Consider the following 350,250-nt stretch of genomic DNA (forward strand, 5'->3'; position numbering starts at 1 on the left):
TTGCGCCGGCGGTTTGGGGCGACGGCGAGGCGGAAGGCGTGCGGCAACGTGCGGCCGAAACCATGAAGACCACAGCACGCGCCGCGGCAAGGCTGGGGGTCAAAACGGTCACGGGGTTCACGGGCTCGTCCATCTGGAAATGCGTGGCGATGTTTCCCCCGGCCTCTGAGGCCATGATTGAACGCGGCTACCAGGACTTCGCCGACCGCTGGAATCCCATCATGGATGTGTTCGATGAGGTTGGCGTCCGTTTCGCGTTGGAAGTCCACCCTTCCGAGATTGCCTATGACTACTGGACTGCGAAGCGCGCACTCGACGCGATCGGACACAGGGAAGGATTTGGACTGAACTTCGATCCCTCCCACTTCCTGTGGCAGGACCTGGACCCCGTGATGTTCCTCCAGGACTTTGCGGACAAGATCTTCCATGTCCATGTCAAGGAATCCGTCCGGCAACTCAACGGGCGCAACGGGCGCCTTGGATCCCACCTGCCGTGGGCTGATCCACGGCGCGGATGGGACTTCGTCACTGCCGGGCACGGGGACGTTAACTGGGAGCCGATCTTCCGGACGCTCAATGCCATTGGCTACGAAGGACCCACCAGCATCGAATGGGAGGACGCCGGAATGGACCGGCTGATCGGCGCTCCCCAGGCGCTGGACATGGTTCGTCGGCTGGCCGCCATACGGCCCCCGGCGGCAGCTTTCGATGCTGCGTTTGCTACGCGCTGACAGCACCACACCCGACTCAACGACACAACGCCCCGAAATCGAAGGAAACCATGACAAGCAACAACAAGACAGCGCTGGTGGTTCGCGGCGGCTGGGACGGACACCAGCCGGTGGAAGCCACAGAGCTGTTCATTCCCTACCTGCGGGAGAACGGCTACGACGTCCGGGTGGAGGAATCCCCCAAGATCTATGCTGATCCCGACTACATGGCGGGCGTCGACCTGATCGTCCAGTGCATGACCATGACCACCATTGAGAAGGATGAGTTCGAGGGGCTCCGCACGGCCGTCGAGAACGGCACGGGACTCGCGGGCTGGCACGGAGGCATCGCCGATTCCTACCGCAACAACTCGGATTACCTGCACCTGATCGGCGGCCAGTTTGCCTGCCACCCGGGTAAGCATCCTGACGAGCTGTCGGGCGAACAGTCCGACAACTACGTCCCCTACACGGTGAACATGCTTCCAGCGGCCGCCGAACACCCCATCACCAAGGGCATCGGGGATTTCGATCTCGTCACGGAGCAGTACTGGGTCCTGTCCGACGACTACATCGACGTCCTTGCTACCACCACCCAGAAAGTGCGGGAGTGGGATCCGTGGAACCGTGAAGTAACTTCGCCGGCAATCTGGACCCGTCAATGGGGCAAGGGCAGGATCTTTGTCTGCACCCCCGGCCACCGCGTGGAAATCCTCCAGGACAGCAACGTCCGCACCATTATTGAAAGGGGCATGCTGTGGGCAAGCCGCTAAACGTCGGAATCATTGGCTGCGGCGCCATCATCGCGCAGTACCTGAGCAACTTCCGCCGGCTCGACACCATCAATCTGGTAGCCGTTGCCGACCTCGATCCCGCCCGGGCGCAGGCCGTGGCAGACTCCTACGACGGCGTCAGGGCCCTCACTGTGGACGAGCTCCTGGCCGCCAATGACGTTGAGCTCGTCCTCAACCTGACCATTCCCGCTGCACACGCCGACATTGCGTTGAAGGCCATCGCCGCCGGCAAGTCCGTCTACGGCGAAAAGCCGTTGGCAGCCACCACCACGGAGGCCCGGGAAGTACTCGACGCGGCAGCCGCTGCCGGGGTGGTGCTTGGTTGCGCACCGGACACCGTGTTGGGCACTGGCATCCAGACTGCCCGCAAGGCGATCGACGACGGGCTGATCGGCGCACCCATCTCAGCCACGGCGACCATGGCGACTCCCGGGCACGAGCGGTGGCATCCCAACCCCGATTTCTATTACCAGCCCGGCGGTGGGCCCCTCCTTGACATGGGCCCGTACTACGTCTCGGCGCTGGTCACGCTGCTCGGACCCGTGGTTTCGGTGGTGGGCGCGGCCAGCCATACCCGCGACGAACGGACCATCGGCTCAGGGCCGCGTGAAGGCCAAAAAGTACCCGTAGCCATTGACTCGCACGTCACGGGTGTCCTGGTCCATGCGTCAGGGGCCCTTTCCACGCTGTTCATGAGCTTCGACGCGGTCAAGACCAAGAGCCCCAACATCGAAATCCACGGCGAAAAAGGTTCGTTGGTTGTGCCCGACCCCAACTACTTCGACGGCGACGTACAGCTTTTCGCGCTTGGCGCCGAGGACTGGGAGACGCTCCCGGTATCGGCAGGCTATGTGGACTCGGGACGGGGCTTTGGCATTGCCGACCTCGCGGCCACACCGGCGGGACAGGAACCACGTGCCGGTGGACAGTTGGCCTTCCATGCCTTGGAAGTCATGGAGTCGGTGCTGGAATCTGCCCGCAGTGGGCAGGCAGTAGCCATCAAGAGCACGGCCGCACGGCCCGCCACGGTGGAACTGGAGGAACTCTCGACGCCGGTACGCGCCTAGCGCGCTGCGGCGCCCTGCGATTCCGGTCCCCGGGAACGCGGAGCGCCCACGATTCCGGCCCTTGTTTGCTGTCCCCGCCGTTTAACGGTGTGTGCAGCGAACAAGGGCCGGACCCGTCGTTAGCGACCAGCCCTGCGAAGCGTCGCTTCGGCATGCTTGAGGATGGGACCGTCGATCATCTTCCCTTTGAACTGGAACACCCCTGTACCGGCTGCTGCGGCTGCGTCGAGCAACTCAGTGGCCGCCTCCACTGCTTCGGGTGCGGGGGCATACGCTTCCCGGACCACGGCGACCTGGTTCGGGTGGATGCAGGCCTTCGCACCGAACCCGCTGGCCACCGCATCCCGGGACTCCACGCCCAGGCCATCAAGGTCCGGGATGTTCACGTACACGGAGTCGATGGCTTCCTTGCCCGCAGCCTTGGCGGCAAGCAGCACAGCGGAACGGGAGTGCAGCGCGACAGCCCGGTACCCGCCGTCGTCGTTCCTGCTGGACAGGCCGCCCAGGGAGGCGAGCAGGTCTTCGGCACCCCACATCAAGCCGACGACGTTCGGTTGCGCCGCGATCGCGGCAGCGTTGACGATTCCGGCGGCCGTTTCACACAGCGCTATGACCTGGTAACCCGCCAACGCCGCGAGCTGCCCGGCGCTTTCCGCCTTGGCCAGCATCACAGTGCGGTACGGCGTTGCGGCCAAGGCTTCAAGGTCTGCCTCAAACTCGGGCGTGCCCACAGGGTTGACGCGGACGATGGTTCTGGCCGGATCCAGGCGCTCCCCGTCCGGCTGCCTGATGATCGCGTTGCGGGCGCCGGGCTTGTCGGCCGGAGCTACCGCGTCCTCCAGGTCCAGGATCACGGCATCGGACCTGTCGGCTGCCTTCCCGAAACGCTCGGGCCGGTCAGCCGGGCAGAACAAAAGGGCCGGGCCCATGGTGAAGGGAGAAGACATGCATTACCTCGCTGCTGGGGTGTGGGGGCGGTGGTGTCAAGCGGAGGTCAGGACTGTGCGGCGTGCGCTTCCTTGGTCCACATGAGGCAGGTACGGGTGGCCGATGCCACCACGGTCCCGTCCTGGTTGCGGCCGGTGTGCTGCATGGTCACCACGCCCTGTCCGGGGCGGGAGGACGACAACCTTTTTCCGAGGATCACCGTCTCCGTGTACAGCGTATCCCCGTGGTACAGCGGGTGCGGAAAGGTGACGTCGGTCAGCCCCAACTGCGCAATGATGGTGCCCTGCGTCAGCTGCGTGACGGACTGCCCCACCATGGTGGACAGCGTGAACATGGAATTCATGAGCCGCTGTCCGAAGGGCTGCCCTGCGCTCCACGCGGCGTCCAAATGCAGTGCCTGCGTGTTCATGGTCATGGTGGTGAAGAGGACATTGTCCGTTTCGGTGACCGTACGCCCGGGCTTATGCGCGTAGACAACTTCCTCTTCAAGCTCATCGAAGTAGAGCCCACGCTGCTCGACGATCCGCGTCATACGGTCAGCTCCTGGTCTTCCTCAAACAGCTCGGCCCCGGTAGCGGCAACGACGTCGTCGAGACTGACGTTCGGGGCCAGTTCGCGCAGCACCAAACGCGGATCGCCTTCGTCCTTGACGACGTCAATCACCGCGAGGTCCGTAATGATGCGGTCCACGCAGCCTTTGCCCGTCAGCGGAAGGGTGCAGCTTTGGACGATCTTCGGCCTGCCGCTCCGGTCCACGTGCTCCATCATCACGATGACCTTCTTGGCACCGAACACCAGGTCCATGGCGCCGCCCATCCCTTTAACCATCTTGCCCGGGACCATCCAGTTGGCGAGGTCGCCGTTCGCTGCCACTTCCATGGCGCCCAGGACAGCAACGTCCACATGCCCGCCGCGGATCATGCCGAAGGACGACGCCGAATCGAAAAACGCCGCGCCCGCGTTGGTGGTGACGGTCTCCTTGCCGGCGTTGATGAGGTCCGGGTCCACCCTGTCCTCTGCAGGGTAGGGACCGACACCGAGGATGCCGTTCTCCGAATGAAGGATGACTTCCACGCCGTCGGGGATGTAGTTGGGGATCAGGGTTGGCATCCCGATTCCCAGGTTCACGTATTGGCCGTTGACCAGTTCCTTGGCCACGCGGGCGGCCAGTTCGTTGCGGGTCCAGCCTTTGGCTTCGTGATGTTCGACGTCGGCCCGCCGGTACTCGTGACGCACGGCTTCGGGACGGGGCGGGATGTCCTGGAGACTGTTCGATTCCATGGCTAGGCTCCTGCCTGTTCTCTCGTGCCGTCGGACGCTGGTGCCCCCAAGGCGACAGTCCGCTTCTCGATCCGCTTTTCGGTAGACGGCGCCACCACCACGCGCTGCACGAAGATACCTGGCGTGTGGATGTGTTCCGGGTCCAGTTCACCGGGTTCGACGAGTTCCTCCACCTCGGCAATGGTGGTCCTGGCCGCCATCGCGCACAGGGGATTGAAGTTCATTGCCGTCGCGTGGAACACCAGATTGCCGTGCCGGTCGCCCTTCCAGGCATGGACAAGGCCGAAATCCGGGGTCAGCGATTCTTCCAGGACGTAATCGGCTCCATTGAAGGTGCGCACCTCCTTTGGCGAGGAAGCGATCGCAACGTTCCCGTCGGCGTCGTACTTTTGCGGAAGTCCGCCTTCGGACACCTGGGTTCCCACACCGGCTTTGGTGAAGAACGCCGGGATACCGGCACCGCCGGCGCGAAGCTTCTCAGCCAGCGTGCCCTGCGGGGTGAGGATTACCTCCAACTCCCCTGCCAGGTATTGCCGGGCGAACTCTTTGTTCTCGCCAACATATGAGCTGATGGTGCGTCGGATGCGGCCGTCCTTGAGGAGGATGCCCAAACCCCAGTCATCCACCCCGCAGTTGTTGCTCACGGTCTCCAGGGCCTTAGTGCCTTGGCTGTGGAGCGCATCGATCAAAGCCACGGGAATACCGCACAGGCCAAAACCGCCGACGGCGAGCGAGGCGCCGTCGGGGATGTCCCGCACCGCTTCAGCGGCGCTGGCAACAACCTTGTCAATCATCCTTGATCCTTCCCGTACGGTTACAGACCCAGCTCGCGGGCGATCAGCATCAACTGGACCTCGGTGGTGCCTTCCCCGATTTCAAGGATCTTGGAATCGCGGTAATGGCGTGCCACCGTGAATTCGTTGATGAAGCCATAGCCGCCGAACACCTGCGTGGCGTCCCGCGCGTTGTCCATGGCTGCCTCGCCTGCGACCATCTTAGCTATGGCCGCTTCGGTCTTGAACGGCTTGCCTGCCAGCATGCGTGAGGCCGCGTCGTAATACGCCAGGCGGGCTGTGTGGGCCCTGGCCTGCATCCGCGCGATCTTGAACTGGATGGCCTGGTACTTCCCGATGTTTTGCCCAAAAGCGCTGCGTTCTTTGGCATATTTCACGGACAGGTCCACGCAACCCTGGGCTGCGCCGGTGGCGAGGGCAGCAATGGCGATGCGTCCCTCGTCCAGGATGGAGAGGAAGTTCGCGTAGCCGCGGCCGCGCTCGCCCAGCAGGTTCGCTTCCGGGACGCGGACATTGTCCAGGGTGAGCGGGTGCGTGTCGGACGCGTTCCAGCCCACCTTGTTGTACGGCTTTTCGGCGGTGAAACCTGGCGTGTCGGTGGGCACAAGGATGGTGGAGATTTCCTTCTTGGTGCTGCCGTCCGCGTTCTCTTTTTGGCCGGTGACGGCGGTGACCGTGACCAGAGTGGTGATGTCCGTACCGGAGTTGGTGATGAACTCCTTGTTGCCGTTGATAACCCACTCGCCGTTCTCCGTGTGCGCGTGGGTTTTGGTGCCCCCGGCATCAGAACCAGCCTCGCGCTCCGTCAAGCCAAAACCAGCCAAGGAGCGCCCGGAAGCCAGCTCCGGGAGCCACTGTTCCTTTTGCGCATCCGTGCCGAAGCGGTAGACGGGCATGGCCCCTAAGGAAACACCCGCTTCGAGGGTGATGGCGACGGATTGGTCCACTCGGCCCAGCTGCTCCAAAGCCAGCGCCAGGGCGAAGTAGTCTCCGCCCATGCCACCGAACTCTTCCGGGAACGGCAGCCCGAAGAGCCCCATCTCCCCCATCTGCTTGACTACCTCATAGGGAAAGCTGTGCTCTTCGTCGTGCTTTGCCGAGACAGGGGCTACCACCTCGTCGGCGAACTCTCGGACGGAGTCGCTCAGGTCCTGGTATTCCTCGTTGAGTTCAAAGGTGCTCATGGCTGGACTTCCTTGTCTGTGCTGGTCTGGTCTGTGCCGGCCTCATCTGTGCCAGCAGCTATATGAATGGTGGCGAGCACCTGGTCTGCTTTGACCAAGTCCCCGGGCTTGCTGCCCAGATGCACGGTTCCGGCGACCGAGGCCACCAGTTGGTGTTCCATCTTCATGGCTTCGACGGCCAGGAGCACTTGGCCCTCTTCCACGGTGTCGCCGTCAGCCACGGACACGGACACCACGGTTCCGGGCATCGGCGAGCGCACCTCCGGGTCCGCGGCACCCTCTTCGCGCTGGATGCCGGCGAGTACCCGACGCAGCCGTTCGGCACGGTTAAGGACCTCAAAGCGGCAAGACCAGCCGTCGTTTCCCATGAAAAGCTCCGGGACGGCGCCCGGCGCCACGCCCACCGCGTAGGTGAGGACACCGCCGTCGAGCTCCAGGACGATGCTGTCGCCGCTGCGTTCCACCACCATCGCGTTGACGGGGTCGCCGCCGTCGATCCTTGCCGTGAGGGCACCGTCGTCCTCGGTGATGGACACCGTCGCCATGGCACCTCCCGAAACACCCAACGTCGCCGTCCAGGCGGCAGGGGCGCCTACCCGCCAAGCGTCAGGAACCTTCCAGGCGTTGCCTGCGAGCGCCGGCCCGGTGCGATCCAGCCACAGCGTGAGCGCGGCAGCGATCAGTTCGCTCGGCCCAGCGTGCCGGAACGCCATGGACGGGAGTTTCCGCTCGATCAGCCCCGTATCCAAATGCCCGGCGTGGACCTCGGAATCATTGATGAGCAGCCGCAGGTACTCGACGTTAGTATCCACACCCAGCAGCGTGTAACGCTCCAGGGCCGCATCGAGGGTGGCCAGCGCCGCCGCGCGGTCTTCGCCCCAGGCAATGACTTTGGCAAGCATGGGGTCGTAGTCGCCGGTGATCTCCAAGCCCTCACGCATGGCAGAGTCGATCCGGACGTTGGCATGCCCGTACTGCACTCCTGACACTGATGAATCGACCGCACCCTGCTCGGCCAGCGCCACGACACGCCCCATCGACGGCATGAAGTTCCGCTCGGGCACCTCGGCGTAGACACGCGCCTCAACGGCGTGGCCGTTAAGCACGACGTCGGATTGCGCGACGGTTAGCACCTCGCCGGCGGCGATCCGCACCTGCCATTCAACGAGGTCGACGCCGGTGACCATTTCCGTGACGGGGTGCTCCACTTGCAGCCGGGTGTTCATTTCCATGAAGAAAAACTCGTCCGGGTGCTCATCCGAGACCAGGAACTCCACCGTGCCTGCGCCGCTGTAGTTGACACTCCGCGCCGCCTGGCAGGCAGCCTCACCGATCCGCTCCCGCTGCGCCTGGCCGTCAGGCAGTGCGTCGAAAAGCGCCGACGGGGCTTCCTCGATGACCTTTTGATGCCGGCGTTGCAGCGAGCATTCGCGCTCGCCGAGGTGGATGACGTTGCCATGGTTGTCCGCCAGGACCTGCACTTCAATGTGCCTGGGAGCCCGGATGAGGCGTTCGAGGAAGAGGGTGTCGTCCCCAAAGGCAGCTGCAGCCACGCGCCTCGCCGTGAGGAGGGTGGCGGGCATGTCCTCCAACCGCTCCACCACGTGCATGCCCTTGCCGCCACCGCCCGCTGACGGCTTGATCAGGAGGGGAAACCCCACTTCCGGAGCAGCATTAATGAGTTCCTGGTCCGTGAGTCCGGGTTTGGCGATCCCGGGCACGCACGGGACGTCGTAGGCCATCACATGGTTCTTTGAGCGGATCTTGTCACCCATTACCTCGATGGCACCGATCCCCGGGCCGATGAACGTGATGCCCGCGGCGTCCAGCGCTTTGGCGAACTCCACGTTCTCTGACAGGAAGCCGTAACCAGGGTGGACGGCATCGGCCCCACTGCGACGGCACGCCTCGATGATGGCGTCGATCCGGAGGTAGCTCTCTGCGGGAGCCGTGCCGCCGATGGCGACGGCAGTGTCGGCGAGCGTGACGTGCTTTGCCTCTTTGTCGGCGTCCGAATACACGGCGACGGAGCGGATGCCCATCTCCTTCAGCGTACGGATGACCCGGCAGGCAATCTCGCCCCGGTTGGCGACCAAGACGGTATTGAAGGTGCGGGGTGCGGTTGGACTTGTGGTCGGGGCTTTGGTTGGCGTCGGGAAGGTCATGTTCACATCCTGAAGAGGCCGAAGGAGGTCTCGGGCAGTTGTTGGCGGGAGACGACGTCAAGCGCCAGGCCCAGGACCCGGCGTGTATCGGCGGGATCGATAATGCCGTCATCCCATAGCCGGGCGGTGGAGTAGTACGGACTCCCCTGGTCTTCGTATTGTTGCTTGATGGGCGCCTTGAACGCCTCTTCGTCTTCCGCGGACCATTCCTGGCCGGCAGCCTCATACTGGTCCCTCTTGACCGTCGCCAGGACGCTGGATGCCTGATTGCCGCCCATGACGGAGATACGGGCGGCGGGCCACATCCAGAGGAACCGCGGCGAGTACGCCCGGCCGCACATGGAGTAGTTGCCGGCACCAAAGGAACCGCCTATAACCACGGTCAGTTTTGGTACGCGGGCCGTTGCCACCGCCGTGACCATTTTGGCGCCATTCTTGGCGATGCCACCTTGCTCATAGTCCTTGCCCACCATGAAACCGGAGAGGTTCTGCAGGAAGATCAGTGGGATTCCCCGCTGGTCGCAGAGCTCAATGAAGTGGGCGCCCTTGAGTGAGGACTCGCTGAACAGGACACCATTGTTGGCGACGATGCCCACCGGATGCCCATGTAGATGCGCGAACCCGGTGACCAGGGTGGTCCCGTAGTTCTTCTTGAATTCATGGAACTCGGAGCCATCCACCAGCCGGGCAATGACTTCGCGGACGTCGTACTGGGCGTTGACGTCTGTGGGAACCACACCGTAAAGCTCCGCCTGTTCGGCCAAAGGCGGCAGGACGACGTCGAGCACGTCCCACGCCGGCTGTGCCGGCTTCGGCAACGTCGCCACGATGTCCCGGACGATTTCAAGTGCGTGCTGGTCGTTCTCCGCCAGGTGGTCCGTCACCCCGGAAATCCGGGAATGCACCTCACCGCCGCCCAGTTCTTCCGCCGTGACGATCTCGCCGATGGCTGCCTTAACCAAGGGCGGGCCGCCAAGGAAGATGGTCCCCTGGTTGCGGACAATCACGGTCTCGTCACTCATCGCCGGGACGTAGGCCCCACCCGCGGTGCACGAACCCATCACGGAGGCGATCTGTGGGATCTTGGCCGCGGACATCCGGGCCTGGTTGTAGAAGATCCGGCCGAAATGCTCCTTGTCGGGGAAGACCTCATCCTGCTTGGGCAGGAACGCCCCGCCTGAATCCACCAGGTAGATACACGGGAGCTTGTTCTCCAGCGCGATCTCCTGGGCCCGGAGATGCTTTTTCACAGTCATCGGGTAGTAGGTCCCGCCCTTGACCGTCGCGTCGTTGGAAATGACCAGGACGTGGCGGCCATGAACGAGTCCAATGCCTGCAATGACACCGGCTCCGGGCGAATCGTCGTTGTACATCCCGTTTGCGGCCAAGGGTGCGATCTCCAGGAATGGGCTTCCCTCGTCCAACAAGTAGTCGATGCGTTCCCTGGGGAGAAGCTTGCCCCTCTTGATATGGCGTTCGCGGGACGCTGCGGGCCCGCCCAATGCCGCTGTTGCCAAGCGGTTCTTCAACTCCTCAACCAGGGCGCGCTGCGCCTCGTGGTTGGCCTCGAAGGTGCCGCTGGCGGTTCCCGTCAAGCTGGCGATTGTCTCCATCGACCCCTGTTCCATTCCCGGCCACAGGCCATTTCGGTTAGTGCCACGTAACTGAAATTTAGGTTAGTCTTTATTAACTGTGATGTCCAGCACAGCAACGCCCGCTCTGCCGGCGTGGGCGCCAAGGAGGAGAACGTGACCGTAGGCCCGGAAACAAGCACCGACGGTAGCCGCACTGCCATGACGCAACGCAGCCACGCAAAGGAGCTACGCAGGTTGGCTTTGCTGTCCGCCGCCGCAGGGCTGTTCGCGGAAAACGGCTTCAGCCGGGTGTCCCTTGAGGACCTCGGCGCAGCAGCAGGCGTCAGTGGACCCGCCGTGTACCGCCATTTTCCCGGCAAACAGGCCGTGCTTGGCGAACTGCTCCTCAGCGTTAGCCGGGACCTCCTGGACGGCGGACTGCGAGTGGTCTCGGACGCTGGAACTCCCACGGAAGCCCTGCAGGGATTGATCCGGTTCCAAGTGGACTTTGCCCTGAGCAACCCCGACGTCATCCGTGTACAGGACCGGGATTTCAGCAGCCTCGGTGATGCCGACCAGGCCGAAGTACGGCAGTTGCAGCGCTCCTACGTTGAAACCTGGGTTGGAGTCCTCGCCCGCATTCACACGGATGCAGATGTTCCCGGCCTACGGGTGCGGGCCCACGCGGCCTTCGGCTTGATCAACTCCACCCCACATTCAGTGCGCCACCACGGGAGGAAGATCGCCGCGAAATCAGCCCGACCAATCCTGGAACAGATGGCATATGCCGCGCTAACAACGTAGGGAGGCGCCCTCACGCGAACCGCTGGGCACGGCGTTGGTTACGCCGGCACGTGGTTTTCCACATAGGCCGGTTGGGGGCTGATCTGTAGGGGGTTCGGGGTGACAGGGTTTTCCTATGGACAGCGACGGGCAGGTGATGGAGCGGCGGACGGATTCGTCGGGCGCCGATACGCTGCTTGTTGCCCCCGATGACGTCCCTGCAACGATGCGGCTCGAAGGTCGGCCCGGAAGAGCCACAGCCTCCCCTGGCAAAGGGATGTCTGACAGGCCAGGCACCATCGCTCCGCTTGGCTGCCTTCCAGAAGCGTTGGAGAACGGCGCCACGGCTTTGGAAGAGCTACGCGGCTCCGCGATGGCCGAGGCCGGGCTGCTGGGTTTCCAGGCGGCTGCGGATTTTGCTGGTCGGGTGGAGGAGCTTTCGCGGTCGTTGGAGTATTTGCAGGTGGTCGCGGCCCAGGCTGTGGAACGGACCCGGAATGAAGCTCGAGGCGCCCAGTCATCAGCCGCCCCCGGCTGGTCCACGGGATGGACCGAGACCTCGCCAGGCACCCAGGAGCACGCTGTTCCCAGCCAGGCCGGTGAGGCCAGCGACGCTCACGCGGTCATCCGGACCAGCGACGCGGCCCTGCTCGATGACGGGTACCGGAACGCCGCACAGTTCCTCCGCGCCCGGTTGCGGATCAGTATCAGCGAAGCCCGCCGCAGACTCGCCCTCGCCGCCGAGGTCCTCCCCCAGCCCGGAATAGCCGGACAACCCCTCCCCGCCCGACGGGAAACGCTCGCCGACGCGCTCGGATCAGCCCAAATACCCTCCCGCTCCGCCACGATCATCAGCACCGCCCTGGATAAAGTCCGGCACCTCACCGACGCCGAAACCACCACCCGCATGGAACACGCACTGACCAGAACCGCAACCGAAAGCGACCCCGACTTCCTCACCAAAATGGCCCAACGCTGGACCGACAGGATCGACCAAGACGGAACCGAACCCTCCGAAGAAGCCCTCCGCCAACTCCAAGGCACCTTCCTCCGCCGCCGACACCGCTACGGACTGCACCACCTCGAAATCTTCGCCACCACCGAACAATACGAAACCCTCACCACCGCCATGAACACCGCCACCAACCCCCGACACACCACCCAACCCACCGGACCGGACCTGGACCGGCGCTCCCGGCCACAAAAACTCCTCGACGGCCTCGTCGGCGCCTGCAACCTCGCGATGACCACCGGCAAACTCCCCACCAACGGCGGACTCCGACCCCAACTCACCGTCACCATCAGCCACCAAGACCTCCTGGACCAACTCACCCACAGCAACACACCCACCAACCCAGACACCAAGACCACCACCAGCACCAGCACCGGCACTGGCACTGGCACCGCGACGTTCACCGGCCCCCTCCACCCCACCACCATCCGCAAAATCGCCTGCGACGCCGACATCATCCCCGTCCTGCTCGGCACCGACTCCCGCGTCCTGGACATCGGCCGCACCACCCGGATCTTCCCACCCCACATCCGCAAAGCCATCACCGCCCGCGACGGCGGCTGCGCCTTCCCCGACTGCACCATGCCCGCACCCTGGTGCGAAGCCCACCACATCACCTACTGGTCCCACGGCGGAACCACAGGAACAGAAAACGGAACCCTCCTCTGCTCCCACCACCACCACCTCATCCACAAAGAACAATGGACCATCAACATCACAACCGGAGTCCCCTGGTTCATCCCCCCACCCCACATCGACCCCACACAAACACCCCGACGCAACCACCACCACACACCACTCAGAACCTGACGGATCCACTCAAACATGAGGGATCCGGTGTGCGGGGGGCAGCCGAGGACAGGTACTTCCGCGCGCCGAGCCACATGCCTTGGGTCGTACCGGCCTTCCTAGGACTCCCAGGACCTGCCTGAGGGGCTGTGTTCGGCCGTCATTCCACCTACGCTGAAAACCGAACCGCTACCGAACAAAGCAGATTTAGCCACTAAGAAGGAGCAGACCATGAAGATTGCCGTCACGGGCGGAAGCGGAAAGCTGGGCAGGAGCGTGGTCCGGCGGCTGACGCAGGATGGTCACGAAGTCCTTAATATGGACAGAGTTGGCGCTCGTGGCCGCGGCTATGTCAACGTAGACCTCCGCAATTATGGACAGGTCGTTGACGTCATCATGGGCTTGGACGATCAACACAGCGGCTTGGACGCAATCGTCCACTTGGCCGCTATCCCGGCACCGGGTTTGGCACCGGACGCCGCGATATTCGAGAACAACATGGTCTCGACGTACAACGTCTTCCAAGCCGCTCGGAGAGCTGGAATCAAGAAGGTGGTCTACGCCTCAAGCGAGACGGTACTTGGCCTGCCCTTTGACGTCGACCCACCCTACATTCCGGTCGATGAAGAGTATGCGGCGCGCCCCGAAAGCACGTACTCCTTGGTCAAGCACCTCGAGGAGCAAATGGCCATCCAGCTCACACGCTGGGACCCCGACTTGAGCATTACGGCCCTGCGCTTTTCGAACGTCATGGACCCGGAAGACTACGAGGCGTTCCCGTCTTTCGACTCCGATGCAACTCTGCGTAAATGGAACCTCTGGGGATACATCGATGCCCGGGATGGTGCCCTTGCCGTGGTCCGGGCCTTGGAACATGCGCAACCGGGTTTTGAGACCTTCATCATCGCCGCCTCAGACACTGTGATGAGCCGGAGCAGCGCTGAGCTTGCGGCGGAGGTCTTTCCCGGCGTCGAGGTTGTGAAGGAACTTGGCGAGCACGAGACGATGCTCTCCATCGACAAGGCCCGCAGACTGTTGGGATTCGAACCCGTGCACAGTTGGCGTGACGTGCACTCAAACCGGACCACACCCACCGAGGACTGAGGCGTCCCAGGACCGGACGCGCGACGGCCCACCCCTTGGCTGCAGTTTCCTGCAAGCACTCGTCAAGGGATGGGCCGGCGCAGCTTCAGGGGCTTTAGATCATGGTCATGACCATGGCCGGGTCGGACAGGATGGCACCGAGATCGGCAAGGAACCGTGAACCCTGTTCACCATCCACCAGACGATGGTCGAAGGAGAGGCTGAGCGACATGACTTGGCGGACCGCAAGTTCGTCGTTCACAACCCACGGAGCCTTCCGCACAGCGCCGAGGGCGACGATGGCGGCCTCACCTGGATTCAGAATGGGTGTTCCGGCATCGATCCCGAACACACCTATGTTGGTGATGGAAATAGTCCCTCCGGAGAGATCCGACGGAGACGTCTTGCCGGCTCGCGCAGTGTCCGTCAGTTCAGTCAGCGCAGTGGAGAGCTCACGCAGTGTCAACCGGTCTGCGTCCTTGATGTTCGGGACAGTCAGGCCGCGGGGTGTCGCGGCGGCGATCCCCAAGTTCACGTAGTTGAACTGCACAATCTCCTGGCTGGCCTCATCCCAGCGCGAGTTCAGCGTGGGATTGTTCCGGAGCGCCACAAGCACGGCCTTGGCAGCGATGGTCAGCGGCGTCAGCTTGTAGCCCTCGAACGCTCTGTTGCCCTTGAGCCGTGCCAGCAGGTCCATGGTCGCCGTGACATCAACCGTGAGGAACTCGGTCACATGCGGCGCGGTGAAGGCGCTTTGCACCATCGCAGCGGCAGTGAACTTGCGAACCCCCTTGATGGGCGTCCGGGTTTCCCGCTCGCCCTGTGCTGCGTGGGCGGGGATTGCTGCATTTCCGGCGATCTCTTGGGCCGTGCCAACAGCGCTGGTGACGTCACTGGTGAAGGCGTGGACATCGTCCCGCGTAATGAGTCCGCCCGGCCCCGTCCCGCTAACCGCCGACAAGTCCACTCCGAGGTCCCGCGCAAGCTTGCGGACAGGAGGAGTGGAGCGCGGACGTTCGCCAACCCCAGTGGCGGGGGCGGCTGGTGCTGGCGACGCCGTTGGGCTGGCTTGGGCCGCGCCGCGGGCGCGCCGGGTGGGGCGGCCCGTGTGTTCGACGACGGCTCCGTAACCCACCAGGTTCGGCTCGCGTTTCGCAGGGGCCGCCTCCGTGCCGGGAGTTTCCGTCGCGCTGCCATTACCGCTGGTGGCGCCGCCACCGTTGGAGGATCCGGCGTCGTCCACCTCGAAAGACACGATCGGCTTGCCGACTTCCACTACGGTGCCGGGCTGCTCGTGGAGGGCAGCCACGGTTCCAGCGAAGGGCGAAGGCAGCTCAACCACAGCCTTGGCGGTTTCCACCTCCGCGATGACCTGGTTGAGCGTGACCGTGTCCCCCACGGCCACCTTCCAGCTCAGGATTTCCGATTCGGTCAGGCCTTCGCCCAAGTCCGGCAGCTTGAATTCCTTGATCATTGTGGCGGTCATCCTTCCAGTCCGCTCAGGGAGTTGGGGCGGCCCAGGGCCCGGTCTACACCGTCGAGGATCCTGTCGAGGTCGGGCAAGTGGTGCATTTCGAGCTTCGAGTACGGGTACGGCACATCGAAACCGGTGATCCTCACCGGAGCTGACTCCAGGTAATGGAAGCAGCGCTCGGTGATGCTCGCAGCAATCTCTGCGCCGAGGCCACCGGACTGGCCGGCTTCATGCGTGATGACCAGGCGGCCCGTCTTGCGGACCGATGCCTCCACCACGGGATAGTCCACGGGAGCCAGGGAACGGAGGTCGATGACTTCCACGGAGATACCGTCGTCCGCGGCAGCCATGGCAGCGTCCTTGGCCGTCTTGACCAGAGGACCGTAAGCCACCAAGGTCACGTCCGATCCCGCGTTCACCACAGCCGCCTTGTCCAGGGGAAGCGCAGTGGAAAGGTCGATGGCCTCGTCCACGTCGCCCTTGTCGTGGTAGCGCCGCTTGGGCTCGAAGTAAAGGACTGGATCGTCCGAAGCGATGGCCTGCTGGATCATCGTGTAGGCGTCCTGCGGGTTGGACACTGCCACCACGCGCAGCCCGGAGGTGTGGGTGAAGTACGCCTCGGGCGATTCGGAGTGATGCTCCGGCGAGCCGATGCCACCGCCAAAGGGAACACGGATGGTGATGGGCATTTTCACCCGCCCCTGCGTGCGGTAGTGCATCTTTGCTACCTGGCTGACGATCTGGTCGAACGCGGGGTAGATGAAGCCGTCGAACTGGATCTCGCACACCGGGCGGTAGCCGCGGTAGGCCAAGCCAACCGCGGTGCCGATAATGCCTGACTCGGCTAGTGGGGAATCGATGACCCGGTGCTTTCCGAAGTCCTTCTGGAGCCCGTCGGTGACGCGGAAGACGCCACCAAGTGAGCCTATGTCCTCACCCATGAGGACCACTTTGGGGTCGTTTTCGAGTGACTTCCGGAGGCCGGCGTTGATGGCACGGGCAAAAGTGAGCTTGGACATCAGAGTGCACCTTCCTCGACGGACTCGTTGAAACTGTTCAGGTACCGCGAGTAGTGGTCTTTCTGGCGTTCTATCCAGGGATTGGGAGTGCTGTAGACGTGGTTGAAGACGTCCAGTGGTTGCGGATCGGCCATGCCGATGCAGCTGGAGCGAAGTTCCGCAGCTACAGCGTCAGCCTTCGCCTTGACGCGGGCCTCCACATCCTCGGTCAGCAGGCCCTTGGCTTCAAGGAGCTTTCGCAACCTGAGGATGGGGTCCTTGGCGGCCCAGTCCTCCAACTCGATGGGGTCGCGATAGCGGGTAGGGTCATCGGCCGTGGTGTGCGGCCCCATACGGTACGTCACTGCCTCGATGAAGGTGGGGCCGCCGCCCGAACGCGCCCTGTCCAAAGCGACGCGTGTTGCGGCCATGACAGCGAGGACGTCGTTGCCGTCGACCCGGATGCTCGGGATTCCGAACCCCGTGGGCCTGTCAGCCAACTGAACGTGCGACTGGAGCCGGACCGGCTCTGAAATGGCCCAGTGGTTGTTCTGGCAGAAGAACACCACGGGGGCTTGGTAGCTGGCAGCGAAGACCATGGCTTCGTTGACGTCGCCTTCGCTGGTGGCACCATCGCCGAAGTAGGCAAGGACGGCCGTGTTGGCCCCGTCCAGTTGGACTCCCATGGCGTAACCAGTGGCGTGCAGGCTCTGCGAACCGATGATGATCTGGGGTGTCGCCAGGTTGATGCGCTGGGGGTCCCACCCGTAGGAGGCGTTGCCCCGCCATACCCTGGCGATTTCGGAGAGGTGGGCTCCGCGCACGTAGGCCACACCGCTTTCACGGTAGCTCGGAAAAACGAAGTCGTCGTCGCGCAACGATCGGCTCGAACCTATCTGGGACGCTTCCTGCCCGAGGAGCGGGGGCCACAGTGCGAGCTCTCCTTGTCGCTGGAGCGCGGTTGCCTCGGCATCTATGCGGCGGATGACTGTCATGTCCTCATACAAGGAGCACAAAGCCTCATCACCAACGTCCTTGACCCAGACATCGAATTCCGGATGGCTGATCCGCTCGCCGTCCGGAGAAACCAGCTGGAGCAGATTGCCGCCAGTCCTCAGGGGATTTTGTGCACTTTGTCCCGGGCCTGGAGTGTCGTTGTGCACTCCCTTGCCCGCCTGATCCGTCAACACAGGTGATCGCAACCTTCCGGCTCGTTTTTGTCGGCGCTGGCTGGACTTGTGGTCCTGCCGCAGACCGGCCCTCCGGCACCTTCGCCGGAGTTAATTGTGACCCTACTCACAAGTTACAAGGGGTACAACTACCCTCGCAGAAATTGAGCAATGTGCTCTGTTTGGGCTTTCCTGCCCGTGCTAATCTTGCGCATTATGCACCCTTTGGATGGCACTGATACCCGGCTCCTTTCCGCCATGGCGAAAGATCCCCGCGGGACCGTGGTGGCCCTGGCACAGAAGTTGGGGCTCTCCCGAAACACGGTCCAGGCCCGCATGGCCCAGCTGGAGAAGAAGCATGCGTTCCTCTCCTTCGAGAGGCGCATCAATCCGGTCGCGCTCGGCTACCCATTGACGGCGTTCATCACCGTCCATGTGCAACAGCAGAAGCTCGCGTCCCTTGCCCAGGACCTTGCCGACATCCCGGAAATCCTTGAAGGCTTCGGCCTGACGGGATCAGCAGACCTCCTGCTTCGGGTCGTCGCCTTGGACGCGGAAGACCTCTACCGCATCAACGGCAAGATCCTTGGTTGCGACGGAGTGGACCGGACAGATACTGCGCTGGCGATGCGAGAGATGATCCCCTACCGCGTTCAACCATTACTCGGGCGCCGTTCCGAGTCCTGACGGGCGGGTTGGCTGTACACCAAGTGCCGGATGCGCTTTGATTCAAGTGGACGAACCGGGGGCCGTCCAGAGGTCCCCGGTCAGGTGGTGGCGTTGAAGAGGCTGCCGAAAGGGGCACTACCGTGAGCAACCCGCAAGAACCGAACCCGAACCAGCCTGGCCCCGCGCAGCCGCCGGTTCCCCCGAACCCGGGCTACCCACCGCAGACCGGCGCTTCGCCGCAGTGGCAACAGCCGCCGTCGTCCGCCCAACCGCCGCAGTGGCAACAACCGCAGTCCTCAAGCCAGCCGCCGCAGTGGCAACAGCCGCCGTCGTCCGCCCAGCCGCCGTCGTCCGCCCAACCGCCAGGCAGCGTCCCACCGTACGCAGCGCCCGGCCAACAGTATGGCCAAAACCCGTACCCACCGTACGCAGCACCCGGCCAGAACCATGGCCCGGTCCCGCCCGGTCAGTACCCCGGCCAATACCCCGGCGGCCCATACGGCCAGTTGCCGCCCAAAAAGAGCCGAAAGGTCCTGTGGATCGTCCTTGGCATCGTCGCCGGCGTCATCGTCCTGGCCGTTGCTGGCATCCTGGTTCTCGTCAACCTAGTGGGCGACTCTACGTCCAAGGCACGGTCCCTCGCGGACGAGTTCACCACTCTCGTTGTGTCCGGCCAAACGGAGCAGGCCTACGACAACTACCTCAGCCAACCGCTGAAGGACGAGCTGGACAAGCAATCCTTCATTGACGGAATTGAAGGCCTGCGGTTGGACAGTTCCTGCAAGCCGGTCTACAACTCCGTTAACGTGAAATCCAACAACGGCAACAACACCGCCGACCTCGCAGGCAAGCTGCAATGCGACGGGAAGACCATCGACCTCCAGTACGTTTTCGAGGGCACCAAAGACCTCAAAATGAGCAGTATCCGGCTACGCCCTTAACTGCACAAAGTTTTTTCTTCCCGCCACCCATCCGACGCTGCGCATGGTCCGAATCACTGCTTGAGAACCCCACTTGGGATTCAGCAGGACGGCCGGAGTTCTCCGGCCATCATCGGAAGGTTCGGACCAATGCGTACTTCGCCCAATCGCTTGATCGCCACCATCTTCGGAGCCGTCTACCTCCTGGTAGGCGTGCTCGGATTCTTTGTCACCTCGGGAATCGGCTTCTTCGCCACCGAGGGTGCCAACCTGATCATCTTCGCCGTGAACCCGCTTCACAACATCATCCACCTGGCCATCGGTGCCGCCCTGCTTTACTCAGGCATGAACAGTGTCACCCTGTCCAAGACGGTCAACACCACGGTTGGTGGGGTCTACCTGCTGGTAGGTATCGTCGGGCTCTTCCTCGTCGGCAGCTCGCTGAACATCATCGCCCTCAACGGCGCTGACAACGTGCTGCACCTCGCGAGCGCCGTGGTCCTGCTCGGCGTTGCCCTCTCGCAGGACAAGGCCGTCGTAGCCTCCGCCCGCGCCTAAGCACAGCGCCACGTCACCCACGGGCTGATGACCGAACAGTTGATCACCGACTCCGGACAGCGAGGAGCTACGACCATGGAGAACAAAAACCACCCCACGCTAAGCGCAGCGACGTTGTTGTTCGTTTATTTCGCCGCCATGGCAGCGGGAATGGTCGAGCTCTCCGTGGCCGCCGGCTATATCGCCGGAGCTGGAGCCACGGCACCGGGACTCATGGTCCCGGGCGCCGTGACCCTGCTGGCCGGACTTGCCTTCCTCGCGTGGTCGCTGTGGGGACTGCACCGCAACTCCCTGGTCTTCGCCCGCTATGCGCTTCCGGCCTTGGCCGTAGCCGGTGTAGCCCACCTCGCCGTCGTGGCGAGCGGAATCAGCATCCAACGCTCGTTGGATGTGAGCCACTTTGCCGCCCTCGGCCTGACCCTGATGGCGCTCGCCGGAGCGGGCTGGCTGAGGCGGCAGCGCAAGACCAACGACGGCGGCGCCCACGGCCAGCCAAGGACCGGGCGGCTTCTGGCAGCCGCGTTCGGAGCCGCCGTCGTTGTTGCAACAGTTGCAACTCCGGGACTGGCGGCGTCGATGGCGGGACAGCACGCCGTGCCACACGGAGAGCACAGCCAGGGCTCCAATCCCGCCCTGGAGCAGGGTCACCACCACTAGGTAGTGACCGGACCGGCGCACCATCGACACTGCCCACTGTTGATGGTGCGCTTGGTTCGTGGATCATGGAGCCATGGATCCCATCGAGGCGCTCGACGAAATTTCCTTTTGGCTCGAACGCAGCCAAGCACCCACCTTCAAGGTCCAGGCCTTCCGTAAAGCGGCCGACGCCGTCCGGCAGCTGGCGCCCGACGACCTCGCAAAGCTGGTCGGTGTCGGCAGGATCACCAGCCTCAAGGGCGTCGGCAACCGGAGCGCGGAAGTCATAACCCAGGCGCTGGAGGACAGGGTGCCGGAGTATTTGGCCGACCTGCGGGAGCGTGGCACCGAAGCCCTGGCCGCCGGCGGCGAAACACTTCGGGCCGCGTTGCGCGGCGATCTTCACAGTCACAGCAACTGGTCCGACGGCGGATCTCCCATCGAAGCCATGGTGGCGGCAGCACGCACTCTCGGCCGCGAATACCTGGCACTCACGGACCACTCCCCCAACCTCACCATTGCCAACGGCCTGAGCATCGAACGTCTCGAGGACCAGTTGGGCCTGGTGGAAGACATCAATGACTCACAGGACGGATTCTGCTTACTCAAGGGCATTGAGGTGGACATCCTGGAGGACGGAACCCTGGACCAGGCACCGCACATGCTGGACCGGCTGGACGTGGTGGTGGCAAGCGTCCATTCAAAGCTTCGCTCAGACAAGAAGACCATGACCGAAAGGATGCTTGGCGGCATCAGCGACCCGCACACCAATGTGCTGGGCCACTGCACGGGACGGCTCGTCCAGGGATCCCGCGGCACCCGGCCCGAGTCCGAGTTCGATGCCGCCAAGGTATTCAGCGAGTGTGCAGAGTGGGGCGTCGCAGTGGAAATCAATTCCCGCCCCGAACGGCAGGACCCACCGGACAACCTCATCAAAATGGCCCTCGACGCCGGATGCCTGTTCAGCATCGACAGCGACGCGCACGCTCCCGGCCAGCTCGACTTCCTGCAGTATGGGGCCGCGCGAGCGGAAGCCCTGGGTGTACCGAAGGAACGGATCGTCACCACATGGCCGTTGGAACAACTGACTGAATGGCTCAGCCTCAAGAAGTGACCCAGCACGAAAGGGCCCCTCCTGTTACGCCAGGAGGGGCCCTTCATGGTTACCGCGGGAATGGACTTAGTGGTCCACCGCCTTCTCGGCTCCGATTCCGGTCAGCGAGCGCACCTCCATCTCTGCCTGCTTGGCTGGGTCTTCGCGCCGCTTGTCCAGGACCGTTCCGAGCCAGCCCAGGAAGAAGGCCAACGGGATGGAGACGATGCCCGGGTTGCTGAGCGGGAAAATCGCAAAGTTGGCGCCCTGGATCATGGAGGTCTTGGCACCCGAAACCACGGGTGAGAACGCGATGAGCAGGATCGCCGCGGCGAGCCCGCCATACATGCTCCATACCGCGCCTTGGGTGGTGAACTTCTTCCAGAACAGCGAGTAGACAATGGTGGGGAGGTTGGCCGATGCCGCGACCGCGAAGGCCAGTGCCACCAGGAAGGCCACGTTCTGGCCGTTGGCGAAGATGCCACCGAGGATGGCGAGGACGCCGATCACCACAACTGTGCGCCGGGCAACCTTCACCTCTGCAGTAGCGTCGGCTTTGCCCTTCGAGATGACGTTCGCGTAGATGTCGTGGGCGAAGGACGCAGCTGCGGTGATGGTCAGGCCGGCGACGACGGCGAGGATCGTGGCGAACGCGACAGCTGAGATGAAGCCCAGAAGCAGCGGACCGCCCAGGTGGAAGGCCAGCAGCGGTGCTGCGGAGTTGACGCCGCCGGGTGCCGACTTGATGGTTTCCGCGCCCACCAGGGCTGCTGCTCCGTAACCCAGCACCAGGGTGAAGAGGTAGAACAGGCCGATCAGCCAGATGGCCCACACCACGGACTTGCGGGCTTCTTTTGCGGTGGGAACCGTGTAGAAACGCATGAGGACGTGCGGCAGGGCTGCCGTTCCGAGGACCAAAGCCAGCCCCAATGACATGAAGTCCAACTTGGACGTTTCGGTCTTGCCGTACTGCAGGCCGGGGTTGAGGACGGCCGGGTTGTTGGCGGCCTCTGCGGCCGATCCCAGCAGGCTGGAGAGGTTGAATCCGTAGATCGCCAGCACCATGGCTGTCATGACTGCGGCGCCGGCGATCAGCAGGATCGCCTTGATGATCTGCACCCAGGTGGTGCCCTTCATGCCGCCGATGAGCACATACATGATCATCAACGCGCCGACGACGATAATCACCAGCGCTTGCCCGCCCCAGTCGCTGATCCCCAGCAGGAGCGATATCAGGCTGCCCGCGCCGGCCATTTGGGCCAGGAGGTAGAAGAAGCAGACCGCGAGGGTGGATAGCGCAGCCGCGATCCGGACAGGACGTTGACGCAACCGGAAGGAAAGGACATCTGCCATGGTGAACTTGCCCGTGTTTCGGAGCAGTTCGGCCACCAGCAGCAGGGCCACGAGCCAAGCGACCAGGAAGCCGATGGAGTACAGGAAGCCGTCGTACCCGTTGATGGCGATTGCGCCGGTGATGCCAAGGAACGACGCCGCCGACAGGTAGTCGCCTGCGATGGCCGTTCCGTTTTGCGAGCCCGTGAACGAGCGGCCCGCAGCGTAGTAGTCGGCGGCCGTCTTGTTGTTCCGGCTCGCCCGGAACACGATGACCATGGTGACCGCGACGAACAAGGCAAAGATTCCCATGTTCAACAGCGTGGTGTCTTTCAGGGCAGCGACCTCGACTGCCGGGACCATGGTGGCGTTCACTTGGCCTCCCCTTGGATCATGTTTCCATCATTATCGAAGTGGTGGCCTTCGATCCCGGTGCGGATCTCCGCAGCGATCGGGTCGAGCTTCCTGTTGGAGTAGCTCACGTACCAGGCCGTGATGCCGAACGTGGTGACGAACTGGAGCAGCCCCAGAATCAGGCCGATGTTGATGTTGCCCCAGACCTTTGTGGACATGAACTCGACGGCGTAGGCGGCCAGCAGGACATACGCGAAGTACCACAGCAGGAATATGACGGCCATGGGGAAGACAAAGCTGCGATGCCGCTTGCGCAGTGTCCTGAACTGTTCCGTTTGTTGGACTTCCTGGAAGTCCACGGACGCCGCAGCGTCGTGGGGGTGGGCCTCATTACCCATTGGTTCCTCCTGGTTGTGATGTGCCCACATCAGCTTCACCCTCGGCGCTGATGTGACTGCAATCACTATCGAATGCGGCATGTGGTCTATTCCAGTGGTGTGCCCTGCGGCGTCGCTCAACGGTCGCGCCGCTGCGCCGAACGGCAGGATGCTGGCAAATTCATTGACTACGCTGGCTGTATGCCCGACTCTCCGCTTTTCAGCCTCGCTGCCATCGCCGTGATCGTGCTGGCCGTCGCCGTCGTCGTGGGTGTTGGCTTGAAAGTGATCCGATCGTTCCGCGACCTTGGCACCGACGCCGAGCGTGCCACGTACAACACGCTGCACGCCGCATCGAGGGCCGGGCAGCACCTTCGGGGCGGCCTCCAACCCGCCGGGGCAGCCAAGGCCAGCAAGCAATTGCGGGTACTGCTGGGTTGCGATGCCCTGGCCATCACGGATACTGACTCCGTCCTTGCCTGGGACGGTGCCGGGGAAGAGCTCCGGCCGTCGCTGATGCGCCTCGCGGCTGACGTGCTGAGCACGGGCAGAACGGTGGTGGTCCCCCACGCACGCGATGCCGGCATTGAAAAACCGGGGCAGGACTTCAGCGCTGTCATTGCGCCTATCCGGGCCGGGTCCAGGGTGGTCGGAGCGGTGGCCGCCCTGGCACCCGCCGCAGGAGCAGGGCTGGTCCGCGCCACGAGCGAAGTGGCTGATTGGATTGCCGCCCAACTGGAACTCGCGGAACTCGAAGCGTCCCGGACCCTCCTTATGGAAGCAGAGGTCAGGGCGTTGAGGGCACAGATCAGCCCACACTTCATCTACAACTCACTGAACGCCATTGCCTCGTTCATCAATACCGATCCCGCCAGGGCCAGGGAGTTGGTGGTGGAGTTCGCCGACTTCACCCGGTATTCGTTCCGGCGGCACGGCGATTTCACCACGGTAGCGGAGGAACTGCGCTGCATCGACCGCTACTTGCTCCTGGAAAGGGCCCGGTTCGGCGAGCGAGTCCAGGTCAGCCTGCGGATTGCGCCGGAGGTACTGAGCACGGTCATCCCGTTCCTCAGCCTGCAACCCCTGGTGGAAAATGCAGTGCGGCATGGCTTGGAAGCAAAGGAGGGCCCAGGCCACATCACCATCTGCGCCAATGACTCCGGAGCATTCGCCGAAGTTACCATCGAGGACGACGGCGTTGGCATGGACCCCGAACACCTCAGGTCGGTACTGGCCGGGCACGCGGATGGCGATCACGTGGGTTTGCGCAACGTGGACGCCCGGCTTCGGCAGGTTTACGGGGACGAGCACGGCCTGGTGATCGAGACAGCACCCGGCGAAGGGACCCTGATCACCCTGCGTGTGCCCAAGTCGCAACCCGGGCACGACGCCTGAACCACGGACTAATCTAGAAGGATGATCAACGTGCTCGTCGCCGACGACGAACTGCCCGCCGTCGAAGAACTCGCCTTCCTCCTGGGACGGGACGAGCGGATTGGGGTTATCCACCGGGCGTCATCGGGGGCCGAGGCCCTGAGGGCTCTTGAAACGGAACTCGTTGACGCAGTTTTCCTCGACATCCATATGCCCGCCTTGTCGGGCCTGGACATCGCGCGGGCCATTTCGCGCACCAGTAACCCGCCCGCCGTCGTGTTCGTCACCGCGGACGAGGATTGTGCCCTTGAGGCCTTCGACCTGGCCGCCGTCGACTACCTGCTGAAGCCGTTGCGGGCCGAAAGGCTGACCCGATCCGTGGACCGGATCAGCGAGCTCATCAAGGACGGCACACCGGCGCCGGAAATGATCACGGTGGATCTTGGCAGCACCACACGCATGATCCGGCGCGACGACGTTACCTACGTCCAGGCCCAAGGCGACTACGCCCGGCTGCACACCACCGAGGCAAGCTACCTCATCCGGGTGCCCCTGAGCGACCTGGAGCAGAAATGGGCGGAAGCCGGCTTCATCCGCATCCATCGTTCGTACCTCATCGCCCTCAGCCACGTACAGCACTTGAGGCTTTCGGCCACCGGCCCCAGTGTGGCTGTGTCCGGCGCGGAGCTGCCCATCAGCCGGCGCCACCTTCCCGCTGTCAGGGACAAACTGCACTCCACACGTATCCGGCCGCAAGGATGACCAGGGTCCGCGTCACGGCGCCGCGGCAGTCCGCTCCCCTGGCTCCCGGCCGGGTGACGAGTCCCCGTGAAATAGCGGAGGACTCCGACTCCGGCCGCCTGTTTGTCCGCTCGCTGATCCGCTCGCAGCTGCGCCTCGCGTTGGTGGTGGCCTGTGGGTTCCTGGTCATCCTGGCCGTGTTCGCATTGATCCTTGTGTACGGTCCGGGCGTGGCTGAAACCCGGATTGCGGGAGTTCCCCTGGATTGGCTGGCCCTCGGAGTGGGCGTCTACCCGGTGATTGGACTCAGTGCGTGGCTCTATAACCGCGCCGCGGCCCGGAACGAGGCCCGCTACCGGGACCTTGTGGAGGACAAGTGAACCCCGTTGTCAGCCTCGTCGCATTCCTCGCCGTTTCCCTCACGACGGCGGTCATCGGCTTCTACGGTTTACGCATCTCCCGGACGACAGGCGACTTCTACGTCGCCTCGCGCACTGTCCCACCATGGTGGAACGCGTCGGCGATCGGGGGCGAGTATCTCTCCGCGGCAAGCTTTTTGGGAGTTGCCGGACTGATCCTGCTCTCAGGCACCGACGCACTGTGGTTCCCCGTGGGGTACACGGCCGGCTACCTGATGCTGTTGCTCTTCGTGGCCGCTCCCCTACGGCGTTCCGGCGCCTACACCATTCCGGACTTCACCCAAGCCCGGCTGGACTCGGCGCTGGTCCGGCGCGTGACGAGCCTGGTGGTGGTTGCCGTCGGGTGGTTGTACATCGTCCCGCAACTCCACGGGGCTGCCCTCACCATCAGGATCACCACGGGCCTGCCGTCGTGGGTTGGTTCGACGGCGGTGGTTGTGGTGGTGTGCCTGACGGTGGTGGCAGGCGGGATGCGCTCCATCACCTTTGTCCAGGCGTTCCAGTATTGGCTGAAGCTAACGGCCCTGGCCGTGCCGGTCGTGTTCGTCCTCTTGGTACTGGCCGGTAATGGGTCGGCTCCACAAGCACCCCTCACAGTCAACCCGACCAGCCAGGCTGCCGCAGGCGCCTACCAACACATCTCCCTGCTGGTCGCCCTGCTCTTCGGGACCCTCGGGTTACCGCACGTGCTGGTCAGGTTCTATACCAACCCGGACGGCCAGTCAGCGCGGCGGACCACGTTGATCGTGCTGGGACTACTCTCCGTTTTCTATCTGTTCCCTACGCTGTCCGGCGCACTCGGGCGAATGTTCGCGCCCGAGCTGGCACAGTCCGGGCAAGCTGACGCCCTGGTCCTGCTGCTCCCAGGCAGGCTGATCGGTGGAACGGCGGGTGATGTCCTCTCGGCCCTGGTCGTCGCAGGAGCCTTCGCCGCCTTCCTGTCCACGACGTCGGGCCTGGTGGTTTCCTTGTCCGGCGTCATCAGCCAGGACCTCTTCGGTGGAAGCGTCAAAGGGTTCCGGCTCGCGGCAGTACTCGCCGCCGTCGTGCCTTTGGGTTTTGCCTTCACGACCGACAGCCTTGCCCTGGCCGGAAGCGTTGGCCTGGTGTTTGCCTTCACGGCCTCCACCATTTGTCCGGTGCTTTTGCTGGGAATCTGGTGGCGTGGCCTCACCGATGCCGGGGCTATCGCGGGCATGCTGACCGGCGCGCTGCTCTGCGGCGGCGCCATGGTGGCCGGCACGTTGATGGGCGGTGGAAGCGCTCCGGCCTGGCTGGCCCAACCGGCAGCATGGACTGTCCCGGCGGCCTTCGCCGTGACCGTGGCTGTGTCCGTCATGACCAAGGGCCGTGTTCCGTCCTCGGTAGACCGCATCATGTCACGGCTGCACGTGCCCGAACGCCCGGTCGTGACTGAGCGGTAAGGCGGCATCACCCTGTTGTTCGAGGATCGTTCAAGGTGGACAATGACGCCATGTCCGAGGAACCACGGCCGGTCAGCTACGATCCACCGGCTACAGCGACCGAGTTTCCGCCCGCTGTCCGGGCGCAGTTGTTGGCCACCGAGCATTGGAGCCTGCTCGCTTCCAGGAGCACCACCCAAGGCGAGGTCCTCACCCGCATCAGCATGTTCCTCACCTTCACCTCAGCCAGCCTGCTCAGCGTGGCGCTGGTGGGAAACGCCACCCAGTTTTCGGATGCGTTCAGGGCCTTTGCGCTGACCATACTCAGCATCGACGTAGTGGTTGGACTGCTCACGCACGTACGCGTGATGAGCGTGGGCATGGAAGACCTGATGTACGTCATCGCCATGAATCGGCTCCGCGCCGCTTACGTGGACCTGGATCCCGGCGTTGCGCCGTACCTCATGGCCAGCTTTCACGACGACGAAGAAGGGGCCAAGCGGACCTACTACTTTTTTGGCGGCCGCCGTGACTTCAGCCAAGTGGCCGGGAGCAGCATGGTGTTCATGGGGACGGTCAACTCCGCCCTCATCGCACTGCTGCTGGGGTCCGCGATGTTGGTGGGAGGCTTGCCCGTGGCCCTGTCCGTTGGCATTGCAGTAGTAGCCGCCCTGGCCTTCTTCGTGACTTCACTGGCCAGGGGACATCGCAGGTACCTTGAGGTCTGGAAAAACAACCCGCCGGTCTCGCGATCTACCGAAAAAAGGGCCTAGTCGATCGCAGCCATAAGTTCAACGACGCGTGCCAGGAACGCGTCGACCTGGGCTTCTTCGTAGCCTTCGTCGCCCTTGGCTGCACGGAAGACAGCCCGGCGGACAGTGTCCACGCTGAGGGTCTGGTCGTGCTCGAGGTAACCGATGAGTTCCGCGCACAGGGCGTCGACGTCCTGGACGTTGTAGCTGCGGACACGCTTTTTGGACGGGCGGCGGAACCGCTCGCCGTCAGGCCGGTGCAGCCTGCCCCGGAGGATGCCGGAGAGCTTGCCGATCTGGCGGAGCCACGCTTCCTCGCCCTGCTGGTTGATGAGGTCGTCACGCTCGCGGCGAGCGAAAGCGTCCTCCAGGCGATCCAGCGCGGCGTCGACGCTGTGCGCGTCGTATCCGCCCTTGACGGGGTCGAAAGCCACATCACGGACGTCGCCACTGGCTATCTGGTCAGCAGCTCCTACAGGACTCTCGAACGACTTCTTGGCGCGCTGGAGGAACTCATCCACCTGCTTGGCGTTGTAGCCGTACTTGCTGCGCTCCACACGGTCGAACGTGGCGGGAATCTGGCGTCGAATATCCACTGACACTACTTTTCCTTCATTGGTTTGTCAGACGCCGCTCAGCAGCGCGAACAGAACATAGGCTACAGGGGCCGCGAACACGATGGAGTCCAAACGGTCCATAACGCCGCCGTGGCCGGGCAGGATGCTGCTCATATCCTTGACGCCAAGCTCACGCTTGACCATGGACTCGGCGAGGTCTCCGGCGGTGGCTGCGGCCACCATGCCGAGAGCCAGGATGAGCCCCATCCACCACGGCCTGTCAAGGATGAAGATGCAGGCCAGGACACCGATCACCATGGCCCCACCAACCGATCCGGCGAAACCCTCCCAGGATTTCTTTGGGCTGATTTTCGGGGCCATGGGGTGCTTGCCGAAGGATGCCCCAACGATGTAACCGAAGGTGTCGTTGGAAACGACCAAAAGCAGCATCGAAGCGATCTGCCACGCCCCGTCCGGGATGCCGTTGGGCCAGAAACCCACCGGAGTTGCCCCGCCTGTTGCGTGCAACGGCAACGCAGCGAAGCTGATCAGGAACGGAATCCAGGCGAGGGTGAAAACTCCAGCGAACACGCTGCGCGGCGCCCCCGCTGCGCTTTCGATGGAACGCCACAACAGGACGGCCACGGAGCTCGCCGTCATGGTGAACAGCAGCCCTTCAAGGCCACCGAAATAAGCAGAGACCGGCATCACCAGGCTGCCGACCATCACTGGGATGATCGGCATCCGGGTGCCCTGTGCTTCGAGCGCCCGGAAAACTTCCCAGACACCCAGGACCGCAAACGCCGTGGTCAGGAGGACGAACCCCAGCGGAAGGAACAGCAGGCCGCCCAGGACGGCCAACAGCATGGCAAGCCCGACGCCGATGGCCGCCGGAAGGTTGCGTCCCGCCTTGGGGGTGGGATTTGCCCGTATACGCCTGGCGCGTTTGGGGGTGTCGCGTGTCGGGACCCGCTCAGCGGGCGCCGGCTCTGCCTGGTTCATCAGACCTCGAGCAGCTCGGCTTCCTTGCGCTTGAGCAGTTCGTCGATGCTGTCGACGTGCTGCTTGGTCAGGGCGTCGAGCTCCTTCTCAGCGCGGGCGCCCTCGTCTTCGCCGGCTTCGCCGTCCTTGACGAGCTTGTCCAGGCTGTCCTTCGCCTTGCGGCGGATGCTGCGGATGGAGACCTTGGCGTCCTCACCCTTGCCCTTGACGATCTTCACGTATTCCTTGCGGCGCTCCTTGGTGAGCTCCGGGATGGTCACGCGGATAACGTTGCCGTCGTTGGAGGGGTTGGCGCCCACCTCGGAGTCGCTCAGTGCCTTTTCGATGTCCCGCAGTGCGGTCTTGTCGTAGGGCGTGATGAGGATGGTGCGGGCGTCGGGCACACCGAAGGAAGCCAACTGCTGGAGCGGAGTGGGTGTGCCGTAGTACTCGACGATCACCTTGTTGTACAGGCCGGGGTTGGCCCGGCCCGTGCGGATCGTGGCGAAATCGTCCTTGGCTACCTCAACCGCCTTGTCCATCTTCTCGCCGGCTTCGAGCAAGGTCTCTTCGATCACGGGTTTCTCCTCAGAAAGTAGTTGCTGCCCAACGTCAGGCGGCACTGCACGGTAAAGAAATGCATAGTAAAGATCCGCCACGTGGGGCGGACGGTCCTAGAAATATCCTAGCCCTTGCTAGGGAGTAACCAGGGTTCCCAGCGTTTCGCCGAGGATGGCACGGGTAACGTTGCCTTCGCCTTCCATGCCGAAGACCACCATGGAGAGCTGGTTGTCCTTGCACATGGTCATGGCTGTCTGGTCCATGACCCGGATGTCGCGGCGCAGGGCATCGTCATAGCTGAGGACGTCAAGCTTTTCTGCTGTCGGGTCCTTCTTGGGGTCGGCGGTGTAGACGCCGTCCACGCCGCTCTTGGCCATGAGGACCACGTCTGCGTGAACCTCCAGGGCACGCTGGGCAGCGACTGTATCAGTGGAGAAGTACGGCAGGCCTGCGCCGGCACCGAAGATGACCACACGACCCTTTTCCATGTGTCGGATGGCCCGGCGCGGGATGTAGGCCTCCGCTACCTGGCCCATGGTGATGGCGCTCTGGACGCGGGTCTCCACGCCGGCCTGTTCCAGGAAGTCCTGGAGGGCGAGGCAGTTCATGACCGTGCCCAGCATGCCCATGTAGTCGGCGCGGGAACGGTCCATGCCGCTCTGGGACAGTTCGGCGCCCCGGAAGAAGTTGCCACCGCCCACGACGATCGCAACTTCGACGTCGGATACGGCTGCCGCGATCTGCTTGGCGATAGCCCGGACGGTTTCAGGATCGACGCCGAGCTTGCCTCCGCCGATGACCTCGCCGGAAAGCTTCAGAAGTACACGTCGGCGGGTCTTCTCGGGCTGGATTGCAGTGTTGACGGTTTCCATGGTGCCTTCCCGTTGGTGGACTCTGGCTAGATTATCGTGCTGTGGGTCCGCGCAGATACTACCCGGACGGGTGCATGAAAAAGGGGCGGCCACCGAAGTGACCACCCCTTTTCATGAATTACTAGTTTCCTACGCGGAAACGGGTTACTGCGGTTGCCTTGACGCCGGCTTCTTCGAGGACCTGCGCAACGGTCTTCTTGGAATCCTTGGCGAATGCCTGGTCAACCAGAACTTCACCCTTGTAGAAGCCCGTCACGCGACCTTCAACGATCTTCGAAAGAGCAGCTTCGGGCTTGCCTTCAGCCTTTGCGGTCTCTTCGGCGATACGGCGCTCGGACTCGACCAGTTCGGCCGGGACGTCTTCGCGGGTCAGGTAGTTCGGAGCCATGGCTGCAACGTGGACAGCGATGTCGTGTGCTGCGGTTGCAGCGGCTTCGCCTTCACCGTCAACAGCGAACAGGACGCCGACCTGGGCTGGGAGGTCCTTGGAGGTCTTGTGCAGGTAGGCGTCAACCGTGGTTCCCTCAACGCGGGAGATGCGGCGGACAACAACCTTTTCGCCGAGGACAGCGCCCTCTTCGACGACAACCTCGGACAACGGCTTGCCGTCGACCTCGGTGGCCAGCAGGGTTTCGAGGTCGGCTGCGCCGGACTCGACTGCAACGTTGAGGACCTTGTCGGCCAGCTGGATGAACTTGTCAGACTTGGCTACGAAGTCGGTCTCGCAGTTGACCTCGATCATTACGCCAACGCCACCGTTGACCTTGGCAGCAACCAGGCCTTCAGCGGTGGAGCGGCCTTCGCGCTTGGTAGCGCCCTTGAGGCCCTTGATGCGGATGATCTCGATGGCCTTTTCGGCGTCACCGTTGGCTTCGTCAAGAGCCTTCTTGACGTCCATCATGCCGGCGCCGGTGCGCTCGCGCAGGGCCTTGATGTCAGCAGCAGTGTAGTTCGCCATGTGAACCCCTCTGTCTAGAAATTTGTGTGTTTACGGACTGACAGGACGGCAGCCCACCGCGTGAGCTGCCATCCTGTCAGTTGCCCCCGAGGCTGTTTCCAACATCAGGGAAGGTCCAGATTTACTTGGCTGCTTCGGCTTCGCCGTCTGCAGCTTCAGTTGCTGCGGGAGCCTCGGCTGCCGGAGCTTCTTCAGCGGGAGCCTCTGCTGCTGCGGCTTCTTCGGCCTTGCTGCCTTCGAGGAGCTCGCGCTCCCACTCGGCCAGCGGCTCTTCCGGAGCTTCGGTGGTGCCCGTTGCGCGCTGGTTACGGGCGATGAGGCCCTCAGCTACGGCATCGGCAACAACGCGGGTGAGCAAGTTGACGGAGCGGATGGCGTCGTCGTTACCCGGGATCGGGAAGTCGACTTCGTCGGGATCGCAGTTGGTGTCCAGGATGGCAACAACGGGGATGTTCAGCTTCTTGGCTTCGTCAACAGCAAGGTGTTCCTTCTTGGTGTCAACAACCCACAGGACCGAGGGAGCCTTGGTCAGGTTGCGGATACCGCCGAGGTTGGACTCGAGCTTGGTGAGTTCACGCTTGAGGAGCAGGAGCTCCTTCTTGGTGTAGGCCGAGCCTGCGACGTCGTCGAAGTTAATCTCTTCGAGTTCCTTCATGCGCTGGATACGCTTGGCGACGGTCTGGAAGTTGGTGAGCATACCGCCCAACCAACGCTGGTTGACGTACGGCTGGCCAACACGGGTAGCCTGCTCGGCAATTGCTTCCTGAGCCTGCTTCTTGGTGCCGACGAACAGGACGGTGCCGCCGTGGGCGACAGTAGCCTTGACGAACTCGTAGGCGCGGTCGATGTAGGACAGCGACTGCTGGAGGTCAATGATGTAGATGCCGTTGCGCTCCGTGAAGATGAAGCGCTTCATCTTCGGGTTCCAACGACGGGTCTGGTGTCCAAAGTGGACGCCGCTGTCAAGCAGCTGGCGCATGGTTACGACGGGCATGCCGACGCTCCTTCCGGCAGGTCATTCATGAGAGAGCCCATGGGGCTGCTCTTACCCTGCCAATAGTTGACGGTTGTTTAGCCTGTGGCCCGGACGGGCCTGGCTCCTGGCATCCATTGCACTTCTCATCCGACTCAAGCCGACAGGCTTCAGCGGACCGCAAGAGGCACAATCCTCCACAGACTAAAGCCGAACGGCTTCGCTGGTGGTGGGCTGGATACGCGTAGTCAGCCTGGGACCCCCACATATCTGAATGAGACATGCTCCTGAACAAGCTTGAGGGCACAGCAAACTGCTCCACCAAGTGTACTACAGGGACCCCGCAACTTTGACCGCGGATCACATCGCTTGTCCACATAGGCCACCCCGGGGATCGACCCGCCCACGTCGCCACGGAAGGCTTGATCCATGACCCTTTTGAAGCTCGCACTGTCCGCAATCCTGGCTATCGCCCTTTCGGGCGGAACCAGCGCCGCCGCACCCACGGTCAAGGGACAGTGGAGTTGGCCACTCTCCCCCAAGCCGTCCGTCCTGCGGACGTTCGACCCGCCTGACAAACCATGGATGAGCGGGCACCGTGGCGTTGATTTGGGCCCAGCGCCCGACGGCGGCAACGTCACCGCGCCGGCGGACGGCGTGGTGACCTTTGCCGGCACCGTGGTCGACAGGCCCGTCCTGACGATCGATCACGGCGACGGATTGCGGAGCAGCTTCGAGCCACTGACCAGCGGACTGAAACCTGGCGATGCCGTGCGCAAGGGGCAGGCCCTTGGCGCCGTTGAGCCGGGCCATTGCGGCAGCGTCACTTGCCTGCACTGGGGAGTGCGGCGCGGCGAGGACTACGTCAATCCGCTGGACTTCGTGCAGGACATGCGGCCATCCGTCCTGCTGCCACTGGAATGAGCCCCCGCCGCATCGTCGGGGTCGCTAGACGATGGCCGATACTCCGGTGATTGCCCTGCCGGTCACCAGGGTGTTGATTTCGTGAGTGCCCTCGTAGGAGTAGATGGCCTCCGCGTCAGAGAAGATCTTGGCCATGCCGTAGTCAGTGACGATGCCGTTGCCGCCCAGGATGCTCCGCCCCAAAGCAACGCTTTCGCGCATGCGTGCGGTGGCGAAGGCCTTGGCCAAAGCGGATTGTTCATCCTTGGCCGCCCCGGCGTCCTCAAGCTGCGCCAGGCGAACCATCATGCCCATGGAGGCCACGGTGTTGCCGAGAATTTGGACCAGTTGATTCTGCACAAGCTGGAACGCAGCCAACGGGCGTCCGAACTGCTGGCGCTCCACGGCGTAGCTGCGCGCGACATCGAATGCTGCCATCTGGAGTCCCACTGCCTGCCACGCGACAGCCAACCGGGTGACCTTCAGGACCTTGTTGGTGTCGCGGAAGCTGTTGCCGTTGGCCAGCTTGAAGAAGTCCGGAACCACAACGTTGTCCAGGGTGATATCCGCATTCTGCACAGTGCGGAGGGAGATTTTGTTCTCGATCTTGCTGGCTGAGTAGCCGGGCAGGGTGGTGTCCACCAGGAAAGCCTTGACCTGGTTGTCTGCCACATCCTTGGCGTAGATGACCACCCAATCAGAGAATGTGGCGTTGCCAATCCAGCGCTTGGCACCGTTGAGGATCCAGTGATCACCGTCGCGCCGGGCGGTGGTGCGGGTGCCACCGGCCACATCCGAACCACCCAGGGGCTCAGTCAGCCCGAAGGCGCCGATCTTCTTCAGGGAGTAGATATCCGGCAGCCAAGCGTCTTTCTGCTCCTGCGAGGCCAGCGCCTCGATGGACCCGGTGAAGAGCCCGTCGTGGACACCCATGAACGTGGCAATGGAGGCGTCGGCACGAGTCACTTCAGCATGGAGCATGCCGGCGAACAGGTTGGAGTAGCCCTGGCGTCGAACCGGGCTCACCAAGTCGAGCTCACCAAGCTTCGGAATCAGGTCCATGGGGAATTCACCGCGGTTCCAGCAGTCAACCGCGATGGGCTTGACCTCGCGGGCCAGGAAATCGCGGACCTCAGCGAGACGGTCCTGCTCCTTGCCGGTCAGCATCTGCTCAAAGGCGTAGAAGTCACCATCGGCATACGGAAGGGTGGTGGCGTCGAATGCAGCGTTGGACATGTGCGCTCCTTCAAGGTGGTCACCTGCGACCACGTCTGGATTCCGGCGAGGCCGTGGGCTCCAGAGCCAGGCTGGGCGGCCATGTTACCGGCGGGTAATAAGTTACTGATCAGTAACTTACCCCACGGACCTGGATATCTGCAACGGCCGCCAGTCACGCCAACGCCAAGGAGGGCGTTAAAAAGCCGTGGCCCACAATCCAGGATTGTGGGCCACGGCTTCAGTGCAAATGTAGGGCTACTCGGACTTGAACCGAGGACCTTAGGATTATGAGTCCCGCGCTCTAACCAGCTGAGCTATAGCCCCGTGAAACCCGGAGAGCCCGTCAATAAACGGCCGTTCCGGGCAAAGCACTCCAGCAATTCTAATAGGTGCCAGGGTGTGCTTTGGTCACACCACCATGTCCTCGTACGAAGCACCCCGGTAGAGGTCCTCGAAGGTCTGGAGGGTGCCGTTGATGCTGTGGGGCTCCACCATCTCGCGGCTGAGCTTGCCCATGGCCTTCAGTTGGTCCTCGGGCAGTTGCAGGAGCTTGGTGATCTTGGCTGCGAGTTCACCGCTGTCGTTGGGCGTGAACAGGTACCCGTTTTCGCCGTCGCGGACCAGGTGCGGCAGCGCCATGGCGTTGGCCAGCAGCACAGGCGTGGATGCGGACATTGCCTCGAGCGTCACCAGCGACTGGAGTTCGGCCGTTCCCGGCATGCAGAAGATGTCGGCCTTGATGTAGGCCTCGCGCAGGTCTTCGTCGCTGGCCAGCCCGAGGAACTTCACCCGGTCCCCCAGCCCAAGCCTGGCCACCTGCGCTTCGAGCGCCGGACGGACCTCACCGCCGCCGACGATCTCCAAGTGCACATTGAGCTCACGGGGCGTCTTTGCTACGGCGTCAATCAGTACATCAACGTGCTTTTCCTCAGCCAGTCGACCCGCGAAAAGGACCGTGGGGTAGCTGTTCGGTTCAATCGATTCGCCCGGCTGGAGTTCGTAGGCGGCCGAGTCAATGCCGTTGGACAGGGGCAGGACCTTGCGCAGGAAGGCGTGCTGGTGCATGGCCTTGGCAGCAAGCGGCGTGGGCGTGGTGACGACATCGGCCTGGCCCATGACCTTGCCCATGTCCTTCCAGGAAATGCGGCCCACGATGTCCTTGAACCACTGCGGGAACGGCAGGAAAGGGTTCAGGTTTTCGGGCATGAAGTGGTTGGTTGCCACGATGCGGATGCCACGCTTCACGGCCTCGTACAGGACGTGCTCGCCAATCATGTAGTGGCTTTGGATGTGGACCACGTCCGGCTGCACCTTATCGAACAGCAGGCTGATTTCCTTCTTGATTTCCCACGGGAAGCAGATACGGAAGTACTCGTGGGTGAAGACGCCGTGGGAGCGAAGCCGGTGCACCGTTGCCTCATCACGGAACTCCGTGAAGCTCTTGCCCTTGTCCTGCCGGCAGGCCAGCACGTGTACGTTGTGTCCTCGTGCCGTCATACCCTTGGCCAGGCGGTAGCCGAATTGGGCGGCGCCGTTGACGTGCGGCGGATAGGTGTCTGCCGCGATCAAGATCGTAAGGGGTTTGCTGGTGTCGGGAATGGTCACGTGGAGAACTCCTGATGGTCACGGTGCGGACAGCTTTGCTTGTGGCAATGCTGCGGTGTCGCCGGGTTGCCGCCCGCAAAAGCGGTGGCGCAAGGGTAAGACGTTGCCCTAAGCCTTCCGGTTGCCAGCCGCCTTCGCGTCCTTCTTGCGTTTGGTGACTTCCGGATGGTGCCTGCTCAGGGCAATAACCCCAACGATAGCAAGCGTTGCCGCTGCAGCCATGGCTATCGCCATTACGGCGTGCACATCGGGACGAAGCTCACCAAGGATCACAATGCCAATGGCGATGCCCACCATGGGGTCAATGACAGTCAGCCCTGCGATCACCAGGTCCGGCGGTCCTCCGGAGTATGCGCTTTGGACGAACCATGAGCCCAGGCCACCGGCCGCAGCGATAGCGATCAGCGTGTACCACTGGACGTTGAGCAGGAAGAGTCCGTTCGGATCCAGCAGGTGCTTGCCGATGATGCGGGTCAGCACGGCCACGAACCCGAAGAGCACACCGGCGCCCAGGATGTAGACGAAGGCGTTCATACGGTGCCTGAACAGCACGGCGAGCGTTCCGAAGATGCCCACAGCCAGGGCAAGCAGCAAGACGATGGTGAGCTCGTCCTCGGAGTTCACGTGATGGTTTTCCTGGGTGACGTTAACCGCAAGCAACACGAAGAGGGCGGAACCGGTGACGCATGCGCTGATGGCAACCACCGTGGCCCGGTTGATGGAGAGGCCCTGGTCTTTCGCATTGACCACCGTGGTAATGACCAGCGCGATGGCACCGATCGGCTGGACCACCGTCAGCGGCGCGGATACCAGCGCTATCGCATTCATCACCATGCCCAAGGCAAGGAACAGCAGGCCCAGAATCCAGCGCGGGTTTCGCAGGAGCCTCAGGAAGCCGTTGGAACTAAGGGCCAAGCCGCCAGTATCGGCCTTGACCGCGCTGCCCTGCCTCTGGGCACCAATGGCCAGGAAGAATGCGCCGAGTACCGCCAGGAAAACGGCAAGCCACACCATCAGCCGTGTCCGCCGTCGTTGGTTTTCAGTTCTTTACCCTTACGCAAGATGGCCCAAAAGTAGTTGTAAGCAGCAATCCAGTGACCTGCCAGTCCGAGGCCCAGGAACGTCCACGCCCCCACGAGGTAGACCTCCGTGTACGGGACAGGCAGCTTGGACAGGACCAGCAGCGGCGTTCCAACCAACAACAGTGCCGTTCGGATCTTCCCGATGATGCTGACTGGCAGGTCGGGGTGGCTGCGGAAATAGATCAGCGACACAGTAGCCAATATCGCGTCGGGAATCAGCAACGCCGCGAGGTACCACCACTGCACGACGCCCGCGATTACCAAAGTCAAAGCGACGGCCAGGAGCGCGGCCCGGTCCGCCATGGGATCGAGGATCCTGCCCAGCTTTGACGTTTGGTCGAAGCGCCGGGCAATGTAGCCGTCCACCCAGTCCGTGCTGCCCATGATCACCAGCACGAGGACAGCGAAGCCGTATTCCTGTTCGGAGAGGACAAGCCACACGAACAGGGGCACACCCATGAAACGCAGGACAGTGACGATGTTGGGGACGGTGAGGATGGAATCGTGGTCGACCTGGGGTCGATCCGGGTGCGAGCCAGCACCGATCAATTTCATCCTGTCCCCCTTTCCTCATGTCCAGTGTTCAGCGCTGCCGGCTGCTGCTATTTCTGCCGCAACTTTCGCAGTGCAACGACGAACACCACGGCAGCCGCTGCGAACGCTGCGAGGTCCTTCCAGCGTGCGGCGAACCGTTCGCCCAGGCTCTCCGGTACTGAGGCGTTGATGTCCGCGAACTTGGCAGCAGCGAATTCTCTGCCCTCCTGGAATTTGCCGTTGGCACTTTCCAGCAAGGCTTGAGCCTGCTTCTTGACGTCCAACTGCTCGCCCAGCTCGTCGCGTACACCCGTCAGGTGCTGACGGCGCTTGTTCAGGCGGGAACGAAGTTCGGCCTCCGTGGGAGCCTTGACGGCGTCGGCTTCCTTGGCAGCTTCCTTGGCCGCCTTTTCTGCCTTGGCCTTCTGCGCGGCGGCTTCCTTCTCGGCCTTGGCAGCCTTTGCTGCCGGGGAGTTCGGGTCCAGGATGGACTCGTCGAAATCCGAGCCCTCCTTGGCGATACCGAGATCATGCTTGATGCCGCGGATGGTGTCTTCAGGCACCAACGGCATGGCCTTCTTGAACTTGGCGATGCCGATCAAGGATGCAATGGCAATGACCACCAGGAAGAACGCAGCGACGATCAGGGCGGCGAGCCAACCGGGCATGATGGTGGCCAGGCCCAGAATGGCAGCGACCACCAGCGCGATCACCAACAGGGCCAGGAAAACCAGCGCTACACCAAAGAAGGCACCTGCGACGCCGACCTGCGTGGCCTTGCGCTTGAGTTCCACCTTGGCCAAGGCAATTTCGTCGTTTATTTGCCGTGGGGCCAACCGCGCAACGAGCTTGAGGGTCTTCGGCAAAGTACGAATGGCTGGTCCTTGACTGGTCCGGCCGGTGTGACGTCCACTCATGGGTTCCGCCTAACTGCTTCCTCTGGGCATCGTGAGGGCGAACGCGGCCGGATAAGGATCGCCGCGCGCACCTGTCCACAAAACTATCATTCAGGTTCCTGCTCAACTTTCGGAGCACGCTACGGCGCGCCTGGGATAGGCCCAATAAATATGATCTTGGCCATAGGATTGATGATCGTGACCCCTCCAACAGCTCCGGGCGATTCTCTGAGCCGACGCGAAAAACTCGTCTACATTCTCCTGCTGGGTGCCCTGACCGCCTTGGGCCCTTTTACGATCGATCTCTATCTCCCGGCTTTCCCCGCCCTCGAAAAGAGCTTTGACGTCTCAGCAGCTGCCATCCAGCTCACCCTGACCGGAACCACTGTGGGTTTTGGCCTTGGCCAGTTGGTGGTGGGCCCTTTCAGCGACAAGGTGGGACGCCGCCTGCCGCTGATCCTGGCAACGGCCGTCCATATTGGTTCATCCCTGGGTGCTGCCTTGTCGACGGACATCGGGATGCTGTCACTGTTCCGCGTCCTGATGGGTATAGGTGCCGCCGGCGGTGGCGTCGTGGCCATGGCCATGGTCCGCGACCTTTTCCACGGCTATTCAATGGTGAAGATGTTTTCGCGGATGTCCCTGGTCAACGGATTGGCCCCCATCCTCGCGCCCGTTATCGGCTCCCAGCTGTTGTTGGCATTTCCGTGGCCGGGGATTTTCTATTTCCTGGCGTGTTACGGCCTCCTGGTGATCCTGGCATCGATCTTCTTCATCCGTGAGACTCTCCCGGCAGAGCAGCGGGGTAAGTCCAGCACCACCGTGGTCCAGCGCTACAAATCGGTCCTGGGCGACAGGATCTTCGTGGGCATGGTGATGGTGGGAAGCCTGAACTTCGGTGGCCTCTTTGCGTACCTTTCGGCCTCCACGTTCCTGTTCCAGGATATCTACGGCTTTTCCCCGCAGGAGTATGGCCTGCTGTTTGGCATCAACTCCTTGGGCATCGTTGCAGGTGTCCAGATCAGCTCGCGCCTCATTCGACGGGTGGCTCCGCAGTGGATTGTGGCCGGAGCAACCCTCTTCATGGTGTTGATGGCCGGCGTGATCATCGTCCTTGACCTGTCCCACGTCGGTCTGTGGGGCATCCTGATACCGCTGTGGTTCTATATCTGCGCAACTGGCTTCATGTTCCCCTGCGTCCAGGTGCTCTCCTTGGCCAACCACGGCGCACGGGCCGGAACGGCAGCTTCGCTCCTGGGGGCCTCCCAGTTCATGATGGCGGGAATTGTCCCACCCATTGTCGGCTGGCTCGGTGTGGGCTCCGCTGTGCCCATGGGATCGGTGATGGCGGTGTGCCTCAGCGGATCCACTGCCGCCCTGTGGCTTGTGGTCCGTCCCCGCACGGTCCCCTCCATTCACTAACAACAAGCCGTCCACTAACAACAAGCCATCCACTGGCAATGAGACCGTAGGCTGTGAGCATGACCAAGAAACCGCACCGTAACGGCCGTGGCCTTTTCCTCGGCGCGATGCTTGGCGCAGTCGCTGGTGCGTTCCTCGGGCGCGCCGCCGGTAGCCCGCTGTTCGGGGCGATCCTCGGGGCAGTCATCGGCGCTGCCGTGCTGTACCGCGTCAACCCGGGCCCGTGGAAGCGTGACTAAGCCCGATAACCACCAGCCGCGACGCCCCGCCCTCTCCCCCTGCGCCTTCGCGCAAGGCAGAATGGTGGCGAACCGGGCTTAACCGGTGCCTGACCGGTGAAGGGGACACTACATGAGCACGGCTGGGGCATTCAGGGGTAGCCTTCGCGGCGTGACCGCTGTGCGCAGGTTGCCACTGACGTTGGCTCTCGCAGCCTTGCCCTGGCTTGTGGGTATCGCTACTGGGAGCCTGCTCAACGGGCCCAGTGTTGACCTCCTGAATCAGGTGGGTCTCGGATTGGCCGTGGAGCCCGGTCCCTGGTGGTCCGTGTTTACGTCCGGGTTCTTTGCCTCATCCCTGCTTGATTACGTTGCCTGCACAGCCGCGATCCTGCTGGGCGTAGGAATCGCCGAGCGCGTCATGGGACCGTGGCTCGCCCTTGCAGCGTTCGTTGCGGGTTCGGCCCTCAGCGCTTTGGTGCTGGTGGGGCTGGTGACCTTCGGTACCAACTCCAGCGACCAGTGGCTGAGCTTCCTCGGCGGTGAATACGCGGTTGGCGCCTATGGCGGGGCTGCCGCTGCCTTGGGATGTTCGACGGCGGCCCTGGGCTCCCTGTGGCGTCGGCGGCTGCGGACGTGGTTGCTGGCCGCCACGTTGATGTTCGCGCTTTTTGTTGGCGTCGCCCAGACCCTCCAGGCCCTTGCAGGTGCCGTGATTGGCGTTCTGGCAGGCTGGGCCATCCAGTCCCTGGTGCTCCGCCGGAGGGAAGGATCGTTTCATTCGTCCAGCCTTCGGGAAACGAGGTTCCTGGTCGGCACTGTGGTGGGGGTCTTCGCCGTCGGGCCTTTACTGACGCAACTGACCGGTACCTGGGAGGTCGGGCCGCTCTCAGTGGTCGCAGAAGTCATGCTTCAGGCAAGCCCGGACGCGGACGAAGTCCAGGAAGCCTGCGGGAACGATCCGAACTGTGTGACCCTCCAGGGAATCGTGGGGGTCCGAAGCTTCGGCGCAGCCATCCTGACGGTGATCCCGGTCCTGCTTCTGCTGGTCTGCGCTGAAGGGCTCAGGCGTGGCCGTCGGCTCGCCTACCGACTGACGTTGGTCATCCAGGCGTACCTGGCCGCTGTCACCGTCCTGTCGATTCTTCAATACGTGACCGATCCCGATGTCACGCTGGGCGATGAGGACTTCGGCTACCTGCTGCTGTACGCAGTACCGGCAGTTCTGGCCCCGGTCATCGTCCTGACGCTGCTCGTGGGAAACCGGCACAAGTTCCGGGTGGAGTCCAGCGATGCCGGATACCGCACCCTGGGGCGGACCTCGCTGGCCCTGGCGGTCGCCGCCGTCGTGCTGTACGTGGTTTTTTGGTTCCTGGAGGGCAACGCTGGCCGTTCCACCCTGCTGGACCTGGCCGGGCAACTGACCCATATCCTGGTTCCGTTTCCCGTGCCCTTCGTTGTTGACTTGCCCCAGGGACTGCTGAGCACCGTACTTTACGGCTTGGGCGGAGTCATCATTTGGCTGTGCATCCTGGTGCTGGTCCTGAACAACTTCCGGCGGTTCCGGGACATAGCCACTGATCCTTCCGCGGACCTGGGCCATGCCCGTGAGCTGTTGCATGCCGGTGGCGGGACCCTGTCGTGGATGACCCTGTGGGACAACAACCAGTACTGGTTCACTCCTGATCGGCGCGCAGGAGTGGCCTATCAGGTCCATAACGGCGTCGCCCTGACGGTAGCCGGTCCGATCGGAGCCCCGGAACATCATGTGGAGGCAGCCTCGGGATTCCTGGGCCATTGCTCCAGGCTGGGGCTGATCCCCTGCTTCTACTCGGCAACGGATGAACTGGATGCAGCGCTTATGCCGCAGGGCTTCAAAAAACTGGACGTGGCGGAGGAGACGCTGCTCAACGTGCAGGCCATGACCTTCAAAGGCAAAGAGTGGCAGAACGTCCGCACGGCACTGAACCGTGCGGACAAGCTGTCCATCAAGGATTACTGGTACCACTACCGCGACATGCCTCCCGGGATCAGGGCACAACTGGCAGAGATCTCCGAGGAATGGGTCGCCGACAAAGCCCTCCCCGAGATGGGGTTCACCCTTGGCGGCCTGAACGAACTCAAGGATCCGGAGGTCCTTTGTTGCGTGGCGGTGGACGACGACGGACTGGTCCATGGAGTGACCAGCTGGCTGCCTGTCTTCAGCAACGGCTCCATCTCCGGGTGGACCCTGGACTTCATGCGGCGCCGCACCACGGGGTTCAAGGGAGTCATGGAGTTCCTCATCGCCTCTGCAGTTACCCATTTCAAGGAGAACGTCCCCAGCATTTCGCTGTCCGGGTCGCCCCTCGCCAACAGCGGCGCGGGCACGGACGACGGCGACCACAGCGCGCTGGACCGGGTTCTGGCGCTGCTGGGAAATGCACTGGAACCCATGTACGGCTTCAAGTCGTTGGCCGCTTTCAAGTCCAGGTTCCAGCCCCACCACCGCACTTTGTATATGTACTACCCGGACACGCTGGCTCTGCCGGCCATCGGCATCGCCGTCGGCTCGGCTTACCTCCCGGGACTTTCCCCCACCCAAAGCGCGGGTCTTCTCCGCCAAATGGTGGCAAGGGAGCCAGTAGCATGACGTTGAGGCAGGCAGCACGAACATGAATACCATCCTGAAGATCGACATCAGCGGTCCTGTCGTGATGACAACGGCTGCACTGATCGGCTTTGCCTTTTTCCTGGTACTTTTCCTCAAGCCATCGGCCCGGTGGGCCCTCACTGCCGTGCTCGCTGTCGCCGTCGCCGTCCTGGTGGGCTGGTTGACGGTCTGGATCGTGGAAGACGTCATGGATGTTTTCCACGTTGGACTCACGCCACGGGTATGGTTCTGGGCCCTGGCTTGCTTCGGCGGGCTGGGTCTGGCCGCCGTGAGCTTCCGTCATAGCCGGCCCTGGCGCAAGGCGGTGGCAGCTGTATCCATCCCCGTGTTCGCCTTGGTGGCGGCGCTGGGCATCAATACCGAGTTCGGCCTGAACAAGACGTTGGGTTCGGCGCTGGGTATTTCCACCGAAGGCGCGATCCACCTGAGCAAACCCGACCCGGACGCCTCCAATCCGGCCGGTCCCCTGTGGCAAAACTGGAAACCGCCGGCAGACATGCCCGCCCAGGGCAAAGTCGGCACTGAGGTCATCCCCGCCACGGCGTCGGGGTTCAACGCACGTCCGGCGGGGATCTACCTGCCTCCTGCAGCTTTGACAAAGAATCCGCCCAAGCTGCCCCTGTTTGTCCTGATGATGGGCCAACCGGGGCTCCCTGATCCGCAATACGTCGCTGGGGCCTTGGAAGAGTTCGCGGCACAGAACAACGGCCTGGCTCCGATCGCCATCGTTGCCGACCAAATCGGCCCGGATCAGGATGACACGCTCTGCCTGGATACCGCCAAGTACGGGAACGTGCAGAAGTACATCAACGAGGACGTCGTCAATTGGGCCAAGGCCAACCTGAACATCCTTACCGACCGCGACCATTGGACCATTGCCGGGTACTCCAACGGAGGCCAGTGCGCGATCTCGTTCGCACTCAAGTACCCCGGCATGTGGGGCAACGTCGTGGACATTTCGGGCGAAGAGTTTCCCGGGGCTGAGGACCCTGCCGGCAACCTGGCTGAGATCTTCGGCGGTAACCAGGCCGACTATGAGGCACAGAAGCCCATCAACATCATGAACGGCAAGAAATTTCCGGATACGACAGCCGTCTTCACGGCCGGCTCCGATGACCTGAACTATGTGGCGGCGGCCAAGGCCGTCTCCGCTGCGGCCCAGGCTTCCGGGATGTCTGTCACCTACTACGAGGTGCCTAATGGCGGACACGTGGGAATAGCCCTGAACGAGGGCCTCGCCAAGGGCTTCGAAGTCCTCTATCCCCGACTCGGGCTGTCCCGTTAGCCCTTTTCCGGGCACCTCCCGGACGATAAAATTGAGATGTGCCACATTGGCAAGAACTGCAGCCGCTTCCGGCACCATGGCAGCGGCGGGATGACCGCATCCTGCCCCTGTGGTGGGATCGGCTGTGTTCAGTGACCAGTCCGCAGTCGGCAGCCCTTTACGCTGCGGGACTCTTCACGGACGATCGCCGGAGACCCATTGCCCAGTGGTACAACCCGGAAACCGACGCCGCGTTGCTCGTTGCCCCTGAAACCTCGCCTGAGTGGCCTGTCCAAAGGTTCGGCATCTTCTATGCGCCTTCTGGAGGGGGCTTCACCCGGGTCTATTCCGCTCCACACGAATGGCATCCCCGCGAACCCAGGACCCCGCCCACCGAGCAGGAATCTTTTGTGGCGGCGGTGGCTGAAGCTGCCCGCTTCCTGCAGGTGGAAATGGATTTCGTCTGAAAAAAGGCGGACCCCGCACCAGCTTTAAGCCGGCACGGGGTCCTGATGCTCCTCCGACTGGACTTGAACCAGTAACCCTTCGATTAACAGTCGAATGCTCTGCCAATTGAGCTACGGAGGAATGAAGCGCCTATGACTTTAGCAAAGGTTTTACCCAATGCGAAATCGGCGCAAGATACCCACCCGGGGTATAAAAAATACCCCCGTACCGGCTGACCGGAACGGGGGTATTGCGCGCTCCTCCGACTGGACTTGAACCAGTAACCCTTCGATTAACAGTCGAATGCTCTGCCAATTGAGCTACGGAGGAATGAAGCGGTTACTAGCTTAACAGGGCCTCGCTGGAAAACGAAATCGAGCCCTCAGCCGTCCGCCCGGAGCGCCCTGCGCTCCATCTCCAGCTGCATCAGCTCCCGGTTCAGGCGCTGGAACTCCTCGGGGTTGGACGCGGCATCGAGCCGCTGGAGCTGGCCCATCTTGTCCGCTTTGATCCGGGTGATCTGGAGTTCAAAGAGCCGCGCCAGGATGTCCCGGCAATACCGCTGCATGGCCTCCGGAGTGCTGGCCGGCAACGGTGTTACTGCAAGTTCCGAGACCAACGACCGCAGCGGCTCGGGAACTTCCTGGCGGATCTGCTCCACCCACGCCACAGGATCCCCTGCGTGCGCCAGGCCCGTGGCCCTGATGGCCGCATGGACCGCACCATACGCAGGGGTGGAGAAGTGCGAGGCCTCGAAACGTTCCCACGCTCCGCCGCCCAGTACGGCGGGATCCTGGAGGACGACCTCCAAAGCTTGGCGCTCCATGCCCGCAACGGGGTCCCGCGGGTCGGGACGCTGGAAAACAGGACCGGACGACGGCGGGGCTGCCGCCGTCGTCGGCTGTTCGTTGCCGCCTGGCGCGCCACTGACAGGTCCACCGCGCTTGATGGCGGCACCAACGTACCGGCTGACCTCCTCGATGGGCATCCCGAGCCAGCCCGCAAGTTCGCGGGTGTAGCCGGGCCTCGTGGCCGAGTCGCGGATCTGCGCGACCACCGGAGCAGCCTCCCGCAGTGCTGCCACGCGGCCCTCCACGGTGTCGAGGTTGTGCCGGCGCAGGGATGCCTTGATGGCGAATTCGAACAGTGGCTTGCGGCTGAGGATCAAATCCCTGACAGCGGCGTCGCCTTTGAGCTGGCGGAGGTCGCAGGGGTCGGCGCCGCTGGGTTCAACGGCAACGTAAGTTTGTGCCTGGAACCGCTGGTCCTCTTCGAAGGCCCGCAGGGCCGCTTTTTGGCCGGCCGCGTCGCCGTCGAAGGTGAACACCACTTCCCCACCGGTCCCGTCGTCTGAAATCAGGCGACGTGCGATCTTGATGTGCTCGGTACCGAAAGCAGTACCGCAGGTGGCCACCGCCGTCGTTACTCCCGACAGGTGGCAGGCCATGACGTCCGTGTAGCCTTCCACCACCACCAGTTGCCGTTCCTTGGCGACATTCTTCTTGGCGATGTCGATGCCGTACAGGACCTGGGACTTCTTGTAGAGCGCGGTTTCGGGGGTGTTCAGGTACTTGGGACCCTGGTCGTCTTCGTAGAGCTTGCGCGCACCAAAGCCGATGGTGTCCCCCGCGATATCGCGGATTGGCCAGATCAGCCGCCCGCGGAAGCGGTCATAAATACCGCGGTTGCCCTCGGAAAACATGCCGGTGAGTTTCAGCTCCGCGTCGGTGAAGCCCCGACCACGCAAATGTTTCAGCAGCGCGTCCCAACCCTGAGGGGCGTACCCGACGCCAAAGTGCTCAGCAGCGGCGCGGTCAAAGCCGCGACCGTCCAGGAAATTGCGGCCCTCGGCCGCCCCGGGCGTCAACAGTTGGGCACGGAAGAACTCGTCAGCGATCTTGTGGGCGTCCAGCAACCGTTGCCGCTTGCCGACTTCCTCGCGGCTTGGCCCTGTTCCGCCGTCTTCGTAGCGAAGCTCGTACCCGATCCTGGCAGCGAGTTTCTCAACAGCTTCATGGAACGAGCTGTGGTCCATCTTCTGGATGAAGGAGATGGCGTCGCCGTCCTCGCCGCAGCCGAAGCAGTGGTACCGGCCCACTTGCGGTCGGACGGTAAAGGAGGGCGAACGTTCGTCGTGGAAGGGGCACAGTCCCTTGAAACTGCCCAGCCCGGCGCCCTTCAAGGTGACGTAACCGTCAACGACTTCCTTGATATCCGTGCGCTGGCGTACTTCGTCGATATCTTCACGTTTGATCAGGCCAGCCACGTCACCATCCTAGTCGCTCGGCCGTGGGCTCCCGGCTTCACCAGAGTGACGGCAGGCTGCCCACCAGGCGCTCGTACATGGCCAAGGCAGAGGCATCGGTCAGTGAGGCCACCTGGTCGATCACCACACGAAGCCGGGCGCCGTCGTCGACGGCGTCACGCCAGTCGGACGCGAACATCGGCTCCAGGTGCCGGTCGCCTGTAGCGTTCAGGACGCCCACCAGCGCGTGGAGAACCTCGCGTTGACGCTCGTACACCGGCTGGCGGTGGTCCGTGGAAATCACGAAAGTGGTGGCCAGGCCCTTGAGGACAGCGATCTCCGCCACCGTTTCATCCGGGACCATGAGTTCGGCGTCGTACCGGGTCAGGTTGGCGGGCCCGAAATGTCCGCGGGTTGTCTCCATGGCGCTCTGGCAGAACCGGCCAATCAGCTGGCTGGTCATGTCCTTCAGCGCCGCCATCGACTTCCGGCTGCCGTCGGCTTCACGGACCCACACCTTGGTGGCTTCGAGCCGGGCCAGGGCAGCGTCGATCTCCGCGGGATCGTGGTGCGGCAGGTACCACTGCTTGGTGTATCCCACCACCCGTGCACGGTGGTCGGGGTTCTCCATCCACTTCAACTGGAAGTGGCCGGCAACGATCGCGTCCTCCACGTCGTGGACCGAGTAGGAGATATCGTCTGCGAGGTCCATGACCTGCGCTTCGATGCAGGAACGGTTTCCGGGCGCACCCTCACGGAGCCATTCGAACACAGGAAGGTCGTCCTCGTAGGCGCCAAACTTACTGGTGCGGTGCCCGTGGATGACGGGGGCGTCCACGGCTGACCACGGGTATTTGGACGCCGCGTCCAGGCTTGCGCGGGTGAGGTTCAGGCCCGCTGGGCGGCCGTCCTCGGCCAGCACCTTGGGTTCTAACCGGGTCAGTAACCGCAGAGTCTGCGCATTGCCTTCGAACCCGCCGATGGTGTGCGCCACTTCGTTGAGCGCGGACTCGCCGTTGTGGCCGAAGGGCGGGTGGCCGAGGTCGTGGCTGAGGCACGCGGTGTCCACGACGTCGGGGTCGCACCCCAGGGAGCGCCCCAGCTCGCGGCCCACCTGTGCCACTTCGAGGCTGTGGGTCAGTCTGGTGCGCACAAAGTCGTCGGTGTCAGGAGCCACGACCTGGGTCTTGGCGCCGAGCCTGCGCAGGGCCGAGGAATGCAGGACCCTGGCCCGGTCCCGTTCGAAGTCCGAGCGGTAATTGCTCTTGCGGGGTTCTTCGACCCAACGCGCGGAATCGGCGTCGACGTAGCCGGGAATTGCCTGCACGTAATCGTGTGCGGTTCCGTTATGGCCAATCATCGCTTCGGTTCCCATGGGTATCTGCCTCCTTCAAGCGCCTGTTGTGGTGCTTCTTGAGCCAGTCTTACACGTGTGAGGCTAGCCGCCCGACACGTCCAGCTCCGCGGCCGAGATATCGGCGCTCTGTTCCGCGTTCAGCTGACGGCTTTCCAGCCAATCCTTGGGGAGGGCAGGCTTCTTGGGCGAGCCCGCCCGGCCTCGGGGGCCCTCGGAATCGACGCCAGGATAAGGCGAGTCCATGTCCAGTTCGTCGAGGTATCCGCGGAGGACTTCAAGGGTGGGGACGGTGGCGAGTTTGGTGCGCAGTTCGCTGCCCACCACATATCCCTTGAAGTACCAGGCCATGTGCTTGCGGATCTCGCGCAGGGCTTTGTATTCGTCGTTGCCGAACGTCTCAACCATCAGTTCCGCGTGCCGGTAGACACCCTCGGCAACTTCACGCAGTCCAGGGCGGTGCCGCTCTTCGCTGCCTTCAAAGGCTGCCTGCAGATCGCCGAAGAGCCAGGGCCGGCCCTGGCAACCACGGCCCACCACCACGCCGTCCACACCGGTTTCACGGACCATGCGGACGGCGTCTTCCGCTGACCAGATGTCGCCGTTGCCCAGGACCGGGATGTCGGGAAGTGCTTCGCGGAGCCGGGCGATGGCTGACCAGTCGGCCTGTCCGGAGTAGAACTGGGCGGCGGTGCGCCCGTGCAGGGCAACGGCAGCCACGCCGGAATCGCGGGCGATGCGGCCGGCGTCTAGGTACGTCAGGTGGTCATCATCGATGCCCTTGCGCATCTTGATGGTGAGCGGAATATCTCCCTTTGACGCTTCCCGGACCGCCGTCTGGACGATGGACGTGAAGAGATCAATTTTCCAGGGCAGGGCGGAACCGCCGCCTCGCCGGGTGACCTTGGGAACCGGGCAGCCAAAATTGAGGTCGATGTGGTCGGCGCGGTCTTCCTCTACCAGCATCCGGACTGCCGCGCCCACTGTCACAGGATCCACCCCGTACAGCTGCACGGAGCGGACCTTCTCGTCATCATCGTGGGAAATGATGCGCAACGATTCCGGTGTCCGTTCCACCAGGGCACGGGAGGTCACCATCTCTGCCACATACAGGCCGCCGCCGTATTCACGGCAGAGCCTGCGGAAGGCTGAGTTGGTGATCCCGGCCATCGGGGCAAGGATCACCGGGGTGTCCACGGTGATCCCGCCGAGCTTCAAAGGCGGGAGCTCGAGCTTCGGTGCGGGGGGCGTTGCTACTACAGTCACCCATCCATTGTTGCAAACGCGGGCAAATCGGGGAGGCGGGCCCTTAGAGAAGCCACCCGTTCTCATGGGCCAACCGCACGGCTTCGGCCCGCGTCCGCCCACCGGTCTTGGCCATGGCCGCCGAGAGATAGTTCCGGACCGTGCCTTCGGAAAGCATCGCGGCCTTGGAGATATCGGCCACCGTACCGCCGTCGGACGCCGCCTTCAGCACCTCCGCCTCGCGTTCGGTCAACGGACTGTCTCCCGACATCAACGACTCGGCTGCAAGCGAAGGGTCCACCACCCGCAGCCCTTGGTGCACCCGCCGAACCGCCTCGGCCAGCTGACGCGCCGGGGTGTCCTTGACCACGAACCCGGATGCTCCGGCCTGCATGGCCCTCCTGAGATATCCCGGCCTGCCGAACGTCGTGACCATCAGGACGTGGCACGACGGTGCCGCACGGCGAACGGCGGCCGCTGCGGAAATACCGTCCAGGCCCGGCATTTCGACATCCAGCATGGCCACGTCAGCCGCATGCTCCACCACGGCCGCAACCACACCGGTCCCATCCCCCAGCTCAGCCACTACTTCGATGTCCGCTTCAAGGCCCAACAAGGCAGCGAGGGCACCCCGGACCAAGGCTTGGTCGTCCGCGATCACCAATCGAATGCTCATACGTCAACGGCCAATCTGAACCCTCCCAGGTCGCTCGCACCAATACTTACCGTTCCGCCGGCCGTGGCGGCACGCTCCCGGATCCCTGCCAACCCGCTGCCGGGGACGCCCGGCCCCGGCCCCACGCCGTCGTCCTCCACCAGGACGGTCGACGCCGTCAACCGGACCCGGCACTGGACGGCGCCTGAATGCCGCACAACGTTCGTGACGCCTTCCCGCAGCACCCAGCCGAACAGTTCCCGATACTTGGCCGGCACCTGCTCCACTGTCCGGGGAAGGTCGGCTTGGATGCCGGCCGATTCCAAGGCGGTCCTCGCCGCCGCAAGTTCGGCAAGGACGTTGACCCCGCGGTATCCGGCCACCGTGGCCCGGACGTCGGCGAGCGCACCACGGGCAAGCTCCTGGACTTCGCCGATTTCCCCTACTGCCCTGTCCTTTGCCGGGCTGTCAGAGGTTGCTTCCATCAGGCGGCCCGCCAACTCCGCCTTGACGGCTATGACGGTCAGGGAATGCCCAAGGATGTCGTGCATGTCCCGGGCAACCCGGCTGCGTTCGGCGGCCACCGCGGCGTCTGCGAGTTCTGTCTGGGCGGCCCGCAGCGCTGTTGTCTGGCGGATCAGGCGCGCGAACGAGGACATCATGAAGCCGAGGGACAGGATCAGCGCCGGCTGGAAGAATGCCTGCTCCGGGCTGCCCTCTGCCAGTTCGGAGGCCAGGGAAATACCGGACAGTGCCATGATCAAGGCGAAGTCGACGCGGGGCGGCAGCGTGGTCATTCCAATGGCGCACGCAAGGAAGGGCCAGGTCCACAGTGCTTCCTTGCCCACCAGCAGGATGACGAGTCCATTCAGGGCCAGGAGGATCGTGACGCAGGCCAAACCCGTGCGGGCGTTCCGTCCCCGGCTCATCATGGGCAAGAGTGCGTAAGCCGCAAAGAAGGCCACCAACGACGCCGAGGCGAGAACCTTCCAGCTCACGGGCTCGTCCACGGACCATACGAGGTTCCAGGTGGGCCAGGCCCACAACACGATGGAGAACGCTGCGCCGATGAACCATTTTCGGGGACCTGGACCCCGGAGTGTTTCCCACAAGGACGGGCTGCTCATGGATCCCACCTTAGTCACGGCCCAGCGGCTCAGACACGGTTGGTGTCGCGACGGAAGGCCATGGCTGCCCCGCCCACGAATATCGCCAGCCAGACCAGGACGTTCACGATCCACAGGGCATCGAACTCCCCGGTGATGGGGCTTCGTGCCAGCTGTCCGATCCCGTAGGCGGGGGTGAATTTGGCGATGGCACCAAAGGTATCGCCCATGATCTCAATCGGCATGAAGAGCCCTCCGAGCATGGCCAGGATGGCCAGGGCCGGGCCCAGGATCTGCATGACGTTCTGGCTTGGCATGAGGTAACCCACGAAGAGACCGAGTGCGGCGAATACCAAGGAACCCACCCAGGCCACCAGGCCGGCGGTCAGCCATGTCTGGGCGTCCATGGTCACCCCGGCGAGGGCACCGATCACGAACTGGGCGATCACTGCAACCAAGGAGAGGGTCAGCGCGGCCGCGGCCTTGACGGCTATGTATGCACCGGGCAACAGGGGTGTGAGGCGCAACTGCCTGCTCCAGCCCTGGGCACGTTCCACGGCCACCTGGCTGCCCGCACCCGTGGCTGCGGTCATGGCCGCATAGACGGTGAGGCTGATCAGGATGTACTGCCCGTAGCTGTGTCCATTGGGCAGTTGCTGGTTCTTGTTGGACAAGCCGAAGATGAAAAAGAAGATCGCCGGCATGAGCACCGTGAACATGATGGTCCGCCGGTTGCGGAGCATGCGTTTAATCTCAATCCAGAGGAATGTGGCGTTGACGCCGCCCGCGGAGGGCTTGCGGTCCTGAATTGCTGTTCCCTGGCTCATATCCGGTCCCCTTCCATGGCCGTGGGGGCCGTGGCCGGCCCGGCCTCGTCTGCGGTGAGGGCAACGAAGGCTTCCTCAAGGTTGTTCGCGACGACCTCAAGGTCATGGGCGCCGGTATTGGTGAGCAGGAAACGGACCACGGAATCCGAGTCGGCAGAGCGGACGGTGACCCGACCGCCGTCGAACTCAACCTGATCGGCCGCAGGCATGCCTGCCAGCAGGACTCGGTCATCGGCGGGAAGTGACGCCCGGACGGTTCTTCCGGAAGCCAGGTTCTTGATCTGGGCTGCGGTGCCGTCGGCAACCACTTTCCCTTGGCGCACCAGCACGATCCGGTCAGCGTAGGCGTCTGCTTCTTCGAGGTAGTGGGTAGCAAAAATGACTGTTCGCCCCCTCGAAGCGTCGGCGCGGATGGCTGACCAGAAGTCGCGGCGTCCGGCGACGTCCATTCCGGTGGTTGGCTCATCCAGGATCAGAAGCCCGGGGTCCGAGACCAGCGCCATGGCGAAACGCAGCCGTTGCTGTTGGCCGCCGGAGCACTTTTCAACCCGGCGATCGGCAATATCCAGAATTCCTGCGCGGGTCAGGACCTCGTCCACAGGCCGGGCCGAATCGAACATGGCCGCCGTTAGCTGCACTGTTTCCCTGACGCTGATGTCCCGCAGCAGGCCTCCGGTCTGCATGACGGCCGCTACTTGCCCACGGGCTATGGCTCCCCGGGGCGCGTGCCCGAAGATGGACACCGCCCCGGCGTCCGGAGCGCTGAGGCCCAGGATCATGTCGATGGTGGTGGTCTTACCAGCACCGTTCGGGCCCAGGAAAGCCACCACTTCGCCTTGCTCCACGGTCAGGTCCAGGCCGCGCACCGCCTGGACCTTGCCAAAACTCTTATGCAGTCCGGCGGCGCGAACGGCCGGCACTCCCGGTGTTGTCATTGCTCTCCCTGGAATAGGTCTTGTACACCCATTCAAGCCGGGGAACCTTCCGCGCACCCGTAGCGGGTGTCATCGGTTCGGCATGACAAATGTCATCCGGTCAATCGCTGCTTCGGCGCTCCGCTTCGCGCTGCGCCCGACGACTCCCTGGCCGGGCGGTCCTGGCCACGGCAGCCGGTTCGGGGGTGGCGCCTTGCCGGACACCGGCGTCGTTCGTTTCGTCCTGCCCGGAACCGACGACGACGGCGGCCGCGGCCAGCGCGCCGGTATCCTCAAGGCCGTCGGCACTTACGGCCGGTCCCCCGGCAGCGGCAAGGCGCTTCATGCCGGTGGCTTTGACCACCAGGACACCGATGAGGGTAGTGACCGGAATCGCGAGGACCAGCCCGATGGAGCCCACCAGGGTGCGGATGACTTCCTCGGACAATTCCGCGCTGGTGAGAGCCTCTGCCAGTGGGCGGTCGTACAGCATCACAATGATCAGAATGGGAAGTGCCGCACCGGCGTAGGCAAACGCGATGGTGTAGACCGTCGAGGCGATGTGGTCCCGCCCAATCCTCATGGCAGAAGTAAACAACTTCCGGGCGCTGGTGTTGGGTGCGAGCTCGTACAGCTCCCACACCGCCGACGATTGGGTGATGGTGACGTCGTTGAGGACGCCCAGGCCGGAAATGATGAGGCCGCAGAGGATGATTCCGGAAATGGAAATCTGGGGTGACATGTTGACCAGCGTGGAAGCATCGTGGTTGCCCACACCGGCCAGGTTGGCTGCGTCAGTGGCCCACGCCGCCAGGAGCGCCGTGATCGCCAGCCCGAAAATGGTTCCGAGCAAGGCCGTGGACGTCCTTGCCGAGAACCCATGGGCAAAGTACAGAACCCCGATCATGATCACAGTGGATCCCACCAACGCCAACAAGAGCGGCGGCTTGCCCTCCACCAGACCGGGCAGGATGAAGCTGACCAGGACAAAGTAGGCTCCCACCAGGCCCAGGAGCGCACGGAAACCGCGCCAACGGGCCACCGCGATCACCACCACGGCATACAGCACAGCCAGGGCCGCTATGGGGATGTTGCGCACGAAGTCGACGAAAACGTAGGACGGCGCGCCACTGCCCGCCGTGTTGCCTTGCACGCCCGAAAGATTCAGGTACCGGATGGAGTCACCAACGTCCACGCCGTGGGACATCGCGACATCGGGGTTGATGACCACTTTGACCGCCTCGCCGCCCTTGTCCGGCACAGTGAAGGCAAAGGTGCACTGGGAGCCGCCGGCCTGGTTCTGGCCTGTGGTGGGCTGACCCGTTGTGGGCTGGCCCGTGTCTGACTGCCCCGTCTGGGTACAGCTTTCCACCACGACGCTTTGTATCTTGCCGGTGTCGAACGTGACCCCCGGGGCCGCCTGGTAGGGACTTGAAAAGTTGATCCCTTCCCGGCTGCCCGAGGGCCACATAAGCACCATCGCCACAAGGGTGAGCACGCCCAAGGGAACCAGGACTGCCGCCAGCAGCAAGTTGGCCCTTTTACGGGAAGCGACCGCCTGCGGGGTTGGTTCCGAACCCTCAGGATGACCGTGGGAGTGACTGTGGCCCATCAGCTGCAAAACCTCATGGGCTTAAGCCTACGTGGATCCGGTGGACTCCCGGCTCAGCGTGGCGGGATGTTCTGGTTGACGCGGAAGAGGTTGTCGGGGTCGTATTTGGCTTTGACCGATACCAACTTCTCCCAGTTGGGTCCGTAGTTGTCCGCGACCCGGTTCTGGTCCTCCGAGTCCATGAAGTTGATGTATCCACCAGCCTCCGAGTGCGGTGCCAATGCGGCCGCGTACGCGCGGGCCCAGGCGATGTTGGCTTCGTTATCTGCAGGATCGGGCCACTGGGTCGCAATGACCGGAGAGAACTTCATGTCCCGGTGGGCAAAGGCAGTGTCCTCTACAGCTACCCGCGATACGGCGCCATCGATGGGATAGACGTGGACGGCGGTGTTCATGCTGGTCACGGTGGCCCCAAATTGGGCGTGGGCAGCGATGGCCCCGTCGTTGAGTTCGCGCAGGAAGTTGGCCTTCCAATAGCCCTGCATGCCCTTTGGGTTGAGTCCGTCAAAGGCGACGTTCAGCGCCGGGTACGGCATGGGTCCCACCATGGATCCCGCCACTGGGGCGGCCTCCAGGAATGGCTGCCAGCGTGCATCCCCTTCAGCGGGGTCTCCCGTCCACATTCCCACCACCACGCACACTGCCTTGCCGTGCCACTCTTCGGGGAGGAAAGGCACAGGAGGCCCTTGATGGAAGCCCAGGAATGCCCCGAGCTCTTCGGGTGCGGAAGCTATGTAGTCACGGTAGAACCTGGCCACTGCGGGAATGTTCTCCGCGCCGTAAATGATGATGCCCGCATGGACCATATCCACCGGATGGAGTGCGAACTCAAGGGATGTCACCACCCCGAAGTTGCCTCCGCCACCCCGGATCGCCCAGAACAGGTCTTCATTCTGTTCCTCGCTGGCGATCAGGAACTTGCCGTCTGCCGTCACGACATCTGCCGAGACAAGGTTGTCGCAGGAGAGCCCGTACTTCCTGGCGAGGTACCCGATCCCGCCGCCCAAGGTCAGGCCCGCCACACCCGTGGATCCAACGATTCCACCGGTGGTCGCAAGCCCGAAAGCGTGCGTGGCGTGGTTGAAGTCGGCCCAGGTCGTACCGCCTTCGCCCGGGCCCGGGAATTTTGGGGATCCACCCGAACCCCGGTGCGATTAACGAAGTCCAACACGAGGGCGTCGTCCCACGTCCCGAAACCAGGAGCGCTGTGCCCGCCGCCCCTGATGGCCAGCGGCATGGAGTTCTCGCGGGCAAAGTTCACACCGGCGATGACGTCGGAGACCTGCGCTACACGGATGACCCCGGCAGGACGTTTGTCCACCATCGCGTTGAAAACGGCGCGTCCTGCGTCGTAGTCAGGATCTTCAGGAGTGACGAGTTGCCCACGCAACAGTTCCCGCAGCCCGTCGAGGGCGATCTTGTTCATAGTGCATACCATCGATTCAGACGTGAGACCGGACTTTCCACACGCCTCTCCCCCCGGATGTGACGGCGTGGGGGCTTACGTCGATAGACCTACTCCTGAGCCTCGGCCGCGTCAGGAACCTCTGATAAGGACCAGAAAACAACGAATCCTGCCTGACCCTGGAAACAGGGCCAGACAGGATTCGCAGTGCTCCAAAGTCGTACGTGGATTCCGGTCAGTCGCTCACGATCAACGTATCTGCACCACGAACGTGGGCTTTCCCGGACTCGAACAGTGGTCCCAGGACCGAGCGCAACGCGGTCATCGATTCGTCGACTTCCAGCAGCACAGGGTGCTGGTAGGCGATCAGAGCCAGGAGGTCACGCACTGCCGCTTCCGCGTCCCCATCGGAAAGACTGGGATCGTGTCCCAGGAAGACATCCGATGGTTCATCCGAGTTGCCCTGGGCGTAGCTGATGGCAAACGCCTGGATTTTGCCCTTGCGGCTCGCCGGAACGCCCTGGCCAAAAGCACTGGCTTTCGGCGCCCGCAGGACGATCGCACCATGGGCGCCCGTGAGGTCATGCAAGAACAAACGCTGGACCGTCGCGATGCTAAGCTCCCCCGGGCTGTCCCAGTGGTGGACGTGAGAGTAGTACTTACCCACCACGTCGCTGAGCTCCACCGAACCTGTTGCCAGGTCCTCCACGCGCTCCGACGCCGCTTCCTCGGAACCATCCCCGAAACGGGGTAGCTTCAGCGGCTCGGGTTCCACCACAACCAGTTGCGAACGCTGGATGGGGGCAAGTCCCGCTGCAGCGGCAAATGCCGCGCCGGCAGTATCCGGTTCCACTTTGCTGCGTAGCTTGGAAACGCCCGACGGCGAGTCCCCGGCTTCTCGGCGCAGCATCGCCAGGAGGGTGGAACCAACGCCGCTGCGCCGATGGTCCTTGGCAACCTCGATGTACGCCCAAAGGCGTTCCGGGTGCAGCGAAGCTTCATGGACGACGCCGGCGGCAACGGGAATGCGCCCACCGTCCACGACGTCTTCGGCCACGATGCAACGCCGCCATGGCTGATTGCTGGACGGGGCCAAGGCCGCACGGAACTGCTCAGCGGGCAGGGTTTCCGGACCACCCCAGATCTCCAGGAGGGCGAGGTCGTCGCCCTCCTTCCATTCGCGGTACTCCAAAGCCACGATCAGGCGCCGATCAGGCGTGCGGCCAGGTAGCCCTCAACCTTGTCCAGGGACACACGTTCCTGGCTCATGGTGTCGCGCTCGCGGATGGTGACGGCCTGGTCTTCGAGGGTGTCGAAGTCCACGGTGATGCAGAACGGGGTACCGATTTCGTCCTGGCGACGGTAACGGCGGCCGATGGCGCCGGCGTCGTCGAAGTCGATGTTCCAGTTCTGGCGCAGCTGCGCGCCCAAGGCCTTGGCCTTCGGGGAAAGGTCCTCGTTGCGGCTCAGCGGCAGGACTGCAGCCTTGACCGGCGCGAGGCGGGGGTCGAGCTTCAGCACGGTGCGCACGTCCACGCCGCCCTTGGCGTTGGGAGCCTCGTCCTCGGTGTAGGCATCGATCAGGAAGGCCATGAAGGAACGGGTCAAACCAGCGGCCGGCTCAATAACGTACGGGGTGTACCGCTCATTGGTGGCCTGGTTGAAGTAGCTCAGGTCCGTGCCGGAAGCCTTGGCGTGAGTGGAGAGGTCAAAGTCGGTGCGGTTGGCGATGCCCTCAAGCTCGCCCCACTCCGAGCCCTGGAAACCGAAGCGGTATTCGATGTCCGTGGTGCCCTTGGAGTAGTGGCTGAGCTTCTCCAGCGGGTGCTCGAAGAAACGCAGGTTCTCCTCACGGATGCCCAGGTTGGTGTACCAGGACATACGCTCCTTCATCCAGTACTGGTGCCAGTCTTCATCCGTGCCTGGCTCGACGAAGAATTCCATTTCCATCTGCTCGAACTCGCGGGTACGGAAAATGAAGTTGCCCGGGGTGATCTCGTTGCGGAAGGACTTGCCGATCTGGCCGATGCCGAACGGCGGCTTCTTCCGGGAAGTGGTCAGCACGTTGTTGAAGTTCACGAAAATACCCTGCGCGGTCTCCGGACGCAGGTAGTGCATGCCTTCCTCGCTGGCCACCGGGCCCAGGAAGGTCTTCAGCAGGCCGGAGAATTCCTGGGGTTCGGTCCACTGGCCGCGGGTGCCGCAGTTGGCGCAGACGATGTCCGCGAGGCCGTTCTCGGCGGGGCGGCCCTTCTTTTCCTCGAACTCTTCAAGGAGGTGGTCGGCGCGGTAGCGCTTGTGGCAGGACAGGCATTCCACCAGCGGATCCGAAAAGACCTCAACGTGGCCGGAGGCTTCCCACACCTGGCGGGGCAGGATGACCGAGGAGTCCAGGCCCACTACGTCTTCACGGCCGCGGACCATGCTCTGCCACCACTGGCGCTTGATGTTTTCCTTCAGCTCCGCACCCAAGGGGCCGTAATCCCACGCGGAACGGGAGCCACCATAGATTTCACCGGCCTGGAAGACAAAGCCCCTCCGCTTGGAGAGGGAAATGACCTGGTCAAGGACGGATTTTGCTGCCATGGGTAACTCCATTTGTTCTACAGGGCCGCTGGGTGCGGTCCGCGGTGGTTAGCCCCGGATTCCGGACGTGGTTGCCCGGCGGGGAGGTTGGGGAAATTGCTGTCTCCTACCCTACCGGCCTTTGGCCGCACCCCTTCGTGCGAAAGCTCCCCTGGGCCAGGGCAGGGTGGCCACGATGATCGCGGCAAGCGTCAGTACGGTTCCCAACACCGTGGGCAAGGCGACCACCGCGCCGGGACTGGGGATCACGACGTCGAGCACCAGAGAGCCCACCAGCTGGCCCGCAATCATGCCCAGCCCGGTGATCAGTACCCCGAGGCTGCGGACCAGCAGCGCTGCCAGGCCAATGAAAAGGCAGCCCATGGGACCACCGAGGTAGTACCACCACTCCGACGGAAGCGGATTTCCAGGACCGGCGACTGCCAGTTTGATGAGCCAGGCGATCCAAAGAATCGCGGAGCCCGCGATGAAGTTGACCAACGTGGCGGCGACGGGCGTCCCGTAGTGGACGGTTGCGGTTCCGTTCATGGCCTGCTGGAAGCTCATCAGGAAACCGGCGGCCAGCGGAAGCAGCACGGGCAACAGCAGCGAGGCAACATCCGCGTCAGCCCCGAACCGCGGCGAAACAGCCCACGCGACGGCGGCAACGGTCAGGACACTGCCCAGGACACGGACGCCGGTAATGGCGCGTTTCCCGCCGGGCCCGATGCCCATGCGGTCCACGAGCAGTCCGCTGAGGGTCTGCCCCGTCACTGCGGCGACAGTAAACAGTGCCACGCCGAGCAGTGCCACCGTGAAGGATTGGGCAAAAACGAACAGCGCACCGATAGCGCCTGCCATCACGTAAAAACGGGGAAAGCTGCGGTTCCGGACCGCTGGGACGATGCGCTGAAGACCGGCCCTGCCTTTGGGGGTCGCCAACGAAATCGCGCTGATGAGAATCAGGCCTGTGGTGAAGCTCACCACAGCAGCTGCTATGCCGTCGTTCAGTGTGGCGCCAAGGGCACCATTGATCCTTCCTTGAAGCGGAATGACCAGGCCCGTTGCTACTGCAATCGGGAGCCCAAGGGCAAGCGGAAAGGCGGAACGGGAAGAAGGCTGCGGCACTGTCACCACACTACTTCAGGCATCATTGCTGTATGAGCAACCCGGAAATCGAAGAGATCCCCATCCGCGACGACATGATCCGCCTTGGCCAGCTGCTGAAGCTTGCCAGCCTGGTGGAGGACGGCGTCGAGGCCGCGGAGCTCATCAAGAACGGCCTGGTCAAGGTCAACGGTGAGATCGACGAACGCCGCGGCCGCCAACTCCACCCCGGCGACACCGTGACGGTCAACGGTCAGACTGTGAAGATCACCGCCGCCTGACCTCGGAGCTCAATCGGTGAGCACTTTGTGGGTGAGGAACTCTCCCACATGCCCGATCTCCTGCTGGTTGATGCCGTGCCACATCCCGGTGTAGAGGACCTTGGTGAGGTCCACGTGCTTGCGCACCCAGCCCATGGTGTATTCGATCTTGTCCGGGGTGATGACGGGATCCTGCTGGTCACGACCCCAGAACATCGGCAGGGTACCGTCCAGTTCGTCGTCACGGAAGGCTGCGTCAGCGCCGGCGTCGATCACGAAACCGGAAAGCCCGACGACGGCCGCGAAGTCCGCGGGCCGGTACCGGAGCATCGTGGTGGCCATGGCCATGCCCATTGAGAACCCCAGGAGCGTCACTGAGGAATGGTTGGCCTTGACGGAGTCGAGCCACTCCAATGCGTAATCGGCAGCAAGCTTGACGGCGTCGATGGAGTAATCGATGGACGCCGTGAGCGGGAACCAGGTATAGCCGGGCCCCGTCGGCATGGGAGCGCGGAGGGCAGCCACCACGAAACCGTCCGGCAGCATCCCGGCAAGGCTGAAGAGGTCTTCCTCGTTGGAGCCGTAGCCATGCAGCAGGACCAGCAAAGGCTTTCCGGCACGTTCGGCTTCGTCGTGGGACCACAGGACAACGGGTGCGGGGAATGCGGGAGCTTCTGTCATGGGTCTATTCTTGCAGTTGCCCACAGGTAACAACTTACGGTCGCGTAGGGTCGCAGACACGAGGCAGGATATGAGCGTGAGTGACAATAATCCTTTGCTGAAGCCGGGAGTCCCGGTACAAAAACACCCCTGGAGCCGGTATGTGGCCCTGGGTGATTCCTTCACCGAGGGCATCGGCGATCCCGAGCCCCGCAACCCCGGAGGCTACCGCGGCTGGGCCGACCGTGTGGCCGAAGAGCTGGGCCGTGGGCACGACGACTTCGCCTACGCCAACCTCGCCATCAGGGGCCGTCTGCTGCAGCAGATCGTCGACGAACAAGTGGGCCCCTGCCTTGAGCTCCAGCCCGATCTCGTCTCGATCTCCGCTGGCGGCAACGACCTCATCCGGCCGGGCGGCGACCCCGACCTGCTGGCCGAAAAGCTTGACGCCGCCGTGGCTCAGCTCGGTTCAGGCGGTGCCACGGTGGTCCTCTTCAACGGCCCCGACACTGCCTCGTCTGTCTTGGGGCGCATCCGCGGAAAGGTGGCCATCTACAACGAGAACCTCCGGACAGTGGCCGCACGGCACGACGCCGTCATCGCGGACATGTGGTCCCTTCGGCAGTTGTCGGATTCCCAGATGTGGGACGTTGACCGGCTGCACTTTTCTCCTTTGGGACATCACACTATCGCCATGATGGTCCTGGATGCCCTTAACGTCGAGCACACCCTTGAGCCTTTGATGCCCAAGGCCCTTCCGCCGCGGACGTGGCGGGAAGCCCGCTCTTCGGACCTCGTCTGGGCGCGCGAGTACTTTGTCCCCTGGGTCCTGCGGCGGCTTCGTCACCAGTCCTCTGGCGACGGAATTACGCCAAAGCGCCCGACGCCGGGTCCCGTCTTCGGCGCCGACGGCACCTTGCTGCCGCGCAACTAACGTGCGGCTCGCGTCCGGGGAGGACCCCAATGTCGGATGACGGTTCTCCCCTGACGGGAAAGGTCCGGCAATTGCGAATGAGGCGCCAGCAGCTGCGTGCTCCCCACGCCGGTTCGCCGGCCGAAACCCTCCGCAACCTGCTGGCAGTCCAGTCACAGGAATTTCCTTACGCGCGGTGGACGCTCGCCCAAAGGTGCCAACCCCACGCCGGGGTCACCGCAGCCGATGTCGAGCAGGCGGTGGCGGACGGCGCCATCCTGCGCACCCACATCCTCCGTCCCACCTGGCATTTTGTTCACCGGGACGATCTCGGCTGGCTGATGGGGTTGTCCGCCGATCGGCTCCATCAGGGAAACAAGGGGATGTACCGGCAAACCGGCCTCGACCAGGAAGTCGCAGCCCGGAGCGGGAATGTCCTGGCGCGGGCGGTGGAAGGCGGGGCCCACAAGACCCGCGAAGAGCTCGCCGCGATCCTTGGTGCCGCTGGTTTACCCAGCAAGGGGCTGCCCTTCATCTATCAACTCATGCACGCGGAAATCAGCCGGATACTGGTCAGCGGCGCCCCCGTCCGATCCTCGGGTGGTGCGCTGAAACAGACCTATGCCCTGTTCGACGAACGGATCACGGGTTCCACGGGCGGGCCACTGACCGGCACGGACCGTGAACAGGCCCTCGGGCAGCTGGCCCTGCGGTACTTCGCCAGCCGCGGACCTGCCACCGTGAAGGACTGCGCAGCCTGGTCCGGGCTCACCATGAAGGACGTAAAGCTGGGGCTCGAAGTTGCCCGTGAGCTCGCTCCCGGAACGCTCGGGTCGGCCACTTTCGATGGGCTGGAATTTCACCTCGCCTCCGAAGAAGTCGAGGGGCTTTCCGGGCCGCCCCACGAGGCGGCACTCCCACGCGTTGACCTCATCCAGTGCTATGACGAGTACGTGATGGGGTACTCCCAGTCACGGCATTACCTCGGCGGAACGGCACCGTACCTTTCCACGGACAACAGCCCCCTGCACGTTGTGCTGGTGGACGGACGATTGGCAGGGTGGTGGCGGCACGGATTCATCAACGGCGTCTGCGAACTCGACATCAGGATGGACCGGCCCACGACGCCGGATGAAGACATCGCACTGGACGCCGAGGTGGCCCGCTATGGAAGTTTCCTGGGCCTCCCGACCAAAAGGGCATGAGACGTCAAGGCTAAGCTGGGAAGTCACTGCTTTAGGACTGGGAAAAGAAGGCCTGGTGGAGTTGCGCGGACAGTTGGCCGATTTCGGTCAGGAAGCCGTCGTGGCCAATGGGGGCTTCGATGACGTGGACCGGTACGTTCCCGGGAAGCCCGGCCGCCAATTCCCGCGATTGTGCGGGGAAGTAAAGCCTGTCACTGTCCACCGCCGCAACGAAGAACTGCGCAGTGGTCCGGGACAGTGCGTCTTGGAGTGAGCCACGCCCCCTGGTCACGTCGTGGGACATCAGGGCTTCGGTGATGGCAACGTAGCTGTTCGCGTCAAAGCGGCGGACAAGCTTGTTCCCTTGGTGGTCCAGGTAGCTCTCCACCTGGTATCGGCCCCGCTCCGCGAGGACGGCGGCAGCAAGCGGCGTTTCCTGGGGCTGCGGCTGACGTCCAAACCGGTAATCCAGTTCCAGGGCCGAGCGGTAGGTGATGTGCGCAATCCGGCGTGCCAACGCCAGGCCCTCTTCGGGGGCTGGGCCGCCGTAGTAGTCGCCGTTGTTGAAGTTCGGGTCCTGCCGGATGGCAAGGGTCTGGGCCTGCGCGAACGCAATCTGCTCGGCCGTGCTGTAGGCGCCGACCGAGATCACAGCGCACCGTTCAACCCGTTCGGGAAATGTCACGGCCCATTCCAGGGCCCTGGCACCTCCCATGGATCCGCCCAGTACGGCATGCCAGGCCTTGATCCCCAAGGTGTCCGCGAGTCGCGCTTCAGCCTCCGTGCTGTCGCGCAGCGTGATCAGGGGGAACCGGGATCCCCAGGGCTGGCCGTCCGGCGCTTCGGAGGACGGGCCCGTGCTTCCATAACAGCCGCCCACGATGTTGATGGAGACCACGAAGTACTTGGTGGTATCGATGGTGGCGCCAGGTCCGACGAGTTGTTCCCACCATCCTTCCTCGTCGGTTGCTCCGCGAGCCACATGCGTGCTGCCCGTGAGCGCATGCTCGATGAGCACGGCATTGGAGGCATCCGCATTGAGCCGGCCCCACGTTTCATAGGCCAGGACAACGTCCGGAAGGAAACCACCGGCCTCGAGCTCGAGCGAACCGATGCTGGCGTACTTAACCGTGCCGTCCGCTTCTTCGGCTGTGGGTATGGCTGTTGCAGTGATGGTCATTCCTTTGACACCTATCCTCGCGCTTGCCCGTCGCCTTGCGCGCGAACGGGCCAGGTCTTCACCCGGGGCACCCCACCGCGGAGGAGGGTTGCCGGCCAGCAAGCCGGGGCTACATGCTGGCACTCGTGACCTATAGAAAGAGTGTAGGAAAAACCGGGCCACTCTGGCGAAGAATGTGACAACACTGTGACGGTTTCGGGTCACATCGTTCGCGAATGGGCGCTGTGGAGCGCCGCCCTTCGAATATTCGACGGCGCGGGGCGGCGCTGCACAGAAGGTGTTCGTTACTGGATCAGGCGGGCCACTAAGCTCCCTTGGCCGCCCTGAAGCCTGCTTCGAGGTCGGCGATGATGTCGTCCACGTGCTCGATGCCAACAGACAGGCGCACCAGGCCTGGTTTGACGCCGGCGATCTCCTGCTGCTCTGCGGTCAACTGGCTGTGCGTGGTGGAGGCCGGGTGGATGACCAGCGAACGCACATCGCCGATGTTTGCCACGTGTGAGTGAAGCTCCAGCCCGTCCACGAAGCGCTTGCCGGCTTCGACGCCGCCCTTGATGTTGAACGCGACGATGGCGCCGGTGCCGTTGGGGCCATACTTCTTGCCGCGCTGGTACCACGGGCTGGACGGCAGACCCGCGTAGGCGACCGATTCGACGTCGTCGTGCGCTTCAAGCCACTCCGCCACTTTGGTGGCGTTGGCGACGTGGCGTTCCACGCGAAGGCTCAAGGTTTCCAGCCCCTGGGCGATCAGGAAGGCATTGAATGGCGCGACGGCGGAGCCCAGGTCCCGGAGCAACTGGACGCGGGCCTTGAGGATGTAGGAGAGGTTTGCGCCGAGCGCCCCGTCCTTGCCGAGGTCGCGGGCATAGACCAGGCCGTTGTAGCTGGGATCGGGGGTGTTGAAGCCCGGGAACCGCTCGGGGTCCTTGCCGAAGTCGAAGTTCCCCGAATCCACGATCACGCCGGCAATTGCCGAGCCGTGTCCGCCGAGGTATTTGGTGGCGGAGTGCACCACGATGTCGGCGCCCCATTCGATGGGACGGATCAGGTAGGGAGTGGACAGGGTGTTGTCGACAATGAGCGGCACCCCGGCCTGGTGCGCGACCCCTGCGATACCTTCGATGTCCAGGACGTCCTGGCGCGGATTGGACACCACTTCGCCGAAGAAGAGTTTGGTGTTCGGCTGCACGGCGTCACGCCACTGGTCCAGGTTGTCCGGGTCTGCGACGAAGGTAACCGAAATACCGAACTTCTTCAGGGTATGCGCGAGCAGGTTGTAGGTCCCGCCGTAGAGGCTGGGGCTGGCCACAACGTGGTCACCTGCCTCGGCGATGTTCAGGATGGCGAAGGTCTCCGCCGCTTGTCCGGAGCTGAGCAGGAGCGCGCCGAGGCCCCCTTCAAGGCTGGCGATCCGCTGTTCAACGGCATCCTGGGTGGGGTTTCCGATGCGGGTGTAGATCGGCGCGAGCTCGGCCAGTGCGAAGCGGTTGGCTGCGCTTTCGGCGCTGGGGAACACGAAGGACGTGGTCTGGTAGATCGGCAGCGAACGAGCACCGGTGGCAGCGTCGGGCTCTTGGCCTGCATGGATCTGGCGGGTTTCGAAAGACCATCCGTGGGACATGGAGTTCTCCTGTTCGTGGCACATGGTTTCAACGGAATTGATGGAGTGGTGTGAACTGGGGCCAGTCTAGGAACACCCTGCGGGCCTTGGACAGCTTTGTGACGCCGGTGGAATGATTCGGTCCCCCGGCGTAGGTTTGTGACACTGTTGCACCCTTGTGCAATAACATCCCATGTTGGTAAGGCTTGGCTTAGCTGAGACGCCGATCACAAAGTGCCAAGATGATGCCATGCGCATGGATCACGTCTCTTACGCCTGTGAACGAGATGGCCTTTTGGCCACTACCGAACGAATTTCCGCGGCATTGGGAGTGGACGCAGTCCGGGGCGGAGTGCACCCGCGCTTCGGAACCCGGAACATGATCATTCCCCTCGCGGATAACAAGTACCTGGAAGTCGTGGAGGTCCTGGACCACCCGGCTTCCGACAAGGCCCCCTTTGGCCAGGCAGTGCGTGCACGCTCGGCTGCCGGTGGCGGCTGGATGGGCTGGTGCGTCGCCGTTGACGACCTCGCCCCCTTCGAGGAGCGCCTCGGCCGTGCCGCCGTACCCGGGAACCGCAAGTTCCCTGACGGCCGCGAGCTGGTGTGGCAGCAGATCGGCATCCTTGGCCTGATCGCCGATCCCCAGGTCCCCTACCTCCTCAAGTGGGAGGGCGACCCCACCCTGCATCCTTCAAAGGTCTACGAAAGTGACGTGAAGATGTCCAGCCTCACCATTGCGGGCTCGGCGGAACGTGTGACCGAGTGGTTAGGCGAACCCGTGGAAAAGCCGCTGGAGGACGTAGCCGTCCAGTGGATCGCACCGCGGGGTACTCCGGGCATCATGGCTGTGACCTTCGAAACAGCCTCCGGGGCCGTTACCATCTGACCGTTCCACAAAAGCTTCGGCCGCCATCAGCGGGTGCCAATGACGTCACCCACCGATGGCGGCCGGATATTTTTAACGGCCGCCTACCCCAGCCCCACTGCCTTCCCGAAGAGGCTGAACCCAACGAACGCTACGATGTCCAGCAACGCGTGGGCGATGACCAAGGGCATCACCCGCTTGGTCTTCGTGTAGATCCAGGCGAAGACCAGGCCCATCACGACGTTGCCAATGAAGGGCCCAAAGCCCTGGTAAAGGTGGTAACTCCCCCGCAGGACTGCGCTGACAGCGATGGCCACCGGCGTGCTCCACCCGAATTTACCGAAGCGGTCCATCAGGTAACCGACCACGATCACTTCCTCCACGATCCCGTGCCGGATCGCGGACAGGATCAGCACAGGCACCGTCCACCAGTACGCGTCCAGGCCACTTGGCACAATCGCCGTGGTGATGCCCAGTGCCCTTCCTGCCGCGTAAAGGCCCAACGAAGGAATACCGATGGCTGCTGCCAGTCCCAGGCCGTGGAGCAGGTCCTTGCCGGGCCGGGCGAAATTGAACCCCAGCCGGGCGAACGCTGATCCGTTGTCGCCATTCCGGTTTGCCTGGACATGCGTGGACAGGAAGTAGAACACCAGAGCCACAGGCACCAAGGCAAACACGATGTCCAGCAACTGGTACGTGAGGTCGAAGTATTCGCGGGTGCTTTGGGACCTGTTCAAGGTCGAGGTCGCATCCGCCAACGGCGCCCGGGTCATCTTGTCCAGCAGCTGCACCACCGAATAGACGGCCGACTGCCCCAGGGAAAGACCAAGCACAATCAGCACTTCGGCGCGCAGCCGGCGTTGGGAGGCAAGGAACATGTACCTATCTTGCCTGCAGTTCCTGCCACTTTGCCGGGAACCGCCGCCCTATGCTTGGTGGGATGGGTGCCCCTGGGAGAATTTTCATGATTCGGCACGGCCAGTCCGCCGCGAATGCCGACACGTCCATCTACAACCGTGTGCCGGACTATCGGATCCCCCTGACGGACCAAGGTCTGCAGGAGGCACGGATCGCCGGTGAGGACCTTCGCCGGAAGCTCGACGGCGAGCAGGTCTGCGTCTACGTTTCACCGTACCTGCGGGCGTATCAGACTCTTGAAGCCATGAACCTTGGCCCGCTGGTGGAGCGGGTGGTCGAGGAGCCCCGGCTGCGGGAACAGGACTGGGCCAACTTCCAGATAGCCGGAGACATCGAGGACCAAAAGGAGCTCCGCAACCTCTACGGCCATTTCTTCTATCGCTTCCGCGAGGGTGAGTCAGGCTCGGACGTGTACGACCGCGTGTCCTCGTTCATGGAAACGCTGTACCGCCACTGGCAAAAGCCCACCTATGCACCGAACACGCTGCTCGTGACGCACGGCCTGACAATGCGCCTGTTTTGCATGCGCTGGTTCCACTGGACGGTGGAGTACTTCGAGTCGCTGAACAACCCGGAGAACGCCGAGTTACGCACGCTGATCAAGAACGACGGCGACCAGTACAGTTTGGACCTGCCGTTCACCCAGTGGGTGCCCAGGGACGTGGACGACTCTGTGCTGCACGCGCCAAGGATGCGGTTCTAGCAGCAGACCCTAGCCGGCAGGGGCAACGATGACCTCGGTGCCCTTGGCCTCAAACGCGGCTTTGTCCTCGGCGCTGATGCCCGAGTCGGTGATGAGGTGCCGGAAGTCGTAGCCGGACATGGCCGCGAAAGAGCGCCGGCCCACTTTGGAGGAGTCCGCCACGACGTAAGACTCCGTGGCCCGGCGTGCCATCACTGTGTTGACCATGGCTTCGCCTTCATCGGTGATGGTGGGGCCGAGGTCCGGATCCACGCCATTGACGCCGATGAAGGCGATGTCCAGCGCCACCTTCTGCATGATGACATCCGTGTAGGGGCCCACGAGTTCGTAGGAGCGGGGATTCAGGATCCCGCCGGTCACCATGATTTTGATATTGGGCCGGACTGCCAGTTGGGAGGCGATGTTGATGGCGTTGGTCACGACGGTCAACGTAGGCCTGTTTGACGGCGCGTTGAGGTCCTCACGGGTGGAGAGAAGCTGGGCCAGGGCCGTGTTGGTGGTTCCACCGCTGAGGCCGATCACGGCGCCGGGGCGGATCAACGACGACGCAGCCAACGCGATTTCCTGCTTGGCTTCGGCATGATCGTCCCGGTTGTACCGCCCGGGGAGGTCGTAGGCAACGGACCCGGTGGTGGCGCCTCCCCTGGTTCGGCTGAGCAGCCGCTGCTTGGCGAGGCTGTCGAGATCCCGCCGGGCCGTTGCAGGCGACACGCCCAAACGCGTCACGATGTCCTCGACTTCCACATGGCCGGACTCGGCCAGGAGATCGAGGATGGCGGTCAGCCGATCGGTGCGGGTCATGACGAGCCTTTCGCGGGTTCCTTGCTATTTCGCTTTGGCGAACAGCGTCAGCATACGTGCGGACTCCAGCACCAGGGCATCCCGGCCGGCCTTGATGTACTTCCGGGAATCCACCACTGCAGGGTTGGCATCGAGGTACTCACGGACGGCGCGGGTAAAGAACCCGTTCAAATGTGTGGATACGTTGATTTTAGTCATACCCGCGGCGATAGCAGCTACGAGCACCTCGTCTGTGACGCCGGAGGAGCCATGGAGGACCAATGGCTTGCCTACCGCTGACTTCAACCGGGAGATCAGGTGCAGGTCCAAGGCGGCGCTGCGTTCGGTCATGGCATGGGACGAGCCGACAGCCACTGCCAGGGCATCCACACCAGTAGCTTCAACGAATGCATGGGCTTCGGCAGGGTCGGTCCGGACGCCTGGCGCGTGGGCTCCGTCCTTGCCCCCGACTTTCCCGAGCTCGGCCTCAACGTAGACGCCCTTTGCGTGGGCGTATTTGGCAACGCGCTGGGTAACTTCGACATTCCACTCATACGGAAGGTGCGCGCCGTCGTACATCACCGAACCGAAGCCAAGATCGACCGCGGCGAGCGCGAGGTCCTCGGACTCGGCATGGTCCAGGTGGAGGGCGACGGGAACGGCAGCAGAACGGGCGATTGCAAGGGCCGCTGTCGCGATGGGTTCCAGGCCGCCGTGATACTTCGCGCAGTTTTCGGAAATCTGCAGGATGAGCGGGACCCCCGCCGCCTCCGCGCCGGCGACCAGGCCCTCGGCTGTCTCGATGTGGATGATGTTGAATGCGCCTTGGCCCGTGCTGCTGGCTGCGGCTGAGTCCATCAGCTCCCGTGTGTTGACCAGGGTCACTGGGTCTCCTTCCATGTCACGATCAGTTGGTCTTGAAGTTCCTGGTAGCGCGGCGAAATTTCGCCCGCTGCGGGCATGAGAACCGCCGCGGCGGACCAGGCTGTGGCCCGGCGAAGGATTTCGCGTGGTTCAGCGACGCCTTCGGCGAGTGCGACGGCGGCCGCCGCCACACCGGCGTCGCCCGCCCCTGTGGGGTTGCCGCTGAGCGCCTCAGGCAAGCGGGCGCTCCAGTAGCCGCCCGGGGCCGCATGGTCGAAGGCGAGCATGCCGTCCGCGCCGGCGCTGACCAGCACCGTGCGGGCACCCATGGCAATCAGCGACAAGGCAGCCGCTTCAAGGCTGGACTCGCCGGTCGCCTCGGCAAGTTCGTGGTGATTCGGCTTCAGGATGTCGGCACCGGCTTTGGCGGCAGCGATGATCCCGGGACCGGAGGTGTCGATGATGGCCGGTATACCGGCGTCGTGGGCCAACCGCACCAACTCCGGGTAGAAATCAGCAGGCGCGCCCGGCGGCAGGCTGCCCGAGCCGACCAGCACCGAGGCGGGAAGGTTTCGGTTGCCACTCACGGCTTCCACCACCGCAATCCGGAGCGAGCGCCAATCGTCGGGCAGCAGCGCTTGGCCCTCCTCATTGAAGATCGAGGTTTCCCCGGCGACGGTGTCCACCAGTGCGATGCTTCGCCGCGTCTCGGCGGCAACTCCCACAAGGGTGTGCGGAACCCCGCTGGTCCAGAGTTCAGCGGCGAGGGTTTGCCCCGCCGCGCCACCGGTCGGGGCGATCGCGAGGACCGGATATCCGAGCTGGTGGGTCACGCGGGCCACGTTGATGCCTTTGCCTCCTGCCCTGCTCAAGGGGGTCGGGACGCGATGGCTGGCCCCCTCGGTGATGCCCTGCACGGTGTAGGTCATGTCGATGGCCGGGTTGGGCGTGACGGCTATGATGCGGTTCACGGTGGCGCGGTTCACTGTTTGCCTCCCAAGAGAGCCCTGGCGTTCAAGGCCGCACCCAACAGGCCGGCGTCCTGTCCCAATTGGGCTCGGATCAGTTGTGGACGTCGCTGGAAATCGAGGATGTGGTCCACACGGGCGCGGAGGGGCTCCAGCAGCTCCTCGCCCGCTTCGGCGAGCCCACCGCCGATCACGACGGCCTCGGTTCCGATGATGTTGACGCATTGGCAGATGGTGAAGGCAAGGGCGTCCACGGCGTCGGCCCAGATACGGGCCGCCAGCTGGTCGCCGTCGTTTGCGCGGAGCAGCACACCGCGTGCTCCGTTCACCCTGTTTCCCGAGGCGCGGTGGTAGCGCTTGGCGATGGCTCCGGCCGAGCCGACGGCTTCGAGGATCGTAGAACCCGCGGTCCCGGGGGAAGCATCAGGGTCCGGGACCTGGGCGTGGCCCAGCTCCCCTGCGAACCCGCCCGCTGTCACCGGCTTGCCGCCAGAGAAGACAGCGGCGGCGATGCCGGTTCCCACCACCATCACCACAACGTCGTTGAACTCCCTGGACCCACCCAGGCTGTGTTCCACGGCAGCGGCGGATCGGACATCGTGATCGAAAGCGACGGGGATGCCCAGCCGCTTCTCGGCTTCGGCAGTGAAGGGGAAGTCGCGCCAGCCAAGGTTGGCGGAGTAGACACCAACACCGGCCGCCGAGTCGACAATGCCTGGAACAATGATTCCGGCTGCCCGGGCGGGTGATCCCGGGAACTCGGCAGCCAACTCGGCAGCAAGCTCAGCGAGCCGGTCCAGCACCGCCTCGCCCGGTCGGGAGGAGTCCAGCGGCGTCGGGACCCGGCGCATCCCAAGGACTTCACCCCGTGCATCCACCAAACCAGCTTTGATGTCGGTCCCGCCAACGTCGAAGGACAAGACGGGTGATTCCGCGGCTCCGAGAACCATGCCGGGTACCTAGGCTGAGGCGTCGAGAATGACGGAGCGTGTCAGGTTCCTGGGCAGATCCGGATTGAGTCCGCGGACGCGTGCGCGTTCCAGGGTGACTTTGTGCACGCGGGCCAATTCGGCCAGGGGGTGCTTGTCCGTGTGGACGTACAGGGCTCCGGTTACTGCCATGTCGTGGTCAAGGCCTTCGGGCTGGGCACCGAACAACCAGGTGACACGACCGGGGGCAGCGATGGAGATGGGGCCGTGGCGGTACTCCATGGCGGGGTACGACTCAGTCCATCCCTGGACTGCCTCGCGCATTTTCAAACCGGCCTCGTGGGCCAGGCCGACTGTCCAGCCAGTGCCAAGGAAGGTGAACTGCTCCGCGTCCAACAGTTCCTGGGAGACAGGAGCGCTGACGGCGTCACGGGCGTCCTCGATGGCCTGCTGCACGTCGATCCCGAGGCTGCTGAGCAGGTAGACCAAAGCCGTGGTGGCGAACCGGGTCTGGACCACGGAACGCTCATCGGCGTACTGCAGGCCAATCACAGTGTCTGCCAAGTCAATGATCGGAGACGTCCTGTCACCAATGATCGCGACGGTGGGAACGATCCCCTTCAAATCGGCCAGGATCTCAAGTACCTCAGTGGTGGTGCCGGAGCGCGTAATGGCCACAACGGCGTCGTACTGGCGATCGGCGCTGTTGTGGTTCAGGAAAGCCTCGGAGGCAGCGAACGCATCGGTCACACCCTTGCCGGCAGATTCGCGGGCAGCCGCGTAGCTCTGGGCCATGAACCAGGATGTTCCACAGCCGATGACGGCGATGCGCTGGCCGTCGGCGGGGAGCAGTTGCTCCGATCCCGCCTGTTCAACGGCCCGCTGCCAAACGTCGGGCTGGGAAACCAGCTCTTCCTCCATGAAGGCGCCCAGTGTGTTCTCGCTCATCGTGTTCCCGTTCCCGCTCAAGTTAATGACGTTTTCTGATCTATAGAAACACTAAACGATCATTTTCGATCTCACAAGGATCATCCGCGGGAGAAGACTGCTCATGAACCGCGCATTGGTGCGACGCGTGCCGGTCAAGGGAAATCATGTGTCTTCGTGTGCATTTTAGTTAACTGCTTGTTAACTCTTGTCAACTTCTGTCCGATGCAGCAGTCTTGGTTGAGTCCGCAAGAACATGACTGTTAACAGCTTGGAAAAATCAAGAAGGAGCATCATGCCCCGCTTGTCATCCCCCGGACGGCTCGCCTCGCTCAGCATGGCGTGCGTCGTCGCCTCATCATCGCTGGGCCTCATGGCCCTCCCACCCGCAGCGGCCTCCGCCGCCACCCAACCCTCCGAAACCATCAGCGCGTCCGACACGACCACCATCACCTCCGGACAACTCCGGGTGGACGTGGCCACCACCTTTCCGCAAGTCCTTGGCTACACCGACACAGCCACCAAGGCCCGACTGGACGGAACCACCGCACGGCTTGCCACCATCACCATCAACGGCACGGAGTACAGCGTCAGCGGCACATCGACAGCCTCGGGCAAAGATGCAAGGGATTACGTCCTCACCGTGCCCGGGTTCGGCAATACCGTGATCAAAGCCCGGCTGTCCGTGAAGAAGAACGTGGTCTCGTTCAACGTCACGGAGATCAAGGACACGGCGGAGCACCAAGTAAAAACACTGCAACTCCCCCGGCTGAACCTGGTGACCGTCAGCTCCACGCAGCCAGGCGCCCAGGTGTCCACGGCAAACCTCTCCGTGGACCGGAGCGTCACCGGCGATGAGTTCACACCCATCACCGCCTCGACCCCTCTTGATGCTGCGGCCAAGAGCTCCGCATATGCGCTGGCCAACACCGCATCCTTGGGCGCCGCCGTTGAATCCAACGCCCTCTACGACACATCGTCCGGGCCGGGCGCCAAAGACCGCGGACGCTTTTGGCGCCAGGCAGTGAGCGACGGCGCCGGCGGGGTTTCCATGGGCTTGGCGAGTGGCCAATGGCTCTACCGGGCCGAAGGCTCCGACAGTACCGAGGAACTCCCGTGGACCCGGGTGGCGATCACAGCCGACGCCAACGCGGACGGTGGCGTGGACTGGCAGGACGCGGCCATCGCCATGAGATCCATCCAAGTCAGTCCCAACAAAGGCGACCAGACGCCGGACAACGTGATCACCCACATCCCCTTCAACTTCGCCTCCCAGGCAACCCACCCGTTCCTCCGCACCCTTGACGACGTCAAACGCATCTCCCTGGCTACAGACGGGCTGGGGCAGGTGGCGATGCTCAAGGGCTACACCAGCGAGGGCCACGACTCGGCCAACACGGACTACGGCAACAACTTCAACACCCGGGCCGGTGGGCTCGAGGGCCTCAACAAGCTGGTCAAGGAAGGCAAGGACTGGAACGCCAGCTTCGGTGTCCACATCAATGCCACGGAAATCTACCCCGAAGCCAAATCCTTCAGCGAAGACCTCCTGAGGGCGGACAAGGGCCTCGGCTGGAACTGGCTGGACCAGTCCTACTACATCAACCAGCGCCAGGACATCAACTCCGGCAAGCTCGCCCAACGCATCAAAGAACTGCGCGACGCCACCGACAAAAACCTGGACTTCGTCTACGTGGACGTCTACTACGAGTTCGGTTGGCTCGCCGAACGGCTGCAGCAGGAACTCGTCAAGAATGGCTTCAGGGTGGGGTCCGAATGGGCGGACCACCTGTCCAGGAACAACACCTGGTCGCACTGGGCCAACGACGAGAAATACGGCGGCTCCACCAACAAGGGCATCAATTCCCAAATCCTGCGCTTCATCAACAACACCCAATCAGACGTGTGGAACCCGGACCCGAAGCTCGGTGTGAGCCACATTGTGGAGTTCGAAGGGTGGACCGGGCAGAACGACTTCAATGCGTTCAGCGAGAACGTGTGGACGGCCAACCTGCCGGCCAAATTCCTGCAGCATCACCAGATCACCAAGTGGACGCCCGACCGCATCGATCTTGCCGATGGCGTGGCCGTGACTGGAAACACCGCTGCCGAGCGCACCATCACCGTTGGCGGCGCATCGGTCCTCCAGGGTGGAACGTACCTTCTGCCGTGGGCTTCCAAGGAGGACGGCAAGGCAGACAAGCTTTACCACTACAACCCCGCAGGCGGAGCCAGCACGTGGACCCTGACCAAGGAGTTCGCCAAGTCCCGCACGCTTGAGCTGTTCAAACTGACCGACAACGGCCGCGTCAAGGTTGCCGATGTCCCGGTGGTCAACGGCCAGGTCAGCGTCACGGCCGATGCCAAGCAGCCCTACGTCCTCACCGCCAAGGACAACGCACTTCCCAAGAAGGCGGACTTTGGTGAAGGCACATCCTTCAACGACCCCGGTTTCAACGGCGCAGACCTCTCCCCGTGGAATCCCACCGGCACCGTCACGCAGGTCCGCGACGACAAGGGCCGCCGCTACGCCGCATTGGGGGCAACGCCGTCGTCGATCAGCCAGGAAGTGAAGCTGGACGCCGGAACCCAGTCCGTGAGCGCCTGGGTGGAAATTGAACCCGGCAAAACCCGCCCCACGACGCTCTCAGTCACTGTTGGAGGGACAACGGAAAAGACCACCATCGATTCCTCCAACGCCGAGAACTTCGTGGCCGGCGACGAGAAACACGGGACCTCGTTCCAGCGCATCCGCGTGCTGGTGGACGTTCCACACAACAACACCAAAGCCACAGTCGCCGTCACAGCCGCCGACGGCGATGGCACAGTGCGCGTCGACGACTTCCGGGCGGTGAAAACCACCCGGGTGGCCACAGCAGGGGTGCTCAGCGAGGACTTCGAAAACGTGGACCAAGGCTGGGGACCGTTCGTCAAGGGAGACGCCGGCGGCTCCACGGACCCGCGAACTCACATCACCGAGCGCCACGAACCCTTCACCCAAAAGGGCTGGAACACCAACGTGATCGACGAAGTACTGGGCGGAAACTGGTCACTGATCGCCCATGACGAAAACCTTGGCCCGGACGGTGGACCGGGCCTGGTGTACCGCACCACCGAGGCAACCATGCCGTTCCAGGCCGGCCACAAGTACAAGGTGTCGTTCGATTACCAGAACTCCAAGGCCGGGCAATACGCCTGGGTCGCAGGCTACGACTCGCAAGCCGGCCCGGCAGTGACGGGCAGCCAGGCGATCGGCGCCGCCACCTCCACCACCCGGTTCGAGCAGACCCTGGACACCGGCTTCTGCGGGGACTACTTCGTCGGTTTGCAGCGAACGGGCAGCTCCAACGGTTCGGACTTCACCCTGGACAACCTCCTGGTGGAAGACCTCGGAGCCTCCGAATCGGTCCCGGCCTGCGCGCAACTCTCAGCGGCCCTTCAAGGCGACGTGATCCAGCAGGGCAAGGCCCAGGACTTCGTCACCACCTTCACCTCGGATGAACCGGCCCCCATTAACGGGCTGGATATCTCCCTTGCGCTGCCCGACGGGTGGACGGCAACCCCGGCCACTCCCGCCACGGCTGCAACCCTGCCCGCCGGAGGTACGTTGACCACCACGTGGAAGATCACCGCACCGGCTTCGGCGGACGGCGACTACCCCATCACCGCGAGCGCCAAGTATTCAACCACCACAGAGCCAGCAGGGACCCGGGCCCTCAGAACCACCACCACGGTGCGGACTTTACCTAAACCTCCCCACGCCACGGTGTACGCCAGCGACCATCCTTGGGTCAGCGCCACCAACGGTTGGGGACCCGTGGAGAAGGACCAGTCCAACGGCGGGACCGGGGCCGGCGACGGGACGCCGCTCACCCTGAACGGCGCCGTTTATGCCAAGGGCCTGGGTGCCCACGCCAACGGTAATATCCGGTACTACCTTGGCGGCTACTGCACTGCCTTCACCGCGACCGTGGGCATCGATGATGCGCAAGCGACGCGGGGCAGCGTGAAGTTCTCCGTGGTGGCTGACGGCACCACCAAGGTCACTACCCCGGTGCTGGGAGCCACAAGTGCTCCCCTGCCGCTCACCGTGGACATCACCGGCGCCCAGTACGTGGAACTGGTGGCCAACGACGCCGGCGATTCCAATGGCAACGACCACGCGGACTGGGCAGATGCAAAGTTCACGTGTTCCTCCACCGCGCAGGAGCCCCCGGCACCCGTGTTGTCGGGCACCGTGTTCGCCTCCGACCTGCCTTGGACCGGCAGCACCAACGGTTGGGGACCTGCGGAACGGGACCGGGCGAATGGTGAGCAGAACGCCGGCGACGGGCCAGCGCTGCGGCTCGACGGCGTCGTGTACTCCAAGGGAATCGGCGTCCATGCCGACTCGAAGATCAGCATCGCCACGGAAGCCAAGTGCAACGCTTTCACCGCCGTGGTGGGAGTCGACGACACCAAGCTGAACAAGGGCCTGCACGGATCAGTGGTGTTCATCGTGAAGGGCGACGGGCGGGAGCTTCTGCGCACCCCCGTCCTCAGCGCCGACTCGGCAGCACTGCCCCTGAACGTGGACATCACAGGTGTTCGCACTATCGAGTTGATCGCCGACAAGAACGGCGACGACGCAGGCGATGACTGGGGCGACTGGGCCGACGCCAAGTTCAGCTGCGCATAGGCCCAACGCGGGGTCACTTATAGCCCATCCGGACCTTCGGAAGGGGCCGTAAGTGACCCCGCGTTTCTTTTAAGAATCAGACGGCGCGTATGCCCGCCCGCCACACCGAGTGCGTCAGCGGGATACCGGGGCGATAGGCCAGGTGCGTGGCCGACGGCGCCTTGAGCATGTGCAGGTCAGCGCGATGGCCGACGGCGAGCGAACCCACCGCCCGTTCGCCGTCGGCGTCGTTCCCTGACTCCCTGCCCAGCGCCAAGGCGCCGCCATACGTTGCCGCGCGGACGGCTTCATGGACGCTCAGGTGCATCTGGAGCACGGCCGTGGTGACGCAGAACGCCATGGAACTGGTGTAGGAGGTGCCGGGATTGCAGTTGGCCGCCAGCGCGATCTGCACGCCGGCATCGATCAGCCCGCGGCCGGGTGCCAGTGGTTGGCGGGTGGACAGGTCGCAGGCGGGGAGGCAGGTTGCCACCGTCCCCTTCGTCCCCTGTCCCGTCGCCGGATCCCAGCCGGCCCATGTTTCCGCGAGCGCCCTCACGTCCTTGTCGGAAAGGTAGTTGACGTGGTCGACGCTCGCAGCCGCGAACTCGACGGCCAAGGCAACGCCGGGACCCTCGCCGAGCTGGTTGCCGTGAACTCGGAGCCCCAGGCCGGCATCTCGGGCGGCAGTCAGGACACGGCGGGACTGGTCCTCGGTGAAGGCACCCCGCTCACAGAAAACATCGGCCCACCGGACATACGGCAGGACGGCGTCGAGCATCGGACCGCAGACCAGGTCCGTGTACTCCTCTGGGTCGGAGCCTTTCGGGACCAAGTGCGCGCCGAGATAGGTGACTTCATCCACTTCCGCTGCGGCGATGCGGGCGCTCCGGGCCTCGTTCTCCACGTCCAGCCCGTAACCGGTCTTACTTTCCAGGTAAGTGGTGCCTTGGGAGACTGCCTCGGCCACGCGGTCCCGCACAAGACGGGTCAGTTCGTCGTCGCTGGCTGATCGGGTGGCGCCGGTGGTGACGGCAATTCCGCCCGCGCTGTAGCTTTCGCCGGCCATGCGGGCCTCGAACTCGGCAGTGCGGTCACCTGCGAAGACCAGGTGCGAGTGCGAATCCACCCAGCCGGGCAGGACGGCGCGACCCTCGGCGTCGATCATTTCGTCGGCCGACGGGGCATCCGCGCTGGACCCCAGCCACGCGATGCGCTCCCCCTCGATGACGATCGCCGCATCCTTGAGGACCCGGTGCTCCAAGTCCTGGGTCATCAGCTCGCCGATGTTGGTGATGAGTGTGCTGCCGCTGTTCGTGTTTCCGCTCATGACCCTATTGTTCAGCGCCGGATGGACCAGCGTACTGCCGCGAGTTGCTCCGCTGTCCGGGATTCCGGACTGTCGGCTTCAACGTCCCCCAGGATGAGTGCTGCGGCCAGCTCCGCTATGGCGGACGATGTCTGGAAACCGTAGCCGCCCTGTCCGGCGAGCCAGAAGAAGCCAGGCGCTTCGGCGTCGAATCCCACCACCGGGATTCCGTCCGCGGCTTCGGTCCTCAGCCCCGTCCAGGCGCGGTCCACGGACCGGATTCCCAACGACGTCACGGCGTTGAGCCTGGTGATCAAAGCCTCCACGTCACCAGGGTACGGCTTGGCATCTTCGGCACCGCTCGGCACCGTTTCCGACGGCGAAATCAGGACCTGCCGGCCCTCGGCCCGGAAATAGAAGGAATCGTCTGCGGCGCAAACCATGGGCGTTTCCGGCGTCAGCGGGTGGTCGACGTTGACGATCGCCGCCGTCCGGCGGTACGGCTGAAGCCCCAGCTTCTCCACACCGCTGATGACGGCCAACTCGTCCGCCCAGGCACCGGCCGCATTAACCACGACGCCGGACTGGAACCCTTCGGTTCCTGCCCCCACCTGCCAGCCACTGCCCAGCCGCTGTGCCGAATGCACCCTGGCCCCGGTGATGATGTCCACTCCGGCAGCTTCGGCCGTACGGCGGTGTTCCTCGAGAAGGAGCGGGGCGTTGCAGCCGAACGACCCATTATCCAGGCCCGCGGCCGTGAAGGAATCAGGGTTAAGCACCGGGCACAGCTGCATGGCCTGATCGTGGGAAATAGGGTGCATGTTGCCGCTGGCTTCGGCCCGGACGGTCTCCTCGTCACCCACCAGCATGAAGCCTCGCGGCGTGAGGATCGGTTCGGCTGCCTGCGCGTCCCTCTCAGCCAGCATCTCCAGTGTCCGGACGGTCAGGTCCCGCACCACCGCCGGACCGTAGCTGGGGATGAGTTGCCTTGCGGAACGCGAGGACGTGTGGAAAGCCAAGGTCTGTTCGGCCTCAACCAATGCAACCGTGCATTTGCCTGCCAGTGCCGCGGCCAGGGAAAGCCCCCCGATGCCGCCGCCAACGATTACCACGTCATAATTCGAAGCCATGGCTCCATCCTGTCAGAACAGATCCTCTCTCACATCCCACCCACAAAACCCAAACCCTCATGCACTTTCCTGAAGGACGTGAGAGAGCGTTGGGCCCAAACGGGCGGGACGTGAGAGAGCGTCGGGCTTAGGCGACCGCGGCGCGACTCTTGACGAACGCCTGGACGCACGCTTCGACGTCGTCCGCGCTGTGGGCAGCCGAAAGCTGAACGCGGATCCGGGCGGCGCCCCTGGGCACGACGGGGAAGCTGAAAGCGGTGACGAAAACGCCGTTCTGGAGCATCTGGTCCGCCACCCGTGCCGCCATGACGGCGTCGCCGAACATGACCGGGATGATGGCGTGTTCGCCGTCGAGCAGTTCGAAGCCTTCCTCGCTCATGCGGCGGCGGAACAGGGCAGCGTTCTCGAAGAGACGGGTGCGCAGTTCGCCGGATTCCTGGACCAGTTCGATCGCCTTGATGGTCGCGGCAACAATGGCCGGGGCAAGGGAGTTGGAGAACAGGTACGGGCGTGCCTTCTGGCGGAGCATGGCAACGATCTCACCGCGGCCGGAAACGTAGCCGCCGGAGGCGCCGCCGAGGGCTTTGCCGAAGGTACCCGTGTAAATGTCCACCCTTTCTGAAACGCCGGCGTGCTCGGGGGTGCCGGCACCGGTGGGTCCCATGAAGCCAACGGCGTGCGAGTCGTCCACCATGACCAGGGCGTCGTGCTTTTCGGCGAGGTCGCAGATGGCTTCGAGGGGTGCCAGGTAGCCGTCCATGGAGAAGACGCCGTCGGTGACGATGATCTTGCGTCGTGAACCGGAGGCCTCAACGAGCTTCGCTTCAAGGTCAGCCATGTCCTGGTTGGCGTAGCGGAAGCGCTTGGCCTTGCTCAGGCGGATGCCGTCAATGATGGAGGCATGGTTCAGGGAGTCGGAGATGATGGCGTCTTCCGGACCGAACAGCGACTCAAAAACACCCCCGTTGGCGTCGAAGCAGCTGGAGAACAGGATGGTGTCCTCGGTGCCCAGGAACGCCGAAACGCGGGCCTCCAGTTCCAGGTGGAGGTCCTGGGTACCGCAAATGAAACGTACGGAAGCCATGCCGAAGCCGCGCTCGTCCATGGCGGACTTGGCCGCGGCGATGATGTCCGGGTGGTCGGCCAGGCCCAGGTAGTTGTTCGCGCAGAAGTTCAGGACCTTGTTGGCGGGCTGGCCGAGTTGGCCGGCAGCGATGTGGCTGGCCTGCGGGGAGTCGATGTGGCGCTCGGTCTTGAAGAGTCCGGCGCTGCGGATCTCGTCGAGTTCGCCCTGCAGTTGGTCTTTGATGGCTGAGTACATGGGTGCTCCTAAGGGTGAGGGGAATTCGGTCCGGTTAGAGTTCGGTCCAGTCGAGGACCACTTTTCCGCCGGTACCGTTGCGGGCGATGTCGAAGCCCTTTTCCCAGTCGGATGCGGAGAGCTTGTCGGTGACCACTGCGGAGATACTGCGGTGGAGCACCGGGTTGGAGGAGAGCATGGCACTCATGGCGTACCAGGTCTCGAACATTTCACGGCCATAGATGCCCTTCAGGGTGAGCATGTGGGTGACAACCTTGCCCCAGTCGATGTCGATGGACTGGCTGGGCAGGCCCAGCATGGCGATGCGTCCGCCGTGGTTCATGTTGTCGATCATCTCAGGCAGTGCCGTGGGGTGTCCGGACATTTCCAGTCCAATGTCGAACCCTTCACGCATGCCCAGTTGCTGCTGCGCGTCGCGGACACGCATCTTGGACACGTCAACCGCGAGGTCCACGCCCATCTGCCGGGCGAGTTCCAGGCGGGGCGCGGAAACGTCGGTGATGGCAATCTTGCGGGCGCCGGCGTGGCGGGCGACGGCGATGGCCATCAGTCCGATGGGTCCGGCACCGGTAATGAGCACATCTTCGCCGACCAGCGGGAAGCTCAATGCGGTGTGCACGGCGTTGCCGAAGGGGTCGAAGATGGCGCCGAGTTCCTGGGTAACCGATTCGTCGTGGTGGACCCAAACGTTGGTTTCCGGGATCACAACGTACTCTGCAAACGCGCCATCGCGCTGCACGCCGACGGAGACGGTGTGGATACACATCTGGCGGCGTCCGGCACGGCAGTTGCGGCAAATTCCGCAGACCACGTGGCCTTCACCGGAGACCCGGTCCCCTACCTTGACGTCGCGGACGTCCTCGCCGATTTCCACCACTTCACCGTAGAACTCGTGGCCCGCGATGAGGGGTGCCTCGATGATCCCCTGCGCCCAGGCGTCCCAGCTTTGGATGTGGAGGTCGGTGCCGCAGATGCCGGTGGTCATGACCCGGATCTTGACGTCGCCGGGGCCGGCTTCGGGCTCGGGACGGTCGACGAGTTCAAACCCAGCGTGGGGTCCGGATTTGTAGAGAGCCTTCATGGGATTCCTCACTGGCTTAGGGCTGCTTCGCTGCTGCTGAGTCCATTGAAGCTCCGCCAACGATTTAGCACAACTAGATTCTTCTCAATCAACGATTTAGGATTTGCTAATGGAAATTCATCAGCTGCAGATGCTTCGCGAACTTGGGGACCTCGGCAGCGTGAAGGCCGTGGCGGAGACCCTCATGGTCACCCCGTCCGCCGTATCCCAACAGCTCGCGCTCCTGCAGAGGTCGGTGGATGTGCCCTTAACCCGCAAGGAGGGCAGGGCTTTGGTACTGACCGACGCCGGCCGCGTCCTCGCGGAAGCGGGTGCCGCCGTCGTCAACGCCATGGCAGATGCGCGGGCCGCGATCGGCGCCTACCACGACGCTCCGGACGCGCCTGTCAGCGTGAGCGCCTTCCACAGTGCCGGGCAAGCATTGTTCGCGCCCTTGGCCGCACTGCTGGCAGCAGAAAAAGCGTCCGACGGCGGGATGTCACCACGACTGCGGCTGTCCGACGAAGACGTGGCCCAGGAGGATTTCCCCGGGTTGGCCGCGCGGTACGACCTGGTCCTGGCGCACCGGATGGACAACAGCCCGCAATGGCCCGAAGACAAGGTCGCGGTGATTCCGCTGGCGGATGAGCCGTTGGACATCGCGCTCCCCGCGCATCACCCTTTGGCGGACCGGACCGAGTTGGAGCCCTCCGACGTCGTCGATGAAACCTGGGTGACCAGCCGCGATGGCTACTCCCCCGCGGATGTCTTGGCCGCCGTCGTGGCCGTGAGCGGGCGCCCCGCGGAGGTGCTGCACCGCATCAACGACTATTCCACCGTTGCAGCGCTGGTCTCGGCCGGTGGTGCAATCGGACTGCTGCCCAGGTTCACGGCCCGACGCGTGCTGGACGCAGGCGTGGTGCTGCGCCCGCTGGCCGGAGTGAATTCCGTCCGCAAAATCGACATCCTCGCCCGGCCTGAGGCTCTCAAAAGAAAATCGGTCATGACGGTTTGCGAGTCACTTCAAACCGTCATGACCGAGCTCATCGAACTGTCCGGCCCCCATTAGCTCAGTCGCGGACCAGGGCCGGCTGGCCGGCGTCGAAATATTCCACCAGCTCGGCCGGGAGTTCCGGCACTTCCTGTGCGGAGCCATCGCCACGCAGGGACTCGGCTGCCAGGATGCCCGCCACCACGGCTTGCCGCGCGGCGATCGGGCTGGTCTGTGTTTGGCCGCCATCTGAGGCAAACCGCAGGAATTCATCGATGAGGCGCGGATCCGCACCGCCGTGGCCGCCTTCGCCGTCCTGAATGGTGATGACTTCATCCGGCGCGGCATAGCCGGACGACCGGCTGGTCCACACGTTGATGGTCTCCCCCGGCCCGTCACCGAGGTTCTCGATCCGGCCCTTGGTGCCGATCACGGTGTAGTTCCGCCAGTAGTCGGGCGTGAAGTGGCACTGCTGATAGGAGGCCAGGACGCCGTTGTCCAGCACCATGTTCATCATGGAAATGTCCTCGACGTCGATCACCTCCGCCAGGTCCTTCTGCTCCGTGGGCGGCCAGTTGTCCATGGAGAACCAGTCGCCCATGCGCTTTCCGGCGTTATCCCTTCGATTCGGCACGTCGCCGTAGACTGCGAGATCGCCGACGGCGGCAACCCGCTTGGTGTACCCGCCGGCCAGCCAGTGGATCACGTCAATGTCGTGGGCACCTTTTTGGAGCAACAGCGACGTGACGTTGGCCCGCTGCGCGTGCCAGTCCTTGAAGTAGTAGTCACCGCCGTGGCCCACGAAGTGCCGGCACCACACCGCCTTAACGTCACCGATCCTGCCGTCCTCGATGAGCTGGCGCATCTGGACCACCACCGGCATGTGGCGCATGTTGTGGCCGACGTAGAGCCGGGTACCGGTTTGGTAAGCAGTCTTCAGGATCAGGTCCGCGGCCTCCACGGTAATGTCCAGCGGCTTCTCGCAGAAGGTGGGGATGCCCGCCTTGAGCGTTCGGACGGCGACGGCGGCGTGCTGGTTATCGGGGGTCAGGACCAGTACGGCGTCCAGTCCGCTGGCCAGCAGCTCCTCAAGATCATCCGTGATCCGCGCGGTGGGGATGCGTTCAGCAGCGTCTGCGCGGCCGCGTTCGCTGAGGTCGCAAACGATGGTGACTTCAGAGCCTTCGCCCGGCTTGTGGGCATGCTTCCAAAGCCCCGACCGCAGGCCAAAACCTACGATGCCGACCTTCAAATCCTTTTCCATGGTGTGAAATTTCCTTCTGCTGATTCATTAGTAAAGTCTGGTTGCGGCGCTGCGATGCGGCGCCGATTCGCGCACGAACAAGTGCCAGGGGAAGTCCAGGACACCCGGCTCCGTTGAGGCACCTCCGGCAGAGTCTCCGGTCTGGCCGGTGGCACGTCGCAGGAGCAGCCGGGCCAGCTTGTCGAAAAAGTCCACTGGGCCAACAGTGCTCAGCGACGGCGACATCCGTTCACCTTCCACCGTGTTGCCGACGCCGATGATGTCTACATCGGTGCCCACGGCCAGCCCCAGGCGTTGGGCGGCGTTGATGGCGCTGACTGCGGCGAAATCCGTGGTGGCGTAGATAGCAGTAGGCCGGTCCGGCATGCTGAGTACCCGCGTTGCCGCAGCGTAGGCCCCGGCGCTGGTGCCATCGAACAAGCCCACGTAGTCTTCCCGTTCCGCAATTCCGGCCGCCGCGAGCGCTTCGGAGTAGGCCCTGTAGCGTGCCCCACCGGAGGTTCCCTGGGCCGTAGCCGGAGTCAGGCAAGCGATCTTCCGATGGCCGTGGAGCAGGTGCTCCACGGCCATGCGGCAGCCAGGCCCGGCAATGGATCGGATAACGTCGAACCCTTCCGCGTCCAACCCTTCGTCGAAGACCACCAGGGTGGTTCCGTGCTCGGCGAGCTTACGAAGTTCATCCCGCTGGCCCTTGCTGACAGCGTCCACGAACACGGCGTCGGCGTTATGCGTGCCCAGGACCTTCACCCAGTCCGCATCTCCGAGGATCATCGGTGTGATGCCCAGCGGGGCGGCCGCCTTCTGGACGGCCTCAATGACGGACAGGGACCAGGGATCGGACAGCATGGTCAGCGACAGGATCACGGTGTTGGTACGGCCGGTCCGGATGGCACGGGCTGCCTGATTGGGGCGGTAGCCGAGCCGCTCCGCAGCGGCCTTGACCTTTTCCGCCGTCGGGTCCGAAACACCTGGTCCGCCATCACCGCGGCGACCCGAGAGGACATAGGAAACCGTGGCCGTGGAGACGCCCGCCAATTCGGCCACCATACGGATGGTGGGTCGGACTCCGGTGCTGCTTGTTTTTGCCATGGTTCCCCCTGCTGGTACGTGCTTGGTTTCTTCGTTGTTGGTCTGAGGCTAGCTCCTGAAGACCGGGGCGTTGGGGTCCAACGCGGCCTGGTACTCGTCGCGCATCTTGTCGCCGCCCTCGCTCTTCCAGCGCTTCACGGCGTCCTTGAGTTCGTCGATCTTGGCGCGGCCGGTGATGATGTCCACTACCTTGTCGCGCAGTTGCTTGGTGATCTTGGCGCCCACCTTGGCGTTGGTGTCCGAGTAGGAACCGTTGGTGGGGTTGCGCCACGCGAACTCGAGGAGCTTTTCCTCCTGCTTGCTGACGTAGCGTGTGTCGTCGTCGAAGCCCGGGTTGAAAATAACGTTTTCCGGACTGGCCATGATGTTCAACGCCGATACCAGGCCGGGGGCGTTGGTGGTGCCGGTTTCGGTGCGTGCCGGGGTGCCGGAGGCGTCGATGGTGTAGTCCTGGCCGAGCTCGCCGAAGTTCTTTTGCATGTATTCCACGGTGCCGAACGGCGCCGACAGGTAGTTGATCAGCGCGAGGAGCTCGCGGATCTTGCCCTCGTCCGCCTTCTTGAATGGTGTGAAACCGACCGTTCCGTACCCCATGTCGTAGACGGGCTTGACCTTGCCGTCGGCACTGAAGGGGATCAAAATGTCGAACTGGGCGTCCTTGTTCAGCGAGCGGTAGCTGCGGATGTCGTGCGGACCCACCACAACCTGGGCTGCCACGCTGCCATTGGCTACGCGCGAACGGATGTCGGTGGCTTTGGAGTCCGGGTAGAAGACACCGGCGGCGAACATTTTGGCGGTGAACTCCACACCGGCCAGGTATTCGTCGGTTTCGTAGAGGTGCGTCAACGTGCGGTCCTTGTTCACTGCCCAGCTGTTCGGGGCACCGAACCACTCCGTGACCATGTGCAGTGCGTTGATGTAGGCGGGCTCCAACGCGTACTTCTGCTCACCGGGACGCGTCAGTTCCTTGGCCTTGTCCAGGAACTCATCAGCGCTGCCGGCCTCAAAGCCCCCTACCTGCTCCCACACAGCATGATTGCCCACATAGACCTGGCCGAACGGGGTGCTCGGGATGGGAGCTCCCCAGATCTTGCCATTGACGACGGCGGTCTTCCAGGAATCGGGCTTGAGGGCCGCGAGGTTAGGGTACTCAAGGACGGCGTCGCCCGAGAGGTAGGGCGTCAGGTCCTGGAACTTGGCTTCCAGCATGGGGCCGACGTTGGGGATGCCCTGGTTCGGCGGAACCCACATCATGTCCGGGAGGTCGTTGCTGGCAAGGACGGTGGCGAACTTCGCCGGGTAGCCGTCGCCAATGTCCTCGGCGATCTGCAGCTCCAGGTCGCCGCCGAGCTTGGCGTTGAGCCTCTGCCAGAACGGGTTGTCCTTCAGCCCGGGGCTCATGGTGTCGAAGGTTTCGGTCAGCCCGGTCACTTTGCCTTTGAGGGGCGGAGTCTTCACGGACTGCACGGCGGTGGGCAGCTTGAAGTACCCGGCCTGGAGGCCCTTGGCATTGCCCGCAATATCGGGGGTGACTCCGGTAAATTCCTTGTACGTGGGCAGTTTGACCGAAGCTGAGGCGGCAGCGCCGCCATTGCTCGCGGACCCGCCACCACCGCAGGCGGACAAGCCGACGGCGGTCACGGCCAGGCCTGCGAGGCCAAGGAAACCGCGGCGGCTGAATCCAGCCTGTGAGGTAGTGCTCGTCATGGCATAACCCTTTCTGGTTACTTGCTTCATGGTGTGTTGTGTCAGTTCTTTGGCGGGTCCGCGGATGCGGTCAGCCCTTCACTGCGCCGGTGATGACGCCCTTGGCGAAGTGCTTTTGGAGGAACGGGTAAACCATCAGGATGGGGACCAGGGCAACCACCACCACGGCCATCTGGATGGACTGCGGTGGAGGCGTGGTGGTGATTCCGAGCTGATCTGCGGCACCGCTGCCCTGGACTACGAAGTTGCGGAGCAACAACTGGATGGGCCACTTGGAGTGGTCGTTGATGTAGAGCAGTGCATTGAAGAAGGAGTTCCAGAAACCCACCGCGTAGAACAGGCCGACGACGGCGATCACGGCTTTGGACAGCGGCATGACGATCCGCCACAGAATCTGCCAGTCGTTGGCGCCGTCGATCCTGGCGCTTTCAATCAGTTCCCCGGGGATGTTCATGAAGAAGGACCGCATGACCACAAAGTTGAAGGCACCGAAAATGCCGGGAAGGATCAGCGACCACAGCGAGTCCAGCAGCCCCAGCTGACGGATCATGAGGAAGGACGGAATCAGGCCCGGTGCAAAAAGCAGCGTGAACAGCACTGCCAGGATCACCGGCCGGCCGAAGAGGACAGTGCGGCTGGTGGCGTAGGCCATGGTGATGGTCACAAACAGCGCCAGGATGGTGCCTACTGCCGTGATCAGCATGCTCACACCCAGGGACTGCAGGACCATGGGGCCTTTGAAGATGGTGGCATAGGCCTCGAACGTGGGTCGCTCCGGCCAGAGGACGAACCCGCCTGCCTTGACGAGCTGCTCCGTATCCGCAAGGGACGTCGAAACCACCAACAGGATGGGGGTCAGGATGGAGATACTGAAGACGATCAGGACGACTGCTTTGACCGTTTGGTAGAGCGCGGAAGGTTTTTCCTTCCACACCGGGCGTTTGGGGTTGTACGTCAGTTCCCGGGGTTTCCTGGTGAAAAGTGTTGTTGCCATGGGTTCTCCTTGTGCGGCTGCCGCGCGGGCCTGCGTGGCTCTCAGCGCGCTTGTTTTGCGAAGATTCCGTCTTCTCCGAAACGGTGGGCAAGTTTGTTGGCGCCGTAGATCAGCAGGGCGCTGACCACACCTTTGGCGAGCCCGGCTGCTGCGCCGGAGCTCCAACCGCCGCCCACTACGCCGGTGTAATAGGTGAAGGTGTCCAGCACTTCCGCAGCTCCGGCCCCTACTGCGTCACGCTGCAGGATGAACTGCTCAAAGCCGACGGACAGGATGTCGCCGATCCGAAGGATCAGCAGGAGAACGATCACCGGCCGGAGCCCGGGGAGGGTGATGTGCCACATCCGGCGCCAGCGCCCTGCACCATCTGCCGCGGCTGCTTCGTAGAGTGACGCGTCAATGCTGGCAAGGGCTGCCAGGAAGATGATCATGGCCCAGCCGGCGTCCTTCCAGATCATCTGGACCACCACCATGAGAGGGAAGGTCTCGGGGTTGGTCATGAACGGAATCGGGTCCATGCCCCAATCACGGAGCAGGTTGTTGACGAATCCCGCACCACCGAGCATTTGCTGGAAGAACGCAATTACCAGGACCCAGGACAGGAAGTGCGGCAGGTAGGCGATGCTCTGGAAGATCTTGCGGACCCGGGTGCTGATCAGCGAGTCGACAATCAGGGCCAGCACCAGGGGCACCGGGAACAGGAAGACCAGTTGCCAGGCTGCCAGGTACAGGGTGTTCCAGAAAGCGTGGAGGAAGTCCGGGTTTCCGAACAGTTCCACGAAGTTCTGCCAGCCAACCCACAGGCTGTCACCGATGCCCAAGTAGGGCTGGTAGTCCTGGAACGCGATGACGTTGCCGAGGATGGGAATGTAGAAGAAGAGCAGCAGAAAGGCCACGCCCGGCACCATCATGAGCAGCATCTGCTTGTCTCGACGCAGGCGTGACCGGAAGCTTTGCTGCGGAGCCTTGCCCTTCCGCTTCTTTGGGCCGGTTCCGGGTGGCTTGCTGCCCGCCCTGGCCGGGACTCGGCGAGCTTCGGGCAATGCCGGAGCCTGTTCCGTCGTCGAGTTCATGCTGTCTCCTCAAGTGCTGAGCCCAAATCATCAATGTGATTCAGGCCACGCTCGTTAACCGTTTAACAAACGATAAGTGACGCTTTCCACTTTTGCAAGAACATGATTGAAACTGATCACAGAAATCACTTTCCATCACTTTGTTGTGCAGGGTGGCGCTTCCCTGACGACGCTCCGCACCTGCACGCGCCATTCGCCCCCGTAAGTGCTGGTGCGCAGGGCGGCAAGGGGTGCGTGCCAGGGGTGTACGGGGTGCGCAGGGCGGCAAGGGGTGCGTGCCAGGGGTGTACGGGGTGCGCTGGGCGGCAAGTGGTGCGTGCCAGGGGTGCGGACAAGGGGTGCGAGGGGTGTACGGGGTGCGCTGGGCGCGGGTGCAACAGGCGCAACAGGTGCGGGCCAGGCCTCCGGCGCCGCTAAAGTACTAGCAGACGGAGTTCAGACAGAGAGTTCACATGGCAGATTGCTGCAGCCCAGGCGCAGGCGCCAGGACGCATACCCATCAGGGCAGATCCCTCGAGCGGGGCCGGTCCCTCCCCCTGCACACCATAGGTGTTCGAGCCATGGCGGGCGACGCCGTCGAAAAAGCTGCGGGCACCGCCGTCGAAAGTGCGGCGCCCTCAACCGGAGCATCCGAAACATCCGACGTCGACATTCCGGCCGGCACCTTCGCCATGGGTGATCCGTTCGGCGAAGGCTACGACGGAGACGGCGAAACTCCCGTGCACGAGGTACAGGTGTCGGCGTTCCGAATCAGCGCCACCACGGTAACCAATGAGCAATTTGCCGGCTTTGTCGACGCCACCGGGCACCGCACCGAGTCCGAGCTCTACGGGACCTCGGCGGTGTTTCACCTGGCCGTGAAAGCCCGGCCGGAGGACATCCTGAACCGGGTCAGCCCGGTCCCCTGGTGGCTCAATGTCCGCGGAGCTGACTGGGCGCACCCTGCGGGGCCGCTCTCGAACTGGACAGACATCCCCGACCGCCCCGTGACCCACGTGTCCTACAACGATGCCCTGGCTTACTGTGCGTGGGCGTCCGGCAGGCTCCCCACGGAAGCCGAATGGGAATACGCCGCGCGCGGTGGCCTGGCCGGGCAACGCTACCCGTGGGGCAACGAACTCCACAACGGAACTCCGGGCCAGGACGCCCACAACTGCAATATATGGCAAGGCAATTTCCCGGTCCGCAACGACCTCGACGACGGCTACCTCACCACCGCGCCGGTCCGTTCATACAGCCCCAACGGCTACGGGCTCTACCAAACCAGCGGAAACGTCTGGGAATGGTGCAGCGACTGGTTCCTGCCCAAGTACTACAGGACGTGCCAGGCTCAGGGCACGGTGGTGAACCCGCCAGGCCCGACGATCGGCAGCGGGCGGGTCATGCGCGGAGGCTCATACCTTTGCCACGATTCCTACTGCAACCGCTACCGGCTGTCCGCGCGCAGTTCCAACACGCCCGACTCAGCCAGCGCCAACCTGGGTTTCCGGACAGTGGCCCTCTGACTCAGGCGCGGGCCTCTGACTCAGGCGCGGGCCTCTGACTCAGGCGCGGGCCCCTGACTCAGGCGCGGCCGTGGGCCCGATGCCCGAGCTTCCCTTTGGGTCCTGCCGGAAGTTCGCCTGACACGATCCGCGTCGCGGTCACCGCAGTGCCGTCCTTGATCCCGCTGGCGTGCACGGTGTCACCGGCCTTCAGCTCAGCAACCGTGGCCGAGGGCAGCATGGGCTTGCCCTTTCCGTTCCGGAGCTGCGACAGGTCCGTCGGGATCTTGGTGATGCGGGTTTCGGCGTTGATGGCATACCGCTGGGTGAAGCCGTCTTCGCTCTTGACCGTGACCTCCGAGTCGCTCACCGATTCAATGGTTCCGGCCTGGGTGACCACGGTGCGGTAGCTGCCATCCTGTTGTTTCACGACGTGCTCGCCGTGGATACCTTTTCCGCGTCCCTCCGCGGCCTTGGTGTCCGCTGAGGTGGTCGGGCTTGGTGAGGCGGTGGAGCTCGACGGCGAAGGGCTCGGTTGGGTGCCCGCCCACACTGCGGCGGTCCCACCTCCGGTCAACGCGACGGCGATCCCACCGGCAAGGAGGACCTTTCGAAATCCTGGTGTGATGGTGCCCATGCATCCATTGTGCGCGCGTCAGGACAAAAAAGTAGCCCGCCGTGGTGGCGTTCCGGATGGGAACGGGCACCACAGCGGGCTACTTGCGGTCAAGCCAGGGGATCAGCCCTCGACGCCGAGCTTCTGCAGGATCAGCTCGCGGACACGGCCGGCGTCGGCCTGGCCACGGGTGGCCTTCATGACGCCGCCAACGATCGCGCCGATGGCCTGGACCTTGCCGCCTCGGATCTTCTCCGCGACATCCGGCTGCGCGGCGAGTGCGGCATCGATGGCTTCCAGGAGGGGGCCGTCGTCGGACACCACGGCCAGGCCGCGCTTCTCGACGATCTCAGCCGGAGTTCCTTCGCCGGCGAGCACGCCGTCCAGGACCTGGGTGGCCATCTTGTTGTTGATCTTGCCGTCTTCAACCAGCTTGTTCAGCTCCACGATGACCTGTGGGGTGACACCCAGCTCGGAAGGCTCGACGTCGGCAACCTTGGCGCGGCCAACGATCTCGCCCATCCACCACTTGCGGGCAACGTCAGCAGACGCTCCTGCTGCGATGGTTTCCTCGATGGAATCCATGACGCCGGCGTTCACCACATCGCGGAACTCGAGATCCGAGTAGCCCCAGGCTTCCTTGAGGCGCTTACGGCGTTCCGCCGGGGGCTCCGGGAGGGTAGCGCGAAGCTCCTCCACCCACTCACGGGAAGCAACGACGGGAACCAGGTCCGGCTCCGGGAAGTAGCGGTAATCGTCGGCGTCGGACTTGGGGCGACCGGACGTCGTCGACCGCGTATCCTCGTGCCAGTGGCGTGTCTCCTGGATGACCGGCTCGCCGGATTCCAGGACGGCAGCATGGCGCTGGATCTCGTAACGGACGGCGTGCTCGACGGCGCGCAGCGAGTTCACGTTCTTGGTTTCCGAACGGATACCGAAGCGCTCCCGGCCGTGCGGCCGCAACGAAACGTTGGCATCGCAACGGACATTGCCGCGCTCCATCTTGGCATCGGAAACCCCAAGGTTCTTGACGATTTCGCGAACAGCCGCAACGTACGCCTTGGCCAGTTCCGGTGCGCGGCTTCCGGCGCCCTCGATCGGCTTGGTGACGATTTCCACCAGTGGCACACCCGAACGGTTGTAGTCCACCAATGAGTAGTCGGCACCCTGGATACGGCCGGCAGCGCCACCCATGTGGGTGAGCTTTCCGGCGTCTTCCTCCATGTGTGCGCGTTCGATCTCCACGCGGAACACCGTGCCGTCTTCCAGCTCGATGTCGAGGTAGCCGTCATACGCGATCGGCTCGTCGTACTGGGACGTCTGGAAGTTCTTGGGGGTGTCCGGGTAGAAATAGTTCTTCCGGGCAAAACGGCATGATTCGGCGATCTTGCAGTTCAGGGCAAGGCCGATCTTGATGGATGACTCCACCGCCGTCTTGTTCACCACGGGAAGGACACCGGGCATGCCGAGGTCTACTTCGTTGACGTTGGTGTTCGGCTCGTCACCGAAAACGTTCGGAGCGGAGGAGAACATCTTGGTCTTGGTGTTGAGCTCCACGTGGACCTCGAACCCCAGGACGGGATCGTACTTCTCCATGGCCTCTTCGAAGCTCAGGGTTGCGTCGACGGACATTAGTTGGAACCTCCGGCGGTAGTTGCGGCAGCGCCAAGTGCTGGTGCCTGCGCGAGCATCGGGCCGCCCCACTTCTCTTCAAGGATGGATTCAAGGACAGCACCCACGCGGTACAGGCGGGCATCCTCGCGGGCCGGAGCCAGCAGCTGGATGCCGACCGGCAGGCCGTCTTCGTCGGCCAGGCCGCCCGGCAACGACAACCCCGGAATGCCGGCAAGGTTGGCCGGAATCGTCGCGACGTCGTTCAAGTACATGGCCAGCGGATCGTCGAGCTTCTCGCCGAGCTTGAACGCCGTGGTGGGCGCCGTCGGAGAAATCAGGACATCGGCCTGGGCGAAAGCGGCATCGAAGTCGCGTTGGATCAGGGTGCGGACCTTCTGGGCCGAGCCGTAGTAGGCGTCGTAGTATCCGGCACTTAGTGCGTACGTGCCCAGGATGATGCGGCGCTTGGCCTCGTCACCGAAACCTGCCGCGCGGGTGGCTGCCATGACACGCTCAATGGTCATGGGGCCGTCCTTGGGCAGGACGCGCAAGCCAAACCGCACGCCGTCGAATTTGGCCAGGTTGCTGGACACCTCGGACGGCATGATCAGGTAGTAGGCACCCAGGGCGTACTTCAGGTTGGGGCAGGAAACCTCAACGATTTCAGCTCCGGCATCCTTGAGGATCTGGAGGGACTCGTTGAAACGGTTCTCGACGCCGGCCTGGTAGCCCTCGCCGTGGAGTTCCTTCACAATGCCGATCTTCATCCCGGCTACGTTGCCCATGCGGGCGGCGGCCACCAGGTTGGTGAACGGGTCGGTCAGGGACGTGGAGTCGAAAGGATCGTGCCCGCCGATGACTTCCTGCAGCAAAGCGGAGTCCAGCACCGTACGGGAAACCGGGCCGATCTGGTCCAGCGACGACGCCATGGCAATGGCGCCGTAACGGGACACAGCGCCATACGTCGGCTTGACGCCCACGGTTCCGGTGACGGCGCCAGGCTGGCGGATGGAACCGCCCGTATCGGTGCCCAGTGCCAACGGGGCCTCAAAAGCGGCGACGGCGGCCGCGGAGCCACCGCCTGAACCACCAGGAATGCGGTCCAGGTCCCAGGGGTTGCGGGTGGGACCGAATGCCGAGTGCTCCGTGGAAGAACCCATGGCGAATTCATCCAGGTTGGTCTTGCCCAGGATGGGCATCTTGGCTGCGCGCAGCTTCTTGACCACGGTTGCGTCGTACGGGCTGTGCCAGCCCTCAAGGATCTTCGAACCAGCTGTAGTCGGCTGGCCAATGGTGACAATGAGGTCCTTGACGGCGATGGGCACGCCGGCAAGGGCGTGCAGTTCCTCGGCGGCGGACCCCCCGGCGGCGCGGGCAGCGTCAACCTCGGCGGCTACGGTGAGCGCTTCTTCCGTGTTGACGTGCAGGAAGGCATGTACCTGGCCATCGACGTCGGCGATCCGGTCGAGGTGCGCCTGTGTCACCTCGACAGCGGATACGTCGCCGGAGGCCAGCTTGGCTGCGAGATCAGCAGCGGAGTGGCGGATGAGTTCGTTCTTCAGTTCAGTCATCAGTAATTAGTCCTCATCCAGGATTGCCGGGACCTTGAAACGGTTCTCGTACGCATCCGGAGCGCCGGACAACGCCTGCTCAGCCGTGAACGTGTGACCCACGACGTCCTCACGGAACACGTTGGTCAGCGGAATCGGGTGCGACGTGGCCGGCACGTCCTCTCCCGCGGCTTCGCTGACGGACTTCACCGAATCAACGATGACGGCGAGCTCGCCGGCCATCCTGTCCAGTTCTTCGGCACTCATTTCAATGTGAGCCAGACGCGCAAGATGCGCGACGTCGTCACGGTTGATCGCAGCCATGGATCTCCCCTGCAAAGTTCAAATGGTTTTCCGAACCAGTCTACTTGGCCGGGCACGCGCCTCGGTCAGCCCTCAGCCGCAACTGCTTCAGCGTCCGGTCCGGGTTCAGGTTCCTGATCCGGTTCCGGCCCGGACAGCGTCTTGAAGACGGTCCATCCGACGGCAGTGACGGGAACGGCGAGCAGTGCACCCACGATTCCGGCGATCATGGTGCCGGCAGCAAGGGCCAGCAGGATCGCCAGGCCGTGAATGCTGAGGACCCTGCCCATCAGGAGGGGTTGCAGGAGGTGGTGTTCCAGCTGGTTTGCACCGACGACGACGGCCAACACAATCAGGGCCGTCACAGGACCATTGGAGATCAGGGCGACGGCGACCGCCAAGGTTCCCGCGGCCGTAGCGCCGATAATCGGGATAAACCCTCCAATGAAGACGAAGGCGCCCAGCGGCAACGCCAAGGGAACGCCCAGGATGGCCAAGGCCACCCCAACGATGATTCCATCCGTTGCGGCAACGATGGCAGTTCCGCGGACGTAGCCGCCCAGGACAACGGCGCTGCGTTCGATGGCCATGTGCGCTTTGGGGCGGCGTTCGGCGGGCAGGAAGCCGATGAGGAAGTTGCGGATCTTGTGCCCGTCCTTGAGGAAGAAGAACAGGATCACAGCCATCAGCACCATTCCGGCCAGGATTTCCCCCAATGTCCGTGCCCCGGTCAGTGCTTCCGTACCAAACGAGCTGGAGGTGAAGAACCGCTGTACCGATTCGCGGGTGTCGTTGATTTGGGCGTCGCTCACCGGGATCGGTCCGGAGGTCAGGAAATCGTGGAGGTGGTCGAGGCCGGCAACCGCCTTCGCTGTCAGGTCTTTCGACTGTGCCCGGATGAGGAACACGATCCCCGTCACAATCCCGCCGAACACCACAAGGATTCCCACGAACGAGGCCAGTACGGCGAGGGCACGCGGCCAGCCGTGCCGGTCAAGCCAACGCACCAGCGGCGCGATCGCAGCGGCCAGGATCAGCGCGATCGTGAGCGGGATCAGCACCAGTGGGACACGGGTCAGCGCCCAGATGACAGCCCAGGCCAGCGCCCCTACAGTCAGGGCCTGGATGGAGCGGATGCTGGCACGTCCCAGACCGTCGGCCCATATCGCGGGCAGGCCGGCGCGAAGGTCAGGCATGGCAATCTCCTTCTCAGCGCCCTCGAAGATGTTGGGCGTTCAGTTCTTCCAGGTGCTCGTCGGTCAGGTCGTCGAAGCCTCGGGCCTCACGCTTGTCGCTGCGCGAAAACCGGATGAACATCAGGATGATGAGCGGCAGGTCCACGATTTCACAGATGAACCACAAAGCATCCCCCGCCAACTGCTGGTCACGCAAGGGATCCGGGAACCAGCCCAACGCCGCTTGCGTCGTCATCACGTGATCGAGCACCTGCCCGTTAAGGCGGAGCAGGATGCCGGGGACCGCATCAATCAGGAGCTCAATGAAGACGAAGACGAACTCCAGGGTGATATAGGCACTGGACCGCTGGAAATCGGCTTCCTCGATGATGGGCAGTGCCATGAGAAGGCCCAGCAACGGAATCAGGATGGTCAGGAGAGCCTGCGCCAAAGGATCGGCCCGCAGGGTGTGGAAGGCAGGGGTCAGGAAGGTGGAGAACAGCGCCAACCCCAGGAGCGGCGCAGCGAGCGAATTGCTGACGAATCGCACGGCGGGATGGGCCAGTACGGTGTTCAGCCTCTCGATGCCGGAGGGAGGCAAGGCGGCACGGGCCAGTGAGATCGGCCTGCCCAATCCGATCAGGAGCGGCACCACGAACAGGAGCAGGGAAACCTTGACTGTGAAGGCCCACCGCAGGTCTGAGCCATAGACTCCGAGGAACCCGCAGGTAAGCACGGCCAAGGATCCGAGGCCCAGGACATAGAACGCGACGGTTCGCCAGAGGGGCCAGCGGTGGCCATTGGCGGCGGCAGACTTCAGTCCAAGACCGTAGAGCACGCCGAAAGCGCTGATCATGATCACAGCTGCCCAGTCGATCTGCCAGGCGCTGACGAGAACGTCAAAGGGCGGCACAGAGCAATGATAGGCACCTGTGGGCGCCCTTGGGTATTTCCCAGAATCGCTCAGTAGCATAGGCCCGCCCCCACCCAGAGGAAAGGCCAGTGCCGTGATCGGTCGCCACGAACGCCCCGCCCCCAACTCACCGGATGGTGATTCTCCCCGCTACCCCGGACAAGGAAGCCTTGTCGAGGAAAGTACCGGCTCACCGCGCCGCAGACGCCCCCGCTGGCTCCGGATTGGGGTCATTGTGGTTGCTGCTGCAGTCGTTGGAGTCCTTTGCTTTGGCGGCTACTGGCTGTGGCGGCTTCAATCGAATATCTCCACCACTTCCCTTGGAGCAGGCGGCCAGCGAAGTGAAGGTCCGGTTGATGACAGGAAGGACCGCCTCCAGATCCTGGTGCTGGGCAGTGATACCCGGAGCGGTAAGAACAGCCAGTACGGAACGGCGGACCAGTCCTCCGGCTACGGGCAGTCCGATGTCATGATGCTGGTGGACATCTCCGCGGACAACAACCACGTGAACGTCATCAGCTTCCCCCGGGACCTCCTGGTGGACGTCCCCGCCTGCAAGGACCAGGCAAGCAACGAGCAGCACGACGCCCGCCCGGGCGTGATGATCAACAGCGCCATGGCCGAGGCAGGAATCGGCTGCGCTGTTGACACCGTCAACAAACTCACCGGGCTGGAAGTGGACCATTTCATGATGGCCGATTTCAACGCAGTCAAAGAGCTGACCACCACGGTGGGCGGGGTGGACGTGTGCGTCAATTCCGCCGTCGACGATTCCGACTCGGGCCTCCACCTCCCCAAGGGAACCTCCCAAGTGCAAGGCGACCAGGCCCTGGCGTTCCTCCGGACACGCCACGCTTTTGCCGACGGCGGCGACCTGGGCCGCATCAAGGCCCAACAGTCCTTCCTGGGCTCCCTCACCAGGAAACTGAAGTCGGAGGGGACGCTCAGCGACCCCCAAAAGCTGCTGGGCATCGCCGATACGATGACCAAGAACCTGACGGTGGACACTGGCCTGGCCTCGGTTCCTGCCTTGCTGACCATTGGCGACCGGCTCAAGAACATCGACCCCGCCAAGGTGAACTTCATCACCGTGCCCACCGTCCCGGCCCCGTCAGATCCCAACAGGCTCGGACTGGATGAACCCGCAGCCTCGAATCTCTTTGCTGCCCTCAGGAACAGTGCGGACCTTGCACAAGCCGGAACCCCCTCCCCCGCGCCGTCAAGCTCCGAAGCCAAACCCGCCTTTGACAAAGCACTCCAGCCCATCAGCATTGCCAACGGAACCGGTGTTACCGGCAGAAGCAACGCAATCGCGGCCTTGGTCACGGCTGCGGGCTACACCAAGACCGTCCGGCTGCAGGGCCAACCCCGCGCCCAAACCATGGTGTACTACCAGGCCGGCTTCGCCGACGTGGCGGCGGACATCGCCGGGATGTTCGGCCTCCCGGCAGCAAACGTCCAGGAGGTGACGGGTATCCAAGGCGTGCAGCTCTACGCCGGTGAAGACTTCGTTTCCGGCGACAAGCCAGCTCAAAGCACTACGCAGGGCAACATCCCCACACAAACGGCAAATGACCAGACCTGCCAGGCTACGAACCCGGTGGGCTGATCATTTGCCGTCAGTGTGGGGGGCCGGACACTCCTGCCACCCACGTCGGTCAGCCGATGCCGATGGCTCCGGTCAGGACTCCGACGGCCAGCATCACGATCGAGATGACTGCGGTCCGCCACAGGACCTTCTTGTGGTGGTCACCCAGCTCCACCTTTGCCAGGGACACCAGCAGCAGGATGGCGGGGACCAGCGGGCTCTGCAGGTGGAACGGCTGGCCGGTGATGGAGGCGCGGGCCATGTCCGCTGCACCAACGCCGTAGTGCGCTGCGGTTTCGCTGAGGACGGGCAGGACGCCGAAGTAGAACGCGTCGTTGCTCATGAAGAACGTCATGGGGATGCTCAGGACGCCCGTGATGATGGCCATGAACGGACCCATCTCGGCAGGGATGATCTGGACCAGCCACTCGGACATTGCCTTCACCATGCCCGTGCCGTTCAGGACACCGGTGAGCACAGCGGCGGCCATGACCATGCTGACAACGGCGACGATGGACGGTGCGTGGGCGATCAGCTGTGCACCCTGGTCCTTGACCTTGGGGAAGTTGACCAGCAAGGCGATCGCGGAACCGACCATGAAGACGAACGGCAACGGAACAATGTTGGCGACCAGCGTGACCATGACAGCCACGGTGAGGACCAGGTTGAACCAGAAAAGCTTTGGACGCAGGGTCTTGCGGTTGGGGTCCAGCGCGGTGTCGGCCATGGCGGTGTCGTGGTCGTCCACCAGTGCTTGGGTACGTTCCAGGACCGCGACGCCGGAACCTCCGCCGGTGCCCGGCTTGCCAACGGGAGCAGTTGAGCCGGTACGGCCGAATCCGAAGCGTCCCTTGCCGGAGCCGGAGCCGCCGGCGACAGAACCGCCGCGGCCGGTGCCGCCGTCGAACGCGTCAGCAGGATCGGCGACGTCGCCCCAGATCTCCGGAGCGACCGAGCGGAGGCGGTTGCGTTCCTGCAGGCCGAGCAGCCAGGAGAAGACCAGCACGACGATCAGCCCAACAATGAGCGAGGGGACCATGGGCACGAAGACGTCGTTGACGTCGAGCTTGAGCGCAGTGGCAGCGCGGGCAGTGGGGCCACCCCACGGCAGGATGTTCATGGTTCCGTTGGCGAGGCCGGCGACGCAGGTCAGTACCACGGGGCTCATCTTGAGGCGCAGGTAGACGGGGAGCATCGCGGCGGTAGTGAGGATGAACGTGGTGGAACCGTCCCCATCGAGGGAGACCGCTGCTGCCAGGATCGCGGTGCCCAGCACAACCTTGGCCGGGTCGTTGCCCAGCTTGCGAAGGATGAACTTGACCAGCGGGTCGAAGAGTCCGACGTCGATCATCAAGCCGAAGTAGATGATGGCGAACATCAGGAGCGCGGCCGTTGACGTCATGGACTTCATCGAATCCATGACCATGGGTCCGATGCCCAGGCCTGCCCCTGCGAAGAGACCGAAGATGGTGGGGACGATGATCAGCGCCAGAACCGGCGTCAACTTTTTGGTCATGATCAGGACCATGAATACCGCAATCATTGCGAATCCAAGCAAAACCAGCATGGCCGGCTCCTTTACTACTGTGAAGGGCACCACATCGATGTGATGCGCACTACAGACAATAGGGTGGCGTCGATCACGGACCGGGGTTTCAGGGAATTGTTCAGGATAGTGCTCGTTGCGCACGTTTTGCGCATTGTGCTCAGTGCTTCAATGGAGCAGGAGGAAAGGAGCAAAGGTGCCTGTTTTCAGCAAGGTGGGTATGCGGTTCTCCACCCAGACCCTCCTCCTCCAGCTCGGAGTGGTCCTGCTGGTGGTCCTGCTCAGCGGCGCCGTCCACGCCTGGTTGGTGTACGGACGGATCGGTGACGAGGCCGAAAACCAGGCCCTCACCCTGGCCAGGACAGTCGCGGCAGATCCGGACATCAGGACCGGCGTCCAGGAAATCAGCAAGGAAGAGGGGACCCCGCCGGCGGATGTGCTGGCAGTCGGCCCACTCCAGGCCGCGGCCGCAGCCGTCCGGGCGCGCACCGGAGCCCTCTTCGTCGTCATCACGGACGAGACAGGCCTGCGCCTGGCCCACCCCGACCTTGCCCGGCTCGGCGAACGTGTGAGCACCGACCCCTCCGTAGCCCTCGCCGGGAAGGAAATCACCACCCGGAATACCGGCACGCTGGGCCCCTCAGCCGGCGCCAAGGTCCCCGTATACTCCCCCGATGCCGCCGGCACCATCGTGGGTGAGGTCAGCGTGGGCTATTCCGTGGAGTCCCTCAGCAACAGCCTGGCACGCGACATTGTGCCCATTGCGTTCACCGCCGGCGGCGCGCTCCTCGCAGGCGTGCTGGCCTCCTTCCTCCTCCGGCACAGGCTGCAGCGGCTCACGCTCGGCTTGGAACCGGAAGAGATCAGCACCCTCGTCCACGACCAGGTGGCTGTGCTCCAGGGGGTGGACGACGGCGTGATCGGCATAGCCGCCGACGGCAGGATCTCCGTCTTCAACGCAGCCGCCTCCCGGCTGCTGGACCTGCCCGATGCCACCGGCCAGGACTGGGCAACTGCGGGCGTCCCCGAACAGCTCAAGCAGCTGACGCAGCCTGCGGCCCGGGATGCAGAGCCCGTCGAACTTGTGGCCGGCGGCCGGGTTTTGGTGGCCAGCGCGCGGAAAGCATGGCATCGGAAAGAGGATCTCGGATGGGTTGTCATGCTCCGTGACCGCACCGAGCTGCAGCAGCTGACACGCCAGCTGGACGCTGTCGGGACAATGTCCACGGCCCTGCGCGCCCAACGCCACGAGTTCGCCAACCAGCTCCACACCATCGCCGGTTTCATGAGCATCGGACAATACGATTCCGCGAAGGAATACCTCGCCCGGATTTCCGCCACCGGTCCCCTGAAATTTCCCGTTGAGCAGGCCGAACTGCTCCAGGACGCCTACCTTCAGGCCTTCATCGGCGCCAAGGGAGTGGAGGCCTCCGAGCGCGGTGTGAGCCTGCGCGTCGGGCCGGAGACCTTGGTCCGTGGCCACGTCGCCGATCCGCAGGACGTCACCACCGTGCTCGGCAACCTCATAGACAATGCGGTCAGTGCCGCCGTCGCCGGTTCCGCCGCGGACCGTTGGGTGGAAGTGGAACTGCTGGACGACGCCGGACGCCTGCACCTTGTAGTGGGCGACTCCGGAGACGGGCTGGGTGCCGCGGACCCGGAGGACATCTTCACCGAAGGATTCACGACGTCGGCGCAACCGGTACGCTCGGGGGCTGGACAAGGATTGGGGCTGGCTTTGGTGCGGCAACTGGCACGCAGGCGCGGAGGTGATGTCCGCGTCCTGGAACACGGCAGCGAGGGTGGCCCGGGCGCGGTGTTCATGGCCACCATTCCCGGGGTCATGGATGAAGGGCCCACAAGCTCAACGGAGAGGGAGGACCGCAGTGGTTGAGGATCTGAGGGTGCTGATCGTCGATGACGACTTCCACGTCGCGCGGCTGCATGCGGCGTACGTCGATTCGGTGGCGGGCTTCATGGCCTTGGCGCCTGCGGGGTCGGTATCCCAGGCTTTGCAGGCGATCCACAGCCTGCGCCCGGACCTGGTGCTGCTGGACGTGTACCTGCCCGACGGTTCCGGACTGGACCTGCTGGGGCAGCTGGATGTTGATGCTGTGATGCTGACTGCCGCCTCTGACGCGCAGTCCGTCCGCGTTGCCCTGCGGCGGGGCGCCTTGGGCTATATGCTCAAACCCTTCACCGCTGAAACCTTGTCCCAGCAGCTCCGGTCCTACGCGCGCTACCGCAGGATCCTCGGCCAACAGCCCAACATTGACCAGGGCACCATCGAACGGGCCAAACGCTCACTCATTCCAGGGGATGTATCGCCGGCGGCCAAGCCCCGGTCCGCCACCGAAGCCGCGGTCCTGGAATCCTTGCTTCCCGGCGAACAGTACTCCGCTGCCGAAGTCGCGGAACGGGTTGGCGTTTCCCGCGCAACAGCGCAAAGGTACCTGTCGTCGCTTGCTGATGATGGCGCCGTCGAAATTCAACTACGGTACGGAACCACGGGGCGCCCGGAACACCGGTACGGCATCCCGGGCTGACCCAAATATTTGGCTGCTACGCGGACTTCTGCGCTACGAGCTCGATCTCCACCAGCATCTGCGGGTCCAGGAACGGCAGGACGTGGACCAGGGACAACGTGGGCCGGATCTCGCCGAAGACTTCTCCGTGGGCACGGCCGGCGTCCTCCCACTTGCTGATGTCGGTCAGGTACAGCTTGGACTGGACGACGTCCTCATAGGAGAAGCCGGCATCTTCGAGGACAGAGCCAAGCTTTTCGAGGATGAACCTGGTCTGGGAGTAGAAATCATCGCCGACAATGCCGTTTTCGCCGGAGGCTGCCGTAGCGGAAATGAAGAGGGTGTTATCCACCTGGACCGCGCGGGAGTAGCCAAGGGTCTGTTCCCAGACCGAACCCGTGCCGAATGTCTTGCGCATGCCGCGCCTTCCTGTCGTTGCGCCCGGTCCGGTGACCGGCGCTTCGAAGGAAACTTTATTGCTGTCTGAGCTCGAGCCTGTAAACGAACAGTTTTATGTCGGTGCCGGGCACGAACCAGTCCCTGTGCGGGGCGCGGTCAAAGCCGGTCCGCGAGTAAAGGGCATTGGCGCTCTCCCACGTGGCACCCGTGGTCAGGGATACTGCGTTGATCCCGGTCATCGCCTTGGCTTTGTCCACGACAGCCTGGACCAGCGCGCGGCCAGCCCCGGAGCGCTGGACTGCCGGATCCACCACGAGGGTGCGAAGTTCCAGTTCGTCGTCCAAGCCGATGTCCGAGAAGCCGCCACCGGCCGGTGCCGCGGTCACGGATCCGATAACCTCGCCGTCACGCTCAGCCACCAGCACGTCGGCGTGCTCTGCCCGGCCGGCCACATCCTGGAGTTTCTGCAGGTACGGGTGGTCGGCGTCACCGTAGTACCCCGCAGTGACGTAGGAGTCCTGCGTGATGCGGGCAACGTCGTCGTAGTCTTCGGGCAGGGCGGGACGGACGGTAATCGGGGAAAGCACCTACCAATGGTAGTCGCCGTCCCGGTGCCGGAACCGCCAAATAGCGCTTTCCGTGATGGAACTATCAGTCATGAACAGTAGTCACGACGCCGGTTGTCGGGGTTGCGTCCGCACTTTTTGTGTTGCTTTCCGTGGCGTCGAATTGAGCCGGGTTGCGTGCCGTGAACCCCGGTTTCGCGCTGTTGCGGGCACATGTCGGAGCGCTGGCGGTGTCCGTGAGGGGCGTGTTTGAGTTGCCCCACACCACAGCTTGCCTCCCCCATCAGGTATGAACCGAGGAGAACCCCCATGACCGAACCACAGCGCCACCTCCACCTCAACGCCTTCCTCATGAGCACTGGCCACCACGAAGCATCCTGGCGCCTGCCGGAGAGCGATCCGTTGGCCGTCACCAAGGTGGAGCACTACCAGCAGCTGGCCCGAACAGCCGAACGCGGGAAGCTGGACTCCATCTTCTTCGCCGATTCCCCGGTCCTGTTTGGTGAAGTGGGCCGCCGTCCCGCCGGCAAACTGGAGCCCACAGTATTGCTGACCGCCATCGCGGCAGCGACGCAGAAGATCGGGCTCATCGCCACCGCCTCCACCACCTACAACGACCCCTTCAACCTGGCACGCCGTTTCGCGTCAGTGGACTGGGTCAGCGGAGGCCGGGCAGGCTGGAACGTGGTCACTACTGCCGGACCCGACGCCGCCCGCAACTTCGGCGTGGACGACCAACCCGCCCACGCTGTCCGCTACGAGCGGGCAGCGGAATTCATCGAGGTGGCCCGGAAACTCTGGGACAGCTGGGACGATGACGCCGTGCTCGCCGACAAAGCCGCCGGCGTGTGGGGTGACGATACAAAAATCCGCGTCATCGACCACGAGGGCAAGCATTTCCGGGTCCGCGGGCCGCTGAATGTACCGCGCTCCCCCCAAGGCCACCCCCTGATCGTCCAGGCCGGATCCTCAGAAAACGGCAAAAACCTCGCAGCACAATACGCAGAAGCAGTCTTCACCGCCCATCAAACCCTCGCCGACGCGCAGGCGTTCTACACGGACCTCAAAGCACGCACCGCTGCCGTGGGCCGTAACCCGGAGGGTATCAAGATCCTGCCGGGCATCGTCCCGGTGATTGGCTCCACGGAGGAAGAAGCGCTGAAGCTGGAGCGCGAACTCGACCAGCTGATCAAGCCTGAATACGCTCGGGAGCAACTCGCCAAGACCCTGCGGCTCTCCCCCGAAGACCTTCCGTTGGACCGTCAGCTGCCCGCGGACCTTCCCTCGGAAGACGAAATCGAGGGGGCCAAAAGCCGGTACACCTTGATCGTGGAACTGGCCCGCCGCGAAAAACTCACCGTCCGGCAACTGATCGGCCGTTTGGGTGGTGGGCGTGGACACCGCACCTTCTCCGGCACTCCGGAACAGGTAGCAGACGCCCTCCAGGATTGGTTCCTCGCCGGGGCTGCCGACGGTTTCAACATCATGCCGCCGGTTCTTCCCTCGGGGTTGGAAGTGTTCGTGGACCAGGTAGTGCCGATCCTTCAGCAACGCGGTCTCTTCCGCACCGACTACACGGCCTCCACGTTGCGCGGTCACTACGGTCTGGAGCGGCCCGTGAGCCAGTACGCCCACGCCGAAGCCAAGGAGCTCACCTCCATCGGCTCAGCGTTCTAGCCCCTAGCGCCTGGGCCAGCTCCACGACGGACCCTCGAGGGACCCCAGGCCCTTGATCCTGGTTTCGCCCATGTCCTTGTACAGCTCATGCTCATGCGCCGCGCCGCTCTCGCGAAGCGCCTTGAGCAATGCCTCTGAATGGGTCACGACGATCATCTGGCTGCTGGCACTGGCTTGGACAATCAATCCAGCCAGTGCCGGCATCAGGTCCACATGCAGGCTGGTCTCCGGTTCGTTGAGCACCATCAATTCCGGCGGCCGGGGCGTTAGGAGCGCAGCAGTCAGGAGTAGGAACCGCAACGTACCGTCTGAAAGCTCTGCGGCTTTCATGGGCCGCAGCATTCCGGGTTGGCGAAGCTCCACGCTGAACCTGCCGTCGTTGACCGCGACCTCCAGCCGGCTTCCGGGAAAGGCGTGGTCGACGGCGGCATCCAACTGCCGCTCGAAGCCCACCTCCCGCAGCGTCTGGAGGGCCGCCGCCAGGTCCCTTCCGCTATGGTGCAACACGGGGGTTCGCGTCCCGATCTGGGCTTGCCGGGCAGGAGCATCTGCGTCCGTGCGGAAATGATCGTAAAACCGCCAGGACCGAACCGAATCCCGCACACGTAACACTTCCGGGGCCCGGTCCTGGTCCGAGACTTCCGTCAGCATGCTCTGGAATGTGTCCAGCCGCCGGGAGAGCTCAGTCCAGTCCCCGCCCGGTTCCCGCAGTTTGGCGAGGCTTCCCTTGCGATCCACCAACAACGAACCCGGCCGGGCCACTGGTCCCGAAAAGATCTGTTCCCTCTTGATCTCGGGGTCCAGGCTGAAGGCGGAGCGGTGGGGCCTGCCCGTGGCTTCGTCAAAACCGGAACCGCTGGCAACCGGCATCCCGAGGTCCACCAAGTATCCGAAGTCGTCACCGGAGTAGCCCAGTTTCAGGTTCACGGATTCCCGCCGGACCGTTCCTTGGACGGGGACGTCGCCGCGCCGCATGGCCTCGCTGATGGACTCCGGACCGGCCCACAAAGTGGACGACAAACCGCCGTCCCTGGCCAGGGAACCCACCACGTTTCCGGAATCCCCGCCTGCGCACTCGGCCAACAGCCGCAAGGCTCGGTACAACGAGGACTTGCCGCTGCCGTTGGCCCCCGTCACGACATCCAGGCCGTGCAACTCCATGGCGAGGTCCCGGATGGAACGGTAGTTGGCGATGGCGAGTGTGGTGATCACGGGGCGGTGGTCACAAGGGGAATTTGCCGGACAGTTCCAACGCCCCGGCGCACATCCACGCCGCCAAGCGGTCTTCGGTGCTCGGCCCGCCGTCGAGCGGGCTCCGAAGCCGTGGCCGGCGAACCCAGCAGCCGGCCTCTTCCGCGATCAGCGCTCCCGCGGAAAAATCGTGCTCGTTCAGTCCACGTTCCCCATAGGCGTCAAAGGTGCCATCGGCCACCATGCAAAGATCCAACGCCGCCGAGCCCAGGCGCCGGACGTCGGCGAAGCCGTCCATCACCTCACCCAGACCCTGCAGCTGGCTTGCGCGGGTGGCGGGGTCGTAGCTGAAGCCCGTTGCCAGGATCAACCCCTTCCGCCCAGGAACCGGCCCTTCGAGGCGTGTTGACTGCCCGGCAGCTTCAACCCAGGCGCCGTGTCCACGGGCGGCCGAGTAGACGCGGCCCAGCGCCGGCGCGTGCACCACCCCAGCCAGCCACACGCCGTCGGAGTCCGCCACGGCAACGGACGTTGCGTAGTAGACGATGTTGCGGATGAAGTTGGTGGTCCCGTCCAGCGGATCAATGGACCAGCGATACCCTGAATGGTCTTCGGGCCGGGTGGTTCCGTGTTCTTCCCCGGTGAGCGCATCATGCGGGCGTTCGGCCAGGATTGCGTCGCGGACTGCGTTCTCCGCCGCGACATCGAAGGCGGTGACCCAGTCGCCCGCTTCCCCTTTATTGGTGGTTTCCAGGCCCTCCCCGGCGGTTCCGCTGACGGACCGGCGGGCAAGGACAGCTGCGCCGGCAGCGGCGGCACGCTTGGCAACTGCAAGCAACTCCAAGGGATCGGTCATTCGGATGCTGCCTCCGCTACGGGGTCAGCAACCGCGGCCGCCTCTTTGCCCTCGGCGGAGTCCTTGGCCGCAGGTCCGTTGGCCAACAGCTCACGGAAGCCGTCCTCGTCCAGCACGGGAATGCCCAGCTGTTCAGCCTTGTCCAGCTTGGTCCCTGCGCTTTCGCCGGCCACGAGGTAGCTGGTGTTCTTGGAGACTGACCCCGAGGCCTTGCCGCCGCGGATGATGATGGCTTCCTTGGCTTCGTCCCGGCTGAAGTTCGGAAGCGTTCCCGTGACCACCACGGTCAGGCCTTCAAGTGTCCGGGGCATTGAGGAGTCGCGCTCGTCCTCCATCCGAACCCCCGCAGCAGCCCAGCTGTCCACGATCTCGTTGTGCCAGTCCACGGCAAACCATTCCTTAAGGGCCACGGCAATGGTGGGACCAACGCCGTCCACGTGCGCCATTTGCTCTTCGGTGGCGTTCCGGATGGCGTCCATGCTGCCGAACGCCGTAGCCAGTGCACGGGAAGCCGTGGGGCCGACGTGCCGGATGGAGAGCGCCACCAGCACCCGCCACAAGGGCTGCTTCTTGGCTTTCTCCAGTTCCGCAAAGAGTTTCTCAGTGGTCGCCGTCGGCTTGGACGGGGTTTTGGCGGTTCCCTTGGTGTAGAAGTACGGGACGAGTTCGAACTCCCCCGTGCCCACGCCCTTGGAGCGCTTTTCCCGGCGGATCAGGACATTGGCAAGGTCCTCCCGCGTCAGGCTGAACAGTCCGGCCTCGCTGGTAAGGGGTGGGGTTTCCGGCTCCGCAGGCTGTGTCAGTGCAACGGCCGCTTCCCAGCCCAGCGCTTCAATATCGAACGCGCCCCTGCTGGCGACGTGGAACACGCGCTCCCGCAACTGGGACGGGCAGGACTTGGCGTTGGGGCAGCGGATATCCACGTCCCCTTCCTTGGACGGGGCCAAAGGCGTGCCGCAGGAGGGACATTCGGTGGGCATCACGAACTCGCGGACCGGTGGGTCCTGTTTGTCCCGCAAGGCCAGGACCGGCCCGACAATTTCAGGGATGACATCGCCGGCTTTCCGCAGGATCACGATGTCCCCGATCATGACGCCCTTGGCCTTCACCACATCCTGGTTGTGCAGCGTAGCCATGCCCACGGTGGAACCGGCAACCTTTACCGGCTCCATCAGGCCGAACGGGGTGACCCGCCCTGTCCGGCCGACGTTGACCATGATGTCCAGGAGCTTGGTGTGCACTTCTTCCGGCGGGTATTTGTAGGCCGCTGCCCACCTGGGCACCCTGGAGGTGTAGCCCAGGGCGCGTTGCGTGGCGAAATCATCGATCTTGACCACGATGCCGTCGATCTCGTGGAGGAGGTCATGGCGGTGCTCGCCGTAGTGCGCGATGAATTCGAGGACGCCTTCGTAGGTGTCCAGCACTTTCGAGTAGGGACTGACCGGCAGCCCCCATTCGGCGAGCAATTGGTACGTTTCCGATTGGCTGGTGGCCTCCAGTCCCTCACGGGCGCCGATGCCGTGGACGAACATGCTCAGTGGACGCTTCGCCGTTTCGGCCGGATCCTTCTGACGCAGGGAGCCCGCTGCCGCGTTGCGGGGGTTGGCGAGGGGCGCTTTTCCTGCAGCCACCAGGCTCTGGTTGAACTCAGTGAACGCCTTGGACGGGATGAAGACCTCGCCCCTGATTTCGACTTCGGTGGGATAACCGGAGCCGCTGAGTTCCCGCGGGATTTCCTTGATGGTGAGGACATTGTGGGTGATGTCTTCCCCGGTGGTGCCATCCCCGCGTGTGGCCGCGCGCACCAGTTTGCCGTCACGGTAGAGGAGGTTCACGGCGAGGCCATCGATTTTCAGTTCGGTCAGCCAGTGAATAGGCGGCACCCTGTCACCCAGCTTCGCGACGGATGCTTCGGCCTTGCGGACCCAGGCTTCGAGTTCGTCCAGCGAAAAGACGTCGTCAAGGCTGTACATCCGCTGCAGGTGCGCCACTGCGGCGAACGCCGATGAGACTTCCCCGCCGACTTCCTGCGTCGGGGAATCGTTGGAGACGAGCTCCGGATGAAGCGCTTCCAGCTCCTCCAGGCGACGGTAGAGTTCATCAAACTCGGCGTCCGAGACCGTAGGCGAGTCTTCCTGGTAGTAGGCATACCGGTACTTGCGGACGAGGTCGGCTAATTGCTCATACTCGTCCCGCAACGACCCTGAAGGCGGGGTCCCTTCCGCTTCGACGACGGCGGCCGCCGCACCTTCACCTGTGGTTTCTACCGGATTCGCAATTTCTGGTGTGCTCACAGATCTATCTTGCCGCAAGCCACCGACAATAAAGCGCTGTTAGTGGGAGGAGAGCCGGTTCTTGCTCCAGAGGGCGAACCCCAATCCACCCAACCCCACCAGCAGCACGCCACCCAGGATGCCGAACAAGCCCATCAGGTTGGGCCCCGTGAATGAGTTCGATGCCAGCACCGCGGCCTGCGTTGGGTGGCCCTTGTCCACGGGCGTGTTCCAGTTGGAGGACTTGGTGGGACTCGGGCTTGCAGTGCTGGGTGTCGCTGAAGGAGTCGCCGACGGCGTTGCCGACGCCGCCGTGGTATCCGGGGCCTGGGTTGGCTCCGGGGTGCTTTGTGCCGGATTGGCCACCTGGGGTGCCACGGTGACGAACTGCGTTACGGCCGGCTGTTGTGGAACCTGCACGGGAGGGGCCGGCGCAACCGGTGCCGGTGCGGGCTGGGTTTCCCGTACACGGGTGGGCTCCGGCTTCGGTGCGGGCTTCTGGTCGAGTTCCGGCGCCAGCCCCGGCTGGGTCGGTGAAGGGTTCACTGCTCCCTCGGTGGGGGCGCAGGCAAGCTTTCCTCCGCAGGGGACGGCTTGGGCAGCGGCGGCGGGCGCAAGCAGCAAGCCAGCGGCCAGGAAAACGGCAGGGACAACAGAGTGTCGCATGAAAGTAACCTCAGCTGGGGCGTTGGGGCGCCCCGAAATTGGGGGTGTTTCGAGAAATCCTCCTACATTCTCCCGCGTGGCGGCAAATCCTAGCTGCGGTTCTCGGGCGGCATGGCGATCTGAAGCTTGCGTACTTTTCCGCGCCCCACGATGTACCCGCGTCCTGGAATGAAGTCCGTGCTGACCCGCCCAAGCGAGGTGTTGAGCAAGGAATCACCCTCGACGTCTCCTGGATTCAGCAACAGCCCGCGACGCCCGGATTTGAAAGGCTGGGCGAGGGACCAGGCCTGCGACCAGGTCGACGTTTCGGACTCACCCACCACCCATTGGTCGGCCTTGATCGCTGCCGTGACCAACCGCCCGACGCCGGACTCGGCCAACGTATCGGTGAACTCTGTCAGTCCCTCGATGAATATGGCCATGGTGCCCGGATTATCCGATGCCTTGTCGATCAGGTCATCAACCACATCCGAGACCTCGTCCGGTCCCACCAGGGACCTGCTCCAAATGTTCAGGTCCGCGACCGCCGAGCGCCGCGACCCGATGTAGATGAGGTCGGTCCGGGGATTGGACCGGCGCAGCGCGTACGCCAGGGTGACCAGTGCCACCGTTCGCCCGGCGCCCGGGGGGCCTGCGAGCAGGAGCGAACCCTTGGCCGCAATGGCAGCCGGGCCGAGGGTTTCGTCGTCGACGCCGATGACCGGGTTGTCCGGCGCGCCGCCGGGCAGGATGTCCAGGTCCACCAGTTCGGGGAGCCGCTGGATCTGGGGTGCCTGTTCGAGGCCCTGGCGGATCATTGCCTGGCTGAGCTTGGCCACTTCCCTCGCCTGAAGGGCAAGGTTCGAGTTGCCGCCCAGCACGGCGAGCTGGACCTCGAGTCCGTCCAGCAGTCCACGCCCGGGAGGCGAAGCTGCATTGAGGACGTCCTTGGGAACGTCAAGGGTCATGTAGTCGTCCTCGGAGCTGAGGCGAAGAACCAACCGTTTCTGGATGGATGCAAGGAGCGACGCCGGGACGGAGTTGGTGCGGTCACCGCTCACTACCAGGTGGATGCCCAAGGGACGACCGTCCGTGGCCAGGGTCAGGAAGATGTCCCAGAGCGCGGACAGCTTGCTGTACTCGTACCCTTCCCGGAACGCCGACATACCGTCCACGAGGATGAAGATGCGCTTTTCGTCCGGTTTGTTGGCCAGTTCCCGGTATTCGACGATCGTTGAGGCCCGGACCTCCGCAAACCGTGCTGCCCGGTCATCAGCGACGTCCTTGAGCCAGCGGAGCAGCCTGCCGACTCTTTCGACGTCGTCGCCGTTGATGATTTCGCCGACGTGCGGAAGACCCTCGAGCATCTTCAAGCCGTTGGAACCACAGTCGATGCCATAAACGTGCACGGGCCCGCCACGGGGTGTGACGGCCGCGGCGATGGCGATGCTGCGCAAAGCTGCCGATTTGCCGGATCCACCCGTGCCGTAGACGGCCATGTTGCCGTCCTTGTCCGGCTCGTAGAAAACGGTCGGCTGGTCCTGGTGGGCGGGGTCGTCGGCCACTCCGAGCAGAAGGCGCTCATCGCTTCGCGGGTTCGGGAGCTTGGAGAAATCGTAGGTGGTGGCCAGTTCGTTGAGCCACGGCTTCCTGGGCGGCTCAATCGACAGGACGTCAGCTGCCCGGATGATGTTTCCGGTCATCCTGGCAATGTCGTTGGGACCGGCAGGTTCTTCCTCTCCATGCTGGTCCAGAGGCGGTTCCCACGCAGGTCCGGATCCGAAGGCCATCTCCACAATGTCGATGCGGGGACGCTGGGGCTTGTCCGTGGTCCAACCACCGGCATAGCCGGTCTGGAAACCCTGGATGCGTCCCGGGCCGGTCTTCGCGGCACCGCGGCCTGGAATGGACGGGTCAAAGTACGCTGCAGTGGGAACGCCGAGGATGTCCACCGCGTCCACTTCGTCGGCCATGCGCAACGCAACCCGGAGATTGGTGTTGGCGCGCAGGTTGTCCTTGATGACCCCGGCGGGCCGTTGAGTGGCGAGGATCAGGTGCAGGCCCAAGGATCGGCCACGGGCTGCGACGTCCACAACGCCATCGACGAACTCCGGAACCTCGGTGGCGAGTGCGGCGAATTCGTCCACGATGATGATGAGGTACGGCGGCGCTTCGGGATCCGCTTCGCGTTGGAGTGCCAGCAGGTCCTTTGCCTTCTTCCGGTTAAGGAGGCGTTCGCGGTAGTGCAGCTCGGCGCGCAGGGATGTCAGTGCCCGGCGGACCAGGTGCGGCGAAAGGTCGGTGACGAGGCCTACGGTGTGCGGCAGGTGGAGGCAGTCCGCGAACGCTGCACCGCCCTTGTAGTCGACGAAGAGGAAACTGACGCGGTCCGGACTGTAGGCGGCGGCCATGCCCATGACCCAGGACTGCAGGAACTCGGACTTGCCCGCACCGGTGGTTCCGCCCACCAGCGCGTGCGGTCCCTCGTTCTTGAGGTCCAGGTAGAACGGCTCCACGCCCTTGGAGCCCACCAGGGCCCGGAGGCTGCCGTTGTCTTTGCGGTTGGGCACGGCCGTGGCGTGGACGGAGTTGTTCTCCTGCCACCGCTCGGCAACGGCCTGCGGGTTGTCCATCAGCTCCTTGCCGATCAACGTGGCGTAGGAGACAGCACGCGGAAGATCGGAGTCGTCCTCGAGCGGGTTTCCGACATCCACCAGGGGTGACATCATGCGAGCGAGTTGCGTCGCCAGCTCCGCATCGACGCTTTCGCAACTGACCGGATACGTGTGGCGCCCCAGGCGCACCTGGCCCGTGGTTGTGCCGTGATCGCCGTCGACCGACAGGAAATCGCGGCAGGCTGCCGGCAAGGACTGGACATTCGCGGCCACCCACATGATGTGGACGCCGTAGTCTGGGCCCCTCTCCACCAGGCGGGTGAGGCGTCCGCGGTCCACGGGAGCATCGTCCTCGACGACCACCAGGACCGCGGGAACAACGGGGCCAGGAAGCTCTTCGTGCTCATCCTTAAGCCCGGGCCGCAGCTGCGGACCCGGTTCCTTGGCCATGGACTCGCGTTCTTCCACGAGGTTCTCGAGACGGGACAACAGTGCTGCACCTGCCCCGGGACCGGCCGCCAGATGGTCCCCTGACAGGGGGCTATGGCCCGAGCCCACGTGTGGGAGCCATTGCAGCCAGTCCCAGCGTTCCCGTGACCGGGCCGAGGTCAGCGCCGCCAAGACCACTTCCGCCGGTGAGTGCAGGCCTACCAGTTGAAGCACCACGCCGCGGGCGACGTCGTCCACCACGCTGCGGTCACCGGCCACCCCGAAGGAACCCGAGGTGCGCAACTGCGAAACGACCGGTACACCCTCGATGACACGGACCTGCTGCAGGCACTCCTGGATTTCGCGCATGTACCGGGGTTCGGTTTCGTTTGCACCCGGTTCCTCGAACTGGATCCGCGACGGCGCGGAGCCGAGCCCGAACCGCACCCCGAGGAAGTGCTCGTGCTCTGGACGCTTGGTCCACAGGAGCGGCCCGAGCTTGTAGATCGCGTCCACGGTGTCACTGACGGACGGCGCTTCCTGCAGCCTGACCGCCCGTTCGATGTTTTGCTGCCGGTCGATGTCCTCGCGGAAAGCCAGCATGGCAGCCGTGAACTGTTTGTGGCCTTCCTTGGCCTGGCGCTTGCTTTGCATCTTGTGGTCCACATAGTGGCCGACGATGAAGAGCGGCATCATGGCCATGAACAGCACTGAGAGCAGGTTCTGGGTGACGGCGAAAAGCACGCCACCCATCAGCAGCGGTGCCACCAGCATGATGTACGGGAACGGCTGGTGCTCGGGACGCTTCGGACCGGCCGGTGGCACCCGCTTGGGCGATTCGAACCTGGGGAGCACACGCGGCGAGCGGTTGAAGTCCACCAGCGGCGAGGACGGTCCACCACTGTGGTTCCGCGAGAGGGCAACCACGCCCACGGTGGTGTCACCCAGCGTCACCGTATCGGAGGAACCAAGGGTTGCCCGCGTCACGGGCAACCCGTCCATGAGCAGGCCGTTGGCCGAATTCGTGTCAACGATCTCCACGGTTTCGCCCACGGTGACCCGCGCATGGCGCTTCGAGGTGAGCGGATCCGAAAGGCGGATGTCCACGTCCCGGTCCCGGCCGATGTAGCTGGTACCGAACGGCAGCGAAAATTCGCGGCCGACGTCGGGCCCTGACAAGACGCGCAAGGTCGCCGCCGCGGGTCCCCTGTTGTTGCCGTCGGCGTGGCCGTTCGAGGCGAACTGCTCACTTACCGGCGCGAGGGAGACTTTGGAGCCGGGCCGGAGTCCCGACTCCAACAGGTTGTCCGTTGGCCGGAGGACGTGCCCGGAAAGCCCGCCACCGACGAACGCTTCGTCGACGCTGATGGACAGGTTCGACGGCGGTTCAGTTCCCTTACGCGCGGGGTCCGCCACCCAGAGCTCGGTGGCGATGTCCGCGACGGTGGCGCGGCCATCAACTGTGACGGCGAGGTCCTTGGCTTCAGCCGGATCGCGCCGCAGGGTCAGGCGGAACTTCATGCTTCGTCTGCTCCAGTCATGATTTCAAGGAGGTGCAGGTCAGCCGCTGTCACCAGATGCGAGGTCACGGCGTGCTCAACCAGGCGGGCACGGCGGTTGGTGGCGAGTTTTCCGGCTCCCCCACGCAGCCCGACCACGCCTACGCGGTCCAGTTTGTCGCACACATTGTCCAACTTGCGGTTGAAACGGGTGAGCGCCCACCCCAGCCGCTTTGCGGCCTCAGCCGACGACGGGATTGCGCTGAAACCGGTGCCGTCACGCCGAAGCATGGGCTCGGCCAGCGCGACAATCAGCGCCTTCTGCGAATCGGTGAAAACCACGGGCCCAATGGTGGTGTCGCCTGCCTGGTCCTCATCGCGTGCTTCGTGGCGGAACGAAGGGGTTTTCAAATGCACCGCGAACTCGTAGGTGGTTGGACCGGCCGTGAAAATCACGTTGGTGTGGCTGAAGACCAGCGGAATCCGGGCCCCGGGAGCCAGCCAGGCCTGCATCCCGCCGGAACCGTCGGCGATGGTGGCGGACAGCATGCTGCCCACGTTGCTGAGCCACCAGATGCCGTCGTAACGGGCAATCTGCAGGAAGCGCCGGTGCAAGTAAGGGTTGTCATCTACCTCAAGGTCGCCTTCGCGGCCGATGTCGAACACGTCCTCGTCGGATGGTTCGTACCATTCCCCACAGAAATCTATTGCTAGATCCCCCATGATCTGTGCCTCCTTGGTGGGCAGTGATTTTGTTGCATAAGCCGTCTACTTGTCCAGGCAAGCGATGGAGTCAGGTCCTCCGGGTGATGCTGATCCGTCAGCCCTGACCAGGATGACCTGGATACATACCGGTGGCGCGGTGGTACCCGACACCACCGCGTTGGTGGCGAGCGTCGACTCGTAGGGGCCGTCGGACTTGGCCGACTTGGTCCGCCATTTGAAGGTGTCCCCGGGCTTCATCTCGACGTGATCCCACCGGAAAATAATGAGCGCGGGTCCCCCGCCACCGGACTGCTTCTCAGCGTGCAAGCCGGTCACTTCAGGAACGCCGCCATCACCCAATGCGTCCACGGGCGGCTTGCTGCTGGTCTCAGTGGGAGCTGCCTTGGGTTGGGCATTAGCCCCCAGGACAACGCCCACCACAATGGCCACCACCAGGACAGCTGCGCCGGTTGCCGCCAACCACAGGTTCCGCTTGCCGTGGTCGGCCGGCTGGGGCTCAACCGGTGCGGCACCCGATGGCGCGCCTGAGCGGCTGACCGTGGCGTCGACGTCGTCGTTTTTGCCGGAAGGCTGCCAGCCACGGAGGACAGTCGACTCGGCGGTGTCCGGCTCGGCCGGGGCACGGTTGGCCGTGTGGTCCGGCACCCGGAACTGCGGCGGCGCCTGGAGCTGGGCATGCGTCTGCACCGTCTGTGGCGGGTTCCTGGGCTGCACTGGCTGCGGGCTTGTGCCTGGGACCGTGGACGGGAATGTGCGTGCCGGGAACGTCGGGGCGGACCCGGTCGTGGCGGTTCCGGAAGCGTCGGGGTCGATGGAGGCGATGCTCCGGACCCGGGTCTCCTCGAAGTCGTCGTCCGGGTGCTCGTCGCCATGGCCAGGTTCTTCGAGCACTTCGAAGGGCGTGACGGAGAGGTTGAGTTCGGTCTGGATCCGCTGCAGCGCCAGGGCGAAAGCATGCGCCGAGGAGTAGCGGGATTCGGGCGACTTCGCCATGGCCGTAGCCAGCACCAACTCAAGCGATTCGGGGACGTCGGCACGGCCCAGGCGCGGAAGGGCCGAGTTGGTAATCCGCGAAATCAGTTCACGCTGCGAGTTGTCCTGGCCCGGGAGGACGAAAGGCGAACGGCCAGCCAGCAACGTGTAGAGGGTGGCGCCCAAAGCCCAGATGTCCACCGGGACACCTTCAACAGCGCCACCGCGGAACTGCTCCGGCGGCGACCACGGAATGGACATGCCGGCGTCGTCCTCGGTGTCGGCACCGATGGTGCCGGAGATGCCGAAGTCCGTCAGCGCCGGCCTGTTGTAATCGGTGACCAGGATGTTGGCGGGCTTGATGTCGCGGTGCACGATGCCTGCGCGGTGCGCGGTCTCGACGGCGGACGCCACCTGGATCCCGATGGCGAGGACCTCGTCCACGCTGAAGCGCTGACGACGGTAGCGGACGTCCAAGCTTGGCCTGGAGCAGTATTCCATGGCGAGGTAGGAGTGACCGTTTTCGGTGATCTCGGCCTCGAAGATCGTCACGATGTACGGGTGTGACGACAACTGCGCCATCAGGTTCGCCTCTGACTCGAAGCGGCGGCGCGCCCCTTCGGTCTTCAGGTCCGACAGCAGCACCTTCACAGCCACTTTTCGTCGCGGCCTGTCCTGCTCGTACAGGTAAACATCCGAGAAGCCACCGGAACCCAGCAGGCTGATGTATTTGAAACCCGGGATGGGTGGAGGCGGCGCGGGGGGCCTCTTGGAACTCAAAGAATCTCCTCGAAACGCAATGAAATATCGTCACCCAGTTCGGCGATGTCGCCGTCCAGCAGGATAGCCATCTCGTTCTGGGCGAGCCGGCGTGGCGCTTGCCCTTCCCTGATGAGCACGGTGCCATTGGTGGCCTTCAAGTCACACAACATGACGTGCCAGCCCTCCAGCCGCACCTCGACATGCGAGCGCGAAATGTCCCCGCCGGGACTTTCCACCTGTATGAGGCGGGGCATGGTGCCACCCTGGACACGGGAAACCGACGGCTGCCGGCCAATAATCAGCGACTGGTCAAGGTCGATGAGCTCGCCTGTGGAAAGCCGCATGCGGCCGAGCCGGGGTCGCGGGACGTGGACCGCGTCCCCGGACAGTGCCATACCGCACACGGAGCATTGCGGGTAGGTTGGCGGATTGGCATGTCCAGCTGGGCAGACACGCGCCAGGACACTCGGCCCATTGACGGGTGCTGTTCCTGCAGCTGCACCGGACTGCTGGGCGGCTGCGTCGTTACCGACGGGAAGACTGCTCTTCATGATGGTTTCGCCGTCGTGGTCCGGGTCCGCTCCTCCGGACGTCTCCGACGGCGGGGGCGGTGGCAAGGCAGGCGACCAACCCGTTGGCATTTGGGGTGCGGGTTCGGCCACTTGCTCCGCGGCCTGAACGGCCGGCGCAGCGGACGGGTTGCCGACCGCAGTTGACGTGCCGGAGCTGCTTCGGAGCCACGGAACCGAATCGATGAGGCCCGTGGCCGGTACAGCCTGGACCTGCCCGACGGCGGACTCGGACGGAGTGGGCCCGCTCGCTGCCGCTGTGGTTTCCGTAGCCGGGGGATTTGCCGGGGATGGCGGAGGGGCCGGTGCTTCGTGTGGGTGCGCGGCTTCATCGTCGATTCGGACGGCGGCGTCCTCGATGTTCCGCATCACCGTCTTATCCCAGAGGTGGTCGTAGTTGGTGGTGTTCTCCAGCGACGGGACCAAGGGATCGGTGGTGCTGGGGTGGACGGGACGTTCGGCTGCTTCTTCTGGCTCCGGTTCGGGTTCCGGATCGGGCTCCGCTTCGGGTTCCGGATCGGGCTCCGGTTCCGGCTCCGGGAAGCCGATCATGGTTTCATCGGACACCGGTTCGGAGACAGGGGTCCCGGTCGCTGCGGTTTCAGGAACGGCTATGGCTACGGCTTCAGCATCAGCCTCGGCCACAGCGCGGCCTGCCGCGGTACCCAACTGGACGTCAAGGGATGCCAGCAGCACCACGCCTTCGGCCAAGGGAAAGCTGTTCAGGGCAGCCCCGCTCAACGAAGACTGGTCCAATGGCCCGGTGCTGCTGTCGATGCGGAGACTGTAACCCCGGGCATCCGCGATCCGACGTTCGGTCCAGGTAGTCACGTCCCGCCCGGTAATCCGTTCCTGGCCTTCCTCCAAGTGCACCAGCAATTCGAGCTCCCCGCGGAGGAAAACACGCAGGGCATCCGTGGCGGCGATGATCCCGAACGGAGGGATGCGGCTGAGCGAGACCCCGAAGGCCTCCGTCACTTCGTGCAGCACCTCATGGGCCTCGGGCGCAGATGCCAGCAGCTCCCACACTGTATCGATGAGTGCGTGTGGCGTGTCAGGGCCCAGGAGAACAACTGTCCCCCCACGGACCACGCCGAACCACTCACCGTGCTGGTATCGGGCCGGCGAGCGGTGGTTACTGCTTGCCATCGGCGCCTTCCTGCTGGTCAGTTCCATTCACCCAAGCCCTGGGAAGGGTGTCTTCCTCCACCTCGGACGCGACCTCAGGCCTCGGCGCGGTAGTGGCGATGCCGGCGTCGTTCAACACGTTCTTGGCGTCAACCACAATCACGGTGACGTTGTCCCGGCCCCCGCTCCGCAGAGCCGCCTGGATCAGCGCGTCCACCGCGTCCTGCGGGTGGGCCACTGTGCTGAGGATGCGGAACATGTGCTCATCGCCGAGTTCGCCGTTGAGGCCGTCAGAGCAGACCATGATCCGGTCGCCTTCCTGGATGGGAAGCAACCAGAAGTCGGCCTCGGTTTCATCTCCCGTACCCAAGGCGCGCGTGACCACATGGCGCCGAGGATGGACTGCCGCCTGTTCGGCAGTGATGTCACCGGAGTCCACCAGTTCCTGCACTTCGGAGTGGTCCACGCTGACCTGGGCGAACTCGCCCTGGCTCAGGCGGTAGGTCCTGGAGTCTCCGATGTTCATCACCAGCCAGTAGGGCAGGCCCATCTGTTCCACCACCACGACGCCGGACAGGGTTGTCCCTGCCCGGGCTCCGGTGGCAGCCCGGATGGCTGCGTCGGCGTTCAGCAGGCAGGCCTGCAGCTCCGCCGCAGAGGCGGTGCGGACGCCCGACGCGAGTTCGGGTGAGCTCCCCAACGTCCGCACGCACATGCCGCTGGCTATTTCGCCGGCCTCGTGGCCGCCCATGCCGTCAGCCACGGCAAAAACGGGGTCGGCCGCGATGAACGAATCCTCGTTCAGCTCGCGCCGGAGACCACGATCGGTCCCGTACCCGTAACTCAGGCGGAAGGTGGACGGTGCTGATGCCTGGCCGGCGTCAGCGGGCGTGGACGGCTGTGGATTCATGCTTGTCCTAGGTGGAAGGAACGGTCGCCAAAGTGGACTGTCGAACCGGGACGCACCAGTACGGCGTCGCCGGGGTGGAGCCTGGTCTGGATGCCGTCAGGCGTGGTGACTGCGCTCCCGTTGGTGGAATTCCGGTCGGTGACCCACACGCCGTCGCCATCAACCCGGAGGTGCAGATGGGTTTTGGAGATGGACCTGCCGGGGTCCGACACCGGCAACAGCTGCTCCACGTTTTCCCCGGGCTGGGGTGCAGGGTTCCGTCCAACGAGGACCGAGCCGCCGAGCTGAACATCCTGGCCGTCGTCGACCGTAATCCTCAGTACCGCCTGGGCCCGGCGGGCCCCGGGCCGCATTTGGGTCCGTTCGACGTCGTCATCCGGGTGGGCAGCAAAACCGTGCTGCTTGGCAGGTTCAGGCCGCGGTGCGGCATGGGCCTCTTGGGGGACGACGGCGGTGGCTTCCGGGTTCACGGTCGGTTGCAGTCCCGCTACGGTTACGGGGCGCGGGGCTGTGGGTGGCCGCCATTGATTGGGGTCGTGCGATGGCTGCACGGACGGCGCCGGGCTTGGGCCGGGCGCGGCCTGCGACGGTGAAACCTGCGTCGGGGCACCCTGCGCACGTTGGGTGGGCCTGCCGCCCGGGACCGGCGAGGTCACAGGCTGCACCGGCGGGAGGTTCATCGGCGCGAAACTGTAGGGACCCTGGATGCCGCCGGTGGTCACGGGATTGCGCCCTGCACCAACATCGAAGGCCAATGTCTTCGCGGCCTTGTCGTGCCAGCCACGCAGCTTGCCGTCCTTGTCCCATGCGTTGGAGACGACAACCAGGATGGCCCACACCGCGCCCAGCACCACCAGCGGCAATCCAATCCACAGGACCGGACCAATGAGGCCAAGGGCAGAGAGGATCACCGAGGCGAGTGCGCCGAGGAACAGGACACACCCGGTCACGATGCCCCTAACAAAGACCGCACCTGCGCCGGGTGCGTAGCCGTCGGAGTCCGTGCTCCGGATACCCATCAGCTTGTTCCCAATGGTGTTCCCGGTTCTGGCTTCCAATCCCAGGAGCACAAACGCGTAAACCACTGTCACTCCCAGGCCTATGCTGCCCAGGAGGACCAACAGCCCGGTGTCATAGACAATGAAGCCGTTCCTACGGGTCTGGGTGATGCCGGCAATGCCAATGGCGAAGGTGGTGGCCAGGACGGCGATGGGACCAAGCCAGTCCAGAACCGCCGCACCGAGCCGCTTCCCGGTGGATGCAGGCACCAACTCCAGCTTGCTGGTCATTGTTGCCCCTCCCCCTGGTCCCGGTCCTGCGTCCGGCGTCGTTGTTGTTCCCGCCTGCGCATGGTGCACCGGCGATGACACTACCGAGATACTACCGGGATCGGTGGGGCCTTGCCGGGCGGAAGACTCCAGAGCAGCCATTTGGGCGTGGTTGATGTTGCCCTCCTTGCGTGCTCCACGATTGCTCAGGGGAGATCCGCACTGCGTACAGAATGTGGACCCCGGACGGACCGGGTGACGGCAAGCCGGACAAAGTTCTGGCTGGCTACTGTTCATCAGTGGAGTCCTTCATGCGCTTCAAACGAAACCGCCGGCGGCCGGCAGTGGTTGATGACTGTTCGCGACGGCGGAGCGCTGCCCTTCCGTCCGACAACAGCGACCGCGGTGAGAACCTCGCCTGCTGCCGTTTCCAGAAGCCAACGCTCCCCGTGATATCGGTCAGGGACGAATCCACGATCTTCCAGTACTCCTTCACCTCTTCCTCGCTGGGCTGTCCGGCCCCGAAAACGGCCGCATCGGCCCGGTGGGCGAGCATGGTGGTGGTGCTCCCTGTGGACGGGAACGCATCCGCGATGACCGTGGCGGACTCGCGGCGGGTGGACTTGGTATCGATGGAAGCACCCAGGTCAGTTGCGAGGCTCAGTACTTCGTTCCAGCCACCGCCCACACGCTGGGCCGGATGGCCATCACGGAAGCGTGCCTTACGGCGTCGTGATTTCAGCAGGAGGATCAGCAACAGCGGAATGGCCAGGATCCCCAGTGGAATCAGCGCAACCCCGATGGCAGCGAGCAACGGACCCCAGAAGAGCCAGGGGTTGTTCTTCTTCTCGTCCGCGTCCAACGCGTCAGGAGTGGAGTCCGGCGGCAGATCCGCAGGTTCCTGGGGCGGGGGTGGCGGCTGCAGCACCTGCGGCTTGGGCTTTGACTTGTTCTCCGGGTCCGGCGGGATCGGCACGTTGTCCTTAGGCGGCGTGGGATCGAAGGACACCCACCCTACCCGGTCGAAGGCCACCTCCACCCAGGCGTGCACGTCCTTGCCCGTGATCTTGATATCGCCTGCACCGTTCTCGGGGCTCTTGGGATCCGGGTAGAAACCCATGACGACGCGGGACGGAATCCCCAGGTGGCGAAGCATGAGCGACATGGAAACGGCATACTGCTCGTCGTCGCCCAGCATCTGCTTGGCAGAAAGCATGTTCCTGATCCGCGCAGCACTGTGGCCGGGAAGGCTGGGAAGCTGGCCGTCGGCTACCAACCCGTTGCTGAATGCCCCGCTCTTTTGGAAATGGGCCTCGATCTGGCGGACACGGTCAATGGCCGTGGGTGCGTCGGCAGAAATTTCGTTGGCCTGCGACGCCACGATCGGCGGGACGTCCTGGGCATCAGGCAGGGTCATCTTCGCAAAGTCGTACTGCGTCAGCTGGCCGTGCTCCAAGGTGCCCGGATCGGAGACCTGGACCGTATAGGTGTCGCCCTTGGCCATGCCGTTGGTGGTCACGGCGGTGTCTGTTCCTGAGTTGAAATAGAGACCGGAGGCGGCGCCCGAAGCATCAGCGAAACTCATGCCGGTGGTGTGGCGGCCACCCGGGACGAAGTATCCCTGATAGTCCTCAATGCTGATGTCCAGGGTGTAGTTGGTGGCCTTGACCGGGCTGCCGGCGTCAGCCAATGTGTTCAACGACTTGGCATCTCCCACTTTGCTGAAGTTTCCGGAGCTGTTCGGGTCCATGGTGTAGTTCGTGCCGTTGAAGGCGTCCAGTGCCGCGAGCCGGACCCGGGCATCCTTGGGCAGGCCCTTCACCGTAAAGAGGGTGTGGTCCTTCTCGTCCTTGACGAAATTCCGGAAGCTCGCCAGCGGCGTGATGTAGTCCCGGGGGTCGAAGGGGGGCACGATCGTGTTGCGGAGGACCTTCCGGTCGTCGCTGGCGGTCACCAGGGGTGATGCGAGCGCGGTGACGCCAACCGCAACGGCGATCACGGCTGCAGCAGTCCCCAGGCGGCGGAGCTGTCCGCGGCGGGCCGCACCGGCGTCGGAATTGGGCCTGTTGGCCGAAACGGTCCTGGTGCTGCTCTGGCGCAGGACGTCGCGGCGGAACGTCGCCCAAACGATTGACACGATGGTCAGCGAGACGCCGCGCTCCACGTTGAGGAACCCGGCGTTGGTGCTGAACGCGATACCGGTAACGAACAGTACAAGCACTGGAAGCAGCGGCCAGTAAGGGCTTTTCAGCCGCCATGTCAGGAGTCCCGCGGCCAGGGCCGTGAGCAGCGAGCTCAGGAACGGCACGATCAGCGTGCCGTTCGCGGTCCCCACGGGAACCCCGACGGTCAACATGTCTTTCCAGGCGAAGACAACGCCCAGGAGCAAGGTCCTCAGCGACTCCAGGCTTGGCAGGACGCCGAATGCCGCAGAGTCCGGGACCGCCAGCGCCGGGCCGAGCAGCAGGTAGGCGCCAAGGGCCAAGGCGGTAGTGATGAGCATCCCCAGGCGCAAGTGCATGTTCAGCACCGCAATACCCAGTCCCAGGAGCACACCTCCCAGGCCTGCGATGAAATAACGGGGGTCTCCCCCGAAGCTGAGGCTGAAGCCAAGAACGCCGAGCAGCAGCAACACTGTCAAAGAGGCGAAGTCGACGGCGAAATGCCACAGGGGGCGGCCGGCACCGAATGGCGATCCCCCGCCGGTATTCCTGGTCCGGCCCGCAGACCTGGCCGCACGGGGCCGGACGCGAACGTTGGGCGCGGAGCTCATGCTGCCGCCTTTCGAAGAACAATGGCGAGATCGTCCAGGTCGCCAACGGTGAGGACGGTCAGGTCCGCGATGTTGGCCCTGGACGCCGCGGCCCCGGGTTGAACCCGCACGGCCAGGCTTCGCACGCCCGGCGGAACGGAGGCTGCCGAGGTACGGAGCTGGGTCGCTGTGACGTGGCTGCCGACGACGAAGAACACCACGGAGGCGTTCGGGACAGCGTCTGCAAGATTCCGGGCGAGGTCGACGGCGGTCTTTCGCATGGGTGCCCCGACAATCCGGGTGGTGTCGTCCAACAGGTTGCGGCCGGTTTCACAGCGAAGCGGCCCCTTTTGGGTCAGGACGTCCAGGTCACGCTGTTCGCGGATGGCTTGGCGGCCGATGGACGCCGCAACCGAAATTGCCATTTCGAACTCCGCCTCGGAGTCGTATTCGTCGGTGTTGATCGACAACGCAATGGCGAGGTGCGCGCGGCGCGTCTCCTCGAACTGGCGGACCATGAGCTTGTTGGTGCGCGCGGTGGTCTTCCAATGGATATGGCGACGATCATCACCGGGGACGTAATCGCGCAGGGCATGGAAGGACACGTCGGCGCTTGAGAGCTCGGTGGTCGGCATGCCCTCGAGGTCGCGGATGAATCCAGCGGCGGAACTGCCCAAAGACACCGTCCGCGGGTGCACGAACAAATCCACGGGCTCGGTCCACAGCACCCTGCGACGCAGGAGGTGCAGGGGGTCGGCCCGAACCGAACGGACAGGCCCCACCACTATCACTGCCCGGCGGGCTGTGGGGATGGTGAAGAGGTCCTCATGGACCTGGGCGGGTTTCATGCGCGGCAAGTGGAAGATCGCGGTGTTGGCGCCCACGGGCAATTCAAGCGCCGCAGGCAGGAGGGGCCGGGTGGAAACGTTGGATACGGCGATGCTGCCCACCGCGTCGTCTCCAACAGCTACACGGGTGCGGGCAAGGTCCAGGACCACACCGTATGCGGAGCGGCCAACAATGAAGGCGATGGCCAGGACAAACAGGAGGAAGGCCACCAACGCGGCCGACTTCGCTTCCTGCCAACCCCAGGCCTGACCGGCCCACCACAGCCCGATGGCAGCAGCCAGGACAACCCAGCCCAGGAGGCTGACCACGGCAAGAACGGGCCAGGCATACGTCAACCAGGCTTTCCGGACTGCGCGCCAGGCCGGGAGCAGGACCTCACCGGCCGTTCCAGCCGCTTCAGCCCAGAGCGACGCCGGGTGGAGCTTGCTTGCCTTGCTGGTTCGGCCACCCCGGTCGAGGCGGTTGCCCGAGGGATCGGCCGAACCGCGGAGGCCGCGGACGGCGCCGCCAAGCGACGAGGCAGCGCGCTTGAGCGAATCAGCAGCCCTGTTCAGGGGTGTGCTGGAGGACATGTGGGGACCTTTGTTCGTGCCGGAGTTGTTCGTGCCGGACTGCAGGTCCGGGGTCGGTTTGGAGTACCGGCTACGCCGTGGCGCGCTGCTGTGGTGCAGCGACATCGGCGAGGACGCGGTTGAGCACCACTTCCGGTGTGGCACCGGAGAACTCGGCTTCCGGATCCATCACCAATCGGTGCGTCCACACCACCGGCGCCAGTTCCTTGATGTCATCCGGCAACACGAAGTTCCGGCCTTGCCCGGCTGCCCACACTTTGGCAGCCCGAACCATGGCCAGTGCGCCACGTACGGACACACCGAGGCGGGTCTCGGAGGCGTTGCGGGTCTCCTCACACAGGCGGGAAATGTACTCAAGCACGGCCGTGTCCACGTGGGTTGTGGCTGCGAGGTCCGCCATATCAGCCACAGCCTGGGTGGTGATAAGCGGGGTGAGCTCCTTTGAACGGTCCTTCAGGTTGGCCCCACCCAGCAACCGAACCGTGGACGCGTGGTCCGGGTAGCCGATGGAGGTCTTGATCAGGAAGCGGTCAAGCTGGGCCTCGGGCAGCCGGTAGGTGCCTGCCTGCTCGATCGGGTTCTGGGTTGCCAGGACCATGAACGGGCGGCCGGCGTCGTAGGTGGTGCCGTCCACGGTCACCCGGGACTCCTCCATGACTTCGAGCAACGCGGACTGCGTCTTCGGCGAGGCACGGTTAATCTCATCAGCCAGGACGATGTTGTTGAACACCGGACCCTTGTGGAACTCGAACTTCTGGGTCTTCTGGTCATAGATGGTCACACCAGTCACGTCCGACGGCAGGAGGTCCGGGGTGAACTGAATGCGGTTGTGCGAACCCTGGACCGTCGCGGCAAGTGCCCGGGCCAGCGACGTTTTACCGGTGCCTGGAGCGTCCTCGAACAGGACGTGCCCTTCGGCCAGCATCGCCGTGAAGGTCAGCCGGATGACGTGTTCCTTGCCCAGTACGGCCTGGCCCACGTTGGCAACGAGCTTCTCGAACGTCTCTGCAAACCACGCGGCTTGCTCGTTTGTCATGGTCATCGGTTGATCCTGTTCGTTGTGAAGGGGGTGTTGGGGTGACGGTGTTGCCCAGCGTCGTAGGCCGGGTTCAGCACGGCGGAGGGACGGGGCCATAAAGGTCCACCGTGATGGGCTTGACGAACCAGCCATCCTTCGGTGATCCCTTGAGCTTGTACCAAGCCGTGCCGTTGCGGTAGATGTCCTGCCTGCAGGTGACATCAATCCGGCCCCACGAGCGTTCCACCCAGCCAACTCCACACGTGGGACCGCTCGGGTTGTACGTGTCAGCCTGACCCGGCTTGCCGGGGCACGTGCTGTTGTGCGCCTGGATCTGGGATGGTGTTGGAGGGGGAGGCGGAGGGGTCGGATCGACACCGGACGTGGATGCGACGTTTCCACTGCCGGGTCCTGCGACTACCGTGACGGCGCGGACCTTCAGCTGCCGGGTCTTGTCCCAACCGCCACCGGGCGCGTCATAGCTGTTTGCCTTGCCCACTCCAGTCCAGCCGCCGTTGTCGAGGCTGACCTCGTAGTGGTCCAGTGGCCGGCCGTTCATGTTCGGGTTGTTCCACGTCCAGTGGACCTGGCCGTCGCCCTTGGCGGATTTGCCGCCGCTGACGTTCGGTGCATTGGGCGGGCCGTACGGGTTACCCGAGCCGATGTTCTTGCCGTCGCCGGCCATACCGTTCTTGACCGACGTCGCGATGATGTTGACCGCAACATTGGTGCCGTTGGGTTGCCCCCCGATGTCACCGCCACCGCGCCCGATGGGACCGGAGCCGTTGGCCGTCTGCCAGCGGTAGGTGATTTCGTTGTCTTGGGAACCGTTCCGTTCGGCGGCGGTAAGCGGCGTGAACGCCACCCGAAGCTGACCACTGGTTCCTGTCGCCGTGACCGAGCCGCTTCCAACGGTTCCCGGCTTGCCTGCGGCTCGGATGCCGGCCGACTGCTGGCTAACCCCACTGACACCCGCCTTGTTCGTGGCCGAAACAGTGAAGGTGTAGTCAGCCTCGGCATTGGCTACGGTGACGTTCTGCGACGTCGCGGCCACAGACTGGGTGCCGACGACGGCTCCACCACGGTAAGTGGTCAACGTATAGGCAGAGATGGCGTCACCGTTGTTGTTGGGTGCCTTCCAGCTGACCTGCAACTGGCTCTGAGTTCCTACGGACCCGGCACCGGAAACCGTCGGCGCCGCAGGTGTGGCCGGAATGCCCGCAGGAGTTTCCGCGGCGGAATAGGGGCTCCACTCCGAAGGCTCCTTGGCATCATTCCGGGCAAGCACCCGCACCTTGTACGCCACGCCGTTGGTCAGGCCCGACCATACATGGCTGGAGCCGGTGAGGTTTTGGATCTGCGGGTTCTGACCGGCCGGAGCCGGTGAGATTTCCAGATCGTAGGACTTCACGGGTGAACCCTTGCTGGCCGGCGGAACCCACGCCACGGAGAGCTGCTTGTCGCCGAACTTCAGGGTGGGCGCAACAGGTGTGTCCGGCTTGACGTCGGGGCGGACCTCGGCCGATACCGGTGAACGTTCGGACTCTTTGATGGCATTGGTGGCTGTCACGGCAAAGTGGTACTTCACGTTGTTGGTCAGGCCCGTCAGGGTGCAGGTGTTGGCCGGGCAGTCCTGCTTGAATCCGCCCTCGCCGTACACGGTGTACTTGGTAATGGGCGATCCCCGGTCGGCGGGGGCATTCCAAGTCAGCAGGGCCGTTTGATCCCCGACGCTTTGGGCCAGCGGAGTGGTGGGGGCCTCGGGTTTGTCCTTAACCGTGAGGCGCACACGTGCCGTGGCGTAGCGGGACAACTCACCCGTCTTGTCTGAAACTGTGTAGGCAACAACCATGGTGCCGGTGAATCCACCACCGGGCGTCACCGTGACGCTGTCTCCCGCAGGCTCAGCCGAACCTTGGCCGGTCTCCACCACGGCCGAAACGATCTTCAGGGCCGTGTCCGGGAACGGATTCGAATCGTTCGCGAGGACGTTGACGGTCACCGGTTTCCCGGACTGTGCATCCGGTTCCACGTCATCATTGGCTACCGGTTTGGGCCTGTTGGACGCGCTCAACGACAACTTGTAGGTAGCCAGCGCTTCCAGCCCGCGGGGATCCTTTGCCTTGACCTGGACAGTGCCGCCCTGTCCGATCTGCACCGAATCATCAGCGGAGACCTTCAACGACTTGCCGTCGACATTGACCCTGAAGCCACTCGGGGCCGCGCCCACCAGCTCATATTTCATGTTTTGGACGTCGTCAGCATCCGGGTCGGAGGTGAGCTTGCCGAGGTCCAGGCTGGCAGAGTCACCCTTGGGTACCTCAAGTTCACTGCCGAGCAGCACGGGCGGGTTGTTCTTGTTCGGATCCGGCAGCACCTTGGTGCGGATGCTCAGCGTCGATTTCAGGCCGTTGGGGTCGTCGGGACCAGTACCATCGGTGACTTCGAAGCTGATCGAACCGGGACCAACGTACTCCGCGCCGGCGGTGTATTTGATGGACGTTCCGTTGTTCGCCACGGGGTCGCTGCCATCGGCACCAATGAGCTTGATGCGGTCCACCTGCGTCAGGCGCGGCGAGCGTCCTTCACGGACCTTCACCCACTCGGCGAGATCAACGGTCACGGACTGCCCCGAGATCAACTCCACCACGTCATCCTTGGCGAGCGTGGGAACCTGCTGGCCGATGCCCGGAACCCAGATGATGGCGGTGGACTTTTGGCCGTCCACATCTTCCACGGTGTAGGGCACCAGTTGCGGCTGCTCGGTGAGGTCCACCACCACGTTGCCGTCGGATCCTGGCCGGGCCGTTTCCAGGCCGGTAGAGATCTTCAGGTTCTCGCCTACGCCGTCGGGGTCCTCGTCGTTCTTCAGGACCGGTACGTCCACGGCCGTCTTTCCGAGGGTCTGCGCAGACGTTACACGATCATCCCGTGCGATCGGTGCCTGCAGCGGGATGTCGTTCTTGACGATCACACGGATGGTGGCGTTACCCACGGCATCTCGATCATCAGCCACCGAGTAGCGCACGTTGATGGTGCCCTCGACGGCCGGGGCTGTCACCAGGACACGGCCACTGGTCTTGCTGACTTGGGCATCCACGCCCTGGTCAGCTTCAATACTCTCCGTCAGGATACGGATGATGTCGCCATCGGGGTCGGTGTCATTGGCGGTGGCGTCCACGGCGATCTGCCGGCCTGGACGGACCTTGACCTCGTCATCCACCGGTGCCGGTTTCTGGTTGTTTTCCCCACGGGGTGCAACGCCTACCGTCACCGTTCCGGCGTTGACTGCGCCTTGCCGGTCGATCACTTTGTATCGGAACGTATCGGTGCCGGCGCCGTCACCGGCGGCAACGAAGTCGATAAAGCTGCTGCCCGCCGTAGCCGTTCCCATAGTGGGCGTGCTGTCGATACCGGTGAGCTGGACTGAATCGCCGTCGGGGTCTATGCCGTCCAGTGGCACCGGAATCCGGACACTGCCACCAGCCACCACCCGGGCCGTCAGGTTTTGCGGCTGTGGGCGCGAGTTCTGTGTGTCCTCCAACGGCAGGATGTGGATGGTGACGGCGGCGGCGCTCTTTTGCCCTTGCGGGTCCACCGCGTTGTAGATTGCCCGCACCGTCTTAGGGGTCGGTCCTGCGATGAAACGGAGGGTCTTCTCGGAAATGAACGCCTTGCCGTCTTCCTCCGGGATGCCCTGTGCCAGCACCGGGTCCACGGACAGCTCTTCACCCTGCGGGTGGGTGTCGTTGTCCAGGACAGGAATGGTCACGACGTCGTTGACGCGGACGTTGACTTCGTCAGGTTTCGGCTGCGGAGCTTCGACGACGGCGGGAGCCGGCACCGGGACGACGCCCACCGTACCTGTGGCTGAGGCGCGACCGTTGGACATGGTGTAGCTGAAAACGAAGGGTTCCTTCGCTCCCAGGACGTCCGTGACACGCAGGACGCTGTGGTCAATGACGCTCACAGAAGCGGACGAGCCATCCGGGACGGTCACAGACTGCAGGACCAGCACGCCTCCGGAAGGATCGGAGTCGTTGGCCAAGGGGTCCACCAGAACGCTGCCGCCGACGGGCAGCAGCGCGACGTCGTGGACGGCCACCGGGGCGCCGGCGTCCTTGCCGGACTCCACGTCCACACGGATCAGGCCTTGGCTGCTCTGGGGGCCATTGCTGGCGATGTACGTCAAGTACACCGGGCCCGGGGTGTTGCTCCGGAAAGTGAAGGTACCGCCGTCGGTCACCGGGCCGAGCTCCGCTTGACCGGCAGCCTCGACATGCGCCACCCGCAGGGCACCACCGTTGGGATCAACGTCGTTCTTCAACGGTGCGATCACCAGGTCCTGGCCCACCACTGCCGTGACGTGGTCCGCGTTGACCACCGGGGCGAGGGCGCCTGGCGGCTGCACGTTGACCACCACGCGGCCCGTGGTGGTTGCGCGTCCATCCCAAACAGTGATGGTGACGTTCTTCTTGCCGGGGGCAGCACCGGAATCCTGGTAGGTGAGGAGGCCGTCGCGGCGCACCTTTACCTGGTCCTGGTCGTTATCCGACTTTGCGTCCAGGAGGACCAGGTCGTCCCCGTCCGGGTCCATCCAGTCAGTCAGGATGTTCTGGCTCACCGATTTGCCTTGTTCCACCAGCATGGTGGTGGGCTCTCCGCGTTTGAAGAAGGGCGGCTTGTTCTCGTCCGGCCCCACCACATGAAGTGTTACTTGGCCGCCGGCTGACAGGCCACGGCCATCGGAGGCGTTGTAGTCGAAGACTTCCGTCCCCGGTTTGGCTTCGGCCGGGACCTTGATCTGGAAGGCCGAGCCACCGTAGATGTTCTCCAGCGCACCCGCCTTCGGGCCGTTCGCCCCCACAGCAGCGGTAAGGACATCGCCGTCGGGATCTGAATCGTTGTCCAGGACGCTCAGGATGGATGTCCGGCCCGGGCGGACACCGAACTCATCGGGTTTGGTGTCCGGTGGGCGGTTCGGCTTGGTGCGGTCCGGGAGGACGTTGATGGTGTTGTTGTCCGCCGACTCCTGGTCCTGGTCATCGGACTGGTTCTTGGGAGGGACAACGTCGTCCCAGTTGTTGACGAGCTGCATGTTCTGGTTGACCAGCCACACGCTGCCCGAATTCACATCGTTGAGGACCACGAGATCGCGGTTGACGCGGAACACGTAGCTCGGCGAGGCACTTGCCTTGGGGACGTTGTTCTTCTTGTCATCGGCGTCGTTATCGCAATCGCGGACGTACTTGTTGGCTCCCGCCCAGGCTGCGTGAACGCACTTGCTGACCTGGACCGGCGATGCCGGGACGCCCTCGCCGTCGGCGTTGACGGTAGCAGCAGTTCCGCCGTCCAGCGGCTGCTTCAAAAGGGCCTTGCGCGTAGCGATGGCTACATAGCTGCTGTCTTGGCTGCTCTGCTGCAGTTTCGCCTCACGGGCGTCCTGCAATTGGAGCTTGCGACCGCCGGGGAGGAAGAGATTCCCGGAGTTGGCGTCCAGGAGCACTGGCTTGTCCCCCACCACAGCGATCTGCAGGTCGCCCGCTCCCTTGAGCCCGTCCACGCTGGTGACCTCGGAGTTGGTTCGCACCCCATCGGCGTCGACTGTGGTGACCGTGATCTCGCCCTTGCCGGGATCCGCTGTGTAAATGCGGTTGTCAGCCCCGACGGCCGACACGAGGCCCTGGTTTCCCGTCAACACGGGCTCGGTGCCCTCTTCATCGAAGCCGTTTACCGTGGATGGCGACAACGCCCACACCTTGCCGCGGGCAGGGTCTGTCACGGAAAGGACGGTTGAACCGTAGCTGACTTGCGAGGACGACGGCAGTTGCTTGTCGCCGCCGAGCTTGAGGTTTGCGGCCGACACCTGGTTGATCGTGGAACCGGATTCGTCGTCCACGAAGACGTTGCCATCGTGCTGAAGCACATCGAAAGTCGTGGTGGCCGGAGTGACGGCACCGTCGAGGACGCGGGACGGATAGTTCAGCCGACCCACGGCATTCTTGGTCTTGCTCACCACCCAGACGCCGCCGTCGTTCAAGTCCACTTCAGTGGTTTTGAACCCCGGATACAACACAGCGCCGGCCACCAGGACTGCGCCCGCAGCAGTGCCCGCAATGCCCGAAATAAGCTTCCTGTTTTGACGCTTTTTCAGCCCCAGCTTGGCGAAGAAAGTTGTCACAGCCCCAAAATTCCCTTTGTGTACAGCCGCCCACACGCAGCGACTTCCAGGCCAACCGGCATGTGCCGGCAGCCGTGCATTCCGCAGTACCCCCATACGGCGGCGGAATTTTCAGTCCCTAAGACTATCCCACGCACCCCACGGCCAACGGAGGAGACCCGAGACCCGGCTATCCATTGGCTTTGACAGCCTACGGCCTCGGCATGCCGTTGCGCGATGGGGACAACTGCCCGGTCTTCCGCCATCATCACGGTCAGCAGAATCAACGCACAGCCTACCGGGTTAATCCATCGAATAGCCAAGCTGTGACTTGAAACGCACCTTCCGAACCGCTAGCTGCCCCACCCTCTCGCACATCCCACCCCCTTAAAGCGGAACGCTCTCCCACTTTCTTCAAGGAAGTGAGAGAGCGCCCGGCGGAATACGGCGGGATGTGAGAGAGCGTTCGGGTCTGCAGGTCGGAAGGCCGCGGGGGCTTACCGCGGGGCCCTAGTCCAGGACCAGGCCCTTGCCCCGGCCACGGGCCAGCATGACGGGATGGATCTCGCCGAAGCCACGGACGTTCTCGGACTTCTGGGGAACCAGGACAAAGCGGTCGTCCTGCCCCAGTGCCGCAGCCGTCATGGCATCCACCAAAACCGTTCCGGGCTGGGCCAGGGTGGTGAGCCGGGCAGCAAGGTTAACGGTAGGCCCGTAGATGTCGCCGAGCCGGGAAAGGATGCGGCCCCACACCATGGACACACGGCATTGGGGCAGGATCTCGTCTTCCGTGAAGGCCTGGGCGAGCGCCAGCGAAATTTCGGCTCCGGCCGCAGGCGTTTCGGCAATGTAGAGGACTTCGTCACCGACAGTCTTAACCAAGCGGCCACCGCCGACGGAGATGATTTCCGCACACTTGTTCTCAAAGCGCTGTACCAGTTGCGCCAGCGTCTTCTCATTCATCCGGCGCGAAAGGCTGGTGTAAGAGACCAAGTCCGCGAACCCAACGGCCCGGGCCAGGGGCAACGGCGAATCGTCCTCATCGCCCTCGCGGCCTTCTTCGCTGGCCTGCAAGCCGGCTTCGGCGCGAACGGCCAGCCGCTGAACGCCGGCGTTGAGTTGGCGGCGGTAGGAGTAGACAAGGATCTCTTCGAGAGAGTCAACAAGGGCAGGCAGCTGGGCCACCAATTTCTTGCGGGCGACGGCGTCGGGAATACCCTGTTCGGACACCATGTCCTCCACCAGGGCTTCGATTTGCCAGACCACCATACGGTCGGTCATTTGCCCGATGGACCGGGTCACGGAAATCGCGGCCTCTTCAGTCAGGAGGCCCGCACGCACCAGGTCAAGGATGCGGGACAGCGCCGCCTGGTCCCGCTCGGTGAAGGCAACGTCCTCATCGCCAAAGTTCGGGAAGCCCAGGGCTCGCCATATCTTCCGGGCGGAAAGGATGGACACGCCGGCACCGGCGGCAACTTCACGACGGCGGAGCTTGCGTTCCCCACCCAGGAGCTTGGACTCAAGTGCTTTAATGGCGAGGCGCTCCGCGGACATCACGCCAGTGGGCGGACCGGTGGTCACCGGGGCGGGCCGCGCCTCGGTGTCCTCGTCCGCGGAAGGCTCGGGTACGGCGTCGAACTCTTGGTCCAGGTCCTCGCCGGACTGCTGATCCTCAACGCTCATCTCTTCCACCTTCTCTCAGCTCCCACGGCAACTCGTCAAAATCCCTCAGCACTTCACCCTCAAAAACCTCACCCTTCGGGAGCTCATCCATCGCGTCAAGAATGAAGCCCCTGAATTTCCCAACCAGGGGGACGTCGTTCAGCACGGCCACTCCGGAGTGCCCGGTATCCAAGGATATATTCCCGGAGTGCAGTGCCCGCTGGATCACCGTCTGATGAACCCCCACGTGACGTACCGCCATGAGGGAAACCTGCCAGTCATTGCGTCGAAACATGCCGTACTTGGCAAGTATCCTGCGGCTCGTCAGGATGTATCGGACAGAACGCCAGTGGAGCACACGTTTGAAGCAGTAGGCAAGCAGCACCCACGCAGCAAGAACCACCGCAGCGCCCATGAGCCATGGCGTCCATTCCGCGGTAATGAAGGGGGCCAGACGCTGTGCATTGCCTTTGACCACCCAGGCACAGGCGTAAGCGGCGACAGCCGGAACGACAATGAACACCAGCACAGGAAGAAACAAGGTTCGGCCCTGCTGCCGTGTCACGGCGATGACCTGTTCCCCCGGTAGCAACTCCTTACGCATAACCGCTTTCTGTGGCGCGCAAATGCACCACATCCCCGGCCGTAATAACGTGCTCCCTGCCGCCATGGTCCACAACCAGCAGCGAACCATGCTCATCAAGGCGGGATGCATGCCCCACCAGTTCATTGTCACCAGGCAAGTGGGCCCGGACCTCGCGACCCAATGTCACCATGGCGGATTCAACGCGCTTATGCAGGGACTGTCCCCCGGCCAGGCCAGCAGCCGGGTCACCTTCGGCGTTGCAGAAACTGCGGTACAACCGCGCAAACCGCGATAGGTAGCTCTTCAGCAGCGCGGTGCGGTCCGTCGTCGTGGCCCCTTCCAGGGCGAGTGACGTGGCCGTGGGCACCGGAAGTTCGTCTTCAGCCAGGGACACGTTGAGGCCAACTCCCAGGATCACCGCGGGGACCGACCCGTCCCCCAAGGGCGTCATCTGGGCCAGTATCCCTGCGATCTTGCGTCCGTTTACCAGGACATCATTGGGCCATTTGATCTCCGCGGTCACACCGGCCGTTTCCTGCAGGGCCTCCCGCAACGCGACGGCAGCCAGAAGAGAAATCCACGAATAGCTTTGCGTGGGGACGGGCATGCCGTCAGCCGTGACGGGGCGCAGCACCATGGACACAGACACGGCGGAGCGTTCCGGCGATTCCCAATGACGGTCCAGCCGTCCGCGTGCGGCAGTCTGGTGCTCCGCAGTCAGCACGGCGAGGTCGGCCCACTTCTTCGGCTCGACAGTGACGGCCCGCACCAGGTCCTGGTTGGTGGATCCTGTGGACTCGACGATGTTCAGTTGGGAGATGCCCGTTGCCGACAGGAAGTCCGGCTCAAGGAGCGCCTGGCGGTCCAGCCCGGGCCGGTCTGTGTGGGCAGAGGGGACGTGCGGCTCGCTGCTCTCTGGCTGTTCGGCATCCATAGCTGAATCCTATCCAGTTGCGGCGGCCTGGGATGGTGTCTGGCTCCAAAAGCGTCTGGGAATCCGCCTAGAGAAAAATGTCCGGCACCAGGCGGTCTTCGGGGGCGCCGAGGCTGTACGGCGCGAAGTCCGACACGCCGGCGGCGCGGAGCACCTGTTCGTCGGTGAAGAAATTACCTGTGGTGCCCTGGCCGGTCAGCACAGCGTGCGCCGCATCGGCCATGATCTCCGGGCCACGTGCTGCTTGGACGATCTGCTGGCCGCCGGGCATGTTCCGGATCGCGGCCGTGTCGATCAGGGTGCACGGCCAGAGCGAGTTGACCGAAACGCCGTCGTCCTTCAGCTCTTCGGCGAGACCGAGGGTGGTGAGGCTCATCCCGTACTTGGCCATTGTGTAGGCCAAGTGCATCCCTGCCCACTTGGGGTCCAGGTTGAGGGGCGGCGACAATGTGAGGATGTGGCCGTGCCCTGACTCACGCAGGGCCGGTAACGCCAGCTTGGAGAGCAGGAAAGTGCCACGGACGTTGATGTCCTGCATGAGGTCATAGCGTTTCATGTCCACGGCGTCGGTTCGGGACAGGTCGATCGCCGAGGCGTTGTTAACGACGACGTCGATCCCTCCGAAACGCTCGACGGCGGCGGCGACCGCTGCAGCGACATCGTCATCGTTGCGGACGTCCCCGACCAGCGGCAGCGCCTGGCCGCCCGCTGCGACCAACTGGTCAGCAGCGGTAAAGACCGTCCCCTCAAGTTTGGGATGCGGGTCGCCGGTCTTTGCCATCAGCACAATGTTGGCGCCATCGCGGGCTGCACGAGTGGCAATGGCCAGTCCGATGCCGCGGCTTCCACCGGACATCAGGATGGTCCTGCCCTTGAGCGATCCGGTGGCCACGTAGGGAGTTTCTGCCTTCGGGAGTGCGCGGGAAGCGTCGTTGCTTGAAGTCATGGGGACACTCTAACCCAAGTATGTTACTGACGGGTAACATAGCGTTGCCTTTGGCTTGGACGCGGAAAATTGTAGGGTTTCTACAGCGGTTCGCGGCAAAGGCGTCACTAGACTGGCCTGCGGGGCCTGTTCTTTGTACGGAAGCTACTTAAGCTTTGCGCCAACACCGAACTGCGCCAGCGAAAATCAGCTACAGAGCCGGAGACACTTGATGAGCCACGATCTGACAACGACAGCGGGAAAGATTGCCGACTTCCGCGACCGCCAGGCACGTGCCGAGCAACCCTCCGGCCCGGAAGCGATTGAGAAGCAGCACGCACGCGGTAAGAACACTGCCCGCGAACGCATCGACCTCCTGCTTGACCCTGAATCGTTCGTCGAGTTCGACGCCCTTGCAGTCCACCGCTCCACCGCGTTCGGCATGGAAAAGAAGAAGCCCCTTGGCGACGGCGTCGTTTCCGGCTACGGCACCGTGGACGGACGCCTCGTCGCCATCTACAGCCAGGACTTCAGTGTCTACGGCGGCTCGCTGAGCCAGGTCAATGGCGAGAAGATCGTCAAGGTCCAGGAATTTGCCCTCCGCAACGGCTGCCCGGTTGTGGGCATCAACGACGGCGGCGGCGCGCGTATCCAGGAAGGCGTCGCCTCGCTGGCCATGTTTGCGGACATCTTCCGCAACAACGTCCACGCTTCCGGCGTGGTCCCCCAGATTTCCCTCATTATGGGCCCGTGCGCCGGCGGCGCCGCGTACTCCCCCGCGCTGACCGACTATGTGGTCATGGTGGACAAAACATCCCACATGTTCATCACCGGACCCGACGTCATCAAGACCGTCACCGGTGAAGATGTGGATATGGAAACCCTGGGCGGCGCGCGGCAGCACAACGCCACCACCGGCACCTCCACTTATCTCGCTTCCGACGAAGCAGACGCCATTGAGTTTGTTCGCGAACTCCTTGACTTCCTGCCGTCCAACAACCTATCCGAGGCCCCCGTTGTGGAGCACGACCAGGAACTGGAAGTCGACGACGACGACCTCGCCTTGGATGGGTTGATCCCCGACTCCGCCAACCAGCCTTATGACATGCGCAAGGTCATCGAGCAGATCGTTGATGACGCCCACTTCCTTGAGATGCAGTCCCTCTACGCCCCCAACGTGATGATCGGTTACGGCCGCGTTGAGGGGCACACTGTGGGCATCGTGGCCAACCAGCCCATGCAGTTCGCGGGAACCCTGGACATCTCCGCCTCGGAAAAGGCTGCCCGCTTTGTCCGCCACTGCGATGCCTTCAACATCCCCATCATCACCCTGGTGGACGTCCCCGGCTTCCTGCCCGGCAAGGACCAGGAATTCCAGGGCATCATCCGCCGTGGCGCCAAGCTCCTCTATGCCTACGCCGAGGCAACCGTTCCCAAGCTCACCGTCATCACGCGCAAGGCTTACGGTGGCGCCTACATCGTGATGGGCTCCAAGAAGCTCGGCGCAGACCTGAATCTCGCCTGGCCCACCGCCCAGATCGGCGTCATGGGAGCCCAGGGTGCGGTGAACATCCTGTACCGCCGCGATCTCGCTGCGGTGGCCGAAGCCGGCGGTGATGTCGAGGCCAAGCGGGCCGAGATCATCCAGGGCTACGAGGAAGAACTCCTCAACCCCTACCAGGCCGCTGAACTGGGTTACGTTGATGCCGTGATCGCTCCCTCGGATACCCGTGTACAGATCATTCGCGGCCTGCGCGCCCTTCGCGACAAGCGTGCCAGCCTGCCCACCAAGAAGCACGGAAACATCCCGCTGTGAGCACGCCGAAGCACCGCGCCGATACGGCGCCCGATCAAGAACCGGCCACCCCGCTGTTCTCGGTGGTCAAGGGCGAACCGACGGCCGAAGAGCTCGCGGCGATTGCCGCCGTCGTGATCTCCCTTGGGACACCGCAGGAAGCGGCCCCAACCAAGCCGAGCGTCCGTCACTGGGTCCGTCGCCAACAACTGCGCCTGGATCCCAGCCCGGGTCCGGGTGCATGGAAGCGCAGCCGCGGCTAATTTTCCCGTTCGTAGAAAAGTTCAACAACCCTTTCACGTAAGCTGCGTCGCGGATAGGCTCTGTGGGTGACTACTGCAAACACCCCCGTACGCCCGAAGTCCGCCATCGATGCCGTCGCTGACGCGTACACAGAAAAGCTGATCGAACTCAACCCCAGCTTCGCCACCACGCTCGGGCTGCCGGGACACGAAACCGAATACCAGGACTACTCGCCCGCCGGTGCCGAGGCTCATGCGGAGGCCACACGGTTGGCATTGGACGCCCTGGCCGGCCTTGAGCCTTCGGATGACGTGGACGCCGTCACCCTGGACGCCATGCGCGAGCGGCTCGGACTGGAGCTGGAGATCCACGAGTCGGGTTGGGACGCCGCCGACCTCAACAACATCGCCTCACCGGCCCAGGACATTCGTGCGATCTTCGACCTCATGCCCACGGACACGGTGGAACAGTGGGAGCATATCGCCGGCCGTGCAGCTAATGTTCCCGGGGCGATTGAGAGGTACATCGCTTCCCTCCGGACCGCTGCCGCGTCGGGCAAAGTAGCCGCCGCCCGCCAAGTCCGGATTGTCATCGAGCAGACCGGCCGATACGCAGCCGAGGACGGATTCTTCGCCAAGATGGCTTCATCGGCCGCCCTTAATGGCCAGCCGCTGCCCGCCGATGTTCAGGACAGGCTCGACGCCGGGACCGCAGCCGCGCGTTCTGCGTACAGCGCCCTCGGCGATTTTCTGCGGGACGAGCTCCTCCCCCTTGCACCGGAGAAGGACGCGGTCGGGCGCGAACGCTACGCGCTGGCCTCGCGTTCATTCGTTGGCGCACAAATCGATCTGGAAGAGACGTACGCCTGGGGCGTTCAGGAGCTCGAGAGGCTTATCGGCGAGCAGGAAAAGGTCGCGGCGCAGATCAAGCCCGGCGCATCCATTGAAGAAGCCAAGGCCATCCTCAACAACGACCCCGCGCGCCAGATCAAGGGCACCGACGCACTCAAAGCGTGGATGCAGGAACTTTCCGACCGTGCCGTGTCCGAGCTCGCCGACGTCCATTTCGACATCCCGGATGTCATGAAAACCCTCGAGTGCATGATCGCCCCTACCGACGAGGGTGGCATCTACTACACCGGCCCCTCCGACGACTTCTCCCGACCTGGGCGCATGTGGTGGTCAGTTCCAGCAGGCGAAGACACCTTCACCACGTGGTCCGAAACCACCACGGTCTTCCACGAAGGCGTCCCCGGCCACCACCTCCAGGTCGCCACGGCAACTTACCGCCGTGAGCTCCTGAACAACTGGCGCCGCAATGTCTGCTGGGTCTCCGGCCACGGCGAAGGCTGGGCGCTCTACGCGGAGCAGCTCATGCTGGAGCTCGGATACCTCAAAGACCCGGGTGACCACATGGGCATGCTGGACGGACAACGCATGCGGGCAGCCCGTGTGGTCTTCGACATCGGCGTCCATCTGGAACTGCCTGTCCCTGAACGCTGGGGCACCGGCACCTGGACACCCGAAAAAGGCTTCGACTTCCTCAAAGCCAACCTCGATATCAGCGAAGGCCAACTCCAATTCGAATTCACCCGCTACCTCGGCTGGCCGGGACAGGCGCCGTCCTACAAGGTGGGGCAGCGCCTGTGGGAACAGATCCGTGCCGAGCTTGAGGGGCGCGACGGCTTTGACCTGAAGTCCTTCCACAGCAAGGCACTGAACATCGGCTCTGTTGGTTTGGACGTGCTGCGGCGGGCGTTGCTGGGCTGAGGCTATTCCCACTGATCGCCCCGTGTGACTACGAGGTGCGATCGGTGGGGCAGGTCGTGCAGCCAGTCGACCGAATCAACTCGCTCAAGTCCGGTGTAATCTTCCCCACTACTGCTCAAATTCACCGGGACCCGTCCTCATCGGAGACCACCGTGACCCGGCCCGGTAAATACGCGCTGAGGCCAACGTCACAGGAGCGGTAGGAATAACTTTTGCGCACGTAACATTTCTCAACGTCCGTTCGCTATGTTATTAGCCAGACACCTAACGTGTTTCGGTGAGCACCTCAACCAACACTTCCCCAGCAGCTGGCAAGCCCGGCTTCCGGCTCCCCAAGTGGGCCGGTTCCTTCGGCGTCCAGATCATCGCAGCCCTCATTGTGGGCCTCGTCCTTGGCCTCATCGCCAAGTACACAGGCAGCACCAAGACAGCCCCCAACGGCCTTGGCGCAACCCTCCAGACGATCGGGTCCAGCTACGTCTCGTTGCTGCAGACCGCCGTCGTTCCTTTGATCTTCACCGCTGTGGTGAGCTCGATCGCCAACCTGCGGCAGGTCTCCAACGCTGCCCGTCTGGCCTGGAACACTCTGCTCTGGTTCGCCATCACGTCGCTGGTTTCGGTATTGATCGGCATCGGCCTGGGCGTACTCCTGCAGCCCGGGGCAGCCACTGGCATTACCCAGAAAGCTGAATACGCTGGCAAGACCGGTGACTGGTGGGCCTTCCTGATCGGCCTTTTCCCCAAGAACTTCCTCGGCCTCGGCGCCAGCTCTACCGTGACCGAAAGCGCCAACGCTGCCACAACGGTCAGCACTTCCGTCAGCTTCAACGTGCTCCAGATCCTTGTGGTCGCCATCGCCGTCGGCATCGCCGCACTCAAGGTAGGCAAACAGGCTGAGGCATTCCTGACATTCAACGCTTCCGCACTGGCCGTTATCCAGAAGGTCCTCTGGTGGATCATCCGGATTGCCCCGCTGGGCACCGTGGGCCTGATCGGCAACGCTGTGGCCATCTACGGCTGGGACACCATCGGTTCGCTGGGCAAGTTCACGGCCGCCATCTACATCGGCCTGGCACTGGTGCTCTTTGTGCTGTACCCGATCCTGGTCCGCGTCCACGGATTGTCAGTCAAGCAGTACTTCTCCGGTGTTTGGCCCGCGGTCCAACTGGCGTTCGTCTCCCGCTCCTCGATCGGCACGCTGCCGCTCACGCAGCGCGTCACCGAACGGAACCTGGGCGTCCCCTCCGGCTACGCTTCCTTCGCCGTGCCGCTGGGCGCCACCACCAAGATGGACGGCTGCGCAGCAATCTACCCTGCCATCGCAGCGATCTTTGTAGCCCAGTTCTTCGGCATCAACCTGGACTTCAGCCAGTACCTGTTGATCGTGCTGGTCTCCGTCCTTGGTTCCGCTGCAACGGCCGGCACCACCGGCGCAGTGGTCATGCTCACCCTGACCCTGTCCACGCTGGGACTGCCGCTTGCCGGCGTCGGCCTCCTGCTGGCGATCGATCCCATCCTGGACATGGGCCGTACCGCCGTCAACGTTGCGGGCCAAGCGCTGGTCCCCGCCATCGTGGCAAAGCGTCAAGGCATCCTGGACGAGTCGCTCTACAACGCACCCCGCAATGGCGCTGCGTTTGCTGATGAATACGCAGCCGACAAAGCCGCTGCTGAAGCGGATGAACGGGAACTCGCGGGAACGAAAGCCTAATTCCAGCCCGTTTTAGAACGGCGTAGATCCCCTGGGGAGTTCTCCCCGGGGGATCTCCCTGTTAAAGGGCCCAAAGCTGGATAGGCTCTGAGCATGCTGATCGTCACATCAAATGAAATTCCGGGCCACCGGATCGACGCCGTGTTCGGCGAAGTCATGGGCCTCACTGTCCGTTCACGGGACATCGGTTCGCAGATGCTTGCCGGATTCCGCTCCCTAGGCGGCGGAGAGCTGCCCGAAATGACCAAGGCACTCTACGAAAGCCGCCAGGAAGTTATGGCACGCATGGTCAACGAAGCGCAGCAACGTGGCGCCAATGCCATCGTCGCCATGCGGTTCGACACCTCCGAGATGGGCACCAACTGGACCGAGGTCTGCGCCTACGGAACCGCCGTCTATGTGCTCCCCCTCGGCGAAGGCGAGCCCGGGGCTACGGGGCAGTCGATCTATTTGACCAAATCGGCCGCCCAACAGCCGGCCCAGCCGCAGCAGCCAGCACCGCCTGCCCAGCCCACCCCGCCGGCTCCCCCGGCGCAGTTCTAAACCAAGCCCCCGGCAGATCCCGTTCTTGTTCGCTCTCCTCCCCTTCAACGGTGAGGAGAGCGAACAAGAACGGGATCCCTTTTGCCCGGGATCGCTTCAAATTGCGCAGAGTGCAAAGTTGCACTTAGTGTAAGTATGTGACCCAAACCAGCAATCACGATGCCGTTGCAGAGTCGCCTGCCCTTGCCGATGCCGCAGTGCCCTCCCGGCGCGAGCTCAACAAGGCGGCCACCCGCAGCTCCATCGCGTCCGCCGCCCTGGACCTGTTGCGCAGCAACGGCTCCGGCAATTTCACCGTCGAGGACATCGCTGCCAGCGCGGGAGTTTCCCGACGGACCTTCTTTAACTATTTCCCCAGCCTTGAAGCGGCCCTGGCATCAGTAGCCGACGGCTTCATGGACCACGCCCTGGAACAATTCCGCCTGCGTCCAGCAGAGGAATCCATCCTCGAATCCGCGCAGGCCGCCCTCATGGCCCTCGCGGATCCGATGTCCGTGGCACCCATGGCCGAGCTGTTCAGCCTCACCCAGGACAACCGCTCGTTGGCCCGGTCCGAGCTTGAAGCCTGGGAACATTGCACCGGGCAAATCATTGACGCTGCCCGCAGCCGGCTCGGTGAAGGCATCAGCGAGCTCTACTTGCATGCGTTGGCCGGGTCGGTGATCTCCTGCGGCAAGGCGGCCATGACCGTGTGGTTCGCCGAACGTGGGCCCGACCTCTCCGCGGAATCCCTCGCCATCCTTCGCCAGCACCTCATCGACGCGATGGGTCTCCTCGGCGCCGGCTTCGCGCCGCCGTCGGACGTTTCAGCCCCACAATCTCCGGCATCAGCCGCACCCTCTGTTCCAACCACCAAAGATCGGTTCTGACATGGCTTCGTTCCTCTACCGGCTCGGCAAATTCTCGTACCGGCGCCGCTGGCTGGTGATCTCCATCTGGCTGGCCGTCCTGGTGGCAGTGGGCGGTTCAGCCGCAGCTTTCCACGGCACCATGTCCAACAACTTCACCATCCCCGGCACCGAAACCCAGCGGATGGCCGACAAGCTCAAGGAAGCCCTGCCTGCTTCCTCCGGGGGATCCGCGAGCGTCGTCTTCGACGCCGGCGACGCCGGTTTCGACCAGTCCAAGAAGGATGCCGTCGCGGCCGCCCTCGACAAGCTGCAGGACATGCCCGACATCCAAGGGACGGTGAACCCCTTCACCACGCAAGAACAGCTGGATTCCGCGGCCGGCCAAATCGCCGACGGTGAAGCCAAGGCGGCGGCAGGTCAAGCCCAACTGGATGCCTCCCGCGCACAGCTGACGGCTGGCGAGGCGCAGCTCGCCGCGGCAGAGCAGCAGCTGGCGGCCTCCGGCCTCACCCCGGCGCAGATTGACGCGCAGCTCGGTGCCAAGCGCGCTGAGCTCGCCGCGGGCAAGGAAAAGCTCGACGCCGGCACAAAGGAAGCGGCCGACGGCGCCACCACCTTGGCCCTCTCGAAGCGGCAGGCTGCCGCCTCGGAGGGGCTCCGGTTCGTCTCCAGCGACAACAAAGCAGCAATTGCGCAGGTCCAGTTCAAGACCTCCATCAACGCAGTGGATCCAGCCGTCCGCAAGCAAGTACAGGACATCGTTCACGAGGTCTCCTCCGCAGGCGTCACGGCTTACGCCAGCAAGGAGATTACGGAGGACGTTTCGCAGATCTTCGGCATTGCCGAAATCGTGGGCGTCGCCGTCGCCGCGCTGGTCCTGATCCTTATGCTCGGCACCCTGGTCGCAGCCGGCCTTCCGCTGGTGATGGCTTTGATCGGTGTCGCGGTTGGCGTCGGTGGCACGTTCGCGCTCACCAGCGTGATCGACATGAGCTCCATCTCCCCGATGCTCGCCCTGATGCTGGGCCTTGCGGTGGGTATCGACTACTCCCTGTTCATCGTCAACCGCCACCGCGGCCAACTGTTGGCAGGCATGGACGGCGAAGAGTCCGCGGCCCTCGCCACGGGCACCTCCGGCAACGCTGTGTTGTTCGCGGGCCTCACCGTGATCATCGCGCTTGCTGCCCTGGTGGTCCCCGGACTCCCCTTCCTCGCAGTCATGGGTGTCGCCGCCGCGGCGACAGTGGCGGTCGCCGTCGTCGTCGCATTGACCCTGACGCCCGCCGTCCTGGCGCTGATCGGCCGCCGGCTCATCTCCAAGCGCGCCTGGGCCAAGGCCGCCAAGCACAATGCCGAACCGGGCCACGAAGCGGCCGACCGCGCCCTCGAAGAGAAGCGCAGCAGCGGTGGCTGGGGCGGCCTTGTTACCCGGCACCCGTGGTTCGCGCTCGTGGCCAGCGTCGTGCTTCTTGGCGCCCTGGCACTACCGGCTTCCCAGTTGCGGCTTGCACTGCCCGACGGCGGGTCCGAACCTGTCGATTCACAGGCGTTCAAGGCCTATGACCTCACCCGCAGCAGCTTCGGCGAAGGCATGACGGGCCCGATCATCGTGGTCGCCGAGTTCCCTGAAGGTCTGAGCGAAAACGACGCCAAGAACAAGCAGTACGATGTCGCCGACAAGCTGCGGGGCGTGGACAACGTGATCGCCGCAGTGCCTGTGGCCTTGAGCGATGACCTCCGAACGGCCGTTTACCAGGTCATCCCGAAGGAAGGCCCCGCCAGCGCCAGCACCGTCCAGGTGGTTTCCGATGTCCGCGCCAAGGGCACGGACATCCGTGAACAGAACGATGTGACCATCGGACTGACCGGCCAGACTGCAGGCAACATCGATGTGTCCGCCAAGCTTGGTGCCGCTTTGCCGCCTTATCTGGCGATCGTTGTGGGCCTCTCGCTGATCCTGCTCCTGCTGGTGTTCCGCTCCATCGTTGTTCCACTGTTGGCTACCGGTGGCTTCCTGCTCTCGCTGGCTGCTGCCTTCGGTGCCGTAGTGGCCGTGTACCAGTGGGGCTGGTTGGGTGGGATCTTCGACGTCGCCAACCCCGGCGCCGTCCTGAGCTTCCTCCCCATCATTTTGATCGGTGTGCTGTTCGGTTTGGCCATGGACTACCAGGTGTTCATCACCTCCGGCATGCGCGAATCGTTCATGCACGGTGAGTCCGCCAAGCACGCGGTCCGGTCCGGGTTCAGCCACGCCGCGGCCGTGGTCACCGCCGCCGCGATCATCATGGTCAGCGTGTTCTCGGGTTTCATCTTCAGCCACCTCACCATGGTCCGGCCGCTGGGCTTCGCAATGGCGTTCGGTGTGCTCATCGATGCGTTCGTGGTCCGCATGACGATCGTTCCGGCCGTGATGTACCTGTTGGGCGAAAAAGCCTGGTGGCTGCCCAAGTGGCTCCAGCGGATCCTCCCGGACGTGGACGTCGAAGGCGCCAAGCTCACCCGCAGCGACCGCCCCAAGGCCGGATCCGAGGAACTGGTCCACTAACGCTCCTCCACGTAACCAACCCTTCAACCCGACGCTCCATCACTTGCTTCACGGCAGTGATGGAGCGTCGGGCGTTTAAGCGCGGACGTGAGCGAGGGACGGCGGGAAGCAGGCGGGATGTGAGCGAGGGACGGCGGGAAGCAGGCGGGATGTGAGAGAGCGTCGTATTAGGCTGGAGGGCGTGACCCGATTGATTCTCGCCTCCCAGTCCCCCGCCCGCACCAAGCTGCTTACGGAGGCGGGAATCCAGCATGAGGTCCTGGTCTCGGACGTCGATGAGGATGCCGTCCAGGCAAAGTACGGCGTAACGGATGCCCACGACACAGCCCTCCTGCTCGCCCGTGCCAAGGCAGAAGCCGTTGCAGCCCTCCCCGAAGCCGAAGGCGCCCTGGTGATCGGGTGCGACTCTGTCTTCGAATTCGACGGCGAGTCCCACGGCAAGCCCTACACCCCGGAGGTTGCCCGGGAGCGGATGCTGCGGATGCGCGGTTCACAGGGAGTACTTCACACAGGGCACTGGCTTGTTGACTGCCGGGATACCGCAGCGGACGCGGACCAGGATGATGCCGGCGACGGGTCCCCGGACGGCACAGGCGCCACGGTGGGCGGGGTCTCCAGCGCGGAAGTTCACTTCGCGCAGATGTCCGAAAGCGAGATCGACGCCTACATCGCCACCGGCGAGCCCCTGCACTGCGCCGGTTCCTTCACCATTGACGGCCTGGGTGGGGCCTTCATCCGCAAGGTCGACGGCGACCCGCACGCCGTCGTCGGGCTTTCCATCTCCACCCTCCGGGATCTGCTGGTGCACGCGAACGTAGGCATCACAGAGCTGTGGAACTCGAACAGCCAGTAGAAGCAATTTGTAGCAACCCTACAAAGGAACATCGCCTCACACACGGAATCCCCCATCAATATGGGCGGAACCCTCACAATCACGCTAGGCTCCCTGAAGGACAGAAGGAGTCAACAACTTGTCAGCTAACCCGGCGCAGCCCATTTCCAGCCCTCTTACCAAGGTCTTGATTGCCAACCGCGGCGAAATCGCGGTCCGCATCATCCGAGCCGCCCGGGACGAAGGCATTGCCTCCGTGGCGGTTTACGCCGACCCTGACCGCGACGCCCTCCACGTCCGCCTCGCCGATGAAGCCTACGCATTGGGTGGCAACACCGCTGCCGAGTCGTACCTGGTGATGGACAAGATCATTGAGGTTGCCAAGCAGTCCGGCGCCGACGGCATCCACCCCGGTTACGGCTTCCTGGCCGAGAACGCCGAGTTTGCTGCGAAGGTCATCGACGCCGGTATCACCTGGATCGGTCCCTCCCCCGAGGCCATCTCCGCGTTGGGCGACAAGGTCCAGGCCCGCCACATCGCCGAAAAGGTGGGGGCTCCGCTGGTCCCTGGTACGGCCGACCCCGTCCAGGATGCCGACGAAATCCTGAAGTTCGCCGAGGAATTCGGACTTCCTGTCGCCATCAAGGCTGCCTTCGGCGGTGGCGGGCGTGGTATCAAGGTGGCCCGCACCATGGACGAAATCCCTGAACTGTACGAGTCTGCCGTGCGCGAAGCCACCGCAGCTTTCGGCCGCGGCGAATGCTTCATCGAGCGTTTCCTCGATGCACCGCGCCACGTTGAGACCCAGTGCCTGGCAGACGGCTTCGGCAACGTGGTTGTCGTCTCCACCCGCGACTGCTCCCTGCAGCGCCGCAACCAGAAGCTCGTCGAGGAGGCTCCCGCGCCGTACCTGAGCGAAGAGCAGGTCAAGCGCCTCTACGAATCCTCCAAGGCCATCCTCAAGGAGGCCAACTACCTCGGCGCCGGCACCTGTGAGTTCTTGGTGGGCCAGGATGGCACCATCTCCTTCCTCGAGGTCAACACCCGGCTCCAGGTGGAGCACTGCGTCTCCGAAGAAGTCACGGGCATCGACCTGGTCCGCGAGCAGTTCCGCATCGCCCGCGGCGAAGCCCTCGGCTACGAGGACCCCGAGGTCCGTGGCCACTCCTTCGAGTTCCGCATCACCGGCGAAGACCCGGGCCGCAACTTCATGCCCGCCCCGGGCACCATCACCACCCTGAAGAACCCGACCGGACCCGGCGTCCGGATCGATTCCGGCGTGGATCAGGGAGACGTCATCAGTGGCAACTTCGACTCCATGCTCTCCAAGCTGATCGTCACCGGCGCTACCCGCGAGCAGGCCCTGCAGCGTTCACGCCGCGCCTTGGAAGAGATGGTGGTGGAGGGTATCCCCACCGTTATTCCTTTCGACCTGGCAGTGGTCACCGACCCCGATTTCGCCCCGGCTGAGGGTCCATTCAAGGTTCACACCCGCTGGATCGAAACTGAGTTCGTCAACAGCATCCCGGCTTGGTCTGCCAGCACGGCCGGCGCAGAAAACCCCGACGCCGGTGAGCGCCAGCGCGTCGTCGTCGAGGTTGGCGGAAAGCGCCTTGAGGTCGTCCTGCCTTCCGGCTTGGGTGGCGGAGTGGCTGCCGTCTCGAGTGGCTCGGGCCCCAAGTCCGGGAAGTCCAAAAAGCGCTCCCGTTCCGCTGGTGCTACGGCTGCTGCGGCCGGCGGCAACGCCCTGACGTCGCCCATGCAGGGCACCATCGTCAAGGTGGCAGCCTCTGAAGGCGACGTCGTGGCCGAGGGCGACCTGATCGTCGTCCTCGAAGCCATGAAGATGGAGCAGCCCCTCACAGCCCACAAGGCCGGCACCATTCGCGGCCTGTCCGCCGCGGCAGGCGAGACCGTCGCCGCCGGCGCCGTCATCGCCACCATCGAGGACTAAGAACAACCGCTTAACGACGTCGGCCCCCCCCCCAACGGGGGGGGGGCGACCGCGCGATGGCGTACTTAGGCTACGTTGTTCTCGTAGTCGGTGTCCTTGGTTTCACGCGTCAACCACAGGGCGATGAAGGTCACCACAGCGGCGACGGCCATGTAGACACCCACCAACCAGGTGCTTCCGTTCGCTGCCGACCAGAGTGCGATGGCCACGAACGATGCCGGGGCGGCGCCGATCATGGACGACAGGTTGTAAGCGACCGCAGAACCTGTGTATCGGACATTTGCCGGGAAGAGCTCGGGCAGGATGGCGGCCATGGGACCGAACGTCAGGCCCATGAGCGTGAAGCCAACAATGAGTCCAACCATGGCGGCGGCCTGGCCAGGGCCGAACATGGTGAACCAGAGCGCACCGAAGACGAAGATGCCGGCGGTGACGCCCAGCAGGAACTTGCGGCGGCCCCACCTCTCAGCCAGCGGCCCGGAAACCACCGTGAAGATGCCGAAGAAGACCACGCCGATGATCAGCATCCACAGGAAGTCAGAGCGGGTAATGCCCAGTCCGGGAACGAATGCTGCGATTTGGTCAGCTGTCATGGGCTTGCCGGCTTTTTCGGCGGCGGCCTGGGCACCGGCCAGGGTGGGCTTGGTGCCGTAGGACAAAGTGAACGTGGTCATGATGTAGAAGAGCACGTAGGTGGCGAACATGATGAAGGTACCGGCCACCACGGGGCGCCAGTGGCTCTTGAGTGTGGCTGCGAGGGGCAGCTTCTGGACCTTCTCCTGCTGGATGACCTTGGTGAAGGACACGCTTTCCACCAGCTTCAACCGGACGTAGAGGCCCACGATGACCAGCACGGCACTGAGGATGAACGGAACCCGCCAGCCCCATGCGAGGAACTCTTCGGCGGTCAGTGCCACGTTCATCCAGATGAAGATGACGTTGGCAATGATGAAGCCGATCGGGGCACCAAGCTGCGGGAACGTTCCGTAGATGGCGCGCTTGCCTTCCGGAGCGTTCTCGGTGGCGAGCAAAGCCGCGCCGGACCATTCTCCACCAAGGGCGAGGCCTTGGAAGAAGCGCAGAACCACCAGGAGGATGGGCGCCAGGATGGCCCAACCCGGCATGGATGCCGTAGGCAGGAGTCCGATCAGGAACGTGGCAATACCCATGGTCAGAAGCGAAGCGACCAGGGTGCCCTTGCGGCCGATCTTGTCACCAAAGTGTCCGAAGACCACTGCGCCGATGGGGCGGGCGAAGAAGGCCACGCCGAAGATGGCAAACGCACTGAGCAACGCGTTGATATCAGTGGCGTCCGGGAAGAAGAGCTTCGGGAAGACGAGTACCGACGCGGTGGCATAGGCGTAGAAGTCGTAGAACTCGATCGTCGTGCCGATCAGGCTGGCGAAGATCACTTTGCCCCGCGAGTTCACCGGCTGAGTGGACTCGCCTTCCTTGGATGGTGCGGTGGAAGACATGTAGTTGCAGCTTTCGTTCACATGGATTATTCGAGAGTTCAATAATAGTTCCCGCTGTCCATTGACTGGACAACCAAGTCCAACATGCGGACAGCCGCAGAAATCCCACGATGTGGTCTGCGCCACAATACCTCACCACGGTCTCACGCGCCGGTGACCCCGCCGATAGGGAAATGTCACAGGGCGTTTACAAACAGCGTCCGTCCGTGAAATGCGCCAAACCTACCTTGGAAGAACAACGTCCCCCACCAAGGAGGCACTCCCGTGACTGTTGATAGCACCGCAGATGCACTGGTTCCCGTCCAGTCCACTGCTGCCGCCACCCCCACCCTTGAACACCGCCCCGGCCGCTGGATCGCCAACTGGGATGCCGAGGACAAGGGCCAGTGGGAAGCCGAAGGCCGGTCCATCGCCAAGCGAAACCTGTATTGGTCCATCTTCGCCGAATTCCTCGGATTCGTTGTGTGGCAGCTGTGGTCCATCGTGGTTGTCCAGCTCCCCGCCGCCGGTTTCACGTTTGATTCCAACCAGATCTTCTGGCTCATCTCCATTCCCAGCCTCGTAGGCGCAACACTCCGTATCCCCTACACCTTCATGGTTCCGAAGTTCGGTGGCCGGAACTGGACCATCGTCTCGGCACTCCTGCTCCTGATCCCCACCACGGGATTGGCGATCTGCGTCTCCAACCCGGAAACGCCGTTCGGTGTCATGCTTCTCATCGCCGCCCTTGCAGGCTTCGGTGGCGGCAACTTCGCCAGCTCCATGGCCAACATCACCTTCTTCTACCCGGCCCGCGAAAAGGGTTGGGCGCTGGGCCTGAACGCCGCCGGCGGAAACCTGGGTGCCGCCGTCGCGCAGCTTGTTGTTCCGATCGCCATCACGCTCCTGGCGGCGGGAACGGTCAACCTTCCCGTGGCCGGCATCATCTGGATTCCCCTGATCCTCATCGCCGCCTTCGGCGCCTGGAAGTACATGAACAACCTCACCAGCGCCAAAGGCGATGTGGCCGGCTCGCTGGCGGCCCTCAAGGAACCGCACCTGTGGGTCATGGCGTTTCTGTACATCGGTACCTTCGGTTCCTTCATCGGCTTTGCCGGCGTCTTCCCCAAACTGATCAAGGACTACTTCCCGGACTTCTCCTCCATCCACGTCGGCGCAGTTGCGCTCTCACTTGCCTTCCTCGGCCCGCTTGTCGGCTCCCTGGCCCGCCCCTACGGCGGACGCATGGCCGACCGGATGGGCGGGGCGCGAATGACCATTGCCTCCTTCGCTTCCATGGCCGTCATCACCCTCACCATGATCTGGACGTTGCCGCTGAAGAACTTCTGGCTCTTCCTCACCCTGTTCCTGCTCCTCTTCCTGGCGAGCGGCTTTGGTAACGGCGCAACATACCGCATGATCCCGGTCATCTTCGCCACCTCCAGCAGGGCTGCACGGAACGGAGCCAGCAGCGCGGCCACCGCCCGGCTTGCAGCATCCTCACTGGGCCTGATCTCGGCGATCGGCGCCTATGGCGGCTTCGTCATCCCGCAGGTGCTCAACGCCTCCAACACCACCGCAGGTTCCTACACCCCGGCGTTCTACGGATTCGTGGGAGCGTACGTCCTGATGCTCACCGTCTGCTGGGTCTGCTACATCCGCCCGGCCCGGAAGCGCAACACGATCGGACACATCTAGATGCCCAACGGCGCCGATACCCACTGCCCCTACTGCGCGCTCCAGTGCGCCATGACGCTGACCCCGGCCACGACGGACTCCGCCGCGCCGGGGCCGGCGCCCGCACCCACCGCAGAACCGGCCCAGCCAGCCGCGCCCCTGGAGGTCTCCGGGCGCGACTTCCCCACCAACCGGGGCGGGCTGTGCCGCAAAGGCTGGACATCGGCGTCGTTGTTGCATCACAACGGCCGGGTCACCGAACCGCTCCTCAAGGGATCGGACGGCGTCCACCAACCGATCTCCTGGGACCAAGCGCTCATGCTCATCGCAGCGGCCGTCAAGGACACCCAAAAGCACCACGGAAACGATGCGGTGGGCGTCTTCGGGGGCGGCGGCCTCACCAACGAGAAGGCGTACCTGCTGGGCAAGTTCGCGCGCCTGGCGCTGAGGACTTCCCGCATCGACTACAACGGCCGGTTCTGCATGTCCTCGGCTGCTGCGGCAGGCAACCGTGCGTTCGGCGTGGACCGCGGCCTCCCCTTCCCGGTAACGGACCTGGACACCGCGTCCGTCATCCTCATGCTCGGTTCCAACGTTGCCGAGACCATGCCACCCTTCGTCCCGCACCTGCAGGGCGCCCGCGACGCCGGCGGCCTGATCGTGGTGGATCCGCGACGCTCGGCTACTGCTGCGTTGACGTCCGAAGGCGGCGGCCTCCACCTGCAGCCGACCCCCGGTACCGATTTGGCCCTCCTTTTGGGCATCTCCCATGTGGTGGTGCACGAGGGCCTGGTGGATGACAAGTTCATTGCTGCAAAGACCACCGGTTACGCGGCTGTGGTGCGCAGCCTCAATGCCTTCTGGCCCGAACGCGTCCAGACCATCACCGGCGTTCCCGCGAACCTCATCCGCGAGACCGCCCGGCGGCTGGCTCACGGTGCCCGTACCGGCGGCAGCTACATCCTGAGTGGTCGCGGCGTGGAACAGCACGTGGACGGCACGGACACGGCCACCGCCGCGATCAACCTCAGCCTTCTCCTCGGCCTGCCCGGTTCGGCGCGCAGCGGCTACGGCACACTCACCGGGCAGGGCAACGGCCAAGGCGGCCGGGAACACGGGCAAAAGGCCGACCAGCTCCCGGGCTACCGCAAAATCACCGATCCCGCCGCCCGCGCCCACATCGCCCAGGTGTGGGGAATCGATGAGTCGCTGATCCCCGGACCGGGACTGCCGGCCGTCGAACTCCTGAAGTCGCTCGGGAAGCCCGACGGCGTCCGTTGCCTTTTCGTGCACGGCGCCAACGTTGTGGTGTCGGCACCTGATACGAACGCCGTGACGGCCGGGCTGCGGGCTCTCGACTTTCTGGTTGTCTGTGATTTCTTCATGTCAGAGACGGCTGCCGAAGCGGATCTGGTCCTGCCTGTCACACAGTGGGCCGAGGAGGAAGGCACCTTGACCAACCTCGAGGGGCGGGTGATCCGGCGTCGAAAGGCGCTGACTCCTCCCCCAGGCGTCCGCAGCGAACTCTGGCTCATGGCCCGGCTCGCCGAACGTCTGGAAGCACCCTCCACGTTCAGCGACGACCCTGAGACGGTGTTTGAAGAACTTCGTTTGGCCTCCGCCGGCGGCTTGGCTGATTACTCGGGCATCGATTACGCCATGCTGGACCGCGGGGAAGCGGCCTACTGGCCCTACCCCGTTGGCAGCACGGGCACGCCGCGGCTCTTCGGCGATGGCTTCGCGCACTCTGATGGCCGGGCCGTCATGGTGCCCGTGACCCCATCCAAGCGGGCGGTGCGTTCATTTGCGGATGACTCGCTGGCACTGGCTACCGGGCGGCTACTGGAGCACTACCAGTCCGGCGCGCAAACCCGACGGGTCGAGGCACTGATGGCAGCCCAACCGCAGGCGCGGCTGCTGATCCACCCGGGCACCGCAGCTTCACGTGGGATTGCCGACGGCGACTACGCCACGGTCACGAACGAACGCGGCGAGGTCCTCTGCCGGGCCGAGCTCAGCAACTCTGTCCGGGCCGACACTGTTTTCCTGCCGTTCCACTTCCCCGGCCAGGAGAATGCCAACCGCCTCACGGAGGCGGCCACAGATCCCATTTCCGGCATGCCGGAGTTCAAGACCAGCCGGGTGTGGGTTAAGAAGGCAGCGGCAACCCCGGTGGCAGCAACCGCCGTCGGGGTTCGAGCGCCGGTTTACGTCAAGGAGGCTTTATGAGCGAGCGGATTGTCGTCGTAGGTTTCGGTCCCGTGGCAGCGCGCCTCGTGGACGAAATCCTCCCCGCCGTACGTTCGGGCCTGGTCCAGCTGATGGTGGTTGGACAGGAACCGGAAGCTGCCTACAACCGCGTGATGGTTGCTGAACTGGGCGTGGGGCGGACCACTGCCGAGGCGCTGGCTATGGCTGACGCGGCCGACTTGATGGCCGACGGCGTCGACGTCAGGTTGGGCGTGAAGGTCAAAAGGATCGACCGGGCACGCCAGCACGTAGTGCTTTCCGATGGCAGCTCCGAGCATTACGACCGGTTGGTGTTCGCCACTGGTTCCCGTCCGGTGATTCCCAACCTGACCGGCCTCAACCCCGACCCTGCCGGACCTGTGCTTCCGGTGGGAGTGACGGCGTTGCGCGATCTCCGGGACGCCGCCGTCCTCCGTGCTGCCGTGGCAGGTGGCAAGCGCGTGGTGGTGCTGGGCGGTGGCGTCCTGGGCTTGGAGACGGCGCTGGCCGCCTCCGAGGAAGGTGCCTTGGTCACTGTCGTCCACAACGGCCCCTTCCCCCTGGGCCGCAGCATCGACCGGGGCAGCGGCTCCGTGCTCACCAACAGCTTGCGTTTGGGCGGAGTCAGGATGGCGGGCAACGCCCGCTCCACCGGTGTTGAAACGGCGGGTCCCGGAGGATCCTTCTCCGCCCTGTTGCTCGATGACGGTTCCGCGATCGACGGCGACCTGCTGGTGTTGTCCTGTGGCGTAAGGCCCCGGATTGAACTGGCGGAAGGCTGTGGTCTGCCTACCGGCGCCGGGATCCTGGCGGACCACCACCTCCGGACCTTTCACGAGCCCCACATGTTCGCGATCGGTGACTGTGCGGAAGTGCGCTGCCCGGACGCTGCCTGCACCGATTGCCGGAGCGCCACGGGTCCGTCAGGCCTGATTGGTCCGGGCTGGCGGCAGGCCGAATGGCTGGCCGAGTACCTCGTGGTCCTGGCCCGCGACGGACAGGACGCAGCGGATGCCCTGGAAGCGCTCCCCCCGGAAAAGCCCGGTGTGGTGGTCCTGAAGGCGCGCGGCATCAACCTTGCCGTGGCGGGCGACAACCAGGCAGATCCTTGGGATGAAGAGCTACTGGAGTCCGGTGCTGCTTCCGGGCGCCCGCGCCGGCAGGTCTCCCAGTGGGCCGATCCTGAGCACGGCCGCTACGTAAAGATGACCACCCGGGGCGGTGTGCTGGAGGGCTTGGTGTCTGTGGGCATGCCCCGTACTGCTGCCGAACTGGTGGTCTTGTTTGAGCGCTCTTCCGAACTCCCCGCGGACCGGTCCTTGCTGCTGCGCCTGGATGGTCCGGACCAGTTGGACAGCGGCGCCACCAGCACCGACCCGCATCGGACCGTTTGCCGTTGCGCCGGGGTCAGCGCGGCCAGCATTGAAGATTCCATACTTGAGGGCTGCGACACGCTTGGCGAGGTTTCAAAGGCCACCCGCGCCGGAACAGGCTGCGGCGGGTGCCACGAGGACATCAAAGGCATCATCGAGAAACACTTCCAGGCCGCCGCAGCTTGAAGCCGCATAGTTTTGGTTTGCCGCTCGGGTTCGGGGGTTCGCTGCGGAGCATGCCGTGCGCCCGGCATTCTCCGCAGCGAGCCATCGAATCGGACACTTCAGCATGCCGGGCCACGGTCCTGCGTTGCACATGCCGCTCGCTGAAGCCATCGCCGCTCTGCACACGTAGGAAGCACAAACGCCCGTTTCGATGGTTCGCTGCACGTTAGACGGTAGGAATCGTCTGGTGCGCTGCGAACCGTCGAAACGGGCGTCGGCGTTGGCGCTACATGTGAACGTGCAGGCGCCGAGCAGCTTCCGAGATGGAGCCGGTCAGGGACGGGTACACCGTGAAAGCGCTGGCCACGTCATCGACGTGCAGCTTCTGGGTGACGGCAACCGAGATCGGGAAAATGAGCTCGGAGGCATTCGGGCCTACCACCACGCCACCGATCACGGTGCCGGATCCCTTGCGGGCGATGATCTTCACGAAGCCATCCTTGGTGTTGCGCATCTTGGCGCGGGCGTTGCTGAGCAGGGACAACATCACGACATCGCCCTGGTATTTGCCGGACGCGAGGTCGGCCTCGGAAACGCCCACGGAGGCGATTTCCGGGGACGTGAAGATGTTGGACGCCACCTGGTTGAGCTTGAGGGGCTTCACGCCGTCGCCCATGAAGTGCGCGATCGCGATCCGGCCCTGCATAGCGGCCACGGATGCCAGGGCGAACACCCCGGTGCAGTCACCGGCCGCGTAGATGTTGGGGGCAGTGGTGCGGGAAACGCCGTCCACCTTGATGTGGCCGGATTCCGTGAGCGTCACGCCCGCTTCTTCAAGGCCGATTCCAGCGGTGTTGGGAATGGACCCAACACACACCAGGCAGTGCGTACCTGTCACGATCGATCCGTCACCCAAGGTGACCTTAACGCCGTCGTCGGTCCGCTCCACCGCGTTCGCGCGGGACTTCGACAAGACTCGGACGCCGCGGCGCTCAAAGACGCCTTCCAGCAGCTTGGCCGCATCCGTGTCCTCGCCGGGGAGGACCTGGTCGCGGCTGGAAATCAGGGTGACCTTGGAACCCAGGCCGTTGTAGGCGGAGGCGAACTCAGCGCCGGTCACGCCGGAACCCACCACGATCAGTTCTTCGGGAAGTTCGTCCAGATTGTAGATCTGGGCCCAGTTGAGGATGCGTTCACCGTCGGGCTTGGCGGTGGGGAGTTCACGCGGGTGGGCGCCAACGGCCAGCAGGATCGCGTCGGCTTCAATGGTGCGGGTGCCTTCGAGGGTCAGGACCTCGATGGTGTTGTTGTCCAGCAGCTTGCCCGAACCGATGACGATCTCCACGCCCAGGCGCTCCAGGCCCGCGCGGATGTCGTTCGACTGCCCATGGGCCAGGTTCAGGACGCGGTCGTTGATGTGCTTGAGGTCGGCGCGGGGCTTTGATGCCGCGCCGTCGCCGTCGAACTTCACTCCCAGCTCGTCGGCCTCGCCGACGCGGGTCATGAGATCGGCAGTTGCGATGAGCGTTTTGGAAGGCACGACGTCGGTCAGCACGGCCGAGCCGCCAAGGCCCGCCCGCTCAACAATGGTGACGTGGGCACCGAGTGAGGCGGCCACCATGGCAGCTTCATATCCGCCGGGACCACCTCCCAGGATCGCGATACGGGGGGCACTGAAGTCAACTTGGGTGGTCACAATCCTCAATTCTCGCTCATTGCCACGCCGGCTGCCACTCAGCCCACCCTCACCCGCGCGTGCGTCCCTACCAAAGTCCTGTGGCCGCAAGGTAGCTTGTACCAGTGAGTAACACTGAGCTGATGAATACAGACCCCTTCGAAGCCGCCCAGGCCGCCGCAGACTTCATTGCAGCGGAAACCGGCATCGAGTCCCACGATGTTGCACTGGTGCTGGGATCCGGCTGGGCCGAGGCCGCCGATCTAATCGGCGAGACCACCGCGACCCTTAACGCCTCGGAGGTGCCCGGCTTCCACAAACCCGCTGTGGTGGGCCACGTGGGCACCATCCGCTCCGTTCTGACCAAGGAGGGCAAGCGGGCCTTGGTGCTTGGCGCGAGGACCCACTACTACGAAGGCAGGGGCGTCCGATCTGTAGTCCACGGTGTCCGCACGGCTGCGGCCGCAGGGTGCAAGACACTTGTCCTCACCAACGGCTGTGGCGGCCTCAACGAGGACTGGACGCCAGGCACACCCGTGCTCATCAGCGACCACATCAACCTGACTGCGACTTCACCGCTTGAGGGCGCTACGTTCGTTGACCTCACCGACCTCTACTCTTCGCGGATCCGCGACCTGGCCCGTGAAGTGGATCCATCCTTGCAGGAGGGTGTGTACGCGCAGTTCACCGGGCCGCACTACGAAACCCCGGCGGAAGTCCAGTACGCCAAGCGCATCGGCGCGGACCTCGTAGGCATGTCCACCGCCTTAGAAGCGATCGCCGGCCGCCACGCGGGCATGGAAGTCTTCGGGATCTCACTGGTCACCAACCTCGCAGCCGGCATCAGCCCCGTTCCCTTGAGCCACGCCGAAGTCCTGGAAGCCGGCCAGGCTGCGGGCAAGCGTATCTCCAAGCTGCTGGCGGAGATTATCGCGAAGCTCTAGTAGCTCCTTGCGTCAGTCACATGCGTGGTCACCGTCCGGTGGCCACGCATTGCTGCTTTAAGGCTGCGTTTATCGGTGCGCGCTAACAATTCTTCCGGCACGTAAACACACAGTAAATTCTCAGAATAAATAAGATTTATGCCGAAACATTTGACCCGCTTCCCGCGGATATGCCACGCGCGCACGTTGACAATGTAAGCGCTTGCACATCTACCGGCGGGTAGCTTTTCGGGCCGCTGAAACGTCCTTTGATTTGCGACCTAACACGTGTCTAGCGTGGGAGCGTTCCGGTAAGTCGACGTGCCGGAGCGAACGGCAGCAAGTCCCCTCAAGGCCTTGCCGCACTCCCGAAACGATGGCGTCCTTCGATGACGCCTCCCGCGGCTCGATGGACGCCGGAGCAGGGAAACCCCATACCGGGGATCAGGGCATGCGCCCCACTCCACGAAGTCCAACACTCCGCGAGAAGAGCAAGCATGAACACGCACTCAACCCCTCAACGGCCACGCCGCCGTCTGCGACGGGCAGTAACCGTCGCAGCGGCAGCCAGCGTGGCAGGCAGCATCCTGCTGCTCACGCCGGCTGCGCAGGCCAACCTGCCGGCCGACCCGCCGTCGAGCACCATGCCGGCGCCAACGCCCGGCTTCCCCCTGCCGAGCCTGCACACGCAACAGGCCTACGACCCCGCCGCGAACTTCACCTCCAAGTGGACGCGAGCCGACGCCAAACAGATCATGGCCCAGAGCAACCCCAACGTTGCGCCCGGACAGAACTCCATGAGCCCCAACGTCACCATGCCGGAAATCCCCAAGGACTTCCCCGCCATGAACGACGACGTCTGGGTCTGGGACACCTGGTCCTTGACGGACGAGAACGCGAACCAGATCAGCTACAAGGGCTGGGACGTAATCTTCGCCCTCGTCGCCGACCGCCACGCAGGCTACGGCTTCGACCAGCGGCACTGGAACGCCCGAATCGGCTACTTCTTCCGCAAGACCAACGCCGATCCCGCCAAGGACAAATGGAACTACGGCGGCCACCTGTTCCTGGACAACACCTCCATCGGCAACACGGAATGGTCTGGCTCCACGCGCCTCATGCAGGGCAACAAGATCAATGTGTTCTATACGGCCACCACGTTCTACGACGTCGCCGAGCGCAACGCAGGCGGCGGCGGGATTGCCCCGGATGCGGCCATCGCAAAAGCCCTTGGCACCATCCACGCCACCAAGGACGGCGTGACCTTCGATGGTTTCCAGCACACCAAGCTGCTTGAGCCGGACGGAAAGCTGTACCAGAACAAAGCCCAGAACCCGGGCTTCGCCTTCCGTGATCCCTACACGTTTGCGGACCCCGCACACCCCGGCAAGACCTTCATGGTGTTCGAAGGCAACACCGGTGGCACCCGCGGCTCCTACAAGTGCAAGCAGGAAGACCTGGGCTACCGTCCGGGCGATCCGCACTCTGAGACAGTGGACCAGGTCAACAGCACCACGGGCGCCTGGTACCAGACCGCCAACGTGGGCCTGGCTGTGGCGGACAACAAAGACCTGACAAAGTGGAGCTTCCTCCCGCCGGTCCTGTCCGCCAACTGCGTCAACGACCAGACCGAGCGTCCGCAGATCTTCATCCAGAACGAGAACGGCAAGAACAAGTACTACCTGTTCACCATCAGCCACCAGTTCACCTATGCCGACGGCATGCGCGGCCCCGACGGCGTGTACGGCTTCGTCGGCGACGGCGTTCGTTCGGACTACCAGCCGGTCAATAACAGCGGCTTGGCTTTGGGCTCCCCCACGGACCTGAACATGCCGGCCAATGCGCCGGAAGGACCGGATCCGCGCCAGAACGGGCGGCAGTTCCAGGCCTACTCGCACTACGTCCAGCCGGGCGGCCTCGTCCAGTCGTTCATCGACAACGTCGATGGCGTCCGCGGCGGTTCGCTCTCACCCACCGTGAAGATGAACTTCAAGGGTGGTGTGACCCAGGTTGACCGCAGCTTCGGCCAGAACGGCCTCGGCCCGTTCGGCTACCTGCCCACCAACGTCCGTGTTGGTGGCGAAGGCCTCTACAAGTAACACCCCCGGCCGTCAGGCCACGGCGGTGGTGCCGGCCCCACACGTGCCGGCACCCCCGCCACCCCAACCTTTCAGGATTCTCCCCATGACTCTCCCCAACCCCCACCTGTCCCGCCGCCACCTGCTGGCCGCAAGTGCCGCCGTCGTGGTTGGTTTTTCGGCCGCTGCCTGCTCACCGGATGAAAGCCCGACGCCGACCCCCACCGTCGCGGGTACCGCACCTACCGCTTCGGACCCCTGGCGGCCGGGCGCCCATCTGACAGCCGCGAAGAACTGGCTCAACGACCCCAATGGGCTGGTTTACCACGATGGGACATACCACGCCTTCTACCAGCACAATCCGCGCGGAAACTCATGGGGGAACATGTCCTGGGGCCACTCCACCAGCACCGACCTGGTGCACTGGGAACAACAGCCGGTAGCCATGGAAGCCAGCCCGGAAGAAGAAATCTTTTCCGGCTGCATCGTGGTGGACACCAAGAACGCGTCCGGCCTCGGGTCCGCTGAAAACCCGCCCATGGTGGCCCTTTATACGAGCGCTTATGGAAAGAACGGCGCACTCCCCCAAGGCGCGCAGGCCCAGTCGGTTGCATTCAGCCTGGACAAGGGCACCACGTGGGAGAAGTACCGTGGCAACCCGGTGCTGAACCTCGCTCCCACCAACAACAACTTCCGCGATCCCAAGATCACCTGGTACGAGCCGGGCAACTACTGGGTGATGACCACAGTGGTGGCCGACGCCCAAGTGGTGAAGATGTTCAAATCCACCGATCTTCTCCACTGGGATTTCCTCAGTGATTTCTCCGGAGCCGGAGCCCAGGGCGGCCTGTGGGAGGTTCCGGAACTCATCGAAATGGCCGTGGAAGACTCCGCGGCGAAGAAATGGGTCATGCTGTTGAGCATCAACCCCGGGGGCATCGCGGGCGGGTCGGGCATGCAGTATTTTGTGGGCGAATTCGACGGCACACGGTTCACCGCGGAAGATGCCGCCGCCTCTGACGCCCCGCCCACCGATTCGCAGTGGCTGGATAACGGCGCCGACTACTACGCGGCGAACTCCATTTCCGGTGCACCCGGCGGCAAGTCCGTGCTGCTGGGTTGGATGGGCAACTGGGACTACGCCCAGCATGTTCCCACCACTCCGTGGCGCGGATCCATGGCGATCCCGCGCGAACTGACACTGGTGCGCGGCGAGCGCCGTTTGGAGCTGCGATCGGCCATTGCCACTGCTGCACGGGAGGCCCTTGAACGCGCTGGCAGTGCGGTGCAAGGCAAAAACCTCACCGTCGGCTCCGGGCTACAGCACCTGGACGGCGATTTCACCGCCCGGGCGCAACTGCTCGAGGTGGAGATGGAGCTGACATCGGCCCGCGAGGCAGGCGTGAACCTCCGTGCATCAGCCGACGGAAAATCAGCCCTGCGGATCACTTACGCCAAGGACACCCGCACGGTGAAGGTAGACCGTTCGAACGCCGGAACCACCAACTTTTCCGAGAAGTTCAGCCCGTACCACCAGGCCACGCTGCCTCCCTCCCATAACGATGCCAAGGTCCGCCTCCAGATTCTCCTGGATTCCTCATCCGTGGAAGTCTTCGCCGGGGACGGCGCCATCGTCATCTCGGACACCTTCTTCCCTGACTGGGACGACACGGGAACCTCGGTGTTCAGCACGGACGGGGACACGCAGTTTACGGTGCAAACGCGTCAGTTTTAGCGCCGAGGGGCGGGATTTCACCCTTTACGACCCTTCTTAAGGGCGCTATCCCACCCCTCGTTGCGCCCTGTTCCTCCATTTGAGGATAGTTTTGTCCCTATGACATCCAACGATGCCGCCTTTGAACAGCTGATCACCGACGCCCGCCTGTGGGCCTCCCAAGACCCGGACCCGGCAACGTCCGCCGAGCTCACCGAGCTCATGGAACTCGCCGGCAGCGGCGATGCCGCAGCAATCCAGGAACTGGGCGACAGCTTCAACGGCACCCTGCAATTCGGCACTGCCGGCCTTCGCGCAGCCCTCGGTCCCGGACCCAACCGGATGAACCGCGTGGTGGTGCGCCGGGCAGCAGCAGGTTTGGCAGCCTTCCTCACCGAAACGGTCGAGGCGGCTTCTCCCGGAACGCGGCCCCGCGCCGTCGTCGGCTTCGATGCACGCTACAACTCGGACATCTTTGCCCAGGAAACCGCCGCGATCTTCACCGCGGCAGGCATCGAAACGTTCCTCATGCCGGCGGCACTTCCGACGCCGTTGCTCGCCTACGCGGTCAGGAACCTCGATTGCGACGGCGGCGTGATGGTCACCGCCAGCCACAACCCGCCACAGGACAACGGATACAAGGTCTACCTTGGCCGGCACGCCGTGTCCGAAAGCGGCCGCGGCTCCCAGATCGTAGCCCCCTACGACGCTGAAATCGCGGAAAAGATCCAGGCAGTGGGCGCATTGGAATCGATCGAACTTGCCGACGGCGGCTGGACGGTCCTGCCCACCTCCATCGCATCCGACTACGAGTCGGCCATGGCCAGCCTGGTGGACCGCGAACACTTCCCCGCCCGGGACCTCAAAATTGTTTTGACCCCCATGCACGGCGTAGGCGGCGAAACGGCCGTTTCTGTCCTGAACGCAGCCGGATTCACCGATGTGACCCTCGTGGCCGAACAGGCACAGCCTGACCCGGACTTCCCCACGGTCGCCTTCCCCAACCCGGAAGAACCCGGTGCCTTGGACCTGGCTCTCGCGGCAGCCGGGGAATCAGGGGCGGACATCGTTCTGGCCAACGACCCCGACGCCGATCGGGCCGCGGTTGCTGCCCTGGACCCGGACACAGGGGCATGGCGGATGCTGCGCGGCGACGAGGTAGGTGCCCTTCTGGGCGCTCATGTCGTGGCGCGTTTGACCGCCAGCGCCGGCGACGAGCCGCACACCGGAGTCTTCGCGAACTCGATCGTTTCCTCGCGGCTGCTCTCACGTATTGCCGCTGCAGCGGGGTACGCGCACGAGGAAACACTCACGGGCTTCAAATGGATTTCACGCGTTCCAGGACTCATCTACGGGTACGAAGAGGCGCTGGGCTACTGTGTGGCCCCTGGGCTGGTGCGCGACAAGGACGGCATCTCGGCGGCAGTGCTGATCGCTGAACTGGCGGCAGCTGCCAAAGCGGAGGGCCGGACGATCTTCGACACACTGGACGATCTTTACCTGGTGCACGGCCTGCACGCGAGTGACCAGCTGAGCATTCGGGTGGCGGACCTGGGCCTGCTGGACGCCATGATGAACCGCCTGCGGGTCAACCCGCCCGAAGCTTTTGGGGGCTCCGCCGTCGAGGTCTTCACTGACCTGGCGGAAGGAAGCGATGCACTGCCTCCCACGGACGGGCTGCTGTACCTGACCCGCGACCTCACCCGCGTGATCATCCGGCCCAGTGGTACGGAACCGAAGCTGAAGTGCTACCTGGAAGTCATCCAGGCGGTGGAATCCGCAGCGGAACTTCCCGCTGCGCGCCAAGCAGCGCGGACATCCTTGGACGAGGTCCTCGGGGACGTCCGCGAAGCGCTGGGCTTGTAAAACTCCTAGAGCTCAACCTCGATGAAGCCGTCCACCAAACGGGTGCGGAAAGCGTCGAGGCGGAGGTCGGGGTTGGTGAAGCACTCACCGGTTTCGAGGTCGTAGACCTCTTTGTGAAGGGGCGAGGCGATGGTCGGGCGGCTTCCCTTGGACCCGACGATGCCACGCGCCATAACGTTCGCGAGGGTCGCCGGGTCCTGCTGGGCAACAGCGAAGACCTCGGTGGGCGCGGTACGGAACAGCGCAATCTGGCGACCGCCGATCAACGCAGCCTCGCCCCAGGCCAGTTCGAGCTCGTCCACCGGGCAAACACGCTGCCACGTAGCTGCGGCGCGCAGGTCACGCTCAAGAATGTCGGTAACGTCCAGAATTACGGTCATGTCAGCCCCTCTCACTGTGTCCGGGTGCTGGCAGTCTCCGCCGTCGCTCCCCCGGACAGGGCCGCGCTTGCGGCCACTCCTCCACGCTAAAACCCCGGTGTTTCATCAGGGGGCGCGGATTGTGTCCACTTCGTAAAAGAGACCTCACACCCGAGGAAATGTCCTCGTGATGCAGAAGTTAAGATCACGAAACAAACGGGAAACTGAAGCGAAACTGCCCGTCCCTAGGCTGGAACCACAAGTTGCGACAGATCCGTTGGCAACATCTGCGAAAGGCCCACAGTGACCGGACACACTTCAAGTACAGAGAACCCGCGCCGCATCGTCGTCGTCGGCGGCGGCCCCGCCGCGCACCGCTTTGTTGATGCCATGTTCAACCGCGGACTTGAAGGTTGGCAGGTTACGGTGCTGACCGAAGAGGCCCACCTCCCCTACGACCGCGTGGCATTGAGTAAGGCGCTCACCGAAACCGGCGTGGACCTCACCCTGGGTGACGCTTCCATGTGGGAGCACCCGGCAATCACCCTCAAGACCGGCGAGCGCGCCGTCAAGATCGACTCCGCGGCCAAGAGCGTCCTCACTGCTGCCGGCAACAAGTACGAATACGACCATCTGGTGGTCGCCTCGGGTTCGGATGCCGCCCGTCTTCCCATCCCCGGCGCCGAGCATACCCACGTTTACCGGACGCTCGAAGACGTATGGGCCATCAACCAGGCCATAGCCGGGCTGACGGAGAAGCTGGGACGCAAAGTCAACGCCGTCACCATCGGTGGTGGCCTGCTGGGGCTTGAATCCGCAGCCGGCACCGAACAACTGGGAGCTACCCCGGTTGTCATCAACGGCTCGCCCTGGCTCATGAACACCCAGTTGGACGAAGGCGCAGGACAGGCCCTTGGCCGGCTCATCGAAGCCAAGGGCTTCACGGTCCACGGTGGCGTCTTCCCCTCCGAGGTGGTTACGGACGACGACGGTAATGTCACCGGAGTCCTCATGGCCGACGGCCGCACCATCGCAGCCGACATCGTGATCGTAGCCATCGGCGTCAGGCCCCGCGATGATCTCTTCCGCGCTGCGGAGGGCGAAGAGCAACTCTTCAGCCTGGGCCAGCGTGGCGGTGTGGTGATCAACGATTTCTGCGCCACCGAGGTGGACGGCATCTGGGCCATCGGTGAAGTAGCCAACTTTGGTGGCATGTGCCTTGGCCTCGTTGCTCCGGCCAACACCATGGCCGAGATTGTTGCCGACCGTCTGCACGGCGGAGAGGCCACATTCCCCGGTTTCGATACGGCCACCAAGCTCAAGCTCTCCGGTGTGGACGTGGCCAGCTTCGGTGACGCCTTCGCCAAGACAGAGCACTCCCTCGAAATCGTTTACGCCGACCCCGCCCGCGGTGTTTACCAGAAGATCGTCACCACCGACGATGCCAAGACCCTTCTGGGCGGCATCTTCGTGGGCGACGCCTCCCCGTACATGAGCCTGCGCCCCCTCCTGGGCCGGGAACTCCCTGCAGAACCCGGCGCCTACCTGAGCGCGGCCGGCGGTGGAGAAGCCCCGGAAACCGAACTCCCGGACGATGCCATCCTCTGCTCCTGCAACAACGTGGCCGCCGGTGCCATCCGTGATGCCATTAATGGGTGCGGCGCCTGCGAAGGCAACGCTCCCGTACAAGAACTCGGCGAGCTGAAGGGCTGCACCCGTGCCGGAACCCAGTGTGGGTCCTGCGTTCCCATGCTGAAGAAGCTTCTGGAAGGCGAACTGACCAAGTCCGGCATCGAGGTCTCCAAGGCGCTCTGCGAGCACATCAGCCTTTCCCGCCAGGAGCTCTTCGATGCCATCCGTGTCCTGGAGCTCACGTCCTTCGAAGACATCATGGCCAAGTACGGCACGGGCGCCGGTTGCGACATCTGCAAGCCGACCATTGCCTCCATCCTGGCCAGCCAGCACTCCGCCTACGTCCTGGACGCCGGGCGTGGTTCCCTGCAGGACACCAACGACCGTGCCCTGGCGAACATGCAAAAGGACGGGACCTATTCGGTGGTTCCCCGCATCGCCGGCGGCGAGATTACGCCCAAGGGCCTGGGCGTCATTGCTGCGGTGGCTGAGAAGTACAACCTCTACACCAAGATCACTGGTGGCCAGCGCATCGATATGTTCGGTGCGCGCCTTGAGCAACTGCCGGACATCTGGAAGGAACTGGTTGATGCCGGCTTCGAATCGGGCCAGGCTTACGGCAAGAGCCTGCGTACCGTGAAGTCCTGTGTCGGCTCCACGTGGTGCCGCTTCGGTGTCCAGGATTCCGTGGCCATGGCGATCGCTTTGGAGCTGCGCTACCGCGGTCTTCGCAGCCCGCACAAGTTGAAAATGGGCGTTTCCGGTTGCGCCCGCGAGTGTGCAGAAGCGCGTGGCAAGGACGTCGGCGTGATCGCGACCGCCGACGGCTGGAACCTTTACGTGGGCGGGAACGGAGGCGCCACGCCGGCTCACGCCAAGCTCCTCGCCAAGGACCTGGATGATGAAACGCTGCTGAAGTACATCGACCGCTACCTGATGTACTACATCCGCACGGCCGATCGCCTGCAGCGCACTGCCCGGTGGCAGGAAGAGCTCGACGGCGACATCAAGCACGTCGAGGACGTTGTGGTACACGATTCCCTGGGCATCGCCGACGAGCTCGAAGCGGCCATGGCCAAACACATCGACACCTACGAGGACGAGTGGGCCGAGACCTTGAAGGATCCCGAGCGCCTCCGCAGGTTCCGTTCCTTCGTCAACGCCCCCGACCAGAAGGACGAGTCCATCTCCTTCGTTCCGGAGCGTGGCCAGATCCGTCCGGCCACGAACGAAGAAAAGGGCGGCGTGCTCATCGCTTCCACCATCCCGGTCCGCAGCGAAACCGTCAACGCAGAAAACTAGGGGTCCCCCATGCAGCTCACCATTGATCTCACCGGCCGCGACGTCCTGGTTGCCGGCTCGGAAAAGTCTGCCCGCCAAGCAGTTCGCCGGTACCGGAACGCCGGAGCCCACGTGTCCCGGCTGAGCACACCCGAGGGTATCCCAGGTGATGGCCGGCTCCCGGACCGTCCGTTCCTGGTGGCAGTGGTGGACGACGGCGAAGCCGGCTGGCTTCCGTTGGTGGAACGCTGCCGCGATGCCGGAATTCCAGTAGCGTTCGAGCCGGCCGCGGGCGCCGAAGGCAACGTCACGTTGGTGGGCGGTGGTCCGGGTGCCCTGGACCTGCTCACTGTCGGCGCCGTGGAGGCCCTGCGCGACGCCGACGTGGTGTTCTATGACCGGCTGGCGCCCTACCAGGAGTTGGCTGGCCTGACCTCCGCCGAGCTGGTGGACGTTGGGAAGCAGCCCGGCCTGCATAAGGTCACCCAGCGCGACATCGAGAAGCTCATGGTTGAAGCTGCCCTGCTTGGCCAAAACGTGGTCAGGCTCAAGGGTGGGGATCCCTACGTGTTCGGACGCGGCGGCGAAGAAGTGGCGGCGTGCGTTGCGGCGGGCGTGCCGGTGCGTGTCATCTCCGGCGTCACCAGCGCCATCTCCGTTCCGGCCGCAGCGGGGATTCCTGTGACGCACCGCGAAGTAAGCCACATGTTCACGGTTGTCTCCGGCCACGCTCCCCTGACCGAGAAAGAGCACACCCATCTTGCCGGTCTGGGAGGAACGATCGTGGTCCTCATGGGCATAGGCACCCTGCCCCAACTTGCCGCGGGCCTTCGCCGGGCGGGGATGAGGCCGGACATGCCGATGGCCGTGGTGGAACGCGGGTACCGTCCGGGGCAGCGCACCACCATCGCCGAACTCGGTACGATCGAAACAGCAGCCACCGGTTGCAGTAACCCTGCCGTGCTGGTCATCGGCGAGGTGGTCAGGGTGGCTGAAGCCAACCGGAACCACGCCGAAGCATCCGCCGAACTGAGCCGACTCGCGGCTTCGCTCCTTGAAGCCTGAAGGTAAAAACACATGACTGTTGCACGTGCCATCGAAGTCCAGGAAGCCACCGCAGCTCCGGAAGTATCCGAGGCCGCAGATGCTCCGCTGGACGGATTCCGCATTGGTGTTACCTCGCACCGCCGTTCCCGTGACCTCATCGAGGCACTGGAGCGTCGCGGGGCGAGTGTTCTGCACGCCCCCGCTTTGAAGATCGCCCCCGTGCAGGAAGACATGGTCCTCATCGAGGACACCCGGACCATCATCGCTGCCCGGCCGGATATCTGTATCGCCACCACCGCTTACGGTATGCGCCGTTGGTGCGAGGCCGCTGATTCCTTCGGCATCGGCGAGCAGCTCCTGGAAACGTTGTCTGCCTGCCGCATGTTTGTCCGGGGGCCCAAAGCCCGCGGTGCCGTCCGCGCGGCTGGACTTGCCGACGTCGGCATCAGCAGCGACGAAACCACCGCAACCCTGGTGGACATGCTGTTGGCCGAAGGCGTGCGGGGAAAGACTGTGGCCGTGCAGTTGCATGGATACACCGATGTCCGCCAGTTGGAACGGCTCCGCATGTCCGGCGCCACCGTGCTGACCGTGACACCGTACCGCTGGGTCAAACCCGATGGCGAAGACAAACTGCCGCGCCTGATCGAAGCCGTGGTTGGCGGGAACCTGGATGTCCTCACGTTCACCAGCGCCCCTGCAGTGGATGCCATGTGGAGCACCGCGCATGAAATGGGTCTGTACCGGTCCCTCATCGAAGCCCTCAAGGGACCCGTGACGGTCGCAGCTGTTGGGCCCGTCACTGCGCAGCCACTGGTGGACGCCGGGCTCACCCCCCTTATCCCTGACAGGTACCGTATGGGTGCGCTGATCCGCCTTGTGACAGAGCACCTGTCCTTGAACCACGTCCGGCGGTTGGAGACAAAGAGCGCCACGATCGAGTTGCGGGGCCGCTGCTTGCGGGTCAACGGTGAGGTGGTGGATTTGGCTCCTGCACCCCTTCTGCTGCTGCGGGCGCTGCTCGGCGCTGGCGGGGCTGTCCTGTCCAGGGAAGCGCTCTCGGACCTGTTGGACCTGCGGGGATCCGTCCACGCCTTGGACATGACGGTCAGCAGGCTGCGCTCGTCGCTCCCGGACGGCAAGCTGGTGGAGACCGTCGTCAAACGGGGCTACCGGTTGCGGGCTTAGGCTTTCCGACACGCTACGCCGCCTTCACTAGGGGTAGTTCGTCCCAATGGGTGGTGTAGCGGGGGCTGAGCATGTCCCTTTTCATGGACCAGTCCGGCCCGCCCTTGATTCCCGCATGGCCCAAGCCGATGGAACCGCGTCCGTACTTCTTGCTGACCTCTTCCAAGAGGCTGCCGATGCCCCGTTCCTCGTGCGGGTTCTCGAAGATGGCCAAGGGTTTCTGGTTTCCACTGGGCCGCAGGTCCGTGACCATGATGCCGGCTTTGGCGTACCGCACGCCTTCCTGGATCCTGGGAACCAAGGCGTGCGCCGCCCGGGTGAGCAGGACCGGGTCCGAGGTGGGCATTGGCAGCTTGACGCTCACAGTGGGAAAAGACCTGTCATTCGGGTTGTAGACGGAGGTCTGGGCGAAGGCGGTCAGGAGTTTGGCCTGCAGATCATGCTTGGCCAACCTGGCACTGGCCATTTGCCCGTAAACGCTGAGCACCTGCCGCATCCCGGCCGCCGTGGTGATGGGAGTGGAAAAGGAACGGGAGAAGATCAGCTGGTCCCTGCCGATTCTTTCTTCTTCCATGGGAATGCAGGGGGTGCCCTGGAGTTCCAGGACCGTTCGCATCATGACGATCGAAAACTTGTCGCGCAGGGCAATGGGGTCGGCCCGGACCAGGTCCAGGATCGAGAAGATTCCCATGGCATTCAGGCGCTTGGTGAGCCGCGTGGCGACGCCCCAGATCTCGATCACTGAAAGCCTGGCCATAAGCGCTTCGCGTTGCTCTTCGGGAATCGAGTCCCAGCGGCACACCCCCTGGAACGCGGGGTTGTGCTTGGCCCACTTGTTGGCCAGCTTGGCCAGGGTCTTGGTCCCGGCGATTCCCACGCACACCGGAACCCCCACATGCTTTTGGCAGGCCATTTTGATGGTGCGCCCCAACTCCAGGAGTTCCCCGGGCTGCCCTTTGACGCCAAGGAACGCCTCATCGATGGAATAGACCTCCTGCCACGCCGAGAAGCGGGCAAGGAGTTCCATGACCCTCGAGCTGATGTCGCCGTAGAGCTCATAGTTGCTTGAGAGGGCAACCAAGCCCCATTCCTTGGCGCGCGGAGCAAGCTTGAACCACGGATCTCCCAACCCGATGCCGAGCTTCTTGGCTTCCGGAGACCGAGTCACGGCGCAGCCATCGTTATTCGAGAGGACTATGAGCGGCCTGCCCTCCAACGATGGGTTGAAGGCCCTCTCCGCCGACGCATAGAAGCAGTTGATATCCACATGGGCGATCTCCTGCATCCGATGCATGATTGCTGGCTTGGACATCGATCTCCTCCTGATCCGCGCTATCACGCACACCCACGCAACCCGCGCAGGACACGCCTAGTATTCGAACATACTTTCGAATACTTAAACTGTAGCGTCGACCACAGACAAGAAAGCTCCTCTGAGCAATCGAACGGCGGGGGATTCTGGCGTTCCCGCGCGCTGAGCGGGGCATGGACAGTCCTTGCTTTAAACATTGATGAGTGTAAATATTTACATGTGTCTATGTCTTTGGAATTGACCCCGGTTCAAACCGTCGCCTGCTGCTCGCCGTTGGCGCGCGAACCACTGTCGGAGAAAGAAGCAGACGGTGTTGCGCCGTTGTTGAAGGCATTGGCCGATCCGGTGAGGTTGCGCCTGATGTCATTGGTGGCCTCCCATGAGGGCGGCGAAGCGTGCGTCTGCGACCTGAACGATGCCTTCGAGTTGTCTCAGCCGACCATCAGCCACCATCTCAAAGTGCTGCACGAAGTAGGTTTGCTGGACCGGGAAAAGCGAGGCGTCTGGGTCTACTACAAGGCCCGCACCGAAGCGCTGCAGAACCTGGCGGCCCTGATCGGTGGACAGGCTCAGTGAACCCCTTGCTTGTCCGCCGCACCGGAGCGGAGTTCATTGGGACCGCGTTCCTCGTCATGGCCGTGGTCGGGTCCGGCGTGATGGCCTCCCGGCTGTCACCGAACGACGTCGGACTGCAGCTGCTGCAGAATAGCCTCGTCACCGGCGCGGCCCTGGTTGCGTTGATCCTGGCCCTGCAGCCGGTATCAGCCTCGTTCAACCCCATCGTCACCCTGGTTGAACGGTTCCTCCGCCTGATCGACACCCGGACTGCCGCTCTTTTGGTTGCGGCGCAGATCGTGGGTGGTCTGGTCGGGACGGTCGCGGCGAACCTGATGTTCGGCCTGGCGCCAGCCACATTCTCCACCCATGAACGGAGCGGGCCTGGTCTCTGGCTGGCAGAGGTCATCGCCACAGCCGGGCTACTGGTCATCGTGTTCGGGACCATCCGTTCCGGACGCGCCGACCGGGTGGCTTTCGCCGTCGGGGGTTACATCACCGCCGCGTATTGGTTCACGTCTTCCACAAGCTTCGCCAACCCGTCGGTCACGATCGCCCGAACCCTCACCGACACCTTCTCGGGGATCGCGCCCGCTTCCGCACCCGGTTTCGTCGCCGCCCAACTGGTCGGAGGCTCCCTCGGACTGATCCTTGTCCGCTTCCTCTACCCCCACACCACTGATGTTTCCCCGGCTGATGCCGCGGCTGATCGAAAGGTGCTCTCATGAGCGTCAAACCGTCCGTCTTGTTCGTCTGCGTCCACAACGCAGGACGCTCCCAGATGGCTGCTGCCTTCCTGACCACCCTTGGCCAGGGCGCGATCGAGGTCCGCTCCGCTGGTTCACAACCCGCCGATCAGGTCAACCCCGCAGCGGTTGAGGCCATGGCCGAGATCGGGATCGACATGTCCGCCGAAATCCCCAAGATCCTCACCACCGAGGCCGTCAAGGACTCCGACGTAGTCATCACCATGGGCTGCGGGGACGAATGCCCGTACTTCCCGGGCAAACGCTACGAAGACTGGGTCCTGGAAGACCCCGCCGGCAAAGGCGTCGAGTCCGTCCGGCCCATCCGTGACGAGATCAAAACCCGGGTCGAGGCACTCATTGACTCCCTCGCCCCGGCAGGAGCACAGCAATGACAGAGCACGACTCCCTGCCCGTCGCGGTGATCGGCGCCGGGCCGGTCGGTCTGGCCGCGGCGGCGCACCTCCTCGAACGCGGGCTCGAACCCCTCGTCATCGAAGCCGGCCCCACCGTCGGTTCCGCCATCAAGGAGTGGGGCCACATCCGAGTCTTCTCCACCTGGAAATACAACCTCGATCCCGCAGCCGTCCGCCTCCTGGAACGCACCGGTTGGGAAGCACCCCGCCCGACCGCTCTGCCCTACGGCCACGAAATCGTCACCCAATATCTTGAACCTTTGGCCGCAACCCATGACCTGGAGCAGAGGATCCATACCGGTTCCAAGGTCATCGCCGTTACACGGCAAGGGATGGACAAGGGCCACAGCCACGGCCGCGACCAGACATCTTTCGTCCTGTACGTTCAGCACGACGACGGCCATACGGCCGAGGTTGTGGCGCGGGCCGTCATCGACGCCTCCGGAACCTGGAACACCCCCGCACCGCTTGGCTCCAGCGGGCTCTCCGTTCCCGGGGAAAATGAAGCGCGCGCCACCGAGACCATCACCGGGCCCCTGCCTGATGTCACGAAAGGCCGTTTCGCTGGCCATCGGACCCTCGTCATCGGGTCCGGCCACTCGGCCGCGAACATGGTCCTGGACCTCGCTCGCCTCGCACGCACCAAACCCGGCACCGAAGTAGCGTGGGCCATCCGCGCCTCCACCCCTGACAGGGCTTACGGCGGCGGCAACGCTGACGAGCTCCCCGCCCGCGGCCAGCTTGGCACCCGCCTGCGCACCGCCGTCGAGACCGGGGGCGTGCAGCTCCTGACAAGCTTCAACACCCGCCGCATTGAAACTACCGATTCCGGCGCGGTGGTGGTGCACGCAGCGGACGGCCGGTTCATCGAGGTGGACCATGTCATTCCGGCGACCGGGTTCCGTCCGGACCTGGGCATCCTTTCCGAACTTCGGCTGGACCTGGACCCGGCGGTCGACGCCCCCAAAGCCTTGGGACCGTTGATCGATCCGGACTTCCACAGCTGCGGAACCGTCCCGCCCCACGGCGCAAGGCTTCTCGCCCACCCCGAGAAAGACTTCTACCTTGCAGGAATGAAGTCCTACGGCCGGGCACCGACCTTCCTCATGGCCACCGGCTACGAGCAAGTGCGCTCCATTGCAGCCGCCCTCGCCGGCGACACCGCAGCAGCGGACGCGCTGGAGCTTGAACTGCCCGAAACCGGTGTCTGCTCCACCAGCCTTCCCGCAGAGGGGCAAGACGCGGCGGATTCGTGCTGCGGATCCCCAGAACCTGTCCCGGTCACGATTGGCTTCGCTACCGGCCTGGTCCACGGACGCAGCGCGGAACCGGCCACACCATGACCGACGGAACCCGCTTGCCGATACGCCCGATGGAACATGGCGACTGGCCGGCGGTTGAGGCGATCTGGGCCGCCGGCATCGCTACAGGCCACGCAACCTTCGAATCCGCACCGCCGAGCTGGGAAGACTTCGACGCTACCCGCCACCCCCAGCTCCGCCTCGTTGCCGAAGACCACGGCAACATCGTGGGCTGGGTCGCCGCGGCAGCGGTTTCCTCAAGGACGGTCTACCGCGGCGTCGTCGAACACTCCATCTACATCGCCCAGGAGGCCCGCGGCCGCGGACTCGGCAACCAGCTCCTCGACGCCTTCATCCGCAGGACCGAAGAGGAAGGGATATGGACCATCCAATCCACCATCTTCCCCGAGAACACCGCCTCCATAGCCCTGCACCAACGACACGGTTTCACCGTCGTGGGCACCCGACAAAAGATCGGACTCATGAGCTATGGGCCGGCGGCCGGATCCTGGAGGGACACCATCCTGCTCGAACGCCGCACCCAACAGGGAAGCTAGGAGGCTCCCGCGGTGTCCTTCTTGTGTACAAGGTAGATGGCGCCCGTGGTGACGTCCTCCTCCAGCGCTTCCAGGGTGCGGCCACGGGTTTCGGGCACCTGGGTGTAGATGAAGATCAGCGCGAGGATGCCCACCACCCCAAAGAGGAAGAAGGTGCCGGTAATGCCCACGCCCGCAACCAACGTGGGGAAGAAAAGGCCCAGGAGTGCGTTGGCGATCCACAGGCAGAACACCGACAGCCCAATGGCGAATCCGCGGACGTGGAGCGGGAAGATCTCGGACAGCATGACCCAGACAGCAATGTTCAGGAACGTCTGCATGGAGCCAACGAAGGCGACCACCAGGAAGAGGATCACGAAAGGCCGCGCGGGGTTTCCGACAGGTAATGCAATGGACGCAATACCGATGAGGAAGTGGCACACGGTGGTCAGCGTGAAACCGAGCAGCAAGGTGGTACGTCGGTTGATCCGCTGCATGAGCGTCAGTGCGATGATGCCACCAACTACCGCGATAACGCCCGGTGCAATGTTGGCAACGAGCGCCGCGTTGGAATCGAACCCGGCCTCCACCAGCACCGACTGGCCGTAGTACATGATCGAATTGATGCCGGTCAGCTGCTGGGCCACACCCAGCCCGATGCCTACCAGGATGATGCGCAGGATCCACTTGTCCTTCAGTGCAGCCCAGGACGTGGCCCGGGAGGCTCGTTCCTCGTCGGCGAGGTGCTTCACATCGGCCATTTCAGCTTCTGCCCGCTCTACGGACCGAATGGTCTTCAGGACAGCAAGGGCTTCCTCCCACCGCCCTTTGGAGATCAGCCAACGAGGTGACTCGGGCATCCTGAGCATCCCGAAGAACAAGGCAATCGCGGGCAGCGCGGCAACGGCGAGCATGACCCGCCACACTCCGCCGAATTCACCCCAGACGTTGCCAATGATGGCGTTGACGACGAAGGCGGCGAGTTGGCCGATGACGATCATCAGTTCATTGCGCCCCGCCAGGGAGCCGCGGATTTCGTAGGGTGCCAGCTCGGCCAGGAACACAGGGACCACCGTGGATGCACCGCCGACGGCAAGGCCGAGGATGACCCGCCCCAGGACCATGACCTCGAAACTTGGGGCAAAGACGCAGGCGATCGTGCCGCTAAGGAACAGCACAGCCAGCAAGATGATGGTCTTCCGGCGCCCCCAGGAATCGGAGAGCCGGCCACCCGCAACGGCTCCCGCCGCCGCGCCGAACAGCAGCGAGCTGGTGACAACGCCTTCGGTCAACGGCGTGAGGCCGAGGTCGACCGTCATTGGTCGCAGGGCGCCGTTTATGACGCCAGTGTCGTAGCCGAACAACAGGCCACCGAACGTTGCAACCAGGGCCACAAGGCCAAGGCGCTTTCGATGCGGGCCGTTGGTCAGCGGGGGAAGCGCGACGCCGTGGGCGCCTCCCCGCTGCATTTGCGTAGCAGACATCAGGACTCCTTTGTCAGTGTGGTGCGGGTCATAACCGCCCGCTCTGAATACAGACTAACGCGCGAAAGGTTTAAATGTAAGGTCAAACTAACAAATGATGAACTTTAGCTCATATTCGCCATGGGAAGATGGAGGGCATGGCCCCTGAACAATGGCATCGTCCCGCGACGCAGAGCGATGTGGCCCGCGAAGTCGGAGTGTCAAGGACGCTGGTGTCGTTCGCCTTTCGCGGAGCCCCGGGGGTCAGCGACGAGACAAGGGAAGCCATCTTCGCGGCCGCCCAACGTCTCGGGTACCGGCCCAACGCGGCGGCCGCCGATCTGGCACGCAAGCACCGTTCCGCCGTCGGACTCTATTTGATGGATATCCGAAACGAGGTCTATGCAGACATCCTTAGCGGCGTCCGCACAGCACTCCCCCATGACGGCAACAGGCTCATACTGAGCGTCTCCCGGTCGGTCGACGGCGTGGATCGGGGCGCACTGGACTCCCTGATTGAAGCCAGGGTGGGGATCATCATCGCCGCGACACTCCTGGACACCGACCACCAGGTGCAGGAACTGGCCCGGATAGTGCCGCTGGTCAGCGTGACCCGCCCGGTCGACGGCGTGGACAGTGTGTACTCCGATGATGTGACCGGTGCCCGCGCCGCGACAGAACATCTGCTTGGCCTCGGGCACCGGCGGATCGCTCATCTGGCCGGCCCCATTTACGACGGACACACCGCGCGTCGGCAGAGCTACGAGAAAACCATGCTCGACGCCGGGCTCGCGCCGGTGACGTTGTCGGCGGAGGACTTCACACAGGAGGCCGGGGAGCGGGCAGCATCGGAACTGCTTGGCCTGGCAGACCGGCCGACCGCCATCTTCACCCACAACGACCAGCTCGCCCTTGGCGCCCGGGAAGCCGCTTACGCAATGAACCTGTCCATTCCCCGGGATCTGTCGCTGGTGGGATACGACGATTCGAGGACTTCCCGGCTGCACGGAATCGACCTCACGTCCGTTGACCTGCAGGCGTTCGAGTTGGGCCGCCGTGCCGGCTCTGTGGCGCTCGAACGCCTGGCCAACCCCGACGCGCCCACAGCGGACATCCGCCTCACGCCGCGCCTGATAGTCCGGAATTCCACCGCGCCGCCGGGCACCAGCTAAACGTGGTGCAGGCACGTGGTGGCCACCCCCCAGATGGTCAATTCCGACAGCGCAGCCACCGTGATGTCCGGAAATGCAGGGTTGTCCGCCTGGAGCACCACGCCCCTTGAGGTGATGCGGAGCCGTTTGATGGTCAACTCGCCATCCAATACGGCAACGACGACGGACCCGTCCTTGGGCTCAAGCGCCCGGTTCACGATCAGCTCGTCACCGTCGCTGATCCCGGCACCCTCCATCGACTGTCCGGTAACCCTCACCACGTACGTGCTGGTCACGTCCTTGATTAAGTGCTCATTGAGGTCGATCCGGCCGTCAAAATAGTCTTGTGCCGGGGAGGGATAGCCCGCAGCAACAGCGACGGGAGCCAACAGCACCGACGCCAGGGAAAAGCCCGCATCTATCACGCGGGGGCCGACGATAACGCCCACAACACACCTTTATTCGAATATATGTTCGATATTCGAGTGTACATCCGTTGGGGGACATTGTTCTCCTGGGGTTATGGGACCCCGGAGATCAGCACAGCGCCGGGCTAGTCCTTGACGCCGCCCACGCTATAGGTGACGTGGGTGACCAGTCCGGTGCCACTGACGGAGGTCGGTTCGAGCCTGAGGTTCCCCACGCCGTCGAGCAGCCGCTCCCCGCCACCAAGGATCACGGGTGCTATATGGAGCCGCAGTTCGTCGATCAGCCCGGCCGACAGGAACTGCCGGGCAGTCGACGCTCCCCCGGCGATCGCCACGTCCTTGGCCCCCGCCGCGTTGCGAGCCAGGGCCATTGCCTCTTCGACTCCGCCGTTGATGAAGTGGAACGTGGTTCCGCCCTGCATCTCAAGGGGTTCACGTACATGATGGGTCAGCACATACACCGGCGCGTGATAGGGCGGTTCCTCGTCCCACCAACCGCGCCAGTCCGCGTCCCACGGGCCAGGACCCGGTCCCGCGAACATGTTCCTGCCCATAATGAAAGCGCCCGCAGCGAGGATCCCTTCCACCTGGGCGGCATTGGCTTCGCGTTCCTCGAACTGCCACCGGTGAAGGGTTTCGCCGCGCTCACCCAATGGCATCTGCAGGCTCTGGTGGGGACCGGCAACGTAGCCATCGAGGGACACGGTCAGGTCGCATGTGACTTGGCTCATGGGCCCATCATTGCATCCAAAACCTCAAGGTGGCGCCAAAACCCTCGCCAAACCGCCGCGCCAAGGCGGACACTGGGGGCTAGACCTTCAGGAGGATTCCATGGCAAGTACTGCAGAGCTGGAGCAACTTGGCATCCTGGTGGGCGAATGGGAAACCACCGTCCCGGGACGGGAAGTCAAGGGCCGGACGACGTTCGAGTGGCTGGAAAACGGCGGCTTCCTCATCCAACACTCCACGGTGCAACAGCCGGAATATCCCAACTCGGTGAGCATCATCGGTGCCACAGGCTCCGATGGGGCGCTCCAGCAGCACTACTTCGATTCCCGCGGCGTCGCACGCATATACGACATGATCCTGAAGGACAACGTGTTGACGCTTTTCCGGGACGGCCCGGACTGGCCCCAGCGGTTCGTGGGACGGTTCAGCGACGATGGCAACGTGATCAACGCACGCCTGGAACGCGGAACCTACCCCGGCGGACCCTTGGAACACGACTTCGACATGGTCTACACACGGATCCACCCACGCTCGATGTGACGCACGTTATTACCGGCCGGTAAACAACACGCTACGGATCGGCCAAAGATGGCAACAGCGGGGAAACACCCGCGAAAAACCGAATGCCTAGGCTGATGATCAACAGCACCAAACAGGTCATCAGCGAAAGGGCCGAACATGTCCGCCACTCCGTCCGCAGCATCCCTCCACATCGTCATCGCAGGCGCAGGTCCAGCAGCCCAGGCTTTGGTGCGGCGGCTGGCCGGCACGGCCGATACCCGGCGACGTCCCTTCACCGGCACCATCACCGTGCTCAGCAACCGCGACGACTGCCCCGAGGCCCTCCTCGAACTGGCAGAACTTCCACAGGTCTCGGTCCGGTTCGGCCAGGCGGCCAGCTTCATCGATCCGCACGCCAAAGTTGTGACCACAGTGGACGGCATGGACTTCTCCTACGACCAGCTGGTTATCGCGACCGGCTCTGCCCCGGCTCTCCCGCCAGTCGCCGGTGCTGAAGCCAGCCTGAGCTACTCCACCATCGATGATGCGGCCACCATCGGCGAAGCCGTCCATGATCTCACCCGGATCGTTGGACGCCGTCCGCTGGGAATCCTGGTGGGCAACGGCCCCGCGGCCGGCCAGGCGGAGGCCGTGCTCCGGGCCCGCGGAGTCCGTCCCGTGCGCACCACCCTCCGCCCTGCCGCCGTCGTTCGTTCCATCGCAGGTTCCCCTGTACCGGCCACCGGCATCGTGTTCGAGGACGGCAGCAGCATGAACGGGGACCTCGTGGTCCTGGCCGAGGAGCGGACGGCCCGCAACGACCTCGCCGAAAGCGCGGGGCTCCTGATTGCGTCCGACGGCGGCATCGCCGTGGGGCGCGACCTCGCCACCTCCGTCCCGGGCATATGGGCAATTGGCGATGCAGCGTCCTGCGACGGCCTCCGGTTGGGACTCCTTCTTTCCGCCGAATCTTCCGCGATGCTCTGCGCTTCGGGCATGTTGCTCGGTGTCTTGGGCAGCGACCAATTGGCCCCGCTGGCGGCCTAGGCGGCAACCGGGTGGCCCTTCCACAAGCGGCGGAAGGGCCACCGGGCCCGTATGGCAAGATGGTCCTTTGACGGGCAGTGACAACCCTGCGGCCACCGGGCCGGCCACGCCTGCACGGAAGGATCCCATGAGCAACGAAGCCGCTACCCCGGCAAACATCGCCTCCTACATCGACCACACCCTGTTGAAGCCGGAAGCCAGCGAGGCGGACATCCTCAAAGTGTGTGCCGAAGCCGTCGAATACCAGTTCAAATCAGTGTGCGTGAACCCGATCTGGGTCAAGACCGTCACCAAGGCACTCAAGGGCTCGGGCGTGCTCACATGCTCTGTGGTCGGCTTCCCGATGGGCGCGACGCCCAGCGACGTCAAGGCCTTCGAAGCCCGCGGTGCCGTCCTTGACGGGGCTGACGAAATCGACATGGTGATCAACATGGCCGCTGGACGCGCCGCAGACAAGGGCGCGCTGGTGGACGACATCCGGGCAGTCGCCGAAACAGTGCACGCCGGCGAAGCAATCCTCAAGGTCATCATCGAGACGTCCATGCTGGACGACGAGCAAAAGGTCATCGCCTGCAAAGCAGCTGTTGAAGCGGGCGCAGACTTCGTCAAGACCTCCACCGGCTTCAACGGTGGCGGCGCCACTGTTGAAGACATCGCGCTGATGCGCAAGACGGTGGGACCGGACATAGGCGTCAAAGCCTCCGGTGGGGTGCGATCGCTGGCCGATGCACAGGCTATGATTGCAGCTGGTGCAACACGTATCGGAGCGAGTTCCGGAATTGCCATTGTCAAGGGTGAGCAAGGTTCATCTGCCTACTGAGGCTTCCCGACCGCCAGAGATTTTGAGCCCTGCGGGGCCGAGGAGGAACGAATGTCCAAGAACGCAACCAGCGCCCCCATCGAGCGTGAGAACAACCTGGGCCAGAGCATTGTCCTGTTCCTGGTGATGATTGTGCTCTTCCTGGGCGCTATCTACTCGCTGTCCTTCCTCAGCCTCGAAAACCCGTGGCCGATGGCTGTGTGCCTGGGCCTGTTCGCCCTTGCGTTCTGGATCCCGCAGACCATCCTGGGCCGCTCGGATTCGGCTGGCGAAAGCTAAACCCTTTACTTCTGCAGGAATGGCCCGGGCGTTTGCCCGGGCCATTCCTGTCTGTGGTGGCGGATCGCCTCGCGGCCAAGGGCTGGCGGCTTCACCGCACCGAGCCACCGCACCGAGTCACCGCACCGCCAGGACGCCTCCAAGCGCCGCGAGTACGCCCGGCCAGTGCTGTTGCGCAAGGGTCCAGGCGGCCACTCCCATCCCCACCATGGCGTATCCGCTCACGGGAATCAGCACCAGCCATTCCCGCCGCGAACCTGCCCGGCCCAGCAGCGGAATGGAAAACGCGCCGTTGGCCCGCCACACTCCGCTGATGACTGATTTGCGCAGGAACTTTGGCGGTTTGATCACTATCGGCCACAGGAGCGGCACGCCGCCCACAGTGATCATGTCGCCCACAATATGGATCACGACGCCGGTCAGCATGGACAGTGGCAGCCACCCCCACTGGTCCGGCGCAAACCACGTCACCAGGCCAGCCATGACGATCGCGAAGAGCCAGTTGGTGATCCAGCCGGACTTCGGAAACAGGTTCAATGCCTTCGCGGCGAGGTTGATCATGAACATGCACAGCAGCCCGGCGCCGACCGAGAGTTTTCCGACCGGGGTCACCATCTGGAACTGCGCCGCCATCGCTGCGAGGATCACGAACGCCGAAGCCCCAAGCAGTGAGTGGGTCCCCTGCCGGTGCCCGCCGCTGGCCTTTTCGATCCCTACCGCAATCGCATTGGACAGCGGTGGCAGTGAATTTGCGATGGTGCTGTGCCGGTGATCCCAGTCGCACACAAGTGCCGTCCCCGCCGTCGCCATGGCGCCAATGAGGATTCCGGTGGAATCCAGCGGGTACCAGCCCAGGGCGTAGGGGCCGGTCGAAGCAATAGCTATCCACGCCGCGGCTCCCGACGCGGCGTGGTGTCCTCCCATCATCGAAGTTAGCCCGCCTTGACTGGCACGTCGGTGAAGATTGCTTCAATCACGTTGTTGGCCCACTGCAGGATTTCGGCGTCCTGGAGATCCCGGCCACCGATCCTGGCCGTCTTGGGTTTGGGGATAAGCACAGCGTCCAGCGCCGGCTTGACCTGGGAACCGGGATACATACGGTTCAACCGCATGGTTTTGGACTCGGGCAGTTGCGCCGGCGAGAACCGGATGAAGTTTCCTTGGAGCGCGACGTCGGACAGCCCGGCTTCGCGGGCACCCACCCGGAAGCGGGCCACGGCGATCAGGTTCTGGACAGGCAACGGCGGCTCGCCGTAACGGTCCACCAGTTCTGCCAGTACCTCGTCGATTGCCTCGTAAGTGATGGCCGAAGCCAGCTTGCGATAGGCCTCCAGGCGCAGCCTTTCGCCGGGCACGTAGTCGTGTGGCAGGTGGGCGTTGACCGGCAGCTCGATCTTCATCTCGGCGGCCTTCTCTTCGGCCTCGCCGCGGTACTCGGCTACAGCCTCGCCCACCAAGCGGATGTAGAGGTCGAAGCCCACCCCTTGGATGTGGCCTGACTGCTCGCCGCCGAGCAGGTTGCCGGCCCCGCGGATTTCGAGGTCCTTCATGGCCAGCTGCATGCCCGCACCGAGCTCGTTGTGCGCCGCCACGGCTTTCAGGCGTTCCAAGGCAACCTCGCCCAGCGGCTTCTCCGAGGGGTAGAGGAAATAGGCGTAGGCACGTTCGCGGCCACGGCCAACACGGCCACGCAGCTGGTGTAGCTGCGAGAGACCGTACTTGTCCGCGCCATCAACAATCAGGGTGTTCGCGTTGGAGATGTCCAGGCCGGTCTCGATAATGGTGGTGCACACCAGCACATCGAAGCGTTTCTCCCAGAAGTCCACGATGATCTTCTCGAGGCGGCTTTCGGACATTTGGCCGTGCGCCACTTCCACGCGGGCTTCCGGCACCAGCTCGCGGATCTGGGCAGCGATCCGCTCGATCGAGGACACCCGGTTGTGGACGAAGAACACCTGACCTTCGCGCATGAGTTCACGGCGGATGGCGGCGGAAGTCTGCTTGTTGGTGTACGGGCCAACATATGTCAGCACCGGGTGCCGCTCTTCGGGCGGGGTGGCAAGGGTGGAGGTTTCCCGGATGCCAGTCAGCGACATTTCCAGGGTTCGTGGGATGGGGGTGGCACTCATGGCAAGGACATCCACGTTGGTGCGCATTTTCTTGAGCGCTTCCTTGTGCTCCACGCCGAAACGCTGTTCCTCGTCCACGATCACCAGGCCCAGGTCCTTGAACTCGAAGTCCTTGGACAGCAGGCGGTGGGTGCCGATCACCACATCCACGGCACCGCTCTTGACCCCCTCCGCCGTTTCCTTGGCCTCCTTGGTGCTCTGGAAACGGGACAGCGGCTTCACACGCAGCGGGAAACCGGAGAAGCGTTCAGTGAACGTCTCGTAGTGCTGCTGGGCAAGGAGCGTGGTGGGCACCAGAACGGCAACCTGTTTGCCGTCCTGCACCGCTTTGAACGCCGCACGGACAGCGATCTCGGTTTTGCCGTAGCCCACGTCGCCGGACACCAGCCGGTCCATGGGGATTTCCCGTTCCATGTCCGCCTTGACCTCGTTGATGGTGGTCAGCTGGTCGGGCGTTTCGACGTACGGGAAGGCTTCCTCGAGTTCACGCTGCCACGGGGTGTCCGGGGCGAACGCGTGCCCACGTGATGCCATGCGGGCCGAGTACAACCGGATGAGTTCGCCGGCGATTTCCTTGACGGCCTTGCGTGCCTTGGATTTGGTGCTGGCCCAGTCCGCGCCGCCCATCTTGCTCAGTGCCGGGGCATCGCCACCGACATAACGGGTCACCTGGTCCAACTGGTCCGTGGGCACGAACAGCCGGTCCCCCGGGGCGCCACGCTTCGAAGGTGCGTACTCGAGCACCAGGTACTCCCGCAGCCCGGCGTCGGAGGACGACGTGCCAACCACCTTGCGCTGGATCAGCTCCACGAACCGGCCGATGCCGTGTTGCTCGTGCACCACGAAATCGCCCGCGTGGAGCTGAAGCGGGTCCACTGCGTTCCGTCGCTTGGATGGCATCCGCCGCATGTCCTTGGTGGAACCCGCCGTGGCGCGCCCCAGCAGGTCGGCTTCGGTCAGCAGGCCCAGTTTCAGGCCGTCAAGGACAAAACCACGTCCGACGGCGGCGGTGGTCACCTCGATGATGCCCGGTTGGGGTTCCTTGTCCAGGGAGTCCAAGCGGGAGCAGGGAATCTCCGCATCATGGAACAACTCGGCAAGGCGTTGCGCGGGGCCAGGACCGTCGGTGACCACAACAACACGCCACTGCTCGCGGACACGTGAGCCGATGAACTCCAGCATCTCGGCCACGTCGCCCTGGTAGCCGCGGGGTTCGCGGGCACGCATGTTGAGTACGTCAATATCCAGGACCAGGTCCTCGTCCGACGCGAGCGAGGTGATGGACCACCAGGACACGCCGTGTTCAAGGGCCGCGGAGCGGGTGTCGGTCAGGGACCGGAAACTGGCAGCGTGCAGGTCAGTGGAGGCTTGGGACGACAGGTCAAGGGGCGCCGCACCGCCGTCGGATGCCGTTGACCATGCAGCTTCCAGGAATTCTTCGTTGGTGGCCGCGAGGTCGTGGGCGCGGGTACGCACCTTCTCCGGCTCGATCACCACGGCCAGGGACCCCGCAGGGAGCTGGTCCACGAACGGAACCATGGCATCCACCAACACCGGGGCCAGCGACTCCATGCCTTCCACGGCAATGCCGCCGGCGATCTTCTCCAGCATGTCTGCCGCGGCGGGCATGTCCGCCTTGAGCTTGGCAGCCCTGGACATCACCGATGGCGTGATCAGGATTTCGCGGCATGGGGGCGCGTGAAGTTCGGTGGGGTGGTGGACACCGGGGGCGGACAGCGAGCGCTGGTCGGCCACGGCGAACCATCGCATCTGGTCTACCTCGTCGCCGAAGAACTCCACCCGGATCGGGTGGTCCTCTGTGGGCGGGAACACGTCGATAATGCCGCCGCGGACGGCGAATTCGCCCCGGTGCGTCACCATGTCCACCCGGGCGTAGGCGGCGTCGGACAGCGCCCGGACCACCTCGGTGAAGGGGCGCTCCTGCCCCACCTGCAGCGTCACGGGAACCAGGTCACCCAGGCCGGCCACGATGGGCTGGACCACGGCGCGGACCGGGGCAACCACCACACGCAAGGGGGCCGCCGTCGAGGTTTCCGGGTGGGTCAGGCGGCGCAGGACCGACAACCGGCGGCCCACGGTGTCCGATCGTGGCGAAAGCCGCTCGTGCGGGAGGGTCTCCCAGCTGGGGAAGGTAGCCACGGTGTCGGCGGGAAGGTAGGAAGCCAGCGCTGCGGTGAGGTCTTCGGCTTCGCGGCCCGTTGCGGTGACAGCGAGGACCACCGGCGCGCCCGCACCGTCGGCACCAGCCTGGGCCAGGGCATCAGCCATTTCGGCAAGCAGAACAGCCCGCATACCCGTAGGTGCGCTGATCTGGTAGTCGCTGTTGCGGTCGGAAAACTCCCGCTGAGCCTCCGTTCGGACGCGCGCGAAAGTCTTGTCCTCCGCCAGTGCGCGGCGCAGACCGTTGAGGCTCATGGCTGAAACTCCTAGGGTGGTTCCAAGGGCAGGCAACACAAATGCCCGGAAATTCGTCAGAATGCCGGGTCATTCCAGCCTACCCCTCCCCCCAGCCACAGGAGTTCTCTTGCAACCTTCCGAAGCGACGCATTCCAACAACCCCCGGCAGCCCAGGACCGTGCTGGTCACGGGCGCTACCGGCTACATCGGCGGGCGGCTGGTCCCCAGGCTCCTCGAAGCCGGCCACAAGGTCAAAGTCCTGGTCCGTACGCCGCAGAAGATCGCGGACGTACCGTGGCATGACGACGTCGAGATCGTGGAAAGCAGCCTGTCTGATTCTGAAGGCCTGGCCGATGCCTTCAGCGGTGTGGAGGTCTTGTATTACCTGGTGCATTCCATGGCGTCGGGCAGCGGTTTCGAAGCCAAGGAAGAAGCCATGGCGCGGCTCGTCGCAGGAGCCGCTGCGGATGCCGGAGTGGACAGGATCGTGTACCTGGGCGGTCTGCACCCTGAGAACACCGAACTTTCCACCCACATGCGTTCACGCGAGACCGTGGGCAAGGTGTTCCTCGAATCCCCTGTTGATGCGATCGTGTTCCAGGCCGGTGTGGTGATCGGTTCGGGCTCTGCGTCCTTTGAAATGATCCGGCACCTCGCCGACACCCTGCCGGTCATGCCCGCGCCCAGCTGGGTCAACAACAGGATTGAAGCCATCGCTGTGCGGGATGTGCTGCACTACCTGGTGGCAGCGGCGGCCCTGCCGGAGCAACTTAACCGTTCCTTCGACATCGGCTCCCGCGACGTCCTGAAATACAAGGAGATGATGAACGAGTACGCGGTGGAACGCGGACTCCCCCGGCGCCTGGTCATCGCGCTCCCTGTTCCGGCACCAAAACTTGCCGGGCTCTGGGTTGCGCTGGTCACCCCCATCCCACTGTCCATGTCCCTGCCGTTGGTGCAGTCACTCCAGCACGACGCTGTGTCGCGGGAGCACGACGTCGACCATTACATCCCCCAGCCCGACGGCGGACTGACGTCCTACCGCCGCGCCGTCGCTTTGGCGCTGGGGAAGGAAAGGGACGGTCAGGTGGAGACCACTTGGGCCAACGCAGGTATCGACGCCGACCCGCTGCCGAGCGACCCGGACTGGGCCGGCTACAAGGTCTACGTTGATGAGCGCACCTTCCACAGCGAAGCCAAACCGGAACACGTCTGGACCATCATTGAGGGCATCGGCGGCAAGAACGGCTGGTACTCGCTGCCTCTGGCGTGGCGGATCCGCGGGTGGCTGGACAAGCTGCAAGGTGGGGCCGGGCTCCTGCGGGGACGTCGGGATCCGAAAACGCTGAACACGGGCGAAGTGGTGGATTGGTGGCGCGTCGAAGCCATCGACCGCGGGCATTTGCTCCGCCTGCGGGCTGAAATGCGGGCCCCGGGCGGCGCCTGGCTGGAGTTGGGGGTTGAGCCCGACGGCGAGGGCAGCCTCTACAAGCAGCGTGCCATCTTCTTCCCCCGCGGTTTGGCCGGCCGGCTGTACTGGCTGGGCGTGTACCCCTTCCACGGATTCATCTTCCCGTCCATGGCCCGCAACATTTCAGCGGCGGCTATCACGCTCCAGGACGCGGGCCAGGAGCAGGGTTCAGGGGTGCCCACCCAGACCCCGTAGGATGTTTGGGAGCTAAGAAGCTTCACCAATACCATCCACGGAGGACCCATGGCCCTGAGTGCATCCACCACCCTGCCGCACAGTGTCGACCGCGTAGCGGCCGTTTTCATCGACGAGGATTTCCTGCGCCACACCAGCGAACTGGTGGGCGGTTCCTTGGAATCGTTCACCATCGAAGGCGACCCTGCAGGTGCGTTCAATACCACCACGGTCCGTACCCTGCCCACCACGCGCCTGCCGGACATTGCCCGCAAGTTCGTTGGCGAAACCCTGACGGTCACCCAGAAGGAACAGTGGGAAGCACCTGCTGCTGACGGCTCACGCTCCAGCAACATCGCCTTGAAGATTTCGGGTGCTCCCCTTGATGTGACTGCCGTCCAGCGCCTGGTGGCAGACGGCACCAGCACGCGCATCGAACTCGATGGCACGGTGTCCTCTTCGGTGCCCTTCCTTGGCGGAAAGATTGCTGACGCCGCGGAGCCCATGGTGGGCAAGGCCCTGAACATCCAGTCGCAGCAGGCCCAGGCCTGGCTCGAAAGCCACTAGCGTGGAGATTCCGGCGATCCTGGCCGTCGTCCTGATCGTTGCCGGCGTCTGGTCCTTGGCGGTGTGGCCGCAGTTCCTGAAGCGGGTCATGAAGGATCCCCGCGCCCGGGACGCTGCCGGCAAGGCCACCAAGTTCCTTACGGTCCACGTCGTGCTGGTCACCATCTCCATGGTGCTGGGCCTGGCGACGGCGGCCATCGGCGTCGCGGGCCTCGTCGCCTGACGCTGCGCCCACCCAACCAGGGGACAGCACCTGCTGTCCCCTGGTTGGGTAAGATGGATACTGGTGTGCCGGGAAGTCTGGTCGGCGGAGTCATTGTGCTCCCCTTTGACCGACTGATTTCCGCGAGTTAGGAGCCCTTCGTGGCCCAGAAGCCCCCCGCAGCCACCAAGCAGCCCGGCAAAGTCTTTGCCCGGTCCAGCTACCCCGAATATCGCCGCATCCTCTCCATCCTCCGCACCGAGACCGTCGGCGGGGCCCTCCTCCTGGCAGCCACGGTGGTTGCGCTCATCTGGGCTAACTCCCCCGCAGCGGGCGCCTATTTCGCCCTCCGCGACTTCAGGATCGGCTACGAACCGTGGCACCTTGAACTCAGCCTCGGCCACTGGGCCTCGGACGGGCTGCTGGCGGTGTTCTTCTTCCTCGCCGGACTTGAGCTCAAGCGCGAATTCGTCGCCGGGGAGCTCCGCAAACCGGCCCGGGCGGTGGTCCCGGTTGCAGCAGCCATTGGTGGCGTGCTGGTCCCCGCCCTGATCTACGTCCTCTTCAACCTCAACAGCCCTGATACCCTGAAGGGCTGGGCGATCCCCACAGCCACGGACATTGCCTTCGCCTTGGCGGTACTCGCCGTGATCAACACGCACCTCCCCGCGGCGCTGCGGACCTTCCTGCTGACACTTGCCGTGGTGGACGACCTCATCGCGATCGGCATCATCGCGTTTTTCTACTCAACCGGGCTTCAGCCACTCATGCTGCTGGCCGCCCTGGTTCCCTTGGGCCTGTTCGCGTTCCTCGTCCAAAAGCGGATCCGCAGCTGGTACCTCCTGCTCCCCCTGGCCCTCGCTACTTGGGGCTTCGTTCATGCCTCCGGTATCCATGCCACCGTCGCCGGAGTCCTGCTGGGCTTCGCCGTTCCTGTCCTGGCCAACGGAAAGAAAGGGGAACCCGCCGAGGGCCTGGCCGAGCACATCGAACACAAGCTCAGGCCCTTCTCCGCAGGATTCGCGGTCCCCGTCTTTGCGTTCTTCTCCGCTGGCGTAGCCTTGGGCGGATTCGATGGGATGGGTGCAGCACTGACGGACCCCGTTGCCGTGGGCATCGTGGCGGCTTTGGTGGTGGGCAAAGCCGTGGGCGTTTTCGGAACCACGTTCCTGGTCACCAAGACCACGCGCGCCAGCCTGGACTCAGGCATTGCGTGGATCGACCTCTTCGGGCTCGCCCTGCTGGCCGGCATCGGGTTCACAGTCTCGCTCCTGATCGGCGAACTCAGTTTCGGCGCCGGATCCGCGCACAACGACCACGCCAAAGTGGCCATCCTGGCAGGTTCCCTGATCTCGGCGCTGCTGGCCGCCGTCGTCCTTAAGGCCCGTAACCGGCGGTACCGCCAGGTCCAAGCGGACGAAGAAAGGGACGACGACGGCGACGGCGTGCCTGACGTCTTTGCCCGCAGCTGACCGAAGCGCCGCTGCGCCCGACTGCTAGGTGGTTGTGGCCTGGTTGAGGGCGTCCTCGGCCGCGACCCAGGAGATCATGGCGCACTTGACGCGGGCCGCGTAGCGGGCGACGCCCTCAAACGCGGCGGCATCGCCGAGGATCTCGGGGTCGGCGTGGACCTTTCCGCGTGATCGGAGGACCTCGCGGAAGTTCTCGATCACCGAGTGCAGTTCCTCCACCGACATGCCTTCACCCATGTCGCTGAGCACCGAGGCGGACGCCATCGAGATGGAGCAACCCGCGCCGTCCCAGCTGATCTGCTGAACGGTTCCGTCCGACACAGCGAGCCGCAACGTGACCTCGTCCCCGCAGACCGGGTTCAGCTGATGCGACTGTCCGGTGGTGGCGCCGGCCGGAGCTGGAGTTTCCGCGAGCCCGCTGCCGTGCCGTTGCTTGGAGTGGTCCAGGATGATCTGTTGGTACAACTGGTCAAGACTCATGATGCGCTGATGCCTAACTAAGTATCTGGGGGGAAACCCGGTGTTCAGGCCTGGAAGTAGGCCCGGACCCCGGAAACGGCGTCAAGGAAAGCATCGACGTCGTCCGTGGTGTTGTAGAGGTATGTGCTTGCGCGGGTGGTGGCCGTCAAACCCAGGCGGCGGTGGAGGGGCTGCGCGCAGTGATGGCCGACGCGTACCGCGATTCCGCGATCGTCCAGGAACTGGCCGACGTCATGGGCATGCACGCCGGCGACATCGAAGGCAGCCAGTCCAATGCGTTCAGAGCCCGAAGCAGGACCCACAACGCGGATGCCGTCGATGCTTTCCAGCCCCTTGACCAGCCGTTGGCCCAGGGTCGATTCCCATGCGTGGATGCGCTCGATGCCGGTTTCGGCGAGGTAGTTCACGGCAGTTGCCAGAGCCACTGCCTGCGAGATGCGCTGAGTACCGGCTTCGAACCGCTGCGGGGCGGGCAGGTACTCCGCCCGTTCCATGGTGACCGTGGTGATCATGGAACCGCCGGTCAGGAACGGCGGCAGGACATCAAGGAGTTCCTGCTTGCCGTACAGGACGCCCACACCGGTAGGTGCCAACATTTTGTGGCCGGAGAACGCAGCGAAGTCGACGTCCAGGTCCTTGACGTTGACCGGCATGTGCGGCACGGACTGGCAGGCGTCCAGCACCACCAAAGCGCCGACGCGACGAGCCAGGGCCACGAGCTCCCCCACGGGGTTGATGGTTCCCAGGACGTTGGAGGCATGCGAGAACGCCAACACTTTGGTCCGCTCCCCGACGATTTCCGCCGCAACATCCAGGCGAAGCGCGCCGTCGTCCGTGATGGGGATGTATTTGAGCGTGGCACCGGTCCGGAAAGCGAGTTCCTGCCACGGGATCAGGTTGGCGTGGTGCTCCATTTCGGTGACCACGATCTCGTCACCTGCGCCAAGAGCCAGTTCCTTCAACGCGGCGCCACCACGGCCCTGCGCGGCCCACAGCGCGGCGTTGGAGAGGGCGTAGCTGACCAGGTTGAGGCCTTCGGTGGCGTTGGAAGTCCACACTGTTTCTTCGTAATTGGCGCCGATGAAGTCGGCGACAGTCTGGCGGGCGTCCTCGAACACTTCCGTGGCTTCGACCGCCAGGTGGTGCGCCCCACGATGAACCGCAGCATTGCGTTGCTCATAGTATTCCTGCTCGGCCTCGATCACGCTGAGCGGGTTCTGGGACGTAGCCCCGGAATCGAGGTAGATCAACGGTTTGCCGTTGACCAACTGATCCAGCACCGGGAAGTCGTTCCGGATCCGCAACACCTCCGCATTGTCCATGGCAGGCACGGACCGTAGGAGTGAGGCGGGGGTTGATACGGCAGTCAAGGGACGCTCCTTGGAAATCCTTCAGGGACTCCCCATTATCCCACGGAGACCTCCGGCGTGCGGAGCAGGGGGTGTGCCTTACAGCACGTTAGCTGCCGGCCCGCCCGGGGGCCCACCCCAGCGGCGGAACAGAGCCGCTGTCGAAAGCGGTGAGCAACTTGTTGACCAGCCTCGTGGTGCGGCGGCTTGCCGCGCTCCGGGTCTTGGCCTCATAGCCGCGCGCGGCGCGGGAGTAGCTCATGGCGGCGTGGGCGAACAACCGATCATCCGATAGGCTCCGGCCCGCGGCCTCAAGCGACTTTGGCTCATCTCCCATCAACGCCTTGGCAAACATCGCGAGGGAAGCCCCGGCCGCACCCTGCAGGACCGCGGCTGCTTCGGCCAGCTGCCGCTGGCTGGCGGGATCGTCGACGGCGGCCGCGTGGGGGTCCAGCGCGATGAGGGAGAGCGCCTCGGCTTCGATCAAAAAGGTCCGGTCCCCACGGCTCTCTCCTGCGAGCTGGATCAAATGGGCCGGCTGGCAGGAGGAGCCATCCCGCCCGGCGACACAATCCCGGGCCGCCGCGACGTAGAGCGCGCTGAGCCTGGGCAGCAGCGCCCCGGGATCGTTTCCGGTCAGTGCGGAACTGCCTTGCCGGGCACATTCCAGGGCGGCCTCCGGATTTCCGCACAGGGCCTCCGCGTAGGCCAACAACGCGGCCGCCAGCGAAAGTACCTGCGGAAGGCCGGCGTCGTGCAACTCTGCCAGCACCGGCCTCAAGGTGCGTCGTGCTGCCCTGGCGAGCCCCTGGACCAGCTCGGCATATCCCCGGGCGACATCCATGCACACGGCAAGGTTCGCCGGCAGGGCGTAGGGGGCGGGGCAATCCAGGAGTGCGTCCATGGTGTCCCACGCCAGGCTGTACCTCAGGCAGATGGCGTGGCGGAGCAGAACTGCCGGCCGGAACATCGCCAAGGCCGGGTCCGCGTCGAGTGCCGCCATCGCAGCTGAGGACCGTTGCAGCGCCTCCGGCACGGCGCCGGCGAGCAAGAGGCGTTCGGTGTCCCGGACGTTGCCGGCGACCAGGGACCACGGTTCCGCGCCATCCGGCTCGACACCTGGAACGGCCCCGAGGAGCTCCAGCGCCATGAGGTGGTGCGTGGCATCGGACTTCACGGCCGGCGACTCTCCGCCTACAGCCAGGCCACGAAGTTCGGGGGCTGCTTCGCGAAGTTGGCCCTCGGCGAGCAGCGCCCGGGCCCGGAGGAGCCTCGCTTCGTCCCGGTGGCCCGGATCCGAGACGGCCGCCGCTGCCCGCATGGCAAGTTCCGCCGTCGACGGCCTGTCAGCGGCGGGCGCCGCAGCCAGGAGAAGTTCATCCGAAAGGGAGAGTCCACACTCCAGTGTCCATGTCATCCATCGCAGCAAGGTAGGCGCGGACTCCCTGGTGAGCGCCGGATCCTCGATTCCCAGACGCAAAGCCACGCTCCTGGACCGGGGAACCGACAGTCGGGTCGCCTCGCCACGCAGCCACGGACTTGTCCGGAGCAGAGGCGGGCCGCCGGCGAGCATCCTGACGTGTTGCAAAGCAAGGAGGTGTTCCACGGCCCCTTGGCCAAAGTGGCGCTCCACGACGTCCAGGCCTATCGGTTCGGCGAGCGCAACGAGTTCCAGGGCCTGCCGCTCTTCCGACGTCCTCGCAGCGTTTTCGGTGCGGACACGCTCAACAACCCGCGGCCAATCGCAGTGTGCGCGGACGTCAATGGTCCAGAAGCCCTCCCGCTGCACCAGCAAACGGGCGCTTCGGGCGTCTGCGATCGCCAGGCAGAGGAGGGCCGCATTGAAGCCGCATATGGCCGAGAGCAGGCTGCTGGCCCGTCGCTGGACCTGCCCGCCCAGCAGCGCTTCGCACAGGGCGTGCGCCTCTCTGAACGTGAAAGGGGGAAGGAAGTACTGGTCCAGGAAGCCTTCCTCCCAGAGCTGGTAGAGATCCTGGGGCAGGGGCCGGCGGCTGTCGGCGGTTGCCACCAGGGTGGCCCCGAAGCCCGGAATGAGCTGCAACAGGACAGCCAACGACGCCGGGTCGACGTCGTGGATGTCGTCCACCAGCAGGACCAGCGGTGGTCGCGACGGCGGGGTCGGCTTCCTGTTGCGGCGTCGTCCGGGAGGTGGGGTGTACAGGTGCGCGGCGGGCCCCAGTGAACTGGTGAGGGCGCGGAGGACATGCAGGCCCGGCAGAACGGAATCACCGCCGTCGGCTTCGAAGGCCCCCAACGCGCCATACCGGATTGCCTTCAATTCGGGGGTGCCCGCGAAGGTGCGGACGTCCATGGTGTCGGATAGTCCTGCTTTGATGGAGAGCAACAGGTGGGTCTTTCCCGATCCGCTGTCACCTGCAACCACGATCCCGCTGGTGGATGGCGATGGTACTGAGGAAAGAATGATGTCCAGAAGCTGTGTCCGGTCCGGGAGGGGCGATGGCCGCAGTCCGGCTGTGACGGCGTCTTCGTCCAGCCAAGGATCCGGCAGCATGCACACTCCACTAGAAGCAGTCCCATGGTCCGGGAATTTGGGGGGGTCCGCGATTCGCGGGTCCCTGGCCTAGAAGCCGGCGACGGCTGGGGGGAGAGTCTCGGTCTCAGAAGACTCTGTCGCCGCCGGCTTCGTCCAGGGCCGGATCACCTTGCGGTGGCCGGAGCATCGGTTCTGGAGACCACCGATGCGGATGATGCGACTTTCGGAATCCCGGTGATGCTTGGGGCTGAACCGTTCTTCCAAGATCAATATTGCCGGGACCGGAAATTCCGTACATCAGTAGTTGGTACTCGAATAGTTCGGGGCTTTCGGGACCCCGATACTGTGTTGTACTCAGTCCCTTGGGCGGGCACTACTTGGTTTGGGCTCGGGACATCCGGGGATTACTCCAGTGAATGGTTAAACACCGCAGGATCCCGGCACAAGTAGCGCGGGATCCTGCATGCAGGTACTCGGTTTGGTCCTCTCAGGGACGGACCGCAGCCCCAAGGTCTTCGCGTCGGCGGATACCCAGTTTGGCGTAGCTCCGATACAGGTGCCCTTCCACGGTACGCACCGAAACCATCAGCTTCTCGGCAATCTGCCGGTCAGTCAGTCCCGAGACCGCCAACGCAACAATGTCCTGCTCGCGTCGCGTCAACGGGACGGACCGGTCCGCGTCGGCCTGCGGATCATGGACCAGTGCGTCACCCAGGTTCGCCTCGCTGACGTCCCGCAGGACCGCCGCTTGCCTGGCCTCGGGACGCTTTCCTTCGGCATCGAAAGTTGCCGCAGCCTTGTCAAAAGTCACAGCTGCGGGGCCCGGCATTCCGGCAGCGGCCAACAGGTTGCCCGCGTTGACGTACCCTTGGCCCGTACCGGCCACGTCGGCTGCGGCAAAAGAATGCCAGCCGGCCGCCCAGGCCCCCGCCATCGACGACGCCGTTGCCCTGATGGACTCCATGGCATCCGCTTCACCGAGTTCGGCCCTGAGGACAAGGTTCTGGAGCAAAAGACCTGGCAGGCCGTGCACTGGCCGGGACGCAGGGATCTGCCTCAGTGCCGGCAAACCGGAGCCCTCCTCAACGAGTTCCATGCCGGCCAGCCTGAAGATCTCGGCCAGGGAATCCACATATGCTCCGCCAGAGCCGTTGGTGTCCTGCTCCCCTGCCAACCGGTGGGCGAGGGCGGCATCACCGGACCTGGCCGCGGCGTACAGCGCCAGTGCGGCGCCCAGACCACGCAAGCGTTGAGGATCAGTGACCCCGAGGGCTTCGACGGCGGGGGTCAGCATCTCCGTGGCCTGCTCCAGCCGGCCCTGCCGAAGCAGCGACAACCCCTTCAGTGCCTGGATACCTCCACCGAAAACAATGAGGCCCATGGCCGAGCTTGCGGCGTATCCGTCAAGCGCGGAGTTGGCTGCATCCCAGTCCCCGGACTCCAGGGCTGCGAACACATAGCGGACCACCACGAAGTCGCGGAAGTAGAGCAGGTCCTCCGTGCGCCCGTCCAGGAGCGACAAAGCCTCCCGGCCCGCCTCCATTGCCTGCACAGGCTGGCCTTCTGCGGTGAGCAGTTCACACTGTATGGCCAGCAGGGAGATCCGGTTTGTGACGAAATCCGCTTGTTCCGGGTCAAGGTCCGCAGCAAAGAGTTCCAAACCTTCGCGGAGTTCCCCGTACTGGCCGTCGTAGGCCAACGCGGCCAACTCCAATACCCGGGCTTGCCTGCCCACGTGCCCGCTCATGGCCTCCGGCAGCCCCTTCACCAGGGCTTCCGCAGCGGCCTGGGCCTCGGCCACGATCGCTCCGGATGAATCCCCGGCTGCGGTCCTGGCCGCGGCCCACAACAAGCCGGTCCCCAGGGGTCCCGACGGGTCGGCGTCCAGGAACCCGGAGTCCACCTCCAACAAGCGCGCGGCACTGCGGAAGTCGCCGTCGTGATAATGCACCATCGCCATCACTGCACGTGCCCGCGGTTGCAGCGCATCCGAACGGACTTTGCGGGCTGCCGCCATGGCCAACGGATTTTGGAGCAGCCTGGCGGCCAGGAAGGCAGCCTGGAGCAACTGTTCATCCTCGACGTCGGCGCCACAGTCCAGCGCCCAGCTCACCATGCGGAGCAACCCTTCCGCCGTTGGCGGCTCCGAGAGCAGGTCCTGCACCATCCTCTGGCGGATTTGCAGGCTGCGGGCTGGCGAAACGATCTGGCGAAGAGCCTCGCTGTACAGCGGATGCCACATTTTGAGGGGGCTGCCGGGACCGTTGGTTGATACGACCATGCGGTTGTCCACCAACGCCCTTACAGTGTCCCTGCCAACCTGGGCGTCCAATACCGAGGCGGGGACGGGTTCGGACAGGGCAATGACGTACATGGCCTCCCGTTCGGCCTCGCTGGTCCGCAGGACCCTGTTCCGCACGACCTCGGCCAGCCCTTCGCCCGTCCCGGTGAGGGCACCTGTCAGGAACCAGATGCCGTTCCGGCGCACCAGCTTCCCATCGGCCCGTGAATCGTCCAGCAAGCAACGCAGCAGCAAGGGGTTGCCCTCGGAAAGGGTGTGCAGCACCTCAGCGACGCTCGCCATGACTGTTCCGCCAAGGGTTTTCTCAGCGAGTTCAGTGACCTTGCCCTTCTCCAAGGGGTGTAGTTCCAGCCGTTCGGCCAGTCCGTCGTACCACAGCTGGAGCAAAGCCGGCGGCAGGCCAGGACGAGGCCGGCTGGTCGCCACCAGCCGGGCCCAGCCTGCCGTCACCAGTTCGGCCAGGATTTGGGTACTGCCTTCATCGAGGTCATGGGCATCATCGACGATCAGCAGCAGGCGGGCACCTTCTCCGCCGCGGCGCCTCTCGAACTGCGACCAGAACTCACGAAGTATCGCTACGGGGGACGTCGCCTGCTCCACCGGAAGGTCCAGCAGGTAAGGCGCCAGGACGCCATAGGGAACAGCGGACAGTGCGGGACTTCCGTGAATCCGCATCACCACCATCTCGCCGGCGAGGCGGGCGGCGATCTCGGCCGCCAGGGCAGTTTTGCCGATGCCGGGGTCCGCGAGCAGGAGCACAGCCCCCGCACCCTCCTGGCGTAATATCTCCGTGGCCAAGGCCAGCTCTGAGTCCCGGCCTACAAGGTGCTCAGCCTGCATGGGCAATCCGTGCCGACCCTAAGGGGTTTCCGGGTCCAACCTCACAGCAGCCCATTGAGCTCGCCTCGAGACGAAACACCAAGCTTGGTGAACACCTGGTACAGGTGGCCTTCCACAGTTCGCACAGACACCCCAATATCCATCGCGATTTCGCGATTGCTGACACCCTTTCCGGCGAGTTTAGCAATTTGGCGTTCCCGTTCCGTCAACACCGGCGCGTCGCTGCGCGGCTGGATGGGCAGCGCCGAAACCGAGTGCTCCAGCCGTTCGAGCCTCAACTGGGCTGTCCGGGCAGCTGTGGACTCGCCGGCTTCGCGTGCAAAGTCCAGGGCCATGGCCACGCACCGTGCTTCGACGACCAACAGTTCCAGCGCCGAGGCGGCGTCAGCGGCGGCAAGCATCGACTTGGAGCTCTTGTTCAGCGCTCCGCGTGCCAGGTCTGCTGAGATCCTGGCCAGCGGCCCTTGTCGGTGGCCGGCGATGTCTTCCAGAAGCCGGTATTCCTCATCCGTGCCTTCCACTGTCGCGCCGAAGAGGCAGATACCGGCCGTGGTGTAGCGCTGGTTTTCCAAGTCATTGCGGACCCGGGCCATGAGCCGCTGCTTGACGTCCCTGTCACCCATCCACCGCCCGGCCATCTCAGCGCAGAACTCGGCAACGGACTCTGAAAAGTAGGTGCCAACACCCCGGCAGGTGCGGTACAGGTCCAAGTACCGGCCCGCTTCCACCGAGTTGCCCAGCTGGGCGTAGGCGAATGCGGTGGCCGCATAACCTACCTTGTTCATGTTCATGGCCGGGCGCAGCTCCAGTTGCGCAACCGCTGACCGCAGGGGCTCGATCGCGCTCGCTGGCTTCCCTGCGTAAGCGTAGGCCAATCCGATTCCCAATTCAGTGAGCGCACCCCTGTACTGCAGGCGGGACGATCGTGAGGGGGTGCGGCGGACGAGCTCAATGCATTGCCGCCATTGTCCGGAGAGCAACAAGACCAAAAATGTGTGCCTGGCGAATGCTTCCTCAAGCTGGCCGGGTCGGTCCGTATCTCCCAGCTGCCGCGAAACGGCGCGGGCAAGCTCCTGGGCATCAAGCTCCCGGCCCATCATGCAGCGGGCCTCCACCAGGAACAAGGACGAGCGCAACCAGTGCTCCATGTCCTCGGCGGGGTCTTTGTCCAGCTCTTCTTCCAAGGAATCAATCATGGCCGCGTACTCACCCATGAAGGTGTTGTACTCGTAGCTGCACAGCTGGAGCCGGTTCCGTGCCTTGGCCATGGTCCCCGCCGGGTGTGCGCCGTTCATGGCGTCGAGCTTTTCCAGTCCGTCCGAGATGACGCCGGGGACCAAGGCCGAGCGGCCATCGATCCACGTCATGGCCTGGCATTTCGAGGCCGTGAGTTCGGCAAATTCCAGCGGGTCCAGGGCGGACACATGCTGCTCTGAGACTTCATCCAGCGCCTGTGCGGCGTGCAGGGGAAGGTCAAGCATGAGGTAGGCGGCAGCTTTCAGGCGCTGTCCGGGGACCCACTCACTGTCCTTCGGGTCAAGTGACTGCGTGCACTGGATGGCAAAGTTGGGGTCATAGTCGTCCAAAGCTGCCCTGCCTGCGGCCAATGCCAAGGAGGGAGAGGGTGTGGGCTCGTCTTCTGAGGCGTGCATCCAGGCTGCGTAGCTCAGCAGGTCCTGCGCTGCCAGCCCCTGAAGGTCGGGCTCTTTGGGTCCGTGGAGCATGAGTCGAAGCTCCTTCATCCGACGGGTGTTGAGCCACCCACGGACAACCTCACCCATATAAGGGTCCCGCAGCGAGACCCAGTGCGCCTCACCGCGTTCGACCGTGAGCAGGCCACGCTCTTCCATCTCCACCAGGACGTCAGTATCAACGAGGCCTGCCAGGTCAACGAGCGTCGCGCGCTGAGCGCAAGCCAGGATTTCGACGACGGTCCTGCTGGCTTGCGGTTCGCGCGCCAGCCTGGAACGGACGAAGTCCTCCACCACGGTCGCGCCTTCAAGCTTGATCCGGTCGCGGAGCGTCCACACGGAATCATTGAGGACCAGGTTGCCTGAATGCCGTTGCTCCTCCAGGAGGGCATGCAGCAGCATCGGGTTACCACCCACGGCAGAATGCAACGAACCCACCAAGGTGGAAGAAACGTAGTGGCCGAGGACGGAACCAAGCACCTGCTTTGTCTGTTCTTCGCTGAGCGTGTTCAAATGCACTTCAGCGAGCTCGCCCTCAAGGACCAGGCGGTGGAAGTCTGCGGGGAGTTCGCTTGAGCGCTGCACCGTGGCGATCACTTTGGCGGTTCCCGTGGCCATGAGGTTCAACAGGACCCCCGTGCTCATCGGATCCATACCGCCGGCATTGTCCACGATGAAGACTGTCTCCCGACCTGCAGCTTCTGAGCGGATCAAGTTGGTCACTGCGTGCAGGATGCCTGTTGGCGAGCTGACGGCCTCGGAAGGCAAACGCGCCAGAAGGAAGCCAAGGCATCCGTAGGGGGTTTGTGCGCCGGCCACGGTATTGCGCAGTTGCAGGCTGTGGACCTTGGGTCCCAGCGAGGAGACGACCGCGCGTGCGACGCCGGACTTGCCGATCCCCCGATCACCGGTCAGGACCACGCCGGAGGAGTCCGAGGACTCAAGGAACTGCACTGCCTTGGACACATCACGGCTTCGTGCCAGGAGCGACCACGTTTGCCGATCCGTCGCGCCGCCCACAAGATCAGGAGCCGCAGCCCTCGCTGCGCCTCCACCGCTCCTGTTTAGCAACTCCGCCGACATCCGCATCCTTAGCTACACATCCGCGACAGTCCCCCACCGCTCTTCTGCGTACCATGCACACTACCTTCGGGCGCCGACAGTGTGTAGGCCTTAGGGTCCTGGGGACCGTCAGGCTTTGATCAGGCTTTCCTCAAGATTTGCTCAAGTTTTGGCGGGGTGGTATTTCTGCTGCGCCGCCAGCAACCCCTGGGCCATGAGCAACTCCACGGCGTCGGCTGCTTCGTCAATGAGGAACGGGAGATCCTTCTTTTCTGCGGTGCCGAAATCGCGCAGTACGTAGTCGGCAGTTTCCATTCGTCCCGGCGGCCTTCCAACACCCACGCGAACGCGGTAGTAGTCCTTGGTGCCGAGGGCTTTGGAGATGTCCCGAAGGCCGTTATGTCCGCCTTCACCGCCACCTGTTTTTAACTTGACCGTGTTAAAAGGGATGTCGATCTCGTCGTGGACAGCGATGACGTGGTCCGGGGCGATGTCGAAAAAGTTGCACAATCCGGCGACCGGGCCGCCGGAGACATTCATGTACGTCATGGGCTTGGCCAACACCACCCGCGGTCCGCCAATGCCAAGCCGGCCCTCCACCACCTGGGCCCGCGCTTTATGGGTCTTGAACTTCCCTCCCATGCGTGAGGCCAGCTCATCCAACACCATCTGGCCCACATTGTGCCGGTTGTTGCTGTACTCGCTGCCGGGGTTGCCGAGGCCGACAATCAGCCAGGTGTCAGTCATGATCCCATCCTAGGAAAGCGTCACGGTCCGTGTTCAAGGGCAAAGGCAAATGGCCGGGACCCCAAGGGGGACCCGGCCATTTCAAGGCAGGAGCCTCAAGCAGTCAGAAGACTACTCTGCGGCTGCTTCCGTGGTCTCTTCTTCCTCGGAGGCGGCGGCTTCAGCGACGCGGACCACCAGGGTGTCGCCTTCGGTGAGCAGCGTGGAACCCTTGGGGAGTTCGAGGTCCGAAGCGTGAACGTTCTCGCCGGCCTTGCGGCCTTCGATGTTGACCTCGACGGCGGTGGGCACGTGGGTTGCCTCAGCTTCGAGGGAAACCGTGGTGGCTTCGAGGCTGGCAACGGCACCCGGTGCAACTTCACCGGAAACGTGGATCGCGATGTCGACGGTAACCTTCTCGCCGGCCTTCACGGTCTGCAGGTCAACGTGCTCGATGATCTGCTTTACGGGATCGCGCTGGATGTCCTTGACCAGCGTCAGGTGCTGCTCGCCGTCAACGTCGATCGCGAGGAGTGCGTTGGAAACGCGCACTGCCAGCGTGGTTGCCTTGCCCGGCAGGTTGATGTGGATCGGCTCTGCGCCGTGGCCGTAGATGACAGCCGGGATCTGGCCGGCCATGCGTGCACGGCGGGCGAAACCCTTGCCGAATTCGGTGCGCAGTTCTGCGGTGAGCTTCTGCTCAGACATGTGTACTCCTTGATTACTGTGGCGTCCGGCGAAGGCCGGACAGGTCTATCAGCAAGGGCGGAGGTCTGGAGACCTTCTACGCCCGGCTGGGATTGGCCGCTGTGCAGCCATTCCGCCTGTGTTGAAGGAGATGCAGACCCAGTCGATAACGGAGACCCGCAACCCTGGTTCACACTGCTGCGAACCGGATGTGCTCTCCCTCGCCAAGGTATCCCCAAAAGTTTAGCAGCGAACACCCTTCAAACTGAAAACGGGCCACCCGCACGCCCGGAGGCGGCAGGTGGCCCGTTTCATGGGGCTTGGGTATCAGGCCTTGCCGTCGAACAGGCTGGTGACCGAACCGTCGTCGAACACTTCACGGATGGCGCGGGCGATCAGCGGCGCGATCGACAACACCGTCAGCGACGGGAAGCGCTTCTCGGCCGGGATGGGCAGCGTGTTGGTGACAACCACTTCACGCGCCCCGGAATCCGCCAGGCGCTGGGCCGCGGGGTCGGAGAACACGGCGTGCGTGCAAGCGATGATGACGTCCTTGGCGCCGGCGTTCTTCAGCACCTGGACGGCGCCGGAGATGGTTCCGCCGGTGTCGATCATGTCGTCGATGAGAACGCAGGTGCGCCCCTCGACCTGGCCAACGACCGTCTTGGAGACGGCCTGATTGGGAACCGTGAGGTCGCGGCTCTTGTGCACGAACGCCAGCGGGGCACCGCCGAGGCGCTCAGCCCACTGCTCGGCGACGCGGACGCGGCCGGTGTCGGGCGAAACAACTGTGATGTTGTCGGCTTCGACCTTGGTGCGGATGTAGTCAGCCAGCAGCGGGATGGCCATCAGATGGTCAACGGGACCGTCAAAGAAGCCCTGGATCTGCGAGGTGTGCAGGTCAACGGACATGATGCGGTCCGCGCCGGCCGTCTTGTACAGGTCGGCAACGAGGCGGGCGGAAATCGGCTCGCGGCCGCGGCCCTTCTTGTCCTGGCGGGAGTACGGGTAGAACGGGGAAACAACCGTGATCCTCTTGGCAGAGGCGCGCTTGAGGGAGTCGATCATGATCAACTGCTCCATGAGCCAGTTGTTCAAGGGAGCCGGGTGGGCCTGGATGACGAAGGCGTCAGTGCCTCGCACGCTCTCGGCCGAACGGACGTAGATTTCCCCATTGGCGAAGTCGTAGGCGTCGATGGGCAGGAGTTCGGTCTCCAGCTCCTTCGCGATTTCCTGCGCCAGCTCCGGATGCGCCCTTCCGGCGGCGAGAATCAATTTCTTCTCGCCGTGTGCGGTAATTTCGCTCATGCCTAGTTGCCCTCTTCTGTGGTTGCCGGGGATTGGGAGGATGTGGAAGCCTGCGCGGCTTGGGCCAGCTGTGCTGAGGCCGTGCCTGGGCGGTTGGAGATGACCCAGTCTTCGGCATTCCGCTGCGCGGCCAGGCTCAGGGCCAAGGCACCGGCGGGGACGTCCTTACGGATCACGGCGCCGGCACCGCTGTACGCGCCGTCGCCAACAGTCACCGGGGCGACGAACACGGTGTTGGAACCTGTGCGGACGCCGGAGCCGATAACCGTGCGGTGCTTCTTCTCGCCGTCGTAATTGGCAGTGATGTTGCCGCAGCCAATATTGGTGTCCTCACCGATCTCGGCGTCGCCGGCATAGCCCAGATGTGAGAGCTTGGAACCACGGCCGATCGTCACGTTCTTGGTCTCATAGAATGCGCCAATCTTGCCGGTCTCCCCCAGCACCGTGCCCGGGCGGAGGTACGTGAACGGTCCCACGCTTGCCTTGGCACCAATCGCGGAGCCGGAACCGTGCGTGCGGGTTACCTTCGCGCCTTCGCCGACAGTGACGTCGGTGAGGGTCGTGTCAGGTCCGACGACGGCGTCACGGGCCACCGTGGTGGAACCGTGAAGTTGCGTATTGGGCAGCAGTCGGACGTCTTCGTCCAGGGTGACGGTGGAGTCGATCCACGTGGTGTTGGGATCCACGACGGTCACGCCGGCGCGCATCCAGGCCTCGACGATCCGGCGGTTGTGCTCAGCGCCCAGCGCCGACAACTGGATGCGGTCATTGGCACCCTCAACCTGCCAGCGGTCTTCAGTGACGACCGCGGCGACCCGGCCGCCGGCGTCGCGCGCCAAACCGAGGACATCGGTCAGGTACATCTCGCCCTGGGCATTGTCCGTGGTCACATTCTTGAGTGCGTCCCTGAGGACTGCCGCGTCAAAGGCATAGATGCCTGAGTTGACCTCGCGGATGCTGCGCTCGGATTCGCTCGCGTCCTTATGCTCACGGATGCCGGTGACAGTTCCGTCTTCGGCGCGGAGGATCCGGCCATAGCCGGTGGCATCGTCCAGGACCGCGGTGAGCACCGTCACTGCGTTGCCCTCGGCTTCGTGGGTTGTCACCAGTTCACCGAGGAGTTCACCTGTCAGCAGCGGGACGTCGCCGTAGGTCACTACTACCGTGCCGGTGAGTTCAGCTTCGGCGTCGAGCGCTGTGAGCGCGACTTCCACCGCGCGGCCGGTGCCGGGAATCTCGTCCTGGTCAACAATGAGTGCCTCGGGATCCAGTGCTGTGACGTGCTCCGCAACCCTGTCCCGCTCGTGGCGGACAACAAGCGCCAGCTTCAGCGGGGAGATGGAACGGGCGGCGAGGAGAGCGTGGCCCACCATGGAGCGCCCGCCGATTTCGTGGAGAATCTTGGGAGTCCGCGACTTCATGCGCGTTCCGGCGCCGGCGGCCAGAACAATGACCGCTGCGGGACCGGTGGTTTCGGGGCTCACGTACTGGCTCTCCTTGCTCGGTATGTCCCGGGTAACCCGGCTTCGGAATGCTGCCATCCAACAATGGACCCAGGCACCGTTCAAGCCGTTCCAGGTACAGAGAGGAGCGCATTTTCCGACCGTTCCGCCCATAGGATTCGAACCTATACTCCACGGCTCCAAAGGCCGGGGTGCTGCCGTTACACCAGAGCGGACCGTGCATGGTTGACACCTCCAGGCGGCAGGGCCCGGGGGCTTCCCGGCTCACCGGGATGCACACACAAGAATCTAGTTTGCCATGACCTTTGCGTGGTTCGCGACTCGGCTGGCCCCCACTCGTTCCGCGACGCTCCAATGAACACCACCTTCGCCCTTACCGGGTGGCACCTGGGGCATGATGGTCACGTGAGCAAGCGCACTGAAATCTCCCTGCCAGTGGCCGCCGTCGAGCCCGCTGACGCCGCCCACAACGGTCCGGCAGTGCGCGTTCGGATGACTGGGCAGCAGCGCAAATCCCAGCTCATTGGCATCGGCCGCGCACTCTTCGCCGCCCGTGGGCTGGACGGCACCACCATTGAGGAAATCGCAGCCACGGCCGGTGTGTCCAAGCCGGTCATATACGAACATTTCGGGTCCAAGGAGGGTCTGTACCGCCAAGTCGTGGAGACCGAATTCCGGATACTCCTGGACTCCATCACCGAGTCACTGAGCGCCGACGCCAAGCCCCGCGTCCTGGTGGAGCGTGCCGCGCTGGCCCTTCTGGGCTACATCGAAGACCGCACGGATGGATTCCGGATCCTCATGCGGGACGCCCCACCATCCCAGCCCGAAGGCGCCTTCTCAACCCTGCTCTCGCATGTCACAGCGCGCGTCGAGCACCTGCTTTCGGACGAATTCGCCCGTCGGGGTTTCAGCGCAGCCGACGGTGCCATGTACGCGCAAATGCTCGTAGGCATGGTGGCCATGACGGGCCAGTGGTGGCTCGACAGCCGCCAACCCGACAAACGGGCGGTTGCAGCCCACTTGGTGAACCTTGCCTGGAACGGGCTCACCGGCCTGCAGAAAGAGCCCGAGCTGCGTTCCGAGGGCTGAGCCTGCCCCTTTCTCCCCTAGTTCCGTCGCCAACCCGCAATTGCGTCGCTGGGCAACGACGGAGAAGCGGGCCCACGACGTGTCAGCGCAGGAGAAACCGGGCCGTGTTCGTAGGATTTGCCCATGACAGCACCGCAAATCTATGTCCTCTTCCCAGGTACTGCCCGCGAAGCCCTGGGTTTCTACGCGGAAATCTTTGGCGGAGAACTAACCCTTCACTCGTATCAGGACTTCTCACGCACTGACGGACCCGCGGACGCCATCGCCCATGGGGTCCTGAGCGGAGTCGTTGCCTTGGCCGGCGCTGACGCAGGGGCGGGTGAGAAGAGCGTCCGCATCGAAGGCGCCATGCTTAGCTTGCTCGGAGCGGCCGAGCCTGCGGTCCTGCACGAGTGGTTCGACAAGCTTGCCGACGGCGGCCGAATCGTCGATCCCCTGGCCCAGAAGCCGTGGGGCGCATCAGACGGCCAGGTTGTCGACCGCCACGGTTTGCACTGGCTCCTGGGTTACGAGGCCGCCAAATAGCACGCGTGACGTGAGCGAGCGTCAGCGGGAAAGCTACGGGATGTGAGAGAGCGTCCCGCCCAAACCGGCGGGACATGAGAGAGCGTTGGGCCTGAACTACTCGCCCAGGATTTCGGCGGCCTCCAACCACTCGAGCTCCAGGCCCTCTTTCTCGTCCAGCAATTCGCGGAGCTTGGCATTGAGATCGCTGAGTGCGTCGAAGTCGCCGGATTCGGACTTCGCAGCCATCTGGGTGTGAAGCTTTTCTTCCTGCTGGGCGATCTTGCCGAGTTGGCGGTCGATCCTGTTCAGGTCCTTCCGGGCTTCGCGCTTTTCTGCTTCGCTGGCACCTGAAGGAGACCCGGACGAAGAGGAAGTGGAAGCTCCACTGGCAGAAGTCGGCGCGCCGGAGCCGCCGCCCACCGCGCCTGAGGCCAGGGCAGCTTCGCGCAGCTCAAGATATTGGTCTACGCCGCCAGGCAGCCCACGGAGTTTGCCGTCGCCCAGCAACGCCATTTGGTTGTCGGTGACGCGTTCCAGGAGGTAGCGGTCGTGGCTGACGACTACGAGCGTGCCGGGCCAACCGTCCAGGACATCTTCGACGGCGGCAAGGGTGTCGGTGTCGAGGTCGTTGGTGGGTTCGTCGAGCATGAGGACGTTGGGCTCCCCTACCAGCAGGCGAAGGAGCTGCAGCCGCCTGCGCTCACCACCGGAAAGGTCGGAGACCGGGGTCCATTGCTTTTCCTTGGTGAACCCCAGCTGTTCCACGAGCTGTCCCGCGGTGAATTCCTTGCCGCCCACGCTGAAGGACCGCTTCTCGCGCTCAATGACCTCAATGACGCGCAGGTCCGAGACGTCGTCGAGTTCCTTGACGTCCTGGGTGAGCACGGCGGTGACCACGGTCTTTCCGCGCTTCACTTTGCCGGACGTGGGCTGGATTTCACCGTTGAGCAGTTTCAACAAGGTGGACTTGCCCGCGCCGTTGACGCCCACGAGTCCCAGGCGTTCGCCCGGTGCAAGCCGAAGGGTGATGTTGTCGAAAAGCTTCTGCCCGTCCTCGCCGTCGAGGAAGTCGAGGGACACGTTCTCAAGGTCGAGGACGTCCTTGCCCAAGCGGGCGGTGGCCATCTTGCTGAGTGCCACGGAGTCGCGCGGATCGGGCACGTCGGCGATGAGGTCGTTGGCGGCTTCGATCCGGAACTTGGGCTTTGCCGTTCGGGCCGGGGCACCGCGGCGAAGCCACGCGAGCTCCTTTTTGACCAACTGCTGGCGCTTGTTTTCGACGACGGCGGCCATCCGGTCACGCTCGGCGCGCGCCAAAACGTAGGCGGCGTAACCGCCGTCGAACATGTCCACCATGGCGTCGTGGACTTCCCAGGTGTAGTTGCAGACTTCGTCGAGGAACCAGCGGTCGTGGGTGACCACCAGGAAGGCACCTTGGTTGGCTCGCCATCGCGACTTGAGGTGGCGGGCAAGCCAGGCAACACCCTCGACGTCGAGGTGGTTGGTGGGTTCGTCCAGCATGATGACGTCGTGGTCTTCAATGAGCAACTTGGCCAACGCGACACGGCGTTTCTGTCCACCGGAGAGGGCGTGGACGTTGGCGTGCCAGTCGACGTCGCCCACCAGCCCGCCCATGACTTCGCGGATTTTGGGGTTGGCGGCCCATTCGTGGTCCGCGCGGTCGCCGACGATCGCAGCGCCCACGGTGAGGTCGCCGTCGAGCACGTCCCCTTGGTCAAGGTAGCCGACGGTGACGTCGCCGCGTTTGGTCACGCGGCCGGAATCGGGCGTTGAGCGCGAGGCGAGCAGCCGCATCAGGGTTGATTTGCCGTCGCCGTTGCGGCCCACCATGCCGATGCGGTCACCGTCCTCCAAGCCGAGGGTGACGCCGTCGAGGACAGTGCGGGTCGCGAACGAAACCGTGAGGTTTTCGCCGCCGAGCAGGTGGGCCAATGGGTACTACTTTCTACTGCTGGAATGCGGGTGCTAAAAGCTGGAGGGGTACTACAGGAGGGTATCGGAGATGATCCGGGCACCGGGAACGGGGCCGTGCACCGCGACCGCGGTGTGGCCCCGGTGGGTCAATTCTTCGGCGAGGACAGCGGCGGACACTGGGTCCCGCGCCAGTAACGCAATGGTGGGGCCGGAGCCGGAGACCATTCCGGCCAACGCCCCGCGTGCTTCGCCGAGGCCGATCGTGTCACGCAGTTGTGGAGCGAGCGTGATGGAAGCCCTTTGGAGGTCGTTGATGAGGACCCGGCTCAGTGTCTCGGGGTCACCGTGGCGGAGGGCTTGGAGAATGGTGGGATCCACGTCCACGGGCTCCGGAATGTCTACCCCTTCGGAATCCCGGAGTCCGTCAAGGGTGCGGAACACATCGGGAGTTGATAGCCCGTAATCGGCAAAGACCAGCACCCAGTCCATCTGGGCTTTTGCCAGCGCCGGGGAGAGTTTGTCGCCCACGCCAAGGCCGACGGCGGTGCCCCCCAGGAGCGAGAACGGCACGTCTGCGCCCAACTCGGCAGCCAGGTGCGCGAGTTCTTCGCGGGACAGTCCGCTGTTCCACAAGGCATCGCACGCGAGCAGCGTCGCTGCGGCATCTGCGGAACCGCCGCCCATACCACCCGCAACGGGTACGCGCTTGGTGATTTCCAGGTGCACGCCCGTGGGCTTTTCGGACATTTCCGCCATGATGGCCGCAGCCTTGTAGGCGAGGTTGCGCTCATCCAGCGGTATCTCGACGCCGTCGAGGTCCAAGGTGCTGTCCGGGCTGATGCTGATGGTGATTCCCTCAGCCTCGGTACTGGTAGCCGCTACTTCCTCGTACAGGGAAACGGCCAGGTAGACGCTGGCCACCGAGTGGTAGCCGTCGGCCCGCAGGGGGCCCACGCTCAAGGAGACGTTGACCTTCCCGGGAGCTTTAACCCGCACTGTCCTGGCATGGAAGCGATCCCCCACGAACGGCAGGCTGCTCGGTTTACGGGTCCCCGGCGTCATGCGTCCACGGGGTGGCGGGCTTCGGCGATTTTGACGTAGGCGGAAATATCCAGGACCTCGCCGCGGGCCGTCGGGTCCACACCGGCTGCAACAAGGCAACGCTCCGCTTCAGCTGCGCTCCCGGCCCAACCGGCCAGGGCTGCGCGGAGCGTCTTGCGTCGCTGGGCGAAGGCAGCATCGATGACGGCGAAAACCTGTTCCCGGGTGGCGTGCGTCTGCGGTGGATCATGGCGTGTGAACGCCACAAGCCCCGAGTGGATTTTAGGTGCCGGCCAGAACACGTTCATGCCGATGACACCTGCTTTGCGCATATGCCCATACCAGGCGGCCTTCACGGAGGGCACACCGTAGATCTTGGACCCGGGAGTTGCGGCCAAACGGTCAGCTACCTCGTCCTGCACCATCACCAGCCCGTGCTGCAGGCTCGGGAAATGCTGGAGCAGGTGCAGCACCACTGGTACGGCCACGTTGTAGGGCAGGTTGGCTACCAGTGCCGTGGGCGGCACCGGCAGTTCGGTAACTTTCATGGCGTCCGAAAGCACCAGGTGGAAGTTCTCTTCAGCGTGCGGGCGCCAAGCCCGAACCGTTTCCGGCAGCTTCCCGGCCAGGACCGGGTCTATCTCCACAGCTACTACTGACTTGGCCGCGTCTAGCAGGCCCAAGGTGAGGGAACCCAGGCCCGGGCCGACCTCCAAAACGGTCTCACCGGCGTCGATATTGGCGGCAGCCACGATCCTACGGATCGTGTTGCCGTCAATCACAAAGTTCTGGCCCAGGGTTTTTGTAGGGCGTACACCGATTTCCTCGGCGAGCCGTCGAATGTCTGTGGCGCCCAGCAAAGGCGCGACGGCGGCGGGATCGGAATTCGGTTCAGTCACCTAGGTATCGTATCGCCTGCGCGGACCTAGGCTGCGTGCGCGCAGCCCCAGTCGCTGAGGCCGTTCTTTGCGTAGAGGCGGTTGGCGATCTCGATTTGCTGGGCTTTGGTGGCGAGGCTCGCGTTGGCAGCGTAAGCGCCGCCACCGTTGGCCAACCACGTAGGACCGGAGAACTGAAGGCCGCCGTAGTAGCCGTTACCACTGTTGATGGACCAGTTTCCACCGGATTCGCACTGGGCGATCCTGTCCCACATGGCCTCGTTCGGGGCGCCGGTGGGACCGCTGGACGTGGGTGCTCCTGCGGCGGCCTTGGCCGGGGTGGCGACAGGGCGCGCCTTGGTGCCGACGCTGACCTGCTCGGTGACAGGCTTGGTGGTGACGTCGCTGGAAACGAGGGTACGGGATGCCTCGCGGCCATCAACCATGACCAACTTGAAGTTCTTCGTCAGTGAGCCGGGTACGCCCTTCTGCGTGACCTTCTCTTCGCCCTTGAACAGGTCGGCGGAGTCGGTCTTCACGCTGTCGAAAGGAACCTCTTCGGTGGCCTGGTCGGTCTTGCTGGTATCCACGCGTGAAACCTTGATGACCATGTCCTGGACGATCGGAGCGTTGTCCGGCTGGGACACACGATCGTTTGCTCCGACGATGATCTTGGCGTCCTTGAGGACTGTGGCGACATCGGGCGCCGTCGTCGTGGTGCTGGTGTCCTTGCCGTCAGCGACGAGGCTGATGGTCTTGGGAGTGGAGATCGACACGAAGGAGCCGGTCACCTGGAGTGAGGCTTCCTTGGGCTGGGACACTTCGGCGGAGCTTGCCACTCCGAGTTCGCTCACCAGGCCTGCCACGTCCGGAGCGGTGGTGTTGACGGTCTTCCGGGCACCGTCCAACTCAATGGAGACGGCTTTAGCCAGGTTGACGTTGACCACAGAGCCGTTCTCGACCTTGCTGTCCAATGCAGGGGAAACGCGGTCTGCGTCCTTCAGCTCGACCTTGGCTGCCTTGACCACCTGGTCCACAGTGCCGCCGAAGGTCTGGATGGAGCTCACTTTGCCGTCGACGTTAAGCGTGACTGTCTTGTTGTTGCCCACGAAGGCGACGACACCGACTACCAGCGCGGCAACAACCAGCAGCTGGGCTCCGACTTTGAGGAAGCTGAACTTGCCATCCGTTGTGAAGAACTTGATCACGATTGCCCATTACTCTCAGACCATCCGGGCACGGGGAAAAGCACAGAAGAAATGCCAGCCGCAAAACGGAGGGGCCAGACTACAAGCCTGGTCCCACTCCTGCTGCCGGCATCTGCGCCGCCAAAATCATTCAACTTGTGGGCACGGAATCATCCCGCCCAGTTGTCCGAAGGCCTTCCCCGACCCCGGCTATTTGTTTAACACAGTAACCGATCTGTTATAAAGCGACCAAGACATCTGCATACCCGGTATCCATTTGAGAGGCCCTCCGCCACCCCTCAAACAGGCATCAGGCCCATGATCCGTAGGCCCGCAGCGTGTTTTCGGCCAACCGCGAACACAGCTCGGCGAGGTCATTTCCTGTCACTTCTGCCATGGAACGGACTGTGTACGGAACCATGTAGCTCGCGTTCGGCCGTCCTCGATGCGGGTGCGGAGTCAGGAACGGCGAATCCGTTTCCACCAGGATCCTGCTGGGCTCGGCGATTGCCAATGCCTCCCGGAGGTTCCCCGCGTTCTTGAAGGTCATGGTCCCAGCGAATGACATGTACCAACCGTTGTCGTTACAGATCCTGGCCAGTTCCGCGTCGCCGGAGAAACAATGGAAGACCACCCTCTCCGGGGCTCCCTCCTCCCCCAGTACCTGCACCACATCATCGTGGGCGTCGCGGTCGTGGATCTGCAGGGTCAGACCCAGCCTTTTTGCTATGTCGATGTGGCGCCGGAACGAGTACCGCTGATGGGCCAAACCTTCACCGTGGGTCCGGAAAAAATCCAGCCCGGTCTCGCCTATGGCCCGGATCCGCGGGTGGGATGCCAATTCCTCGATCTCTGCGAGCGCCGACTCCAGCTCACCGCGGCCAGCATAGATGGGCGCATCGTTGGGGTGTATGGCCACGGCTCCGAGCAGGCGCGCATCGCTCTCCACGGCCTGCACAGTGAACCGGGACGACTCAAGGTCGCAGCCCACCTGCACGGCGCCCTGCACGCCCACGGCCTCGGCTGCGTCCATGGCGTCCCGCACGGAGACTTCGATGAGGCCGTGCCGGAAGTCCAAGTGGGTGTGGTTGTCCATCACTGGCACTGGCAGGGGTTCGGGCGCCGGTGGATATGCCTTTCGGGCATCCGTGGGTTCGGTTGCATCGGCTGGCGCGCGGTACGGAGCAGGGGCGAGGGAGTTGCACATCTTTCCACCTTAATCGGACCGCGGTCCTTGGAACGGAGGAGATAAATTCCACTTGGCACATAAATTCCGGAAGCACTCTGTCAGCGACGGCCAAACTCTGGGTAGTCTGGAACGGAAAGGCGGCCAGCACCAGCGGGTTTGCTGTTGTGTGGCCACGGCTGAAGGGCAATCCATGGAGTCCAAGCGACAAGTCACTGTTGAACCCTCGCCCCTCCATGACCAGGCCTACAGTGAACGTCCCCACGATGGCGCTGCCCTGAACGGACACAAGCCGCAGGTCATGGACTCTGAACGGTTCCACGACGCAAGTGAACGCATCCTGGCCTCCATCGGCCAGGTCATCGACGGGAAAGCGGACGCGGCCAAGCTGGCACTGACTGTCCTGCTCGCCCAAGGACACCTTCTTCTGGAGGACGTGCCGGGCGTAGGAAAGACACTCTTGGCGAAGACATTGGCCAGGACCGTGGACTGTACGGTCTCACGCATCCAGTTCACCCCTGACCTCCTGCCCTCGGACGTCACGGGCGTGTCCATCTATAACCAGTCCTCACGGCAATTCGAGTTCCGGCCGGGTGCCGTTTTCGCGAACATCGTGATCGGCGATGAAATCAACCGCGCCTCCGCCAAGACCCAGTCAGCCCTCCTGGAGTGCATGGAGGAGCACCAGGTGACAGTGGACGGCCGCTCCTACCAGCTGGGTCTTCCCTTCATGGTGGTGGCAACGCAGAACCCTATCGAGATGGAAGGCACCTACCCCCTGCCTGAGGCCCAACGCGACCGGTTCATGGCCCGGATCTCCATGGGTTATCCGGACAAGGATGCCGAAATCGAGATGCTTGAGACGCACCAGGCATCCTCGCCGCTGGTCAACGTGACCCCTGTGGTGACGGCCAACGATGTTGCTGCCATGATTGCTGCGGTCCAGCAGGTGTATGTGTCCACGGCCATCAAGGAATACACGGTTGCCATCGGCCGGGCTACCCGCGACAGCGCCCGTCTCCGCCTGGGTGCAAGCCCCCGCTCCCTGTTGCAGCTGTTGCGTGCCGCCAAGGCCACAGCGGCGCTCGATGGACGTGACTTCGTCCTCCCCGACGACGTGGTGGACGTGGCCGAGTCGGTGCTGGCACACCGGATCATTCTGGACCGCAAGGCAACGAGTTCCGGCGACACACCGCAAAGCATCATCCGGGGCATCCTCGCTTCCCTGCCGGTGGCACAGGAAACGCCCGGCCAAGGCCGCAGGGACCGGCACACCGCTTAGGAGGCGGGCATATGGCACTCGTGGATCGGCTTCCTAAGCACTTGTTCACCAATCGCGGATGGGGACTGCTGGCTGCGGGCGCCCTGGCACTCGGTTGTGCGTACGTCATGGGCAGGCGCGACCTGCTGACCTTGGCGGTCCTCCTCCTTATCCTGCCGTTGGTCTCGCTGGCAGGCGTCCGGGTGCTCAAGCCGAAGTTCCAGGTGTATCGGGAATTCAATCCCTCCACAGTGGAAACAGCCAACACCACCACGGTCCGCCTGGCCGTTGCCCGGTCCACGTACACCAGCGGCCACGTGATCATGGAAGAGCAACTCCCGCCCCGGTTCGGCGAACCTCCCGCTTTCCGCTTCCCGGCGCGGTCGGCTTCCGGCGGCACCAGCCGCTATGAATACCATTTGCGGTCGGGCAAGCGGGGGCAGTTCAGGATCGGTCCGGTCACCGCCGAGTTCAGCGACCCTTTCGGTTTGTCGTTGCGCCGCCATTCAATTGACGACGGCGACATCCTCACCGTGACGCCGGCCGCCGTCGAACTTCCCGCTACGGGCTTGGCAGGAGCGCGCGGCAACGACGGCGTAACTGCGACACGGATCCGGGCCAACCCCAGCGACGACGACATCATGACCCGCGAGTACCGGCACGGGGACCCGATGCGCCGCGTCCACTGGGCTGCCACCGCCCGCCATGGCCAACTCATGGTTCGGCAGGAGGAGTCCGTCACCACGCCGGAAGCCACCCTGATCCTGGACCAGCGGTTCACCGCGTTTTCAGGCGGCCCTGGCTCCGGGTTCGGAGCCCACGACGACGATTCGGACCTGGTGACCAGCCCCAGCTTTGAGTGGATGGTCACCGCTGCCATGTCCATCGCCGGGCACCTGGCGGAGCGGAACTATTCCCTGCGGGTCCTGGATTCCTTTGGCGGCCCGGCCTTCCTCCGTTCCCGTTCGGCGCCGGAGCCGGACACGGAGGAGTTCGCAGGTGTTGGCGGCTTGCATGCGGTCGCGGAGGGGCTGGCCGCCATAGAGCTCAGCGGCCCCAGGCACGTCCGGGGCGACCACCATCGGATGGAGCATTCCCGCGCGGACCAGCGGAGCCAAGGCAACCACGGTCCTGACCACCGCGAGTCCGGTGCCAGCGCATCAGAGGACTCCGTGTTCGATGACCGGCTGATGGACAAGCTCGCGGCACACCGCCTGCGGGGCCCGTTGTTGGCCTTGGTCGGGACCATGACCGCCGCCGAGGCACGGGCCCTCGCCCCGGCCGCAGCCTACGGCGCGAATGCTTTCGCCCTGGTCATGACCGACTCTTCCCGCAGCAACGACGACGTGCTGGAAATCCTGCGGCAAGCCGGCTGGCGGGTCGCCGCCGTAACGTCCCGGACGTCCCTGGTCGCAGCATGGTCCTCCTTCGATGAGGGCGGCATCGTCGCGGCTGCAGGCGCAGCCATGGACGTGCGGCGCGGGGCGGCGGTGCCCCGATGACTGCCACTTCGCACCGCTCCCCCGAACCCGCGACCCAACCCGGCGGAAAACCCGGTCAGGACGAGCCCAGGAGGACCCGGCCGCGGCGCCCTGGGCCTGGGTTGTATCCGTGGGTGATGGCCGGATCCATCGCGGTGGCAGTCCTTGGAGCCGCTTTGTCCTTGAACGGTGTGCTGAGGGGCTGGGCCTGGTTCATGCCGCTCATCACCACTGTCGTGGTGGTTTCGCTTGCCCTGGCCGGACTGCGGGCCCTCGGCGCCCGGCCCATCCTGGCCACCCTCGGCTCCTTGGCGAGCCTCACGGGTGTGCTGAGCTTCATTTTCTGCCGCCAGGACAGCCTGGCTGGTTTCATCCCCACCCCCGGTACGTTGACCGCCGTCGGGCGCCTCATCAAGCGAGCTGGCGAGACTGTAGTCTCCGAGAGCGCTCCGGTGGCGCCCAATGCGGGCATCGTCTTTGTGATGTGTGCCTGCCTTGGCCTTCTGGTGATCCTGGTGGATGCGCTGGCTGTTCCGCTGGCCATGCCGGCTGCCAGCGGAATTGGGCTGATTGCCATCATGGTGGTTCCGGCCACCATCAAGCCCCAGAGCGTGGGCATGCCAGGGTTCCTCGGCGCGGCCGTGGGATATCTCCTCATCCTCGGGTGCAGCCATTGGTTCGCCCCCGACGCCCGGTTCCAGACAGGGACGGGGCGCGGTTCCGGCCAGTTTCGCCGATCCGTCGTCACGGGCGGGCTGGCGCTCGCTTTGGCCATGGTGGTCCCGCTGGCCATTCCCGGCTTCGAGACGGGTACGTTCCCGCAGGGATCGAGGTTGAGTCCGTGGGGCACTTCCAACGGCCTGAACCCCATGATCACGTTGGGCAACAGCCTCCGCAGCCCCATTGGTTCGGGTCGGATAACGTACGCCACAAGTTCCGGCTCCGCACTGTATCTGCGCTCGGTCACCATTGACCATTTCGACGGCGAGACCTGGGCGCCGGATGACCGGGCAGCGCAAAGGCGGGCCGGTGCCGACAGGATCGAGACCGGCTACTCGGTCCAGGGCGACGTCGTAAATGCCGTGACCTCAGTCAACGCGGGCCTGTTCACCAGCCCCTACCTCCCCGTGCCCTTCGCGCCGGCGTCAGTGAACGGACTCAACGGAAACTGGACCTGGGATCCGGCGACCCTCAGCATCATGAGCACGGAGACCACCACCCGCGCCCAGCGCTACGTCGTTTTCTCCGCCGCACCCAAGGTCACGGCGAAAGCTTTGGCCCAGGCTGCGCCCACACCCAAGGGGATCTCCGATGACTTCCTGCGGATTCCCAACGGCCTGCCGGAGATCGTCCGCCAGACAGCAGATGCGGTGACACGCCCTGCGGCGAATAATTACGCCAAGGCATTGGCCATCCAGAAATACCTGCGCTCCGGTGAGTTCACCTACTCGCTGCAGGCCCCCGTCCAAAACGGCTACGACGGAAACGGCCTCTCGGTGCTGGCTGACTTCCTTGCCGTGAAGAGCGGATACTGCGTGCACTTCGCATCTGCCATGGCCGTGATGGCGCGGGCTGAGGGCATCCCAAGCCGGATCGCCGTAGGCTACGCGCCCGGCCGCCTCACCGGCGAGTCAGTTGCGCTGGTGGGCCAAGGGTCGTTCCCGGAGTACGAAGTTGATGCCCGGGACGCACACGCCTGGCCGGAACTGTACTTTGAGGGCCTTGGCTGGGTTCCTTTCGAACCCACGCCGTCGCGGGGCGTCGTCCCGGAGTACGCCTCGGAGAGCTCCACCGTGGGGAACCTCAGCACCAACGCGGATGAAAAAGACGTCCCCACCACGCAGGCCCCACCGGCAACCGCTCCTGTGCCCCTGCCCGGCGTTGACACGCCGGCAACGACGGCAGCCAGCGCCAACCCGTACCCCGCCATGGTTGCCATCGCTGCCGGGGTCCTGCTGCTGATCGGCTTCTTGTGCTCGCCCCGGCTGAGCAGGTCCCTGCTTCGCCGGCGGCGCCTCAACCGGAAGGCTGCCGAGGAGTCCCCCGTCGTTCCGCCGGGTGCTCTTGATACAGCACCGCAGCTGGCATGGGATGAACTGCAGGACCTCGCCACTGACTATGGGGTGGAGTCAACGCCCAGCGAGACGCCAAGGCACTTCTCCGCCAAGCTCCGCTCGAGTCCCGCTTTGGGCGAGGTTGGCGGGATGGACGACGCCGCGCACGCAGCGGTTGCCTCGCTCACCTCGGACTTCGAACGGCAGCGCTATGGTCGCCCCGCAGAGGCCGCCCCGGCAGCGGCGACGCGCATCGCCGTCGTCCGTGAATCGCTGCGGAACAACGCTACCTGGTTGGTGCGCTTTCGCGCGGACTGGCTGCCGCCGTCGATGATGCGCCGCTGGGTCCATGCCCTGGGTGCGCCGTTCCGGGCTGTTGGGGCGCTGGGAAAGCGGCTCGGGTGGACGGTGGCCCGGTGGTGGCGGGCGCTCCGGGGGTTGCTGCCCGAGCGCCGCTGACGCGCCCGGCCACACTGTTGCCCGTTCGACAGCAAAGGGCCCGACGCCGGAACTTGTGGTTCCGGGGCCGGGCCCCTGCATGTGTCTGACGTTCTTGTTGCGAGAGCGGCAGACCGGATCCTGTGCAGCCTAGTCGGCGTACGGGTCCGCGATACCTACGTACTGGGTGTAGAGGTACTCTTCGATGCCTTCGGAGCCGCCTTCGCGGCCCAGGCCGGACTGCTTGACACCACCGAACGGAGCGGCGGCGTTGGAGATGACACCGGCGTTCAGGCCCAGCATGCCGGTTTCAAGGCGTTCGCTGATCCGCAGGCCACGGTTGAGGTCCTTGGTGAAGACGTAGGCGACCAGCCCGTATTCGGTGTTGTTGGCCAGGCGAACCGCGTCATCCTCAGTGGAGAACGTGATGATCGGGGCAACCGGCCCGAAGATCTCTTCACGCAGGATACGGGCGTCCTCGGCCACGTTCTTCAGCACGGTGGGCTGGTAGAAGTAGCCGGGACCGTCAACTGCGGCACCACCGGTGACTGCCTCAGCGCCACCTTCTACTGCTTCGGTCACCAGCGCGTGCACGCCGTCGCGGGCCTTGCCGTCAATCAACGGACCGACTTTGGACTCTGCTTCGGTGCCGCGGGCCGTGGTCAATGCGCCGATCCGGGCTGCGAACTTCTCTGCGAAGGAGTCGGCGATGGACTCGTGCACAATGAAGCGGTTGGCTGCGGTGCAGGCCTCGCCCATGTTGCGCATCTTCGCGGCGATGGCGCCCTCAACGGCTTTGTCCAGGTCAGCGTCCTCGAAGACGACGAACGGGGCGTTGCCGCCAAGTTCCATGGACGTGCGCAGGACCTTGTCCGCGGCTTCGCGGATCAGTGCCTGGCCGACCGGCGTGGAACCGGTGAAGGAGATCTTGCGGAGACGGTCGTCCTTGATCAGCGGGCCGGTAACAGCTCCGGCCGTGGAGGTCTGGATGACGTTCAGGACGCCGGCCGGAAGGCCCGCTTCCTGCATGACCTGGGCGAACAGCAGGCTGGTCAACGGGGTGAGGTTGGCAGGCTTGAGGACCATGGTGCAGCCAGCGGCGACGGCCGGGGCTACCTTGCGGGTGGCCATGGCCAGCGGGAAGTTCCACGGGGTGATCAGCAGGCAGGGACCAACCGGCTTCTTCTGCACGAGCAGGCGGTTCTTGCCATCCGGTGCTGCGGAGTAGCGGCCGGAGACGCGGACCGCTTCCTCGGAGAACCAGCGCAGGAACTCTGCGCCGTAGGTCACTTCGCCGCGGGCTTCGGCCAGGGGCTTGCCCATTTCCAGGGTCATCAGGAGTGCGAAGTCTTCTGCACGCTCGGTGACGAGCTCGAAGGCACGGCGCAGGATCTCGCCGCGTTCGCGTGGGGCGGTGCTGGCCCAATCAGCCTGGGCGGCAGCTGCGGCGTCGAGGGCCGCGGCGCCGTCTTCAGCACCGGCGTCGGAGATGCTGAGCAGGACCTTGCCCGTAGCGGGGTCCTCAACATCAAACGTCTTACCGGATCCTGCCGGGCGCCACTGACCGTTGATCAGCAGGCCGGTGGGAACGGAAGCCAGCAGTTCGCTTTCGCGTTCAACCGTGACAGTCATGGCGACTCCTTCGTCTTGGGTGCTTTGGAGTGTTGCACCACTATGGTTCCTTGCCAGAAGTGGCTTGAATTACTGCCACGGTACTGCCCAGCCGGAAGGAGTGTCTACGCCTTCGCGCACTGCCAAGCGGGCGCCTATTTGTGCAGCTGCACAGCGTCGATCAGCGGGCTGCCAGGACCGCCGAGTACAGTTCCCGTTTGCTGACGCGGGCGTCCTCTGCCACCGCTGCCACGGCTTCCTTCAGGCGGATTCCCTGGGAAATCAGCTCGTTGACAGCTGCAACGTGGTCCTCGGGCTTGCCGGGTTCCTGTTCAGGCGCACCACCGACAACTACGGCAATTTCACCGCGGACTTCGTTGTTTTCAGCCCATTCGAGGAGTTCACGGAGGCTACCGCGGATGACTTCCTCGTACGTTTTGGTCAGTTCACGGCAGACAGCGGCGCGACGGTCGGCACCGAAGCGCTCATGCAACGCCCGGAGCATCACTTCGAGCCGGTGCGGCGCCTCGAAGAAGACCATGGTGCGGCGTTCGTCGGCGAGGTCTACCAGGCGGGAGTTCCGCTCACCGGACTTGCGCGGCAGGAACCCTTCGAAGCAGAACCGGTCCGTGGGCAGGCCGGAGAGGGCCAGCGCCGTGAGCACGGCGGAGGGGCCAGGAACCGCGGTGACAGTCAGTCCGGCCGCGACCGCCCCTTCAACCAGGCGGAAGCCAGGGTCCGAAACCGCAGGCATGCCGGCGTCGCTGACCATGAGGATGGTCTTGCCTGCACGCACGTGGTCCAGCAGTTCGCCGGTCTTGGCCACCTCGTTGTGTTCGTGGTAGCTGATGACCCGGCCGGTAACCTCCACGCCCAGTGCCGTGACCAGCCGGTGCAGGCGCCGGGTGTCCTCCGCGGCCACGATGTCCGAAGTCCCAAGGAGCTCAATGAGGCGGGTCGATGCGTCGCCAACATTTCCGATCGGGGTCGCCGCCAGTACGATCCTGCCAACACCCGGGGTTCCACTGGATGGTGGACTCTCCAAAAGGGGCGCCCCGTCCATATCTTCTTCGCCGAAAGGAGCCAGGTCCGGGGTGTTGCGTTCTTCGTCCACCTGCCAAGCCTAATGCCGCACGGCCCTCCGCGCCGCACCTCAACGCTGGCATAAGGATCGAAAGGTAGCATGGGCGGGTGAACCAGTCGCCCGTTCCTGCCACAGCTTCCGGCACTCCCGAGGCGTCTTCCGCGACCGCCGAAACAGTCGGCCCCGAGGCCCTCGGTGTCACTCAGCGGTCCGGCTCTGCGGGCAACACCGGAACTCCAGCCCATGACGGGTTGGCGTCGGCCTCGCCAAACCCAGCTTCGCCGAACCCAAGCGCTCACCTGCCTGGCCGCGGCTTGCAGCGCCACCGGTGGATAGCCCGGCCCGCGGAGGCGTTCACCGCCACCGCGCTGCGCGCCCGTCTCATCGGCGAGGTGCAGAGCTGGCGCGACTACCCGGCGTCGTTGCGTTTGTGGTTCTGGCTGATCCCCACCATCACGGCGGTACTGGGCGGAATCCTGCGATTCTTCCGCCTCGGCGAGCCACACAGCCTGGTTTTCGACGAAACGTATTACGTCAAAGACGCTTACTCCTACTTGATGAGCGGCTACGAGCGGAGCTGGCCGGCCCAGGCCAACGACTCATTCAACGCCGGCAACCCGAACGTCCTGCTCAACACGCCCGAATATGTTGTCCACCCACCGGTGGGTAAATGGATGATCGCGTTCGGGATGTGGCTGTTCGGCGGCGACAATCCTTTCGGCTGGCGTTTCAGCGCAGCACTGACGGGCACGCTGACGGTGTTCCTTGTCTCGCTCATAGCGTTGAAGCTCTTCCGCTCCCACACCCTGGGCGTTGTTGCCGGGCTCCTGCTGGCGATCGACGGCCACCATCTGGTTCTCTCCCGGACCTCACTCCTTGACATCTTCCTGGCGTTCTGGATTCTGGCCGCTTTCGGCGCCCTGTTGCTGGACCGCGACGACGGCCGACGCCGGCTTGCTGCCCGGCTCGCCGCGCAGGCGGCTGCTTCGCCGGGGCGTATGCCCACCCCCAGCCAACTCGTCGCTGGCCCATGGTTGGGAATGCGCTGGTGGCGGCTCGTCGCTGGCCTGTGCCTTGGCCTGGCGGTGGGCACCAAATGGTCAGCGCTCTTCTTCGTTGCCGCGTTCGGCCTGATGACAGTCCTTTGGGACATGAGCGCGCGCCGTGTCGCCGGCATCCGCAGTTGGTTCAGCGCCGGCATCATCAGGGACGGCCTGCCTGCGTTCGTCACCATCATCCCCGTCGCTGCCCTCACCTACGTGGCCACATGGACAGGTTGGTTCCTCTCCAAGGACGCCTACTACCGCCAGTGGGCAGCCACCAATCCGGCCCCCGGCTGGGATTGGTTGCCAAACTCTGTGCGGTCCCTGGCGCACTACCACCTGGAAGCGTTCAAATTCCACCAAGGCCTCAGTGCCGACCACCCGTATGAGTCGAGCCCGTGGACATGGCTGGTCATGGGGCGGCCTACGTCGTTCTACTACCAGTCCCCCAAGCAGGGCACGGCGGGCTGCGTCGTGGAAACCTGTTCCTCGGCTATCCTCCCGGTGGGGAACCCGGTGGTCTGGTGGGGTGGAACCATCGCGTTGGTCATCCTCTTGTTCTGGTGGGCCGGGCGCCGGGACTGGCGTGCGGGAGCAATCCTTGCCGGTGTGGCAGCTGGCTATCTGCCGTGGTTCATGTACCCCGAGCGCACCATGTTCATCTTCTATGCGGTGTCCTTCGAGCCGTTCCTGGTCCTGGCCTTGGCCTATGTGCTTGGTTTGGTCCTGGGGCGCAGCAGCGACCCTCCATGGCGGAGGCGCTCGGGGCTATACGTTGCGGGTTTGGTGTTGGTGCTGGCAGTTCTTGCAACCGCGTTCTTCTACCCGGTGCTGACTGCCGAGGTAATCAGCTACCAGGAGTGGCGGATGAGAATGTGGATGCCGTCGTGGATTTAGGAGGCAAGAAGTGAGGGAAGCAAGCACGGATCTTCTGGTGGAGGTCGATCCCGACACCAACGTGACGGACCTCCTCCTTGAACGCTGTGCCAAGGATCCCTTCGGCATCCTCTACGCCCATAACACCCCCAACGGCTGGTTGAACGTGTCAGCAGCCAGGTTCCTCGCCGACGTCACGGCCTTGGCCAAGGGGCTGATTGCCGGCGGCCTGAACCCTGGCGACCCTGTGGCGGTACTGTCGCGATCAAGCTTCGAGTGGACCCTGGTGGACTTTGCCATTTGGATGGCCGGTGGAGTGACCGTGCCCATCTACGAGACGTCCTCTGCCAGCCAGATTGAGTGGATACTGGCCGATTCCGGGGCACGCCGGATCTTCGTGGAGGACGCGGGCAAAGCCAGTCTCGTCCACGATGTGGTGGACAAATCTCCGTCGCTGGGAGACGACCCCGTCACCATTGTGCGGATGGAGCACGACGGCGACGCCCCCAACCTGACCAGCGTGTCCGCCGTCGGCGTCGGAATCATGGACTCCGAGCTGGAGCGGCAGCGCAGCGCCGCGACGCTCGCCGACGTCGCCTCCATCGTTTACACCTCCGGCACCACGGGCAAGCCGAAAGGCTGCGAAATCACGCACGGCAACTTTGTCCTGGTGGCGCGCAACGTCATTCCTTTCCTGCCCGAATTGCTGATGCAGCAGGACGCCCGGACGTTGATGTTCCTGCCACTGGCGCATGTTCTCGCACGTGCTGTCCAGGTGGTGTGCCTCACGGCGGGCATCACCCTGGGGCACAGCGCCGGCGCCAGCGGGCTCATGGCCGACCTCGGAACGTTCAAGCCAACGTTCCTGCTGGCAGTCCCCCGCATCTTCGAGAAGGTCTACGCCGGCGCCGGACACAAAGCTGCCATGAGCGGTAAGTCCGCGCTCTTCGCCGCAGCCTCGGCAACCGCTGTTGAATATTCGACGGCGGTCGACCTCGCCGCGCGCGGCAAGGGGCCAGGCCCCGGTTGGCTCCTGAACCTCAAGCACAGTACCTTCGACAAGCTCCTGTACCCGAAGGTCCGTGAGGTCTTCGGTGGCCAGGTGGGTTACACCGTATCTGGCGCCAGTCCCCTGAGCCTGCGCGAGAACCACTTCTTCCATGGCGCGGGCGTTCCGGTGCTGGAAGGCTACGGCCTGACCGAGACCACGGCACCTTGCACGGTCAATACGCCCAGCATGACAAGAATCGGCACAGTGGGGATCCCCTTGCCCGGGACCACCGTGAGGGTGGCCCCGGACGGCGAAATCCTGGTCAAGGGAATCGGCGTGTTCAAGGGTTATCACGGCAATCCGGCCGCCACCGCCGAGGCTTTCGTCGATGGATTCTTCCGGACGGGCGATCTCGGCGAATTGGACGAGGACGGCTTCCTGACCATCACGGGACGGAAAAAGGACCTCTTGGTCACGGCCGGCGGGAAGAACGTGGCTCCGGCTCCCTTGGAGGAGAAGCTCCGCGAACACCCATTGGTGGGCCAGGCAGTGGTGGTTGGCGACGGCAGGCCGTTCGTCGCAGCGCTGGTGAGCCTGGACCCGGAAGGGCTTGCAGACTGGTGCGCAGTGAACAAGGTCTCCCTTTCCGCTGAGGAAGCCGTTGGGGACAGCCGTGTGCAGGCCGCCGTCCAGTCAGCCGTGGACGAGGCGAACAAACTCGTCTCCGAAGCGGAGTCCATCCGGAAGTTTGCCTTCATCAAAGCCGAGCTCAGCGTCGAGTCCGGGCACTTGACGCCGTCGTTGAAGCTCAAGCGGGCCGCCGTCGTCAGCGACTTCGCGCCCATCGTGGAGAAGCTCTACGGAAAGTAGCTCCGGCACCCTCGCGCTGGACAACAAAAAACGGACCCCTATCGGGGTCCGTTTTTGTGTGGCTCAGCGGTCAGGACTACCGGCGGCCATTGACCGCTTCGGAATCGTCGTCCGCGTCCTCTGCGATTGGCTCCGGGTTTGCGTCAGCCTCGACGCCCTGACGGCCAGCGATGCCCGCGCGACGCCGCTTGGTGGGCCACGTCAGGATGAACGTCAGCGTCGCCACCAGGAACACCAGGGCACCGATCACGATCCCGGCATCGACCCAGAACTGTCCGGGGAAGAGTCGGATGAGGGTGTCATCCAGGGAGAACGTCCACGTCCCGTTGGCGAAGAAGATCCTGTGGAACTCGGTAAAGAACTGCTGCCAGCTCAACGCGGCCAGGACGGCGAGGCCAATGATGATGACCAACGTGACAATTGATCCCGCGAACAGGCCGCGGCGGATTCCGCCGTTGCTTCGCTTACGCAGGTACAGGATGCCGATGATGCTGAGGATGATCAGCAACAGACCAGCCGCGAAAGAAGTCAGGATGACCACTTTCACGTCGGCCATGTGTGCCACTTCGCTGTCCTTGAACAGCTTGGTCCCGTCCTGGTTCACCAAGCCGCCCAGGTACCGCGGACCGGCCCAGTTGCTGAGGTAGTCCACCGCGTACGACCCGAAGGTCATGCGGTCATCGGTGCTGAAACCGTAGCCATCGCCGGGGAAACCGGGACGGTTGTACTCCACCCAGAGGAACAGCGGGCTGGTGACCGCCCTGACAGCGAGCACCAGGAGGATCACGGGGTAGAACACCGCCAACAGCACCTGGAAGATCCGGGGACCCACCGGCTTGACCTTCGCCGCCTGCTCGCGTTCGGCATTGCGCCGGGCTACTTCGTCTTCAGGCGGTCGGACCTGAAGGGCCGACGTCGGCAAAGGCTCCGAATAGTGCGACGGTTCCTTATCCGCTGAAGTACTTGCAAGTGTGTCTGCGAAAAGCGGCGGTTCCGGCTCGGCGTCGGCCGCTTCAGCGGCTTTCCGATCGGCGCGGGTTTCCGGCTGTGCGGTGCTTTCTGAAGCCGTGGGAGTCGCGCCCGTCGTAGTTGCCGGCGCGGGCTGGGCAGCCTTGGGAGTGGGGGCAGCCGCGGGTTCGGGGGTCACTGCCGAAGCACCGGAGGACGTCTTTGGCTTCATCCAGTCGAACGCCGGTTCGTTGGGGTCCTCAGGGACGTCCGTGTCAGGCTCTTGTGGTTTTGGGCTCTTGTCGCTCACAGCGGGTTCACTTCCGTAGGCATGCACCGGCGGCGGTTGGGGACTGCCGGCTCTCTTGTCTGCATTCGAGCCTACCGCCCGCCATGACGCAGACACGCGGAGCCACCCCGCCTGCGACCAGATCGCAACGCAACCGTAAGGTCTATGCCGCGATACTCCGGTAGCCGGCGTCGTGGGCGTCCAGGTCTCCAGTCACACCGGACCGGACCGCCTTCCGGCCCAAAACCAGGGTGTAGGTCCAGTAAGCAGCCAGCACGAACGCGCCGATGCCGATTTTGGCCCACACCGGCAGTTGGCTCGGCGTTACAAAACCTTCAACGATGCCGGATACCAACAGGACCAGCACCAGGCCCAGGGCAACAGTGATCAGGGAGCGGCCCTCATCGGCGACCGCCTGCAGCCGCGTCCGCGGACCGGGCCTCACCATGGCCCAAAAGATCTTCAGCCCCGCCGCGCAGGCAATGAAAACGGCGGTGAGTTCCATGAGCCCATGCGGGAGGATGTAACTGAAAAAGATGTCCAACTTCCCCGTCGCCAGGAAAAGCCCAGCCGCGATGCCCACGCCCTGCGCATTCATGAAAAGGATGAACGGAACCCAGAAACCCGTTACTCCGAATGCCACTGCCTGGGCGGAAATCCAGGCGTTGTTGGTCCACACCGCGCCGGCGAACGACGCCGCGGGATTTTCCGAGTAGTAGTCAATGAAGTCTTCCTCGACGTACTGCTTCACTTTCGCGTCGCTTGCCACAGCCCTCAACGCTTCCGGGGAGGTGCCGATCCAGAGCGCATACGCCCCTGCAACCAGCACGAAGGCCACCCCGCACCACACTGTCAACCAACGGATCCGGTAGAAGGCGGCCGGGAGGGAAATGACGAAAAAGCGCGCCAGGTCTTCCATGAAATTCGAGCGGGCGCCGGTAAACCTGGTGCGGGCCTGCGCCAATGCGGCAGAAAGGGACGCTGACAACCCGGACTCAGGCGCCACGGACCGGATCAGTGACAGGTGCGCAGACACGGTTTGGTACAGACGAAGCAATTCGTCCGCCTCAGCCCCCGTAATCCGGCGTTTATGCGCCAGGAAGTGAAGCCGCGACCATTTGTCCCCATGCACGGCCGAGAAGGCATCTATGTCCACGCCACCACCCTAGCGCCCTTATCCGCCCACCGGGCCTGAACCGCCGCTAGACTCATTGGTGCGGGCACGCCGCCCGCAGCATGGGGGGCGATCTTGAGTTCCATCATTACTGGTGAGGCAGTTGTCCTTGAGCTGCGCCCGGCGTCCTTCGCCTCCCGAGCGCTGGGGCTCATCCTGGACGTCATCTCACAGGTGGTCCTCGCTATCCTCCTCATCATCCTGGTCTCCGCCGCCGCCAGGGACCTCGACGAAGCTGCCGTCCGGGCCCTGATCCTCAGCAGCGTGATCTTCTCAGTCATCGTTGTACCCGTCACCGTCGAAACGCTCACCCGTGGGCGGTCCTTGGGAAAGCTCGCAGCGGGACTACGCATAGTGCGCGACGACGGCGGCGCCATCCGGTTCCGGCACGCCCTCATCCGTGGGCTCCTCGGCTTCCTGGAGATCTACCTGACCTTCGGGGGCCTCGCCATCTTCGTGGCCCTGTTCAACGAGAAATCCAAACGCCTCGGGGACATCGTCGCCGGCACCTACTCGCTCCGGCAACGTGTCAGCTCGAAGCCGCGCATCATGCCCGTCGCCCCGTCCTACCTGCAGGCATGGATCGCCATGGCAGACATCGGCAGGGTGCCCGACGCCACGGCACGCCGTGCCGGAACCTTCGTACAGCAGGCATACCTCATGGCACCTGCATCACGCATCAACATGGCCGCGTCCCTGGCATCCGAACTCGCCCGGTACGTAGCCCCGCCACCGCCCGCCGGGACCATCCCCGAGGATTACATCGGCGCGGTCCTTGGCGAGCGGCGCAACCGGGAACTGGCACGCCTCCGGCAGGCCGAAATACGGAACCGCGCTACCGGCGAAAGGCTCCGCAAGCTGCCTTTTACCAGCAGCTAACCGGCCCGGACGGTGCCCGGGGCCGGTGAGCCGCGTCCTGCTTAGACCCAGTGTTCGGGTCTTGAAAGCCGTATTGGTAAGCGTGTGTCAGAACTGCCCTCAGCGGCATTCACTTGCGGCTGGGTCACGTAAAGAGCACGCGAAAGGTCCGCAGCCTGAAGTTGAGCTCCGCGAAGGTCGGCGCCCAACAAGTCCACCGCGGCCAAGTCACTCCCCCTCAGGTCGGCCCCAATCAAATAGGAGCCACGGAGGTCCGCCCCACAAAGACGCCGGTTGGCCAGTACCGCACCCATGAGGTCGGCACCCGGGCGCAGGCCGCCGTCGAGCGTTTCAGTTCCTTCGGCACCATAAGCACCGCGGACTTCCCCGCTGACCTCCATCAGGAGGTTCCGCACCTCGCCATGGAGGAGTCCGACGTCGGCACCCAGTACCGTCGTCGCGTCGCCTCCGGCGATGATGGCAATGCGGCTGGACAGGAGCCCCGCTTCGTCGGCAAGTTCAGGGTCGAAAGTCCGCAACCCGGCTTCCTCCAGATACCAGAGCATCTCGTGGAGTTGCTTGACTGTTTTGAATACGGCAAACATCGAGTGCCTGGACGACGGATCGTCGGCCCAGCTGACACCCCCAAAGGTGTGCTGGGAGACGGCTTGGCCCGCACCGAAACAATCAAACACGGTGCATCCGCGGAAGCCGCGGGGACGCAGGCGTTGATGGATGGTGCAGGAGAAGTCGCCGGCAAGGTTGGGGCAGGGCGCAGCCGCCGGCTTGTCGATGGCGAAATCCGCCGAGCGGGCGAAGCCAAGGGCGGTACAGCAAAGTGCGAAACAACTGCCGCAATCAGGGCGAAGGGTTGGTGAAATAGTCACATTTGCTCCAATGGGAAAAGGGATCCGGTGGGAAAGGCCGGGGAACCCGTCTACGGGTTCCCTTCAGGGACTCCCGGAATCACCACAAAAGGCAGCACAAAATGGAGGACCAACACTGGGTGGGCGCCTGAGGAATGGGTCAAAGCATGCAGGAAATAATCACTGACTTGATCCTACAACCGGAACTATCGCTGGGCGTAGCTGGCCCACGGGATGTTCCAGTCCCCGAAGCCTTCCAGGGGCTCCACGGCAGGTGCCCCGGTGTTCAGGATCTGGACAACATCTCCGGTCTTCATGTTGTTGAAGAACCAGGCGGCATCATCCGGCAACAAACCCACGCAGCCGTGGGAGACGTTCACGCGACCTATGGCGCCCCAAGCAGGTTCAAGGGCTTGGTGTACGTACACTCCGGACCAGGTGAGGCGGTTGGCGTAGTCCACCACCATGGGCGCGTAGTAGCCCTTGTCCCCGGGCTTCAGGCCGATGCTGCCGGCGTTGAAGTTGGATTTGCGTTCCTGTTCCAGGATGACGGCGTACCCCGTGGGCGACAACCAATCTTCGCCTCCCAGGGAGACCGGCGCTGTGTGCACCAACTGTCCATCCGAATAGACATTCATGGTCTTGGTGGTGTCGTCCACCACGGCAACACGCTGGGGGCCGGTGGTGAACGTGGACACGACATTCCCGTTGCCGATCATCTTGTTGCCGAAATCCACGCCAAGGAGCTTCATGTCGACGGTGACGGTGCTGCCCGAGGCCCAGAAAGCCTCGGGACGGATCCGCACTTTCTTGTCTGAGTACCAGTGCCACGCGACAGGTTGGCCGGAGGACACTGTGATGGCAACCCGCTTCTCCATGGCTGCCTTATCGAGGACTGGCTCGCTGAAGTTGATTTCGATCGGCTGGCCGGAACCGGCCGTTGAACCGTTGCGCGGGTAAATGGAGGCGTCGGCCTCGTATGCCGCGGAAACTGTGGTGAAGGTTTGGTTCTTCTTGGTTTCCTTGCCCGCAGTATCCACCACGGTGAAGGAATAGGAGTACTGGGTCTTGAACTTCAGCACCTCAAGCGTGGTCCAGGTACTGCCGTCCGGGCTGGTCTTCCCCTGCACAGGCGCACCGCCGCCAACCGGCGTCAGCACCACGTCCTTGACCTTGCCGTTGACCGCCTTGATCTGCGGCCCAACCACGGGGTTCCATTCCACCGCACCGTCAAGGGGCGTGATACCCAGCTCAACGGGCTTGGCTTCAACCGTGGGAGTGGGTGAGGCCGCGGAGCCGGCATTTTGGCTGGATCCAGCCAGCAGGCCTGGAACGGTAGCCACGCCAATCCCGCCCACGGCGATAGCCGCGCAGATCCCCACAATGGCAAGGATCTTGCCCGTTTTGCGTTTGGCGACTTCCGTCATGGTTCCTGTCTTCCTGTCCCCCGGCAAGCAATACTGAACACCCAATTCTAGCCGAAAGGCCGGCCACGCTGGACGCGTGCCGGCCTTTCAACAGCGAATCTGCGATCCACCACCGCTTAGTAGCGGTAGTGCTCCGGCTTGTAAGGACCGGCGACGTCCAGGTCGAGGTAGTCGGCCTGTTCCTTGCTCAGCTCGGTCAGTTCAACGCCCAGGGCGTCCAGGTGGAGCCGTGCGACTTTCTCGTCCAGGATCTTGGGGAGGACGTAGACCTGCTTCTGGTATTCGCGCTCCCCTGCCGGCTGGTCCCTCTTGGTCCACAATTCAATCTGGGCAATCGTCTGGTTGGCGAAGGAGTTGCTCATCACGAACGACGGGTGGCCGGTGGCGTTGCCCAGGTTCAGCAGGCGGCCTTCGGACAGGACGATGATGGAGCGCTCAGTGTCGGTCCCGGCGTCGAAGACCCATTCGTGGACCTGCGGCTTGATCTCGACCTTCTTCACACCCGGAATCTTCGCAAGGCCCGCAATGTCGATCTCGTTGTCGAAGTGGCCGATGTTGCCCACAATGGCCTTGTTCTTCATGCCCAGCATGTGCTCGGCCAGGATCACGTCCTTGTTTCCCGTGGTGGTGATGAAGATGTCACCCTGCGCGAGTACCGATTCCAGCTTGGCCACCTGGTAGCCGTCCATGGCTGCCTGCAGGGCACAGATGGGGTCGATCTCCGTGACGATGACCCGCGAACCCTGTCCGCGCAGCGCCTCGGCGGCACCCTTGCCGACGTCGCCATATCCACAGACGACGGCGACCTTACCGCCCATGAGGACGTCGGTGGCACGGTTGATTCCGTCCGGGAGGGAGTGGCGGATGCCGTACTTGTTGTCGAACTTGCTCTTGGTGACGGAGTCGTTGACGTTGATGGCCGGGAACAAGAGTTTGCCCTGCTCGGCCAACTGGTAGAGGCGGTGCACGCCGGTGGTTGTTTCCTCGGTGACGCCCTCGATCCGGGCGGCCAGGCGGGTCCACTTCTGCGGGTCGGTTTCGAGGGTCCTGCGGAGGAGGTCGAGGATCAGGACGTACTCCTCGGGGTCAGTCTCCGCAGCGGTCGGGACTGCGCCCGCCGCTTCGAATTCGACGCCCTTATGCAGCAGCAGCGTTGCGTCGCCGCCGTCGTCGAGGATCATGTTGGGACCCAACTCCGGGTTGGTTTCCGCGCCGGGCCAGGTAAGGATCTGCTCGGCAGTCCACCAGTATTCCTCGAGCGTTTCGCCCTTCCACGCGAAGACCGGGACACCCTGCGGGTCTTCCGGCGTGCCTTTACCGACGACGACGGCGGCGGCTGCTTCGTCCTGGGTGGAGAAGATGTTGCAGGAAGCCCAGCGAACCTCGGCGCCCAAGGCTGTGAGGGTCTCAATGAGCACGGCCGTCTGCACGGTCATGTGCAACGACCCTGCGATGCGTGCGCCCTTCAGCGGCTGGGAAGCACCGAATTCCTCCCGAAGAGACATAAGCCCGGGCATTTCGTGCTCGGCGAGGCGGATCTGGTGGCGACCTGCCTCCGCAAGGGTGATGTCGGCCACTTTGAAATCAAAAGTCATGGAAATCCTTTGGGTACCGTGCGGGTTTGGTGAAAAGACGGTGTTACGCCTTGGAATCGTGCTGGCCGGAAGTCGCTGCGTGGGCAGCGGCCAACAATTCCGGCGGCAGGAGAAGCGGAATGCCGTCCTCGATCGAGTAGCGGAGCTTTTCGCCGTCCGCCGCGGCGACGGAGGCAACCAACTCGTCGCCCTCCTGGACCAGCGGTGAACCCGTCACGGGACAGCGCAGGATGGACAACAGTTCAGGACTGACCTTTGGCATGAATGATGCTCCCTGGGTGGCGCCGCCCGGCGCCGCTGGCTGGTTAATCTGCAGATTCCAGACTACCGCGCACGTTCGTGCCGTTTGGAGCACCGCGACGATTTGCTACCCCTGCCTTGGGGTTGCCCGATCAGGACGGTTCGCGAAGGATCCGCAGGTGACCGCGTCGTGTGCCTTCGGTACCGGCCGGCGGTTCCATGTGCGCATGGTTGTGGCGTACCGGCGCTTCCGGGGCTGCGGAGGCCGCCTCGCGGACGGCGTTGGCGAGTGCGAGCAAATCGTCGGGCCCGGGCTGGGGCGGAGTGGTGGGCATCGCCAGCCGAAGCACTTCCCATCCCCGCGGCACGGTCAGGCTTTCGGCGTGCTGCGAGCACAGGTCATAGGCATGGGGTTCCGCATAAGTGGCGAGAGGACCCAGGACCGCTGTTGAATCCGCGTAGACGTACGTCAAAGTAGCCACCGCGGACTGGCGGCAGGCCGACCTGGAACATTGACGAATAGCACCCACAACATCCCAGATTAGCGCCTCGTGCCACCCAAAGTGCGCATTGGCCGTCCGTGGCTTGCCTACTCCGTTTACCGGGAACAGCTGCGGCGCGCTGGTGGCGGTGATGTCGCGCTGGCGGTCGCCCGGTACTAAAGTCGATATATGCAGTCACAGCCACATATCCCCGGTTTCACCATCCGGTGGACTGACGCGGATGGCGACCAGGCCGGGGAACACGCAGGCACGGGCGTGCGGAGCTTTCGGCGCCGCAGGCGCAACCGCCACGGACGGGGGCTGCGCGGTGAACTGATGCTTGCCAATCTGCCCGGTTTCCGCACCCGCTCAGAGCGCTTTGACGACATGGTGCTGGACTCCGCGGAGCGCCTGCAGGACATGTGGGGCAAGCAGTTGGACGGAGTGCTCTTCGCAGTCGATGAAATCCCACCGGACCTGGAGCAGTTGCTCGCTACGGGTGGCACCGCTCCCATGGGCTCCTACACTCCCGGGGGCCGCGGCGAAGCGCCCATGATCACCATTTACCGCAGGGTGGTGGTTCAAGGCGCCAGCACGCGTGAAGAGCTCCAGGACCTGGTCCACGACGTCGTGGTGGAGTACACAGCCGAAATGCTCGGTGTGCCACCGGAAACGCTCGACCCGGTCTACCGTCGCCGCTATCAATAACGACGACGGCAGGCTCGGGAGCGCTGCCTAGTAACCCACCGAAACGGGAACCTTTTCAAGTCCCGCCGCTGCGTCCTGGATCGCCACCACAGACACGTCCGAACGTCCCTGCTTTCCCAGGACAAGGGCGCCGTAGACGGGATCACCGGAAGCCGAGACAACGTATCCGGCCACTATGGCGTCGCCGGATTTTGCCGGGAGCTCGATCATGGACGTTGTTCCGCCGCTCATATCCACGTCCACGGCCTTGCCGATTTTTCCGTCGGCCGTCACGGGAGCGTAGCTCACTGTGGCACGGCCGTCGGGCACGCCAAAGCTGAGGAACCGTTGGCCATCGCGAGGAACAGCAACCAAGTGCTGGCTGCCCAGGCGGGCTGACGCCGGCGACCATGCGAAGTCAGTCGCGTCCTCCGGCTTGGCACCCCGCGTGATCCTGGTCGACGCCACGAACGATACGTCGGAGGTGGCCTTGACGGTGTAACTTCCGGCAGGAACGCCGTCAAGGTTCAGCGTGGCCACGGAACCACCCTTCACCGTCACTACTCCCCCGTTGGGTACCTTGCGTTCACCATTCGCTCCGTAAAGGCTGACCTGCACCACGGCGTCCGTGGATCCCGGAACAGCTATCTGGAGTGCAGGTACGGCATCAGCAAACCCCGACTTCCCGGCCAGCGCTTTCGCAGCGGCAGGATCCTGGATGTCGACGCCGGACATGACCTGCAGGTTGGACGGGCCAGCTCCTGGCGAGAGGTACTCAACTCCGCCCGGGGCGAGCCCGCGCAGCACGCTCTGCTGGATGGTCCCAGCCACAGGACCTCCGGTGCTGCGTACATGGACGGCCAGCTGCGCTTCATTCGGGGCAAGGCCGGCGAGGTTGACCGAGCGGGTCGTTCCGGGGGCTACCAGGAGCCCCCGCGCTCCGGGCGCCTGGATTTGTCCCTGGTGGCCAAAGAGCTCCAGGTTCACGGTGGCGGGAGTTTCGGAGGCATTGCTCAGGTTCAGGACGGCGGTGCGGCCGACAGCGGTGTTCGCACCCAACAGCCAGGCATCATTTCCTGGCTGCTGGCATTGGGCGGACGCCAAGCCACGCAGGTCCCCGTCCGTGGCCGAATAGCTGAGATTCGCAGCCAAGGATGCTTGTTCGTTCCCCAGCGCATCTGCGCCCACCACTGATTCTCCTGTGACGGGGCTGATGGACGCCACGCCCGCGGACAATACCGGCGGACCGGATGTGGGCGTCGGGCTGCTGGTGGGCGCCTTGGCGATCTCCGCCACTGTGCCGCCGCCGAGTGAGGTTACTTTGCTTCCGGGAACGGCACCTGCCGGGTTGCTCAGCACCACGGCATTGAGCGCGCTGGTGGCAGTGGTGGACACTGGACTGAAGTCGGCATCCGTGCCAACTACCGTTCCGTTGACCAACCGGGCCGGTTCAGGGCAGACACCCAGGGCACGTCCCGCCGGGACATCTGCCTGGCGGAAAGCCAGGGTGGTGCCACCGGACGGCTCGGGCATCATCGACGCGGCAGCAACCGCGCCGCCGCCAGCGGCCAGGATGACCACGGCGGAGAGCGCACCCGTGACGACGCCCTTCCTGGAGCTTCGGGCGCCCTTGCCGGTGCTGCGCGAACTGCCGGCGTCGCCGTCCTTATCGGCGCGGGACTTCCTGGGCACCGGGACATCAGTGGCTTCGTCAGGCACTTTCTTCCGGTCGTCAGACACTGCTGTACTCCTTACGGAGGGAAACTTCGTCCCTCGACATGCCGGTTCGGGTGCGGCGCGCAGGCATTGGAACGGCCAGCAGGAGCGTCAAACCGATCACCACTGCCTGCAGTATGCCGAACCATACAGCCCACGGATTCGTATAACGCACTTCGAGGTTTCCGCCCGTGGCAGGAAGTTCAAAAGCCTGCGCCCAGCCGGACGTCGTGGAGGTCAACTGGTGGCCATCCAGCGATGCGGACCAGCCTGGATCGGCACGTTCAGCCAGCACCACTTTGCGGCCCTCGTCCCCTGGCGCCACGTCGGCGTCAACGGAGACTTCTTCGGAGGGCAAGGAACTGACTACTGCCCCCTTGGCGTCGATAATCCTTACGCGGTGTGTCGTGTCCGCAGCAGTAGCCGCCGGCTGGTTCCGCGGCGTTACGCGCCACAACCATCCGGCGTCGGTCTGCCCCACAGCAACAAGGCCGGGAACGGCGTCGATCCTGCTGGCAGTCAGCTGGGCGGCATTGTCGGCCGCCTTGAGGACGACGAAACCCGCGCCAAGCTGTTCCAGGTCCGGCCGCGGGTCCACACCGGTGCTCGCCACAATCGTGGCTACTGCCCTGCGGAGGGACGTGGTTGCGGCGTCGTCAGCCGTGATCTCCTCACGTCCCGGAGCACCAATGATTGTCCGTGCGGAAGCAATGGTGGACAGGCTGTCCAAGGTGGTTCCCGATCCACGCATCAGGGATGACGTGAAGGCACCCTCCTCACCACTGGTGATAACCAGCGTCCGCGTCCGTTCCGGACCAATCCCGCGGTCGACGGCGGTGGCCGGCAGCGTGCCGGTGTCCACGGGCCGGACCAGGCGAGCGGAGCCAAGGGCCGACGTCGGATGTGTAGCCGTGTTAGGGACCGCCCCGCCTGCTATGGGTGCAGGCTGCAGGACGTTCTGGGAAACCCAGGCACCCAGGCCCGCCAAGGGGCCGGCGACGAGGAGCGTCATGACCACGGCTGAGGAAATCCGGCGCAGCGGAAGCTTCGCCCGCTGTGAATCAGGAGTCCGGCGGCGCGCTGTAAAGAGTTTGTCGGCACCGATGATCCCGGCACCGAGCAGCAACATCCCAGCAGCGGAGACGGCCGGGCCGGTGAAAGGGCCCACCATCACGTTGCCGTTGACGCCAGTGGCGACGTGACCGACCAGCCAGCTGGCCGCCAAGATAGCCAAGGCCGCCAGCCAGAAGACCCTGGCCATTGCGCTGCGTTTACCGGGAAGGAACAGGGCGGTCACGGCCAGGACCAGGATGGGCGCGCTGATGAGCAAAGCCAGGATCAGCGCCCATGGCACAGAACCCGGACCAAAGAAGGCCAAACCGTTCAGGCCGCCGTCGATACTGAACGCCAGCGGTTGCCCCAGGAACTGCTGCCACAGCGGTGCCGCTTCAAAAGTGAGGGGCAGGCCCGGGTCAGCGAGCAACGAACGTGGCCTGTCCAGTACGGAAATTCCGTACGGCAGGAACAAGGCAATAGTGGGCAGGAGCGACCACCACAGCGTCTTGCCCCGCTGTCCAAGAACCACGGCGGAGAGGATCACTGCGACGGCGATCGGGCCAAGCAGCGACGGCGCAGCCGAGGTGACCACTGCCATCGCAAGGCCAGCCGCAGCGCCGGCCGTCCAGGACGGCGTTCCGTTGATACCGGGCTTACCCAGGATCGGAGCAGGCTTCCGAGTGAGTGCGGAGTTACCAGAGGCCGGTCCTTGACCGATAGCGGATCCGGAGGCGCGCAAGAGCGCCAGGAGCAGCAGGGGCATCATCATGTGCGCCACCAAGGCACCAAGTCGTCCCTGGTTGATGGCGATCTGGAGCGCAGGCGCGGCGGACCAGGCAAGGGCGGCAACGGTGCGGAAACGCCGTTTCGTGGTCAGTGCGCCTGCGGCGAACCAAGCCCCAAGCCCTGAGAGCGGCATGGCCAGGATGAGCAGCCAAACCATGGCGGAATTTCCATCCCCACCGCCGAACAGCGACAACAGCCACAGCACGTATCCAAACGGATCACCATGGCCGGGCAGCCCTGCCCCCAAGGAGATCCACCAGGTGGACGCATTGGCCCAGATGTCTCCGGGGAGCGCAGAAAGGGGCAGGAGTCCCCCACCGGCCACCGCGCCGGAGCGCAGCAATCCCAGAAGGCCTACCAAGGCCGCGGCAAGGGCCAGGACCGCAGCAGCGACGGCACCCGTGCCCACCCAGCCGCGTTCATTGGTTGCCAGTGCCGCGAAGTCATCGGCGGCATCTCCACTCGGCTCCGGAGCCAGGAGGTCGGAGACGGCGGAGGACTCATCGCCGGGACGTATGGCCTCCAGCAGGGAGCGCCGGTTGGCCCTCACGTCTCGCGTGGAGGTTTGCAGGCCACGGATCACGGAGCGGTGTACACGCCGTGTCCTGGCCGCTACCCGGCGGCCCCTGGCGATTGCGCCGGGACGGAACAGGGCAGCCACCGTGGAGGTGAATTGGGAGAACCCGTAACCCGGCTCCTTGACCAGGATGCTGAGCAGCAACCGGACCACCGCACCGAACAAGGCACCGATTGCCTGGAAGGGCACGTTCCACCACGGGGTGTGCTTGAGCCGTAAGTGAATCTGCGCTTTCCTGGCCGCGGAGGAGGTACCCAAACCGTGGGGCCTGTGCTCCACATGGAACATGCGGGCGCTGGGGACCACCACCACACGATTTCCCGCGAGCCAGTTGCGCCAGCAGAAGTCGACGTCGTCGCCGCTGCCTGGAAGGGCGGGGTCGAAGCCCTGCAGCTGCTCCCAGACGTCACGTCGGATCAGCATGCCCGCAGAGTTCACGGCGAACGTGTCAGTCCGCGCGTCGTATTGTCCTTGGTCCACTTCATCGGCGTCGATCAACGTCAGGCGTTCGGCCCAGCGGCTGGTCGACAGACCCACATCAACAAGGTGCCGTTCGTTATCCCATCCGAGCTGCTTGCAGCCGGCTACCGTGACGGACGGAGCACGTTCGACGGCGTGGAGCAGTTCCGCCAGCGCGTCCGGCGCAGGTGCAGCGTCGTCGTGAAGGAGCCAGATCCATTGGACGGATCCCTGCGTGCCGCCTTCGGCTGCGTCCCGGGCGGGGGCAAGTTCGTTCAAGCCCGCCTGGACGGCCGCGCCGAAGCCGGACTTCGGTTGCGTGAAGGTGGTGACGCTGCCGGTTCCGAACGCTTCGCGAAGCAACGCCTGCGAGTTATCCGTGGAACCTGTATCAATGCCAATGGCGGCATCTGCCGAACGCGTCTGGTTCGACAATGCCGCCAAGGTCCTGGGGAGATAGTTTCCACCGTCGTGGGCAACCACGACGGCGGTAACATGCACTTCCTTGAGAATTAGACCGCTCGCTTCCTTAGCCGACGACGTTCCCGCTCAGAGAGGCCGCCCCAAATACCGAACCGTTCGTCATTTGCCAGGGCGTACTCAAGGCACTGCGAGCGGACATTGCACGCCCCGCAGACCTTCTTGGCATCCCTCGTCGATCCGCCCTTCTCGGGGAAGAACGCTTCAGGGTCCGTTTGCGCACAGAGCGCATCTGTCTGCCAGCCGAGCTCACCTTCGTCATCGAAGTCACCCTGGCTGGGGAGGCCGATCCACACGGGTTGCCCCGGGGTCTCCAGCGGACGACGCAACTCCATGGGAGGGTCGTCAACGTCATCGTCCGGCCCAGCAGGCAGGTCCCCGATCAGTGCTTCATGTGCGGCCAGGAGGGCAGTTGCCTGGTCCTCCAGGGATTGCTGCACATTCTGGTTGTAGCGGTCTGCCGCTTCCGGATCCGCGGGATCGACGTACCAGTCTCCCGGTACCTCCCGTGAACGGTATTTCACCGACGCATGTTCTGCGACGACTGCATCTTCCTGGATACGCAACGCTTGCCCCATGGCGTCCCTCCTGAGTTTGCAGCTGCTGCTTGGATGTATTTCCGATTCCCGGTGGCGTTCCGGTCCTCTGTGCAGCGGCGTTGATTACTAATTACACGCGTGTAACTACCCACAGTCAAGCCGCGCCGGGATAATAATCAAGAATCTGTAGAAACGTGGGATGCGCCACGCCCAAGATTTTCTCCGCGCCGCGGCGTTTCGCGGCGAAAAACTGGGAGTGTCGGATCGATTTACGTGAACGTTCATTGAATTCCTGCGGAAATTTGACCACCGAAGGAGGGCCATCCTTCAGCCCGGCCGCGTGTGGTGTGCTTCAATTCACAACGCCCCGCGTCCACATAATTGCAGCGTGGCAAGATGGGCCTATGACTATCCCGGCAGCGAACCTGATGACCGCCCTGAGGTCCGGCCACGCAACCTCACCCCGACTCACTTGGTACGGACCGGACTCCGAGCGCGTGGAACTTTCGGGCCGCGTTTTGGATAACTGGGTGGCCAAGACCAGCAACCTCCTGCAGGACGAGCTGGACGCCGAACCGGGCATGGCCGTCCGGCTGGACCTCCCAGCCCACTGGAAGTCGTTCGTGTGGGCCTTAGCTGCTTGGCAGCTCGGGCTGGAAGTCGTGTTTGACGATTCGTCAGCTGACCTTCTCGTTACGGACAAGCCCGACGACGGCGCCGGGGCCGGCTTCGACGCGGTCGTGGCGGTCCCGCTTGCGGCACTCGCCATGCGGTGGCCCGGCGAGTTGCCCGCCGGCGTCGTGGACTACGCCGCGGAAGTCCGCTCCCACGGTGACGTCTTCATGGCACATAACGAACCCGACGGTGATCTGCCTGCGGTCCGCAGCACAACGGCACACGCGCACGCCGAACTGATCGACGGATTTGCTGCCACCCAGGAGCCGGGGGTCCGCCTCTTGGTACGCGCGGCCGACGGTTTGGAAGAAGGCTTGTCCGCGTCGTTGGGTGCATGGAAGCAGGACGGATCAGTGGTCCTGGTTCACCCGGCAGTGGACGTCACCGAACACCTGCTGGAAAACGAACGCGTCACACAACGCTGAAAACGCGAGGACTAGCGGTCAGGCTTTTTTGATGGGAAGTTCGCCGGTCGCAGGGCTGGCGGTCTCGCCGTTCCTCTGCTTGGGGTGTCCTTCGATGATCTCGTGATCGTGCGAGAACTCCGGCTCGGCATCCAGTTCCTCGTTGAAGACCCAGAAGCGGTAGGCGAAGAAGCGGAAGATGGTGCCAAGGATGAGGCCCACGACGCTGCCGGCGATGAACAACGACGGCTTGTCGTTCAGGTCCAGGATGTACTTGGCGAACCATACGCATCCTGAAGCGATCAAAAGCCCAACGATGTTCATGACGGCGAACAACACGGCTTCGCGGACAACATTGGCCTGCTTGCGGTGGCGGAAAGTCCAGAAGCGGTTGGCTACCCAGGAGAACACACTTGCAACAATGGTCGCGAGAGCCTTGGCCCACACCTCACTGCCGTGCATAGGGCCCGAAAAGAGCCAGATGAAGACGGCCGAGTCAATGACGAAGGCAACACCGCCGACGGCGCCGAACTTGGCTACCTCGCGCCAGAAAAGCGAGGCAAGTCCGCGGATGCGATCTGCAAGTGTGGTGATCATGACCCTCCATGGCCGTTGAAGATGGGCCGATGGGCCAAATTTATTTTAGCGCCGATTTGGCGGCGGTGCCCGGGAACAGCCTGTGAGAACACCCATAGAAGACCGTGCGCGCCACCAAAAGGCAGGCAATAGAGCGCCAGAATCAGTGATCGCGCTGCCTGTTCGGTAGGCTGAACATTGTGACTTTTCCAGTAATTGGCGTTGTTGGCGGCGGCCAACTCGCACGAATGATGGCTCCGCCCGCTACCGCACTGGGCTTCGAACTCCGCGTTTTGGCTGAAGCCGAGGACGTTTCCGCCGTTGCCGCGGTGGCCTCGGCCCCGGTCGGCGACTATAAGGACCTGGACACGCTCCTCGAATTCTCCCGTGGCGTGGACGTGCTGACCTTTGACCACGAACACGTTCCTACCGGGCACCTCCAGGCGCTGCTGGATGCCGGCGTGAATGTCCAGCCCGGGCCGGATGCCCTGGTGAACGCCCAGGACAAGCTGGTCATGCGGGCCGCCATCGATCGGCTTGGACTGCCCAACCCCGAGTGGTCCGCCGTGCACACGGTTGACGAACTGGTGGCCTTCGGCGACCGCATCGGTTGGCCCGTGGTGCTGAAAACGCCGAGGGGCGGATACGACGGCAAGGGCGTCAGGATCATCGACTCCGCGGACGAAGCGCAGGAGACCGGCGACTGGTTCCAGGCCATGAGCCCGCTGCTGGCCGAAGCCAAGGTGGAGTTCAGCCGCGAACTCTCAGCCCTGGTGGCCCGCACCCCCAGCGGCGAGTCCCGGGCGTGGCCCGTGGTGCACACCATCCAGGTGGATGGCGTCTGCGATGAAGTGATCGCACCGGCCCAGAACATTTCCCTCGAGGTGGCTGCCGCCGCAGAGGAAGCTGCCCTCCGCATAGCCAACGAGCTCGGCGTCACCGGCGTCATGGCAGCCGAATTGTTTGAAACGCCCGGCGTCGGGGCAGGCTTCCTGATCAACGAACTGGCCATGCGCCCCCACAACACCGGGCACTGGACGCAGGATGGATCCATCACCAGCCAGTTCGAACAGCACCTCCGGGCTGTCCTGGATCTTCCCCTCGGCGCCACGGATGCCTTGGCCCCCGTCACGGTCATGAAGAACTTCCTGGGCGGCGACAACCAGGATCTCTTCAACGCCTTCCCCATGGCCCTCGCCTACGAGCCTGCCGCCAAGGTCCACTCCTATGGCAAGTCCGTCCGGCCCGGCCGGAAGATCGGGCATGTGAACCTGGTCGGCACGTCGACCTCCGACGTCGACTCCGTCCGCGAGCGTGCCACAGCCGTGGCAAACATCATCCGTGACGGCCGCAAGCCTGAACAGACCACTCTTGAGGAGACCGTATGACCTCCGGTACAACTGCCCCGCTGGTAGGGCTCGTCATGGGCTCCGACTCGGACTGGCCCGTCATGGAGGCCGCCGCGGACGCCCTTGCCGAATTCGGCATTCCCTTCGAGGCAGACGTCGTCTCGGCGCACCGCATGCCCACCGAAATGATCCGGTACGGGCAGACGGCCCACGAACGCGGCCTCCGGGTCATCATTGCCGGCGCTGGTGGCGCTGCACACCTGCCCGGCATGCTGGCATCTGTGACGCCGCTGCCTGTGATCGGTGTGCCTGTCCCCCTGAAAACCCTCGACGGCATGGACTCCCTGCTGTCCATCGTGCAGATGCCTGCGGGCGTTCCCGTAGCCACGGTATCGATCGCTGGAGCCCGCAACGCCGGACTCCTTGCGGTGCGAATGCTGGCATCGGGCACGGACGACCTCGCCTCGAAGCTCCGCGCGGACCTGCTGGCCTTCGCCCAGGAGCTGAACGACGTTGCCACCAAGAAGGGCGAAAACCTGCGCCACAAAGTGGAAGAGGTTTTCTCGCCTGCCAACGCTTCCGCACGGAGCATCCGCTAGGAAGGCAGCGGATGACTACCATGCACAAGACACCGAATCAGCCGGGTAACGCACTGACTGATCCTGTCCGCTACCCCGCCGGAGCCAGCGCTCCGGTGCGGACCAAACGCGCCTTCGTGCTGGTACTCCTGACTCTCTTCATCCCCGGCAGCGCGCAGATCGTTGCCGGGGACCGCAAACTGGGCCGCATGGCGTTGCGCGTCACCCTGACTGTGTGGGCCGTGGCGCTGCTGACCCTTGTCATCGCCCTGGTAAACCGGACCCTGCTGCTCAGCATCGTCACGCACCCTGTTGGTTCGCTGCTGGTCATTGTGGTGTTGGTGGCCTTGGCGCTGGGTTGGGCCTATCTGTTCCTCAACACGTTGAGGATCATCAGGCCCAACCTCCTGGCGCCGGGGATGCGGCCCATCATCGCCGTCGTGCTGGTCGTATCCACGGTGGTGGCCAGTGGCTCGCTGGGATACATCGCGTACGTCCTGAACGTGAGCCGCAATGCGATCGGCAGCATCTTCGACGCCGGTCCCGCCATCGATCCCGTGGACGGGCGCTACAACTTCCTGATGATGGGCGGGGACGCAGGCGATGACCGGACGGGCCGTCGACCCGACAGCCTCTCCGTCATCAGTGTCGACGCGAAGACGGGCGAAAGCGCCATCATCTCGGTCCCCCGAAACCTCCAGAATGCGCAGTTCAGCGAGGGCTCGCCCATGCGCAAGATCTACCCCGACGGCTACAACTGCGGCGATGAATGCCTCATCAACGCCGTCAACACCGAGGTCACCAACAACTACCAGAACCTGTACCCGGGCGTATCCGACCCAGGTGCACAAGCCACCCTTGAGGCCGTTTCCGGAACCTTGGGGATCACGGTGCAGGCCTACGTCCTGGTGGACATGGACGGCTTCGCAAAACTCATCGACGCCATGGGCGGAATCCGCATCAAGGCCGGGGGCTGGGTACCTATCAGCGGCCCTGTCACTGACGAGGCCCACGGTATCCACGGCATGCCCGACGGCTGGATCCCCGCCGGTGACCAGCACCTGGACGGCTTCCATGCCCTGTGGTACGGACGGTCCCGCGAATTCGTGGACGACTACGCCCGGATCGCACGCCAACAGTGCGTGCAGCAAGCCATGCTCAAGCAACTGGATCCTGCAACCCTGCTGACCAAGTTCGAGGACATCGCCAACGCCGGCACCAAAGTGGTTGACTCGAACATTTCTTCAAACCAGCTCGGCAGCTTTGTCGATCTTGCCCTGAAGTCCAAGAACCAGCCCGTCAAACGGCTGACCATCGGACCTCCGGACTTCGATGCGTCGTTCTCCACCGTTCCCGACTTCGACCTGATCCACTCCAAGGTCCAGGAACTCCTGAAGTCCTCCAACAGCCCCAAAGCGGATGACGCCGTCGTCTCCCCCACCGGCACGCCTGCCGGTGCCGCCGCCGCGGGCCCGGTACCGGCGCGCCTCCCGGCAAGCCAACTGCCGTCGCCGTCGGCGGATTTCACCCCGGTGACCACCACTCCGGACGGCACGCCCATCACCATTGAGTTGTTGAACGGCCTCAAGGCCCAGGGCGATGAGCAAGGTATCCGCGACCTCGTGGCCACCAACGGGCAATGCGCACCGCTCTAAGCCCGGCTGTCGTTCAACCACCACGTCCAGCGCAACGATAAGGACCTTCTTCCGTGTACCAGATTGAGAATGTTTTGCGGCCCTACGTCTGGGGTTCTACGACGGCGATCGCAGACTTGTTGGGTCGGCCGGCCTCGGGCGGGCCGGAAGCGGAACTGTGGATTGGGGCGCACCCGGATTCACCCTCGACGGCGATACACCCCAACGGTGTGACCGAGCCGCTGGATGCTTTGATTGCCTCCAATCCCCGGCATTTCCTCGGGAGTGAAAGCCTCGAAGCGTTCGGGCCGCGGCTTCCGTTCCTGACCAAAATCCTGGCCGCCGAGCAACCGCTGTCCCTCCAGGTGCACCCCAGCCTTGAGCAAGCGCGTGAGGGCTATGCGCGTGAGAACGCGGCCGGGCTGCCTGCCGATTCCGCTGAACGGAACTACCGGGATGACAACCACAAGCCGGAGCTGATCTTTGCGTTGACTCCGTTCCGGGCGTTGTGCGGATTCAGGTCCGCTGCCTCCGCACGACAGGTTTTCGAGCACCTTGCGGCGTGCATGGACTCCGCCGCCATGGATGTCCCGGACATCATCACCGGTGTCATCGCCGACCTGGGGCAGTCCGAGGAACCGGCAGCACTGAAGGCAGCCTTTACCCGCTTGATCGAGGGTGGCCGGAAGGTCTCGGAGGCCGTTGTCGAGGTCGAAGCTGTCCTCCGCTCGGGAGCGCCCAAGGAACCCCATGAGGACGTGCTGGGTGCGCTCCTGGACATCAACGAAGCCTTCCCAGGGGATCCTGGAGTGCTCATTTCGCTCCTCCTGAACCTCGTTTCACTGGAGCCCGGCGAAGTGGTCTACCTGCCCGCCGGCAACGTCCACGCCTACCTCCATGGACTGGGTGTGGAAGTGATGGCGTCCTCGGACAATGTGTTGCGTGGCGGGCTGACACCCAAGCACGTCGATGTCCCGGAACTGCTGAAGACCGTCCGCTTCGAGGCACTGGGGGTTCCCCGTGTCGAGGCGAGCGGCACCGAATTCGGGCAGGAACTCTATCGCCCGCCGTTCACGGAGTTCCAGCTGCAGCGCATTGAACTTGCTCCCGGGGCAGAACCGGTGCCGCTGGCGCAGACCGGGCCCGCCGTCGTCGTGGTGGTCTCTGGTGAGGTACTGCTGGATTCCCCCAAGAGCGATCTGCAGCTCCAGCGCGGTGGCGCGGCCTTCATTCCGGACATTGAGGCGCCCGTGAACGTGCACCCGATCCAGGGTGCCACGGAAACCAGTGTTGCCTTCGCCGTTACCACAGGGCTGGGGAACTGATCCATGGAGTTTTTCCTGCAAACCCCAGCGTGGGCCGACGTCCAGCGTGCCTTGGGCCGTCGCGTCCATGAACAGTCGGGCCCGGGCTGGAGCTTCCTCGCTATCGAGGAGAAGAATCCCGCGGGCAAGGTCATCTACTCCCCGTACGGTCCGGTCGCTGAGTCGGTCGAAGCTTTCGATGCCGCAACGGAAGCGCTGGTGGCCCTGGCCAAGAGGGAACGCGCGGTCTTCGTGCGCATGGAGCCTGCTGCCGCCGGTTTCACAGCGTCCGACGCCGGCCCCCTCCTCCGCGCACGCGGCCTGCGGCCCGCTCCGGTCAACCAGCAGCCCGAGCTGAGTTGGATTGTGGACCTCGAGGGTGACTTCAAGGATGTCCTGGCCGGGATGAAGCCGACCAACCGGAACCTGTACCGGAACATCCACAAGAAGGGCGTCACCTTCCGGGCGTCCCAGGATCCCGCCGACATTTCGGTGCTATTGCACTTCCTCCACCTGACGGCAGCCCGCAACGGCTTCAAGCCCCAAAGCGATGAGTACCTCACCCAGGTGGCAGCTTCTTTGCTCCCCGCCGGCGCCGGTATGCTGTTCATCGCGGAGTTGGAGGGCGAGCCGATCGCTGCTGCTTTCGCGTACGATTCGTCGGACACCCGCGTGTACGCCCACGCCGCCTTGGACGACACCCACCGCAAACTCAGCGCAGGGATCCCGCTCTTGGTCACCCTGATGGCCGACGCCAAGGAAAAGGGCCTCAAGCACGTGGACCTGTGGGGCGTGGCACCGGAGGACCAGCCGGACCACAAATGGGCCGGCTTCACGTCCTTCAAGAAATCCTTCGGAGGCCGCGAAGTCTCCTACCCCGGAACCTGGGACCTCCCGGTGAACAAACTCCGCTACAGCGCCTACCAACTGGCGAGAAGCCTCCGCGACAAGCTCCGCTGAACCCGTTCCCACAAAAACGCGCGCCAGCCGTAATCTGCGTCTGACACAAAGAAGGACGGCGAGTATTGCGGCAGCGGCATCAAATCGACGAGGTACGAGGAGATAGCCGCCGAGCAATGCTCGCCGTCCTTCTGTTTGGTGAGGGGATTACGCCTTGCGCGCGTACGTCTCCCACTTGGATGCGTGGTGCTCGGCGTCAACGAAGCGCACGGTCCCGGACTTGGAGCGCATCACGATGGACTGCGTCAGGACGCGGTCCTTCTGGTAACGCACACCGTGGAGGAGGTCACCGTCGGTGATGCCGGTCGCTGCGAAGTAGCAGTTGTCCGAGGTGACGAGGTCATTGGTGGACAGGACGCGGTCGAGGTCGTGTCCGGCGTCGATGGCCTTCTGCTTCTCGTCGTCCGACGTCGGCCACAGGCGGCCCTGGATGACGCCGCCGAGTGACTTGATGGCACAGGCGGCAACGATGCCTTCCGGAGTTCCGCCGATACCCATGAGGGCATCTACGCCGGTCCCGGAACGGGCTGCGGCGATGGCACCGGCGACATCGCCGTCCATGATGAACTTGGTGCGCGCGCCCGCTTCGCGGATTTCCTCCACGAGCGGACGGTGCCGGTCACGGTCCAGGATCATGACGTTGAGCTGGTTGACCTTCACGCCCTTGGCCTTGGCGATCAGGTGCAGGTTCTGCTTGACCGGCAGGCGGAGGTCAACCATGTCGGCAGCTTCAGGGCCGGTGACGAGCTTCTCCATGTAGAACACGGCGGAGGGGTCGAACATGGAGCCGCGCTCGGCAACTGCCAGCACTGCCAGGGCGTTGTTGATGCCCAGGGCGGTGAGGCGGGTTCCGTCGATGGGGTCCACGGCGACGTCGCACTCGGGGCCGGTGCCGTCACCAACCTGTTCACCGTTGAACAGCATGGGGGCTTCATCTTTTTCGCCTTCACCAATCACCACGACGCCATTGAAGTGGACGGTGTGAAGGAACGAACGCATGGCATCGACGGCCGCGCCGTCTGCCTTGTTCTTGTCGCCGAAACCTACCCAGTGGCCACCGGCAATTGCCGCGGCTTCGGTGACACGGACGAGTTCAAGCGCAAGGTTGCGGTCGGGTTCGTCGATGCCGACGGCGAGCGACGGCGAAATCGTGGAATACTGCTGGGTCATTGGTGCAGGAGACACTTGAACCTCTTCTTCGAGTGACGATTCACGGGACCGGACATGGTTGCACGGGGCAACCCGGGGTTCCTCTACCAACGATCATAGTCGCCGCATCCACTTGGGGTCGTTGAATGACTACCGACCGCAATAACGGTGGTGAGGTGCCCGGATGTGTGTTCCCTGCTCCGATAAGGGATCATTGAGTGGTGAGTGAAACGCAGGACAAGCCCGCAGCGGACAACCCCTCCGATGCTGCAGAGGCCAACCAAACCCAGGACCAGGCTGCCCCGGATGCACCGTACAAACCCGTCATCGCGGCGAAAGCTGCCAAGCGGGCCAACGCTTCGGTCATCGGTATGGTCATTGCGCTGCTGGTCTGCGTCCTGGCATTCCTTCCGATCGTCCTGATGAACCCCGCACCGAAAGGCGAAGGCTTCAGGCCGCCTGTGGACGTGGCTTCCATCGCAAGGAACGCCACGGATGTGGCGGGATTCACACCGGTTACCCCGGATACCGGCGACACATTCACTCCCAACTACGCCAGATGGGAGTCCGGCACGGGCAGCGGAGTACCCACTTGGGAAGTGGGCTACCTGACTCCCAAGGAGGCTTTCATCGGCCTCACCCAGACCAAACAGGCCAACCCCACCTGGATTTTGCAGCAGACGGGCAACCTGCCGGTCACCGGTACACGCAACGCAGGCGGCCAGGACTGGGAACTGCGGGACTCCGGGAAGGACAAGCGCAGTATGGTGCTGGAATACCGCGGCACCACGCTGATCCTTAGCGGCACAGCCAGCCTTGACGAGTTCGCAACGCTCGCAGCCGCCGTCGTTAAGTCCGCCGACCAGGCCCCCGCTCCCACCGGGTCACCCAAGCCGTAGGACAAGCGGCCAACTGCGCAACAGTTTCACAGGGCGCCGCACCTGCATCGTAAGGTAATAAGGTGCCTACTAAACTGACTCCAGCCCTGGCTTGGCAACGCCTTCGCGAGGGCAATGAACGCTTTGTATCGGGCGAATCGCGCCATCCCAACCAGGATGCCTCGCGTCGCTCCTCACTCCTTGAGGGCCAGAATCCTTTTGCTGTCATTTTTGGCTGCGCGGATTCCCGGCTTGCGGCCGAAATCATTTTCGACCTCGGCCTTGGCGATGCCTTCGTGGTCCGCACGGCCGGGCAGGTGATTGATGATGCCGTCCTGGGTTCCCTCGAGTACAGCATCAGCGAACTCAAGGTTCCCCTGATCGCCATCCTGGGCCACGACAGCTGCGGAGCTGTCACGGCTACCAAGAGTGCGGTGGAAACCGGCGAGATGCCGCCGGGCTTCATCCGGGACCTCGTGGAGCGCATCACCCCCTCGGTGCTCACGGCCAAGCGCAACGGCCAGGAGGACGTCAACGACATGGTGGTGGAACACGTCAAGCAGACTGCCGAGCGACTGGCGGACAGCTCGCGTGTGATTTCGGACGCCATTGAAGATGGTCGAGTTGCCGTCATTGGCCTTTCGTACAAGCTTGACGAGGGCCAGGCGGCCCTTGTTTCCGCCATCGGCGAGCTGTAGTTGGACGTGCCCCGGCCATGCGGCCGGGGCACGTAGCACTGTCCCCCGGGTTTTCAGTGAGGCGGCCAATCGCCATAAGCTAGCCCCATGACTTCCACCACTGAGTTCCGTATTGAACATGACACGATGGGCGAAGTTCGCGTCCCCGTGAACGCCCTGTACCGCGCCCAGACGCAGCGTGCTGTGGAGAACTTCCCGATCTCCGGCAAGACGCTCGAGCGCACCCACATCGAAGCCCTTGCCCGCGTCAAGAAGGCGGCCGCACTGGCAAACGCCGAACTGGGGGTGCTCGATGGTGAGCTCGCCGAGGCCATCGCCGCAGCTGCCGATGAGGTTGCATCCGGCAAGTACGACGGCGACTTCCCGATCGACGTCTTCCAGACCGGTTCGGGTACTTCCTCCAACATGAACACCAACGAGGTCATCGCCGAGCTCGCTTCGCGTGCACTGGCAGCAGCCAGGAGGGACAAAGTTGTCCACCCGAACGACCACGTGAACGCTTCGCAGTCCTCCAATGACGTCTTCCCGACCTCGGTCCACGTTGCCGCCACCTCGGCCCTGATCAATGACCTGATCCCCGCGCTGGAGTACCTGGCAGCATCCCTGGACCGCAAGGCTGTTGAGTTCAAGGACGTCGTCAAGTCCGGCCGCACCCACCTCATGGATGCAACACCGGTCATGCTGGGCCAGGAATTCGGTGGCTACGCCGCGCAGGTCCGCTACGGCATTGAGCGCATCAACGCCGCACTCCCCCGCGTCGCCGAGGTTCCCCTGGGCGGCACCGCCGTGGGCACCGGCATCAACACCCCGGCCGGCTTCCCTGAGCGCGTCATCGAACTCCTCGCAGCCGACACCGGCCTTCCGCTGACCGAGGCACGCGACCACTTCGAAGCCCAGGCAAACCGCGATGGCCTGATCGAGGGCTCCAGCCAGCTGCGCAACATCGCGATCTCCTTCATGAAGATCAACAACGACCTCCGCTGGATGGGCTCGGGCCCCAACACGGGTCTCGGCGAAATCGCCATCCCGGACCTCCAGCCGGGCTCATCCATCATGCCGGGCAAGGTCAACCCGGTCATCTGCGAAGCTTCCATCATGGTGTGCGCCCAGGTCATCGGCAACGACACCGCCATCGCCTGGTCCGGCACCAACGGCGCTTTCGAACTGAACGTCGGTATCCCCGTCATGGCCGCCAACCTGCTCGAGTCCATCCGCCTGCTGGCCAACACCAGCCGCGTCATGGCCGACAAAATGATCGACGGCATTACCGCCAACGTGGAGCGCGCCCGCTTCCTGGCCGAGGCTTCACCGTCCATCGTGACGCCGCTGAACAAGTACATCGGCTACGAGAACGCCGCCAAGATCGCCAAGATCGCCGTCAAGGAAGGCCTGACAATCCGCCAGGCCACCGAGAAGCTCGGCTTCGTCGGCGAGGGTGAAGGCAAGGTCTCCGAGGCTGACCTCGACAAGGCCCTGGACGTCACCACCATGACCTCCCCCGCCCACAAGGCATAGCCTTCCGGTTCATCCCTGAAGTACGACGACGGCCGGTACCCTTCCGCACGAAGGGTGCCGGCCGTCGTCGTCCCCGGAAGTTTAACCACGTGTGGGAGATGACACAGGAAAACATTTTGCACTCTTGATACAAGAGTGCAAAACTTTACTTTGTGAGCAATAGTGCAAATATCGACGGCGGCCTCCGCGAGCGCAAGCGGGCAGCCACGCGAACGGCGATCACCGCCGTCGCACGTTCCTTGACCGCCGAGCATGGCCTCAACGGTTTCACGGTCGAAGAGGTCTGCGAAGCGGCCGGGATATCGCGCCGGACGTTCTTCAACTACTTCCATTCCAAGGAAGACGCTGTGATCGGTTCGTTTTCCGACGAGCTGCCGACGGATGCCCTGGCCGCGTTCAACCAGAATCCGTCCCGAACGCCGGACAGCATTTCGGAAACGCTCCTCGCTGCGCTGCATGTCCTCACCGTGACCCTGATGGAGCGTTCATCCATCAACCGCACCGAGGTTCAACAGTTCATCGCAGCCATCACGGCCGAGCCCCAGCTCCTGGCCCGGCTCACCCTTGAAGGGGAAGCCCGCGAGCGCCAATTCGCCGGGCTCGTTGCCGCCCGTGAAGGGCTGGAACCCGATCATCCCGAAGTCATGACGGCCACCGTGTTGTTCGGGGCTGTCTCGAAGAAGACAGCCCAGCAGTTCTTTTCGGAGGACAACACCCGCCCGTACCGCGCGATCCTCGAACAGAACCTCAACGCCGCACGCAAACTCTTTGCCCAGCCGCTGGCCACGAGCCACCAGCTGGGACCCAACCCCCTTGAAACCTCAAAGGACCCCGCATGAGCACCTTATCCAAAGCGGCAGAGCCACTGCTGCTGACCCAGAAACGCATCTGGATCATCTTCTCCGCACTCATCGCCGGCATGCTCTTGTCCAGCCTGGACCAGACCATCGTCTCCACGGCCATGCCCACCATTGTGGGCAAGCTGGGCGGCGTGGAACACCAGGCCTGGATCACCACCGCCTACCTGCTGGCAACCACCATCGTGATGCCCATTTATGGCAAGTTCGGTGACATCCTTGGGCGCCGAAACCTGTTCCTGGTTGCGATCGCCCTGTTCACCCTGGCATCCGTGGGCTGCGCGTTCGCCACGGATTTCTGGGGCTTCGTGATCTTCCGCGCCATTCAGGGATTGGGCGGCGGCGGTTTGATGATCCTGTCGCAGGCCATCATCGCTGACATTGTTCCTGCCAAGGAACGCGGAAAGTACATGGGACCCCTGGGCGCGATCTTCGGCCTCTCCGCCGTTGCAGGCCCCCTCCTGGGCGGCTTCTTCGTGGACCACCTCACCTGGGAATGGGCCTTCTACATCAACATCCCCATTGGCATCGCCGCCTTCATCACCGCCTGGTTTACCCTGACGCTGCCCAACAAGAAGGCCGAAAAGAAGATCGACATCCTCGGTGTCGTATTCCTTTCCGCCGCCACCACCTGCCTGATCTTCTTCACGGACTTTGGCGGCAAGAAGGATGAAGGCTGGGATTCCCCGCTCACCTGGGCTTTCGGGGCGGGCATGGTCCTGGCAGCAGTGGCTTTCGTGATGACTGAACGCCGCGCGGCCGACCCGATCATCCCGCTCAGCCTCTTCAAGAACCCCATCTTCATCAATGCAACGGCCATCGGATTCACCTTGGGCCTGGGCATGTTCGCTGCAATCGCCTTCGTGCCCACCTTCCTGCAGATGTCCTCCGGGACGTCCGCTGCCGAGTCCGGCCTGCTGATGCTGCCCATGATGGTGGGCCTGATGGGCACTTCCATCTACTCCGGTATCCGCATTTCCAAGACCGGCAAGTACAAGATGTTCCCCATCCTGGGTGCGTCGCTGACCATTGCGGCCATGTTGTGGCTGACCACGTTGACCGCTGCCACGCCTATCTGGGTGATCTGCGTCCAGCTCTTCATCTTCGGTGCAGGTCTGGGCCTCATCATGCAGGTCATCGTGCTGGTAGTGCAGAACTCCGTTCCGGCTGACCAAATCGGTACCGCGACCAGCACCAACAACTACTTCCGTGAAGTGGGTGCCTCGCTGGGTGTTGCAGTGTTCGGTTCGATCTTCACCAACCGCCTGGCAGAGTCCCTCACGGACGCATTCAAGGGCGCAGGCGCGTCAACTGAACAAGCGTCCCAGTCCACCAGCACCCTGGATCCGCAGGCTCTGGCACAACTGCCTGAGCAACTGCGGGACGCGATCGTCAACGCTTATGCAAACTCCCTGGCCCCCGTGTTCTGGTACCTCGTGCCCTTCATCGCCATCGCACTGCTCCTGGCCATCACACTGAAGCAGATTCCCCTCTCTGACACCGCGGGAATGGTGGCCCGTGGAGAGGCCGTGGGTGGCGCCGAGGCTGAGAGGCTTGAAGCGGAGCGCTTGGAGACTGCGCAGCTCGAAGCCAGCCTGGCGGCTTCCACAGAGCTCGACGACGATCGTCCCACCGCGGACGCTGGGCGTCAGTAGCCCTCATCCTCCGACTGGTATGCCACGGGGCCTTCGGGCTCCGTGGCAAGCCTGATGGCTTCAAGGTTCCCTGCGCTCATTTCGGGGAGTTCGTCCAGGCCGAACCAGCCGACGGCAAGGGATTCGTCGTCGTTGACCCGCGCTTCTCCTGACACGTATCTGCAGCGGAACGTGATGTCCAAAAAGTCGCAGACATCGCCATTCGGGAACGTTATTGGCCCCACGACTCCTACACCGATGATTCGCTCGGTCCGTGCCACGACCGCCGTCTCCTCGAAGATCTCTCGCACCAAACCGGGTGCAGGGTGTTCCCCGGGCTCCAGCATGCCGGTGATGAGCGCCCAGTGGCCATTGTCGGCACGTTGGCCCAGCAGCACCTGTCCATCATCGTTGAAAACCACTCCGCGGACGGCGGGCAGCCAGAGGGCATCGTTGCCGATCTTTTCCCTTAGTTTGAGCACGAACTCGGGTGCACCCATTGTCCCAGCATCCTCCTCAGCAGGTCTCAGTCTTCTTTAGTCATCAAGGCCCGTTGTCTTTGCTGACAGGCTAGCCTTAGGCGGGCAACAGCACCATGGCGGCCGCGGCACCAGCCAGCATGAACGGTCCGAAGGGAATGGCCGAGCGCAGGTTTCCCTTCCGGCTCAACAGGATGGCCACGCTCCACAGCCCACCCAGCACGAATGCCGCAAACGTTCCGGCAAAGAGGTGCGCCCATCCCAGGTACCCCAGGTACAGGCCAAGTACCCCCGCGAGTTTGACGTCCCCGAATCCCATCCCGGGCGGGTGGATCAGCCGGAGCACAAAGTAGAACAGCCAGAGCGCAACTCCCCCGGTAAGTACGCCGAGGCCAGGAACTCCAAGGAGGTCGCCTGTGGGATGCGGGTCGATGCCGGCAATGGATGCTGCGAGGGCTGCCCCCAGCAGGAGCAACCCGGCCACTGCGTAGGACGGGAACACGATGCGGTTGGGCAGCAGGTGGCTCCGGACGTCAATCACCGTGAGCCGCACGGCCATCACCAGGAAGTACAGGCATGCCACGGCGACCAGCCAGAAGGCCAGCGGGCTGTCGTCCCAGAGGTCGGAGAGTCGTCGGATCACCTTCGTGATGCTATCCCGCTTTGGCTTCCCGGACCGCTTGGACCCCTAGGTAAACTGTGGATATGGGGCGATTCAGTGCAGGCGGACAGGCTTCTGACTTGTCCTCCACATTCCGGAACCTTTGCCGTTCTTCGCCGTGGAAGTGGACCACCCTCCGTTTCGAATACCTCGGGCGGCCAGGGACCGGGGCCACCATGGTCCGGGCCTGGCTTCGGCGTCCGGGTGCCCTCCGCCTTGAAACTCCTGACGGCCAACTGCTGCACAGCACCACATGCATCAACGATTCCCGTGATGACTTCTACGTCAGCGCTACGCGCCGTTCGTGGTTGCTCCCGCCACACCTTGTTACACCGGTCTATGACGACGCCGGTTTGGTCCGGCGCCGACCCGAGGCCGCCTACGGCGAGCCTGCGTTTGGCAATGGCCGGCTCGCCGCTGCGCTCGACCCCGTGGAACTTGCCGGTAACGCTCCGGTCCCGATCGAATTTCCCGATACCAACAGGGTGTTCCTGGACGAGCCGCGGGAGGTGGACCATGAGGGCCGGCCGGCACTGGAAACGATCGTAACGCCCAGCCGGACCTACGTCCCCTCGGACCCCAAGGAGCCGCTGGTCCACCCTGGACGGACTCTGCTAAGGGTCGACGTCGGTACGGGAGTTTGTGTTGCCAGCCAGAGCCTCGACGGGGAGACATCCGGCAAGGGCCACTGGCTCCGGATCCTGGGAGTCGATGAGTACATGCTGGACGATCTCTTCCTTGCGGAATCCATGAACCTCACCGACGTGAGGCGCCACATTCCCTGGGACATCGGCCCCGCCGCCTGATCCGAGCGCTTGACTCGCCCACGCATTGCCGACGGGCTAAGCTACGGCGATGACATCGCTGGCAAACATCTGGCCCCCGTTCGGACTCATCCTCACCACCCCGAGGCTCACCCTGCGCGCCGTTATGGACGCGGATATCCCCTCCGCTGTGGCTGCCGCCCGCTCCGGTATCCACGAGGCCGGCAAGAGCCCGTTCAGCACCCCGTGGGCCGAACTGCCGAAGGACGAACTGGCACCCAATATGGCCCAGTGGTACTGGCGGTGCCGTGCCAACTTCACGCCGGATTCGTGGACCCTGCTGCTGGCCGTCTGGCACGAGGAAGAGTTCCTCGGCGTCCAGGACCTTGGCGCCAAGGACTTCGCCACCCTGAGGACAGTCAGCACAGGCTCATGGCTCAAGCAGTCCGCGCAGGGCCGCGGCTTCGGCAAGGAGATGCGTTCCGCCGTCGTCGGTTATGCCTTTGACTACCTGAACGCGGAGATCGCCGAGTCCGAGGCCGCCGTCTGGAACAAGCAGTCCTTGGGGGTCTCGACAAGCCTGGGCTACGAACCCAACGGCACCTTCCGCCATGCATGGGGCGAGAAGGTCGAAGAGGTCCAAAAAGTCAGGCTCACCCCTACCACGTTCAAACGCCCGGACTGGACCCTCACTGTCCAAGGCCACGAAGCTCTGAAAACGTACCTGGGCCTCTGACGGGAGGCACCAGCCGCGCCGCGGTCCTTCGCAGAGGAGCGCATCGCGGGCCATCGGACGTCGCAGGTCGCCCAGCGACCGCAGACCGTCCCTATGGCCCGTGTCTAAGCGACGGCGAAGGGCCGTGGCCCGGCGAACCGGACCACGGCCCAGACCAAGGAAACGCTTAGATTTCAGCCCCTTCGAGCAACTCCGTCACCAAGGCAGCAATCGGCGAGCGTTCGGAGCGCGTCAGCGTGATGTGGCCGAACAACGGATGACCCTTGAGCGTCTCGACGACGGCCGCAACGCCGTCGTGCCTGCCGACGCGGAGGTTGTCGCGCTGGGCCACATCATGGGTAAGGACGATCTTGGAGTTTTGGCCGATCCGGCTCATCACGGTCAGCAGGACATTCTTCTCCAAGGACTGGGCTTCGTCGACGATCACGAAGGCGTCGTGCAGTGAGCGTCCGCGGATGTGGGTGAGGGGAAGGACCTCGAGCATGCCCCGGTCCATGACTTCTTCCACCACTTCCTGGCTGACCAGTGCGCCCAAGGTATCGAACACAGCCTGCGCCCAGGGGTTCATCTTTTCGGACTCGGAGCCCGGGAGGTAGCCCAGTTCCTGTCCGCCCACCGCGTACAGGGGCCGGAACACTACAACCTTCCGGTGCTCGCGGCGTTCCAGGACGGCTTCCAGGCCCGCACAGAGCGCCAAGGCCGACTTACCAGTGCCTGCCCGGCCACCGATCGATACGATGCCCACCGATGGGTCCATGAGCATGTCGATGGCAAGCCGTTGTTCGGCTGAGCGACCGTGGAGTCCAAAGACGTCGCGGTCGCCCTTGACCAGGCGGACCTGCTTGTCGGCCCCCACGCGGCCAAGGGCGGAGCCGCGGTTGGAGAGCAGGACCAACCCGGTGTTGACCGGGAGTTCGGCCGCGGCAGGGATGAAGACGGGCTCGTGTCCGTAGAGCGTGGTGATTTCGTCGTCGTTGGCTTCCACCTCGGCCATGCCAGTCCAGCCGGAATCTTTGACCAGCTCGTTGCGGTACTCGTCGGCATTCAGGCCCATGGCAGATGCTTTGACGCGCATGGGCAGGTCCTTGGAGACAACCGTGACGTTGTGGCCTTCGTTGGCCAGGTTCTTCGCCACCGCCAGGATGCGGCTGTCGTTGTCTCCCCCGCGGAACCCTGCCGGCAGGACGTCCGGGGAGATGTGGTTCATTTCCACCCGGAGGATTCCGCCGTCGGACCCGATCGGAATGGGGTGGTCCAAACCGCCGTGTTCGATCCGGAGGTCGTCCAGGAGCCTGAGCGCTTTCCGGGCGAAGTAGCCCAGTTCGGGATCGTGGCGTTTGCCTTCGAGTTCGCTGATGACAACAATCGGGACGATGACTTCGTGTTCAGCGAAGCGCAATAACGCGTGTGGGTCCGAAAGCAGGACTGACGTGTCGATCACGTAGCTGCGGCCTGTGGCGGACGTGACGGTCTGCGCTTTTTGTGGGACGCGCTTGGCGCGAGAGGTAGCTGCACTTTCCCCGTCGGAAACCATTGCGGGCAGTTGCTCAGAAATAGCCACATCGACTCCAGCCCCGGGCGGTCGCCCGGCCTAATGGTGAAGCGGCTCGGCCGGAAGGCCGGGCGTGGCCTCCCATGTAACTGGTGCGATGTTCCGCTCCATGTACTGGCCTCCCCGATCAGCGGGCGGTTTTGCCTGCTGATGGGATTAACGTAATCCCGGACACATTCATTTCCGCAATCCGTCGTCGGCAAGTCGCATGTCCGTCTCGTTAATTTTCGGTGAACCCGACGGCGGCTAGGTTCCGTACCGGCGCTGGCGCCCGGCATAATCCCTGAGCGCACGCAGGAAATCGACCTTGCGGAAAGCAGGCCACAGGGCTTCGCAGAAATAGAACTCGCTGTACGCGCTCTGCCACATGAGGAAGCCGGAGAGCCGCTGCTCGCCGGACGTGCGGATCACCAGGTCCGGATCGGGCTGGCCGCGGGTGTAGAGGAAGCGTGAAATGTCGTCCACCGAAAGTTCATCTGCGACCTCCGTCATGGTGCGTCCCTTGGCGGCAGCATCGTGCAGCAGTTCCCGCACGGCGTCGACAATTTCGCGTCGACCACCGTAACCCACTGCTACGTTGACGTGGATCTTTTCATGGACAGGCGTCCGGGACGTCAGTTTGTTGAGCCGTTCGGCGAGGTAGTCCGGGAGCAGCTCAGGTGCGCCCATGGCGTGGACCGAGACGTCTTCGTCCTCGTCGAGGCGGTCCATGGTGTTGGCAATGATGCCCATGAGCAGGTCCAGTTCTTCACCGGAGCGGTTCATGTTGTCCGTGGAGAGCATGTAGAGCGTCACGACCTTGACGCCGAGCTCCTGGCACCAGCCCAGGAATTCGTGGATCTTGTCCGCCCCAGCCTGATGCCCTTGGCTCGTTGGAGCGTTGAACTGGCGGGCCCACCTGCGGTTACCGTCCACCATTACGCCAATATGCCGCGGGATCTGGTCCTGCTTGAGTGAGCGCAGCAACTTGCGCTCGTAAAAGCCATAGAGGAAACCGGGCAGCTCCACCGGACTCTCACCTGACTTCCTTGCTTGTACGACGACGACGCACATCCAAGGCTACCCGCCCCAGCCGTCGAGCCGGTGCAGTCTCGGGTCAAAATCCTCCGACGCAGGTTACCCTGCGGTAACTTACCGGAACGTAAGTTATTCTGGAACCATGGCTGAGCTCGTCGAAACCAAGCCCCTCTGGCGTGGATGGATCCACGCCGTCGCCGCTCCTTTCGCGTTGGCCGCCGGGATCATTTTGGTGGCAGTCGCACCCACTCCCGACCGCAAAGTCACCTCGGCCATCTATGCGCTGACAGGGTTCCTGCTCTTTGGCGTCAGCGCCGTTTACCACCGCGGAAACTGGTCACCCCGGGTCAAGATGGTCCTTAAACGTTTGGACCACACCAACATCATGCTGGTGATCGCAGGCAGCTACACCCCACTGGCCTGGTCGCTCCTTGAACGCTCCGAAGCCATCACCTTGCTGTGGCTCGTGTGGTCCGGGGCAATAGTCGGGGTACTTTTCCGGATCCTCTGGACCGGAGCTCCACGGTGGCTCTACGTCCCCGTCTACATCGCCTTGGGCTGCGGCGCACTGTTCTACCTGCCGCAGTTTTTTGCGGCAAATGCCGCCGCGGCGGTCCTCATCTGCGTCGGTGGTGCGCTGTATATCGCCGGAGCGGTGTTCTACGGCATCAAACGGCCAAACTTCAGCGCCACCCATTTCGGGTTCCACGAACTCTTCCACGCTTTCACCGTGCTGGCCTTCGCGGCACACTTCATCGCCATCATGATGGCAGTACTGAGCTAGCTGGTTGCGCAGCCACCCGATTTGACCACCTGAAGCCCTGCGTCAGCGATTACCGCGTCAGCGGGTACCGGGCCCGGCGTCGCCGTTCTCGTCCGCCTGGTCGCCGGCCTCGGCAGCCATGCGGGCTTCCTCCACCTGCGCCCGATAGCGGACACGGCGGATACGTCGCACCATGTCCACAATCAGGAAGGTCGTGAGGATCACGATGAAGGCCGTCAGGACGAAGCCCCAAGTACCCGGCGTCACCTGATCCTCGGACAGACCAGGCCGCAGCGTGCCCGTAGGATCGGGCGACGGAGTAACGGTCAGGGCGAGTAGCAAGTGGTGCACGTTCAAACCTTCTATGGGAGCAGATGCAATTTCTACGAGCGATAGAAACTGGCGGCGTTCCTATCTTATCCCCGCGAAGAGGTCCTTCTCCGGCAGTTCGGACGGGACCCGCGAAGTGACCAGGGTGTAGTCCTCCCACGGCCATACCTTTCGCTGCAGCTCCGGTGACACAGCGAAGAAGAACCCCAGCGGGTCGATCTGGGTTCGGTGAGCGCGCAGGGCGTCGTCCCGGGCCTCGAAGAAGTCCCCGCAATCCACCTGGGTGGTTGTCTGGTGGGCCGGTACCGGCGGGGTGTGCCCCTCGGCGTCAGCTTCCAGCCAAGCAGCTAGCCGCTCGGCATACGGGGACTGCAAGCCGGCCTCTTCCAGGGCGAAGTGCAATGCCCGGAAGCGTTCGGGGCTGAATGCACGGTCGTAGTAGAGTTTGCTCGGCGCCCACGGCTCCCCCAGCCCCGGGTACCGGTCAGCGTCGCCTGCGGCTTCGAAGGCTTCCACAGCCACCTTGTGGGCCATGATGTGGTCCGGGTGCGGGTACCCTCCATTTTCGTCATAGCTGAGGATGACGTGGGGCTTGAAATTCCGGACCAGGCGGACCAGCGGCGCTGTGGCCCGCTCCAAAGGCTGCAGGGCGAAGCACCCTGCAGGGAGCGCAGGAAGCGGGTCACCTTCAGGCAAGCCTGAGTCCACGAAGCCCAGCCACCGTTGCTTGATGCCGAGGACTGCCGCTGCGTTCGCCATTTCCAGGCGCCGCGCACCGGCCATGTCGCGCTTGGGGTGCGGAGCATCCTCCATGGCGGGATTCTGGATATCTCCCCGCGAGCCGTCCGTGCACGTGGCAACCATGACGTCCACTCCGGCCGCGGCATACATTGCCATGGTCGCCGCGCCCTTGCTGGACTCATCATCCGGGTGGGCGTGGACGGCGAGCAGCCTCAGCTGCTGGTCGGAACTGCTGGACGCTGTCACGTGACGGCTCCTCTTTCGTATAACGGGTTTGTGGTACGGACTTGTGGGCGGTGAGCAGGCGCCGGGATCGGCACTAAACTGGATGGGTGACTTCAGAGGACCTATCGGCCACCCACGTACCGGCAAGCACCAGCCTAGCCAATCGCTACGGCGGCCAAAAGCACGCCATGAGCCGCAAAACCAAGCGGATCATCGTCCTCGTGGCACTGATCGTTGGTATTGCGTTCGCGGCGTGGGTTGCAACGTCCTCGGCCACAGCCCCCGTCACCTTCAAAGATATCGGGTACAGCACGGTGGATGGGACCCAGGCAGAGGTGGACTACCAGGTCACCAAGAGTCCGGACGCCACGGCAAAGTGCGCCATCAAGGCCATGGATTCCAAGTTCGCCGTAGTGGGGTGGAAAGTGGTGGAAATCGGCCCCAACCAGCCCGAGCAAAGCGCCGATGGCGGCCGGACCACCGTACAGCGGACCATCCTGCGCACCGAGTCCCCGGCGGTGTCCGGCGTCGTGGATAATTGCTGGATCGTGGACAGCGGAAAATAACAATCGTGTGACCCACGACTCAACCGGTTTGGGTTCGTCCAGAGGATTTACTACAATGGATGAAACCTTCACCCCGTTAAGTTGGTTACTGAGTTCCACGAGTGGCCACCTAGGCGGGGTCTTTTGCATTGTCAGATCAAGAGGAGAAATCCGTGTCTACCACCAACAGCGCCACTGCAGCTTGGCTTACCCAGGAAGCATTCGATCGCTTGACGGCTGAGCTGGACCACCTTTCCGGCGCTGGCCGGGCGGATATCGTCCAGAAGATCGAAGCTGCCCGCCAGGAGGGCGACCTCAAGGAGAACGGCGGCTACCACGCAGCCAAGGAGGAGCAGGGCAAGATTGAGGCCCGCATCCGACAGCTCACTGCACTTCTGCGCGATGCCCAGGTGGGCGAAGCACCTGCCGACGACGGCATCGTTGAACCCGGCATGCTGGTTGTTGCCCGCATTGCCGGCGACGAAGAGAAGTTCCTGCTCGGCTCCCGCGAAATCGCCGGGGATTCGGATATTGATGTTTTCAGCGAAAAGTCCCCCTTGGGCGCTGCCATCATCGGCCACAAAGAGGGCGAGAAACTGAGCTACGTTGCCCCCAACGGCAAGGAAATCCCGGTGGAGATCGTTTCCGCGAAGCCCTACGCCGGCTAAGCTGCAACGCCTTTAACCAACGACGCCGGTCCGCCCCTTCCCGGGGCGGGCCGGCGTTTCCTTTGCCACCTTGCCGGCGGTCAGAAAGTTGCTGCGGGCTGCGCTTTAGGGCGTAACAGGACGGCCGCAATCACGCCGCCGACAGCTCCGCCGAGGTGTGCCTGCCAGGAGATGTACCCCATGACCGTGGGAAGCACCCCCAAAAGGATGCTGCCGTAGGCCATGAAGAGCACCACGGAGAGCAGGATCTGCCACCAGTTGCGGTTGAAGAAGCCCCGCACAAGGAGGAATGCGAAGAGTCCGAAGACCAGCCCGGAGGCGCCCACCGTAACCCCTCCCCCGCCGATAAGCCACACAGCCAGTCCTGAGCCCAGCCAACTGAACGCCAGGGCGGTGATGAACACACGGAATCCGGACATGAACGCCAGGAATCCGAAGATGATCAGCGGCAGCGTGTTGGAGAGCAGGTGATTGAAGTTGGCGTGCAGGAGCGGGAACGTCAGGATGTCCAGGACGCCATCCAGGGTCCGGGAACGCAGGCCAAAGGTGCGGTTGAGGCTGTGAAGCATCAGCGTGTTAATAAACTCGATGACGTAGAGCAGGATCACGAAGCCGCCCATGAACAACAGGCCGCCCTTCGCCCGCCCGGCCAACGAATCCTTCGCCTCTACCGGCGTCCCCTCAGGCATTCCCAGCACCAATGGCTCCCCCTGTCAGTGCACCACGATTGGCTGGAAGCCCTCGGCACGCAGCGCACCGAGAACCTGTTCTCCGTGTTCGTGGCCCTTGGTTTCCAGGTTGATGGTGATGGAGACATCGCCCATGCTGATGGATCCACCCAGGCGGGTGTGGTCGAGTCCGGTGACGTTGGCATCGTTTTCGGCGATGATCCGCGCGATGGTCGCCAGCGAACCGGGACGGTCATCCAGCATCATGCGCACCGTCATGAACCGGCCGGCGGCCGACAGGCCTCGCTGGATGACTTTGAGCATCAGCATGGGATCGATGTTTCCGCCGGAAAGCACGACGGCGGTGTTCCCCGGGTTTTCGATCTTGCCATCCATCAGTGCGGCTACTCCGACGGCACCGGCAGGTTCAACCACCATCTTTGCCCGTTCGAGCAGGAAGATCAGGGCGCGGGCCAACGAGTCTTCGCTGACGGTGACGACGTCGTCGACGAGTTCCCGGATGATGCTGAACGGAAGCTGACCCGGCCGGCCCACGGCGATACCGTCCGCCATCGTAGTGACCTTCTTGAGCGGCACCAGTGCATCTGCTGCAAGGGAGGGAGGGTAGGCTGCGGCGTTTTCCGCCTGCACGCCGATAACCCGGATTTCCCGGCCAAGTTCCTTGGCCCGGGCCTTGATGGCCACTGCCACACCGGCCAGGAGTCCACCACCGCCGACACCCATGAGGATCGTGTCCACGTTGGGGATCTGGTCCAGGATTTCGAGCCCGATGGTGCCTTGGCCGGCCACGACGTCCACGTTGTCGAAGGGGTGCACGAACACTGCGCCGGTTTCGTTGGCGTAGCGTTGGGCCTCGGCGAGTGCCTCATCCACGTTGTGCCCGTGCAGGACCACTTCGGCGCCATGGCTGCGGGTTGCTGCCAGTTTGGGCAGGGCAACGCCGAGCGGCATGTAGATTCTGGCATTGATGCCAAGGCTCTTAGCGGCTACGGCCACGCCTTGCGCGTGGTTTCCGGCGGAGGCCGCCACCACTCCGCGCTTCTTTTCGTCTTCGGTCAGGCGGGCCATCCGGACGTAGGCGCCACGGACCTTGAAGGAGCCTGCACGCTGGAGGTTCTCGCACTTGAAAAAGACGTTTCCGCCTACAAGGCTGCCCAACGCACGGGACGACTCCACCGGAGTCTTGGTAATAATGCCCTCGAGCAGCTCCTGCGCCTTGAGGACATCGTCCAGCGTGACGGGCAGGGTTTCGAGGGTATTCACTGACTATTCTCCTTTGTTGGTGTTGGCCGCAGGGTCCTCTACGGAGGTACTCCCTGAAACCTTGGTCTTGCCACCGACGCCGTTACCGGCCCGGGATGAGGGCTTTTGGACGCTGACGTCCTTGAAGTTGGCGTCCGCGTCCGGGGCCGTTGCAGCAGTGCCCTGCTGGAGCTCCACGCCGCCCAGTACTTCATCATGTTCCCACGTCCGGCCCGCAATGTAGCGAACTGCCGTGTTTACTACGGCGAGCAACGGCACCGCGAACAGCGCGCCGGGAATTCCTGCCAAGTAGGAGCCTGCGGCCACCGAGAGGATCACGGCCACCGGGTGGAGGGCTACGGCCTTGCCCATCACCAGCGGCTGGAGGATGTGGCTTTCGAGCTGCTGGACAAGCAGGACGATGGCCAGCATGATCAGCGCGTTGATGGGTCCGTTGGCTACCAGTGCGAGAAGCACGGCGATGGCACCGGTGACCAGGGCACCCACCACGGGGATAAAGGATCCAATGAACACCAGGACGGCGAGGGGCAGGGCAAGCGGAACCTGGATGATGGCAGCACCCACACCAATGCCCACTGCGTCCACGAACGCGACGAACATCTGGATGCGGACGTAACTGACCATCGAGGTCCAGCCGCGGCGGCCTGCGCCGTCCGTGGCCCGGCGTGCCGTCTTGGGCAACAGACGGACCAGGAATCCCCAGATCCGGCTGCCTTCAAGCAGGAAGAAGATCAGGATAAACAGTGCCAGGACCAGGCCTGCCGCAAAGTGCCCGGCGGTGCTGCCAAAGGACAGGGCACCGCTCAGGATGCTGCTGCTGTTGTTCTGCAGGGCATTGGCACCATCGGCAATGTATTGGTCGATCTGGTCGGCCGTGAGATGGAGCGGCCCATCTGCCAGCCACGTCTGGATCTGCTGGATTCCGATCAGGGCCTCTTGCCAAAGCTCGCCGAAGCCGGATATGAGCTGCCTGCCCACAAGGGCCAAGGCACCTACGATCACGCCGATGAAGCCCAGGACCGTGACAGCCACGGCAGCACCGTTGGGCATGCTCCGTTGACGCAGCCAAGCGACCACCGGATAAAGCAGGCCTGCCAGGAGGGCTGCCACCATCACGGGGATGATGAGGAAACTGACCTTGCCCAGCAGCCACACGAGGGCGCCGATCATGAGCAGGATCAACCCTGCCCGCCACGACCACGCGGCGGCAATACGCACCCCGTAGGGGATGTCTTCGGCGATTTGGCGGTCAGAACGTGATCTGGCGTCAGGTGTTGGCGTCATGAACCTATACTTCCGCAGCCCGCGCCGTATGGGAAACCGACCCGCGCCGTGGCAGGGCCTGGCTAAAGGGACGCCGTGATGCCCCAGTTCATGGTGAATGCTTCGCCTGGGGCCAGCCAGCGCAGGCCATCGCCGCTGTTGAACGCGTTGGCCGGTCCGGTCATGGGCTCTATGGCCACCGCCCTGGTACGGCCGGGGAAGGTGTCGGTGACGAAGACGTGCACGTACTGGCAGCGTTTGTCCTGCTCCAGGCTCACACTTCGGCCGTCGGCTGCCGTCAGCGTGTGGCGGGCCACACCGCCGTCGAACGCCAAGTCCGTCAAGGCGACGTCCACCAGGAGTCCGCCCACTGTGCGCCCGGCGGAAAAGTCGTACTCCCCGTCTGCCGCAGCGGCGCTCCTGGGGATGAGCCGGTCATCAGCCACCAGACGGGTTCTTGCGTGGACGGTCAGCGTCAGGTCCTCCGGCGCGACGTCGCCGATGCGCAGGTACGGGTGGGCGCCCAGGACGAAGGGGGCCGCTGATGGGGAGTCGTTGAGCAAGGTCTGCGATACGCGGAGGTCCAAGGCTTCGTCCAGCTCGTAACGAACCTGGTGCCGCGCCAGGAAAGGGTACCCGTGTTGGGGGAAAACTGTGGCTTCCAGGGTCACGGAAAACTCGGACTCATCCACCAGCGTGTATCCGGTATTCCGGAGGAGGCCGTGGCTGGCATTGTTGCGGGAGGCTTCGGTGATGTCGAGCTGTTGTTTCTTTCCGTCGAGGTACCAGACACCGTCTTCGATGCGGTTCGCCCAGGGAGCCAGGGTGATACCTGTTGCGCCGGGCGGAATCTGGTCATCGCCGTAGCTTTCGGTCAGCGGGATACCCTTGCGCGAGTACAGGCGAAGGCCGGCCGCGAGCTCCGTAATGACGGCGAGCGCGTCGTCCCTGCGGAGCTCGAATTGGCGGCCCGAGGCGAATCGACGGGAGGCCGGCTGGTCGGTTTGGTCAACGGGCGCAGATGAGGCAGGCATGGCATTACCGTACTGCATCCCAGAAGTCCGGAGCGATCGGCAATGTTTGCTTTTGTTAGAAACTATGCGCTTTTGGTTACTTGTGGAATGATGGATTCATGAGTCGCATCACCAGCACCCGCCTCGCGGACAGCCGAGAGCTGATCTATTTCGATGACCCCGGAACTCCGGCACGAGCTCCCGAATCTCTGGTTGACCACCGCGGGCTTCCCGCCCGAGGCGAGCCCGGGGAAGTCAGGTATGACGCGTTGTCCGGTGACTGGGTAGCCGTAGCAGCCCATCGGCAAGCCCGGACGCATCTGCCCCCTGCAGATCAGTGCCCTATTTGCCCGACCACGCCTGCGAACCCGTCCGAGATCCCAGCACCGGATTATGACGTGGTGGTCTTCGAAAACCGTTTCCCGTCGCTCGGACCTGCAGTAGGTGACATCCCTCCCCTGCCGGCACCGGGCCTCAGCGGCCACGGCACCAAGGAGGTGGCCTACGGGCGCTGCGAAGTGGTGGCTTTCACCCCGCAGCACACCGGTTCGTTCGCCGAACTGGGTGAAACGCGCGCCCGCACCGTGATCGAAGCCTGGGCCCAGCGCACGGAAGCCCTGAGCGCCCTGCCCGGGATCAAACAGGTCTTCCCGTTCGAAAACCGTGGTGCGGACATCGGCGTGACCCTGCACCATCCCCACGGCCAGATCTACGCCTACCCGTACGTGACGCCCCGTGCGGCCCAACTGGGCGCCGTCGCCCGTAAGTACTACGACGACGTCGACGCGAAGGAAACCCTGGCGGCCTCGCTCCTCAAAGCCGAACGTGAAGATGGAAGCCGGATGGTCCTGGAGGCCAAGCACTTCAGCGCCTACGTCCCTTTCGCTGCGCGCTGGCCCCTGGAGATCCACTTGGTGCCGCACCGCAGCGTCCCTGATTTGGCTGCACTGACCGGGGAGGAACGGGACGAACTGTCGCACGTCTACCTTGACCTGTTGAAGCGGCTGGACTTGCTCTACCCAACACCCATGCCGTACATCTCCGCATGGCACCAGGCCCCGTTGGATCCGGCCCTGCGCCCTGCGGGCCAACTCCATCTGCAGTTGACCTCGCCCCGCCGCGCGGCCGATAAGCTCAAGTACCTGGCCGGTTCGGAAGCGGCCATGGGAGCGTTCATCAACGACACCACGCCCGAGGCCGTTGCCGAACGGCTGCGCAACGTTGCCGCCCCGGCCTCCGCCAAAACCCTGGAAGGCACCCCAGCATGAGCACCGCCACCGACACCAGCGTCCTCGCCGCCCGCTTCCAGGAAGTCTTTGGTGCCGCTCCCGACGGCGTGTGGCAGGCTCCCGGCCGGGTCAACCTCATCGGCGAGCACACCGACTACAACGAAGGGTTTGTCCTGCCCTTCGCGATCGACAAGACGGCAAAAGTGGCCCTGCGCGTCCGCGACGACTCCACGGTGCGCCTGCTCTCCACGTTCGGTGGCCACGGCCTCGTGGAGGCGGACCTCAACGGTTTGGAGCCGGGTTCAGGCCACGGCTGGTCGCGGTATCCGCTGGGGGTGGCCTGGGCTTTGCAGGATCGGGACGTAACCGTCCCCGGATTCGACCTGCTCCTCGACTCCGATGTTCCCCTGGGCGCCGGCCTTTCTTCCTCCCATGCGATTGAGTGCGCCGTCATTTCCGCCCTCAACGAGCTCACGGGAGCAGGCTTCGCCGCCGAGGAACTGGTCTTGGCTACCCAGCGTGCAGAGAACGTCTTTGTTGGCGCGCCCACGGGAATCATGGACCAGTCGGCTTCCTTGCGGGGAGCCAAGGGTCAGGCCGTCTTCCTGGACTGCCGCGACCAGCACGTGGAGCTGGTCCCCTTCGATGCCCAGGCTTCAGGTTTGGTCCTGCTGGTCATCGATACGAAAGTGTCGCATTCCCATGCCGACGGCGGTTACGCCTCCAGGCGGGCGTCCTGCGAGTTGGGTGCCGAGATCCTCGGTGTCAAAGCACTGCGCGACGTCGGTGTGGAGCGTTTGGAGGAGGCGTCCGGTTTGCTGGACGAAACCACCCTTCGACGGGTCCGCCACGTGGTCACTGAAAACGACAGGGTCCTCCAAACCGTGGAATTCCTTGGCACCCAGGGTCCTGCCTCCATCGGCGCACTGCTGGATGCCAGCCACGTCTCCATGCGGGATGACTTCGAGATCTCCTGCCCGGAGCTGGACCTCGCCGTGGACACTTCCCGGTCCGCCGGCGCCATTGGTGCCCGCATGACCGGTGGAGGTTTCGGCGGCTCGGCCATTGCCCTGACTCCGGTGGGCCAGGAGCAGCAGGTGCGTGACGCCGTCGTGCGTTCCTTCGCGGAGGCGGGCTTCACCGCACCGGACATTTTCACCGTTACACCGGCAGAGGGCGCCCGGCGCCTGGCCTGAGGCCTGCGCCGATTCGCCCGGTTTTCCTTCCGGATGCCGGGCGTAAGCTGGGGCCATGACTGAGGCTGTCATCGTTTCCACTGCAAGGAGTCCCATAGGCCGGGCCTTCAAGGGCTCGCTCAAGGACGAACGTCCGGACGACCTCGCAACCGCCATGGTCCAGGCTGCCCTGGCCAAGCTGCCCGAGTTCGATCCCGGAGCCGATGATGGCAAGGGACTCAATGACATCCTGCTCGGATGCGCAGAGCCCAGCGGCGAGGCCGGCTCCAACATGGCGCGCGTGGTTGCGGTCCTGGCCGGGCTGGACCGCGTACCGGCGGCCACCATCAACCGCTTCTGCGCCTCGAGCCTCCAAACGCTGCGAATGGCCTTCCACGCCATCAAATCCGGTGAAGCCCACGCGATCGTCTCGGCCGGGGTGGAGAGCGTATCCCGTTACCAGAACTGGGCCGGAGCGGGTGAAACCGATACCGCCAACCACAATCCCCTTTTCGAGTCTGCCGCACAGCGCACAGCTGCCCGTGCGGCCTCAAACATCCCGTGGACCGACCCCAGGCTGGGCGGGCGGTTGCCGGACATCTACATCTCCATGGGGCAGACCGCCGAGAACGTCGCCACAAGCTATGGCATCAGCAGGGCCGAGCAGGACCAGTGGGGCGTCCTGAGCCAAAACCGTGCCGAAGCCGCCATTGCCTCGGGGTTCTATTCGCGCGAGATCACACCGTACACACGCAAGGATGGGGTTGTGGTGGACCGCGACGATTCGCCCCGGGCCGGGGTGACCCTTGAAGCGGTGTCGGCGCTTCAGCCCGTCTTCCGCGCGTCCGGGACAGTGACTGCGGGGAACGCCTGCCCCCTTAACGACGGCGCCGCCGCCGTGGTGGTCATGAGCGACACCCGGGCCCGAGAACTTGGACTTCAGCCCCTTGCGCGCGTCGTTTCGACCGGAGTGAGCGCCCTCTCCCCCGAGCTCATGGGCATGGGACCGGTGGAATCCTCCCGTCGGGCACTCGCGTTGGCCGGCCTGACAATGGACGACATTGATCTGGTGGAGCTCAACGAAGCCTTCGCGGTTCAGGTTCTCGCCAGCGCCCGTGAACTGGGGATCGACCCGGCCAAGCTTAACGTCCACGGTGGTGCCATCGCGTTGGGGCACCCCTTTGGGATGACCGGCGCCCGCATGACCAGCACGCTGCTGAATGGCTTGAAGGAGCGTGACGGGGCATTGGGGCTTGCGACCCTGTGCGTAGGCGGCGGGCAGGGCATGGCGGTGGTGTTCGAGCGCCTGAGCTAGCAGTGAATACAAAAATGCCCCCAAACATTGTTCGGGGGCATTTTGGCGTTTACTTGTCCGGCGGTTTTAGTCGTCGCCGCGCAGAATTGCCAGCAGGCGGATGATTTCGACGTAGAGCCACACCAGGGTGACCGTCAGGCCGAATGCGGCAACCCAGGAATAACGTTCCGGGGCACCGGCGCGGACGCCTTGCTCGATGCTGGTGAAGTCCATGATGAGCGAGAACGCTGCCAGGCCAATGGCCAGGATACCGATGAAGACGCCCAACGGGATGCCCGCGATCGTGATGCTGGTGCGGAGACCGAACGGCTCCTGCACGGCACCGGTCCACATCATGACCAGGTTAATGAGCGCGAAGACTGCGTAACCGATGGTGGCGATCATGAAGAAGCGGACCATCTTGGGAGTCGCACGGACCTTGCCACTCTTGAACAGGACCAGCGTGACACCGAAAACAGCAAGGGTGCCGATGACTGCTTGAAGGCCGACACCCGGGAACATGCCATCAAGGATGCGGGTGAGGCCGCCGAGGAACAGGCCCTCGAGGCCGGCGTAAGCCAGGATCAGCGCGGGCGAGGGCTGCTTCTTGAACGTGTTGACGAGGGCCAGGACGAAACCGCCCAGCGCGCCAACGATCATGAGCAGGCTGGAGAGAGCCGGGGCAACGAAGAGGGTTACACCTGCACCGATGACCAAAACCACGAGGCAGGCGACAGTCTTCATGATGACGTCGTCATAGGTCATGCGCCCGGTGTCGGCGGGGCCGGCCGAGGGCTGGTTGTACATCTGCTGCAGCTGCTCGTTGGTCATGTTCTGCTGCTGAGCCGACCATGCGGCTTGGCCATCCATGACCTGCGAGGGTGCTCGACCGGCTTGGTTAAACTGCTGGCCGTAGGGATTTTGCGGTACAGGCGGGGCCTGCTTTGCTCCACGGAAATTCTTTCCGTTGAAGACTGGGTTTCCGCCAAGTGCCATTACGGGTGTCCTCCTGAAAAAGGGCTAAGTGATAGTTCACGGTACCAATTACCACGCCCGGGCGGCAGCGAAAGTTCCCTTGTTCACGAGGCCGAAACACAACCGTGACACGGAATTGGAACAGTGATGGGCGTAGGCGTTCGCCCGAACGTTTAGTAGCACCGTCAAACAACAAAGGTTTACTTAAGAAGTACTACATTGCTTGTTGCCTCCAGCTTCACAGTTGTTACCTGATCGCGATCTTTGCACTGCCGAACTGGGCATTCATTACTCCCCGCGAGCGGTAACATAGGCCACACATGGGTGACTTAGATCACATCGAGGCAGCTAGGCAAAGAGTTGTTCACAAGCCCCATGACCGTTCGCACCGGCCGCAATGGCGCAGCCGGGATCACCCCCACTGTGGAGGTTTCCATTTTGAGAAGCACACTGCGCGACCCGTCCATCAGACGGTCCAAGGGACTGCAGAGAGTAGTGGGGGCGCTTTTCGCTTCCCTCATTGCTGTTCTGTTGATCGCCGCCCCCGCGGCGGAGGCAACCACCCCCTCGCCTTCGCCATCAGCAACAAATTTCCAAAATAACATCAGCGGATTCCTCCGCGATGATGCCCGGGCACCCATACCCGGCGTCAAAATCAAGGCCTCAGGCAATGGCTTCCAGGGCGAAGCCACTTCTGGAGCCAATGGTGCCTGGAGCATCGGCGTCCCGGTCCAGGGCACTTACAGGGTAGAGCTGGACACTTCCACCCTGCCGGACGGCATCAAGCTCGCTGAAGGTCAGGACAATCCCCGCGATGTCACCTTCAGCCAGACCTCCAACCTGTCGGTGATCTTCGCCTTCGGCAAAGGCATTGTGATCCAGCAACAGGACTTCGGCCAGAACCTGCTCAACCGCCTCGTCGCAGGGCTGAGCTTCGGCTTGCTCCTGGCCCTTGCCGCTGTAGGCCTTTCCCTGATCTTCGGAACCACCGGCCTCACCAACTTCGCCCACGGCGAGATGGTCACACTGGGCGCGGTCCTGGTGTTCATGTTCAACGGCATGGGCCTGCCCTTCTGGTTGGCCATCCTGCTGGCCCTGGTCGGCGGCGGAGTCTTCGGCTACGTCCAGGACGCTGGACTGTGGCGCCCGCTGCGTAAACGTGGCTCAGGCCTTGTCCCCATGATGATCGTCAGCATCGGCCTTGCCTTGGCAATCCGGTACGTCATCCAGTTCTTCTTCGGCGGCGCCACACAGCAGCTGCCCGGAGCCCAAAGCGCCGAGATCCAGATCGGCCCTGTGTCCATCACGCCGAACAACCTTTGGTCACTGATCATCAGTGCCGTGGTCATCGCACTGGTGGGCATCGTCCTGCTGAAAACGCGCCTCGGCAAGGCAACACGCGCCGTGGCGGACAACCCCGCACTGGCAGCGGCATCCGGCATCGACGTCGACTCCGTGATCAGGCTTGTGTGGATCGTTGGCGGTGTGCTTGCTTCCCTTGGCGGCATCCTGTGGGCGTACTACCGGCCCGGCGTCACCTTCGACATGGGCTCGCAGATCCTGCTGCTCATCTTCGCCGGTGTGACCCTGGGCGGCCTGGGAACCGTCTTCGGCGCACTGATCGGCTCGATCGTCGTCGGCGTCTTCGTGGAACTGACAACCGTGTTCGGCCTCCCCGCCGACCTCAAATACGTCGGTGCCCTGTTCATCATGATTGTTGTCCTTCTGTTCCGACCGCAGGGTATCCTCGGCCGGCGTGAGCGTGTGGGTTAGGAGCGGGCCATGGATTTCGGATTTATTCTCTCCAGCGCCCTTGGCGAACTATTCAGTCCGACGACGGCGGCCTACGCACTTGCCGCTTTGGGCCTTGCGGTCCACTTCGGCTACTCAGGCCTGCTGAACTTCGGCCAGGCAGGTTTCATGGCCGTGGGTGCTTACGGCTTTGCCATCTCCACCCTGACGTTCAAGGCTCCGTTCTTCATCGGCCTGCTGATCGCCATCCTGTGTTCGGTGATCTTCGCCTTCATCCTCGGCATCCCGACGCTGAGGCTACGGGCCGACTATCTGGCCATTGTGACCATCGCGTCCGCGGAAATCGTCCGGTACGTCGTCACCACCAACCAGCTGACCAGCGTCACTGGTTCGGCAAACGGCCTGGCCGCCTTCGAGGGCGATTTCTACGCCATGAATCCATTCCCCGAAGGCTCCTACATGGGCATGAACAACAGGGACTTCTTCATCCGCGTGGTGGGTTGGGCCTTGGTCATCGTTTGCTGCCTGCTGGTTTGGCTCCTCATGCGCAGCCCCTGGGGCCGCGTACTGAAGGGTATCCGGGAAGACGAGAACGCCGTTCGATCACTCGGTAAGAACGTCTACTCCTACAAGATGCAGGCGCTGGTCATTGGCGGTGTGCTCGGCGCACTTGCCGGCATGATCTTCACCCTGCCCCGCGGCGCTGTCCAACCATCCAACTACGGCACCGAGCTGACGTTCTTCCTGTGGACCTGCCTCCTGCTCGGTGGCATGGCCACCGTCCTGGGGCCGGTCATTGGAGCCATGATCTTCTGGGTAGTGCTCTCGCTGACCCAGAGCCTTCTGTACGGCCTCATCGAATCGGGGGTCATCACTTGGCTGACCACTGTCCAGGCAGGCCAGCTCCGCTACATCCTGGTGGGTGTGGCACTGATGCTCCTGATGATCTTCCGCCCGCAAGGCGTCTTCGGCAATAAGAAGGAGCTTGCATTCGCATGAGTGAAATGAACGAACAAGACATCGACTATATGACCGATTCGCGGCCGATCGCCGTCGGGGAGAACCTGCCCGGCTGCAAGAAGCGCGACCCGATCGTGGTGGCAGAGGACGTTACCCGTTCCTTTGGCGGCATCAATGCCGTGGACGTCGAGTACCTCGAAATTCCCCGCCACAAGATCACGGCCCTGATCGGGCCCAACGGCGCAGGCAAGACCACGCTGTTCAACCTGCTCACGGGCTTCGACACCCCCAACACGGGAAAGTGGCAGTTCGAAGGCAACAGCCTCGCAGGTGTTTCCTCCTACAAGGTGGCCCGTATGGGCATGGTCCGCACCTTCCAGCTGACCAAGGTGATGGGCAAGCTGACGGTCATGGAAAACATGCGCCTCGGCGCTGCCAACCAGCCCGGCGAACGACTCTCCAAGGCCCTTTTCAAAGGCATGTGGGGTGGCCGGGAAAAGGAAATCACCGCCCAGGCTGACATCCTGCTGCAGAAGTTCAAGCTTGATGCCAAGAAGGACGACTACGCTGCGTCACTCTCCGGCGGCCAGCGCAAGCTCCTGGAAATGGCACGCTCGCTGATGGTCCGGCCCAAGCTGGTGATGCTCGATGAGCCCATGGCAGGCGTGAATCCGGCCCTGACACAGTCGCTGTTGGACCACATCAAGAACCTCAAAGCCGAAGGCATGACCGTGCTGTTCGTTGAGCACGACATGAACATGGTCCGCCACATCGCTGACTGGGTGGTGGTCATGGCCGAAGGCAAGGTGGTGGCTGAGGGACCTCCGGGAGAAGTGATGAAGAATCCCGCCGTCATCGACGCCTACCTTGGCGCCCACCACGACGTCGATCTTGGCGACGCTGAAGGCATCAAGGAACTTGAAGCGGAACTCGTGGCCGATGACGAGTCGGTTGTCGGAACGGAAGATGCCGGCATTCTGTCCGACATCGAAGAACCCAAGAAGGAGGACGGGAAATGAGCAGTCCCGCTGCAATGCCCGCCTCGGCAGCCGCCCCGGCAAACGATTCCGTCGTCAAAGTCACGAACCTGGTGGCGGGCTACATCCCGGGCGTCAACATCCTTAATGGCTGCAGCATCGAAGCGCGCAAGGGTGAACTGATCGGGATTATCGGACCCAATGGCGCCGGCAAGTCCACCCTGCTCAAGGCCATGTTCGGCCTGGTAAAGGTGCACTCCGGCACTGTTGTGGTCCGCGGGCAGGACCTCACCGGGTTGAAGGCCAACAAGCTGGTGACCCAGGGCGTGGGCTTCGTTCCGCAGACCAACAACGTCTTCGCTACCTTGACCATTGAAGAGAACCTCCAGATGGGCATGTTCCAGCGGCCCAAGGTCTTCGCCGAGCGCTTCGACTTTGTCACCAGCCTGTTCCCGGAACTGGGCAAGCGGCGCGCACAACGCGCCGGGTCCCTTTCGGGTGGCGAACGCCAGATGGTGGCCATGGGAAGGGCCCTCATGATGGACCCGGCTGTGTTGCTGCTGGATGAGCCGTCGGCCGGTCTCTCCCCCGTCAAGCAGGACGAGACGTTCCTGCGCGTCCACGAGATCAACCGTGCCGGCGTCTCCGTGATCATGGTGGAACAGAACGCACGCCGCTGCCTTCAGATCTGCGATCGCGGCTACGTCCTGGACCAGGGTAAGGACGCGTACACGGGTACGGGCCGTGAGCTCATGAAGGACCCCAAGGTGATCCAGCTGTACCTGGGCACTCTGGCGGACGAGGTCTAGTAGATCCACGACGCTCCAACACCACGTGGGCCCCTGCTCGGTTACTGAGCCGGGGCCCGCGCTTTGTTGTGGGGCCCGCTCTGCGCCCCATACTCCCCTCATGGCGCGCAGAGCAGGCCTCACAACATGCGTCGCCAGCAACCCGTGGCATGCTGGATTGGTGAAAGACGGGATCAGCGAGGAGCAGCAGCGGCTTCTGTCCTCGTGGCTGGGCCCCTTCGAGGTCATCAGCGACCACTCCTGGCCCATGCAGGACACCACGGTCCTGCAGCTCGGCACCCCGGATGGCGGGCGTTTCATCGTCAAGGCCAGCCAAACCAGCCACCACGTCCGCCGGGAAATCGCAGCCTATTCCCGTGGAATGCCAGGTCTGGAAGGCCGCGTCCCTTCACTTGTACACGCTTCCACGGACGCCCGCCTTCTGGTGACGCGCTTCTTGCCGGGCATTCTGGTGGCAGGGAGTCCGGCGGAGCACATTCCCGATACCTACCGGCAGGCCGGAGCGCTTCTGGCACGGCTGCATAGTCCGGCCGGGGTCTCCCGGAGTTACATGTGTTCGCTGGCGGCCAGAACCAGAGCGGTGATCGGCAAAGCGCAGGGCCTCCTGGCTGAAGACCTGGTACGCCGCCTGACAGAGGAGGTTGCCGCCGTCGAGCTTTCACCAGTTGAGTTGGTGACCAGTCACGGTGACTACCAACCAAGGAACTGGCTGTACGACGACGGCGAGGTGAAAGTCATAGACTTCGGCCGTGCCGACCTGCGCCCGTGGGTACACGATCTGGTCCGGCTCACCCACCAACAGTTCCTGGCGGATGCAGCCTTGGCCGCAGCCTTTCAGGAAGGTTTGGGAAGGGCAGTCACAAGCCCTGAGGAGGCCTCTGCATGGCGGCTCGAAAACCTCGACCAAGCAGTGGGAACGGTGGTCTGGGCTCACAGCATAGGTGACGAATCCTTTGAACAGCAGGGAGTCGCCATGGTGGAAAGAGTCCTCACGATGGCTTAACGGGAACAGGTCCCCTTCCTCCGGGAGGAAGGGGACCTGTTGCGTTTGCTACCGTCTCAGAGCTTAGAGCTTGCCGAACTCTTCGCGGACCGGCTTGTAGGTGTTGTCATCCTGGTACTGGTAGATACCGATGTACGCCTCGGTGGGGTCACCGGCGTCGGAGAACGTGACTGGACCGGACTGGCCGTCGTAGTCGATGTCCTTGCCCTGGCGGAGCAAGGTAACGCAGGCTGCGTAGCTGTTGCACTTCTCGCCGCCTTCAGAAACTTCCTTCAGCTTGGCTGCGATGTCGGTGCCCTTGGTGCTCTTGGCCGCCTCGGAGGCCAGGGCGATCAGGTTCACGGCGTCGTAGGATTCACCTGCGTAGCTGTAGTCCTTCAGGGCCGGGTCGATTGCCAGGAGCTTCTTCTTGAAGTCATCCTTGGCGAACGTGCCGGGAATGGTTCCCTGCGCGCCCTTCAAGGTACCCGGCTGGAAGTCCTTGCTGTAATCAGAGGTGTTGCCGTCGACCATGAACAGCTGCGTGGGCTTGATGCCCTTGCCGGTGATCAGCGGGACGATGCTCTTGGCCTGGTCGAAGGTGATCAGTGCGATGGCGTCCGGCTTGGCGGCCAGTACCTTGTCCACCTGGCTGCTGAACTGCGAGTCACCTTCGTTGAAGAGTTCCTCGGCCACAACCTTTCCGCCGGCTGCCTCGAAGGCTTCCTTGACGTTCTTCTGCAGGCCGGTTCCGTAAGCGTCGTTGAGGACGATCATGCCAACGGTCTGGGCTCCACAGGTGGCCATGTAGTTACCGAGCACCTTGCCCTGCAGGACGTCGGACGGTGCAGTACGCCAGTAGAGGCCCTTGTCGTCCCACGTTGTGAAGTCAGGCGACGTGTTCGCAGGCGAGAACTGGATGACACCGGCACCGGTGATCTGGTTGATGACGGTCTTGGAAACACCGGAGGAGGCAGCACCGATAATGGCGCTGACACCCTGTCCAAGGAGTGCCGTGGTGGACTGCGTGGCGATGTCGGTCTTGGTGTCACCGGAGTCGCGGTGGACCACGGATACGGGAGCACCCAGGACGCCGCCAGCGTCGTTGACTTCCTTGATGCCGAGGTTCACACCGGCGATTTCCGGTGGGCCAAGGAACGCCAGCGACCCCGTTGTCGGCAGGAGCGATCCAAGCTTGAGCGGCGTGGAAGTAGTAGTGGTCGAGGGAGGTACAGGTCCAGAGTTGGTGGCAGCCGCGCTGTTGCCGGCTCCCGCCCCCGCGCTGGGCGCCGGGCAGGAGATTCCTGCTGCGGCCGCGGCGGATGAAGACCCAGTTTGTGTTGGCGTCGAAGACCCACCACAAGCTGTGGCCAAGAGAGCGACCCCAATGCCAAGCGCGGTTAGCTTGGCGGCTCGGGGCGCCGCTGGGGAAAGATCAAACATTCGTTGTCTCCTCGATCGAAAGGTGCGAACTGCCTTTGATGCGATTACTCAGGTGTTCCTGATTAAGACTCAAACTAATGCAATTGATCGGCGAACATAAGTGATTCAGGTCACATCCCTATAACACTCGTTGCCTGTGGGAAATCTACGAGGTTGCTGGGAAATGGCGCCGAACCCGGCACCCGCGTCGCGGAAGGGAGAAACAGCTCTCACCTTCCGCCGTGCCCCAGGTGGGACTCGAACCCACAACACGCGGATTTTAAGTCCGCTGCCTCTGCCAATTGGGCTACTGGGGCGCCCGGACCATGGTATCCCAGCTACAGCCTGTTGAAGGGGTCGGCGTAGCGGAAGGTGCCCCGGGCGCCGTCGGGCCATTCCGGCAAGGGGAGCAACTGGAAGTGCGCGCCCCACGCCGCCTCCGGCGCTTCAACGCCCAGTGACGAGGCCGGCACGTAACCGAAACGAGGGTAGTAGGCGGTGCTGCCGAGCAACGCTATACCGCGCTCCCCCAGGGCTGTTGCCCGCGCTGTCGTTTCACGCATCAACGCCGATCCGACGCCGCGCCTTTGGAACGTGGGCAGCACACCAATGGGGCCCAAACCCAGGACCGGCAGGCCGTCGATCCAAGCCCTTGTTGAGATGGCATGACCCACGATCTCCCCACCGATTTCAGCAACAATGCTGAGTTCGGGAATGTATCCGCTGCATTCGAAAAGCTCCCGCAGCAAGCCAACCTCAACGGGCGTTCCCTCCACCGGCTCACCCGTCACGGGAGAGACGGAGAATGCGCGGGCCGTCAGGTCCAGGATCTCGGCCCTGTCCCCCGGCCTTTCCGAACGCAGCACCACTCCCCTGGACAGCAACTGGAGCACCTCCATGGCACGGCCCGTATCAGCAACCGCCACCAACAGGTGGTCGTGGTGGAATCCAGCAAGGACGTTGCAGCTGATTCCCGCGTGCGTCAGGGCCGCGCTGACAGCTGCTGTGAGACCTACGGCTTCGAGGGCGGAGTGGACCTGGAGGGTGATCCACGAGGCCACGAAATCGTAGGTGAGGCCCAGGCGATCGGCCTCGTCACGGTGGAGGACGACGGTCAGTCCTTCGGCCTCACGCACGGCCGCCTCCACCCCGCCCTCCAGGGGACGCCCGTGCGGCCACAGCGCGTACACGTACTCACCGTCGCGGACCACGGGATGCAGGGACTGCAGGAGGGTTTTCAGGTCGGATTCACCGGGCATGCCACCAGTCTAGGGGCCGCGAAATCGCGACGGCTTAAACGCCGACGGCGGCCACTCCCGCCAAGGGGGTGGCCGCCGTCGTGCGTGTACTACTTGGCGTCAGCCGTTACCGGAGTCTTGGTTTCCTCGGCAGCAGGCTTGGCTTCGGCGGGTGCCGGGGCAGCTGCAGGCTTCGGGGCCGGCGTTGCTGCGGCCACGAAGGCACCGCGCGGGTTGTCGAGGTCGATCAACTGCGTGGTGTCGCGGCCTGCGAAGAAGGCCAGGATCCAGCCGAAGACCACGCGGAACTTGCGCTCCACGGTGGGCATCGCCATGCCGTGGTAACCACGGTGTGCCAGCCAGGCGAGGCCGCCCTTGAGGCCGATACGGCCGAGCAGGTTGATGTTTGCAACACCCTTCCACTCGCCGAAGCCGGCCACAGCACCAAGGTTCTTGTGCTTGTAGTCGTGCAGCGGCTTGTCCCAGCGGGAAGCCCACAGGTTCTTGGCGAGCTTCTTGGCCTGGCGAAGAGCGTGCTGGGCATTGGGGACGCAGGTGCCGTCCGGCAGGCCCTTGCCCGTGAGGTCCGGAACAGCGGCGATGTCGCCAGCGGCCCAGGCGTTCTCCACGATGCCTTCGTCGCCTGCGATGCGCAGGTCCGGGAGGACGCGGACGCGGCCGCGGGGTTCCAGCGGGAAGTCCGTGGAGCGGATCATCGGGTTGGCCTGCACGCCGGCAGCCCAGACCAGCGTGTCAGCTTCAACTTCCTGTGCCGGAGTCTTGTCCGGGAGGTTGATGAGCTTGAGGGTGCCCTCGGCGCTGTCCAGGGAGGTGTTGAGCAGAACTTCGATGCCGCGGCTACGGAGGTGCTCCACAACCCATTCTGCCTGCGAGGCGGTGACCTCGGGCATGATGCGTCCCATGGCTTCGACAAGGATGAAGCGGACTTCTTCCTGGCGGATGCGCGGGTTGTTGCGCACTGCGGCGCGGGCGAGGTCTTCCATTTCGGTGAGGCACTCGATGCCGGCAAAGCCGCCACCAACAACCACGAAGGTGAGGGCCTTGGCGCGCTCTGCGGGGTCGGTCATGGTGGAAGCGGCTTCGATGCGCTCCAGGAGCTTGTTGCGCAGTGCAACAGCTTCCTCGATGGTCTTCAGGCCGATGCCCTTGTCCGCGAGGCCCTTGATGGGGAACGTACGGGTGATGGCGCCAGCGGCCATAACGACGTCGAAGTACGGGATTTCGAAGTTCTCGCCGCCATCGGCCGGGGCGATGACCGCGGTGCGGTTGGCGTGGTCGATGCTGGTGACGCGGCCCTGGATGAGCTCAGTCTGCTTGAGGTGCTGACGGTGCGAGACGACGGCGTGGCGTGCCTCGATGTTGCCGCCTGCAACTTCCGGAAGGAAGGGCTGGTAGGTCATGTACGGCAGGGGATCGACGACGGTGACGATGCCGCCCGCGTTCGCGATCTTCTTCTGCAGTTTGAGGGCTACGTACAGGCCGACGTAACCGCCGCCGACGACGAGGACCCGGGGACGGTCAATGAGCTCAGGGGTGGTTGCCATGAGTCCAGAGTACAACACTTTGTGAAAATCTTCACTAACTACTTCTTGCCGGGTGGATCCACCGCTTCCATCACGCCGGTTTCAGCCTCCTCCACCACCGGATTGGGACGCTTGGAAACCCTTCGGAGTTGAATGGCGGCACCAACGATCAGTGCGAGAAAAAGGCCGCCAAAACCCAGGACGACGGCGGCAGGGAGTGCGTCATCCATGGTCGCCGGCGTCTTGGCTACCGGAACGGTGGGATCAGCCAAGGTGGGCGCGGCGCTGGTAGGGCTCGCGACCGGTGCCTGCGACGGCACGCTGAGATCTCCGCGGCGATGGACGCGGATCCAGTCCGCGATGGAGCCCAAGGGATTACTGGCCGCTGCGGGCACATCATCCTTGAGGGCGGCTTCTGCGTTGAGGATGCCGTACCCGTACAGCGGGTCCTTACCCGGAGCACCTGCGTCCTTTGCCGTGCTGACGATCCTGTTGATGACCTGGCTGGCGCTCATCTCAGGCCACTTGGAACGGATCAGTGCGGCAACACCGGAGACGATCGGTGCCGCCCCGGACGTCCCGGCCCACTCGGCGTAGCCCGCGCCCGGCATCGCACCCACCAGCTTTTCGGCAGGGGCCGCCACCCCAATGCTGATCCCCTGGGAGGAGGAGTCCACGCTGGCGCGTCCCTCGCCGTCAAGCCCGGCTACGGTCAGGACACCGGGAATGGTGGCGGGGGCGCCGACCTGGATGTTGCCGCCAACCCGGTTACCGGCGGCAGCCACAATGACAACATCCTTTTGCTCGGCATAAAGAAACGCCGCGTCCCAGCTCTGTGGCCAGTCAGGCGAGGTGCTGCCCAGCGATATGTTGATGACTTTGGCGCCGTTGTCCACGGCCCAGCGAACGGCGTCCGGGATTTGTTCCTGGTCCGACTTGCCGCCAGGGTTCGGGGAGCCGAGCCAGGTGGAGACCGAAAGGATCTGCGCCTCAGGCGCGACACCTACGATTCCGTCAGGCCCGCCTGCGGGAGGGGTGGTAGGTGGCGCAGCGGGAGGCGCGGAGGCGGATGCTGAAGGCGAGGCCGTGGGCGTAGTGTGTCCCCGGCCAGCTAACATGCTTGCCACCAACGTCCCATGCTCGGTCTTGGCGCCAATGCTCTTCTGCCCGTTGGGTGCCCCGGCACCGGATACATCGGTGCCTCCGACCACGACGCCGTTGAGGTCGGGATGGCTGCCGTCGATGCCGCTGTCGATGACCGCGACCTTGACGCCTGCACCCTTGGAAACCTGCCAGGCGTTGGTGATCCCGGAGTCCTTGAGCCAGAACTCCTTGTCACGCCAGGCATCGGCGTTGGCGGCCGGAGCCGTGAGCAGCGCACCCGCGAGGGTCCCGCCAGCCAGGGTGCTGGCCAGCGCAACCGAAAGGGAGCGGCGTCGCAACGTCATTCGGCTCCCCGGATACTCAGCGCAATGCCGTCCAGGATGTCGTGCTCGCTGGAAACAGCGGCACTGATGGCACCGTCGCTGACCTCGGCCAGCCGCGCCAGGATGCGGCGCCACACCAAGGCGCCGGCACCGATGACGTCTACGCGACCGGGATGCATGTAGGGAAGCGCTGCCCGTTCGGCACGGGTCATTTCGAGCAAGTTGGTGGCGGCGTCGCTGATCGTTTCCAGGTCAAGGGAGGCACCGTGGATCCGGCTTGGCTGGTACTCGCTCAGGCCAAGCGCGTGCGCGGTGATGGTGGTGATCGACCCGGCAACGCCGACGACGGCGGTGGCGCGGTTCAGCGGCACGGCCTGGGCCGCAAGCGCAAGGGCGGCATCGACGTCGGCCTCTGCTGCGGCGATCTGCGCGGCAGTGGGCGGATCGCTGCGAAGGTGGCGTTCAGTCAGACGCACGCATCCAATGTCCACGGAACGGGCAGCAATCACCCCGGTGGAATCCCCCAGGACGAATTCTGTGCTGCCTCCGCCCAGGTCCACGACCAGGATGGCGTCCTCACCCGTTGCGGGAAGGACGCTGCTGGCCCCCGCGAACGAGAGCGCAGCTTCCTCATCTCCGGAAATCACTTCAGGCTCGACGCCCAGCAGCTCCCGGATCCCGTCCACGAAAACCTGGCGGTTGCGGGCATCACGGGTTGCCGATGTGGCCACGAAACGGACGCGTCCGGCACCGTGTTCCCTGATGAGCCCTGCGTAGTCCGCAGCTGCAGCGAACGTGCGTTCCAGGGCTTCCGGGGCGAGTTCGCCGGTGGCATCAACGCCTTGCCCGAGCCGCACTACGCGCATTTCGCGCACAACGTCCGTCAAGGGCCCCGGAGCTCCCTGGGCCGCGGTGTCCGCGATGAGCAGGCGGATGGAATTGGTTCCACAGTCGATCGCGGCGACGCGGCTCATGCGGTGCCCTCCTGCTCACTGCCGGACTGCTCACTGCCGGCCTGTTCGCCGGCAGTGTCGGTTTTCGGCTTCCGCACGGGTGCGGGCCGGCCCACAATGTCGGGCAGGCCCTGCGGACCATGGCGGCTGAGATCACGGGAAGGGGCCTCCCCCGCCGTATCCCAGGCGCCGTCGCAGTAGCAGCGGTCCTTGGTCCACCACTCGGAGATGGCTTCCAAGGCCTCGTCCCCCAAGGGGTTCACGCCGGGTCCGGCAGCCAAGGAATGACCCACCAGCACGTGCAGGCACTTGACCCGCGTGGGCATGCCACCGGCGGAGATTCCATCGATTTCGGGCACGGCCCCGGTTCCGGAACGGTCGGCAATATCGTTGCGTGCCTGGAGATACGCCTCATGTGCCCCGCGGTAGGACTCGGCGAGTTCCCCGTCCACGGTCAACCGGTCGTTCATCCGGTTCATGAGCCCGCCCGCTTCCAGCCGCGACACCGCCGAGGTGATGACCGGGTGGGTCAGGTAGAAAGTCGTGGGAAACGGTGTTCCATTGCTCAGCCGGGGCGCTGTGGCTGCAACCAGTGGGTTGCCGCAGACGCACCGCGCGGGGATCTCAACGACGTCCCGGACCGGCCTGCCGAGCTGGCGGCTAAGGACCTCGAGATCGTGTGCCGACGGCTGGCGGGATTCCTGGGGCAGGGCTGCCGTGTACTCTTCCACGTGCGTTGCCAACCTTCCTGCCCGTTAGTCGTGTCCCAGGCGGGAACGACGGCGGTGGGCGCCGCGTCTAGTCAGTTGCCGACCGTCTGATTGACTCCCAAAGAGCATCCACCCAGGGCAGATTCTCCGGGTTTGCAGACGAGCCGGAGCCGGTGCGGCCACCCGGCGTGCCAGCGGCTTCCTGCCCGCCAAACACCCAGTAGCCCGTTTCACCCGGCATAACCATGTTAATGCGGTCGCGGGCCTGCTGTTTCACATAGTTGGGGTCCTGCCACCGTGAGATCTGTTTGTTCAGCTCGGTTTGCTCGGCCTTGCGGCTGGCGATTTCGCCCTCCAACGCCGAAATCTCGGCACGTTTCTCCAGGAAGATCTTCACCGTAGGAGCCAACATGATGGTGATTGCAATCATGACCACGGCCAACGCAAGCATTCGACCGGAGAATGCCTTCGCAGGAACGGGATCGGCCTCACGCCCGTCCTTGGCAGACGGAGTCGACCGTCCCGAGCCGCCGGACTCAGCTTTGGTGGAGGCAGCCGGTTTCTTTCCGGTGGCGGGGGCTTTCCCGGACTCCGTGGGCTTCTTTGGGCTCTTGCTGCCACTGCCGGCCGCCTTGGCGGGCGTCGCCGCCGTCGTCGGTTTCGAAGCGGTGCGGGTGGCACCGAACTCTGCCTTGATGACGTCGGCCCCGCCCTTGTCCGCGCTTGCTGCCCCGGCCGCCTCGGGACGGGGAGCCGGGGTGGACGGCCGGGTTGCGCTGGAGCCGGAGCCCAAGGCGTCGGCCCTGGGTACCTTCGGTCGACGGGTAGCCATGACACTCCTGTAATGCCCGGTGCTTGCCTGGCGGGTTGCTGCGCTTGCTTGTTTGAGGTGGCCAGCGTTAAACAGAACCGGTGGCCATGGTCTTTCCACCATAGCCACCGGTCAGCTGTTTTCGCGGAATGCTAGCCCTTGAAACGCGGGAACGCGCTGCGGCCGGCGTAGCGTGCGGCGTCGTCGAGTTCTTCTTCGATGCGCAGCAGCTGGTTGTACTTGGCGACACGCTCGGAGCGGGCCGGGGCACCGGTCTTGATCTGGCCCGCGTTGGTGGCAACGGCGATGTCAGCAATGGTGGTGTCCTCGGTTTCGCCGGAGCGGTGCGAGGTGATGGTGGTGTACCCGGAGCGCTGAGCCAGCGAAACGGCGTCGAGCGTTTCGGTCAGGGAACCGATCTGGTTGACTTTGACCAGCAGGGAGTTGGCCGTTGCGGCGTCGATGCCCTGCTGCAGGCGGACCGGGTTGGTGACGAAGAGGTCGTCGCCCACCAGCTGGACCTTGTCACCAATGGTGTCGGTGAGGGTCTTCCAGCCTTCCCAGTCGTTCTCGTCCAGCGGGTCCTCGATGGAAACCAGCGGGTAGTCGGCAACGAGCTCGGCGTAGTAAGCGCTCATCTCGGTGGCCGAGAGGGCCTTGCCCTCGAACTGGTAGGCACCGTCCTTGTAGAACTCCGAAGAGGCGACGTCCAGGGCCAGGGCGATGTCCGTGCCCGGGGTGTAGCCGGCGTTCTTGATGGCTTCGGTGATCAGGTCCAGGGCCGCACGGTTGGACGGCAGGTTGGGAGCGAAGCCACCCTCGTCGCCGAGGCCAGTGGAGAGGCCCTTTTCCTGCAGGACGGACTTGAGGTTGTGGTAGACCTCAACGCCCCAGCGCAGGCCTTCGGAGAAGGTCTCGGCACCGATCGGGGCGATCATGAATTCCTGGATGTCCACGTCGGAGTCGGCGTGCGAACCGCCGTTGAGGATGTTCATCAGCGGAACGGGCAGTACGTGGGCGTTGGGGCCGCCGAGGTACTTGTACAGCGGCAGGTCGGCCGAAGCTGCTGCGGCGTTGGCCACGGCCAGGGAAACACCCAGGATGGCGTTGGCGCCGAGCTTGCCCTTGTTGGGGGTGCCGTCCAGGTCGATCATGGCCTGGTCGATGCTGCGCTGGTCTGTGGCGTCGAAGCCGATCAGGGCCGGCGAGATCTCGTCGATGACCGCGTCAACGGCCTTCTGGACACCCTTGCCGAGGTAACGGCCCTTGTCGCCGTCACGGAGTTCGACAGCTTCGTGCTCGCCGGTGGAAGCACCGGACGGAACTGCTGCGCGGCCGATCTGGCCGTCGGAGAGCAGGACCTCAACTTCAACGGTCGGGTTTCCGCGGGAATCAAGGATCTCGCGTGCGTGGATGGCATCGATAAGCGCCATGGATGTGCTCCTTATGGGCAAATTACAGGAATGAGGAGGGAAATTCTCAACGTCCTCGTCGCTACTAGCGTAGTCCAGAGTGGCTCAGGTTACGGAACGACTTCCAACCTTTCACGTCATGAACCCTGGGCCTGGTTGTTCTGAAACGATCGAACCGTGGCGCGTAGGGCCCGTTCGGCGTCGAGACCTTGCTCCCGGGCCGCGGTGACGATGGCGAGCAGCAACTCACCGAGCGCCTCTTCCGAAGCCGGGACAGCAGGAAGTCCGACGGCGGCCAGCGCGCCTTCCGCGTCGACGTCCAAGCCCGCACGGACGGCCCTGTCCAAGGACTTCTGCGCCGCTGCCAACGCAGGAAGGTGCGGCGGAATGCCCTCGAAGGGGTCCTTCCTTTCGGGCTTCTCGGCCCGTTTTGCGGCGTCCCATTTCACGATGATTTCCTCGACACTCGCCGGGAAACTCTCCTGCAGGGAACCATCGGCCTTAAAGACGTGCTGGTTGCGCCGGACCATCTTGGCGTTGATGGACCGGGCTACGTCGTCGAAGGTGAAACTGCCGCGCTCCTCGGCGAGCCGGGCGTGAAGTACTACCTGAAGCAGTACATCGCCCAGCTCGCCGCGGAGTTCGCTGTCCCTTACAGGTGAGTCGCCGGCCTCGATCGAGTCCACCACTTCATAGGCTTCCTCGATCAAATACTCCACCAGCGACTCGTGGGTCAGCGCCCCCATCCAGGGACAATGCTCCCGGAGCGCGGCGACGCTGCCCAGCAGCTGGTTCAGGGGAGAATCAGGCGAGGTTGGCGTAGGCATCGTTGATGTACTCGACCAGGGCTTCACGCTCGTCCAGCGGCAGGAAAGCTGCCTCCGCTGCGTTGAGGGTGAGCTCGAGCAAATCGTCGAGGTCGTAGTCGAACGTTTCCACCAGGAGCTCGAACTCGTCCGTCAGGGTGACGCCACTCATGAGCCGGTTGTCCGTGTTGATGGTCACATTGAAACCGAGCTGGAACAGCATGTCCACGGGGTGGCTTTCGATGCCCTCTCCGAAGCTTGCGATCGCACCTGTCTGCAGGTTCGATGACGGGCAGACCTCCAAGGCAATGCCGCGGTCGCGGACCCAGGCGGCCACGCTGCCGATGGTGACCATGCCGATCACGTCCTCGCCGTCGTCGTCGGAGTTGTCCTCGAACTCAACCGAGATGTCCTCGGCGATCCGGACGCCGTGGCCGAGGCGCAGGGCCCGGCCGTCAACCAGGGCCGACTGGATGCTGTCCAAGCCTGCAGCTTCACCGGCGTGGACGGTTGCGGGGAAGTTGTTTTCGGCGAGGTAGGTGAAGGCGTCCTTGAAGCGGGACGGCAGGAAACCGTCTTCTGCGCCGGCAATGTCGAAGCCCACGGCGCCGTTGGCCCGGTGGCGGACGGCGAGTTCGGCGATCTCCTGGCCGCGGTCGGCATGGCGCATGGCGGTGATCAGCTGTCCCACCTGGATCTGCTGCCCGCGCTCCTCGGCCGCGTCAACACCGGCTTCGAGTCCAGTCTGGACGGCCTCCACCACTTCGTCGAGGGTCAGGCCCTTCTGGAGGTGCTGCTCAGGAGCCCACCGGACTTCACCGTAGACCACACCGTCCTCGGCGAGGTCCTCCACGAATTCCTTGGCGACCCGGAACAGGCCCTCTTTGGTCTGCATGACGGCAATGGTGTGGTCGAACGTTTCAAGGTAGCGGACCAGCGAGCCGGAGTCGGCGGACTCGCGGAACCAGGCGCCCAATGCCACGGGATCGGTGGAGGGCAGGGTGTGGCCGACGGCTTCGGCCAGTTCAATGATGGTGCCTGGGCGAAGTCCTCCGTCCAGGTGATCATGGAGGGAAACCTTTGGCAGGCTCTTCAGGTCGAAGTCAAGGGCAGGGGCGGCGTCAAGTATGGGCTCAGTCACGTACTAAGACTAGTCCCACCGGCAAGCGCAGGCCGCTTAGCCGGTCGGTTTGGAGAGGTCGACGCCGGCAACCGCGTTGTGTTGTGAGTCCGGCTTGGGTGCCTGCGCAGGTGCCGCTGCCTCGCGGGCATGATCCTTTTTCTCCAAGTACTTGTGCCACCAGCGCAATGCGTGGTCCACCACGATGCCCAGGACCACCGCGAATGCCACGGCAATGCCCACACCGAGCAGCGGGTTGTTGTGTACCCACTGGCCCGCGAGGATGCCGATGCCGATGGAGTATCCCACCCATGTGACGCACGCAAAGGCGTCCAGGAGGAAGAAGGTCCGGTGGCGGAAGCCGGTCTGTCCCGCAACGTAATTCACCGCGACGCGTCCCCACGGAATGTAGCGGGCCGTGAAGATGAGGACCGCTCCGCGCTTATCCAGCTCGTATTGGGCCCAGGCGAACATCTTCTGGACTTTGGGTCGTCGCATCCACTTCCAGCGGGTGAGGCCGATTTTACGGCCCAGCATGTAGGCCATGTTGTCGCCCGCCATGGCACCGATCAGTGCTGTAGCCCCGAGGATCCACAGGTTGGGCTCTCCGCTGTGAAGGGACAGCGCCGAGAGGCCAACGATGGCCGTTTCACTGGGGAGGATGGTGGCAAATCCGTCAATAAAGAAGAAGACAAGGAGTACCGGGTAAATCCAGGGCTGCCCGGCTGCATGCTCGAGCATTTGGTTCAAAGACTCCACGCGGTGGTAGCTCCTAGATGAATATGACTTGACACTGTGACCAAAGTCGCTATTAGTGTCCCACGGCCGGGACGTCGTTCGCTACGTCCCAGCCTTGGGATCACGCGTTTAACGCTACCGGTGGGCTGCTCGTTCCTGCGTCAGCCGCGGGACTGATCTTGGGGAGCCGCCAACGTCATACCGTGGGTGGAGGTGGAGCGCCTTCCCCGGGGATGTTTTTCCGGTCCAGCGGCACGGATCCGCGGACCCTGCTGATGATGCGATCGATAATGACGCCCAGGATCACGGCTACGACGATCGCTATGACAGCGCCCAACAGATGGTTGTGTTCGAACCACACTCCGAAGAAGTAGCCAAGTACCACAGAATACGAGGCCCACAGGATCGCGGACATAGCCGTCAGGCCGACGAAGCGCCGGTGGTTGAACTGCGTGGCACCCGCTGTCAGGTTGACCGCCACCCGCCCGATCGGGATGAACCGCGCCACCATGATCAGGGAGGCTGCCCGACGTCGGAGTTCCTTGCCCGCCCAGAGGAAGGCGCCCTGCATGCGCGGCGTACGCATCCATCGCCAGCGCTGGACGCCAATGCGTTGGCCAATAAGGTAGGCGATGTTGTCCCCCGCGAAAGCCCCCAGGGCCGCCATGAAGGCCAGCAGCCACACATTGGGCACGCCGCTGCTGCCGGAGACGGCGCTCAGGCCCACCACCACCGACTCGCTGGGGATCGGTGGAAAGAAGCCATCGATCACGCAGCAGGCCAACACCAGGAACAACACCCAAGGCTGCCCTGCCGCGGCGAGGATGAAATCGTTGATGCCCTGCACTGTGTCCTTAAGGTAGCCGGCTCACCGTAGCGCCGGATGACTCAATTGTCCGGGCTGATCCTGAGGGCCAGCCCGGAACAATTAAGCCTAGGCGATGCGGTCGATGATGAGCTGATGCGCCGGACGTGATCCCTCGGGCGCAATCACCACCGCGTCCTGGAGTGCTTCCTTGGCGCGGTCGAACTTTTCCGGGGTGTCCGTGAGCAGCGTCATCAGGGGCTCGCCGGCGCGCACCAGGGCACCCGGCTTGGCATGCAAGCGGACGCCTGCTCCGGCCTGGACCTGGTCCTCCTTGCGGGCCCGTCCGGCACCAAGGCGCCAAGCGGCGACACCCACAGAGAGCGCATCCAGCTCCATCAGGATGCCGTCAGCGGGTGCGTAGATAACCTCGGATTCCTTGGCCACAGGCAGCGCAGCCCGGGGATCCCCGCCCTGGGCTTCGATCATCCTGTTCCACACGTCCATGGCCCGGCCGTCCCTGAGGGCGGCTGCCGGATCGGCGTCGTGGATGCCCGCACCGGCGAGCATTTCCTCGGCCAACCGGACAGTCAGTTCGACGACGTCTTCCGGACCGCCGCCGGCAAGGACCTCCACAGACTCCTCGACCTCGATCGCGTTGCCCGCGGTCAGGCCCAGCGGAGTGGACATGTCGGTGATCAGTGCCACGGTGTGGACTCCGGCATCCTTCCCCAGGGCCACCATGGTCTCAGCCAGCTCCCGTGCCCGTGCTTCATCCTTCATGAAGGCACCCGAGCCCACCTTGACGTCCAGCACCAGCGAGCCAGTGCCTTCCGCGATCTTCTTGCTCATGATCGACGAGGCAATCAGTGGAATGGCTTCCACGGTCCCCGTGACGTCGCGCAGCGCGTACAGTTTCTTATCCGCCGGCGCGAGCCCGGAACCTGCCGCGCAAATGACCGCACCCACGTCCTGGAGCTGTGCCATGATCTCGTCATTGCTCAAGTTGGCCCGCCAGCCGGGAATGGCCTCGAGCTTGTCCAACGTGCCGCCGGTGTGGCCCAGGCCGCGGCCCGAGAGCTGCGGGACCGCGACGCCGAAGACCGCGACAAGCGGTGCCAGCGGCAGGGTGATCTTGTCCCCCACCCCACCGGTGGAGTGCTTGTCGCTGGTAGCCTTCCGCCCGCCGTCGGGCGTTGTCAGCGACGAAAAGTCCATCCGTTCGCCCGAGGCGATCATGGCAGATGTCCACCGCGAAATCTCGGCGCGATCCATGCCGTTGAGCAGGATGGCCATGTTCAGGGCCGCCATCTGTTCATCGGCGATCACACCACGGGTGTAGGCGTCGATGGTCCAGTCGATCTGCTCGGGAGTCAGCGTCCCTTTGTCCCGCTTGATGGAAATAATCTGGACGGCGTCAAACGCTTCTGTGGTCACGCGGTTTCCTCCAAATGTTCGGGACCAAAGGCGTCAGGCAGCACCTGGTCCATGGATTTGATGCCCTGCGTTGTCATGAGCTGCATGCCCGGTGCCCGGAATTCGTAGAGCAGCTGGCGGCAACGCCCGCACGGCATGAGGACGTTGCCCTGGCCATCCACGCAGTAGAACGCGGCGATCCTGCCGCCACCGGTCATATGGAGCTGTCCCACGAGAGCACATTCTGCGCAAAGGGTCAGGCCATAGCTGGCATTCTCCACGTTGCAGCCACTGATAATCCGCCCGTCCTCGGTAAGGGCCGCAGCCCCCACCGGGAACTTCGAATACGGCGCGTAGGCATGCTCCATGGCCCGCTTCGCGGCATCTTCCAGGGCGCCCCAGTCGACGTTGCTTGCCGACATGGTCAACCCTTCACGTACGGTATGCCGCTTGCGGCCGGTGGCCGCGACTTACCCACCAAACCGGCGACGGCGAAGATGGTCACCAGGTACGGCAGCATGGCCATGAACTGGCTCGGAACGGGAGTACCGATGATGCCCAGGATGGACTGCAGGTTGTAGGCAAAGCCGAACAGCAGTGAAGCCAGGAAGGCACCGATCGGATTCCACCGGCCAAAGATCAGCGCGGCCAGGGCGATAAAGCCACGGCCACCGGAGATGTCCTTGGTGAAGGAATCGATGGTGACCAGCGTGAACACGGCACCCCCGATACCGGCGATGGCACCGCCCAGGGTGACGTTCCAGAACCGGGTGGCGTTGACGTTGATGCCCAACGTGTCCGCCGCCTGCGGGTGTTCGCCGACGGCGCGGACGCGAAGCCCCCACCGGGTCTTGAACAGGCCGAACCAGACCACGGCCACCGCAACGTACATCAGGTAGCCGGCGATGGACTGCTCAAACAGGATCGGTCCGATGATGGGGATGTCCGAAAGCAGCGGGATCGGAAGGATGTCCAGGCGGCCCGGGGTGTTGAACTGCTCCTTGTTGGGCACCATCAGGGTGCCGAAAAGGAAGCCGGTGAGCCCGGAGACCAGAACGTTCAGCACCACGCCAACAATGATCTGGTTGACCAGGTATTTGATGCTGAACACGGCCAGGACCATGGACACTGCGGCACCTGCGGCAGCGGCGGCGATCAGGCCGATGTAGGGGCTGCCGGTAATGGTTGCCACCAAGGCCGCGGTGAATGCGCCACCCAGGAGTTGGCCCTCGATGGCGATATTGACCACGCCGACCCGCTCACACAGGACGCCCGACAACGAACCGAAAACCAAGGGTACGGCCAGCGTCACCGAACCGGCGACGAGGCCGGCCAACGAGATGGACGGCTGGCGTGCACCGGCCACGATCCACACCAGCAAGGCGAACACGAACACCACGGCAAACGCAATAGGCAGCCACTTTGGTGACCGCTCACCCCGCGTCCACAAAAAGATCGAGTAGGCCGCCATGGCGAGCAGGAGAATGCCCAGGACAACCCCACCCACCTGGCCCGGGATCATCAAAGCCGGTACGACTACGGCATCCCCGGAGTCGCTGATCTTCATCTCGGCGGTCTTGTCCGGGCCCAGGAATCCGAAGAAGACCAGGGCTATCAGCGCCAGGACGCCAAGTGAGATGGGGACCTTCATGGACGGCCTGAACGCGGGCAGGGCTGTTGCACCCGCCCTGGGAGCGGTGGTCGTAGCGCTCACTTGGCACCTCCGGTGGCGTTGGCAAGGGCAGCCTTCGGGGCCGCTTTGGGTGTCTTGGTCTTCTTCTTGGCTTCAAGCCTGAAGATGGACCGGATCAGCGGCGGCGCCGCGATGAACAGGACGATCAGCGATTGCACCACCAGCACGATGTCGATGGGTGTGCCAGTCTGGATCTGCATCTGCACAGCTCCAGCGCGGAACGCCCCGAACAGCAGGCCAGCGAAGAATGTCCCCCACGGCGTGCTGCGGCCAAGCAGGGCCACGGTGATGGAATCGAAGCCGATCTGGGCTGCAACGCCCCCTGTCAGTACCTTTTCGGTACCGGCAACCTGGGCGACGCCGCCGAACGCAGCCAACGCGCCGGCCATGGCCATCACCAGGATGGTGGCGCGGGATACCTTGACGCCGGCGGTCCTTGCTGCGATGGGGTTCGCACCGACGGCACGGAATTCAAAGCCGATGGTTGACCGGTTGAGCAGCCACCACACGCCGTAGGTCAGTGCCACTGCCACGAGGAAGCCAAGGTGGAGCCTGGAGCCCGGGATGAGCACAGGGTAGGTAGCCGACTCGTCAAGTCGCGGCGAGATGGGGCTATTGTCCCCCGGACGGCGGAATGCCGCCGTGTTCAGGAGGAAGTCCAACAGGAACAACGCCACGTAGTTCAGCATGATGGTCACGATCACCTCATGCGCACCGGTCCGGGCCTTGAGGATGCCAACGATCGCACCCCACACTGCGCCGCCCAGGACACCCATGATGAGGACCACCAGCAGGTGCAGGCCGAACGGCAGGTGCCATGCGAAGCCCACGTAAGCCGCCAGGGTGGCGCTGATAATGATTTGCCCCTGGGCACCGATGTTGAACAGGCCCGCACGGAACGCCAAGGCCACGCCGAGGCCCGCACAGATCAGCGGGGTGGCAACGGTCATGGTTTCCAGGATGGGCTTGAAGCCTTCGCGAGGACTAAAAACGGAGCCTTGGAAGAGTGCGCCGTAGCTCTCGGTCATTGCAGCCCACAAGGCACTCAGGAAGTCCGTGGGCCTGGCGAAGAGGTAGCCGGCGGTCTTGGCGACCTGGCTGTCCGTGCTGGCAATCAGCAGGCCACCCAGGAAGAGCGCGACGATGACCGCCAGGACGGAGACGAAGCCATTGCCCATGACGATGCGGCGCATGACGCTGCCCTGCTGGTGGCCCGAGTCTCCGCTCTGGGAGGACACCGGAACAATGGACGGTTCCAGCATTCCGCCGGCAGTATCAAGCGAGACGTCCGCGGCACGTACTTCCGCCGTGGATTCAGCGGGGGTCTGATCGCTCTTAGCCTGATCCTTCTCAGTCATCTGAGCCTCCTTCCGGGCCGACGCCGGCCATCATCAAGCCGAGGGTGTCCCGGAGAGTGCCCGCGGGGACAATGCCCACGAGCTTGCCCTTGTACAGCACCGCGATTCGGTCTGCGAGCTCAATGACTTCATCTAGCTCAGTGGATACGATCATCACCGGTGTTCCGACATCCCGCTCGGCAACGATGCGCTTATGCAGGAACTCGATGGAGCCCACATCCACGCCGCGGGTGGGTTGGCTTGCGATGAACAGGCGCAACGGGCGGGACAGTTCCCGCGCCATGACGACCTTCTGCTGGTTGCCACCGGACAGTGTTCCTGCAGCCGAACCGGCCGAAGGGGTCCGGATGTCGAACTCCTCGATCTTGGCTTTGGCGTGCTCTGCGACCTTGGCGGGCTTCATGCTGATGCCACTGGCGAACGGGGCCTGGTCGTAGAGGTCAAGCACCAGGTTCTCGGCCACCGAGAACGGACCTACGAGTCCGTCCACGGTGCGGTCTTCCGGGACGAAGCCGACGCCGGACCGCAGCACATCCTTGACCGGCAAGCCAAGCAACTGCTTGCCGTCCAGTGTCACGGATCCGGTCACGTGCTCCTGCACGCCCAGGATCGCTTCCGTCAGTTCGGTTTGGCCGTTGCCCTGGACGCCGGCGACGGCGAGGATCTCACCTTGGGCGATGTCGAAGCTGATGCCATCCACCACGTTGGTGCCGTTGGCTGCACGCACGGTCAGGTTCTCCACGACGAACGTGGTTTCCTTCGGCTGTGCCGGTGCCTTGTCCAGGCTCAGGCTGACAGGCCGGCCCACCATCATGGAGGCCAGCTCGGTAGCGGATGCCGTGGGAGGGGCGTCGCCCACCACTTTGCCGCGGCGGATGACGGTGATGACGTCCGAAACAGCCTTCACTTCGCGGAGCTTGTGCGAAATGAAGACAATGGACGTGCCGCCCGCTTTGAGCTGCCGCATGATGTCCAGGAGTTCATCGGTTTCCTGGGGTGTCAGCACTGCCGTGGGCTCGTCGAGGATGAGCACCTTGGCTTCGCGCACCAATGCCTTGATGATTTCAACGCGCTGCTGGACGCCTACGGGGAGGTCCTCAACGAGGGCGTCGGGATCAACATCAAAACCGTACCTGTCGGAGATCTCCCGGATCTTCCTGCGGGTTTCGTCGATGCTCAGGACGCCGCCGAATGTTGTTGGTTCAGCGCCGAGGGCCACGTTTTCCGCGACCGTGAAGACGGGAACCAGCATGAAGTGCTGGTGCACCATGCCAATGCCCGCCGCCATGGCGTCGCCGGGGCCGCGGAAGCTGACGGGTTTGTCATCCACCAGGATGTGGCCGGCAGTGGGCTCGTAGAGCCCGTAGAGCACGTTCATGAGGGTCGATTTGCCGGCCCCGTTTTCGCCCAGGAGGCAATGGATCTGTCCGGATTCGACCACGAGGTCAATGTCTTGGTTGGCGTAGAAGGTCCCGAAGGCTTTCGAGATCCCCTTCAATTCGAGTTTCACAACTCCACCGTTCTGTGAGTCCGAGGGACTTTACTGCCCACAAGCCGTGGCTTGGGTTCAGCCTAGTCAGGGCAAAAACGCGCCGCCAGTACCGGGGCACGGTACTGGCGGCGCGTTCAGGAATTGTTTACTTCTTGGGGCTCGCTGCCGATTCGACAACCAGCTTGCCGGAGACGATGTCCGCCTTCAGGGCATCGAGTTCCTTCTTGGTGTCAGCGGAAACAGCGGAGTCGAGATCGTGGAACGGAGCAATGGCAACGCCGTCGTTCTGCAGCGTGCCAACGTAGGCCGTGTTGCTGAACTTGCCGTCCTTGTCGTCCTTCACCACGGTCTCCACAGCTTCGTCCATCTTCTTGACCACGGAGGTCAGCATGAGGTCCTTGTACTCGGGAGCCGTGAGGTAGCCATCGGAGTCAACCCAGATGAGCTTGACGTCCTTACCGGCTGCCTTGGCTTCCTTCAGCGCAGCGCCTGCACCCTTGCCGACCGGGCCGGCAACGGGCATCACGATGTCCGCACCCTGGTCCAGCAGGTTGATGGTGACCTGCTTGCCGGTGTCCTGCTTTTCGAAGTCTCCCGTGAACGAGCCGTCCTGGGTCTTCTTGTCCCAGCCGACAACCTGGACGGACTTGTTCTTTGCCTTGTTGTAGGCCTGGACGCCGTCGTAGAAGCCGTCCATGAAGATGGTGACCGTGGGGATCTTGATGCCACCGAAGGTACCAACCTTGCCGGTCTTGGTGGTGGCCGCAGCAGCGTAGCCGGCCAGGTAGGCGGCCTGCGCGGTGTCGTAGACAACCGGCTTCACGTTGGCGATCGGAGTCTCGTACGTGTAGTCGATGATCGCGAAGTGCTTGTCAGTGTTCTTCTCTGCAGCGGCCTTGGTGGCATCGCCCAGGAGGAAGCCGACGGTGACCGTAAGGTTGCAGCCAGCGGAGATCATGCCGTTGAGGTTGGTCTCGAAGTCGCTGTTGGCCTTGGATTCGGCGGACTTCATGGTGATGCCAAGGTCCTTCTCGGACTTCTTGAGGCCTTCGAACGAGGACTGGTTGAAGGACTGGTCATCGAATCCACCGGAGTCGGAGACGATGCATCCCACATAGTCGCTCTTGGTGGCGGCACCGGATCCGGCGTCGGGAGCCTGGCCACAGCCGGTCAGCAGGAGCGCTGCTGCGCCGACGGTTGCAACACCGGCCATTGAACCGCGCTTCAGGGTGGCACGCAGTGGTTTCTTCAATTTTCCTCCAGGAAGAAAGTGATTGGCGCTACGACGGATGGTCAATGAGTGTCCGTTTCCTATACCTGAGGCAGAAATTCTGTTTTCACTGATGCTCGCAGCTGCGCCTAGGCGCATTGATGGAAACAACACTAGTGTCCTAAAACACACCCGGATAGCACATCGCGGTCCCCGAGGGCAGATTGTTGACCTTTTGTTACCAAGCAGTAGCCGGGTGCGCAAGTCACACCCGGCTACTGCTTGGTAAATCCTCGTTGCTAGAGCCGGACGAGCATCTTTCCGGTGTTTGCTCCGTCCAGCAGGTCAATGAAGGCCTGCGGTGCGTTTTCCAGGCCATCGACAATCGTCTCGTCGTAGCTGACGCTGCCATCGGCAAGCCAACCGGCCATCTTCCGCGCGAACTCAGCCGCGTGCTGGCGCTGTCCGCCCACCAGGAAACCGCGCAAGGTCAGCTGCTTGCCGATAGCGACGGCCAGGTTGCGGGGGGCAACTGGCGGCTCGGTCGAGTTGTACTGGGCGATCGCGCCGCACATGGCCACACGTCCGCCCACCGTCAGGGTGGCCAAAGCTGCCTCGAGGTGTTCGCCACCAACGTTGTCGAAATAGACGTCGATGCCGCGCTCCCCCGCCGCCTCGCGGAGCTGGTCAAGCACCGGGGCGTCGTTGTAGCTGAACGCAGAGTCGAAGCCCAATTCCAGCAACCGGGCAACCTTCTCGGCCGACCCAGCGCTACCGATCACCTTGGACGCGCCCATGGCCTTGGCAATCTGGCCCACCATGGAACCAACAGCCCCTGCCGCGCCGGAGACGAACACGACGTCGCCTTCCTTGAACTCCGCCACCTTCAGCAGGCCGGAGTAGGCAGTCAGGCCGGTCATGCCCAATGCGCCGAGGAACGCGGAGGTGGGAGCAAGCCCACTGGGAACCGGGGTGGTCGCTGCGGCATCCACCACTGCATGTTCGCGCCATCCGAGGGAATGCACGACGACGTCCCCCACCTTGTGCGCGTCCGAACGGGACGCAATCACCTCACCCACGGCACCGCCGTCGAGCGCTGCATCGATCTGGAACGGAGCCGAGTAGGACTTCACGTCGTTCATGCGGCCACGCATGTAGGGGTCAACGGACATGAACTGGTTCTTGACCAGGATCTGTCCTTCGCCGAGTTCAGGCAGCCCGGCCGTGGCCAGGCGGAAGTTCTCCTGTGCCGGGCGGCCTACGGGACGGGATGCCAGCTGGATTTCGCGGGTCTCTACGGGAGTGGAAACGGCGCTCATGCTGCGAACTCCACGAGCTTGAGGTCTACGGCCATGTTGCCACGGGTGGCGTTGGAGTAAGGGCACACCTGGTGCGCTTTGTGCATGAGCTGCTCGGCCGTTTCACGGTCCAGGGCGGGCAACGCGATTTCCAGTTCAGCGGCGAGGCCGAAGCCTTCACTGTCCGTCAGTGCGCCGATGTGGATCCTGGCCGCGACAGCAGAGTCCGTCAGGTCCACGCGCTCCTTGCGGCCCACCAGGCGAAGGGCAGAGTGGAAGCAGGCAGCGTAACCGGCAGCAAAGAGCTGCTCCGGGTTGGTGCCTTCGCCATTGCCGCCAAGCTCCTTGGGGCTGGCGAGGGCGACGTCCAGCTTGCCATCGTTGGTGCGGGCGTTGCCGTCACGGCCTTCGCCGGAGGCCAGGGCCTCAGCAGTGTAAAGAGTCTTCATGGTGGTTCCGTTTCTCTTCGGTAATGGGTGGCTTGGGAAAATTCTTAGAGTGAGCTGTTCAAGGCCGTGGTGAGCTTGCCCAGCGTGGCGTGGAGTTGCTGGATCTCCGCGGCGGACAGTCCAGCGGCATCGGCCAATGCCTGGGGCACGGCCTGGGCGCGGGCACTGAGTTCCCTGCCGGCGTCGGTCAGCACGACGTCAACCCGGCGCTCGTCCTGAGAGGACCGCTTACGCTCCACCAGGCCCAGGCCCTCAAGGCGCTTGAGGAGCGGCGAAAGCGTGCCGGAATCGAGGCCTAGTTCGGCGCCCAGTTCGCGGACGCTGCGCGGTTCCTGCTCCCACAGCACCAGCATGACCAGATACTGCGGGTAGGTCAGGCCCAGGTCCTCCAGCACGGGGCGGTAGACCGCTGTGGCTGCTTTGGACGCCGAATACAGCGCAAAGCAGACCTGGTGGCGGAGGCGGGGTGCATCACTCATGAATAAAACGATAGTGCACAATTCAATTGTGCACAACTCAATTGGCCGGCACTAAGCCGAACAGGTTGCCGATAAGCGAGTTTTTTGAGTGGAAAAGAACGCGCTTGACGGCTTGGTCGGGGTTAGGACTCCAGGTCGCGGATGGTCCGCAGGGCAGCGCCGGTAAGCACCCGCACCGCGTACCCAAGCGCGCGCTCATCCACGATGAAGTCCCCGCGGTGAAGGTCATACTCCTCGCCGCCAGGGGTATGCGTCCCAAGCCGCATCATGGCTCCGGGAAGATCCGCGAGGAACCACGCGAAATCTTCTCCGCCCATGGACTGCGGGGTCAGGACCACGGCGTTCTCGCCAAGTTCCGCCCGCGCGGAAGCCTCGATCAGGGCGGTCTCATGCTCGGAGTTGACCACCGGCGGCACTCCGCGGGTGTGTTCCAGGTGCACATCAACGCCGTAGGGTGCTGCCACCTGCTTGACGACGTCGTCCAGCAATTCGCCGGCACTGTGCCAGGCGTCCCGGTCCAAGCAGCGCATGGTGCCGGCCATGTAGCCCGACGCCGGGATGGCATTGGGAGCCGATCCGGCAGAAATCTGGCCCCACACCACGGAAACACCGCTGCGGACATCCACCCGGCGGGAAAGTACAGCCGGGACGTTGATGGCGATCTGCGACAAAGCGAAGACCAGGTCTTCGGTAAGGTGCGGCCGTGACGTGTGTCCGCCACGCCCGGACAGTTCAATCTTGATGGTGTCCGATGCCGACGTGATCGCACCAATGCGGGTGCCGATCTGGCCCACGTTGATCCGGGGATCACAGTGCAGGGCCAGGATACGGGGAACCCCTTCCAACACACCCTGCTCGATGCAGGACAAAGCGCCTCCGGGCATGGTTTCCTCGGCGGGCTGGAAAATGATGCGTACCGTGCCGCCCAACGGGTTGTTCTTGTGCATCCGGTGCAGCACCAGGGCAATGCCCAGCATGGTGGTGGTGTGGATGTCGTGCCCACAGGCATGGGTGACGCCGTGGTTCTTCGAAGCAAACGGCAGGCCGGTCTCCTCGATGATCGGCAGGGCGTCGATGTCGCCGCGGAGTGCTGTGGCAATGGGCCCTTCGCCGACATCCACAGTGAGCCCGGTGCCCTCGAGCCGACGTGGCTTCAGGCCCGCTGCCTCGAGGCGCTCTACGAGCTTGTCGGTCGTCCTGAACTCCTTGAAGGACAGTTCAGGGTGCGCATGGAGGTCACGCCGGAATTCAATGAGTCCGGGCAGGAATTCGTCAACCCAGGGACCGACAACAGGGGTGGGCTCGGTTTCAGTCGTGTAATTGCGCACGTCACAACTCTAGCCATGCGCGGCCTCCGAAGAACGAAAGCCACCTCTTGGTTACGCTGCGTTCAGACGCAGGGCAACCAAAGAGGTGGCTCACGGTATAAGCAGATGCGTTACAGCACGTCCGTGTCGCCGCTGGCTTTAAGGGCGTCAACGGTGCCCTTGACCAGTTGCGCGTGCTCCTTCGTGGTCACCAGCAAGGCGTCCGGGGTGTCCACGATGACCACGTCCTTGATGCCGATCAGGGCAATGACGCGCTTGGTGTCGGAAACCACCACGCCGCTGGCATTCTCCGCGAAGACGCGGGCGCCCTCGCCCAGGACGGTGACTTCGTCGACGTCGCCGGCGTTGTTCAGTCGACCGATCGCGGCGAAGTCGCCGACGTCGTCCCAACGGAAAGTGCCAGGTACGACGGCGACGTCCCCGGCTTCCGCTGCAGGCTCAGCCACGGCGTAGTCGATGGCGATCTTGGGCAAGGTTGGCCAGACACGGGCCTTGACCTCGTCGCGCTGGGGCGTGTCCCACGCTTCGGCGATCTCCTGCAGGCCCGCGAAGAGCACCGGCTGGTTCGCTTCTAGGTGCTTCAGCATGAGTGCGACCGGCGCAACGAACATGCCAGCGTTCCAGACGTAGTCCCCGGCTTCGAAGTACTTGTTGGCCACTTCCTGGCTGGGCTTCTCAACAAACTCGGCCACAGCCATGGCATTCGGAGCACCCTCGACGTTCAGGGCCGCGCCTGAGCGGATATAGCCGAAGCCCGTTGACGGGTGCGTGGGCTTAATGCCGATGGTGACGATCTTGCCCTTGGCAGCTGTGTGGATCGCCTCACGCACGGCCTCCTGGAAGAGGTCGTCCGGGCTGATGACCTGGTCTGCGGCGAAGGAACCCATGATGGTCTCCGGATCGCGGCGGTGCAGGATCGCGGCGGCCAGCCCGATGGCAGCGCCGGAGTCTTTGGGCTCGCTTTCGAGGACGAGCTCGTCATCCCCTACCTCAGGCAGTTGGCGGCACACGGCGGCACGGTGCGCTTCACCGGTGACCACCAGCACGCGGTCTCCGGCCAGCGGCTCGAGCCTGTCATAGGTGGCCCTCAACAACGTGCTGCCCGAACCGGTCAGGTCGTGGAGGAACTTGGGCGCAGCGGCACGCGAGAGTGGCCACAGCCGGGTCCCCACACCGCCCGCCGGAATGACCGCGTGAAAGCGGTCCAATGGCGATTCCGGGTATTTCGCGTCTTCTGTACTCACCGCAACACTTTATCCTGTGCAAGCAGGAAGCCCCGCAGAACGCCACGCATGTGGCGTTCGTCTCAGGCAGTTCCCAAAATCGCCTGAATCCGGGCAGGAAACATGGAATTAACAAGCAGAGAAGTCCGCCCTAAATTGAATATGCTGTGAGCGAAGCCTAGATTTAGGCGTGAGCTACGAGTGCTCTCGCAGCAGGCGTTCCCCCCGCATGGATCCCATGCCAGCGCCGCTGTGTTGCAGGAAGGTTTAATCAGTGCCGACAAAACCAGCTGGCACCTTGTACCGCGGCCGTGAAGGCATGTGGTCCTGGGTTGGACACCGTATTACCGGTGTAGTGATCTTTTTCTTCTTGTTGGTCCATGTGCTGGACACCTCATTGGTGCGCGTGTCCCCTGAGGCCTACACCGCCGTCATCGGCGCATACAAGAACCCCCTGATGGCCCTGGGTGAAACGGGCCTGGTCGCAGCGATCATCTTCCACGCCTTCAACGGCCTGCGTGTGATCGCCATCGATTTCTGGAAGAAGGGCGCGAAGTACCAGCGCCAGCTGCTGTGGATCGTGCTTGCGCTGTGGCTGGTCACGTTCGCAGGCTTCGCCATCCGCCACCTTTCCCTTGCGCTGGGAGGCCACTAAGCCATGACAACCATCGAATCCCCGCGCAGCGGGAAAATCGGGAGCGGCAAGATCGCGCCGAAGTACAACCGCAGCGGTTCCAGCCGCGGCAACTTCGAGATGATCGCCTGGCTCTTCATGCGCCTCTCCGGCATCGTCCTGGTGGTGCTGATCTTCGGCCACCTCTTCGTGAACCTGATGGTCGGCGATGGCATCCACGCCATCGACTTCGGCTTCGTTGCCGGCAAGTGGGCCGATCCCTTCTGGCAGTTCTGGGACCTGGCCATGCTGTGGCTTGCCATGCTGCACGGCACCAACGGCGTCCGCACCATCATCAACGACTACGCCGAGAAGGATTCCACTCGCTTCTGGCTCAAGATGGTCCTTTATGCGGCCACCCTGGTCATCATCATCCTGGGCACTCTGGTGATCTTCACCTTCAACCCGTGCCCCGTCGTCGACGGCGTTCAGCTGCCTGGCGGATTCTGCCCGGCCCCGTAGCGGGCTGTGCCACAGCGGCGGTCCGGCCCCTCCTTGGAGTAAACCGGTTCGCCGGACGTAGCGGAGCAGCCTCCGCCGACCATCTGAATTTTGAAAGAGAGAGCATCTGGTATGCAGGTCCATAAGTACGACGTCGTCATTGTCGGTGCAGGTGGCGCCGGCATGCGCGCCGCGATCGAGTCCGGTCAGCGCGCACGCACAGCGGTACTGACCAAGCTCTACCCCACCCGTTCGCACACTGGTGCGGCACAGGGCGGTATGTGTGCAGCACTGGCCAACGTCGAAGAAGACAACTGGGAATGGCACACCTTTGACACCATCAAGGGTGGCGACTACCTGGTTGACCAGGACGCAGCCGAGGTCATGGCGAAGGAAGCCATCGACGCCGTGCTGGACCTGGAAAAGATGGGTCTGCCGTTCAACCGCACGCCTGAGGGCCGCATTGACCAGCGTCGTTTCGGTGGCCACACCCGCGACCACGGCAAGGCTCCTGTCCGCCGTGCGTGCTACGCAGCTGACCGTACCGGCCACATGATCCTGCAGACGCTGTACCAAAACTGCGTCAAGCACAACGTTGAGTTCTACAACGAGTACTACGTCCTGGACCTGCTGATCGTCGAAGAAGACGCAGTACGCGAAGACGGTACGCCGTACAAGCAGAAGCGCGTTGCAGGCGTTGTCTCCTACGACCTCGCTTCCGGCGAACTGCACGTCTTCCAGGCCAAGTCCGTGGTGTTCGCCTCCGGCGGCGCCGGCAAGGTCTTCAAGACCACCTCCAACGCCCACACCCTCACCGGTGACGGCATGGGCATCGCGTTCCGCCGCGGTATCCCCCTGGAAGACATGGAGTTCTTCCAGTTCCACCCGACCGGCCTCGCCGGCCTGGGCATCCTCCTCACCGAGGGTGCGCGTGGTGAAGGTGCCATCCTGCGTAACTCCGAGGGTGAGCGCTTCATGGAGCGCTACGCCCCCACCATCAAGGACCTCGCACCCCGTGACATCGTGGCCCGCGCCATGGCCAACGAAGTGCGCGAAGGCCGCGGCTGTGGTCCGAACAAGGACTACGTCCTCCTGGACCTGACCCACCTTGAGCCTGCGCACATCGAGGCCAAGCTTCCGGACATCACCGAGTTCGCCCGCACCTACCTGGGTGTGGAACCGTTCACGGATCCGGTTCCCGTGTTCCCCACCGCGCACTACGCCATGGGCGGCATTCCGACGAACATCACCACCGAGGTGCTGCAGGACAACGACACGATCGTGCCGGGCCTCTACGCAGCCGGTGAAGTTGCCTGTGTTTCCGTGCACGGCTCCAACCGCCTCGGCACCAACTCGCTCCTGGACATCAACGTGTTCGGCAAGCGCGCCGGTATCGCCGCTGCGGAGTACTCCAAGACGGCTGACTTTGTTGAGCTGCCGGCTGACCCCGAAGCCATGACCCGTGGCATCCTGGACCGCCTGCTCACCGGCAACGGCACTGAGCGTGTTGCGCAGATCCGCAAGGAACTGCAGGACACCATGGACGCCAACATGCAGGTGTTCCGTACCAAGGAATCGCTGGAGCAGGTCCTGCGCGACATCGCATCCTTCGAAGAGCGGTACAAGAACGTCACGGTCCAGGACAAGGGCAAGCGCTTCAACCTGGATCTCCTGGAAGCCGTGGAGTTGGGCTTCCTCCTGGACATGGCCAAGGTCATGACCGTCGGTGCGCTGCACCGTGAAGAGTCACGCGGTGGCCACTACCGTGAGGACTTCCCGGACCGCGACGACGAGAAGTTCATGAAGCACTCCATGGCTTACCTGGACAACACCGTCACCGCCGCATCCTCGGCGGAATCTGTTGCGGGCATCCGTCTCGAGACGAAGCCCGTCATCTTCACCCGTTACGAGCCGATGGAGCGTAAGTACTAATGACGACCGAAATGGCAGAGCCCGCTTCCAAGATCGAGCTCCCGGCAAGCGTTGCCGGCGACGGTGAAATCCCCACGTTCCACATCACGCTTCGCGTACGCCGCTACGACCCGGAAATCTCGGACGAGGCACGCTGGGACGACTACAAGCTGACCATGTACGGCACGGACCGCGTGTTGGATGCCCTGCACAAGGTCAAGTGGGAGATCGACGGAACTGTTTCCTTCCGCCGCTCCTGCGCCCACGGTGTCTGTGGTTCCGATGCCATGCGCATCAACGGCCGCAACCGCCTCGCCTGCAAGACGCTGCTGAAGGACCTGGACACGTCCAAGCCCATCACCGTCGAGCCGATCAAGGGCCTCCCCGTGGAGAAGGACCTGATCGTGGACATGGAACCCTTCTTCCAGTCCTTCCGCGAAGTCATGCCGTTCCTGATCAACAAGGGCCACGAGCCCACCAAGGAACGCCTGCAGTCCGTCGAGGACCGTGAGCGCTTTGACGACACCACCAAGTGCATCCTGTGCGCCGCCTGCACCTCGTCCTGCCCGGTCTTCTGGACCGACGGCCAGTACTTCGGTCCGGCAGCGATCGTCAACGCACACCGCTTCATCTTCGATTCCCGTGATGACGCCGGCGACATGCGCCTGGAAATCCTCAACGACAAAGAAGGTGTGTGGCGCTGCCGCACCACCTTCAACTGCTCCGAAGCATGCCCCCGTGGCATCCAGGTGACCAAGGCAATCGCCGAGGTCAAGCAGGCCATCCTGGCACGCAAGATCTAGTTAGCCGTTCCCTTAAAGAACAGCACGACGACGGCGCCGCTCACCCCACATGGTGACCGGCGCCGTCGTCGTTAATCACCGTCAGCAAACCGGTTATCGCACCACAAGGAGACCAGCGTGTCACGCTCTGAGAAGATCAGTTTCACCGGAAGCACCGGCGACACGCTGGCCGGCATCGTGGATGTCCCTGAGGGCCCCGTCCGCGGTTGGGGCCTTTACTCGCACGGCCTGACCCTTGGCAAGGACAGCCCCGCCGCCTCGCGCATCTGCAAGGGCCTTGCTGAGCAGGGAATCGGGATGCTGCGCTTCGACAACCTTGGCCTGGGTGGATCCGAGGGAGAGTGGTCTGCGGGCTCGTTCAGCGTCAAGGTGGCTGACACGATCCTGGCCGCCGGGTTCATGCGCGAACAGGGCCGCTCGATTTCGTTGCTGGTAGGCCACTCCTTCGGCGGTGCCGCTGTCCTGGCCGCGGCCCGCGATATCCCCGGGCTCAACGCAGTGGTGACCGTTGGTGCCCCCTACGAGCCCAAGCACGTCGAGCACATGTTCGACGCCGAGATCGAATCGATCCTGCGCGATGGCAGTGCCGTGGTGGATCTGGGCGGACGGCCCATGGAGGTCCGCAGGCACTTCGTGGAGGACGTGGAGCGGGCCGACCTGCGCGACTGCATCCGGACCCTCCACAAGCCGCTCATGGTGATGCACTCCCCCACCGACAACACGGTGGGGATCGATAACGCCAGCGAGATTTTCCGCACCGCCCGGCACCCCCGCAGCTTCATTTCCCTGGAGGGCAGCGAACACCTGCTCACCGGGAAGGGCCAAGCAGCACGGGTTGCACGAATCATTGCCGCGTGGGCCGACCCCTACCTGGAAGTCTCCTAAAGCAACGCGGGGTCACTTGTGGCCCATGCTCCACCCCTGGACGGGCCAAAAGTGACCCCGCGTTGCTCTTGGCTACTTGCCGATGGCGGCTTTGCTTTCGCTGAGCCACTGTTCCGCAGCCTTCTCGGGAGTGAGCCGCTTGAACAGGACATCGGTGTTGATGCGGGCCGTGATCTCGGAGACCGCCGTTGAACCGGTGGGACCGATGAACGTCGGCGCGAACTCCATCTTGCCGATCTGGTCGATGTACGCTGCCTCGGTCTTGCCCTGTGGCGTCAGGAGATCCTGAATGGCGGTACGCATGCCGGCATTGCTGGGCACACCGCGGTCGCTTTGAACGATCTTAGCCGCGGCCTCGTTGTTGACCAGAAAATTGACCAGTTTGGCTGCTGCATCAGTGTGCTTGCTGCGGGCGGAGATGGTGTAGAACTGCGAGGACTGAAGCCAGATGCCGGGAGTGGGCGTCTCACCCGGCAGCTTGAGCAGTTTCAGCTCGGCACCGGAGGCTTTGCTCAGCGCAGTCAGCGAATTGCTCCAAGTGAGCATCATCCCGGCCTGCCCCATGCCCATGAGCGTCTGCTCGGTGCTGACATTGAGTTTCTCAACGGTCTCCGATGCGCTGGGGGCTGCACCTGATTCGCTGAGCTTCAGGGAGTAATCGAAGTAGGCCTGAACCGTGTCCTTGTCCAAGCCAAGCTGGCCGTCCTGCGTGTAAAGCGACTTGCCGCGCTGCCGGGCGAAGGCGTCCAGTGAATCGTGGGTCAGGACGGTGGCTGTGCCGTAGGTTCCCTTCGGGCTCTTATCGGTAATGTCCTTCGCGGTCTTGGCGAAATCGTCCCAGGTCCACTTGCTGTCATCCGGGAGTGCGACCCCGGCGGCCTGGAACACTGCCGGATTGACCACGATGGCCAGCGCATTGGCCCCTGTGGACACCCCGTACTGCGCGCCCTTGACCTGGCCATTCTCCAGGGCACCCGGGTCCAGTTTAGAGAGGTCCAGGGAATCCTTGACCTTGGACAGGTCCAGCAGCGCTCCCCTGTTTGCGTATTCGGCGGGGTACGCTCCACCCATGGTAATGACGTCGGGAGCGTCGTTTGCAGCTACCTGGGTTGCGAGCTTGTCGAAGTAACCGCTGATATCGCCGTATTCGGGCTTCACCTTGATGTTGGGGTTGGCGGCCTCGAACTCCTTGACGGCTTTGCTGGTGATGTCCGCCCGGGTTGCGTTGCCCCACCAGGAGAACCTGATTTCCACTGGGCCATTCTCCGGCTGGTTTGAGGACGGGCTGGAGCAGGCCGCAGTGAGGCCCATCAGGCCGAGAGCGGCGACGAAGGCGATGGATTTTTGGATGATACGGAGAGATTTACGCGCCATTGGGTAAGCTTCTTTCAGACTCAAGAAAACGGTTCCTGAAACGTATCAAGGCGGTGTATATTCGTCAATAGTTTGGGGCATGAACTATATCTGCAGCAGAGGAAACCACCGTGTCGCACAGCTTGGATGACATCCAAATCAGGGATCCATTCGTACTAACACTGCCCGCCTCCGGGCGTTATCTGCTCTTTGGCAGTACCGACCGGAACATCTGGTCCGGCCAGGCAACGGGTTTCGATTGCTACGGGAGCCGTGACCTGATCCACTGGGAGGGACCAGTGGCAGCCTTCCGCCCGTCCCCCGGATTCTGGAGCCAAGAACAGTACTGGGCCCCCGAAGTGCACCAGTATCAAGGCCGGTACTTCATGTTTGCCACATTCATTGCACCCGGCCGGCTCCGTGGAACCCAGGTTCTTGCCGCGGAAGCGCCGGAAGGACCGTTCGAACCGTGGAGCGACGGTCCGCTCACTCCGGCAAACTGGCAGTGCCTGGACGGGACCCTCCACGTGGACCAGCAAGGGACGCCGTGGATGGTCTTCTGCCACGAATGGAAGCAGGTGCATGACGGCGCCATGATGGCCCAGCGCCTCAGCCCGGACCTGCGGACCGCCGAGGGCGTGCCGGTGTTCCTTTTCAGCGCCTCGGAAGCGCCATGGTCCCGGGCCTTGGATGTTCCGTCCGCAAAGGACCGGGAGTTTCCTGTCCATGTCACCGATGGCCCGTTCTTGTTCCGGCTCAGCAGCGGCAAACTGATCATGCTGTGGTCCAGCTTCGGTGACAACGGCTATGCCATGGGCATAGCCCGCAGCACCTCCGGGACTGTGCTTGGCCCATGGATCCAGGAGGAAGAACCACTGTGGAACACCGACGGCGGCCACGGCATGATCGGACGCAGGCTCGACGGCGGCTTGTTCCTTACCCTCCACCAACCCAACAAGACTCCGTATGAGCGGGCCGCATTCTTCCCACTGCGGGAAATTGAAGACACCGTTGTCCTCCAACCAGCAACCCAGGAACGGGATCCGCACCGTGCGTAACAACCAACCCATCGACCGCGAGAAACTCGTCCGGCGCCACAACGTCCGGCAGCACCAGCTCGACCCGCGCAGCCCTGTATCCGTCGGCAACGGCGAATTCGCCTTCACCATGGACCTGACCGGCTTGCAGTCGTTTCCGGGCGCCTATCCCGTTGGCGCACGCGACGAGCTGCCACCGGGGACCCTGCTGGGGACCCAAGCGCAGTGGGGCTGGCACTCCGTTCCCTCCGAGCAGCCGCACGACCTTGCAGGTTCCACCGTCATGTATGACTCACCACGGGGTCCTGTCCCCTACGTGGACATGGTGGGCGACATCGTCAACGACCGGGAAACAGGCACATCAGAGGCAGAAAACTGGTTGCGGGCCAACGCACACCGGTTGGACTTGGGCCGCATCGGACTGCGCTGGCTGGATCACGGCACTGAACGCCCGCTGGACCAGGCGGACATCACAGACGCCGAGCAAACGCTGGACCTGTGGACAGGCGTGGTGACCAGTCGCTTCACACTGGCCGGTTACCCCGTCAAAATCACGACGGCGTGCCACCCGTACCGCGACGAAGTCGCCTTCCGCATTGAGTCGCCCGCCCTCCGGTCCGGCCTGGTAATAGGCGTGGACTTCCCTTACGGTTCCGAAGCTTGGCATGACGCCGCTGACTGGACCAGGCCGGACGCACATTCCACCGTTGTGGGCGTGCCCATGTCCTCTGCCGATGACCAAGGGACGACCGTTTGGCCGGTCTTCCGTGCACTGGACAACTCCCGGTACCGGGCGTTGATCACCGGGCAAAGTCTGGGAGTTGAACAGACAGGGCAACACACTATCCGTGTGTCCGCGGAGGACAGGGATCCGGGAGCTCCAGACGTGCTGGACTTCGCCGTCTTTTTCACCCCTTCCGGAGACGGCGACTGCATTCCACGTGGCTCTATCCGCTCAACCCCAGCGGCACCCCAGCCCGGCCTCCAAGCGGCGGCGGGATACGGCGTCGTGCTTTCAACTGCTGGAATCGTCATCGCTGCCTCCGCGCAGTATTGGCCGCAGTTCTGGTCCTCCGGCGGCGCCTTGGAACTGGAGGCCACGGACGATCCCCGGGCGAAGGAACTGGAACGCAGGATTGTGTTGTCGCAATACCTGACAGCGGTCAACTGCGCTGGTTCCTTGCCTCCGCAGGAAACAGGGCTGGTGTGCAACTCGTGGCGTGGCCGCTTCCACCTGGAAATGCATTGGTGGCATGCCGCGCATTTCGCGCACTGGAACCGGGTGGAGCTGCTCCTGCCGTCCCTGCGGTGGTACTCCACAGTCCTGGACAGCGCTCGGCAGACCGCCAAGGCACAGGGTTTGGACGGCGTGCGATGGCCCAAGCAGGTGGGTCCGGACGGCCGGGAAAGCCCCAGCACCATTGGCACCTTCCTCATCTGGCAGCAGCCACACCCGATTTATCTCGCAGAGCTGGTGTACAGGGCCAACCCCAGCCGCGAGGTGCTGGAGGAGTTCGCGGAGATTGTTTTCGAGTCGGCCGCCTTCATGGCCAGCTTCGCGCATCCCACGTCCCGCGGCTTTGAATTGGGTCCTCCACTCGTGCCGGCCCAGGAAAGCTACGGCTCCATCAGGGCTACGGTCGCCAACCCCACCTTCGAGTTGGCGTACTGGCAGTGGGGGCTCAGAACAGCTGCCGCTTGGCGGGAGAGGTTGGGCCTGGAACCGGTGGAGGAATGGTCGGTGGTAGCGGACGGCATGGTCAAGCCACGGGTGATCGACGACGTGTACGCGGCCATCGACGTCGAGCCGTTCACCATCCGCACCGACCACCCCTCCATGTTGTGCGCACTCGGCGTCCTCCCGCAGACGGACGTGATTGATCCAGCGACCATGCGGGCAACCCTGACGGCTGTGCTTGCCGACTGGGATTGGGGCAGCACGTGGGGCTGGGACTACCCCGTGATGGCCATGACGGCTGCGCGGCTGGAGGACCCGGAAGCTGCGGTGGACGCACTCCTGCTGGACGCCGGGAAGAACACGTTCCTCGCCAATGGACACAACCGCCAAACCGACTCCCTGCCGTTGTATCTTCCCGGCAACGGCGGATTGTTGGCTGCAGTAGCTTTGATGGCAGCGGGTTGGGACAACGGACCTGAGCAGCACGCCCCGGGATTCCCTTCGGACTGGACCGTGAAGTGGGAGGGACTGGCCAAGGCCCCGTAGCCTCCCGCGTTGCTTTTAGTTGCGGCGGGGACCCACGGCGGCACCCACGAGAGCCCCCAGCCCTACACCGATGAGGATGCCCAGGAAAGGTGAGTTGAAGATCAGCTGCCCAACGACGAGACCTGCCGCAGCACCGACGAGACAGGCGATCCACAGCTGGTTGTTCATACGCGCCTCCCGGGGCCAGAAAAGAGTCAGGTACGGGGCGCTACGCGGCGCGAACCGAGGACCTTCTTGCGGGGCCCCTCCCCCGATTCGGCATCAGCCTCGCGGATGGCCGCCCACGACGCCGAAACAAGGTAAACCTGGCTCACCAGGTTGAACCAGATCAGCAGGCCGATGATGATGGCGAAGGACGCCAGGACGGGATTGTTCCCGGACCGGGCAAGGAGCTCGGTGCTGAAGAACTGGAGGACGGTGGTTCCGACCCCGGCCAGCGCCACCCCTTCGAGGAAGGCCTGGCGCCCCAACTTCAGGCCAGCGGCGACACGGAACAGTACTGCCGCCGTCGCGCAGTTCAAAAGGAGCGGAACCACGATCTTGACGGTGGCGGCGATGGGCGCTGCCACCTCCTCGTTTAGCTTCAGCAAGCCGATGAACCAGTCCGCCGCGGTTCCAAAGATCAGCGAGGCTCCGGCGCTGATCACCAGGATGACGCCGAGGAGCAGGAGCGTACCGGCGTCGATGGCCTTCTGCAGGAGCACATTTCGCACCAGGGGGCCAGCGTTCAAAACCCCCCGAAGACCTTCCCTGACACTGGCAATCCAACCCAGGGACGTGAAAATGGTGACCGCCGCCGCGATGAGCGCCGTCCACCCCAGCCCGGACGGGTTGAGCAGCGTCTGTGGATCCACCAGCCCTTTACCGCCGTCGACCTGCAGGAGCCCTGGAGCGGCGGCGGCCACGCTGCTGATGACGGCGTCTTCAAGGACCGGATTGCCGCCCAGGACGATTCCGGCGATCGCGAAACCGGTAGTGAGGAGACCTGTCACCGAAAAGAACATGTTGAAGCCAATGCCCGCGCTGAGCAAAGGCCCGTGCTGCCGCGAGTAATGCTGGAACGAGCGCATGGCGCGGTTGGTGTTCAGCCTGGCCATGAAAACGGCGAAGAATGCACCTGCCCTGGCCGGGAAGCCCGCGCCGGAGCGCTTGGCGTGGCCTAATTCCTGCCGTTTATGCAGAAGCTCCAGTTTGAGCTTGGCCAGCTCAGTTGGCAGCGGAGGAGCGTCCGCCGCCGTGGCTTGGATCCGCTTGCTGTTCCTCGTCAGTATCGCCGCCAAAGTCGAGCTCTTCCCGTAGCTGCCATATTCCATTGGTGTCGTGTTCGTAAAGTCCCATGCTAACCACTGGGAACGTCGCCCGGTAATCCCTGAGCACCGTTTCGGCCTCATCAAGGTTCTTCTGGGCGACGTCGTGGGCCACCGTGACGTGCGGGTGGTACGGGAAGGGAAGCATCCGCTCAAGCGGGCCGCTTTGCAGCTTCTCGTGCAGCTGCACGCACTCCTCAAAGCCCTCTTCGACGTTGACGAACACCACGGGCGAGACGGGCCGGAAGGAACCAGTACCCGAGATGGTGATGTTGAACGGTTCCTGCGTTTTGGCGACCGCCCGCACGTGCTCGCGGGTTGCTGCCCAGTCCTGGGTGGGCGTGGTGGTGATCAGGGTGATGTGCGCAGGAATGACAGCCGCCATGGGATCACCGAACGATGCCCGCCATTCCTGGAGCTCCTGGGCGATCTCAGGCGGGAAGCCGAGAATCACGCCCACGCACATGGTGTCACCGGCACCACAATCGGCGCCGGTGACAGCCGGCTGGCGAGAATCGTCCGGACCGACACCCTTCCGGGCGTCGGTCTCGACGTTGAGCTGGCCAGCAGAGCACATGGGCTTAGCGGACTCCCTGCTCGCCGTGTACGGCGTCTCCGCGGTACGGCAGGAAGCCGACCTTGGAATAGACATCGGCCAGGGTGGCTGAGGCGATCCCGCGGGCCTTGTCCGCGCCGAGGGCCAACAGGCGGTCCAGTTCTGCCGGGTCCGCCAGGAGCTCGTTGGCCCGTTCCCGGATGGGTGCGAGGTGGGTGGAGACGAGCTCGGCGAGGTCCACCTTGAGGTGGCCGTACATCTTGCCCTGGTAGTCGGCCACGATCTTTTCCACGGGTGTGCCGCTGATGGCCGAGTAGATGGTCAGCAGGTTGGAAACACCAGGCTTGTTTTCGCGGTCGTAGCGGATCTCGGTTTCGGTATCCGTGACAGCGGACTTGATGCGCTTGGCCACTGTCTTGGGATCGTCCAGGAGGTTGATCAGCCCGGCCGGTGATTCGGCAGACTTGGACATCTTGGCCGTGGGGTTCTGGAGGTCGTAGATTTTGGCCGATTCCTTCTGGATGAAGGCTTCGGGCACCTGGAACGTCTCGCCAAACCGGCTGTTGAAGCGGTTCGCGAGGTCGCGGCTCAGCTCCACGTGCTGGCGCTGGTCTTCACCGACGGGCACGCCGTGCGGCTGGTAGAGCAGGATGTCCGCGGCCTGCAGGATGGGATACGTGAACAGGCCAACGCTCGCGTGGTCCGAGCCCTGCTTTTGTGCCTTGTCCTTGAACTGGGTCATGCGGGCGGCTTCACCCATGCCCGTGATGCAGTTCAGGACCCAGGCCAGCTGGGCGTGCTCGGGAACCTGGGACTGGACGAACAACGTGCACTTGTCCACGTCCACGCCGCCTGCAATGTACTGCGCGGCCGTAACACGGGTGCGGCGGGCCAGCTCGGCCGGATCCTGCGGCACGGTGATGGCGTGGAGGTCCGGAATGAAGAACACGGCGTCGTACTCGTCCTGCATCCGGACCCAGTTGACCAAGGCACCCAGGTAGTTGCCCAGGTGCAAGGAGTCAGCGGACGGCTGCATGCCTGAGAGAACGCGGTGCTTGGCGCCAACGGCCAGCTTGGTGGACGCTGCGGCGCGTTCTGTGGCGGCGGTGCCGGTTTCAGTCGTGATGGAACTGGTCATGGAGAAAATACCTTCGGAAGCTCAGAGCCGGTAGTCGACTACCAGCGGTGCGTGGTCAGAGAAGCGGGTGTCCCACGAAGGCGCCCGGTCAACAACGGCCGAGAAAGCGGCTGCTGCAAGGCCCGGGGTGGCCAGGTGGTAGTCGATGCGCCAGCCAGTGTCAGTGTCAAAGGCCTTACCGCGCTGGGACCACCAGGTGTAGGGGCCGGCGACATTTCCTGCCAGGCCCCTGTGGACATCCCTCCATCCGATCTCTTCGCCGAGGAAGCGGTCGAAGTATGCCCGTTCCTCGGGGAGGAAGCCGGCACGCTTGACGTTGCCCTTCCAGTTCTTGATGTCGAGTTCTGTGTGTCCGACGTTGAGGTCGCCAACCACCAAGGCATGATCGCTGTGCTTGGCGAGCTCGGGCAGCCTGACGGTCATGGCATCCAGGAAACGGAATTTGTCGTCCTGCTTGGGCGTCCCCACTTCGCCGGAGTGCACGTAGGCGCTGACGACGGAAAGAGTGGTGAAGTCGCCGGCAGCGGTCTGCACGGTGTAATCCGCCTCGACCCAACGGCCTGAGGTATCGAAATAGGAGTCGCCGATCCCGATGCGGGTAGCTGTGGGCTCCTGGCGGGAGGCGATGGCTACTCCGGCCCGGCCCTTGGCTTCAGCCTCGGTGTGGAGGATGTGCCACCCCTCGCCGATCAGCTTCCTGACGATGTCATCAGGGGCCCGCACTTCCTGCAAGCACAGGATGTCAACCTCGCGGGGCTCCAGCCATTCCGCCATGCCGTTCTTGTAGGCAGCCCGCAGGCCATTGACGTTGACTGATGCGATGCGAAGGAAATCCTTCTTCAATGCCGTACTCACCCGGTCCACTCTAGTCGATGATGGTTCCGGCTACGGGCTCCTCCGAGCCACCTGGGGACTTGATCATGTCCCGGGCGTTGGTGGCCGTGATGGCGATGGTTTCCAGTGCCCGGTTGATGGTGTCCTGGTCCGCAGCGGCTCCCTTGGCGCGTTCCTCGTCCACCACACGCACTTGCACCTGGACGATCTTGAAGGAGTGGTCCAACTTGAGGTCGCGGACTTCGTCTGCCTGGCTGCGTTCAGCGACAACGCGGGTGCCGCCATTGTCAGCAACACCCGACGACGGCGCGCGGCCGGTTGCGGAGTTGAATGCCGCTTGCGCTTCGCTCAGCTTCGCCCCGGCCCGCTGCGCGGCCTTGCGAATGCTCAGGACTACGAAGGTGGCCAGTGCCAGCCAGCCGAAGGCCACTGCGGCGACGACCCAGCCCACGACGTCGTTCTTGTTGGCCGCGAAGATGACGGCCACCAGGAAGGCGATGATGACGACAGTCATCCCCAGGCCGCCGATGCGGAAGCCCTTGAACATGCCTTTGCCGGCGGGGGACGTGGACGGGCGCGGGTCACCGAGAGATTGCATGGCTCTATTCTCTCAAAAGACCAATGGTGCCTGTGCCGGCTTCCACGGACGGCGAACACAGAGGCGTCATTTGAGGAACAGTTGGCGCAGCCGTCCGGTGGTCAACATGATCCCGAGCCCGATCATCACCACGTAATACCCCACGTGGATGGCCGTGGCAGGGCTGAACGAGCCCACGCTGATCTGCCGCAGCAACTCCACGCCGTGCCACAGGGGCATGGCTTGGATGAACCACTGGATGACCTGCGGGTAGACGCTCAGCGGGTAGAACGTGGCACTGAACAGGAACATGGGCAGCAGGAAGAAGTTGATCCAGTCCATCTGCTGGAAGGTCTTCATGAAACTGGTAATACCCATGCCGAAACTGGCAAAGCCGAAAGCGATCAACACCGATGCCGGGATGACCAGGATGGCCCACCAACTGGTAAGCAGCCCCATGACCCCCATGACGGCGGTGAACCCGGTAGCGTACAGCAGGCCCCGCAGCAGGGCCAGGAAGATCTCGCCGATGGCAACGTCCAGCGGCCCCAGCGATGTGTAGAGCATCCCCTGGTAGAGCTTGGCGAAGTTCATCTTGAAGAACACGTTCCAGGTGGAATCGTAGATGGCCCCGTTCATGGCCGAGACCGCCAGCAGGGCGGGCGCAATGTACGCCGCGTAGCTGATCTCTCCGCCTCCCGGGCCCTGCACGGTACCCACAATGGAACCCATCCCCACGCCCATGGCCAGCAGGAACAGCACCGGCTCGAAGAACCCGGACACCATCACCAGCCAAGTGCTCGACTTGGCCGCCATGAGCCCGCGTCCCACAACGGCCCGTGCGTTGCGGGAGTAGAGCGAGCCGAACTTCCGCTCGCGCGCAAGATCCGTGGCGCTGTGGCCGCCTGTCAGGACACTCATGAGCCCATCCTTTTCACGAACTGGCGTCGGACAAGGACCCATCCAATGATGGCTGTCGCCAGCAGGAACACGACGTGCGTGATGGTCAGCAACGGGTCCTGGTCCATGCCGTAAGTGAAGACCCTGCCCAACTCCGTTCCATGCCAAACCGGCGAGATCCACCCGATCCAGCGGACGGCCAACGGCAGGGTATCAAGCGGGAAGAACGTGCCCGAGAAAAGGAACAACGGCATCACGATGAACCGCTGGACCAAGGCGAACTGCCCCTTGTCCTGGGTGATACTCGCGGCGTAGGCCATCAGCGGCAGGCCGAAGGACAGTGCCGCCACTGTTGCCACGATGGCCGATACCCAACCCCACGGACTTGGGGACGCACCGAACAGGGCCACCACCACGAAGTAGACCACCGATTGCAGCAGGAACCGGACCGTGCTGGCCATGATGTGGCCACTGGCGATCTGTTGCGGAATCAACGGCGAAGCGTGGGGGCCGTAGAACACCCGGCGCCATTTGAAGCCGTCCATAATGGGGTACGAGAACTCCCCCGACGCCGTCATCACCGCCGCGGAGACCAACAGGGCCGGCGCCACGAATTCGAGGTAGCTGACGCCGCCGAAGGCCGCCTCGCTGTTGGCGTCCACCAAGCTGGCGAGCCCAACCCCCATGGCGAACAGGTACGCCACCGGCTGGCCTACGCTGTAAAGGACCACGGACCAGCCGTAATTGCGCATGACGCGCAGAACCTGTTCCGCATAGAAGAAGGAACCCCAGCGTCGTGCCCTGGCAGCCGAAACCTCAGGTGAGTGGGCCAGCAACGGCTGCGCCGCCGTCGTGAGCGGTTTACCCGGTGAGTCAGTCAACAAGGCTCCTTCCGGTCAGCCGCAGGAACACGTCCTCCAGCGATGAACGGCGCACCAGCGACGTCATGGGCCGCAGCCCACGCGACGTGACCTGCTCCAACGCGGCCTCGCCGTCGTGCGCGTAGATGAGCACGCGGTCGGGCAGCGTCTCCAGCCGCTCACCGATGCCTTGGAGTTCGACGCCGATTGTTGCGTTCCGCTCGGACCCGAACCTGAGTTCGAGTACTTCGCGCGAGGAGTGCTCGCGGATCAGGTTGGCCGGCGACCCTTCGGCCATGATCCGTCCCTTGTCCACCACGATCAGCCGGTCGCAGAGTTGCTCGGCCTCGTCCATGTAGTGCGTGGTGAGGATCAGCGTCACTCCACTCTCCTTGAGCCGGAAAAGCCTGTCCCAAAGGATGTGGCGGGCCTGCGGGTCAAGGCCTGTGGTGGGCTCATCGAGGAGGAGGATCCGTGGCTCGTTGATGAGCGACCGCGCGATGGTGAGCCGCCTTTTCATGCCACCGGACAGCGCATCCACCTTCGAGTTGGCTTTGTCCGTCAGCTGCGCGAATTCCAGGAGCTCGTCGGCTTTGGGCCGCAGGTAGCTCAGCGGGAGTCCGAAGTAGCGCCCGTACACGATCAGGTTTTCGCGGACCCGTAGTTCCTCGTCCAGGTTGTCCTGCTGCGGGACCACGCCCAGGTGCGCCCTCACCTCCGGGCCATGCGACTCGGGGTCCAGGCCCATGATGTTGAGCGAGCCGGAGGTGCGCTGGGAGACGCCGCCGATCATCTTCATGGTTGTGGACTTCCCGGCACCGTTGGGCCCCAGAAGGCCGAAGGACTCCCCCGCGGGTACGTCGAAGGAGATGTTGTCCACGGCGGTGAGGTCACCATAGGCCTTGGTGAGGTTCCGGGCGCTGATGACGGTTTGCGGGTTCATGTCGGGGTTGGTTCGCGACGATTCTGATGGTGTCAGGGACTGTGTCGAGGAGCGGATGGCTTCATTGTGCACCCTCAGCAGACTAGTAGCGCCAGGGAATATGTGAAAGGGCTCTTGCAGATATTCCTGCAAGAGCCCTCTCGTTTCAGTTGGCCGGCCAGTCAACTGCCCGGCTGCGAGCGCAACACCTCCAGCCGCTGGCGGAACTCGGTCTCATCGATCTCGCCGCGGGCATAGCGCTCCCGCAGCACCCCCTCGGCGCCTTGGGTTGCGGCCCAGTGGTGGTTGCGGCGCCACGTCCGCCGGCCCACAAAGATGAACAGGCAGATCACGATGATCCAGAACAGCGGGAAGATGATGAAGAACGGCCAGAACGGTCCGTCGCCCCACGGTCCGTGGGTGGCGACGGCGGCCGGCAACTGTGCCACCGCTCCCCCAAGCGTGGTGGTCTCCCCGACGATTGACGTCAATGCGGTGAACATGTCTTTGATCCAAACTCTGCGTCGCCGGTGCCCGGCGTGAACCGTCTTTCGGCTCTGGTTCGAGTCTGCCCGGGAGCGGCAGGTGGGGCGTCCGCCGTCGGGAGTCACCTTGCCCCGGCCGCCTACTCCCGGCGGAGTCCCGCCAGGTGGTCAGCTGCTCCAGCCCGGTTTCACCAAGCCTGATTCGTAGGCAAGGACTACCAGCTGGGACCTGTCGCGGACCATCAGCTTGGTCATGATGCGCGAAACATGGGTCTTGGCGGTGAGCGGTGTGATGAAGAGGCGTTCGGCGATTTCGGCGTTGTTCAGGCCCTCGCCCACCAGGGCCAGGACCTCGCGTTCGCGCTCGGTCACCTGGTCCAGCGGGACCACCTTGCCGGCAGCGCGGCTTTGGGACGCCAACTGGGCCATGATCCGCCGGGTCACCGACGGGGAGAGCAGCGCGTCTCCATCGTGCACCACCCGGACGGCCCGGATGAGCTCAGCCGGTTCCGTGTCCTTGACCAGGAAGCCTGCGGCGCCGGCCCGCACGGCTTCGGCAATGTACTCGTCCAGCTCGAAGGTGGTGAGGATGATGATGCGCGTGCCGGCCATGGCAGGGTCGCCCAGGATTGTGCGGGTGGCGGTGAGGCCGTCGTCGTCCGGCATGCGGATGTCCATGAGGATGACGTCGGGCCTGTCCCGGGCCGCGGCGCGGACAGCCTCGCGGCCGGTGCCTGCCTCACCCACCACCTCCATGTCCGGTTCGGCATCCAGGAGCGCCCGGAAGCCCGCCCGGATGAGGGTCTGGTCGTCGGCCAGGAGGATGCGGATCATGGGCGGGTTCCTTCGTGATGTGTCGGCAAGGTCGCTTGGACTCGCAAGCCCGGCTCAAGGCTGTGAAGCGTGAACGAGCCGCCCAAGGCGACCGCCCTCTCACGCATGCCCGTGAGGCCGTTGCCGGGGAGCGCGCCACCCATGCCCGCGCCGTCGTCGTCAATGGTCACCTCCAGCTCCCTGTCGGTTTGGGCAATGCGTACGACGGCGGACCGGGCGCCTGAGTGCCTGCCGACGTTGGTGAGTGCTTCCTGGATGATCCGGTAGGCGGCTTCCTGCTGGGCGGGGCCAACACCTGGGTGGTCGGCATTGTCCTCCAACGTGACCCGAAGACCACCGACCTGCGCGTTTCGCACCAACTCGGGGACACGGGCCAACGTGGGCCGTGCGGCGGGAGCCAGCGGGACGTCCTCGCGCAGCACGCCCAGGAGCTGGCGTACCTCGGTGAGTGACTCTTTACTGGCGGCCTTGATGGCCTCGAGGGCCGGCCTGAGCTTCTCCGGATCATCAGCACCGACGTGCAGGGCCACGGATGCTTGGACGTTGATCATGGAAAGGGAATGGGCCACGACATCGTGGATATCCCGGGCCAGGGTGAGCCTGTACTCGTCGCGTTCCGCCTTCTGCGCTTCCTCGCGGCGCCGACGATATTCGGCGAACCGTTCGCTCCGCCGTCGGAAGCCCTGCCCCAACAGGACCAGGATCGCGGCCCAAGCGACGCCCGCGGACGCACGCACCGGCCAGTTCTCGTCGCCCGTCATTGCCGACCCGGCGACGACCGCCGCAGCCGCGATTGCGGCGCCTGCCCACGCCTGCCACCGCAGTCCGGCAGCTGCCGTGAGCACGATTGCCAGCGCCAAGGACAAAACGATCGGCCCCCAGGCGTAACCCAACACCAAATAGGCCCCGGTGGCGACGAGCGCGAGCGGAAGCATCACCTGGGGCGCACGTTTCCGGATGGCCAACCCGGCCGGGCCGGCCAGGAGCAGCAGGACCCCCAGCCCGTCCAAAGGCCGGGGCGCATCCTGGTGGCCTGCAGAAAACAGCGTCCCCACAATCTGGACCACAGCGACCGTGATGACAATGAAACTTGTGGGCGGGCCTGCGAAACGGCGGGGGCCGGCGATGGGCGGTGGCCCCGGACGCCGTGTGGGCTCAGGGGAACGGGGCTGCATACTCAGAGCCTAGCCGTGGTTGTTGTGTGGCGTCGTCGGGTTAACGGAGCAGGGCGCCGACACCGGGGGGGGTAGGCGCCCTGCTGCGTTCGCGGGAACGCTGTGCTCGCGGAACCCTAGGCGATTCCGGCCTGGCGTTCGGCGCTCTCCACCACGTTGGCGAGGAGCATGGCCCGGGTCATCGGGCCCACGCCACCCGGGTTCGGGGACAACCAGGCCGCGACGTCGGCAGCTGCCGGGTCCACGTCTCCGGTGACAACAGCCTTGCCGTTGCCGTCGTCCACGCGGCTGACGCCGACGTCGAGCACTATTGCGCCCGGCTTAAGGTCTTCGGCCTTGATCATGTGCGGCACACCGGCGGCAGCGATCACGACGTCGGCCTGCTTGATTTCAGCGGGCAGGTCCACGGTCCCGGTGTGGGCGAGGATGACGGTTGCGTTGACTTCCTTGCGGGTCAGCAGCAACCCGATCGGGCGGCCGATGGTGACACCGCGGCCGACCACCAGGACGCGCTTGCCCTTGAGTTCGATGTTGTGGCGGCGCAGCAGTTCCACACAGCCCTTGGGGGTGCAGGGCAGCGGGGACTTCATCTCGCCGTTGACGTTGGCCACCAGGCGGCCGAGGTTCATGGGGTGCAGGCCGTCGGCGTCCTTGTTCGGATCCATGGCCTCCAGGATGACGTCCTGGTCGATGTGCTTGGGCAGCGGAAGCTGGACGATGTAGCCGGTGCATTCCGGGTTGTCGTTGAGCTCGCGGACAACCTCCAGCAGGTCCTCCTGGGAGATATCCTCAGGAAGGTCGCGGCGGATGGACTGGATGCCAACCTCGGCGCAGTCCTTGTGCTTGCCCCCCACGTACCAGGTGCTGCCGGGGTCGGAACCCACCAGGATGGTGCCCAGGCCCGGAACAATTCCCTTGGCAGCGAGGACGGAAACGCGGGTGGTCAGTTCTGCCTTGATGGCTGCGGCGGTGGCCTTGCCGTCGAGGATCTGTGCGGTGGACTGTGTCATTCCATCTGCTCTTTCTGGTGGGTGACCTGTTGGCTCATGCCAACGGGACCCACCGCCGAAGATATGGCGGCGGATCCCGTCGGCTCCGGTTCAATGCCCGGGTAATGCGTGTTCAGCCTTAAAGGGGCTGGTTACCACTGCTCGTGCTGCGGGTACAGCGGGAAATCGGCGGCGAGCTTGTCGACGCGAGCCTGGAGGGCTTCTACGTCCGTAGCCGAGCCGGCCTTGAGCGCTGTGGCGATGATCTCCGCAACCTCGGTGAACTCAGTGGCACCGAAACCGCGGGTAGCCAGGGCGGGCGTACCGATGCGGAGGCCGGAGGTGACCATCGGCGGGCGGGGGTCGAACGGAACAGAGTTGCGGTTCACGGTGATGCCAGCCGAGTGCAGGAGGTCTTCGGCCTGCTGACCGTCCAACTGCGAGTTGCGCAGGTCAACCAGGACCAGGTGCACATCGGTGCCGCCAGTGAGCACCGAGACGCCGGCGTCGGCAACATCGGGCTGGTTCAGGCGGTCAGCGATGATCTTTGCGCCCTCGAGGACACGCTCCTGGCGCTCCTTGAACTCCTCGCCGCCGGCGATCTTGAACGCAACAGCCTTGGCTGCGATCACGTGCATGAGCGGGCCGCCCTGCTGGCCCGGGAAGACGCTGGAGTTGAGCTTCTTGGCCCACTCCTGCTTGCCCAGGATCACACCGGACCGAGGGCCGGCCAGGGTCTTGTGGACCGTGGAGGTGACGACGTCGGAGTACGGCACCGGGCTGGGGTGCAGTCCTGCTGCAACGAGGCCGGCGAAGTGCGCCATGTCCGTCCAGAGAAGCGCGCCAACCTCGTCGGCGATGGAGCGGAAAGCAGCGAAATCGAGGTGGCGGGGGTACGCGGACCAGCCGGCAATGATGACCTGCGGCTTCTCGGCGATGGCCTGCTCACGGAGCTTGTCCATGTCGATCCGGAAGTTGTCTTCTTCAACCTGGTATGCGGCTACGTTGTAGAGCTTGCCGGAGAAGTTCAGCTTCATGCCGTGGGTCAGGTGTCCACCGTGGGCCAGGGACAGGCCCAGGATCTTGTCGCCCGGGGTGATCATGGCCGAAAGGGCGGCGGCGTTGGCCTGAGCACCGGAGTGCGGCTGGACGTTCGCGTACTCTGCGCCGAAGAGTTCCTTGACGCGGTCGATGGCGAGCTGCTCGGCGACGTCGACGTATTCACAACCGCCGTAGTAGCGGCGGCCCGGGTAGCCCTCGGCGTACTTGTTGGTCAGGACAGAGCCCTGGGCTTCCATGACGGCGCGGGGAGCGAAGTTTTCGGACGCAATCATTTCCAGGGTGCCGCGCTGGCGGCCAAGTTCCTGGTTGAGGACTGCTGCGATCTCGGGATCGAGATCGGCGAGCGACTGGTTGCTGACAGACGCGGAAGTGGTTGTGGTAGTCACGGAGATCTCCTGGCTAGGCAACGGTGGTGCTACAGGTCAGGCTACCGGCAGCAGCATTCCCGCGTCCCGTAAATTACAGAGGGATTGGTCACGTGCGTGCAGCGGTAAGACATGACCCTCGGCCCAGGCGTACGATCCGTGGTCTTCATGATTGCCGCTCCCTGGTGGTAGTCCACCCAACGCCAGTTGCGACCCGTTAACAGTACAACAAGGCAGCACAGGTAGGCTTGATCGTGTGACTGAATCCACCGCTTTCGTAGTAACACTGTCCTGCCCTGACCGCCCCGGCATCGTTCATGCGGTAGCCGGCGCCTTGCTCGAGGCGGGATGCAACATCGCTGACTCCCAGCAATACGGAAGCCCCAGCACCGGCAACTTTTTCATGCGTGTGGAGGCAACGACGTCGAGCACGCAGGCGGAACTGACAGCCGCGCTGCAGCCGGTGGCTGAATCGTTCGGGATGACGTGGCAGATCAACCCCGTCGGGCAAAAGGTGCGCACCCTGATCCTGTGCTCCAAAGACGCCCACTGCCTGAACGACCTCCTGTTCGCACAACGCGCCGGAACGTTGCCCATTGAGATCCCGGCCATCGTGTCCAACCACCGTGACCTGGAGTCCCTTGCGGAGTTCTACGGCATCCCGTTCCACCACATTCCCGTGACGGCCGATACCAAGGCAGACGCCGAGGCCGCGCTGCTCAAGCTCATCGCCGAACACGATGTTGAACTCACGGTCCTGGCCCGTTACATGCAGATCCTCTCCAATGACCTGTGCAAGGAGCTGAACGGCCGGGCCATCAACATCCACCACTCCTTCCTCCCGTCCTTCAAGGGCGCCAAGCCTTACCACCAGGCCCATGCCCGCGGTGTGAAGATCATTGGCGCCACGGCCCACTATGTGACAGCCGACCTGGATGAGGGCCCGATCATCGAGCAGGAAGTCATCCGCGTTGACCACGCCCGTACGGCGGAGCAGTTCGTTCAGATGGGCCGGGACGTCGAGGGCCGTACGCTGGTGCAGGCGGTGCAGTGGCAGGCCGAACACCGCGTGCTGCTCGATGGCACCCGGACCGTAGTGTTCAACTAAGGGCCCGCCGCGCCCAACTAAGCTGGGCGCATGGCTCCTTCCTACACGTTCGCCGGGGACACCCCGGACATCCATGAATCTGCTTTTGTGGCACCCACTGCGTCCATCATTGGCAAGGCCACGCTGGCCGAGGACTCCAGCGCCTTCTACGGCGTCTCCGTCCGCGCTGACACTGCCGCCATCAAGGTCGGCGCAGGGTCCAATCTGCAGGACAACGTAGTCCTCCACGCCGACCCCGGGTTCCCCTGCACCGTGGGCAAGCGCGTCTCCGTCGGCCACAGCGCTGTGGTCCATGGCTGCACTGTGGAGGACGACTGCCTGATTGGCATGAGCGCCACGATCCTGAATGGCGCCGTGATTGGTACCGGCTCCCTTATTGCCGCTGGTGCGGTGGTGTTGGAGGGCACGGTTATTCCCCCGCGCTCACTTGTGGCGGGTGTCCCGGCAAAGGTCCGGCGGGAACTGACGGACGACGAGTTTGAGGGCGTCAAGCACAACGCGGCCCACTACAAGGAACTCGCTGCGGCGCACCGGGAAATGCACGCTTAAATGACAAATGCGAGGCCCGCTCTACGCGCCAACCAAGGGTTTTGGTGCGTAAAGCGGGCCTCGCAACGGAACCTAATCCAGGCTGATCGGACCGAGCTCATCCAAGAGGTCACCCGGGCCCGGGTTGCCGGCAACGGACGAACCGCCGAGGTGGTTCACCACGCCCCACACAGCGTTGAGGCCGGTGGTCACAGCTCCTTCGGCCCAGCCCGCAGTGAAGGACACGTCATCCCCGGCAAGGAAGATGCCGCGCTGGTGCTCGGGCAACTTGTCCTGCTTGAAGTGCGTGAAAAGCCGCTGCTGGTACCGGTAGTGCCCGGGCAGGTTGGCTTTGAAGGCGCCCATGAAGTTGGGATCCGCCTCCCAAGACACGGTGATGGGTTGGCCAACGATGTGGCTCGCGATGTCCACGCCCGGGTAGATCTGCTCCAAGGAGTGCAGCATCAGCTTCACGCGTTCCTCGGCGCTGAGCGCCAGCCACTTCAGGGCATCGTCGTTCCAGGTGTAGGACAGGAGGATGACAGCGGGCTTGTCCGGGCCGTCGTCGAGCAGGTACGTGGCCCGGTTGAGGCGGTCGGTGAGCGTCATGGACAAAACTTCGCGCCCGGTCTCCGGGTCGATGTCCTTCCAGAACGGCCGGTCCACCATGACGAACGTCTTGGACGACTGCATGTAGTGCGAGCGCTCGATCGCCGTCCACAGCTCGGCCGGGAACAGCGCTTCCTCGGTGTGGATGCGCGTCGACAACAGCCACGACTGGCAGGTGGTCACTACGGCCTGGTACGTCGCTTCGCGTCCCCAGTTCTCCCGGACCAGGAGGTCGCCGTTTTCTGCGCGGCGGATGTTGTCCACCGCTCCGCGCGGCGAGCCGGAGTGCAAGGACGAAAGGGACGTTCCTTCCGGCCAGTGCTTAATGCCCGACGGCGCGTGGTTCCAAAGTGCCTCAGGGAGCCTTTGCGCTCCTCCCGCGATGGAGCGGTGCTGATCGTCGGCGTCGGTGTAAACAACCCGGAGGATTTCGAGGATGGAGTTGGGGAAGTCCGTGTCCCAGCCGCCGGTGCCGAAGCCCACCTGGCCGAACGCTTCACGGTGGGCGAAGCCGGCTTCCTTGAAGGACTTACTGGCAGCGATGAAGCCGTAGAAGGTCTGCTCGTCCAGTTCCGGCAGGAGCGCGTTCCACAGCTCCTTGATCCGCCGGGTGTCGCGGGCCTTGATGGCTTCCTGCATTTCGGCGAAGGCCGCGCCGTCGTTCACTGCGGCCTTCCAGGCATCGGCGACTTCGCGGAAGAACTCCGGCAGCTCATCAGCGGTGGTGGCGTAGTGCTTCTTGCCGGCGAGCTCAATGACGGTGCTGGACGTGGCCGGGGCCATGGGGTTGGGGAAGTCGTTGGTGTCCAGGCCCAGCAGGTCCACGTAGTGGTAGAACGCCTTACCCGAGACCGGGAAGCGCATGCCGCCAAGGTCGGCTGTGACGCCCGGGGCGGACGGGAAGCTGGCTGTCCTGAGACGGCCACCGATCTGGTCGGCCTCGTAGATGACCGGTTTGAGGCCGAGCTTCATCAGTTCGTAGGCAGTGACCAGTCCGGACAGGCCGGCACCGATGATGGCCACTTCGGTGCCGTACAGCTCTTCCGGAACGGAGCCCAGCCCGTCAGGGTGAGCCAGGTAGTGGTCGTAGCTGAAGGGGAAGTCCGGATTCAGCATGGTGATCGGTGCTTCTCCGGGCGCTCCGGCGTCATCGACGTGAGGGAGTTCGGTGGCAATGGTCATGGGTTGACTGCTTTCACAGGTTCCGGGCGGACGGCCCTGGTGGTCATTTCAGGTAGTCCTGCTCACTGAGCGCGGCTACCTTGGAGTTCCGGCGTCCATAGCCGAAGTAGATGGCGATGCCCACCAACATCCATACGCCGAATGTCACCCAGGTGTCGGCGCCGAGGTTGAGCATCAAGTATGCGCACATCAGGGTGCCAAGTATCGGCGTGATGGGGTACAGCGGAACCCGGAAGCTGCGCTCAAGGTCGGGGCGGTTGCGCCGGAGGTAGATGACGGCGACATTGACCAGGGCGAAAGCGAAGAGCGTGCCGATGCTGGTGGCGTCGGCCAGGGCCCCGAGCGGGACAAGCCCGGCGGTGAGGGCGACGACTGAGCCGATGATCAGGGTTCCGGCCACCGGGGTGCCGGTTCGGCGGGAGACGCGGCCAAAGACCTTGGGCACCATGCCATCGCGGGACATGGACAGCATGATGCGAGTCTGTCCGTAGAGGACGGTGAGAACGATGCTGGCGATCGCCAGGACGGCACCCACCGAGAAGACCAGTGCGATCCACGGCTGGCCGGTGATTTCGTGGAGGATCTGAACCAGTGCGGCTTCGGTCCCATCGAACCAGCCCCAGGGACGGGCTCCGATGGCGGCGACGGAAACCAGGACATAGATGCTGGTGACGATCACCATGGAGAGCAGGATGGCGCGGGGAAGGTCACGTTTGGGGTTCTTGGCTTCCTCGCCGGCGGTGGAGGCGGCATCAAAGCCGATGTAGGAGAAGAAGACGCTCGACGCTGCGGCAGAAACACCGGCTGCGCCCATGGGCATGAGCGGCTCGAAGTTCCCTGCGTTGAAGGCAGTGAAGGCCACAGCGCAGAAGAAGATCAGGATACCCACCTTGATGATGACGATTGTGGTGTTGATCCAGGCGCTTTCCCGTGCACCCCGCACCAGCAGGATCATGGCAAGCACCACGATGATCAGCGCGGGGAGGTTGAGAACGCCCCCATCGCCCGGGGGCTGGCTGATGGCATCAGGCAGGACCTGCCCAAACGCTGCCAACGTCTCATTGACGTACTGCCCCGCACCCACGGCTACAGCTGCGACAGAGACCGCATACTCCAGCACCAGGCACCACCCGCAAATCCAGGCCATGCCCTCACCCATGGTGGCGTAGGAATAGGAATAGCTGGATCCTGCCACGGGGACGAGGCCGGCCATTTCGGCGTACGAAACAGCCGAGAGGAGCGCGGCCACGCCGGCGATGACGAAGGAGATCCAAATGGCCGGTCCCGCCAGCGGCACGGATTCACCCAGGATCACGAGGATGCCGGTGCCAAGCGTGGCACCAACACTGATCATGGTCAGCTGGAGTACGCCGAAGCTGCGGACCAACGGCGTACCGCCCTCGCCGCCTCCGGCTTCATCGACCATCTGGCCGATGGGCTTGCGGCGCAGGAGCTGCGCACCGAGGCTCGGCCTCGTCACGCTCACCGCCGCTTCGTTTTCGGTGTTCACAGGCACGGTCACCCTTGACGTCCCTTCAAAGTAGTTTCGATTTCCCCTCCACAAGACTGGCATGTGAGCCACCTCTCACTGCGGTGCAAAATGACCTATAGTGTTCAACCATGAGACGTAATGCACATTATCAAGGGGCAGCCCCGGCCGCCCTTTCCGGACAGGTCACCGTAGATCTGTCCGCAATTTCAGACAATGTCCGGTCCTTGAAAGAGCGCAGCGAAGCGCCCTATTTCATGGCCGTCGTGAAGGGCAATGCCTATGGTCACGGACTCGTGGAAGTGGCCCGCGAAGCCATTGCGGCGGGCGCGGACTGGCTGGGAACCGCCCAGCTCACCGAAGCCATCGCGCTACGGCAAGCAGGAGTCACCGTCCCCATCCTTTCCTGGCTCTATCTGGCATCCCAGACAAGCGCCACCATTCTTGAAGCCCTCGAAAACGACATTGATGTTTCGCTTGGAAGCGTCGGCCAACTGGAGGTGCTGGTAGGCATCGCTGGACGCCTTGGCCGGCCCGCCGTCGTGCATTTGGAGCTGGACAGCGGCCTTAGCCGCGGTGGCGCGCGCAAGGAGGATTGGGCCGAACTGGTAGCCCGGGCACGGGAGGCCGAACTCGACGGGACTCTGCGGGTTCGAGGCCTCTGGACCCACCTGGCCTGGGCCGATGTTCCCGCGCACCCCGGTAACGCCACCGCCGTCGCAGAGTTCGAAGATGCGGTCCGTCAGGCCCGGGAAGCCGGACTCACCCCCGATCTCCGGCACGTGTCCAGCTCCGCCAACATCCTGGACCGGCCCGAATTCCACTTCGACATGGTCCGGGCAGGACTGGCAATCTACGGCCTCGCCCCCGCCGATCACCTGGACCCGGCAGACTTCGGGCTGCGACCCGCACTCAGCGTCACCGCCCCGTTGGTGATGGTCAAAAAAGTCCCGGCCGGCACCGGCGTGAGCTACGAACACCAGGCCATCACCTACGAACCCCGCTACCTCGGACTGATCCCGCTCGGCTACGCGGACGGCATCCCCAAAGGCATCAGCGGGCGCTCGGTGGTGAATATCGCAGGCCGCGCCGTACCGGTGATCGGCAAGGTCTGCATGGACCAGTTCATGGTCGACCTGGGCCCGGACGCCACGGGAATCGACGTCGGTGATACAGCTGTGCTGTTCGGGGACCCTGCCTGCGGGGCGGCGAGCGCCGACGATTGGGGCGCCGCAATCGGCAGCCACGGGGACGAAATCATCAACAGGATCGCCCCTCGCCTGCCGCGGGCCTACGCCACAGCCGCTTACCAGTGCCCCGACTACCAGGAGCCGGCAGCCGCCGGGCCGGGCAATGTCGCCTGAGCCCGCCACCGCCCGACTGAGTTTCGTCACGCTGGAACAGTTCGTGGAGCAACTGCCGCCGGAGTTGAAAATGCTTCACGACGGCGGCAGCGGCTCCTCGCTGCTGCGATGGGTGGAACCGAGTGAGCTGGAGGACCCCACGCCCTACCTGCCCGAGGGCGAGTTCCTCCTGACCGCCGGGCTGCCTTTCCTTGGGGAGGGCGGCTCGGCGGAGAAGGTTGACGCCTACGTCCAGCGGCTGGTGGTAGCGAAGGTGGCGGCACTCGGATTCGGGATCAGGCCCTATTTCGACGGCGTCCCTGACGTGCTGCTGGACGCTTGCCGCAGGCGCAACCTCACCCTGTTCGAGGTGCCCGAATCCGTGCCCTTTGCGGCGATCGGCTTGGAGTTCTCGCAGCTCCTGGAAAGCGACAACGCACGGGTGTTCCGCCATCTGGCCGACACCAACCGCCAACTCATGCGGGCAGTCCTCTCCCCCAGGCCCGAACACGAACTGCTCGCCGCACTCGTGCAGCGGGTGCCGGTGTGGGCCGTGCTGGTGGGCGCGGACGGACGGGTCCGGGCGCGCGGGCACAATGCCGGCGGCAGCACCGGCGTCGAACATTCCCTCCTGGAACCGATGCTGGGCAGGTTGCTGTCCGGGAGCGGGCCGCGCGTGGAGATGGACGGCTTCGACCAGCCGGGGTCGGCACTGGTGTTCGGGCATCCGCTGCGCAGCACCAAGGACGCGAACCTGGGTGCCTTGATCCTCGGCTCGGACACGCCCCTGACCCCTGCCCAGAACAACGTAGTGCAAGCTGCGGTGGGGTTGCTGGAGCTGCTGGTGAGGCAGCGGACCAGCGGCTCCCTTGCACCCAGCCAATTGGCCACGGCGGTCCTCCTGCACCCGGAATCGCTGGCCACGGGCGGGACCAAACATATCAACGGTTTGAAGGACCTGCTTGCGCAGAGCCTGTCCTCCACGCGATCCTCGCAGATACGGGTTGTGCAGGGGGTCCGGGTGGACGGCGCGGCGGATGAAGGGCCCGTGCGGGAGCTGCTGCAATGGAGGCGGCTGTTCGACACCAAACTCGTGGAGATTACCGACTATGGTTTCGCGGCCATCACCCGGCTGCGCGTTGACGATTCCTTGCTGGCAGATGTCGAGAAACTCGGTTGGCGGCTGGTGATCGGAGAGCTAACGGAACTGACCGGGCTCACGGCAGCGTACCAGCGGGCAAGCTCGTTGCGGAGCCGTGTCGTGACAAGCGGTGTAAGTGCCCGCGTGGATGAGATTTCGTGGACCGTGGCTGGTCTCTTGGGTCGTGATGCGGGAACCATGTTGGCGTCACGGCTGTTGTCTCCCGTGCTGTCGCTGGAGCCGGACCGCAGGGACCCGCTGTTGAGCGTCCTGCGCGGCTGGCTCAGTGAAAATGGCAGCTGGGACGGTTCGGCCAAACTCCTGGGACTGCACCGCAACAGCGTGCGTCGCCAGATCGGCGTCCTCGGGGAACTCCTGGAGATGGACCTCAACCAGGCACAGGTACGGGCCGAGTTGTGGTTTGCGCTGCAGTACGTGGACGATCTCCTGACAGCGGGCGCCACCGCTTCAGATTAGGCTCAACCCTATGGAAACCTTGGCTGTCATAGCGGTGCCGATCGCCCTTGCCCTCGGCGTCGTTTGGAGAAGCTTCCGCCAAAAGAGGAAGGCGAAGGACAAGCCACCCGCCCACAGGGGGACGTTCCAATCCCAGCGTGGCCGGGTTTACCGGGACGGCGGTACGTACAGGAACGCCAACCCGAGTGACGGCACGGGCGGGGGCTATTAGTCCGCGCGGCTGCACTGAGGGTGGATAGCGGACAGCGTTAGTTGCCGCGTTCCCAGCTGCCATAAAGGTCCGGCCGTCGTTCGCGCAGGTATGGGACTTCGTCCCGTGCCGCCTTAACGGCTTCCGTGCCCACCTCGGCGAACAGCAGCGTCGCGGACTCCCCCGCGGCGGCAAGCAACGAGCCGTCCGGTCCGGCCACCACGCTGCCGCCCAGGAAGTTGTACACGTCCTCGTGTCCGGAGTGGTTGGCGTAGGCCACGTTGAGCTGGCTTTCCAAAGCGCGGGCCCGGATGAGGACCTGCGGGACGTTCTCGAATCCGGCGGACAGGGCCGTGGGCACGAGCAGAAGCTCGGCACCCCTGGTTGCCGCGGCCCTGACGGCTTCCGGGAATTCGACGTCGTAGCAGATCAGCATCGACGTCCGGATTCCATTGAAATCCACGACGGCGGGAGGTTCTTGGGCGCCGACGAACGCCTTGTGTTCATCCTGGCCAAAAAGGTGGACCTTGGCGTAGTTGAGGACCTCTGAGCCGGTTGCGTCCAGCAAAGTAGCCGTGATGTTCCAGGCGCCATGAGCTGCAGGCGACTCTGCGCCGTCGTGCGTTTCCTGGCCCGACGCTACGGCAGGAAGGCTGTAGACCAAGCCAATGCCGTGGGACTGCGCAATCGACACCAGCCGTGCGCGGATGCCTGGCAGCGTGGCGGGATCAAGTTCAGCATGGAGCCGCAGTGGTGCGTATCCAACGGGAAACAGCTCCGGCGTGAGGAGCAGCCCGGCACCGGCGTGGGCGGCTCGCTGCGCGGCGTCGTCGATAGTGCGCAGGTTCGCCTCGACATCCATGACGGAAGCGTTGGCCTGCAGGACGGATAGCAGCATCATTACCACCTAGGTTTTCGCTAAATCCCGGAGGCTCATCTCAAGGCCGGGAAGTTTCTTGATTCAAGCCTAGGCCGGGACCCGTCCTGATGACTGAGGCAATTGGACCCGGACACTTCCAAAATGGGACGCATTGCCCGCTCCCGTCGCGTTGTGAGGCCCGCTCTGCACGGTATGGCGCGCACTAACCCTGCAAACCGGGCCCCGCAACGCATAGAGAGCTTCACAAGGGGTACATAGCAATTGCTCTTGTGTTGGAGTATCTCGGTGAAAGTTGACTCACTGTGTTCACTTCTTGACTACAAGGATGCTTGTGGGGCAATCTTCTTGTCATGCCCGCTACACAGCGCTCAACGAAGAGCCACCCTCGAAAACCCGGCTCGCAGTCGGCGCTCCGCCACCTTAATCAACAGCGCATCATCGAGTGCTTGCTGAGCGGGCCATCCACGCAGGCAGAGCTCTCGCGTCAGACCGGGCTCTCAACGGCAACGGTGTCCAACATCGTCAAAATCATGCAGGACGCCGGCTTGGTCTCGACGGAACCCACCACCAGTTCCGGCCGCAGAGCCACCAACGTGAGGCTGAACAGCAACGGTGCGGTCGCCGTCGGAATCGACTTTGGGCGCCGCCACCTTCGGGTGGTCCTGGCGTCACTGGGCTATCACGTCATTGCCGAGGATTACATCGAACTGCCGCTGGGTCACCAGGCAGAGGAAGGCATCGAAGCGGCCGTCCAACTGCTGGAAAAACTGCTCCGCGAAAACGGTATCGACCGCACTGCCGTGGTGGGAGCGGGCGCCGGCATTCCAGGACCAATCGACCGGCGCACAGGCACCGTGGCCCAAGGTGCCATCCTGCCTGAGTGGGTGGGCATCGACATCCTCCACCGGCTGGAGGAAGCACTCAATTGCCCCGTATTCGTTGATAACGACGCGAACTTGGGCGCGCTGTCCGAAGTGACATGGGGACCGCACAGCGGCGTCTCCAACCTGATGTTCCTCAAGATCGGATCCGGCATCGGCGCGGGCCTGATCCTCAATGGATTTCCCTATTACGGCAATGTGGGAATCACCGGGGAGATCGGCCACGCAACCATCCACGAGCATGGACTGGTGTGTCGGTGCGGGAACAGGGGTTGCCTCGAAACGATCGCCTCCACAACCACCATGATCGAGTTGCTGGGGCGTGGGCAAGAGTCGCTACTGACACCCCAGGATATTGTCCGCAATTGCCTCGCCGGGGACTCCGCGACGCAGCGGGTGGTGGACGACGCCGGGCTGGCGGTCGGCCGCGCTTTGGGCAACGTATCCAACCTGATCAACCCGGAGGTGATCGTGGTGGGTGGTCCTCTCGCGGGGCTCGGTGACCTGCTGCTGGACCCTATCCGCCGCGGACTGGTCAGGCACGCAGTGCCCGTTGTGGGCGAGACGACACACCTGGCCATGTCCTCGCTGGGGGCACGTGCAGAGGCACTCGGAGCGGCCGCTTTGGTGTTCCAACACGCGGGTATTACTGGCAGGTAACGAAATCGTTAGCTGGATGATGCGTTCAAGTCTTGACGACAAGCCGGGTGATCCAGTTTACTTTTTCATCAGACAGCTCCGCCGTTTGCGGGGCCGACAACGAAGTCATGCATTGGAGGCGTAAGGGCTGATGACATCCCTCGACACGCAAGGTGATCCCATCCTTTTGGAGATGCGTTCGATCACGAAGGAATTCCCGGGCGTGAAGGCATTGTCCAATGTGAGCCTCCGGGTGATGGCTGGCGAAATCCACGCCATCTGTGGTGAAAACGGAGCAGGGAAATCCACCCTCATGAAGGTCCTCTCCGGCGTTTACCCTTACGGGAGCTACACGGGCGACATCGTGTACCAAGCCGAGACGCAGCAGTTCAAGGACATCCGTGCCAGCGAGGCCGCAGGCATCGTGATCATCCACCAGGAACTGGCATTGATCCCGGAACTGTCCATCATGGAGAACATCTTCCTGGGCAACGAGCCCACCAAGTGGGGCGTCATTGACTGGGCAGAAGCCCGCAAGCGTTCCCTGGAGCTGCTGGCCCGCGTCGGCCTGCGGGACGACCCCGATACCCCCATCAAGGAAATCGGCGTCGGCAAGCAGCAGCTCGTGGAAATCGCTAAAGCGCTGAACAAGTCGGTAAAGCTCCTGATCCTGGACGAACCAACGGCGGCGCTGAACGAATCCGACTCACAGCACCTGCTCGACTTGATCCTTGGCCTGAAGGGCAAGGGCGTCACCTCGATCATCATTTCCCACAAGCTCAACGAGATCGAACAGATCGCCGATGAGATCACCATCATCCGCGACGGCAAGTCGATCGAGACTTTGAACGTCAAACGCGACGGCGTGGACGAAGACCGCATCATCAAGGGCATGGTGGGCAGGACGCTCGAGTCCCGCTTCCCGGACCACGAGCCCAAGATCGGCGAAGTCTTCTTCGAGGTCAAGGACTGGACCGTGGGCCACCCGCAGATCCAGGACCGCCTGGTCTGCAAGGGCTCCAACTTCTACGTACGGCGCGGCGAGATTGTCGGCTTCGCCGGCCTGATGGGTGCGGGGCGGACCGAACTGGCCCGTTCCCTGTTCGGTCACTCCTACGGCCGCTTCATCAAGGGCCAGGTCTATAAGGACGGCAAGCCGGTGAACCTCCGCAGCGTCAAGCAGGCGATCGACGCTGGACTCGGTTACGTCACCGAGGACCGCAAGTCCCTGGGCCTGAACCTGTTGGATGACATCAAGACCACCACTGTGGCAGCGGCGCTGGACAAGATCAGCAACTACTCGGTGGTGGATACCCGCAAGGAGTTCTCCGTCGCGGAGGAATACCGCAAGTCACTGCGCACCAAGACCCCCTCGGTTGAGGAAGGCGTAGCCAAGCTTTCCGGTGGTAACCAGCAAAAGGTGGTGCTGGCCAAATGGATGTTCACCGATCCGGACCTCCTGATCCTGGACGAACCCACCCGCGGAATCGACGTGGGCGCCAAGTACGAGATTTACGGCATCATCCAGAGGCTCGCGAACCAAGGCAAGGGAGTGATTGTCATTTCCTCGGAGCTTCCTGAGCTCCTGGGCCTGTCCGACCGTATCTACACCATCTTCGAAGGCGCCATCACAGGCGTCCTGGACAAGAACGAAGCAGACCAGGAAAGCCTCATGAAACTCATGACTTCCGCCCGCAAGACCGCCTGACCCGTTGGCCCAGACTTACCCCTTCCTGACACAAGGACCAAAACAATGAACGCGCTCAAGAAGCTATTTGGTGGCAATACCCGCCAGTTCGGCATGATCTTCGCCCTGGTGGCACTTATCGTCTTCTTCCAGATCTTCACCGAGGGACGCACGCTCACCCCCGGCAACGTGATCAACCTGTTCAACGGCAACTCCTACATCCTGATTCTGGCCATCGGCATGGTGCTGGTCATCATCGCCGGCCACATTGATCTTTCTGTGGGCTCGGTAGCCGCTTTCGTGGGCGTCTTCGTGGCTCTCGCGATGCGGGACTGGGGATTCCCCTGGTGGGTCGGGGTGCTCTTCGGCCTGTTCCTGGGCGCGGTGATCGGTGCCTGGCAAGGGTTCTGGGTGGCCTACGTGGGCATACCTGCCTTCATCGTGACACTGGCCGGCATGCTGCTTTTCCGTGGCTTCAACCAGTTCGTGGGCAAGTCCAACACCATTCCCGTTCCCAAGGAATTCCAGTTCATCGGCTCCGGGTACCTTCCCGAGATCGGGCCGAACACCGGCTTCAACAACCTCACATTGCTTATTGGCCTGGTAGCAGTCGCTTTCGTGATCATCATGTCCCTGCGTGCCCGCGCCGCCGCCAAGGCCCTTGGCGCCGAAGTTCCGGAGCTCTGGGTTGAGGTCACCAAGCTGGTCCTGATCTGTGGCGCCATCCTTTACGCAACGTACCTGTTCGCCACCGGCCGTCCCGGCACCTCCTTCCCCATCCCCGGCCTGATCCTGGCTGTCCTGGTCCTCATCTACGGCTTCATCGCCGACAAGACGGTCCTCGGCCGCCACGTCTACGCGGTGGGTGGCAACCGCCACGCAGCGGAACTGTCCGGTGTGCAGTCCAAGAAGGTCAACTTCATGGTCATGATGAACATGTCCATCCTTGCTGGCCTGGCCGGCATGATCTTCGTAGCCCGCTCTACCGCATCGGGTCCGTTCGACGGCGTCGGTTGGGAACTGGATGCCATCGCCGCAGTCTTCATCGGTGGCGCTGCCGTCACCGGTGGAGTTGGTACGGTTATCGGCTCGATCGTCGGTGGCCTGGTGATGGCTGTCCTGAACAACGGCCTCCAGCTCCTCGGCGTTGGCGCCGACCTCACCCAGATCATCAAGGGCCTGGTGCTCCTGGCCGCCGTGGCCTTCGATGTCTACAACAAGTCCCAGGGCAAGCGCTCCATCACCGGACTGTTGATGAAGAACTTCCAGCGCAACAACGAGCTCAAGCCCGAAGAAGCCACCTCCACCAAAGAGGTCATTTCCAAGGAAGCCTGACAGGTTTCCGCACGACTCGCTCCACCCCACCCACACAGAAAGTGAACCAAGATATGCGAATGTTTGGTAAAGCAGGAAAGGCAGCAGCAGTCGCTGCCATCGCGGCACTGGCGCTGACGGCCTGCGGCCGCACTGACAGCGGCTCAAGCAGCAGCACAGCTGGCGGGGAAGCGTTCCCCAAGGACTCGCTGATCGGCGTCGCACTTCCGCAGAAGACCAGTGAGAACTGGGTCCTGGCGGAGAAGCTGTTCAACGACGGCCTCACCGGCGCCGGCTTCAAGGCCGACGTCCAGTTCGCCAACGGCGGCGTGTCCGAGCAGCAGAACCAGATCAGTGCCATGGTCACCAAGGGTGCCAAGGTGATCATTGTGGGTGCCATCGATGGTGCCCAGCTGGGTACGCAGCTCAAGCAGGCCAAGGATTCCGGCGCAACGGTCATCGCTTACGACCGCCTGCTCCTGAACACCGAGAACGTGGACTACTACGTGGCCTACGACAACTTCAAGGTTGGTGTCCTCCAGGGCCAGGCCCTGTTGGACGGCATGAAGGCCAAGAAGCCGTCCGGCCCGTACAACATTGAGCTCTTCGCCGGTTCCCCCGACGACGCCAACGCCAAGGTCTTCTTCGACGGCGCCATGAGCGTCCTGAAGCCGAAGATGGACGACGGCACCCTGAAGGTAGTTTCCGGCCAGACCTCGTTCGAGCAGGCTGTTACCCAGGGCTGGAAGGCTGAAAACGCCCAGCGTCGCGCTGACACGCTGCTCACCGGCAGCTACGGCACCGCTTCACTGGACGGCGTCCTGTCCCCGAACGACACCCTGGCCCGTGCAGTGCTGACGTCCGTCAAGGCCGCCGGCAAGCCGCTCCCCGTTGTCACCGGCCAGGACTCCGAAGTTGAGTCCGTCAAGTCGATCATGGCCGGCGAGCAGTACTCCACCATCAACAAGGACACCCGCAAGCTCGTTGAGCACGCCATCACCATGGTGAAGGACCTCCAGGCAGGCAAGCAGCTGGAGATCAACGACAAGGACTCCTACAACAACGGGGTCAAGACCGTTCCGGCATTCCTCCTGCCGCCACAGATCGTGACCAAGGAGAACGTCAAGACGGCTTACGTTGACGATCCGGTATTGGGCCCGATCACCAAGTAACACCTCTTTACAGCAAGCCCGGTCCGCCAAACAGGCGGGCCGGGCTTTTGCTTTGGCAACACGCTTTGCCAACACGCTTTCACAGCCCACACATAGCTTCGGCTGGTGCGCCGCACAGCAGTGCTCAGCAATGTTGGACCTGCGGCCCGCGCCTGAGCGGGCCGGACAATCTGCAGGTCCAGAGGAGAAACGTGAGCGTCCTTGCCCGAAGCGTAGGCAATGCCTTCCGCAACAAGATCAGAACGGCGGCGGTTGTTGCCGTCCTGGCCGTAGCCATCGGCTTGGCTTTGGCCATGCTCGTGGCCAACCAGGCCGTGGGTGCCAAGGTCCAGGAGCTGAACGCCTCCGTGGGGACCACCCTGACCGTCAACCCCGCAGGCGGCCAGGGCTTCGAAGGCGGCGGCGAACCGCTCACGACGACGGAAGCCCAGACCGTGGCCTCGGTGGCCAACGTCACGTCCGTGGTGGGAACCAAGGCGCTGCGGCTCCAAACCGCGAGCACGACGACGGGAAGCACCGGTGCGACCACCGGCACCACCCAGCAGGCCGGCCCGGGTGGCGGATTTGGTCCGGGCGGGCAGCAGGCGACGGTGAGCACCAACCTGACGGCCGCCGTCGACGCCGGAACTCTTGGCAACCGCAACAGCTCCACCGGAACAACAGGCTCTACCGGTTCCACCACCCAGCCGACACGCACCTTGCCCATCACCGCAACAGGGACCGGCGCCGAGGTGGACAGCACGGGTAAGGCACTGAACATCACCAGCGGTACCGGCCTGGGCGACTACACCGCGGCCGAAGCCAAAGCCCTGGTGGGCAGCTCGCTTGCCGAGAAGAACAACCTCACCGTGGGCTCAACCTTCACCGTCCAGGACAAAACGTTCACGGTAGCTGGCATCTTCGACGCAGGAACCACGTTCGGCAACAACGCCGTCTACGTGACACTGCCCGAAGCCCAGGCCCTTGCCGCCACCCCGGATGAACTCTCCACCATGATCGTCACGGTCAACAGCATGGAGAACGTGGACAGCACCAAGACCGCCGTCCAAAACGCACTGGGCGCGGACAAAGCCGACGTCACCCAGGGCCAGCGCAACCTCGAAACAGCCGTCAGCTCCCTGAACAGCGTCAAGAACATCTCACTGATCGCTTTCATCGCCGCACTGGCCACAGCTGGCATCATCATCCTGCTCATCATGGTACTGCTGGTCCGCGAACGCCGCCGCGAGATCGGCGTCCTCAAGGCGATCGGCGCCCCGAACCGCACCATCGGCCTGCAATTTGTGCTGGAGTCCCTGGTGCTCGTGGCCCTCGGCAGCGTAGTGGGTGCCGTCATTGCCTCCGTTGCCAGCGGCGGCATCGCTTCGGCGCTGATCAGTTCCAACACCACCACGACGGCGGCCACCAGGACCCAGCGGGGTGGCGGCCTGGCCGGGGCCGTACCGAACGGTTCACTACCCGGTGGTGGCGGCTTCCAGGGTGGTGGTCAGGGAGGTCCATTCGGCGGCGCTTCCCAACTGCTGACGTCCGTTACGGCCAGCGTCTCCCCCGGCGTCCTCGCTGCAGGCATCGCAGCCGTGTTCGCTGTAGCCATCATCGGCGCCCTGGTACCCGCGCTGCTGACTGCACGTATCCGCCCGATCGAAGTACTCCGAGGAGAATAGCCGTGATTGTAGTCAAGGATTTGGTCCGTCAGTTCAAGTCCGGCGACCGGACCATCAAGCCGGTCAACGGCGTCAGCTTTGAACTCGGGAAGGGTTCGCTCGCATCCATCGTCGGCAAGAGCGGCAGTGGCAAAAGCACGCTGTTGTCCCTCCTCGGCGCGCTGGACAAGCCCACTTCGGGAGACGTCGTCGTGGATGGCGTCAGCCTGGCGGGCCTGCCGGACGGCAAACTGACCGAATACCGGCGCCGGGACATCGGCTTCGTGTTCCAGCAGTTCAACCTGATCCCCAACCTCAGCGCCGTGGACAACGTGATGCTGCCCATGGAGTTCGCCGGTGTCCGCAAGTCGGCCCGTTTTCAGCGGGCCAAAGAGCTCTTGGAGCAGGTTCAACTGGATCCGGAAAAGCACGCGCGCAGGACCAACCGGCTCTCGGGCGGCGAGCAGCAGCGGGTGGCCATAGCCCGTGCGCTGGCCAACGAACCCAAGCTGATCCTCGCTGATGAGCCCACCGGAAACCTGGACGAGCAGACCGGTGAGCACATCATCGAGCTGCTCAGCTCGCTGAGCCGCGACCACAACACCACCATCCTGGTGGTCACCCACGACCGCAGCCTGGCCCAGAAAACCGAACGCTGCTTCCGCCTTCAGCAAGGCCGGCTCACGGAGGAGGTCAGAAGCGGATTGCGTCGATAACCTTGACGCGCACCGCCACCAGGGCGGGGATTGCTCCGGCGAGCGCACCCACCAGGACGGCGGCACCGAAGCCCAGAAGGGCCGCGTCGACGGGGAAGGCCGGATATTCAGTGAGTCCCGGAGCCACCTTAGATTCGATCCAGGGGTGTTTGACCACCGCGACGGCGAGCATCACTCCGGCGATGCCCGCCACCGCGGTGGCCACCACGGACTCCATCATGACGCCCACGAAGATGCGGCCCGAGGTCGCTCCGAAGCTCCGCCGGATGCCGATTTCCCGCACCCGATAGCGCACGGTGACCATGGAGATGTTCAGCATGCCGACCGCCCCGAGGAGCAGCACCAGCCCGGCAACTCCGCCCACCACCAACTGCACGGGAGCAAGCGGGTCGCCCCAGGCCGCGTAGTCGACACGGTTGGCTTGGGCGTAGTAGCCGGGGAATTGTCCTTGCAGGTCTGCGGTGATCGCGGCCATGAGGACATCAGCCTGCTCCTCGCCCACCCACAGTTTGAACTCCGACATTTGCGGTTTCATCCCCGTCACGGCCGCACCCTCGGTGAGGATGAACGCAGCCGGAGGCATGTCCGGAAAAACGTCCGGCACCACGCCGATGATCACGGCCGTTGCCGGCTGGTCACCTGGAATGGTGACTGTGGGGTGGGTTGTCAGGTTGGGCCTGCCCGCTTGGTTGTAGAACGCTTCGGAAACCACGACGGCGGGGGCCAGCCTTTGGCCGTCGTCGGCAGCGAACCAGCTTCCCTGCAGAAGCGGTACGCGGTGGATGGTGCCGTATCCGATGTCCACGATGGTCATGCTCACCGGGGTCACTCCGCGGGGAAACTGAAAACCCGCCTGGGTCTGGCCCATGTGGGTGGAGGTAGTGATGCCGTAGCGCTGCTGGATCCCTTGGTACACCTTCTCGATCTTCTCCGGGTCCGGAGGGGTGGGGCCGTTGACGCTGAGGGCCAGCGTGGCAACACGTCCCCCGTTGCGCTCCGACTGCACTTTGTAGCCTTCGCGGGCCAGGTTTCCCACGCCCACTACGGAGGTCAGGGCAGCCACGGACAGGGCAACGCCCATGAGCGCCAACAGAATTCTCACCTTGTTGATCCGGAGTTCCTGCCAGGCTTCCACCAACGTGGAGATCACGCCCGTCATGCGGACACCCCCGTGTCGGCGAGCGCGAGCGGGCTGAGGACCCCGGAATCCAGGCGGTAACAAGCCCGGGCCAGCGCTGCCACGTTGGTGTCGTGGGTAATGGTGACCAGGGCCGCGGCGGTTTCCGTGGCGACAGTATCCAGCAGCGCCATGACCGACTGGCCGGTCTCAACGTCCAGGGCGCCTGTCGGCTCGTCGGCAAGGATGAGCCGGGGCCGGCGGACCAAGGCCCGCGCGATGGCAACGCGCTGCTGCTCACCGCCGGAGAGCATATTGGGCATGGTGTTGGCCCGCGCCGCGAGGCCCACCCGGTCCAACATATCCATGGCCAGTTCCCTTCGACGCCAGAACTCCCGGCCTTTGGCGTAAAACAGCGGGGTGATCACGTTGTCCAACGCGCTGCGTCCCGGTAACAGGTTGAATTGCTGGAAGACGAAGCCCACGGTGGATCCGCGGAGGCGGGCGCGGGCGTTGTTGCCCAGCCTGTCAGCGGGCTGGCCCAGAAACTCCAGCTCCCCCGACGTCGGAACGTCCAACAGGCCCAAAAGGTTGAGCAGGGTGGATTTGCCGCACCCTGAACGGCCCACAATCGCTGTGTGGTCTCCGCTGTGGACCTCCAGGTCGATGCCTTTGAGGATGTGAAGTTGTTGTTCGTCCGGCAAGGTGACGGACCGGGTGACCGAGCGGAGGCTGACGAGTGTTTCCTTGGGTTGCTCCATTGCCGCTAACCCGCCGGGGCTACGGCAACCTGTCCAGGACCCATGGGCCCTGGGACAGCCGGCGCGCCGGGTACGAATTCAAGGACCTGCTCGCCTTCGGCCAGGCCAGACGTCACTTCCACCACGGAGCCATCATTAAGGCCCAATTGGACCGTGCGCTGCTCGGGTGCGGCCGCTGCCCCACCCGGCCCCGCGATCCAGACGATCCCGTCCTTCACGCTTCCCTTCACCGACGTCAACGGAACGGTCACCACATCCGGTGCGACGCCCGCACTGACCGTCATGGTGGCTCCCAAACCAGGGAAGACCTGCTGGCCCGACGGGACGGGGCAGCTCAACGTTCCTGTGGGGCTGCCGCCTTCTTCCGGTTGGCTCGGCGCCCCCGGGCCGGCAACAGCCATGCCCACGCCCATTCCAGCACCTCCACCGCTGGCGACAGAACCGCCGGAGCCGGTGCCGCCGTCGTCGGACGCGTTGTTCTTGAGCGTCACTTCGGTGCACTGGAACGGCGCCGGGCCGCCCACCAGGGCGATTTCTGCCGGACCGGGCTTGCCGAGCAGCCGGTACTGCTGGGCGGCGGTAACTGAACCCGCCACAGTGTAGGTTCCGGGATCGATCTTGCCCACGGGCTCACCAACGGTCACTTGCTGGTCAACGAGTGTGGAGAGTGACTGCAGGGTTCCTGCGCTGGGGGCAAGGATGTCGAAGTAGTCGTAGACAGGCTTCGGCGGGGTCCCGTCCTTGGACGGTGCGCCGGTGACAGCGCGCTCGGCCTTGACCTGGAACAGCGCGTCACCCCTGGCAACGGTGGCACCCTGATCAACGAAGACCTTGATGACTTTTCCGGCCGAGGTGCTGCGGACGGTTGCGGCTGCGTCGCTCTGGACGGTGCCCTTGATCTGGACGGTGTTGGTGACCGTGGCCCGTGTGGCCGGGACCACCGGAATGTCCACTTGGGCCAGCGGTGCCGGCTCCGATGCCGCTGACTCCATGCCATCGACAAAAGCGATCTTGACCAAGGCCACCGCGATAACCGCGAATATGGCCAACCAGGCAACCGGCAAAATGACGCGCCGAAAAATACCCATCCCTGCTCCATTTCGGTAACTCCCCACAGAACCTCTGCGAGGGATGATGGCCTAAGCCTAGGCGAGGAAACCGCGGCTCCGGGCATTCGTGTGACTTGACAGAAGGCTTACCGTGTCGCGGCCTGTTCCCTGCGGGCGCACCCGTTGCCGCCGGGCGCACCCCACGTTCCCGGCGGCCGCACCCGTTCCCGCCCCGTGCACCGGAGGTTCCGGGAGCGAGGGGCGCGAAAGGGTGCGCACCGCAGCGGCTTGACCGCCAACCCTTGCGCCGAATGACTTGTGACAAATGAGAGGATGGCACTCATGACCCTCCCCATCGCCAGGCCGTGGCTGTTCGAGCAAACCAACCAGGATCCCCGGGCAGCGACCGGACGGCCGTTGCGGTGGGGTGTGGTGTCCACCGGCAACATCGCCAAAAGCGTGTCCCAGGACCTGGCGCTGCTGGAAGACGCGGAACTCTACGCCGTTAGTTCACGGACCCAAAAGGCAGCGGATGCTTTCGCCAGTGCACTCGGCTTCGCCAAGGGTTACGGGGACGACGGCGGTGTTCCCGGCTACCAGCGGATGTTCGCCGACCCCGCGGTGGACGTGGTGTACATCGGCACTCCGCATGCCCAGCACTTCCAGATCGCCTCCGCCGCACTGCGGTCCGGCAAACACGTCCTCTGCGAGAAGGCCCTGACCATCAACGCCCGCGAAGCGTCGGAACTAGTGAAGCTGGCCAAGGAAAACAAGGTGTTTTTCATGGAGGCCGTGTGGAGCCGGTTCCTGCCCAGCATGCAGCGCGCGTTCGAGATCGCCGGTTCAGGTGAGCTTGGGAGCATCCAGTGGGTCAGCGCAGATCTGGGTTTCCCGGCGCCCTACGACCCCACCGCCCGGATCTGGGCTTTGAACGATGGCGGCGGGGCGCTCCTGGACATTACCGTCTATCCCCTGCTCTGGGCGCTGGGAACCCTTGGCTTCCCACAGTCTGTCACTGCCATCGGATCACTGAACGAGGACGGCGTGGACACCCAGAACGCACTGACACTCGGGTACGCCGACGGTGCGCAGGCCCAGCTGACGTCGTCCTTGATGGCGCACGGGCCTCGGACTGCCACGGTTGCCGGCGGGTTGGGCTTCCTGCAAACGGTCGGGTCGGTGAACAACCCCCGCGAACTGCTCATCAGGGTTGGCTGGGACGAGCCCCGGCGCGAGCACTTCGACGTGGTGGGCATCGGCTACACGTACGAACTCCGCGAAGTGACGCGATGCGTCCAGCAAGGCCTCACCGAGAGTCCCGTGATGCCCTTGGAAGACTCGGTCAACGTGATGCGCTTGTTTGACGGAGTGCGCTCACAGCTGGGTATCCGGTACCCGAACGACGCACGGTGAGTGCCGCCGCCGTGAGGGGTTAGCTCTCGGGGGCTTTGGCATGGGGTTCAAGCGCCGGGACGTCGCCCCTCGACGAGTGCCGCCGGCGTGATTTAACCCAGGTGGGCTAACGTCACGTGCGCTAGCGACCGCGAGCCGGCTGGCGCGCCAGTTTGCGGTCCAACGACAGTGCTCCGGGACCCAGGAACACGAACGCTACCGAGATCGCGAAATAGATAATCAGGAGCTCGGCCGTCACGCCGGACGCGTCGGTCAGCAGCGGTTTGCCCGCCTCCGTCACGAACCAGATCGAGGCGAAAAGGATCGCTGCGAGGAACCCGGCCACCCGGGTCAGCGCACCCAGGACCAGCAGCGTGCCAAGGCCGAGTTCGCCGGCGATGACCAACCAGGCGATGAGTTCGGGCTTTTGGACACCCATGGCGGCCACGGACGCGGCGAAAGCTGCGTGTCCGGCCATGAGCTTCTGGAGGCCGTGGACCACCATGAGCGCACCGAACACCACGCGCAGGATGGAGACACCGCGGGAGGAGGACTGGGGAGAGGGGTGAAGGAATTTCACCGTCCCAATCTTCCACGTCCGCGGGTCAGGCGCCAACCAGGGCCTGCATCAGGGCGTTCCCAACGCGCAGAACGACGCGAACCGTCACTTGGTCGGGCGCTTGGGGGCAGAATGGGAGGTGGCCCTGTTCGGGGCCGCGTTTCAAGAGGGCCACGGTGGATGGAGCAGGCATGGAAGTTGATGTTGTAGTCGTTGGTGGAGGAGCCATGGGATCGGCTGCCGCGTGGCAACTCTCCCGGTCCGGACGCTCAGTGGTCCTCCTGGAACGGTTCGAGGCCGGCCACCACATCGGCGCATCCCATGGCGCAACCCGCAACTTCAACACCGCCTACGCCGAGGCCGACTACCTCGACCTCCTGGCTGAGTCCAAGACCCTCTGGGACGAACTCGCCGCAGAGCACGGCGCACCCCTGCTGGACCTGGTGGGGCTGGCGAACCACGGCAACATCCCCAAGCTGGAAAAGGTCCGCGAAGCCCACCAGGAACGCGGCATCGAGAGCTACTTCATTTCCGCGGACGACGCCGCCAATCGCTGGCAGGGCATGAACTTCGCCACCGACGTTCTCTTCGTGCCAGGTTCCGGACGGATCCGCTCAGCAGATGCCCTGGTGGCGCTCCGGAACAGTGCCGAGGCCCGGGGAGCCATTTTCAAATACTCGACGCCGGTGCGGGACATCCGCGTGGACGGCGCGGAATCTGTGGTCGTGGTGACCGAGGAAACCGAGTACAGAGCCAAACGGGTGGTGGTCACGGCCGGGGCGTGGACCCCCAAAGTCCTGAACGGCCTCGCCAAGCTTCCGTCCCTGGTGGTCACGCAGGAGCAACCTGCCCATTTCACCCCTACGGACAACACCCTGGTGTGGCCCAGCTTCAACCACAGCCCGGACCCCGACCCCAACAACGAACTCTACGAATACTGGTTCAGCCCCGTGTACGGCATGCTCACGCCCGGCGAAGGCGTCAAAGCGGGCTGGCATGGCGTTGGCCCCGTCATGGACCCCGATGAGCGCACGTTCGAACCCATCCCCCAGCAGCTCGAAGCCTTGGTGCGGTACGCAGAAGAGTGGCTTCCCGGCGTCGACCCCTCCACTGCGGTTCCCATCAGCTGCACCTACACCACCACCCCCACCGAAGACTTCGTGCTGGACAGTTTCGGGCCGGTGGTGGTGGGCGCCGGTTTCTCGGGCCACGGCTTCAAGTTCACACCTGCCATTGGCCGGGTGCTGAAGGACATCGTCGACGGCGGCACCGCACCCGCCAGGTTCCACGCCGACCGCTAAGCCGACCTCCAACCGGGGCACGAACGCAAAAAAGACCCCGCAAGCTTGACGCTTGCGGGGTCTTTTCGCGTGGCTTAGCCCAGGGTCGAGAGAACCTTGTTGAACGTCGCCGACGGGCGCATGATCTCAGCGGCCTTGGCAGCGTCCGGACGGTAGTAACCGCCCAGGTCGACGCCGTGACCCTGCACTGCGGCGAGCTCGCCAACGATGGTGTCCTCGTTGGAGGTCAGGGCTTCAGCGATTGCTGCGAAGTCCTTGGCCAGCTCTGCGTCTTCGGTCTGCTTGGCCAGTTCCTGGGCCCAGTACGTGGCCAGGTAGTAGTGGCTGCCGCGGTTGTCCAGCTCGCCGACGCTGCGGCGCGGGGACTTGTTTTCCAGCAGGAACGTACCCGTTGCGCGGTCCAGCGTGTCAGCCAGGACCTGTGCGCGGGCGTTGTCCGTGGTGGTGGCAAGGTGCTCGAAGCTCACGGCCAGGGCAAGGAACTCCCCCAGGCTGTCCCAACGAAGGTGGTTTTCCTTGACCAACTGTTGGACGTGCTTCGGAGCGGAGCCACCGGCACCGGTCTCGAACAGGCCGCCACCGTTGATCAGCGGAACGATGGAGAGCATCTTGGCACTGGTACCGAGCTCGAGGATGGGGAACAGGTCCGTGAGGTAGTCGCGGAGGACGTTGCCCGTAACGGAGATGGTGTCCTCGCCCTTACGGATGCGCTCCAGGGTGAAGGCCGTGGCCTCAACCGGGGAGAGGATCTCGATCTGCAGGCCTTCGGTGTCGTGTTCCTTGAGGTACTCGTTCACCTTGGCGATCAGGTTGGCGTCGTGCGCGCGGGTCTTGTCCAGCCAGAACACGGCCGGAGTCTGGGACGCGCGGGCACGGGTGACGGCCAGCTTGACCCAGTCGCGGACCGGGATGTCCTTGGTCTGGCAGGCGCGCCAGATGTCGCCCGGAGCAACTTCGTGCTCGATCAGGACCTTGCCGGCGCTGTTGACCAGCTGGACCGTGCCCGGAACCTCGATTTCGAAGGTCTTGTCGTGGCTGCCGTATTCTTCGGCAGCCTGCGCCATGAGGCCCACGTTGGGAACGGTGCCCATGGTGGTGGGATCAAACGCACCGTTGGCGCGGCAGTCGTCCAGGACAACCTGGTAGACACCGGCGTAGGAGCTGTCCGGGAGGACGGCCAGCGTGTCGGCTTCCTTGCCGTCCGGGCCCCACATGTGGCCGGACTGCCGGATCATGGCGGGCATGGAAGCATCCACGATGATGTCGGAAGGGACGTGGAGGCTCGTGATGCCCTTGTCGGAATCCACCATGGCCAGCGCCGGACCGTCTTCGAGGCCCTTGGTGATGGCAGCCTTGACGCCTTCGCGGACGTCTTCCGGAAGGTCTTCGAGACCGTTGAGGATAGCGGCCAGGCCGTTGTTGGGGCTGATGCCAGCTGCGGCGAGCTGCTTGCCGTAGGTCTCGAACAGCTCGGAGAAGTAGGCCTTGACCACGTGGCCGAAGATGATGGGGTCCGAGACCTTCATCATGGTGGCCTTCAGGTGCGCGGAGAAGAGGATGCCCTCTTCCTTGGCGCGGGCAACCTGTGCTTTGAGGAATTCGTCCAAGGCTGCTGCGCGGAGGACTGTGCCGTCAACGATTTCGCCGGCCAGGACCGGGAAGCCCTTCTTCAGGACCTTGACGGAGCCGTCTTCGCGGACGAGCTGGATGGTGAGGGAGTCATCCTTGTCCAGGACCACGGACTTCTCGTTGGAGCGGAAGTCATTCTCGCCCATGGTGGCAACGTTGGTCTTGGAATCTGCGCTCCAGGCACCCATGGAGTGCGGGTTCTGGCGGGCGTAGTTCTTCACCGACAGGGGTGCGCGGCGGTCGGAGTTGCCTTCGCGCAGTACCGGGTTCACGGCGGAGCCCTTGATCTTGTCGTAGCGCGAGCGGATGTCCGTCTCGGTGTCCGAGGAGGGGTTGTCCGGGTAGTCCGGGAGGGCGTAGCCCTGGGCCTGGAGCTCGGCGATGGCAGCCTTGAGCTGCGGCACGGAGGCGCTGATGTTGGGCAGCTTGATGATGTTGGCTTCCGGCTGCTTTGCCAGTTCGCCAAGTTCAGCCAGGGCGTTGCCCGTGCGCTGCTCCTCGGTCAGGAAATCACCGAAGACGGCGATGATGCGGCCGGCCAGCGAAATGTCGCGGGTCTCCACCTCTACACCTGCGGTCGAGGCATACGCTTCCACAATCGGCAGGAATGAGTAGGTTGCCAGCATCGGCGCTTCGTCTGTGTGGGTATAGATAATCTTGGCCATTGGCGGGGTTCTCCCTGAAAGTCTGCAGATTTCAACATCTCCTAACTTACCCGAGTAGGCCGTTTTGGCGGCTCTTCGTGTCCGGGATCACTCCTTTGGTTACCGGCCGGGAAAACGATTTATGCCGGGCGGTGACCTGCCCGCCGCCGCTGCGCACCGCCGTCGTACGCCCCCTCCAGTAGCACGACAAGAAGTGACAGCCAAATATCACAAACTCTGAAACATCTCTTTACAAACTTGTCATACGCGCGATACCTTCGATTCCGTCAGTCGGCGGTCGCCATCACTGGCCGCCTCACTCCCTCGATAGGTAGGAACAACGTGACGAAAACCAAGACCCTGGCCACAAGCCTGCTGAGTCTGTCCGCTGCCGCAATCCTGGCGCTGGTTGGAACCACCAGTGCAAACGCGGCACCGGTGAACACCACAGACTCCAGCGGCGCTTCGGTCAGCAGCCATGCAGCGTCCGACACCGGCGCTGCAGACTACTGGACGCCTGAGCGCATGCAGAACGCCAAGTCCGGCGACATCCTCGGCGTCAAGGCACTGGAACGCGGCAAGCTCCTCAACCTCGGCAAAGCCCAGGTCACCGAAGCCCCGGGCGCTGTCAGCAGCATTCCCGGGCAGCAAGCCACCGGCTCCACCACGATCGACCGCAAGGTCAACCAGAGCGAAACCCCGGTCAAGCACATCGGCAAGATCTTCTTCACCCTCGGTGGCTCCAACTACGTCTGCTCCGGCAACTCCGTGACCGCCGCCAATAAGAGCACGGTGTCCACCGCCGGCCACTGCGTCAACGAAGGACCCGGCGCCTACGCCACCAACTTCGTCTTCGTGCCGGCCTACCTCAACGGCGCAGCACCCTACGGGAAGTGGACGGCAAAGGCGCTGTACTCCCCCACCCAGTGGGCCTCCAACGGCAACATGCAGTACGACACCGCTTTCGCCGTCATGAACACCCTCAACGGCCAGAAGCTCGCAGACGTCGTGGGCTCCTCCGGAGTCCAGTTCAACGCCGCACGCGGCCTGAGCTACAAGTCCTTCGGCTACCCGGCAGCTTCCCCGTTCAACGGCGAATCACTCAAGAGCTGCTCCGGCACTGCCACCAACGATCCCAACAACCCGCAGTTCAACACCCAGGGCATCCCCTGCAACATGACCGGTGGTTCATCAGGCGGTCCGTGGTTCATCGGCAACAGCTCCACCGGCTACCAGAACTCCATCAACAGCTACGGCTACGGCAGTAACTCCACCACCATGTACGGCCCCTACTGGGGCACCGTGATCCAGTCCACCTACAACACCGCGGCGGCTTCGTAACGGTTTCTCAGTAGCACGTCCCTGTTAAGTACGACGGCGGCCGTCCCCTACCGGGGGCGGCCGCCGTTGCGTTGGACTGCTTATAGGGCGCGTGGTCTCCTAGTGGAAGAAGTGGCGTGCGCCGGTGAAGTACATCGTGATGCCCGCGGCGTTGGCTGCGGCGATGACTTCCTCGTCACGGACGGAACCGCCAGGCTGGACCACTGCGCGGACACCTGCCTCGATCAGGATCTCCAGTCCATCGGCGAACGGGAAGAACGCATCGGACGCTGCAACGGCGCCGCGTGCGCGCTCGGGTGCGTCGGCACCGCTGGCGTTGGACGCGCCGCCAGCACCTTCGACGTCGGACTCCACCTGGACGCCAAGCGTGTTGGCGCGTTCGACGGCGAGGCGGCAGGAGTCCAGGCGGTTGACCTGGCCCATGCCGATGCCCACAGCAGCACCGTGGTTGGCAAGGAGGATGGCGTTGGACTTGGCCGCGCGGCACGCGGTCCACGCGAACGCGAGGTCAGCGAGGGTTGCATCGTCAGCAGCTTCGCCGGCAGCGAGCGTCCAGTTGGCGGGGTTGTCGCCGTCGGCGTCTACCTTGTCGGACATCTGGACCAGGACGCCGCCGGAAACCTGGCGCATCTCGGACGGGTAGCGGCCGTAGCCCTCGGGCAGGACGAGCAGGCGGATGTTCTTCTTCTTGGAGAGGATCTCCACGGCCTCGGGCTCGAAGTCCGGGGCGATGACAACCTCCGTGAAGATGTCCGCAACCGTGCGGGCCATGCCGGCGGTGACGGTACGGTTCGCCGCGATCACACCGCCGAAAGCGGAGACGGGGTCGCAGGCGTGGGCCTTGGCGTGTGCGTCGGCGATCGGGTCCGCAGAGTCTGCAGAACCGACGGCGACACCGCAGGGGTTGGCGTGCTTGATGATCGCGACTGCGGGCTCGGCGAAGTCGAACGCAGCGCGGAGGGCTGCATCGGCGTCGACGAAATTGTTGTAGCTCATGGCCTTGCCGTGCAGCTGGTCAGCCTGGGCGATGCCGGCCGGAGCAGCCTTGTCAACGTACAGGGCAGCCTGCTGGTGCGGGTTCTCGCCGTAGCGGAGGACCTCGGAGCGCTCGAGTGCCAGGCCGGCGTATGCGGGCCAGTCGATGATGCCGTCGCCGTCTTCGTCCAGGAACTGGCTGGCGGTCCAGGAAGCAACAGCGTTGTCATAGCTTGCCGTGTGCGCGAAGGCCTTGGCGGCCAGGCGGCGACGGGTGTTCAGGTCGAAACCGCCGTGGGCTGCGGCGTCGACGACAGCACCGTAGAAGTTCGGGTCCGTGACGATGGCGACGGCGGCGTGGTTCTTCGCGGCCGAGCGCACCATGGCGGGGCCTCCGATGTCGATCTGCTCAACAACGTCATCCTGCGCTGCGCCGGACTTCACGGTCTCGACGAACGGGTACAGGTTAACCACCACGAGGTCGAAGGTTTCGATCTCCATGCCGGCCAGGGTGTCCATGTGGGCCGGGACGCGGCGGTCAGCCAGGATGCCGCCGTGCACGCGCGGGTGCAGGGTCTTGACGCGGCCGTCCAGCATTTCCGGGGAGCCGGTGACTTCTTCGACTTCCTTGACCGGGATGCCTGCGGCGGCGATCTTCTTGGCGGTGGATCCGGTGGAGACGATTGCGACGCCTGCTGCGTGCAGGCCCTTCGCGAGCTCCTCCAGTCCCGTCTTGTCATAAACCGAGATCAGTGCACGGCGGATGGGAACACGGTCAAGCTGCGTCAAGCTCACAAAAGTCTCCGTCTTAGTTCGCGTAGATATCGCGGGTGGTGGGATACGGGCAGTTTATCGTGTTTCGTTGGTTGGCTCGTTTTGCGTCTTTGGGGACCCTTGCGTTGCGAGGCCCGCTCTGCGTGCCACTCGCGCCCCTAAGCGCGCACACCAGGCCCCACAAGTTGGGCTTCGCGTTGCGAGGCCCGCTCCGCGCCCCAACACTCGGACCTCACACGCACACCAGGCCCCACAAATCACGCCCCCGCGTTGCGAGGCCCGCTCCGCGCCCCAACACTCGGACCTCACACGCACACCAGGCCCCACAAATCACGCCCCCGCGTTGCGAGGCCCGCTCCGCGCCCCAACACTCGGAC

295 protein-coding genes, 5 tRNA genes, 2 pseudogenes and 1 riboswitch (1 of these 303 running past the window's edge) are annotated in these 350,250 nt (G+C 63.9%); of the genes and pseudogenes, 121 read left to right on the forward strand and 181 right to left on the reverse strand.

The window, feature by feature from the left end; genetic code table 11:
• The 3 genes in view from ACNQOP_RS08760 to ACNQOP_RS08770 are tightly spaced (at most 50 nt apart) and all read left to right on the forward strand, a layout consistent with a single transcriptional unit that may run on beyond the window.
• Window positions 1–731 carry the 3' portion of a sugar phosphate isomerase/epimerase family protein gene (locus ACNQOP_RS08760; RefSeq protein ID WP_416404393.1) on the forward strand. The gene continues 274 nt to the left of window position 1, outside the view, so only the last 731 of its 1,005 coding nucleotides appear in the window; the start codon falls outside the window, past its left edge; its stop codon occupies window positions 729–731.
• A gap of 50 nt (window positions 732–781) precedes the next feature.
• A complete protein-coding gene (locus ACNQOP_RS08765) occupies window positions 782–1,483 on the forward strand; it encodes a ThuA domain-containing protein (protein ID WP_257371156.1) in 702 nt (233 codons plus the stop codon).
• Window positions 1,468–2,571, forward strand: coding sequence for a Gfo/Idh/MocA family protein (locus ACNQOP_RS08770; RefSeq protein ID WP_416404188.1), 1,104 nt, complete (start codon window positions 1,468–1,470; stop codon window positions 2,569–2,571). The genes ACNQOP_RS08765 and ACNQOP_RS08770 overlap by 16 nt, the downstream gene beginning before the upstream one ends.
• A 119-nt stretch (window positions 2,572–2,690) precedes the next feature.
• Here ACNQOP_RS08770 and ACNQOP_RS08775 read toward each other — a convergent pair whose 3' ends face one another.
• From ACNQOP_RS08775 to ACNQOP_RS08805, 7 genes are read right to left on the reverse strand one after another with little or no spacing between them, the layout of a single operon-like run.
• Window positions 2,691–3,518 carry an HpcH/HpaI aldolase/citrate lyase family protein gene (locus ACNQOP_RS08775; protein WP_416404191.1) on the reverse strand — a complete coding sequence of 276 codons (828 nt, stop codon included), beginning with the start codon at window positions 3,516–3,518 and terminating at the stop codon, window positions 2,691–2,693.
• A 47-nt stretch (window positions 3,519–3,565) separates the two neighbouring features.
• Window positions 3,566–4,051 carry a MaoC family dehydratase gene (locus tag ACNQOP_RS08780; RefSeq protein WP_416404193.1) on the reverse strand — a complete coding sequence of 162 codons (486 nt, stop codon included), beginning with the start codon at window positions 4,049–4,051 and terminating at the stop codon, window positions 3,566–3,568.
• Window positions 4,048–4,800 carry a CoA transferase subunit B gene (locus ACNQOP_RS08785; RefSeq protein ID WP_416404194.1) on the reverse strand — a complete coding sequence of 251 codons (753 nt, stop codon included), beginning with the start codon at window positions 4,798–4,800 and terminating at the stop codon, window positions 4,048–4,050. Before ACNQOP_RS08785 ends, ACNQOP_RS08780 begins: the two co-directional genes overlap by 4 nt.
• A 2-nt stretch (window positions 4,801–4,802) precedes the next feature.
• Entirely contained in the window at window positions 4,803–5,594 is a 792-nt protein-coding gene (locus tag ACNQOP_RS08790) for a CoA transferase subunit A (protein ID WP_416404196.1), read from the reverse strand.
• Window positions 5,595–5,614: 20 nt separating this feature from the next.
• Entirely contained in the window at window positions 5,615–6,778 is a 1,164-nt protein-coding gene (locus ACNQOP_RS08795; RefSeq protein ID WP_211711802.1) for an acyl-CoA dehydrogenase family protein, read from the reverse strand.
• On the reverse strand, window positions 6,775–8,943 hold the full coding sequence (locus ACNQOP_RS08800; protein ID WP_416404197.1) for an acetyl/propionyl/methylcrotonyl-CoA carboxylase subunit alpha: 2,169 nt from the start codon (window positions 8,941–8,943) through the stop codon (window positions 6,775–6,777). Before ACNQOP_RS08800 ends, ACNQOP_RS08795 begins: the two co-directional genes overlap by 4 nt.
• 2 nt (window positions 8,944–8,945) lie before the next feature.
• Window positions 8,946–10,556 carry a carboxyl transferase domain-containing protein gene (locus tag ACNQOP_RS08805; RefSeq protein WP_416404198.1) on the reverse strand — a complete coding sequence of 537 codons (1,611 nt, stop codon included), beginning with the start codon at window positions 10,554–10,556 and terminating at the stop codon, window positions 8,946–8,948.
• A 180-nt stretch (window positions 10,557–10,736) separates the two neighbouring features.
• On the opposite strand from ACNQOP_RS08805, the gene ACNQOP_RS08810 reads away from it, so the two are divergent.
• From ACNQOP_RS08810 to ACNQOP_RS08820, 3 genes are all read left to right on the forward strand, one after another.
• Window positions 10,737–11,321, forward strand: coding sequence for a TetR/AcrR family transcriptional regulator (locus ACNQOP_RS08810; RefSeq protein ID WP_416404394.1), 585 nt, complete (start codon window positions 10,737–10,739; stop codon window positions 11,319–11,321).
• Window positions 11,322–11,577: 256 nt separating this feature from the next.
• Window positions 11,578–13,122 carry a DUF222 domain-containing protein gene (locus tag ACNQOP_RS08815; RefSeq protein ID WP_416404395.1) on the forward strand — a complete coding sequence of 515 codons (1,545 nt, stop codon included), beginning with the start codon at window positions 11,578–11,580 and terminating at the stop codon, window positions 13,120–13,122.
• 210 nt (window positions 13,123–13,332) lie between these two features.
• Window positions 13,333–14,205, forward strand: coding sequence for an NAD-dependent epimerase/dehydratase family protein (locus ACNQOP_RS08820; protein ID WP_416404200.1), 873 nt, complete (start codon window positions 13,333–13,335; stop codon window positions 14,203–14,205).
• Window positions 14,206–14,299: 94 nt separating this feature from the next.
• Here ACNQOP_RS08820 and ACNQOP_RS08825 read toward each other — a convergent pair whose 3' ends face one another.
• Genes ACNQOP_RS08825 through pdhA form a run of 3 tightly spaced genes read right to left on the reverse strand, consistent with a single transcriptional unit; the run spans window position 14,300 to window position 17,846 of the window.
• Window positions 14,300–15,670: a dihydrolipoamide acetyltransferase family protein gene (locus ACNQOP_RS08825; protein ID WP_416404201.1), complete on the reverse strand. Its 1,371-nt coding sequence runs from the start codon at window positions 15,668–15,670 to the stop codon at window positions 14,300–14,302.
• Window positions 15,667–16,677: an alpha-ketoacid dehydrogenase subunit beta gene (locus tag ACNQOP_RS08830; RefSeq protein WP_257368448.1), complete on the reverse strand. Its 1,011-nt coding sequence runs from the start codon at window positions 16,675–16,677 to the stop codon at window positions 15,667–15,669. The genes ACNQOP_RS08825 and ACNQOP_RS08830 overlap by 4 nt, the downstream gene beginning before the upstream one ends.
• Window positions 16,677–17,846 carry a pyruvate dehydrogenase (acetyl-transferring) E1 component subunit alpha gene (gene pdhA, locus ACNQOP_RS08835; RefSeq protein ID WP_284987941.1) on the reverse strand — a complete coding sequence of 390 codons (1,170 nt, stop codon included), beginning with the start codon at window positions 17,844–17,846 and terminating at the stop codon, window positions 16,677–16,679. The genes ACNQOP_RS08830 and pdhA overlap by 1 nt, the downstream gene beginning before the upstream one ends.
• A 195-nt stretch (window positions 17,847–18,041) precedes the next feature.
• Here pdhA and ACNQOP_RS08840 point away from each other — a divergent pair, with 195 nt between their 5' ends.
• The 5 genes from ACNQOP_RS08840 to ACNQOP_RS08860 all read left to right on the forward strand — a co-directional run bounded on the left by ACNQOP_RS08840 (window position 18,042) and on the right by ACNQOP_RS08860 (window position 21,722).
• Complete coding sequence (locus ACNQOP_RS08840) at window positions 18,042–18,512, forward strand: Lrp/AsnC family transcriptional regulator (protein WP_235519699.1); 471 nt, start codon at window positions 18,042–18,044, stop codon at window positions 18,510–18,512.
• Window positions 18,513–18,634: 122 nt separating this feature from the next.
• Window positions 18,635–19,435, forward strand: a complete 801-nt coding sequence (locus tag ACNQOP_RS08845) for a hypothetical protein (protein ID WP_416404203.1) — start codon at window positions 18,635–18,637, stop codon at window positions 19,433–19,435.
• 129 nt (window positions 19,436–19,564) lie between these two features.
• Window positions 19,565–19,972 carry a DUF4383 domain-containing protein gene (locus ACNQOP_RS08850; protein ID WP_235519697.1) on the forward strand — a complete coding sequence of 136 codons (408 nt, stop codon included), beginning with the start codon at window positions 19,565–19,567 and terminating at the stop codon, window positions 19,970–19,972.
• A 27-nt stretch (window positions 19,973–19,999) separates the two neighbouring features.
• On the forward strand, window positions 20,000–20,629 hold the full coding sequence (locus ACNQOP_RS08855) for a hypothetical protein (protein WP_416404206.1): 630 nt from the start codon (window positions 20,000–20,002) through the stop codon (window positions 20,627–20,629).
• 73 nt (window positions 20,630–20,702) lie between these two features.
• On the forward strand, window positions 20,703–21,722 hold the full coding sequence (locus ACNQOP_RS08860) for a PHP domain-containing protein (RefSeq protein ID WP_416404207.1): 1,020 nt from the start codon (window positions 20,703–20,705) through the stop codon (window positions 21,720–21,722).
• Between the two features lie 66 nt (window positions 21,723–21,788).
• On the opposite strand, the gene ACNQOP_RS08865 is transcribed toward ACNQOP_RS08860, so the two are convergent.
• On the reverse strand, window positions 21,789–23,396 hold the full coding sequence (locus ACNQOP_RS08865) for a cation acetate symporter (RefSeq protein ID WP_235519752.1): 1,608 nt from the start codon (window positions 23,394–23,396) through the stop codon (window positions 21,789–21,791).
• An 8-nt stretch (window positions 23,397–23,404) separates the two neighbouring features.
• The gene (locus tag ACNQOP_RS08870; RefSeq protein ID WP_416404209.1) at window positions 23,405–23,785 is read right to left on the reverse strand and encodes a DUF485 domain-containing protein; all 381 of its coding nucleotides are present in this window, start codon (window positions 23,783–23,785) and stop codon (window positions 23,405–23,407) included.
• Between the two features lie 180 nt (window positions 23,786–23,965).
• Between ACNQOP_RS08870 and ACNQOP_RS08875 the strand changes: the two genes are divergently transcribed.
• Genes ACNQOP_RS08875 through ACNQOP_RS08895 form a run of 5 tightly spaced genes read left to right on the forward strand, consistent with a single transcriptional unit; the run spans window position 23,966 to window position 28,474 of the window.
• Window positions 23,966–25,159 (forward strand): sensor histidine kinase, encoded by a 1,194-nt coding sequence (locus ACNQOP_RS08875; protein ID WP_257368458.1) that lies wholly within the window; start codon window positions 23,966–23,968, stop codon window positions 25,157–25,159.
• A 21-nt stretch (window positions 25,160–25,180) separates the two neighbouring features.
• Window positions 25,181–25,900, forward strand: a complete 720-nt coding sequence (locus ACNQOP_RS08880) for a LytR/AlgR family response regulator transcription factor (protein ID WP_284987935.1) — start codon at window positions 25,181–25,183, stop codon at window positions 25,898–25,900.
• Window positions 25,897–26,259: a hypothetical protein gene (locus ACNQOP_RS08885; protein ID WP_235519684.1), complete on the forward strand. Its 363-nt coding sequence runs from the start codon at window positions 25,897–25,899 to the stop codon at window positions 26,257–26,259. The genes ACNQOP_RS08880 and ACNQOP_RS08885 overlap by 4 nt, the downstream gene beginning before the upstream one ends.
• Window positions 26,256–27,722, forward strand: a complete 1,467-nt coding sequence (locus tag ACNQOP_RS08890; protein ID WP_257368462.1) for a cation acetate symporter — start codon at window positions 26,256–26,258, stop codon at window positions 27,720–27,722. The genes ACNQOP_RS08885 and ACNQOP_RS08890 overlap by 4 nt, the downstream gene beginning before the upstream one ends.
• 50 nt (window positions 27,723–27,772) lie before the next feature.
• The gene (locus tag ACNQOP_RS08895) at window positions 27,773–28,474 is read left to right on the forward strand and encodes a hypothetical protein (RefSeq protein WP_416404211.1); all 702 of its coding nucleotides are present in this window, start codon (window positions 27,773–27,775) and stop codon (window positions 28,472–28,474) included.
• Here ACNQOP_RS08895 and ACNQOP_RS08900 read toward each other — a convergent pair.
• The 6 genes from ACNQOP_RS08900 to rpsB form a co-directional block, all read right to left on the reverse strand.
• Complete coding sequence (locus ACNQOP_RS08900) at window positions 28,471–29,055, reverse strand: DivIVA domain-containing protein (RefSeq protein ID WP_284987932.1); 585 nt, start codon at window positions 29,053–29,055, stop codon at window positions 28,471–28,473. The two genes, ACNQOP_RS08895 and ACNQOP_RS08900, sit on opposite strands and share 4 nt — an antisense overlap.
• A gap of 21 nt (window positions 29,056–29,076) precedes the next feature.
• Window positions 29,077–30,012, reverse strand: coding sequence for a phosphatidate cytidylyltransferase (locus tag ACNQOP_RS08905; RefSeq protein WP_416404213.1), 936 nt, complete (start codon window positions 30,010–30,012; stop codon window positions 29,077–29,079).
• Window positions 30,012–30,569 carry a ribosome recycling factor gene (gene frr, locus ACNQOP_RS08910; RefSeq protein ID WP_090819256.1) on the reverse strand — a complete coding sequence of 186 codons (558 nt, stop codon included), beginning with the start codon at window positions 30,567–30,569 and terminating at the stop codon, window positions 30,012–30,014. The genes ACNQOP_RS08905 and frr overlap by 1 nt, the downstream gene beginning before the upstream one ends.
• Before the next feature lie 117 nt (window positions 30,570–30,686).
• Window positions 30,687–31,424: a UMP kinase gene (gene pyrH, locus ACNQOP_RS08915; protein ID WP_211711729.1), complete on the reverse strand. Its 738-nt coding sequence runs from the start codon at window positions 31,422–31,424 to the stop codon at window positions 30,687–30,689.
• A 121-nt stretch (window positions 31,425–31,545) separates the two neighbouring features.
• Entirely contained in the window at window positions 31,546–32,382 is an 837-nt protein-coding gene (gene tsf, locus ACNQOP_RS08920) for a translation elongation factor Ts (protein ID WP_211711728.1), read from the reverse strand.
• Between the two features lie 121 nt (window positions 32,383–32,503).
• Window positions 32,504–33,376 (reverse strand): 30S ribosomal protein S2, encoded by an 873-nt coding sequence (gene rpsB / locus ACNQOP_RS08925; RefSeq protein ID WP_211711727.1) that lies wholly within the window; start codon window positions 33,374–33,376, stop codon window positions 32,504–32,506.
• 408 nt (window positions 33,377–33,784) lie between these two features.
• Here rpsB and ACNQOP_RS08930 point away from each other — a divergent pair, with 408 nt between their 5' ends.
• On the forward strand, window positions 33,785–34,279 hold the full coding sequence (locus tag ACNQOP_RS08930; RefSeq protein WP_416404215.1) for a M23 family metallopeptidase: 495 nt from the start codon (window positions 33,785–33,787) through the stop codon (window positions 34,277–34,279).
• A gap of 24 nt (window positions 34,280–34,303) precedes the next feature.
• Here ACNQOP_RS08930 and ACNQOP_RS08935 read toward each other — a convergent pair whose 3' ends face one another.
• The 6 genes from ACNQOP_RS08935 to ACNQOP_RS08960 form a co-directional block, all read right to left on the reverse strand.
• Window positions 34,304–35,494 (reverse strand): acyl-CoA dehydrogenase family protein, encoded by a 1,191-nt coding sequence (locus tag ACNQOP_RS08935; RefSeq protein ID WP_416404217.1) that lies wholly within the window; start codon window positions 35,492–35,494, stop codon window positions 34,304–34,306.
• A 232-nt stretch (window positions 35,495–35,726) separates the two neighbouring features.
• A tRNA-Ile gene (locus ACNQOP_RS08940) sits at window positions 35,727–35,800 on the reverse strand.
• Window positions 35,801–35,884: 84 nt separating this feature from the next.
• Window positions 35,885–37,081: a glycosyltransferase gene (locus ACNQOP_RS08945; RefSeq protein WP_257368471.1), complete on the reverse strand. Its 1,197-nt coding sequence runs from the start codon at window positions 37,079–37,081 to the stop codon at window positions 35,885–35,887.
• Between the two features lie 108 nt (window positions 37,082–37,189).
• A complete protein-coding gene (locus ACNQOP_RS08950) occupies window positions 37,190–38,095 on the reverse strand; it encodes a DMT family transporter (protein ID WP_257368472.1) in 906 nt (301 codons plus the stop codon).
• The gene (locus ACNQOP_RS08955) at window positions 38,095–38,718 is read right to left on the reverse strand and encodes a CDP-alcohol phosphatidyltransferase family protein (protein ID WP_284987927.1); all 624 of its coding nucleotides are present in this window, start codon (window positions 38,716–38,718) and stop codon (window positions 38,095–38,097) included. Before ACNQOP_RS08955 ends, ACNQOP_RS08950 begins: the two co-directional genes overlap by 1 nt.
• Before the next feature lie 47 nt (window positions 38,719–38,765).
• Complete coding sequence (locus tag ACNQOP_RS08960) at window positions 38,766–39,614, reverse strand: phage holin family protein (protein WP_257368475.1); 849 nt, start codon at window positions 39,612–39,614, stop codon at window positions 38,766–38,768.
• A gap of 171 nt (window positions 39,615–39,785) precedes the next feature.
• Here ACNQOP_RS08960 and ACNQOP_RS08965 point away from each other — a divergent pair, with 171 nt between their 5' ends.
• The 5 genes from ACNQOP_RS08965 (at window position 39,786) to ACNQOP_RS08985 (ending at window position 45,617) form a co-directional block, all read left to right on the forward strand.
• Window positions 39,786–41,015, forward strand: a complete 1,230-nt coding sequence (locus ACNQOP_RS08965; protein WP_416404220.1) for a multidrug effflux MFS transporter — start codon at window positions 39,786–39,788, stop codon at window positions 41,013–41,015.
• A 59-nt stretch (window positions 41,016–41,074) separates the two neighbouring features.
• Entirely contained in the window at window positions 41,075–41,254 is a 180-nt protein-coding gene (locus ACNQOP_RS08970; protein WP_257368476.1) for a complement resistance protein TraT, read from the forward strand.
• A 112-nt stretch (window positions 41,255–41,366) separates the two neighbouring features.
• Window positions 41,367–43,865: a bifunctional lysylphosphatidylglycerol flippase/synthetase MprF gene (locus tag ACNQOP_RS08975; RefSeq protein WP_416404222.1), complete on the forward strand. Its 2,499-nt coding sequence runs from the start codon at window positions 41,367–41,369 to the stop codon at window positions 43,863–43,865.
• Between the two features lie 22 nt (window positions 43,866–43,887).
• Window positions 43,888–45,171 (forward strand): alpha/beta hydrolase, encoded by a 1,284-nt coding sequence (locus ACNQOP_RS08980; protein ID WP_416404224.1) that lies wholly within the window; start codon window positions 43,888–43,890, stop codon window positions 45,169–45,171.
• A gap of 38 nt (window positions 45,172–45,209) precedes the next feature.
• Complete coding sequence (locus tag ACNQOP_RS08985; protein WP_284987921.1) at window positions 45,210–45,617, forward strand: hypothetical protein; 408 nt, start codon at window positions 45,210–45,212, stop codon at window positions 45,615–45,617.
• Between the two features lie 48 nt (window positions 45,618–45,665).
• Here the strand turns inward: ACNQOP_RS08985 and ACNQOP_RS08990 are convergent.
• From ACNQOP_RS08990 to ACNQOP_RS09060, 15 genes and pseudogenes are all read right to left on the reverse strand, one after another.
• A tRNA-Asn gene (locus ACNQOP_RS08990) sits at window positions 45,666–45,738 on the reverse strand.
• A 116-nt stretch (window positions 45,739–45,854) separates the two neighbouring features.
• Window positions 45,855–45,927, reverse strand: a tRNA-Asn gene (locus ACNQOP_RS08995).
• 52 nt (window positions 45,928–45,979) lie between these two features.
• Window positions 45,980–47,863: a DNA primase gene (dnaG, locus tag ACNQOP_RS09000; protein WP_416404226.1), complete on the reverse strand. Its 1,884-nt coding sequence runs from the start codon at window positions 47,861–47,863 to the stop codon at window positions 45,980–45,982.
• Window positions 47,864–47,900: 37 nt separating this feature from the next.
• Window positions 47,901–49,217, reverse strand: a complete 1,317-nt coding sequence (locus tag ACNQOP_RS09005) for a deoxyguanosinetriphosphate triphosphohydrolase (RefSeq protein WP_257368484.1) — start codon at window positions 49,215–49,217, stop codon at window positions 47,901–47,903.
• A 63-nt stretch (window positions 49,218–49,280) separates the two neighbouring features.
• Complete coding sequence (gene dusB / locus ACNQOP_RS09010) at window positions 49,281–50,462, reverse strand: tRNA dihydrouridine synthase DusB (protein ID WP_235519645.1); 1,182 nt, start codon at window positions 50,460–50,462, stop codon at window positions 49,281–49,283.
• A gap of 43 nt (window positions 50,463–50,505) precedes the next feature.
• Entirely contained in the window at window positions 50,506–51,117 is a 612-nt protein-coding gene (locus tag ACNQOP_RS09015; RefSeq protein ID WP_235519644.1) for a response regulator, read from the reverse strand.
• A complete protein-coding gene (locus ACNQOP_RS09020) occupies window positions 51,114–52,223 on the reverse strand; it encodes a sensor histidine kinase (RefSeq protein ID WP_416404229.1) in 1,110 nt (369 codons plus the stop codon). Before ACNQOP_RS09020 ends, ACNQOP_RS09015 begins: the two co-directional genes overlap by 4 nt.
• Window positions 52,224–52,252: 29 nt before the next feature.
• Window positions 52,253–53,029 (reverse strand): ABC transporter permease, encoded by a 777-nt coding sequence (locus tag ACNQOP_RS09025; RefSeq protein ID WP_235519641.1) that lies wholly within the window; start codon window positions 53,027–53,029, stop codon window positions 52,253–52,255.
• The gene (locus tag ACNQOP_RS09030; protein WP_416404231.1) at window positions 53,026–53,964 is read right to left on the reverse strand and encodes an ABC transporter ATP-binding protein; all 939 of its coding nucleotides are present in this window, start codon (window positions 53,962–53,964) and stop codon (window positions 53,026–53,028) included. The genes ACNQOP_RS09025 and ACNQOP_RS09030 overlap by 4 nt, the downstream gene beginning before the upstream one ends.
• Window positions 53,965–54,064: 100 nt before the next feature.
• Window positions 54,065–55,555: a YibE/F family protein gene (locus ACNQOP_RS09035; protein WP_257368490.1), complete on the reverse strand. Its 1,491-nt coding sequence runs from the start codon at window positions 55,553–55,555 to the stop codon at window positions 54,065–54,067.
• Window positions 55,556–55,608: 53 nt separating this feature from the next.
• Window positions 55,609–56,361 (reverse strand): BBE domain-containing protein, encoded by a 753-nt coding sequence (locus tag ACNQOP_RS09040; protein ID WP_416404396.1) that lies wholly within the window; start codon window positions 56,359–56,361, stop codon window positions 55,609–55,611.
• Window positions 56,362–56,526: 165 nt separating this feature from the next.
• Window positions 56,527–56,993, reverse strand: a pseudogene (locus tag ACNQOP_RS09045) (FAD-binding oxidoreductase); the annotation flags it as partial.
• Window positions 56,994–57,195: 202 nt separating this feature from the next.
• Window positions 57,196–58,158, reverse strand: a complete 963-nt coding sequence (locus ACNQOP_RS09050; protein WP_349469570.1) for a GNAT family N-acetyltransferase — start codon at window positions 58,156–58,158, stop codon at window positions 57,196–57,198.
• A gap of 2 nt (window positions 58,159–58,160) precedes the next feature.
• Complete coding sequence (locus ACNQOP_RS09055; protein ID WP_416404232.1) at window positions 58,161–59,546, reverse strand: glycine--tRNA ligase; 1,386 nt, start codon at window positions 59,544–59,546, stop codon at window positions 58,161–58,163.
• Window positions 59,547–59,657: 111 nt separating this feature from the next.
• Window positions 59,658–60,662 carry a DMT family transporter gene (locus ACNQOP_RS09060; RefSeq protein WP_284986223.1) on the reverse strand — a complete coding sequence of 335 codons (1,005 nt, stop codon included), beginning with the start codon at window positions 60,660–60,662 and terminating at the stop codon, window positions 59,658–59,660.
• 23 nt (window positions 60,663–60,685) lie between these two features.
• On the opposite strand from ACNQOP_RS09060, the gene ACNQOP_RS09065 reads away from it, so the two are divergent.
• On the forward strand, window positions 60,686–60,913 hold the full coding sequence (locus ACNQOP_RS09065) for an RNA-binding S4 domain-containing protein (protein WP_284986222.1): 228 nt from the start codon (window positions 60,686–60,688) through the stop codon (window positions 60,911–60,913).
• A 9-nt stretch (window positions 60,914–60,922) separates the two neighbouring features.
• On the opposite strand, the gene ACNQOP_RS09070 is transcribed toward ACNQOP_RS09065, so the two are convergent.
• Complete coding sequence (locus ACNQOP_RS09070; RefSeq protein WP_416404235.1) at window positions 60,923–61,573, reverse strand: alpha/beta hydrolase; 651 nt, start codon at window positions 61,571–61,573, stop codon at window positions 60,923–60,925.
• 70 nt (window positions 61,574–61,643) lie between these two features.
• Between ACNQOP_RS09070 and ACNQOP_RS09075 the strand changes: the two genes are divergently transcribed.
• Window positions 61,644–62,486, forward strand: a complete 843-nt coding sequence (locus ACNQOP_RS09075) for an SGNH/GDSL hydrolase family protein (protein WP_416404237.1) — start codon at window positions 61,644–61,646, stop codon at window positions 62,484–62,486.
• A gap of 77 nt (window positions 62,487–62,563) precedes the next feature.
• On the forward strand, window positions 62,564–63,670 hold the full coding sequence (locus ACNQOP_RS09080; RefSeq protein ID WP_416404239.1) for a winged helix DNA-binding domain-containing protein: 1,107 nt from the start codon (window positions 62,564–62,566) through the stop codon (window positions 63,668–63,670).
• Window positions 63,671–63,701: 31 nt separating this feature from the next.
• On the opposite strand, the gene metX is transcribed toward ACNQOP_RS09080, so the two are convergent.
• Both metX and ACNQOP_RS09090 read right to left on the reverse strand, forming a co-directional pair.
• Window positions 63,702–64,829 carry a homoserine O-acetyltransferase MetX gene (gene metX, locus ACNQOP_RS09085; protein WP_416404240.1) on the reverse strand — a complete coding sequence of 376 codons (1,128 nt, stop codon included), beginning with the start codon at window positions 64,827–64,829 and terminating at the stop codon, window positions 63,702–63,704.
• Window positions 64,830–64,843: 14 nt separating this feature from the next.
• Window positions 64,844–64,960: riboswitch (SAM riboswitch) on the reverse strand.
• 173 nt (window positions 64,961–65,133) lie between these two features.
• Complete coding sequence (locus ACNQOP_RS09090; RefSeq protein WP_416404242.1) at window positions 65,134–66,474, reverse strand: bifunctional o-acetylhomoserine/o-acetylserine sulfhydrylase; 1,341 nt, start codon at window positions 66,472–66,474, stop codon at window positions 65,134–65,136.
• A 205-nt stretch (window positions 66,475–66,679) separates the two neighbouring features.
• Between ACNQOP_RS09090 and ACNQOP_RS09095 the strand changes: the two genes are divergently transcribed.
• Window positions 66,680–67,318, forward strand: coding sequence for a VOC family protein (locus ACNQOP_RS09095; RefSeq protein WP_211711634.1), 639 nt, complete (start codon window positions 66,680–66,682; stop codon window positions 67,316–67,318).
• 83 nt (window positions 67,319–67,401) lie between these two features.
• Here ACNQOP_RS09095 and ACNQOP_RS09100 read toward each other — a convergent pair whose 3' ends face one another.
• Window positions 67,402–68,175 carry a CPBP family intramembrane glutamic endopeptidase gene (locus ACNQOP_RS09100; RefSeq protein ID WP_284986216.1) on the reverse strand — a complete coding sequence of 258 codons (774 nt, stop codon included), beginning with the start codon at window positions 68,173–68,175 and terminating at the stop codon, window positions 67,402–67,404.
• Window positions 68,176–68,261: 86 nt separating this feature from the next.
• On the opposite strand from ACNQOP_RS09100, the gene ACNQOP_RS09105 reads away from it, so the two are divergent.
• Window positions 68,262–68,918 (forward strand): histidine phosphatase family protein, encoded by a 657-nt coding sequence (locus ACNQOP_RS09105; protein WP_416404245.1) that lies wholly within the window; start codon window positions 68,262–68,264, stop codon window positions 68,916–68,918.
• A gap of 9 nt (window positions 68,919–68,927) precedes the next feature.
• Here the strand turns inward: ACNQOP_RS09105 and ACNQOP_RS09110 are convergent, their stop codons facing one another.
• The 5 genes from ACNQOP_RS09110 to ACNQOP_RS09130 are packed head-to-tail and all read right to left on the reverse strand — an operon-like array spanning window position 68,928 to window position 73,407.
• Window positions 68,928–69,719, reverse strand: coding sequence for a DeoR/GlpR family DNA-binding transcription regulator (locus ACNQOP_RS09110; protein ID WP_257368507.1), 792 nt, complete (start codon window positions 69,717–69,719; stop codon window positions 68,928–68,930).
• Window positions 69,720–69,743: 24 nt separating this feature from the next.
• Window positions 69,744–70,598 carry a class II fructose-bisphosphate aldolase gene (locus tag ACNQOP_RS09115; RefSeq protein ID WP_416404247.1) on the reverse strand — a complete coding sequence of 285 codons (855 nt, stop codon included), beginning with the start codon at window positions 70,596–70,598 and terminating at the stop codon, window positions 69,744–69,746.
• Window positions 70,580–71,548 carry a 1-phosphofructokinase family hexose kinase gene (locus tag ACNQOP_RS09120; protein WP_416404248.1) on the reverse strand — a complete coding sequence of 323 codons (969 nt, stop codon included), beginning with the start codon at window positions 71,546–71,548 and terminating at the stop codon, window positions 70,580–70,582. The genes ACNQOP_RS09115 and ACNQOP_RS09120 overlap by 19 nt, the downstream gene beginning before the upstream one ends.
• A complete protein-coding gene (locus ACNQOP_RS09125; RefSeq protein ID WP_416404249.1) occupies window positions 71,545–72,480 on the reverse strand; it encodes an ROK family protein in 936 nt (311 codons plus the stop codon). Before ACNQOP_RS09125 ends, ACNQOP_RS09120 begins: the two co-directional genes overlap by 4 nt.
• 9 nt (window positions 72,481–72,489) lie before the next feature.
• The gene (locus ACNQOP_RS09130; RefSeq protein ID WP_416404251.1) at window positions 72,490–73,407 is read right to left on the reverse strand and encodes an SIS domain-containing protein; all 918 of its coding nucleotides are present in this window, start codon (window positions 73,405–73,407) and stop codon (window positions 72,490–72,492) included.
• 274 nt (window positions 73,408–73,681) lie between these two features.
• Between ACNQOP_RS09130 and ACNQOP_RS09135 the strand changes: the two genes are divergently transcribed.
• Window positions 73,682–78,064 carry an endo-alpha-N-acetylgalactosaminidase family protein gene (locus tag ACNQOP_RS09135; protein WP_416404252.1) on the forward strand — a complete coding sequence of 1,461 codons (4,383 nt, stop codon included), beginning with the start codon at window positions 73,682–73,684 and terminating at the stop codon, window positions 78,062–78,064.
• Between the two features lie 76 nt (window positions 78,065–78,140).
• Here the strand turns inward: ACNQOP_RS09135 and hutI are convergent, their stop codons facing one another.
• The 4 genes from hutI to tdh all read right to left on the reverse strand — a co-directional run bounded on the left by hutI (window position 78,141) and on the right by tdh (window position 82,884).
• A complete protein-coding gene (hutI, locus tag ACNQOP_RS09140; protein WP_416404254.1) occupies window positions 78,141–79,373 on the reverse strand; it encodes an imidazolonepropionase in 1,233 nt (410 codons plus the stop codon).
• 11 nt (window positions 79,374–79,384) lie between these two features.
• The gene (locus ACNQOP_RS09145; RefSeq protein WP_416404256.1) at window positions 79,385–80,482 is read right to left on the reverse strand and encodes an NAD(P)/FAD-dependent oxidoreductase; all 1,098 of its coding nucleotides are present in this window, start codon (window positions 80,480–80,482) and stop codon (window positions 79,385–79,387) included.
• Window positions 80,483–80,609: 127 nt separating this feature from the next.
• Complete coding sequence (locus ACNQOP_RS09150) at window positions 80,610–81,803, reverse strand: glycine C-acetyltransferase (protein WP_416404257.1); 1,194 nt, start codon at window positions 81,801–81,803, stop codon at window positions 80,610–80,612.
• 34 nt (window positions 81,804–81,837) lie between these two features.
• Window positions 81,838–82,884: an L-threonine 3-dehydrogenase gene (gene tdh, locus ACNQOP_RS09155; RefSeq protein ID WP_416404259.1), complete on the reverse strand. Its 1,047-nt coding sequence runs from the start codon at window positions 82,882–82,884 to the stop codon at window positions 81,838–81,840.
• 109 nt (window positions 82,885–82,993) lie between these two features.
• On the opposite strand from tdh, the gene ACNQOP_RS09160 reads away from it, so the two are divergent.
• Entirely contained in the window at window positions 82,994–83,932 is a 939-nt protein-coding gene (locus ACNQOP_RS09160; RefSeq protein WP_416404261.1) for a LysR family transcriptional regulator, read from the forward strand.
• Window position 83,933: 1 nt separating this feature from the next.
• Here ACNQOP_RS09160 and ACNQOP_RS09165 read toward each other — a convergent pair whose 3' ends face one another.
• The 5 genes from ACNQOP_RS09165 to ACNQOP_RS09185 all read right to left on the reverse strand — a co-directional run bounded on the left by ACNQOP_RS09165 (window position 83,934) and on the right by ACNQOP_RS09185 (window position 89,981).
• The gene (locus tag ACNQOP_RS09165; protein WP_416404262.1) at window positions 83,934–85,118 is read right to left on the reverse strand and encodes a Gfo/Idh/MocA family protein; all 1,185 of its coding nucleotides are present in this window, start codon (window positions 85,116–85,118) and stop codon (window positions 83,934–83,936) included.
• Window positions 85,119–85,145: 27 nt separating this feature from the next.
• Window positions 85,146–86,207: a LacI family DNA-binding transcriptional regulator gene (locus ACNQOP_RS09170; protein ID WP_416404264.1), complete on the reverse strand. Its 1,062-nt coding sequence runs from the start codon at window positions 86,205–86,207 to the stop codon at window positions 85,146–85,148.
• Between the two features lie 48 nt (window positions 86,208–86,255).
• Window positions 86,256–87,914 carry a sugar ABC transporter substrate-binding protein gene (locus ACNQOP_RS09175; protein ID WP_416404265.1) on the reverse strand — a complete coding sequence of 553 codons (1,659 nt, stop codon included), beginning with the start codon at window positions 87,912–87,914 and terminating at the stop codon, window positions 86,256–86,258.
• 70 nt (window positions 87,915–87,984) lie between these two features.
• The gene (locus tag ACNQOP_RS09180) at window positions 87,985–88,908 is read right to left on the reverse strand and encodes a carbohydrate ABC transporter permease (RefSeq protein WP_235519572.1); all 924 of its coding nucleotides are present in this window, start codon (window positions 88,906–88,908) and stop codon (window positions 87,985–87,987) included.
• A gap of 41 nt (window positions 88,909–88,949) precedes the next feature.
• Entirely contained in the window at window positions 88,950–89,981 is a 1,032-nt protein-coding gene (locus ACNQOP_RS09185; RefSeq protein WP_235519571.1) for an ABC transporter permease, read from the reverse strand.
• Window positions 89,982–90,541: 560 nt separating this feature from the next.
• Here ACNQOP_RS09185 and ACNQOP_RS09190 point away from each other — a divergent pair.
• On the forward strand, window positions 90,542–91,486 hold the full coding sequence (locus ACNQOP_RS09190) for a formylglycine-generating enzyme family protein (RefSeq protein WP_416404268.1): 945 nt from the start codon (window positions 90,542–90,544) through the stop codon (window positions 91,484–91,486).
• A gap of 58 nt (window positions 91,487–91,544) precedes the next feature.
• On the opposite strand, the gene ACNQOP_RS09195 is transcribed toward ACNQOP_RS09190, so the two are convergent.
• From ACNQOP_RS09195 to ACNQOP_RS09220, 6 genes are all read right to left on the reverse strand, one after another.
• Window positions 91,545–92,102 carry a DUF5666 domain-containing protein gene (locus ACNQOP_RS09195; protein ID WP_284986202.1) on the reverse strand — a complete coding sequence of 186 codons (558 nt, stop codon included), beginning with the start codon at window positions 92,100–92,102 and terminating at the stop codon, window positions 91,545–91,547.
• Between the two features lie 102 nt (window positions 92,103–92,204).
• Complete coding sequence (gatB, locus tag ACNQOP_RS09200) at window positions 92,205–93,713, reverse strand: Asp-tRNA(Asn)/Glu-tRNA(Gln) amidotransferase subunit GatB (protein WP_257368523.1); 1,509 nt, start codon at window positions 93,711–93,713, stop codon at window positions 92,205–92,207.
• Window positions 93,713–95,266 carry an Asp-tRNA(Asn)/Glu-tRNA(Gln) amidotransferase subunit GatA gene (gene gatA, locus ACNQOP_RS09205; protein ID WP_416404269.1) on the reverse strand — a complete coding sequence of 518 codons (1,554 nt, stop codon included), beginning with the start codon at window positions 95,264–95,266 and terminating at the stop codon, window positions 93,713–93,715. The genes gatB and gatA overlap by 1 nt, the downstream gene beginning before the upstream one ends.
• A 6-nt stretch (window positions 95,267–95,272) precedes the next feature.
• Window positions 95,273–95,569, reverse strand: coding sequence for an Asp-tRNA(Asn)/Glu-tRNA(Gln) amidotransferase subunit GatC (gene gatC, locus ACNQOP_RS09210; RefSeq protein ID WP_167264767.1), 297 nt, complete (start codon window positions 95,567–95,569; stop codon window positions 95,273–95,275).
• A gap of 65 nt (window positions 95,570–95,634) precedes the next feature.
• Complete coding sequence (locus tag ACNQOP_RS09215) at window positions 95,635–96,744, reverse strand: AI-2E family transporter (protein ID WP_284986201.1); 1,110 nt, start codon at window positions 96,742–96,744, stop codon at window positions 95,635–95,637.
• Between the two features lie 13 nt (window positions 96,745–96,757).
• Entirely contained in the window at window positions 96,758–97,636 is an 879-nt protein-coding gene (locus ACNQOP_RS09220; protein ID WP_416404271.1) for a cytochrome c oxidase assembly protein, read from the reverse strand.
• Between the two features lie 94 nt (window positions 97,637–97,730).
• On the opposite strand from ACNQOP_RS09220, the gene ACNQOP_RS09225 reads away from it, so the two are divergent.
• Complete coding sequence (locus ACNQOP_RS09225) at window positions 97,731–99,245, forward strand: LCP family protein (protein WP_416404273.1); 1,515 nt, start codon at window positions 97,731–97,733, stop codon at window positions 99,243–99,245.
• A 49-nt stretch (window positions 99,246–99,294) separates the two neighbouring features.
• On the opposite strand, the gene ACNQOP_RS09230 is transcribed toward ACNQOP_RS09225, so the two are convergent.
• The gene (locus ACNQOP_RS09230; RefSeq protein WP_416404275.1) at window positions 99,295–100,791 is read right to left on the reverse strand and encodes a CitMHS family transporter; all 1,497 of its coding nucleotides are present in this window, start codon (window positions 100,789–100,791) and stop codon (window positions 99,295–99,297) included.
• Window positions 100,792–100,990: 199 nt separating this feature from the next.
• Between ACNQOP_RS09230 and ACNQOP_RS09235 the strand changes: the two genes are divergently transcribed.
• Window positions 100,991–102,664: an ATP-binding protein gene (locus ACNQOP_RS09235; protein WP_416404397.1), complete on the forward strand. Its 1,674-nt coding sequence runs from the start codon at window positions 100,991–100,993 to the stop codon at window positions 102,662–102,664.
• Window positions 102,657–103,316 carry a response regulator gene (locus ACNQOP_RS09240; RefSeq protein ID WP_284986197.1) on the forward strand — a complete coding sequence of 220 codons (660 nt, stop codon included), beginning with the start codon at window positions 102,657–102,659 and terminating at the stop codon, window positions 103,314–103,316. Before ACNQOP_RS09235 ends, ACNQOP_RS09240 begins: the two co-directional genes overlap by 8 nt.
• Window positions 103,317–103,332: 16 nt before the next feature.
• Here ACNQOP_RS09240 and ACNQOP_RS09245 read toward each other — a convergent pair whose 3' ends face one another.
• Window positions 103,333–103,713: a RidA family protein gene (locus tag ACNQOP_RS09245; protein ID WP_235519550.1), complete on the reverse strand. Its 381-nt coding sequence runs from the start codon at window positions 103,711–103,713 to the stop codon at window positions 103,333–103,335.
• Window positions 103,714–103,768: 55 nt separating this feature from the next.
• Window positions 103,769–104,281 (reverse strand): GNAT family N-acetyltransferase, encoded by a 513-nt coding sequence (locus ACNQOP_RS09250; protein ID WP_416404278.1) that lies wholly within the window; start codon window positions 104,279–104,281, stop codon window positions 103,769–103,771.
• 288 nt (window positions 104,282–104,569) lie between these two features.
• On the opposite strand from ACNQOP_RS09250, the gene ACNQOP_RS09255 reads away from it, so the two are divergent.
• The gene (locus ACNQOP_RS09255) at window positions 104,570–105,937 is read left to right on the forward strand and encodes an LLM class flavin-dependent oxidoreductase (RefSeq protein ID WP_416404280.1); all 1,368 of its coding nucleotides are present in this window, start codon (window positions 104,570–104,572) and stop codon (window positions 105,935–105,937) included.
• Window positions 105,938–105,940: 3 nt separating this feature from the next.
• Here the strand turns inward: ACNQOP_RS09255 and ACNQOP_RS09260 are convergent, their stop codons facing one another.
• The 18 genes from ACNQOP_RS09260 to ACNQOP_RS09345 all read right to left on the reverse strand — a co-directional run bounded on the left by ACNQOP_RS09260 (window position 105,941) and on the right by ACNQOP_RS09345 (window position 137,259).
• Window positions 105,941–107,149, reverse strand: a complete 1,209-nt coding sequence (locus ACNQOP_RS09260) for an AAA family ATPase (RefSeq protein WP_416404282.1) — start codon at window positions 107,147–107,149, stop codon at window positions 105,941–105,943.
• Between the two features lie 10 nt (window positions 107,150–107,159).
• Entirely contained in the window at window positions 107,160–107,984 is an 825-nt protein-coding gene (locus tag ACNQOP_RS09265) for an inositol monophosphatase family protein (RefSeq protein WP_284986192.1), read from the reverse strand.
• Window positions 107,981–110,278, reverse strand: a complete 2,298-nt coding sequence (ligA, locus tag ACNQOP_RS09270; RefSeq protein WP_416404284.1) for an NAD-dependent DNA ligase LigA — start codon at window positions 110,276–110,278, stop codon at window positions 107,981–107,983. Before ligA ends, ACNQOP_RS09265 begins: the two co-directional genes overlap by 4 nt.
• A 39-nt stretch (window positions 110,279–110,317) precedes the next feature.
• On the reverse strand, window positions 110,318–110,923 hold the full coding sequence (locus ACNQOP_RS09275; RefSeq protein ID WP_416404286.1) for a hypothetical protein: 606 nt from the start codon (window positions 110,921–110,923) through the stop codon (window positions 110,318–110,320).
• Between the two features lie 89 nt (window positions 110,924–111,012).
• On the reverse strand, window positions 111,013–115,467 hold the full coding sequence (locus tag ACNQOP_RS09280) for an FtsK/SpoIIIE domain-containing protein (RefSeq protein WP_416404288.1): 4,455 nt from the start codon (window positions 115,465–115,467) through the stop codon (window positions 111,013–111,015).
• Window positions 115,464–116,168: a hypothetical protein gene (locus ACNQOP_RS09285; RefSeq protein ID WP_416404289.1), complete on the reverse strand. Its 705-nt coding sequence runs from the start codon at window positions 116,166–116,168 to the stop codon at window positions 115,464–115,466. Before ACNQOP_RS09285 ends, ACNQOP_RS09280 begins: the two co-directional genes overlap by 4 nt.
• A gap of 45 nt (window positions 116,169–116,213) precedes the next feature.
• Window positions 116,214–117,923 carry a protein kinase domain-containing protein gene (locus ACNQOP_RS09290; protein WP_416404291.1) on the reverse strand — a complete coding sequence of 570 codons (1,710 nt, stop codon included), beginning with the start codon at window positions 117,921–117,923 and terminating at the stop codon, window positions 116,214–116,216.
• Window positions 117,920–119,623, reverse strand: a complete 1,704-nt coding sequence (locus tag ACNQOP_RS09295) for an FHA domain-containing protein (RefSeq protein WP_416404292.1) — start codon at window positions 119,621–119,623, stop codon at window positions 117,920–117,922. The genes ACNQOP_RS09290 and ACNQOP_RS09295 overlap by 4 nt, the downstream gene beginning before the upstream one ends.
• Window positions 119,610–120,512 (reverse strand): PP2C family protein-serine/threonine phosphatase, encoded by a 903-nt coding sequence (locus ACNQOP_RS09300; protein ID WP_257368545.1) that lies wholly within the window; start codon window positions 120,510–120,512, stop codon window positions 119,610–119,612. Before ACNQOP_RS09300 ends, ACNQOP_RS09295 begins: the two co-directional genes overlap by 14 nt.
• On the reverse strand, window positions 120,509–122,077 hold the full coding sequence (locus tag ACNQOP_RS09305; protein WP_416404294.1) for an RDD family protein: 1,569 nt from the start codon (window positions 122,075–122,077) through the stop codon (window positions 120,509–120,511). Before ACNQOP_RS09305 ends, ACNQOP_RS09300 begins: the two co-directional genes overlap by 4 nt.
• Window positions 122,067–124,553, reverse strand: coding sequence for a transglutaminase-like domain-containing protein (locus tag ACNQOP_RS09310; RefSeq protein WP_416404295.1), 2,487 nt, complete (start codon window positions 124,551–124,553; stop codon window positions 122,067–122,069). Before ACNQOP_RS09310 ends, ACNQOP_RS09305 begins: the two co-directional genes overlap by 11 nt.
• Entirely contained in the window at window positions 124,550–125,953 is a 1,404-nt protein-coding gene (locus ACNQOP_RS09315) for a DUF58 domain-containing protein (RefSeq protein WP_257368551.1), read from the reverse strand. Before ACNQOP_RS09315 ends, ACNQOP_RS09310 begins: the two co-directional genes overlap by 4 nt.
• Window positions 125,954–126,023: 70 nt before the next feature.
• Complete coding sequence (locus ACNQOP_RS09320) at window positions 126,024–126,995, reverse strand: AAA family ATPase (RefSeq protein WP_257368553.1); 972 nt, start codon at window positions 126,993–126,995, stop codon at window positions 126,024–126,026.
• 67 nt (window positions 126,996–127,062) lie between these two features.
• Window positions 127,063–133,152 carry an Ig-like domain-containing protein gene (locus ACNQOP_RS09325; protein WP_416404297.1) on the reverse strand — a complete coding sequence of 2,030 codons (6,090 nt, stop codon included), beginning with the start codon at window positions 133,150–133,152 and terminating at the stop codon, window positions 127,063–127,065.
• A gap of 489 nt (window positions 133,153–133,641) precedes the next feature.
• The gene (locus tag ACNQOP_RS09330) at window positions 133,642–134,814 is read right to left on the reverse strand and encodes an adenylate/guanylate cyclase domain-containing protein (RefSeq protein ID WP_235519495.1); all 1,173 of its coding nucleotides are present in this window, start codon (window positions 134,812–134,814) and stop codon (window positions 133,642–133,644) included.
• Window positions 134,804–135,397 (reverse strand): PH domain-containing protein, encoded by a 594-nt coding sequence (locus ACNQOP_RS09335; RefSeq protein WP_235519494.1) that lies wholly within the window; start codon window positions 135,395–135,397, stop codon window positions 134,804–134,806. The genes ACNQOP_RS09330 and ACNQOP_RS09335 overlap by 11 nt, the downstream gene beginning before the upstream one ends.
• Window positions 135,390–136,313, reverse strand: coding sequence for a biotin--[acetyl-CoA-carboxylase] ligase (locus ACNQOP_RS09340; RefSeq protein WP_284986181.1), 924 nt, complete (start codon window positions 136,311–136,313; stop codon window positions 135,390–135,392). The genes ACNQOP_RS09335 and ACNQOP_RS09340 overlap by 8 nt, the downstream gene beginning before the upstream one ends.
• Before the next feature lie 67 nt (window positions 136,314–136,380).
• Window positions 136,381–137,259 (reverse strand): SDR family oxidoreductase, encoded by an 879-nt coding sequence (locus ACNQOP_RS09345; protein ID WP_416404300.1) that lies wholly within the window; start codon window positions 137,257–137,259, stop codon window positions 136,381–136,383.
• Between the two features lie 211 nt (window positions 137,260–137,470).
• On the opposite strand from ACNQOP_RS09345, the gene ACNQOP_RS09350 reads away from it, so the two are divergent.
• The 9 genes from ACNQOP_RS09350 (at window position 137,471) to ACNQOP_RS09390 (ending at window position 149,481) form a co-directional block, all read left to right on the forward strand.
• Window positions 137,471–139,054 carry an acyl-CoA carboxylase subunit beta gene (locus ACNQOP_RS09350; protein WP_257368560.1) on the forward strand — a complete coding sequence of 528 codons (1,584 nt, stop codon included), beginning with the start codon at window positions 137,471–137,473 and terminating at the stop codon, window positions 139,052–139,054.
• The gene (locus tag ACNQOP_RS09355; RefSeq protein ID WP_416404301.1) at window positions 139,051–139,296 is read left to right on the forward strand and encodes an acyl-CoA carboxylase subunit epsilon; all 246 of its coding nucleotides are present in this window, start codon (window positions 139,051–139,053) and stop codon (window positions 139,294–139,296) included. The genes ACNQOP_RS09350 and ACNQOP_RS09355 overlap by 4 nt, the downstream gene beginning before the upstream one ends.
• A 66-nt stretch (window positions 139,297–139,362) precedes the next feature.
• Window positions 139,363–141,045 (forward strand): DUF885 domain-containing protein, encoded by a 1,683-nt coding sequence (locus ACNQOP_RS09360; protein ID WP_416404302.1) that lies wholly within the window; start codon window positions 139,363–139,365, stop codon window positions 141,043–141,045.
• A 277-nt stretch (window positions 141,046–141,322) separates the two neighbouring features.
• Window positions 141,323–142,756 (forward strand): dicarboxylate/amino acid:cation symporter, encoded by a 1,434-nt coding sequence (locus tag ACNQOP_RS09365; RefSeq protein ID WP_416404303.1) that lies wholly within the window; start codon window positions 141,323–141,325, stop codon window positions 142,754–142,756.
• Between the two features lie 93 nt (window positions 142,757–142,849).
• On the forward strand, window positions 142,850–143,299 hold the full coding sequence (locus ACNQOP_RS09370; RefSeq protein ID WP_257368566.1) for a YbjQ family protein: 450 nt from the start codon (window positions 142,850–142,852) through the stop codon (window positions 143,297–143,299).
• A gap of 137 nt (window positions 143,300–143,436) precedes the next feature.
• Window positions 143,437–144,168 (forward strand): TetR family transcriptional regulator, encoded by a 732-nt coding sequence (locus ACNQOP_RS09375; protein ID WP_416404304.1) that lies wholly within the window; start codon window positions 143,437–143,439, stop codon window positions 144,166–144,168.
• A 1-nt stretch (window position 144,169) separates the two neighbouring features.
• Window positions 144,170–146,695, forward strand: coding sequence for an MMPL family transporter (locus ACNQOP_RS09380; RefSeq protein ID WP_416404305.1), 2,526 nt, complete (start codon window positions 144,170–144,172; stop codon window positions 146,693–146,695).
• 181 nt (window positions 146,696–146,876) lie between these two features.
• Window positions 146,877–147,548 carry a Maf family protein gene (locus ACNQOP_RS09385; protein WP_257368569.1) on the forward strand — a complete coding sequence of 224 codons (672 nt, stop codon included), beginning with the start codon at window positions 146,877–146,879 and terminating at the stop codon, window positions 147,546–147,548.
• A 118-nt stretch (window positions 147,549–147,666) separates the two neighbouring features.
• Window positions 147,667–149,481 (forward strand): acetyl/propionyl/methylcrotonyl-CoA carboxylase subunit alpha, encoded by a 1,815-nt coding sequence (locus ACNQOP_RS09390; RefSeq protein WP_235519466.1) that lies wholly within the window; start codon window positions 147,667–147,669, stop codon window positions 149,479–149,481.
• Between the two features lie 65 nt (window positions 149,482–149,546).
• Here the strand turns inward: ACNQOP_RS09390 and ACNQOP_RS09395 are convergent, their stop codons facing one another.
• A complete protein-coding gene (locus ACNQOP_RS09395; protein WP_235519464.1) occupies window positions 149,547–150,956 on the reverse strand; it encodes an MFS transporter in 1,410 nt (469 codons plus the stop codon).
• 264 nt (window positions 150,957–151,220) lie between these two features.
• Here ACNQOP_RS09395 and ACNQOP_RS09400 point away from each other — a divergent pair, with 264 nt between their 5' ends.
• The 3 genes from ACNQOP_RS09400 to ACNQOP_RS09410 are packed head-to-tail and all read left to right on the forward strand — an operon-like array spanning window position 151,221 to window position 156,400.
• Window positions 151,221–152,633 (forward strand): MFS transporter, encoded by a 1,413-nt coding sequence (locus tag ACNQOP_RS09400; protein ID WP_235519463.1) that lies wholly within the window; start codon window positions 151,221–151,223, stop codon window positions 152,631–152,633.
• On the forward strand, window positions 152,634–154,841 hold the full coding sequence (locus tag ACNQOP_RS09405; RefSeq protein ID WP_416404306.1) for a molybdopterin oxidoreductase family protein: 2,208 nt from the start codon (window positions 152,634–152,636) through the stop codon (window positions 154,839–154,841). It begins immediately after the preceding gene.
• Entirely contained in the window at window positions 154,838–156,400 is a 1,563-nt protein-coding gene (locus ACNQOP_RS09410; RefSeq protein WP_416404307.1) for an FAD-dependent oxidoreductase, read from the forward strand. The genes ACNQOP_RS09405 and ACNQOP_RS09410 overlap by 4 nt, the downstream gene beginning before the upstream one ends.
• A 265-nt stretch (window positions 156,401–156,665) precedes the next feature.
• Here the strand turns inward: ACNQOP_RS09410 and ACNQOP_RS09415 are convergent, their stop codons facing one another.
• The gene (locus tag ACNQOP_RS09415) at window positions 156,666–158,075 is read right to left on the reverse strand and encodes an NAD(P)H-quinone dehydrogenase (RefSeq protein WP_416404308.1); all 1,410 of its coding nucleotides are present in this window, start codon (window positions 158,073–158,075) and stop codon (window positions 156,666–156,668) included.
• Window positions 158,076–158,197: 122 nt separating this feature from the next.
• On the opposite strand from ACNQOP_RS09415, the gene ACNQOP_RS09420 reads away from it, so the two are divergent.
• From ACNQOP_RS09420 to ACNQOP_RS09435, 4 genes are all read left to right on the forward strand, one after another.
• Window positions 158,198–158,998 (forward strand): purine-nucleoside phosphorylase, encoded by an 801-nt coding sequence (locus ACNQOP_RS09420; RefSeq protein ID WP_261609007.1) that lies wholly within the window; start codon window positions 158,198–158,200, stop codon window positions 158,996–158,998.
• A 476-nt stretch (window positions 158,999–159,474) separates the two neighbouring features.
• On the forward strand, window positions 159,475–161,076 hold the full coding sequence (locus tag ACNQOP_RS09425) for a glycoside hydrolase family 68 protein (RefSeq protein WP_416404309.1): 1,602 nt from the start codon (window positions 159,475–159,477) through the stop codon (window positions 161,074–161,076).
• Between the two features lie 85 nt (window positions 161,077–161,161).
• A complete protein-coding gene (locus ACNQOP_RS09430; RefSeq protein WP_416404310.1) occupies window positions 161,162–162,790 on the forward strand; it encodes a glycoside hydrolase family 32 protein in 1,629 nt (542 codons plus the stop codon).
• 99 nt (window positions 162,791–162,889) lie between these two features.
• Window positions 162,890–164,635: a phospho-sugar mutase gene (locus ACNQOP_RS09435; RefSeq protein WP_416404311.1), complete on the forward strand. Its 1,746-nt coding sequence runs from the start codon at window positions 162,890–162,892 to the stop codon at window positions 164,633–164,635.
• A 5-nt stretch (window positions 164,636–164,640) separates the two neighbouring features.
• Here ACNQOP_RS09435 and nirD read toward each other — a convergent pair whose 3' ends face one another.
• On the reverse strand, window positions 164,641–165,015 hold the full coding sequence (nirD, locus tag ACNQOP_RS09440; protein WP_257368585.1) for a nitrite reductase small subunit NirD: 375 nt from the start codon (window positions 165,013–165,015) through the stop codon (window positions 164,641–164,643).
• 282 nt (window positions 165,016–165,297) lie between these two features.
• Here nirD and nirB point away from each other — a divergent pair, with 282 nt between their 5' ends.
• The 3 genes from nirB to ACNQOP_RS09455 are packed head-to-tail and all read left to right on the forward strand — an operon-like array spanning window position 165,298 to window position 170,142.
• Window positions 165,298–167,928 carry a nitrite reductase large subunit NirB gene (nirB, locus tag ACNQOP_RS09445; protein WP_235519447.1) on the forward strand — a complete coding sequence of 877 codons (2,631 nt, stop codon included), beginning with the start codon at window positions 165,298–165,300 and terminating at the stop codon, window positions 167,926–167,928.
• A 9-nt stretch (window positions 167,929–167,937) separates the two neighbouring features.
• On the forward strand, window positions 167,938–168,972 hold the full coding sequence (cobA, locus tag ACNQOP_RS09450; protein ID WP_257368587.1) for a uroporphyrinogen-III C-methyltransferase: 1,035 nt from the start codon (window positions 167,938–167,940) through the stop codon (window positions 168,970–168,972).
• A gap of 12 nt (window positions 168,973–168,984) precedes the next feature.
• The gene (locus tag ACNQOP_RS09455) at window positions 168,985–170,142 is read left to right on the forward strand and encodes a uroporphyrinogen-III synthase (protein ID WP_235519442.1); all 1,158 of its coding nucleotides are present in this window, start codon (window positions 168,985–168,987) and stop codon (window positions 170,140–170,142) included.
• 13 nt (window positions 170,143–170,155) lie between these two features.
• Here the strand turns inward: ACNQOP_RS09455 and ACNQOP_RS09460 are convergent, their stop codons facing one another.
• Window positions 170,156–171,454 carry a Y-family DNA polymerase gene (locus tag ACNQOP_RS09460; protein ID WP_416404312.1) on the reverse strand — a complete coding sequence of 433 codons (1,299 nt, stop codon included), beginning with the start codon at window positions 171,452–171,454 and terminating at the stop codon, window positions 170,156–170,158.
• A 225-nt stretch (window positions 171,455–171,679) separates the two neighbouring features.
• On the opposite strand from ACNQOP_RS09460, the gene ACNQOP_RS09465 reads away from it, so the two are divergent.
• The 5 genes from ACNQOP_RS09465 to ACNQOP_RS09485 are packed head-to-tail and all read left to right on the forward strand — an operon-like array spanning window position 171,680 to window position 175,029.
• Window positions 171,680–172,030 (forward strand): ArsR/SmtB family transcription factor, encoded by a 351-nt coding sequence (locus tag ACNQOP_RS09465; protein ID WP_235519438.1) that lies wholly within the window; start codon window positions 171,680–171,682, stop codon window positions 172,028–172,030.
• Window positions 172,027–172,737: an aquaporin gene (locus ACNQOP_RS09470; RefSeq protein ID WP_416404313.1), complete on the forward strand. Its 711-nt coding sequence runs from the start codon at window positions 172,027–172,029 to the stop codon at window positions 172,735–172,737. Before ACNQOP_RS09465 ends, ACNQOP_RS09470 begins: the two co-directional genes overlap by 4 nt.
• Complete coding sequence (locus ACNQOP_RS09475) at window positions 172,734–173,150, forward strand: arsenate reductase ArsC (RefSeq protein WP_416404314.1); 417 nt, start codon at window positions 172,734–172,736, stop codon at window positions 173,148–173,150. The genes ACNQOP_RS09470 and ACNQOP_RS09475 overlap by 4 nt, the downstream gene beginning before the upstream one ends.
• Entirely contained in the window at window positions 173,147–174,514 is a 1,368-nt protein-coding gene (locus tag ACNQOP_RS09480) for an FAD-dependent oxidoreductase (RefSeq protein ID WP_416404315.1), read from the forward strand. Before ACNQOP_RS09475 ends, ACNQOP_RS09480 begins: the two co-directional genes overlap by 4 nt.
• Window positions 174,511–175,029: a GNAT family N-acetyltransferase gene (locus tag ACNQOP_RS09485; protein WP_416404316.1), complete on the forward strand. Its 519-nt coding sequence runs from the start codon at window positions 174,511–174,513 to the stop codon at window positions 175,027–175,029. Before ACNQOP_RS09480 ends, ACNQOP_RS09485 begins: the two co-directional genes overlap by 4 nt.
• Here ACNQOP_RS09485 and ACNQOP_RS09490 read toward each other — a convergent pair.
• Window positions 175,026–176,492 carry a sugar porter family MFS transporter gene (locus ACNQOP_RS09490; RefSeq protein ID WP_416404317.1) on the reverse strand — a complete coding sequence of 489 codons (1,467 nt, stop codon included), beginning with the start codon at window positions 176,490–176,492 and terminating at the stop codon, window positions 175,026–175,028. The genes ACNQOP_RS09485 and ACNQOP_RS09490 overlap by 4 nt on opposite strands.
• 137 nt (window positions 176,493–176,629) lie before the next feature.
• Here ACNQOP_RS09490 and ACNQOP_RS09495 point away from each other — a divergent pair, with 137 nt between their 5' ends.
• Window positions 176,630–177,643, forward strand: a complete 1,014-nt coding sequence (locus ACNQOP_RS09495; protein ID WP_416404318.1) for a LacI family DNA-binding transcriptional regulator — start codon at window positions 176,630–176,632, stop codon at window positions 177,641–177,643.
• Here the strand turns inward: ACNQOP_RS09495 and ACNQOP_RS09500 are convergent.
• Together ACNQOP_RS09500 and ACNQOP_RS09505 are read right to left on the reverse strand one after the other, a co-directional pair.
• Complete coding sequence (locus tag ACNQOP_RS09500; RefSeq protein WP_284986156.1) at window positions 177,640–178,071, reverse strand: LexA family protein; 432 nt, start codon at window positions 178,069–178,071, stop codon at window positions 177,640–177,642. The genes ACNQOP_RS09495 and ACNQOP_RS09500 overlap by 4 nt on opposite strands.
• A gap of 104 nt (window positions 178,072–178,175) precedes the next feature.
• Window positions 178,176–178,781: a dihydrofolate reductase family protein gene (locus ACNQOP_RS09505; protein ID WP_416404319.1), complete on the reverse strand. Its 606-nt coding sequence runs from the start codon at window positions 178,779–178,781 to the stop codon at window positions 178,176–178,178.
• 100 nt (window positions 178,782–178,881) lie between these two features.
• Here ACNQOP_RS09505 and ACNQOP_RS09510 point away from each other — a divergent pair, with 100 nt between their 5' ends.
• From ACNQOP_RS09510 to ACNQOP_RS09525, 4 genes are all read left to right on the forward strand, one after another.
• Window positions 178,882–179,319, forward strand: a complete 438-nt coding sequence (locus ACNQOP_RS09510) for a hypothetical protein (RefSeq protein ID WP_257368594.1) — start codon at window positions 178,882–178,884, stop codon at window positions 179,317–179,319.
• A 138-nt stretch (window positions 179,320–179,457) separates the two neighbouring features.
• On the forward strand, window positions 179,458–180,327 hold the full coding sequence (locus ACNQOP_RS09515; protein ID WP_416404320.1) for an FAD-dependent oxidoreductase: 870 nt from the start codon (window positions 179,458–179,460) through the stop codon (window positions 180,325–180,327).
• Between the two features lie 127 nt (window positions 180,328–180,454).
• Entirely contained in the window at window positions 180,455–181,147 is a 693-nt protein-coding gene (gene deoC, locus ACNQOP_RS09520; protein ID WP_416404321.1) for a deoxyribose-phosphate aldolase, read from the forward strand.
• A gap of 51 nt (window positions 181,148–181,198) precedes the next feature.
• Window positions 181,199–181,426: a hypothetical protein gene (locus ACNQOP_RS09525; protein ID WP_211713208.1), complete on the forward strand. Its 228-nt coding sequence runs from the start codon at window positions 181,199–181,201 to the stop codon at window positions 181,424–181,426.
• A 117-nt stretch (window positions 181,427–181,543) separates the two neighbouring features.
• Here ACNQOP_RS09525 and ACNQOP_RS09530 read toward each other — a convergent pair whose 3' ends face one another.
• Window positions 181,544–182,353: a metal-dependent hydrolase gene (locus tag ACNQOP_RS09530; protein WP_235519412.1), complete on the reverse strand. Its 810-nt coding sequence runs from the start codon at window positions 182,351–182,353 to the stop codon at window positions 181,544–181,546.
• Window positions 182,354–182,358: 5 nt separating this feature from the next.
• Window positions 182,359–185,991 carry a transcription-repair coupling factor gene (mfd, locus tag ACNQOP_RS09535; RefSeq protein ID WP_416404322.1) on the reverse strand — a complete coding sequence of 1,211 codons (3,633 nt, stop codon included), beginning with the start codon at window positions 185,989–185,991 and terminating at the stop codon, window positions 182,359–182,361.
• A gap of 109 nt (window positions 185,992–186,100) precedes the next feature.
• Between mfd and ACNQOP_RS09540 the strand changes: the two genes are divergently transcribed.
• The 4 genes from ACNQOP_RS09540 to nhaA all read left to right on the forward strand — a co-directional run bounded on the left by ACNQOP_RS09540 (window position 186,101) and on the right by nhaA (window position 189,859).
• On the forward strand, window positions 186,101–187,639 hold the full coding sequence (locus tag ACNQOP_RS09540; RefSeq protein WP_257368600.1) for an SDR family oxidoreductase: 1,539 nt from the start codon (window positions 186,101–186,103) through the stop codon (window positions 187,637–187,639).
• Window positions 187,640–187,687: 48 nt separating this feature from the next.
• A complete protein-coding gene (locus tag ACNQOP_RS09545; RefSeq protein ID WP_211713204.1) occupies window positions 187,688–188,185 on the forward strand; it encodes a DUF2505 domain-containing protein in 498 nt (165 codons plus the stop codon).
• A gap of 1 nt (window position 188,186) precedes the next feature.
• A complete protein-coding gene (locus ACNQOP_RS09550) occupies window positions 188,187–188,408 on the forward strand; it encodes an SCO4848 family membrane protein (RefSeq protein ID WP_211713203.1) in 222 nt (73 codons plus the stop codon).
• Between the two features lie 140 nt (window positions 188,409–188,548).
• On the forward strand, window positions 188,549–189,859 hold the full coding sequence (nhaA, locus tag ACNQOP_RS09555; RefSeq protein WP_416404323.1) for a Na+/H+ antiporter NhaA: 1,311 nt from the start codon (window positions 188,549–188,551) through the stop codon (window positions 189,857–189,859).
• 24 nt (window positions 189,860–189,883) lie between these two features.
• Here the strand turns inward: nhaA and sufU are convergent, their stop codons facing one another.
• The 10 genes from sufU to ACNQOP_RS09605 all read right to left on the reverse strand — a co-directional run bounded on the left by sufU (window position 189,884) and on the right by ACNQOP_RS09605 (window position 204,497).
• Entirely contained in the window at window positions 189,884–190,339 is a 456-nt protein-coding gene (gene sufU / locus ACNQOP_RS09560; protein WP_235519402.1) for a Fe-S cluster assembly sulfur transfer protein SufU, read from the reverse strand.
• A gap of 44 nt (window positions 190,340–190,383) precedes the next feature.
• Window positions 190,384–191,709, reverse strand: a complete 1,326-nt coding sequence (locus ACNQOP_RS09565; RefSeq protein ID WP_416404324.1) for a cysteine desulfurase — start codon at window positions 191,707–191,709, stop codon at window positions 190,384–190,386.
• A gap of 88 nt (window positions 191,710–191,797) precedes the next feature.
• Window positions 191,798–194,221: an AAA family ATPase gene (locus ACNQOP_RS09570; protein WP_416404325.1), complete on the reverse strand. Its 2,424-nt coding sequence runs from the start codon at window positions 194,219–194,221 to the stop codon at window positions 191,798–191,800.
• Window positions 194,222–194,690: 469 nt separating this feature from the next.
• Complete coding sequence (locus ACNQOP_RS09575; protein WP_416404326.1) at window positions 194,691–197,345, reverse strand: AAA family ATPase; 2,655 nt, start codon at window positions 197,343–197,345, stop codon at window positions 194,691–194,693.
• 41 nt (window positions 197,346–197,386) lie between these two features.
• A complete protein-coding gene (locus tag ACNQOP_RS09580; RefSeq protein ID WP_416404327.1) occupies window positions 197,387–200,119 on the reverse strand; it encodes a LuxR C-terminal-related transcriptional regulator in 2,733 nt (910 codons plus the stop codon).
• A 141-nt stretch (window positions 200,120–200,260) separates the two neighbouring features.
• Window positions 200,261–200,845 (reverse strand): aminoacyl-tRNA hydrolase, encoded by a 585-nt coding sequence (gene pth, locus ACNQOP_RS09585; protein WP_416404328.1) that lies wholly within the window; start codon window positions 200,843–200,845, stop codon window positions 200,261–200,263.
• Between the two features lie 111 nt (window positions 200,846–200,956).
• Window positions 200,957–201,532 (reverse strand): 50S ribosomal protein L25/general stress protein Ctc, encoded by a 576-nt coding sequence (locus ACNQOP_RS09590; RefSeq protein WP_235519390.1) that lies wholly within the window; start codon window positions 201,530–201,532, stop codon window positions 200,957–200,959.
• A 306-nt stretch (window positions 201,533–201,838) separates the two neighbouring features.
• Window positions 201,839–202,819 carry a ribose-phosphate diphosphokinase gene (locus ACNQOP_RS09595; RefSeq protein ID WP_011774071.1) on the reverse strand — a complete coding sequence of 327 codons (981 nt, stop codon included), beginning with the start codon at window positions 202,817–202,819 and terminating at the stop codon, window positions 201,839–201,841.
• A gap of 2 nt (window positions 202,820–202,821) precedes the next feature.
• The gene (gene glmU, locus ACNQOP_RS09600; RefSeq protein WP_416404329.1) at window positions 202,822–204,303 is read right to left on the reverse strand and encodes a bifunctional UDP-N-acetylglucosamine diphosphorylase/glucosamine-1-phosphate N-acetyltransferase GlmU; all 1,482 of its coding nucleotides are present in this window, start codon (window positions 204,301–204,303) and stop codon (window positions 202,822–202,824) included.
• Between the two features lie 122 nt (window positions 204,304–204,425).
• A tRNA-Gln gene (locus ACNQOP_RS09605) sits at window positions 204,426–204,497 on the reverse strand.
• Between the two features lie 277 nt (window positions 204,498–204,774).
• On the opposite strand from ACNQOP_RS09605, the gene ACNQOP_RS09610 reads away from it, so the two are divergent.
• Both ACNQOP_RS09610 and ACNQOP_RS09615 read left to right on the forward strand, forming a co-directional pair.
• Window positions 204,775–205,374, forward strand: coding sequence for a TetR/AcrR family transcriptional regulator (locus ACNQOP_RS09610; protein WP_235519747.1), 600 nt, complete (start codon window positions 204,775–204,777; stop codon window positions 205,372–205,374).
• 123 nt (window positions 205,375–205,497) lie between these two features.
• Complete coding sequence (locus ACNQOP_RS09615) at window positions 205,498–205,899, forward strand: VOC family protein (protein WP_416404330.1); 402 nt, start codon at window positions 205,498–205,500, stop codon at window positions 205,897–205,899.
• 96 nt (window positions 205,900–205,995) lie between these two features.
• Here ACNQOP_RS09615 and ACNQOP_RS09620 read toward each other — a convergent pair whose 3' ends face one another.
• The 5 genes from ACNQOP_RS09620 to ACNQOP_RS09640 form a co-directional block, all read right to left on the reverse strand.
• Window positions 205,996–207,834, reverse strand: coding sequence for an ABC-F family ATP-binding cassette domain-containing protein (locus ACNQOP_RS09620; RefSeq protein ID WP_416404331.1), 1,839 nt, complete (start codon window positions 207,832–207,834; stop codon window positions 205,996–205,998).
• A 51-nt stretch (window positions 207,835–207,885) separates the two neighbouring features.
• Complete coding sequence (locus ACNQOP_RS09625; RefSeq protein ID WP_416404332.1) at window positions 207,886–208,878, reverse strand: 4-(cytidine 5'-diphospho)-2-C-methyl-D-erythritol kinase; 993 nt, start codon at window positions 208,876–208,878, stop codon at window positions 207,886–207,888.
• Complete coding sequence (rsmA, locus tag ACNQOP_RS09630) at window positions 208,875–209,756, reverse strand: 16S rRNA (adenine(1518)-N(6)/adenine(1519)-N(6))-dimethyltransferase RsmA (protein WP_235519382.1); 882 nt, start codon at window positions 209,754–209,756, stop codon at window positions 208,875–208,877. Before rsmA ends, ACNQOP_RS09625 begins: the two co-directional genes overlap by 4 nt.
• Window positions 209,757–209,782: 26 nt before the next feature.
• On the reverse strand, window positions 209,783–210,943 hold the full coding sequence (locus ACNQOP_RS09635; protein WP_349469659.1) for a transglycosylase family protein: 1,161 nt from the start codon (window positions 210,941–210,943) through the stop codon (window positions 209,783–209,785).
• 289 nt (window positions 210,944–211,232) lie between these two features.
• On the reverse strand, window positions 211,233–212,129 hold the full coding sequence (locus ACNQOP_RS09640) for a TatD family hydrolase (RefSeq protein WP_416404333.1): 897 nt from the start codon (window positions 212,127–212,129) through the stop codon (window positions 211,233–211,235).
• Between the two features lie 172 nt (window positions 212,130–212,301).
• Here ACNQOP_RS09640 and ACNQOP_RS09645 point away from each other — a divergent pair, with 172 nt between their 5' ends.
• The 3 genes from ACNQOP_RS09645 to ACNQOP_RS09655 are packed head-to-tail and all read left to right on the forward strand — an operon-like array spanning window position 212,302 to window position 217,363.
• Window positions 212,302–213,390, forward strand: coding sequence for an AAA family ATPase (locus ACNQOP_RS09645; RefSeq protein WP_416404334.1), 1,089 nt, complete (start codon window positions 212,302–212,304; stop codon window positions 213,388–213,390).
• A gap of 11 nt (window positions 213,391–213,401) precedes the next feature.
• Entirely contained in the window at window positions 213,402–214,871 is a 1,470-nt protein-coding gene (locus ACNQOP_RS09650) for a DUF58 domain-containing protein (protein ID WP_416404335.1), read from the forward strand.
• Window positions 214,868–217,363: a transglutaminaseTgpA domain-containing protein gene (locus ACNQOP_RS09655; protein WP_416404336.1), complete on the forward strand. Its 2,496-nt coding sequence runs from the start codon at window positions 214,868–214,870 to the stop codon at window positions 217,361–217,363. Before ACNQOP_RS09650 ends, ACNQOP_RS09655 begins: the two co-directional genes overlap by 4 nt.
• A gap of 129 nt (window positions 217,364–217,492) precedes the next feature.
• On the opposite strand, the gene ACNQOP_RS09660 is transcribed toward ACNQOP_RS09655, so the two are convergent.
• Both ACNQOP_RS09660 and rsmI read right to left on the reverse strand, forming a co-directional pair.
• On the reverse strand, window positions 217,493–218,974 hold the full coding sequence (locus ACNQOP_RS09660; RefSeq protein WP_416404337.1) for an NAD-dependent succinate-semialdehyde dehydrogenase: 1,482 nt from the start codon (window positions 218,972–218,974) through the stop codon (window positions 217,493–217,495).
• A 160-nt stretch (window positions 218,975–219,134) separates the two neighbouring features.
• On the reverse strand, window positions 219,135–220,016 hold the full coding sequence (gene rsmI / locus ACNQOP_RS09665) for a 16S rRNA (cytidine(1402)-2'-O)-methyltransferase (protein ID WP_257369016.1): 882 nt from the start codon (window positions 220,014–220,016) through the stop codon (window positions 219,135–219,137).
• A gap of 128 nt (window positions 220,017–220,144) precedes the next feature.
• Here rsmI and ACNQOP_RS09670 point away from each other — a divergent pair, with 128 nt between their 5' ends.
• Together ACNQOP_RS09670 and ACNQOP_RS09675 are read left to right on the forward strand one after the other, a co-directional pair.
• Complete coding sequence (locus ACNQOP_RS09670; RefSeq protein ID WP_416404338.1) at window positions 220,145–221,977, forward strand: phospholipid carrier-dependent glycosyltransferase; 1,833 nt, start codon at window positions 220,145–220,147, stop codon at window positions 221,975–221,977.
• 10 nt (window positions 221,978–221,987) lie between these two features.
• Window positions 221,988–223,817, forward strand: coding sequence for an AMP-dependent synthetase/ligase (locus ACNQOP_RS09675; protein WP_416404339.1), 1,830 nt, complete (start codon window positions 221,988–221,990; stop codon window positions 223,815–223,817).
• A gap of 76 nt (window positions 223,818–223,893) precedes the next feature.
• Here ACNQOP_RS09675 and ACNQOP_RS09680 read toward each other — a convergent pair whose 3' ends face one another.
• Entirely contained in the window at window positions 223,894–225,075 is a 1,182-nt protein-coding gene (locus ACNQOP_RS09680; RefSeq protein ID WP_416404340.1) for a TIGR01906 family membrane protein, read from the reverse strand.
• 142 nt (window positions 225,076–225,217) lie between these two features.
• Window positions 225,218–226,210, reverse strand: a complete 993-nt coding sequence (locus tag ACNQOP_RS09685) for a stage II sporulation protein M (RefSeq protein WP_284986132.1) — start codon at window positions 226,208–226,210, stop codon at window positions 225,218–225,220.
• 93 nt (window positions 226,211–226,303) lie between these two features.
• Between ACNQOP_RS09685 and ACNQOP_RS09690 the strand changes: the two genes are divergently transcribed.
• Entirely contained in the window at window positions 226,304–227,107 is an 804-nt protein-coding gene (locus tag ACNQOP_RS09690; RefSeq protein WP_284986131.1) for an RDD family protein, read from the forward strand.
• A gap of 41 nt (window positions 227,108–227,148) precedes the next feature.
• Here the strand turns inward: ACNQOP_RS09690 and ACNQOP_RS09695 are convergent, their stop codons facing one another.
• The 5 genes from ACNQOP_RS09695 to ACNQOP_RS09715 form a co-directional block, all read right to left on the reverse strand.
• Entirely contained in the window at window positions 227,149–227,973 is an 825-nt protein-coding gene (locus tag ACNQOP_RS09695; protein ID WP_284986130.1) for a pentapeptide repeat-containing protein, read from the reverse strand.
• A 185-nt stretch (window positions 227,974–228,158) separates the two neighbouring features.
• Window positions 228,159–229,379, reverse strand: a complete 1,221-nt coding sequence (locus tag ACNQOP_RS09700; RefSeq protein WP_257368648.1) for a L,D-transpeptidase — start codon at window positions 229,377–229,379, stop codon at window positions 228,159–228,161.
• Between the two features lie 116 nt (window positions 229,380–229,495).
• Window positions 229,496–230,974, reverse strand: coding sequence for an adenosylhomocysteinase (gene ahcY / locus ACNQOP_RS09705; protein ID WP_416404341.1), 1,479 nt, complete (start codon window positions 230,972–230,974; stop codon window positions 229,496–229,498).
• A gap of 43 nt (window positions 230,975–231,017) precedes the next feature.
• Window positions 231,018–231,236 carry a Trm112 family protein gene (locus tag ACNQOP_RS09710; RefSeq protein ID WP_257368651.1) on the reverse strand — a complete coding sequence of 73 codons (219 nt, stop codon included), beginning with the start codon at window positions 231,234–231,236 and terminating at the stop codon, window positions 231,018–231,020.
• Between the two features lie 130 nt (window positions 231,237–231,366).
• Window positions 231,367–231,744, reverse strand: a complete 378-nt coding sequence (locus ACNQOP_RS09715) for a DUF3499 domain-containing protein (RefSeq protein WP_257368653.1) — start codon at window positions 231,742–231,744, stop codon at window positions 231,367–231,369.
• Between the two features lie 141 nt (window positions 231,745–231,885).
• On the opposite strand from ACNQOP_RS09715, the gene ACNQOP_RS09720 reads away from it, so the two are divergent.
• Window positions 231,886–232,404, forward strand: a complete 519-nt coding sequence (locus ACNQOP_RS09720; RefSeq protein WP_284986127.1) for a metallopeptidase family protein — start codon at window positions 231,886–231,888, stop codon at window positions 232,402–232,404.
• A gap of 27 nt (window positions 232,405–232,431) precedes the next feature.
• Here ACNQOP_RS09720 and ACNQOP_RS09725 read toward each other — a convergent pair whose 3' ends face one another.
• From ACNQOP_RS09725 to ACNQOP_RS09735, 3 genes are read right to left on the reverse strand one after another with little or no spacing between them, the layout of a single operon-like run.
• Window positions 232,432–234,123 carry a DUF5719 family protein gene (locus tag ACNQOP_RS09725; protein WP_416404342.1) on the reverse strand — a complete coding sequence of 564 codons (1,692 nt, stop codon included), beginning with the start codon at window positions 234,121–234,123 and terminating at the stop codon, window positions 232,432–232,434.
• On the reverse strand, window positions 234,116–237,478 hold the full coding sequence (locus ACNQOP_RS09730; RefSeq protein ID WP_416404343.1) for a glycosyltransferase: 3,363 nt from the start codon (window positions 237,476–237,478) through the stop codon (window positions 234,116–234,118). The genes ACNQOP_RS09725 and ACNQOP_RS09730 overlap by 8 nt, the downstream gene beginning before the upstream one ends.
• Before the next feature lie 11 nt (window positions 237,479–237,489).
• Window positions 237,490–238,035 carry a WhiB family transcriptional regulator gene (locus ACNQOP_RS09735; protein WP_211713163.1) on the reverse strand — a complete coding sequence of 182 codons (546 nt, stop codon included), beginning with the start codon at window positions 238,033–238,035 and terminating at the stop codon, window positions 237,490–237,492.
• A 365-nt stretch (window positions 238,036–238,400) separates the two neighbouring features.
• Between ACNQOP_RS09735 and ACNQOP_RS09740 the strand changes: the two genes are divergently transcribed.
• Window positions 238,401–239,096 carry a TIGR03089 family protein gene (locus ACNQOP_RS09740; protein WP_416404344.1) on the forward strand — a complete coding sequence of 232 codons (696 nt, stop codon included), beginning with the start codon at window positions 238,401–238,403 and terminating at the stop codon, window positions 239,094–239,096.
• Window positions 239,097–239,114: 18 nt separating this feature from the next.
• On the opposite strand, the gene ACNQOP_RS09745 is transcribed toward ACNQOP_RS09740, so the two are convergent.
• Window positions 239,115–239,672, reverse strand: a complete 558-nt coding sequence (locus tag ACNQOP_RS09745) for a GtrA family protein (protein WP_257368663.1) — start codon at window positions 239,670–239,672, stop codon at window positions 239,115–239,117.
• Between the two features lie 179 nt (window positions 239,673–239,851).
• Here ACNQOP_RS09745 and ACNQOP_RS09750 point away from each other — a divergent pair, with 179 nt between their 5' ends.
• Genes ACNQOP_RS09750 through ACNQOP_RS09770 form a run of 5 tightly spaced genes read left to right on the forward strand, consistent with a single transcriptional unit; the run spans window position 239,852 to window position 245,476 of the window.
• Window positions 239,852–241,039 (forward strand): 5-(carboxyamino)imidazole ribonucleotide synthase, encoded by a 1,188-nt coding sequence (locus ACNQOP_RS09750; protein WP_257368664.1) that lies wholly within the window; start codon window positions 239,852–239,854, stop codon window positions 241,037–241,039.
• Window positions 241,036–241,599, forward strand: coding sequence for a 5-(carboxyamino)imidazole ribonucleotide mutase (gene purE / locus ACNQOP_RS09755; protein ID WP_257368666.1), 564 nt, complete (start codon window positions 241,036–241,038; stop codon window positions 241,597–241,599). Before ACNQOP_RS09750 ends, purE begins: the two co-directional genes overlap by 4 nt.
• Window positions 241,600–241,610: 11 nt before the next feature.
• On the forward strand, window positions 241,611–243,233 hold the full coding sequence (locus ACNQOP_RS09760) for an LCP family protein (RefSeq protein WP_284986123.1): 1,623 nt from the start codon (window positions 241,611–241,613) through the stop codon (window positions 243,231–243,233).
• 53 nt (window positions 243,234–243,286) lie between these two features.
• The gene (gene manA, locus ACNQOP_RS09765; protein WP_257368668.1) at window positions 243,287–244,537 is read left to right on the forward strand and encodes a mannose-6-phosphate isomerase, class I; all 1,251 of its coding nucleotides are present in this window, start codon (window positions 243,287–243,289) and stop codon (window positions 244,535–244,537) included.
• 3 nt (window positions 244,538–244,540) lie between these two features.
• Window positions 244,541–245,476 carry a lipid II:glycine glycyltransferase FemX gene (locus ACNQOP_RS09770; protein ID WP_416404345.1) on the forward strand — a complete coding sequence of 312 codons (936 nt, stop codon included), beginning with the start codon at window positions 244,541–244,543 and terminating at the stop codon, window positions 245,474–245,476.
• 147 nt (window positions 245,477–245,623) lie between these two features.
• Here the strand turns inward: ACNQOP_RS09770 and glpX are convergent, their stop codons facing one another.
• Window positions 245,624–246,646 (reverse strand): class II fructose-bisphosphatase, encoded by a 1,023-nt coding sequence (glpX, locus tag ACNQOP_RS09775; RefSeq protein WP_235519334.1) that lies wholly within the window; start codon window positions 246,644–246,646, stop codon window positions 245,624–245,626.
• A gap of 200 nt (window positions 246,647–246,846) precedes the next feature.
• Between glpX and ACNQOP_RS09780 the strand changes: the two genes are divergently transcribed.
• From ACNQOP_RS09780 to ACNQOP_RS09800, 5 genes are all read left to right on the forward strand, one after another.
• Window positions 246,847–247,524, forward strand: coding sequence for a DUF4245 domain-containing protein (locus ACNQOP_RS09780; RefSeq protein ID WP_257368671.1), 678 nt, complete (start codon window positions 246,847–246,849; stop codon window positions 247,522–247,524).
• A 62-nt stretch (window positions 247,525–247,586) separates the two neighbouring features.
• Complete coding sequence (locus tag ACNQOP_RS09785) at window positions 247,587–248,201, forward strand: carbonic anhydrase (protein WP_235519330.1); 615 nt, start codon at window positions 247,587–247,589, stop codon at window positions 248,199–248,201.
• Between the two features lie 87 nt (window positions 248,202–248,288).
• Window positions 248,289–249,716, forward strand: a complete 1,428-nt coding sequence (locus tag ACNQOP_RS09790; protein WP_416404346.1) for a class II fumarate hydratase — start codon at window positions 248,289–248,291, stop codon at window positions 249,714–249,716.
• A gap of 152 nt (window positions 249,717–249,868) precedes the next feature.
• Window positions 249,869–250,555, forward strand: a complete 687-nt coding sequence (locus ACNQOP_RS09795) for a TetR/AcrR family transcriptional regulator (RefSeq protein ID WP_416404347.1) — start codon at window positions 249,869–249,871, stop codon at window positions 250,553–250,555.
• On the forward strand, window positions 250,552–252,228 hold the full coding sequence (locus ACNQOP_RS09800) for an MDR family MFS transporter (RefSeq protein ID WP_349469686.1): 1,677 nt from the start codon (window positions 250,552–250,554) through the stop codon (window positions 252,226–252,228). Before ACNQOP_RS09795 ends, ACNQOP_RS09800 begins: the two co-directional genes overlap by 4 nt.
• On the opposite strand, the gene ACNQOP_RS09805 is transcribed toward ACNQOP_RS09800, so the two are convergent.
• Window positions 252,222–252,707 (reverse strand): NUDIX hydrolase, encoded by a 486-nt coding sequence (locus tag ACNQOP_RS09805; RefSeq protein ID WP_416404348.1) that lies wholly within the window; start codon window positions 252,705–252,707, stop codon window positions 252,222–252,224. The genes ACNQOP_RS09800 and ACNQOP_RS09805 overlap by 7 nt on opposite strands.
• A 76-nt stretch (window positions 252,708–252,783) precedes the next feature.
• A complete protein-coding gene (locus ACNQOP_RS09810; protein ID WP_416404349.1) occupies window positions 252,784–253,329 on the reverse strand; it encodes a prepilin peptidase in 546 nt (181 codons plus the stop codon).
• A 62-nt stretch (window positions 253,330–253,391) separates the two neighbouring features.
• On the opposite strand from ACNQOP_RS09810, the gene ACNQOP_RS09815 reads away from it, so the two are divergent.
• Both ACNQOP_RS09815 and ACNQOP_RS09820 read left to right on the forward strand, forming a co-directional pair.
• Window positions 253,392–254,153, forward strand: coding sequence for a hypothetical protein (locus tag ACNQOP_RS09815; RefSeq protein ID WP_416404350.1), 762 nt, complete (start codon window positions 253,392–253,394; stop codon window positions 254,151–254,153).
• Window positions 254,154–254,202: 49 nt separating this feature from the next.
• The gene (locus ACNQOP_RS09820) at window positions 254,203–254,847 is read left to right on the forward strand and encodes a GNAT family N-acetyltransferase (RefSeq protein ID WP_416404351.1); all 645 of its coding nucleotides are present in this window, start codon (window positions 254,203–254,205) and stop codon (window positions 254,845–254,847) included.
• A 166-nt stretch (window positions 254,848–255,013) separates the two neighbouring features.
• On the opposite strand, the gene ACNQOP_RS09825 is transcribed toward ACNQOP_RS09820, so the two are convergent.
• Together ACNQOP_RS09825 and ACNQOP_RS09830 are read right to left on the reverse strand one after the other, a co-directional pair.
• Window positions 255,014–256,408: a PhoH family protein gene (locus tag ACNQOP_RS09825; RefSeq protein WP_257368683.1), complete on the reverse strand. Its 1,395-nt coding sequence runs from the start codon at window positions 256,406–256,408 to the stop codon at window positions 255,014–255,016.
• A 237-nt stretch (window positions 256,409–256,645) separates the two neighbouring features.
• Window positions 256,646–257,452, reverse strand: coding sequence for an isoprenyl transferase (locus ACNQOP_RS09830; protein WP_257368684.1), 807 nt, complete (start codon window positions 257,450–257,452; stop codon window positions 256,646–256,648).
• A 106-nt stretch (window positions 257,453–257,558) separates the two neighbouring features.
• Between ACNQOP_RS09830 and trhA the strand changes: the two genes are divergently transcribed.
• Window positions 257,559–258,200 (forward strand): PAQR family membrane homeostasis protein TrhA, encoded by a 642-nt coding sequence (trhA, locus tag ACNQOP_RS09835; RefSeq protein WP_257368686.1) that lies wholly within the window; start codon window positions 257,559–257,561, stop codon window positions 258,198–258,200.
• A 57-nt stretch (window positions 258,201–258,257) separates the two neighbouring features.
• Here the strand turns inward: trhA and ACNQOP_RS09840 are convergent, their stop codons facing one another.
• Together ACNQOP_RS09840 and mca are read right to left on the reverse strand one after the other, a co-directional pair.
• On the reverse strand, window positions 258,258–258,530 hold the full coding sequence (locus tag ACNQOP_RS09840; RefSeq protein ID WP_257368688.1) for a hypothetical protein: 273 nt from the start codon (window positions 258,528–258,530) through the stop codon (window positions 258,258–258,260).
• Between the two features lie 60 nt (window positions 258,531–258,590).
• Window positions 258,591–259,496 carry a mycothiol conjugate amidase Mca gene (mca, locus tag ACNQOP_RS09845; RefSeq protein WP_235519313.1) on the reverse strand — a complete coding sequence of 302 codons (906 nt, stop codon included), beginning with the start codon at window positions 259,494–259,496 and terminating at the stop codon, window positions 258,591–258,593.
• An 86-nt stretch (window positions 259,497–259,582) separates the two neighbouring features.
• Here mca and ACNQOP_RS09850 point away from each other — a divergent pair, with 86 nt between their 5' ends.
• Window positions 259,583–260,041, forward strand: coding sequence for a DUF4307 domain-containing protein (locus tag ACNQOP_RS09850; RefSeq protein WP_416404352.1), 459 nt, complete (start codon window positions 259,583–259,585; stop codon window positions 260,039–260,041).
• 152 nt (window positions 260,042–260,193) lie between these two features.
• Window positions 260,194–260,688, forward strand: coding sequence for a transcription elongation factor GreA (gene greA / locus ACNQOP_RS09855; RefSeq protein WP_257368692.1), 495 nt, complete (start codon window positions 260,194–260,196; stop codon window positions 260,686–260,688).
• An 80-nt stretch (window positions 260,689–260,768) separates the two neighbouring features.
• Here the strand turns inward: greA and ACNQOP_RS09860 are convergent, their stop codons facing one another.
• The 4 genes from ACNQOP_RS09860 to ACNQOP_RS09875 form a co-directional block, all read right to left on the reverse strand.
• Window positions 260,769–261,377 (reverse strand): rhomboid family intramembrane serine protease, encoded by a 609-nt coding sequence (locus ACNQOP_RS09860; RefSeq protein WP_257368693.1) that lies wholly within the window; start codon window positions 261,375–261,377, stop codon window positions 260,769–260,771.
• A gap of 24 nt (window positions 261,378–261,401) precedes the next feature.
• Window positions 261,402–262,640: a threonine ammonia-lyase gene (ilvA, locus tag ACNQOP_RS09865; RefSeq protein WP_026542826.1), complete on the reverse strand. Its 1,239-nt coding sequence runs from the start codon at window positions 262,638–262,640 to the stop codon at window positions 261,402–261,404.
• Between the two features lie 3 nt (window positions 262,641–262,643).
• Window positions 262,644–263,924, reverse strand: a complete 1,281-nt coding sequence (locus ACNQOP_RS09870) for an AI-2E family transporter (RefSeq protein WP_257368694.1) — start codon at window positions 263,922–263,924, stop codon at window positions 262,644–262,646.
• Between the two features lie 62 nt (window positions 263,925–263,986).
• Window positions 263,987–264,937: an aldose 1-epimerase family protein gene (locus ACNQOP_RS09875; RefSeq protein WP_284986111.1), complete on the reverse strand. Its 951-nt coding sequence runs from the start codon at window positions 264,935–264,937 to the stop codon at window positions 263,987–263,989.
• A gap of 98 nt (window positions 264,938–265,035) precedes the next feature.
• On the opposite strand from ACNQOP_RS09875, the gene galT reads away from it, so the two are divergent.
• From galT to ACNQOP_RS09890, 3 genes are read left to right on the forward strand one after another with little or no spacing between them, the layout of a single operon-like run.
• Window positions 265,036–266,184, forward strand: a complete 1,149-nt coding sequence (gene galT / locus ACNQOP_RS09880) for a galactose-1-phosphate uridylyltransferase (RefSeq protein ID WP_416404353.1) — start codon at window positions 265,036–265,038, stop codon at window positions 266,182–266,184.
• Complete coding sequence (gene galK / locus ACNQOP_RS09885; protein ID WP_416404354.1) at window positions 266,181–267,341, forward strand: galactokinase; 1,161 nt, start codon at window positions 266,181–266,183, stop codon at window positions 267,339–267,341. The genes galT and galK overlap by 4 nt, the downstream gene beginning before the upstream one ends.
• A gap of 55 nt (window positions 267,342–267,396) precedes the next feature.
• A complete protein-coding gene (locus ACNQOP_RS09890) occupies window positions 267,397–268,635 on the forward strand; it encodes an acetyl-CoA C-acetyltransferase (protein WP_416404355.1) in 1,239 nt (412 codons plus the stop codon).
• 66 nt (window positions 268,636–268,701) lie between these two features.
• Here ACNQOP_RS09890 and ACNQOP_RS09895 read toward each other — a convergent pair whose 3' ends face one another.
• The gene (locus ACNQOP_RS09895) at window positions 268,702–269,610 is read right to left on the reverse strand and encodes a Bax inhibitor-1/YccA family membrane protein (RefSeq protein WP_416404356.1); all 909 of its coding nucleotides are present in this window, start codon (window positions 269,608–269,610) and stop codon (window positions 268,702–268,704) included.
• A gap of 354 nt (window positions 269,611–269,964) precedes the next feature.
• Between ACNQOP_RS09895 and ACNQOP_RS09900 the strand changes: the two genes are divergently transcribed.
• The 5 genes from ACNQOP_RS09900 (at window position 269,965) to ACNQOP_RS09920 (ending at window position 275,090) form a co-directional block, all read left to right on the forward strand.
• Complete coding sequence (locus ACNQOP_RS09900) at window positions 269,965–271,362, forward strand: branched-chain amino acid ABC transporter permease (protein WP_349469703.1); 1,398 nt, start codon at window positions 269,965–269,967, stop codon at window positions 271,360–271,362.
• 9 nt (window positions 271,363–271,371) lie between these two features.
• Window positions 271,372–272,340: a branched-chain amino acid ABC transporter permease gene (locus ACNQOP_RS09905; RefSeq protein WP_235519291.1), complete on the forward strand. Its 969-nt coding sequence runs from the start codon at window positions 271,372–271,374 to the stop codon at window positions 272,338–272,340.
• A complete protein-coding gene (locus ACNQOP_RS09910) occupies window positions 272,337–273,320 on the forward strand; it encodes an ABC transporter ATP-binding protein (RefSeq protein WP_416404357.1) in 984 nt (327 codons plus the stop codon). Before ACNQOP_RS09905 ends, ACNQOP_RS09910 begins: the two co-directional genes overlap by 4 nt.
• Window positions 273,317–274,087: an ABC transporter ATP-binding protein gene (locus ACNQOP_RS09915; protein WP_416404358.1), complete on the forward strand. Its 771-nt coding sequence runs from the start codon at window positions 273,317–273,319 to the stop codon at window positions 274,085–274,087. Before ACNQOP_RS09910 ends, ACNQOP_RS09915 begins: the two co-directional genes overlap by 4 nt.
• A gap of 100 nt (window positions 274,088–274,187) precedes the next feature.
• Window positions 274,188–275,090, forward strand: a complete 903-nt coding sequence (locus ACNQOP_RS09920) for a phosphotransferase family protein (RefSeq protein WP_416404359.1) — start codon at window positions 274,188–274,190, stop codon at window positions 275,088–275,090.
• A gap of 63 nt (window positions 275,091–275,153) precedes the next feature.
• Here the strand turns inward: ACNQOP_RS09920 and ACNQOP_RS09925 are convergent, their stop codons facing one another.
• From ACNQOP_RS09925 to ACNQOP_RS10040, 24 genes are all read right to left on the reverse strand, one after another.
• A complete protein-coding gene (locus ACNQOP_RS09925) occupies window positions 275,154–276,512 on the reverse strand; it encodes an ABC transporter substrate-binding protein (RefSeq protein ID WP_257368711.1) in 1,359 nt (452 codons plus the stop codon).
• A gap of 222 nt (window positions 276,513–276,734) precedes the next feature.
• Window positions 276,735–276,808, reverse strand: a tRNA-Leu gene (locus ACNQOP_RS09930).
• Between the two features lie 21 nt (window positions 276,809–276,829).
• The gene (locus ACNQOP_RS09935; protein ID WP_416404360.1) at window positions 276,830–277,750 is read right to left on the reverse strand and encodes an N-acetyltransferase; all 921 of its coding nucleotides are present in this window, start codon (window positions 277,748–277,750) and stop codon (window positions 276,830–276,832) included.
• 89 nt (window positions 277,751–277,839) lie between these two features.
• On the reverse strand, window positions 277,840–279,294 hold the full coding sequence (locus ACNQOP_RS09940; protein WP_257368714.1) for an NAD(P)/FAD-dependent oxidoreductase: 1,455 nt from the start codon (window positions 279,292–279,294) through the stop codon (window positions 277,840–277,842).
• Between the two features lie 38 nt (window positions 279,295–279,332).
• Window positions 279,333–280,721, reverse strand: a complete 1,389-nt coding sequence (locus tag ACNQOP_RS09945) for a S8 family serine peptidase (RefSeq protein ID WP_416404361.1) — start codon at window positions 280,719–280,721, stop codon at window positions 279,333–279,335.
• Complete coding sequence (locus tag ACNQOP_RS09950; RefSeq protein ID WP_284986102.1) at window positions 280,718–281,674, reverse strand: Ppx/GppA phosphatase family protein; 957 nt, start codon at window positions 281,672–281,674, stop codon at window positions 280,718–280,720. Before ACNQOP_RS09950 ends, ACNQOP_RS09945 begins: the two co-directional genes overlap by 4 nt.
• Window positions 281,671–282,384: a DUF501 domain-containing protein gene (locus ACNQOP_RS09955; RefSeq protein ID WP_284986101.1), complete on the reverse strand. Its 714-nt coding sequence runs from the start codon at window positions 282,382–282,384 to the stop codon at window positions 281,671–281,673. The genes ACNQOP_RS09950 and ACNQOP_RS09955 overlap by 4 nt, the downstream gene beginning before the upstream one ends.
• Window positions 282,385–282,451: 67 nt before the next feature.
• Complete coding sequence (locus tag ACNQOP_RS09960; protein WP_416404362.1) at window positions 282,452–283,195, reverse strand: septum formation initiator family protein; 744 nt, start codon at window positions 283,193–283,195, stop codon at window positions 282,452–282,454.
• 131 nt (window positions 283,196–283,326) lie between these two features.
• Entirely contained in the window at window positions 283,327–284,607 is a 1,281-nt protein-coding gene (gene eno, locus ACNQOP_RS09965) for a phosphopyruvate hydratase (protein ID WP_235519264.1), read from the reverse strand.
• 116 nt (window positions 284,608–284,723) lie between these two features.
• Window positions 284,724–285,413 carry a MazG nucleotide pyrophosphohydrolase domain-containing protein gene (locus ACNQOP_RS09970; RefSeq protein ID WP_235519262.1) on the reverse strand — a complete coding sequence of 230 codons (690 nt, stop codon included), beginning with the start codon at window positions 285,411–285,413 and terminating at the stop codon, window positions 284,724–284,726.
• The gene (locus ACNQOP_RS09975; RefSeq protein ID WP_235519261.1) at window positions 285,391–286,533 is read right to left on the reverse strand and encodes an adenosine deaminase; all 1,143 of its coding nucleotides are present in this window, start codon (window positions 286,531–286,533) and stop codon (window positions 285,391–285,393) included. The genes ACNQOP_RS09970 and ACNQOP_RS09975 overlap by 23 nt, the downstream gene beginning before the upstream one ends.
• A gap of 36 nt (window positions 286,534–286,569) precedes the next feature.
• Window positions 286,570–287,253, reverse strand: coding sequence for a DedA family protein (locus ACNQOP_RS09980; RefSeq protein ID WP_235519744.1), 684 nt, complete (start codon window positions 287,251–287,253; stop codon window positions 286,570–286,572).
• A gap of 193 nt (window positions 287,254–287,446) precedes the next feature.
• Window positions 287,447–288,097 carry a DedA family protein gene (locus ACNQOP_RS09985; RefSeq protein WP_257368727.1) on the reverse strand — a complete coding sequence of 217 codons (651 nt, stop codon included), beginning with the start codon at window positions 288,095–288,097 and terminating at the stop codon, window positions 287,447–287,449.
• 87 nt (window positions 288,098–288,184) lie between these two features.
• On the reverse strand, window positions 288,185–289,492 hold the full coding sequence (locus ACNQOP_RS09990) for a thymidine phosphorylase (RefSeq protein ID WP_416404363.1): 1,308 nt from the start codon (window positions 289,490–289,492) through the stop codon (window positions 288,185–288,187).
• Entirely contained in the window at window positions 289,489–289,893 is a 405-nt protein-coding gene (locus ACNQOP_RS09995) for a cytidine deaminase (protein ID WP_416404364.1), read from the reverse strand. Before ACNQOP_RS09995 ends, ACNQOP_RS09990 begins: the two co-directional genes overlap by 4 nt.
• Window positions 289,894–289,895: 2 nt before the next feature.
• A complete protein-coding gene (locus tag ACNQOP_RS10000; RefSeq protein WP_416404365.1) occupies window positions 289,896–291,185 on the reverse strand; it encodes an ABC transporter permease in 1,290 nt (429 codons plus the stop codon).
• Window positions 291,182–292,522, reverse strand: a complete 1,341-nt coding sequence (locus ACNQOP_RS10005; RefSeq protein WP_416404366.1) for an ABC transporter permease — start codon at window positions 292,520–292,522, stop codon at window positions 291,182–291,184. Before ACNQOP_RS10005 ends, ACNQOP_RS10000 begins: the two co-directional genes overlap by 4 nt.
• Window positions 292,515–294,032, reverse strand: a complete 1,518-nt coding sequence (locus ACNQOP_RS10010; RefSeq protein ID WP_416404367.1) for an ABC transporter ATP-binding protein — start codon at window positions 294,030–294,032, stop codon at window positions 292,515–292,517. The genes ACNQOP_RS10005 and ACNQOP_RS10010 overlap by 8 nt, the downstream gene beginning before the upstream one ends.
• 127 nt (window positions 294,033–294,159) lie before the next feature.
• The gene (locus ACNQOP_RS10015) at window positions 294,160–295,266 is read right to left on the reverse strand and encodes a BMP family lipoprotein (RefSeq protein WP_416404368.1); all 1,107 of its coding nucleotides are present in this window, start codon (window positions 295,264–295,266) and stop codon (window positions 294,160–294,162) included.
• A gap of 257 nt (window positions 295,267–295,523) precedes the next feature.
• On the reverse strand, window positions 295,524–296,543 hold the full coding sequence (locus ACNQOP_RS10020; protein WP_416404369.1) for an NADP-dependent oxidoreductase: 1,020 nt from the start codon (window positions 296,541–296,543) through the stop codon (window positions 295,524–295,526).
• Window positions 296,540–296,971, reverse strand: a complete 432-nt coding sequence (locus tag ACNQOP_RS10025) for an organic hydroperoxide resistance protein (protein WP_062066863.1) — start codon at window positions 296,969–296,971, stop codon at window positions 296,540–296,542. The genes ACNQOP_RS10020 and ACNQOP_RS10025 overlap by 4 nt, the downstream gene beginning before the upstream one ends.
• 44 nt (window positions 296,972–297,015) lie before the next feature.
• Window positions 297,016–297,450: a MarR family winged helix-turn-helix transcriptional regulator gene (locus ACNQOP_RS10030; RefSeq protein WP_257368734.1), complete on the reverse strand. Its 435-nt coding sequence runs from the start codon at window positions 297,448–297,450 to the stop codon at window positions 297,016–297,018.
• A gap of 122 nt (window positions 297,451–297,572) precedes the next feature.
• Window positions 297,573–298,778, reverse strand: a complete 1,206-nt coding sequence (locus ACNQOP_RS10035) for an amidohydrolase (protein ID WP_235519243.1) — start codon at window positions 298,776–298,778, stop codon at window positions 297,573–297,575.
• Window positions 298,779–298,888: 110 nt separating this feature from the next.
• Window positions 298,889–300,022, reverse strand: coding sequence for a mannose-1-phosphate guanylyltransferase (locus ACNQOP_RS10040; RefSeq protein WP_235519238.1), 1,134 nt, complete (start codon window positions 300,020–300,022; stop codon window positions 298,889–298,891).
• Window positions 300,023–300,275: 253 nt separating this feature from the next.
• Here ACNQOP_RS10040 and sdhC point away from each other — a divergent pair, with 253 nt between their 5' ends.
• From sdhC to ACNQOP_RS10065, 5 genes are all read left to right on the forward strand, one after another.
• Entirely contained in the window at window positions 300,276–300,656 is a 381-nt protein-coding gene (sdhC, locus tag ACNQOP_RS10045) for a succinate dehydrogenase, cytochrome b556 subunit (RefSeq protein ID WP_211713083.1), read from the forward strand.
• 3 nt (window positions 300,657–300,659) lie between these two features.
• Window positions 300,660–301,136, forward strand: a complete 477-nt coding sequence (locus ACNQOP_RS10050) for a succinate dehydrogenase hydrophobic membrane anchor subunit (protein ID WP_257368736.1) — start codon at window positions 300,660–300,662, stop codon at window positions 301,134–301,136.
• A gap of 111 nt (window positions 301,137–301,247) precedes the next feature.
• Window positions 301,248–303,047, forward strand: a complete 1,800-nt coding sequence (gene sdhA / locus ACNQOP_RS10055) for a succinate dehydrogenase flavoprotein subunit (RefSeq protein WP_257368737.1) — start codon at window positions 301,248–301,250, stop codon at window positions 303,045–303,047.
• A complete protein-coding gene (locus ACNQOP_RS10060) occupies window positions 303,047–303,829 on the forward strand; it encodes a succinate dehydrogenase iron-sulfur subunit (RefSeq protein ID WP_211713080.1) in 783 nt (260 codons plus the stop codon). The genes sdhA and ACNQOP_RS10060 overlap by 1 nt, the downstream gene beginning before the upstream one ends.
• 117 nt (window positions 303,830–303,946) lie before the next feature.
• Window positions 303,947–304,714, forward strand: coding sequence for an alpha/beta hydrolase (locus ACNQOP_RS10065; protein WP_257368738.1), 768 nt, complete (start codon window positions 303,947–303,949; stop codon window positions 304,712–304,714).
• Between the two features lie 72 nt (window positions 304,715–304,786).
• Here ACNQOP_RS10065 and ACNQOP_RS10070 read toward each other — a convergent pair whose 3' ends face one another.
• Window positions 304,787–306,088 carry an ABC transporter substrate-binding protein gene (locus ACNQOP_RS10070; RefSeq protein ID WP_416404370.1) on the reverse strand — a complete coding sequence of 434 codons (1,302 nt, stop codon included), beginning with the start codon at window positions 306,086–306,088 and terminating at the stop codon, window positions 304,787–304,789.
• 110 nt (window positions 306,089–306,198) lie between these two features.
• On the opposite strand from ACNQOP_RS10070, the gene ACNQOP_RS10075 reads away from it, so the two are divergent.
• A complete protein-coding gene (locus ACNQOP_RS10075; RefSeq protein WP_416404371.1) occupies window positions 306,199–307,125 on the forward strand; it encodes a glycoside hydrolase family 43 protein in 927 nt (308 codons plus the stop codon).
• Window positions 307,126–307,234: 109 nt separating this feature from the next.
• Complete coding sequence (locus ACNQOP_RS10080) at window positions 307,235–309,328, forward strand: hypothetical protein (protein ID WP_416404398.1); 2,094 nt, start codon at window positions 307,235–307,237, stop codon at window positions 309,326–309,328.
• A gap of 15 nt (window positions 309,329–309,343) precedes the next feature.
• Here the strand turns inward: ACNQOP_RS10080 and ACNQOP_RS10085 are convergent, their stop codons facing one another.
• The 14 genes from ACNQOP_RS10085 to glyA all read right to left on the reverse strand — a co-directional run bounded on the left by ACNQOP_RS10085 (window position 309,344) and on the right by glyA (window position 321,353).
• Window positions 309,344–309,496 (reverse strand): DUF1269 domain-containing protein, encoded by a 153-nt coding sequence (locus ACNQOP_RS10085; RefSeq protein WP_235519229.1) that lies wholly within the window; start codon window positions 309,494–309,496, stop codon window positions 309,344–309,346.
• Window positions 309,497–309,522: 26 nt separating this feature from the next.
• The gene (locus tag ACNQOP_RS10090) at window positions 309,523–310,608 is read right to left on the reverse strand and encodes a YihY/virulence factor BrkB family protein (protein WP_416404372.1); all 1,086 of its coding nucleotides are present in this window, start codon (window positions 310,606–310,608) and stop codon (window positions 309,523–309,525) included.
• Window positions 310,535–311,212 carry a 2'-5' RNA ligase family protein gene (locus tag ACNQOP_RS10095; protein WP_235519223.1) on the reverse strand — a complete coding sequence of 226 codons (678 nt, stop codon included), beginning with the start codon at window positions 311,210–311,212 and terminating at the stop codon, window positions 310,535–310,537. Before ACNQOP_RS10095 ends, ACNQOP_RS10090 begins: the two co-directional genes overlap by 74 nt.
• A 4-nt stretch (window positions 311,213–311,216) precedes the next feature.
• The gene (gene trpS, locus ACNQOP_RS10100) at window positions 311,217–312,329 is read right to left on the reverse strand and encodes a tryptophan--tRNA ligase (RefSeq protein WP_235519221.1); all 1,113 of its coding nucleotides are present in this window, start codon (window positions 312,327–312,329) and stop codon (window positions 311,217–311,219) included.
• 21 nt (window positions 312,330–312,350) lie between these two features.
• Complete coding sequence (locus tag ACNQOP_RS10105) at window positions 312,351–313,184, reverse strand: exodeoxyribonuclease III (RefSeq protein WP_416404373.1); 834 nt, start codon at window positions 313,182–313,184, stop codon at window positions 312,351–312,353.
• Window positions 313,185–313,194: 10 nt separating this feature from the next.
• A complete protein-coding gene (locus ACNQOP_RS10110; protein ID WP_235519219.1) occupies window positions 313,195–313,761 on the reverse strand; it encodes a hypothetical protein in 567 nt (188 codons plus the stop codon).
• Between the two features lie 66 nt (window positions 313,762–313,827).
• On the reverse strand, window positions 313,828–314,661 hold the full coding sequence (locus ACNQOP_RS10115; protein WP_235519218.1) for an ABC transporter permease: 834 nt from the start codon (window positions 314,659–314,661) through the stop codon (window positions 313,828–313,830).
• Window positions 314,658–315,521 (reverse strand): ABC transporter permease, encoded by an 864-nt coding sequence (locus tag ACNQOP_RS10120; protein WP_416404374.1) that lies wholly within the window; start codon window positions 315,519–315,521, stop codon window positions 314,658–314,660. The genes ACNQOP_RS10115 and ACNQOP_RS10120 overlap by 4 nt, the downstream gene beginning before the upstream one ends.
• Window positions 315,514–316,443 (reverse strand): ABC transporter ATP-binding protein, encoded by a 930-nt coding sequence (locus tag ACNQOP_RS10125; protein ID WP_257368742.1) that lies wholly within the window; start codon window positions 316,441–316,443, stop codon window positions 315,514–315,516. Before ACNQOP_RS10125 ends, ACNQOP_RS10120 begins: the two co-directional genes overlap by 8 nt.
• A 161-nt stretch (window positions 316,444–316,604) precedes the next feature.
• The gene (locus ACNQOP_RS10130) at window positions 316,605–316,925 is read right to left on the reverse strand and encodes an SHOCT domain-containing protein (RefSeq protein WP_416404375.1); all 321 of its coding nucleotides are present in this window, start codon (window positions 316,923–316,925) and stop codon (window positions 316,605–316,607) included.
• Window positions 316,926–317,075: 150 nt separating this feature from the next.
• A complete protein-coding gene (locus tag ACNQOP_RS10135) occupies window positions 317,076–317,741 on the reverse strand; it encodes a response regulator transcription factor (protein ID WP_257368743.1) in 666 nt (221 codons plus the stop codon).
• Window positions 317,738–318,916, reverse strand: coding sequence for a sensor histidine kinase (locus tag ACNQOP_RS10140; protein WP_416404376.1), 1,179 nt, complete (start codon window positions 318,914–318,916; stop codon window positions 317,738–317,740). The genes ACNQOP_RS10135 and ACNQOP_RS10140 overlap by 4 nt, the downstream gene beginning before the upstream one ends.
• A gap of 116 nt (window positions 318,917–319,032) precedes the next feature.
• Complete coding sequence (locus ACNQOP_RS10145) at window positions 319,033–319,926, reverse strand: bifunctional methylenetetrahydrofolate dehydrogenase/methenyltetrahydrofolate cyclohydrolase (protein ID WP_416404377.1); 894 nt, start codon at window positions 319,924–319,926, stop codon at window positions 319,033–319,035.
• A 131-nt stretch (window positions 319,927–320,057) separates the two neighbouring features.
• Complete coding sequence (gene glyA, locus ACNQOP_RS10150) at window positions 320,058–321,353, reverse strand: serine hydroxymethyltransferase (protein ID WP_416404378.1); 1,296 nt, start codon at window positions 321,351–321,353, stop codon at window positions 320,058–320,060.
• 235 nt (window positions 321,354–321,588) lie between these two features.
• Between glyA and purU the strand changes: the two genes are divergently transcribed.
• Window positions 321,589–322,440, forward strand: coding sequence for a formyltetrahydrofolate deformylase (gene purU, locus ACNQOP_RS10155; protein WP_257368747.1), 852 nt, complete (start codon window positions 321,589–321,591; stop codon window positions 322,438–322,440).
• Window positions 322,441–322,470: 30 nt separating this feature from the next.
• Window positions 322,471–322,989: a gamma carbonic anhydrase family protein gene (locus tag ACNQOP_RS10160; protein WP_416404379.1), complete on the forward strand. Its 519-nt coding sequence runs from the start codon at window positions 322,471–322,473 to the stop codon at window positions 322,987–322,989.
• Window positions 322,990–323,061: 72 nt separating this feature from the next.
• On the opposite strand, the gene ACNQOP_RS10165 is transcribed toward ACNQOP_RS10160, so the two are convergent.
• Window positions 323,062–324,759: a flavin monoamine oxidase family protein gene (locus tag ACNQOP_RS10165; protein WP_257368749.1), complete on the reverse strand. Its 1,698-nt coding sequence runs from the start codon at window positions 324,757–324,759 to the stop codon at window positions 323,062–323,064.
• Window positions 324,756–326,185 (reverse strand): annotated as a pseudogene (locus ACNQOP_RS10170) (amino acid permease). The gene ACNQOP_RS10165 and the pseudogene ACNQOP_RS10170 overlap by 4 nt, the downstream one beginning before the upstream one ends.
• A gap of 194 nt (window positions 326,186–326,379) precedes the next feature.
• Between ACNQOP_RS10170 and alr the strand changes: the two are divergent.
• Genes alr through ACNQOP_RS10185 form a run of 3 tightly spaced genes read left to right on the forward strand, consistent with a single transcriptional unit; the run spans window position 326,380 to window position 329,420 of the window.
• Window positions 326,380–327,612 carry an alanine racemase gene (gene alr / locus ACNQOP_RS10175; RefSeq protein WP_416404380.1) on the forward strand — a complete coding sequence of 411 codons (1,233 nt, stop codon included), beginning with the start codon at window positions 326,380–326,382 and terminating at the stop codon, window positions 327,610–327,612.
• Entirely contained in the window at window positions 327,602–329,209 is a 1,608-nt protein-coding gene (locus ACNQOP_RS10180) for a PucR family transcriptional regulator ligand-binding domain-containing protein (RefSeq protein ID WP_416404381.1), read from the forward strand. Before alr ends, ACNQOP_RS10180 begins: the two co-directional genes overlap by 11 nt.
• A gap of 10 nt (window positions 329,210–329,219) precedes the next feature.
• Window positions 329,220–329,420 carry a hypothetical protein gene (locus tag ACNQOP_RS10185; RefSeq protein WP_257368752.1) on the forward strand — a complete coding sequence of 67 codons (201 nt, stop codon included), beginning with the start codon at window positions 329,220–329,222 and terminating at the stop codon, window positions 329,418–329,420.
• Window positions 329,421–329,457: 37 nt separating this feature from the next.
• Here the strand turns inward: ACNQOP_RS10185 and ACNQOP_RS10190 are convergent, their stop codons facing one another.
• Window positions 329,458–330,300: a carbon-nitrogen hydrolase family protein gene (locus tag ACNQOP_RS10190; protein WP_284986083.1), complete on the reverse strand. Its 843-nt coding sequence runs from the start codon at window positions 330,298–330,300 to the stop codon at window positions 329,458–329,460.
• A gap of 329 nt (window positions 330,301–330,629) precedes the next feature.
• Here ACNQOP_RS10190 and ACNQOP_RS10195 point away from each other — a divergent pair, with 329 nt between their 5' ends.
• The 6 genes from ACNQOP_RS10195 (at window position 330,630) to ACNQOP_RS10220 (ending at window position 338,331) form a co-directional block, all read left to right on the forward strand.
• Complete coding sequence (locus ACNQOP_RS10195) at window positions 330,630–331,820, forward strand: ROK family transcriptional regulator (protein ID WP_235519187.1); 1,191 nt, start codon at window positions 330,630–330,632, stop codon at window positions 331,818–331,820.
• Between the two features lie 130 nt (window positions 331,821–331,950).
• Window positions 331,951–333,507 carry a multiple monosaccharide ABC transporter ATP-binding protein gene (mmsA, locus tag ACNQOP_RS10200; RefSeq protein WP_284986081.1) on the forward strand — a complete coding sequence of 519 codons (1,557 nt, stop codon included), beginning with the start codon at window positions 331,951–331,953 and terminating at the stop codon, window positions 333,505–333,507.
• Window positions 333,508–333,552: 45 nt separating this feature from the next.
• Window positions 333,553–334,821, forward strand: coding sequence for a multiple monosaccharide ABC transporter permease (gene mmsB / locus ACNQOP_RS10205; protein ID WP_284986080.1), 1,269 nt, complete (start codon window positions 333,553–333,555; stop codon window positions 334,819–334,821).
• 53 nt (window positions 334,822–334,874) lie between these two features.
• Window positions 334,875–335,972, forward strand: a complete 1,098-nt coding sequence (locus ACNQOP_RS10210) for a sugar-binding protein (RefSeq protein ID WP_257368758.1) — start codon at window positions 334,875–334,877, stop codon at window positions 335,970–335,972.
• A 191-nt stretch (window positions 335,973–336,163) separates the two neighbouring features.
• On the forward strand, window positions 336,164–337,636 hold the full coding sequence (locus tag ACNQOP_RS10215) for an ABC transporter permease (protein WP_416404382.1): 1,473 nt from the start codon (window positions 336,164–336,166) through the stop codon (window positions 337,634–337,636).
• 2 nt (window positions 337,637–337,638) lie between these two features.
• On the forward strand, window positions 337,639–338,331 hold the full coding sequence (locus ACNQOP_RS10220) for an ABC transporter ATP-binding protein (RefSeq protein ID WP_416404383.1): 693 nt from the start codon (window positions 337,639–337,641) through the stop codon (window positions 338,329–338,331).
• Here the strand turns inward: ACNQOP_RS10220 and ACNQOP_RS10225 are convergent.
• From ACNQOP_RS10225 to ACNQOP_RS10235, 3 genes are read right to left on the reverse strand one after another with little or no spacing between them, the layout of a single operon-like run.
• On the reverse strand, window positions 338,309–339,490 hold the full coding sequence (locus ACNQOP_RS10225; protein ID WP_416404384.1) for an ABC transporter permease: 1,182 nt from the start codon (window positions 339,488–339,490) through the stop codon (window positions 338,309–338,311). The genes ACNQOP_RS10220 and ACNQOP_RS10225 overlap by 23 nt on opposite strands.
• A complete protein-coding gene (locus tag ACNQOP_RS10230) occupies window positions 339,487–340,209 on the reverse strand; it encodes an ABC transporter ATP-binding protein (protein ID WP_416404385.1) in 723 nt (240 codons plus the stop codon). Before ACNQOP_RS10230 ends, ACNQOP_RS10225 begins: the two co-directional genes overlap by 4 nt.
• 5 nt (window positions 340,210–340,214) lie before the next feature.
• On the reverse strand, window positions 340,215–341,297 hold the full coding sequence (locus ACNQOP_RS10235; protein ID WP_416404386.1) for a hypothetical protein: 1,083 nt from the start codon (window positions 341,295–341,297) through the stop codon (window positions 340,215–340,217).
• Between the two features lie 303 nt (window positions 341,298–341,600).
• Here ACNQOP_RS10235 and ACNQOP_RS10240 point away from each other — a divergent pair, with 303 nt between their 5' ends.
• Complete coding sequence (locus ACNQOP_RS10240) at window positions 341,601–342,671, forward strand: Gfo/Idh/MocA family protein (RefSeq protein ID WP_416404387.1); 1,071 nt, start codon at window positions 341,601–341,603, stop codon at window positions 342,669–342,671.
• Window positions 342,672–342,792: 121 nt separating this feature from the next.
• On the opposite strand, the gene ACNQOP_RS10245 is transcribed toward ACNQOP_RS10240, so the two are convergent.
• Window positions 342,793–343,230, reverse strand: coding sequence for a DoxX family protein (locus ACNQOP_RS10245; RefSeq protein WP_416404388.1), 438 nt, complete (start codon window positions 343,228–343,230; stop codon window positions 342,793–342,795).
• A gap of 170 nt (window positions 343,231–343,400) precedes the next feature.
• Between ACNQOP_RS10245 and ACNQOP_RS10250 the strand changes: the two genes are divergently transcribed.
• On the forward strand, window positions 343,401–344,510 hold the full coding sequence (locus ACNQOP_RS10250) for an FAD-dependent oxidoreductase (protein ID WP_416404389.1): 1,110 nt from the start codon (window positions 343,401–343,403) through the stop codon (window positions 344,508–344,510).
• A 74-nt stretch (window positions 344,511–344,584) separates the two neighbouring features.
• Here the strand turns inward: ACNQOP_RS10250 and ACNQOP_RS10255 are convergent, their stop codons facing one another.
• Window positions 344,585–346,804, reverse strand: coding sequence for an NADP-dependent isocitrate dehydrogenase (locus tag ACNQOP_RS10255; protein WP_284986072.1), 2,220 nt, complete (start codon window positions 346,802–346,804; stop codon window positions 344,585–344,587).
• Window positions 346,805–347,020: 216 nt separating this feature from the next.
• Here ACNQOP_RS10255 and ACNQOP_RS10260 point away from each other — a divergent pair, with 216 nt between their 5' ends.
• Window positions 347,021–348,124, forward strand: coding sequence for a trypsin-like serine peptidase (locus ACNQOP_RS10260; RefSeq protein ID WP_416404399.1), 1,104 nt, complete (start codon window positions 347,021–347,023; stop codon window positions 348,122–348,124).
• A gap of 99 nt (window positions 348,125–348,223) precedes the next feature.
• Here the strand turns inward: ACNQOP_RS10260 and purH are convergent, their stop codons facing one another.
• Window positions 348,224–349,894, reverse strand: coding sequence for a bifunctional phosphoribosylaminoimidazolecarboxamide formyltransferase/IMP cyclohydrolase (purH, locus tag ACNQOP_RS10265; RefSeq protein ID WP_416404390.1), 1,671 nt, complete (start codon window positions 349,892–349,894; stop codon window positions 348,224–348,226).
• Between the last annotated feature and the right edge of the window lie 356 nt (window positions 349,895–350,250).

Origin of the sequence: Arthrobacter sp. LFS091, assembly GCF_047977885.1 — a bacterium.
Taxonomy (GTDB): Bacteria; Actinomycetota; Actinomycetes; order Actinomycetales; family Micrococcaceae; genus Arthrobacter.

Coding starts and splice junctions, on each gene's coding strand:
- ACNQOP_RS09245 (WP_235519550.1), bottom strand. CDS start 103,713: ATGCGCAAGACATTCGGCACGGGTTCGGTCTGGGAACAGACCCTTGGC.
- ACNQOP_RS09580 (WP_416404327.1), bottom strand. CDS start 200,119: ATGTCGGCGGAGTTGCTAAACAGGAGCGGTGGAGGCGCAGCGAGGGCT.
- ACNQOP_RS09515 (WP_416404320.1), top strand. CDS start 179,458: ATGTCCGCCACTCCGTCCGCAGCATCCCTCCACATCGTCATCGCAGGC.
- ACNQOP_RS09720 (WP_284986127.1), top strand. CDS start 231,886: ATGCAGTCACAGCCACATATCCCCGGTTTCACCATCCGGTGGACTGAC.
- ACNQOP_RS09330 (WP_235519495.1), bottom strand. CDS start 134,814: ATGAGCGTTGAGGATCAGCAGTCCGGCGAGGACCTGGACCAAGAGTTC.
- ACNQOP_RS09995 (WP_416404364.1), bottom strand. CDS start 289,893: ATGTCGGCAAGCAACGTCGACTGGGGCGCCCTGGAAGATGCCGCGAAG.
- mfd (WP_416404322.1), bottom strand. CDS start 185,991: ATGAGCCTCAACGGTCTGCGCCGCGCACTGGCGGAGGACAAGACTTTC.
- ACNQOP_RS08935 (WP_416404217.1), bottom strand. CDS start 35,494: ATGTCCAACGCTGCATTCGACGCCACCACCCTTCCGTATGCCGATGGT.
- ACNQOP_RS10230 (WP_416404385.1), bottom strand. CDS start 340,209: ATGGAGCAACCCAAGGAAACACTCGTCAGCCTCCGCTCGGTCACCCGG.
- ACNQOP_RS09215 (WP_284986201.1), bottom strand. CDS start 96,744: ATGCCTGACCTTCGCGCCGGCCTGCCCGCGATATGGGCCGACGGTCTG.
- ACNQOP_RS09345 (WP_416404300.1), bottom strand. CDS start 137,259: ATGACTTCAAGCAACGACGCTTCCCGCGCACTCCCGAAGGCAGAAACT.
- ACNQOP_RS09745 (WP_257368663.1), bottom strand. CDS start 239,672: ATGATCACCACACTTGCAGATCGCATCCGCGGACTTGCCTCGCTTTTC.
- ACNQOP_RS09340 (WP_284986181.1), bottom strand. CDS start 136,313: ATGGATGCCGAACAGCCAGAGAGCAGCGAGCCGCACGTCCCCTCTGCC.
- deoC (WP_416404321.1), top strand. CDS start 180,455: ATGAGCAACGAAGCCGCTACCCCGGCAAACATCGCCTCCTACATCGAC.
- ACNQOP_RS08980 (WP_416404224.1), top strand. CDS start 43,888: ATGAATACCATCCTGAAGATCGACATCAGCGGTCCTGTCGTGATGACA.
- ACNQOP_RS10020 (WP_416404369.1), bottom strand. CDS start 296,543: ATGAGCGCCGTTTCCACTCCCGTAGAGACCCGCGAAATCCAGCTGGCA.
- ACNQOP_RS10190 (WP_284986083.1), bottom strand. CDS start 330,300: ATGATGCTGCTATCCGTCCTGCAGGCCAACGCTTCCGTCATGGATGTC.
- ACNQOP_RS10240 (WP_416404387.1), top strand. CDS start 341,601: ATGACCCTCCCCATCGCCAGGCCGTGGCTGTTCGAGCAAACCAACCAG.
- ACNQOP_RS08870 (WP_416404209.1), bottom strand. CDS start 23,785: ATGGGTAATGAGGCCCACCCCCACGACGCTGCGGCGTCCGTGGACTTC.
- ACNQOP_RS09805 (WP_416404348.1), bottom strand. CDS start 252,707: ATGGGTGCACCCGAGTTCGTGCTCAAACTAAGGGAAAAGATCGGCAAC.
- ACNQOP_RS10160 (WP_416404379.1), top strand. CDS start 322,471: ATGGCTCCTTCCTACACGTTCGCCGGGGACACCCCGGACATCCATGAA.
- ACNQOP_RS08855 (WP_416404206.1), top strand. CDS start 20,000: ATGACCGAACAGTTGATCACCGACTCCGGACAGCGAGGAGCTACGACC.
- ACNQOP_RS08965 (WP_416404220.1), top strand. CDS start 39,786: ATGATCGTGACCCCTCCAACAGCTCCGGGCGATTCTCTGAGCCGACGC.
- ACNQOP_RS09950 (WP_284986102.1), bottom strand. CDS start 281,674: ATGAGCCGCGTCGCCGCGATCGACTGTGGAACCAATTCCATCCGCCTG.
- tdh (WP_416404259.1), bottom strand. CDS start 82,884: ATGAAGGCTCTCTACAAATCCGGACCCCACGCTGGGTTTGAACTCGTC.
- ACNQOP_RS10130 (WP_416404375.1), bottom strand. CDS start 316,925: ATGTTCACCGCATTGACGTCAATCGTCGGGGAGACCACCACGCTTGGG.
- ACNQOP_RS09095 (WP_211711634.1), top strand. CDS start 66,680: ATGCGCATGGATCACGTCTCTTACGCCTGTGAACGAGATGGCCTTTTG.
- ACNQOP_RS09410 (WP_416404307.1), top strand. CDS start 154,838: ATGAGCGAGCGGATTGTCGTCGTAGGTTTCGGTCCCGTGGCAGCGCGC.
- ACNQOP_RS09105 (WP_416404245.1), top strand. CDS start 68,262: ATGATTCGGCACGGCCAGTCCGCCGCGAATGCCGACACGTCCATCTAC.
- galT (WP_416404353.1), top strand. CDS start 265,036: ATGAGTCGCATCACCAGCACCCGCCTCGCGGACAGCCGAGAGCTGATC.
- ACNQOP_RS09035 (WP_257368490.1), bottom strand. CDS start 55,555: ATGGGCCACAGTCACTCCCACGGTCATCCTGAGGGTTCGGAACCAACC.
- ACNQOP_RS09310 (WP_416404295.1), bottom strand. CDS start 124,553: ATGAGCTCCGCGCCCAACGTTCGCGTCCGGCCCCGTGCGGCCAGGTCT.
- ACNQOP_RS09645 (WP_416404334.1), top strand. CDS start 212,302: ATGGAGTCCAAGCGACAAGTCACTGTTGAACCCTCGCCCCTCCATGAC.
- ACNQOP_RS09015 (WP_235519644.1), bottom strand. CDS start 51,117: ATGAGCATTCGATTGGTGATCGCGGACGACCAAGCCTTGGTCCGGGGT.
- ACNQOP_RS10225 (WP_416404384.1), bottom strand. CDS start 339,490: ATGACGGGCGTGATCTCCACGTTGGTGGAAGCCTGGCAGGAACTCCGG.
- ACNQOP_RS09770 (WP_416404345.1), top strand. CDS start 244,541: ATGGAGTTTTTCCTGCAAACCCCAGCGTGGGCCGACGTCCAGCGTGCC.
- ACNQOP_RS09125 (WP_416404249.1), bottom strand. CDS start 72,480: ATGGTTCTCGGAGCCGCGGAATCACCCGTCTTGTCCTTCGACGTTGGC.
- ACNQOP_RS09280 (WP_416404288.1), bottom strand. CDS start 115,467: ATGAAGTTCCGCCTGACCCTGCGGCGCGATCCGGCTGAAGCCAAGGAC.
- ACNQOP_RS09300 (WP_257368545.1), bottom strand. CDS start 120,512: ATGAATCCACAGCCGTCCACGCCCGCTGACGCCGGCCAGGCATCAGCA.
- ACNQOP_RS09980 (WP_235519744.1), bottom strand. CDS start 287,253: ATGCTCGAGCATGCAGCCGGGCAGCCCTGGATTTACCCGGTACTCCTT.
- ACNQOP_RS08950 (WP_257368472.1), bottom strand. CDS start 38,095: ATGGTGTGGCTTGCCGTTTTCCTGGCGGTACTCGGCGCATTCTTCCTG.
- metX (WP_416404240.1), bottom strand. CDS start 64,829: ATGACCATCACTGCAACAGCCATACCCACAGCCGAAGAAGCGGACGGC.
- ACNQOP_RS09230 (WP_416404275.1), bottom strand. CDS start 100,791: ATGCTGGTTTTGCTTGGATTCGCAATGATTGCGGTATTCATGGTCCTG.
- ACNQOP_RS10195 (WP_235519187.1), top strand. CDS start 330,630: ATGCCCGCTACACAGCGCTCAACGAAGAGCCACCCTCGAAAACCCGGC.
- ACNQOP_RS10145 (WP_416404377.1), bottom strand. CDS start 319,926: ATGACACAGTCCACCGCACAGATCCTCGACGGCAAGGCCACCGCCGCA.
- ACNQOP_RS09960 (WP_416404362.1), bottom strand. CDS start 283,195: ATGGCTACCCGTCGACCGAAGGTACCCAGGGCCGACGCCTTGGGCTCC.
- ACNQOP_RS09610 (WP_235519747.1), top strand. CDS start 204,775: ATGACTGGGCAGCAGCGCAAATCCCAGCTCATTGGCATCGGCCGCGCA.
- ACNQOP_RS09465 (WP_235519438.1), top strand. CDS start 171,680: ATGTCTTTGGAATTGACCCCGGTTCAAACCGTCGCCTGCTGCTCGCCG.
- ACNQOP_RS10165 (WP_257368749.1), bottom strand. CDS start 324,759: ATGACCATTGCCACCGAACTCCCTCACGTCGATGACGCCGGAGCGCCC.
- ACNQOP_RS09335 (WP_235519494.1), bottom strand. CDS start 135,397: ATGCGTAAGGAGTTGCTACCGGGGGAACAGGTCATCGCCGTGACACGG.
- ACNQOP_RS10255 (WP_284986072.1), bottom strand. CDS start 346,804: ATGGCCAAGATTATCTATACCCACACAGACGAAGCGCCGATGCTGGCA.
- tsf (WP_211711728.1), bottom strand. CDS start 32,382: ATGGCGAACTACACTGCTGCTGACATCAAGGCCCTGCGCGAGCGCACC.
- ACNQOP_RS09760 (WP_284986123.1), top strand. CDS start 241,611: ATGACTACCATGCACAAGACACCGAATCAGCCGGGTAACGCACTGACT.
- ACNQOP_RS10235 (WP_416404386.1), bottom strand. CDS start 341,297: ATGGGTATTTTTCGGCGCGTCATTTTGCCGGTTGCCTGGTTGGCCATA.
- ACNQOP_RS09655 (WP_416404336.1), top strand. CDS start 214,868: ATGACTGCCACTTCGCACCGCTCCCCCGAACCCGCGACCCAACCCGGC.
- ACNQOP_RS09460 (WP_416404312.1), bottom strand. CDS start 171,454: ATGTCCAAGCCAGCAATCATGCATCGGATGCAGGAGATCGCCCATGTG.
- ACNQOP_RS09275 (WP_416404286.1), bottom strand. CDS start 110,923: ATGCGACACTCTGTTGTCCCTGCCGTTTTCCTGGCCGCTGGCTTGCTG.
- ACNQOP_RS08840 (WP_235519699.1), top strand. CDS start 18,042: ATGCACCCTTTGGATGGCACTGATACCCGGCTCCTTTCCGCCATGGCG.
- ACNQOP_RS09480 (WP_416404315.1), top strand. CDS start 173,147: ATGACAGAGCACGACTCCCTGCCCGTCGCGGTGATCGGCGCCGGGCCG.
- ACNQOP_RS08865 (WP_235519752.1), bottom strand. CDS start 23,396: ATGGTCCCGGCAGTCGAGGTCGCTGCCCTGAAAGACACCACGCTGTTG.
- ACNQOP_RS09505 (WP_416404319.1), bottom strand. CDS start 178,781: ATGAGCCAAGTCACATGCGACCTGACCGTGTCCCTCGATGGCTACGTT.
- ACNQOP_RS10210 (WP_257368758.1), top strand. CDS start 334,875: ATGCGAATGTTTGGTAAAGCAGGAAAGGCAGCAGCAGTCGCTGCCATC.
- ACNQOP_RS09800 (WP_349469686.1), top strand. CDS start 250,552: ATGAGCACCTTATCCAAAGCGGCAGAGCCACTGCTGCTGACCCAGAAA.
- ACNQOP_RS09970 (WP_235519262.1), bottom strand. CDS start 285,413: ATGCCTACGCCAACCTCGCCTGATTCTCCCCTGAACCAGCTGCTGGGC.
- ACNQOP_RS09660 (WP_416404337.1), bottom strand. CDS start 218,974: ATGACTGTCACGGTTGAACGCGAAAGCGAACTGCTGGCTTCCGTTCCC.
- ACNQOP_RS09175 (WP_416404265.1), bottom strand. CDS start 87,914: ATGACGAGCACTACCTCACAGGCTGGATTCAGCCGCCGCGGTTTCCTT.
- cobA (WP_257368587.1), top strand. CDS start 167,938: ATGCAGCTCACCATTGATCTCACCGGCCGCGACGTCCTGGTTGCCGGC.
- ACNQOP_RS09395 (WP_235519464.1), bottom strand. CDS start 150,956: ATGTCTTCCACCGCACCATCCAAGGAAGGCGAGTCCACTCAGCCGGTG.
- ACNQOP_RS09915 (WP_416404358.1), top strand. CDS start 273,317: ATGAGCAGTCCCGCTGCAATGCCCGCCTCGGCAGCCGCCCCGGCAAAC.
- ACNQOP_RS09575 (WP_416404326.1), bottom strand. CDS start 197,345: ATGCAGGCTGAGCACCTTGTAGGCCGGGACTCAGAGCTGGCCTTGGCC.
- ACNQOP_RS10125 (WP_257368742.1), bottom strand. CDS start 316,443: ATGAACCCGCAAACCGTCATCAGCGCCCGGAACCTCACCAAGGCCTAT.
- ACNQOP_RS09145 (WP_416404256.1), bottom strand. CDS start 80,482: ATGGCTTCGAATTATGACGTGGTAATCGTTGGCGGCGGCATCGGGGGG.
- ACNQOP_RS09005 (WP_257368484.1), bottom strand. CDS start 49,217: ATGGGAACCGAAGCGATGATTGGCCATAACGGAACCGCACACGATTAC.
- ACNQOP_RS08970 (WP_257368476.1), top strand. CDS start 41,075: ATGACCAAGAAACCGCACCGTAACGGCCGTGGCCTTTTCCTCGGCGCG.
- ACNQOP_RS08815 (WP_416404395.1), top strand. CDS start 11,578: ATGTCTGACAGGCCAGGCACCATCGCTCCGCTTGGCTGCCTTCCAGAA.
- ACNQOP_RS09350 (WP_257368560.1), top strand. CDS start 137,471: ATGAGCCACGATCTGACAACGACAGCGGGAAAGATTGCCGACTTCCGC.
- ACNQOP_RS08960 (WP_257368475.1), bottom strand. CDS start 39,614: ATGAGTGGACGTCACACCGGCCGGACCAGTCAAGGACCAGCCATTCGT.
- trhA (WP_257368686.1), top strand. CDS start 257,559: ATGGCTGAGCTCGTCGAAACCAAGCCCCTCTGGCGTGGATGGATCCAC.
- ACNQOP_RS09925 (WP_257368711.1), bottom strand. CDS start 276,512: ATGTTTGATCTTTCCCCAGCGGCGCCCCGAGCCGCCAAGCTAACCGCG.
- ACNQOP_RS09430 (WP_416404310.1), top strand. CDS start 161,162: ATGACTCTCCCCAACCCCCACCTGTCCCGCCGCCACCTGCTGGCCGCA.
- ACNQOP_RS09425 (WP_416404309.1), top strand. CDS start 159,475: ATGAACACGCACTCAACCCCTCAACGGCCACGCCGCCGTCTGCGACGG.
- ACNQOP_RS09875 (WP_284986111.1), bottom strand. CDS start 264,937: ATGCCTGCCTCATCTGCGCCCGTTGACCAAACCGACCAGCCGGCCTCC.
- ACNQOP_RS08765 (WP_257371156.1), top strand. CDS start 782: ATGACAAGCAACAACAAGACAGCGCTGGTGGTTCGCGGCGGCTGGGAC.
- ACNQOP_RS09495 (WP_416404318.1), top strand. CDS start 176,630: ATGGCCCCTGAACAATGGCATCGTCCCGCGACGCAGAGCGATGTGGCC.
- ACNQOP_RS10115 (WP_235519218.1), bottom strand. CDS start 314,661: ATGAGTGTCCTGACAGGCGGCCACAGCGCCACGGATCTTGCGCGCGAG.
- gatC (WP_167264767.1), bottom strand. CDS start 95,569: ATGGCTGCGATCAACCGTGACGACGTCGCGCATCTTGCGCGTCTGGCT.
- ACNQOP_RS10095 (WP_235519223.1), bottom strand. CDS start 311,212: ATGTGCTCTGCTGGCCAGCTCAACGTCGAGACCGACGCCCGGAAGGGT.
- ACNQOP_RS10080 (WP_416404398.1), top strand. CDS start 307,235: ATGGACCTGACCGGCTTGCAGTCGTTTCCGGGCGCCTATCCCGTTGGC.
- ACNQOP_RS09650 (WP_416404335.1), top strand. CDS start 213,402: ATGGCACTCGTGGATCGGCTTCCTAAGCACTTGTTCACCAATCGCGGA.
- ACNQOP_RS10185 (WP_257368752.1), top strand. CDS start 329,220: ATGGAAACCTTGGCTGTCATAGCGGTGCCGATCGCCCTTGCCCTCGGC.
- ACNQOP_RS08975 (WP_416404222.1), top strand. CDS start 41,367: ATGAGCACGGCTGGGGCATTCAGGGGTAGCCTTCGCGGCGTGACCGCT.
- ACNQOP_RS09315 (WP_257368551.1), bottom strand. CDS start 125,953: ATGTCCTCCAGCACACCCCTGAACAGGGCTGCTGATTCGCTCAAGCGC.
- ACNQOP_RS09905 (WP_235519291.1), top strand. CDS start 271,372: ATGGATTTCGGATTTATTCTCTCCAGCGCCCTTGGCGAACTATTCAGT.
- ACNQOP_RS09700 (WP_257368648.1), bottom strand. CDS start 229,379: ATGACGGAAGTCGCCAAACGCAAAACGGGCAAGATCCTTGCCATTGTG.
- ACNQOP_RS08860 (WP_416404207.1), top strand. CDS start 20,703: ATGGATCCCATCGAGGCGCTCGACGAAATTTCCTTTTGGCTCGAACGC.
- ACNQOP_RS09055 (WP_416404232.1), bottom strand. CDS start 59,546: ATGGCAGCAAAATCCGTCCTTGACCAGGTCATTTCCCTCTCCAAGCGG.
- ACNQOP_RS10180 (WP_416404381.1), top strand. CDS start 327,602: ATGTCGCCTGAGCCCGCCACCGCCCGACTGAGTTTCGTCACGCTGGAA.
- trpS (WP_235519221.1), bottom strand. CDS start 312,329: ATGACCAGTTCCATCACGACTGAAACCGGCACCGCCGCCACAGAACGC.
- ACNQOP_RS09370 (WP_257368566.1), top strand. CDS start 142,850: ATGCTGATCGTCACATCAAATGAAATTCCGGGCCACCGGATCGACGCC.
- mmsB (WP_284986080.1), top strand. CDS start 333,553: ATGAACGCGCTCAAGAAGCTATTTGGTGGCAATACCCGCCAGTTCGGC.
- sufU (WP_235519402.1), bottom strand. CDS start 190,339: ATGAGTCTTGACCAGTTGTACCAACAGATCATCCTGGACCACTCCAAG.
- ACNQOP_RS10250 (WP_416404389.1), top strand. CDS start 343,401: ATGGAAGTTGATGTTGTAGTCGTTGGTGGAGGAGCCATGGGATCGGCT.
- ACNQOP_RS08830 (WP_257368448.1), bottom strand. CDS start 16,677: ATGTCCAAGCTCACTTTTGCCCGTGCCATCAACGCCGGCCTCCGGAAG.
- ahcY (WP_416404341.1), bottom strand. CDS start 230,974: ATGACTTTTGATTTCAAAGTGGCCGACATCACCCTTGCGGAGGCAGGT.
- ACNQOP_RS09160 (WP_416404261.1), top strand. CDS start 82,994: ATGGAAATTCATCAGCTGCAGATGCTTCGCGAACTTGGGGACCTCGGC.
- ACNQOP_RS09180 (WP_235519572.1), bottom strand. CDS start 88,908: ATGGCAACAACACTTTTCACCAGGAAACCCCGGGAACTGACGTACAAC.
- ACNQOP_RS10135 (WP_257368743.1), bottom strand. CDS start 317,741: ATGATCCGCATCCTCCTGGCCGACGACCAGACCCTCATCCGGGCGGGC.
- ACNQOP_RS09735 (WP_211713163.1), bottom strand. CDS start 238,035: ATGGGGCAAGCGTTGCGTATCCAGGAAGATGCAGTCGTCGCAGAACAT.
- ACNQOP_RS08805 (WP_416404198.1), bottom strand. CDS start 10,556: ATGGAGACAATCGCCAGCTTGACGGGAACCGCCAGCGGCACCTTCGAG.
- ACNQOP_RS08955 (WP_284987927.1), bottom strand. CDS start 38,718: ATGAAATTGATCGGTGCTGGCTCGCACCCGGATCGACCCCAGGTCGAC.
- ACNQOP_RS09265 (WP_284986192.1), bottom strand. CDS start 107,984: ATGACCGATCCCTTGGAGTTGCTTGCAGTTGCCAAGCGTGCCGCCGCT.
- ACNQOP_RS09285 (WP_416404289.1), bottom strand. CDS start 116,168: ATGGGGGATCTAGCAATAGATTTCTGTGGGGAATGGTACGAACCATCC.
- ACNQOP_RS09170 (WP_416404264.1), bottom strand. CDS start 86,207: ATGGCAAAAACAAGCAGCACCGGAGTCCGACCCACCATCCGTATGGTG.
- ACNQOP_RS09790 (WP_416404346.1), top strand. CDS start 248,289: ATGACTTCCACCACTGAGTTCCGTATTGAACATGACACGATGGGCGAA.
- ACNQOP_RS09115 (WP_416404247.1), bottom strand. CDS start 70,598: ATGGAAGGAGACCCAGTGACCCTGGTCAACACACGGGAGCTGATGGAC.
- ACNQOP_RS09070 (WP_416404235.1), bottom strand. CDS start 61,573: ATGACAGAAGCTCCCGCATTCCCCGCACCCGTTGTCCTGTGGTCCCAC.
- ACNQOP_RS09900 (WP_349469703.1), top strand. CDS start 269,965: ATGACCGTTCGCACCGGCCGCAATGGCGCAGCCGGGATCACCCCCACT.
- nirD (WP_257368585.1), bottom strand. CDS start 165,015: ATGACCGTAATTCTGGACGTTACCGACATTCTTGAGCGTGACCTGCGC.
- ACNQOP_RS09640 (WP_416404333.1), bottom strand. CDS start 212,129: ATGTGCAACTCCCTCGCCCCTGCTCCGTACCGCGCGCCAGCCGATGCA.
- glpX (WP_235519334.1), bottom strand. CDS start 246,646: ATGACCCAGCAGTATTCCACGATTTCGCCGTCGCTCGCCGTCGGCATC.
- ACNQOP_RS09065 (WP_284986222.1), top strand. CDS start 60,686: ATGAGCAACCCGGAAATCGAAGAGATCCCCATCCGCGACGACATGATC.
- ACNQOP_RS09910 (WP_416404357.1), top strand. CDS start 272,337: ATGAGTGAAATGAACGAACAAGACATCGACTATATGACCGATTCGCGG.
- ACNQOP_RS09435 (WP_416404311.1), top strand. CDS start 162,890: ATGACATCCAACGATGCCGCCTTTGAACAGCTGATCACCGACGCCCGC.
- ACNQOP_RS10060 (WP_211713080.1), top strand. CDS start 303,047: ATGACGACCGAAATGGCAGAGCCCGCTTCCAAGATCGAGCTCCCGGCA.
- ACNQOP_RS09255 (WP_416404280.1), top strand. CDS start 104,570: ATGACCGAACCACAGCGCCACCTCCACCTCAACGCCTTCCTCATGAGC.
- ACNQOP_RS08800 (WP_416404197.1), bottom strand. CDS start 8,943: ATGACCTTCCCGACGCCAACCAAAGCCCCGACCACAAGTCCAACCGCA.
- pyrH (WP_211711729.1), bottom strand. CDS start 31,424: ATGGAAACCGTCAACACTGCAATCCAGCCCGAGAAGACCCGCCGACGT.
- ACNQOP_RS08810 (WP_416404394.1), top strand. CDS start 10,737: ATGACGCAACGCAGCCACGCAAAGGAGCTACGCAGGTTGGCTTTGCTG.
- eno (WP_235519264.1), bottom strand. CDS start 284,607: ATGGCGCTTATCGATGCCATCCACGCACGCGAGATCCTTGATTCCCGC.
- ACNQOP_RS08885 (WP_235519684.1), top strand. CDS start 25,897: ATGACCAGGGTCCGCGTCACGGCGCCGCGGCAGTCCGCTCCCCTGGCT.
- ACNQOP_RS09945 (WP_416404361.1), bottom strand. CDS start 280,721: ATGACGTTGCGACGCCGCTCCCTTTCGGTTGCGCTGGCCAGCACCCTG.
- ACNQOP_RS09090 (WP_416404242.1), bottom strand. CDS start 66,474: ATGTGCCACGAACAGGAGAACTCCATGTCCCACGGATGGTCTTTCGAA.
- ACNQOP_RS09130 (WP_416404251.1), bottom strand. CDS start 73,407: ATGAGCGAGAACACACTGGGCGCCTTCATGGAGGAAGAGCTGGTTTCC.
- ACNQOP_RS09920 (WP_416404359.1), top strand. CDS start 274,188: ATGGCGCGCAGAGCAGGCCTCACAACATGCGTCGCCAGCAACCCGTGG.
- ACNQOP_RS08880 (WP_284987935.1), top strand. CDS start 25,181: ATGATCAACGTGCTCGTCGCCGACGACGAACTGCCCGCCGTCGAAGAA.
- ACNQOP_RS09935 (WP_416404360.1), bottom strand. CDS start 277,750: ATGCCCGGTGAATCCGACCTGAAAACCCTCCTGCAGTCCCTGCATCCC.
- mmsA (WP_284986081.1), top strand. CDS start 331,951: ATGACATCCCTCGACACGCAAGGTGATCCCATCCTTTTGGAGATGCGT.
- ACNQOP_RS09525 (WP_211713208.1), top strand. CDS start 181,199: ATGTCCAAGAACGCAACCAGCGCCCCCATCGAGCGTGAGAACAACCTG.
- ACNQOP_RS08775 (WP_416404191.1), bottom strand. CDS start 3,518: ATGTCTTCTCCCTTCACCATGGGCCCGGCCCTTTTGTTCTGCCCGGCT.
- ACNQOP_RS08930 (WP_416404215.1), top strand. CDS start 33,785: ATGACCCTTTTGAAGCTCGCACTGTCCGCAATCCTGGCTATCGCCCTT.
- ACNQOP_RS09185 (WP_235519571.1), bottom strand. CDS start 89,981: ATGAACTCGACGACGGAACAGGCTCCGGCATTGCCCGAAGCTCGCCGA.
- ACNQOP_RS08785 (WP_416404194.1), bottom strand. CDS start 4,800: ATGGAATCGAACAGTCTCCAGGACATCCCGCCCCGTCCCGAAGCCGTG.
- ACNQOP_RS10110 (WP_235519219.1), bottom strand. CDS start 313,761: ATGCAATCTCTCGGTGACCCGCGCCCGTCCACGTCCCCCGCCGGCAAA.
- ACNQOP_RS09740 (WP_416404344.1), top strand. CDS start 238,401: ATGACTATCCCGGCAGCGAACCTGATGACCGCCCTGAGGTCCGGCCAC.
- alr (WP_416404380.1), top strand. CDS start 326,380: ATGAGACGTAATGCACATTATCAAGGGGCAGCCCCGGCCGCCCTTTCC.
- ACNQOP_RS09590 (WP_235519390.1), bottom strand. CDS start 201,532: ATGTCTGAGCAGAAGCTCACCGCAGAACTGCGCACCGAATTCGGCAAG.
- ACNQOP_RS08790 (WP_416404196.1), bottom strand. CDS start 5,594: ATGATTGACAAGGTTGTTGCCAGCGCCGCTGAAGCGGTGCGGGACATC.
- ACNQOP_RS09595 (WP_011774071.1), bottom strand. CDS start 202,819: ATGAGCGAAATTACCGCACACGGCGAGAAGAAATTGATTCTCGCCGCC.
- ACNQOP_RS10085 (WP_235519229.1), bottom strand. CDS start 309,496: ATGAACAACCAGCTGTGGATCGCCTGTCTCGTCGGTGCTGCGGCAGGT.
- ACNQOP_RS09490 (WP_416404317.1), bottom strand. CDS start 176,492: ATGTCTGCTACGCAAATGCAGCGGGGAGGCGCCCACGGCGTCGCGCTT.
- ACNQOP_RS09075 (WP_416404237.1), top strand. CDS start 61,644: ATGAGCGTGAGTGACAATAATCCTTTGCTGAAGCCGGGAGTCCCGGTA.
- ACNQOP_RS10140 (WP_416404376.1), bottom strand. CDS start 318,916: ATGCAGCCCCGTTCCCCTGAGCCCACACGGCGTCCGGGGCCACCGCCC.
- ACNQOP_RS10070 (WP_416404370.1), bottom strand. CDS start 306,088: ATGGCGCGTAAATCTCTCCGTATCATCCAAAAATCCATCGCCTTCGTC.
- ACNQOP_RS09195 (WP_284986202.1), bottom strand. CDS start 92,102: ATGGGCACCATCACACCAGGATTTCGAAAGGTCCTCCTTGCCGGTGGG.
- ACNQOP_RS10005 (WP_416404366.1), bottom strand. CDS start 292,522: ATGACTGAGAAGGATCAGGCTAAGAGCGATCAGACCCCCGCTGAATCC.
- ACNQOP_RS09510 (WP_257368594.1), top strand. CDS start 178,882: ATGGCAAGTACTGCAGAGCTGGAGCAACTTGGCATCCTGGTGGGCGAA.
- ACNQOP_RS09940 (WP_257368714.1), bottom strand. CDS start 279,294: ATGGCAACCACCCCTGAGCTCATTGACCGTCCCCGGGTCCTCGTCGTC.
- ACNQOP_RS09190 (WP_416404268.1), top strand. CDS start 90,542: ATGGCGGGCGACGCCGTCGAAAAAGCTGCGGGCACCGCCGTCGAAAGT.
- ACNQOP_RS09895 (WP_416404356.1), bottom strand. CDS start 269,610: ATGGCACTTGGCGGAAACCCAGTCTTCAACGGAAAGAATTTCCGTGGA.
- ACNQOP_RS09235 (WP_416404397.1), top strand. CDS start 100,991: ATGCGGTTCTCCACCCAGACCCTCCTCCTCCAGCTCGGAGTGGTCCTG.
- ACNQOP_RS09820 (WP_416404351.1), top strand. CDS start 254,203: ATGACATCGCTGGCAAACATCTGGCCCCCGTTCGGACTCATCCTCACC.
- ACNQOP_RS09100 (WP_284986216.1), bottom strand. CDS start 68,175: ATGTTCCTTGCCTCCCAACGCCGGCTGCGCGCCGAAGTGCTGATTGTG.
- ACNQOP_RS09890 (WP_416404355.1), top strand. CDS start 267,397: ATGACTGAGGCTGTCATCGTTTCCACTGCAAGGAGTCCCATAGGCCGG.
- galK (WP_416404354.1), top strand. CDS start 266,181: ATGAGCACCGCCACCGACACCAGCGTCCTCGCCGCCCGCTTCCAGGAA.
- ACNQOP_RS08905 (WP_416404213.1), bottom strand. CDS start 30,012: ATGAACCAGGCAGAGCCGGCGCCCGCTGAGCGGGTCCCGACACGCGAC.
- hutI (WP_416404254.1), bottom strand. CDS start 79,373: ATGAGCGGAAACACGAACAGCGGCAGCACACTCATCACCAACATCGGC.
- ACNQOP_RS09420 (WP_261609007.1), top strand. CDS start 158,198: ATGAATACAGACCCCTTCGAAGCCGCCCAGGCCGCCGCAGACTTCATT.
- gatA (WP_416404269.1), bottom strand. CDS start 95,266: ATGACTGAACTGAAGAACGAACTCATCCGCCACTCCGCTGCTGATCTC.
- ACNQOP_RS08875 (WP_257368458.1), top strand. CDS start 23,966: ATGCCCGACTCTCCGCTTTTCAGCCTCGCTGCCATCGCCGTGATCGTG.
- ACNQOP_RS09485 (WP_416404316.1), top strand. CDS start 174,511: ATGACCGACGGAACCCGCTTGCCGATACGCCCGATGGAACATGGCGAC.
- ACNQOP_RS09030 (WP_416404231.1), bottom strand. CDS start 53,964: ATGACAACACCGGGAGTGCCGGCCGTTCGCGCCGCCGGACTGCATAAG.
- ACNQOP_RS09165 (WP_416404262.1), bottom strand. CDS start 85,118: ATGGAAAAGGATTTGAAGGTCGGCATCGTAGGTTTTGGCCTGCGGTCG.
- rpsB (WP_211711727.1), bottom strand. CDS start 33,376: ATGCCCGTCGTAACCATGCGCCAGCTGCTTGACAGCGGCGTCCACTTT.
- ACNQOP_RS09110 (WP_257368507.1), bottom strand. CDS start 69,719: ATGACCCGCACCGATCGGCTGACCGCCATCCTCGATCTCCTGGCCGAG.
- ACNQOP_RS08825 (WP_416404201.1), bottom strand. CDS start 15,670: ATGACCGCCACAATGATCAAGGAATTCAAGCTGCCGGACTTGGGCGAA.
- ACNQOP_RS10050 (WP_257368736.1), top strand. CDS start 300,660: ATGACAACCATCGAATCCCCGCGCAGCGGGAAAATCGGGAGCGGCAAG.
- rsmI (WP_257369016.1), bottom strand. CDS start 220,016: ATGGACGGGGCGCCCCTTTTGGAGAGTCCACCATCCAGTGGAACCCCG.
- ACNQOP_RS09545 (WP_211713204.1), top strand. CDS start 187,688: ATGGCCCTGAGTGCATCCACCACCCTGCCGCACAGTGTCGACCGCGTA.
- ACNQOP_RS09870 (WP_257368694.1), bottom strand. CDS start 263,924: ATGACGCCAACACCTGACGCCAGATCACGTTCTGACCGCCAAATCGCC.
- ACNQOP_RS09305 (WP_416404294.1), bottom strand. CDS start 122,077: ATGAACAGTAGCCAGCCAGAACTTTGTCCGGCTTGCCGTCACCCGGTC.
- ACNQOP_RS08820 (WP_416404200.1), top strand. CDS start 13,333: ATGAAGATTGCCGTCACGGGCGGAAGCGGAAAGCTGGGCAGGAGCGTG.
- ACNQOP_RS09025 (WP_235519641.1), bottom strand. CDS start 53,029: ATGAGCCAGGGAACAGCAATTCAGGACCGCAAGCCCTCCGCGGGCGGC.
- ACNQOP_RS10030 (WP_257368734.1), bottom strand. CDS start 297,450: ATGAGTGATGCACCCCGCCTCCGCCACCAGGTCTGCTTTGCGCTGTAT.
- ACNQOP_RS09860 (WP_257368693.1), bottom strand. CDS start 261,377: ATGCCTGAGGGGACGCCGGTAGAGGCGAAGGATTCGTTGGCCGGGCGG.
- ACNQOP_RS09530 (WP_235519412.1), bottom strand. CDS start 182,353: ATGATGGGAGGACACCACGCCGCGTCGGGAGCCGCGGCGTGGATAGCT.
- ACNQOP_RS09625 (WP_416404332.1), bottom strand. CDS start 208,878: ATGACGCCGGGGACCCGTAAACCGAGCAGCCTGCCGTTCGTGGGGGAT.
- ACNQOP_RS09405 (WP_416404306.1), top strand. CDS start 152,634: ATGCCCAACGGCGCCGATACCCACTGCCCCTACTGCGCGCTCCAGTGC.
- ACNQOP_RS08895 (WP_416404211.1), top strand. CDS start 27,773: ATGTCCGAGGAACCACGGCCGGTCAGCTACGATCCACCGGCTACAGCG.
- ACNQOP_RS09830 (WP_257368684.1), bottom strand. CDS start 257,452: ATGTGCGTCGTCGTCGTACAAGCAAGGAAGTCAGGTGAGAGTCCGGTG.
- ACNQOP_RS08850 (WP_235519697.1), top strand. CDS start 19,565: ATGCGTACTTCGCCCAATCGCTTGATCGCCACCATCTTCGGAGCCGTC.
- ACNQOP_RS09475 (WP_416404314.1), top strand. CDS start 172,734: ATGAGCGTCAAACCGTCCGTCTTGTTCGTCTGCGTCCACAACGCAGGA.
- ACNQOP_RS09815 (WP_416404350.1), top strand. CDS start 253,392: ATGGGGCGATTCAGTGCAGGCGGACAGGCTTCTGACTTGTCCTCCACA.
- ACNQOP_RS09380 (WP_416404305.1), top strand. CDS start 144,170: ATGGCTTCGTTCCTCTACCGGCTCGGCAAATTCTCGTACCGGCGCCGC.
- ACNQOP_RS09455 (WP_235519442.1), top strand. CDS start 168,985: ATGACTGTTGCACGTGCCATCGAAGTCCAGGAAGCCACCGCAGCTCCG.
- purE (WP_257368666.1), top strand. CDS start 241,036: ATGACCTCCGGTACAACTGCCCCGCTGGTAGGGCTCGTCATGGGCTCC.
- ACNQOP_RS09295 (WP_416404292.1), bottom strand. CDS start 119,623: ATGGCAAGCAGTAACCACCGCTCGCCGGCCCGATACCAGCACGGTGAG.
- ACNQOP_RS08780 (WP_416404193.1), bottom strand. CDS start 4,051: ATGACGCGGATCGTCGAGCAGCGTGGGCTCTACTTCGATGAGCTTGAA.
- ACNQOP_RS09135 (WP_416404252.1), top strand. CDS start 73,682: ATGCCCCGCTTGTCATCCCCCGGACGGCTCGCCTCGCTCAGCATGGCG.
- ACNQOP_RS09570 (WP_416404325.1), bottom strand. CDS start 194,221: ATGCTGCCGGATCCTTGGCTGGACGAAGACGCCGTCACAGCCGGACTG.
- ACNQOP_RS09020 (WP_416404229.1), bottom strand. CDS start 52,223: ATGAGCAGCCCGTCCTTGTGGGAAACACTCCGGGGTCCAGGTCCCCGA.
- ACNQOP_RS09080 (WP_416404239.1), top strand. CDS start 62,564: ATGAGGCGCCAGCAGCTGCGTGCTCCCCACGCCGGTTCGCCGGCCGAA.
- ACNQOP_RS10025 (WP_062066863.1), bottom strand. CDS start 296,971: ATGAAGACTCTTTACACTGCTGAGGCCCTGGCCTCCGGCGAAGGCCGT.
- pth (WP_416404328.1), bottom strand. CDS start 200,845: ATGACTGACACCTGGCTGATTGTCGGCCTCGGCAACCCCGGCAGCGAG.
- ACNQOP_RS09710 (WP_257368651.1), bottom strand. CDS start 231,236: ATGCCAAAGGTCAGTCCTGAACTGTTGTCCATCCTGCGCTGTCCCGTG.
- ACNQOP_RS08795 (WP_211711802.1), bottom strand. CDS start 6,778: ATGAGCACCTTTGAACTCAACGAGGAATACCAGGACCTGAGCGACTCC.
- ACNQOP_RS09320 (WP_257368553.1), bottom strand. CDS start 126,995: ATGACCATGACAAACGAGCAAGCCGCGTGGTTTGCAGAGACGTTCGAG.
- ACNQOP_RS09150 (WP_416404257.1), bottom strand. CDS start 81,803: ATGTACTCAGCCATCAAAGACCAACTGCAGGGCGAACTCGACGAGATC.
- sdhA (WP_257368737.1), top strand. CDS start 301,248: ATGCAGGTCCATAAGTACGACGTCGTCATTGTCGGTGCAGGTGGCGCC.
- ACNQOP_RS09040 (WP_416404396.1), bottom strand. CDS start 56,361: ATGGTCCATGCGGGCATCATCATTTACGGCGCGGAGAACATTCCCGCA.
- gatB (WP_257368523.1), bottom strand. CDS start 93,713: ATGTCCGTCGACGCAACCCTGAGCTTCGAAGAGGCCATGGAGAAGTAC.
- ACNQOP_RS09615 (WP_416404330.1), top strand. CDS start 205,498: ATGACAGCACCGCAAATCTATGTCCTCTTCCCAGGTACTGCCCGCGAA.